Source organism: Bacterioplanoides sp. SCSIO 12839 (assembly GCF_024397975.1).
Lineage (GTDB): Bacteria > Pseudomonadota > Gammaproteobacteria > Pseudomonadales > Oceanobacteraceae > Bacterioplanoides.
Genome location: NZ_CP073745.1, coordinates 1,985,927 through 2,447,299, shown reverse-complemented (window position 1 = coordinate 2,447,299; position 461,373 = coordinate 1,985,927). Strand labels below are relative to the sequence as shown.

The following is a 461,373-nucleotide window of genomic DNA, read 5'->3' as shown; positions in this document are numbered from 1 at the left end:
ATGCCAACCGAGCTGCCTCCTCGCCATAAGCCAACAATAAACGTCGGGCGGAAGCCGCTTTCAAAAATCGATACGCCTAAACGAAAGGCATCTTTAATCAGCTCTTCTTCATCGAGAAAACGTTTCGATAACGTGGCAGGAGCATGTTGCGCAGAGGACATAAAGGCGTAAATCCTTGAATCACATTAGCAGTTTGATAACCAGAGAGGTATGATACACGACTGACCATGCGGTCAGCTAATGATTTTTGATATCGGCTGCCGGGCTTGCAACGAACCCCGACTGCGAACTACCCCGACAGCCATTGCAACAGAGAGCAACACACCATGAGCGAAAAACTCTACCTGACAGGGCAAAGTCTGCTGGAGGACTCTTACCGGCTGGCCGAAAAAGTACTGTTAAGTGGCTTTCGTCCAACCTTTATGATCGCTGTTTGGCGGGGTGGTGCTCCGATGGGAATTGCCGTTCAGGAATATCTGGCGTATCACGGCATCGAAACCGACAATATTTCAATCCGCACCGCTTCTTATGCTGCGGGTATTGATCAGCAGGCCAAAACGGTTCAGGTGTTTGGTCTGAATTATCTGGTGAAAAATATCCGCCATGAAGATAGCCTGCTGATTGTTGATGACGTATTCGATACGGGCAAGTCCATCGACGCAATCATTAATGAGCTGACTCGCCGTGCGCGTTTGAATACGCCGCATGATATTCGTGTCGCGGTACCGTATTACAAGCCTGAACGTAACAAAACGGATCGTGTCCCGGATTATTATGTGCATGAGACCAGTTCCTGGTTGAAATATCCGCATTCATTGGAAGGTCTGAGCGCGGAAGAAATTCAGCAAGGGCGCCCTGAGTTGTTTGAAATCATCAAAGACCATCTGCCAGCCGATTAATCACTATCGCCATTCAGGTTATGTTATCGGCAAAACAATGTGCGAACCGCGTTCCAGCGATTGGCCAAAAGTGATGTGAAAATGAGTGCACAACCGAGTAATTGTTGTGTGCTCATGCGCTCGTCAAACCAGAAAGCAGCAATGCTGGCGGTCCATATTGGCTCCAGAATCATGATTACTGCCGCGTGTGCGGGAGATGTCAGCCCCTGAGCATAGGTTTGCAGTAAAAAGCGAGCCGACGTTCCCACAACGACACTCAAGGTTAACCAGAGCCCCATGTTCTGGGTCACTGCTGATGGCCATGTCTCGGTTATCAATGAGAGCGGCAGCGCAATTAAACCAACGATGGAAAGCTGAATTGCACTGAGTGCTAACGCTGGTGTGTTGGCAGCAGCGCGCCCATTTAAAATAAAGGTGACAGCCAATAATGTGGCGGCGATAAAGAAAAACAGCTGGCTGGCTTCCGGGTTGAAGCCATTCTCAAGTGCTAATAACGCCAGTCCGGTGATTGATAGTGGCAGGGCAACCCAGGTTGAAGCGGGTGGTTTATCTCCCCAGAACAGCAAGCATAGTGGTGCAACAAAAACGACAGCCATGCTGGTGATAAAAGAACCTTCCCCCAGGCTGGTGGTATAAAACAGCCCCATAATCCAGCAACTCATGGCCACACCAAAAAATACACCAACCGCAGCGGAAGAGCGCCATTGTTGTGCAGATAATAACCGCAGAGATTGGCTGCCAACGACGGCTAACAACAAACCGGCCAGCAAAAAACGGCTGCCGATAAATAGCAGCGGCGGAAACTCAGCTAATGCCTCTTTAGAAAACATCCAGCTGATAGCGGCCAGTAAGGTAACAATAATCAGAAGTCCATCCGCTTTGGTTGAATGCAGGCTCAAGCTGTTTTACCACCCATAATCGGTTAATATGAAGGCGCTAATTTATTGTCTGGCTGGTCAGCCTGCAAACTGTATTTTTAATAAGGAGTGTTCTATGTGGTTCTCAAAGGAAAATAAACGACTATTGGCTTTTTCCGTTGCCTCCGCTGCTGTTTTGTTATCAGCTTGCGATAACAGTTCATCTGACCCTGAGTCCTCCAGTGATTTTGCTACGAATTCTATCCGTGCCGAATATTCTGTTGTGGTCACTGACGCGGGGGACGGTAAGCACGATTATCGGATGGAAGCTCGTTTTGAGCATGATTCCGACTCCCTGAAACTGGAAGGGGGTGACACGATTAGTGTCGTTAATGGCGAGCAACGTTATTCGTTGACCGAAAATGAAGTACTGGGCACGGTGATTTACTCACATACTGAGAATATCGCAAATAACGTTAAGCCTTCTGAATTAATCTTCTCGCTGGAGCGCGATAGTCAAGAAGATGCGGATGCTTCAGTAATCAATATTCCTGCTTATGTTGAAGCATTGCAGCCCACCTCTGATGAGACGATCTCTCTGTTATTAGGCAAATATATTTTAGTTTGGACTGCCAACGAAAGTGATTCCGCAGGTATGACGATTACTCAGCGTTATCGATGTTCGACTCAGGCTGCAGGCTTAGTATTGGATCGCACTGCAGAAATCACCACGGAAGATGATGGCCAGTATGTGCTGGATATCCAAGCGGTGATTGGTGATGAAGATTATGACCGGGGTTGCACCATGGATTTGACCTTCTCCCGCAAACGAGAAGGGCGCTTGGATGAGGCATTAAAAAGTGGTCTTACTGATGGTTATTATCAAGAAGTTGTCAGTGATGTACGTTTTGAGCCATAAAGACAATTAAGTGAATATCAGCTCTTGCTCATTAATCGTTGTATAACATCAGAGTAGTAATATGGCGATTAATGAACTTCCGACGTTTTATTATCACGATAATTTTCTGCACCTGATTCATCATGTACACAAACTGTATGTCGATATTTTAGATGAAGCAGAACTCGAATTTATCGAGCAGTTTTTAATTTTATCACCTGCAGCTCAGCAGATTTATATTCGCCTGCTGTGCCGTAAAGGCGATTTATTCCGCTTCCGAAAACTGTCGTATTCTGAAATACCTGATATTGCTACAGCACTTGGGGAATTAGCCAAACAACGCTTTATTGGTTGGCTTTATTCTGGCCGTGAGTACGAACATGAAACCCATGAAGTTCTGTCTTTATTTACCAAACCGGAACTGATTCAGTGGGCATTGTCTCTGGATGATGGATTCCAGAAAGCTCAGTTGACGAAGCTGCAACGCGATGAACTGTCAGCGTTGCTTGAACAGCACGTTGAGCAGTCTCCAGAAAGATTGTCTTCTTTAATTCATGACGATGTGCTTTGTTTGTTTGGTGAATTAGAGTTCACCACAATCAAGCTGCTGTACTTTGGTAATTTGCATCAGGACTTTACCGACTTTGTGTTACGTGATCTGGGTATTTATCGTTTTGAAAACTACGTGATCGATACAGAGAGCCGCGGTTTTCAGTCTCGCCAGCAGTTAGATGAGCAGTTGAGCTATTATCAGTTTTCTGATGGATTGCCATTATTAAAGGAAGCTTCAGCAGAGCAGCTGCTTGAGTCTATTCATACGTTGCTGGCGCTGAGAGACAATAGTAAAGATGAGCGTGTGATACGCCGTTTAAATCGCAATGGCTGTGAGTTGATACGTCAATTGGAACGCCTGGGGGAAACAACACAAGCTCTGGCTTTGTATCGCCGGTTTCCACTTCATCCTGCCCGAGAAAGACGGTGTCGGATTTTATGGCAACAACTGCGAAAAAGTCAGGAGAATAAGGTCTTTCCTGTCGCCAGCGAACTGGTTGATGTCATTACGGCCATGCACTCATCACCTTATCATGTGCTGGAGAAACAGTTTGTTACGGGCTTTCTGCCACAGGTTGTTAGGCGCTTTCAACAATTATTGTTAAATGACCTGGCTTCACAGTGTGGGCGTTTGATTCTGCCTTTGAATCAATGGCAGGAAAGTGATTTAACGATCAACAAAGGAGAGGTATGGCAGCAGCATGGAGTAGAAGCGGCTGTTATTGTTGAATTGCAGCAAGGCCATTCACATCATCAACTTCCAGGCGACCAGCAACACAACCAAAAACACCAACAGGGCTGCCAGTACCAAGCCGGAATAGCTTGTCATTTTGAAAATGCGCTGATCTTGAGTGTTTTTGGGTTATTTTATTGGCCCGTTGTTTTTGCACCGATTTCTGGGGCGTTTTATCATGATTTTCATCATGCTCCGGTGGATTTATATGAAACGGATTTCTTGAAAAAGCGTTGGGAGATATACCAACAACTGAACGCAGTGTTTGATCATGATGAAAATCAGGCTCAGTTTAAAACTCAGGTGCTTGAACGTGCTGCTCATAAACTTGGGGTGAGTAATCCGTTCATTTATTGGGGAATTTTTACTGAAGAAAATCAAACGGTAATTGAGCAGGCGCTGGAGCAAATCCCGTTGAAGCACTGGCGGTTATTGTTTGATTATTTATGGATGGATATTAAAAATCATCGTAATGGTTTGCCGGATTTATTGTGGTTGGCTGATAGCCGAAAATGTGGTGATTATGAGTTAATCGAAGTGAAAGGGCCGGGTGATAGTTTGCAGAAAAATCAAAAGGGGTGGCTGGAATATTTTGTACAACAATCTATTCCAGCCAGGGTGCTGTATATCCACGAACTGGCCGATGATTAGCCCGCTTTATCCAGGCCGTCTATCTCTAAACCACTCAGTGCCCAGATATCAACATGAACACGGCTGCCGGGTTTTATCTGTTTGAGTTCTGATACATCATCCAGGGCATCGCCCCAGATATTACAACTACAGGCGAGGCGAGATTCCCCATAGCGGGAAATCGGGGTGGGCCCATAAGCTATCGTAATGGAGCTGCCGTCTGGCCAAAAGCCAATATCTCCCGGTTTCACCACATTGGTCGCCGAATCTTCAAAGCTGACCCTTACCGGACAGTCAAACATCACTTCACTGCCCCAGGTTTGTACCGTTGCACTGAAAGGGATGGCGTTAAGAATGGCTTGGGCCGTTGCTGTGCGCTTCAGAGCAACCCGGATACTTTTGTTATCAAACTGCAGATTCAGAATGGTCATACCGTGAACCTCGCGATTGTTTTGCTTCAGATGACATACCACGCTAGCAAATAACGGTGATACCGTGCCGCATTTTTTTGTGTTATTTCCTGCTTAACAAAACGATAACAAAGTAACCAGATCGGGTGTTTCGTGATAAAAAAAGGCCACCCGATGGATATCTGGCGACCTTCGCTCATAAGTTACTTTAACTGTTCAGGCGGCAATTTGTTGTTCGGCAATGGCTTTGTTTAAACACGACAGAACTGCATTGAGGCTGGCGGCGACTATATCCGAGTCCTGAGACACGGCGGTATACCGTTTGCCGCGAATGGTTGCCTGAATCAGTGCCAGTGCGGAGGCCTCTGAGCCTTGATCCAAAGAGTGCTCATCGAACTGCACCACCTGAATATCAACACCGGTGGCTTTATGGATGCCATCGATAAAGGCGCTGATGGCACCGCTGCCCTGGCCGTGAATCGGCATCAGGTCGTTGGCGTCGGTTAGCGAGGCCTGAACGTGATGCTGATTTCCCTGGCGATCAATCTGGTAGCTGGATAACTGATACTGGCCGTCCTGCTCCATAAAGTGTTGGCGGAAAGTCGACAACACCTGCTGTGGTTCCACTTCGCCTTGTTGCTGCTCGGCTAGTGCCTGAATTGGTTGTGCTAACTCCACCTGCAACCAGCGTGGCAACTCAATGCCTAACTGCTGTTCCAGCAGGTAAGCGGCGCCACCTTTACCGGATTGGCTGTTCACTCGGATCACCGACTGATAGGTACGGCCAAGGTCCTGAGGATCAATCGGCAAATATGCCACATCCCACGGCTCATCCGTGGTTTGTTGTGCCAGGCATTTACGAATGGCGTCCTGATGGCTGCCGGAGAAGGCGGTGTACACTAACTCGCCCAACCACGGGTGGCGTGGGTGTGTTTTGATACTGGTACAGGCTTCCACGGTGGCAATGATATCGTCGGCCTGACTCAGGTCCAGCTGTGGGTCAATGCCCTGGCTGTAGAGGTTCATGGCCATCGTCACGATATCCATATTGCCGGTGCGCTCACCATTACCCAATAAGGTGCCTTCAATCCGGTCGGCGCCAGCCAAAATTGCCAGTTCAGCGGCCGCCACTGCGCAGCCCCGGTCATTATGGGTGTGAATACTGATAATCAGCGCATCGCGCTGGTGTACATGGTCGCAGAAGTATTCAACCTGATCGGCGAATACATTTGGCATGGCGCACTCAACCGTGGCAGGCAGGTTAATAATGGCTTTGTTGGCCGGAGTGGGCTGCCACTGATCAATCACGGCATTACACACCTCAACGGCAAAATCGACTTCCGTCGAAGAGAAGCTTTCTGGGGAATACTGGAATACCCACTCGGTGCGAGGGAATTTCTTCGCTTCGCTCTGTACCTTGCTGGCGCCATGGCGGGCAATGTCGATAATGCCTTGTTTATCTAAGGCGAAGACCTTGTCACGTTGTACCGGAGAGGTGGAATTATAAACGTGAACCACCACCCGGCGGGCTCCGGCCACCGCTTCAAAGGTGCGCTCAATCAACTCATCACGCGCCTGTACTAATACCTGAATGGTGACATCTTCCGGAATCTGATTGGCCTCGATTAACCAGCGGACAAAATCAAAATCCGGCTGTGAGGCTGCAGGAAAACCCACTTCAATTTCTTTAAAGCCCATGTTTACCAGTAAGCGCCACATACGCTGTTTCTGCTCGACGGTCATGGGCTCAATTAAGGCCTGATTACCATCACGCAGATCCACCGAGCACCAGGCTGGCGCCTGCTGAATGGTTTGTGACGGCCAGCGGCGATTCGTTTTCTGAATAGCCGGAAAAGGGCGGTATTTGGCGTGATTAAAAGGCGCAGCAGACATGAAATTTCCTGAAATAACGATAACGTTTGAATATCACCAGTATAAAAAAGCCGGGTTGGAATGAGTTTGCAAAGTGTCTATAGAAAAAGCCTTCTTGAGGAGATATATTGCTCATAATTGTTTTTTTGTGAGCTTTTATTGTTTTGAATAAAGAAACTTTCGACAAAATTGAGCTGGATCGAACGGATAAGCGCATTCTTGAGTTGCTACAGCAGGACGGCAGTCTGAGTAATCTGGATCTGGCTGATAAGGTTGGATTATCGCCATCGCCTTGTTCCCGGAGGGTCAAAGCGCTGGAGGAGAGTGGCCTGATTCAGGGCTATCGCGCTCATCTGGATGCCCGACGTTTAGGATTGAACCTGATGGCGCTGATTAACGTCAGTATGGATCGCCATACCCCGGACCGGTTTGAGAACTTCGAGCAAATATTGCGCGATTGCCCTTCGGTATTGGAGTGTTATCTGATCACTGGCCAGACGGCTGATTATGTGATTAAAGTGCTGGTGGAAGATATGGATGATTTTCAGCAATTTTTATTGGGCACTTTGACGCGGATTGAAGGGGTCTCTGGGGTCCACTCCAGCTTTGTGATGCGTAAGGTGTTGGATCGTACCCAAATCACCATTCGCTGAAATTTTATGATTGTTTAAGGAAAGAACATGGGGCAAGTCTTATTCAACCCTCAAGTGTTATCTCAGGTAGTTTTACCTCTGGCATTGGCCGTCATGATGCTGGTAATGGGTTTGTCACTGCGGCTTGAGCATTTTCGCCGGATACTGCAACAACCCGGGCTGATTGCTTTGGGGCTGGCATTGCAATGGTTTTTATTACCTTTGGTCGCCGTGTTATTGATTGCCGTTCTTAATCTTGCGGTTGAGGTTGCATTAGGATTGATCATCCTGGCAGCTTGTCCGGGGGGCGCGACGTCCAATGTGATCAGTCATCTGAGTGGCGGCGATGCGGCTTTATCGGTCACCCTGACGGCCATTGTGAGTTTGTTGGCTCCGCTGACATTACCCTTGTGGATTTCGTTGATGACGGATGTGTTGGCCATACCCAGTCTGTCGGTGGCTCTGAGTTTTAAGGCTGCAGCTTTGCCCCTGCTGCTGGTCACGGTTATTCCATTGTTGACGGGTATGATGCTGGCCGCACGCTTTCGTGACTGGACAGAGCAACATGCTCCATTGCTGAACCGGCTGAGCTTTTTGTTGTTTTTTGCTCTGGTGGTTACTTTGGCATGGGTCAATGCGAATCGTCTGCCTGAATTATGGTCGACCGTCACCTTGGCGTGTTTAGGGTTATGTCTGATGGTGATGACGCTGTCAGCCTTTCTGACACAAGCTATGTTCTCCAATCGCTGCTATAGCCGGACACTGGCGATTGAAGCCGGGATTCAGAATGCCGGAACAGCGATGTTGATATCGGTGACCTTGTTACAGCGCCCTGAGTTAGCGTTAGTGGCCTTGTTCTACGGCATTTTGATGAATATTCCTGCGTTATTATTAATCTTTTATTCGCAGCTGCGGCAGCCTGTCTATACTGACTTCAGAGAAATCTGAGTCGCCCGGGGAAAAACTTGAAACCCAAGCTTCAATCCATCGAAAGTCGTCTGACCATCTATGTGCTGTTGTTCAGCGTTATCCTTGGGGTAGCGTTCAGCTCTGTGCAAATTGGTTTTGACTATGTGGGGGAGCGGCAGCGGTTTACTGAGCAGACTCGTGCCTTGTTGGCGCGGCAGCAAGCTTCTGCAGCTCTGGCGTTGTACAACTACGACAACCATGCCATGACGACCATCCTTGATAGTTTGAGGCTAAACCCAGCCATTGTGGCATCGGAATTACAAGAGCTTAACAGCGATTTTGGGGTCATCAGTGGCTGGTCTGCGGAAAAACGCGATGAGGCGGTAAAGAATCCGAATATCGTGGCTTTTCGGCAAGATCTGATGGAACCACAGACCTATACAACCGGGCAGAAAGCATTGGGTATGCTGACTGTTTGGGCGGACGAGCGCTTATTGCATCAGGGGTTTGAGCAGCGTGCCGGACTGACGCTGATGTTGGATGTGTTGCGTAACATTGTGCTCGCGTTTGTACTGATTATGGTATTTCGCTCTCGTCTGACTGGCCCGATCAAACGACTAACGGCACGCATTCTCGATGTTGACCCTAAGTCTCCGGTTAAGCTGCCGCTCTCGGTCGAAAGTCAGCTCAAAAACAGTGAACTCGATGATCTAACCAATAAAATGAATGCGTTGCTCTCGTCCATGGATGATGAAATCACCCAGCGTGATCTGGCAGAAAAACAAGTCCGTTTTCTGAATGAAAAACTGGAAGAGAAGGTTCGGCAACGTACTGAAGCGTTACATACCAGTAATCAGCAGCTGCAAAATAGCCTGGATGAACTGAAGCAAACCCAACATTTGTTGGTTAAAGCTCAAAATATGGCGGCATTGGGGCAGCTCGCTGGCGGCATGGCGCATGAGATTAATAACCCGATTGCGGTGGTGAACAGCAATCTCAGTATGTTGTCGGACTATCTCAATGATTTGATGAGTGTGGTTGGCGCACTTGAAGCCAAAGACCCTCAGGTTTCAGAACAGCCAGATGTACTTCTGCAAAAACTCAGGGTGCTGAAGAAGCAAGTCGATTTTGATTTTATTCGTGAAGATTCAGCTGACTTATTAGCCGCTTGTTTGCAGAGTACCAATCGGGTTCAGAATATTGTTGATGAGTTACAAACCTTTGTTGGCGGTGAAAGTCATGACCATCAGGCGACGCAACTCAGTACATTATTTCGTTCGGCGGTTCAGGAAAACCAACTGCATGAATCGAATGCCATTCAGATTATTGAACATTTTGATTGTGCGCATGATGACCTGTTGTGTAACGCACGTCAGGTCACCATGGTTTTAGGAAAAATCCTGCGTAATGCCCGCGATGCAATGCCGGATGGCGGTGTGATTGACGCCACCATTATGACATCAGACAAGCATATGTGTTTAACGATTCAGGATTATGGGGTCGGCATGTCTGAAGAGGAATTGATGTTTGCTACCAATCCTTTTTACACCCGCAAGGAAGTGGGTCAGGGCATGGGAATGGGGTTAACCGTTGCGTATAACGTCATGAGTAATCATGGTGGATCACTTGAGATTGACAGTACCAAAGGAGAGGGGACTTGCGTGAAGCTGACATTCCCTCATGCTTTGGCGCCCGAATAGCATTTGCGCATTCTTGCGGAAATCAGTAACGTCGCCATCCTCGGATAAAACAAACACTTCTAAAGACGATGGCAAACGATAAGCACTCTTCCAATAAAACCACTCAAAGCAAGCAGCCAGTCGATTTATCGGCATTATTACAGGGTGGGCTGGGCTCCGCTAATACAGATTCTGATAATAGTGGCTCTGTGTATTCCACGGCGGTTGGCAGAACCTGTCCTGGCTGCGGTCAGGCGGCTTCGGAGTGTGCCTGTAAAGGTGAGCAGCTTCCTGAGGGGGATGGTGTTGTTCGGGTCAGTCGTGAGTCTAAAGGTCGTGGTGGCAAAGTGGTGACTCTGGTAACAGGTATTCCTTTGTCAGGGGCTGAGCTGAAAACTCTGGCCAAGGACCTCAAAAAGAAATGTGGGGTCGGTGGCGCTTTGAAAGACGGGGTGGTTGAGATTCAGGGGGAACAGCGGGATCTGTTGGTCGCTGAGCTGACGAAGCGTGGCTTTACGGTGAAAAAGTCAGGTGGCTGATTTATCTCGTTTATACCAAAGCAGCAAATAATACACTTGGTGAATGCCTGGATTCCTGCGACAATAATGCTTTCGTGATTTCTGAGGCTTGGCTGTGAACCTGGATCGAATTGATCTGAACCTGTTGGTTTATCTGGATGTATTGCTGCGAGAAGGCAGTGTAACAAAAGCGGCCCAGCAGTTGGGTATTACTCAGCCCGCGATGAGTAATGGTTTGCGCCGTTTACGTGAACTATTTTCTGACCCCATTCTAGTGCGTACTTCCGATGGTATGACACCGACCGAGCGGGCGCAGGAATTACAACCGATGATTCGCAAAGCGCTGGGTGAGCTGGAAGCCGCATTACAGCCATTGGAAGATTTTGATGCAAAAATCAGCCATCGTGTGTTTCGCATTATGGTCAGTGATTATGCCGAATCGACTCTGGTTCCTGAGTTGGTTAAGCGCCTGCGCAATGATGCTCCAGATGTCATCCTCGATGTATTAACCCCATCCGATGTGACTTTCAAAGACGTTGAAGCCGGTAAGGTCGATATGGCCATCAACCGCTTTGATGATATGCCTCAGTCATTTCATCAGATGACCCTCTGGCAAGATGACTTTGTATGCCTGGTGAACCCAAATCATCCGTTGGTTGATCAGTTCGATTTAAACGCCTATCTCTCCAGTAAACATATCTGGGTAAGCAAAACCGGTATGGGAGCTGGGGTTGGTATTGATCCGGAGAAAGTCGTGCGCCTGGGCTGGGTCGATAATGCTCTGTCTAAGCTGGGTCATAAGCGTAAAATTTCGGTATTCACTCGTCACTATCAAATGCCGGCGTTACTGGCTCATAACAATGACCTGGTGGCGACATTGCCACGTCGTGTGGCTGAGATGCAGGCTGAATCCTCCTCCCTGCAAGTCAAAGAGCCGCCGTTTTCTATTCCTCCGTTTGAGCTGAAGATGGCCTGGTCGCCATTGTTGCAGCATCATCAGGCCCACCGTTGGCTACGCCGAACCATTGTTGATGTGGCTCAGCAATGTAAATAACACCTTACTTGGCTTGCCGTGCTTCTGGATTACTCGCTGCTGTTCAGCCTTTGATATGTGTCAATGTGCTGTCAACAGGCGTGAAATTATATCTTGGTCGATAGGGCGATGAGTTCCGTTCGCATGTCGGTTGGTGATAGCATGTTCAGCCTTCTCGGGGCTCGTTAACGAGCTTTGATTTTGTCTTCAATTGCTGTTTTTCAGTCAGGCAGGTGCACTATGGAATTTCAGGATTACCCTCAGGTGGCCATGGAATTTATGAACCGTGAGCATGAAGAGTTTGTTCGTCTGTTGAACAAGGCTGAGCAAAAGCTGCTGATGGGAGGCAAGTTCGCTAAGCACCTTAATAAGTTATACAACCATTGTGTTGAGCATTTTGCCCATGAAGAAGCTGAGATGCTGGCCAATAATTTCCCTCCTTATCCAATGCACAAACAGGAGCATGAGCGGGTTTTAGCGCTGTTTCGTGAGCAGTTGGATCATTATGAAAAACACCAGGACGATGAAGCCGCGCTGGAGTTTATTGAAGAAACCGTGCCACAGTGGTTTATCATGCACCTGAATACCATGGATAAGGTCACGGCTCAGTTTTTATATCAGCGTAAAGGCAACGTCGCCTGATGGTATTCTTCTTAGCTGTTAGCGGCTGAGTATCAGCGTCAGACAATGTTGATTGCCTGGCTCTAATGTGACCACGTCATCCAGTGCATTGGCGGTCTCAATGCAAACCATCTTTTGATAATCCTCAGGGCCAAACTGACTGAGTCGTCTGGCTTTTTCTATCCATGGATTCCAGACAATGCAGGACTGGCTGCCATAGGTGGTGAGATAAGTTATTCCTTCTGGTGTCTGGAGCCTTAGACGATTATTTTTTTGCTGATAAATCCGGTCGGTTTCGGCGGCAAAGTTGATTGGCCCTGACTGCGTGTATCGCTTCCATCCTTGTTGGTCACTGACTAGTGCATCGGCATACTGGCAGCCTTCCAGGCCATATACACGGGTAGCCTTGATATCCCGTGTGGGGAAATACGTATGTAATGCCTGGCTCAGGCTGAGTGGAGCCGTTGAGGTATTGGTTGTGATTAATGATACTTGGCAGCTTTTCTTGCTAAAAACAAAATGTGCCTCAAGCGTTGCGTTACCGTTCCAATGTGATTGATTATCTTGGTTTTTGTCTTGATTCGGCAAAAACAGACATACATTAACCTGATGACAGCTCTCTTTTATCCCCTTGATTTGCCAGGGAATAGTTCGGGCAAAGCCGTGTGTCGGAGCCTGATCAATATGAGCGATATGTTGTTGTACTGAAACCGGGTTTTTATCAGCATTGCCAAACCACGGCCAGCAAACAGGAATACCGCCTCGCAGTGACACTCCGCGTTTATAGTTCACCCGGTTGCTTAGCCATAACCAGTTATCCGGATCCTGAGTTGGGCGGAATGAAATCAGTTGAGCGCCCTGAAGTAATAAATCGGCTTCAAACAGAGGATGGCGCACTTCCAGGCAGGTAAGTTCATCACGTTGTTCGAGGCTGCAGAAGGCTAATGAGTTCATACGGGTTTCTCTGGTTTGATCTGTCTGTGAGGCAATCAGCAGATAGTGCAATAATTTTTTAAGTTGATGAAGTACTATTGCGTATTGATGAAGTAAGTGGTGTACGTATGATCAATAAGGTGGCTTTGAAAAAGAGCTTGTTAACCAGCCTGGATCAGGAAATTGATGAAGCGCTGAAGGCGGCCCGGCAGGCTCAGGAGACCGCCGCACATAAAGATAATCAGCCTGAAAACCAATACGATACGTTAAGCCTTGAAGCTGCTTATCTGGCGCATGGCCAGTCCGAGCGGATACTGAAATTACAGCAAGAGAGGCTTTTACTTGAAAAATGGCTGGCGCCTGAGTTTGATGCTGAGGCGGTTATCGGAACCGGAGCCTTGGTGACACTGATGAATGAAGAGAATATGCAGCGCCTGGTCTGGATTACACCGTGCAGCAGTCGTTTATTGGATCAGCAGATACAGGCCGTCAGTTCCGAAACTCCTTTAGCTAAGAGGCTGACGGGTTTGGCAGTTGATGATGAGGTGGTTTTGCCATTGAGGCTGCGCGAAGAATTGTGGTGCGTTGAGTCCATTCAATAGTTGAGCCCATTCAAAAAAGGTACTTTGATATACATGATGACAATGATTGAGCAGGAAGTCGGCATTATGAACCTCATCAGTCTGGTGTGGTTTTTGTTTTGTTGGATCAGTTATTCATTATTTGCTAAATACATGGCGAAAAAAGTGGCGTCGTTATCATCGGTGTTACATGTTCACCGGATTAACTGGATGAGGCGTTTGCTGCAGCGTGATGTGCGTGTCGGTGATGCAGCCTTGTTGTCGAATCTTGAGCGAAATGTAAACTTTTTTGCTTCGTCCTGTGTGCTGATTCTGGCGGGTTTGTTGGCTGCGTTAGCAGCAATTGAGGAATTGCAGCATATATTATCGGGTATTACTTTTGTCGAGCCGACAACATTGCTGGCGCTAGAGTTGAAAATTATTACGCTGGTGTTTGTTTTTATTTATGCGTTTTTTACCTTTACCTGGTCGTTACGCCAGTATGGTTTTGCTTCTGTGTTGGTTGGGGCAGCGCCGTTGCCAGACGATGATACCGTAACCGCTAATGAGAAGCGCAGCTTTGCTATTTATGGCGCAAAAATTATTGATCAGGCCAGTCATAGTTATAATTATGGATTACGATCCTTTTATTTCTCATTGGCACTGCTTACCTGGTTTGCCAGTCCTTGGGTGTTTATGCTGGCGGCCGCTGCGGTTGTTGGCGTTTTATATGAGCGTGAGTTTTTATCCAACTCTCTTCAGGCACTTAAAAAAGTGGAAGGGGTTGGCGAGAAGCTTTTTGAAGATGATAAAGAGCTGTATCGTCGTTCTCTGGTTAAACCTGTTAAAGAAAAATTACCGAAAAATTGAAGCGTTTCTGACTTTCCATTTTTCAACCGCCTGCTTTACAAGGCAGGCGGTTGAAGCGTGGAGTATAAGGGGCATGTCGGCTTATTCTTTGTCATTAATAAATTGAGACAACACTTCCCGGCTTTTTTGATTAAATACCGTAACAGACATGACTTCTGCCCTGACGGCCTGAGTTGGGTGTTGGCGATAGCGGGACTCCAGATAACAGCGATCTTTTCTCAGGCATAAGCGAAAGCCAATTTGTACTCTGAGGTCTCGGTCAGCCGTGTGAGGGTACGTTGTTTCGGGAGCTGCAAGCCATGACAGATCCTCAAATAAACCAGCTTCCCACTGCCAATCATTATTTTCTGTTTTTAATATTGTTGATTTTTTAAAGTTCAGGGTTGCCGCAACCCAGCGTTTTCCTTTTTCCTTTAAAACTGGCTGACCAAGGCGATTCAGTTCGGTTTCTTCTGATAAGGCAAATTCCAGCACAGATTTGGCTTTTTGACCGGGTTGATACAGTGCTGACTCGTCTGGAAACAGAGGGCTGTAAACTTCACTATCGGGAAGATTTCTCATGCCAACAATCGTGAAACTTTGTTTATTTTTACCGTAGTTATATTTCGCTGGCTGCAGGTTGAAGGTGTGAAAATAAGTGCTGTTACTTGATAGCTCAGCGTCAGCATTCTCTGAGAAAATCTGTTTGATTTGTTGTTCTGAAATGGTCGGTGTTAATGCCAATGCTTGTTGTGCTTGGCTGGTACGTTCTGATACGCGAAGTCTGCGCTGCTTTGCTTCCCGTTGCGCTTGCTGTGCCGCAAGCTCTGCACGTTGAGCTTCCAATAACTGCATTCGACGTAATTCTTCTTTTGACGGACCACTACAGGCACCGAGTAGCGTGGCAAAAATGATGATCAGGCACAGTGGCAGGTGAGCACGAAATGACATGATGGATCCTTTACTTGTTCGGGTTTGGCAGGGATACGCCCTAGGGCCTGTTAACACTATTTCGATCACGCTGTTATGACTGAAAATTTTTCAATCCAGGCGCGAAGAGTGATGTTTAACGGGTTAAATGAATGATGAGCAACACAGAATGAAGGATTTTCAGCCATAACCCGAAGGGCTGATGTCAGTTTCTCCCTGAGCTGTGTTATTCGTTGCTTATTTAACTCGTTAAACCACGCCACTCATGCCTTGCCCATGAAAAAACTGACTGCCAGCAGCAAAGATCTAAATAGTGTTAACAGGCCCTGATCTGTTGTTATTTTCTTTGTTGGAGATTATAACGGGATTTTATGGTTGTGTACGAGTCGGCAGGGATAAGTGCTCTGGACAAAAATGGACCTCTGTGAGAATCTAGTCGCAGTTAAATAATCCGGTGTTATTGTGAAATTTCTGTCTTTATTTTGTACTTTGCTGATAGGTGTCTGCTTGATTTCTGGTTGTGCAGAATCACCAATGAGCAAGTTATCCGATAAAGAATTACGCAAGCGGCATGCGCAATGCCGTACGGGTGTTAATCTTTCTGCTCCTGAGATTCAGGTGTGTAAAAACATCGCACGTGAATGTGAGCGGCGAGCTGAAAAAGGGAATTGGGCTTGTTAGAGTCTGGTTTCGCTCTTTGCTTCAGCTGATTCAAACATTTCTTTTCTCTCGCGGGTGATATCAAGTTATACCGTATCTCATCCTGCGTTTCTTTTGCGTTTCTATCGTAGGAATTCCTGATGGCTTGTAGTAGTGTACGAAGCCTGTTGGAAAATCATGTGAAGGAAACCCCATGAAGTTAACAAAATTTGCACCCGTAATGGTACTGGGTGCGGCATTATTGGTCGGTTGTGGCCAGGAGGAAAAAGTGAAGTTAGAGAACCATATTGATCAGGCAAGCTATGGTGTGGGTCTGAACATTGGTCGTCAACTGGCAAGTGAGTCAGTTGAAATGAATGCGGATGCTATTGCTGCGGGTATTAAAGATGTTCTGACTGAAGCAGAGCAACGCATTGATGATTCCGTGATTGAAGCGGCGTTTAATCAGGTACGTGAAGAGCAGCAACGTAAGCAAGATGCTCTGAATGATGCAGCAGCGAAGGCCAGCGAAGATTTTCTGGCTGAAAACGCTAAGCGTGATGGTGTTCAGGTTACTGAATCCGGCTTGCAATATGAAGTTTTGACCGCAGCAGAAGGTGAGGGCGAGAAGCCGGCAGCGACTGATACTGTTCGTGTTCATTACCACGGCACTCTGACCGATGGTACTGTATTCGATAGTTCTGTTGAGCGTGGCGAGCCTGCACAGTTCCCAGTGAATGGTGTGATTAAAGGCTGGATCGAAGCGCTGCAACTGATGCAGCCAGGCGATAAGTGGAAGCTGACTATCCCTGCAGATCTGGCTTATGGCGCTCGTAGCCCAAGCCCTAAAATTCCAGCGAACTCTGCGCTGGTATTTGAAGTGGAGCTGCTGGAAATTGTTAAGTAACAACTTCTGAGCTTTGAAAGAAGACCCGTGATGCATCTGTATCATGGGTTTTTTTATGTAAAAACACAGCTAAAAATTTAATAAAGATAAAAGCTATTTTTTAAGAAACTTTAAATTAAATGTTAAGCAGAACGCTTAGAAAGAAGTGGCTCCCCGAGCTGGACTTGAACCAGCGACCAATAGATTAACAGTCTACTGCTCTACCGACTGAGCTATCGGGGAACAAAGGTGAACGAATAATCGTTCTAAACAAATTGTTGGTCGGGGTAGAGAGATTCGAACTCCCGACATCCTGGTCCCAAACCAGGCGCGCTACCAGACTGCGCTATACCCCGTTTGTTGTCGCCAGATTTACTTCGTGAGAAGTTGGCTCCCCGAGCTGGACTTGAACCAGCGACCAATAGATTAACAGTCTACTGCTCTACCGACTGAGCTATCGGGGAACATCTCTCAACAACGGGGCGCATTCTATGGAGAAGAGTTTGCCCCGTCAACACTTTTTTTTAAGAAAATTTAAAAAAAGCTAACAAAAACAAAAAACTAGGGCCTGTTAGTTGGTTTGGCAACCAGGCTCACAACTACCCCTGCTGTTTTTTGTAAACGTTCTCAAACACGTAGTTAGTGGCATCGACAAAACCTTCAATCGAGCCACAGTCAAAGCGCTTACCACGGAACTTATAGGCCATGACACAACCTTCCTGAGCTTGTTTCATCAGTGCATCCGTGATCTGAACTTCACCATTTTTGCCAGGCTCGGTATTTTCAATTTTGTCGAAGATATCCGGAGTCAGAATATAACGACCAATGATCGCGAGGTTAGATGGAGCCTCTTCTTTAGCTGGTTTCTCAACCATATCGGTAACACGGAACAGGCCATTCCCCATATCTTCACCGGCAATCACACCATATTTGTGTACCTGATCTTCAGGAACTTCCTGAATGGCGACTACCGAACAGCGGAACTGGTTATAGATTTTTACCATTTGCGCCAGTACACCTTCGCCATCTTCGGCAGGTACACACAGGTCGTCCGCTAACACCACGCCGAATGGCTCATCACCCATCAGGTTGCGGCCAGATAAAATTGCATGGCCTAAACCTTTCATATGGTTCTGGCGGGTAAAAGCAAAATCATTGTTATCGATCAGCTCACGAATAGAACTCAGCAGGGTTTCTTTACCGGAGCCCTGGATCTGGTGTTCCAGCTCATAGCTGATATCAAAGTGGTCGGCGATGGCGCGTTTGCCACGGCCTGTGACAAAGCCAACCGTGGTCAGGCCGGCTTGATCGGCTTCTTCAACGCCATATTGCACCAGGGGTTTGTTCACCACGGGTAGCATTTCCTTTGGCATGGATTTCGTTGCAGGTAGGAAACGGGTGCCATAACCGGCAACAGGAAATAAACATTTGCGAATCATTGGATTCAATCCTTTGTCATCTACTTTTAGAACAATTGGCTCATTAATGAATTATTACACGGCATGAGCGAATAAGAGAGATTATGTCAGAATTGTTGCGTTTATGCGTCAATAGCAGCTCAATCTATCTTTAATTTATCCGTCAGCAAGTTCGATGCCTAACAACCAACAGTGTACCTTTACATTTGTACGATCTTGTCACGAGTACAGAAATGCCCGGTTTGTTACAACGCTTAGGCCTGAATAGTGCTTAACTTTTAAATCAGACATACAGTGTTAATGGCTTAGACGTAAGACATCTCTTCCTGTGGGATTGCTAATACGCACTAAAATAAAGCAAATGAGGAACGGCAATGCATATAGACGCACCATTTGAGCTGATTCTGTTTGGTGGCCTGGGAGATTTATCCCAGCGTAAGCTGTTGCCCGCCATGTATATGCTGTTCTGTGATGGGCGTTTACCTGAGACGGGAAAAATTGTGGCGATTACCCGCCGTGAGTTGGTGCGCGAAGACTTTCTCCAGCAGGTTCGCCAAGCGTTAAGGCAACACCTGGAAGCCCGCTATTTTGATGAAGGCTCATGGAATCAGTTTGTTGAGTATCTGATATGCCACACCATTGATCTGGGCGACCCTGGTACTTTTGTTCAATTAGAGCAGGCATTGAATAAGCAATGCCAGAATCGGGTGTTTTATCTGGCTACTGGCTCTGATCTCTACACTGATATATGTGCCGGGTTACACGGTAGCGGTCTGATTCATGAGCATGCCAAGGTCGTGCTGGAAAAACCCATTGGCCATGATTTTGAATCAGCCACTCAGATTAATAATGCAGTGGCAGAGTATTTTGCTGAGTCCCAGATTTATCGTATTGACCATTATCTAGGCAAAGAAACAGTACAGAACCTGATGGTACTGCGGTTTGCCAACTCTCTGTTTGAACATCAGTGGAATCACAAATACATCGATCATATTCAGATAACGATTTCTGAATCGCTGGGAGTAGAAAAGCGCGCAGGTTTTTATGATCACGTGGGCGCGATGCGCGACATGTTCCAGAATCACCTGCTGCAATTGTTGTGTATTACTGCCATGGAGCCGCCAGCGAGTCTGGAGTCGGATGCGATCCGTGACGAGAAGGTAAAAGTATTGCGCTCGTTAAAAGCGATTACCGGAGAAGCCATTAACGATAAGGTTGTGCGTGGTCAATACGATGCCGGTGTAGCCGATGGTAAACCGGTGCCACGCTATCGGGATGAGCCGGATGTGGCAGTCAAAAGCCAGACGGAAACCTTTGTTGCCGTTAAGGTAGAAATTGAAAACTGGCGCTGGGCCGGTGTGCCTTTTTACTTGCGTACCGGTAAACGTCTGGCGGAACGTGCCTGCGAAATTGTGGTGCACTTTAAGGAGATACCGCACTCTATTTTCCCGTTGCAGCATAAAAACACCATGGCCAATAAACTGGTGTTTCGGTTGCAACCGGATGAAGGTATTCGTCTGATGTTATGCGAGAAAAAGATTGGCCCGGGCATGAGCGTGCGGCCGATGAACTTAAGTCTGAATCCGGCAGACCATAAAAAAACCCGTGTACCTGAAGCGTACGAAAGGTTATTGTTTGACGTTTTGGTTAGCAATGCAACGCTGTTTCTGCGAGACGATGAGCTTATGGAAGCCTGGCGTTGGGTTGACCCGATTTTAACCTTCTGGAATGACCTCGAACAACGACCTGAACCCTACACCTCGGGAAGTTGGGGGCCTGCAGCAGCGACCCTGTTGCTCGCCAAAGACGGGCGTCTATGGGATGAGAATAGCTAAATGATTAACGATAACCGTTTCTCCGATACACACACTCTGGCTCAGCAATTGGCTGATTCTGTTGCGAAAAAAATGCAGTCAGTGATTGATGAGCGTGGCCGGGTATCCCTGGCAGTGAGTGGTGGCACAACTCCAAAAGAGTTTTTTCAGAAATTATCCGAAAAAGAGCTCGACTGGGCCAAGGTACTGATCACATTAGTCGACGACCGTTGGGTTGACGATGCCGATGACAACAGCAACCAACGGCTGGTCAAAGAAAATTTACTGATCAATCAGGCTAAGCTGGCCTACTTTGTGCCTCTGAAAAATGATGAGGAAAGCCCGAAAGAAGGCCTGATGATCAGTGAAAATCGTCTGCATGAGCAGATTGATGAACTGGATATTGTGGTACTAGGCATGGGGCTGGACGGCCATACGGCGTCCTGGTTCCCGGGTTCCGAAGCATTAGCCCAATGCCTGGATGAACAAGCGGCGGCGTGTTGTTTTGCCGTGATGGATGCTCCTGGTTTTCCTCAGCGTATGACCATGTCGTTATCACTGGTGCTGCGCTCGAAGCACATTTACCTTCATTTTGAGGGTGAAGAGAAAAACAAAGTGTTTGAGCAAGTGTGTGATGAACATGACAAACACAACTTTGAACCTATGCCGGTTCGTTCCATTCTGTTCCAGAATCAAGTACCGGTGAATATCTATCGGAGTGCTTAATGCCACATAACCGCGATGCTGACGTATCTTTGAACCCCATTGTTCAACAAGTTACCGAACGTCTGATAAAACGCAGCCAAACACAACGGCAAGCGTATCTCCAGATGATTCAGCAAGCGGTTCAGCAAGGGCCAGTGAGAGATCAGCTAAGCTGCACTAATCTGGCCCATGATTACGCGGCAGCCCCGGATGACGATAAGCTAATCTTAAAATCTTCTCAGCGCGCCGCTAATATCGCCATTATCTCTTCTTATAACGATGTGCTCTCGGCACATGCACCATACCGGCATTACCCGGAACAAATTAAAACTGCGTTAGCAAAAGCTGGTCATGTGGCTCAGATGGCCTCTGGCGTGCCCGCCATGTGTGATGGTGTGACTCAGGGTCAGGATGGTATGGAGCTGTCGCTGTTTAGCCGTGATGTGATCGCCATGAGTGCCGTGGTTGGTCTGTCTCACCAGGTGTTTGATGGCGCCGTGATGCTGGGGATCTGCGATAAAATTGTGCCTGGCTTGTTGATGGCAGCGCTACGTTTTGGTCATCTGCCAACCATCTTTATTCCAGCCGGGCCAATGCCCAGTGGCATCGGTAATTCCGAAAAAGCCAAAACCCGTCAAGCATTTGCGGCCGGAGAGGTCGGCGAAGACGAACTGCTGAGCAGTGAGATGGCATCGTACCATTCCGAAGGCACCTGCACGTTTTATGGCACTGCAAATTCCAATCAAATGTTGATGGAAATGCTGGGAATTCAGCTTCCCGGCTCTTCTTTTATTAATCCGAATAATCCATTACGACGTGTATTAACGGACTACGCTTCGCAGCTGGTGGCGCATAAAACCGCGCTAGAACCCGGGTTTATGCCACTGGGCCAGATGATTGATGAACGCAGCATCGTTAATGCCGTGGTGGGCTTATTGGCGACCGGTGGCTCGACCAATCATAGTATTCACTTGGTTGCGATTGCGCGTATGGCGGGTATTGAACTGACCTGGGAAGATATGGCCGACTTGTCGAATGTGGTGCCGTTATTAGCCCGAGTTTACCCCAACGGGGCGGCGGATATTAACGCCTTTCAGCGCAGTGGTGGCATGGCGTTTCTGATGCGTGAGCTGGCATCGGAAGGACTGTTACATACGGATGTAAACACCATTATGGGGACTGGCCTGAGTGATTATTTTCAGGAACCTTATCTTGATAGTGATAACCAGCTGGCCTGGCGCCCGGCCGTTTCCGAAAGTCTGGATTTATCGGTGTTAGCGCCCGCACATGCGCCGTTTATGCGTGAAGGCGGTATGAAACTGGTCAGTGGCAATCTGGGTAATGCCATTATGAAGGTATCGGCGGTGCCGGATGATCGCTGGGTTATTGAAGCACCAGCGAAGGTATTCACCGATCAGAACGACGCATTGGCAGCCTATAAAGCCGGTGAATTAAATCAGGATGTTGTTGTGGTGCTGAAACAGCAAGGCCCTAAAGCTAATGGTATGCCTGAGCTGCACAAATTAACCCCGGCGCTGACCAACCTTCAGGATGCTGGATTCAAAGTAGCATTGGTGACCGACGGGCGCTTATCCGGTGCCTCAGGAAAAGTACCTGCTGCGATTCATTTGTCGCCGGAAGCTTGTGCGGGTGGCCTGATTGCAGCCATTAAGGATGGTGATGTGGTGCGTTTGGATGGCCATGCGGGTGAGCTGAGTGTGTTCACGGAAGGGTTTGAACAGCGTGAATTTGAAACACCCCAGGCACAGGTCAGTTTTGGCTTGGGACGGGAAATATTTCAGGTCTTCCGTAATCAGGTCAGCTCGGCTGAGCAAGGTGCCATCAGCATTGATTTCTGAAGGAGTCAGGCGATCTTTTCAAAAGCAGCAACAGGATGTTGCGACCGCCCGGCAGGCACAGGGATGTGCCTTCGGGGCGGCGGCTGAAAAGATCGCCTGGTTCCTGTTTATTGGCAATGCTGGCTGATACGAATTTAACAGGAGAAAACACGATGAAGTGGGATTTATGGTTAGAGCGTGCCAAACCTCTGATTCCGGTGATTGTGATTGACGACCCGGATCATGCGGTACCAATGGCGCAAGCATTGGTAGACGGCGGTGTGCGTTTGCTGGAAGTCACGCTCAGAACTGAGCACGGCCTTGAAGCGATTCGTACCATCAAAAAGGAGGTACCTGATGCCATTGTTGGCGTAGGGACTGTCACCAATGCTCAGCAGCTGGAGGATGCACTGCATGCGGGCGCTGAATTTGCCGTTAGCCCCGGAATGTCGCAGGAATTACTCGATTGCGCCCGAAACTGGGGCGGCTCTTACCTTCCTGGTGTCGCTACACCCAGTGAAGTGATGCAGGCCCGTAATGCCGGGTTTAAATATCAGAAGTTTTTCCCGGCTGGAGCGGCAGGTGGCATTGAAATGTTAAAGGCTTTCTCCGGGCCATTTCACGATGTGATGTTTTGCCCAACCGGCGGTGTGGGGGCTGACAATTATCAGAAGTATCTGCAACAAAACAACGTGTTTGCTGCTGGCGGCAGCTGGTTAACCCCCAAAGAGGCTATTTCGGCACAAAATTGGCAAGCATTAACAGCATTAGCGATCGCCAGTTAACCGTGCGAACTTAAAGCGAGAATTAATAGCGCGAATTTAAAGTGTCAGTTAAAAGCGCCGGAAGAAGGGAAAGGGGAGATGTATGTCGCAGGCCGCTGCCAATCAGTTTTCTAAACGATTATCCGCCATTTATCAGGGAGTGATAGACGACAATCAGATTCATCAAGTTAGCGAGCGTTTGTTAGCACGTTGCCAAGAATTTGCCGAACAACAAAACAGTGTGGTTGCCGAGCAGGCTGCCCAAGCGACCGATCCAAGATGGGATGAACAAGACGTTATCCTGATTACCTACGGCAACAGTATTCAGAAAACGGGTGCGGTGCCACTGCAAACACTGCATCACTTTTTAACGCAATATCTCGCCGATACCGTTAACAGCGTTCATATCCTGCCGTTTTTTCCTTACAGTTCAGACGATGGTTTTTCCGTTATTGATTATCGACAAGTGAATCCCGATTGGGGGGATTGGCCGGATATTGAAGCCATTGCCCGGGACTTTGATGTGATGGCCGATCTGGTGATTAATCACTGCTCGCGTGAAAATCTATGGTTTATCGACTTTATTGGTAATCGTGAGCCCTACAAAGATTATTTTATTGAAACAGACCCGGAACTGGATTTATCTCAGGTAACCCGGCCGCGTAATACGCCGTTATTATCCCCAGTGCATACCCATGAGGGGATCAAACATGTCTGGGCGACCTTCAGTGAAGATCAAATTGATTTAAATTTTGCTAACCCGGAAGTGTTGCTGGAATTTGTCGATATTTTCCTGATGTATATCGAGCGTGGTTCTCGTTTTATCCGCCTCGATGCCATCGCGTTTTTATGGAAAAAAATTGGCACGAATTGTTTGCACCTGCCACAAACCCATGAAGCGGTAAAATTACTGCGTGATGTTCTCGATTACGTTGCGCCCAAAGCGGTATTAATTACCGAAACCAATGTGCCGGTAAAAGAAAATCTCAGTTATTTTGGCCAGTCTGATGAAGCACATATGGTGTATCAGTTTGGTTTGCCGCCGCTGGTTCTGCATGCTCTGAACCGGGGGAATGCCAGCTTTTTAAGTGACTGGGCGCTGAGCATTCCCAAGCTACCAGATGGTTGTACTTACCTGAATTTTACTGCCTCGCATGATGGTATTGGGGTACGCCCGGTCGAAGGCATTTTGCCGGAACGTGAAGTGCAGGATTTAATCGACTGTATGCACCGCTTTGGTGGATTTGTCAGTATGAAAGCCAATCCTGACGGCAGTGAAAGCCCGTATGAAATTAACATCACGCTGTTCGATGCCTGTATGGGAACCCGCCGAGGCGTCGATCATTTCCAGGTGCCGCGCTTTATCTGCTCTCAGGCGATTATGCTGGGGATGCAGGGCATTCCGGCCGTGTATATTCATAGTTTAACAGCAACGCCTAATGATTTAGCCCACGTCGAACAAACCGGGCGAACCCGATCAATTAATCGCAAAATCTGGGACGAAGAAGAGTTAATGTGCCTGCTGGATAATCCGGTGACACCACAGGCCGAAGTGTTTGCTGAATTACGCCGGATGATCTCCATTCGTCGTCAGCAGGCGGCATTTCACCCGCAAGCACGTCAGCAGGTGATTAAAATTAATTCGGATTTATTTATTCTGAAAAGAACAGCGTGTGATAAAAGCCAGGTGATTTACGCCATTTCAAATGTCACTGAGCGTATTTTGAAATTACCGATGGCCAGCTTGGGAGTGTTGCCCGATGGCTTAAGTGATTTATTGGCGGAACAAGATGGCGCTATTGGTGAGCAGTTGACTTTGTCACCTTATCAAACGCGTTGGCTGGCTTTTGCTGAAGACAGTTGAGAAACAATAAAAAAACCGGTCAGATTACTCGAATCTGACCGGTTTTTTTATTGCGTAAAAGAATTACTCTTCAGGCCGCTGCTTATCAGCCTTCAAGCAACTTTACGGCTTTTTTCGAGATAGGCTGATTCGAGTAAGCTAACCCCAGCTTGTTGAGATACACCATACGATCCGCTTTTAACGGGTTAATTTCTTCCAGCTCTTTGCCGTTGGTTTTGTAGACTTCACCCAGGTGCTGCAGATAAGCATTGCCCGGCTCCATCAATAACGCCGCACCGCCTGCATCGGTTTTCACATGTGTATTTTCTTCTTCACTTAACGTGACTTCAAATACCACTGGCGTTTCGCCATTGCTGAAGTACAGGTTACGGCTTTTGGCTTTTTGGTCTGCCCAGTAATACGCTAACTCTTTACTCTGTGTCAGGAAAACCGGATCTTCGGCAGTAAAAGCGGGCGCCTGAATGGTTTGCAACGTGCTTTGCATACGTTTCATCAATGCAGCATCACCACCACCTACTAAGCCCTGGTTGGTGACCGAGGTGATCAGGCCAGAGGACGTGCCGTGATACCACACGTTGCTGGTAGCAAAACCATCATCAGACAGCAGTTCTTTGGCGTCCTGGAGGTATTCAGGGGTTTTCAGTTCAGTCATAAGAAAAAGTCCGGGCGACAGCCGCCATCAAGATAAGCACAATCAATAGGGCGCGAATCATACCAAGGAATCGGCTATACGTCATAAGCATGGCTTAAATGTCCGCCATAAGCCTCGGTTATAGATGATCGCATTGCACTCTCAGTTCGACGGTTCAGTTCGACGTCTGGGCAAGTTTTGCTCTGATCCAGCCATAAAACAGCAGGTAAGCCACCGAGCACAATAACGATAGCAGTGTTCCCCAGTGCAACCCGGCCAGTGGGTAGAACGCGCTAACAGCAAGGCAGTAGACCACCAGTGCGCCAATGCCGTCCGGGTAATGCTTGATGCTGGTCGACAATACCTGGGCGCCGTAGCTGATGTGTAATATCAGCATCAGCGGGAAAAATGAAACCGGGAAGGCGGCTAATAAACCAGCTCTTTGTGGCCCTAATAATTCAGCCAAACCTGTGATCAGCAGGATAGACGTCGTTGCAATTCCTGCTCTGAACAGCAGAGTGAACCATTTGTTCGCCCACACACCGGTCGGCTGCTGAGTAATCTGGCGCTCAGGAATCGACTTCAGCAAGGTGCGGAACAGCAGAATGGCAAAGACAACCACCAGTAGATTGACCCCGCGGTGTTGAGGCAGTTGTTGCAAGGTCAGCGCCGTTAGCAAAAAACAGCTCAACCCAGCAATGATCGCCAGCGGCAAAAACGTCAGTTTTGGCAACCGTTGAATTACCTGCTGGTAGCCCCAGGCAAGACAAATAGCAGCAGAAAGCCCGGGCAGGGTATAAACGGCACTTTGTGCAGCAAACTCAGTACCTTGCTGCCAGCCAAAAAAGTACAGCGCAATGGCTGTTCCTAATGGGAAGCCGGCCAGTAACCCGGCATGGCGCGGACTTAAACGCTCAGCGACTTTGGCAAGCAGAATAACAGTGGCAAAGGTGATGATAATTTTGGCGAACAGCAGCACAGAGAAACCCAATAACGATTTTAAATTTCATTGTGTCACAGAACTACATCGGGGCGCAGTGCTATTAAAGCAGCATCGGGAAACGCCTCTGTGTACAATGCCATGCATTTGTGAAGCAGAAGTCAGGTAAACTTTTAGCCGCCGCCCCGAAGGCACATCCATGTGCCTGCCGGGCGGTCGCAACATCCTGTTGCTGCTTTAAAAGTTTACCTGACTCCTGCTGTTACTCTTACTAATGAAAACATTGCTTGTTATTGGCTACGTCTGGCCTGAACCCAAATCCTCAGCGGCAGGCAGCCGTATGTTGCAACTGTTGCGTGCGTTCCAACAGCAGGAATATCGCATTGTGTATGCGTCTCCTGCGGATCGCAGCGATCATGCAGTTGACCTCGTGAGCCTGGATATTCAGGCAGAATCCATTGCATTAAATTGCAGTAGCTTTGATGACTTTATTTCCGCGTTAAATCCAAAAGCCGTGATGTTTGACCGTTTTATGATGGAAGAGCAGTTTGGTTGGCGGGTGGAAAAATACTGCCCTGATGCGCTTCGTATTCTAGATAGTGAAGACTTACATTTTCTTCGTCATGCCCGACATGCCGCCTTAAAAGCCAATGCCGAGAATATTATTCAGCCCGATGCTGAATATTTATATTCCGATATGGCCAAGCGCGAAGTCGCAGCTATTTTACGTTGTGACCTGACGTTAACGATTTCTGAGTTTGAAATGGAGCTATTGCAGCGGTGTTTTAATATTCCGGCTAATATTCTGCACTATTGCCCGTTTATGTGTGTTCACCACCAGGTAAAATTTGAACTTCCTACCTATGAAGAGCGACAGCATTTTGTCTCCATTGGCAATTTTCGCCACGAACCAAACTGGGATGCCGTGCGTTATTTAAAAGAACGCATCTGGCCTGTCATTCGCCAGCAGCTGCCCAGCGCAGAGCTGCATATTTATGGGGCTTATCCGCCTAAAAAAGCCACACAGTTGCACAATGAAAAACAAGGTTTTCTCGTCAAAGGCTGGGCGCATGATGCCTTGCAGGTGGTTGCTGAAGCCCGGGTGATGTTAGCGCCACTACGTTTTGGCGCGGGGTTGAAGGGTAAGTTGATTGATGCTGCACTGTGTCATACCCCGGCGGTGACAACCAGTATTGGTTCAGAAGGCATGTATGGCAATTCGGAAAAAACTTGTGGTGAAAGCACCTCTTTGATTAAGGCCGCGGCCGTGGCTGACACTGATACCCTGTTTGCTGCAGAAGCCGTGCGGCTTTACAACAATGAGCCAGACTGGCGACACGCTTCCAAAGCCGCATCTAAAGTGATTGCGACTCGTTTTGATTATGCCAGGCATAGCCAAGCCTTAATGGAAAAAATGGGCTTAGTTGCAGTTAATATTCAGCAGCATCGGTTGGATAACTTTTATGGGGCTATGTTACGCCACCACAGTTTAAAGAGTAGTCAGTATATGTCGCAGTGGATCGAGGCGAAAAATAAGTTGTTATAACACGCCGGTCTACCTGTTCCACCAATAAAACAGTGTGTAGCAATCTGTAATATTGACGGTATTCGGATGCTTGTTCAGTCTGCGTGTACTGAATAACAACGGATAATGGGTACCTTGATGAAATTATACGATGCTGAATTTGCTCCCAGCCCACGCCGAGTGCGAATCTTTTTAGCGGAAAAAGGCCTTACCGATATTGAATGCATTAAGCTGAACTTGCCCGCTGGTGAAAACCTGACGGAAGAGTTCGCTCATAAAAACCCAACTTGTAAAGTGCCGGTGTTAGAGTTGGATAATGGCACCTGCATCAGCGAAGTGGCGGCAATCTATCGTTATATTGAAGAGATTCAGCCTGAAAACCCGTTGTTAGGAAATACAGCTGAGGAAAAAGCCACGATTGAAATGTGGGACCGACGTATTGAATTTGCCTTTTTATATCCGGTTTTTAACAGCTTTCAGCATACCAGTGGTATTTTTAAAGACCGTATGACCCCGGTTGCGGAGTGGGGAACAGAGGCACGTAATATTGCCGCTAAGTTCTTCCCGATTATGGAAAGCCAGTTGGCAAACCATACTTATATCGCAGGAGAAAGCTTCTCCGCTGCGGATATCAGTGCGTTGGTCACACTCGAGTTTGCAAAAGTGATTAAATTGAGGGCAGATGAACAATATCCAAATATTCAGCGCTGGTATGAGTTGCTAAAACAACGCCCTTCTTACTCTGCCTGAATACAGTGTTGATAATACATCTGTGTTTTATATGCAAAGATGTATTATCAATATCGGTAATAAATAACTATTTGAATTATGTTTGATATCCGATATTATCCTATATCCCATTCGGGATATATCGTTCTGGTTGTTATTTGGCCAGCATCATAATAAAGATGATATTGTTTGATAACTTAATAGAGGTATTCTGTGAGCGTATTTGCCACTGATATTGATAAACAAATCCAGCAACACCAACAAAAAATCGAAGAGCTGGAGAAGCTGAAGGTTGATCAGGAACAAAAATTCGAAGGCATTAAAGAATTTGATGTTCAGATCAAACGTCTGTGTAACCAAAATAGCTTGACTGAAAACGAACTGTACGTTTCTCGCTCAGAACAAATTGAAGCCTGGTTAATCAGCATGGCAAAAGCCGATGCACCGTCTTCAATTTATAAAAACCTGAAAAAGCATTTTGAAAAAGTCATTGCTCGTGAAGCGCGCAATGGCGGTAAGGCAGAAAAAGTATCCTCTCTGCCTAAGCCAAAGTTGGCCGTTGGTGTATACCAAAATCCAGCCACCAGTGAAAAGGTCGAAAAAATCAAACGTAACCCACGTCAGTTAGACGAGTGGATTGCGGAATACGGTTTTGAAATTGTTAAGACCTGGAAAGTAAGCTAATCGCTTATTGTTCTGCCTGATTAGCTGTTGCAGCCGATCTGAAAAAGCCCCGGATAACTTTATGATTATCCGGGGCTTTTGTTTTTCAGGCGTTAGTTTTTCAGGTGTTAGCTTTTCAGGAATGTGTTCTCTGGTTGTTAAAAGCTAATCCAGTCGGATTCCTGTGGCGCCATCGATTCATTCCAGGCTTTGACCAGCTTGGCCAGCTCATGGGCCTGATGATGCAACTTATGTAACTCATCATTAGAATTATTGTCTGCAATCACAATCGGAATTTTTCGCAGCTCAGCCACAAGAGGGTGATCTGGTAGCTGCATTTTGTTGCGTTCCAGCGTCCAGCGAAGATTATTCGCCAACATCCGGAAGAAGGTGATTTTGGTTTTCAGGCTGAACAACGTGAAATCTTCCAGGTCGGCAAAATACTGGAAGTCGATTCCCGCCAGTAACACTTGTTTATCACTGACTTTGATCGAAGCTGAGCGTTTGAAGTTCAGCAGCATGGCCATTACCCCAAACATCTCTCCCGGGTTAATTTCACCAATGACTTCTTCATGCTCGTCATCGGCCATGACTTGCAATTGGCCCTTTAACGGAAAGTAGAGAATATTGGCATCATCACCCTGATGAATAATGACTTCTCCCGGATCGGCTGTCACAAATTGGCTGACGCTCATCAGCAGTTCAAACTGGTCCGAGTCCGATTGAATCAGGTCCTTAAAAAAGGTCACACTGTTTACGGCACGATGCAGAGTCTCTAACGGGTAGTCTGCTTGAGTCACACGACGCATACTTCAGCCTTAGTTACAAATAACAACAGTTTTGAAATATAGCACTTAGTAGCAGATAGCAAAGCTCAATAAGCAAATAACTCGGCACAAACAGATAATTGTGTCTCACTCCTGATGAAAATCAGGAAACGCACTAAAAATGACAATAAAAAAGCGACATTTGGAGTACCAAATGTTGCTTTTATGGTCAGCAATTTATCGCTGCAGCGTTGTTTTCTTATTGAGCGTTCAATGCTTCTTGCATGGATTGCTCGGCGACTTTTTCCAGCCAGCCGAAATCCATGTTTTTATGCGCTTCACAGATAAACCATGGCTCGCGGGAATCCGGCTCCAGCATCACGCCGTGTTTGATCAGATTGTGAGCAAACTCGGTGTATAAATCGCTGTTGGTTTGTTTCCAGTCGCGGTAGTTCTGCGGCACGATATTGCCCAGGTGAATACCAAACATGGAATCCGGACCAGCAAAGCGGTGATCCACACCAAACTTATCGAACACTTTTGCCAGAATGCCCTGAATCTTTTTACCGGTAGCGTTGATGCTGTCTAACGCATCGGTGTCACGTAAGGTGCTCAGGGTGGCTTTGGCGGCGCTCAGGGCAATCAGGTTAGCAGTATAAGTACCACCGTGGGTTACACCACCTTTACCGAAGCTGATTTTATCCATGATGGCGGCTTTACCACCAAAGGCCGCGACCGGATAACCGTTACCCATGGCTTTAGCGTAAGTAGTCAGGTCGGCGTAAATACCGTACAGCTCCTGGGCGCCACCTTTGGCGACACGGAAACCGGTTTTTACTTCGTCGATGATTAACAGCGAGCCATTTTGATCACAGATATCACGCAGCTTCTGCATGTATTCCTGCGTGGAAGCGATGGAACCACAGTTACCCATGATTGGCTCAATCACGATGGCGGCAATATCGTCACCGACGCGGGCGAAGACTTCGTCCAGCGCTTCAGCATCGTTCAGAGAAACGGTTTCCAGATGCTCACGGCTGGCTTCCGGAATACCACCACCGAAGGATTTGATTTCCGGAATGGTGCCTGATTCCGGGTCCCAGCTGTCGACGTCGGGTTTCCACATCATTTCATCGTATAAACCGTGGAAGCCACCTTCGACCACAACCACCTTATTGCGGCCGGTGTAACCACGGGCGGTACGGATCGCACCCAGTACTGCTTCGGTACCGGAGTTAGCGAAACGCATCTTCTCGATTTGCGGACACATGGACTTCACCAGCTCGATCACTTCGGAATCCATCTTGGTCGAGAAACCGGTCATGGTGCCGATGTTCTGGATGCTGTTGATGACCGCGTTGTCGATACGCTCATCGCGGTAACCCAGGATGATAGGGCCATAAGCCAGACGGAAATCAACGAAGGTTTGCTCATCTTCATCAGTGATGGTGCAACCTTTCATGTTCTTCACGAATACGGTGTTTTCGTCGCCCCAATAGCGGTAGCTGTCGGCAACGCCCATCGGCATATGAGTGTGAGCGGTAGCCAGCAGGGCATCGCGATTGGGTTTATTGCTCATGTCAGATCCTGAAATCTCGGTCGAAAGGATGAAAAGGCGCGATTATAACGTGGGATTAGGGAAATATAAGGGCTAATCCGGCATTCGCCAGATCTGGTAGCTGGCTTAGCTGTCATCGTATCTCGTTCCCATACTTCGCGTATCTCGTTCCCATACTCCGCGTATCTCGTTCCCATACTCCGCGTATCTCGTTCCCACGCTCCGCGTGGTAATGCAGCTGCAGCTGGCTTGGCCACTGAGCCGCTGGGTAGACGCCCGGCAGGTGTTGTCTGATGGTCAGGTTGATGATATTTTTCGTAATAGATGAATTTATTGGCTGCTGGGTTTGAACTCGGTAGCCGGGATGTGCGGCTAAGCACATCTGTCGAAGGGAATGTCTGCCAGGGAAGGTTTCAGTTTGAAATCATTTTGTATCCGAAAGTGCGAAGATTCTCCTCAATTTAGTTATATGTTGTTGCTTGCAAGGTAGGCTGCCTTGCAAGGGCGAACTATTAAAATGTTTAGTTTCTAAAGGTTTAAAAAAGGATGGCCATTAGCGAAGCGGATGGGAAGCTGCTATGGGGGCGTGCTGCAGGCGTATGCTCAAACCCTGCGTGCAGAACCGATTTGACTGCAATTTTGCAAGGAGCTGAAAGTTATAATGTTGGTGAAATGGCTCATATCATAGCTAGAAGTGAAGATGGTCCGAGGGGGGAACCTGGTGGTGGTTATAATCTGTATGAAAACCTAATTTTGCTATGCCCGACATGTCATAGACATATCGATAAATCGCCAGATGGTACTTTCACCGCAGATCAACTTCATCAATGGAAACGGGAACACGAATCTGCAATCCGGCTCAGAATGAGCGAAGTGGTATATGAGGAATTAAGTGATCTGAAAAGTGAAGTAGCGAAGTTGCTTATGGAAAATCATATGATTTGGGAACAATATGGCCCCCAGTCAAAAATTGCTCGAGAAGATCCAGGGTCGAATGCATACAAAATATGGAATTTTAGAAAGCTTGATACAGTAATACCTAATAATCAGAAAATAACCAATATGATAGAGGCAAATATAAAACTATTAGATGCTGATGATTATAAAGTATTTTTATTATTTAAAAATCACGCAACTTCATTCGAAGCAAATCAATATTGTCGCGTTTCTAGCTACGCCTTGTTCCCAGATGAATTTTCGGAGAGGTTTCAATAATGACAAATGGCAGTAATGATTGGGGAACCCCTTATTGTGACATAACATTCTTAGGAAGATTGTTGAGAACACATAAAAATGTTTCTAGTGTAAGTAGATCCAACGATATTTTATTTACTGTTGAAAGAGAGCAGCAGGGAGATACTTTAAAAATACTTTGCCTTCGAGAATACACCATGGGCCGTACCATGGTAGATCGAGCCATTGATGAGTTCGGTGACTTGGATATTATATATATCGGTGGTGACTGGAATGGCTATCAGCCAGAGGCAAAGGAACTCTGCCTGGATTCAAAGATAGGACTTTATGTGACATCTGAAATGTCAGGAGCTTTATGGCGAAATCAGTACTGGAATTATGAGAAAAAAGATAAAGACGGAGATCCGGTCACGTTTACAAAATAGACCCAATCTATTTGGAGTGTTTGGTTTTGGCTCTTTCTTTAGAAGCAATAATTTTAATGATGTTGATCTGCTGGTCGTGGTGCATGACCTTTGTGAGCACCCGTTGAAAGAGTTTTACGAAATCAAAGCGCTCTTAGATAGAATTGGAGCTGAGTTCGATGTGCCAATTGATATTACTTATCTTTCATACAGTGAGTATGCAAGGAAGCCGTTACGTGAATCAGACTGTTTAGTGCCAATCGTCGGGAACAAAGATTGACAAGACTCTGTTGCCGAAAAAATTGATGCAGCGAGCGGCGTTGTGAAGTTTATCCATAATAGAGAAAAGTATATGCCAGACATTAGACTGAAGAGAAAAGGTTATGGTCTGCCTATTAAAACTTTTGAGAGTGGAGATGGGAAGAGTACATATATTGTTTTCAAACAACCTGATGGTTCATATCACACATTTGTTGAAGTAGAAGCAAAAGACGCTGCAATGCACTGTGGTTCGCAGCTTGATCGTACAGAAATAACCCGAAAACATTGGGATACTTTATGGGAAAGTGATGAATCTTAAGTATTACCCCGCTCCGGGTAAATATGAGTTAAGAGTATTATGAATAGAGTAATCGCCTTATTTGGACCAGGAAACTCTGGAAAAACAAGTACATTGAGAATAGTACATCAGCAGCTATTAAAAATGGATTTTGATACGATGGAGAAATACCACAAATCACATGTAGATATAAGAGAAATTTTTATCATTGATGGTGTTAAAGTTGGTTTGGAAACCCAAGGTGATCCGTACAGCAGGTTAGCGGAGAGTCTTGAATTGTTTAAAAAAATCGGATGCAAGATCATTATTTGTGCAAGTAGAACACGTGGCTCTACTGTTTAGATTGTTGAGTCTTTAGAAAAGGACTATGAAATATCTTGGCGTGGGCAATCTGTATTGATATTTAGCGACTTACAGAAAGATAGTAATAATGCAATTGCTAAGTTAATAATCAAGGAGATTAAATCGCTGTTGTATGTATAACGAGTTGTTCTAGGTGGTAGCCATGGTTTTGGCTTGGTATCCATTCGTTCCAGTAAGGTCAGTTTATTGAGGTCTGTAATGTTTGATTCAGATGATATTCTTCCAGTGCTATCACTTATAATCGCGGCTTTGGCGGTTTTCGTGGGACCCTTTATATCTTCATATATAGCGAGTAAGCAGCTATCAGCAACAAATGCTATAGCCAAGAAAAATATTATTGCTCCGATACGACAAAATTGGATAAATGAGTTGAGGATCATTCTTTCATCTCTCACTACAACGTGTGCCTATTTTTGGACAGAAGAAGATGAAGATAAGAGAGAGTCTTATCACTTAGAAGTAAGAGCATTAATCGGTAAACTTGAACTTTATATTAACGCTAATGAGGAAGACCATCAGGAATTATTAAAACGAGTTACTCGTATGGAATCTTCGATGTTTGGAGAGGATACTCCCGATCACATTAGTGGGTTTTGGGTTGCACATCGTCGAACTGTTGAACAATCACAGAAAATACTAAAATTGGAGTGGGAACGAGTCAAACATGAGATTTAAAAAACCGGTATGGTTGATATTACTTTTATGCCCCATAAAGGAACATGCACCTGCAACCACTGGAAAGTAGAGGTCCGCTTAACCGGACCCCTCACAAATCTGAATCCTCGCATTTGCGATTGCGATTACTGCCAGGTGAATCCATCACAGATCATCAGCGACCCCAACATGTCAGCGATGTTCATCGGTAATGAAGCATTGATCAAAAAGAACGGTGATCAGCTCGCTAACTTTTACTACTGCCAGCACTGTAATGACCTGCTGGCGGTAGGCTGTTTAATCGATGGCCAACTTCGAGGAGCAATCAACACCACCTTGCTACAGGACAAGAATCAACTTGGTGAGCTTGTGAAAATACAGCCAAGGCTACTGAGTGCAGCAGAAAAGCTAGAGCGCTGGGGTATGTTGTGGGGGAATCTGAGTGGGCCAGGCTCTTAATGTTATCGACGCCTTGTAATGTAATAATTATGCAATATTTAGAATGTATCAACGTGGGGGTATTATGGCTGGCTCCTAGTTAGACATTAGGACACGAAATTAAAGAATGATGAATTGAGGGTTATAAATGAGCAATTCTAAAGAGAACGTGAATGATTTTGTTGGAAATATGAGTTTTCATGAAGAGCTGAAATTGACGTTCGATGCTTTACGCAACTCTGGATTAGCTGCGGGTATTCTTGTCGTAGCGAAGTACTTGCTGGAAAATAAAAGCATTCTCTGGGAAGTAGATTATCTTGTCTTCACAGCAGTTGGATTACTAATTGCTATTTCTTTTTTATTGCAGGGTGTTAACTGTTTCTCTTACCTGGTCCAGGTCGAATCTAGAGCAACGCACCGAAGTTTATTCAGAATTGGCTCAGCTGCTTATATATTTATAATGTTTTTAATTTATACATCCACTGCATTAAGTGCATTTTCTCAAATCTCTGGTGGTGATGGCTAAGTATCAACACTTAAGACGTTAAGGCGTCCCCTATGCCCAGACCAAAAACCAAAACCGAACTACTCCAGGCCGCCAGCTCAAACTTCGACCAGCTGTTTGAGCTGATCAACTCAATGTCAGAAACCACCCTGAACACCGAGTTCGACTTCTCAGCTGACAAGGGTAAAACCGAACAGCACTGGAGCCGTGATAAAAACCTGCGCGATGTGCTGGTACACCTCTACGAATGGCACCAGCTACTGATCAAATGGATCAGCGCCAACAGCGCGGGCAATAAGGTCAAATTTCTGCCAGCCCCGTACACCTGGAAAAACTACGCGGATATGAATCGCGAGATCTGGAAAAAACACCAGACAACCACACTCGATAACGCCCAGGCGATGCTGCAGCAAAGCCATCAGCAGTGCATTGATCTGATAGAAGACTTCTCCGACGAAGTGCTGTTTACCAAAAAGTACTTCGACTGGACCGGAACCACCTCGGTCGGCAGTTACTGTATTTCCGCCACCTCCAGCCACTACGATTGGGCAATTAAGAAGTTAAAAGCCCATATTCGTAACTGCAAACGCTGATCGATAATCTAGCTTGTTAATTATCGAGCCTTTCGCTTGAGAATATTCCGCCTTAAAATCAACGATACCTAAGAGCAGTGCTACTTTGATGTGATCAGCTTTACTAACGTCTCAGGAAATACCCGTGAATAGAATTAATCCGAAAAAACTCCTCAACAGCAAATGGACTGCCGTTAAACCACAAAACAAAGAAAAGCATTTTATGATCACCGAAGTCGAGTTCGACGAAGAGGGGGAAGTGATTCACTGCTTCATCGAAGCTGTGATGACCAAAAACGAACGCGCTATCAACTGGCAGGATTTGAAAGATAACAGCCAATGGCAGCAGGGCTGGAAGTAACTTCAGGTTATAGAACAAAAAAGCGATAGCGGTTTAAAAATATCATTTTAAGCCGTTATCGCGTCTTGAATGGTTATAAAACTTATCGGTTTGCGGCTTGCGTATCAACAATCCTGAGTAAGTCACCCATCAGAATATTAAAGTCCGCACGATGTAATGTGCCACCGCTATCAGCTGCTGATGCTTGATTTAACGCCAGCTGTATCAATTGCGGTGTGAACAGTGTATTACGCCCGGGAGTGGTATTAATCTCCAGAAAACCATCAGCAGCACAGTCGGCGGAGTATAGGCCCGGATAACCAATCCAATTGGTTTCTACACCGTCAGGAAAAGGGATGCCCTGGTTACGGTCATAAATGGTATTTGCAGCAATTGTGGGTGTACCACCAAGTTGTGTCGGGTTTACACACGGCCTGGGTGCTGATGTGGCTGTTCTGTCGGTACCTTGAGCAATGCTGTCATAGGCGACGATACAGCCGACTTCGGTATCCGCTTCGCACAAGGGGATAGAAGAGAACGTTCCACCTACACGTTGCCCTTCAGGTACTTTAAGACGATTGGTGGGGCCAATTAATAATGCTGAGATCATGCGTTGTTTAAGTGCATCGTTATTTTCGAAGCGATTCTTCAGCAAATCAATTAACACATGTGAGCCTTGAGAGTGACCAATTAATACAAAGTTGCGCTCTGGATTTTGGTTCAGGTAATAATCAAACGCTTCTTCAATATCTGAATATCCCATTTGAAAGAACTCACTTTCAAATGGGCTTTCAAGCGTGTAACTGCCAATGGTCATCTGACGATATTTAGGTGCAAAGACCCGACACATTTGTGTAAACCGAGCCGCCTGATTGTAGAGTGGCAGCAGCATTGGTTGCTCATCGTCCAGATCAGTGGTGTTACCTGGTTCTGCACGCATGTCGACGGTTGGATAAACGTAAAAGCAATCAAACTCAGGGTTGTCGGCTATTTCATGCGTAACTACTGATGTATTGGCATCGGGGTCAACCAGTGTCACATCCAGATCGACAGTTTGGCATCTGTCATTGTCGATTCCCGGCTTACATAGCCAGAGAGAATCATCAGCATATCGGGAAGGATTATTGTCGTTATTGTCGCTATCACTGCCACAAGCGCTCAGAAGTGATGCGGCTATGAAGAGCAGTGATACGCCACAAACTTTTAAATGATGATTATTAGGCAAGATTTTTCTCCGGCAACAAGGGTTTGAGCAGTGTCAACATGCTTTAGGGTATCGTGTGTTTTTATCGGCAAGCAAGTAGCGCTTCAGGCCAAACAGGGATTGTTGCAGATACAAAAACAGCGGCCTATTCGCCGCTGCTTTTATTAAGTCTGAGTGATCAAAACCACAGGTGATCACTAGCGGATCGTCAGAAGAACAAGCCCGCTTCCAGCTGCGCTTCTTCGGTCATCATCTCTTTGCTCCATGGCGGATCAAACACCAGTTTCACCTCAACACCGGATACGTTGGGTACTTTGGCCACCCGGTATTTTACGTCGGAGATTAATACCGGCCCCATACCGCAGGTTGGTGCGGTTAAGGTCATGCGGATATTCACCTGAGTGCCGTCAATATCGATGCCGTAAATCAGGCCCAGATCCAGCAGGTTGATCGGAATTTCCGGATCAAAAATAGTGCGTAATGCCTGTTCAATCTGATCTTTATGAACGGCGTTATCACCACGGTCTTCAAACTGAATTTCTTCTGCTTCCAGGCCTAGCGCCGCAGCATCGGTGCCATCGACACGCATCATATTGCCATTCACGGTAACGGTGTAGTTGCCACCCAGTGCCTGATTAATGGTGACAAAGGTGCCAGCCGGAATAAGCGTTGGCACGCCGGAAGGAACCTGGCGGGCGGGGCACTCTTGTTGTGCCACTACCATTCTTTTTTCCATTATTGTGCTCCTGTTACCACATCAGGTCGTCTGGAATCTGATACGCCGCATACGGATCATCTTCTTCCAGTTCGGCACTTTGATTTTCGGCGATATAAATAAAGAGTTTTTCGTCACGCTGGCGGATTTTCTCGGTAACCGGTACCGGAATAACTGCATGACTTTTGCCCTGAGCAATAATGGCAAGCTGGCCGCGGCTTAAGCGATCCCAGATGGCCTGGTCAACGTACAGTTGTTTGATCTTTTTGTCTGCACCGACAAACTGATATTTGATATCACCTTGTTCGCTGACAATTGCGTTGGTATCGATCAGTTGTTTGATTTGTGCCTGAATGGCTTTTTGCTGCGCTTCGGCTTCACGCTTCAGATTCAGTTCGCGGTCTTGCTCGGCTTTCTTCTGGCGTGCAGCTTCGGCTTTTTGTTTGGCAACATCCAGCTCATTGTCCTGGCCGGTGCGCTGCAGGTGTTCCTGCTTTTTCATTGCCTTAGCGTTTTTTTTGGCCTTTTTCTTATCAACCAGGCCGGCGGCTAATAACTGCTCTTGTAGAGATTTTGCCATCTCAACTGTCTCTCACACTTTTTAAATGAGTTGTTTAATCAACTGTGTATCTTACCAAAAAGCGTCAGCGAAGCCGCTAGCTTTTAGCACTTAGTTTTTGGCTGGCCAGACACCTTCTGGCATAACATCAACCAGTGCATCAATAGTCAGATCACGTTCTTCAACGCTGTCGGCTACCACAGTGATGTGGCCTAACTTGCGTGCAGGGCGGGCTTCTTTGCCATACGAGTGACGATAGGCATTACTCAGGCTGTCGGCTTTGATGGACGAATCTTCTTCACCAATCACGTTTAACATGGCAACCGCCGGGTATTTGGATTCGGTATTGCCCAATGTTTTGCCGCTTAAAGCCAGCATATGGTTGCGGAACTGGCTGGCTTCGGCACCTTCTATCGACCAGTGGCCAGAGTTATGAACACGAGGCGCGACTTCGTTTGCCACTAAACCTTGTTCAGTTTCGAACAGTTCTAAGGTGATGGTGCCGACGTAATCCAGGCTGTTGGCCAGATCACGAATATAACGCTCAGCGATTTGCGCTTTTTCTTCCGACAGACCGGCGGCTGGATATAAGGAGTAACGCAGAATGCCTTCGTGGTGTACGTTTTCAGTCATCGGCCAGACATTGATGTTGCCATCGCGGTCGCGGCTGGCAATCACGGAGGTTTCGCGCAAGAAAGGCACAAAGGCTTCGGCGATCAGCTCGCGGCTGCCAATGGTATTCCAGGCTGGCTCTGCATCTTCTGGGGTGCGTAAAACAAACTGGCCTTTGCCGTCGTAGCCTTCAGTTGTGGTCTTCATGACGATGGGCAGGCCCAGCGTTTCGATGGCAGTGTGAACATCTTGCAGTGAATTCACCGCACAGAAGTCTGCGGTATCGATACCTGCGGCACGTAACGCGTTTTTCTCCAGCAAACGATTCTGGAATACTTTGAGTGCTTTCAGGCTTGGGAATACCTTGTCCTCAACCGGTTCCAGCAGCTCCACGATGTGCGCCGGAATGTTTTCGGTTTCGTAGGAAACGATATCGACCTCGTTGATAAAGGCGTTCAGCTTGCCTTCTTCATGGGCACGTAAATCGTACAAGGAGATTTCCAGATCATTCAGGTCAGTAACGCTGGACTCTAACATCTGGCCTAATTGGCCATTTCCTAAGATACCAATTTTCATCGGGTGTCTCGTTTGCTAATCAGATTAATAAGGCTTGCCAGGCCGCCAGGGAATACTGCGGCGGCCTGTTTATGCGACGGCAGATTATTCTGCCGTACGTGGATCAGGCTGGGATAATACCGTTTCGGTCTGCTCCGCACGGAAGGCATCCACACGCTTCAGCAGGGCATCATCCGAAGTTGCCAGAATTTGTGCTGCCAGCAGGCCCGCGTTTTTAGCACCGGCGTCACCAATCGCCAATGTGCCCACAGCAACGCCGCCTGGCATTTGGGCGATGGATAGCAGTGAGTCGATGCCGTTGAGCGCACGGCTTTTTACGGGTACTCCAAGCACGGGCAAGGACGTTTGGGAGGCCGCCATACCCGGCAGGTGAGCGGCACCGCCTGCACCAGCAATGATGACTTTAATACCACAGCCCTGAGCTTGTTTGGCGTAGTCAAACAGCAAGTCTGGGGTGCGGTGAGCAGAAACCACTTTGACTTCGTAAGCAACGCCCAGTTTATCCAGCATATCGGCCGCGTGTTGCATGGTTGGCCAATCGCTCTTGGAGCCCATAATAATTCCGACGGGTGCAGTCATGATGACCTCTTCTGTGTGTAACCTTGTAGCCAGTACTCAATCAGCACTCAATCAGTACTCAATCAGTACCCAGACAAATTTGAAAGGCGCGCATTCTATCACAAATATCGTGTGCTCAGCAGTTGCAGGGGCTTGATAAATAACAGAAAAATGGCACCCAAAGCTGACCATGTAGTCCAGAAAATGGCGAAAATAAGCTTTTCCGGAAAAAAGCAATGTCCTTCTTTTAATTATGGTTATTATTCGTTATGTTTTTTATCAGGAGTGGCGTAATCAGTCTGATCACTGATGCGTCACAGGATAAAGTAGTACACGCCCCGGAAAGGGGAAGGTCAACGTCATGCCCAAGTCGGGTCTATATCAAAAAGTTCGTGAAATGGTTTCTGGTATGCCATCCAGAGAAAATGATGGTCTGTATCAGGCAATGGTGGATACCGCTGCCGCAGGCATGGTTACCATTGATGAACGAGGACTGGTTCAGGCTTGTAACCCGGCGCTGTGTCGCATTTTTGGTTATGACACTGAAGAGTTGTTGGGTCAGAGCATCGAAGTATTAATGCCTGATGCCTATGCCCGACAACACCAGGCCCATATTGATCGTTACCTCGAGCAAGGTGAGGCGGCTGTGATGGGGCGGGGCCGTGAGGTGATGGCTCTGCGTAAAAACGGTGAAGAATTTCCTGCGCATTTGTCTGTGAGTGAAATGACGTTTGCAGGCTCCCGCAGTTTTACCGGAGTTGTGCATGATTTATCCGCGTCGGTGGTTCATAAACGTCACGGCTACAGTGAACAGGCCTGGATGGCCAATATACTCGATCACACCCCTCTGGCAGTTACCGTAAAAGACAGTGATGGTCGTTATCTGCTGATGAATCGCCAGGCTGAACAGCTATTTCAAATCAAAGCGGATAGCGCTGTTGGCAAACAGGATATGGATTTGTTCAATGCGTTCTGGGCCAATATGGAGAAACGTATTGAGCAGGACGTGATTCAAAACCGTTGTTCACAAATCAATGTTCAGCCAATTGTATTGCAGCAGCATGTCTTTACGTTATTGGTCAGTAAAACCCCGCTTTACGATTCTGCCGGACGATTATTGGGGGTGGTGAGTGTGTTGCTGGATATCAGCACATTATCGGCAGTGAACCAGGGCAAGACTGACTCCGCTGAGCTGCTGAACCTGTTGCCTCAGGCGTTAGCATTTGTCTCTGAAGATGGCGATATCCTGCATGCTAATCAGGCGTATGCCAAACGTTTTGGTATGAATGCCAGCGCGGTGCAAAACTGCAACCTGAAGGTGTTAGAAAGTGATCAGATCGTGACTGAATTCCAGCAGTTGTTATCCGGAGAAGCGCCGTTCGTTCAAATTACCGAAACCGGGCTGGCCCCATTGCGACTGGAGAAGTCGCAACTGGAAGGACAGAGAGTTATTGTTTTGAGCGAGTAGCAAAACTCAGACAAGCTGGCCGCGCTGGATTTGCTGTTCGGTTGCTGTTGTTAACCTTTGATAGGCTCTATTGGCCGTTGCGAAATACAAAATCGGATCACCGTGTTGATTCAAACAATAAGCGGCTTCTTTTAATTCATTTTTTTTGTATTTAAAGGTGCCGGTAACAGCTTGTTGTTGCTGCAGACGTAAAAATAATGGAATGGCGTAGGCCGGTAATTTTTCCTGCAGGTGGCGTGTCAGTGCCGCAAAATCCATTTCATCCTCAGGGCAATTTAAGGTGATGGCGGCCATACCCGCACGACCATCGGTATGGGGAATCGCAACGCCGTACACAATGGCGTGACTGATATTCGGGTATTCCATTAATACCGATTCCACCTCCGTGGTGGCGACATTTTCTCCTTTCCAGCGAAAGGTATCACCCAGGCGGTCGGCAAATGCGATGTGTTTGTAACCCTGGTTTAGCACCAGGTCGCCGGTATTAAACCAGCAATCTCCGGTTTTAAAGGCGTTGCGAAATAATTTTTTATTACTGGCTTCGGCGTCGGTGTAACCTTCAAACGGTTGGCGATCACTGACTTCGGTAATCAATAACCCGGTTTCACCTTTATTAACCGGAATCATAAAGCCGGCTGAATTCAGGCGAGGTGTATCGTCGGCAATATCGTATTGCACAATCTGATAAGGCAGCGGGCAGAAGCCAGCGGTTTTATCCAGATTAAACGTATTGGTAAATACCAGGTTGCATTCACTGGCACCGTAAAATTCATTGATATGATGAATACCAAACCGTTGTTTAAATTCCATCCAGATATCTGGCCGTAAGCCATTCCCAATCATCACCCGAATGTTGTGTTGCTGATCACGGTCGCTGGCGGGTTGGTTTAATAAATAACGGCATAACTCACCGATATAACAAAAGGCCGTGGCGTTAAACTGGCGAATATCATCCCAGAAACGACTGACACTGAATTTGCGGGCAATTGCCAGTGTGGCTCCAGCACCTAATACCGCGGCCAGCGATACCGTTAACGCATTGTTGTGATACAGCGGCAGAGAGACATATAACACATCGTGTTTTTTTAACTTCATCGAAGCCAGTCCCATGCCTGCCATCGATTTATACCAACGGTAATGGCTCATAACCGATGCCTTTGGCAGGCCGGTGGTGCCAGAGGTAAAAATGTAATAACAGGGTTGGTGCATTGTAACCTGTTGGGTGGAATCCGGATTGTCACTGGGCTGCTGTAAACACAGGGTTTCAATGTCTTGATAGTGAGCCGGCGCTTCCTTATGCCCCGTGTCTCTGACGTAATACAGCTGAGTGGAAAGCTCAATTGGTAGTTGCGCTTCTACCGTCGCCATATTGTCCAGCATTTCTTCGCCAACCAACATCAACTTGGGTGATACCAGGTTGATACTGTGTAATAAGGTTTCGCCACGTTGAGCCGTATTCATCATGCTGGCGATGGCTCCCAGTTTAACACTCGCTAACACGGCAATCAGAGTTTCAGCACGATTTTCTAACAGAATACCCACGGTATCGCCCATACCGATGTTTTGTGCGCTTAAAAAATGCGCCAGGCGATTCACCTGTTGATTCAGTTGTGCGTAGCTGAATTGGCGATGTTGGTCGCGCAGGGCAATATGATCGGGTTGTTTGGCAGCTTGTTTTTCTAATAACAGGCCAATGGATTTCTTTTTGTGAGGTTTGCTGCTGATTAATGCTGCCAGACCTTTTAATACCGTTGGGGTATCGGCGGTCTGGCGAATTAACTGACTGGCAATATTTTTCAACGAAACCGTTTTTGCTCGGAGTTGTTTTTTCTCAGCAGCCATTCCGGAGTTTCTCAAAGTTGTTATCCAATTATTTTAATTCGCTGGAGGTTTTATTTAATAATCGTCGCGCCACAATTAATTGCTGAATTTGTTGGGTGCCTTCAAAAATATCCAGAATTTTTGAATCACGCGCCCATTTTTCTAACAGCTCATCTTCGCAATATCCCATCGGCCCTAACAGACCAACGCAACCTAAAGTGATTTCATTGGCAACGCGCCCGGCTTTGGCTTTAGCCATAGACGCTTCTTTGGAATTTGGCATGCCGTTATCCGCCATCCAGGCGGCTTTCAGCGTGAGCAGGCGGGCGGCTTCCCAGTCGGCTTCGTAGCGGTACAAGGTCGCCATAATCTGGCTGCTGTTATTTAACGGGGCCTGATAATCGAGCTGGATGCCCGCTTTTTTGAGAATACTCCGGGTGCGATCCAGTGCGGCTTTTGCTACACCCACGGCCATTGCAGCGACCACCGGGCGGGTGTTGTCGAACGTTTGCATCACCCCGGCAAAACCTTTTTCAACATTGACCTCGGGCGAGCCTAATAAATTACTGGCCGGTATCCGGCAGTTGTTGAACACAATGGCCGCGGTATCCGATGCTTTGATGCCGAGTTTTTTCTCCAGCCGAACCACTTCCATGCCGGGCGTGCCTTTTTCGACCACAAACGATTTAATCGCCGCGCGGCCCAACGAACGATCAACGCTGGCCCAAACCACCACCGCATCGGCACGTTCGCCGGAGGTGACATAAATTTTTTCACCATTAATCAGGTAATCATCACCGTCTTTGGTTGCGGTGGTGCGCACCGCAGCAGAGTCGGAACCAAACCCCGGCTCGGTGATCGCCATGGCGGCCCACTTGTGACCAAAACGAGCAAACTGTTCATCGTTCGCAACCGCAGCAATAGCAGCGTTGCCCAGCCCTTGTCGTGGCAACGTCAGCGATAATCCCACATCGCCCCAGCACAGTTCCTGCAGACTCAGTACCGTCGACATATTGGTGCCGTTATGAATGCCATCCGAGGTTTTGGCATCTTGTTTCAGTTTGCCTGCACCGGCACCTTCTCCCATGCCGGTTTGTGCGACGGCATCGTTCATACCGTCCATAATGGCCGCCAACATATCCAGCTCAACCGGATAGGCGTGCTCATTCGCATCGTATTTGCGTGATACCGGCCGGAATACATGGGCCGCCACCTGATGGGCCTGGTTGATGAGCGGTTTGAACTTTTTCGGAATTTCTAAATTAATCATGGTTTATCTCCGCCAGTTACAGATGTAATCCGCTGTTCACACAAGCCAGAAGCCTGAGATCCCGGTACCAGCGTTCTGCCGGATGTTCTTTGGTAAAGCCATGACCACCGAGCAGTTGTACCGCGTCAGTGCCAATTTTCATGGCTTTGTCACTGCATAAGGTATGCGCCAGAAATGCCTCGCGAGTAAATGGCTTTCCGGCTTCAGCCAGTGCTGCGGCACGCCATGTTAATAAGCGCATCGATTCCAGTTCGATGCCCATGTCAGCAATTAAAAAAGCGACCGATTGCCGGTGGCTGATGGGTTCACCAAAGGCTTCGCGTTCGTTGCAATAGGGAATCACATAATCCAGTGCGGCCTGACAAGTACCAATTGCCAGTGCGCACCAATGCAGCTGCCCGGTGCTGATAAATTCGCGGTAATTGTCCGGGCGCTGCAAAAATGCATCGCCGCCTAATAATGAATCTGCCGGTAACTCGACCTTGGTTAACGACAGGGTTCCGCTTTCTGTGGCGCGAATACCCATGCTGGCAGAAGGTTTAAACTGAATACCTGGCAGATTGCCGGGCACCAGAAACAACGCGGGTTTTCCTTTTAACAGAGCGGCAACCAGATACAGATCGGCTTTGCCAGCAAAAGGTACCAGGACTTTTTCACCCGTGAGGCGATAGCCAGATTTCACCTTTTGGGCGCGAGTCTGCAATTGTTGTGGATCAAACAGCGGTTGTGCTTCTTGCACCGCAATACAGGATAACAAGGGTTTTTCATCGAGGTAGCGCGGCAAAAACTGATTTTTTTGGCTAGCGTTACCCCATTTCACTAAGGCATTGGCAACGGCCGATGAGGCCAGCGCAGCATACGCCAGGCTCATATCACCCCAGGCCAGCGATTCCGCAATAATGGCATTGGTCACCGGGCTGTATTGCTGGCTGCCACCACCAAGTGCTTCAGGAACGGAAAAGCTGTTGAGCCCGAGTTCACTCATTTGTGTTAAAAAGTCTTGCGGCAGCTGTTGTTGTTCATCTGCTGCCAATGCCTGGTCGCGCAACACATCACCGGCATAGGCCAGCAGTGTGTCTTTGATCATCTGTTGTTCTTCAGACAGGCTAAGGTCAAACAGAGCGTTGGACGCATTGGGAGACGAGGCATCAGGAGAAGGTAACAGGGCTTGAGCCGCTCCTTTTTTGCGGGCTTTTCGTTTCATCACTTCGCCGACGAATTTAAAACCATGTTTAGTCGATAAATAAGCGACTTTTTCGGCTGATTGACGAAGTTGGTATTTTTCGGCGAAATCACTGCCGGCAAACTTACTTGCCAGTTCCAGCCCGATGCCCTGAATATCTTTGCTCATAACGCCATCTTTTATTGTTATTTAAGAATGTACTGTTACTGAATGATGTGAATCCAATGCAGTGTCGCAATTCCGGGGGAATCACTCATTGGCACGTGTGACGAGCCGGGCGGTCACGCTGGCGATTCGGACGTTGTTTCTGACGGTTCGGAAATCGTTTCTGGCAGTTAGGAAATGGTCTCAGGTGATTGATAACCTGCATCCAAACAGGCCTGAATGGATTCACTCACAGCCCGATACACCGCAAGGCCAATGGCTTCTCCCAGGTGAGTGTGTTTACCGCAATACTCCAGCGGCGTCACGGCGGGTAAATTACCGGGGCATAATACCGCATGGCTATCGGTGCCTGTGCCACTGGCATCGCGGCCACTTTCGCGGCTTTTCAGCTGATAATCACGCACGGCCGTGGTTTTGGCTTCCGTCAGTAGAATGAGCGCTTCGGCCATGGCTGCCGGGGTAAGCGGGTGAGAACAACGCAGCCAGATATTAATCGTCCCCGGCTCTGGGGGCGTTTGTGGCACTGGCTCTACCAGATCGCCGGGGCGCAGCAAATTACTTAAACCGCAGGTCACCCAAACACTGGCACAATAGGTTTGCACTTCAACTTGTCGATGGCGTAATGACTTCATCGATGCCGCCGTCATCATGCCCAGAACGGGTTGTTGTAAAGCCAGTTCATGGGCTTTGTTATTCAGGGTTTGTGCCGGTGGCGCAAAGGGTGGTTTGGCGTACTGATCAACTTTAAGGTTCAGCAAACTGCGAACTTCCTGATAACCACCGTTAAGCACGGCCGAGCTCAGGCATTGCTGGGGGCTGGCAAAAGATAGGCTTATATAATCGGGGTGATTAACACATTTCATCAGTTTTCTGGCCGGAAACAGGGAGATCGGATTCAGACAATTCAACAGGGCTGTTATGATAACCGCCATTGTCATGAATTACTGCTCTGAATCCGTTCAGATAAGGACGAAAACCATGTTGACTCTGTTGTCTCCGGCAAAAACCCTGGACTTTGAAACTCCGGCTACGACCGCCACTTACACTCAGGCAGACTTTCTTGAGCATTCTGCTGAGCTGGTGGATGTGCTGAAACCGTATTCCCCGGATGAAGTGGGGGCCTTGATGAAACTCAGCCCGGCGTTATCCGAATTAAATGTACAGCGTTACCACGATTGGGTACTGCCTTTTAAACCCGATAACGCCAAAGCGGCGATGCTGGCTTTTAAAGGGGATGTGTATACCGGGTTGGAGGCGAACACCTTTGATCAGTCACAATTAGAATTTGCCCAGCAGCATGTACGTATTCTGAGTGGCTTATACGGTTTATTACGGCCGCTGGATTTAATTCAGCCTTATCGTTTAGAGATGGGTACCAAACTGGAAAACCCACGCGGTAAAAACCTGTACGATTTCTGGGGAAATATCATTACCGATGCATTAAACGCCGAGCTGGAAAAACACGGCAGCCAAAGCATCGTTAATCTGGCTTCAAATGAATACTTTAAATCGGTAAAAACCAAACAGCTGAAAGGTGAGTTAATCACGCCGGTATTTAAAGATGAAAAAAATGGTCAGTATAAAATCATCAGCTTTTATGCGAAAAAAGCCCGCGGTTTGATGACGGCCTATATTGTAAAAAATAACATCGATAACGCCGAAGCCATTAAACAATTTGATGTGGCAGGCTATCGTTTCAGCGACGAAGACTCGGTTGGCAATACCTGGGTATTTAAACGTGCAGAAAAGGACATTCCCAATGCATAAATTATTGATTACCGCGTTAATGGTGGCTGGTGTTAGCGGTTGTGTGCTGGCTCCACAAACCATCGAACTCAACGAAAGTTACGTATTGCCAGCCGGCCAGGTGAATCCGCAACGAGATGCGTTGGTCAGAGTGATTGATCGTCGTAGTGGGGTAACGGCTGATCAGCTGGGCCATCGCGGTGGCCGCTTGCCGGAAGATTCGCCACTGCTGGCACAACAAAATCTGAGTGATATTCTCACCGCACGGTTGCAGGATTCCTTGTCTCAGCTGGGCTTTGGTGGTGCAGGGCCTCTAGAACCAGTAAAACTGCAGCTGGATATTAATAATTTTGCGTTCAGCTGCAATGAAGGCATTGTGGTAAATGAATGCAACCTGGCATTTCAGTTTTTACTCACTGCCATTACCGATGAGCAAACCTTTACCAAGCCTTATGGTTTTAATGAAACCCGTGGCTTAGCGGCGTCACCATCAACCTCTTACAACCAGCAGTGGGTAAATGAATCTCTGGATAAGGTCTGGGAGCGTATTTTCAGCGATGCGGAATTGCTTGCTGCGCTGAATGTGGAGTGATTTGTCACTTTTCTGAAAAATAAAACCCCGGTTTATCGCACAATAAACCGGGATTTTATTGACTATTTATTCTTCGCTTGCCGTAACCGATTGCGATACTTCGAGCGGGCCAGTGCCTGAAGGTCTTCCACTTCATCGGTTTCATCAACAATTTCCCGGCCTAATAAGGTTTCAATCGCGTCTTCCAGTGAAACCACACCTGCCGTTTGGCCAAACTCATCAGTGACTAAGAACAGGTGTTTACGCTGTTTAATAAAGGCATCCAATAAACTTTGTACCGACATTTTTTCAGATACGTGAATGATTGGTTTTAATACCTGTTCCAGTGTATCGCCGCCTTTTCCCTGTCGTTCTGCTTTGTATAAATCAGCGCGCAAAACCTTGCCGCGAACATCATCGGTATTTTCGCCATAAACCGGAATACGAGTGAATTGTTGGGTATCCGGATTATCCAGTGCTTGGGTAATCGTCATATTGACTGGCAACATATGAACAACGCTGCGCGGCGTTAAAATAGCTTCGGTTTTGATTTCCCGCAGGCTGAACAGGTTGGATAAATATTCATTCTCCTGAGAAAACAAATTACCCTCCCGGTGGCTCAGAGAAGCCAGTGCAATAATTTCTTCGCGAGTAATTTCGTTCTCTTTATCGGCATTAAACAAACGGGTTAAGCGGGTTGCTAACCACACCAGTGGATAGACCAGGCGCACCAGCCAGATAATCACATACGCAGACGGAATCGCGAGTTGACGCCAGAAGGTTGCACCGAGGGTTTTAGGGATAATTTCAGAAAAGTACAAAATAGCGAGTGTCAGTACAAATGCAATTACCGTTTCCCATTCGGCACCAAACACCTGTAACGCCTGAGAACCCACACCCGCAGCCCCCATGGTATGCGCAAAGGTATTCAGAATCAGAATGCTGGATAAGGATTCATCGAGGTTGCCGCGCACTTTAGCAATGCTGGCACCACGCTTGGGATTATCAGCCTGCAGCTGTTCCGAGAAGCTCGGGGTGATTGACAGCAGAACGGCTTCAAGAATAGAACATAAGAAAGAAACGCCAATGGCAATGGCCAGATAAATAAACAGGAGTGTCATGGGGCTGGTTCGGCGGCTTGATGAGGTTTCATCATATACCGCCGTGATAAATTTGTAAGTGTACTTTGTAGAATGGGGAAGCGCTCAGGCTTCGAAGTTCAGGCTTCCAGAGTCTGGGAGCGATGCAGGTCGCGTTTATAGTGTCGTTTACTCAACTTACGTGACAACGCCGATGCAGAACGACTGGCGGTTTTACTGATTGCCGCCTCTATTTCGCTGGCCTGACTGCGAACCACCACATCCGGTTGATCGGGAAGGGTGAGATAAAACTGACAGTCTTTATCAATGCCGCCCTTAGGGCCGTTGATGTCATCCAGTCTTACACGGACCTTCTGGATCCGGTGATGAAAGCGATTAAATGCAAACTCCACCCGTTTTTTTAACAGAGAACGTAGTTCTTTTGTGAGGGTGATATTGCGTGATTGAATTTCAATTTGCATGTCTGTTCCTCCATAACTGCCAATTCAGACTACCTCTCATGCTGCTCAGAAAAAAGTGAATTAACGTTAAGATTTGGCAATGTTATGCAAAGAGGTTATGGATCAGAAGGCACAAAAAAAGCGCCAATTGGCGCTTTTAGACTACTCAGCAGAGCGTCACTTATTTACCACCTTTTAATACGTGGTTAATACGGGCCTGGGTTTCAGGCGTTTGTAATAATGCTGAGAATTCTTCCATTTCTGCTTTTACTGCCTTATTAACACGCTCATGATGCCCTTCCGCTTTACCTAACTGCTTGATTGCGCGGATCGAACCCTGAGAATTTTGCAGTAAAGCCTGGGCTGCTTTCATCGCATGCTCCAGGGCGCTGCCATCCTCAACCGCAGCGTTGATCAGGCCCCATTTTTCCGCTTCTGCGGCACTGAAAAAGCGACCAGTTAACAACAGGTCCGCCGCATTTTTAGCGCCAATCGCTTCTTTTAACAGCACAGAGGAGCCACCTTCTGCAGCAACACCAATTTTGGTGAAGGGCAGGCTGTAACGAATGCTATTTCCGGCATAAGCCAGATCGGCATGTAATAACAGATTGGCACCAATACCAACGGCAACGCCTTCCTGAGCCAGGATCAGTGGTTTTTCCATTGCTGCTAAAGCATCAAAAATCCCCGCAACACCTTGCTCAACCCCTTTCAGGTCACCTTCAGGCAGCAGGTCTCGTAAATCATTACCCGCCGTGAATTTGCCACCGGCGCCCGTCATGACAATCACTTTAACATCGTCATTCTGTTCGCTGTCTTTCAGTGCGGCAATTATATCGGTATAGGTCTGTACACGAATGGCGTTCAGCACTTTCGGGCGGTTCAGGGTAATAACGGCAATACCGTTGTCCAGGCTGTATTCAATATCCTGATACATAAAGCGTTCTCTTGGTCTGTGTAGCTACTGATGAGAGTGATCATGGCAGAGCGGGGCGCTGATTTCAAACAAGTGTTTGAAATCTGGTCGAATACTGAATAAAGGCGCTTTTGGGGATATGAACTAGACTGATTGCATATCCCGAACTGCGGCGCTCTGGAGTTGTTTGTGCAGCCTCGAATTCAAATCCTGCTGGTTTATTTATTTGTACTGGTATTGGCCCTGGCGATCTCCAGTTCCATCGTTATTTCCGGGCGTCACGTCAGTGAAACCACGTCACAACTGGCGGAAGTAAAACTGCCGCGCTTGCAGGGCATTAACGACCTGTACCTGGCGATTGTTGAGCATGAACGTCTGCTGTATGAATATTACGCCACCACGGATTCGGATAAATTTGCTCTGCTGCTCAGTGGCAATGAGTCGCGGATACGTGATGATCTGGCGTTAATCTCAGAAGCATTTCCGGATTGGGAACCGCTGGAAGACCTGCGTAAGGAAGAAGGCATGGTGAAGGCTTATACCAGCCAATTGGATCTGTTATTTCGGGCGGATCAGGTGGATTGGGATTTAGCCCGTGAGCTATTACAGGAAGTGAGCAAAACAGGGCGGCGCATTTTTCCTATTCTGGACATGCTGGTGGAGCGGATTCAGCAAGATGCGCTAGAAACCGCAGCGATGACTCAACAATCCACCGACCGAAGCAGTACTCAGGTGATTGCCTTTGCGGCACTGATTCTCGTTGTCGCTGGTTTTGTTGGCTATTTTTTCAACAGTTATATTCGTGAAACCGCCAATCGTCGCCGCTTAGCTATGTTTGCTGAGCGTAGCCCGAATCCGATCATGAGCTTCACCTGGAATGGCCGGCTGAATTACACCAACCCAGCGTGTGATGCGTTGATGAAGCAACTGGACAACCACTCCGGGCGGCCAGAAAGTTTATTGCCGGAAGACTTCGACCAGATTCTGCTGACATTACAAAGCAGCAAAGACGATTATTCGCAGTGGGTGGCTAAAGGTACCGGTAATGCCACGCTGGAATATTCGCTGTCATTGTTACGTGATTTAAGAACCTGCCATTTATTTATTGAAGATATTAGCGCTCAGGTTGAAGCCAATAAATCGCTGCAGTATCAGGCATATCATGATTTATTAACTGACTTACCTAACCGCCGCTTTTTTAATGAGGCTGTTGCTGAGCTGGTTCAGCAAAAAGATAAAAAACCGTTTACCGTGATTCTGCTCAGTGTTGATCGGTTTGATCAGGTGGTTGCCAGCGCGGGATATCAGATTGCCGACAAGCTGTTAAAAGAAGTGGCTGATAACCTCGATCGTACGGTTAAAAACTTCAGCAGTCGCAGTTTTAAAAACCGTAACTTTCGGCTTGATTCCAGTAAATTTGCATTGTTGTTGGAAGATTTTCCCGATCAGAATTTTGCTGAAAATCTGGCGACGGAATTGCTGGAAGAAATGAAGGTGCCCATGTGCATCGACAACAAAGAATTTCATATCTCGATCAGCATTGGTTTGAGTCATTACCCGGAACAAGCCGATTCAGCGGCGGAATTACTGTCGAATGCAGACGCCGCGTTGAGCCGGGTGAAACGTGACGGTGGTGACGGTTTGTTGTGTTACAACCAGAATATTCACGCCATTGAACAAGCCTGGATCGAGATTGAGCGTAACCTGCGTCAAGCCATTGATAATGAAGAGCTGGTGCTGTTTTATCAGCCTAAAATTTCAGCTCAGGGACACCAATTGTCGGGTGTTGAGGCTCTGATCCGCTGGCGTCGCAGTGATGGCAGTATGGTGTCGCCTGGTGAGTTTATTCCGGTGGCCGAACAAAGTGGTCTGATTGTGATGATAGGTGAATGGGTGATTCATGAAGCCTGTCGTCAGTTTGAGAACTGGGCCGATGATGAGCCGGTTAATATTGCCATTAACTTATCCGCCAGACAGTTTCGCCACCCGGACTTTGTTCAGATGATGTCTGAGTGTTTGCATCATTATGCCATTGAGCCGGGCATGATCGAACTGGAAATTACCGAAAGCCTGCTGATGAACGACATTGAAAGCAGCATTCAGACCATGCACCAGTTAAAAGAATTAGGGTTTAAATTATCCATCGATGACTTTGGTACCGGTTATTCATCGCTCAGTTATCTGAAAGACTTCCCGATTGATAAATTAAAAATTGATCGGGCATTTGTGATGAATATCGAGAATAACCCGGCGGATGAAACTTTGGCTAAAACCATTGTCGATCTGGCCCATAATATGGACTTAACGGTGGTAGCTGAAGGGGTGGAAAACGAGCAGCAATTAGGAATCTTGACCCGTTTGGGCGTTGAAGAGATTCAAGGCTTTTATTTCAGTAAGCCGGTGCCAGCGGTTCAGATTGAAGAAAAATACCGCCAGCATTCATAACTCCAGCATTATATAAATAGCCCGGCCGCTGCTGATTGAATCGGCAGCGGCCATCGCCTTACTGAAGCAGAGTGACTTGCGGGAAACTGTAATTCACCAGCCAGTTCAGCTCTTTCTCAATGGCCTCTTTATGCTGTTGTTCCAGTGTCCAGCGTTGCTTATCCAGCTTAAACTGCTCTTTTTTCGGTAATTGTTTGTAGGCATCCAGAATCGGCATCTCGCGAGTCTGGTCGTGATGAGTGCGCAGTGTTTTTAGCTCGGGTAATTGCCAGGCATCCGGGTCTAACCCGGAAATCAGATAGTGAATACGCAACACACCTTCTGTGATTTCACATTGTTGTGCAATGACCGAGCGGGCAACAAAGCGGATATCGGTCACTAACTCCAGTTGCTTTTGGCGCAGATTATGAGCCGCCGCCGCTTCTTCATCCTGTTGTTGCTGCTGAGCTTGTTGCTCTGCTTGTTTGACCTGACGGGTCAGTTTCCAGGCATACACCGCCAGGCCAGCGATAATCAGCAGTCCAATAATCAGGAGAATGAGGGTCATAACAAGGTCTCGATACTTCAGGTGTTAACAACGATAGGCGCATTATGACGAGTTGTTTTTCTTCTTGCCAGGCAATCCGCTGTTAAGCCTTTGGCATTTTTCAGAATATTGGTTACTCTGAGCGATAAGAAAAGTGAATAAGGATATGACCATGCTGGTCAATAATCGTTGGGTTCGTGCTTCTGGTGATCTGAATGGTAAGCCAATCAGCATTCAATATCGTGAAGACTGGTCGTTAGCACAAGAAAGTGAGCGTTATCCGGTTTGTGTTCAGATAGCCTGGCATGCTGACAGCCTGGATGAAAGTACGGGCTTTCCGTCTGATCAGGAGCAAAACCAGATTCTGGCTTTCCACCAGGCATTACAGGATAAGCTGGAGCCTTCTGAAAACGCGGTGGTCGCTATGATGATCACCCATGATGCGATTAATCAGTGGATTATCTATTGCGAAGATCTGGATGTGATGAAAGACGCTCTGGATCAGATCCCAACCGATCAGGGTTTATACCCGATTGAAGTCGTCGCGGACGATGATGCTGAATGGCAGACCTTTAGCAAGGTGCATGAGGTTATTGTCCAGGGCGGCTAACTTTTAGCCAGCCCAAATAAATTGCAGGATCAGGACTTCTGATCCTGTTCTGCTTCCAGCGCCGCCAGGCGTTCGGCTTCAATCGCAGCTAATTCCGCTTCCACCATTTCTGGTGTTTCTAACGAGATTAAACCAATCTTGCCAGCACGCATTTCATGCAGACACAGTTCCGATGCTTTATGCAGATCCACGACACCGCCCGGGCGTAAACAGCCACGTTTTGCAGCCACGGTATTGAGTGCGGCTTCCGCGCTTTCAGGCAGCTCTTTCATTTTAAAACGTGTCATCAGCGGCTGCTGGTAACGTTCCAACAGATAACCCAGTGCAAACTGCGCGACATCGGTGTACTCGATAGCCGTATCTTTCACCGCACCGGATGCTGCCAGACGGTAGCCACTCAGCTCATTTTCAAATTTAGGCCACAGAATTCCCGGTGTATCTGAGAGCACAATGCCATTTTTCAGGTCGATCATCTGGTTGGCTTTGGTTACGGCAGGCTCGTTGCCGGTACGGGCTATCTGGCGACCAGCCAGCGCATTAATCAAGGTGGATTTGCCCACATTTGGGATACCCATGATCATGACCCGAATCGCCAGCTTCTTCTCCGTGCGTTTGTGGCCAATCTTTTTACACAGCTGTACGACCTTTTTAACCTGTTTTTTATCCTCGGCTACCAGTGGCATCGCCTGGGTATTGTGTTGTTGACTAAAGTACTTCACCCAATTCTGAGTGACTTTGGGGTCAGCCAGGTCAGATTTATTGAGAATTTTGATGCAGGGCTTGTCGCCTCTGAGTTCATCAACCATCGGGTTGGTGCTGGAGAAAGGCAATCGGGCATCCAGAACCTCAATCACCAGGTCAATTTCCGGCATCGCTTCGGCAATCTTTTTGCGTGCTTTGTTCATGTGGCCGGGGAACCATTGAATTGCCATAGTGACGTTTTCCCATTGACGGTTGGTTAAAAGGGCGGCACATTGTAAAGCAAGGCCTGTGTAGAGCAACTGCTAAGATGTACTCACAACAGACCAGCAGTCAGCGACACAGGATTGTCACAAAACCAGCTTAGGCTGGTGCTAGTCGATAGGACGGGAGACGGAATATGAATCTCTTACCCGAAAACAGCGCAGACAGCGTCAAGCAACAGGGGCGTCAGGCCTCTGCCACCGTATCCGGACGGCGTCGTTCGGGCTTTCTTGTTGGTAATAAATTTGTGTTCTCCGATCAGGCAGAGGTGCTGTGGATGCAGGCCGGGCCTGGAGAGTTCAGGGAATTGCGTATCTGGCGTAAATGACGTGATTAAAAAGGCAGAACGATGATGTTCGTTCTGCCTATATGGTTGAGCGGCTAGCCTTAGCTAGCAACTATCAGCTGGCAAACATAGAAGCTGGCTCTGATTCTTCAGCACTGTCTTCCGTTTGAATATCAGCTGATGACATTTCTTCTGCTGTCGTCTCTTCAGAGGCAGTTTCTTCAGCTGCTGGCTGTTCACTTGCTTGCTGTTGTGAGTCAGACGACTCAACAGGCTCCGAAGCGCTTTGTTGTGCTTCCAGCGCTGCTGCTACACGCTTTTGTACTTCCGCTTCGATGGCGGCTTCTGCTTCGTCATCCAATTTGGCTTTTTTACGTTCCAGTTTGGTCACGGTACGGTCGTGATTACCCCAGGCACCGCCTTTAAACTCAATGCTGTGAACGCCATTTTCTTCAGCAATTTCATTGGCGATCGACTTCGCCGCTTCGTCAGCGTCGCGTGCCATCAGTTTACGCTCTGAGGCATCAACACGAGCAAATAAATCAACCAGAGCACTGGATAAAATTTCCTGAGCCACTTCTTCGCGGCTCTTGTGGAAACGCTTGGCAATAATGCTCAGCATCGCCAGATCGCTGGCATCCAGGCGGGTCGTTACCGTGGCCAGTGTTTGTTCCATTTCACGTTTGGCTTTCTCTTCCTGATAATAACGATCGATCAGAGATTGTGTGCTGGTGGTATCGATATCCTGCATAGTGATGACATTCCTGGGGTTGCTGCAAAAATCAGCCGTATACTGTATATGCTTACAGAGTTTTTGTGAACAGCCTTTTGCTCAGGCTCGCATGTTTTCTATCCGCCGGATGCCTTATAGTGTTGTTTTTTCTACCTATGACTGCGGAGCTGTAAATGGCCGTCGATATTGCGCAACAAATCACCGAAAAATTATCAGCATTAGATCCGGTACAACTGGATATTGTTAATGAAAGCCATATGCACTCCGGTCCGGCAACAGATTCCCACTTTAAGCTCACGGTGGTGAGTGACGCGTTTGCGGGTAAACGTCCGGTCGCACGACATCAGCTGGTATATGGCATTCTTAGTGAGGAGCTTGCAGGACCGGTTCATGCTCTGGCTTTGCATTTGTATTCCATTGAAGAGTGGCAGGCTGCAGAAGTCCCGGATTCGCCGAATTGCCGTGGAGGCAGTAAGTTTGATTAGTTTGGCCAATGTATTGGGTGATTGCCTAAGTCAGGTTAACAGGCAGAGTTGACTGCGTTTAAGAGAGTGGATATGAAATTTATGATATTGAGCATATGGAATGTGTTATCCCTGCTGATGGTACTGGTTGGTTCTGTTCATGTTGCCAATGCCGCTGATAGTGGGGATGTGGTTAATGAGGTTGAAGCTTCCTGGCAGCTGGAGAAGCATGATAAAGATCTTGGAATCAAAGTATTCACACGGGAAGTAGCTGGTTCAGAGTTAAAAGCATTTCGCGGAGAAATGGTGCTGACGTCGACACTGTCAGCACCGATTGCGTTGCTGGAGGATACGTCTCAGGCTCCTGAATGGATGCACAATTGCGGTATTGTCGAAATCATTGAATATCAAAATGCCGGAGAAGCTCTGTCGTATATGATTACAGAGGCTCCGTGGCCGGTTTCTGATCGCGATACCATTGTGCACTCTGTAGCTAGCCAGGACCCTGATACATTGGCTGTCAGAGTCGATGTTACTGCACGTAATGATGTTTTTCCGGCCAATGACGAGTATGTTCGTGTGACCCAGATGCGTGGTTTCTGGTTGTTTTCGCCATTGAAAAACGGTGAGTTGAACGTCATTTATGAAGTGCACGCTGAACCTGGTGGTGGTTTACCGAGCTGGCTGGCAAACAGTGTGGTGGTGGATACGCCTTATCACACACTGAAAAATATGCAGAAAATTATCCGCTCTGAACGTTACCAGAATGCCGAGTTATCATTCATTAAAAACCATTAAAAAGTAGCTGTAACAAAAGTGTAACATTTGAGTCATAGACTGCCCGGAAATTTGAACCGGGCTGTCTTAATCGATGAAATTGTTGTCTTCCCTTCTGCTTGTCTGCTTAACCCTTGTCAGTTCTTTCTCTAACGCGTTAGAGCGTTTTTCTGACTTGCCTTATGATGGCACAACCACTCTGTTTACTATTCATGGCTCCAACACGATTGGTGCAGCATTAGCTCCGAATCTGGTTAAAGAATATCTGGTTCAAAAGGGGGCTGAACAAATAGAAACCCTGGAAACCGGTGTTGAGAATGAAAAAATCATTCGTGGTGTGGTGCGTAATAGCCGCACCATTGTTGAAGTAGTGATTGAAGCACACGGTTCCGGCACCGGTTTTAAAGGGCTGGACTCCCAACAAGCCGATATTGCAGCGGCTTCACGCCCGGCGAAAGACAAAGAAGCGAACTTGTTAAAACATAAGGCCGACATGCGTGCACCGGAGAGTGAGCACATTGTTGGTATTGATGGCTTGGCCATTATTGTTCACCCGCAGAATCCGATTCACACATTAAGCGTTGATCAGATTGCCGGAATCTTTGCCGGTGACTATCAGAACTGGTCTGAATTAGGTGGTAACCCTGGCCAGATTAATGTTTATGCCCGTGATGATAAATCAGGTACCTGGGATTCGTTTAAAGGCATGGTGCTGGGTAAACAAAGCAGCTTAATTGAAACAGCCGAACGTTTTGAATCGAATGATGAACTGTCAGACCGTGTTTCTGCTGACGCTCAGGGTATTGGTTTTGTGGGTTTAGCATCGGTTAGACAGTCAAAACTGGTTGCCGTGTCAGATGGCACCGCAAAAGCCTTGTTACCCAATAAGCTGACGGTTGCCACCGAAGATTATGCGCTGGCACGTCGCTTATATATGTATACCGCGGGTGTTTCTGCCAATGCTTATGTGAATGAATTTCTGAACTTTGTACTGGAAAATTCTGGTCAGAAAATTGTCGCAGACACTGGCTTTATCTCTCAGGAGTTAATGGCTGTCATGCCAGAAACTTACGCTGAATTACCACAGGATTTTCGCGATATAACCGCCAATGCTGAGCGCCTGACGATTAACTTCCGTTTTAAGGAAGGCAGCGCCAAGCTTGATAATAAGGCACTTAAAGATGTTGAGCGTTTGGTGCAATACCTGAAAACTAATAATACAAATGAAATTGTTTTGATTGGTTTTGGTGATAAAAAGAAAACCGAAGAGCGTGCCCGGTTATTATCTAAATTACGGGCCATGGCAGTTCGTCGTGAGTTAGTCCGAAATGGCATTTATCCGAAAGAATCGGTGGGCTATGGTGAATATTTACCGGTTGCATCGATTAATCGCAGTGAAGGCCGGATGAAAAATCGCCGTGTCGAAGTGTGGTTGCGCGATGGTGCAGCAATAGCAACTGCAGAATAACCGTGCAAAAAAAGCCAGAGTCTGTAAACAGGCTCTGGCTTTGATCTTAATGGTGGTTATACCGTTGCAGGCTTACTGACGATGCAGTTACAGGCTTTATTGACCGTGCAACTGCAGGTATACGGCAATCACCGCTGCCGGAATATTGCCACACATCTGATCGGACAATTCGATGTCTTCATCGATATCAGCCATCTCTGGTTCTTCGGCGAATAAACCGGAAGCATACATAATCGGGAACAGGCCTTCCGCCACTTTTTCTTCCTGCTCGGCGTACCAGGCTTCTTCCTGCAATAACACCGCCGTCATATAACCAATGGCCCAGCTTTCCAGCGGCGGCTCATCTTCTTCGTCGTCCACCAGGCTCAAATCGGCAGGAACCGGGAAGTCCTGACCAGAATCCAGCCAGGCCTGAATCTCTTTGCTCAGTTTGATAAATAACGTGTTTACCGTATCTTTTTCATCTTTGCTGAAGCCCAGTTGCTCATCAAAGGCTGATTCCCACACCTGACGCACGTTAAACTCAATCGGGCCGGATAATAGCCCGGTGATCAGACCGTGCACGGCAAAAAAATCAAAACTTTCCTGGCGTTCGGCTTCGGTTTCCAGCAAAACGCCCAGGGTTTCCAGCTCTTCTTCACTCAGGGCTGGGATACTGTTTAGGTCAGACATACAATACTCCTGAATTTGCACGCAATCGTATCAGGCTTATGGGCGCACGAACAACGTATCAACGAACAAATCGTCAACCGGCGGGTTATCAGCAAACCCTGTCGCTGGAAATGGGTGGAGAATCGGTATCTCTGCGGATTTCTGCCAGTCGCCGTAAGAGCATGCGTTTACAGGTGACTGAGAAGGGTGAGTTGGATTTACGTATCCCCTTAGGATGCCCCAAGCGCGATGTGTTGGCGTTTGTGAAATCGAATGAAGCCTGGCTGAAACAGCAGCGGGACCAGGTCTTACAGCGTCAGCAACAGAAACTGGAGCGTTATTCGGTTTTGGGAAACGAACTGACGGTGCAAACCAGTGCGTTGGATGAGTTCCTGGTAACGGATAGCACCATCTGGATTCCCGATCACTGGGATCATACCGATTTGCGCGATCAGATGGACAAATGGTTACGCCCCAAAGCACGGGCGTATTATCAGCAATTAATTGATCAATGGTGGCCATTTTTTGCTCGTTTTGCTGAGCTAAAGCCGGTTCTGCGGGTGAAAAAAATGCGGACTCGCTGGGGCAGTTTATCCCAGCGTGGTTACATCAACCTCAACCTGGCGCTAATGCAATTACCAGAAGAGCTGGTTGAGCTGGTTGTGGTGCACGAACTGTGTCACCTGAAGCATTTTGATCATGGCCCCGGTTTTAAAGGGCTGATGACTGAGGCGTTGCCAGACTGGCGCAGTCGTGAGCGCCAGTTGCAGCAATTGTCATCCAACGTATTGTGAATCGCTCATCTTTAAACGCCTCTTACAATATTAACGTCTCTTACAGCCTTAACGATTGCTGACGCTGGTGTTGATCCACACCTGAGAATACCAATAAAACCAGCCACGATGCTGACGGCTGGGTATGGTGCAATTATAACGGCTGCGGCCTGCAGTAATGGCTTCTTTGGCCTGAGCGTTGATCGTCAGGTGCTGATTATCCAGCATATCTTTTTCGGCAATCACCTCGGTAGGAATTGAACCTTCACCACTGGCGTAACATTGCACCTGAGAGCGATAAACATCGTTAGAGGTGACGTGCAGGCTTAACTTCGGCGGGTTTTCTTCGCCCAGGACTGGGTTAACCAACTGCTCTGCGGTAATGGCCAGTGGCAGGGTATTCAGTTTGGTTTTTAATGTTTCCGGGTTAGCGTAAATACCTGCTGCGGGGAAGCGGGGCAGTGCTTGCTGATGTGAGTCTGGTCCAATGGGACCAGACTGCTGACCAAAAGCGATGTAACCCTGTTCTTTCACCCATCGGGTAATCTCCAGATTAAATTCACCATAGGGATACGCTAATAATTGATGGCTGACGCCCAGCTTTTCTTCAATACGTTTTTCGGCCTGAGTAATTTCCTGATCCAGCCATTGCGTCCAACTTAATGATTCCGGCTTTTCCAGCAGGTAAGGATGACTCACGGTGTGGTTGGCGATGGTAGCGCCGTTTTGCTGTAATTCGGCCAGCTGCTCCCAGCTCATCACTTTATGATGTTTTTCATCCACCGCCTGAGTATTGGTAAATACAGTGAACGGCCAGTTACGCTGTTTTAATGCCGGGTACGCATTCAGATAAATCGACTCCCAGGCATCGTCAAAAGTAATTGCCACGCTGTCGATAGGAAGGGCTTTACCGTCGTTGAGTGTTTTCAGCGCGGTTTTTAAATCGACGACGGTTTTATTTTGCTTCTCCAACAACTGCATGTGTTGTTCAAACTGCTCCGGCGAAATACTGGTGACGGCAGGCGTGGTGCTATCAACATGATGATATTGCAGAATCACCAGTGCCTGGCCTGTGGATGAAAACAAAGTAAATACCAGGAGCGGTAGTAGATGTAGTAAGCGCATAGCGTTCTTATTCAAGTATGTTTTCGTTGAATGATAACAGAAGACCAGAGAGTTTTTTCGTAACAGCAACAGGATGTTGCGACCGCCCGGCAGGCACATGGATGTGCCTTCGGGGCGGTGGAGAAAAAGCTCTCTGGTTTTCTGTCTGAACAATAAATACGTTTACGCAATAAACGACGCTTGTTTTAAGCGTTGATAAGCGGCATTAATCTGCCGGAAGCGAAGACTGTCGCCGCCTCGGTCCGGGTGGTGTTGCATCGCTAAACGCCGGTATTGCTGGCGAATTTGTTTTGCCGTTACTGGTGGTGATAATTCAAGGGCTGTCAGATCATCGTCTTGATGTTGGCTGTAATCCGGGCGGCGCATTTGTTTCCAGAACTGCTCCAGCAGTAGTTCTACTTCTTCGCGGCTGGTGGAGAGATTATTCAGATCCAGGTAATACACCTGCAGCGGGTCCGCTTGTTCCAGCTCAGTATTATCTGACTGTTCAGTAGTCGCAGCTAACCCAGGAGCCAGTTGAATATGCAATGCGGAAATCAATAACTCACCGAGTTGCTCGCTGCGCCACTGCAGGCGCAAACGATACAAGGCGTGCATAATCAGGAAATTACAACGAAACAATAACAGCGAATCTTTTAACGCCTCATCGTTAAAAATGGATTGCTCCGGCTGCTGCAGCCATTTTACCAGTTCATACAAACTGGTCTTTTTGCCGTCGGCTAAATGACTGGCCAGCAGGGAGCGGATTACATCAATATCGTCATGTTCATTCATCCTATGACTGTAGCAGATCGCGTGATTGATAAGATAGCGACTTATCGGTCACAGGTATGATGTATCAGTTCAACTAACTCCGATTGGTTTTTAATGCCTAATTTACGAAAACTACTCGATAACTGATTTCTCACGGTATTCACCGAAATATTCAGATCACTGGCAATCTCTGCGACATGACTGCCAGCGGATAAACGAGTGGATATTTCAGCTTGTCGCAAACTGATACCAAATTGCTTATGAACGTGTCTGGCGTCGGCGTTTTGTTTGCGGCCAACCAACATCACCAAACGCTGATGATTAACTGAAACAGGTACCAGCCAGAATATTTCTGATTGGTTGCCATCCGTCAGGCTGATGGCATGCTGATTTCCCGACAATCGTTGTTTTTCAGGCGTTAAGAGCGCATTCACTTTTTGTTGCAGCTGGCAATATTGGTCGTAATCACGTGTGGTTAGTTTTTGATCTTTCAGGGTGACGAAGTGTGCTTGTTTCAGCCATTGCTCTGCCATTTTATTGCTGTATTTAATCGTCAGGTCAGAACTTAATAGCCATACCGGGCGATTCATTCCGTCGAGCATGTCTTTCTGTTCGTGATGACTTGGCTGATCTTTAAACAGATTACTTAATCGTAGCCATTGACCAAAATGAGGGTGTAATAAATTCAGGAACTGCTCGTCGTGATCAGCAAATGCCTGATGATCACAATGGCGTTGGAAAGCCAATTTCAGAATATGCTGATTATCGACTTTGAAACCACTGCCAATCGCATAACGCACGCCATGCTGTCGTCCCCAGTCCTGATAAAATTCACTGGCGCGATAGTCTTTATCGCTGACCATTCTTACTGCTGATTGAAATGGGTGATCAATGGCACCGCGGTCGATCAGCTTCTGAGTCCATGGATCGCGGGTGATAAAATAATCGGAATACTGATTAATGGCCGTTGAATCGTAATCAATCAGGTGAGCCTGATCCAAGGAATGGTTATAGATGCCCTCTACCTGCAGTGACGAATAAGGCGCATCAACCTCTGAGCGAAGATCGCTCATGATTTCAGGTATGTCATCCGGAGTAAGGATTGCCTGGTAAATGCGATCGATATAATCGCTGACCCGATTCACATCAACATTAATATTCATAACAACCTCATAAACGATGCGGAGCAATAGCAGCTGTCAGCTGAGACTGCTTATTAATACCGAGTTCGGCATACATTTTTTTCAGATAGGAATACACCGTATTGATGCTGTATCCGGTCTGGCTGGCAACCACTTCAGCACTGTTGCCATTGGCAAAGGACATGGCAACCTGGGCTTCAGCAGCGCTGATTGGCCACAGTTGTGTCAGCCATTGCGCCTTGTCGGCCGGGTTCAACTGGGTTAGCTGTATTGAAATATTGGCCGTTTTCGAACCCACTGGGTGACGAGTGACGGTGATCAACCAGAGCTTGCCTCGATAGTCACTGACCCTTTGTTTGACGTCCGTTCCACCCTTGCAAAAGGATTGGAGAATGTCGCGCAACCAGGTAGGGTCATCTTTCAGGTAAAGGCTGTGGTTGCTGACATCCAGTGGGGAGTTTGCGCCAGTTAAATCACTCAGCTCTTGATTCGCTATTAATTTTCCATGGCGATTTAATGTCACCGTTTGGCGGCGTAATGTTGACAGGCAAGCGCTGGAAAATTGTGCTTCAAGCAACCTCTGACAGTGTTGCTTGGCGAGCTTCAGCAAGGTTTCAATAAAGGCGCGATAAGGCGTTACCCTAAATAAAACTTCCTCTTTGCTGGATTGTTGATTATCGAATATCACTTCAAAACGGCCATATTTCACAACAACTGTGTTTGCAGAAAGGTCTTCGATTTGCTGATTTTCGACACCAAATTCTTCAGGGCCTGATAAAATTACACTATTAACTTGCGTGATTTCTGCTAAGTTCTTAATGAATTGTGGCCAGTCGGGATAGCACCCTGAGGTTAAATTTAACGCTTGAGTGAGCTGCTGAAATTGCTGGCTGATACCTTGGTGAGATCGCATAAATAAACACCGCGCCTGTATTTTTATTCTCGAACAGAATCTGCAATGCTACGCAAATCAGTCATTCCATCAGTCCGTTTCGATCCAGAAGTACGGTTTTTGGAGTTCTTTTGAGCTCGGAATGGACGCTTGGTTGCTTGATTTGAGTTAAATGGGTTTGTTCTTAGATCTTTGTTTCAAAAATATAATTAATTAGTTCGGTGGGGAGAAATTAGGTGGAATGGGTTTACTGGACCTTAATGGCCGTGTCCTTTGTATTATTTTGGGTCGTGTTATCCATTCGTTGTCGCTCTCGCCTTTGGTTAAGTGGCTACATGGCGTTTGTGATTGGTTACCTTGGGTTGATTCAGTTGGACGCCCAAGATTTCTATATCTCTCCAAAGTTATATTTTTGTTTGTTACCGATTGTCTTTTTACCCGGGCCATTACTGCTGGGTTATATTTCTCATATATCAACACGCAGCTATGTTGGCCTCAAAGATTTTGCCATTTGTTTGTTGCCACTGGCGATTGTGGTATCAGCCCCTGGATTATTAACCGATCAGCCGATGTTCAGTTTTGCAACGCAAGCGGATTACCAGCAGCCAGCCTATATCAGTTTGTTTAACCTCGTCAGTATGATGGCTGGGGTTCAGACCATTGCTTATGTGATTGCCTCTTTTTGGTTGATGGCAACCTTGCGCAGAGACTGGGCTTCGTATCAAAGTAAAACCCTGCCACGCTCCTGGCGCAAAATGATGAACGCAATTCTGGTGATTCTCATAACAACGGTCACACAGGTGACCAGCGCTTTTATGAATCCATCCGGCAATGCCCTGTCATTAGGTGATATTGGTTTTATGATTCTAGTGGCCTTCTTTCTTTGCATGGCGATTGAGACAGCCTGGAGGAACTATACCGGGGTACCTATTGAAGATGAGGTGATTCTGCAAAACCGTGAAATTGTTGCGGTATTGCCCGAAGATACATCCCATGCTCAGGAAACGAACGAGTTGCCGGATTCAGTGGTTCAGGCGGTGTTTGCTCAAGTCGAAGAGCAGCAACTGTTTCTGCAAGACGATTTATCATTAAGTTCGCTGGCTGAGCAACTGGGCACCACAACTCATAAGTTATCAGAGTTGATTAATAAGGGCGGTGGTAAAACCTTCTACGAGTTCATCAATGATTTTCGGGTGCGGTATGCTGCGGCAAAATTGCTGGAGCAACCAGGGATGGCAATTGTTGATGTGTATGTGGAAGCTGGGTTCTCAAGTAAGACGACCTTTTACGGCCATTTTAAGAAGGTGTTTGCTTGTACACCAACGGAGTATCGAAAAATCAATAGTTAAATCGCTTTTGAAGATAATAGCAAAGTGAAGCATCAATAAAGCCGTTTAACAGACAGTTAAACGGCTTTTCATGGTAAACAGAAGAAAAGATATTAACGATTAATGCGATCAGATGTTGATAGACTGCATGAATTGTTATTTAGATCATCGTCGATCAACATCAGCTCATGAACCATGTAAGCAACACCGTCCTCGATAGCTTCGTCAGCATAAGTGTAATGAGCACCATTGTTATCACTTTCTGAGGTCAATGCTCCATCATCACCATAAGTAATGACGAGGCGCTCACTCGGGGTGAAATTACCATCGCCATCTCCATCTGTTTCGAAGAAAGCTTCAGTCAAGCCATTTTCATCGTAGCTCTTACTCATGCGAGACTGCGATTCAAAGACACCATCCGCACCAATGTCCTCCGTTTGTGTGCAGCTGGTTAAGCGGCCTTGTTCGTCGTATGTATAAAGAGCGCTTCTTTTTAGGAAGTTAGTTCCTTCACGCATGAAAACGATATTTTTTCCAATAATCCGATTGTTGTCATCAAACTTATCTGTCAATACATAGGTCGAGCCTGTCTGATCATCACTTGAGTTAAAATAAGTATAACCGGCAGAGACTTGTTGGTTACCGTAGGTATAAGCCAACTGCTCCTTACCATTATACCTAGCGGCGCTATAGCTATATTGTGTTGCAACCGCTACAAAGCCGTCTGAGTAGGTGTAGGTGCTCAAAGCAACCGTACCGACCAAATTACCATCCGAGTCATAACCCTGGCTTTTATTCTCTGTTAGCAAGTTGGCATCATTATATTGAGAGCTGCGGATAAAATATTGATCGGCCTGCAGTTCATTATTAGAACGATACATTTGTGGTAAGGCCTTATTTGCGGTACCAGCATTGGTATAATGATAAGTTGCAGGCCGGCTCGAATCATTAAAACGTTCATCGCTTGATAGCAAGCGTATTCCATAATTATTGTAAGAATAGGTTTTGATTCTGTGTTGGTCACGATTGCCATCGCGATTTGTATCGGATTCCGATATCTCTTGGATAATATTGCCGTGTGCGTCGAATACAAACTTATCCGTAAAAATACCGCTTGATGTTTCGCGTTTGTCTTCTGCGAGTTGGCTGGCCGCATTGAATGTATAGCTAACGGTTCTCCCCGGGCTGATATTTGGTGTGTTATATCCGGTTACAGGCTTCACACTCAATGATTTGCCGATCATCTGATATAAAGTGCTCAGCGGGGTTGCAATATCCATATTCAAGGGCAATTCATATTTTTGTGAAAATGCCCGTACACGAACATTACTGGAAAATGACTCCAAATGGCTGTTCAGCGGTAATGCATTAAGGTCCGTGTCAGCTAATTTTTTGGCCCAGCCACCTGTTTCTAAATCCAGGCCATTGCTGGCATCAGCATCGTTATCCATCGCGACCAGTAACTGCATAATATTTGACAGACGATGAAGGGTTGGTTCTGCACCATACTTAAACATTTTTTCTGTACGCGGCGAGGTCTGAAGACTTGCTCTAAACTGATAATACTGGCGTAAAGCTGCACGGAAATCCTTAGCCGTCTCTGGTAGAGCAGGGAACATATCTGCCATGGTGATCTCGTCTTTGGCAGCAACGGTTGCGATGGTCAGTTTACCCAATGAAAAAGTAACGTCTTCACCACTGACATATTCGATGGCTTTGCCCGCTTCCACTACGCCACTGCGATCACCAATACTGTAATTAATGCCGCTAATGCCTTTGACCTGAAGCATGGGTTTTGCTGGATCGGGTGTATCTGGATTAGTCGGTGTATCCGGATTAGTTGGCGTATCCGGATTAGTTGGTGTATCCGGATTAGTCGGTGTATCCGGATTAGTTGGTGTATCCGGATTAGTTGGTGTATCCGGATTAGTTGGTGGGGGAGTGGAGCCACCGCCGCCTCCGCCACCACAGGCAGCAAGTGAAGCCGATAAAATTGCAATTGATAGAATACGAGATTTCATAGGTTGTTCCACCACAATATAAACAGGAACTCACTATGATATGCACGGCCTTTTAATTGACTATAGTGCAATTTAGGGTTTTCGGGTAAGAAAGCGAAGGATGTAAAAAGAAAGGCAGGACTGGCACTGTTGTTCTATACCAGCCCTGTTTTTTCAAATGTTAGATTTCGAGTTTTCGTTGCAATGTTAGGCGACAGTTTTGATCTTCCAGGATAGCTTTGTCGATCAACATAAACTCATGAATCATATAAGCAACACCATTGTTGGTTTCAGCATCAGAGTAGCTGTAAACCGCTTCATTAGCTCCGGTTTCTTCAGTTACTTCACCATCATTGCCATATTTAATAGCAATACGTTCGCTGTTCTGACTAACAAATTCGCCATTTCCAGATGAGTCAATTTCGAGCAGTTGTTGAGTAAAACCATTACGATCATAATCGTATTTAATACGGACTCTTACGTCAGGAGTGCCGTCAACTTGAGTATCGTAGCTTGCAGTACAGCTGCTGACACTTCCTGCACTATTATATTCATATACCATGGAACCACGGTTGACAACTGAGTCGGTTAGCGGGCTTATCTGCTCAAGAGTTTTGGTTGTAATACGGCCTTGGTCATCAAAATTTTCTGTTGTCACCTTGGTATCATTAAGTTGATTAAGTTCGGCATTACGTTGTATTTCAGTGCGTGTTATCTTTTCTTCGTTATATTCGTAGCTAAAATCATATTGGCCAATCAGCTCAGTGGCTCCATAGAGGTTAAGTTTTTCTGATTCTATGTTTCCGTCTTTGTAGGTGTATTTATCTAATTTAGCAGTGTTTATAAAGTTATCGCCCGCGTCGAATCGTTCGCGCGAGTCTTTGTTTAATCGAGCGTCATCGGTATAAGAAAGTGTTACCTGAAGATAATTGGCCGCACTATCCAACTGGCTACGAGATTGGTAGCTTTCAATAATGGCTTTACCATCCAGTGGCTTATACGTTGCTAATGAATGCTCTAAAAGTTTCGTATTCTGAGAAAATTTATACTCTCTTGTTAATAAGGCACCATAATTATTGTATGTGTATTGATACATGAATGCTCTTTCAAGAGCCCCGTCTGTCGTATTATCTTCTGTACGCTCTGATTTTATATTGTTGCCAGAATTATCATATTCATAGCTTGAAATATAGGTTCCGGTGGTTACTGCAATGGGTCCATCAGGCCCCTGACTGCTGCTGTTTCGTATCGTTGTTGTCTCCTTTGATAACTGCATATCTTCGGTAAATGCATAGGTAACCGTTTTAGGGGATCTTAAGGTTGGTGTGGTGTAACCTGTTACGGGTTTCACCGGAATTGAGGTGTCAGTCAGGCGGTAAAGTGTTGTCAGCGGAGTCGCGACATCCATAGCAATTGGGAGACTGTTTTGCTGTGAGAATGCTTTAACCTTGGAGTGGCTGGAAAAGGAATACAAATCCAGCTCGAATGGCAGCGATTTTTGATCAAAGTCAGCCAGCTTGCTTGCCCAGTTCCCCGTTTTCAGATCCAAGCCATTCTCAGGATCACCATCATGATCCATGGCAATTAATAACTGCATGATATTAGACAGCTGATGCAATTCAGCTATCTTAGTGAAGTTATATGATTGTTCCAGTTTTGGAGATGTTTGCAATGGTTGTCTGAAGTTGAATGCTTCACGCAACTCCGCTCGAAACTCGCGAGGCGTTTCAGGAAGTGAAGGGAAAAAATTTTTCAGCGTGATTTCTTCCTGAGCCTTAACGTTAGACAGTGGCATCTTTCCTAACGAGAAGATGATCTTTTCACCTTCGTTGTAACCAATTGGTGTACCAGCTTCGACAATACCGGAACGTTCACCAATCTGATAATTGATGCCAGAGATCCCTCTCACTTCCAGCGAAAATGGAAATGAAACAGTTGGTTCGCCTGGAGTTCCAGGGTTCGGAGTTCCAGGATTCGGAGTTCCAGGATTCGGAGTTCCAGGATCTGTTGGTGCCTGGGGCTTCTTCGAAGAACCTCCGCCACCTCCACAGGCAACGAGTGTTGCGGATAGAACGGCGATAGTCAGTAAATGAAATTTCATGTTGTGATCCAATCGTAAAATTAAAGATCGGAATATTAAGCCTCTTAATGTTATTGGCTATGGTGCAAATTAGGGTTTTTAAACCCTAATTTGCACCATGTTCATAACTCAACTTGCTCTTTAAAATTTTTCTTCACCTTTTGCCTTCTAGTGATTGAGTCTTTTTATGAGCGTTTTAGTAAGTGGCGACTATTTTGCCATTCCGGTAAATTCAGCGGATTCTGAATTTAAGATAAGTTTGGATGTTGAACCTGAAACATTCTCTGCCACTGGTCAGCGTCACGTCGAAGTAACGGGCCAGGAAGATGCACAAAGTGAGGACCTTCAGGATACAATCAAAAATGCTGTTGATGAAGTGAAAAAGGGAGGTTGGAAGTCCGCTCTCTCATTGGGTAAACGAATGCTCGAAAAGGCGCTTGAAGATGAAAAGCCTGCCCCTGTCGTTGAGGCTCCTGATCCAATGGATCCAGCGGTAGCCTTCTCATTCGATGAGACATCCAATGTACACTACAACCTTATTAAGTTGTTGAAAGATAAAGAAAAAAGACTGAACTATCATGAATTTCGCTCAGAGCGTGGCTATGGGGTTTTGATTCCGCAAGGTGATGGCTTGTTCCTTGAGGTTTCTTTTATATACCCAAGTTACGAATATGCTGAAAAACACTACCCAGAACAAAATGTTGGCCGGGGTGTTCCTACCTGGCGACGAGAAGATGACATTCTGCATCGAATGAGAATGTACTATTTATCGATGGATGAAAGCCAGGCGCGTCATGCTGCTGGTCAGGCTGATTTTGAACAGGAGAAAAAGAAATATTTTGAGGTTGACCTGGCATCAACACGAGATGAGCAAAAAACACTGTTTTCGACACCTGATTTAGATCTTGACGCAAAAACCGGTGAGCTTTCACTGCGCTTTTTGCGTGCCTGGTTCTTACCAACTCAAACGAAAGAAGGCAGACAAATTCAGTATGATTGGGATGCGCTGAGAATTAGCATCATGAGTGGCAGTGATGTTGTATCTCGCAGAGTTTGCTGGAGTCGCAATGACGGCCGGGAAGCGATTGCTAGCCAGGAGAACTGGTTTGAGTTAATGAATACCGGTTATTTTGGTGAGCTTAAGCCAGGCAGCTACAGTTTAACGGTTGATATCTATGGTCATACGCTGATGACTTATCCATTCGAAATTGTTGAAATGACGGTTAGTGATATTAATTCAAAATTTGACCGGTATCTTGCAATGAAATCTCCGGAAGATACCCAGCTCAAAATTAAACAATGCATGGATTCTTTTGAATTGGATGTTTATTACCCTCTGGCTAGACACCTGGATTTATTAGCTGAATCTGATGAATTTGAAATCTTCTGTCGATTGGAGAAAGATGGCAGTGCATGGCCAGACTATGAAATGGATTATTTTGCCAGCTCTAATATGAAACAGAGCCGTGAAGTTATTAATAAAGCTGACTGGTGGAATAAGCCCTTACATTTACAGATTCCATTTGCAGACCGTGCCGAGCGTGAAGGAAGGCAAGCTGCAGAAGATGGTGTTTATACTCTCTATTTTGAGTTGGGCGATGAGCGCAGATTGCTGGACTCCGTTCAGATCGAAATGAAGGGCGGTGTTCTTCAGGGAGAAAGCTCTCATCCTCTTATGCCTTTGGCAGACTTTGTATTTCCTAATGAACACGGCGGTGTCGTTATTACCTTATAAACCCTAGAGCCACAGGGATGTGGCTCGCCTTTGAGTTCCTCGCAATGAAAGAAATTCGTTTATCAGCACATTTCGTAAGCGGCCTGATTGGTTTGACACTTTGTTATGCTATTTCTATATGGTTTTTGTGGAGTAGTCAGATGTCCTTCGCCTTTCAGATTGACCCTGCACAAAGCTTATTTACACGTGGTTTGGCCCGGCTTATTGATCGTGACAATGCTAAAGTTATTGGTATTTCTTTGGCATTTTTAAGTATTCATTTGAGTTGGTATTGGCGCTATTCTGCCGGTTATTGGTTCGAAGTTATATTAAATAGGGCCTTTCCAAAGAAAACTTCAATTACCTTGGATCGAAACCTGGAATCTGAAGGTTCTTTTGTTGAGCATGAAGTTGATCAAAAAACCAAAAATATCGACAGCCCATCCGCGGTTTTGAAGCACCTGGATGACTGAGTCATCTGAAATCCCAGGGAAGGGAATACTTCATATTCTGGGAGAGAAAGTTGATGCTCAGCTTTCTTCTGCAGCGCTTGATATAACTCGTAGTGACGATTTTATTGAAATACGATCATCAAAAGAAAAGGGAGTTGTGACAATCAATACCAAAAGATCGGATGGAAAAAAGGCAGCAGTTTTCATTAACGGAAAGCGTGTCAAGTGAACTCTACGAACGGGATAGCTAAAGCCGCGCACATTAGTGCACGGCTTTAATTTTGTTAACTATTATCCTCTTCTACCGCTTCATATAAACGATCCAGCACATCCGGCATCGCAGAAATCACCCGGTTCCAGCTTGGAATAAACGGCGTTTCCATTGGATTGGCTAAGAAGTGCTCACCCGCGTGCATGATATTCTGAGCAAACATTTCCACCGCTTTTTCTTCAGCATGGCGATCCAGCGTTAAGCCGTTCATGCGGGCGTCGTTATCGTAGGTTTCGATAAAGTCTAAGGCGATGCGGAAATAGGTGGCTTTTAATGAGCGGAAGGTTTCACTGGTAAATACCTCGCCCTGGGTCGCCAGCTTGCGGAAAATAGCTTTGCAGATATCAATGCTCATCTTAGACAGACCGGCATTCGCATCGGCTTCTGATAATGGCTGATGTTTGTGATCGTAAACATCGGCAATGTCTACCTGGCAAATCCGGTTGGTGGAGTAGTTACGCTTCATTTCAGACAGTACACCAATCTCCAGCCCCCAGTCGCTTGGGATGCGGATGTCGTTTAACACGTCGGCACGCATGGAAAACTCACCGGACAGTGGATAGCGGAAGCTGTCGAGGTACTCTAGGAAGTCTAACGAACCGTATACCTTTTTCAGTGCACGCAGCAGGGGAGTTACCAATAAGCGGCTGACGCGACCGTTCATTTTTTGTTCGGCAATACGGGCGTAATAGCCTTTGGCAAATTCATAGTTAAAAGCCGGGTTGGCAACCGGGTAAATCAGGCGGGCTAATAAACTGCGATCGTAGGTGACGATATCACAGTCGTGCAAGGCAACAGATTCAGCACGGCCTGAGGCTAAGACATAACCGTAGCAATACCAAACGTTGCGACCTTTACCCAGCTCTTTCGGAGCCAGGCCTTCTTTTTCCAGCAAAGCATCCAGTTGTTTCAGGCGTGGTCCATCATTCCACAAAATACGGTGATGTTGCGGCAGGCGACCAAAAAACTCCTGAGCATGATGGAATTGTTGTTCATCAGCCCGATCAAGGCCAATAACAATTTCATTCAGATAGGGCACTTCGCAAATTTCTTTAATAATGTTGTCGAGTGCCGGGCCTTCCAACTCAGAATACAGAGAGGGCAGCACCAACGACATTGGTCTTACCCGGGAAAAACTGATCAGTTCTTTTTCCAGATCTTCAATCGAGCGATCTGTCAGATTATGCAGGTTTGTAATAATGCCATTTTGATAAAAATCAGCCACAGCCAGCTCCTTCGCGCAGATGTTTTATAGTTTTTTAATTAGGTTTAATTGAATCGAAAAACGTTAATAAACTGTTTTTCCAGCCTTTTGGCCCCTGAAACTTCGCCGTTATTGTTTTCGGATTGTTTAATTTCAGAGGTTCTCCGTTCGCTGGCGGAATCACAATGGGTTGATCACACTGTTCCAGCATTGCCCGATCATTTTCACCATCGCCGAGGGCAATGACACCGATCTTATCAGCCGGAATCTGATAATGGTCGGCATACAAATTACGGAAAAATTCGATGGCGCTGGCCTTATTGGCTTGCCCCATCACATGATAAAAACGCCCGCCTTTAATCAGCGTTAATTGCTGACTTTCAATAAAATTCCGGAAGGTTGCCAGGCCTGTTTCATCTTCGTCTAACCACAATAAGGGTTCACTGGCATTACGCTGTTTTGCCAGCCAGGAATCCTGCTCATTCAGTCCGGTCACGGCGGTCACTTCTGAGGCAGGCATGTCGTTAAAACTGCGGAATTTAAAACCTTGCTGGCGGGCCTGATGCAATACTTTAATCAGCTCAGCATAGGGAGCTCCGAGAATTTCGGTGTTGTAATCATCCTGCTGGCTGCTTAATGGGTCATGGTCTTTTTTAGGAATAAACAGCGCGCTGCCGTTTTCGCAAGCAAAAGGTGCGGTGATGTTCAGATCACGGCGTAACTGCACCACTTCGGCAAAGGTTTTGCTGGTATTAAAAATACAGGGGATGTTTTGTTGTGCCAGATAGGTCAGTGCCGGTTTGGCGGCATCGGTACTGTAATCATGATGATCCAGTAGGGTGCCATCCAGGTCTGTTAAAATAATCCAGCGTTGGCGATCAGTCATGGCTATTGCTCCGCCTGAAGTGACGTATCTTTAGCATAGCGAATAGCCGCCACCTGATGTTGCTCATTCAGCTCTAAGACTAAATCGGCATAACCCGGCATATCGTTTAGTGCACGTTCGGTCAGGCGCTGATAGTGCTGAATAAAGCGCTGAATTTGTGCCGGGTTCATGCCACCTTGAGATTTGCTGGCTTTTTCATTATCCGCTTCTTGTTGCGTACGCCACTGTTGCACAGCTCCCATCCCCGGCACTTTTAACATCAGCAGATAATCGATTTGTGCAAACCAGTCCTGATATGCCTCCCGGAGCTGTTGATTCACCCAGTGGCGCCATTGGCCATCCGGGTCTTCGGTTTGTTCCAGTGTGTTTATTGCTTGTTGGAGTTCGGCGACTGTTCCGGCTTTGCAGCCAACACACCAGCCCTCGAATAAAATCAGATCCACCGGGCCTGTGATTGAATGCCATTGATCGGTCGATGAGCGATCATCGGCAATTTTGTCGAATGATGGGAAGCTCAACAGCTTTTGATTGTTGAGCGAGCGAAGTTGCTCAAACAGGGTTAGCCCGGCTTGCACGTCATGGGTACCGGGTACGCCACGTGTGGTTAATAAAGGATGCACATCCAGTGCTAACTGCTGGCGTTGAGCTTTGGTGAGGTATAAATCGTCAATGGAAATAACCGCAACTTTCCAGTTGAATGCGACTTTATAAACTTCTGCCAGGGCGTTGCATAAGGTGGATTTTCCGGACCCCTGACCACCATGAATACCTAAAATGGCTGGCTTTTGATGTTGCTCCTGATAGCGGGTTGCTAATGCGGCTAAATGACTTGCTAGTGGTAGCCAACAGCTCTGAATTTGTTGCTGCCAGGCCTGTGGCATGGTTTTCCAAACCTGGTCAGCGACCTGACTCAGCTGTTGGATAACTGGTTGCTGGCTAGAGCTTAATGCGTCAGCGGTTAAATTCGATGGCCAGAGTGTTGTCATAAATGCCCCGTGTGTTACTGGTAATAGCTTTAGCAGTGACTGTGCCAGATCACGTTTTTTTATTGATGTGTGCCTGGTATTGCGATAAACCAAGGTGAAAGCATGGAATTACCGTACAATGCAGCAACCTTCTGACATGAGTCACTCACTGTGTTTATTTTTGCTTGCTCTATTATGGTGCGCCTGTCGGGTGGTTAAAATACAGTTTTGTTTTAATGCTTCTTTTTGGTGCGTAGCCCATTGTGAGAAGCGTTTGTTGAATGCGTTTGTGGAATGCGTTCGTAGAGTTAAGAGGTAAAAGAAGCCATGACACAGGAAAATGACGGTTCACGCCGTGTTGCGTACCAAGGAACTGCCGGTGCCTATTCACATTTGTCGTGCCGTAAAGTCTTCCCGGATTGGGAGGCGGTAGCTTGTGAAGATTTTCTGTCGGCGTTAGATCTGGTGTCCAACGGCTTTGCTGACCGTGCCATGATTCCGCTGGAAAACTCGACTGCCGGGCGGGTAGAAGAGATTTATCGTTTAATTCCGCGGACGCAATTGCATGTCATCGGTGAGCACTTTGAGCCGGTGAATCATTGCTTGCTGGCCTTGCCTGGCGTCAAACTGACTGAAATTGAAGAGGTCGCCTCTCACCCTCAGGCCTTAGCGCAATGCCATCAGCGTATTATTAATCTGGGTATGAAACCCATCGCCATGCTCGATACCGCCATGGAGGCGGAAAAGCTTAGCCAGGCGGGTAATGAGTCCGAGAACCGCAACCGTGCAGCCATTGCCTCCAAGCTGGCTGCTGAGCTGTATGGCCTGGAGGTATTGCATGAAAACTTTCAGGATGTAATGGGTAATACCACGCGTTTTCTGGTGTTTAGCCGTGAGCCTCAGCATCAGGAATACCTGCCTGAGGAAACCTACATCACCAGTATGTTGTTTGCGGTGCGGAATATTCCGGCGGCGTTGTATAAAGCCTTGGGTGGTTTTGCCACAAATGGCATCAACATGATTAAGCTGGAAAGTTATATGGATGGCGGCACCATGGAAGCCAGCCATTTCCATCTGGATGTACTGGCTCATCCGCAGCAGCCAGCGATGGTGCATGCGCTGGAAGAACTGGAACACTTCTCTCGTGATTTACGCTTGTTGGGGTGTTATCCGGCCCATGAATACCGCAATCGCAGTGCATTTGTATAACGCGTTTAAGCGGTGGTCGAATGCTGGAATTTAGCTGGGAAATATTAGCGCTATTGGCCGCAGTGGCAATGGCGGCCGGTTTTATCGATGCCGTTGCAGGTGGCGGTGGTTTGTTAACCATTCCGGCTTTATTGTTTGCGGGCGTGCCTCCAGTACAGGCCATTGCGACGAATAAATTGCAGGCGTGTTTTGGCAGCTTTACCGCCACACGTTTTTTTGTGCGAGAAAAACTGGTCTCTCCCAAAGAGCAAAAATGGGCGATTGTTGCGACGGCCGTCGGCGCTGTCATCGGCGCGATTGCGATCCAGTTATTCGACAGTGCGTTATTGGTTCAGGTAATGCCTTATGGATTAATCGCCATTGCCGTGTATTTATTACTGGCCCGTAATTTTGGTAAAACCTCGGGAAAAGAAACCTTAAAGCCGGCAACCTTTAATGCCACCGTGGCAACCGGTGTCGGCGTTTATGACGGCTTTTTTGGCCCGGGTACCGGCACCTTTTTCAGTCTGGGTTATAGCAAGTTACGCGGTATGAACCTGATTGAAGCCACTGCACACGCAAAGCTGCTGAACTTCACCACCAATATTGTATCGCTGGCGGTTTTTATTCTCTCCGGACAAATTTTGTTTCAGGTTGGGTTTGCCATGGCGGCAGGCCAGGCGCTTGGTGCTCGTTTGGGGGCTGCGGCAGCCGTGAAGCAGGGCGTCGATTTTATTCGCTATATGACCGTCTTCGTCTGCATCGCTATGAGTATCAGTTTGTTGTTAAAAAGCTGATCGAGTGCTCTCGATAGATTTTCTCTTGCCATTTGGTTTGTATGTAAACTAATATGGTTTGCATACAAACCAATAGTGGTGTGAGAAGCGTGGATAGACGATTATTTTTTGTGCTCAACATGGCACAGCGCAAGCTGTTTAATCATGTTGATCACCTTTGTGAAGAGCAGCTGGATGCCTCTGTCACCCAGTTGGCCGCACTTATGTATATCTGCAAACATGCGGGGTGCGTGCAAAAAGATCTGGTCACCGCCCTGGCATTAAAAAAATCGGCGGTAACCGGCCTGCTTACCCGTATGGAAAAAAATAATCTGTTACACCGCAAGCCATGCGCTAAAGATGCCCGTGCCATTCGTCTTTACCCAACTCAATCGGGAATCGAGAAAGTACAAAACCTGGCTCCTTTTATTCAGCAACTTAATCAGCAGTTTGAAGAGCACTTCTCTGAAGAAGAAATTGCCACGGTACTGAAGTTTCTCAATTTCATCATTAAAAAGTTTTAACCTGGAGCAGCCATGCGTCATCAACAGCAAGACCTGAACCAACGACAAGACCCACACCATCAACAGCTTCAGACCGAGGCTGGCCACCATATTGTCGCTCGTGTTTTTCCGGCTAAAGAGGAAAATGACAGCCGTGGTGTGTGTATTATTGCCACGGCAACCGGTGTGGCTCAGTACCTGTATGATGACTTTGCGCATTGGCTCACGGAACAGGGTTATACCGCGATTACGTTTGATTATGACGGCATTGGTTTATCGATTGACCGCCACGTTAAATACAGCAAAAGCGATAAATTAAGCTGGGCGAAATATGATTGTCCGGCGGTTTTAGCCTACGCCAAACAGCAATATCCCAATCAAAAAATCACCTGGATTGGCCATAGTGTGGGCGCTCATATGTTGGGTTTTATGGAAGATACCAGTGATATTGATCGTGCCATAACAGTGGGCGCCGGAACCGGCACCTGGTGGTATAACGCGGCCCCAACCAAACGGGTTGCCTGGTTTTTATGGTACTTTCTGGTTCCGGCAACTGCACCATTTTTAGGCTATTTCCCCGGCGATAAGTTGAACATTATGTGTAATTTACCGAAAGGCGTCATTATGCAATGGCGACGCTGGTGCCTGAAAAAAGATTACGCAGTTGGGTACGAAGGTGATTGGTTACGACAGAATTTTGCAGAAACAAAAATGCCAATGACTTCTCTGGCTTTTTCGGATGATGACATGATGTCATTAAAAAATGTGAACATGCTGCATGCGTTTTTTACTGCGGCGCCACAAAAGCAGATTCGTATATCACCAACCGATATTAACCAGAAGCGTATTGGTCATATCGGCTGGCATAAAAAGCGTTATCAGCAGCTCTGGGAGAACTATTTTTTACCCGAGCTGCCGTAATCGTTAGTTCAGATCTTTTTTCATTTGTTGAGCGACCGTATGAGCAATACCTTCAACGGCTTCGCGCATGGACTCAGGGTTTACGGTATCGGTTGTGGCTGACCATACCAGTGGCTCTGGCTTCAGCTGATACAGGTTGCTGATCACTTCATAGGTTGTTTCTTTATTGTAATAACCTGGCTGATGAACCACGTCGTACATGCCACCATAAACTTGCGCAAAACGACCTGAGTGGCTCACGCGTGGTACATAAATGGTTTCGCCTTCAACGTACTCAACGTTATTTTCCTGCTCGATCATCGCCAGAATCAGAGCATGATTTGCGTGCTGACCCACTTCGAGTTTTACATCTTCTGGCTGTTTATTACGTGGATCGTAGTCTTTCCCTAATTTGCTGTAGCTGGTGATGGCAGCAAAACCGCTGTTTTGCAGCTCCTTTACCATAGTGTCTTCCATGGCCATGCGATTTTGCTCTTCTTTCGCCAGCGCAAATACCATAATCAGTTTTTCATCCGGGTTGCTGGCAGCGCCAGATGCCGCCCAGTGGTTAACGACTTTGGTGTTGCTGCTGCAGCCAGCCAGCAACATGGCTAACACAGGAAATAAAAGCAATTGACGTAACATGGATGCTTCCTTGTTTGATTGACGAATAATCCGGCTATTATGCCTTATTTTGTAAAAATTGCTGGTAACGTTTAGTCAGTTTTTTCAGTCGCATCTGGTCACGAATCAGTGAAAAGAAGGGTGAGGCCGAAGGTTTCGGTGCTTTACCTTTACCCATGCGTTGTAGCTGGCGTTTCACCAGCGCCATAGTCGCAATGGCACTCAGGGTCTTGTCTTTCCAGTTAACAACCGGGTTAGGGGCAGAAGCTTGTGGCTGTTGTTGCCAGAGGTTAGGCAAGCCAGGCTCCATCGCCAGTGCGGTGGCAATGCCCACCATATCAAAACCCTGATCCATTACCTGCTCTGCGACTTCCAAACGACGGATACCACCCGTCGTCATCACCGGCATGGTAGCAACGGCGGCAATGTCTTTGGCAAATTGCAGGAAATACGCTTCGCGTTCCAGTGTTCGGCCATCGGCGGTACGACCTTGCATCGCCGGGCTTTCGTAGCTGCCACCGGATAATTCCAGCATATCAACGGGTAACGTGTTCAGTGCTTTCACCACGGCTTTGGCATCATCACCGTCAAAGCCGCCTCGTTGAAAATCAGCCGAGTTCATTTTCACGCTTACCGCAAATTCGCTGGAAACGACGGCACGAACTGCCTGAATCACCTCAATTAACAGCCGCATTCGGTTTTCAATACTGCCACCGTATTGGTCATCGCGCTTGTTGGTGAGAGGGGATAAAAACTGCGAAATTAAATAACCGTGAGCAGCATGAATTTGCACACCATTAAACCCGGCTTTTTCCGCTTGTATCGCGGTATCTACAAAACGCTGTACCAGCTGTTGTATTTCTTCAACCGTCATCGCCCGAGGCTGACCAAATAGTTTTGAGTGTTTACCTAAATCGAGCGCAATATCCGACGGCGATAACACGTCACCACCCATGGCGGCATACACCTGACGGCCCGGGTGGTTAATTTGCATCCATACTTGTGTGTTGTTTTGTTTTGCGTGTGAAGCCCAGGTTTGAAAAGGTGACAGGTCGGTGTCTTTTTCTAAAACAATGCCACCAGGACCGGTTAATGCACGATGACTGACCATCACGTTACCGGTAATCAGCAGGCCGGTACCGCCATTGGCCCAACGATCATAAAGACGGAACAGCGCCTCACCAGGAATCTGACCGCTATCGGCCATATTTTCTTCCATCGCGGCTTTTGCGATGCGGTTTTTGATGGTTTGGCCGCAGGGCAGGGTGAAAGGTGTGAATGTTTGGTGAGCCATGGCTGCCTCCTGAGAAGTTCTTGTCAGAGTTCTGTTGAGAGCTCTGTTTTTATTGGATGGCAGCCTTTATGAGTAAAGTTGGCTTATAGGTCAAGCCTTACGCACTTTAATCTTGCGGCCTTTAATGCGGCTTTGTTGCAAATGCTCTAAGGCAAATTTGGCCTGATCGCGCTCAACCGCCACATAGGCAACGTATTCGAGTACATCAATTTTTCCCACCGCTTTGCCATCGATACCACCATTGTTAGTGAGAGCGCCAAGAATATCCCCCGGGCGTAATTTATCTTTGCGGCCCGCCTGCAGGCACAAGCTGACATACGGCATGGGCGCGATGGTGGTGGCTTGTTCAGCGGTTAAGGTCTGATCCTGATGCAGGTCACCCACCGGGTGCTCATTAATTGCCTCAATTTTGTACTCTTCTTTATCGCTGGCGATGCTGATAGCAATACCGGATTTATCCGCCCGGCCAGTTCGGCCAATACGGTGAGCGTAGACATCGGTATCGCGTGGCAGATCAAAATTAATCACATATTCCAGATCATCGACATCTAAACCGCGAGCCGCCACGTCGGTCGCAATTAAAAAATTTGCACTCTGCTGTTTAAAGCGGATTAATACTCGATCACGGTCCTTCTGATCCATATCGCCTTGCAGTGCCATGGCGCTGCAGCGTAAATCCTGTAATGCTTGCGATACTTCTTGCACCACCTGTTTGGTATTACAGAAAATTACGGCTTGCTGAATATCAAAAAAAGATAACACTTTTTTCAGTGTTTCAATTTTTTCAGAACGCTGGCAAACAAATAATTGTTGTTGAATTTTTTTCTGATCGTGAGTATCGGCAATACGAATGGATTGCGGCTCATATTGTAAGTGCTTGCTCAGTTGCTCAATATTTTCCGGATAGGTGGCCGAAAATAATAACGTCTGGCGTTTTTCTGGTGTATGCGCAGCAATATCTTCAATATCATCGCGGAAGCCCATGTCTAACATACGGTCGGCTTCGTCCAGTACCAGAGTTTTTACCTGATCAATTTTTAAGGTTTGTTTACGCAGGTGGTCTTTAATTCGCCCCGGTGTACCCACAACAATATGAGCACCGTGGGATAACGAGCCTATTTGGGGGCCAATCGGTTGACCACCGGATAAAATCACTACTTTAATATTGGCAATATGACGCGCCAGTTTACGGATTTCCTGAGCTACCTGAGTCGCCAATTCCCGGGTAGGGCAGAGTACCAGTGCCTGAGCACCAAAAAAGCGTGGATTAATGTTATCCAGAATCGCCAGCGAAAACGCCGCGGTTTTACCACTGCCGGTTTTTGCCTGAGCAATAATATCTTTGCCTTTTAAAGCCAGTGGCAGCGCTTGTGCCTGAATATCAGTCATGGATTGATAACCCAGCTTATTCAGGTTTTCGATTTGTGCCTTACTGATGTTTAATTCGTTAAAGTTTGACATGTTTATGGTTTTTCTATTTTGGCTTCTCGGTTAGGCCTGGTTTTTACGCACTAATACCACACCGGTTTCGATATGGTCGGTGTAGGGGAATTGGTCAAATAACGCAAAGCGCTGGATATCGTGGGTCTGACACAAGGTTTCCAGATTTTGCTGCAGGGTATTCGGGTTACAGGAAATATAAATAATATGGTCGTATTGCTGCACTTGTTTAACCGATTCGTCATCCAGACCCGCACGTGGTGGGTCGACCAGTACGGTATTAAACTGGTAATCCTCAAGGTTAACGCCGTCTAAGCGTGAGAATTTCCGCTCGCCGCGTAATGCCTGAACAAACTCCTCGCTGGATAAACGCGCAATAATTAAATTATCGACGTTATTGGCGCGAATATTTTCTTGTGCGGCATACACTGAAGTTTTTGAAATCTCGGTGGCGAGCACCTTGTTGTATTTATCCGCTAGCGCAATGGAGAAATTGCCATTACCGCAATAGAGCTCTAATAAATCGCCATCAAAATTCTCCGAAACCGAACGCGCCCAGCTCAGCATTTGTTGATTCATTTCACCGTTAGGCTGGGTAAAGCCACCTTCAATCTGGCGGTAGCTGAAGGTCTGACCATCGACCTGCAACTGCTCAGTAACGTAGTCTCTTTCCAATACACGTTTCTGCTTACGTGCACGGCCAATAATCGGGAAACCCAGCTGTTGCTGCAGTTTTTCGGCTTCGGCCTGCCATTCGTCATCCAGTTGTTTGTGGTATATGAGGGTAATGACGGCATCACCACTTAAGGTGGTTAAGAACTCAACCTGGAACAAACGACGACGCAGCAGCTCGTTCGGCATGATGGAGTCCAATACTTCGGCCATCAGTTTGTGAATCAGCTGGCTGGCAATCGGGAATTCTTTAACTTCGTATTTGGTGTTTTTGTCACCGGGCTCCGACATGGCATAAAAGCAGCGGTCGCCTTCGTGCCATAAACGAAACTCAGCCCGCAGGCGGAAGTGTTGCGGCGCACTGCCGTGTACCTCCAGTTCAGGTGGCTGAAACTGAGCAAACAGCTGGCGCAGACGTTGTGCTTTGGCCTCCAGTAACTCCGGGTATTGCTCGGGGTTAACCTGATGCTGATAAATTTTGATGTCTGCCATGGTTTTGATGCCGCTGTGTCGTTGTAAATAGGTTAGGGGAAAAAGGTCGGCCATTATACGGATTGTGGCGTAGGCTGCATCCGATTAACGGATTGAATAAAAAATAGTCAGTGTTTTGCTCGTATGACACTGACCTGGTGTGTCACCTTTGCCCCGTGTAGAGTCACTTCGGCCAATGCTACTCTTATAAAACCAGCTAAGCTGAGCAAAAGCAGGTACCTACTCGTTCAGAGGCTTGAGGTACTTTAACGGCCGTAGAAGGTGTTGAGATGAGTGACGTATTAGAACAGTTAGTCGAATTGCTGCGTTTGGAGTCGATTGGCGTAAATCGCTTTCGGGGCCACAGCCAGGATCTTGGTTTTCGTAATTTGTTTGGTGGCCAGGTGTTGGGGCAGAGTTTGTCGGCTGCGATTCAGACACTAAAAGACCCGGCCTGGAATCCACATTCATTGCACGCGTATTTTCTGCGCCCCGGATCGGTGACTGAGCCAATCGAGTTTGAAGTTGACGTATTGCGTGATGGTCGATCTTTTGCGACTCGCCAGGTTAAGGCCAGTCAGAAAGGTAAGGCCATTCTGACCATGATGGCGTCGTTTCAGCATCCGGAAGAAGGGTTTGTTCATCAGTCGGATATGCCGGAGGTGAAAGGCCCGGAGGGCATTCCGTCGCAGCTGGAATTGACGCGTATGTTTAAGAGCCAAATTCCTGAGCGTATTCGGGAAATTCATACGGCGGATAAACCCATCGAAATCCGCGTCGTGAATCCGGCTAACCCGTTTGCACCTAAAAAAATGGAGCCTTACAAATACGTTTGGATGAAAGCCGATGCGGAACTGACTGGTGACTTCAGTGAGCATGCCCGGGTATTGGCGTATGCCAGTGACTTTAATTTGTTAACCACGGCGCTTCAGCCACACGGTGTTTCTGTGGTGCAAAAGGATATGCAGGTGGCCAGCCTGGATCACAGTATCTGGTTCCATCGCCCGTTCCGTATGGATGAGTGGCTGTTATATGCCATTGATAGCCCGAATGCAGGTGGTGCCCGGGGTTTCTGTCGTGGCCAGATTTTTAACCAGCAAGGTGAGCTGGTGGCCTCTGTTGCTCAGGAAGGACTGATGCGACAGCGGAATTTATCAGAACAAGGATAGGCTTATGTTCCAGCTGATTCGTTATATTGGTTTGATGTCACAAAAACCGTGGCAGAAGCGTCAGCACCCATTGAGTGTGAGTCAGCAGCATTTCCGGGTGATGCCGTGGGATTGTGATTTTAATCTGCATCTTACTAATGGTCGTTATCCGGTTTGGCTAGACCTGACACGGACTCGTTTTTTTATTGAAATTGGTGCGGCCCCGTTGTTTATTGAACAAGGTTGGCGTTCGGTGCTGGCCAGTCAGACGGTTACCTTTATTCGGGAAATTAAGCCGTTTGCCAAGGTGCAGGTTCATTCAAATGTGCTGCACTGGGATCGTAAATACCTTTATCTGGAACATAAGTTTCTGGTGGATGGGCAATTGCACGCATTGGCGTTAGCGCGGGTTGCGGTATTAAAAGGAGGGCGTGTGAGGGACTTTTCATCCATGCTGGCCGTTATTCACGGTAATACTCAGCAATTTGATGCGCCACCAATACCGGATCATGTGCGTGCAAAAATTGAGCTGTTGGATGCAAAGAAGGCGGCATCTTAATAATAGGCAGCTGACCGATTAAGAACAGGGAGAGCAAGGATGCAGAATCGCTTTAAACACGGCGTTGGAATGGACAATGCCTGTGCCGGAGTTAACACAACTTATACTCAGTCCTGGCCAGACTGGTTAGAGCAGCAGGTGTTGAATCACAAGCAGTTCAGGAAGCCAGAATCACTCAGACCTCTCGAAGCACTCAAAGACCTAAGAAGTCATTCAGACGAATGCCCCAGCGAGCCGGATCAACGGCCTGAACAATTTCATCCTGACAACTCGGCCTGCTCAGATCAATAATCTCAGCAGGAAGGTACTGTCGGTTTCTGGCGTGGTAAATCACCCGGACAATGGGCAGCCGCTGATCTTTTTCACCGGCTTCCTCGACGATGGCGAGGCGCTCGCTTTTCAGTTTGACTAACGAACCTACCGGATAAATTCCCATCGAGCGGATAAAACGATGTACCAGCTTTTCTTCCAGATGAGTGCCACTCCATTCCAGCAGTTTTTTGAGTGCCGCAGTGGGTGGTAAACCTTTGTGATACACCCGGTCGGCGGTGATGGCATCATATACGTCGGCAATTGCCACCATTTTACCTTCACGGCAAATATCGCAGCCGTGTAAACCCAGCGGATAGCCACTGCCATCAATACGTTCGTGGTGTTGTGCGGCGACCTGAACGGTGAGCGGTTTAATGCCCGGTGTTTTTTTCAGGAGTTCGCGGCTGTGCACCACATGTTGACGCATAATGGCAAACTCGTCGTCGGTCAGTTTGCCGGGTTTATGCAACACCTCATCGGGAATCATCACCTTGCCGATGTCGTGCAGCATGGCGCCAACAACCGCCTGATGCATGGTTTCCCGGTCAAGCTTCATATCCCGGGCAAAAATGCCCATCAATACCGCCAGATTCACCGAGTGTTCCAGCAGGTAATTGTCTTTCTGACGAATGCGGCCCAGGCATGCCAGGGCATTGTGGTTGCGCAATACCGAATCGACCATGCCATCGGCCAGCACATCGAAGGCCTCAACATCAATGGCTTTGCCGGTTTTCACGTCCTGCAACACATTAGTGACGAGACTTTTGGCTTCGTTATGAATCTTACCGGCTTTGCGCATTTCTTCCTGAGCAGACACTTTATGTTGGCTGTCAGGTGTTAGTATATTGGCGGCTTTATCGAGTTTTTGCTGATTGTGACGGGCGACTTCATTTTCCGGAGTGGCATCCTCGACATCTAACCCGCGAGCAGGGTCGATGTATACATCCTTAATACCACGACTGATGAGTTGATTAATCGTGGTCTGATCAGGAATACGGCCTTCTTTCTGGTAATTGTGGTGGGGTATCCAGTCACAGTTCAGATCGGCAACATACATGTCAGGACGAAGCTGGTGAATGGAAATTTTCTTTTTCATGGACTCGATAGAAATATAGCAACAGTAATGAGTATAGACAGCGATTATTCAGCTGGCTGTCATTTAGCGAGCTTTTTTGTGTCTTTTACATTTTTTATTGTTTCTTTTGTAACTGCTTGATTTTCCTCTAGAAAATCTTTGGCGGCTGAAAAGTCAAAGGCTGTATCCGGAGACATTTCGTCCAGATCAGGGCGGATGCCACAAGCCGCTCCTTTAATGGCCATCGTGGTTGAAGTACCGGCGTTGGATAAGTCTTTGAGGCTCATGACCGTTGTTCCTGTTTTAAGGGGCTGGTTTTCTTGTTTTAAGGGTTAGTGTCCTGTTTTAACAGCAGTTTGGGGTTCACCCGTGCATTGTTAAGGCTGACACTCCAGTGCAGGTGAGGGCCAGTAACCCGGCCAGTTGCTCCTACGGTACCTAATGGCTGACCCCGTTCCAGAGTTTCTCCTTGTTCCACCTGAATGCTATCCAGATGGCAATACATGGTGACCAGTCCGGCACCATGATCAACAAAGACACTGTTACCGTTAAAGAAAAAATCACCTGTCAGTACAACTTTACCGGCAGCCGGTGCAACAATGGGTGTGCCTGTTGGGGCGGCGATATCCAAACCACTATGAGGCTTGCGCGGTTTATCGTTAAAAAAGCGTTTCAGGCCAAATGGACTGCTCATTGGCCCTTTAACTGGCCAGTCAAAACGCTGGAACGTCTGTGTGATAGCCTGTTGCTGAGTTGTTGGGTGTAGTTGGGTCGTTGAATGTGGTTGAGTGGCGGAATGCTGTTGAAAGGCATTTCGGATCAGTTTGCTTTCTTTGCGGACACGCTGGAGATTTTTATCGGATAACTGTACGTGTTTTTTGGAAACGGTCAGGCGTTGTTCTTTATAGGCAAAATCAGACACGGAAAAGGAATGTTTAACGTCGTTTACCTGGATGTTTGCCTCGCCAGGTGATTGCGTCAGTGGAATGCCAACCACCGCCAGCCATTGGTCTTGTTCTGATTGTAGTGTTTTTACGCGGGTGTTGTTGAAGGTGACGGTGGGAGGCTTTTCATGCTGGCCAAGTTTGATGATGGCAATACCGCCGGGAATGCGATGTTCTTGCGGAAGCTCAAGGGCATTGCTCAAGATAGGCATCATGCTTGTAAGGAGGAGCAACAAAGAGTGACGCTTTAGGCAGTGGCGCATTGTGGTGTTAAAGCTTTCCAGCATAAACCTTATCCTGATTAATTTATTAATAATTCTAGTCGTTTTCTGTTGGAATGCCACCTGCGTCACCTCCACCGGTGTCACTTGAGTATGTTTCAACCACCTCACATTCCAGCCAACCCTGATGCAACCGGGTTTGAATGCGATCGCCACTGCTCACTTGATTGGCATCATCAATCACATGGCCATTCGGGTGCTGTGTTAGCGAATACCCGCGTGCTAATACTTCAAGCGGACTGAGCGACTGCAGCAGCTGAACCTGTTGCTGCAAGGCTTGCTGAGCAGAATTCAGACGTTGTTGGATCGTTTGCTGCAATTGTTTTTCAAGGTTCGACAGTTGATTTTGGTAGTTGTTCAGCTGGCGAACCGGGTGTTGATGAGCGACTCGTTGGTTCAGGTTTTCAAGCTGATGGCTGCGCTGGCGCTGTTGGTTTTGCCAGACGGCCTGCAGGCGCAATTCAAACTGGTCAAGGCGCTGTGCGGCAGATTGCAGTTGCTGTTGCGGCGTACGCAAGCGACTGAATAGGTAATGCAGTTTTTGTTGCTGTTGCTGTAAATGCGTTCGGGTTGCTTGTAGTAAGCGTTGTTTCAGCTGCAGATACTGATTCTGGGATAACGAGCGATCCGAGCTTAATAATTCGGCCGCCGCGGACGGCGTGGGAGCACGTACATCGGCAACAAAATCGGCAATCGTGACGTCGGTTTCATGGCCTACGGCACTGACAACCGGTAATTGCGAATGAAAAATAGCGCGGGCAACGGCTTCTTCGTTAAAACACCATAAATCTTCCAGTGAGCCACCACCGCGGCCAACAATAATCGCTTGCGGGCCATTTTGTTGATTTTGGACCGCATCACGATTGGCACGTTCGATGGCGGCGACAATTTGTGGTGTAGCTTCTTTGCCTTGTACCTGAGTTGGATAAATATCAATACGCACGGATGGATTACGGCGTTTAAATACCGTCAGCATATCGTGTACCGCCGCGCCGGTAGGCGACGTGATAACCGCCACCCGGTTGACTGGCTGCACCGGTTTTTTAACTTCCTGAGCAAATAACCCTTCGGCCGCCAGGCGACTTTTTAATTGCTCGTAGGCCAGCTGTAAGGCACCTTCACCAGCGGGCTTCATCGCATCCACAATCAGCTGGTAATCACCACGGTTTTCATACAGCGACACCTTGGCGCGCAACTCGACTTTATCGCCTTCTTTAACACCAAAACGAATGCCAGCCACGCGTGAACGAAACATGGCGCAGCGTACCTGGGCACCCTGATCTTTCAAGGTGAAATACCAGTGCCCGGAGGACGGGCGCGACAGATTAGATATTTCTCCTTCGACCCGAACCGCCGCAAACGAAATTTCTAATAACTGTTTGGCACGCTGGTTTAACTGGCTGACGGTAAACACCGCATTGGAAGGTACTGACATGATGGTTGGCAAAAATGCTCGTGTTTCGATTGGATATATTCGCGTTTAACTGAGGTTCAGGAAACCCTTTTATAGTATCTGTATTAACACGGTCGTATTGCGTTATCAGACTAAAATCTGATTAAGACTGCCACAAAATAAAACAGACTGCTATTCGTAGTTTGTGGATTATTTGACGGGTTCTGGAGAAACCACATCAAAATGATGTGAGTGGTAGACAGTCTGAAATAAAGCGTCTAGTGTTACCCATCTCAGTATTTGTTAACAATGCTGAATTCAAACTTTGATCGAACAAGGATATTGTCCATGAAAAAATTAATTGCAGGTGCAATTCTGGTTTCTTCTTCTGCTATGGCTTTCGCAAATGGCCCAGCAGGCTGTGGTTTAGGTACAGCAGTTATTTTTAAAGATGCTAACGAATGGCACGAGCACGTTCTGGCGGCAACTACCAACGGTACTTCTGGTAACCAAACGTTTGGTATGACTTCCGGTACTTTGGGTTGTGAAGCAGCGAATGGCCCATTAGCACATGTTCAGTCTTTCATGGACGACAACATGGATCAGCTGGCTCTGGATTCAGCAAAAGGTCAGGGCGAAACTCTGGCTGCTCTGGCAGAAGTGATGGGTGTTGAAGCTCAGGACACTGCAGCGTTCAACCGCACTATGCAAACTAACTTCGATGCAATTTTTGCAGCTGAAGGCACTTCTGGTGCAGCATACGAAGCGATGACTGCAGCGATGGCTCAAGACGCTGAGCTGAAAAAATACCTGGGTTAATTTATTTAATCTGGTTATAAAGAAAGCGCGACAGGCTTAGCTTGCCGCGCTTTTTTATTGTCAAACGATCACAAGGACAGATTTCTGATTTCGGTAGTTGAATGAGTGGTATGCGGTTTTTTCAGCAATCTCTGGCGTTTATTGTTTTTATCGTTATTAATTTTCATGGTGTGGCGCAGGCTTCTGATACGGATGCTTCGACATTAGCGTCTTCTGAACTGTCGTTTTCTGAGCAAGCGTTAGATGAGTTGGCCAGTCAGCGCCAATGGCAACATTTATTGCATATCCGTTTGCATCCGTTCAGTCAACGAATGATCAGTCAAAATGACGATGACAATTTCTTTTTATCTCCCGAAGGCAAAGAAGACCCGGCTGCCGAATTAAAAGCGGATTACCAGGCTTTTAAAGCCATTAATATGGCCGACAATTTATCCGCACAATGTCAGTTTCCTGCGCGATATCATTGGTTGAAAACACAATTTCCTGCGGGGCATTTTCAGGATCAACCCTGTTCTGAACTGGATACCTGGCTTGACGAGCTACAGGCGCATTCCTTAACGCTGATTTTCCCGGCCTCTCATATTAATTCTCCGTCGTCTATGTATGGCCATACGCTGGTGCGGATGGATCGCGAGGATAAAAACAAAAGTAAATTATTATCTTACAGTGTGAATTTTGCCGCCAACGCAGACCCGACCGATAACGAGTTGGTATTCAGTTACAAAGGGTTGGCGGGTGGTTATCCGGGCGTTGTTTCGGTTATGCCGTATTATGTCAAAACCAATGAATACCAGCACATGGAATATCGTGATGTGTGGGAATACCCATTGACGTTTACCCCGGAAGAAGTGCAGCAGTTTGCCCGTCATGTGTGGGAAACCAAAGACACCTATTTTGATTATTACTTTTTTGATGAAAACTGCTCTTACCGTTTATTGGCCTTATTGGATGCAGCCAGTGAGCGCTCTGATTTGGCCGATGACTTTTTATTAAAAGCCGTGCCGGTTGATACCATTCGTTCGTTGCAGCAGCGCGACATGGTAGCCGAGGCTATTTATCGCCCATCGGCTGCCACCGCACTGGAGTTTAAAGGTGAACAGTCGGCGCCTGAAGTACAGAAAATTGCTAAACAATTAGTCGAGAGCGACGACGATATTCAGACCTTGCTGGCGCCATTAACCGAGCAGCAAAAAGCACGAGCGCTGGAGCTTTCTCATTCTTATGCGCGTTATTTAGCCATTAAGAAAAAACAATCCAGCCCGGCATTGCGCAAGCGTACGCTGCAGCTGTTATCGGCGCGCAGTAAAATCACCGTTGCCAGTGAATTTGATGAAACACCCGAGCCGCCAATTCGTGATGATCAGGGCCATTTAACCCAACGCATGCAGGTTTCTCTGGGGGAAAGTGACGATGAAGGTTTCAGTGAACTCAGCTGGCGTATTGCTTATCACGATGTGATGGATTTACCCGAAGGGTTTGTGCCGGGATCGCAAATTCAAATGGGCCTGCTGGATCTGCGCTATTGGCATGACCAGCAAGCCTTGCGTTTGCAGCAATTTAAAATTGTCGATGTATTGTCGCTCAGTCATCAGACGTTATTCCAGAATCCGACCGCCTGGTCGGTGAGTTTTGGTCTGGATCGTTTTAAACAAGCCGAAGCGGAATTATTCACTTATCTAAAAGTGGGCTTTGGTAAAAGTTATCTGACCGATGCGGGTCGTTTTTATGCCTTGGGGGAAACCCAGTTATTGGCGGATAACCAGTTTGATCAGGGCTTTCAGTTATCGGCTGGGCCACGACTGGGCTGGTTAATTCAGACTCAGGCGTTACAGCACAACCTGGAATTACACTGGCAGCCACTGGTGACTCACGATAACCCGGTGCGCCGTTCGTTAAGCTGGCAGGTTGGCACAGAAATTACCGATAACAGCCAATTACGCTTTGGTTTTGAGCGTCAGTTATTTACCTCTCAGGATGATAGTGCCCGGGGTGTGCAGGGTGTAAACGAAGGGAAGTTATCGTTTGTCTGGTATTTCTAAGGCGCTGCTCAGCGCCACTCTGATTGTGCTGCTGAACGGTTGCACATCTCTGACATCTTTGTATTTTTATCCGCAGGAAGTCTGGATTCAAACCCCAGCCAATTTAGGCCTGGAATATGAGGATGTGTGGCTGAGCGCGGCCGATGGCACCGGTTTACATGCCTGGTGGATTCCGGCCCAGGGTTCGACTTCTCACACTAATCAGGTTGTTCTGTATTTGCATGGTAATGCCGAAAATATCAGCAGCCATGTGCGCAGTGTTGCCTGGATGCCAGAGCGGGGCATTGATGTGCTGGCACTGGATTATCGTGGTTTTGGTGCATCGGAAGGTCAGGCGATCATGCCGGGTGTGTTACAGGATATAGAAGCGGCGGCGGCCTGGATTCGCCAGACTTACCCGGATAAAGAGCTGGTGGTACTGGGGCAAAGCATTGGTGCTGCACTGGCCGTCAATTTTGTCGCGCAAGCGGGAGAGCGCTATCAGGTGCAGGCGTTGGTGCTTGAGGCTCCCTTTGCTGGGTTCCCGGATATTGCACGCTCAGCATTGACCGGCACCTGGCTGGGCTGGATTTTTGTTCCGGCTACCTGGTTGATTCCATCAGACTGGGACCCACAAGATAAAGCAGCACAAATCCGGATTCCGACACTGATGATGCACAGCAAAGATGATCAAGTAATTCCTGTTCAACAAGGCAGGAAAGTTTTTCAGAATCTCGCGGGAGAACGTTGCTGGCTAGATACAAGCGGGCCTCATATTGCTTCTTATAATGATGAATATAATCGACTGATTAGTCAGAAATTTATCGCTAAACAATCCTGTGAGGCATTGGGCTTAACTCGCCCGCAATCCCCGTAAAATCTGGCTTGGCCGGGGGGCGGGCTTCCGTTATAATGCCGCGCCTTCTCATATTCCTCACTCTGGAAGGCACTTATGTTGCGAATTGCTCAGGATGCACTCACATTTGATGATGTGCTGTTGGTACCCGGTTATTCTGAAGTTCTGCCGAATCAGGTCTCACTGAAGACCAAGCTGACTAAAGGCATTGAACTGAACGTCCCTCTGATTTCTGCTGCGATGGATACCGTCACCGAAGCTCGCCTGGCAATTGCGATGGCGCAGGAAGGTGGCTTGGGTATTATCCATAAAAACCTGACTGCTGAAGAACAGGCTGCTGAAGTTCGTAAAGTTAAAAAATACGAAAGCGGCATTGTTAACGATCCTTTCACGGTTACCAGTAACACCACTATTCGTGAGCTGCTGGAGCTGACCGAATTACACAATATCTCAGGTATGCCGGTTGTTGATAACGACGAACTGGTTGGTATCGTCACCAGCCGTGACGTACGCTTCGAGAAAAATCTGGATGCCTCTGTTGCCAGTGTGATGACCCAAAAAGCCGATCTGGTAACGGTTGTTGAAGGCACGCCTGCGGCAGAAGTTCAGAAACTGTTGCACAAAAACCGCATCGAAAAAGTGCTGGTGTTGGATGCCAACGGCAAGCTGACTGGCCTGATGACGGTAAAAGACATCGAAAAAGCCCGCGCTTACCCGAATGCGGCTAAAGACGAACAAGGTCGTTTATTGGTTGGTGCCGCGGTTGGTACCGGTGCTGGCACCGAAGAGCGCGTAACCGCATTGGTTGGCGCTGGTGTTGATGTGATTGTGGTGGATACCGCTCACGGTCATACCAGCAACGCCAACGGTACCGGTGTGATTGATCGCGTGCGCTGGGTCAAAGAAAACTTCCCGCAAGTTCAGGTAATTGGTGGTAATATTGCCACCGCTGAAGCAGCGATTGCGCTGGCTGAAGCGGGTGCCGACGGTGTGAAAGTGGGTATTGGCCCGGGTTCTATTTGTACCACTCGTATTGTTGCGGGTGTGGGTGTGCCTCAGATCTCTGCCGTTGCTAACGTTGCTACTGCCATGAAAGAGTATGGTGTGCCAGTGGTTGCCGATGGTGGTATCCGCTTCTCTGGTGATATTGCTAAAGCGATTGTCGCGGGCGCTTCTGTTATTATGGTCGGCTCGATGCTGGCGGGTACTGATGAAGCACCGGGCGAAGTTGAGTTGTATCAGGGCCGTGCTTACAAGTCTTACCGTGGTATGGGCTCGTTAGGTGCAATGGGCCAGGCTCAGGGTTCTTCGGATCGTTACTTCCAGGATAAAAAAGCCGGTGTTGATAAACTGGTTCCGGAAGGCATCGAAGGCCGTATTGCAGTAAAAGGCCCGGCCATGAGTGTGGTGCATCAGCTGATGGGTGGTGTTCGTGCTGCCATGGGTTATACCGGATGCGCGACCATTGAAGAGATGCGTACCAAGCCTGAGTTTGTGAAAATCACCGCGGCGGGTATGAAAGAATCTCACGTACACGATGTACAGATTACAAAAGAAGCACCGAACTATCGTTTAGGTTAAAACCGGCGTTTGGTTTAAGCCCGTTCGGAGCTTCTGGTTGTTGATTGTAGTTTCAGTTCAAGGCATCCATCGCATGGACGCGACGGAGTAGCTTACAGGGAAGTACTTGTAGCGTGCCGGCGAACTGAAACTACAATCAATAACCAAGGAATAAAGTAAAGGGGGTGAACAGTGTTCATCCCCGTTTTCGTTTTTGAAAAAGTTAAATTTTTGGTGTTGTTTTTATGTCTCAAGACATTCACGCTCAGCGTATCTTAATTCTGGACTTTGGTTCTCAATACACTCAACTGATTGCACGTCGTGTGCGTGAATTGGGTGTGTTTTCTGAAATTCGTGCCTGGGACATGGATGATCAGGAAATCATGGATTACAAGCCAACCGGTATCATTCTCGCCGGTGGCCCTGAGTCAGTCACTGAAGACAACTCGCCACGCGCACCTCAAGCGGTATTCGACAGCCAAGTGCCGGTATTAGGTATTTGTTACGGCATGCAAACCATGGCCGAACAAATGGGCGGCAAGGTAGAAAGTTCCGAGCTGCGTGAATTTGGTTATGCGCGTATTAAAGTGGAAGGCAATTCTGCTTTATTAAAAGACATCTCAGACCACGTTGAAAACGGTGCAAAACACTTAGACGTGTGGATGAGCCACGGCGATAAAGTAACGCAAATGCCAGAAGGCTTTGAGTTAATGGCATCGACCGATTCCTGCCCAATTGCCGGTATGTTTAACGCTGAGAAAAACTACTACGGCGTTCAGTTCCACCCTGAAGTAACTCACACACTGCAAGGTGAGCGCCTGTTAGGCCACTTTATTCATGACATCTGTGGTTGTGAGTCACTGTGGACGCCAGCAAAAATTATTGAAGATCAGATCGAACGTGTGCGCGCGCAAGTGGGCGACAAAAAAGTTCTGCTGGGTCTGTCTGGTGGTGTTGATTCCTCCGTGGTTGCGGCACTGCTGCACAAAGCGATTGGCGATCAGCTGACCTGTGTTTTCGTTGATAACGGCTTATTGCGTAAAAACGAAGGCGACATGGTGATGGAAATGTTCGCCGAAAACATGGGTGTTAAAGTTATCCGTGCTGACGCTGAAGAATTATTCCTGGGCAAGCTGGAAGGCGTATCTGACCCAGAGCAGAAGCGTAAAATCATCGGTAATACTTTTATTGAAGTATTCGATGAAGAAGCCGGCAAAATTAAAGACGTCGACTTCTTAGCGCAGGGTACCATTTACCCGGACGTGATCGAATCAGCAGCTTCTAAAACCGGCAAAGCACACGTGATTAAATCCCACCATAACGTGGGTGGTCTTCCAGAAGACATGAAGATGGAACTGGTAGAACCGTTACGTGAACTGTTTAAAGACGAAGTGCGTAAAATGGGTTTAGAACTGGGCCTGCCTTACGACATGGTTTACCGTCACCCATTCCCGGGTCCGGGCTTAGGTGTTCGTATTTTGGGTGAAGTGAAAAAAGAATACGCCGATGTACTGCGTGAAGCGGATGCCATCTTCCTGGAAGAACTGCACAACTTCGACTGGTACCACAAAACTTCTCAGGCATTTGTAGTCTTCCTGCCGGTTAAATCCGTAGGCGTTGTTGGTGATGGTCGTCGTTATGAGTGGGTTGTATCGCTGCGTGCGGTAGAAACCATCGACTTTATGACAGCGCGTTGGGCGCACCTGCCATACGAGCTGCTGGAGAAGGTTTCCAACCGTATCATCAACGAAATTGAGCATATCTCGCGTGTGGCTTACGACGTGAGTTCTAAGCCTCCGGCTACAATTGAGTGGGAATAAGTTTCAGAGTAGGAGCTTAACTCATCGCTTTAGAAAACCGCCTTCGGGCGGTTTTTTGTGTCTGCTTGATATGAGTTGGTTGTTCACGGTGCAGTGAAGTGGTAGGTTGTTGATAAATCAATAGCTTTTACTTGTGCTGTTGTCGGGAGCGTAAATACGCTTTCGAAGGGAGTGTCTTGCTAGGATGGTTCAGATTGATGTTAGTTGTTTGTCTTTGGGTTCACGAAGAGTGCTATCAATCTTGTAAGGTATGTATGGCTTGCAAGGTATGCGACCTTGTAAGGTTCGACTATTAAAATGTTAGCATTCAGAGATAAATCGAGGAAGAATCTAAAAAATGACGTGGGAACGATTTGGATATATATGCCGAAGAGCAAGCGTAGATCGTAAAGCAAACGAGTCTATTTCTGAATGTTTGTCGAGAGTAGAGAGCGACACGGCATGTGAACTATATGGCAATAAAATTCGATCAAATAGCTTTCCATGTAAAATTCTAAACGAAATTAGTCGAATAGATAGTAGTGATGAAGCAAAGAAGGCTTTGGGGATTTATAAAGAATTAAATCTCAGCCAGCATTTTGAAGAGCCTATGAGATTCAAAAGGGTTGTAGCTTACCTTGGCTATGTAACGTTTATATTCTATGTTGTGGTGGGTATATACCAGTTGAAGGTAGCCCCTTCATTTCTAGAAGCATTTGAAAACTTTGATATTCAGATCCCTAGCCATCTTACTTTCTACCACGATTACTGGTTTTTCTTTGTTCTTATAGTCTCGATTATTTTGATCTTCGCTTTGATTATCGGCTATCAACTAAAGAAATTATTCAATTTCAGCCTTGGGCAAGAAAACAGCTGGGTTGTAAGGTTCTTTGTATTCCCAGCGATTCGGAGATCATATATTAAAGTTATCAATATTCTCCAGTTCCCAGTCTTAGCTGACTATGCATCTGTTAATAGAGAAGCTAGTCAAACAATAAATCATCTAAAAAATATCAACGAATCGAAGCTGGATGTTGCACGCGAAATGCAAGAGCTCATTGAAATAGAGATGCGGGTATTGTTAGAAAGTTGTGAAAAACAGATGAAATATATTTCGATTGCGGTTGCCCTAATAGTCGTGGCTGCAGTTTTTCTTTTCCTTGCTAGTGCGTACTCGCCAATATTCATTCTTGGAGAAGCAGTATGAATGGTACGAAGGGTTTCACCTTGATCGAACTAATGGTTGTGGTTGCAATAATTGGCATACTCGCTTCTGTAGCCTTGCCAGCTTATCAAGTCTATGTACAACGAAGTGAGGTTGTAGAAGCTATGAGTATGGCCAGTACAATCAGAGAAAATGTCACAAACTACTATGTTGAACAGCTCGATTTTCCTTCAGATAATGAAGAGGCAGGTGTCCCACAGCCAAATTATTTGATTGGCAACCGTATTACTGGCGTTGTCGTTGAATCTGGTGCGATTCATGTCACGATGGGAAATAAGGCGTCAAAGCCACTCAAAGGCAAGGTTTTGTCATTTAGGCCTGCAGTTGTTACCGGTAGCCCCAAAAGTCCTATTGCATGGCTGTGTGGATATGATGAGCCTGTAACAGGTATGCAAGCTGTCGGTGATAACAGGACTGACTTAGACAAAGAGTATTTACCAGCAGCATGTCGCGGGTAAATGCTAACAAGCGACATGTTGTCGGACTGGTTTTCCGCTGTGCTACAAACCAGCCGCAAATGCGGGTGTTATAACTCATGAGAAATCGTAGAAGTAAATGAAAGTAATCGCGGTGGTAGTGACAAGCTCTTTATTTATCGCAACCATAGGGTATTTGGGTTTAGGTGCAGTTGATGAGCATATTGATCGTGAGAACGTTAATAACCAATATGAACTTTATACCAAAAATTTGCATGGCACTGATCTCCATTTCGTTGGGAATATTCTTCGCAGCTTTCTATCACTACCAGGGAATTCTTGAAAATGAAGTGAAGCTTTCTTCTGTAGTTGCGGAAACTGCATCTGCTTTTAATTCAGCTCCAATCTACGATGAACCCAGTTTTGTCCCCGGGCGTTATGGAATTACCGAGGAGCGAAGTGTCATTCTGTTATTTTTTCTGGCAGCTTTTCTCTCATTCTCTGCTTCAACTACTGCAGTGGTTGCCCGGCTGAAGAACGGGCCTTTTCAGTCGTTTGTACCAATTGCTCTTTGTTCATTATCCGTAATGTGCTCCATTGCCTATACAGCATACTGGTACGGTCTGGATGCTTATGTCTAAAAATCCAGCCGTTGCGTAATAAGCTGGCTGATCTTTAATACCTGAATAAGTTTAGACTTTAAATAAAAAAAGGAAAATATGGATAGCAACTCTTACCAAACACCAGAATCAGTGAGTATATCTGGTTGGCTGCTATCTGTACCTGCTTTTTACGGTTTATTCTCTTTCAGTAGACCAGGTAATCCAGTCTAGGAAAACTCGTAATAACAGGACGGGGAACACTTGGGTGCTCCTCTTTGTTAGTTAATATTAAAAAGTAAACACTATGATTCTTAAAATACTATTGATAATGGCTGTTATGAGCTACTACACCACAACCTCCAAAGCTTTTAATGCGGCAATTTTTTGGGGCGTTGCTACTTTGCTGCTAAGCCTTATTTTTCATGGATTCAGTATCGGGGTTATTCTCGGAAGTGGACTGTCGTTTTTAATTGCTCTGGGCGTCTTTAAGCTATTGGAATATGCAGAAGGTTCGGGCTATTACTGGCCAGCTTATATTGGCGGTATTTTTGTGTTGGTTGCGGTTAGTTGAAGCACATTTTGTGGTGGAAATAGGCCAGCCAATATATTCTGAAATAAAGGTGGCGAATTCCCTACCAGCCTGCATCAATAGGGCAGGCCAACAGGGTTGCTTTTGGGGGCAGAGCAGAGAATGCCAGTTACTAAGCCTGCACTTTTCTGCCCAACAGTAACAGTGCCCCCAGCATCAGCAGGAATCCGAAGTTAACAGCACCACCGCTGCTTGAACTGTCAGAGTTTTCTGAGCTGTTATCAGATTCTGATTCACCGGAGGCATTATCGGCCGATGAATCATCGCTAGGGGATTCATCTGCCTGTGTTTCATCAACTGTATTCTCATCAACAGGAGCTTCATCAGCTGGAGTTTCATCAGTTGGAGTCTCATCAGTTGGAGTTTCATCAGTTGGAGTTTCATCCGCAGGCTGCTCTGTTTCCGGCTCTTCCTCGACCGGCTCGGTAACTTCCCCTGCTGGAACAGTGAAGCTTAATATCAATTTATCGCCGCTCTCATTAAAGGCTAAACCAATATTTTCTGCTGCATCCAGGCCGTTAATCGCTACCGTTATTCCATTATCAATAATGGCGCTGGTATTAGTGGTTTGTGCCAATACGATTCCATAGTCACCCGCGCTAAAACTTGCCATGGCATCAATGACGATGTCACCCGCTAAGGTTAGTGCTTCCGATTCAATCAGTGGGCTGCCTTCGGTTAAGGTCAGTACACTATCTTTCGTGGCTTGTGTCGTACCAGCAACATTAAAGGTGATTTGGCTGTCTTGCCCGATGATGATTTCCGGCGCGTACAGGTAGCTGTTGCTCAGAGTTAATTCGGACTCTAATAATCCAACAATGGTTGGATCTGTTTTGGCTATCTTCATGGTCGAACCACCGGCAATATAACTTTGCTCAAGGTGGATGTCAGAGAGCATGTTATAGGTGGCGGGCATAGGGGAGGTGGTATCACAAACGCTGCAGCTACTATCTAAGCTTACACTGCCTAAAACCACTCTGTCGGTAACGTCCATAGCCACTTGTTCAAAGTCGATATCACCCTTGGCGGTATAGGTGCCCTGGTTTAAGGTGGTGTCTTCTTTTAAACCTAAAATCTGACCAATATAAGCGTCGTCGCCGACGAAGAAGCTTGGGATGTTTTTAAAGCTCACCGCAACTTCTACCTGATGGCGGCCGCTCACAACATTGTTTTCGTCAGGTGAAGACGCTGAAAAAATCTCCGGCTCTAATGCGGCGATTTCAACGTCGGATGAGCCACCATTGAAGTTGATGCTGTCGATATTCTCAAAGCTAACAGTTGCTTTTTTAATGACAGTGCCTTGTGAACCGCCTTGTATCAGGCCAATCACAAAGTCGTCATCGCCTTCAAAGCTGGCGATGTCTTTAAAGCTGGCGGTTGCAGTTCCATGCACATAACCTGTGCCTAATGAACATTCGGTTTTGGCGATGTTCAGGTCGTCGTCTAAAAATAGCCGATTGATGTTGGAGAATTCCGTGTTGTTATTCACCACGGCCACACCGTCAAAGGCAGAATCAGCACATAAACCTTCGGTGCTGGCTAATTTAAGATCTTTCGCCTCAAACAGGGTCGTGATATCGGATACTGTTAAGGCAGAAGTAGCGTCGATGGTGACGCCCTGCATGGCGACGTTATTGGCTTCAAAGTCAGAAGCGATCAGGTTGCCGCTGGCTACAAAGGAATCCACTTCAGAGATGGTCAGACTGCCATCCAGATCAAAAGTGGCCTGAGTAAGCGAAGCCTCCTCCGATGCGGTGGCCGCGGCGGTGGCGATTTTTATTTCCTCTGACAGTGCAATGCTGGTGATGTCTTTAAACTCCACATCGGCGGTCGCGGTTACGGTTTCTGTATTTAATCCACCTAATACCGGGGCGGCGATCATCAGAGCGGTGTTACCCGAGGAAGTGCCTGAGGAGGTATTTTGATTGCTGATATTATTTGCTTCCGACACCAATAAGCTGCCGGATAAATCCATAGCCGCGCCGACCTGAATAGTTGAAGACACACTGCCTACTGCAATGGCATCCACAACATCCACATTCTGGCCCATAACCGATAAGCTGCCGGAGCCTTGTTCTGTTCCCAAAGCCAACCAGCCTGCATTAACCGGTACACTGCTGTTAATGGCTTGACTGCCATTGTCGATAAAGGCGTATACCGAGGAATCCGGTAAAGCACCGTCTTGCCAATGGCTCACATCGGCATAATTCGACTCATCAGCCCCAGTGTAGAAGTTGCTGGTGTCAACCAGAGTGACACTGCCTGCACTCGTGCTGGCGATTGGAATGGTGACCCAATCACCGTCGGCATTTTTGTATCTTGGTGGGTAACTGTCATCGTCCAACACGCTGATGGTGTAGGCGTTCTCAGAAATGATGTTGCCGTTCGGCTGAAAGCGCATATAGCCAATCAGAACCTCAGTATCACCGGTTATATATTGCAGGCCTTCATCGATATCAAAGTTAGCAATGTAGCTCGCCTGTCCGTCCTGAATGCTGCCTGAGCCCACAGAAGAGGAATTATCGTGGTTAACCGCAAAATAATCTGAATAATTGTCAGCGTAGATACCGCCAGCCGGGGTTAAAACATTCTCGTATTCCATTTCTAAGCCAAAGCCATAAACTTCAGCGTTCTCCGGGTTCAGATAAATGGGTAAAGACAGGAATTCATCAAAACTATTGCCAGTGGCTTCGCCCAGACGAAGGGTGACGGCATAGGAGGGCATCGCTATGCCTATGGTCGTGAGTAGCAGGCATGAATATTGTGTAAGTGTTTTGATCATCATGATTCCCTGGATTTTTTCGATTTTCAGGAATCATAAACAAGCAAAGTGCAAGAAATGTGCATGCAAAGGGCAAATGTGCATATTCGAGATGAAATATGCACATAAGAGGCGTATCAGCCTTTACGCCGGATATAAAGTCTCTTCTCAACCTTGGCGACCAGGTTGTCCTGTTCGTCTTTGATCATCACTTCATAGGTTGGCAGGTATTTCTCTCCATTGGCGGTATTGGCTTTGATGTCGGCCAGCATCTCATCGGTAATCACAAACTGTGCTTTCACCACGCCGCGCCCGGGGCTGACAAATTTAATCGAGGCCTCGGCATCCCAGACAATGTAATCACGCCCGAGATTATTCATCACCAGCAGCATATAAAACGGGTCAATCATTGAAAACAAGCTGCCACCGAAGTGTGTGCCAACGTAATTTCGGTTATACCAGCGTAATTTCATGCTGACCCGGGCTTCGCGGAAGTCTTTGGCCAGATACTCGACCTTCACTCCGGCACCTATGTACGGGCCGTAGATATTCAGAATACGACGTAGCCCGGAAGCTGAGGTTAACCATTCCTGAAAGCGTTTAATCATCATCGTTTGGGCCTTATAAAGCTGAAGTCATGAAAAGTTGAGCCGTTTTAACAGACTGTAATCTGAAAATCAGTCGCTCTGGTGACGCTGAAGCGATATTTAATCGACAATTCAAAAATTCACTTTCATTACTGAGTTTTGTCAGAAGCAAGTGATCAATAATTACTCACTAAACGTACAAACGATGCATTGCTATAGGGCAAGGTGTTTTCTTCACCATCTTTAAAATTAATCACCTTCGCACCTTCACCAAAACGCTGATAAAAGCCGGTTAGCTTTTGGCCTTTATCGGCTGTCCAATAATTACTCTGGCGGGTGTAAGGGAAAAACGCTTGATTAATACTGGCGCCATAACCAATATTCTGTTCGCGCACCAGTGTTTTTAATTCTGCTGCTGTGGGCAGTCGCCAGTTTCTGATGCCGCATAATTGTTCGCTGCGGGTTTTTTCTAAAAGGTCCGCCACATCACACTGGTAGTCGTCTTCATGATTACAGTTGCCTTTGTTGGGCACTCCGGTTTCACCATCAAACCAGGAATAACTCCAGCTGCCATGGTGCAGATTTTCGTTATTATTTTTCGCTTCCCAAATTAAACGGTTTTTGCTGTCTTTAACGCAAAACCAGGGTCCGGCCCATAGCGGCATTGGTTCACCGTTGTTATCCAATTTTACCAAATGATAAGGCTCTTGTTGCGGGTCTTGTGGGCGCGTTAGATAACCCGCCATTACAATGACGGCAAACACGGCAATAATCAGTAAAAAACGAGCCATCGTTGTTTGAATGATTGAGCTGCTCATGGTGTTTACCGAAAATTAAGTTTAAGGGCGTAGTTATGGCGGGTATGGGCGGTTTGCGAATGATCAAACGCCGAAACCCAAATGCAGGTGCCGTCTTTAATTTCCACATCCTGATCTGAGTGGGTATTAAGATTCCGGCTGATTTCTAAATGCCACTTGCCATTTTCCCAGCGGCCTACTGCATTCACATTGGCACGGTCGCCTTCAAAACGGTTCGTACTGTACATCACCGATGGCAGGATGGTGCCAAGCGGGTAATTATCCAGCGCTTCTTTGTAAGGTTGATATTCAAACCAGGGAATGGCCCATTGCAGCTGGGGTGAAAAAATATCCTGATAGGCCTGAATATCCGCTGCGTTTTTGGGTAAACGTTTGGGCACAATAAAGGTTGGTTTGTACCATTTCCAGTTCATCACATAGCTGCCGGACTCTTTAATATCGGTGCGATATCCCGCGGTATAACGGCGGCTACCGGGTAGGGCTTCATAGGCTTCACCAATAAAATTATCGTCCATCAGGCGCATTCGGTTGGTACGCACTGCTTTCCAGTGCCATAAATCGACGGCCTGATTATTGGTGGTGTAATGGTAGCCACGGCCATGCCAGTTCGCCGGACGATCTGAATGAGGTTGGTGACCTAAGTGAGCTGTGCCAGCACCGGCTGGCTCGCAATGATCCGACACCATGATGGCAAATTTGTCTTCGTAATAGGTACGTTCGTCGAAGTGATGAAAGCCGTTTTGTAGTACCTTCCAACCTTGTTCGGTTTTTTCTAACGGCAGGTGGGCCAGGCTTTGGCTGGCATCATCCCAGATGATATAAAAATAAATCGAGCCGGTCCCCCGGACTGCTTGAACAGACACCTCTGTTGCACCATGAACAAAATTAGCACCGCCGGAAGTCATCACCTTGATGCGTTCTGCTTGTTGCCAGGCGCTTTCACTCGCGTGGCCATCAATATCAATAAATTCGCCGGTAGGGAGTGGCGTTACGATTAAATCACGATGCTTTAGGTCAAACAGATCAAACTGATAAATTGCAGTAAGCGCTAACAGTACGCTTGAAAAAGATATCAGTAAGGAATAGCGGCCATGTGCTGGCAGGAATATTTTCAGCAGTAATGAAAAACCCAATTGCGCGGTGTAATAAAAACCGTGAGCAAATACAAAAAACAGCATCAGCAGGGCAGCAATAAAATGCAGATCCCGGATGTTACTGGAATAACCCAGGTCGGTGTACAGGCTGATACCAGACAAAATTAATACGCTGATCACAATATAAACCAGATAAATCAGGCTTTGATGGTAACGGCTGCGTTTTACTTCAGGCAGTGCTGTAAAACGCATGCATTTGATGATCAGATAACAGCCCGCAACTGCAAACAACAACAACGCACTGGCAAAGTGCCAGGCATGCATATTCCCCTGAGGTAACAGGTGGGTAAACGCCAGCATCACATTGCGATGCTGAGTGGCAATGCGCAATCCGGTGAATAAACTGACGCCGATGCTCAAGATGACAAGGGTGTGTAACCCGAACCACCATCCGCTTTTGTTAAGTGCTCGAAGTGCCATAGATGCCTGTGATCTGTTATGCCGACTATTGGGCCATTGTGCTTTCAGACTGGCCGAAAATGTCTCTGTTCTAAATGAATTCGGATGTGGTACTTTCTTACCGTTTTTTGCGGATAGTAAAGTCGGTTGGTTAAAAAAAGAAGTCCTGTTTGTGTTCTTTTGAAGCGTTAACCTCCAGCTCTCAGGTTCGCACGCTGTTTCTCAGCTTTTTATAAAACAATAAGAAAAATGAAACATTTGTTCTGTAGCCTAAGACTTAAGTCTGACAGCTACGCTCGCCACACGATACTACAAACGACAGGGTTTTACTCATGATACGCATTGCAGCCGCGCTGACGCTGGGCGCATTGTCACTGTCTGCGCTGGATGTTTACGCAGATACCAAATTTCACCGGATTGCCTGGGATCGAGATCCATCGAGCAATGCCATTATTGGTTTTTCGCCGGATGGTGATAGCCAGTCACCTTATGTGCGTTATGGTTTCAGTACCGATGAAAACACCTGGCAACAACAAGACGTGGCCAGGACTCACGTGTTTGACCGCGGTTTAACCAATCATTTTGTTTACCTGAATAATTTACCGGCGAATTCTCCGGTGTATTACCGCGTGTGTGATCAGGATGGTTGTGGTGATCGTTTATGGTTTAAAACAGCACCTAACGACAACTCGCCGTTTGTGGCCATCGCTGGTGGTGACACCCGAAACGGTGTGTTGTTTGAGGGCCATGGTGTGAACTTCCGCGACGTGGGTAACACGGTTTTGTCGCAAATTCGCCCGTTATTTGTCATGCACGGCGGGGATTACACCAATAACAACACAGATTCTGAAATGATCCGGTATTTTCAGGATTGGGAATTAACGTATTCCGATGATGTGATCGATGGCTTTAATTACCAGCGTGTTTACCCGATTGTTCCGACTCATGGTAATCATGAAAACGGTGGTGGTGATAACAACTACAACACGGTGTGTCAGATCTTTGGTGTGGACCCGAATCAGGATGGCCAGTGTAATGGTGCAGACAGCTACAATGCGTTTAACATCTCGCCATTATTACGAGTCTATACACTGAATTCTGAATTGGTTGATCATGCCGATCGCATGACGGCGATGAGCAGCTGGCTGAAACAGGATATGGAGCAAAATATTAATGCGGCCACCTGGCGTTTTGCTCAGTACCATCGTCCGATGTTCCCGCACACCGACAGCAAAGGCGACAGCCCGGCACTGTATGCGTATTGGGCAACGACGTTTTACGATAACGCCATGAATCTGGTTGTGGAATCGGATACCCATCTGAACAAAATTACTCGTCCTCTGGTTCCGGCAAACAATCATTATGCGGCAGCACCGTCTGGCACAGTATTTACTGGTGAAGGCAGCTGGGGTGTACCAACCCGTTCAGCAGATAACCCGCGTCCATGGACCATTGATCTGGACAGTTTCCAGCAGTTCAAAGTGATCACCGTCCGTGAGTCAGGGCTGGAATTGCGCACCGCTCAGTTTGGTAACTCGGGTGATCACAACGATCTGAATACCGGGATTACAGCGTTAACTGCGGAGCAGCGTGCGGAAGACTCAACGGTATTACCGTATGGCGTTAACTGGTGGCATGCCGGAGGCCTGGGTGCGATTGCTGAAAACGGTGATGATAATGGCGTTTATGTCATCCGTCAGAATGATCTGAAGCAGTCGGTGATTGGCTCCACGTCAGATCAGCTTAAGCGGATTGATCTGATGGCTTCGGAAGATGTCTTTATTGCGTCTGGCTCGACTATTTTTTCTCGAGATCGCCGACGTAATTTTAATGGCCATGGCGATGGTTTACTGGTGGATCAGAACGGTTCCAAAGGCCAAACCAATACACTGATTAAATGGGATTTATCGGTGGTTCCTGAATGCGCCACGATTGAATCGGCTTCCATTCGTCTGAATCTGTACAACGGCAGTAACGATGAATTCACGGTACATCAGAGTCAACGCGGCTGGAGTGAATCGGAAGTCACCTGGAGCAATCTGCCACGTCGTCGTGCACGCGGTGCGGAACTGGCGGTCTATACGCCTAAACGTGATGTGCCAACGGGTGTCCGAACTCAGTACGATATTCCACTGAATAATACCGGTGTGAATCTGGTTCGCTCCTGGCAGCAGGGCAACAGCAACAACGGTATTATCATTGACCAGTCTTATGGTTTGAACGGCATGGATTTCGACTCGCGAGAAACGGGCGAAGCACCGGCGTTAATCTTGCTGTACAACGATAATAACTGTCGTTAATTCAGAATAAACAGACCCTTTATAAGCCACGGCGATTGGATGATCGCCGTGGCTTTTTTGTTTTGGGTTAATGTTACACTCACGGGCTTGATAAAAAGGATTAAGGATTTTTGCCCATGACGTGCAGGGACACTTTGTCTTCCTCGTTATTAGCGGTGATGTTGTTATCGGTATCGTTATTGCCACTGAGTGCTCAGGCAGCGACAACGTTTCACCGCGTTGCCTGGGATTACGACCCGGCTACTCGTGCCACTATTGGTTTCTCTCCGGCAGGAAAAAGTCAGTCGCCGTATGTACGTTATGGTTTTACCACGGATGAACAGCAGTGGCGGCAACAAGCGGTGGATACAACCCACCATTTTGACGATGAACTGATCAATCACTTTGTGTTTTTAACGGATTTAATCGCTGACTCCGCGGTGTATTACCGGGTGTGTGATCAGGATGGCTGTGGTGATCGGTTTTGGTTTAAAACAGCGCCTGCCGATAACTCTCCCTTTATCGCCATTGCCGGAGGAGACACCCGTAATGGCATTTTGTTTGAAGGCCATAGTGTGAATTTCCGCAATGTTGGCAATACCGTGTTATCACAAATCCGCCCGCTATTTGTGATGCATGGTGGTGACTACACCAACAGTAACTCCAGCTCTCAGATGGAGCGTTTTTTACAAGATTGGCAATTCAGTTATTCAAACGATGTGATCGATAATATTGCGTATAAACGGATTTATCCGATTGTTCCAACCCATGGTAATCATGAAAACGGTGGTGGTGATCGTAACAGCAATACGGTGTGTCAGGTGTTTGGTATTGATCCTGACGGGGACGGCCTTTGCAGCGATAAAGACAGTTATTACGCCACAGACATTTCACCCTTGTTGCGGGTTTATACGCTCAATACCGAGCTGGTGGATCATGCGGACCGGATGGCTGCCCAGAACCACTGGTTACAACAGGATCTGCAGAAAAAGGGCAACACGGCCCAGTGGCGTTTTGCTCAATATCATCGCCCGATGTTTCCTCACACAGGTTTAAAGAGTAACAGCCCGGCTTTATATGCGTATTGGGCAACGATGTTTTACGATCATGCCATGAATCTGGTGGTTGAATCGGATACACACCTGACCAAAATTACCCGGCCGCTGATACCGGCCAATGATGATTACGCCGCTGATGTCTCGGGTACGGTGTTTACCGGTGAGGGCAGCTGGGGAGTGCCAACCCGTTCAGCCGATCATCCTTTTCCATGGACTCTGGATCTGGATAGTTTCCAGCAGTTTAAAGTAATTACCGTGCGTGAATCCGGCCTGGAATTGCGTACCGCGAGGTTTGGTAGCTCCGGAGACCCGGACGACCTTAATACCGGTATCACACCACTCACACTGAAACAGCGAGAACAGGACGCCACCGCTTTGCCCTCAGGGGTTGATTGGTGGTCGTCTGAAGGATTAACGAATATAAAAGAGAACGGGGTCGATAATCGGGTTTACCGGGTTGCTCAGAATCAGCGCCAGTTGTCGGTGATTGGTTCATCAAAAGACAATCGTAAACGCCTTGATCTTGAGGCTGTTGCGGATGTCTTTGTGGCGGCAGATTCCTCCTTGTTCTCTCACAATAATAACCAGAACTTTAATCGACACACCGATGGTCTATCGGTGTGTCTGGAGTGTGCGAAAGGACAGACCACTAGTTTGATTCGCTGGGATCTGTCGTCATTACCGGAGTGTGCAACCATTGAGTCCGCTTCGATTCGGCTGATGATTTATCGGGGTAATCGGGGAGAGTTTATCGTCCTGGAAAATCATAATGACTGGGATGAGTTGCAGATTACCCGGGCAGAGCTTATGCGTTATGCTAATCAAGGTAAAACTCTGGCCACTTTCACCCCGGAGCGTGATCTGCCGGATGGTATTCAAACGGCTTTTGATATTCCATTAAACGCTGAGGGTTTAGCGCGTGTTCGCCATTGGCATCGCAGTGAAAGTGCTAAGCCTGGTGACGGCAAAGATAAAAACAACAATAACGGCATTATGATTCAACAGTTAAGTGGTTTTGGTGATCTGGCTTTTGACTCGCGCGAGTCGGGCAAGGCGCCGCAGTTAATTCTGTTATACCGGGATGACCAGTGTGATTCATTATAAAAAATGGCAAAGTTAAAATGCTTTTAATGATGTGGCAAATGTCTCGCAATCCTTTTGCCCATGGAGAGTGTTAATGAAGTCTGTAAGGAAATTCTTATCTGAACTGACTGAAGAACAACAACTAGATTCGGCTCACTCTGAGGCGGCTTTAAAAACGGCTGGTTTAAGACCCGATATTCCGCAATGGATTTCATTTCTGGATCGGTTTTTATTAACGGCAGGCGTTTTGTCTCTGGCCTTTTCGTTATTGTTCTTCATCGCTTATAACTGGCAGGCGTTTGGTGAATTCGCCCGATTTGCTTTGGTTGAGTTGGCCGTCGTTGTGGGCTTCATCGGTTACTGTCTGACAGAGAAAGCCTCGCTAGTATCCCGGATAAGTTTATTTGCCAGTAGTATTTCTGTTGGGGTGTTAATGGCATTGTTTGGCCAGGTATATCAAACCGGGGCTGATACCTGGCAGCTATTTTTTAATTGGGCAATCGCCATCTTCCCCTGGGTTCTTATCTCTCGTTTCAGTGTGCATTGGCTGCTGTGGATTGGGTTGCTTAATCTGTCGATCAGTTTGTACTTTAATACGTTTAATCATTGGCTCTGGTTTTCCGGCAACGGCTTGTACCTGGTGTTTTTTCTGAACGCTTTGGTCTGGTTTTTTTGGGAGTTGGCTGCCAAACGTTTTAGCTGGTTGAGTGATGGTTGGTCGATTCGCATTATTGCTTGCTATTGTGGCTCTGCTGCCACGTTATTAGCGGTCATGGCCATTGTTGAAAGTTACTCTGATAGTGGTGGATTTTTAGTCTGGTTGTTTTGGCTCGCAGTACTTTTTTACAGTTATTTAAATCTGAAACAAGATCTGTTTATGCTGGCTGGTGGGTGTTTGTCGTTAATTACGGTTGTTATGGCTGGATTATTAGAGCATGTATTCCACTTTGATGAAGCCGGTAGTTTTTTATTGTTGGGTATTCTTTTAGTCAGCGCAGGAACCTGTTCAGCTATATGGCTAAGGTCTGTCAGTGCCCGCTGGAGCAAGGCTGAGCAAGCAGGGGCATCCAGTCATGAATAATCAGAAACAGTCGCATTTTTTCATCTGGCAAACGCTCAAGGCGCAACAACTGGTATCCGGAGAATTTCACGATACCCATGACGTTGATAGTCCATGGTTTGTAAAACTGTTGGTTGCTGCGTGTGGTTGGCTGGCTTCTGCATTTTTTCTGGGCTTTTCTGCGTTAGGTTTGACGGAACTATTTGAGCAGCCGTCAGCGCTTATTTTTGTTGGCGGTGGGCTGTTAATCGCCGCGTATTTCGCACTTCGTTTGGTGGAAAAAGACCGTCTGAAGCAACAGCCAGGCGGTATGTTATTTATAGAACATGCATCATTAGCTGTTAGTTTAACCGGGCAAGTGATGATTGCGGTTGCACTGTCTGATCTGGTGGATGGAAGGCTGTTGTTCTGGGGTTTTCTTGCTGTATTTGAATTATTGTTGGCGCTGTTGATGCCTAACTTTCTTCACCGTTGCGGCTCGGCTTTTGCTGCCGTTTTGTGTGGACACCTCTCTTTGGTAACACCACAGGCTATCACGAACGGTTTTACTTTTTTATTGGTACCTATGGTTACCTTTATATTGAGCTGGCTGTGGCTGAATGAATTTCGTTTGGGAAAATATATTCGTCCGGCACAGGCTTTAGCGTATGGTTTAACTCTGGCCGTTATGGTGATCAAAAGTGACATCTTGCCTCTGACATCTGATTTATATCTTTCGGAATATTCACTGTTGTATCTGAGGCTCGAAGAAGGTTTGATTGGCCTGGTTTTATGCTGGCTTATCTGGCGTTTAATCGCGACGCAATTCTGGTTTCAACCGTCATTATTTTATGTAGAAAACAGGCGTCTTGGCGTAAGGGTAGTGGCCGCCGTTTTATTGGTGATACTGCTCTCGATGGTCAGTTATGGCTTGTCGTTTGGTGTCATCATAACGTTACTCGGCTTTTATAGTGCGAACCGACTGCTAAAAGGTCTGGGTATCATTACCATGCTGTATTCCCTCAGTGCTTATTATTATTGGATGGACGTTACCCTGTTAGTGAAGGCAGGGCACTTGTTTGCGCTGGGAGTGGCAATACTACTGGCACGTTATTTTTTAATCCGAAAAGTGACAACGCCGACGCACTGCTCTGCTGATGCCGGTGTCGGTGTTGATAGAGGGGAGCGCTGATATGTTATCCGGTTTCTCTTTGCGTAAGACCTTTCCACATTGTGTTCCCTGGCGTTGGCAGCAATGGTTAGCGTTATTTGGGTTGGTGCTGACGTTATCCCTGGTTAATTATTCGATTGTTAAACAGGAAACGTTATTGGCCGAAGGCGAGGTGGTATTTCTTCAGTTAGCGCCAGTTGACCCAAGGTCTCTGATGCAGGGGGATTATATGGCATTGCGATTTGATATCGAGAGAAAGCTGAGTGAACACCTTAGTGAGATTGATGTATCTGATGGCAAGCTGGTGGCCGAGTTAGATAAGCAGAGGGTTGCCCGTTTTTTATCCTTATATTCCGGCCAGGCTTTATCACAACAGCAAATCCTGATGCGTTATCGCATTCGCAACGGCCAGGTAAAATTTGCCACCAATGCGTTCTTTTTTGAAGAAGGCAGTGCCGAAAAGTTTGAGCGCGCGGAATATGGTCAGTTTCGGGTTGGTAGCGACGGTGAGCTGTTATTAGCGGCAATGTATGATGCTGATTTAAAACAAATACAATAAAAAACGCCCGATGAAATCGTTTCATCGGGCGTTTTTTCTTTTTACTTTTGTCTTTGGCCAGGCGAGTGGATTCAGCCAGTTAAACCGGTTTCACCACATACAATAAATCGCCCTGGTTCACTTGTTGACCATCCGAGTTCATGATTCGGGTGACTTTAAACTGCTGGTCAGCAGGGTAAAGCTCAGCACCGGCACGGTTGAACTGCTTCAGGTTCAATGGCGTGAACATTTTCATCGCTTCCATCAGACACAGAGTGTGGTCAATGCTGATGATGTCACCTTCTTTCACGAATGCTGGTTCGGTTGGTGATGCTGAGCCGTAGAAGATGCTGGTGCTTGGCGACAGCACTTTCAGCTCGTCAGAACCTTCAATCTTCAGCGCAGACGCATCAACCGCATCGGCACTCAGGTCAGCGGCGTCTTCGATGTCCTGAATCAGGCCATCAACGTCCATACGATCCAGGAACTGTGGCAGATAGGTGGTATCGTAAATACCTTTCTGGAACACCTCATCGTCCAGCACACGCTTCAGTAGTGGAATATTGGTGCAGACGCCGGTAATACGAACCCGCTCCAGATATTCACGCAGCTTGGAAATGGTGTCGTCACGGTCTTTACCGTAACAGATGATCTGAGTCACCATGCTGTCGTAGAACGGCGATACCTGCTTGCCAGTGGCGGCCATGGAGATCAGCTCGATGTAATCTTCCTCTGGCAGCACACACTCGCGAATACGGCCCGGAGTTGGAACGAACTCAACATCATCGCCTTTACGCACGGCTTTCTCGGCATTCACACGCACTTCGATGGCGTAACCTTTTGATACCGGTTTCAGGTCATCAATAGAGCCACCTTCGGCAATCTTGAACTGGGTGCTGACGATATCAATGCCAGATACCAGCTCAGTCACCGGGTGTTCAACCTGCAGACGGGTGTTCATCTCCATAAAGTAGATGGTGTTGTTGTCGAGGTCGAAAATAAACTCAACGGTACCAGCACCGACGTAGTTAACGGCATCCGCCAGTTTTTCAGCGAAATCGTAAGCACCTTGCTCCAGCTCACGCGGCAGCATGGTGGAACCGGATTCTTCAAAGATTTTTTGATTGTTACGCTGCACCGAGCAGTCACGCAGACCCAGAATTTTGGTGTTGCCGTGGCTATCACGTAATACCTGTACTTCGATATGGCGCAGGGAAGTCACGTATTTTTCCAGGTACACATCACCGTTACCAAACGCCGCTTTGGCTTCGGTAGAGATCTGATGGAACAGGCTGTGAATCTTATCCGGCGATTCCACCACCTGAATACCTTTACCACCACCACCGTGTACCGCTTTTAACAGTACCGGGTAGCCAATTTCATCAGCCACGCTGGCGGCATTGGCTGAGCTGGTCAGAATGCCGTGAGAGCCCGGAACAACCGGCACGTTTACACGCATCGCGGTGTTGATAGCGTTCGATTTGTTACCCATGGTCTCCATCGAAGAGACTGGCGGGCCCACAAAGTTAATATCGTGGTTACCACACAAGGCAGCAAACTGGCTGCTTTCGGATAAGAAACCAATACCCGGGTGCAGTGCGTCAATGCCTTCGTGGTGGGCAACGCGCAGTACCGATTTGGCGTTCAGGTAGGATTCGTCTGGTGTGTTACCACCAATACAAACCACACGATCTTCTGGCCCTAACATGTCGACTGGTACCGAATCCATATCCGGGTCAGACTGTACCAGTACCACTTTAATGTCGTTTTCCTGAGCCTTACGGATCAGTTTCACCGCGGTACAGCCGCGGGCGTGAACCAGCACTTTATCTACCTTGCCATATTTCTTGTTTTCGTTGGCGGCTTCACCGGTATCCGGTAATAAGCGCTCAGCGGCAACATAGCCTTGCAGTACACGATCCAATACATCATCAACGGTATGACGCGCAGTTGGCATATCTGGATCAATGGCACGCAGTCTGCTGTCTAAATCGTCGAAGAACGGATGCTCAACCAGGCCGTCCATGGATTCTGAAGAAACCGACAGATAATTGGACAGGGTACAGGTGCTTGGCAGATAGCTTGGTACCACAATCTGGCCAGCAAACGGCATGTTAGTACCGGAGAAGTAATAAGTCTGCGCCAGTGGGTGAGTCACAAATGAGGCTTGTGCACCACCAGTACAGTCGCCAAAACCAAAGACGACGATTGGCAGGTCGTTATCACGCACAAAACGGGTGATACGGTCGTTGACGATGGCCATGGAGAACAGCGCCGCAGCACCTTCTTTGGTTTGCATGCCGCCGGAAGACACAAAACACACAATTGGCAGTTGCTGGCGGGCACATTCCACCATCAGCTTGCAGAATTTCTCGGCACTGGCCATGTCGAAGGCACCGGCCTGGAAGTTCAGGTTGGAAACCAGGGCACCCACACGCTGCTGGCGCTCCCCAATTTTGATGGTGCCAATACCAGTGATGACACCACACGGTTTTTCGTCTTTGTTCAGCGCCCCTTCAATCGAGCTACGGAAGCCCGGGAAGGAGGTTGGATCCGCCGACATCAGTGAGCCGTTAATTTCGTCGAAATCGGTGAAGAAGCGTTCAACAATGGCATCTGGCGTGGTTTTCTTCTGACGCTTGGTATCGTCCAGCACCTGCTGGATCAGCAGATCGTGGTAACCCATGGTCAGACGGTTCCAGAAGTCTTTACGACGACCAATGGAAACCGGGTTAATACGGCCGTTATAGCTTTTACCTTCCTGCTCGGCTTCGTGGTATTCGGCCAGCAGTTTTTCAAAGATAAAGGTGATGACCACAAACAGCGTATCGGATAAACGTGGGAAAGCGCCTTTTTTCCATTCTTCAACCGACTTCAGGAATTCCACTCGAGCTGAGCTCTTAATGAAATAGCTTAACCAATGGTTAAAGGATTCACGCTCTTGTGGTGTGTAGCTGTCACCGGAGGTGGCTTCTGATAAAGATTTCTCCAGCAGCGCTTTTACTGCCTCACGGGATAACGCACGGGTCTCGTTGGCTTCTTTGGCAACGTTCACCAGGTTGTAGATGAAGTTGTCGTACAGCTGACCAAACACCAGCATGTTCTGACACACCTGACTGAACTCGTAACGCAGTTCGTCGTGCAAAATCGCATCGAGAATGGTGATGTCTGGATGTGCCGGGTTCTGAATGTTTTCCTGACGGAACTGGATGTATGGCGCTAACGCTTCTTCCAGGATGCGACGGTTCGCTTCAACACTGGCGGCGGCCACGCTGTTAGCAATAGCTTGAGTATGCGTTGATAACTTCAGCTCGGAGCGCACTTCTTCCGGAATCAGCTGCTGCTTCATTACGGTGTTCAGCGCGCTGGCCAGCGATTGCTTCAGTGCGCCTTTGGATTGCTCGCCCGCCATTTCGGTGGTCAGGTCCTGACGAGTCTCGTGAGGCAGCACCTCACGGATATAAGCTGCCAGCGGATGCGGGTTATTTTCGATAAAGTCGGCGACTGCTTCGGTATCGAGGATATCGTTAGCACGCAGCATAAAGCGGCTTTGTTTGTAATCTTCCAGGTAGTTCAGTAATCCCTGGAAGTTAACCGGGGCATCGGCTTTCCAGCGGTTGAACAAATACAGACCCAGGCTAAAGCACAATTCTTGTTTGGCTTTCAGGTAGTTGTTTTTTGGTTCACCCAAAAACAGACGAGCGATAGTGGAGCGACTTTCATCACGATCTTCGTATTTGCTCCAGAAGCTCTTCCAGTTCTTATGCAACTGGTCGTCGTAAACAATTTTTTCCGGCGCCTGAATCCAGTTCTGGAATTTACGTTGTGCTTCGCGCTCATTGCGTTGCTGCAGCTGACCTTCAGGAATTTCCTTCTCGGCTAAACGACCATAATTTTCCACGCTGGTCGAATGAATACGACGGCGTAAGGTCAGATAACGGGTATAACGATAGGTCAGACCGAAGATGTTCAGGTGTTCGGTCGGAGAAGGTGCCAGGAAGAAATTGGCACTCTTTTGCATGGTTTCCAGCTTTTCAGACGGATTCAGGAAACGATCGATCGCCTGCTGATAATGATCCATCAGATAAGGGTTGTTACGGGCAAACTCCGCCGTACTGGTTTCGATAGACTCGATACCACTGACGACTGCCTGATGCAGGTTAAAGCGTTTTTCATCGGCATCGGTCGGCGCATAATCAATGATGCCATCGATAATGCCGGCTTCACGTAATTCAAAACCGGATACACCCACGTATTTAGCACATTCTTGCCAGGACAAGTTGTACTTACGGGCAATACTGGCCAGACCCTGTGGCTGAATGGTGTTAAAAATACCATCACGCACTGATAACAGAATGTTGGTGGTAGCGAGTGGAATAGCACCACCGGAATAACCGGCACCCCAGATAATGCCCAGAGAGGGGACATCGTTATTGGCCATTTCTGTGATCAGGTGAGAAATCGAATGCGCCTGATTGCCAGCGTTGGCAACCTCACCGGCATCGGCTCCCGGGGTATCAATAAAGGTCACAATCGGCATCGAGCGCTGTGCAAAGGCACGCACCTGTTGCGCTGCTTTGTTGTGGTGTTGCGGACCCCAAACACCATTGTTGTGTTCGCGGTTCTGGCAGATAAAACCAACGCGGCGAATTTTGCCACCAAAGTCCATTTCGGCTTCACAAGCATACAGCGGGCCGTCTTCGACTTCGGTAATGGTGCGCAGAATCAGATGCTGAACAATCGCCTTAGCACCAATACGCTGGGCGTTTTCACTGGGCGCCACGACTTGTTCGATATAATCATCGATGTTGAGTGCTGACAGGCGCTCACGTTCACTGTCGCATTTCTCTGGTGAAATCAGACCTTTGACCGTATGTTCAACCGGGCTGTCTTCGAATTCAGGAAATAAAGAAAAATCGGCTGAAAGCTGTTCGGCTTTTAAAAACAACTGATCAATAGCCGTTTGATCAGATGCTGGCTTCTCGTCTGTCATTGTTAATTAATCCATGTTGGGTCATACACAACCGACCAGAGTCAGATAATACGGGGTCGGCGAAAATCACATGTACTTACTGATACACGACTGAATAAATCAGGGTGTTTCGATCCTCAGGAAAGGTTATTTCCTGAGGATTTATAATACTCGGAATAGACACCGAGTATGTCATTTTTTGCAGTAATTAAAAACGGCGTCACGTCACTTTTGACGCTGTTTTAATAATCACACTTTACTGAATACCAGCGTGGCATTGGTGCCACCAAAACCGAAGCTGTTTGACATCACGGTGCTCAGTTCGGCATCGCGGTTTTGGGTGACAATTTCAAAGCCATCAGCACCTTCATCTAGAGCTTCAATATTAGCGCTGCCGGTAATAAAGCCGTGCTTCAGCATCAGTAATGAGTAGATGGCTTCCTGAACGCCTGCAGCACCCAGAGAGTGGCCGGTCAGCGACTTGGTTGAGCTGATTGGTGGGCGTTGTTCACCAAAGGCTTCACCAACCGCTTTTAATTCCGTAATGTCACCCGCTGGTGTGCTGGTACCGTGGGTGTTCAGGTAATCAATGGTTGGGTTACCCGCCATTTCTAATGCCATTTGCATACAACGAATGGCGCCTTCACCGGATGGTGCCACCATATCAGCGCCGTCTGAGGTTGCGCCATAACCGGTTAATTCGGCGTAAATCGTCGCACCACGAGCCACGGCGTGTTCGTACTCTTCCAACACCAACATGCCGCCACCGCCAGCGATGACAAAACCGTCACGGGTAGAGCAATAGGTACGGGAAGCCGATTCCGGGGTATCGTTATACTTGCTGGACAGGGCACCCATGGCATCAAACTGAGCGGTCAGGCTCCAGTGTTCTTCTTCACCGCCGCCGGCAAACACCACGTCTTGCTTGCCCCACTGAATCAGTTCCATCGCATGGCCAATACAGTGAGCGCTGGTGGCACAGGCGGACGTCATAGAATAGTTAACGCCTTTTATTGAAAACGGCGTTGCCAGGTTGGCAGAGGTGGTTGAACCCATGGTGCGGGTTACCCGGTATGGGCCAACTTTACGAATGCCCTTTTCACGCAGAATATCGACGGATTCAACAATATCGGAAGAGGAAGCGCCGCCAGAACCGGTCACCAGACCGGTGCGCGGATTGCTGACAATCTCTTCGCTCAGACCGGCATCTTCAATGGCCTGCTTCATCGACAGGTAAGAATAGGCTGCGGAGTCGCCCATAAAACGTTTCAGTTTACGATCAATATGTTCCGCCAGGTCAATGTTCGGGCGGCCAGCGACGTGGCTACGAAAGCCCATTTCTTCATAATCTGGCTGAAAGGAAATGCCGGAGCGCTGTTGTTTCAAAGACTCCAGCACTTCTTCTTTGTTATTGCCCAAACAACCCACAATACCCATACCAGTAACAACAACGCGACGCATAACGATTCTCTACCTGTTTTCCAAATTCTTCTCAGCATATTACCGAAAGGTTGAGGTAATATTTCAATCTGACCACTATATAGCAGTGGCTGAAAAGGCTTAAAGAAAAATATTATTGAGCCTGAGTTATTAATGAAAGATTAAAAGGTTTGATTTGTGATGTCTGATCAAGGTATGCGTTGGCAGCGTGCTCAGGAATTAATGTTGGAAAATGCGCTGGATGTCGCCACCATGGCTGCATGCCTTGGTGTGGATGAAAATAAGTTACAAGCCATGCTGGAGGACAAGCCCAGCCGTAAAATTCCAGATTCGTTGGCGAAACAAATGGAGCAGACGTTTTCTAAACCACAGGGCTGGATGGATCAGGGAGAAGATGGCGGTATTGCGTTTGATCTGTTTGGGTCGTGAATCACGACCCTCACACTATTCCGGTTTTTGCTGCTGCCTCATAAAGCGTATCAGAGGCTGCCAGTAGTGGCGTATCGCCAGTATCACTGCAATCAGGCTGGCGGTGACACCGAGCAGCTGTGTATCTGGATAACGATCATCATGGAAGGCCAGTGCGGCACTGGCCAGAGTTAACAAGATCAAGGCAAAAAAGCGCCAGCCATTGCGCTGGAAAAACGCTACCCGTCCTTCCAGCTGAACGCTTAACCACGCAAACAGAATCCCGAAACCACCTCCCACAAAAATATCCAGTGGCCAGTGTGCGGCAACCATAACACGGCTTAACGCAGCCAAACCGCCAATCGTCAACAGCACCGCTGATAGATAAAGCTTGCTTTGATTCAGTGCCAGCAGGGCAAAACAACTGAGTGCAGTGAAGGCGTGGCCAGACGGGAAGCTTTCGTGTTTAAGCTTGGGGCCAATCAGATGATAACTGCCTTCTGCTAATACAGAAGGAGGGCGAGGAATATTCAGTCCTTGTTTAAAAACATGAACAAATAACCCGCCCAGAATCAGTAACACCAGCGACTGGCCCAATAACCTTGGGCCGTTTGGTTTAGCGCTGACGCTGGCGGCAATCAGCAGTGCGGCAACCGCAAACAGAGTGTCAGCGACCAGCGTCAGATTAGCCCAGATGGCATCCGGCAATTGGCTGCCAGAAGTATTCCAGTTCATAAACCAGAGCTGATTGACCTCATTGATCCAAATAAACAGCGCTACTGCCAGCATCAGGCAAGCGCAGGACAGAATAAATGACGTGTTTGCTGTGGAAGAGTTAGTCATTGCTGTCGATCTGTTCTGTTTGTTTTGGCAGCTGTGTTTGTTTTTCCTGGAGTTGCGTTTGCTTTTCCAAGAGCTGCGCTTGTTCTTCACTGATACGACGCACAATCACGATGGGTCCGGACTGGAATAAGATATCGTAGTGTGGAATCTTTCTCAGGCGATCTTCCCGGGCATAGCCCACTTCGCCAATCTCCAGACCACGACGCTCGGTCCACTTGTCGAAGTACACATTAAAACTTGGCATATCAATCGACTGGGTGATGATTGGTTCGCCAAGCTGTTTGGCAAACTGAGCGGCATCCCAAACCGGGCGTTGCTGCGCTTCACTGATGGCTGGAACAAAAATAAACCAAACAAACAACGTTTGCACCACGCCAACCAGAATCAGAGAGAACCAGGGGCTGATGCGTTTCCATAACATCAGAGCCAGAGAGAGTAACCAGGCAACTGCCGCAATGATGGCAAAGTCCTGATTGATGTATTCAGCGGCGCGTTCTGCTGCGGCAATTTCAATCGGATTCGTCAGGCCATCAATAATGGTTGGAATCAGTAGCGGGAAAGCCACCATCAAGGCAAAAAACAGCGATGGGAAAATGATCGTTAGCCAGCGGTTTTTTAACCAGTCGCGATAACGTGCCATCAGAATCACCAGAGGCGTCACACCGTACAAAATATAGTGGGGCAGCTTAGTGCTGGCGATGCTGAATAATACCAGTACCACTAAAAACCAAATCCACAAAAAACGATTTAATAAGTCGGGCGTACTGTCAGTGTTGGAGTTTGTGTTGCCATTTTTGCCCAGAGCGGTTTTCAGGCTGGGCACAATACGAACCAACAGGGCACCAAACGGTGCCAGAATAAATGGCAGCAACACAATATAAAACAATGGGCCGCCATCGTGGCCTTCCATTGCATTGTTAAAGCGATTGACGTTGTGTTTCAGGATAAAGCCATCAATAAACGCCTGGCCTTGTGCCATGTATTCCAGAATGTACCAAGGGGCGGCAATCAGCAGGAACAAAACCCAACCCGGGATAAAAAAGATGGCTTTGATAAAGGCGTCTTTCATCCCCGACCAGAGGAAAAAAATCGCCGACACCATGAGTGGAATAGCAACCGCAACCGGGCCTTTGGTTAATACGCCAAGGGCCATTAAGGCATAGATAACGAACAATAATTTATTCGAAGGCGTCACGCTGTAGTGATACATGCACAGTAGTGTGCTGGCCAGAATCACGTTTAATAAAGCGTCTGCTGTGGCTACGTGGGCAATCATATTAATACCCAACGCTGCGGCTGCAATTAATGCGGCAGCAATTGCGGTTGGCTGATTAATATAACGGCGGGTAAAAAAGAAAATAGCCAGTGACCAGCCGAATCCGGCCAGAGCGGATGGCAACCGGAAAGCCCAGACATCAGTGCCAAAGACACTGATCGAGGCGGCTTGCAGCCAATAGATCAGAATGGGCTTGTCGAACCGAACCCGGTCATTGAGGTAGGTGGTAATAAAGTCACCGCGCTCAAACATACCGCGAGTGGCTTCACTGAATGCCCCCTCGTCATGATCGAATAATAAATAACCGCCCAGATTCACAAAGAAAAATGCAATCAGGGCGGCAATCAGCCAGTAGGGGACAGACAGGTTGCGCATAAATCAGCTGTTCGTTTGTGTTTCTGATGTAGATGATTCTGAGACAGAGGGCTCTGCAGAGGCTGTTTCGGAAGAAGCCACTGTTTCTGGTTGTTTCATCTCAGAGGCTTCTGCCCAACAGGCTTCGTCGTTGTCGCAAGTGTCTTTGCGGTTGTAAATCACGTACTGCTGTCGTTGTGATGACTCAAAGTAAGTACGGGAAATCAGCTCTGACAACACGCCAGTGGTCAGGAATTGCAGTGCAGCAATCACACACACCACTGAGATTAAAAACAGTGGGCGAGTGCCAATGTCTTCACCCAGGAAAATCTTTAGGAAACCCAGGTAAGCTAACAGCACGCCACCAACAGAACCCAGTGCCAGGCCGATGGAACCAAAGAAATGGCCAGGGCGGGCGCGGTAGCGCATAAAGAAATAAACCGATAACAGGTCAAGAATCACACGGAAGGTACGGGAAATTCCGTACTTGGATTCGCCAGCGACACGGGCATTGTGCTGCACCACAATTTCACCAATACGGCTTGGTGGAACAACGGCGGCAACCCAGGCTGGAATAAAGCGGTGCATTTCGCCGTATAAACGGACTTGTTTAATCACGGAAGATTTGTAGATCTTCAGTGAGCAGCCGTAATCGTTAATGCGAACGCCGGTGATTTTGCCAATCAAGCGGTTAGCGATACGGGATGGGATTTTGCGCAAGACTAAGTCGTCTTTGCGGTTTTTGCGCCAGCCCGTTAACAGATCCAGGTCGTTTTCGATCAGGTGGTCGACCATACGTGGAATATCAGCCGGGTCGTTTTGCAAGTCACCGTCCAGTGTAGCGATCAGTTCGCCGCGGGCTTCGTCGATGCCAGCCTGCATGGCAGCGGTTTGGCCGAAGTTACGACGCAGCTCAACAATACGAACATGAGCGCCAAAGTTTTCCGATTCTTTGTGTAGTGCCTGAGGTGTACCGTCAGTACTGCCATCGTCAACCACCAACAGCTCCCATGGCCCCTGATAGTCGGCCATGCCTTCATGTACACGGGCAACCATCGGTGTGACGTTGTCGATTTCATTAAACATTGGAATAACAATGGATAACGACGGTTTGTTGGCCTCAGTCAAGATAAATACCACTCTGAAAATCGGATAAACATAAAAAGTGCAGGGATGATACCCAAAAGCCGTAGCTGATAAAACTAAAGTAATGTCATCGTTGCTTGATATCAGTGCTTGTCAGAGCGCTTAATCCGGCTGGTAAGCAAAGCAATAACACCCGTTAGCAAAAAGGTACTGCCCAATACAAACAGGTGTAGGTTTACGGCAGCCGCCAGTGCATTGCTCTTATCGACTCCCCAGGGGAGCAGTCCTGCAACAATGCCAGCTTCATAGGTTCCGGCACCAGCAACGCCATTAATCGGCAATACACTGGAGAGCTCTCCGGTAGTCGCTCCGACCCAGCTCTGCGCAAAAGGCACCGGGTCTGACGTTGATGATAAAAACTGTTGCAGTAACCAGGCATATACCGCCAGTTTCAATGCCCAGTTAATCAGCGTCCAGAATAATGCCCGTACAAACGGCCAGGGTGACTTCGGTAAAGCGTGCATCAGGTCGACAACTTTACCGGACCAGCCGCTGGGATGAGCCTGTAAAAAGCCTTCAATACGGTTTTGCAGTGGCAACACAATCAAAGGCAATAACAACAGAGCCGCGCTGAAGCTCAGTTGGATCACGTCACTAACGGGTAGCAGATCGGTCAGATAGATCGCGGCCAGTACCAGTAATGCGTATAAGTCGAGCAGGCGCAGCCATAGCAGTGCGGGGGCGCTGTGGCGATAGGGCAGTCCGAATTGTTGTTTCATCAATAAAGGGAATGTGGTTTCGCCACTGCGCATTGGCAACAGATTATTGAAGAAATTATGGATCACCGTGATGCGCGTCAGCAGACTGAATTGTCCCTGGCAATAATGATAGAAGAAGTCGTAAAACCGTACGGCTCTCAACATATAACTGACCAGCATCAGGCCAACCGCAACCGCCAATGTCTGGGGGGCGATGCTTTTCCAGCTCGCCAACACATTCAGCCAGCCAAAGCTGCTTTCTACCAGATAGATCAGGCCAGCTAGCAGGCCTGTGCTGGCCCAGAATTTCCACGATTTCAGCAAGAGGGTTCTCAGTTCAGACAATTAGAAGAATCAAAGCGCGGATGGTTGCGTTTGGGCTGGGTAAAGTCAAGCGCCGTTAGCTGCGCTGGTTGAGTTTGAATCCGGCCTGAAATCACGTAAAGTGCGCGTTTTGCACTATTGCCCCTGTTTTTCTGCAACCGAGAGCCACTGTGAAAGTATTAGTTGTTAAAACCTCCTCTCTGGGGGATGTCTTCCACACATTACCTGCCGTTGAGGATGCGTTTCAGCAGGTTGCCGGACTGGAAATACACTGGTTGGTGGAAGAGGCATTTGCGGATATTCCGACCTGGCACCCGGCCGTTACTAAAGTAATTCCGGTGGCCTGGCGGCGCTGGCGCAAAAATTTATTCAATAAAGAAAACCGCCAACAGCTGAAAGCATTCCGCCAGCAATTAAAGGCTGAGCAATACGATATTGTATTGGATGCTCAGGGGCTGATTAAAAGTGCTTTGTTTACCCGCATGGCAAATGGCCCGCGCTACGGATTGGATAAACATTCCTGTCGTGAACCACTCGCCGCTAAGGCTTATCAATTTCCCCAGGCTATTGCTAAAGGCCAGCATGCCATTCCTCGTGTGCGCCAGTTGTTTGCTCAGGTGTTGGGGTATCAGGTGCCCGATTCATTATCGTACGGCGTTGATCGCAGCCGTTGGCAGCGCCCGGATGTGCAAGGTGGTTATTGGGTGTTTCTGCATGGCACCACCTGGATTACCAAACTCTGGCCAGAAGCTTACTGGAAACAACTGGCCGAGCTGGTTACCCAGTCTGGCCGACAAGTGATGCTGCCTTGGGGTAATGAAGAAGAAAAACAACGCGCTGAACGTATTGCGGATGGCATCGATGGGGTGTCTGTGCTGCCTAAAATGGGCCTGAACGATCTGAATGCCTATCTGGCGTATGCTCAGGCGGTGGTCGGCGTCGATACCGGTTTATCGCATGTGGTTGCTGCCTTAGAAGTCCCTTCCGTAGCAATTTATGGTGCAACCGATGCATCGCTAACCGGCGTGTTAGGCCCGCAGGTTGAAGTGATGAAAAGTGAGCTGCACTGTGCACCGTGTTTATCGAAAAAGTGTTTGCTTAATGAGCCGGGCGATATTCAGCCACCTTGTTATCGGGAAATATCGCCGCAGCGGGTGTTTGATTATTTGGTGGGTGTTATTGCTAAATAAAGGCAACCGTTCAAACAATATTTACGCAGAAAACCGGCTTAATTGGCCGGTTTTCTTTTTTGTGGCTTGCGTATTGGTTTATTGGAATTTTTGTTAGCCACACCTTCAACCTTACGTTTGGTGGCGCCGGACTTTTTCCAGGGAGAATTTTTATTCTCTGAATTACCCGACGTTTTATTAGTCGATGATTTATTGCCGGTCGGTTTATTTCCTGATCTGCCATTTTTAGCCTGAGCGTGATGTTTCTTTTCACCACTTCTCTGGCCATCTTTATGTTCAGAAAACGTTTTCGGTTTCTTGGGCTTTTTAGGCTTTTTCGGTTTGGCGCGTAAAGTAGTAACCGGCACTTCGTGTACTGGCTCAAAGCCCGGAATATAATCGCGTTCCAGTAATTTGCCGATCAGATTTTCAACCTGAGATAATTCTTTGACTTCATCCGCTGCGACCAGAGACACTGCATGACCGCTGGCTCCCGCACGACCGGTACGGCCAATACGGTGAACATAATCTTCGGCCACGTTGGGCAAATCAAAGTTCACCACCTGAGGCAGCTGATCAATATCAATGCCCCGAGCTGCAATATCGGTGGCGATTAAAGCACTGATATCACCCGATTTAAATTCTGCCAATGCCCGGGTACGTGCGCCCTGACTTTTATTGCCATGAATGGCTGCGGCTGAAATATTATTTTCTTCCAGATAGCGGGTCAGGCGATTGGCGCCGTGTTTGGTTTTGCAGAATACCAATACCTGCTGCCAGTTATTTTCTTTAATTAAATATTTCAGCAAACGTGGCTTTTGTTTTTTATCTACCGGGTGAATAACCTGCTCAACTTTTTTAGCGGTGCTGTTGGCTGGTGTCACTGAAATTTCGATCGGGTTGTTGGTCAGACGTTTCGCCAAGTCTTTGATGTCGTCAGAAAAAGTGGCCGAAAACAGCAGGTTCTGACGCTCTTTCGGCAGAATATTCAGAATCTTTTTAATGTCGTGAATAAAGCCCATGTCGAGCATGCGATCAGCTTCGTCCAGTACCAGCACTTCCAGTTGTTTAAAGCGCACGGCATTTTGCTGATATAAATCCAGCAGCCGGCCCGGGGTGGCAACCAGAACATCAGCCCCACGACGCATTCGCATCATTTGTGGGTTAATTTTGACACCACCAAACACCACCGCCGAAGTCAGCGGCAAATGTTCCGAATACGCCCGTACGTTATCACCCACCTGAGCAGCCAGCTCACGGGTTGGCGTAATGATCAGAGCACGTACCTGATTCGGACGTGCCCGCTCGCCACTGCTGAGCTTTTCCAGAATGGGCAGGGTAAAGCCTGCGGTTTTACCGGTGCCGGTTTGAGCGGCTGCCATGACATCCTGACCCGTTAATACCGCTGGGATTGCTTGCGCCTGAATTGGAGACGGCTGGGTGTATCCTTGCTCCTCAATGGCTTTAAGAATGTCGGCGGATAAGCCTAAATCAGCGAAGGAGGAAGCAGGAGAGGGCATGGTAGGTCTCGGGTGTTTATGCAAAAGGGCGCGGATTATAGCGATTTGTGGCTCGTAACTCGACTGCTTCTTGTCCGAAGGCTGCCAAAAGAGAGAGCGGATATTACTGATAGCGGATTATTGTTGTGGTCATATCTGTCATTCATGGCTGGCGATTCGGCCATTGCCCGTTTCACAGTGCCGTGCATACTGCTCAGCCGGTCAACGATGATGTGATTCTTATGGCAGTTTTAAAACACTATTGCTACGACAATGGCGCTCATACGGTTGAAGGGTTCCGGGTTGGGCGCTTCAACGCAGGCATTAATACCACCTTTATTGTTTATCGGGTGGGAGACACCCTGATTGACTGTGGCCCAAGCAATCAATGGCGTTTTATCCGTAAGGAGCTGGGCGACGTTGATATTCAGCGTTTGTTGATTACTCATCATCATGAGGATCATGCCGGGAATGCCAGCCGTATTGCTGAGATGAAAAACCTGTTGCCGTATGCCCCTGAGTTAGGACAACAAAAAATCGCAACGGGTTACCGCACACCCTGGTTACAACAACTGATCTGGGGGCGTTTGATTCCGGCACGGACTCAGCCATTGCCAGAATCAATGCGGCTGGATGACGGTACGGAAATCATCGCCGTCCATACTCCCGGGCATGCAAAAGACCTGACCTGCTTATTTTTCCCGCAGCAAAAATATTTGTTCAGCGGTGATATGTATATTTCCCGTTCGCTGAAAATGTTGCGAGCAGACGAAAATTTAGCGCAGTTAATCACCAGTCTGGAAACACTGCTGGCACTGGATTTTGAGGTGTTATTCTGTCCGCATAACGGCATTGTCGAAAAGGGCAAACAGGCGCTGCAGGATAAATACAATAACCTGATAAAGCTGTGTCAGCAGGCAGCAAGCTTACATCGGCAAGGTAGTACGGAAGCTGAAATCATGCTCAGTCTGGTAGGCAAAGAGGGCGTGTTAGCGAAAATAACCGGTGGTAATTTTTCCAAACAAAACCTGATTCGTCAGGCCATTGCATTAGGGTAAAAGTCAGCTGCTGTGCTGCTGACGATATTCTCCTGGTGTGATACCGGTCCAGGTTTTAAAGCGGCGGTGAAAGGAGCGGGCTTCGCTGAAGCCCAGTTTCAGCGCAATATCGTTAATCGCAAGGTCGGTGGTAGTTAACCAATCGATGGCTGTTTCCTGGCGTAAATCATCCAGCAGTTGCTGGTAGCCGGTGCCGGCGTCTTGCAGGCGTCGTTGCAGCGTTCGCTCGGTAATCCCTAAATGTTCCGCTACTTTTTCCCGTCGTGGTAAGCCTTCATCCATCAGTGTGCGCAATAACGTGCGGGTTTGCATCACAATCGGATGGCGCTCCTGAATTTCAGACATGACGGCACTGGCTTGTTGTTCAAGCGTCGTGAGTAATATTGGGTCGGGCTGACGCAGTGGGGTATCCAGCAGCTCTTCCGGAAAAATCAGGGCGCTTCTATCGGCGTTAAATTCCAGCGGGCAGCCAAAAATTTCTTCGTAAGCGGGCAGTAAGCTGGCATCGGGTTTTGGGCGTTCAAACAGAACCTTTTCCGGTTTGCCTTCATCCATATCCGCCAGCCAGCGGGCAAACAGCAACCAGGAGCCGAGCACGTTATCGATCATGTGAGGACGAACCAGAAGATCGTCGTACTGACACACCCAGCGCATGGCCAGATGCGGACCGTATTTTTCAATTTTGGTGATTCCCATATCACCGACAATGGCTTCGTATTCGGGTGTTAGGTGCAGTGCTTCGCGGGCACTGCGGGAATTCATGGCCATATAACCGACCAGGCTGTAAGAGCCGGGCTGCACATAGCGCGCACTTTTCAGCCCGAATAGCGGATCTTGCGTTTGCTCGATCAACCAATGAATCAGGCTTTGAAAGTCGCGGCCATTCACCCGTGCGACTGAGTTATCGATCAGCCCCAGTGGCATACCGACGGCATTCAGTGCATCCTCCGCCTGGATGTTGTAATCCTGCGCGGCGCGTAAGTATTGGCGAATGGCATTGGCTGAGGCCGTGCCCAAAGAGTCCTGATCAATCATCGACTGGCTGAATTTACTACTCTGGCTCAATTTACTACTGTGTTGTCCCGTTGGGTCAGTGATTGTCCGGATAAACGCTTTATAGTGGGCGCACTATGAAGGACTCTGACGCTTATTTTTCACGGCTGACAGTGTAACCCTGTCTCGTGTCCGGGTCTAACAGGTTGTTAAAAAACGGCCTGTTGATAAAGAACAAAATCTCCACGATTGCCACAATTCGGGCAATCAGTCGGTAACAAGAATAAAAGGTGAAGGTATGGGTCGTCGTTGGAATGGCTGGGGTGATGAAAATTACACAAAAGAAGTGTCGGCTCACGGACGTGATCTGATCCACTCAATTATCGGTAAACCGCAACCCCTGCCTTCAGCCACGCTGGATCAGGTAATGGCCAAGGTTCCTGCTTCACGTTTACCACAACATCCACTGATTGTGACGGCGGCGGAAGATCGCGTTCGTCATGCTCGTGGTCAAAGTTTTCCGGATTGGCTGGCAATGCACAGTGGCGAATTTGGGTTTTTCCCTGACGGTGTCGCCTATCCGGAAACCAGTGCTCAGGTACGCGAGCTGCTTGATTTTGCCGTTCAGAATGATTTTGAAGTGATTCCTTATGGGGGTGGTACTTCAGTTGCGGGTCACATTACTCCGCAGGAAAGCCAGCGCGCTATTCTGACCATTGATATGGGTCGTATGAACCAGTTGATGGATCTGAACGAAGAAAGTCAGATTGCTACTTTTGGTGCCGGTACACCTGGCCCATTGGTGGAGTCACAGCTGCGTGCTCGTGGTTATACTCTGGGTCATTACCCACAATCCTGGGAGCTGGCAACCATTGGTGGCTGGATTGCTTCTCGCTCTTCAGGACAGCAATCCTTGCGTTACGGTCGCATTGAGCAAATGTTTGCCGGTGGTCGTATGGAAACCTTACACGGTTCAATGGATATTCCGACGATTCCGGCATCTTCCGCTGGCCCGGACATGCGTGAAGTGACGATGGGCACAGAAGGACGCATGGGGATCTTCACCGAAGTGAAGGTACGTGTCAGCCGCATCGCCGATGAAGAAAAATTCTTCGTGTATTTTATGCCGAACTGGCAAGCGGCCAAAACAGCGGTACGCGAACTGGTGCAGCAGCGTGTTCCTATGTCGATGATGCGCGTGTCTAACGCTAAAGAGTCCAAAGCGCATGCACATCTGGGCACAAAAGAATCTCAGTTTAAAGCGCTGGATCGTTTCCTGCGCTTCCGTGGCCTGGACGATAACCGTGTGATGCTGACCTTTGGTGTGACGGGTAGTAAGTTCCAGAACAAAACCTCGTTAAAACAAATCCGTAAGGTGCTGAAGTCTCACGGTGGTGTTGGTGGTGTGATCGCTAACATGATGGGTTCGATCTGGGCTGAAGGTCGGTTTAAGTTCCCATACCTGCGTGAGACTACCTGGGAAGAAGGTATCGCCATTGATACGCTGGAAACCTCAACCGACTGGGATAATGTCGATCAATTATTGAACGATATTGAAACCTCGCTGGAGACTGCGTTAAAAGACGAGAATGAAGACGTTATGGTGTTCACACACCTGTCTCACCTCTACAGTCAGGGCTGCAGTATTTACACCACGTATTTCTTCCGTTGTGCTGATAGCTATGAGCAGACATTTAAGCGCTGGCAGAAGTTAAAAGGTGCTGCCTCTGAGGTTATTGCCGGGCATCGTGCAACCATTTCTCACCAGCACGGTGTGGGTAAAGATCACGCCCCTTATCTGGAAGCAGAAAAAGGTAAGCTGGGCATGCGGGTATTGCAGACACTGACCGAAGATTTTGATCCGGATCAGCGTCTTAATCCAGGTACTTTGCTGCAGCAAGGAAAATCGTACAAATAAGTTAATTTAACGAATGGCTGGGTTCTCACCTCGTCGAAGTGTCGGAACATGCCGCTGAAAAATTCGCACAGACGAATGGCATGAACACCGCACTTTTTACCCGGCACTGGCGTATTGGCCAGTGCCGGGTAACCTCTCAGACATTGTCAACGACAGACCTTATTCGTATCGATAGCGGTAGGGTTAATTCAGGAATTTTCAGCATGTGGCAACAAGCATGGCAAGCAGGTAATCGGGACACATTATTATCTCGTCTGGAAAATGAAAACGAACATTGGGATGTGATCATTGCCGGCGGTGGTATTACCGGTGCCGGTATTGCCCGTGAAGCCGCGCGTCGCGGTTTAAAAGCATTACTGCTGGAGCGCCAGGACTTTGCCTGGGGAACGTCCAGTCGCTCATCAAAAATGGTTCATGGTGGTTTACGTTATATCGCCGCCGGTGATGTCAAAACCACTATGCATTCGGTTCAGGAGCGTGAACGTCTGATGCAGGAAGCCCCAGGTCTTGTGGATCAAATGGCGTATATGATGGCGCACTATAAGGGCGGTTTCCCTGGTCCCTTCGTGTTTAATACCTTGTTGCGTATTTATGATTTTTTTGCCGGACGCCGTTATCGCCGATTTTTTGAAAACGATAAAGTGGGTTTTCTCAGTCCAAATATTAACGAAGAAAATCTGATTGGCGGCACCCAGTTTGCGGATGCGGTAACCGATGATTCTCGTCTGGTGGTTCGGGTATTGCGCGAAGCACAAAAAGACGGCGCTGACGTAATTAATTATGTTGGTGTTAAAAGTCTGATTAAAGACGGTGATCGTGTTATTGGTGCTGTGCTGGAAGACGCCTTAACGGGTAAAACTTACTCCGTAAAATCGGATGCTGTAATCAACGCCACCGGTGCCTGGGCGGATGAATTACGCAGTGAAGTGACCAGTGAGAAAAAAATTCGCCCGGCACGTGGCAGTCATATTGTTCTTCCTTATTGGCGTTTACCGGTATCTCAGTCGTACACGGCGATGCACCCGGACGATAAACGTCCGATTTTTATTTTCCCCTGGGAAGGGCGCACAGTCGTTGGTACTACCGACTTGGATAACGAAGGTATTGATAATACTGAAGCCAGTATGACCCGGGATGAACTGGAATATTTATTAAAAGTTGCACGTCATCAGTTTCCGAAAGCGGATGTTCAGGAAGGGGATATCATTTCGTCCTGGGCAGGCGTTCGGCCACTGGTTTCTTCTGGTGCACTGAATCCGTCGAAAGAAAAACGCGACCACAGTGTGTGGGATGATAATGGTCTGGTTTCTGTTTCCGGGGGCAAATTAACGACTTTCCGGTTGATTGCGCTGGACGTATTAAATGCGACAAAAAAATATCTGAAAAACTTCACCGATGGCGAGTTTTCTGCGCAGATATTCACATCATACAATCCAACCAGTACACAACTGTTAACATTGCCCGACTATATTCAGAAGCGTTTGACCGGCCATTACGGTATGGACGTTGATGATTTGTTGTCTCTGGCGCGCGATGGTGAACTGGAAGTGATTCCCGGAGCACGTGCGGTTTGGGCTGAATTACGCTGGGCGGCTGCCAATGAAGCGGTGATTCATCTGGATGACTTATTGTTACGCCGGACCCGCCTGGGTTTATTAATTGAGCAGGGTGGCTTGATTTACGAAGATAGAATTCGGGCCATTTGTGCTGAAGAACTGGGCTGGACCGAACAGCAGTGGGCTGAAGAAAAAGCGCGTTATCAGGCAATCTGGAATAAACATTACAGTATTCCGGCCTGATTGATCACCATCGAATAATAATGACAACGCAGGAACAACGTGTGAACGAGCAACCCTATTTATTATCCATTGATAACGGTACGCAAAGCGTGCGGGTCCTGGCATTTGATGACCAGGGTAATGAAGTTGCTAAGAGCAAAGTGAACCTGGAGGCGTATATTTCGGATCACCCGGGCTGGGCTGAGCAACAACCGGAATATTACTGGCAATCACTGGCGAAAGCGTTTGATGGTTTGTGGGCGACCGGGAAAATTACCCCGGATCAGGTTCGCGGTGTGGCGCTGACAACCCAGCGTTATACCATGATTAATCTGGATGAAAATAAACAGCCTCTACGCCGTGCAATCGTCTGGATGGATCAGCGTAAAGCAGAGCCGGAGGAACCACTGCGTGGTCCGCTGGGTTTTGTTATTAAAATGCTGGGACTGAGCAATCTCATTAATGAAATGCGCTCGAAGGCACGTTGCAACTGGCTGGCTCAGAATGAACCGGATGTCTGGGCAAAAACCAGGCATTACGTTAATTTGTCAGCGTATTTAACCTACCAGTTAACCGGTGAATTAAAAGATTCAGCGGGCTCAATTGTTGGTTATTTACCTTACGACTACAAACGCCAGGACTGGGCGAAAAAGTCGGATTTAAAATGGAAGTTCATTTCCTGCACCCGCAGCATGATGCCGGAGCTGGTTAAGCCGGGCGAATTATTAGGTCATATTACTCCACAAGCCGCAGAGGTCACGGGTTTACCGGTTGGGTTGCCGATGATAGCGGCGGCATCCGATAAAGCTTGTGAGGTTTTGGGAGCTGGTGGTTCGGATCCTCATATCGGTTGTTTGAGTTACGGTACCACCGCGACCATTAACACCACCACACCTAAATATATTGAAACCATTCCGTTTATTCCGCCTTATACGGCGGCGATTCCCGGGCACTACAACACGGAAATGATGGTGTATCGCGGCTTCTGGATGGTGAGCTGGTTTAAAGAAGAATTTGCTCATTATGAACAGCGCAAAGCTCAGGAAATGGGCCTTGAAGCGGAACAATTGTTTGATGAGTTATTAAATCAGGTGCCTGCCGGTTCGATGGGGTTAATGATGCAACCCTACTGGTCTCCGGGTGTTCGTCAGCCGGGACCTGAAGGCAAAGGTTCATTGATTGGTTTTGGTGATGTTCATAAACGGGCTCATATTTATCGCGCTATTCTGGAAGGTTTAGCGTATGAATTACGCCAGGGTAAAGAGCAGATTGAAAAACGCAGTCGTGTGCCTATTACCCGTTTGAGAGTGTCTGGCGGCGGTTCTCAGAGTGATGCAGCGATGCAATTAACCGCTGATATTTTTGGCATGCCAGCGGAGCGGCCACATACCTATGAAGCATCTGGGCTGGGGGCTGCGATCAATTGCGCAGTGGGATTAGGTATTTACCCGGATTACCGCACCGCGATTGAAAAAATGACGCATAAAGGTGATGTGTTTGAGCCTCATTTCCCAACCGTTCGTTTATATGAGCGTTTGTATCGAGAGGTGTATCAAAAGATGTATAAGCGCATGAAGCCGCTGTATCAATCGATTCGCGAAATCACCGGCTACCCAAAATAAGATAACCGCTTGAAATCGGTTGTTCATTGTTCAAGGCTCTTTTAATAATTCACGAGAGTCCTGAATGGCTTTTTGAAAAGCGCTAACAACGACCTCAGGGCTTAGCCCTGAGGTTAAATGTTTGCGCCAGTCCTGATTCTTCCAATCGGCTTGTTCATTACCAATCGTCAGTTTCAGTAATTCACCGTATCGTCCTTGCTGGTGCAATAATGCCTGAGAGAGCTCCTCAGGCAGCTTTAATCGTTCGCAGACTTCCTGCATGGGCAAATCCATAAACGCATCAAGAACCGAAAATAACCCCAGTGTGAACGCTGTATTGATATCGAGTGGTGACTCAGAGTTTGCTTGCTCTATTTGCTGTTGTGCCAGGTGTTGCATCATTAAACCGCGAATCACTGCTTGTTCCCTGAGTGCCGCAGGCTTGTCACTGAGTTTACCCAGCGCTAATACATTGGCCCAGGTTTTAATCCGATTGATGCCAGCCAGCATGATTGCCTGAGAAATAGAGGTCACTTCATGGCGGATGCCGGTCGCTGCGGAGTTGATTAGTTGTAACAAGCGGAAGCTGAGTTGTGGCTCGGTTTGTAGCAGTTGGGTAATGTCTTCAATTTCGACATCCGGGTTACTGAGCGTGGTCAGAAGCTGCAATACAGTGAGTTTGTTATCCGGGATGCGTTTGCCGTACATCGGCATGGGTTTGGCAAAAAAGTAGCCCTGGAATAGCGTGCAGCCTGCCTCCCGGCATATTTCATATTCTTCGGGGGTTTCTACTTTTTCTGCCAGCCAGGTCAGCCCTGGGCGCTGATGTTGCTGAATTAACTCTGCCAGATCACCGGGTTGATTTAAGTGCATCAAATCGACTTTAACGATATCGACATAGGGTAATAATTCAACCTGATGAGGTTCTCCGATAAAGTCGTCGAGTGCGACCTGGTATTTCAGGCGCCTGAGTTTTTCGATGGCGCGAATGGTTTCTTCATCGGCGTGAATATATTCGAGTATCTCGGCCACCAGAATATTGGCTGAGACCATGGGGGGCTTAAATAACCAGTTGCGGGTGAAGTTAATAAACGCGGGCAAGCCACCGGTGACTTTTTCAAACCCCAGCTCCTGATAAGCGCCAATGACCACTTCGCTGGTGGCAAAATCTCCATTCTCTTCCTGCCACTGCTGATCATCTCTTGGCAATGGCCGGCATAATAACTCATAACCAATGATCTGCAGATTGTGATCAAGGATGGGTTGTCGTGCCAGCAACGGCAGCTCGGTCTCAGACATATTGTTATTCCTTTGGCCAATGCATTGAGTGTAGACGCAATTTCGGTGCGTTTTCACAGACCTTGTCTACACTTTGTAAAAGATTAGTTTTTCGGAGTGTCGTATGAGCGGTGTTCTCAGTGCCGTTGATGCCAGAACCAAATTGGTTGGGCAAAATCGTCTGGAATTATTGTTGTTTCATTTAGGTGGTACACAACAGTTCGCCATCAATGTCTTTAAAGTTCAGGAGGTGATGCGTTTGCCACCTCTGACGGAAATTCCGGATCGCCATCCGGTGGTGCGTGGTGTTACACACCTGCGCGGACAGACGGTGCCGGTGGTGGACTTGCGTAATGCGATTCAGATGGGGCCTCTGCGTACCCCGGATGAAGAAGCCACCATTATTGTGACGGAATACAATATGACCGTGCAGGCGTTTCTGGTGGGTGGTGTCGACCGTATTGTGAATATGAACTGGAGCGATATCCTGCCGCCACCGGGTGGTGCCGGACGCCAGCATTATCTGACGGCCATTACCCGCATTGAAGATCGTATTGTTGAAATTATCGACGTGGAAAAAGTCCTGGCTGAAATTGCGCCGTACAACACGCAATTATCGTCGGATGTGTATGACCAGGAATTGCTGGAGCGTATTAAAGGTAAGGACATTCTGATCGTTGATGATTCGGCAGTGGCGCTGCAACAAATGCGCAGTGTGCTGGAGCCAATGGGACTGAATATTGTGCAGGCGAATAACGGCCTGGAAGCGTATCAGTTATTAGCGCATTGGAAAGAAGAAGGACGGAATATCAATGAAGAATTGGTGATGATCATCACCGATGCCGAAATGCCGGAGATGGATGGTTATATGCTGACCACTGAAATCCGTCGTGATCCGGAATTAAAAGACACCTTTATTATTTTGCATACCTCATTGTCGGGTAACTTTAATAAGGCCATGGTGGAAAAAGTGGGTTGTAATGGCTTCTTATCGAAATTTGCACCAGAAGCCATGGCGAAAGAAACCCAGCGTTTAATGCGTGAGAAGCTGGGTATGCCACCACTGGAATAGTGCTGCTTTTTCCTTGTTATATCTGACCCCGCCCATTGAGCGGGGTTTTTTATGAGCGGGTTTTCATAGTCTAGCTCCCACGCTCTGCGTGGGAGCTAGACACTTAAATGAACAGCATTGCGTTGAGCATGTTCGTTAAAGCGCCCCCGACAGAATCAATCGATCTCCCGTCTCTGGGTTAACGGCAAATACCGCATCATGGTTCGGGTCAATCACCAGCAGCCTTGGTTCGATGGCGCTAGTATCCAATGTGAGAGAGGCCGGAATCAAAAAGCCAAGGCCATTGCCAACCATGGCGTTGTTATTAAACGCATCGCTATCATCCGACAGTACCGTACGATTACCAGTGTTTAAATCAACCGCAATAATGGCGCGCAGGCTCGTGTCCGTTACCAGTGCACGAATATTGTCCGGGTCGCGGTTATCCAGAATAATGGATTGTGGTGAGCTGAACTCAGCACCGCTGCCAACTTCGGCATTGCCATTGCTTGTGTCTTCATCATCCGAGAGTACCGTACGGTTGCCGCTGGCGACGTCTACGGCAATAACGGCATCCAGGCTGGAATCCACTACCAGTAATGCCAGATTATCCGGATCACGGTTATCCAACGTGATGGATTGTGGTGAGCGGAAGCCAATACCGGTGCCCACTTCGGCATTGCCATTGGATTCATCATCGTCATCGGAGAGTACGGTGCGGTCGCCGGTATTCAGGTCAACACTGACCACGGCATCAAGGTCTGCATCGGTAATAAATAATCTGGGATTGGCCGGGTCACTGCTGTCGAGGGCGATGGAGGTGGGAAAGTCTAATCCTGGGCCTGTGCCGACCTGAGCATTATTGTTGTTTGTGTCATCGTCGTCGGAGATGATGGTGCGGTCTCCGCTGTCTACATCCACGGCAATAACCGCATGTAGACCGGAATCTACCACCAGTAACCGAGGGTTATCCGGATCGCTGTTATCCAGCAAAATGGAATTCAAGTTGTTAAAGGCCGGGCCGTTGCCGACAGAAAGGCCGCCTGAATTAATGCCAAAGCCATCTAAGTCATCGTCCGATAACACACTGCGCTCACCCGTGTTCAGATTAACGGCATAAATGGCATTAGCAACGGAATCCACTACCACAGCTCTGGGGTTGGCCGGGTTACTGGTGTCTAAGGCAATGGACTGCGGTGTTGTAAACAAAACACCGCTGCCGGCATTGACCCCCAGCAGAGTACGATCGCCGTTGTTCAGATCAACCGCAACAACGCCGCCCAATACACCATCCAAAGCCAGTGCTCGTGGGTTTTCAGCGTCACTGGTGTCGAGCGTGATGGACTGCAGGCCTGCAAACCCAACCCCAGTGCCAACTTGAGCGTCGTTATTACTGCTATCTACCTCGTCAGACAATACAGTGCGATTACCAGTGTCCAGATCAACGGCAATGACGGCTTCCAGGGTTGAATCGACCACCAATGCTCTTGGACTCGACGGGTTACTGTTGTCCAGAGTGATCGACTGGATCCGTTCAAAGCCAACGCCGGAACCGACCATCAAATCCTGATTGGTGCTATCCACCGCGTCTGATAAGACACTGCGATTGCCGCTGGTTAAGTCGATGGCGATGATTGCATTCAGGTCTAAATCTGCGATCAGAGCGCGTGGGTTATCGGCATCCGTATTATCGACAGTGATGGAGGATGGGAAGCTGATGCCCGGGCCAGTGCCAACAACGGCATTGTTATTGGTTTCATCATTATCATCCGAGATAATGCTGCGGTCTCCGCTGGCCAGATCCACGGCCACAAGGGCGCTTAAGCCGCCATCCGCGATCAGTGCTCTTGGGCTGGCCGGATTGCTGCTATCAAAGGTAATGGAGCGCGGGTTATCAAGCCCGGGGCCGCTACCCACCATCAGGTTTTGGTTAGTGGTGTCATCGGCATTGGATAATATGGTGCGGTTGCCGTTGCTCAGATCAATGGCAATAACAGCATCTAGCACGGTATCAATCAACAATGCCCGGGGTGTAGTGGTGCTGGTGTCTAACGTAATGGATTCAGGAGCACTAAACTCCGGGCCACTGGCAGGGTTGGCACCATCAGTTAAAATGCTGCGGCTGCCATTGCTTAAATCCACTGCAATAATCTGTCTGTCAGACGCCGATTCAACCAGCAGTGCCCGTGGTGGTGTGGTACTGGTGTCGAGCGCGATGGATAGGGGGTTGTTTAACTCTGCTGGCACTGGCAAAACATTCACACTGCCGGTGCCAGAAACGGTGTCACCCTGGCTGTCGGTGTATTCAGCGCTCAGAGTATTGGTGCTAAGTGATACCAGGTTGCTGACTTCGATTGACCAACTGCCATCATCAGCAATGTCTTCAGCATCAAGGGTATAGATAATGGTAACGGCGGAGCCATCGGCTGTTTGTGTCAGTTGTACGCCGTTGCTGATGGTGCCGCTGATGTCATTAACCTTGCCAGTCACGGTCAGGCTGGTGCTGTCTAGTAACAGCTCACCTGTGGGTGAGGTGATCAATGAGAAAGATTGTGAGCCAAAGCCGGTTGTGACGGATGTTTCCACAATAGTCGCTAACGTGTCTGCGTCAGGAATATCGCTGATATTGGCCGCCGCCAGTAACTCGGTGATCGTGCTGCTGGTTAAGAAATCGCTTAATGGCTGGTCAAAATCAACGCCATTGGCCGCAATGTTAGTATCAACCAATGCTGCGGCGGTTTCTGCGGTAATAGCGATGCCATTGTTTAGGTTGCTGTCGTCATCCAACAAAAATAATAACGCCACCAGGTTGGTTGCGGCAGCATCCGGATCAACAGCATCCATTACCAGATCATTCAACGTAATAATAACAGCTGAATTTTCATTGGCTGCTGAGGCGCTGGCATCAGGTGACGATACATTAACGGTTGGTCGATTGGTGAAATTTTCGCTAAAGGTCAGACTGGCTAACAACACATCACCAATGGAAAGCTCGGTGGTACCCGGCACAAAAACAGGAATCACACCATTGTCGTCTGTTTGAATCGTACCTTCGACAGTTTGTTCGTTAGTATTACCAACTGAGCGGTAGGCAACACCTGAGAGATTTCCACTCAGAACCTGTGCTGTTAGCGATAGGGAAGGGTCGGGCGCTGAATTATCATCATTGTCTGTTACCGGATCGCTAACCGTCATATCGGTCACGTTATTGCTTGAGCTGCTGTCACTACAGGCCTGTAGAATAACGGTGATAAATATCAGGCTGAAGTAAGACAGGAGGGCCTTGATTCCATATCTTAAGAGCGTCTTCATCGCTTATACTCCGGAGGCTGTCGAGCCATTATTGTTTGAGTTACTGCTGTTTTCTGGAGTGTACCGAACAAAACTGGCTGATTTCTGAAGTGAGTGTGAGTTTCACATTTTTTGTCATATTCCTGATCTGATATACCTTGAAGTGGTTCTGCGTTATGCATATTTCCCAGTTGTTTATTTATCCCATTAAATCCTGTGCGCCGGTTCCGGTGGAGTCACTGGTGTTTGATCGGTTTGGCCCACAAGGAGATCGTCGTTTTATGCTGGTGGATGAGCGCGGGAAGTTTCTTTCTCAGCGTCAGTTGCCACAGATGGCCAATATTCAGCCGGACATTGTTTGGAATGAAGCGGGTCAGATGCAGGCAATTAATCTGAGCACTGAGACAGGGCAGTGTCAGGTTGAGCTGCAGTCATTATCTCAGCGGATTGAGGTGACGGTCTGGAAGGATTCATTGGAAGCACTGGACTGTGGGAATGAGGTGTCTGAATGGTTGTCAGGCTTTTTAGGGCGCCGCTGTCGCTTGGTGATGTTGCCTGAAGATAGTCAGCGTCAGGTGAGTTTGAAACGAGCAGAAGTCGGACGTTATGTCGGTTTTGCCGATGGTTATCCCTTGCTGGTGGTGAATCAGGCAAGCCTCGATTATTTCAGTGAAAAAATTGATCGCCCGATGGCAGTTGAGCGTTTTCGCCCGAACGTGGTTGTGTCCGGAGAGGAGCTTGTGGCCTTTTCAGAATTGAAATGGCAGCGCCTGAATTTATTGCAAGGAACGCTAAAGTTGGTAAAACCCTGTGAGCGCTGTGTTATTCCAACCCGAGACTTGCAAACTTTGGAGCGGGAAAAAGATGTGTTATCTGTTCTAAGAAAAGACTGCTTGGTCGATGGCAAAATGATTTTTGGTATCAATGCCATCGACTATGATGTTGAGAAGATGTGTGTGGGAGATGAGTTGGATATTGGCTGATTTTTGAACTTCAGAACAGTTCAATTTCGTCGTCGGTGCCAAAGGTTTCATCACCATCTTTTTCGAAATTGTGGTGATAAATTTCAAGCGCTTCAGCCACGGAATTGCCCGCCATAATGTGTTCAAACATCAGGCGTTCGGCTTCCATGGTGTAGTTGCCTTTGATGTGATTCTGTAAAGAGCGCCAGGATTCCGGCTGATAACGCTCTTTAGCATTCGCCATCAGGTGACCCATGCGCTCAAGGCTTTCTCCAACGTGCTCCAGTCGCTGAGTTAAGCGATCGTAAAACTGGAAAGCAATAACCGCCTGTTGAATTTCGCTGTTAACTTCCTGAGCAATGGGGGCAATATCCGAGTTGATTTTTTCGTGCTGGCTCAGCTCAAGAATTTTTTGAGTGTTATTGGCCATAGCGGTAAAGCTACTGGTCAATTGATCAACCGATTGGTTGCCTTCGTGAAGTGATGTGTCAATCTGGGCAATTGCTAAAGCCAGCATCGCCAGAGTTTCACCAATCTGGCTCCAGTCTGGCTCACCTTGTGCTGCGCTAGAAGATCCAACCAGAGTGTGGCGTTCTACAGAGCTCATAATCATTCCATCAGTTTTTACTGACTAAAGGATAGTTGAGTCTTGTCGCATAACAACGGTAATTACCTTATTTTTTGCAGGTATAAAAAAACCGCTGCTGTTTACGAACAGTAGCGGTTTTTTTAAAGTATCTAGCCTGATTCGTTATGACGTTTCAGGCAGATGGCTTTTACTTTGCAGATTTTACTTTGCAGGGTAGTCACGCTTCTGGTGGCCAGTGTACAGCTGACGCGGACGACCGATACGGTAGTCGCTGCTGATCATCTCGTTCCAGTGAGCGATCCAGCCTGGAGTACGGCCAGTCGCGAAAATCACGGTGAACATCTCAGTTGGGATACCAATCGCTTTCAGGATGATACCGGAGTAGAAATCTACATTCGGGTACAGACCACGTTTAACGAAGTATTCGTCTTCGGTAGCAATTTTCTCAAGCTTCATGGCGATCTTCAGCAGAGGATCGTTTTCCATGCCCAGCTCAGCCAGAACTTCGTCGCAGGTTTGTTTCATAACCTTGGCGCGAGGGTCGAAGTTTTTGTAAACACGGTGACCAAAGCCCATCAGGCGGAACGGATCGTTCTTGTCTTTCGCTTTTTCGATGAATTGGTCGATGTTGGACTCATCACCAATTTCATTCAGCATGTTCAGTACGGCTTCGTTAGCACCACCGTGAGCAGGTCCCCACAGTGCGGCAATACCAGAAGCGATACAAGCGAATGGGTTAGCACCGGTTGAACCAGCCAGGCGTACAGTCGACGTAGAAGCGTTTTGCTCGTGGTCAGCGTGCAGCAGGAAGATGCGGTCCATGGCTTTTGCCAGTACCGGGCTGATCTCTTTTTCTTCACATGGCGTGTTAAACATCATGTGTAGGAAGTTTTCGGAGTAGCTCAGATCGTTGCGCGGGAACATGAAAGGCTGGCCGATGGAGTATTTGTAAACCATAGCTGCCAATGTTGGCATTTTCGCAATTAAACGATGCGCAGAAATCATGCGGTGCGACTCATTAGAGATATCGGTTGAGTCGTGATAGAACGCAGATAAAGCACCCACAACACCACACATGATGGCCATTGGGTGAGCGTCACGGCGGAAGCCATTGAAGAAGTGGCTCAGTTGTTCGTGAACCATGGTGTGGTTCTTAATGGTGCTGACAAAAGTTTCTTTTTGCTCAGCGGTTGGCAGTTCGCCATGCAGTAACAGGTAGCAGGTTTCCAGGTAATCGGACTTCTCTGCTAATTGATCAATCGGATATCCGCGGTGCAGTAAAACGCCTTTGCCACCATCAATAAAGGTGATTTTAGATTCAGTGGCAGCGGTGGATACGAAGCCAGGGTCATAGGTGAACAGGCCTTTGCCGGTCAAACTACGGACGTCAACTACGTCAGGACCTAAAGTGCCTTCATATACCGGCAGCTCCAGAGTTTCCTCAACGCCATCAACTTTCAATGTTGCTTTTTTGTCAGCCATACTGGCCTCCTGGTTGTTCGAATTTAAACCTTATAAATAAGGCGTGACCTCAAAATAAAGGGCACAACTATAGGTTCTGAACTTCGTTTGTCAATTACCTAGCGGTCGGGTGTTACTCTCAGCAGGGTCTAGTATAGTTGCCAGCCCCTCGATAAGTATTACTACCATGGTCAAGTGGATTTGATATCCGGAGTCGTCAGGGTTTGTAAATCAATCGGCGGGTGACTATAATTTGTCGCAACCAGAAACTTGTACAATACCTGTACATGAAGATGGTTGTTTTCATAAGCCTGTGTTTTAGCCGGGGTTTTCTCCACCAATGTGTGTGAGAGTCTGCTCCCTAATGAAACCGAAATGAGAGTGTAGAAGAGCCGTGAATAGCAATAGACCTATAAATCTAGATCTGACTACTATGGAGCTCCCACTTCCTGCCAAGGCCTCCATCCTGCACCGTATTTCAGGTGTGATTCTGTTCGTTGCTGTGGCATTTATGCTGTGTGCTCTGGACGCATCTCTGGAATCTGCTGAAAGCTTCGCTGCTTTCACTGCTGCGTTTGATAATGGTCTGGTTAAGTTCATCACCTGGGGCATTTTGTCTGCACTGGGCTACCACTTTGTAGCGGGTATTAAACACCTGTTGATGGATATGGGAATTGGTGAAACCAAAGAAGGCGGTCGTACTGGTGCCATGATAACTCTGGTAGCTGGCGTGATCGTAATCGTTCTTGCGGGAGTTTGGGTATGGTAGCAAGTGTCACTAACTTAGGCCGTAGCGGCCTGTACGATTGGGTGGTGCAGCGTTTATCTGCCGTCATCCTTGCCCTTTACACTCTGTTTTTACTGGGCTTTCTGATTGCTTCCCCTGATTTGCAGTTTGCTCAATGGCAGGGTCTGTTTGCACAAACCTGGATGAAAGTATTTTCCATGGCGGCGCTGATTTCTTTGTGCGCGCACGCCTGGGTAGGTATGTGGACCATTTCAACGGATTACCTGAAAGCAGCCGGTATTCGTTTTGCTTTCCAACTGGTGTGTGCAGGCGCGTTGTTTGTATACCTGGTTTGGGGTATCGACATTCTGTGGGGTGTGTAAGTCATGTCTAAAATTAAAACCATGTCTTTCGATGCCATCGTAATTGGTGGTGGTGGTGCAGGCATGCGTGCTGCACTGCAATTAACTGAAGCGGGTATTAAAACTGCGTGTGTAACCAAAGTTTTCCCAACCCGTTCTCATACTGTATCCGCGCAGGGTGGTATTACCTGTGCAATCGCTTCTGCTGATCCAAACGATGATTGGCGCTGGCACATGTACGATACCGTCAAAGGTTCCGACTACATCGGTGACCAGGACGCGATCGAATACATGTGTTCTGTAGGCCCTCAGGCGGTATTCGAACTGGAACACATGGGTCTGCCTTTCTCTCGTTTTGAGAATGGCCGTATCTATCAGCGTCCTTTCGGTGGCCAGTCTAAAGGTCCTGATAATCCAACTCAGGCTGCCCGTACTTGTGCTGCGGCTGACCGTACCGGTCACGCGCTGTTGCACGCTCTGTATCAAGGCAACCTGAAAGGCGGTACTACCTTCCTGAATGAGTGGTATGCCGTAGACCTGGTGAAAAACGCAAAAGGTCAGGTGGCTGGTGTTATCGCCATTGATATCGAATCTGGCGAAACCGTTTACATCAAAGCCAAGGCTACCGTTCTGGCAACGGGTGGTGCGGGCCGTATTTATCAGTCGACTACCAATGCTCTGATTAACACTGGTGACGGTGTTGGCATGGCGCTGCGTGCCGGTGTTCCTATGCAGGACATGGAAATGTGGCAGTTCCACCCAACGGGTATTGCGGGTGCAGGTGTACTGGTAACCGAAGGTTGTCGTGGTGAAGGTGGTTACCTGATCAACAAAGACGGCGAACGCTTCATGGAGCGTTATGCGCCAAACGCCAAAGACTTAGCCGGTCGTGACGTTGTTGCCCGTTCTATGGTTCTGGAAATTCTGGAAGGCCGTGGTTGTGGTGAAGACGGCGATCACGTATTCCTGAAGCTGGATCACTTGGGTGAAGAAACCCTGAACGCTAAGCTGCCGGGTATTCTGGAATTATCCCGTACATTCGCTCACGCGGATCCAGTTAAGGTGCCAATCCCGGTTGTTCCAACCTGTCACTACATGATGGGTGGTGTACCAACCAATATTGGTGGTCAGGCGCTGACGCAAGACGAAAACGGCAACGATGTTGTGGTTGAAGGCCTGTATGCAGCGGGTGAGATTGCTTGTGTATCGGTTCACGGTGCTAACCGTCTGGGTGGTAACTCGCTGCTTGACCTGGTGGTATTTGGTCGTGCGGTTGGTCTGCAGGTTGAGAAGAGCTTTGATGAAGGCTTCGACTTTGTTGACCCAACGGATGAAGACATTGAGCGTGCAATGGCACGTCTGGATCGCCTGAATAACGCATCAACTGGTGAGAAAGTTGCGGAAGTTCGTGCTGATCTGCAAAAAACCATGCAGCTGTACTTCGGTGTATTCCGTGAAGGCGACAGCATGGAAAAAGGTCTGGCGATGCTTAACGAAATCGGTAAGCGCGTTAAGAACACGGTTCTGGATGATAAGAGTGGTCCGTTTAACACGGCTCGCATCGAAGCTCTGGAGCTGGATAACCTGTTTGAAACCGCTTACGCAACCGCTGTTGCTGCGATTGAGCGTAAAGAATCACGTGGTGCTCATGCTCGTAATGACTTCACTGAACGTGATGATGAGAACTGGCTGTGCCACTCTCTGTATTTCCCTGAAACCAAGACAATTGGCAAGCGTGATGTGAACTTCGCTCCGAAGACAGTTCCAGCGTTCCCGCCAAAAGTCCGTACTTATTAATAGGGAGTAAACCGTGTTAGTTAGTATTTATCGCTACAATCCTGAAAAAGATGAAGCGCCATACATGCAGGATTACGACATCGCAATTCCTGGTAACAAGGATCTGATGATTCTCGATGTATTGGCTCTGGTTAAAGAACAGGACCCAACGGTTGCTTACCGTCGCTCTTGTCGTGAGGGTGTGTGTGGTTCCGATGGTATGAACATCAATGGCAAAAACGGCCTCGCATGTATCACGCCAATCTCGGAAGCTACGAAAGGTAAGATGGACAAGTTGGTATTGCGTCCTCTGCCTGGTCTGCCGGTTATTCGTGACCTGGTGATCGACATGAGCATGTTCTATCAGCAGTTCGAGAAGATTCAACCATTCCTGCAGAACGATAAGCCGGCTCCGGCTATTGAGCGTCTGCAGTCACCGGAAGAGCGTGAAAAGCTGGACGGCCTGTACGAGTGTATTCTGTGTGCATGTTGTTCAACTGCGTGTCCTTCTTTCTGGTGGAATCCGGACAAGTTCGTTGGTCCTTCTGGCCTGTTACAGGCTTACCGCTTCCTGGCGGACAGCCGCGACACCAAAACTGACGAAAGATTGGCAGCTTTGAGTGATCCATTCAGCGTTTTCCGTTGCCGTGGAATCATGAATTGTGTCAATGTATGCCCGAAAGGTCTGAACCCGACCCGGGCTATTGGTCATATCCGCGACATGCTGTTAAGTCAGCAGTTGTAAGGGCTACCACAGACCGACCATGTGGTATTAGACGTAAGTTGGACTGGACACACAGTCCACTTACGTTAACATTTTTTCAAAAATAGCGCCCACAAAGCGCTATTTTTAACTAAGCTGGTTTTTAGTTGAGGGAACGGGGCATCCCCGGTTCAACTCAGAGGCATTACAACCTATCCGGTTGGTCCTTTCGCATATCGTTTTCAAGCGTAATGAGTCGGTACGTGCTTTCTGCAGGTGAATCCCTCGTTTTAAGTTAAAACAGGGTGGTCGTACAACATGCACGAGCAGACAATGGAGCAACTTTGGAGCACCTCGCAACTGGCAGGTGGCAACGTTGCTTACGTGGAAGAGCTCTTCGAAACCTATCTCCGCGATCCTAATGAAGTGCCAGAAGAATGGCGCAGTTATTTTGATCAACTTCCACGCGTTGACGAGAATACTTCCGTCGACACTCCTCACAAGCCCATTCGGGAACAATTTCTTCTAATCTCCAAAAATCAGGGTCGTTCACGTCCGGCATCGCAAGCCAGCGTCAGTTCCGATTTTGACCGTAAGCAGGTTCAGGTATTACAGCTGATCAACGCTTACCGGGGTCGTGGTCACCAGCACGCACAGCTGGATCCTCTGGCGTTGATGGAGCGTGAACAGGTTCCCGATCTGGATCTTCATTTTCATGGGCTTTCTCAGGCTGATATGGATACCAGCTTCCAGACAGGTTCGCTGTTTATTGGCCAGGAAGAAGCCTCTCTGAAAGAAATTATTGATGCTCTGGAATCAACCTACTGCGGTACTGTAGGCTCAGAGTACATGCATATCGTCAACACAGCAGAGCAGCGCTGGTTCCAGCAGCGTCTTGAGAGTGTTCGTGCACATCCTAAATTCGGTGACGAAGTTAAATTACATTTGCTGGAACGCCTGACTGCGGGTGAAGGTCTGGAAAAATATCTGGGTTCTCGTTACCCGGGTGTGAAGCGTTTTGGTCTGGAAGGCGGTGAAAGCTTAATTCCTCTGATGGATGAACTGATTCAGCGTTCCGGAACCTACGGTGCCAAAGAAATTGTTATCGGTATGGCGCACCGTGGTCGTTTGAATACCCTGATCAACACCCTGGGTAAAAAAACCTCCGATCTGTTCGACGAATTTGACGGCAAGACTACGTTTGAGTCTCACGGTGATGTGAAATACCACCAGGGCTTCTCATCAAACGTGATGACCTCTGGCGGCGAAGTGCATTTGGCATTGGCATTTAACCCATCTCACCTGGAGATTGTTTCTCCGGTAGTTGAGGGTTCTGTACGCGCACGTCAGGATCGTCGTGAAGACCAAACCGGTGAAAAAGTTGTTCCGGTATTGATTCATGGTGACTCGGCCTTCGCGGGTCAGGGCGTTGTGATGGAAACCTTCCAGTTATCACAGACTCGTGCTTATAAAACCGGCGGCACGATTCATATTGTGATTAACAACCAGGTGGGTTTCACTACCTCTCGTCGTGACGATAACCGCTCTACCGAATATTGCACCGATGTAGCAAAAATCGTTGAAGCACCGATTCTGCATGTGAACGGTGATGATCCGGAAGCGGTTTTGTTTGTGACTCAGCTGGCGGTTGATTACCGCAATGAGTTCAAAAAAGACATCGTGATTGACCTGGTGTGTTATCGCCGCCGCGGTCACAACGAGGCGGATGAACCATCCGGTACTCAGCCACTGATGTACTCTAAGATTAAGTCGCAAAAAACCACCCGTGATTTATACGCGACTAAGTTGATTGCTGAAGGTGTACTGGATCAGGCTCAGTCCAAGGATCTGGAAGAAGAATACCGTAATGCACTGGATAATGGCTTGCATGTTGCCAAAAGTCTGGTGAAAGAGCCGAATGAAGAGCTGTTTGTTGACTGGTCTCCTTATATCGGTCACGAATGGACGGCTAAAGCGGATACTTCGTTTGATCTGAAGCGAATGCAGGAACTGGCGACCAAGCAACTTGAAGTGCCAGACGGCTTTGCTGTGCAACGTCAGGTCAGCAAAATCCTTGAAGACCGTCGTAAGATGGCCGCTGGTGCGATGCCAATCAACTGGGGCTTCGCCGAAACCATGGCGTATGCGACGCTGCTGGATGAAGGCCACCAGGTACGTATGACGGGTCAGGACGTTGGTCGTGGTACCTTCTCTCACCGCCACGCGGTGCTGCACAATCAAAAAGATGGTGAAGCCTATACCCCATTGCGCAACCTGAAAGACGATCAGCCAGCGTTTGATCTTTACGACTCCACCCTGTCGGAAGAAGCAGTGCTGGCATTCGAATACGGCTATGCGACCACCACCCCAGGTGCATTGGTTATCTGGGAAGCTCAGTTTGGTGACTTCGCTAACGGTGCTCAGGTGGTATTCGACCAGTTTATTTCTTCTGGTGAGCACAAGTGGAGCCGCTTGTGTGGTTTGACCATGCTGTTGCCACACGGTTATGAAGGCCAGGGGCCTGAGCACTCCTCAGCTCGTTTAGAGCGTTATCTGCAGTTGTGTGCTGAACATAATGTTCAGATCTGTGTGCCGTCTACACCGGCGCAGGTGTATCACATGTTGCGTCGTCAGGTGATTCGCCCACTGCGTAAGCCATTGGTAGTCATGTCGCCTAAGAGCTTATTACGTCACAAGCTGGCAACCAGTACGCTGGAAGAGCTGGCTGATGGTCATTTTCAGACAGTTCTGGATGAAATTGATGAACTGGATCCGGCAAAGGTCAAGCGTGTCGCCATGTGTTCGGGCAAGGTTTATTACGACCTGTTAGAGCGTCGTCGTGCCGAAGGTATTGATGATGTGGCGATTGTTCGTATCGAACAGCTGTATCCGTTCCCGGCTGACGACCTGGGTGAAGTTCTGAAGAAGTTCACTAATATGGAAGAAGTGTTCTGGGTACAGGAAGAGCCAATGAACATGGGCGCTTGGTACAGCAGTCAGCATCATATGCGTCGTGCTGTCGCCGCTATTAAAAACACATTACATCTAGAATATGCAGGTCGTGATGCTTCGGCTTCACCCGCTGCTGGTTATATGGCGCTCCACCTGGAGCAACAAGAACAATTAATCCGTGATGCTTTAGGGCTTCAGGGCTAATCGCAGGAATACTAAGGAAAATTATCAATGAGCATCGAAATTAAGGCACCCACTTTTCCTGAATCTGTTGCCGACGGCACAGTAGCAACCTGGCACAAGCAGCCGGGTGAAGCGATCCAGCGAGATGAGCTGATTGTCGATATTGAAACTGACAAAGTTGTTTTAGAGGTGGTTGCACCGGCTAATGGTTCTCTGAAAAACATCCTGAAAGAAGAAGGGGATGTGGTTCTGAGTGATGAAGTATTGGCTGTATTTGTTGAAGGTGATGTAGCAGAAGCTGCTCCGGCAGCACCAGCTGCAGAAGAAGCGGCTGCTTCTGAATCCAGTGATGATGCGATTGCTGGTCCTGCTGCACGCAAACTGGCCGACGAAAAAGGCATTAACCTGGCGGATGTAAAAGGGACTGGCAAGGGTGGTCGTATTACGAAAGAAGACGTTCAGAACCATCTGAAGTCTGCTCCGGCGGCACCAGCAGCTCCGGCGCCAGCGGCACCAAAAGCAGCGGCTCCGGCTGCTCCGGCATTGAACCTGCCAGCGGGCGAGCGCATTGAAAAGCGCGTTCCAATGACGCGTCTGCGTGCCACCATTGCACGCCGTCTGGTTGAAGCGCAGCAAAACGCAGCCATGTTAACGACTTACAACGAAGTTAACATGAAGCCAGTCATGGAGCTGCGTGCTAAGTACAAAGATCGTTTCGAAAAAGCACACGGTGTAAAACTGGGCTTTATGTCGTTCTTCACTAAGGCGGCTACTGAAGCACTGAAACGCTTCCCGGCAGTGAACGCATCCATTGATGGTAATGACATGGTTTACCATGGTTATCAGGATATCGGTGTTGCGGTTTCCTCGGATCGTGGCTTAGTAGTTCCTGTATTGCGTGATACTGACGGTATGGGATTAGCCGAAATTGAAAGTACTATTGCGGATTTCGGTAAGCGTGCACGTGACGGTAAACTGGGCATTGAAGAAATGCAGGGTGGTACCTTCACGATTTCTAATGGTGGTATTTTTGGCTCTCTGATGTCGACGCCAATTCTGAACCCACCACAAACCGCTATTATGGGTATGCACAAAATCCAGGAGCGCCCAATGGCGGTTGATGGTGAAGTGGTTATCCTGCCTATGATGTATCTGGCGCTGTCTTATGATCACCGTATGATCGATGGCAAAGAAGCTGTGCAGTTCCTGGTAACCATCAAAGAGTTACTGGAAGATCCAGCTCGTCTGCTGTTAGACATTTAATCGGATAGTTTTTAAGGAATTTTTAAATGAGTAAAAAGTTTGATGTTGTTGTTATCGGTGGTGGTCCCGCCGGTTATGTAGCAGCTATCCGTTGTGCCCAGCTTGGCCTTGAAACTGCTTGTATCGACAAGTGGATTAACAAAGAAGGTAAGGCTGTATTTGGTGGAACTTGCCTGAATGTCGGCTGTATTCCATCCAAGGCGTTGCTGGATACGTCGCATAAGTATGAAGAAGCAAAAGAGAAATTCTCTTTGCATGGCATCAGTACTGGTGATGTCAGCATTAATATTGCTGACATGTTGCAGCGTAAAGATCAGATCGTTAAAAATCTGACCATGGGTGTTGCGACGCTTTTCAAAGCCAATGGCGTTACTCCGCTTGAAGGTACCGGTAAAGTCCTGGCGGGTAAAAAGGTTGAGTTCACTAATCATGCGGGTGTTACCGAAACGCTCGATACTGAGAACGTGATTATTGCTACCGGTTCCGTACCGGTTGATATCCCACCGGCTCCTAAGACGGATGACATCATTGTTGATTCAACCGGCGCGCTGGAATTCACCGAAGTACCTAAGCGCCTGGGTGTGATTGGTGCGGGTGTTATTGGTCTGGAATTAGGCAGTGTTTGGGGCCGTTTAGGTTCTGAGGTTGTGGTTCTGGAAGCCCAGGACAATTTCTTGCACCTGGTCGACCAGACGGTTGCCAAAGAAGCCAAGAAACTGTTCACCAAACAAGGCATGGATATTCGCGTAGGCGCGCGTGTCACCGGTTCTGAAGTCAAAGGCAGCGAAGTGACTGTTACTTTCCAGGACAGCGAAGGTGAAAAGTCTGAAACCTTCGATAAGCTGATTGTTGCTGTTGGTCGTCGTCCATACACCGAAGGTCTGCTGGCTGGCGATAGTGGTGTAAACCTGGATGAACGTGGCTTCATTTTCGTCAATGAACACTGTGCAACCGATGCTCCTGGCGTTTATGCCATTGGTGACGTGGTACGTGGTCCAATGCTGGCACACAAAGCTTCTGAAGAAGGTGTCATGGTTGCTGAGCGTATCGCTGGCCATAAAGCACAGCTGAACTATGACGTAATTCCATCTGTTATCTACACTCACCCTGAAATTGCCTGGGTAGGTAAGACTGAAGACGAATTGAAAGCCGCTGGAGAATCCTACAATGTAGGCATGTTCCCGTTCGCGGCGAATGGTCGTGCGATGGCGGCGGCAGATACCGATGGCTTTGTAAAAGTCGTTGCTGATGCTGAAACCGATCGTATTTTAGGTTGTAGCGTGATTGGCCCGAATGCCGGTGACCTGGTTCAGCAAATTGTTGTGGCAATGGAGTTTGGCTCTACGGCTGAAGACGTTGGCATGATGGTGTTTGCTCACCCAAGCATCTCGGAAGCGGTTCATGAAGCAGCATTAGCTGTCAATAACGCTGCGATTCATAAAGCGAATCGTAAACCGAAGAAAAAATAAACGATTAAAAATTAAGTATGGGCCCGGTGATCCGGGCCTTACTTTATACCCCTGTGATACTGAACTTTCAGTAACAACTGACACAATCGGGCTCAGGGTTAACTATGGCTACCGGGTCATCCCCGGTGAAATACAAGAAACAGGACGAAAGCGATGAACCTTCACGAATATCAGGGTAAACAGCTTTTTGCGCAGTACGGTCTGCCAGTATCGAAAGGTGTGGCAGCTAAGACTGCGGAAGAAGCTGTAGCAGCAGCTGACGAAATTGGCGGTGACAAGTGGGTTGTTAAAGCTCAGGTGCATGCCGGCGGTCGCGGTAAAGCGGGCGGTGTTAAGCTGGTTTCTTCTCGCGAAGAAATTAAAGAATTTGCAGAAAACTGGTTAGGTAAAAACCTGGTAACGTACCAGACAGATGAAAACGGCCAGCCTGTTAGCCGTATTCTGGTTGAAAGCCTGACCGATATCGCTGATGAACTGTACTTGGGTGCGGTTGTTGACCGTGCGACTCGTCGTGTTGTCTTTATGGCATCGACTGAAGGTGGTGTGGAAATTGAGAAAGTTGCAGAAGAAACACCAGAAAAAATTCTGAAAGCCGAAATTGACCCGTTAACCGGTGCACAGCCATATCAGGGCCGTGAGCTGGCGTTTAAGCTGGGCCTGAAAGGCGATCAGATCAAGCAGTTCACTAAAATCTTCATGGGCCTGGCACAATTGTTCCAGGATAAAGATTTAGCGCTGATCGAAATCAACCCTCTGGTGATTAAAGAAGACGGTGATCTGCACTGTCTGGACGCTAAGCTGGGTGTTGATGGTAACTCTCTGTACCGCCAGAAAGAAGTTGCTGCTATGAACGATCCTTCTCAGGAAGATGCTCGTGAAGCAGAAGCGGCTGAATGGGACCTGAACTACGTAGCGCTGGATGGCAACATCGGCTGTATGGTTAACGGTGCTGGCCTGGCAATGGGTACTATGGATATCGTTGCATTGCACGGTGGTTTCCCGGCTAACTTCCTGGACGTGGGTGGCGGTGCAACCAAAGAACGTGTTGCTCATGCATTCAAACTGATTTTGTCTGATGAAAAAGTGAAGTGTGTTCTGGTGAACATCTTCGGCGGTATCGTACGTTGTGACATGATCGCAGAAGGCATCATCGGTGCCGTTAAAGAAGTAGGTGTGAACGTTCCTGTGGTGGTTCGCCTGGAAGGTACTAACGCTGATCTGGGTAAACAGGTTCTGTCTGAATCTGGTCTGGATATTATCGCAGCAACCAGTCTGACTGACGCTGCAGAACAAGCGGTTAAGGCAGCGGGGAACTAAGACATGTCAGTTTTAATTAATAAAGACACCAAAGTTATCTGTCAGGGTTTCACTGGCGGTCAGGGTACTTTCCACTCTGAGCAAGCAATTGCTTATGGCACACAAATGGTTGGCGGTGTAACGCCAGGCAAAGGTGGCACTGAGCACCTGGGTTTACCAGTATTCAACACGGTTGCTGAAGCGGTTGAAGCCACTGGCGCAGACGCTTCTGTTATCTACGTACCAGCACCTTTCTGTAAGGATTCTATCCTGGAAGCTGCAAACGCAGGTATCAAGCTGATCGTATGTATCACTGAGCACATCCCGGTTCTGGATATGCTGGAATGTAAAGTGAAGTGTGATGAGCTGGGTGTGCGTTTGGTTGGTCCTAACTGCCCGGGCGTAATCACTCCGGGAGAATGTAAGATCGGTATTATGCCGGGTCACATTCACCTGCCTGGTAAAGTGGGTATCGTTTCCCGTTCCGGTACTCTGACTTATGAAGCGGTTAAGCAGACTACTGATTACGGCTTTGGCCAGTCTACCTGTGTTGGTATCGGTGGTGACCCAATCCCGGGTTCTAACTTTATCGACATTCTGGAGCTGTTCCAGAACGATCCGCAAACTGAAGCCATTGTTATGATTGGTGAAATTGGTGGTACTGCTGAAGAAGAAGCAGCAGCTTACATCAAAGCTAACGTAACCAAGCCAGTGGTTTCTTACATTGCTGGTGTTACCGCACCAAAAGGTAAGCGTATGGGTCACGCTGGTGCCATTATCTCTGGTGGTAAAGGTACTGCTGATGAGAAGTTTGCTGCTCTGGAAGACGCTGGTGTTAAAACTGTGCGCTCTCTGGCTCAGATCGGTGATGCACTGAAAGAAGTGACTGGCTGGTAAGTTACCTTCAGTCAATAAAAAACCGCCCTGTTGGATGACAGCAGGGCGGTTTTTTTATATCTGATATTGGAAGAAGAGGGTTCTTTTCTTCATGTTACTTTGCCAGTGGTGCAATCAGACCGGCAATGTCAGAACGGTAATACAAAAGCCAATCAACATAACACCGGCCAGACCACTGATGTAATTTTCCATTGTTTATCTCCTGTGTTCGGGTCAACACTCAAATAAGCACAAAGAGAATGTAAACGATCCAATTTATTTTGTAAATGATAATAATTACCATTTGGTGTTTGTTTTGTCAGGATCTGTTTCATCAATCACATGTTGCAGAAAGCGGGGCAGATGCTGGCGCAGCCGGGTTAAGGTCTGAGACACCGTAGTGAATCTCTTTCGTAGTAAAATCAGCCAGTTACGAAGCGGAGGTGCAACGCTGATCAATAATGAAAGCCCCATCAGGATACTGATCAGGCCTAGCGGGATGGGTAATGGAGTAATAATGATGCCTGCTATCAGCAACAGTATACCTAAGGCAAATTTTGCACTACGCTTGATCATTCTCTGAATTATATGAAATCAAAAAAGTACTCTCGCATGCATTTATTGCGATGCGATGACGGCCTCTGATGTATGACTGATACCACCAAAAAACCATTGCCCAAACGTAGCCTGTTGATCACTCCGGAAGGTGAGCAGCTGCTGCAACAGGAGCACGATTACCTTTGGCGTGAAGAACGTCCGCGCGTTACTCAGCAGGTGTCGGATGCCGCTAAGTTGGGGGATCGCTCCGAAAATGCCGAATATATCTATGGCAAAAAACGTTTGCGCCAGATTGATAGCCGGTTGCGGTTCTTACGCAAACGACTGGAAGCGCTGACGGTTGTTGATCGCAAGCCTGCCAATGCGGATAAGGTGTATTTTGGTGCCTGGATTGAACTGGAAGATGATGCTGAAGAGTTATACCGTTATCGAATTGTCGGTGAAGACGAGATCGACCTGAAACGGGGTTATATCAGTGTCGATGCACCGTTGGCGCGTGGGCTTATGGGCAAAGCGCTGGAGGAAGAGGTTGAGGTGATGCTACCTAAAGGACTGGAAACCTATTACGTCATCGCCATTGCCTACGACAAGCCCGCTTGGGACACCGGCGAACCACCAATGCATCGCTGGGCTGATAATCATTAAGCGCTCAGCGCAGCAGATGCTAGTCTTATTGGATGTATTATTTAATCGCAGGAAGCTCTGATGTGTAATCCTTTTATACGTAAAACAGTGATGCGTAACCCTCTGGTTTTGATGCTGCTACTGAGTCTGGCTGTGCCATTCTCATGGGCCGAGGATGCTGTTGGCGAAAATGCTGGGGGTGAAAAGGTTGATGGCGAGAATGAGGTGCTGAAAGCGGTTTATAAAATGCCGGTCTGGATGGATCAGGTACAGCGCATGTGTCCGTGGAAATCCAGTGACGGCGAAGGCTATATTCGTGTGATTCGTACTGAGCAGGCTGGTCGCCATCAATTGTATTTACAGTGGATACGCAAAGGCATTGCCGGTTCCCCAACCCAGGCGGTATCAACGGTTCAGGTTGAAGAGCTGGCGAAAGATCTGGCGGTAAAAATTGAAATGCCCAAACCCAGTCTTGAACCGGGTTTTTGTAAGCTGACCGCCCGGGCTGAAAATATCACCACCGAGCGGCGTTACGACATGACACTGCTGCTGAAAGGGCCGGGAAAATACAAGCTAAATACCACGACGTTGTTTAGTGGTACTTTATAAGGCGGTGCCACGTTGCTATTTAATAAGGCAGTGGCACATCAATAAGGCAGCGGTAGCTCAGCCTTAGTCTCAATCAATATTCACTACATCCAGCAAGGTCTGGCGTATTCCTAAATGGCTGCCTTGCTGCTGTTGCTCTAATTCACGGAAATTAAACAATTCACCATCGGCTAGCTGTGATGGTGCCACATTGCTGATGGCGGCAAAAATATTTTCACTGCGCCCCGGATGGGCTTTATCCCACTGCGCCAGCATGTGTTTGATGTTCTGACGCTGCAGGTTCTCCTGTGAGCCACATAGGTTGCAGGGAATAATCGGAAATTCCTTAGCTGTAGCAAATTTCTCAATATCGTTTTCTTTGCAATATGCCAGCGGGCGAATCAGCACATGCTTTTTGTCGTCGCTTAATAATTTGGGTGGCATGGCTTTGAGCTTGCCACCATGAAACATATTCAGGAACAGGGTTTCAATGATGTCATCGCGGTGATGGCCCAGTGCAATTTTATTGGCACCAATCTTCTCGGCAAAACCATACAGTGTGCCTCGGCGCAGGCGTGAGCATAAACCACAGGTGGTTTTGCCTTCCGGGATGATTTCTTTAACGACGCTGTAGGTGTCTTTTTCGACGATATGATAATCAACGCCAACGGAGTCGAGGTAGGCAGGCAGGATATGTTCCGGGAAGCCCGGTTGCTTCTGATCCATGTTTACTGCGACCAGGTCAAACTTAACCGGTGCGCTTTTCTGCAGGCTCATCAGAATGTCGAGCATGGTGTAAGAGTCTTTGCCGCCGGACAGACACACCATGATCTTATCGCCTTCTTCGATCATATTATAATCTTCGATGGCTTTACCGACATTGCGGCGCAAGCGCTTTTGCAACTTATTAAAGTTGGTTTTCTGCTTGCGCTCTTTTTCCGCATCGACCACGGCTGGCTGGCTATCCGCTGAGGCTGCTGAGCCAGTCGGGTCGAATGTGTTTGGATCAAACGTGGAAACGTCTTGCATAGGCCGGTAATGCTCCTGAAAAGACACGGGCTGAATTGACCGGGCTTTATATCAAAATCTGCTCATACAGGGAACATAGAAGCGGCCTGATTGCTTATTTGGCAGCTGCTTTTTCGCTTTCAAGCACCTTGATGGTCTTAACCACAATGGCTTCTACCGGCACGTCCCGCATGCCAGTCTGAGTGGTTGCAATGGCATCGACCACATCCATTCCCTTAGTGACCTGGCCAAACACAGCGTAACCGTAGTCACGGAAACCATGGTTCAGAAAGTCGTTGCTTTTCACGTTAATAAAAAACTGACTGGTTGCGCTGTCGACAGAATTGGTACGCGCCATCGCGATACTACCGCGTTGATTTAACAGGCCATTTTTTGCCTCGTTTTTAATCGGTGGCAGGGTGGCTTTCTGAATCATGTTTTCATCAAAACCACCGCCCTGAATCATAAAGTCACGAATCACGCGGTGAAAAATAGTGCCGTCGTAGTGCTTCGCTTCGATATAGGTCAGGAAGTTGTCAACGCTGATCGGAGCCTTGCTGCGGTTTAAAGACAGCTCAATATCACCACGGTTGGTTTCAATCACGACCGCGACCAGATCATCGTTGTTGGTTGGAGCGGCTGTTGTTGTCGCAGCTTCTTCTGCCTGTAACTGGGTCATCAGTAATGATGACATCAGAGTAAATAGCGCCAGTATTTTATTGGCTGTAGAGCGCATTCTGGATCTCTCCTTAAAGCATTGATTTTAAAGTCAGGAGCGCAACGCTAAAACATGGCGGCACATTTGTGAAGATGCTTCGTGTTATCATTCTGACTTTATTGCACGAATAAGACCTCAAAATACATGCTGAAAATTGGCAAATTAACCGATTATGGCGTGGTGGTGCTGGATCAACTGGCCCGCGCTGGCTCTGTGAAATTATCGACGGAGAATCTTGTGGATTCTACCGGTTTGCCGTTGCCAACCGTTCGCAAGGTGATGAAAGCACTGGCAGACAGTGGCCTGGTGATTGCCCAGCGCGGTTCAAAAGGTGGCTATCGTCTGGCGTTAGCGCCGTCACAAATCCGGATTCTGGATGTGGTTCAGGCATTTGAAGGGCCAGTCGCACTGACAGAGTGTAGTGTTGATAATCACCAATGTGATATTACCGCGCATTGTTCGCTTTCCAGCAGTTGGGGAGGCATCAATACACTGATGATGCGGGTTCTGGCGCGTGTAACCCTGGAAGATATCCGTAAGCCTGAAATGCAGGATCGACTCTACCGCGACCTGATTGATCAATCTGATCGAATTCAACTGATTAATCTCTAGCAGGTTGTTGAAAAACTACTTACGTTGCCATTACGGCGTTAAAAATCAGCTCAAAATGCTCATTTATTACTTATAAACTGCGCGTTTTCGCTGATTTTTGCCTTGTTCTGGCTTCCTCAGAAACATTTTTCAATAGCCTGCATGGACATTGCTGAAATACCTATAAGTTTGTCATTTTTGTGCCATCCGATTGACGTAAGTTCTGTATATTCCGCCAAAAAAACAATATGGTGGTTAAACGTTAACTGAATCACAGTTAATTGTTAGGTGATACCGTATGTTGTGAACCTATTGAATCGTCGTTCAAATCTGAGGTGTATTAATGAACGCAATCAAAGCTTTGTGGTTAGTGGTTGGCTTGTCGTTATCGTCAGTTGCCAGCAGTGCAGAGCTGAAGGGAGTCGGCTTTTTTGAAACATTAGACAAACCCTGGTTTGCGACAGCACTGTACGTGCAGCCAACGGAGGATTCTGCTGCAGAGTCTCAAATCTTACCGGAACGTCTTGAATTCAAGGTAGTGGAAGACAAAATCAGTCAGCGTCGTTTCCGTCAATTATGGATGGATGTGATGGCGGTCGTAACGGATCAATCGGTGTTTGTTGGCCAGGACTTTGAGCACTTTATGACAGCGTTCAAAGGGGCTCTGCAGAAAAATGACCTGATTGTTCTGGCCCAGGAAGGTGAGTTTGTTTCTTTGACCATCAATTATCATGAACATGCACGTTTGTCAGCGGATTTTCTTGGAGATATGGTGGCTGTATTAACGGCGCGTATTGCCCCGATTCCAGAATTGAAGCACGGTCTGATGGGCACGCTGCCACGATCTGAATTACAAACGATTCAGCAGGCTTTTGATAGCGGTGAGCCCAGCTTACGTCGTATTTCTCAAACTGCACGTTGGTTGCGTAAAAAACCTCAGGTGGCCTCTCAGAAGTCCCAGTTAATTGCTGCCACCCCTTCGGTATAAATGCCATTCTGATATACTGCGCTATCTGATGTTTCCTGCTGTTGAGACCCTGATGAGCGCAGTACCTCCTGAATCTTCTCCTGTTTTATCACCTGCCAGTTTATCTCATGACTATCTGGACCGTTTTGGTGGCATTGGCCGTTTATACGGTGCTGATGGCTTACTGCGTCTACAGCAAGCACACGTATGTGTGGTGGGAATTGGTGGTGTAGGTTCTTGGGCTGCGGAGGCATTGGCTCGCTCCGGCATTGGTGAAATCACGCTGATTGATATGGATGATATTTGTGTCACCAATACCAATCGTCAGATTCATACGCTGAATAATACGGTGGGTCAGTTAAAAACAGATGCGGTTGCTGAGCGCCTGAAAGCTATTCATCCGGATATTGTGGTGCATTCCAAAATGGCGTTTGTTACCGCCAATAATCAGCAGGAGCTGATACATCCAGGTATGGATTATGTGATTGATTGCATTGATAGCGTAAAAAATAAAGCGGCACTGATTGCACACTGTAAACGTAATAAAATCCGTATTATTACAACCGGTGCTGCGGGAGGGCAGAGTGACCCGACCCAGATTCAGATTGGTGATTTAAATAAGACCTTTAATGATCCGCTGGCGCGCAAAGTACGTTCTTTGCTGCGCCGGGAATATAATTTTTCACGCAACCCTTCGCGTAATTATTCCATTCCTTGTGTGTTTTCTACCGAGCAGTTGTCGTATCCGCAGCCGGATGGCAGTGTGTGCCAGACCAAATCCTTCGCTGGTGACAGCACTCGACTGGATTGCTCCTCCGGCTTTGGTGCCGCGACTATGGTCACGGGCACCTTTGGTTTTGTTGCAGCTTCCCGGGTAGTTGAACGGATTGCCAAAAATGCCGGTAAAAAAAGCTGAAACATTTTTCAGCTTTTAAACGATTAGTCAGAGCTGTCGCGTGATTTCAGTTGCTTGACCAGTGATTCCGGCAGCTTATTGATCTGCAGGCGGTTATTGACGCCATCAAAAACAATATCCTGCTCCAGCATGGCAGCGGAAAAACTCAGGCTGATGTCTTTGTTTTTACCGCTGTAGCGAATAAAACTTTTTAATTTCTTACGATCCGGAATTAATTCCGTTTTAATCGCTTCGGCGACATCGGTGGTGGATGCCCCTTGTTCTGCCATTTGCTCGGGTGTGAGTGCCGGCTTGCTGGCCTGGCGTTCTTTTTGTCTCTCAACAATATAGTGTGAGAAGTCTTCGCCGCTGCGGGATTCTGGCTTTGACTCCATTTGTGATTCAACGTAATCGGCCAGATCGGTGAAATCGACCGGCTCGCCACGTTTGTCTTGCTCCATGCAATAATCAACCACTTTGCTTTTGTATTCGTAGCTTTGTTCAGCCGGTAAGTTCTGGCTGAATTCGTCAACAATCTGCAAAAACTCTTCGGTTTCGGCGGCGGTATCCAGTGTATCGGTAAACCCAACAAATTCTGCAAATTGGTTCTGAGTTGGTTTGTCGGAGCGGCCGTAGCTGAACGTGATGTACTTAGCTTCTTCCTGTATCAGCCAGTCGGTCAGATTCAGCATCATGCCAAAGCCGGTATTGGAAAAATCAATGTAGTGCGTTTCAGTTAAGGTCATGTCGGCATTAATCGACACACTGGTTTTGCGGCGCAGGTGGAACAGGTACAGGCGATCACTGTCGGCCAGTTCTTCATAGATAAAGGCCAGATAACCATCGATGGCAAATTGGGTATTATCCAGGCTGTTAGCAAAGTGCTGACTGATACGCCGGGTCAGGGCCAGAAAGCTCTGGCGCTCGCCTTTCCAGTCCTGAATCTGAGCACGCACCAGTGTGACTTCCGGGTGAAAGGCACCATAACGCTTGCTGCCGCGTTGTGTCAGGATGCCTTTCAGCTGGCTGGTGGCCTGAGAATAAAAGCGCTCACTTTGTTCGTTATCGAGGTCCGCTTCGTGCTCACTGCATTGCAATGTGGCCGCAGGATCGTTGCTTTCTTTGCTGATGTGATGAGTCACAAAGTGGCGAATAGTCATTGGCTTTGCTCAAAGGTAAAGAGTTGTTTGGTTTGCTTACAGGCCGTCAAATTCACAGATGGCGTAGACATCAAAACCCGCTTCACGCAGTTTGCTGCCACCTTTTAAGTCTGGCAAATCAATAATGGCCGCTGTTTCCACAACTTCAGCGCCGAGTTTACGAACCAGCTCACAAGCCGCCAGCATGGTGCCTCCGGTGGCGATTAAATCGTCCATTACCAGTACGCGGTCTCCGGCTTTAAAGGCATCGGTGTGTAATTCAATGGTGGCACTGCCGTATTCGAGGTCGTAATCCTGAGTCACGGTTTCAAAGGGTAGCTTTCCTTTTTTACGAACCGGAACCAGGCTCAGGCCCAGCTCGTATGCCAATGGCGCGCCCAGAATAAAACCGCGCGCATCGATTGCGGCGATGGCATCCAGTTGCATTCCCTGATAACGGTGAACAAAGCTGTCGATCAGCATGCGAAATACCTGAGCGTCTTGCAGCAGGGGCATAATGTCGCGAAACATGACACCTTCTTCTGGCCAGTTCGGTACGGTACGAATGGCATCTTTAATTTCCTGACTGTAGCGGCTCATGAATGGCTCCGGGTGTTACTTGTAAACAAAGCGGCGTAGTTTAACTGACGGCGGTGCTCGCGTCTGCCTGAGTATCTCGGCAAATTGCAATAATTGAACAAATCCTGCCAAAGTGGTCAGGAAAATACGTTTGGCTCTTGGTGATTTGCTACGTTCCGTTATATTCTCCGGCCAAGGTCAGACCACAGTCCGGCTTTTTCAGGACAATCGTGGTGTTAAATATTAATCATCTGAGTAACCTTCCATGCTCGAGAAACTCTTCCAGCTGACTCGTTTCGGCACCAATCCAAAAACTGAAATCCTGGCAGGGGTAACAACCTACCTCACCATGGCCTATATCATTTTTATTAATCCAGCAATGCTGGCCGATGCCGGGATGGATCACGGAGCCGTGTTTGTAGCGACATGTGTCGCGGCCGCTATTGGTTGTTTTATCATGGGGTTATGGGCCAACCTGCCGGTCGCGTTGGCTCCGGGTATGGGTCTTAATGCTTTTTTCACTTACGGCGTTGTGCTGGGTATGGGCCACAGCTGGCAAACCGCATTGGCCGCTGTATTTTTCTCGGGGCTGATTTTTATTGCGCTGAGCTTATTTCAGGTGCGGGAATGGATCATCAATGCGATACCGGCGACGCTTAAAAAAGCCATTGCGGCGGGTATTGGTGCTTTCCTGGCGTTAATTGCACTGAAAAATGCCGGTATTGTGGTTGATCATCCGGCAACGTTGGTGAGCCTTGGTAAGTTGGGTGACTTTGGTCCGGGCATGGCGCTGGTGGGCTTCTTTATGATTATTGCGCTGATTCAGCGTAATGTGCCGGGCGCCGTGATGTTATCCATCTTTGCGGTGACACTGATCAGCTTGTTGGCGGGGCAGGTGGAATACACGGGTGTGGTATCTGCGCCACCATCTCTGGCGCCAACCTTTATGCAAATGGATCTGGCAGCGGCCTTTGATCTGGCCATGGTCAGTGTGATCTTTGCTTTTCTGTTTGTTGATTTGTTTGATACTTCCGGAACTCTGATTGCGGTGACTCAGCGTGCCGGACTGGCTGAGCAGGATGGCAAGGTTCCACGTTTGGGTCGGGCATTACTGGCTGATAGCTCGGCGACCGTTGCGGGTGCAGCATTGGGTACTTCAACCACGACCAGTTATATTGAATCCGCGTCCGGTGTGGCAGCGGGTGGTCGTACTGGTCTAACCGCAGTAACCGTGGGTGTGTTGTTCCTGCTGAGTATCTTCCTGGCGCCACTGGCAGGCATGATTCCGGCTTATGCAACCGCCGGTGCCATTTTTTATGTGTCGGTATTGATGATGTTCACGCTGAAAGAAGTGGAGTGGGACGATTTAACCGAAGCGGCTCCGGTTGCTGTGGTTTTGTTACTGACACCGCTGACGTTCTCGATTGCACACGGTGTAACGCTGGGTTTCATTACCTATGCCGGTGCCAAACTGTTAGGTGGCAAAGCACATGAGTTAAATACCAGTGTGATGGTGATTGCAGGCCTGTTACTGGCGAAAATGATCTTTGTTGGTTAAAAAATAGAGGCGGTCGTATTTTGTTGAGGGACTGAGCAAAATACGACTTTCTCATGGCACATATGGCCCGAATTAATCGAACTGTGTCGCAAAATTACCTTCAGGGCCCATCGGCATCCTTTTATAATTAGAAAAATATCAATTCGAAAGGATTCGACCTTATGATGACTGCCAACATGTTTGGTGAGTTAACAAACAGCCTCTGGTGGCTTTTTCCGGTACCAGTGCTGATAGCTATGGTGTTTACTCCATGGTTTAAAGAGCATGTCTTAAAAAAACTCCACGCCTCGACATCTGAAGAAGAACCCGGTATCGACCCATTGGTGGCCTCATGGATAGAACCTGCTAATCCTGAGAGGGTTTCTCATAATATTGTGAGTACAAAACAGGCTGACCATCAAGCGGTGACAAAAGAGACGGTCGTTTGATGTTGTTCATCGCTGGTGACATCGATCAATCTGTTGTATAAGGTGTGTATAGTTTTGGAGGTCGATTTATGAAGCGTTTTCTGAGAATAAATACCCTTGTTGTTGCCGGTTTGATCAGCCAGCTATCCTTCGCACAAGGCGAATCTGGCCAGTGCCCGGACATCTTCCAGCACAAAATGAAGCAACTGCACAGTTCAAAGATCCTCGACTTATGTGAGGTTTCTGCGGGCAAGCCCGTGTTATTAGTGAATACCGCCAGTCATTGTGGCTTTACCGATCAATTTGGCGACCTTGAAGCGATCCATCAGAAGTATAAAGATCAAGGCCTGGTGGTGATTGGTGTGTCATCTGACTCGTTCGACCAGGAAGACAAAGACGAAGGCAAAGCGGCTGAGATTTGTTTTAAAAACTTTGGCGTCAGCTTTACCATGCTATCGACTGTACCGGTTCGTGGTGATCAGGCCCATCCTTTATTCCAAGAGGTGGCACGCCAGGATGTGGCGCCTAAATGGAATTTTTACAAATACCTGATTGATCGTGATGGAAACATAGTGGATTCCAACTCCAGTTTCACTTTACCCGATGATGACGATATTGAAGCGTTATTAGCGGCTGAGAGTTAATCATGTGGTAATCTGCGCGCTTTCACTCTGAAAGCGCCGGTTATGACTTTTTCTTTTTCCCAGCTGAGTCCCGTTTTACAACAAGCGTTACAAGCGCTGAATTACACCCAGCCGACTCCTATTCAGCAGCAGGCCATTCCTGTTGTATTGTCGGGTAATGACGTGATGGCAGGAGCGCAAACCGGTACCGGAAAAACGGCGGCGTTTGCTTTGCCGATCCTTGATAAGCTGCTACAGCAAGCACCATCGTCTGATTCTTCTGAAGTGCCTCCTGATAGCCTGGTTAGGGCGCTGATTCTGGTACCGACCCGGGAACTCGCACAGCAAGTGCATCAAAGCTTTGAGCAATACGCACAACATTCGTCGTTGAAGGTTGGTCTGGCGTATGGTGGTGTGAGTCTCAATCCACAACTGGAGGCACTGAAACAAGGCGTGGATATATTAGTTGCCACGCCAGGGCGGCTTCTGGATTTTTTATTTAAAAAAGCCGTCAATCTCGATGCGTTAAACACGCTGGTGTTTGATGAGGCCGACCGCATGTTGGATATGGGGTTTATGGATGAAATTCAGCAGATTCTGAAGCGCCTGCCAAAAGAGCGACAGACGTTATTATTTTCCGCTACTTTTAGTGACGAAATTTTTAAACTCAGCAAACAATTACTTAGCGATCCGAAGCTGATTGAGGTGGATGCCCGCAATACCGCCGCAACCACGGTTGAGCAAAAAGTGTATGTTGTGGATGCCGACCGCAAGCGCGAACTGGTGTCTCATTTGATCGGCAGTAAAAACTGGCATCAGGTATTAATTTTTGTCAAAACCAAGCAAGGCGCGGATGCTTTGGCGGCAGAAATGTGCAAAGACGGGCTGGTCACCAAGGCCATTCATGGAGATAAATCTCAGGGTGCCCGGGAGCGTGTTTTAGAGGAATTCCGCAGTGGTGATACCCGGGTGCTGGTGGCAACCGATGTGGCGGCACGTGGTATTGATATTCCGGCATTAAATACCGTGATTAATTTCGATTTGCCCTATATTGCCGAAGATTATATTCATCGTATTGGCCGTACCGGGCGGGCAGGGCAAACGGGGCTGGCGATTACTCTGATGAGTTTAGGGGAAGAATATCTGCTGGAAGAAATTGAGGTCATTCTCGATGAGCGTTTGCCACAGCAATGGCTGGAAGGTTACGAGCCGGATTTAACCAAAGAAATTCCTGAGAATCGTAAAAATACCCGTGCTGCGCAAAAGCGTAGGGCCAAACAACGCGCCCATGGCCAATCCACTGGCAAGCGCCGCCGTCGAAAATAATCCATCCGCGGGCTGGTTATGCGCTAGTCGCCAAGTATAATCGCCCGCCTTTCTATTCGTTGTGCAGGCATTGGAGTTTTTATGTCGCTGGCTTATCGCTTTCAAACCGTTGTTGATCAACTGGCCGGAGGCAATAAAAAACAATTCGCAGAAATGACCGGCAAATCCGCGTCTCATATTTACCGGATTTGTCGAGGTTCTGGTCGCCCATCGATGGCGTACCTGCAAGATCTTTACAACGAGTACCGCATTGATATCACCTGGCTGTTAACCGGCGAACAAAATGACGGCGCTAACCCGGCGGGTGTGCTTAACCCGGGTGATCAGGTACTGGCCCCCATGTTTGATGTTAAAGCCAGTGCCGGTAGTGGTACGCTGGCCGATTCTGAAGGTGTTGAAGATTATTTCACCTTTAATAAATCGTTTTTATCTCGCCAGCTGGGTGTAAGTGGTGAACAACTGGCCTTTGTCACCGTCGACGGTGACAGTATGGAACCCACCTTGTGTGACGGCGATCAGGTGCTGGTGGATATGACCCAGCGCCATGTTCGTAATAATGCCGTGTATTTATTAAACAGCGAGCAGGGGTTGCTCACCAAACGTCTGAAGCAGCAGGGTAATCAGCTGACCGTTGAAAGTGATAACCGTGATTATCCGGCCTGGGAATTAGATTTAACGGCACTGAAAGATAACCCGGTATTGGGGCGCATTGTCTGGTCAGCCCGGGCTTGTTAAAGCTAAATTGATAATGGATTGTGATGATGGCGTTGAAATACATTCAGCATTACCCGGAACATTTAACTCGTCAGGTTCAGCAGCTGCTGGATGAGGGGGCGTTAGGTAAGGCACTGAAAAAACGTTACCCGCAATGTCATGCGATTCGTAGCAATAAAGCCTTGTACGAATATACCATCGAGCTGAAAAATCGTTATCTGCGAAAATCGGCTCCGTTAAGCAAGGTGGAATTCAGCGATAAAGCACCGGCCTATAATGCGTTGGGTTTGCACAAGCGTATATCCCGTGCCCACGGCGGTAAATTAGTGGCGAAAAAAGAAATTCATATCGATAATCGCTTTCGTGAAATGCCGGAAGCTTTTTTGCGTATGATTGTGGTTCACGAATTGGCGCATTTAAAAGAACTTGAGCACAACAAAGCCTTTTACCAGCTTTGTTGTCATATGGAGCCGGATTATCACCAGCTTGAATTTGATTTGCGGGTTTGGTTAACCTGGCTGGAGTGCTCAAATCAAGCGTGTTCAAATCAAAAATAAAAAGGATGTTTTATAAAAACGTTACCGCGTCACTCAACTCCGCACGATCCGTACGCGCTTTGTTTGCATCAGCATTATCGTCGGCATAACCAAACGACATACCAAATAAAATTCCTTGTTCTTCCGGCAGATTTAAAAATTCACGTATCGGCCCTGGGAATTGCCCCAGTGCACCTTGCATGCAGCTATCAATGCCGCGTTCTTTAAGTAATAACGTCAGGGTTTGGGCGTAAATACCAATATCTACTGCGCCCATAATGTCGAGGTATTTATCCATGGTGAAAAAGGCAACGTGGGGTGCATCAAAAAATGCCCAGTTGCGCAACATCGCCATATTACGTTTCATTTTGTCGTCACGTTCAATCCCCATTGAACTGTATAACGCATTGGCTGAGCCAAACTGACGTTCACGGTGAATACCCTGATAAGCAACTTTCCAATTGAAGTCGGGCTCGGGTGGTTGTTGTTTCATCACCTCAGCAATTAATTTGTTTTTTAACTGATCTTTTTTCTCGCCTGAAAAAACATAGGTCTGCCAGGGTTGTACATTGCAGTTTGAGGGAGATTTTTGTGCCAGTGCAAACACTTCTTCAAGGATCTCTGAATCAATGGGGTCTTTTTTAAAGGCGCGGGTTGAAGATCGGCTATTAAGAATGTCGCTGAGTGCCATTTGAATATCCTGTGTTTTATTTGTTTTTTTAAATGATGGTTGCTTTAAATTGATCGGTTAACGGGATGGTAACAGCCGATTAAAGCAAAAAAAGTGTGCAGATGTGACAGAAAAGGTGTGAAAACAACTCAGGGTCAAGCTAGCAGCCCTGAGTGTTTCGTAGTTGGTCTGGTAAGCTTATTTCGCCAGCAAATAATTCACCAACAATGGAACCGGACGGCCGCTGGCACCTTTGCTTTTGCCTGCGCCACCCCAGGCAGTACCGGCAATATCCAGATGCGCCCATGGCGTGCCTTCGGTGAAACGAGCCAGGAAGCAAGCGGCGGTGGTTGCGCCTGCCAGTGGCCCACCAATATTCGCCATATCGGCAAAGTTGGTGTCCAGCAATTCCTGATAGTCGTCTTCCAGTGGTAAACGCCAGACTTTGTCGTTGGAGTAACGCGCTGCGCTCTGCAGCTCATCCGCCAGGCTTTCATCCTGAGTGAATAAACCAGAATTCACCCCTCCCAAAGCTGCCATGCAAGCACCGGTTAAGGTGGCGATATCAACGATAGACGCCGGCTTGAAGTGATTGATGCCGTAAGTCAGAGCATCACACAACACCAGACGACCTTCGGCATCGGTATTAAGAATTTCGATGGTTTTGCCTGATAAGCTGGTGACCACATCGCCGGGTTTGGAGGCATGGCCAGCGGGCATGTTTTCGGCACTGGTGATCATGCCAATAATGTTCTGCTTCGGTTGCAGCGCAACCATGGCCTGCATCGCACCTAATACGGATGCGGCACCACACATGTCGTACTTCATTTCATCCATTTTGGCGCCCGGCTTCAGGCTGATGCCGCCGGTGTCAAAGGTAATGCCTTTACCCAGAATCATATGCGGTGCTTCATCGGCGTTATCCGCACCCTGGTATTTCATGATGATCAGTTTGCCCGGCTCGATAGAACCCTTGGCCACTGAGACAAACGCACCGGCACCCATGGCTTCCATCTGATCTTCGTCGATGATGATGGTTTCGACGTTGGCATTGTCAGCCGCCAGTTTCTCGGCTTCTTCCGCCAGATAAGATGGCGTACAGATATTGCCCGGCAGGTTGCCTAAATCGCGGGCGTAGTTGACGCCTTGTGCAACCGCTTCACCTTTTTCTAAACTGCTGCTGACATCATCACCCAGCCAGATCAGAGTGTCGGCTTGTTTCGGTTGTTCTTCCGCTTTGGTCTCAGTTACAGGCTTAGTCGCGGTAAAACGATATTGCGCGCGGCCAAACGCCATGGCGGTTTGTTCCGCCCACCAGGCTTCGTTCAGGGTGTTATCGGCCAAATGAGCGAGGCTTACCGCCACGCTACCGGATTGTTTGCTGGTAGCGCTGGCAATGGCGTCCAGCACCTTGATGGCCGAGGTGGTGCTCAGTGCTTTATCGCTACTCTCAGCTTCAACCCCGGTACCAACCAACAGCACACGGGCAGCGCTGATGCCAGCGACGCCGGGCAGCAATAAGGTTTCGGCCAGTTTGCCGCTGATGTCTCCGGCTTCGACGCGCGCCTGTAAAAAGCCATTGCTGGCGCTATTAATTGCTTGTGCCGCGTCAGATAACTTGCCTGACTGGTCGAGAGTGACGACAATACAGCTCGCCTGAACGTCGGCGGCAGCATTGTTGGAAACCTGATATTGCATATATGCTCCTGCAGGGGTCTTAGATAGAAATAAGCTAAACAGTATAGATGCTGTCAGTTTTTTGAAATACAAGGGTATCGGTAAAGAAGGGTTATTGGTTTTGATTTTATTTCGTTATCTGGCAAGGGAATTAGCCAGCTCTATGGTGGCCGTGACATCCGTGCTGCTGATGATTCTGATGAGTGGTCGTCTGATTCGCCAACTGGCGTCCGCCGCAGCCGGAGAAGTCTCACTGGAGATTGTCTTTTTTACCCTGCTGTTACGCCTACCATCGTTTCTGGAGATGATTCTGCCACTGGCATTATTTATTTCCATTCTGCTGACGTACGGGCGCTTGTACGCCGAAAGTGAAATGACGGTATTAACTGCTACCGGCTTTTCTAACCTGAAACTGCTGGGTTACACCATGATTCCGGCAGCAGCACTGACATTGATTGTGGCCAGTTTTACCTTGTTTCTCAGTCCCTGGGGGGCGCAGAAAATGGAAGATCTGTATAAAAAGCAATCACAACTGACCGAGTTTGAATTATTAGCCCCGGGGCGTTTTCAGAGTACCGAAAAGGGCAGCCGGGTGACGTACGCCGAAAGTTTATCCAGTGATAAATCAGAAATGCGCCGGGTGTTTATTGCCGATGGCGAAACCTTATTGGTTGCTGAGCGCGGTACTCAATACGTCAGTGATGAAACCGGTTCGCGCTTTTTAGAACTGCATAATGGCCGCCGTTATGATGTACCGCTAGGTCAGCTGAATATTCAGAGTTTAGATTTTGGTTTGTACGGAGTGAAAATTGCCGATGAACCGGAAGAACGCCGTAAGCTGCGTAAAGAAGCGGTGCCGACTCAGGATCTGATTGGCTCGGCGGATAAAAAACATCAGGGACAATTACGCTGGCGTATTTCTCTGATTCTGATGGTGCCGATCGTCACCCTGATTGCGTTTTCCTTATCGAAAGTAAATCCGCGCCAAGGCAAGTTCGCCAAGTTGTTTCCGGCCATTGTGCTGTTTATGGTGTACATCTCGCTGATGATAGGCCTGACCGGCATGATCGAAAAAGGCAAAATCCACCCGGATGGGGCTATTTGGGGGCTGCATTTACTCTATCTGGCCATTGGTGTTGGGTTATTAACCATTCCGGAAATGTTACGTCGTCATAAGGTGAAGCAGTTATGAGATCCGCCAGCATGAGACGACTCGACAGCTACGTTGGCCGCAACGTGTTATTCGCCACGCTAATGGTGGTTGTAGTCATTATTGGCCTGGATGCAGTCTTTGCTTTGGTTGACGAATTAGGGCGATTAAAAGGCAGTTATCAGTTTGTTGAAGCACTGCAGTTTATTGGGATGCGCCTGCCACGCCGGGCTTATGAATATATGCCGATGGCCTGTTTAATTGGCTGTTTAGCTGGATTGGGCTCGATGGCCGCCAACAGTGAATTAACCGTGATGCGCGCCGCCGGTGTATCGGTGACACGCATTATGCTGGCGGTGATGAAGCCGGTTCTGATACTGATGGTGATCAGCATGCTGGTGGCGGAATATGCTATTCCCTCGTTAGAGCGTATTGCTCAGTCGCAACGAGCGGTGGCTCAAGGCAAGGGGGAAACCCACTCTAATAAAGGGCGCGGTTACTGGCACCGGGAAGGCAACGAATTTATGCGTTTTAACGCCATTGAACCTAATGGTGTTCTGCACGGCGTGACCTTGTACGAATTTAATGAAGATGCTGAATTGCAGCGCATTCGTACTGCCAATCGTGCAATTTACCAACGTCGCCACTGGCAAATGGAACAGGTCACCGACGTGTATATCGACGACGATGCTACTCGTCGCGAACAGTTTGATTCACTGGATTGGGAAACCGATTTAACCCCACAAAGCCTGAGCGTGGTGATGGTGCTACCACGCGATATGTCGATTTCTGGGCTGTACCAATACACCCGTTACTTATCCGAGCAGGGCTTAAATGCAGATAATTATTTGCTGTCGTTCTGGCGCAAAGTCACGCAGCCGTTAGGCACCTTTGCTTTAGTGATTCTGGGTATCTCCTTTATTTTTGGCCCGCTGCGGGCGGTCACACCTGGACAGCGGATTTTCTCCGGTATTCTGGTGGGGCTGGTCTACAAATACGCCGAGGAACTACTGGCACCCGCCAGTATTGTGTTTGGTTTTGAGCCGATCTGGGCGAGTATTATTCCGATTGCTGGTTGTTTTGCGGTTGGGGTGTTGATGCTGAGGAAGGCGGGGTAGGGGTGAAGCTGTCTTAGCTTAATTCATACTGCTCATATTGAGTTGTCAAATTATTTGATAAATCTAGGCCTTTTAAGAAACAGGGATGTATACGATGAAACAAAATCCATTTTCTTTTTATGATTTTTTAGGGTATCTGATTCCAGGTGCGGTGCTGATATATACCCTTTTCTATGTGTTTAATATTGATCTCTTTAAAATACTGCAGCTGGGAGCGGGTCATAGCTCGGTAGCATCTCAATTTTTAAGCTATATTCCTGGTGTCATTGCTGCATATTTGCTTGGTCATGTTTTGGCAATTGGCTCATCTGCCGTTGTTGAGTCTTTTTGTAACTTCACAAATGGCTATCCGTCAGAATATTTGTTTGCTGTTTCTGCTAATGAGTATTTGCATAAGGACTTGGCTACTTACGAAGAATTTAAACGGATTTGTTTGTGGCTTCTTGTGTTGCCTGTTTCTTTTCTAGATATGATTTTAAATAAATTCCTTAAAATAAAGAGTTTTGGTCAGGCTAAAGAGTTACCTAGAGGTCTAAGATTGGTCGTTTTTGATAAATGTTGTTTTCTATTGAAAAATAAAATTTCAATTGATGTCTCTAAGCTAAATATTGAGCGTGGAATAGATGGTGATTACCTGAGATTGTTGTACCACTATGTATATGAAAACTCTGGTCGTCACGCAAATAAATTGCAAAATTATGTTGCTCTTTACGGTTTGACTAGGAATGTTTCATTTGTATTTGTTTTGTCTTTCTGGTTTTCAGTTTATGCTTTTTTTTCTGAGTATGATGGAGTTGGAGTGCTTCAGATCTATAGTTTTTCTGCTCTTTCCTATATTTTTTATTTGGGATTTGTTAAGTTTAATAGGAGGTTTAGCTTGGAAACAGTGATGGCTGCAAGTATTCTGGTTGAAGTTGATCCGCCTAAGCGTTTTCTGTTTTCTAGGAAGGTTGGTTCTTATTGTTGCTCGAAATTTTAGTGGGAAGGCCGGGCTGTCTTGCTGAGCCAACCCAGCAAAACCCCCGGCTTTTATCTGCCTTAATAATTAACCATCACGATTAATATATTTCAGAATCTCAACCACTTGCTCCGGTGTTTCACACACGGCCATCGCCGCCGCATCCACTTCTTTTAATGGGTGAGTCAGCGACGGATCGTGCTGAACGATCACAGACTTGCCTAACGCTGCGGCGTAACCCGCATCAAAAGCGGCATTCCACTGTTTGTATTTATCGCCAAAGCGAACCACAACAATATCCGCGTCAGCAATCAGCTTGCGGGTACGCACGCCATTAATTTTTGCGGCTTTATGATCTTTCCAGAAGTTATTATCTTCTTTACCTAAAATCTCATCACCGCAGTCATCGGAGGCCGCATGATTGGTATTCGGGCCAGTCAGTTCAACCTCTAATCCAGCTTCTTTTACGCCGTTAGCAATATCATCACGCCAGTCGGTGTGAATTTCTCCGGATAAATAAACCGATAATTTCATCGTTGGATCTCTCTTATCATTTTTTAAATTTTTGATTTGGCGCTAGCGCTCGTCCACTTTTTTCCAGCGGGTAAATAACATACTGCTGATAAATAAGGCGATGGTAGAAAGCACCATGCCCCAGCCCCAGAGGGATGCGCCCGGGGTAAATGCCAGTAATACCGCCAGGATAAAATACAGCATGGAAACATAACTCAACCAGGCAGCTGATTTATGAGAGCGACTGAAAAATCCCGGAACAAACAGCAGCAACGGCAGAATTTTAAATAACCAGATGCCAAGACCGGAGGCGAGAAAAATCAGGCCGGAGTCAATGCTCTCAGGCGCGTCGGAAAATGTCTCTGCCAACAGAATCACCACGGTTACCAGATAACTGCTGAGCATCATGGCGTAGGCGGTAAGGGTGTTTTTACTTTCAGCTTTGCGGGTCATTTATTCAGCCTCATGCGGCAGTAACTTCTGCGCCAGTCTGGCAACACGCAGGCCTTGTGCGCGGCACAGGGCAATTTCGGTTTCGCTCAATTCATGGCTGTTATCCGCACCTGCCCAGTGACTGGCACCGTAAGGCGTACCACCGGCCTGAGTCTGGGTTAAACCGGCTTCGCTGTAGGGAATGCCCGCGTAAATCATGCCGTGGTGCAGCAATGGCATCAGCATGGTCAGCAGGGTACTTTCCTGGCCGCCATGTAACGACGACGAAGACGTAAAGGCGCTGGCGGGTTTGTCGATTAAAGCGCCGGTCAGCCACAGGTTTGAGGTGGTTTCGAGGAAATATTTCAGCGGAGCAGCCATATTGCCAAACCGGGTTGGACTGCCAAGCACCAGCCCTGAGCAGTGTTTCAGGTCGTCCAGCGAGCAATAAACAGCACCGGTTTCCGGCACGGGCGGCGCGCTGGCTTCACATTCCGGAGAAACCTCGGGCACACAACGCAGTCGCGCCTGCATGCCACTTTGTTGTTCAACACCGCGGGCAATCTGCTGCGCCATTTGTGCGGTTTTGCCATGGCGGCTGTAATACAGCACCAGAACGTAGGCGTCGCTCATTAGAGAATCTCCAGCACTTGCTCGGGTGGACGGCCGATACGTGCCTGGTCGCCATTAATCACAATCGGGCGTTCGATCAGCTTGGGTGAGGCGATCATGGCGGCAATAATGTCATCGTCGCTTTTGCTCTGGTCGGCCAGATTATGCTCTTTGTAAGCATCTTCTTTGGTGCGTAATAATTCGCGGGCGGAGATGCCCAGCTTGCTCAGCACCTGTTTCAGTTCATCAGCGCTTGGAATATCTTTCAGGTATTCAATAATGCCCGGTTCAATTCCCCGTTCCTGTAATAGCGCCAGTGTCTGGCGGGATTTTGAACAGCGTGGGTTGTGATAAATCTGGATGTCGCTCATGCTGGTGCACCTTATCTTATGGCTCAGTCTGACGTGTTCGGTATCAGTTCGGTAAAAACGCATATCAGTATATCATTGCCGCCTGAACATCGTGAGTACTGGAATTTCTGAAAAGGACCACCATGGATCGTTTATTTCGTTCATTTTATCGGACTATTTCACATCACAGCCGTGTGTGGCTGCAATTACTGCTGGTCAGCCTGAAACGCTTTGAGCAACAACAACGTCGCCGGGATGCTGCGGCGATGACGTACACCACCTTATTTGCCTTAGTCCCCGTAATTACCGTCAGTTATTCGGTGTTAAGTGCCATTCCGGCGTTGCAGAACTGGGGTGAGGATGTGAACCAGCAGCTGCTGGGTTACGTGTTGCCGCAGGGTAATGAAGTGATCAGCGATTATCTGACACGTTTCAGCCAGCAGGCACGCAAACTCACCTGGATTGGCGTGGCTGTATTATTTATTACGGTATTGCTGTTATTACGCACGATTGAAGAGCAATTTAATCGCATCTGGAATGTTAAACAGTCGCGCTCGGGTGTGGCGGTATTTTTGCGTTATTGGGCCATTTTAAGCCTGGGGCCGTTATTTTTTGGTGCTGCCTTTGCGACCTCCTCGCTGATTGCAGCGGCACCTTTGTGGGCGGATGCGACACAACACATTCCGGATATTGCCCGATTATTACCCTGGTTTTTCAGTGCAGCTGCATTAATGGCACTGTATTTATTGGTGCCGAATTGCAAAGTGCCGTGGCAACACGGGTTATTTGCAGCACTTTTTGTGGCAACGGTATTTGAAACAGCAAAGTACGTGTTTGGGCAAATTATTGGATTATTCCCATCCTATCAGCTGATTTATGGCACCTTTGCGGCGGTGCCTCTGTTTCTGATCTGGGTGTATTTCAGCTGGAATTTAGTGATTTATGGCGCGGAATTAAGTTTTAATTTTGGCCATATTAACCGCCGGGAAGCGCAGGGCCAGACATTATTATTGCGATTAAAAGTGATTGAAGCGCTGGTTAATGCTCAGCGTCGGGCGGAGCCTTTATCGCAGGCTCAGCTAGAGCAACAAACCCGTGCGTTTAATGCCCGCGATATTGATCAGTTTTTGCAGTTAGCACGATACAAACACTGGTTGTTGGTGTCCGAAGAGGGTGGTTTATGCTGGTTGCCAGACCCTCAGCAGCAGGCGATGGCTGAATTATTGGCCGACCTGCCGCTACAGCAGTTAACCTCGGCTGCGACACACGGTAGTGAGGTAGAGAAACCGATTCACAATTGGCAGCAGGCCTTGATGGAGCGCATGGAATCTCAGGTTAATCAGCCGATTGCTGGCTTCATCACAATGAATACCGATAGAATGCCGCCAAAATCTTAACGGAGTTAAGGAAAGGACTATGAAACACGCCATACAGGACGTGCTGACCGACAAGACGGAAGACAATGCACCGGATATTGGTGCGTCATCTCTGACACTGAAAGTGCACCCGTGGCGCTCATCATTATATGAAGAGCTGCATAACCGACCATCGCCGATTATTCATGGCAACTGCCAGGTTGCACACTTTACCGTGTTGTTAAATGACAATCGCGAAGCCTTGCACGAGCATGTGGTGGATTTGTGTAAGCGTTTTTGTGTTCCGGCACCGGGCCCTGAATCGTCCTGTTTGTATCAGGATTTTGGTGGTTTTGAATTGCGCTGGGAACGCCATCTGGAATTTTCCAACTTCACTTTTATCTGTCCGGATGTCGAACCATTTTCGGCCGATGCACTGAACTTTATTCCCAAAGACTGGCTCGCCAGCTTACCTGGAGAGCTGGTGGTGGCGGTACAGATGGCAGTGATTGATCAGCCGCCAACCGAGCAGCAACGCCATCTTTGGTTAGAAGGTCAGCGTGCCTCAGGCTCCCAGGTGGCCGATAGTCGTGCCGAAGTCTGGACGGCGTTTAAACTGCATAATGATGGTTTTGGCCGCATTATTACCTGCAATAATGAACTGACTCCTTATCAGATGGGGCGTTTGGTTCAGCGACTGTTTGAGCTGGAAACCTACCGTTTGATGTCGTTAATGGCGTTGCCAGTGGCACGTAAGCTGGGTGGCGAACTGGGTCGTATCGAAGATGGTCTGGCGCGCTTAAACGAAAGTATTTCTGATATTGAAGCCGATAAAGACGAGCGTACTCTGCTGCAGGAATTGTCGATGTTGGCGGCGGATGTGGAAGGGCATCGCTCGAATACCAACTTCCGTTTTTCGGCTGCCGTGGCCTACCACGATTTGGTACGTGACCGGCTTGATCAGCTGCGAGAAACCCCGATTAACGGGGTGCAGAGTTTGCGTGAATTCCTCGAACGACGCTTAACGCCGGGTATTAAAACCTGTAATTCGGTGCGTGACCGGTTGGAAGATTTATCCCGTCGTATTCACCGCACGACCAGTATGTTACGTACCCGGGTGGATTTATCCATTCAGGAGCAAAATCAGTCGTTGTTGTCGTCGATGGACCGTCGTAGTCACTTGCAATTGCGCTTGCAGCAAACGGTTGAAGGACTGTCGGTAGTGGCGATTGGTTATTATATTTTGTCGCTGCTGGAGATTGGTTTTGATGGCCTTAAAGCCGCGGGCATGGAATCGGTGAATTCCGATTTATTAAAAGGTATCGCTTTACCTGTGGTGCTCGGAGCTGTCTATTTTGGTGTACACAGCTTGCGCAAATACATCACCAAAGACACCAATAAACTGAATGCTGAAAAAACGTCGGCCAATTCAGACTGAATGAAAGCGGCAAACACTGGTTATCCATTGGCCGATGTTTGCCGTTTTTTGATGGTTTCTTTCTTGAGATTTCGGTAAATCCCTCCCGCTGAATCGACTGGCCTGTTAATTGCTGATCAGAACATTATTGTTTTAATCAGGTACACAGGTATGGATATTAATCCAGACGCTTCTGGTCCGGGTTCTGCCGGGCGACTGAATTCATTGTCTGCTGGCTCTACCCAGCGGGATATCTCTGAAGAAACGGCCGCCAGGCGTTTTATCGACCAGCTGAACAGCAGCAATGTTGACCGTGTGTCTCTGTCTTATAAATCCCGGCAGCTGCATTCCATTCAGGCGGAATTTTTTTCTGGCCCGATTCGCTCCGATCAGATTCCTGAACTGACTCAGCGTTTGTTTGAGGGGGGATTGCTTAGCTCTAGCGAGTATCAGCAACTGGGTGGCGTGTTACCCAATCAAAAAATCTCCGCCGTTTCCGAGTCTGTTCATTTTCTTAATCGTTTTATTCTTGATGAGTCGGTCGATGGTGACAGTGAAGGTGCTAAATCCTTGTTAAAAGCCCTGTCCGTTATCGAAGGCATGAACTTACCCAGCGATGCGGATCGCCGTGCTCAAGAGAAAGAAGCGCTCAAATACGTATCGGCTTATACCGAAATGCTCAAGGAAACGGGCGCTCCGGCCGATATTGTTGAAGGGTTCGAAAATGTTACTGAGGTTTTGCAGGCGTTGGATACGGTTCGTACCAATGAAGCAAAAACCGGTGCGCTGGCCAGTTATGCCAGCGTTGAAGACACGCATAAAGAATTATTTAACAAGCAAGGCTGATAAAAGCATGTTGATGATGGGTAATCAGACGAAAAATATTATGCGACATGGCATTGCTGTGCTGGCGCTGCTCGTGAGTGTACCGCTGATGGCAAATACGGCGGGTTTGTTGGTGACATCTGAAGGGCCAGGGTCGCCAGATTCTGGCGCAGGTGATGAGTTTTCCAGCTCTCAGATCAGCCTGACGTTGCCGCTTGAAGATCGGGGTAGTCGTCAGGAGAAGGTACGGACATTTATTCATCTGGATCAAACCAAGTTTGATCTTAAAGGAACCACGCTGGGACAGAGTGAATATTACTGGTTGTCGCTTCCGCTGCAGTATCAACAGCGTCGCAGCCGTGAAACGGAATTTCTGGTCAATGCTGAAGCTGGGTTAATGACGGACCTGAAAAAGATTGAATCCGATGCTTTGGCCCTGAATCTCGAATTGTATGGCCGTCGTTATCGCAGCAAAGGCAGCTTCTGGCAATATGGCCTGGTGGTTGACCGTTCTTTTGGTGATTATAAACCTCGTCCGGCGTTAGCCTTTTCCTGGAATGCGACCCGGCATACACAGATGTTACTTGGTTTCCCCCGGACAAAAGTCACGACGCGCTGGAGTCAGCAATTATCGTCGTTTTTGCATATTCGTCCAGCCGGTGGAGTCTGGCGTGAAGAAATTGATGGCCAAAGCAAATTGGCCAGTCTGAGTTACCGAAACTGGCGTTTTGGCGTGGGCGGCGAGTTCCACTGGCGTGGTCACTTGTGGTTAACCGGAGAAATTGGACAGACGCGATTGCGCACGATTGAAGGGCGGGATGCAGCTAATGCGAAAGTGACCAGCCGCCCGGGTGATGACAGTTATAGCCAGATTGGCATTCGGGTTCGCTTTTGAACCCGTTTGTTCTGTCGTTGGTCTTAACCCGTCGTTAATCCAGCAAATACTGTTCCGCGCTGAATGCCGGAACAGCGCCCAGTTTTAACCACTCCGTCATCAAAACAGACAGATCGAAATCTGCGTTTCTTTGCTTTGCCTTGTCGATTAATAATTCAATGTTCTGGTAGCCACTGACAGGGCGTACAGCGATAGCCGGATTGTGTCTGACGTTATGAAGTTGTTGCTGCATTTCAGGTTCATTGACGGAACTGTTTTGCTGCATAAACATTACTGCCTGATCTGTTGTCCAGTTGAGCCCGTGTATACCCACATCGGTGATGGCTAACGCCAGTTCGTCGATGATTTGTTGATGCATTAGCAGCTGCCGCTTATCTGTGAGCTGTTGTGTGTTGTCTGCAGCCAATTGCAGAGCCATTAAACGCCAGCCGTCATTAAACTCGGCCACAGGAGCCTGACGGCGAAATAACGGAAGCTGTTCGTTTTCTTCAGCCAATGCGTACTGAATAAATTGCCCCGGGACACCATACATCATGTTGTTTGTTTCGATGTCGTGGCTGTTCATGGTCTGAAATAAAAAACGCTGATCGGCCGGATAAATGGACTGCAAAGGCAAAGATTGTTGCGGGATATCTGTCAGGTAATAAGGCAGCTCTGCCGCTAACTGTTGCAGCGATTGATGTTGAAAACCCTGGCGTTTTTTTAATGACAAATCAGGATCGGATGACTCAAATCGTTGTGCTTCGCCAGCAAACCAGCTTAATGCTGGTTTTAGTTGTGATAGTGCGTTTTCAGGCTTAGCGGGTTCCACCGGGTTAAACCCGGATGTTTCCGCAAGTTTTATAAATTGTTGCTGATGGTCACTGAGTTGTTGTGACAGCTGCTGGAATAATTGATTGGCATCCCGGTTTGATTCCGAATGATGCGCCAATAACAGTTGATAATAACGCATGCCCTGAGGTTGTTGGTTGAGTGCAATGGTCTCCGGAGCAATTTTCGCCAGGCGGTTAAACTCGTTGGCTAATGCTTGATAAGACGGCTGTACTTTTCTGGTCAGCGCTTTATACAGTTTGTTTTGCAGCACTTTTTCGGAAGAAGCGTACAGCGACAGTCGTGCGAGTTTGCGGTTAAAGTCCTGCCACAGTTCGCTGTTGCGAACATTAATTTTCTGATATTGATCGCTGTACTGTTGCGCGCGCAGCTGATTTTTCAGCAATAATGCTTTTTCTGAGATAACACCTTGTTGTTCGCGCCACTGTAATAATTCTTGCCAGCGTTTAAACAGCTGCGGCAGTGCTTCAACCCGATCAATATAATCGTGTGCATCTTCCACCTGCTGAATCGGGTGATGGTTCAGCAAAATATCCTGACTGATGACCAGCCAGTTATTGATGTCGGTGAGTGGTTCTTGCAGGTGCATCAGAGGGAAGGTCAGCAGTTCAAATTCGACCTGATTTAATAGTGTCTGGTAGCTGACTTTATTTTGCTTATCGAGCGCTGGTTCTTCGATCGTTTGCAGGCGCTGATGGAAGTTCTGTAACTGGTCGTTTTGATTCTGGCGCGTTTCCAGTGAGATATCATCCCAGTCAAACTGTTCCGGATAGTCTAAACGACTGGCTAATACCGGGCTTTGTTCAATACGCCAGTCACTATATTCGGCAAATATCGCCATTGCCTGTTGGTTGTACTGCTGTTTTTCTGCGGCGCTGTACTCTTTTACGGGCAGATCTTCAATCGCTGGTTCATTGCTCTTAGTCGATAATGACTGGCATCCGGTCAGTGCGCTCAGGGCAATCGATGCGCTACACAACAGCAGCGTTAGTTTTGCAGATACAGTGGGCATATTCACTCGTCAAAGAATGGTGTCAATAATTCAAAGCGAGCGAGTGTAACAAATAATTGTCTGCGCGGAATCAACGGCGCAAGTCAGGCATCACAAATGCAGATTGATTGGCGCTGAAAGAGTGTTTGCTGATGATGTCATGAACGTGTCCACACTGATCGCAATACACCACATAAAACCAAGGGGTGCCGTTTTTGGCGGTTTCTTTGCTGGGTTTGGATGCAAAATGATCAATGCCTTCACAGTCACATTTTGGGCATCTCGGGTCAGACATGTTGTTCTCCTGAAGCGTAAAAAAATGAATATATCGCTCTGGCCAGTATAGGCAGTATGAGGATTTGATGACAGACTGTGGGTTAAGTTCCACAGCGTCATTTTGAACAGGCAGTCGTTAATGAGCATCACCCGGATTGTTGCATTGGTTTTAAGTGCATTGAGCATGAGTACATTGAGTGTGAATCTACATGCAGATGTACCTGTGTCGGTTGAAGCGTTTCAACCTGCGCAGTTATTACAAGACAGTCAGTCGGATGTGAATCACTACCGATTAGTTTTGTCCGAACTCAAGCGCACCCGTGCTACGACGTATGGTGAGCAGGAAAAACGTTTAAGTGGTCAGTTATGGCGACGTTATTGGGCGGTGGCGCCGGAATTTTCTCTGGATGAAGTCAGCGATTATTTTGCCGCTCAGTTTCAACCGCTGGAAAAATTGTATCAGTGCCGTGGGCTGGATTGTGGCAGCAGTCATTTTTGGGCTAATGATGTATTTGATAATAGTCGTCTGGTTGGACGTGAGGCTAATCAACGCTATTGGGCGGCACTGCAAACAACCGAAAATAGCTTGAATCGGGTATGGGTTGCGTATGTTGTTCAGCGTGGCTCCGGTCAGGTCTATGTGGCGCTGGATCGTTTTGATACCACTGAGGAAGTCAGCTTACAGCGTGTAACCCAGTCTCAGATCCGGGCGGCGTTACGCCAGAATGCCGGTTGGTTGCCCGGTTTGATGGTTGAGAACGGAACATTGCAGACGGAAGCCAGTAGTAATCTGATCACCGTACTTCAGGAGTTGTCGGCCAGCGATAAACGACGCCTTTATTTAATGGTGCATTGTTACGATGCCAGCCAGATGGGCGATAACCTGCGTTGTTCTGAACGTTTGGCGAAACAATTACGTGTGGCCACCTATAACGGACAGAATGAGTTAAATATTCTGGGGCAGGGAGCTTTGAGTCCGGCACCGGATTCTGGCCTGGAGCCCAGATTACGCTATGTTTTCTGGCCGCAGCGTTAATGCAGGATGTTGATATGAATTCAGACATAACATCACAATCTTCTTCTGAGGCGGCGACACTTTCCGATCCGCAGCAGCCAGTTAAAACGGTGTCATTGTGTTTGGGAAGTGGAGGAGCGAGAGGGTATACCCATATCGGTGTAATTGATGAAATTGTGTCGCGAGGATATGACATTATTTCTGTCTCTGGCTGCAGCATGGGGGCAATTGTTGGTGGCTTTTACGCTGCAGGGCGTTTAGAAACCCTGCGTCAATGGGTATCAGAACTGACCTACCTGAAAGTTCTGAAGCTGGCGGACTTTTCACTCACCTCGAATGCGGCTATCCGCGGTGACCGCGTTTTTAACACCTTGGATGATCTGCTTGAAGGTGTACAAATTGAAGATCTCAAGTTGCCATTTACAGCCGTCGCTACGGATCTGACGCATAAAAAAGAATTGTGGTTTCAGAAGGGTTCTTTAAATGAAGCCATTCGTGCGTCAGCGGCCATTCCCAGCTTACTGACACCGGTAATCAGCAATGGTCGTATGCTGGTGGATGGCGGGGTGTTAAACCCGCTACCAATAGCGCCCTGTGTTTCAGCACATGCGGACTTTATTATGGCGGTCGATCTGAATGCCGATATTCCCATGCCAGCGGACTTTGCTCCGGAACCCCAGCCCAGTGCCGAGCAGAAAAGCGACTGGTTTGATAGCGTAGTGAACAGTGCCATTGGTAAAGCCGGAGCCATTCTGGATCGCTTTGATAATAACAAAGCCGCTGAAAAAGATGCCAAGGCTACTGGCCTGGCTCAAGAGAATCTGGGCAAGCTGGAAATTCTGAATCAGATGTTTGAAGTGATGCAGGCTTCACTTTCCGGCTTTAAAACTGCCGGGTATCAACCCGATTTACTGATGCGGGTTCCTGCAACCTGTTGTGAATTTTATGAGTTTTATCGCGCTGACGAGATGATTCGTTTAGGCCGCCATATTGCCAGTGAAGCGTTGGATGCGTTTGAGCAGAAGGGCGCCAGCAGTTTGTATGGTTTGGGGCAGAGATAAGATTCTACCTGGGACTCTTCTTATAAAAGCTCCGGATTTTGATCGATATACCACCGATAGCTATTGAGCGGAACTTGCTGATAGCGAAAGTGCGTTGTTAGGGCAAACAAGGTACACTAGCGCGCTTTTCAGTGATCCAATCAACAGGAATCCCGGTGTCTGTACTCGAACCTCAGAGCGATGATCTTTCCCTTCAGCAACAAGCCGTTGAAGCCATTGAGCAGCTGCTTACAGTGCAGGATTTGGTGCGTTGGTCGGTGAGCCGTATGGCGGAAGCGGGCATTTATTTTGGTCATGGCACAGATAACCCGCAGGATGAATCGGTACTGCTGGTAACCCATGCATTAGGGCTGCCCTGGAATCAGGCTGATCAGTGGCGCGACTGTCGCTTAACCCGCAGTGAGCGCGAAACCGTGGTATCTCTGTTGGTGACTCGCATTGAGCAACGCGTACCAGCGCCGTATTTGGTCGGTGAAGCCTGGTTCTGCGGCTTGCCGTATCTGGTGGATGAGCGGGTGTTGATTCCCCGCTCGCCAATTGCCGAGCTGATTGAGACTAACTTTCAGCCCTGGCTGCAACATCAGCCAAAGCGCATTATGGATTTATGCACGGGCAGCGGTTGTATCGGTATTGCCTGCGCGATGCAGTTTCCGGACGCGCAGGTGGAGCTATTGGATATCTCTTTTGATGCGTTGGCGGTTGCCGAGGAAAATATTCAGCGCCTGGAAGTTCACGACCGGGTGGTGGCGTTACAGTCGGATTTATTCTCAGCGGCGCATGGGCGTTATGACCTGATTGTGTCGAATCCACCGTATGTGGATGCCGATGATATGGCGTGCCTACCAGATGAGTTTCACCATGAACCGGAGCTGGCGCTAGCCGCGGGCAACGATGGTCTGGACCTGGTGCGGATTATGTTAAAACAGGCGTGTGATCATTTAACCGATGATGGTGTGCTGGTGGTTGAAGTGGGCAATAGCTGGCCTGCACTGGCGGATGCGTATCCGCAGTTGCCGTTTCAGTGGCAGGAATTTGAACGCGGCGGCCACGGTGTGTTTGTATTACACGCAAAAGACCTTGATGCCTTATAAGGCGAGCAGTAAATCGGGCACAGAATAGATCAGGCATAAAGTAGCAGCCTGATCGGACGATTCAGAATATAACGACAGAATATAAGTTTGCAGTGAGTTGATAGAAGTATGTCTGGAAATACCTTCGGCAAAAGTTTTACCGTAACCACCTTTGGTGAAAGTCATGGCCTGGCATTGGGTGCCATTATTGATGGCTGCCCTCCGGGTATTGAGTTGACCGAAGCCGATCTGCAGGCGGACCTTGATCGCCGCAAGCCGGGCACCTCAAAGTTCACCACTCAGCGCCGTGAACCGGATCAGGTGAAAATTCTGTCGGGGGTGTTTGAAGGCAAAACCACCGGAACCTCCATTGGTCTGCTGATTGAAAATACCGATCAGCGCTCTAAAGACTATTCCAATATTGCCAAAACCTTCCGCCCGGCCCACGCGGATTATGCCTATACCCAGAAATATGGTTTCCGTGATTACCGTGGCGGCGGTCGTTCTTCTGCCCGTGAAACCGCGATGCGTGTGGCTGCCGGTGCCATTGCTAAAAAGGTACTGGCGGCGAAGGGTATTGAGGTACGTGGTTATTTATCGCAACTTGGGCCGATTAAAATCGATGACGCTAATTTCGATTGGAATGAAGTAGCGAACAACCCGTTTTTCTGCCCGGATGCCAGCAAAGTGTCTGAGATGGAAAGCTACATGGATGCGCTGCGTAAAGAACAAAACTCCGTCGGTGCCAAAATCAGCGTTGTGGCATCTGGTATGTTGCCGGGACTGGGCGAACCGATTTTTGATCGTTTGGATGCAGAACTGGCTCATGCTTTGATGAGCATCAATGCGGTGAAAGGTGTTGAAATTGGTGATGGCTTTGACTGCATCGACCAGAAAGGCACCGAGCATCGTGATGAAATGACACCGGATGGCTTTTTAAGCAATCATGCGGGTGGCATTGTTGGTGGCATTTCAACCGGACAGGACATCATTGCCCATATGGCGTTGAAGCCAACGTCCAGTATCACCATTCCGGGTCGCTCGATTGACAGTGATGGTAACGAGATTGAAGTGGTGACCAAAGGCCGTCATGACCCGTGTGTGGGTATTCGTGCCACGCCAATCGCAGAAGCCATGATGGCAATTGTATTAATCGATCACCTGCTGCGTCATCGTGCACAGAATGCCGATGTGCAGTGTGAAACGCCGGTTATTTCTGCTTCTGTCAGCGACGATTAATTCGCTGCGGCGACGATAAGAAGTTATCTCAGTACGATGAACAATACGCCGTCTGATATTCCTTATCGTCGCTTGTCCGGCTTCTACTTCCTGTATTTTGCCCTGTTGGGTTGCATCGCTCCGTTCTGGGGCTTGTATCTTCAATATCGATCCTTTTCCGCTTTAGAGATTGGCAGCCTGATGGCGGCATTTGCCGGGGTGCGTATTGTGGCACCCAACCTCTGGGCCTGGTGGGCGGGTTATTTCTCTTCTCCTATTAGCATGGTGCGCGTCTCCGGGCTGATGACGGCCGTGTGTTTCAGTGCCGTGTGGTGGGCAAACAGTTTTGTTGCCATGTTGCTGGTGATGGTGGCCTATGGCTTCTTTTGGGCGGCGATGTTGCCGCAATACGAAACCATCACCATGCAATCGCTGAAAAACCGCATTGATGATTACTCCCGTATTCGGGTTTGGGGGTCGCTGGGTTTTATTGTGGTTGTACTTGCTTTGGGCTGGTTATTTGAGCAGGTGGGGATTCAGTGGTTACCAACGATGATGTTGCTGGTGATGGTTCTGATTTTACTCAATAGCTTGTTGTTCCGTTCCGGGCGCTTTCGTACCCGTAAAGCGGCAAGCGATGATCAGACGTTTCTGACACAGGTGATGCAGCGCCCGGTGCTGATATTTATTGTGATGACCATTCTGTTGCAGGTGAGTCATGGCGCCTATTACACCTTCTTTAGTATTTATCTTGAAGCGGCAGGGTACAGCAAAACCGGCATTGGGTTTTTATGGTCGCTGGGTGTGTTTGCTGAAGTGATTCTATTCTGGCAATTTCATCGATTGATGCATTGGCTAAGTTGGCGTGGTTGGATTCTGCTCAGTTTAGCGATTACTGCAATACGCTGGCTGATGATTGCTGAATTCATTGATGTGCTGGCTATCTTGTTACTGGCGCAGGTGATGCATGCTTTTAGCTTTGGGGTTATGCATGCTGTGGCGATGCGTTATGTGCAGCATTATTTCTCAGCAGAAACTCAGGCTCGTGGGCAGGCACTGTATTCCAGTATCGGCTTTGGCTTGGGGGGGGCGATTGGAGCCTGGGGGTGTGGTCTTTTGTGGAACAGTCTGTCGGGTGATCAGGTATTTATAATCAGTGCGTTTGTTGCATTAATAGCATTACTGATAAGTTGGGCTGGATTGCGGCCGGATGAATAGCTATTTTGTTTACTGGAAGTGAATTCATTTTTGACGGGAAATTAATAATGAAGATAAATGTGACTTTTGATATGACGCCGGATGAGTTTCGTCGGGTGATGGGTCTACCGGATGTGCAGCAGTTTCAACAGGAGCTGTTTAACCAGATGCTCGAGAAAATGCAGTCAGGAGAAGAGGGTTACGACCCGCTGTCGTTGTATCAGCCAATGATGAAAGAAGGGATGAGTGCCATGGGGCAATTTCAGAATATGATGTTCAATATGATGTCAGGAGCTAATTCAGCGGATCAGGAAAAATAGTGTTAATAAAATTAACTAATTACATTAGTGTTAATTAATTTCTTTAAATTAAACGCTCTTATTATTTGGCAATAAATGCGTAGACCATAGGACAAAAAAAGCCAGTTTTTCAGGTGAAAAAAATCAGTTTTTTTTGATTGTTACCATTGCAGTCAAGTTGTAATAATAAAGGCTGATTTTAATCAAAAAAGTGTTACTTTAAGTGGCGGATGTCATGCAACTGTAAGATAAATTCCACTACTATTGAGTAAGCAATTCAGCTAGTAGACTTTTTGTTAAACCTTGAAGGAGCAAGACCATGCAAGAGAATATCCTGAACGCATTTGCTGAGCAGGCTAAAACCATGTACTCGCCTATGACCAAGTTCAACAGCCTGTTTGTTGAGAACGTGGAAAAAATGACCGAGTTCCAACTGAACGCTATCAAATCTTATGCAGACCTGAGTCTGGATCAGATGAAAAAAGCGTCTGAAGTAAAAGATGCTGACACAATGCGTTCTTTTACTGCTGCTCAGGCTGAAGTTGCCAGTTCTCTGAACAAGAAAATTATGGACGATGCTAAAGCAATGTCTGATATGGCAATGGAATTCAAATCTCAGGTTGAAACCCTGATGGAAGAAGCACGCACTTCTGCTGCTGCAACCACGACGACAGCTGCTAAGCCTGCTGGTAAAACGAAAGCTGCGTAACAAAATACGTTGCGTTGCTTTAACGGGCCGCCCGGATTGCTGATTCTGGTGGCCTTTTTTATTGCTGAATTTTTGTGGCAACAGAATGGTTTGCCAACCGGTAAAGAGAAAGGTGGAGTATGAAAGGGCTGTCGACCGAGAGCATGGAAACAGCAGTGAAAGATTTTTATGAAATGGCCGGTCAAGCGACTGAACAATATGGCCGTTTATGGGAAAAGCTGGCAGCACGCCAAACCACAGCTGAGGATCCGGCTGCTTCGGTAATGACGGACTTTACCGAATCCATGCGCGAGATGGGCGAAGCGATGCTGACTCATCCGGAAAAAATTGTTGCCGACCAAATGGATATGCTGAAAAAACAGCAAGAGCTGTTTCAGCAGACAGCATTGCGCTTTATGGGCAAAGAGGTTGATCCGGTGATTGCCCCTGAAAAAGGTGATAAGCGCTTTAAGGATGATCAGTGGACGCAAAACCCGGTTTTCGACTACATGAAGCAGTTATACCTGCTGCAGGGCAAGACCCTGATGAAGATGGTTAGCGATACCGATGGTTTGAGTGACCATTCTCGCCAGAAAGTAGAATATCTGATTCGCCAATACGTTAATGCTTTATCCCCGACTAACTTTGCCAATTTAAACCCGGAAGTGATCCGTAAGACGATGGAAACTGGCGGCTCAAACCTGGTTTCAGGTATGGAGCAGTTACTGGAAGATCTGGAGACCAGCGTTAGTGGTGCACTTAATGTACCGATGACTGACACTAGTGCCTTTCAGGTCGGTCGGAATCTGGCGACTACGCCGGGCCAGGTTATTTATCAGAATGACCTGATGCAGCTGATTCAATACACGCCAAGCACTGAAAAAACATATAAGCGGCCTTTGTTGATCGTACCGCCATTTATTAATAAATTTTATATTCTCGACATGCGCGAGAAAAACTCTTTCGTAAAATGGCTGGTGGATCAGGGTCATACCGTATTTATGATTTCCTGGATCAATCCGGGCCCATCAATGCGTGATAAGGGTTTTGAAAACTACATGCTGGAAGGACCTATCTCCGCTGTTGATGCAATTGAACAGGCGACCGGTGAAAAAGAAGTCAATGCTATTGGTTATTGCCTGGGCGGAACCTTATTGTCAGCGACTCTGGCTTACCAAAAGAAAAAGAAAAAAGAGACCATTAAAGCCGCTACGTTTATGGCAACGCTGACCGATTTCTCCGATCCGGGTGAAATTGGTGTGTTTATTAATGAAACAGCGATCGCTGGCCTTGAAAAACAAATGGATGCGCTGGGCTATTACGATGGTCGTCAAATGGCTTTCAGCTTTAATACGCTGCGTGAAAATGATTTGTTCTGGTCGTTTTTTATCAATAACTATCTGAAGGGTGAGCGCCCTGCGGCATTTGATTTACTCTATTGGAATACCGACAGTACTAATCTGCCTGCTCGTATGCATTCTTATTATTTGCGTAATATGTATCTCAATAATCAGCTGATTGAGAAAAACGCGTTAGAGTTGGATGGCGTAAAAATTGACCTTAGTGCGGTTAAGGTACCGGCTTATTTTGTGTCGACTGCGCAAGATCATATTGCTTTGTGGCAGGCAACTTATAAAGGTGCTCAGGTGCTTGGCGGTAAGAATCGTTTTGTACTGGGGGGGTCTGGACATATTGCCGGGATTGTTAATCCGCCTGAAGCGAATAAATATGGCTACTGGACCAATGAGAAGCTGGCTGATACACCTGATGAGTGGTACCAAGGTAGTGAAAATCATGAAGGCTCCTGGTGGCTTGATTGGCAACAATGGGTATTGAAACAGGGTGATATGGAAATGGTGCCAGTGCGTCAGCCGGGTGATGGCAAGTTGCCTGCGCTGGAGGAAGCTCCGGGGCGTTATGTGAAGCAGCGTATTTTTGACGTTTTGGCAAAATAACTGTTTTCCTTCGGTTTTAACGTTTTGTTTTAACCTGTTAAAGCCTCTGCACTGTGTGCAGAGGCTTTTTCTTTTTAAAATCAGTCGGTTGCCAGGTTTTTGATTTGTTTGCGAGGTCACAAAACAAGGGTTTTGTGTTGTCGGCCTTTCCGTTATGATGATTAGCAGCTTTTGTCGTAGCCCTAAGGACGTCGTGTGTCTCAATTCGATCAGGAATCCGTTGTATATGGTGTTATTCGCCATATTCCTGCTGCTGATGAGTTCAGTGCCAGATTACAACGTCGTGCTAACTGGAGTTCAATTCAGAACCTTCCATTAGGTGTTGATGATGACTGGTCTTTTCTTTGCCGTGAAATGTTCTCCATGCCTGGAGATGATATTTTCAGTGGCACCTATCAAACTCAACTGATCCATTTTGCTGCCTCTTACAAAGCCGTAGAGTATGAATGGGAGCATTGGCTGAAGCAATTCGAGCAGCTGTTGAAAAGCATGTACTGGGTGAATGCGACGGTTCACCTTGAGACTGAGTTATCCGGCAAGCACACTTTTCACTGGCAGGCCGATAACGGTACCCATACACCATCCGATGCAGAATTACGTATGAGCTGTGAGTGGGAGCGCGAAGCGAGTTTCGCTGGCTGAACAACATGTCTGATATCCCTTCTTATATGGATGATGCCCCGGAGCCGGGGGTGATTGCCATTCCTTATCAGCAGCTCAGTGCTGATGCTCTGGATGCTATTCTCGAAGATTTTGTTGGCCGTGAAGGCACAGATTATGGCGATTACAGTTATTCTCTGGCTGATAAGAAAAACCAGGTGTTGGCTCAGCTGCAGTCAGGCCAGGCGACACTTTTATTTGACCCGGTGCAACAGACCTGCCACATTGAAATGACACAGGTACTGAAACAGCACGGTTGGGATCTTTGAAAAAAGTTACTGAGATTCAGCAGGTTCGTCTCAGGCGCCGGGTATCGGACGCCATGCAGGATGTTGATTTGCTCAAAGCGCAGCTACTGGAAATTCGCCAATGTTGCGCGGAGCTGGAGCAAACCATGCGCGCTATTCGTGAAAACGGCGAGCAAGCTCAGGTTAATGCCCGGGCTGAGTCGCGCCGTAGGCAGCTAAAGCGCGTCTAGCAGCTTGTTGATATTCCCTGTCAGGTAATTTTCCGACGCATCATATCTCTTAATAAAAAACGCCCTGGCCATAGTGCTGTTTCAATCGCTTGTCCTGTCGGGCTGGCGCTATTGGTTATTTGTGCAGCCAGCAATTCAGCACACAATGGGGCGGATGCCAGCCCACGTGATCCATGGCCAATATTCAACCAAAGCCCACGCATGACGGGCGCTTCGGTATTCGGGATGTGTTTTGCATTTTTTACCATTGGGCGGAAAGCCTCAATGAACCGCTGAGTATCCGGGATGCTGCCAGTCATGGGTAAATAGTCGGGTGTGGTGCAGCGAAAGCCAACACGTCCCTGAATCACACTTTCTGCATCTGTTTCTGCCCATGCCGGGCCAAAATCCTGAAGATGATTCAGGTTGGTTATATGATCCTGGGCACGAACTTCTGGCTCATCGTCATTCAGGTTGTACGTTGCTCCTAAACAAGTCAGTCCGTTTCTGGCCGGTGCCATATAAGAACGAGCACACAATACCGTCTTAATGTCTGGTACCAGTGAGCTATCAAGAATGCTGAGTTGACCACGGATGCGTTTGACCGGCAGATACGCGTCTGGCAGCAATTGTTTGGCATCATAAGCGTTAGCAATGACCACCTGTGCCGCTTTGCGTCTGTTATTGTGAGAATCTTCCAGCAACCAGCTAGCGTCATCATTTTGTTTTAGCGACTGAACGTCCCATCTCTCGACATTAATGAGAGGATGTTGGCATAGCTGTTCACAAAGCTTTGCTGGGGCTGCCCAGCCTGCCTGAGGGAAATACAGTCCTCCCTGGTTTTGTGGGCAACCGGCCAGTTTTGACGCTTCTTCGGCTGTGACAGGCGTAATCAAAGCTTCTGGATATTGGTTGCTTTGCAGGAATTTTTGTTGACGTTGTTGTTCCTTATCGTCGTACGCCAGTTGTAAAACCCCGCAGTCATCCCATAAGTCTGAGTCGGTACCACGTTCCGAGATCTCCTTCACTTTGGCCAGGCTGTGCTGAAAGGCGGTGAGATAAAACTGAGTGTGCATGGCGTTGTCGCTGGCAGCCAGTTTGATATACAAGCCACCCTGTGGGTTGCCGGATGCTGCCTGGCCAATGCCCAGACGATCAATCAGGGTAACGGTATGGCCACGCTCAGCCAGTGCACGTGCGGTCGAGCAACCTGCCAGTCCGGCACCAATGACAAGAATGTTGTCGTTGCCAGGTGTCTGATCAGATATCGGTGCTTGAGGAGCCGGGGTCGGTATTTTAGGCAGCTGTGGGATCAGCCAGGGCTTTTCTCGGTAAAAAGACGGTTGTTCCGGGCCGCAGCTTAGGCTGAACTCGCCAGCCAGCATTTCACGTTTTCGACCAAATCCCGGCACTTTACGGATATCGAAACCAGCACCTTTGATTCCACGTCGCACGATACCGGCAGCCGTGAAGGTTGCGACGGTACTGTGAACATAAGGGGAGCGGTTGTTGATTCTACGCATCTGTTGAAACAGGGAGTCAGTCCACATTTGTGGATTTTTTGAGGGTGCAAATCCATCAAGGTACCAGGCGTGTACCGGTCCACTCAACTGCGGTAAGGCATTATGAACGTCATCAAAAATCAGTGTCAGGCGTACCTTATGCTCAGGCCAAACCAAATGATGGAAACCTGGAATGGTGAGAGGGTATTGTTGTAATAATAATTCTGTGAACGTAGCAAGCTCAGGCCAGAGTGACATGGCTTGTTGTAGTTCTTCTTTGCTCAGAGGGAACTTTTCGATACTGGTAAAATGCAGCCATTCAGTTTCTGGATCGTTGTTTTTTTGTGCATGACGTTTTCGCGAATCGGACTGTTTTTTGTATTCGACAAAGCTCTGCCAGGTCATCAGGAAGTTGAGACCGGTGCCAAAACCGGTTTCGATGATATGGAATTCACCTGAGTGACCTTTCCAGCGTTGAGGAAGATGATTGTGTTTCAGAAACACATAACGACTTTCTTCCAGGCCGTTTTCAACGGAAAAATAAGGGTCATCAAACTGTTGTGAAACCGGGAGGCCCTGATCATTCCAACTGAGGTCAGGGCTGGCTAATTTTTTTTGTTCAGAAGGGAGATTATCGGACACGATGCAGCTTCACAATTAAAGAAAACGATACTATTGATAAGGAGGCTCGGTGCAGCGTTATCAATAATGTGTTTATGGTAACTCAGACTTGCCGGCTAATACGACTCTGTTATTTATTTTACGTTTTTTTAGTCGGGCGTGTCCTGATGTAACTTGAGCTGATTACTCTTTGAGTGTTACTTTGAGCCCATCACATCGCGATAACCTTTGATTAAAGAACCGTTATCGATATGAAGCTTGATTGAAAAACAATATATCCGGATACTGCCTCGCAGATGAGTCACCATTCTGAATCATAACTTCTTATAACGACCGATAATCAGGGATTCTGGCAACCAATCAACATGCCTGTGCTTTATATTTTTTTCATTGTCCTGCTGGGTATTATGCCCAATCTGACGCTTGCATCGGCTGCTGAAAAGTTGATGAGCGTAGAAAAGGGGGATCGTGCCTATGTAGGGTCATCTCGCTGTGCTGCGTGCCATCAACAACAGTATGAGGATTGGCAAGAATCCGACCATTTTCAGTCGATGCTACCTGCTAGTGGCGATAATGTATTGGGTGACTTTAATGATGTTGAAGTAACTTTTCATAATATTAAAACGCGTTTTTCCCAGAAAATTAAAGCTGGTGGTGACAGCGTTTTTTTCATTGAAACTGAGGATGAAACCGGTTCCCGTAAGAGTTTTAAGGTAGATTATACGTTTGGCTTTTATCCGCTGCAGCAATATTTAATTGCCCGTGATAATGGCCATGTACAGGCTTTTAATATTGCCTGGGACAGTCGTCCTCAAATTGAGGGAGGGCAGCGTTGGTATCATCTGCAACCCGATGAAGATATTTCAGCGCAGCACCCTTTTTTCTGGACGGGTTCTTTTAGTAACTGGAACAGTCGCTGTGCTGAATGCCACAGTACAAATCTCGAAAAAAATTATTCTGCGGAAACTTTTTCCTATAACACGACCTGGAGCGAGATAAATGTTGCTTGTGAAGCTTGTCATGGCCCGGGGAAAAATCATGTAAATTTGGTTGAGCGCGGGCAGTTTAGTGACGATAACACGGGCTTTGTAACCTACCAGAACCCCGGCGCGGTATTTGCTTTTAACGAGGGTGAGGCTATTGCCAGCCCATTGTCTCAAAAAAGCCCGCATGTCACCGCTCAAATCGATGAGATCAACACCTGTGGGCGTTGTCACTCACGCAGAATGCAGCTTGGGAGCAGTGAGGTTGGTGACGATTTCAATAATCAATACTTGCTGCAATTGCTGGATTCACCACTGTATTTTCATGATGGACAGATTCAGGATGAAGTGTTTGTTCTGGGTTCATTTAAGCAAAGTAAAATGCATCAGCAAGGTGTTACTTGTAGTCATTGTCACAACCCTCACAGCGGCAAACTTAAAGCCAGTGGCAATGCGGTTTGTACACAGTGTCATCAGCAGCAGGTATATGATGTACCAACGCATCATCAGCATAACGATGGTCTGGTATCGTGTGTCGATTGCCATATGCCGGAGCGCACTTATATGGGGGTGGATCCCCGTCGTGACCACAGTTTTGTGGTTCCTGATTTAATCACAAGTCAGCAGCATGATAGCCCGCTTGTGTGTGGAAATTGCCACTCTGAAAAAGATCAATCCTGGCTACAAAAAGCGTTTTCGTTTTGGCCAAAGCAAGCTGAGCGTGCCAGTGATCACTGGGCGGAAATTAACAAGCGTGCTAGTCAGGCCGATGCTTCAGTGACGTCAGAACTAGTGGCTGCTTTGAATGATAAGCCTGATCTGATTAAAGCAACACTGCTGCAGAAGTTTACTAACTTTCCTTCTCAAGTTGGCTTTGAGGCTGCTCAGGCACATTTGAGGGATCCGAATCCACTGGTGAAGCGTGCTGCTATAGCGGTTTTTGCATCAGCCCCAGCTAATTTTCGATGGCAATTCCTCAGCCCGTTATTGGAAGAAAAGCTGGCGGCGGTACGTTACGACCTGGCTCAGGCGCTGATTGAACTGACTCCAATGATGGCCAATTCCGGTCTTCCGGTGGTTCAGCGAAAACGTTTTCAGCAGTTGATGCGCGATTATAAACAATATCTTGATTTTAATGCCGATAGCCCTAATGGCCAGCTGGCTTTGGCACAGTATTATCGTTATCACAACGACCTGTCGGCATCAGAAAATGCTTATCGGAATGCGCTCAAAATTTCGCCCAACTCTGTACGGGTTTTGGTTAATTATTCGGACTTTAAACGTCAGCAAGGTGATGCAGTAACGGCCGAAAAATTACTAATGCAAGCGCTGGTTGTTGCTCCGGACAGTGCTGCTGCTCAGCACAGCATGGGTCTTTCACTGGTTCGTAAGAAAGCGTATCAGCAAGCATTGAAGCATTTAAAAGCAGCGGCAGAGTTACCGGATAGCACAGCCAGGTACGCCTATGTCTATGCTGTGGCACTCGAAGGGCAGAATCAACGTGCACAGGCTATCTTGTTTCTTGAGTCCGCTGTTAAGCGATACCCAGGTCAGCCAGATCTTTTGCTCTCCTTGGTTCTCTATCTGCAATCTGAGGGTGAGCTGAAGAGGGCTCGTCACTACTTATCTGAGCTATCGCATATTGCGCCAGGCTCTCCACAGGTGAAGCAACTTCAGCAGCGGTTGAAATGAGTGGTTATGACAGTGAGGGGGTATGTTATATGCCCTGAAACTCACTCCCGAGTATCAGGGCAATCATTAATACCGTTATAGCCAGTTAATTTTGTCGCTTCGCTCCTGTTGAATCGTTTCCTGGTAGCGGCCTTCAAGCAGGTGGCGACGAATTTTCAGTGTTGGTGTTAGCAGTCCGTTATCGGGTGTCCAGCTTTCCTTAACAATGACAATACTATCCAGCACGGCATGACTTTCCAGTTTGGCGTTCACCTTCGATAACGTGCGTTTCAGGCTGTCATTAATGTGGTCATGGTCGTGTGATTTAGCATCTTCAGCCAGTACCACCAGTGCAATGGGTTGTTTCAGGTTTGTTCCGGTAACACACACTTGCTCAATTAATGGGTTTTCCATCAATTTGGATTCAATGGGTACCGGAGCAACATATTTGCCTTTGGCGGTTTTGAAAATCTCTTTCAGTCGACCGGTAATACGAACATAACCTTCGTCATCAATGGAGCCTTTGTCACCGGTTTTTAGGAACCCGTCTTCGGTAAATTCTTCAGCCGTTTTTTCGGGTTCAAGGTAATATTCTTTCATCAGAAAATCGCCGCGTACCTGAATTTCTCCCTCATCCGATAAACGTAGTTCAACACCTGGGTAGGGTTTGCCAATGCTGCCTACTTTATCACTGCGGAATGGATGGCTGATGGTGCCCAGTACATTGGTTTCAGACATGCCCCAGGCTTCGGTGATCTCAATGCCAATGCGTTCAAACCAACGAATGGTCGCCGGGGATAATGGCGCTGAGCCACTGCCATAAATCCTTGCGCTGTCGAGCCCCAGTTGCTGCCGAATTTTTTTCGCAACCACTTTGTTGATGATCGGGATGCTGAGCAGCAGATTCAGCTTTTTCGGCGGCATCTTGGCCAACACACCCATTTGGAATCGTGTCCACAGCCGCGGAACGGAAACGAACAGGGTGGGGGATGTGGCTTTCAAATCTTCCGGGAAGGTATCCAGGCTCTCGACAAAGGTAATTTCACAACCTGAAAAGATACTGGCACCTTCAACAACGGCGCGCTCAGTGATGTGTGCCAGAGGTAAATAGCTGAGTGCGCGGTCGGCTGGTGTCAGTTGTACCATGTCGGCAAACTGTTTACAGGCAAAAGCATAAGCTCCGAAGGTGTTAACGACACCTTTGGGGTTGCCTGTGCTGCCGGATGTATAAATGATTGTCATGGTGTCACCCAGGGATGGCACCGGATTGCCTGGGTGTGGCGGTTGGGCCTGAAGTTCCGACCAGTGGTAATCCAGTTTTACTTCTGAACGTTCAGCATTTGGATATGGAAAGCCCAGTCGTTTGATGTGACCTGGGATTGCATCGCACTGAGACAGAGTATCATCCAGTTTGCCGATGAAAATTGCCCGGCAATTACTGTGGTTTAATACGTACTGAATCGTTTCTTGTCCGGCAGTGGAGTAAATCGGAACGGAAATATGCCCGGCCATCATGATGGCAAGGTCAGAAATGAACCATTCTGCGCAATTTTTGGACAAAATGGCAATGTGGCTGCCTTGGTCAAAATTTTGTGCAATTAAAGCACTGGCAAGCCGCCTGACCTTCTGTCCTACCTCAGCCCAGGTGTATTCATGAAATACTCGATCGATTGGCTGTCTCAGATAGGTTTTATCCGGGCTGTGTTTTTCCCAGTGGTATAGTCGTTCAAGAGGTGTTTGCAGAGCAATATCTGTCATGTCAGTTATGTCCTTGTTATTTTTATGATGCTCACATTACTGGGTGTTTTTGATTTCGTCTGTTACAAAACGTAATTTATCAGTTTAAAACCCGGCTGATTGTAGGGTTGCGTGTCTTGTACTCTGCTGATTGAGCCAGGATAATGCTGTTGCGTGTCAGATAATGATAAAAATAAAACAAGGAAACTCACCAATGAAGCAGAGATGGCTTTCACTGTGGGTGGCGTTAATGTTGATGATGATTTCATCACAAACATTGGCTCGAGAGCTCACCCAGAAGCAAGTGGAGAAACTGCAATCCACTGTGATGAACAGCAACTTGCCGTTGCAGAAACGTATTCGTGCATTAACTAAAATTCATGCAGACCAGTTGGTAGATGGAAAAATCCATCGCAGCTTTTGTGTCTGGGATCCACTGGGTCAGAATGGCCCGATATATGCCACTGTTGATGATCAAAAACTCAGGTCGCTTCATTATGGCCTGGCATTGGATGTGCGTGCCTATCAAGACGAGAATCAGCTTATTTCCGATTTAAAGTCGGGTGAGTGTCAGGCCGCTTTGATGCGTGGTAATCGTGCACATGAGTTTAACCGCTTTGTTGCGACCTTGGATGCTGCAGGCGCTGTACCGGATGTTGAGCACTTCCGTATTCTTAGTCAGGTTATTGCCAGTTCTAAAATGGCTAAAAAAATGGAGCAGGGTGATTATGTGGTTGCCGGTGTTGCCTACCTGGGGGATAGCTATTTTGTCCGACAAAGTCGTTCCCGTTCTGGTTTTTCTGAATTGCAACAGCAGCGACTGGCAACAGTGGACCAGGAACCCACACTAAAGGCCATTGTGGAAGCAATAAACGCCAAAGCCCGGGTTTTGTCAGCGAATGAGGCGGCGAAGCAGTTTGTCACTGGTGAACTTGACGCCATTCTGGTTCCTGCTGTCATTTATCATGCCTTCATTGCGGGTCAGTTAAATGCGCCTATGCAGATAATGAATATGCCTCAATCCTTATCGACCATGCAATTAATTGCCCGCCGAGATGCTTTCCCAACAGGGCTGGCGCAAATGTTGCGTGAGGACTTCTTATTTAAGTTCGATTTTTATGTGAAGCGGGTTAAAGCAGAAGAGCGCAATGTGTTAGCTGAATACTGGCAGCATATCCCGGTGACAGAGCAAAAGCGTCGTGCGAAACAGCTACAGCAACTCAGGCTCAAATTGCGCGATGAGGGACTTTACGATCCGACAATGCTGAGAATTATGCGAAAAGTACGGTGTAAGCTTGATCCAACGAACAGTGAGTGCATTGATGTTGTCGAATGATTTACAGATCGATGTGAGTAAAGAAAGATAAACCCTGAAGTTTGTCGGTGTTAAGCGGCCGGAGCCTCAGCTACAATCAAAGCAGTTAAAAAATCCTAACAGGAGCAGGAAATGAGCAATCGTCCCGATTACTTAAATATGAAACAAGGCCATGCCCAGGATGCGGTGGCTGAGCCGGTTGATTTTCAGCAGCAATCTGGCGTGATCTCGCATGACGGTCGTAAAGTGCTGCGCAATACCTATGCACTGTTGTCTATGACACTGATTTTCAGTGGTGTGATGGCAGCTGTATCCGTGGCTTTTAACGTTCCACACTTTGGCCTGCTGACATTGGTTGGCTATTTTGCTTTGTTGTTCCTTGTTGAGAAAACCAAAAACAGTGCGATGGGGCTGGTATCAGTATTTGCCCTGACTGGCTTTATGGGACTGACTCTTGGGCCAATTATTTCATTTTATTCCAGCCTGCCAGGTGGTTCTGAAACCATTGCCATGGCGATGGGAACAACCGGGTTGATCTTTATGGCGATGTCAGGTTGGGTATTAAGTACTGGTAAAGACCTGAGTGGCTGGGGCAAGACTCTGATGGTAGGTATTCTGGTTGCTTTTGTTTGTTCTCTGGGTGCTTTCTTCTTTGAAATTCCAGCGCTGTCGTTAGCCGTATCTGCCATGTTTATCATGTTGATGTCCGGTTTAATTGCTTATGAAACCAGTGCGATTCTGCATGGCGGTGAAACCAACTATATTTCTGCAACCGTTACCTTATATGTCGCCATTTACAACCTGTTCCTGTCATTGCTGCAGATTCTGGGTGTAATGGGCTCAGATGATTAATCTTTGATTGTTTGACCTCTTTCAAGCCCCGCTGGCAATGTCAGCGGGGCTTTTGTTTTATTGGCCTGCCGTTTTCTGAAACGCCGTGATGAAAGAGGTAAGTTGTTGTTTTAGAGAAATATTTTTCAGGAAGTTGAATAAATAGTGTTGACACATTAGATGCTCAGCCGTAATATGCGCCCACGTTTTGAGACGGGGCCTTAGCTCAGCTGGGAGAGCGCAACACTGGCAGTGTTGAGGTCAGCGGTTCGATCCCGCTAGGCTCCACCAAATCTCAATTCCAGTCTTAGTGTCCCCATCGTCTAGAGGCCTAGGACACCGCCCTTTCACGGCGGTAACAGGGGTTCGAATCCCCTTGGGGATGCCATTTCTTTCTGGCTATGTTCATAGTCTTCATGAAATGACTATCAAGTTATTACTCCTGCTGTTAATCCGTTAAAGCTGTCTGTTACGATAGAATAAACTGTGGTTTAAGGAGTGTCTTATGGTTCATATTCCAAATGCGGTTAAAGAAAAAGCGCGTGCCATCGAATTAGTTGTATTTGATGTTGATGGTGTTCTGACGGATGGTACGCTCAGCTATTCTGCCAACGGCGAAGAAGTAAAACATTTTAATGTTAAAGATGGCGTTGGTATTAAACTGTTAGCCGATTATGACGTTGTGACAGCGATTATCTCTGCTAAAGATTCTGCTCCGTTAACCCGGCGCGCTTCCGATTTGGGGATTGGCCATTTTTACCCTGGCTGCAAAGACAAATGGGCACAATTGTCAGTATTGATGGATGACTTAATGCTATCACCGCATCAGGTTTGTTATGTGGGTGATGATGTGATTGACCTGAAGGTGATGAAGCGCGTTGGCTTGAGTATCGCTCCAAAAGATGCGTTTTGGCTGGTACAGGAGCACGCTGATCTTATTACCGATGCGATGGGTGGCAAAGGTGTTGCGCGTGAAGTTGCTGATATTGTTCTGGGTAGCCGTATGCCGTTGGATGAAGCTTACATCAAAGCTATGTTGCCTGAATTTGAAAATTCGCGTAGCGAATAAAATTCCAGTTCCGGGTAATTTTTAAAGCACTAAAATCGAATCAAACACGAGTCAGTCATTGTGAAAATATTAGTTACCGGCGCGGCCGGATTTATTGGGTCGTTTACCAGTAAGCAATTTGTTGAGCAGGGACATCAGGTTGTTGGTGTTGATAACTTAAATGACTATTACGATGTTTCTCTGAAAGAAAGTCGATTGCAGTGGCTGGCTGAATTAGATGGCTTTGAATTTAAAAAAGTCGAACTCGCCAATCGTGATGAAGTAGAGGCGGTATTCGCTGAGCATCAGTTTGATCGGGTGGTGCATTTAGCGGCTCAGGCTGGGGTGCGTTATTCTATTGAAAATCCACATGCTTACGTTGATAGCAACTTGGTAGGCTTTGTGAATATTCTGGAAGCCTGTCGCCACAACCAAGTAGGTCACCTGGTGTATGCATCTTCCAGTTCTGTTTATGGTTTAAATACCGATATTCCGTATTCCACATCCGATCGGGTTGATCATCCGGTTTCTTTGTATGCGGCGACTAAAAAGTCTAACGAGTTAATGGCGCATACCTATTCGCATTTATACGGTTTGCCAACGACCGGCCTGCGCTTCTTTACTGTGTATGGCCCGTGGGGGCGTCCGGATATGGCGTATTTCGGTTTCACTAAGAAAATTCTTGGTGGCGAGACTATTGATGTCTATAACCATGGCAAGATGCAGCGAGACTTCACTTATATTGACGATATCGTTGAAGGTGTGACTCGGATTACGCAGAAAATTCCAACCGGTGCTGGCGCTGACTGGACGCCGGAGTCGGGTGATACCAGTCGCAGTTCCGCGCCGTACAAGATTTATAATATTGGTAATCACAATACTGTACAGCTGGGCGACTTTATCCAGACGATTGAAGATGTTCTGGGTGTTGAGGCGAAGAAAAACTACATGGATATGCAGGCGGGTGATGTCGTGCGAACATATGCCAATGTTGATGACCTCATTGAAGACGTGGATTTTGCACCCAATACGCCTTTGAAAGAGGGCATTGAGAAATTTGCACTTTGGTATCGTGACTACTACGACGATAAGTAAGTTTCGGGGCGATCAGTAAAATACGGAAGGTTAAAGAAGTTAAATGTCAGACTATAAAATTGTTATTCCGGCGCGTTATGCATCATCGCGCTTGCCTGGGAAGCCGCTGATCGAGTTGGCAGGTAAAACCATGATCCAGCATGTTTACGAACGTGCTGTTGAAACTGGTATTCAGGATATTGTGATTGCCACCGATAATGAGCGTATCCAGCGTGAAGCGGAGTCGTTTGGTGCGGAGGTGGTGATGACGTCGCCAGATCATGAAAACGGTACCGAAAGAATCGCTGAGGTCGCAAAAATCAAGGGCTGGGGTGACGATGTGGTGATCGTTAATCTGCAGGGTGATGAGCCACTGATTCCGCAGGAGTTGATTGAAAAGACCGCCGCGAGTTTAATTAATTACCCCGATGCGGGTATGAGCTCAGTATGCACGCCGTTATCGGGTAATCATGATGCCTTTGATCCTAATGTGGTGAAAGTCGTACTGGATAAAGATCAGTTTGCCATGTACTTCAGCCGTGCTTCGATTCCATGGGATCGTGATGGTTATAAAAATGGTACGGACGAAATGACGGCTAAAATGCCGGTTTACCGACATATTGGTATGTACGGCTATCGTGTTTCTTTTTTGCGCCAGTATCAGAATATGGAAGTGTGTGCGTTAGAAACAACCGAAGCGCTCGAGCAATTGCGTGCACTTTGGTATGGCGTAAAAATTCATATGTCGATTATTGATGAGCCTCCGGGTCATGGTATTGATACGCCAGAGGATGTTGAGCGGGTAGAGCAGTTGCTGCTGCAACAGCAATAAATCAGTGACTAAACAAGGCTATATCAAAAACGATATGGCCTTTTTTTATTGGCGAGCTTTTATGTGTGAGCTTCTTGTTTGTGCACTTACAGTCGTAGTTGTCGTGCTTCACGTGTTGGTTGTGCCGCACGCCATAAATCGGCAAATTCGCGCTTGTGGCGAATCGTTGTAACGCGGCAATTAAAGCAGGCTTTTACATGTGAGCCCTGAATCAACAGATAGCCATCCGGATCAAATAATGCTCCATTCAGAGTGAGGCCGCTGTGAACTTTAACGCAAATCCGGCTGCTGATGCGGTTACTCAAGCGAATCAGAGGGTGATCGCTGATGCCTGGGTATTCATTGCGGATTAACAAATCAATCTGGCGACGGCTTGAGCTGCGTAAGTAGCGTTTAATACAGTCCAGCGTCCCTTGTGATGACCACATCGGATGTTGTAACTCGGTAATGCCGATGAATAATTTACGCGGTTTGTTTTGGCAGGCAATCTGAAATAAACCTTCGATGGCGGCTTCGTTTTCCAGCTGATACAGCTCAGAATCTTTGCCCATTTCAAACGTTGAAGAAGCAACACCGTTACCGCGACCAATCGCTTTGGTCATGGTCAAATGAGGAATGCCAGCATCCCAGAAGAACTCAATCTGGGGGATAAAGCCATTGTGCAGATAGAAGTTATACGCCTGTGCCTGAACCGAGGCTTTGAGTAATCGGCCGCGCAGTTCGACCTGATAATAATCGCCTATGGCGCGAATCAAGCGTGAACCCCAGTGGTTGTGTCGGTGTTCGGCCAATACAGCCATGCGGCCGAAGTAGCCATCTTTAAACAGGCGGGCGCAGCCAACCGGACGCTTGCCATCAAACGCAATAAAGTGAATGGCCTGGTTGTCTTTGTCGTCCCACTCTTCGTTGGCGGGAACACCTTGTTCTTCGACAAAAACTTTCTGGCGAATGTCTCTCAGTATGTCGCGATAACTCCGATCCGACCAGCTGACTACTTTAACTTCCAACCGCTTTTTCCTTACTCTTCGCTATACAGTAATTGTTGAGACCAGAGTGTTTGCAGCAGAGACCGACCGCTGTTTGTGGTTGCCATCTCGATCAACTTATCTGTCTCATAATGTCCATAATCGCTCAGATATGTGATCAAGGGCAAGTCATTCAGGGGCAATTCTGTATGGCTTCCCTGGAAGAAAAACTCACAGCTTTGTGTGTTTTGGCTGTAGGCAAAACGCGAAAATTCCGACTTGTTGATATGGTCAGTGGCTGTAAAAAGTTCGCAGAGCTGTGACCACTCCGGTTCTTCCTGTGCATCTGGCTGGTGTTCTGGGTATTTAGCTTCTGTCATCAACTTACCAAGAATACGTTGGCATACGGCATCGTCTTCAAGAGCTGCTTTCAGGGTGTTGCGTAATCGCTGAGCGGCTTGTGAATCGATCAGGCCGGGTGATTCTAATGGTTGCAGGTCTGAGTCCTGATAGCGCTGGTCTTCATTGGCGCTGACCAATATTTCATCCAGTGTCGCCTGGGCCAGTTCCAGTTGTGACGGTGCTCGAAAGCCAATGGAATAGGTCATGCACTCGCCTCGGGCAATGCCATGATGTGCCAGTTGAGGTGGTAGGTACAGCATATCTCCTGGGTTTAATACCCAGGAATCGGTTTCATTAAACTCTTCTAAAACCCGGATTTGTGGACCCTTAATAAAAGGACTTTGATCATCACACATCTGGCCAATGGACCATTCTCGCTGGCCTTCAGCTTGCAGTAAAAAAACATCGTATTGGTCGTAATGTGGGCCAACATTACCGCCGTCGACGGCATAGCTGATCATTAAGTCATCGATGCGCCAGGACGGAATAAAGCGGAAATGTTCGAGTAGCTCCGCCGCTTCAGGAATCCAATGATCAACGCCCTGAATCAGCAGCGTCCATTTGTTTTCAGGTAAGGCACGGAAGTCATCCTCAGTGAATGGCCCGCACTTTAACTGCCATGGGTCACCATTTTTTCCATCGCCTTTATCGCCGGGGATACCATCTTCGATGATCAGACGGGATTCAATTTCTGCTTCGAGGCTGAGGCCCGCTAGTTCATCGGCGGGTAATAAGGGGTCAAAGTCAGGCCAGGCGTTGCGGATCAGGACGGGCTTTTTTTGCCAGTAATCGCGCAGGAATTCTTCAACGGATAAGTGACCTAGGACGTGCATAGAAAGAGCCTTTAGTGCTTTAAGCTACCAACCAGTAATTTGTTCTGCCGCCGGATCAGAGGCACATCCCTGTGCCTTTGATCCTACCGCAACATCCTGTTGCTGCTTTCGAACAAACAACTGGTCGGCAGCTTGATGCCGCTGAGACGGATTCTTTTTAGAGCAGCGACAGGATGTCGCGGTAGCCCGGCAGGGGCATGGATGCCCCTTCGGGGCGGCGGCTAAAAGAATCCGTGTTAGTGGCATTGTGGGGGTTGTTCAACAAAAAAGCCCCGACGAATCAGGGCTTTGCAGTTGACTTCAGCAAATGCTTAAACCGCTTTTGCCTGCGCTGCCGCATTACCAATATACGCTGCTGGTGTCATGGCGTTCAGCTCGTCTTTCACTGCTTGTGGCAGCTCCAGGCTAGCAATAAAGTCGCCCATGGCATCCTGAGTGATGGCTTTGCCACGAGTGAAGGCTTTCAGCTTCTCGTATGGCTGTTCAATGCCATAACGGCGCATCACGGTTTGGATTGGCTCGGCCAATACTTCCCAGGCGTTATTAAGATCTTCAGCTAAACGCTGTTCGTTGACTTCCAGCTTGCTAATGCCTTTCATGGTCGCTGCATAAGCAATCAGGCTATAACCAGCACCAACACCCATGTTGCGCAGTACGGTAGAGTCCGTCAGGTCACGCTGCCAGCGAGAGATTGGCAGTTTTTGCGCCATGTGTGCCAGAACCGCATTGGCTAAGCCCAGGTTACCTTCGGAGTTTTCGAAGTCGATTGGGTTAACTTTGTGCGGCATAGTCGAAGAGCCCACTTCGCCAGCAATGGTCTTCTGCTTGAAGTAACCGTTGGAGATGTATGCCCAGATATCGCGGTCGAAGTCGATTACGATGGTGTTGAAACGAGCGATGGCATCAAACAGCTCAGCGATGTAATCGTGTGGCTCGATCTGAGTGGTGTACGGGTTCCAGTTAATGCCTAAAGAAGTAACGAACTCTTCGGCATTCGCTTGCCAGTCAACGTCCGGGTAAGCGGAGATGTGAGCGTTGTAGTTACCAACCGCGCCGTTGATTTTGCCCAGCATCTGCACGTCTTCGATTTGCTTGATCTGGCGCTCCAGGCGAGCCACCACGTTTGCCATCTCTTTACCCAGAGTAGAAGGAGAGGCGGTTTGGCCGTGGGTGCGGGATAACATTGGCAGTTCGGCGTGCTCATGAGCCAGGGCGCGAATCGCATTGGCGATGTCACGCATCGCTGGCAGCAGAACCTCATCACGACCCGCACGCAGCATGATGGCATGCGACAGGTTGTTGATGTCTTCCGAGGTGCAGGCGAAGTGAACAAATTCGTTGACCTTGTTCAGCTCTTCATTGCCTTCAAACTTCTCTTTGATGAAGTACTCAACCGCTTTTACATCATGGTTAGTCGTAGCTTCAATATCTTTGATGCGTTGTGCATCGGCCTCGCTGAAATCGCTGACGATGGCATCCAGCTGTGCCTGAGTTTCGGCAGAAAAAGCCGGTACTTCAGTAATGGCTTCGTGAGCAGCCAGGCGTTGCAGCCAACGGATTTCTACTTCGACGCGGGCACGAATCAGGCCGTATTCAGAAAAAATCGGGCGCAGAGCGGCGGTTTTGCTGCCGTAGCGGCCATCAATAGGAGAAATTGCAGTTAACGCAGACAGTTCCAAAGAGGTGGACATACGTAATCTCAACGAGGCAGTGAATGAAAAGGCGCAAGATTCTAACGGATTTTTCCCCTGAACTCAGCTATTGGGGGAAAATTCTCTGCCATTAATTGCAACATAAAGATGGTAAACTCGATTTTTGTTTATTGGTCGTAGCTTTTACGGACTGTTATTTGTTATTGGTTCACCTTCATGCTTGATTCACTGTTAACCTATTCTGATCATCCGGCCTGGATTGTTCTCATCATTATTGTTTCCACCTTTATGCTCGAAGACCTGGCGATCATTGGTGCCGCCTTATTGGCCGCCAGTGGCAAAGTCTCGGCAGAGGTGGCGTTTCTAGCGACCTGTACCGGCATGTTTATCGGCGACTCGGCTCTGTACCTGTTTGGCCGGGCTGCGCATTTTTCCCCCTGGTTAGCAAAACGCTTTCAGCACAATATGATTCAGCGTCAGGTGGCGCCATTGCAAAAAGCGCCGTGGCACCAGTTAGCACTGATCCGCTGTATGCCGGGGTTGCGCACGTTTGGTTATATCGCCTGTGGTCTGGCAAAAGTACCTGGCTGGACTTTCACTATTGCGAATGTTGTGTCCATCTGGGTGTGGGCCGCCGCTATTTTTGGTGTGGCGTATGTTTTCGGTAAGCAATATGCCGACTCCATGGCCGAGTGGTTGTGGTGGTTGTTGCCGGTGGCGTTGACTGTTTTTATTCTGGGGCAGCGCAAACTGCGCCAGAATATGGAAGAGGAAGACTTTCGTAATTCAGAGCAGGCAGGTTGAGCCAGTCATTATGCAATGGCAATGGCAATGGCGCCTTTATTAACGCCTTCAAAGGCTTGTGCTTTTATCTCAGCGTTGGGGAATTGCAGTTTGATGGTCTGAGCCAGGTGGCTGGCAATAAATTCGACCGTGGTGTCAGTGTTCATCAGATAACAGTGATCTTCCGGCATCCATAATTCAAACTCACCTTGCTGTGCCTGATAGCGATAGTGAATTTCGCCGTTATCATGTGACACAATATCCTCCTGGCTGCCCAGGTAAATATCCGCCCATTGTCTTGCCCAGAGTTGTTCCTGTTCAGCAGAACGTTGTCCGTCAATAAAAATCTTAATGCGAGAGCGATGGCCATGGGCTATACGCTGGCAGTTTCCATCGTGTTTTTTCAGGCCATGACTGTAGTGGTAAGAGGCACCGTTGATGGCTTCCGCTTCAAAACTGAGAGTCAGCTGTTCGACATTAACCGGAAAAAAGGCGCGCAATTGTTCGCGACACCATTGTGCCACCGACTCTGCATTAATGGCTTCTGCATCGACCAGAGCAACGGCTTGTTTGGGCGCTTTCATCCGCAATGTTTTGCCATCAGCGTATTGCCAGCTCAGATCCACCCGATCGTTTTCGAGGGTATAACTCAGATTGGGGCTTTTGACTGGCAACAATAAACGGTGATCCACATCGTCATCCAGCCAGTTGCGCAGTACTTTTTTTACCACGCCAAAATCACAAATCATTCCCTGATCATCAAGGGCGCCATCCAGCAGGGCTGAGGCCCACCAGGTTTCACCGACCATGCCGCGCTGGGCATCCAGGTAGCTGAAATCGACATTGGTTAACTGATCAACGAATAATTGCATAGAGCCTCCAAAAAGCGGCGGGCATTTTAGCCAAAAAGCCTGTGCCTGTTAACTCTGCTGACTACCTGGACAGAATTATTTTCATCATTTACCAAACCTTACGGCCGCAACAGCAAACACAGGCAAATAAACCCTGTTATGATAGCGGCCATTTCGTGTCAGCGTTGTCTTAATCTTGGCCGCCCTCAATGTTCAAAATTGGCATAGGGATTTAAAATTGGCCTGGAGGCAGTGCAATCAACATTTGATGGTTTAGGAAGTTATGCAAAAACATGGGTTTATGCCGATTGCTGTATTGATGGCAGCTGTTCTGGCGGCAGGATGTAGTAACGACTCTGATAGTGATTCCAGTGACTCAAATATTGATGTCTCGGTACAGGTGAATCAGGAAGATATTCAGTATGGCCTGGTGCGCTCACAAATTATTGCGGCTTCGGGTCTGCCTTCTGCTGATTTTGAGTTACAGCCAATAGTCTCTTCTGCAGAAGCCGATACTGAAGGTCAGGTAACCATCGCCATTCCCGAAAACGACCTTCACCAGTTTCAACTCACTGGTCGTGAGCAGGATCTGAGTCGTGATGCGAACGGAACAACACGCACCTGTCAGTGGGTAGCGGGTTGTGCCAATAACGTTGCTTTTGCCTCTACCTATCCAGTCACCACAGGCATGGACTGGCGAACGGTTGCGTTCGGGTTGCGTAATAATGAACACGTTCGTTTAACGCCGCTCACTGACCTGGCAGCCGAACTGGGGTTGCAGCTGAGTTATGTGGAAAATCTTCAAGGAGATGATTCACTGGGGATTACTCCAGAACAAAATGTTTGGGTTGAAACCGGGTTTTATTCTCCAAACTCTGCTGTTCAATCGATTTCCCAGGTCAGCAAATTATTCGCTATTGATGATATTCAGACCCGTGAGCCTGCGGATCTGACACAGCTGAATGAGTGGGCAACGGTAAACACTGGTGCTGCTCTCTACTCAATCCGTTACGGCGCGATTCTCGCCGCCTGGCAAAAACTGTCTCAGGACTACACCGCTGCAAATCCGGATAAAGGCACGTTTGCTCAGGCGGTTGGCGCAGATTTGGTCAGCAATAAAGGACAATTGATTCAGTCGGGTGGCGACCAGGCGGTGTCTCTGGCGCAGATTTACACCCTGGCAGCCGACAACCTGAAGCAGGTTGAAGGGCTGAATGCCGAGGTGTCGGCATTTGTCGCCTCAGTCGTTAACTCGTTGGAGTCAGAAGCGGCAGTATTAAACGGCAACCCAGGTCAGCTTACTGCGATTGTGCCGGAAACCGTGGCCACACTAATTGGTGAGAGTCTGGCGAATGATATCGAGTTGGGCATTGAACGCTCAAAAGCCTTTTTACGTTTGTTAGGTGATGGTAGCGGTTTCTTTGAAACTGGTTATCAGGAGCGCATTAAGGCTTATCGTGATGAATTGCGTCAAATTGGTAATGATCAACAAGCTAACTTTAATGCCATCGTTGATGCTTTCATCAAAACACGCCAGTTATACCTGGAGTGTCTGTCCGCCAACGGTGCCTGCCCGACCCATGAAGGTGAGCCTGGTTGGGAATGGCTGCAATCGGCCAGTTTTGCGAACAATGTCTTAACCATTAATAACGGACAGGTGACAGTCTCTCAGGCGGTTGCTGATGTTAATCCATCCGATACCGATGATAACCCGGCTCAGTCACAGGCGATTGATCTGTTGATTAAGGGTACTTACCAGCAGGGTGGCTTAACCTTTGTGGTTGACCATACCTATACCGATGCGGATGAGCGTGACGAAATATCGGTGCCGGCTGGCATTCGTATTTTTTACCCGCAAGCCGTTTCTGAAATTCAAACCACAATGGAAGAAATTGCTTATGAAATCCGTTGGGCTGATTTCAACTTTTCAGCCAATGAAGGACAGGCGAATGAATTTGAACTGGAAGGTGCATTTACCCAATTTTATCGTGGTGTAAAAAATCCGGATAACGACGCGGATGAACGCCGTTTTAATATTGAGACGGTCACGTTGCGTGGCCGTATTTCCGATACCATTCAGGGTGAAAACTCTGACGATAATGATTTCACCACCCTGAGCTTATCGGCGCGCTCACTCAATGCCGATACGTTTTATCCTGAGCTGAAGTTTGCTTCCTTTAATGGCTTTTTATCCGAGCGTACCAATCCGGCTCATCCTGAAGGCAGTGTAGAAAGTGATCTGGCGATGTATCGCTTTGGCCAGGAACAGTTACAGGTTCAGGTTGCTGAATATTTTGACCTGATCGTGCCGCTCGGTGAGTCGCTTCGTTATCGTTTCTTACCCACTCGTTCAGTGGAAGACGATTCTGACCTGGACGGTGATGGTGATCGAGATGACTTTGTCATTACTCATGATTTCGAGCGTTGTACGTTAAAGAACGACAATGGCAGCTGGGTGGTCGATCGTTGTGATGGTCGCCAGCGTTTATTGGGCGAACGTGATGTTCAGGACTCTCTGAATCAGCTGTGGGAAGTGGGGGTGTTATCGCGGATTAATATCGACAATCGTGGCACCTATTTTATCGATTGGCCAACCGTTAAAAATCCCGATAACCAGCAGTGTCTGATTCTGGATGAGGTGACAGGTACGGCTTCGATGAGTGGCACACTGTACGCTCCTGTGGTGTTGGGATTAAATGCATTGCGCTTTACCACCGAAGTCGTGCTCGACGATGATGATTCCAGTACCAGTGACCCGCGTACTTTGCTGGATGCTTCTCTTTTGTTATCAACTCCGGATAGTTATCAGGTCAATGCGGCCATTTCACACGATTACAGTGAGACAAGTGCTGATAGCGGATTAACGTTGGGAACGGGCTCAGGCCTCGATCAGATTGTGCTGAGCTACGACACCCGTGGGGAAGTGGCGAAATCCGGAAACGTTACCATCTTCAAAGACGGTGTTTCTTTGACACTGGATGATGGCTCGACGGAAACGGTGGATAGTACGCTGGTTACGTCGGTTCGCCAGCAGAGCAGCGCGGCGCCGTTGCCATATACGTTTGTGAGCAATGCTGAAGGCCGCTTTGAGCGTTGTGTGTTGCGCAATGACGCTGAAGCTGAAGACGCCTCGACATTAGAAGATGCCATTATCCCAATTAACTTCCGTGGCGTTGTTTACGGCCAGATTCGTCAGGAAAACAATATCTGGGTTGCTCGTTTTGTGAACGGCGAATTTGTAGTTGTTGGCAGATAAAGTGCGTGTGGCTAAGGTTGTCGGCTGACAACCTTAGCATTCTCTCCGATTGTTTTTGACGTACTTCTTGTACCGAAACGGGTGATTAAATCATCACGCCCGGGGCAATGTGGTGGGGCAACTTCACCACGGTACTAGGCCTGTCTGTTTTCCTTCCTTTAAGCCACGGATGCTTTTCGCCGGTCAATCCCGGCTGAATCTTTTCGATTTTTCCACCGTGTTTCAGAAATTGTTCAATGTGTTTTTCCAGCTCCTGCTGACGCTGCTCGGCGGGTGCCTGCTTTTTGTTACTCATACATGACCTCTTTGAATTCATACATGATGCATCTTTTATGTATAGGTATTGTATAGCTTTTGTCTTTCACGCGAAAAGTATGGAAATGTCAGCAGTTAAAGGGGAGAGGCAGCAGGTCAGACACAATGAATCAAAGTGGCAGTGCATAGCTCGTATTTATGCGCCTTATCCCGGACATAAATTTGGGTTATAGGAGAAGACTGAATCGATAGGTATACTTCGGCGACTTTATATTGGGTTAGCTGTTTTATTGAGTGCCATGGCCTATAAAACACCTGACTGTATGGACTCGGGTTCTGCATGGCAGAATCCATTATTAACTTGAGGCTTAATCATGACTGCATACGTTCAGAAGGGTGGCATCCAGGTCGCTCAGGAACTGTACGATTTCATCACCGACAAAGCGATTCCAGGTACCGGCGTTGATGCCGAAAAATTCTGGGCAGACTTTGACCAAATCGCTAACGAGCTGGCTCCTAAGAATAAGGCGCTGCTGGCTAAGCGTGATGATCTGCAAGCTAAAATCGATGCATATCACTCTGAGCGTCGCGGTCAGGATTTAAACTTCCCGGAATACAAAGCATTCCTGCAGGAAATTGGCTACCTGCTGCCAGAAGGTGAAGACTTTGCGGCGACAACGGCCAATGTTGAGCCTGAAATTGCTCAAATGGCTGGCCCTCAGCTGGTTGTGCCGATCATGAATGCACGTTTTGCTCTGAACGCTTCCAACGCTCGTTGGGGTTCTCTGTACGATGCGCTGTACGGCACTAAAGCAATCTCTGAAGAAGGTGGCGCAGAGAAAGGTCCTGGTTACAACCAGGTACGTGGCGACAAAGTTATCGCTTATGCCCGTAACTTCCTGAACGAAGCAGCGCCTCTGGCGGCTGGCGATCAAGCTGATAGCACTAAATACGCGATCGAAGATGGCAAGTTGGTTGTGACTCTGAAAGACGGTTCTGTAACTGGTCTGAAAGACGAAGCTCAACTGCAAGGCTTCACCGGTGACGCGAGCGCACCGACTGGCATCCTGCTGCAAAACAACGGCCTGCGTTTTGAAATTCAGATCGATGCTACTAGCCCAATCGGTTCTACCGATGCGGCTGGCGTAAAAGACATCGCGATGGAATCGGCACTGACCACCATTATGGACTGTGAAGACTCCGTTGCTTGTGTTGATGGCGCAGACAAAGTGATTGCTTATGGCAACTGGTTAGGTCTGATGAAAGGCGACCTGGCTGAAGAAGTTTCCAAAGGTGGCACGACCTTTACTCGTACAATGAACCCAGACCGTGAGTACACCGGCCTGAATGGCGAGACTTTCACTGTGAAAGGCCGCTCGATGCTGTTCGTACGTAACGTTGGTCACCTGATGACTAACCCTGCAATCCTGCTGGCTGATGGTTCTGAAGTGCCGGAAGGCATCATGGATGCCATGATGACCACCATGATCGCTATGCACGATCTGAAAGGTAATGCGCCATTCCAGAACTCGACGACTGGTTCTGTGAACATCGTTAAACCTAAGATGCACGGTCCTGAAGAAGTTGCGTTCGCAAACGAACTGTTTGGTCGTGTTGAAGATGCTCTGGGTCTGCCACGCTTCACTATGAAGATGGGCATCATGGACGAAGAACGTCGCACCACCGTTAACCTGAAAGAGTGTATCCGTTCTGCGAAAGACCGTGTTGTATTCATTAACACTGGCTTCTTAGACCGTACTGGTGACGAGTTGCACACCTCTATGCTGGCAGGTCCTTTTGTTGCTAAGACTGTTATGAAGCAACAAACCTGGATCAACGCTTACGAAGATTGGAACGTAGACACTGGTCTGGAAACTTCCCTGTCTGGCCGTGCTCAGATCGGTAAAGGCATGTGGCCGATCCCGGATGAGATGGGCATGATGATGGAGCAGAAAATTGGCCACCCTAAAGCCGGTGCTAACACGGCATGGGTTCCATCTCCAACGGCTGCGACTCTGCACGCTATGCACTACCACACAGTAGACGTATTCGCCGTACAGGAAGAGCTGAAGAAGCGTGAACACGCCAACGTAGATGACATCCTGACTGTGCCTCTGATGAGCAAAGCAGAAGCCGATGCGCTGACGCCTGAGTTCATCCAGAACGAAATCGACAACAACTGTCAGGGTATCCTGGGTTACGTTGTACGTTGGGTTGACGCGGGTGTTGGTTGTTCCAAAGTACCTGATATCAACAACGTTGGCCTGATGGAAGACCGCGCAACTCTGCGTATCTCTTCTCAGCACGTGGCTAACTGGTTAGAGCACGGCATCTGTACTAAAGAACAGGTTGAAGACAGCCTGAAGCGTATGGCTGCTGTTGTAGATGGTCAGAATGCTAACGATCCTGCTTACATTGCGATGGCGCCAAACTTTGATGGCATCGCGTTCCAGGCAGCTTCTGATCTGATCTTCAAAGGTAAAGAGCAGCCAAGTGGTTACACTGAGCCACTGCTGCACGCTTACCGCCTGAAGTTCAAAGCGGCTCAGTAAGTTAAGCCGTTCGGTCATCAGCGCTCAGGCGTTGATGACGCGTTAAAAAACCCCGGTTCTCGTATGAGGCCGGGGTTTTTTTATGCCTGCTTGTCTGCTCCCAGATGCCTGTCTGATTTTTTGCCTTATACCAATGTCTATTTTTACTTGCTGGTGTATGTTTTATGATCTGTTCCACATAGCGATACGAAACGTATCGTTTTATAAGAAATAATATGCGGGAACAGCTCTATGAATAACAAAAGTGATACAGAACAGAAGCCAGGCCCATTAGCAGGAATCACCGTGTTGGACTTTTCTCGTGTGTTAGCGGGACCATACTGCACCATGATTCTGGCGGACCTGGGTGCCCGGGTTATCAAAATTGAGCGCTTTGGTACCGGTGATGATACGCGCGCATTCGGCCCTTTCGTTGGTGATGATTCGGCTTATTTCATGTGCTTTAACCGTGGCAAAGAAAGTATTTCGCTGGATATCAAATCTCCACGTGATCGTGAGTTGTTAGAGCGCTTGCTGGATGAAAGTGATGTGGTGGTAGAGAACTTCCGTCCTGGCGTCATGGAGCGTCTGGGTTATGGCCCGGAGCGCTTAGCGAAAACCCACCCGCATATTGTCTATACCTCGATTTCCGGTTTCGGCCACAGTGGCCCGTTCAGTGAATTGCCGGGTTACGACATGGTGGTGCAGGCCATGGGTGGGGTGATGAGTCTGACCGGTTGGCCGGGGGCGGAGCCAGCTCGGGTCGGAACCAGCTTTGGTGATCTTGGTGCCGCACTGTTTGGCGTGATCGGAATTTTATCGTCTCTATACAGCCGCAGTCGCGATGCACAGGGTGCGCGTGTTGATATCGGCATGCTGGATTGTCAGGCCGCTCTGATGGAAACCGCCTTGGCTCGTTACGATGTGGAAGGTGTGGTACCAACCCGGACCGGTGACAACCATCCATCGTTAGCGCCGTTTGAAACCTTTATGGCTGAGGATGAAAAGTTTGTCATCTGTGCCGGTAACGACACTCTGTTCTTATTAATGGCCGATGCGTTGGGTTCTCCGCAATTGGCGTTAAAACCTGAGTTTCTGACCAATGATCTGCGTGTACAAAACCGTAAGCAACTGGTTAAAGACGTAGAAGAAATCACAAAAACCAAGCCGATGCAGCACTGGATCGATGCCCTGAATGAAGAAGGGGTGCCGTGTGCTCCGATCAATACCATCGACCGTCTGTTTACTCATCCGCAGCTACTGGCTCGCAACATGATTATTAAGGTGCAGGGCGAAAATGACCGCCCGGTCAGAACCGCTGGCAACCCTATCAAGATGAGTACGGTGTCGGAAGTTGATCCTGAGGTGCCGATTAAATCTCCGGCGCTGAATGAGCATCGTGAAGCCATTCTTGAAGAACTGATGTCTGGCAATGGAGCCTATGCTCCGGCGGCTAAGGCTCAGACCGATTTTGATTCAACCCATGAAGACTCCTGAAAAGCCGTTTCGGCAGTTAAACAACAACCGTCAATAAAGAGTTAGGTACCCACAATGAACAAAAAAAATACCACAACAGCGAAAAAAAGTGCCGAGCCAAAACCGCAAGCGGCTGAAGCAACAGAAGAAGTCATTCTGGTCGAGAAGCGTGATCGGGTGGGCATTATCACCTTACATCGCCCAAAAAGTCTGAATGCGCTTAATCGTCAGTTGGCGCGTGAGGTGGTTGATACGCTCAAAGCTTTTGATGCCGACGACAACATTGGTGCCGTCGTGATTACTGGCAGTGCGCGTGCTTTTGCAGCGGGTGCTGACATCGAAGAAATGGCGAATCTGAGCTATGCCGAATTTTATTGTGACGACATTTTTGCCCCGTGGGATGAGCTGCGTGCCATCAAAAAGCCAATTATTGCGGCCGTTGGTGGTTATGCCCTGGGCGGTGGTTGTGAGCTGGCACTGATGTGCGACTTCATCATTGCTGCAGAAGATGCGCAGTTTGGCCAGCCAGAAATCAAACTGGGTATTTTGCCGGGTATTGGTGGCTCTCAGCGTCTGACGAATGCCGTGGGTAAAGCCTTGGCAATGGATCTGGTATTAACCGGTCGCACCATTGACGCCCAGGAAGCGAAGTCAGCAGGCATGGTTGCCCGCGTGGTACCCGCCAATGAGTTATTACAGGTTGCTCTGGAAGCGGCTCATACCGTTGCCGGTTATAACGACCCGGCTGTGCGTATGGCAAAAGAAGCGGTCAATGTTGCGTTTGAAACCAGCCTGACCGAAGGCATCCGCCATGAGCGCCGTTTATTCCAGGCAGCATTTGCTACCGAAGGACAGAAAGAAGGAATGCACGCGTTTATTGCCAAGCGTGCACCGGTTTTCCGTCATCGCTGATAACAGCTTCTGAGTGCATGAAGCACTCCTTTCACCGCTGCTGCGGCAGCGGTGCTTTTTAATTTTTATGACGCCATAACGAGGAGTCAATATGTCTACTCAAGTAATTCTTCCCCGCATTATGCAGGTTGGTGAAGGTGCCAGTCAGGAAATCCCGAATGTATTGGCAAGCCTGGGCTGCAAACGTCCATTAATTATCACAGACAAAATGATGGTCGAGTTGGGTTATGCCAGCCGCATTCAGGATGTGCTGGCAAAAGACTCCATCACTGCGGATGTGTTTGATGACACCGTGCCGGAACCGACGGTAGCTTCCATTCAGGCCGGTGTTGATACCGTTCGTGATGGCGACTACGACAGCATTATTGCACTGGGCGGTGGTAGCCCGATTGACAGCGCCAAGGCGATTGCAATTTTGGGTAAATACGGCGGCACCATGCGTGATTATAAGTTCCCGCGTGTTGTGCTGGAGCAGGGGCTGCCGATTGTTGCTGTACCAACAACCGCAGGTACCGGGTCTGAAGTAACGCGTTTTACCATCATTACGGATGAAACCAGCGATGAAAAAATGTTGTGTGTTGGTATTGGTTTTATGCCAGTGGCAGCGCTGGTGGATTATGAGCTGACACTGAGCTTGCCACCACGTATCACAGCCGATACCGGTATCGATGCCTTGACCCACGCGATTGAATCTTACGTGAGTAAAAAAGCAAGCCCGTACAGTGACAGTCAGGCTTTGTCGGCGATGAAACTGTTGGGGCCTAATTTGCGTCGTGCTTATCACGATGGCTCAGATAAAGACGCTCGTGAAGCCATGATGCTGGGTTCAACCCTGGCGGGTGTGGCATTTTCCAACGCCTCGGTTGCTTTGGTTCACGGCATGAGTCGTCCAATTGGTGCTGCTTTCCATGTGCCACATGGCTTGTCGAATGCCATGTTACTGCCGGCGGTAACCGCTTTTTCTATTCCGGCAGCTCCTGAACGTTATGCCGATTGTGCGCGTGCTATGGGGGTGGCGGATTCGCAGGACAGCGACGAGGCGGCCAATCAAAAATTACTGCAGGAATTAACCGCTCTGAATGAAGAGTTACAGGTTCCAACGCCGGCGCAGTTCGGTATTGACCGTGATGCTTTTCATGACCTGATGCCAGTAATGGCCGAGCAAGCGTTAGCTTCCGGTTCTCCTGGTAATAACCCTCGGGTACCCAGCAGCGATGAGATCGTCGCGATCTATCGTCAGCTTTGGTAATCCATTCATTAAATAATCAGTGGCTTTATTGGCGTTGCGTTAAGCATGAAGCCACTTATCTCAGTAGCAGAGGACATATTATGAGTACTATCGGACATTTAATTAATGGTCGCGTTGTGACCGAGGGCGGTCGCAAGCAGGAAGTTTACAACCCGGCGACGGGTGCAGCCGAAAAAGAAGTGGTATTGGCCACCAAAGCAACGGTTGAAGAAGCCATTGCCTGTGCTCAGGCAGCTTATCCGGCCTGGCGAGATACACCGCCGATTAAGCGCGCCCGTATCATGTTTAAGTTTAAAGAATTGCTGGAAGCCAATGCCGATAAAATCTGTGAATTGATTGGCCAGGAGCACGGCAAAATTTCTCACGATGCGGCCGGTGAGTTACAGCGTGGTATTGAAAATGTTGAATATGCTTGTGGTATTCCAGAGCTGTTAAAAGGCGAATACAGCAAAAACGTTGGCCCAGGTATTGACTCCTGGAGCGAGTTTCAGCCGCTGGGTGTAGTTGCTGGTATTACGCCGTTTAACTTTCCTGTCATGGTGCCGCTGTGGATGTATCCAATGGCGATTGCTTGCGGTAATACGTTCGTATTGAAACCGTCTGAACGTGACCCGAGCTCGACCCTGTATGTGGCTCAACTGCTGCAGGAAGCGGGTTTACCGGATGGTGTGATTAATGTCGTCAACGGTGATAAAGAAGCCGTGGATACATTGCTGAACGATGAGCGCGTTAAAGCGGTGAGCTTTGTTGGTTCAACCCCAATCGCTGAGTACATCTACACCACGGCCAATGCCAACGGTAAGCGTTGTCAGGCGTTGGGTGGCGCTAAAAACCACGCGATTGTGATGCCGGACGCCGATATTGATAACGCCGTAAACCAATTGTTGGGAGCTGCATTTGGCTCTTCGGGCGAGCGTTGCATGGCGCTATCTGTGGCCGTTGCGGTTGGAGATGCGGCAGCAGACGCTCTGGTATCCAAAATGCAAGCCGCCATGGCTGACCTGAAAGTGGGTGTTTACAGTGAAAGCAGCAACGATTTTGGTCCGGTGATTACCGCAGCACACCGTGACAAGGTAGTGGGCTTTATCAACAGTGCCGAGGCCGATGGTGCCAATGTTGTGGTTGATGGTCGTAACCCTGAGGTGGCCGGTTATGAAAAAGGCTTTTTTGTGGGTGGCACCCTGATTGACCGCGTTACACCACAAATGGACAGCTATCAGCAGGAGATTTTTGGTCCTGTGCTACAGGTGGTGCGGGTGAATACCATGGAGGAAGCCATGGCATTGATTGATGACCACGAGTACGGCAACGGTACCTGTATTTTCACTCGTGATGGTGAAGCCGCTCGTTATTTCTCAGACCATATTCAGGTTGGTATGGTGGGAATTAACGTTCCTCTGCCAGTGCCGGTGGCTTATCACAGCTTTGGTGGTTGGAAGCGTTCACTGTTTGGTGATTTGCATGCCTATGGCCCGGATGGTGTTCGTTTTAACACTAAGCGTAAAACCATCACTCAACGTTGGCCTTCGGCAGGTGTACGCGAGGGAGCTTCTTTCTCCATGCCAACCATGAAGTAAATTGCTGGTTGCTGCCAGCGTTACTCAACCCTGAGAGTAACGCTGGCTTTTTTTTGTTTTGCGTATCTTGCGGCCATCATATAATGGCCGTAACAGCAGACAGTAGGGTTTATAATGACGGCGGAAAGTAAAAAAGGTTCTTCGGTTATCCGTGCGCTTGAGATCATCGAAGCCGTTGCTCAGGCTGAGCGGCCTTTGAGCCCAGCTGATATTTCATTGTTGTTGGATATACCCAAACCCAGTGTGCACCGGATACTGCAACAGCTGGTCGCCGAAGGCTATCTGCAGGCAAATATGCGTGGTTTGATGATTCCTGCGGAGCGATTACACAAAACGGCTTTAGGAATACTGTTTGCCAGTCGTTTTAAAGCGTCGCGCCAGGCTATCCTGCAAAACCTGGCTGATATTACGGGTGAAACCTGCGGTATTTCGATTCCCAATGGAATCGAAATGATTTATTACGACAGGGTCCAAACCAACTGGCCATTACAACTGCATTTGCCGGTAGGAAGTCATACGCCGATCTGGTGTACCGCCAGCGGTAAGTTATACCTGAGCTCATTGACGGAAGAACGTCGCCGTCGGATTCTGAAAAACCTTCCTTTAACTCAGTATGCGCGGAATACCCTGACGACTCCTGAAGCGTTAGAAATTGAGCTGCAGCAGATTGCTGATAATGACATTGGTACGGATAATGAGGAATTTGTTGATGGCCTCGTGGCCGTGTCTGTTCCTATCCGTGATCAGAAAGGCAGGTTGGCAGCGTGCTTGTTCACGCACGCTCCGGTACTGAGAAAAACGCTGGATGACCTGTTGGCGTTTGAGCCGGTGTTAAAGCAAGCGGCTTCACAGCTGCAAGAATTGACCGGATGATCGGTCCGTTGCACTTATCATGACATTTATAGACTTATGCCAACAGAGCGGCCATGAGTGTAAAGCTTGGAAAAACCCGGCGTTTGTCGGGTTTTTTTATGCCTTTTAGACAGCAACAGGTGTAAAGTAACGGCAGAAAAGCTGAACTATCGCTTTTGTCGATAGTCAGTTGTCATAGTGCCAGATCAACAAAGAATAATAACTATGTCTATATCTCACCTCATCGTGTTTATCCGTTCGTTGTATAGAACGATCACTTCCGCTTCTCATGTCAGATTTGTATTTCTTGCCCTGATAAGCATGGCGACAATCGCTGTGTCCGGTTGCAGTGGTAACTCATCCAGTGGCGGATCTTCTTCGGCGGGTGAGGTGGTTGAGCGTGTGCGTGGTTATGTGGGCGCGGCTAACATCACTAAAGCCAGTATTCAGGCTGTTCCAATCACCAACCAGGGGCAACCTGAGCTGGAAGTTGGTCAGGACAACCAGGTGTCTTTTGCCGGGGTAAAAACCACGTCGACGCCATTAGGGTTTTATCAAGCGGTTATTTCTAATGAGCGGGTTGGCTATCCAACGGTGGTGATTGCTTTGCCGGTGGAAGATACCACGGTGATGCGTTGTGAATCGGTTAAAGGCTGTGATGGTGTCGCGTATCAGGGCGAAGTATCAATGGATGACAGCTTTGAATATCGTGCTTTGGTCACTGATATTGCAGCCGATATGGCGATTAACGTTAACTGGCTGACCCATGTCGCAAATGCTTATGCGTACACGGCCTACATCGATACCACCGATGATGGGGTGAATAACCCAACGGTACCTCGTGAAGGGGTGTATAGCCGTTATCGAATTGATTTAGCTAATAAACAAGTGTCGGCCATTTTTTCAGTGCCGGATATCATTTCAGTTCAACCAATTGCACCATCGGAAATTGCTGCACCGACGTCACTTAATCTGGCTCTTCAGGAGCAGGGGATTTACCTCGGCGCCTTGCTGTCATCAATCCAGATGCTGAAACCTGAAAATCAAACCTATACCCAGTTTCTGAATGGCATTATTGAAGAATTTAATTTACGTCAGGCTTCCTGGCTGATGAAACGTGCGGATGGTCAGGATGGTGTGGCCTTATACGATATTTTCAGCGCAGCACGCACCATTCTGGCGGACAACATTCAGTTTTTAAGAAACCAGGGGGCGCAGGTTCCGTCGATTGCTGACCAGGTTGTGTCAACGTTATCGAATCGTTTGGCTGTTTTAGAGAGCCGTGAAGGTGAATATCTGGATGCCCCACAAGTTGATCTATCACAATCCGCTGAAAATGAATTTAACCGGATCAATGAAGCGAAATTTTTTATTAAGGATTTAAATGATCGCTTTTTAAACTTCACGGGTCAGGATGCCGATAAGCCTTCATTTATTGATCGCGATTATGTTGCCCATGTGAATCGTTATATCGATGACGTGAATGTGGCATTAGAAACGACGGCTCCCGATCTGATGACTGGTTTTGCAACCATTCGTGATGGCATTAAATATTATGCTTCGGCACTTAACGGCTCAGCTGACGCGAGCAACCTTCTGGCACAGGCGGGTCGGGTTCAGTTAGAAAGAATCCAGCTGCCTGATAATGAAGGTATTGAGGATGAAACTGGGGTATCCGATAAACTGGCCATTATTTCAGGTAATGACAAATTATATCTGAGCGTGGTTGGCGATGATGATACGCCACGCAAACCTGCAGATGGGAAGTTCTTTTTGTTCCGTCTGTATATCGAAGGTGTATTACGTGAAGGCAGTACGCGTTTTGAATTTAACGTCGGAACTGACAGCAGTAATAAACAGAATAAGCCTTATATCGAAGTTGAATACGAGAACGACTACACAACCCTGCCATTGTTTGAGTCGGCGGAGCCACTGACCTATCAGCTTGTCTGGCCCGAGGTGAAAACCACCAAAGCGGGCGGTGAAACCACTCATGATTTAACACAGTTATTTGAAGCAGAACTGGTAGGTATTGCTGATCCGCTGCAACCTGACAGTGAGTTCCGTTACAACGCTAAAACCATTCGTTATCGCTTGATCACAGACGGACCAAACCTGAATTCTCCGGCCGATGAAGACGATATTCTGAAAGACTCTGCCGAAGGGGTGGTGACACTGAGTTCATCGGCCTGGAGTGTTTATTATCCGGAAAATAAATGGCCGTCGATCAGCGACTATCTGACATTCCGCCCGGGCTTTGATATCACCAGCCAGGAAGACTCAGTTTTCCGTTACTTCTCTTCAACAGAAACAGTGAACGATAACGGCCAGAACCGTGATGTTAATTATATTGATGTGGTGACATTGGACGCCGTGGGCAATCCTCAGCAAGGCGAGCGCTACCGCCAATATCCACATGCATCCGATGCCAGCCTGTTTGCTATGCAGCGCTGTGATCTTGATATTTCCGACATCAACAACCCGGTTGTTGGCGGTTGTGACGACAGGCAAAACCGCAAAGAGTCTGCTACCCATAATGCATCTCAGGCAACGGTTGAACAGCTGGCGCAAAAACTGGTGCAGAATATTTATCCAGTGGCTGCCCGAGGTCATTTCCGCATCGCTTTTCCAACGTCTATTTCCGGTGTGGCGGCTGATTTAAAACAAAATCAGTGGGTGGAGTTAAAAGGGCGTGTGGTTCGTTATGCTGACAATTTATTTGAGTATCAGTCCGGGCGTGAGACCCCACAAGGGGCAGATGTCTCTAATGACTATCTCGATATTGTGGTGAATGATGAACGTGGTAATCCTGCCATTCTTCAGCGCTATCGCCTGCACCTGATCAGTGGTGAAACTGAGAAATATAACCTTGAGCGTTGCTCATTAACGCTGAATAGCAGTGGTGCTCGTGAAGTCAGCAGTTGTGACGCCAGAACCGAGGTCAGCGGTGAGCCAAGTTTGACGGGTATGCTCAGCGCGTTATCCGATCTGTCGTTTGTGGTTCCCGGACGTGGCAGTTACCAGTTACAACTGAATAAACGTTATGAGGTTGTTGATGACGAAGAAGTCGCAACCGTTACTGGTTTCCAGGCGAATACGGCGGTGGCTGTGGATGGCGCATTGGTTGCGCCAATCAGCCTGGGTGTTGATTTATTAACCGTGCGCTTGGCCGCCGATCTGCATAATCGTAATAGCGGTCAGGAGTTAGAAAAAATTGGCCCGTTGATTATTGATGCCAAATTAAAAGTGCTGGCGGAAGATGTTTATGACGTTGCACTGAGTTTTGGTTATGACTACCAGTATCTGGTCGACATTGTGCCTACCGGAGAAGATGCGCAGAGTTTTTATATCGCTTATCAGACAGGGCTGGCCGGTGCTACCGCACCAGAAGAAATTGGCAGCTTCCTGGTGTTCCGTGGCGGTGTTTCCATTGCGGGTGGTGAGCCGGAGAGTATCGGGGTGTTTGCAACCAGTATTGCTGAATACGAATTAACGGAAGAAGAAACCGGTGAAACTGCGTGTGGTGTGGTTAACCGTGACCAGTCCGTTAACGGCTGTAATGCCGTGGCTTACCTGGGCTATAAAGGTTCATTAATGGCCATTGTGCGTGAAGAACGTGAAGATGTTTATGTGGCGCGCTTCTTTAATGGCGATTTTGTTTTATTAGGCCAATAAACGGGTATTGATAGCTTGATGTGGAAGTATCTGCCATTGCTGGTTTTGGTTGGAGCCCTGGGGGCTCCTTCTCTGGTTCTTGCTGACACTCATTGGGCGGCTGTTAACCAGGCAAATGAATCTGCAGAAAACAGTGTGTTTGCTGGTTTTTCTATTGAAGCCAGCTCAGAACCTGTGCCAGTTTCTGACATGATATCCGGTTGGGATGGTCCGTTTCAGCCGGGTGAATATGCCTACGGTGATGGTCGGATTTTTTTTGGGGTTGAATCTCAGGGCTGGACGCTGAAACGTGAACAGCGCTGGTATTATTACCTGGAATTTTCTGAGCAGACATCCCGAACATTTAATGCGTTGGAGAGAGGTGAGGAGGTTGGCTCTGGCCGTGTTGATCTTGAGGCCTGGTCATTCGAGTCCTACGGCTTTTCTCTGGCAAAAACCTTTTATCCGGTTGACGGGCTGGTGATTGAACCGGAAGTATCCGTCTATCGCATTGGTCATTATCAGTTTGGTACGCTTAAAGGTTTTACCGAAAGCGGCACCAATGAAAATGACCTCAAAGCCTCGGCGATTCTCGATTATCATTTTGATGATGACAAAATTTTAGACTTTGACGGTGACCAGGAAAAAGGTCGCGGCGTTTCGCTGAATACCCGGTTGGCTTATTCGTTTAATCAGCGCTGGGCTGCCGAGTTGTTGTTGTTGGATCTATGGAACCAGCAAACGTTCGAGCAAGCACTGTTTACCGATGGCTGTATCGAATTTGGTAATCCGAGCAACCCCTTGTGTGACGCCATTGGTGTGGGCAGTGGTCGTTCCGGTGTGGACTCCTTTAATTCCTCGATTCCGGTTACGTTAGATTCGGCCGTTCATTATCAGCCCTGGAATACCCAGCTTTCTTATTTTCAGCACGGGCGTTATCGCCGCCTGGGCGCCACAAAAACCTGGCCATTGGGTGAGCAGCGGCTGTCGTTATCGGGCTACTCTGACAAACAGCTCGGGATTGGCTGGCAGAGCCGCTGGCACAGGCTGGAGCTGTCGGCCGATGATGCTCAAGCAGCCCGGATTCGTGATGTCAGGGCATCGTTGACGCTGCGCTTTCCGTGGTGATTCTTTTACGATTCCGCTATGATTCGCCGACCTTTACCATCGGCTTTTCAGCCCCTGAATGAGTGGCATGTATCTCGAACACTTTGGCCTGACACGCTTTCCTTTTAGCATTGCACCGGACCCTGATTTTCTGTTTCCGACACAAGGGCATCAGGAGGCGCTGGCACACCTGCATTACGCGTTCACTGGGATGAGTGGTCTGATGTGCCTGACCGGTGAAGTTGGTACCGGCAAAACAACGCTATGCCGAACCTTTATGAATGCTGCACCTGAGAGTGTGCACATTGCCTATATTTTTAATCCGCAGCTGTCACCAGTAGAGTTGCTGCAGGCCATCTGTGATGAACTGGGGCTGAGTTATCCGGCCGATGCGTCACTCAAATCGTTATATCAGATTCTCAATCATCGCTTACTGGAGCTGTATAGCCAGGGCGATAAAGTCATTTGTGTCATCGACGAAGCTCAGGTCATGCCTGCGCCGCTATTGGAACAAATTCGACTGCTGACCAACCTGGAAACCAGCAAAGAAAAACTCTTGTCGCTGGTTCTGGTGGGGCAGCCAGAATTAAATGAACTGCTGCAACGTCATGATTTACGCCAGTTAAATCAGCGCATAACTGCACGTTTTCATCTAGAGCATCTTACTGTTGCTGAGGCGCGTGATTATGTTTGTTATCGTGCACAGCAGGCAGGCGCAGCGCCGGAGGTTGCCGAACAATTATTTCAGGCCCGTGCCATCAACTATTTATGGAAGGTGAGTGCCGGGGTGCCCAGAATACTCAATACTTTGTGTGATCGGGCATTATTGGGGGCTTATGCCCAGGGTAAAACCCAGGTTGACCTGGCGTTAGCCAAAGGGGCGCAGCAAGAAGTATTACCACCGGCGAGAGCTAAGCAAGAAGCATCGTCAACCGTACAATCGGCTCGTTTTCCTTGGCTGACGGCGGCTGCTGGTTTTGTGTTGTTACTGGTGTTGGGCCTTATGTTGATACCACAAACCCGTATTAACGATGCGCTATTAACACCGTTAACGAAATATTTTGCGCCACAGCCGGAAACGCCGCTGGCCTTATTAACTCAGAGTTGGTCGAACCCGGTGGCACAATGTGATCAGCTGACCAGCAGCAGTCCACAGTGTTTATGGGTTGATTGGCCATTAGACAGCCTGAAGCAGACCGGTTTGCCAATTGCCGTGAAACAACAAGCCTATGGTGCTGCGACTGAATCGATTGAGTGGCGGCCACTGCAACAATTTACGGCTTATAACAGCCGCTACCTGAACGAAGCACTGGTGTTGTGGCATCCACCAGAAGGTTATAGCGATATCATTCGTCCGGGTGAACAATCGGATGTCATTTTCTGGGTGCGAGAACAATTGGGCTCAGCCTGGGGAGACGATTGGCAGGTGATTGCGCCGGCGGGTTCTACCACGATCACCCAAAGCAATGTCTATGACCCGATTCTGGCGCAGCAGGTGTTCGATTTCCAGAAACAGAATGGTTTGCTGGCGGATAAAATTTTAGGCCCACGAACGCTGATTGCACTGCAGCACAAGCCGGAGCAATAAGATGTCGTATATTCTTGATGCACTGAAAAAGTCCGAACAGGAACGGCAACAACAAGCCCCGGGTGAAGCCGATACAAATTCTCTGGTGGGTGTGGGTTGGGTAGCAACGTCTTCCGAAACCCTTTCTTCAACCTCGGCTCAGTTGTCTGCTTTGCTGCCTGGGTTGCTCCTTGGCTTGTTGGTGGCTTTGCTGATTGTTGCAGGAATCTGGTTTATGCAGGGCGGTGATGTGCCTGTGTTGCAGTCTCAAGTGTCAGAGTCGCAGCCTCCGATAGCAGAACCGCTGATTAAACCCGTGTCCGAAGTACAAGTGTCTAGAACAGAGGCCTTAACGCCTAAAACACAAGCACAAACGCCGGAATCACAGGTAGTTGATACTACAAAGCCGGTGTTGGTCGAAGCTGCGGAAGACTCAAGTTTTGATGAACAACCTGCTGATGTGAACCTTGTTGAATCAAACCCTAACGTCACGCGTTCTCAACGCACACTACCGCCATTGTCGGTGTTACGCACGGTTCCGGATCTGATTATCACCGGCCATATCTACAGTTCAATGCCCGAAAAACGCAGCGTCAGTATGAATGGCCATGAATGGTCAGAAGGGGAGCTCATCAGCGGTAACCTCTACCTTAAAGAAATCACTCCGGACGGTATCGTTGTGGAGGTGGATGGCTGGAATCTGCCAGTGAAACGCAATAAAGGCTGGCAGGCCATTCAATAATCCGGCTTATTCAAATTATGCTTCAGAAAGAAACCAAAGAACGTATTCAGGCTTTGTACCGCGAGTGCATCAAAACGCTGGATTTAAAGCCTCGTTATGGCCAGCGGGTCATGATTGCGGAAGTGGCGAAAACGCTGGGCGCTGTTCGCGAGGATGATAAAGGCATCCGCGATAACGATCAGGGCATTGCTGTGGTTGAAGCCGGAACCGGTACCGGTAAAACCCTGGCGTATTTGTTAGCGGCGTTGCCAATTGCCATTGAGCGTGAAAAGAAGTTGTTGGTCAGCACCGCAACCGTTGCGCTACAAGAGCAGATTCTCGATAAAGATCTGCCGAATCTGAAAAAAAATATTTCCCTGCCGTTTAATTTTGCCCTTGCTAAAGGCCGTGGCCGTTATTTGTGCTTATTAAAGCTGGATAAAGCCCTGCAGCAGTTGTCGGGCTTGTTATCGACAACGGTTGATTTGTTTGAGCAATCGCCCGAAGAACAAGACAAAGAGCTGTATGAATCCATGTTGCTTGCTTACGGTAAAGGCGAGTGGGATGGTGATCGCGACCGCTGGCCTGATGAAATTGAACACGACCAGTGGAGCCATCTCACCGCGACTCATCGTGAGTGTTCTAACCGCCGCTGTCAGCACTTTGATAACTGCTCTTTTTTTAAAGCCCGCAGCGCCATGGAAAATGCCGACATCATTGTTGCTAACCATGACTTAGTATTGTCGGATTTGTCCTTAGGTGGTGGTGCCGTATTACCGGCACCGGACAAAACCATTTATGTGCTCGATGAAGGACACCATCTGGCGGATAAAGCTTTGAACCACTTCCGCTTAGAGCTTGGGGTTCGCAGTACCCGTAAATGGCTGACTCAATTAGAAAAGGGCATTGAGCAATTTGTCGGGGCAGCGGGCATTCCTCATCATATGTTGCGCGAACTCGGCGAAGCACCGGGGCAAATTCGCGAAATTGTGCAAACCATGAGTCTGGTTTGGCCGCTGGTGATGGAGATGTTGGGCGATCAGGATCGCTTACGCTTTGAATTTGGTCAGATGCCCGACAACCTGCGCCAGTTGCTGGTCAATATTAAAGATCCTTTGCAATCCTTATTGTTGTGCTTAGATAAACTCACCGACGCCTTGCAGAAGTCCCTCGACCCTAAGGCCGATGGGGATTTTAGCGTGGATGTAGCCGAAGGCTGGCAAGCGCCGATGGGGATTATGCATGCCCGGGCAGAGCAAATGTCTGAAGCCATCTCTTGGCTGGCAGCACAAGAGGCTCAATCCACACAAAATAAAGCCGCACACAATACAGTCACGCAAGAAAACCCGCAGGCGGAACTCCCCGTGGCGCGCTGGTTATCCAAGGTGCCTTATGGTGATGACTGGGATATCCGCATTTCGGCATCGCCTATTTCAGTCGCCGATCAGTTACGTAAAAACCTGTGGTGGCGTTGTTATGGTGCGGTCGTCACATCCGCAACGCTAACCGCGTTAAACAGTTTTAATAACCTCAGCTTTGAAACCGGCCTGCCGAATTGGGCCAATTACCAGCGGGTACAATCGCCATTTAACTACCCAGAATTGGGCGAGCTGCAAACGGTGAATCTGGCCTCTGACCCAAAGAGTGAACAGTTTCAGCAGGATATTGAGGCGTGGCTAAAAGATAACGTCGATTTAACCAAAGGCACGTTAGTCTTGTTCAGCTCGCGTGCTCAGCTGGAAGCCACCCGCGATCAGTTTATCTCAGACTGGTACGATCAATTATTATGTCAGGGCTTCTTGCCCAAAGCTGAAATTGTCCGCCGCCATAAAAAGCGTATTGATGAGGGTCAGGGCAGTATTATTTTTGGCCTCGCCAGCTTTGCCGAAGGAATCGACTTGCCGGGTGAATACGTCACTCATGTGGTGATTGTGAAAATTCCGTTTGCGGTACCCGATGATCCGATTCAGGCGGCTACCAGTGAATGGCTCGAAAGCCGTGGCCGAAATCCGTTTATGGATCTGACGTTGCCAGCCGCATCCGTTCGTTTGGTACAGGCTTGCGGTCGTTTAATTCGTAAGGAAGATGATTACGGTCGGGTGAGTATTCTTGATAAACGCCTGATTTCTCATCGTTACGGCCAGTTATTACTGGATTCTTTGCCACCGTTAAAGCGTATTGGCTAAGCGCGACTAAAGCGGATCCGCTAAGCGCCGATATACAAGGGTATGACAAAATTATCCGCGACATCACATGACGGCAGGCAACGACGGTTTTTAATCCTCGGGTTATTGGTGATCTTGTTTATGAGCACACCTGCAGCGGCCATGTGTCGTGACCGTGACGCCTGGGCAGCCAGTGATGCGCTTGCCCTGCGCTTCTTCCGTGAGGCACAGGTGTTCAAACAAGCGAGGGTGCTGAAAGTTCATCATCCGTCAGGCCGTAAAGAAGTCGCCAGCTATATTCAGAATGGCGATAAGCGTTACAGCATCTTTAATCTGGTTGGGCCAGATTGTGTGGCGGTGTATCGTAAGCGTACCCGCCAAGGGGATTAATATCGTGTCAGGATGCTTGCCGCTCACGTAACGTTTTCAGACTTTGCTCAAATTTTTCCAGCCGGATTCTTTCTTTTTCAATCGCCGCTGCGGGCGCTTTAGACACATAACCACTGTTGCTCAGCTTATTGCTGATGCGTTGAATTTCTTGCTCAAGTTGAGTGATCTGATCGTTCTGTGATTGCTCTGTGCCGGACTGTGGGGCATCAATTGTCGCAGCCATAAAACCTACCTCCATGGTGATATCAGCTGATTTTTAAATCTCTTTAATAAGCATAGACCAATATTGTGTATTTGCTCGTTTTCATCAAAAACAATCGTGGTTGTCGTGTGCGGCAGGGTATAACGAAATTGTGGTGTTACAACTGTCAGGCTGGATGTTTTCTGATCAGACTGCGGTTGAGAAAAACTGGTTTATGCTTGTTATTGCTTACTTCCTTACTGAGCGCTTGTTAACAGAAGCCAACCTTTTGTTACCTGTCGCAACCGAAAGCTCCTTTCGTATATCGAAGGTGGGATCTATAGTCATGTTTGATATCAATAGTGTGAAGAGCCTGGGTTTGTTAAAACGTTTAATAAAACAGCTAACGCTTACCAGTACTGTCGTGATCGCTTCCGGATGCCAAAATCCAGAACATAACCCTCAGGGGGATGTGGACACCATTGGTGATGCCATGTCTCACTGTCGGCAATACACTAAGGCAGTCTTACCGGAAGGCACACTGATTGCGTTGGATGAATGGTCCAGTCGTGAGACACGGGAATATTATGATATTTATTTTGATGTGTCGGACTCGACGCAAACCGGCTATGCCAAATGCCGGGTTGATAAGATGGGTCTGATCACTTATCACGGTACCCGTGATTTTCGCACCAAGTCCCGGTCTTTTTCTGGTTTCTGATAGTATTCCCACTGATCTGGTAAGAGTATTACGCTCTTACCAGATTTTTTATGTATCCCTTCTTTATAACGATAAATACCCTCATTAAATAAGGTTACTCCAACTATCTTGCTGATTTCGATAACGTTTTTATGCTTTGGCTAATATCCCTATAAAATTACAAGATATAATGAAAAAACCTTCATTCTAAAAGTCTATAAAAATACTTTTTCACCTGTTTTTTTACAGTTGTTTTGCTGATGCTCCGACGCTTAACTGTATTCATTGCTGCTGGTTATATCGATAAGAAAATATTGCCAGCAAAACAGCGAATCAAGTTGAGCGTGAATACAGATTGAGAAGGAGTCTGTATGTCGGAGCTGAAAGAACAACAATGGAATTTGCCCGTCGGGGTGACAGAGATCAGTCAGGAAGTGTTTTCACTTCATATGATTATTTTCTGGATATGCCTGGTGATTGCCGTTGTTGTATTTGCCGTCATGTTCTGGTCACTGATTCGTTATCGCAAGTCAAAAGGAGCAAAAGCAGCACATTTTCACAAAAGTACCTGGGTTGAAGTTTTCTGGACGGCAATCCCGGTATTTATTCTGATTGTCATGGCAATACCCGCAACCGCCACCTTAAAAAAAATATACGACCCCAGCTCCGCCGATATTGATGTACTGATTACCGGTTATCAATGGCGTTGGCGTTATGAATATATGCAGGAAAAAATTCACTTTTTTTCTAACCTCGCGACTCCCATTGAACAAATCAACAATCAGGCCGCAAAAGGTGAGCATTATTTATTGGATGTTGATGAGCCTCTTGTCGTGCCTGTCGGTAAAAAAATCCGCTTTTTATTAACGTCGGCAGATGTGATTCATGCCTGGTGGGTACCAGAGCTTGCGGTTAAGAAAGATGCCGTTCCGGGGTTTATCAACGAAGCCTGGACCCGTATCGATAAGCCAGGAATTTATCGTGGGCAGTGCGCTGAACTGTGCGGTAAGAACCACGGCTTTATGCCAATTGAGGTGCATGCGGTTTCTGAAGCCGACTATCAGCAGTGGCTGGCTGATCGCAAACAACAACAGCAGGATGCTCTGGCGAATAATGAAAAACAATGGACGACGGATGCACTAATAGCGCACGGCGAAACGGTGTATGGCACTTATTGCGCGTCCTGTCATCAGATGAATGGTCAGGGTATTCCACCGGTTTTTCCGGCGCTTGCTGGCAGCCCGATGGTGTCGGAACCCGATAGGCTGCAACAGCACTTGGATATTGTGTTACACGGCAAGGCTGGGACTGCTATGGCGGCATTTGCCAATGTCTTATCAGCCGCCGATCTGGCCGCTGTGATTACCTATGAGCGTAACGCCTGGGGAAATGACTCTGGTGATTATGTGCAACCAGCGGACATCTCGAACATGTTGCAGGGTGAGCCTTCTGCGAATATGTCTTCAGCAGAGGAGGTAGTGGATGAACCAGAATCCTGATGCGACTCAGCGTGGTTTGATGCGCTGGCTTGTCACAACCAATCATAAAGAGATCGGCACCCTCTATCTGATTTTTTCCTGTGTGATGTTATTTGTGGGTGGGCTGATGGCATTGGTGATTCGTACCGAATTATTTCAGCCAGGGTTGCAATTTATCCAGCCGGAATTTTTTAATCAGATGACGACGATGCATGGCTTGATCATGGTGTTTGGCGCCGTGATGCCTGCGTTTGTTGGCTTGGCTAACTGGATGATCCCTCTGCAAATTGGTGCACCGGATATGGCATTGCCGAGGCTCAATAACTTCAGTTTCTGGTTATTGCCAGTGGCGTTTGGCATGTTGCTGTCGACTTTGTTGATGGAAGGTGGGGGGCCTAATTTTGGTTGGACATTTTATGCACCACTATCCACAACCTATGCGCCGCCTTCCACCAATTTTTTTATTCTGTCGATTCATTTAGCGGGTATCAGCTCTATTCTGGGGGCCATTAATATCATTGCCACTATTCTGAATATGCGCACCCCCGGTATGCGCTTAATGGATATGTCGATGTTTGTCTGGACCTGGCTGATTACCGCATTTTTATTAATTGCGGTGATGCCGGTGCTGGCTGGTGTGGTCACCATGATGTTGCTGGATATTAATTTTGGTACCAGCTTCTTTAATGCCGCAGGTGGTGGTGACCCGGTGTTATTCCAGCATTTGTTCTGGTTTTTTGGTCATCCGGAAGTGTACATCATGATTCTTCCAGCCTTTGGTATTGTGTCATTGATTATTCCGACCTTTGCCCGTAAACGTTTGTTTGGCTATCACTCGATGGTTTACGCCACCGCTTCCATTGCACTGCTATCGTTCGTGGTGTGGGCGCATCATATGTTTACGGTGGGTTTGCCGTTACCCGCCCAGTTATTTTTTATGTATGCCACTATGCTGATCGCCGTTCCCACCGGCGTTAAGGTGTTTAATTGGGTAGCAACCTTATTTCGGGGATCTGTATCGTTTGAATTACCGATGTTGTTTGCCCTGGCCTTTATTGTGCAGTTTACCATCGGTGGATTATCCGGCGTCATGCTGGCGATCGTGCCTGCGGATTTCCAATATCACGATACTTATTTTGTCGTGGCACATTTTCATTATGTGCTGGTTCCCGGCGCTTTATTTGCCATTATTGCGGCAATTTATTACTGGCTGCCTAAGTGGACCGGGCATTATCCCAGCGAAGTATTAGGGCGCTGGCATTTCTGGTTGTCGGTGATTGGCGTCAATCTTACTTTTTTCCCAATGCATTTCTCCGGTTTAGCCGGTATGCCACGTCGTATCCCCGATTATGCGTTGCAGTTTACCGATTTTAATATGGTGTCTTCGTTGGGGGGATTCTTGTTTGGGATTTCCCAATTATTATTGGTGATTGTGGTCGTACGCTGTATTAACGGCGGTGAAAAAGCGCCGGCAAATCCATGGGAAGGAGCAGAAGGCCTGGAGTGGTCAGTCCCCAGCCCTGCACCGGCACATACCTTTGGCCAACCTCCGGAGTTTATTCCGGAGCGTGATTCTCCATCGAGAGAGTAGGGGAAAAGATGATGCCAGAACAGATAGCACGAAATGAGACAGCACCAGCCGAAGCAACACCAACTGATACGGAGCAGCAGCTTGCGATTCAGAAAACCATTCGGCAATTGATCGGGGCATTAATTCTGATGGTGTTGTTCACCATCGCGTTAGTGCCCTTATATGACGTATTTTGTGATATTACCGGTTTAAATGGCCGTGCTTCTGGGCTATTGAAGCCATTGAACTCTGATACACAAACCCACGGTGTACATACTCAAGGGTTGCCGGGTGAAATTTCTGCACGCGATATTCAGTTTATTACTCAGGTTGGCTCCGGGTTGGCGGTTGCCTTTTATCCGCTAGACAGTTCCCAACGGGTTTTGCCTGGAGGAAAACATCAGGTGTATTTCCGTTTTAAAAATTTAACCGATCAGCCACAACAGGTGAAAGCGGTTCCCAGTGTCAGCCCGGCGCAAGCCAGCCGCCATGTATTAAAAATAGAGTGTTTTTGTTTTCAGGCGTTAACGCTGAAGCCTGCAGAGCAGATTGATATTCCGGTGGTGTATTTCCTGTCTGCGGAATTTCCTGATGATATATCTTCTATGACACTGGCCTACACCTTATTCCCGGTAATGGACGATATAACTGACGCCAGCTTGGTGGGAGGTTGATATGAGCAGTCAATATTACGTACCAGAAAGCAGCCACTGGCCCATTGCTGCCGTGGTGGTTATTGCGGTTTTTGCTATTTCAGCCGGGACTGTTCTGTCATATGGGGCAGGTGCCGGGCTGACGTTATTAGGATTGCTTGGCATTCTTTTGGTAATGTTTTTCTGGTTTCGCGATGTTGCCAGAGAATCGATGGCGGGATTCTATGATGCACAGATGGATCGTTCTTTCCGACAAGGCATGGCCTGGTTTATTTTTTCTGAAGTGATGTTTTTTTCAGCCTTCTTTGGAGCGCTGTTTTATATCCGCACCTTTGCTTTACCCTGGTTGGATGGTGAGGGCGCTAAGGGCATAACCGCTTTATTGTGGCCGGACTTTGTTGCTTCCTGGCCATTATTAAATCCTCCAGGTGAAGAGTTTTCAGGCCCTCAAGGGGTTATTGACCCATGGCATTTGCCATTAATTAACACTCTGTTGTTGGTGACATCCAGCCTCACTCTGACCGTTGCCCATCACGCGCTTAAGTCCAACCATAGAAAGGTTTGCCAGGCTTGGCTGCTGTTTACTCTTCTACTTGGTTTCGTGTTTTTGGTTGTGCAGGGCATTGAGTATGTTGAAGCGTATGAAAAGCTGGGCCTGACTCTTCAGGCAGGCGTTTATGGTGGTACCTTCTTTCTGTTAACCGGCTTTCATGGTTTACACGTCACCATTGGTGCTGTGATTTTGTTGGTGATTCTGTTGCGTTTACGGAAGGGGCATTTTACAGCACAACAGCATTTTGGCTTTGAGGCAGCGGCCTGGTATTGGCACTTTGTCGATGTGGTTTGGTTAGGGTTATTTATTTTTGTCTATGTAGTCTGAAGCGATGAGGTTTCTGTTTGACGGTTTATCAATCAGTCTGGTACCACAAAAACCAAACCAGTAGCTCAGCCACTAGTAACAGAGCCAGGCCAATGCGCCAGCTGAGAGAACGAAGCACCCGGTGTGTGGTTGAATCATCTTTGATCAGAAATCCTGCCGCCACGAACAGGCTCAGCAGCATCAGGGAAAACGTTATCAGGATCAGTATTTTCATGATTTAACCTCTGGCTCAAGCCCATGTTTAACCCCAGGCTTGTATTTTTATGGTGAATGTTATGGCAACACAATCAATTAAAAATGCAATAAAAAATGACCATCCTGGTGTGTACCTCGGGCAGGTACTTTGGTGGAGTGTATGGCTGTTGGTGGTATTTTCTGGTTTGGTGTTGAGCCATTGGCAATGGCAAAGAGCCGCTGAAAAACAACAACTGCTGTTACAGCAACAGCAGGCTGATTCTTCCGTTAATCCTCACCTCGAACCGGCTCATTTATCGGAAGTGATTCTGACCGGACAATTTCTCAATTCTCACAGTCTCTGGCTGGATAACAGAACATTAAACGGCCAGGTCGGCGTGGCGTTATTAACGCCTTTTGTCGATGTGGCCGGCCGGCTTTGGTTGATTGATAGAGGCTTTGTGAACACTCAGGGAAAACGAGGAACGCTAGATCAACACATACCAGCAGAACAATCCCGTTTGGTTGTGATTCATGGCATTTGGCAGACCCTTAATGATACAGATACCGGATTTGTTCTGGATGATAAACCCGAAGGAAAGCGGATTCCCAGAATAGACCTGGTGTACTGGCCGGAAGCAACTTATCACTTCTCCGGTGTGTTGCATTTACAGGTAAATAGTCAGGGCTTGGACGAGCGACAACGCTGGTGGCGGCCTTATCAGATCACTCCGGATAAACATCTGGGTTACAGCCTGCAATGGTTTTTATTAGCAGCCGTTGCCTTGGTGTTTGCCATTGTTGGTCGACGCTGACCGAAGGGTTTAATTGAGAGAGCTTAAGCCAGAGCGGTTTTTATTAAGTGGAGGATAAATCATGCTAAAACCCGATAAGCTGAAACTCCTGTTATTGCTGGCAATTTTATTCTTTCCGGTGCCTTTAGCCTGGTCAATGTGGTTCTGGAAAGTGGGTGTGCCGGATGACTCGACCGTTCATGGCGACCTGATGCCTCAGGTCAGCAATATCCGTGATTGGCCATTATCCTATCGGGATACCCCCAGCCAATCTGAAAACAGTAATCCGTCGATGTATCAGCATCAGAATCAGCGCTGGTATTTAATTTTTCGTTGCCCGGCTGATGAATCCTGTGTGTTAAGAGATCAGTTATGGCGTATGCACAGAGCATTAGGGCGGGAGGCTATTCGGGTACAGCGCTGGCTGTTATTACCAGAAAATCAGATGTATTCGGCCGAGGTAAAGTTTAAAGGTGAGCAACTGGCATTTTTGAATAATGTGCCTGAGCCATTTGATATTAAACAATATCGGGTTTGGCTGGCTGACCCTCAGGGGCAAGTTGTGGTCAGCTATGGAGGCAAGATTATTGTTGAGGATGTATTCGATGATTTACGACACTTGCTAAAACGAAATCCGGCACCGCCCCAATGGCAAGCACAACAGTGGCAAACAAAACAGCGACAAGCCAGTCTTACCAGAATCGCGGAGCCATAATATGGAAAAAACCTTGTCTCGTATTATTGGTTTGTCGCTGTTGGCTGTCGTATTGACTTTGTTGGTATTGCTGTTGGGGGTTGCGACCCGACTGCTGGATGCTGGCTTGGGCTGCCCGGACTGGCCAGGGTGTTATGGCCGTTTATTGGTGCCGGATGCGGAGCAAGCCGCTCAGTTTTCTTCTCAGCCGCTGGAACCCGTGAAGGCATGGATGGAAATGGTTCATCGTTACGCCGCTGCATCACTGGGTGTGCTCTCGATTGTATTGTTACTGTTCAGCCTACGGATGCGTGCTCTGAATCAATCATTGTGGAAATACAGCCTCGCATTATTACTACTGGTTATTGGTCAGGGATTATTTGGTATGTGGACGGTGACGTTAAAATTATGGCCGGTGGTGGTGACCGCTCATTTATTGGGAGGGCTCACCTGCCTGATTGGATTTTTCAGTTTTTACTGGCGGCTGCGTGAAGTTGAGCCTGCAGACGCGGAGCAGGTAGTGGCTCCTGATAACACTTCACGTGGGCCTGTTAATCCATTGTTTTGGCTGACACTGGTGGTGCTGGTGGGACAAATTACTCTGGGTGGCTGGACCTCCAGCAATTATGCTGGCATCGCTTGTACCGGATTTCCTCAATGCAATCATGAATGGTGGCCGGACGCTGATTTCCAACAGGGGTTTCATTTAAGCCCTGATATTGGCCCGGACTATTTGCATGGTCAGCTGGAGGCTGCGGCCAGAACCGCGATTCATCTAAGCCACCGGGTAGGTGCCATGTTGCTAGGTATCAGTCTGATGTTGTTGTACTGGCAGCAACGGCATGCTGATACCTGCGTAAAGCGCTCTGTGATTCTGGTCGGTGTTTTATATGGTATTCAACTGACGGTTGCCTATTGGCTGGTCAGCTTGTCGCTGCCGTTTTTGTTGGCACTGTTGCACACTCTGATGGCGGCCTTGATCCTGATGGCATTGGTACAGGGTGGTTTTGAGGGTTTGGCATGGAAGCCTGTTAGAAAACCGAGCAGGAATCCTGTTGTTCGACTGAGGAGGGAGTATGGCCATTAACTCTGCGTTACCGCTGTCACCGTCTTTTTCAGACTTTTGGCAGCTGGGCAAGCCGCGCGTTGTGCTGGTGATGTTAGTGTGTGCTTTGGTAGGCATGTTGCTGGCGACACCTCAGATTCCCGAGCTTTCGGTTATTGTTATCTCATTATTGGGAATCGGATTGGCATCCATGGGAGCCGCGGCCTTTAACCATTTATTAGATCGCCGCTTTGACCGGTTAATGCGCAGAACTCAGCAACGACCGCTGGTGACTGAAAAACTCCAACCCTGGCAAGTGGCAGGTTATGCAACGTTACTGTCGTTGCTCGGGCTTTGGCTGTTGTATTGGGAAGTTAATGCACTGGCTTCATTATTAACGGCACTGTCGTTATTAGGTTATGCCGTGATTTATACGGCTTTTTTAAAACACGCTACGCCGCAGAATATTACCATTGGTGGTCTGGCGGGGGCGATGCCACCTTTACTAGGTTGGGTGTCGATCACCGGAACCATAGATGCGTATGCTGCGCTATTAGTGTTGATTATTTTTGCCTGGACCCCCGCTCATTTTTGGGCACTGGCGATCTATCGTTGCGATGATTATCGTCAGGCAGGGGTTCCCATGTTGCCTGTTACCCATGGATTAACATTCACCCAACTGCAGGTTTGGTTATATGCCTGGTTAACCGTTGTGGTGAGTTTGTTGCCTTATGTGGTTGGCATGTCGGGGTGGGTGTATTTGTTAGCCATGTTGGTTCTGAATGGCCGCTGGTTACTCATTAATTATCGGGTGTATGCACATCGGGGGAAACAATTATTACAGTCTTCCCGCTATGCATTTTGGTTTTCAATTCGTTATATCCTGTATTGTTTTTTATTTTTATTGCTGGACCACTATTTGATTTGAGACAGTTCTGAATTATTCAGAAATGTCTCAATGAATTATCGATTAAAACTTGTCGATTAAAGTTTCACACTTTGTTGCCAACCGCGGATATAAATTTCTTCGTCATTGATGGTCAGGTCATCAGCATCAAGAACCTGCTCACCAAACTGATAAACCGGTTTTACCTTGCCTGCGCTCATGTCCTCATTATATTGCCAGCTCTTTTCCTGAACTTTTTCATTACGATCGAGGTAGTGATTCCAGCAAGCTGCATCGCAGTTTTTTTGCATCAGTTCATGGGTTTTATGTGGCGAGACAATAAAGGCTGATGCGTTATTGCCACCAAAACCTTTGGAATTAATAAAAGCAATATCGGCTTCATTATTTTCAATGGGTGTGTGTTGCAATAAAAAGTTCAAACCATATTGATGAACATCTTCAGCGATGCGATCCGTTGTTGTAATGCCAGGAATAATATTGTGTGCCCAGGTGCCCAGTGTCATTAATAACTGATCAGCAGAAGCAACCGACAGTGGGTGCCCCAGGTGTGCTTTGACTGCGGTAATTTTCCAGTCATCAATGCCGAAGGCCTTAGCCAGCTCGGCATAAATGTGTGACTCAGTCACCCGGTTTTGAGGAGTGCTGCTGCCATGGGCATGAATAAAGCTGCCGTGCTGAATGGTTTGGCTGCCAAACCAGCGACGCGCTTCTGCCACGGCTTTGCCCATGGTCAGGTAGTTACCAATGCCCGGATTGGAAATAGACTTTTTGAAGCCATCAGCATTCACAAAAACATCTCCGACAGAACCATGCACGGTTAAACCCAATTCAAGAGCTAAGGCTTCATCCGTTAACACAAAAAACTGAGCGGATTCCGCAATGGTAAAGCCGCCATTATGACCAAATGGACGGCTTGATTGGCGGTAGTTGGGTTCTTCATCCACGGACTTACCATCCAGGTCACGCAGTTTTTGCTCGTTGATCAGAGCCGTCATTGCGGCGTAACCCTCAACAATCTCTGGCGTCAGTGGTGCTTCGGCATTGCCAACCACCACAATTCGGCGACGCCCCGAACGTAAGTCATCCAGAGTGGTTTTGAGGTTGTATAAAAAGGTGGCGCAGGCACCGACGCTACTGCCCGTTGCACCAACGTTGCCAAGCACGTAGGCGTTGACGAAGTCCGCAGGCATTTCGCTCAGGCCTAAGGCACATTGTTTGGTGCTGGTACGCTTGCCTAACAACGACGCCTGAATCATGCCACCGTGGCCTGCAGGATCCAGCTGTCCCATGGCGGAGCCGGCATACACGCCAATCTGATCCGGGCGGACATGTTGTTTCAGTTGATCCCATTCCACACCCAAAGAAGCAATTGCGTCTGAAGCGGCATAAATCGTTAGCTGCAAGCCTCGGGGATGATGACGTGATGGGTACTGTGCTGCCGGATCAAACCCCTTCGGTGTCTGACCTGCGCTCTGAACGGATAAACGTTTATGAGTCAGGCGCCAGCATTGTTCGCCTGCATCGTTTTTGAATGGCTGATGAAAAGGAATGTTTTCAGCATCCCACTCCACATTATCCCAGCCACGAATTAATGACCCTTGCAGGATGGTTTGTTGGTTGTCGAGTGGTTCGCCTTCAAGATTCATCAGCTGGTTGAGCGACGTCAGCGTTTCCAGCTGTTGCTGTTCATTCAATACATCAAAGATCACCCGCTGAAACGCCATGTGCGCAGAACTGCGACCAGCGGTATTGATTCCGCCAAATCCGGTAATTAAAGCAAGTGATGGTTGAGAGCTCATGATGAATAGGTCCGTTGGGTAACAATGAGAGACCATTGTAGAAAAGATAAATACAAATAATTAATACAAAATGGTCTTAATATGGGATAAAAAAGACGTGATTGGGTGTATTAAGGAAAGGCTCTTGTGATTGAGAAAATTGCGGTGTTGGCCGTCAATCAAATGTTGATGTCGAGTGTGGCGATTCCACTGGAAATGCTGGAGGCTTGCCGTGCCCGTTTGCGTTTGGCACGTGATCCGGCGATGAATTTTACGGTCGAGGTGATCAGTCAGGACAAGCAACCTGTCAATGCATTGGGCGGGATTCTTATGTCACCGAATGCGGCTGTTTCTGATCTTGCCGGGGATGAACTGCGTCCGGATTTGATTCTGGTGCCAGCCCTGTGGCGCGCCCCCAGAGCGGTGATTGCCAGGAATCCGGATCTTATCGCCTGGCTCGCCAGACAATATCAGGCGGGTAGCCATATATTTGCTGTTGGCACTGGTGTGTGTTTGTTGGCCGAAGCCGGATTGCTGGACGGCAAGCCCGCCGTTACGCATTGGCACTATCTGGAAACGTTTGCGCAGGACTATCCCAGGGTCAATTTGCAGGCTAACTACTTATTGACTCAGTCTGACCGGATGTATTGTGCTGCCAGTGTTAATTCGGGTGCTGACATGATGATTCATATTCTTGGGTTGCTGTTTAACCGGGACTTGGCATTGCAGGTTGAGCAGCAATTTTCTCCAGAGGTACGTAACCCATTTGAGAAAAAGGTTTTTTATGCTGATGGCCGTCATCAACATGGCGATGAAGAAATTGCATTGGTCCAAACCTGGATGCAACACAATCTGAAAGAGCCTTTGGTATTGTCGAAACTGGCGAAAATGGCAGGAGTTGGTGAGCGTCAGTTTGATCGGCGATTCAAGCAGGTAACCGGTTTGGCGCCGGGAAAATATTTGCAAAAAATTCGCTGTGAACAGGCTCACGAGCTGCTGCAGAATACCAACTTGTCGATTGCAGACATTGCCGCCGCTGTTGGTTATCTGGATTCCGGCTATTTTATCCGTATCTTCAGAAAACATTCCGGGCAGACGCCGGGTCAGTTGCGGCAGAAGGTTAAGTCAAAACTATTCACTTCTTAGCAGACGGTTAACCGTACCTAAATACTGATCGATATACTGTTGCAACTCAGCTGTATGTTCGGGGTGCGACAGCAGTGTGTTAAACAGTTGAATCAGCTGGTTGGCTTGAGAATGTTTAGGTGAAATGGCCACATAAAAAGGTTTGCTTTCCAGGCAGCCAGCTTGTTTCAGTGCCACCGTTTTCTCTCCTTGTTGTTGCTGATATTGATGTTGATGTTGAGCCCAGCGGGTAACGCGCTTTTCCTCAATCAATGCATCCGCACGTCCGGCCTGAACCAGTCGTACCAAACGCCGACTTGGCTCTGCGCCGGAGACTTCAAACAGGTTGGCTGCATTATCTGTATTCTGAATGTAGCTGTGTAATGGCTCGTTGTAGCCATAATCCTGAATATAGGCCAGCCGGACGCTTGGCAGCGATTCCTTGCCCTGGTATTGCCAGCTGGATTCCTGGGGGACAAAAAAACAATCCTGATAGCTGGTGATAGGCACTTCTGGCATTAATAGGATGCCACTTTCTTCCGGGACCACGGTTAACAAGCCATCAACTGCACCATTGTTGGCCTCGGCCAATGCCCGTGACCAGGGCAAAAAACGAATGTTGAGTTGGATGCCATTATCCCCTAACAGTTGTGTCAGGTATTCACTGATGATTCCGGGTTTGTGATTTGACTGGTCACTGCCAGCTGGATTGTCTGGTGCGCATGAGTAGGGGCACCAATGTGTGGCAGCAAAGGTGAGTTGGTCAGGCAGTGAGCCATTGTTGTCGAATGCCTGAACATTCGGTTGTAGTGTTATAAAGCTACACAAGATGCTGAGCAGCAAGGTGCGAGGCATAAGAATGAGTTCTGATCCTTGATTAACTTTCAGCTTATCCTCAGCCTCTCTCCGAGGCAATCAATTGAGGGGATAACCGAGCCAATAAATTGAATGAATAGTGCCTATCATTGGCAGAATTACCAATAAATATTGAGGTATTAATGCTTATATCATAGAGTTCTCACCTTATAACCTTTAAAAATGTAGGGAAGTACTCCATGAAGCAGACGAAAATTCTGTTGCCTGAAACTGAAATGCCAACTCAGTGGTATAACGTTGCCGCTGATTTGAAAAAACCACCAGCGCCGCCTCTTGGCCCTGATGGCAAGCCAATGGATCCGTCTGCTATGTCAGCCATTTTTGCTGACAATATTATTGAACAAGAAGTATCTGACCAGCGCTGGATTGATATTCCGGACCCAGTTCGCGAGATTTACCAGCAATGGCGACCAACACCGATGTTTCGTGCACATCGCCTGGAAGAAGCGTTGGGTACCCCTGCGAAAATTTACTACAAATACGAGGGCATCAGCCCGGCTGGTTCGCACAAACTGAACTCAGCGATTCCTCAGGCCTATTACAACAAGGTTGCTGGCATTAACCGTTTGACCACCGAAACCGGTGCGGGGCAGTGGGGTTCTTCGCTGTCATTGGCGGGTCAGATGTTTGGCATTGATGTACGCGTGTATATGGTAAAAGTCAGTTTTGAGCAGAAGCCATTCCGCCGCTCGATGATGCAAACCTGGGGTGGCGAAGTGTTGGCCAGCCCAACCAATCTGACAGAAACCGGACGTAAAATTCTGGCAGAGGACCCGAACAACCGTGGCTCTTTAGGAATCGCTATTTCTGAAGCCGTTGAAGAAGCCGTAGGCCGTGAAGACACTAAGTACAGCCTGGGCTCGGTACTGAATCATGTGTTATTGCATCAAACCATCATTGGCCTGGAAGCGAAAAAACAGTTCGCGATGGTTGGCGATAGCCCAGACATGATTTTTGCCCCTTGTGGTGGAGGTTCTAATTTTGGTGGCGTGGCGTTCCCATTCTTTGCGGATGAAGCGGCTGGTGGTAAACAGACCCGTCTGGTTGCTGTTGAGCCAACGTCTTGCCCAAGTTTAACCAAAGGCCATTACGCCTATGACTTTGGAGATACGGTAGGTCATACGCCGATGACGTTACAGTACACTCTGGGGCATGACTTTATGCCACCAGGTATTCATGCGGGTGGTCTGCGTTATCACGGTGCTTCATCACTGGTATCACAGATGTACCACGAGAAACTGATTGAGGCGGTTGCGGTGCCTCAGGTTGCAACCTTTGACGCCGGAGTTCAGTTTGCCCGTGCAGAAGGTATTATCCCGGCACCGGAATCGAATCATGCGATTCGCGCTTGTATTGATGAAGCATTACGTTGCAAAGAATCCGGTGAAGAAAAAACGTTATTCTTTAACTTATCCGGCCATGGTCACTTCGATATGGTGTCGTACGATAAGTATCTGAATAAAGAGCTGGAAGATTACGAGTATCCGCAATCTGAAATTGATGCGGCGCTGGCGCGTTTGCCAAAAACAGCGTTATAAGGCTCGGTGTGATAATGACATACACCGCTGAATAATACAGAGGTGGCTTAACCGTCATTGGCCGTTGCCGATGGCGGTTTTTTTATATGTAGGTTGGTCAATGTTCCGGCAATTAAAAAACATAATTCTGAGCTGGTTTTCTCCTGCGCAAACAGATGACTTTTTCTGGCAGCAACGCTGGAGCGATTTTTTACAAACAAACGTTGGTTTTTATCGCTCTCTGAATTCAGCCGATCAGCGGGTGTTTGAACGCAACTGTTTTGCTTTTTTGCAAACCACCCGGGTAGAAGCAAGTGGTGTTGATATCACTGATGAAGACCGACTGTTGGTCGCCGCCAGCGCTGTAATACCGGTTTGGGGGTTTCACGACTGGCCATACCTGAGTGTGAAAGCCGTTGTACTTTTTCCTGGATTATTTAATCGCGATTTTCAGGTTGGCTTGCCTGATTCCACCATTGCCGGAATGGTGGGAAGTGGACCAATGGAAGGTAAGATGGCGCTGAGCAAACCCGATCTTCATTACGGTTTTAAAAATAGCAAAGATAAGCAGAACGTTGGTGTGCACGAATTTGTTCATATTCTGGATATGGTCGATGGTGAGTGCGATGGTTTCCCTGAAGTCGTTCAGGCTGGCCATTGTTCTAAACAATGGTTTGAATTGGTGCAGTATAAAATTGCGCAGATAGAAAAGCGTAAAAGTAATATTAACGAGTACGGTGCAACCAATTCGCAGGAATTTTTTGCCGTAGCATCGGAGTATTTTTTTGAACGGCCGCTGATGTTGAAGCAAAAGCACCCAAAACTGTACGATTATCTGAGTGATTTTTATCGTCAAAATCTGGCAGACATTGAGATGGATAAGAAGAAAAAGAAAACAACAAAAAAGAGCTGACCCCAGGGCACGTCTGAATTATTCAGGCGTGCTCTGGAATAGATTTTGGCATGGTAGAGTGATCAGGCAGTCTCAGTGGATGCGATGGTCACCTCCGGAACATCCGGTGCATTAACGGTCATTTTCTCCGTCGGTGCCATCACCGTCGCTTCACCTGTAGCAACGACTTTGCCATTTTGGTTGGTTACCGTGCACTCCAGCGACACAATCGGTTTTGACTCATGTTTGCTGGCTACCTTTAGTTCAACGGTTAATGCATCACCAATCATTACCGGTTTACGGAATGACAGGTTCTGGCCCAGGTAAACCGTACCCGGGCCGGGCAGATCCATGGCTAAGGCCGCAGAAATCAGTGCGCCGGTAAACATGCCGTGAGCAATCTGACCTTTAAAGGGAGTGGTCGCAGCATATTCTGCATCCAGGTGAACCGGGTTATGATCGCCGGATACGGCAGCAAACAGGATCAAATCCTTTTCACAAACGGTATGTTTGCGAATGCAGCTTTCGCCGATCTCGATTTCTTCAAATGTGCGGTTAGTAATGGTTTCCATTGTGTATCCTTTCCGTTATTGGATTTTACTATGATTTCCTGTTAACAGCCCTGGCTGCGATTGTCTGAACCCAGGTCAGTATGTCCATGCGAACATCCTGAGCATTGGTTTCATTTAACACTTCATGTCTGGCGTCAGCGTATAAGTGGCAGCTGACATTTTTATGACCCGATTGTATTAAGGCCTTGTGTAAGGCTTTGACGCCTTTGCCTTTTTGCCCGACAGGGTCCTGATCACCCGCTATCAGTAATATCGGCAGATCAGCATAAATCTTTTCAAGATTGCGCCGATTGCTGATTTCAATAAGGCCGCCGAACAGGTCAATCCACAACTGCAGAGAGCAGGCATGGCCACATGCCGGATCATCAATATAGTCGTCGACCTGTTTTTCATCTCGAGATAGCCAGTCAAAATCTGTGCGCGCAGGTTTAAAGTGGTTGTTAAACGAACCAAAGGATAGGGCATCCATTACCTTAGATTGAGTACGTTCACTCTGAAACACTTTTAATATTCGGGCAACAGTTTGTCCTGCGTAATACAAGGCAGGCGACTGATAGTTAGATCCTGACAGAACTAATCCGGATAAACGCTGGCTATGGCGTACTGAAAACCCCTGAGCAATAAATGACCCCATGGAATGACCGAACAAAATAATCGGCAGCTGGCCATCCTGGCTGACTTCTGAAAGCTGTTGTTGCACCTGGAGCATATCGTCGATGACCAGCTCCCAACCGCTGTGGCCTAGGTCGGAGTTGTTCTGGTGTTGTTTGTTATGATGTTGTTTGCTATCCGCGAAGTGCCCCTGTGGCAATCGTTCTCCATGGCCTCTGTGATTATGTGTAACCACATTAAAGCCATTCTGATTCAGTAATTCTGCCAACGGCAGGTAGCGTAAGCAGTGTTCAGCCATGCCATGAACAATATGCACCATGGCTTTCGGCTTTTCATGTTGCCAGATGTGAGCAGAAAACGTTTGGTTATCAAGTGTCTGGATAATGCGAGTTTCCATTCGGTAGGCCTGGGTCGTGGTATTGAATGATGATTGTTGTTTGCCCTATAGGCTGTCTGTTATGTAGCGTTTTGTAAACAGCTGATAACTGTTTTTGCTGGAATAGAGTAAAAGCGCTAAACTGCGCCGCGTATTTTTGCGCTGTACTAACGTCTAATAAGTCATTGTCTTAAGCCGTTAAAACTGATATAGCGATAATAATAATTTAATCAACATGGCGTTGCCATGTGATCTTAAGATTCATTCAGGAGGTTGTATGAACGAGCAATTCTTCCAGGAACGTTACCCGGAAGGTTACCCGAAGTCAGTAGATCCGGACCAGCACGAATCCGTTGTTGAGATTTTCGATGGTTTTGTTGCCAAATTTGCGGATCGCCCTGCATTTACTTGTCTCGGTCAGACGATTACTTATGCCGAACTGAATGAAAAAAGTGCTGCCTTCGCGGCTTACCTGCAAAACGAAACAAGCTTGCAGGCGGGCGATCGAATTGCCGTTCAGTTACCAAACATACTGCAATATCCAATCGTTGTGTTTGGTGCGATGCGTGCTGGCATGGTTGTGGTTAACACCAACCCGCTGTACACCGAGCGTGAAATGGAGCACCAGTTTAACGACTCAGGTGCAAAAGCGCTGGTTGTTCTGGCGAATATGGCGTCTAAAGCGGAAGCCGTGTTACCTAACACAGGCATTAAACATGTGATTGTTACCCAGGTGGGTGATATGCATGGCCTGGTTAAGCGTACCCTGATCAACACTGTGATCAAACACGTTAAGAAGGAAGTGCCTGCTTTTAATATCGCCGGTTCTGTACCACTGCGAACTGCTTTAGCGAAAGGTGCTGGCAAAACCTTCACGCCAGTTAAAACGACACGTGATGATGTCGCTGTACTGCAATACACTGGTGGCACCACGGGTGTTGCCAAAGGCGCGATGCTGACCAACCGTAACCTGGTTGCGAATATGATGCAGTGCCGTGGTTTGTTCACCATGGTATTAGAAGAAGGTAAAGAAACAGCGATTGCACCGCTGCCGCTGTATCACATTTACGCTTTTACCGTGCACTGTATGGTATTGCTGCAAACAGGTAACCACTCGGTTCTGATTCCTAACCCACGTGATATCCCGGGTTTCATCAAAACACTGCAGCAATATAAGTTCAGCACGTTTGCTGGCCTGAATACTTTGTTTGTGGCTCTGTGTGGCCAGAAGGAATTCTGTGATCTTGATTTCTCTGAGTTAAAGCTGACCGTTTCTGGTGGTATGGCATTAACCAAAGATGCCGCAGATCAGTGGAAGGAAGTAACCGGTTGTGAAATTGCCGAAGGTTTCGGCATGACTGAAACGTCACCTGTGGTTTCTTTCAACCCACCAGGTCACGTGCAGCTGGGTACTATTGGTATGCCGGTCAGTGGCACTATGTGTAAAGTGATTGACGAAGATGGCAACGATCAGGGAATTGGTAACCCTGGTGAGCTGTGTGTGAAAGGCCCGCAAGTCATGAAAGGTTACTGGCAGCGCCCTGAAGCAACGGCAGAAACCATCGATGAAGATGGTTGGTTGAAGACTGGTGACGTTGCGGTGATTCAGGAAGACGGCTATATGAAAATCGTTGACCGTAAAAAAGACATGATCATCGTATCCGGCTTTAACGTTTACCCGAATGAAGTTGAAGACGTTGTGGTTGCTCACCCGGATGTGGTTGAAGCAGCGGCCGTTGGTGTGCCTGACCCTAAGAGTTCAGAAGCGGTTAAAGTCTTCCTGGTATCGAGTAATGAAGACCTGACGGCTTCTGATGTGATTAACTGGTGTCGTGAGCGTTTAACAGCGTACAAGGTACCTCGTCATATCGAATTCCGAGATGAGCTGCCAAAAACCAACGTCGGTAAAATCCTGCGTCGTGAGCTTCGTGACGAAGTGAAGTAAGGCGATCAAACGAAGAACGTGCTAAGAACTAATAAGTTCTGTTAAAGCTGTTAAAATACGCCCGCCCGGGAAACCGGCCGGGCGTTTTTTATTGGATTTTTAATACTGTTATTCCAGCATTATTTTGCTTTCACCGGATCGGAGGCACATCCCTGTGCCTTCGATCCTACCGCGACATCCTGTCGCTGTTTCGCAAAATAGCCCTGAAACAACAGTTTCTAGTTGAGTACACCTGTTTTGTCCGATCATCAGACCGATTCTTCCGCAAACACCAATATCAATCGTGGTGCAGATATTAAAGCCTTATATCAGGCGATTGATCATTGCCTGATCAAAGATCGGTTTCCGTTACGTCGCAGTGTGCGCCAGATCAAAACCTTGCTGGAAGAGAACAAACCCTTTGATAAGGTGCTGGAGAAGCTGCTGATTCGTATTCAGAAAAGTCAGGAGCTGGTTAAGCTGCGTTCTCAGCCGCTGCCGGTCAGTTATCCGGATTTGCCGGTTTCCGAGCGAAAAGACGAAATCCTTAAGGCGGTTAAAGAAAATCAGGTGGTGGTGGTCGCGGGTGAAACCGGTTCCGGTAAAACCACTCAGTTGCCAAAGGTCTGCCTGGAAGCCGGGTTAGGGGTCTATGGCCGCATTGCCCACACTCAGCCGCGTCGTTTAGCCGCTCGTGCGGTGGCAGGGCGCATTGCCGAAGAACTGCAGTGTCAGTTGGGCAATCAGGTGGGTTTTCAGGTGCGGTTTACGGATCAGAGTAGCGATCAGACGCGTATTAAGCTGATGACTGACGGCATTTTGCTGGCCCAGACTCAGCACGATAAGTTTCTGAATGAATACGACGTCATTATCATAGACGAAGCCCATGAGCGCAGCCTGAATATTGATTTTCTGATGGGCTATTTAAAACAGTTGTTGCCCAAGCGCCCAGACTTAAAGGTCATTATTACCTCAGCCACCATTGATGTTGAGCGTTTCTCGAAACACTTCGCTGATGCTAATGGCAAGCCTGCGCCGGTCATTGAGGTATCAGGCCGAACCTATCCGGTAGAAACCCGTTATCGTCCTCTTGTTCGGGAAGACGAAGAGGGTGAAGATCGTTCTTTATTTGAAGGCATTGCCGATGCGCTGGCGGAATTACGCGGTGAAGACAAAGCCAAGGGTCAGCATGGCGACGTACTGGTGTTTTTACCAGGAGAGCGCGAAATTCGGGAATGCGCGGAATTCTTGCGCCGAGCGCAGTTACCCGCTACTGACATTCTGCCGCTCTATGCGCGCTTAAGTGCGGGCGACCAACAGAAGATCTTTAAGCCCCAAGGCGGTCGCCGAGTGGTGCTGTCAACCAACGTGGCGGAAACCTCGTTAACGGTGCCGGGGATTCGTTATGTCGTTGACTCCGGTATCGCCCGTATCAGTCGTTACAGTTATCGCAGCAAAGTGCAGCGTTTACCGATTGAAGCCATTTCTCAGGCCAGTGCTAATCAGCGTGCTGGACGTTGTGGCCGGGTTGCTCCGGGTGTGTGTATTCGTCTGTACGAAGAGTCTGACTTTTTAGGACGGGATGAATTTACCGATCCGGAAATTCGTCGGACTAACCTGGCGGCCGTTGTGCTGCAAATGCTGCATCTGAAATTGGGCAAGTTACAGGACTTCCCGTTTGTTGATGCCCCGGACGAACGCTTTGTTAAAGATGGCTTTACCTTGCTACAGGAGCTGGAAGCCGTTGATAGTTGCCAAAATCTGACCGAATTGGGCCGTCAGATGGCTCGCTTGCCGGTTGATCCACGCATTGCCCGGATGATGCTGGAGGCACAAAAGCAGCAGGCATTAAAAGAAGTGTTGATCATTGCCGCGGCGCTAACGGTACAAGACCCGCGCGAACGACCACCGGAAAAACAGCAGCAGTCGGATGAAAAACACCGAATCTGGAAAGACGAAGACTCCGACTTTGTCAGCCTGTTAAACCTGTGGAATGGCTTTGAAGAACAGCGTCAGGAGTTATCACAAAATCAGCTGCGTAAGTGGTGTGCGAAATATTTCCTTAACTACATGCGAATGCGCGAGTGGCGTGATACCCATCGTCAGTTGCATATCTTATGTAAGGACCTGGGGCTGGAAGAAAAAGAGCAAGCGGCCAGTTACGAATCGCTGCATAAGTCGCTGTTGTCCGGCATGTTAAGCCAGATCGGCTTCAAGTCTGAAGGCTCTCAATCAAACCCAGGGGAGTATTTGGGTGCCCGTAACCGCAAACTCTGGATCTTCCCGGCGTCAGGTCAATATAAGAAAAAGCCTAAATGGATGATGACCGCCGAGCTGGTGGAAACCTCGAAGCTGTATGCCCGCACCGTCGCCAAAATTGAGCCGCAATGGATTGAAGAAATTGGTAAGCCGCTGCTGAAATATCAGTATTTTGAACCGCACTGGCAAAGCCAGCGTGGGCAAGTGGTGGCGTTTGAACAAAGCACCTTATATGGCCTGATTGTGAACCCGAAAAAGCGGGTGAACTACGCCAATACTCACCCAGAAGCCGCCCGTGAGATTCTGATTCAGGAAGCCTTGGTGGAACAGAAGATCCGCACCAAAGCCGAATTCTACCAGAAGAATCTGCAACTGCTGGCTGAAGTCACCGAATACGAAGAGAAATCTCGTCGCCGTGACCTGGTGATTGATGATGCCTATCTGGCGGAGTTTTATAACAAAGCGCTGCCGGATCATATCGTCACCACTAAGCACCTGGAGCGTTGGTTCTCTAAGGCAAAAGAGGCTGAAAAGCAGGCGTTATATTTTACCCGCGACTTTTTGCTCAGCCCGGAAGCGGCGGGCGTTGGTGCCAGTGATTATCCAACCGAGCTGGACTGGCAGGGCATGGCATTCCCCTTGAGTTATAGCTTTGCACCAGGAACTTCCGATGACGGGGTGTCGCTGAGTGTGCCGGTGGCCATGTTGCAGCAGGTGCCGGAAGCACAAACCGAATGGCTGGTACCGGGCTTTATCGAAGACAAAGTTGTGGCTCTGATTAAAGGTTTACCCAAGACGATTCGTAAGCGTTTTGTGCCGGTGCCGAATACCGCTCAGACTTTTCTGGCGCAACATAGCCCTTCCGGTGGTGGTCTGATTGCTCAGTTGCTGAATTATTTAAACAAGGATTTACGCCCGGAGCAGATTGATAGCGAGCAGCTGACGGCAACCGAATTGCCCGATCATCTGCGCATGAATATCCGGGTGATGGCTGATCGCAAGCTGATTGCTCAGGGGCGTGACCTGGCCGCTTTAAAAGAACAGTACGCTGATGCTTCACAAGCCCAGATTCAGGATCTGAGTCATTCCGGCTTCCAGCGCGATCAGATCAATGGCTGGGACTTTGGTGATTTGCCACAAACCACACAAACCGAAGTGAATGGCTTGCCAGTGCGCGCTTTCCCTTGTTTAAAGCCCGCCAAAGAGAAGTCAGAAAAAACCGATATTCAGCTCACCGTGGAAGCGGATGAGTTTGAGGCCGCACGCCAGCATCGTTTAGGTGTGTGTCAGCTGGTTCGTCGTCAGTTACCGGATCAGGAGCGGACGCTGAAATCGCATATACAGCAAACCATGAAAGGAAAATGGCTGTATTGCAAAGGTCTTGGCAGTGAAGCAGAGATCACCGCAGACCTGATTCAAGCGGCTTTTATTCAGGTGTTTGTACCATCAGATGAGCCGCTGCCTTATCTGGAACAGGAGTTTAAACAGCGCTTAGATCGACGCTCGGAGCTGTTTGAACACGGCACCAAGCTGTTAACCCAGTTTATTGAATGGATCACATTGCGTCATAAAATTCTGAAAACCATGGGCGGAGCCGTAAGCCTGGATAAGGCCATGGCGTATTCGGATGTGAAGGCGCATCTGGAACGCTTGCTGAGCAAAGGCTTTATGCAGCAAACGCCGTGGCAGAGATTGCAAAGTTTTAGTCGTTATCTCAAGGCCATGGATTATCGACTGGATAAATTGCAGGGGAATTTACCACGCGATCGACAGTCAATGATTGAGTTCGAAAGTTTGTACAAAAATTACACGGATGTCCTCAATAAGTTGTCTCCGCGCATTAGCGATGAACTGGAAGAATTTGGCTGGTTGCTGGAGGAGTGGCGGGTATCGCTGTTTGCTCAGCCGCTGGGCACTAAAGAACCGGTTTCGCTTAAGCGGTTACAAAAACGATGGGCTGAAATTGCCAAGACCTGATCCTTCTTAAACTCATGTTTTAGCCGGCGCAGGTCATAAAGGTATGGCGCATAATTACCAGCCGCTGGAGCATGAGACTAAAGATATGCTCATCCAGGAATAAAAAAATTAAAAAAAGATTGAACTGTCACCTGTTTCCGGTAACTAATAAACAACTGGCTATAATGAGTAACACTATCGTAGTTTCTCATAAGCATTATTTAAGCAAGCCTGATAACAAGGCTTGGTGAAATAGTTTAAAAACTAAACAAAAAAGAGTAGGAAACAACCATGGCTAAAACAATCAAACCTGTAGCAGCTGTTCTGGGTACTGCATTCGTAACTGCAATGTCTCAGGCTCCACTGGTAAATGCAGCTGAAAATCCTTTTGCTTCTGCTGAACTGGAAGGCGGTTACAAGTTAGCTTCTAACCATGAAGGCAAATGTGGCGAAGGTAAGTGTGGCGGCGACAGCAAGTCTTCTTCCGAAGGTAAGTGCGGCGAAGGCAAATGTGGCGGCGACAGCAAGTCTTCTTCCGAAGGTAAGTGCGGCGAAGGCAAATGTGGCGGCGACAGCAAGTCTTCTTCAGAAGGTAAGTGCGGCGAAGGCAAATGTGGCGGCAAGTCTTCATCTGAAGGCAAGTGCGGCGAAGGCAAATGTGGTGGTAGCCACTAAGCGCCTATGAAATTTCCCGTCCAAGGTGCCGGGTTGGGTCTGCGACGAGCTCTGATGAGCTCGCTCGCGGATGTCCCAGAGCACAAAATCGATTTTATGGAAATTGCGCCAGAGAACTGGATTGGCGTGGGTGGCCGTTTAGGAAAATCTTTCCGGTCGTTTACTGAAAAATACGATTTTATTTGTCACGGTTTATCCCTTTCCATAGGCAGTCCTGCACCACTGGATGAAAATTTTGTGCGTCAGGTTAAACAGTTTATGGATGAGCATGGTATTAAAGCGTACAGCGAGCACCTGAGCTACTGTAGCGATCAGGGTCATATGTATGATCTGATGCCGATTCCGTTTACTGAGCAAGCGGTAAAATATGTCGCTGAACGTATTCAGCGTGTTCAGGATATTATCGGCCAACGTTTGATTATCGAAAACGTATCGGCCTACGCGGAACCCGGTAAAGAAATGGAAGAAGCCGAATTCGTTCGTTCGGTCATTGAAACCGCTGACTGCGATATGTTGTTAGACGTTAATAATGTGTACGTTAACAGCATCAATCATGGCAGTGATGCAATGGCATTTATCAAAGCGATGCCGACAGAGCGCATTAAATATCTGCATGTTGCGGGTCACTTTGATGAAGCCGATGATCTGCTGGTAGACACCCACGGTATGGAAGTTAAAGATATCGTCTGGGATATGCTGGCCGAAACCTACAAAATTCATGGTGCGATTCCAACATTGCTGGAACGCGACTTTAATTTTCCTCCGATTGAAGAACTGATTGCCGAAGTGGATCAGATTCGCTCCCTTCAGAATCAGGTTAATCCGAACAACACCCAGGTTGGTTAATATGTCTCAATCTGAGCATACTGCTGATGGGCATCATATTGCTCGCCAGCAGGAATTTGCTGCGCATATTCGTTCCCCTAAAGAGCATCCGGTACCTGCGGATGTTGATCCGCAGCGAATGAAAATCTACAGCGATTTATTTTTTAATAATGTGAAAGGTTTTCTCGACGGCACTTTTCCGGTGTGCGCTGAAATTATTGGTGCTGCACGCTGGCATGAGATTGCCCGTGATTTCTTTGCTTCTCATCATTGTCAGACGCCGTATTTCCTCGAAATTCCTCAGGAGTTTTTACAGTATCTTGAGCAGCAGTTTCAGCCTCTGGAAACCGATCCGGAATACTTCTATGAATTGGCACATTATGAGTGGTTGGAATTGGCACTCGATGTCAGTGAAGAAGAGATTGATCAGGTATTTGATGCTAACGCCGACCTGAAGCAGAGTATTCCGGTGTTTGCACCGGCAGCTCAGGCGTTTGTGTATCAGTACCCGGTGCATCAGATCAGTACCGATAACCCGGCGCCCGAACCTCACCAAACGGCATTGATTGTTTTTCGTGATCGTCAGGATCAGGTGCGTTTTATTGAAACCAACATGATGACAATTCAGCTGTTAATTAAACTGCAGCAACAGGAACTCTCCGGACTGGCAGCGGTCGAACAATTATTGCAAGAAAGTGGTATTAGCATCACTGAAGTGGCACTTCAGGGAGGTTTGGCTATTCTCGAAGAGTGGCAGCGACAAGGCCTGGTATTGGGTGGTCGCATCGCTTAATTGCGCATAACAATACAGATACTCGGAGCTTTTACATGAATATTCAGTCGTTCGCCAATTGGGTACACGATCAACTTGATATTGCTAAATCGATCGATTTCCTGGCGCCACTGGCACTCAGGATTTATTTGTTTTTCCCATTTTGGATGGCGGGTACCACCAAGTGGAGCTCATTCAGCGATACGGCTGCCTGGTTTGGTAATCCGGACTGGGGTTTAGGGCTGCCTTTTCCTGAGTTGTTGGCATTCCTTGCCACCTGGACTGAAATTATTGGTGCAGTTTTCTTATTAATTGGTTTTGCAACACGCTATATCACCATTCCACTGATTATCACCATGATCGTTGCCATTTTTGCTGTTCACTGGGATAGCGGTTGGTATGCGATTGCACAATCAACCGACCCCGAAGTGGCCGAGCGTTTAAATGCAGCGAAAGGCATTCTGCGTGAGCATGGCAACTATGGTTGGTTAACTGGCAAGGGTGGTTTTGTGATTTTGAATAATGGTATTGAGTTTGCTGTTACTTATTTGATCATGCTGTTAGTGCTCTTCTTCAACGGTGCTGGTAAATACTTCAGTGTTGATCACTGGATTAAAGCAAAATTCAGAACTTCATGAGGCTGACGGCCGATTGATACAGTTGAGTGATCATCGTGTTCTGAAAAACGATACAAAAAGGCGCAACCGCGCCTTTTTCTGTTTTACGTATACTGTTTTAATAGCGACTCGATTCAGGTGGCGTTTTAGTATGAAGTGGTTATTGGTTCTGGTTTTAGCGGTTAGTCCGTTTTCTGTTTGGTCGGAAGACGAAGTTGATCCCGACCCGTGGGAAGGGTTTAACCGTAAAATTTTTGCATTCAATGAAACCATGGATGAATACATTGCACGTCCACTGGCCAAGGGGTATCAGGCCATTACCCCGGAACCCGTGGATCAGTCCGTTAGCGCTTTCTTCTCAAACCTGGATGATGTATTGGTTATTATTAATGACCTTGGGCAGTTAAAATTTGGCCAGGCGGCTTCTGATACAGCTCGGTTTCTGATCAATACGACGGTTGGCTTTTTTGGCTTGTTCGATGTAGCTACTCACATTGGTTTAGAAAAACATGATGAAGATTTTGGACAAACTCTGGGTTATTGGGGGGTTGGTACCGGCCCTTATCTGATGTTGCCATTTGTGGGGCCAAGCACGGTTCGTGATACCGGTGGTATCGGGCTTGAACTGGCTTCTGGTGTGTCTTATCTGGATCTGGGTAATAACCTGAAAGAACAAGTCGCTTTATATGCAGTTAAGAATATTGATATTCGTGCTGACCTGATCGCCTCTGAGGGGCTGATCAGTGGCGATCGTTACACTTTTATCCGCAGCTTCTACCTGCAGCGCCGGGAATTTTTGGTTAATGATGGTGTTGTCGAGGATGAGTTCGAAGACGACTTCGATGTTTTTGATGACGAAGATGAAGATTGGGAAGACGAAGACTTTTGATGTCTCTGGCCCGTCTTAACCTCTGATTCAGACCATAGCTGAATGGCTATACGCGCAGTTTGTACTAAACTTTTAGTTGCAGTCAGACAGCCGGGTGTGTATCCATCTTAATGAACAAGCCTTTTTCCTTATTCTTCTGTTTGAAGATGTTTTTGAGGATTATCTTACTAACTTTTGTTGCGTCGGAGTCGGCAGCGACAGAAAAGGTGGTGCTTCAACTGAAGTGGAAGCACCAGTTTCAGTTTGCCGGTTTCTATGCTGCGCAGATGCAGGGCTTCTATTCTGACGAAGACCTCGATGTTGATATCAAACCATTCGCCGGAGAAGGAAGTGTTGTTGATGCCGTTATCTCGGGCTCTGCGCAATTTGGTATTGCCGATTCGAGTATTGTTCTGGCCCGAATGACGGGTAAGCCGGTTGTTGTGGTTGCTACCATTTTCCAACACTCACCTTTGGGGCTGTTAAGCCTTAAATCTTCAGAGATACTCGGCCCGCTTGAGCTGAAAGGTAAACGGGTCATGTATCTCAAAAATGCCGATGATGCCGTTATTACCGCGATGTTGTCTGAGCTTAATATCAAAGACTCGGATTTCACTCATGTTCCCCACACATTTAATGATATGGCCCTGCTGGGTGATGATACAGTTGATGCAATGGCGGTGTATTTCACGGATCAACCTTATTTTTATCAGCAGCAGGGAGTGGATGTACATCAGATCAATCCTGCCAATTACGGCATCGATTTCTACGGTGATATGTTATTTACTCAGGAGGATTACCTGACCAAAAACCCTGATACGGTTGCTGCTTTTCGTCGTGCCAGCCTGAAGGGATGGCAGTTCGCGCTGAATCATCCGGAAGCAGTGGTTGACTGGATTCTTGAAAATTTACCAACCGAGAAAACACGTGAACATTTGTTGTTTGAAGCCCAGCAAACCGCAAAAATGATTCGACCTGACCTGATTGAATTAGGGCATTTTAGTTTGTCTCGGGTCCAGCGTATTGCTTCTATTTACGATCAGCTAAACCTGGCCGATTATGATGGTTCCCTCGCTGATATTAGTTATGAGGCATATCAAAAACGCGACAATGCAGCGTTAATGGTCACCAAGACACTGGCTCTGATTATATTCGCCTTGCTGGTATTGATTTATTTTGTTTCATTTGTCAATAAGAGACTTAAAGCTCAGGTGGCGAACAAAACTGAACTGCTGCAGCAAAAATCTGCAAAGCTCAAAAAGGTGAAAACCCATCTTGAAAGGGCGCAGATCGCAGCAAAGCAGGGGAGCTGGGAATGGAACTGTACTGACAACAGTTTGTGGTGGTCGCAAAGTTTTATCAAAACACTCGGATTGACGGTTGCTGATTCACCTTCTTTTGAAGCATTCGCTGAATTCTTGCATGATGATGATAAAAGCCGTGTGTATGAAACCTACCAGGCATTAAAACAATGCCCGACTAGCTATCAAATGAGCTATCGGGTGTTGTCTGGCTCTGGTACTGAACTGTATATCGATGAAACGATCAGGCCAATATCAGATTCTGACGGTAATATTTATGCTTTGCAGGGTATCGTTCAGGATGTGACGGATAAAAAACGGGCGGCCGATAAAATATTGGCCAGTGAGCGTTTATATCGACAGATGTTTGATGTGAATACAGCCGTTAAATTATTAATTGATTCCACCACCGGTAATATCTTGCGTGCTAATGATGCGGCTTGTCAGTTTTATGGTTATGACCAGAAAACACTGGTCGGCATGAATATCACAAAAATCAACACTCTAACGCTATCTGAAACACATCATGAAATGAAGCAGGCGATTGAGCAAAAACGAAACTTTTATCGTTTCACACATCGTTTGGCAAATGGTGAATTACGGGATGTGGAGGTACATACCGGCCCGGTTAACGCCGATGGCAAGCAGGCTTTGCTATCGATCATTATTGATGTCACACAACGTAATGATTATGAAAAAGCACTGAAAAACAGCGAAACCCGTATTCGCCTGGCACAAAAATCATCCGGCTTCAGTGTTTGGGAATGGAGCATCGTAAGCGATGTATTGTACCTGTCGGATGAAATGAAAGAGTTACTGGATATTCATCACTCCAGCTTTGATGGCTCGTTTGCCTCTATTGCCAATTTGATTCACCCCAACGATGTAAAACGCTGGAAAAAAAGTATTCAGAGTACCGTAGAAAATGGAACAGGCCACGATATGAAGTTACGTATCGTGCGTCAGGATCAATCGATTCGCTGGATTCACGCAAATGGTGAATGCACATTAGATGACAAAGGTCAGCCGGCAAAACTGACCGGAGTTTGTAAGGATATTACCGAAGAGTATGAAAAAGAATCGCAACTCAGGTTGGCTGCGAGTGTTTTTTCTCATGCTCAGGAAGGCATTATTATAACGGATACTTCCGGAAAAATTATTGAAACCAATGAAGCCTTTCATCAGATTACTGGTTATTCCAAAGATGAAGTACTGGGTAAAAACCCGAGTTTGTTGAGTTCGGGTAATCATGATAAATCCTTTTATCAGGCGATGTGGCGACAATTATTATCTGAGGGGCGTTGGCAGGGGAAACTCTGGAATAAAACCAAGAATGGAGAGCTGTTTGCCGAATACCTGACAATTTCTGCGGTGACCAATGGCCAGGGAGAACACTCCCATTATGTTGGCGTTTTTTCTGATATTACGGAGCAGGAAGAGCGTGAAGAATATTTGATTCATGCAGCCTATCATGACCCGCTTACGGCACTGCCTAATCGTAAATACCTGCATAAAGAAATGAGGAAGCGTCTGACGCAGAAAGCCGATATGCAATTTTCTGTGATCTTTATCGATCTTGATGGATTTAAGCCGGTTAATGACAACTATGGCCATGAAGCAGGTGATAAATTATTGGTGGCTATTGGTCAGCGTCTGGAGTCTCATATTCGTGAAAATGATCTGGTTGCGCGAGTGGGGGGAGATGAATTTGTTATTCTGGTGGATCAGTTATCCGAATATCAGGAGCTGCAAAAATTATCTGACAGATTATTAGCTTCTGCGGCTGAACCTTTGGTTGTGAATGGTAATGTTGTAACCGTATCTGCGAGTATTGGCTGTGTGTTAGTCAATAACTCCTGTCAGGGTTCTGTCGATGAATTGATTGATCAGGCTGATGGCGCTATGTATCAGGCTAAGCAGCAGGGTAAAAACTGTTACGTTATTAAAACCTGTTGCGCTGCTAGTTGAAGCCGTTTTAAACGGGAATTCCTTCAGCTGAATACCTTGCTCAGCACCCCCGCGGTTTTCTCAACTTTTATCATCAGCCCCCGCTTTACGATCTCGTCTGTATTCCATCCGCTTAGGTTAAGGCCGTTCAGGCAAGAAGTTATCCAGCTGGAGAGGACATATATATTAGCCATAAAGTGCAGCCTTAATTAATTCTTATTGTTTTTTGGTGATAAGCGAGCGCTGGCTCTTTTTTGGTTGTACGAGTGTATCATGTATTATTTTCGGGTATCAATGGTAATTCGCTTGTGTTGGTTGTGAGATAGAGATTGCGCAATCAGAAGAAAGTGTTAGGGTGGCTGGTTTGTTGATTGGCTTGCGCTATTAGCCAAGCTAGGGTAGTGATTATAGTATTTTAGAGGTTTTAAATGATGGCTGAAGATTTATTTTTTGCCGCAAAGATATTTTATGAAGCAATTGATAAGGATAAAAATTATACTATAAACAAGCTCAATGAAATCTTCCCTGGATCTGGAAAGAAATTATTTTACTTAATGCCTATTGCTTTTGGGTGGGTAGTTTTAAGCCGTTTGGGGGCTGATAAATTTCCCGAAAAAATTGAATTTAATGATGTAAGTGTTAATGCTAGAGAAGATGAATTATTTGTTTCATGCTTGAGGATGGCTGATAAAGAAATAAAAAATAACTATTCAATGATGTCATTGGATGTTTTTGAACGTATTTTGAATTTTAGTGCTGAAGGAAAAATAGCTTCTGCTTTATTTAAAGACGGTGGAAATGCAAGGGGTGCGTGCATATCAGCTCCAATAATCGATGATGATTTGCTGGAATAAATAGTAGTAAGGAAAGAAATAAAGTTGACTGTTAGAAAATCAGCCGATGCCTAACTAACATCGGCTTAGCCCAAGCAGCTAACTACAACGAGAAGTCTCTCAGCTGAATACCTTGCTCAGCATCCCAGCGAATTTCCCAGCCGGTATCATCTGACCAGTCTCCCAAAACAATTCGCTTATTGCCATCGGCTAATTCATGAACAGCCGGGCGGTGAGTATGGCCGTGAATCATCACCTTCACATTATGATCAGACAGCTCACGATCCACTTCGGATGGGGTAACGTCCATAATCTCAGCCGATTTCATTTTCTGGTCGCTCTGGCTCTCTGAGCGAACCTGGCGGGCAAAAGCAACGCGTTCTTCAATGGTTTTGCTCAGCAGTTGTTCTTGCCATTGCGGGTTGCGGAACATCTGACGAATTTTCATATATTCAACGTCTTGAGTGCATAAGCTGTCGCCATGCATGAGTAACACGTCTTCACCGCCCAGTTGAATCACCGATGGGTCGGGGAGCAGGGTGCAGCCTGCGGTGTTGCAAAAATCCTGACCAAGTAAAAAATCACGATTGCCGTGCATCAGAAAGATTTCCGTACCCAGCTGGTTCAGCGCTTTTAAAGCGGCTTTAACCTGCTCAACAAAAGGATCGGAATAATCGTCGCCAATCCAGACTTCAAAAAAATCACCCAAAATATACAGCTGCTCGGCATCACCTTTGGCGGCTAACTGTTTCAGGTAATTGGCGAACCCCTGAGCTAGAGCCGGGCGTGCGTGTTCAAGGTGTAAGTCGGAAATAAAATAGACGGCCATTTTTAATTTTTCTGTGCTGGGAAGGATTTAAGAAGGGTGATCATTTGCATTGGAAGGTATTTTCATTCGCCGGATCAAGGCAAAAGCACAAGCTACATCCATGTAGCATGCCCTATGGGCTGCTTTGCAGTGCAAAATTAGCTCCTGCAATTTTGTCCCTAAACTGATCCGGCGGCAACGTCCTGTTGCCTGCTTTGCCTATTCCCTTATTTGAAAATGGCCTTCCAAGCAAATTAAAAACCTGCGAGGAGGGGATTACAGAACCTCAGCGCTCTCAATGATGACATCTTCAACCGGAACGTCCTGGTGGCCCATTGCCATGGTCGTGCGTACCGCCTTGATGCGGTTAACCACATCCATACCTTCAACCACTTCACCAAACACGCAGTAGCCCCAACCTTCGGTGGATTTGCTGGTGTGGTTCAGGAAAGCGTTATCAGCAACATTGATGAAAAACTGAGCAGACGCGGAGTGTGGATCCATGGTGCGGGCCATCGCCAGAGTACCTGCTTTGTTCTCTAAGCCATTGTCTGCTTCGTTTTCAATGGAAGCGTTGGTGCTTTTTTGAGTCATGCCCGGCTCAAAACCGCCGCCCTGAATCATAAAACCGTCGATTACACGGTGGAAGATAACGCCGTTGTAGAAGCCTTCTTTCACGTAGTTTTCGAAGTTTTCGGCGGTTTTTGGTGCTTTCTCGTGGTTGAGTTCGATTTTAATGTCACCAAAATTGGTTTTCATCAGGATCATATTGAGCCTCTGAGTGTGAATTCGTGTATCCCTAAAGGGGAGTGAGGGCGTATAATAGCGCCTTTTTTCCGGCCTTACAGCCAAGATGAAAGGTCGATATTGTGTTTCAGGCCAAGCTTTTCAAGCTTTGCCAATGAGTTTGTACAAAAAACGGACGGTTATGACTGATACCAACGCCACCAATGCTGATAACGGCAGTGTCACAAATGCTGCTGACAACGGCAATAACACTCCAACGAATGAAGCGGAAACAAATCCGGTAAGCAACAATTTTGTCGCCAAGATTGTTCAGGAAGATCTGAACAGCGGCAAAATCGACAAAGTGATTACCCGTTTCCCGCCTGAGCCTAACGGTTACCTGCACGTAGGCCACGCGAAGTCGATTTGCCTGAACTTTGGTCTGGCGGAGCAGTTTCAGGGTGAGTGTAACCTGCGTTTTGATGACACTAACCCAGAGAAAGAAAGCCAGGAATTTATCGACGCGATTAAAGAAGACGTCAGCTGGTTGGGCTTTAAGTGGGCTGGTGATATCCGTTATTCCTCAGATTACTTCGATACCTTGTACGACTATGCGGTCGAAGCGATCAAAGCCGGCAATGCTTACGTTTGTAACCTGACGCCAGAAGAAGCGGACGAATACAAAGGTGACTTTAACCGTCCGGGCAAAAACAGCCCGTACCGCGAGCGCAGCGTTGAAGAAAACCTGGCTGAATTCGAAAAAATGCGTGCTGGCGAATACGAAGACGGCAAAGCCGTTCTGCGTGCCAAGATCGATATGCAGTCGCCAAATATGAATATGCGTGATCCGATTATGTATCGCGTGCGTCATGTTGAGCATCATCAGACCGGTGACAAGTGGTGCATCTACCCGATGTACGATTTCACCCACGGTCAGTCGGATGCCATCGAACACATCACTCATTCGGTGTGTACGCTGGAATTTGAAGATCACAAACCGCTGTACGATTGGTACATCAACAATCTTCCAGTTCCGGCTAAGCCAACTCAGTACGAGTTTGGTCGTCTGAATCTGAACTACACGGTAACGTCCAAGCGTAAGCTGAAGCGCCTGGTGGATGAAGAAGTGGTTGCTGGCTGGGATGACCCTCGTATGACCACCATTTCTGGCATGCGTCGCCGTGGTTTTACACCGGCTTCAATCCGAAACTTCTGCGATATGATTGGTGTCAGCCGCTCTGACGGTATGGTTGATGTCGCCATGCTGGAGCACGCACTGCGTACTGATCTGAACAATAATGCCCCGCGAGGTATGGCGGTGATCAAGCCGTTAAAAGTTGTGATCGAAAATCTGCCGGAAGATCATCTGGAAATGCTGTCGGCGGAATACCATCACGAGCTGGATTTAGGCACTCGTGAGATGCCGTTCACCCGTGAGTTGTATATCGATCAGGATGACTTTAAAGAAGAATACAGCAAGAAATTTAAGAAAAAGTTCACTCCGGGCAAGCGTATTCGTCTGCGTCATTCTTATGTGCTGGAAGCAACTGGCTACGAAAAAGACGAACAAGACAACGTGGTTCTGGTGCGCGCCAAACTGATTGAAAACACACTGGGTCTGGATCCGGAAGACGGTGACAAGCCAAAAGGTGTGGTTCACTGGGTATCGGCAACACACAGCAAAGAAGCAGAGTTGCGTGTGTATTCACGTCTTTTTACCAGCGCGACGCCGGAAAAAGAAGAGGGTGACTTTATGGATCACGTTAATAAAGACTCTCTGCAAATTACCACGGCCTTTATCGAACCTGCGCTGGCTGATGTAGCACCGGAATCAAACTTCCAGTTTGAGCGTGAAGGTTATTACGTGGCGGATCGTTATGATCACTCGCCGGAAAAACCCGTGTTCAACCTGACCATTGGTTTGCGTGAAGATAAGTCTTTAACGCAATAACAGAGCAATCTTATTTAACGTTAAAACAACCTTCTACCCCTGTTTTTAACCGTCGTGCCGAAGGGCCATCCCTGGCCCTGCCGCACGAATGCAGCATCCATGCTGCTCATGCTGCTGCTCATAAAAACAGCGGAAGAATATTGCTGAATTACACACATAAATACAGTTAGACGAGCAAATAAAAGACTATGGCTTTAACCATCTACAACACGCTGACGCGTCAGAAAGAAGCATTTAAACCTCTGGTTGATGGCAAGGTGGGCATGTACGTGTGTGGCATGACCGTCTACGACTACTGTCATATGGGTCATGGTCGGGTGATGGTGGCGTTCGATGTGATCGTGCGTTACCTGCGCCACAAAGGTTATGAGGTGAATTACATCCGTAATATCACCGACATCGACGACAAAATTATTAACCGTGCGAATGAAAACGGCGAGCCATTTAATGTGCTGGTGGATCGTATGGTTGATGCCATGAACGAAGACTTCACTAAGTTAGGTGTGATTGCGCCAAACTCAGAACCCAAAGCCACCGAACACATTGATGGCATTCTGGCGATGGTGCAAACCCTGATCGACAAAGGTTTTGCTTATGCCGCCTCGAATGGTGATGTGTATTATCGTGTTCGCAAATTTGATGGCTACGGCAAACTGTCTGGCAAAATCTTAGAAGAGCTGGAGAGCGGCGCACGTGTTGATGTCGCCGATGAAAAAGAAGATCCGCTGGACTTCGTGTTATGGAAATCCGCCAAGCCGGGCGAACCGTCTTGGACATCTCCGTGGGGCGAAGGTCGTCCGGGCTGGCACATCGAATGTTCTGCTATGTCGACCTGTTGCTTAGGTAACAATTTCGATATTCATGGTGGTGGTCCGGACCTTAAATTCCCGCACCATGAAAACGAAATTGCCCAGAGTGAAGCAGCGACCGGTGAAAACTACGCCAACACCTGGATGCACGCTGGTGCTCTGCGTATTGATGGCGAGAAGATGTCTAAGTCATTAAACAACTTCTTCACCATTCGTGACGTATTAAAAGAATACGATGCGGAAGTGTTGCGTTTCTTCCTGTTGTCGAGCCAATACCGCAGTGAGATTAACTACTCGCAAGAAGGCTTAAAAGAAGCTCAGCAAAAATTGGAGCGTTTTTATACCGCACTGCAATCGGCTGACCCTTCAGTAGAAGCACCGACAGGCACTGACTATGCGCAGCGTTTTGAAGCGGCCATGGATGACGACTTTAATACGCCACAAGCAATCTCCGTATTGTTTGAGCTGGTGACAGCCATCAATAAAGCTGAAGGTGATGAAAAGAACCAGTTGGCTGCCTTGCTGAAAAAACTGGGTGATGTATTAGGTACGTTACAAACTGATCCGGAAGCCTTCTTTAAAGGCGATGTTGATGACAGCGAAGAAAGCTGGATTCAGCAAATGATCGAAAAACGTGCTGACGCCAAAGCTAATAAAGACTGGGGCACTGCGGATCAGGTTCGTGATGAGCTGGCTGCCAAAGGCATCGTATTAAAAGATGGGCCGGAAGGGACTAGCTGGTCTAAGGCGTAAACTCTCCAGTCAGGCTTATTTTCCTCTGGTCAGATCCCTCCTTGTCCGGCCTCTGCTTGACCAACCAATCCCCGGTAGCAATATCGGGGATTTTTATTGAGATCACGCACACACTCTGGCTTGATAGCGCCTATACTTAAATCAGATTTGTTTGAGTGCCGTACATGATCCTTTTTCTGCGGATGACATTGCTATTATGTTGTTGCCTGTGCCCAGTGGCGTTTGCGAATGACGAGCTATTAGGAGTGTTCGAACGTTTAACTCAGGTTGAATATCTGCGTGACGAACAAGGACTTAATCTGGAAGATGTGCGCCAGAAAGAAAATTCTGAATGGCGCTCAATTGATCTTCAGGCTGCAAATTTTGGCTTTGATCCGAGCGATCATTGGTTTCGTGCACAAGTCTCTCCCGGAACGATCACTGACCCATCCTCATTGCTGGAGATTGGATACCCTCTGCTGGATCGTTTAAGTGTTTATTTGTATGAGAATGGTACTCTCAAAAACACATTTCACACCGGCGACTACCTGACATTTGAACAGCGACCGGTTCAGTACCCTAACTTTTTGTTTCCGCTTGAGCTTGATCAGGGGAATGAATACCAGCTCTATATACATGTGAAAACAGACAGTTCTGTACAACTGCCCCTGGCCCTTTATTCGGAAGGTGGTTTTTGGAAGCAACAAATTTTTAAAAATATTCTTTCCGTTGCCTTTTACTCCGTTCTGTTGTCGATGTTTTTTTATAACGCCATTTTGTTTTTGATTGTGCGGGATAAAAGTTATCTCTATTACATTTTATATTTGCTTTCATTTGTTTTCCTGATGGCCAGTATTGATGGCCTGGCATATCAGTTTTTGTGGCCAGATTCCCCGGGTTTTCATCAGTTCAGCATTATCCTGTTTATGTGCTGTGTGATGATTACTGCACCACTATTCACTTGCTCAGTTCTGCGTTTGCGTGTCCATAATCCGGTGCTGTACCGGGTTATGAAGGGTTTTTCGTATCTTGGATGGCTGTGTTTGTTGGGTGGGGCCATGCTTTCATACTCCCTGATGGTGAAAGTCATCAGCATCCTGGCGGTATTGATTGCATTATTCATGCTTGCTATTACCGTTTTTGTTTTATATCAGCGTCGATCAACGGAAGTTTTTATTTTCCTGTTAGCGTGGCTGGCTTTAATGGTGGGTTATTGTTCATTCACCATGCAGAAATTAGGCTGGCTACCTATTAATATGATGACTGAGCACTCAATTGAGGTGGGTGCCATTCTTGAAGTGCTGCTACTGGCTCTCAGTTTGGCCGAACGTATTAATTCAGAGCGTCGTTTGCATCTGGCTGCCCAGGATAAAATTCTGGATATGCAGGTTCAGGCAAACCTAGAGCTGGACTACAAGGTGAAGGAACGAACAGCAGAGCTGGAATTAGTCAATCTTAAGCTTAAAGAAGCAACCATGACGGATGCTTTGACGGGGATTGGTAACCGCCGGTTATTTGATACTCGCTTAGGTAAAGAGCTGAAACTGGCAGCTTTTTCTGATCGCTCCATATCCCTTTATATGATCGATATCGATCATTTCAAACGCCTTAATGATAACCACGGGCATCAGGCAGGGGATATCGTTTTACAAAAAGTGGCTGAAACACTCAATAAAGTAGTACGAGACTCCGGAGATCTTGCTTGCCGTTATGGCGGTGAAGAATTCTGTTTGTTGTTGGTGAATGTTTCAACGGATACGGCATTGGAGATCGCAGAGCGGGTCCGCAGTTCCATTGAAAGTCTGAGGGTTCACTGGGGTGGCGAGGGGCTTCAGGTGACTTGCAGTATTGGTCTTGAACAGACTGGGTCTGAGTCTCTGGCTGCAGAGAGTGAGATTCTTAAAGCCGCTGATGAAAGCCTGTATCAGGCAAAAGCCGCAGGCCGTAATTGTATTGTGTACCGCGATCATACTGGCAGCTCGGTCATTCATTCGACATAAAGTGAGCTGCACAGTATTTATAATCTTACGTAAGCGATGAGTTTATTACTTCATCGCTGCTTCAACCTGAGTAAAGTGCTCAATGACTTCCTCAATCTCATGCTCGGCTGATTCCCATTGTTCATCCGTTTGAATACCAAGCTTGGCCATGGCCTGTACCGTAGCTGGGTGAACCAGTAAATCTTTGGCGTGGTAACACTGAGCATTTTTAAGCTCTGGTAACTTACCGTCAGCGTGGTAGCCCGATTCAATTTCCGCTAACGGAAGAGCTGGGATCTTATCGGCAGCTTGCTTCAATGCTGTCAGGTATTCGGTACATTCAGGGTACTTGGCAATAAACTGATTAACGATGGGCAGGCTGGTTGAAACCAACTGTGCGGACGCTGCTTCAATCCCTTCACTTTTCGCCTCGAGCTTTTCCAATAATCCTTTGGCTTGTTGCTGATAGGTCGCCAGATCATTATTGGCTGCCTGAGCGGTGATGCTGATGGATACAGCGAATAAGCCAGTGGTAAACAATGTTTTTATTGGAAAAGTTTTCATCGGTAAATCCAAAGATTGTAAATGGGAATTGATTGCAAATGATTATGCCTGCTACTTAACAGTATTGCAATTTGATGACAGGGCAGGGATGGCGATGCGTTGCAATTTGCGAAATGGCTTTCAGAAATCGCATTTTGCAAATGCATGTATTGAAAAAGTTTATGTAAAACAAGGGTTTATGTTTTGGTATCCGAATTGCTCAACAGTCTTTGATTACTCATGACTGTTTGGGCCTGTTAACACTATTTAGATCTTTGCTGCTGGCAGTCAGTTTTTTTATGAGCAAGGCATGAGGAGCGTCGTTTAACGAGTTAAATAAGTAACGAATAACACAGCTCAGGGAAAAACTGATGCCAGCCCTTCGGGTTATGGCTGAAAATCCTTCACTCTGTGTTGCTCATCATTCATTTAACCAGTTAAACAACACTCTTCGCGCCTTGATTGAAAGATTTTCAGTCATAACAGCGTGATCGAAATAGTGTTAACAGGCCCTAGATGATGGAGAACCATTATGCGTTATCACTTATTGCTTATGCTGTTGTGTTCATCCTTTGTGATGGCAACACCCTTTGAAACTTGTTCCAGCAAAGCTTACTTGTTTCAGCGAAAACCTCTGGTGGTGTATGAGGTGAACCTGCTCACTGGTAATTACGAACAGGTAACGGGCACCGTTGCCAGCGGTCGCAATATCAATATCAATGGTTTGGGATTTGATTATTATTTTAACGAGCAGGGGCAGAGCGAAAGTTATTTTTATGGCTTCAGCACCACCACGCTGGAGTTTATGCGCCTGGATAAAGACTTCAACGAAACCACATTACCACTGATTAATCAGCCATCAGGCTCGTTTTATGTGGGTGATGTGTATAACCATCATTATTACTTCTACCGTACGGGTTCTGGACTGTACAAAGTCAACCTGGATGACGCCGCCGATAATTATCTGGAAGTACAAACCATTACCCGCACTGCACGGGTACAGTTAACCGATTTTGCGTTCCATCCAACCAATAATTACCTGTACGGTATTGATAATCGCAGTGGTGTGTTGCATCAGTTTGATATTGATACTGGCGCGGCTTCTGCTGTTGGCAATACCGGTGTCACTGGTACTTTTGGTGCGGCGTATTTTGACTCCGATGGCTATATGTATATTTCACGTAATAGCGACGGCCATATATTCCGAATCAATCCTGGCAGTGATGATGTATCCGCCGAGTTCTTTGCTTACGGGCCATCATCCAATCAAAATGACGGCGCCCGTTGTGTGCAGGCGGCATTAATCTCAGACGACGATTCTACCCAATACGATTTTGGCGATGCGCCGGAGAGTTATGGCAATAGCATCGACTCTAATGGCCCACGCCATGAATTCCAGGGTGAGCTTTTCCTCGGGGTTAACCAGCCCGGTGATAACAACAATAACGATGGTCTGGGTTTAGTCACTGGTTTGGTCAAAGGTCTGGATTCTCCCACGGTCATTACGGCGTCTAAAGAGGCGTATCTGCAAGCCTGGGTCGATTGGAATCAGGACGGCGTATTTTCCGCTGAGGATGAACAGATAGCTAAAAACCAGCGTCTGCAAGCGGGCAATAATGTGATTTCGTTAGAGGTTCCGGTCGATGCTGAAGCGGGTGTTACCTGGGCCCGATTACGTTACGGTTCACAGCAGGATATTGGTCCGTTAGGTGGCGCTACTGACGGTGAAGTGGAAGATCATCAAGTGGTGGTTACCGATGAAGGCGTGAGCTACAGCTACTACCCATCGGCCGATGGCTGGACCACGCTCGCCTATGAAGACTTATGGCCGTACGAAGGTGACTACGATATGAACGATGTGGTGTTTCATTATCGTACTGTGACGGTTGAGCAGGCAGGCCAGTTAAGACGGGTCGATTTCCATGGCCAGCTGGTGGCGATTGGTGCCAGTTATCACAATGGCTTTGCCATTCGGGTGCCGGGTGTACAGGCCTCAGCGGTCGATACTCAGGCGATGAAATTCACCCACATTATCGACGGTGGTGAGCCCGTTCATAAAGACAATCCGATTGAGCAGGGCAGTGATGAGCTGATTGCGATTATCACCGATGATGTCTGGCAGCTGGTGGATACCAATTGCGATTTTTACCGCACCAGCAGCCAATGTATGGACGATATTCAGTTCGAATTTGAATTACGCCTGCCATTCACAGAACTGCAATCCGCATCGAGCATCAGCACCTTATACGATCCGTTTATCTTTGCGACGCCCAATCGTTATCACGGCTCGTACTTTAACTCGAACCCGGGCCGTGAGTGGGAAATGCATCTGGCGGATATGGAGCCAACAGAGCAGGCGGATACCGGCATGCTGGCGACCGGTGACGATACATCGAGTCAGGAACAGCAACGCTTCTTCAAAAATGCCAATAACCTGCCGTGGGCGATGGAGATGGCAACCAGCTGGAAACATCCAAAAAGCGGGGTGGATCTGCTGCAGGCGTATCCAAAATTCCGCGATCACATTTTATCGAACAAACAGGAATTTAAAGACTGGTATCAGAGCCATCGCCGTGTCGATAGTCAGGTTTATCCATAGCGATCGCCCATAAAAATAGTCCCATAAAAACCGCTTCTACCAATATGCGATTTAAACAAACATTAGATAACAGGTAACCGATTATGAAAAACTTAAAACTGAGTATGTCATTGTTTTTTTGGCTGGGTTTATCACTGGTGTTGTCACTTGGATTAGCAGGCTGCGGAGGTGGCGGTTCGGGTGGTTCTTCCACGGCTGGCGATGGAGGTCAGCCGCCATCAGCTCCAGAAACCTCAACCCCGGTAACGTCGATCCCAGAACCTGAAACGCCTTCAGTCACGTCGCTAACCACGGCTGAGATAGAGGCGCCGGAAGGTCTGACATTTACCTCCGCATTTGCGATGGACCTGTCGGTGAATCTGGAGCAGTACCAGCAACAAAAAGCCTATATTTCGGTGTATTCAGACTATCACCAGGCAGACAATAACCAGTGGCAGATTAATTACAACAGCCGGATTTTAGGCAGCTCCGTGAATAATGGCGTATTTAATAAAGCATTAACCCTGCCGCAGCATCTGGAAAAGGTATTGGTTCAGGTCTGGTTTTATGACACGTCGATTGAGCCGCTTACCCGTGAAGTGACTGTGGCTGAGCGGGTTGGTATTTAATTTTTAAAAATACGGTTAAAGGCGGGCTCATATTCCGGGAAGCCTGCCTTGTTCTGAAACTGCTGATAGGTGTCTGAAAAAGTCTGGCTAAAAGATATGCGATCCAACGTATCTAATAGTTGCTGTGTGGTTTGCTCAGAATCATCCGGATAAGACAAGGTTCGGCAGCACTTGAGATAGCGTGTTAACACAGATTGTAATCCGCCTTTTCCCTGAAGTTGTGCATCCACCTGTAAAAAGAACACGGCACCACCCCAGTACATAGTAGGGTGGTCGCCATACAGTCGTAGCACCGGTGTTACCTCCGAAAAAGCGGGCAACTCGCTTTGCCGAAAACTGCGCAACGCCGGGCTGATGGCGTAATTTTTTTCAGCTTTCTGAATTTGTTTGATCAGTCGTTGCTGGTGGGTATAGCCGTCAATAACGCCCATCTTTTTCATTACCTGATATTGCAGATAGCTGGCAAAACCTTCCGCTAACCAAGCGTCTTTTTCACCCAGATAAGGAAAAATCAGATGAGAAAATTCGTGCGGAGCCGTCCAGTCGCGACGTAAATCATCCAGCGAATAACGGGTATCAATATAAAACTCCAGCGATTGCCGGTTGGCCTGACGCCGGGTTCTGGCCCAGGGAACCGGCTCACCCATATCGTCATCGGTATGACGGTCCACTCGATATAACTTTAAATAGATTGGGAAGGGGAGCTCGCCATACAAATCCGTGATGGAATCGTGTACTTCGGTTAACCACTGGCGGATGACTTGCCGTTCCTGAGCCGAGAAATGATGCTGCCATTGCCACACCAGTGAAGGCTTGGCTTGAGCAGGTGCCAAACAAGCTATCCACAATAGAGCCAACGATAAGGCCTGAGACAGAATTGTGCTCGATCGCGTCATAACCAATAGTCCCCATCTAGTTTTCAGGCTGTTAGAGCCCGAATAATTACCAATGTTTCAAATCGCTTTGCAAAACGCAAATCACCTTGCGTGGCGCCACTCGAAAACCTGTTCTTTCTCCAGGTTTTTTCGAAATAAATGTAATTAAATCAATAGTTTGAGACGTTAATCAGGTTCTGGCCCGGTTATCGCTAACACCCTTAAACAAAACGAAAAGATAGAAACCGACAGTGAGGGTGATCTTATGTGCGGAATATTTGGAGTGGTAAATGACCACAAGGCAGCACAAACACTATTAAGTGGCTTAAAGGCGTTGGAGTATCGCGGATACGATTCCGCCGGTATCGCCACCATTGATAACAATGTGATTGATTGCTGCCGTGCCAACGGCAAGTTAAATAATCTGGAAAACGCCTTACAGCAGCATCCGCTGCCAGGCAGTACCGGTATTGCTCATACCCGCTGGGCTACTCACGGTGAGCCCACCACCATTAATGCTCACCCACATATGACCGATGACGTGGCTTTGGTACATAACGGCATTATCGAAAACTATCAGGAGCTGCGTATCGAGCTGGAGAAAAAAGGCCATGTGTTCTCCAGCGACACTGACAGCGAAGTGTTGCCAATGCTGATCAGCGATTATCTGGCGCAGGGTTATAAGCCTTTGATTGCTACCAAACGAGCATTAAGCCGGGTGCGTGGCACCTATGCGATTGGCGCACTATTCAACGGCAAAGACGGCCAGATTATCGCGGCACGACGCGGTAGCCCGCTGGTGGTGGGATTTAATCAGCATTCTGCGTTTATTGCCTCAGATGCGGTTGCCGCCAGCCTGATGGCCGATGAGGTGATTTATCTGGAGGAGGGGGATCTGGCACTGGTCGAAGCCAACGATATTTTTATCTTCGACAAACATATGGATGTCGTTAATCGTCAGCGTACCCGTATCGAACACAGCAATGAAGCGGTCAGCAAAGAAGGTCATGATCACTTTATGCATAAAGAGATTCACGAACAAACGGTCGCAGTTCAACGCACGCTGGATGGTCTGAATCAACTGAGTTTGTCGGCCGCACCCGAGATGGATTTTGCCGACATCGACCGTCTGAGCATCATTGCCTGTGGTACCAGTTATTACGCCGCCATGGTGGCGAAATACTGGTTTGAGAAGCTGGCGCAACTGCCGGTGGAAGTCGATCTCGCGTCTGAATTCCGTTACCGCCAACCGCCTCTGATGAAGCGCGGTGGCTGTCTGTTTGTATCGCAGAGTGGTGAAACCGCTGACACCTTAGCGGCACTGCGCTACGCCAAAGAAGGTGGCCAGTATTGCTTGTCGATTGTGAACGTTCCCAACAGCTCGATTGCGCGTGAATCGGACTTTGTTTACCGCACCTTGTGTGGCCCTGAAATCGGGGTTGCGTCTACCAAGGCCTTTACTTCGCAGTTAACCGTATTGATTCGCCTGGCGGTGAAAGCAGCGCAGCAACGTAAAAGTCAGGATCTGGTGGAATTGAATGCACTGATGTCGATGCTGGGCGAAGTACCTCAGTGTATTGCCACGGCACTGCAACACGAAGCCAATATCCGTGATGTGGCGAAAGTGCTTGAGCAAGCCAGCAGTACCATCTTTTTAGGACGGGGTCAGTGCTATCCGATTGCCTTAGAAGGCGCCTTAAAATTAAAAGAAATCTCCTACATTCACGCCGAAGGTTATGCTGCCGGTGAACTGAAACACGGTCCGATTGCTCTGATTGATGAGCACATGCCAGTGGTGGTGTTAGCGCCGTACGATGAGTTGTTTGAGAAAACCATCTCAAACCTGCAGGAAGTACGTGCCCGTGGTGCCAAGGTCATTCTGATCAGCGACAAGCGAGGCATTGACCACTGCTGCTCGCTGAATAAAGACGGCAAAGATAAAGCCGATGCGGTGATTGAAATGCCCACCGCCAGTGCCTCTCTGCATCCGATTCTGTATTCGATTCCAGTGCAATTATTGGCGTATCACACTGCCGTTATTCGTGGCACTGATGTCGATCAGCCACGTAATTTAGCCAAATCGGTCACGGTGGAATAAATCCATGATGCCTTTCTCCACCGCAGATATTCAGTGAGTTACTTTCGCTGAATATCTGCATCAAAGAATCGAAAAACAGAAAAAGAAATATTTAAGACCGGGGACTCATCTGGCCTGGTCACTTTAACTGGAGATGATCTTATGCAACGCGTTAAAAATGACGTTAAACAATGGTTAAAAAAATCACCATCACCCATTGCCAAAGCCTGTATGTCAGCGATTAATGCGATCCGTTTTTTTCAGGTTCCCAGTATTTTGCTGATTCATAAACCGCTGTATTGGTTACACCTTCAGGTTAAAAACAGTTGGGAAAATCTGATACGTATCCTGTATTGGACACCGCTGTTTAAAAGCCGTTTACAGAACTATGGCAACCGCTTTTATTTATACAGTGGCATGCCTTTGGTAATGGGCAACCTGACGATTATGCTCGGCGATAACGTTCGTATGTCGGGTATTTCAACTTTATGTGGTCGCTCGTGTGCCGCTGAAACCCCTGAATTAATCATCGGCAATAACGTTGATGTGGGCTGGCAAAATACACTCGCTGTTGGTCGAAAAATCGTTCTCGGTAATAACGTGCGTCTGGCAGGAAAAGTATTTTTGGCTGGATTCCCCGGCCATCCGCTCGATCCGGTTGCCCGTGCTCAAGGCCTGCCAGAAACCGATGAACAGGTTGGTGACATTATTCTCGAAGAGGATGTGTGGTTAGCCACGGGGGTGACCGTGATGGCGGGCGTGACCATCGGTAAAGGCACCGTTGTTGCCGCAGGCAGTGTGGTCACTCAGGATTTACCCGCCGGAGTCGTGGCGGGTGGCGTGCCTGCCCGGGTTTTAAAACACATTAACGGTAAGGCAAAACAGGAGATGGCAGCATGAAGCAGGCGGATACACATCAGGCCAATACATCTCAGGCCGAAAGGCTACCTATGGTGATTTTTGGCGAAGACTGGGATGCACATCCCAGCAGCACTCAGCACCTGGCACGTGAATTGTCAAAATTACACGACATCACCTGGGTTAATTCCATTGGTTTGCGATCACCGAAATTCAATAAAAATGATCTGTTTCGGATGATCAAAAAAGGCTTGGCCCTTGTTTGTCCAGATAACGAGATGAAACCTGTTCAATCCGTCGAGTGCTGTGATCCACTGGAAAAGCGCCCACCTAAAGACTGGCAGCCGACAGTGATCGATCCACTGGCGTTGCCATTTCATGGCAATCGTTTGGTACGTTGGTTAAATCAGAAATTATTACGCCAGCGGATTTTTTCACGTCGTCGCGATTTAAAAAACAAAGACACAATTTTATGGGTGTCATTACCCAGTGCCGCCAACATGCTGGGAAAAATGAACGACTGCTTCAGTATTTATTATTGCGGCGATGATTTTTCAGCCCTTGCTGGTGTGGATCACGAGGTGATGGCCAAGCTGGAAGCTGAGCTGGTCAACGAGGTGGATTTAATCGTGGTTGCCAGTGAAGCGTTGGCACAAAAATTCCCGGCAGAAAAAACATTATATGTTCCTCATGGCGTGGCCGAATATTTTTATGAAGCACCGTGTGGCATTAACAGTCGCGATGGCGAACCGGTTCGTCCGACCGATTTACCGTCAAGCGGCCCGATTGCTGGTTTCTATGGCAGCATCAGTAGCTGGTTAGATCAACCACTGTTATTAAGTGCCGCAAAACAATTACCACACTGGCAATTCGTTTTGATCGGCAAGGTGTGCTGCGATGTGAGCTTATTAAAAGGGCAGAGCAATATTCATTTTCTCGGTGAAAAAAGTCACCAGCAATTACCGGAATACGTGCATCACTGGCAGGTGTCGTTATTACCGTTTTTGGATAACGAACAAATCCGCGCCTGCAACCCATTAAAGCTACGGGAGTACCTGGCCTGTGGTAAGCCGGTGGTGGCAACCGATTTTCCGGCATTAGAACCCTATCGCCAATGTGTTCATGTAGTAGAGCAGCAGGCGTTTGTTTTGCCTGAGGTTAGCGAGCAGCAACGCGCGAAACAATTTGCCGAATACATCGTACGAGCGGCTGCGGATTTACCCGTGGTCGACGACCTGGTGCTGAACAAAGCCGGACTGTCGTTTGTGGATGTGGTTTCTAGCTGGCAAGACGTGGATCGCATGCGCACCAATACTCAGCATCGTATGGCTCAAGTGCACAACCAGAGCTGGCGCAATCGCGCGCTGACCATCTACAACGAAGTGCAACGCCGTATGGCACTGGTTTGAGGTGCTGGTTTTAGGTGATGAGTTAGGGTTGAAATATGAAGAAATTATACCGTTATCTAATTAGATGTCTGGCTTTGGCCTTGCTGTGGACCGCTGCGGTGTTGAACACCAGTGGGGCGCGAGCCGACAGTACTGAAGTCACTGAGTTGTTACCGGCTTCGTTCAACAACCGCATGGCAGAGCCGTTACCGTGGCAAAAGTCACTGTCATCTCTACGACTGAAACAGCTGCAAACATCCCAGCAACCGTTATTAGAAATACGGGGAATCAACCCTAACGATATACCTGTGTTGGCTGTTGTGAGGCTGGATGATGCCCAAAGTCAGGACTATTTCACTCGGGCAAACTTCGAACGGATTCTGGCTCCGGGTGCATTTAATCTGCAGTTTGACCTGGCCCGGTTACAGGCATCAGGGGGGCGGAGACTGCAGCTGGATTCTTTGCAACAAGTGATGATGTTTTACGGAAAACCATCCTCTGAACGACACGTAACGGCGCCCTTAGATATACAGCTAACACAGGTTGTGGTGCGTACTCTTGAACCTATCGCACAAGCACAATCGAGCAGTTTGGTGGTGGATTTTGGTACCACCGATAGTCCGGTATTACCTGGAACAATGACTATGACACCGGTGCAGAATAATCCGCAATTGCAGTCGCGTATTGAGCTGAAAGGAATACTGCGTGGAGTCAATCGTCCAGGCCCAGAGCCTTGGTTACAAGATGGCATTGCCGGGATTGATTCGCTCACCATTCCGGTAACGGCTGATATGTTGTCTGCGGGTCGTTTCTGGCAATTAACTCTGTTTCGGGAAGACGTGGGAGAGTGGGAAAACCTACCACGACAGCACAATCTGGATATGGAAATTAATGGCCTGCATTACGATGGACAGCTTTCTTCAAAACCGCGTGCTAAAGACTGGTATCAGCAGCAGTATTTATCGTTTTACGAGCAAACGGCGGTTACATCTCCCTGGCAGGATATTGTGGCCAAGCGGGGTTTAAAACAGCAAATTTCGCTGGACTTGAGTGGCCAGTCGTCGATTGATATTCGTTTTTTGGGAGATGCTCCAGTTGAGCGTTATATCGCGGGATTGGTGCTGCAGCCGCTTGAAAATACGGTTATAGCCAATGAAAGTCATGGCGACCTGTTAGCCATGATTGACCAGCGCCGCCGTGAATATTTCCAGCAACACTGGCATGTTGAACCGGCTTTGCCAGCATCGTTGCAGCAGGTTGCGTTAACCAACCCAGAGCGGGTCGCGAGTAATCAGCCATTTGTGATTCGTTATTTTATTGATAGCGAAGCAGTGTTGAAAGAAACAGAGTTGAAAAACGTGCAGTTACAGGCGGATATTCCGGGGTTTCGCTCTGAGCTTCGTATTGCCAAGGCCAGGTGGTATCGAGAGGGCAGCCAGTTAAAACTGTTTAAAGATATACGGCACCTGAAATCGGCCAAGGCCCGTTACGCGGCCGGACAATATCTGCTGCACGCCTTTTTTTATCCGGATAACAACGTATCTGCTGATGGGCTCGCAAGCGATCGAGCAGCAACGAAACACCGTATCCGTTTTGTACATCAGCCAGATTCTGATTCAGGGCAGTTTGAGGTCATTGCAGAGCATACGTTGCAACGCCTACCGATGACCCTGGACTATGCTGGCAAAAGCGTCGGTATTTATCTGGATGATAACCCAGCGCTGAACTGGTTTGAGGAGTTCCGCCCATATCGTCTGGCACAAACCTATTGTGATCTCAGGTTCTTGCAGAAAACCGGGCTGAAAGCACTGGCACCACCACTGGTGACACCGACCACGGATAACCTGGCGTTTTGGCAGCAGCAATTGGCACTTTACCAGCGTTTCTACCCGCAGCAGGATCTGATGGCTTATACGCCTTATAAACGCCTGAAAGAGATACTGAGTGCAGAAGGGGTACAGCGCCAGTTAGGTCGCATACAAAGCCAGTTAAGCCACGTACAAAACCAACCCCCTACGCACACCGACCTGTACTGGTCGATCGCTGATGAAGCTCAGCCAGGTCAGTACGATGAGATACATCGAGACGCTGAGCGTTTGCATTCTGCAAATCAAGTTGCAAGTTTAACATCAGAAAATGCACGTTTGACTTTAAAAAACGAGGTGTCGCCGCTAAAAACTGCGCTGCAATTAAATCATGCAGAGCAAATTGTATTGGCAGAATCCGGTGATTTACTGCTGATTAATCACGGCTTTGGAGCCAGTCATCACGACATTCAGCAGCTGGCTCAATCTAAAAAAGTCTGGCTATACAATATGCCGAAGTATCGCCATGCTGCCGGGCTGATGTTGTGGCATTTGGATGCGCAGGCTTATGTTCAATGGCATGGCCGGATGCCTACGGCAAACCCTTATGATCCGACCGATGGCCGGGAAGCGGATTACCAGTTTTTCCCGCCACAGCCCACGCCGTGCAGCCCTTTACCCGATGTGGATATGCGTTTGTTTGAGCTGATGCGTGGCTATAACGACCTGGCCTGGTTTCAGTGGTTACAGCAACAATCCACTCCTGCGGCTGAAGCTTTACTCAGAGATATCCAACAGCAGGTGGGGGACGATTGGCAGGAGGTAGCGTCAATCTCTTCCTTGCAATTAATCCGTTGGCGAAAGGCAATTACCCGGTTGGCGCTTAATTAGGCCCTTATCTGCCGTTGGCGCTCACTCCTATGATGCCGTTGGCACTTACTCAAACATGCCGTTGGCGCTTACTCCTATGATGCCGTTGGCACTTACTCAAATATGCCGTTGGCATGATGGTTGAAACAACCTCCTGAGAGAGCAGGTTTTGCATTGCAAAATGCAACGATTCAGGAGAGTAGCAATGGGTTTGTTTGTCACCAATACCAGCAACAACACTAAACCATTTAAATGTGCAGGCAGAGTGCTGCTGGTTATGGCCGCCCTGATTGCAACCGGTTGCGCGAATAAGTCTGCGTTTAAACCCGCTGACGTCTTTCAGCAGGCGATGAATGTACAGAAGCAAGAGCAAGCTCACGCGTCTCCAGCTCAAACATCATTGATAGCTCCGACGACAGTATTAGCTGCGGTATCGGGTAATCGCCTTGAGTGGCAGTTTGCTGCAAACACCCATGAGCTGACGGACCAGCAGCGCATCGAGTTATACGGTTTGCTGCAACACGTCGAGGTATTGGAAAATTATCGTCTTTCCATCGAAATTGGCCCTGACTGGTTAAGCAGCTATAAACGTGGCAACTCTCTGCGTCCGTTTGTACCCCGCGGTTTATCCATTCAACAGCATTATCGTGCTCAGATGGCACCACACTCCTTAGTGCTTACTTTAGAGCAAAAACCTAACGAGGTGCGTTATGAGCAATAACAGCGCCTGGAAAAATGTCTATCTGATTTTAATCGCGGCTTGGCGACAGCGTTATTTGATTGTGATCCCGATTTTATTGTTGCCATTAATTGGCGCGGTTATCGGTAAAACACGCGGCAAAATTTACGATACCCATACCACCATACTGATTCAGGAAACGTCGAAACTAAATCCGTTTCTGGAAGATTTATCGGTGTCGACCAACTTAAAAGAGCGCATGGCCGCACTCGATACCTTATTACACAGCCGCCATGTGTTATCGGCGGTCGTGGATGAGTTAGAGCTCACCGATGACACCACCAGTGCCAGTGAGCGCAATCAATTAATGAAGCGCCTGGCGTCGGGTATTCAGGTGAGGCAAATGGGTAAAGACCTGGTGCAGATTTCCTATCGATCCGGAGATCCGACCGATATGAAACAAATTCTTGAAGTGGTCAGCCTGCACTTTGTTGAGCAATTATTGGCGCCAGAGCGTTCGTCGATTGCCAAATCAGAAGAATTTATTCGTGAACAAATTAACCAACAAAAATCCCAGCTGTTATTAGCCGAGCAGGCATTATCCGACTTTAAACAGAAAAACGCCGCGATTTTGCCTGCTTTTCACGGTGGCAACGTCAAACGCCTACGCGAGTTACGCCAATTATTAGCACAAAAAGAAGTGGAGCTGGCGGGTGCCAGTGCAGCCGTTAGCAGTATTGATAAACAATTATCGTCCACCAATCCGGTGGTTGGTGCGTTAGAAAAACGTATCGTTGCGTTAACCAGCGAACTGGCGTTGTTGCGTGCACGTTATACCAATCAGCATTCCCGGGTTATTTCAGTTCAGCGCCAATTAGAACACATCAAACAAAAACGTAATGGTCTGATTGAAAAAACAGCGAAGTTAACGCCTCAGCAAATCGAAAAGCTGTGGAACCTGGCTATGAGTTCTGGGCTGTCTAGTGCTGTGGTTCAGGCTGAAGCTGATGCAGCTGAATCCACAAGCGGTAATCAATTGTCCTCGTTATTGCTCAGTCAATTAGAGGATGTGCGTAAATCAAAAACGCTGGAACAACGCCTGCAGCAGGAAATTACCAGTCTGAAACAACAAATTCAGCACACCGATGAGCAGGTTCGCTCTTACGCCTCGGTTGAGCAGGAAATGATTGAGCTGGAACGTGACTTAGACACCCGGAAAAATCTCTATAACGAATTCTTAAAACGTTATGAAATGGCAAAAGTAACCGGATCGTTAGGAAAGTTTGAAGAAAAAAACCGCATCAAAATTATTGATGAACCCTTTACGCCTAGCCATCCATCCAATTTACCTGTGTTGGTGTTTGTTATCTCCGGGTTAATTGGCGGTATCGCTCTGGGTGCGGGGCTGGCGTTGATTAATGAATTAATGGATACCAGTATCCGCCGCAGTGATCAGTTGCAGCAATTAACCCAGGCGCCGGTATTAAGCCGCATTCCTAAGCTCCAGCCGTTGTCAGAAGCGGACTGTTATTTCTCAAAAGATACGCTCAGTGTTGAGGTGAAATCATGAATACTCCCCATCAGACAAAGCCAAAAATGTATGTCCAGGTTGTTCAGCATTTATCACCGGGTGGCATTGAAACCATGGCGCTGGAGATGGCTGAAGAAATCGAACGTGATTCAACGGACCAATGTTATGTCATCAGCCTGGAAGGGGATTATCAAACGGCCGTTGCAGGCTGGCCCCGCTTAAAAAAACATCAGGAGCGATTGATTTTCCTGAATAAAAAACCGGGCTGGCGTCTGGGTACGGTGTGGCAATTAACGCAATTGTTTAAACAATTAAAGGTTGATGTGGTTCATAGTCATCATATCGGACCGTTAATTTACGCGGGCATGGCAGCCAGAATGGCGGGTATATCCGGTCGGATTCATACCGAACACGATGCCTGGCACCTGCAATCACGCAAACGCCTGTGGCTTGAAAAACTGTTGTTATCGATGACTAAACCGAATCTGGTTGCGGATGCCAATCTGGTGTTCGCTGCTATGCAGCAGGCTGGCCTTACGTACCCGGCTCAGGTGATTTGTAACGGTATTGATAGTCGAAAATTTATTGCCGGTGACCAGCAACAGGCACTGGCGGCATTTGGCCTGACAGGCTGGTGGCAGTCCGCTGCTGATAGCAACCATTTCCATAACGACAATGCTGATAAGAATCCAGCATTTAAGCCGGTAGTGTTGGGCTGTGCCGGGCGACTGGTGACAGAGAAAGGGTATCACATTTTACTGCAGGCGATGCAGCAATTGCCCGAACATTACCTGCTGTTAATTGCCGGGGATGGCCCGTTAAAAATCACGTTGCAACAACAAGCACAACAGCTTGGTATTGAGCATCGGGTGCAGTGGCTCGGCGCGGTAAACAATATGCTGCCGTTTTATCAGGCGCTGAATATTTACACCATGGCGTCGTTAAAAGAAGGCCTGCCACTATCACCGCTTGAGGCACAATCTTGTGGTATTCCGGTGGTCTTAACCGACGTGGGTGGCTGTTCTGAAGCTATCTGTCCGGCAACGGGTTACCTGTCAAAACCGCAGTGCAGCAAAACGCTGGCAACAAACTTGCAAAACATTATGCAAGTACAACAACGGCCCGCTGACAAGAACCACTCACCACGCGATTTTATTACGCAGTGTCGCGATTTAACCGTAATGGTGAAGGCGTATCAGAACCTGATTTAAGTGCTGTTACACAATTTTTGGGAATGTTTATTTCACAGTCGAGGTGAATGACTATGACGACTTCAGAGAATGTGATGATGCTGCAGATCGCCACGTTGGTGTTGATTGCGCTCATTATTTATCACCATGCGGGATACCCGCTGATGCTGAAAGTGTTTTCAAGATTGCGCCAGTCCGGCGCTGGCAAGGTGCAGGTTCAATCGCGTAACTTCCGTAACTGTGTTGGCGACCGCCGTGTTCCGTCAGTGCATTTGTACATTCCGGCGTATAACGAAGCCCCGTACATTTATCAGAAAATCACCAGTTTATCCTGGCTGGATTACCCTAAAGACAAGCTCAGAATTACCGTGTTATGTGACGGTTGTACCGATCAGACGGTGGCATTAGCACGCTCCGCTTTACGTGAATTCTCTCTGACTGACATGGACATAAGGGTTGTTGATTACCCGGAAAATCGCGGAAAAATCGCCATGGTCAACGAAGCGATACAGCAGTGTGAAGCCGATATTATGGCCTTTTCGGATGTCAGTGCTGTACTGGCGGCGGATTGCTTCTGGCGTATGGCGCATCACTTTATGTGCAACCCAAATGTGGGCGTAGTGACGGGTCATTATTCGGTGATCAAGTCGACGATGAAATCAGGTCGTTCTGCTAATGCGAATGAGCAAAGTAATGAACAGGCCTACTGGAACTATCAGAATCAGATTCGGGCGATGGAAGGGTCATTAGGCGCGGTGATGGGGGCTCCGGGTGCGTTTTATGCGATACGCCATCATCTGTGCCAGCCGCTGGAATTCGACACCATTAATGATGACTTTATCTTACCGATGCGTGGCGTCGCACAAGGCTTTAACGCGCTGTTTGACCCGGAGTTACAGATCTTTGAAACCGAACCCAGTGATCTGGATATGGATACCCAGCGCCGGATTCGCATTTCGCAAGGCAATATGCAACAGATTCTGCGACTGAAGCGCTTATTGCTGCCAGACCTGGGCTGGGCCAGCTGGATGTTTACCTCGGGCAAGTTTTTACGGGTGTTGATGCCTTATTGCATGCTGGCGGTATTACTGCTGTCAGCCTGGTTGGCTCCATATCATTGGTTCTGGGGAGTGACGTATGTGACTCAGCTGGCTGTGTATCTATTGGCAACCTTGTATTACCTGGGCGGAGGTCAAGCGTCGGACGGTTCTCAGAGCTGGATTGCCCGAAGCGGTTTGTTCAATAACAAGATAGTCAGGTTAGTCAGCTACCTGTGTATTGGTCATTTTATGGGACTGATCGGATCGGCAAAGTATTTGCTCAATACCCTGATGAATAAAAAACAACAGCCTTGGTAAAGCTGGCTGAAAATAATTAAGAGGGTAGATTTATGAATAGCCATAGTATTTCAGTAAACGTCGGGCGGGCAAAAAATATCCGCAAGACCCTTATCTGGCAACGCCATAAAAATCTGTCGGGCCAATTTATTCCTTCTGCCGTAATTCAGGCTAAGCGGTTATTTGATATTGCGGCAGCCGGTGTTGGGTTATTACTGGTATTACCGCTGTTTCCGTTTATTGCGCTGGCGATTCGTCTGGAGAGCCGGGGCCCGGTATTTTTTAAACAGTTGCGTATTGGTCAGGCATTACCGGACCGTACCGATGTTTTTATGATGATTAAATTCCGCACCATGGCGCAGGATGCGGAAAAACAAAGTGGCCCAACACTGGCTCAGAAAAACGATGTGCGTATTACCCGGGTTGGCAAATTTTTACGCAAAACCCGCCTTGATGAATTACCACAATTCATCAATGTGCTGCGGGGGGATATGTCTTTGATCGGCCCGCGCCCGGAGCGACCAAGTTTCTGCCGACGGTTAGAGCAGCAAATTCCGTATTTTACCGACCGTACTTATGGCGTTAAGCCGGGAATTACGGGTCTGTCTCAGGTGCATCAGGGTTACGACGAGTGTCTTGACGATGTCAAAAATAAATTGGGCTACGACTTATCTTACAGCTTGTCTCTGACTTCGGTAGCTAATTGGTTGAAAGCCGACATCGGCATTGTTTTCGCTACCATCAAAGTGATGGTTCTGGGTCGTGGGCAATAATATGTTGGGCGCATTCAGCACACATGCTCCTCAGGGCCGCGCTTCTCAGGATAGGACTGTTAAATGTGTCGCACTGGCGGTGTTGTGTGTGCTGATGGGGTTGGTCTGGAGTGTGATTCCACACCCATTGGTAATCATGATTGTTGGCTTGGCACCGCTGGCCGTAGTGGGTGTGCTGACCATGCCATTTCTGATGTGCCTGGGTTTTATTATCTTTTCTTTTTTTCGTATTCACGAAGCTTTTCCATTTTTAATGCCTTTTAAAATTCCGTTGTTATTAGCGTTGGCCTCATTGACTGCACTGGGTTGGCATCTGGTGATAACGCGGAAAATTCAGCCCTTTATGACCTCGGAATTAAAATGGTTTCTGGTGTTTTTTGGGTTGGTGACTGTGGGGTTAATGTTTGCCAGTAACCGCGGCATGGCCATTGGTATGTTTACCGGCAGTTATTCCAAAATTGCCATTATGGTATTTGCCATTGCCTGGATGGTAAGAGAGGAAAAACAATTTGCCTTATTGGCTAATATGATTGTGATTGCTGGTATTGCCATTGGTCTGGTGGCTTTAAACAATAAAGCCAATGGTATTGGGTTAGTCGAAGGTACTCGTGTAACGATTGCACGGGATATGCGCTCGGTATTAGGCGACCCAAATGACCTGGCTCTGGTGTTGTCGTTTCCCATCAGTTTTGCTGCCGGATTGGCCCTGACACAAGGTCGTGGGCGCTTTAGCCGATTACTGGGGGCAGTAGGGTATTTTGTGATCGCCAGTGCGATTCTGGCAACCCAAAGCCGGGGTGGTTTATTAGCCATTTTGGCGGTATCCGGCGTATTTGGCTTATATAAAATTAAATCCAAATTATTGCTGATCAGCCTGGGTGGCATTGCATTAATTGCCTTATTAGCCATGGCTGGAATCTCTGATCGTAGCTCTGGTGGTGCTGCCGAAGATGGCATTGATGAATCGGCAAAAGGGCGCTTATATGCCTGGGAAGCCGCATTTAATATGGCAAACACTCATCCATTAACGGGCGTGGGTTTAAATAATTTCACCTCCAATTATTTCTTTTATTCCCCTCACTGGGATGGCATGAACCATGCTGTACACAGTACATGGTTTGGCGTGTTAGCAGAAACCGGATATGTCGGTCTAATCGTATTTGTTACCTTAGCCGTCAAACTGGTGGTTGGCATGAGAAGGCTGGTGAACGCACTGCTGCCTTTGTATCAACAGCAGCAGTGTTCACCGGTAATTTTTGCAACCGCTCAATCAACCCTTGCTGGGCTGGCCGGTTTCATGGTGTCGGGTACCTTTTTAACGCAAGGCTTTACCTGGCCCTTGTATATTTTGTTGGCAGTGAGTGTTGCCGTGACGCAAGCGGGTAATCGCCTTCTTGAGCAGCAAAATGCAGCAGCAAGATAAAGCGTCACGTTAAACCATAAAACGAAATATCAAAACGCGTTGCAAATTGCGACGCATATATAAACACAATCTCAAAGTAATAATATCGGAGCTGTCTATTCAGGACGAATAAGTGAATACTTTTTCAGGAGTTGGATATGATTTTAGTAACGGGTGGTGCAGGTTATATTGGTTCTCATACCTGTGTTGAGTTAATTGAGGCCGGATACGATGTATTGGTGCTCGATAATTTAAGCAACTCCAGTCGCGAGTCTATTCATCGTGTTGAACAGCTCACCGGAAAGTCTATTTCGTTTATCGAAGGCGATGTGCGTAATGGCGATATCCTGAACGTGTTATTTAATACACATCCGATTGATGCCGTGATTCATTTTGCCGGTTTAAAATCCGTGGGCGAATCCTGTGAAAATCCGATTTTTTATTATGAAAATAATATCGAATGCACGTTAAAATTAATTCAGGCGATGCAGGATGCTGGTGTGAAAAACCTGGTGTTCAGTTCGTCGGCCACGGTTTACGGTGATCCACAACGTTTGCCATTAACCGAAGATATGCCACTGTCGGCGACGAATCCGTATGGCCGCTCGAAATTAATCATCGAAGATATGCTGCGTGATCTCCCCAATGCCGACCGATTAAACCAGGCCGCTCAACCCTGGTCTGTAACGTTGTTACGTTACTTTAACCCGGTAGGTGCGCATAAAAGCGGCTTGATTGGTGAAGATCCAAATGGCATTCCCAATAACCTGATGCCCTTTATCAGCCAGACGGCCATTGGCAAACGCGAGTGTTTATCGGTGTTTGGTGGAGACTACGACACAGTGGATGGCACCGGCGTACGTGACTATATCCATGTGGTGGATTTGGCAAAAGGACACGTAAAAGCGGTAGATAAACTGCTTTCTGAAAACGGTATTGATGGCGTGCAGGCGTTTAACCTGGGCACCGGCCACGGCCTGAGTGTGCTGGAGCTGGTCAATGCCTTTAAAGACTGTAATCAGGTTGATGTACCGTATCAAATTAGTGGCCGCCGCCCAGGCGATGTGGCGGCTTGTTATGCCGATGTCAGCCGTGCACGGGATGAGTTAGGCTGGCAGGCAGAGTTAGGTGTGCGGGATATGGTGAAGGACAGCTGGCGCTGGCAGAGCCGCAATCCTGAGGGGTATAGCGACATTATGATGTGATGGCGCTATTATGACAGCAGCACGGTTATACCGATCAAAGATGTGACCTGAATTCTTAGTCGAATAGAATCTTTGGTTTTCGATTTGGGCATTCAGGAAAATTAACTTCAAATTTAAAATCTCATGAATCTAATTCTTGAAAACACCAGCCAGGTAAAATATTTCACTAATATGGTAGAAGTTTTTTCTGCATTAAAAATTCGATGTGCTGAATATGACTGGTATGTCAGTGATATAGAAACAAATGGATATTCAATCGCTGAGGGATGGTATAGTGGTGACGTCCTGGAATCACTAATTCACAGTAGTGATGTTCAATTTATCTGGGCTGTTTTATCAGCATTCTCGGTAGGAACGAGATTTGAAGTAATAATTGATCCGTATATCTATGATAACCCTGCGTATTGGGATGGCTCGAACCCCGGTCCACAATTAAAAGAAGCACTTTTCGAAATAGGTTGCTGGGATAGCAGTGCCACTATTTTGGTCGGTATAACACCAGAAATGGCGAAAAGCTTTAAATCTACTTACTCTGACGCAACAGAGTTAGAGAATACGTCAAAATAAAGACTGACCTTGCGGCAATTTAAAATATAGATTCATAGAAGGTGTTTGTGACTAAAAAATTATCCCGTAAAGATAAGAGAAGGATAGCTCGGCTTGAAAAGGAGCGGAAACTGAGTGCTAGTCCATTATTTAAAAAAGCGCGTAGCCATATTATTCAAGGTTTTTTAGCAATCGTATTGTTTATCGTTGGATTACAGATATTCAGCTTTCTTAATAAATCTGAGCCAACAGGCCTAACTTTCACTGGTGTCGTTGTAGACTTTGCTGCAAGTAGTGTCAGGAGAGGGCAGGGAATTTTGGCAGTTGTTGAGCTTGAAAATGGGCGTACTACTTATGTGGCTCTCTCTGGTAGGCATATTGGAGAATCATTAGAGTTTGATGAATATCAGGACCGGTTGACGCGAATATATAGTTATCAGGTTAAAGATTTTTGATGGCTTCTGATATAGCCTAGGCAACAGGAGCCGCTGAAATTAAACCGCAATGCTCTACAAACGGCTTAAAATCTCTATCGGTAAATAGCAATGGGATTTTATTTTCAATACAAAACGTGGCGATAATCACATCGGCTGTTTTACGAATGGTGATGCCACGTTTTCTTAGGGTTCGGTAATTATCCGCGCACTGGATTGTCATCTTATTGCCAAGCATCTCGTATTGATCCAGCTGGCCCAGCAGTTTTTGAGTAGTGCGATAGTCCTTGTCGCTTTTTATTCCCTGCAATATTTCAAGTAATATCAGGTCGCCTAACACGACTTTGCCTTCAAGCAGATTATTATCCAGCTCGTCAGTGAAGGGGCTGATTACGCCATTGAGGTAATCAATCCAGACACTTGTATCGGCGACAATCACGGTTCGCCCCGCATTTCATCCAGGTCGCCTTCCCATTGTACTTTTCCGCGTAAATTCCGTACCGCCCGCTGATGGTTGAGCTTGATCAGCAACCTTAACCCTTCTTCAACAGCGTCTTTTTTGGTTGCCAGACCACTGGCTTTTAAGGCGTTGGCCATGAGTTCGTCGTCGATGACGATATTGGTTCTCATAATGCACCTGTGTGTATATCTTTAGTGTTTTATACACACTAACATAAGTGCAAAATATAACCAATCGGGCTATAACACTGCTTTAAAATAAGGCCCTATGCCAATTCACGCAAATGCCGAATTTAAGCTTCATCCGCCTCAGCATCTTTAATGCGCTCCAGGCGTTCTTGCTCTTCAGCAAAGGCGGCTTTAATTTCTTCTAAGACCGAATCAACATCCGCCTCTTCAGTCGGGTCTTCAAATAAGCCGGTTAATTCGGTATCCAGCGTTAACTTGCCGTCTTCAAACAAATCCCACATTTCATCGGCGTAGCGGCTGTTTTTCAGCTCAGGCGCAAACTGGCCGTAATACAAACTCATATTACGCACATCGCGATCGAGCATAGCTTTGGCGTTGTTATTGGCGGCGGCATCCACCGCCTGGGGCAGGTCGATAATCACCGGGCCGTAGTCATCGACCAAGACGTTAAATTCGGATAAATCGCCGTGTACGATGCCGCTGCATAACATACGAGCGATGTAATGCATCACAATAAAGTGGTCTTCGCGGGCTTGCTCCGCATCCATCATTACGTCGTTTAAGCGCGGCGCAACGTCACCTTCGTCATCACGGATCAGCTCCATGACTAACACACCATCGAAGCATCCATAAGGCTCTGGCACTCGTACACCGGCAGCGGCCAGTTTATACAAAGCATCAACTTCGGCGTTTTGCCAGACTTCTTCTTGCTGCGCACGGCCGAATTTAGAGCCTTTCTCCATTGCCCGTGCACGACGTGAATTGCGGACTTTACGGCCTTCCTGATATTGAGCGGCCTTTTTAAAGCTGCGTTTGGCGGCGTCTTTATAGACCTTGGCGCACCGGATTTCATCGCCAACCCGCACGCTGTATACGGTGGCTTCTTTACCACTCATCAGTTGGCTGAGCACTTCGTCGATGATGCCGTCGGCAATCAGAGGCTGGAGTCGTTTTGGTGTTTTCATCGCAGCCTTATAGCGCAATTCGACCCAGGAATAAAGGCAGGGAGCAAAGCCCTTGCCACACATCATGCCCAGGTAACGGTGTGGCTTGATTTACGCTATGATGACGGCACTTCAATAGGTGGTATTTATGTCTCTGGAAATGATTGTCGCTATTGCCGTTATTGGCATGCTGGTGTTTGTGATTGGCCTGAAAATCTGGCTGGGCAAGCTGTTTGCTTTCAAAATGAATGAAGGCCAGATCCTTTGCCATATGCAGGATAACCCCGGGAATGCCGGGTTTCATACCCTTGAGGCCATTGCTGAAGCTACGCAGCTTGAATTGCATTTGGTGACACAAATCTGCCAGCAAAGCACACAGATCGCCAAACATGCAGAACGGGATCTGTGGCGCATTAAATAATACGGTTGCTTTGCCGGGTTATTGCTGAACCCATTGCCAGGCTTCGGCCTGCTGCTCTGGTAAGAAGTGTTGTTCGCTGATATTCAGAAATGATGCAAAAAAGTCATCAATACTCACCAGCCATTTCATTACCTGGCTGTTGGATACGATGGCTATTTTTTCAAACTCTTTGGAATGTTTGAGAGCAAACTTGAGATCTTCGATGCCGGCTTTGATGCCCCATTGAGCATCCTCTTCGAGTATCACCATCATACGAAGCTTACCTTCCTCATCGATGACTTTTTGTAATTCAGAGATCCAGTGTTGTTCTTGTTCCAGTGATACGGTGCCGCGGATGCGGAATGCCAGAGCATTGCCCTGGCTGATGGGTAAATAATCAATCATAGCTGTCCCTCCTGAGTGGGTAGTAAGCTTGATTACTACCCCAGTATGGCTCAGTCAGGGATCAGGGGGCAACGACGAAACAAAGGTTTCGTGTGGCTTGTTCGGTTGATCAGGCTTTTTTAACAAACTTGGCGGTCACCATCATTTCACCGGCACCATCCACTTTGCAGTCCAGTTCGTGGTCTTTGGCATCAACAATACGGCGAATCACGGCTTTGGTGCCGACTTTGATGACTTGTGAGCTGCCTTTCACCTTCAGATCTTTAGCCGCGGTGACTTTGTCGCCAGCCTGCAGCAGGGTGCCGTTGGCATCTTTGGCCGTTGGCTCATCGTTCTCCGGCTCTTCATTGGGGTTCCACTCGTGTGCACATTCCGGGCAGATCAGTAAATCCTGATCCTGGTAAACGTACTCAGACTGGCATTGCGGGCAGGGAGGTAAAGACATAATGGTTGCTCTTCAAGCTGGTTGTTCGGTCAATCGGGCGCGGAGTATAGCGCAATTGAGCCGTTCACACCCAACCCTTATAATTCCCGCGAATTCATTCTCAGGCAGGTTGCACATGGTGCTGTTTTTCCCGATACAACAAGAGCTGGATTGCATCAGTGATTCTGGCCAGATTCTTGGCAAAATTAAGTTTGACGTTACCCGGAATCAGCATATCTTCACGCCAGATAATGATGCTCTGGTGTTGTCTGAAAGCCAGCAGCAGGCGATCAATGCCCGTTTGGTCGGGCTGGATGCTGGTCAGTTCTCCATTGATATGCAAGATGACGACTGATGAGCAGTACGAAGAAAAAAATTACCGTGATTACCACGGGGGGCACCATCGGCTCCATCCTTAAATCTGATCATGTCTCAGTGGATGCCAGCGAAAGCAAAATTGCTCAAGAAATCGATGCGGTAAAGCAGAAGCTGGATTTTGAGGTTGAAGTTCGTTCACCGATCAATAAAAACTCCGAAGTATTAAGTCCGTTGGACTGGATCGAGGTGCTGAACAGCATCCACAATGCTTGCAAGGCTGAGTGCGATGGAATTGTGGTGACCCATGGCACGGATACCATGGCTTACACAGTTGCGGCGGCAGCGGTTTTTAGCCATTTATGGACAAAGAAGGTGTGTTTTACCGGGGCGTTTTTATCACCGGATCACCCGAATTCCGATACGGCATTAAGCTTGTTATCGTCATTGGAGTTTGCCGCGGAAGATCAACCAGGTTCCGGTGTTTATGTTGCCTTTCGTTCGGATGCTGACAGCGCCGAACTAAACAGCAGCGAAGCCAAAATATTAAACGGCTTTGATATTAAACCGATGGGGTTTGACGAGGCCGTTTTTAACTCGGTTTACGACAAGGTCGTTGCGCGTTATTCCCCAAGAACAGGCCTCGCATTGGAAGAAGCTGCCTCTAAGTCCAATCACCCAAGCGTTAATTCCAAATTTGTGCCTACGAAAGAGGTAATTGCAGCGGCACAGAAAAAAATTGCTTATTTGCAGCTGTATCCGGGCATCGATAAAGACGTATTACGCGCGGTTTCGGCTGGCAAAGACGTGGTGGTATTACAGCTATATCACAGCGGCACTGGCCCGTTTGGTGACGAATACCCGGATATTATTGAGCATATACAGGAAAGCTCAGGCGAGACGCTGTTTTTGTTAGGGTCTTTCCCGGCAAAACACATCAGTACACCGTACGGCAGCACCCATGCGTTAATCTCCTCTGGCGGTGTGCTGTATCGCGATATTCAGGCGCATTGTTTATATGTGTTTGCTTTGCTGGCGCTGGCTTCTGGAAAAAGCCGAAGTGAAATTCGGGAAAGATTGAAGGGCTGGGAAGTCTGAGGTTGGTTGTTCACATATTGTGAATATTGTTGGCTTGTGCTAAATTCACAATAAGTGAACTTGAGGCTGTTATGCATCTTATTTCCAGAAAGCCGTTTAACGACGCCGTGAAGAAATATCCCAATCAGGCTTCGGCCATAGAAGGGATCTATAAAACGCTGCGAAATGGAAACTTCCATGACCCCGCTGCGTTGCGCTCAGTGTTCCCAAGCCTAGACAACTTTAAGTACAAAGATAAATGGTGGGTCATTGATATTGGTGGTAACAAACTGCGGCTGATCGCTTTTATCGAGTTCCGTGATAATCGCATGTATGTGAAGCACATTGTGTCGCATGCGGAATACGACAAGTTGTGTAGAAAGTACGCGAAAGAAGCAGAGTGAGGACGTTGAATTATGAGTTTCTCCAGTATTAAAACGATGGCTAGCGACCTGTTTAATCAAGCTGGCTTTGTCAGCAAAATCCATAATGACGACGAATACCAACAAGCATTGGCGTTAATGGATGAGCTGATTGAAGAGTATGACAACTACGTTCCTCTGATTGAAGTATTGGCTGCTTCCATTGAAAAATGGGAAAACGAATCAGAAGAGTTCGCTGAGTTTAATCAGCGTATTAATGCGCTGGATGATGGCGTAGCAGTGCTTCGCACTCTGATGGATCAGTATCAGTTAAAAGCTGATGACTTAAAAAATGAGATTGGCAGTAAAAGTTTAGTATCCATGATTCTTAATGGCTCGCGCAAATTAACGCGTGATCATATTCAGGCACTTTCAGAGCGTTTTCATGTATCGCCTGCGGTGTTTTTTAATATGGAGTCGGTGCGCGCTGTTTGATTGATTTGGTATCACGAAAATTCGGAAATATGTGTATCTCGTTGATATTATCAATGGCGGTAGATGATACAGATTCGTAATCTGGAGTACGGTCAATAGCTTGATAATCATGGCTTTATGGTGGTGCAGAAAATCGATTGAGCGTCAGCTATTCCGTGTGTGGTGATTATCTTTCAGTAGTTTTTTCTGATTCTCGCCTTATAGTCAGGCATCTTTTCCTTCGCATCATCGTGCTCAATAAAAGAAGCTTTACTTGCGTCCAGTTTATCAAAGGCTTGGTTCACTTCATTTCTTAGTAGTTCCAGGTCTTGGCTGGATTTTTTGCTTGAACCAGCTGATGGGGGATATCTCATGCTGTCTCCTACGGTGAAAGTGCAGATTGTAACACCCATGTGGTTAGCTGATAGCACTCTACTCGATCGAACTGATGTAGCTCGATAGTTGTTGCTTTAAGCTCGCCAGAATCGAAAATAATAATTTCATCCTTTGTTCGTAGTTCTGGCAGGGTGGGATCAATATCGTCTGAAACTGCTTGTAAGTGCTTACGTAGTGCATTTAATTGCTGGTACTTATTGCTGTGTCGATACATAATAAGGTCTTTATACCCTGCAAGGTAAATGTATCTTGCAGGTCGCCCTGTCAAAATTTAAAGAGTCTCAATAAATCAGAGATGCCATAAGGTTTTCATATGAGCGAAAGTTTAAAAGTTAAAAACTTCTTAGTGATAAAGCATGCTGAAGTTGAGTTGAAGAAAATAAATGTGATCATTGGTCCGCAGGCTAATGGTAAGAGCTTGATTGCGAAACTTATTTCATTTTTCAATAGCTTGTCAGATGAATTTATTGAAGGTGTTAGAGCAAATGAGAGTAAGCGAGTTCTAGACAAAAATATAATTTCAAAATTTGAGGATAGGTTTCCTAGGTATTCTTGGGATGGAACTAGCTTTTCTATTGAATACAAAATTGATTCATTGAATTTTTTAATTTCAGGTAGGAAAAATTCGAAAAATAAAACATTAATTACGCTAGAATATTCAAAAAATTTGGTTAATAAGTTCAAGGCCAAGAAATCACTATTCAAGAGGAAGGTTCAAGAGGAAAAAGAGAATAGAAAAAACACGCCTAGAATTCGAAGTGTTGAAAGGCAGGTGTTGCGAGAACATGTAGGTGACCCTTTGAAAGAGCTATATCCTTGTTTTTTCTCTGATTCATTCTTTATACCTGCATCACGATCATTTTTTGCTAATTTACAGAAAAATATTTTTACTTTTTTAGCTAGTAATTTGGATATCGATCCATATTTAAAGGAATTTGGTCAGGTATATGAAAACTCTAAGTTCTGGTACAAAGATGGTCTTATGCTTCGCCATAATAAGACTTTGGTGAGTGAGTTGTATAAGCTTATTGAGTCTATAGTTCAGGGTGAGTATGAATATCATGATGATCAAGACTGGTTGATATCTAAGGGGCGAAAAATAAACTTGGCTAATGCATCTTCTGGGCAACAAGAATCTTTACCTATGTTGCTTGTTTTAGCAGTTTGGCCGATTCTTTCAGAAAGTGGTAATGGGGTGTATTTTATAGAAGAACCAGAAGCACATCTATTTCCTACGTCTCAGGGTCATATAATTTCTATACTTTCAATGCTGCATGAAGCGTTAGGAACAAAGTTTTTTATAACCACGCATAGTCCTTACATATTGTCTGCATTAAATAACTTTATTTTAGCTGGTGATACTCTTGATAAGGAAGAAATTACGATTGAAGAGTTTAGGGAAATAAATGGCAGTGGTTCTCCGATAAGATTTGATGATGTATCTGCGTATACTATTATTAATGGTCGAACTGAAAGTATTGCTGATAGTGAATATCGTATGATTGGTGGGGATATATTGGATAATATATCTGAGCACTTTGAAGAGGTCATGAATGAACTATTGTCTTGTGGTAAAGGGTAGTGCTTATGGATTATGAATTGTGCACTACTGAAACAACTGATTCCAGAGTAGTGGTTCAAGAGAATAGAAGTCGATTTGAAGTTTTAAATAACAGAAGGGATCGGTTGAGAAAAGTTCAGGTTGATGGTTGTCTTATAAATGACCATAGAGAAAAGTGTGATTGGATTATCGAGATAAATAATCAGAGCAACCGAGCATTATTTATTGAACTTAAGGGTTGCGATGTTGATAAGGCCATATCTCAATTGAAATCAACACTAGTTCATACGCGAGTGAAATACGCCGATTATGATAAGGAATGTTTCGCTGTAACTACTCGAATACCAAAGCATGGTGCCTCGATTAGAAAAAAATGTATCGAATTTCATAAGCAGACGAATGTTACTTTAAGTATAAAAAACTTAAATACGACGATTTCGGCCTAATGTTTTGATAAACATATCGAGTGGGGTAAAATAAAGTTCTCACAATTTTGAAATTGTGGAAGTTCATTTTTTACCCGCTTGATATAGTGTCAGAACTCTCTAGAAATTATGGTTGGTAAAAGTAAAAGGGGAGTATAGTTTGCGGATTGAACGGCTACCTCAGTAGTTGAAATGATGGTGTGAAAAGCTGTTGGGGGGTGAGAGCTATACACGTTTGTAGAGAATTTTTCTAACAATTAAGTTTCAATCGAATTCATTTCTGGAAGTATAAATCCGGAAGCTATTGATTTTGACCTGTTTGACAAGCATAGCCTTGATGGATCAGAAACTCACCTGAAAGACCAAATAAATCTAGAAAATAGGCAAGGAGCTGCCATGAAATCTGTTTTTAATCAAGCAGTAACGGACAATGATATCCTTGGGTGAATATAAAGCGATTGCAGCATGAAAACTAATGTGCCCCTTTTAACAAGGGGGAGTAATTACCTATTTTATAACTGCGGGATCAGCCCGATCTACGCGAAAACTTTCTGGAAAAGTAAATCAATATTTTTTTATAGAGCCAGAGGATTAAAGAGGAGCGCAGTGCGCTCCTTTTTAGTTAATTCCTAATCACCCCTCAACCTTTTTCCCACCAAAATGCCGATGCACCAGTTGATATAGCGTCGGCAACACGACCAGTGTTAACAGCGTCGAGGAAATAATCCCGCCAATCACCACGGTCGCCAAAGGCCGTTGAACCTCAGCACCGGTACCGGTATTAAACGCCATGGGCACAAAGCCTAAGCTCGCCACCAGCGCCGTCATCAATACCGGTCGTAAGCGCTGGCTGGCACCTTCCCAGATGGCAACAGCAAGTTCTTTACCGTCATCGCGCAATTCGCGAATAAACGACAGCATCACTACGCCATTCAGAACGGCGACACCTGAGAGGGCAATAAAACCCACCGCCGCAGAAATCGACAGCGGCATATCGCGCAAGGTCAGGGCGATGACGCCGCCGGTTAATGCCAATGGTACGCCGGTAAAGATCACCAAAGCATCGCGCAGCGAATTAAAGGCGCTGTAGAGCAAGCCTAAAATCAGTAACAACGTCAGTGGTACGACGATGCTTAAGCGCTGGCTGGCAGACTGTAATTGTTCGAACGTACCGCCGTACTCCAGCCAATATCCGGCGGGCAAGCCCAGCTCATCACGCATGACTTGCTGGGTTTCTTTAATAAAGGAGCCCAGGTCGCGGCCTTCCACGTTGGCGGTGACGACGATATTACGTTTACCAAAGCGGCGGTTAATCTGGTTAGGGCCTTCAATCTCAACGATATCGGCAACTTCACCCAGCGGCACATAATCGAGTTCCGGTTGTTCTTCATTCGGGTTCATCGAATAAGGAATCGCGACCGGAATTTGTGCCAGTGCTTTGGGGTTTTTACGCAGGCTTTCGTCCATACGAACCAGGAGTTTAAAGCGACGGTCACCTTCGTAAATCAGTCCGGTTTGCTGACCACTGATGGCGGTTTGCAGCGCGTTCTGAATATCCGATACGGTTAAGCCCAATAAGGCCAGGTGATCACGATCGGGAATCACTGAAATCATCGGTAAACCTTTGGCTTGTTCCATACGTACGTCTTGCCCACCGGCAATGCGAGACAATAACCCAGTGGCTTTTTCAGCGTATTCCGCCAATACATTCAGGTCATCGCCAACAATACGCACGGCCATATCTGAGCGTACACCGGCGATTAACTCGTTAAACCGCATTTCAATGGGTTGCGTAAGTTCATAATTGTTACCGGGGATACCTTCCACCAGTTCACGAACTTCTTCGATCAGCTGTTGTTTGCTTTTATCCGGGTCTGGCCATTCGTCCCGTGGTTTTAGCATTAAAAACGCGTCGGCGACGTTCGGCGGCATCGGGTCGGTGGCCACTTCGGCGGTGCCAATTTTTGCGAAGGTAGTTTTCACTTCTGGAATCTGACGCAGTTGTTGTTCCAGAACTTTTTGCATCCGTGTTGCTTGCTCAATACCGGTTCCTGGAATACGTAAAGCGTGTAGTGCAATGTCGTGTTCATCCAGCTGCGGCAAAAACTCGCTGCCCATGCGGCTGACCTGGAAGGCGCTGCCCAGCACCAGAAGCGACGCAACAATCATCACCAGCGGCGCGTTGTTTAACGATTGCTTTAACACCGGCAGGTAAAGCTGGCGGGCTTTTTCCATCACGATATTTTCTTTTGCATCCACTTTGCCTTTAACAAAAATCGCAATGGCGGCAGGTACAAAGGTGACGGAAAGAATCAGCGCACCTAATAATGCCGCGACCACAGTAAACGCCATGGGGTGGAACATTTTTCCTTCCACGCCGGTTAAGGCAAAAATCGGCAGGTACACCAGCATAATAATTAATACGCCAAACACCGCCGGGCGGAATACCTCACGAGTGGCGATGGCCACTTCTTTTAAGCGTTCTTGCAGGGTTAATAACCGATCATTGTGTTGCAGGGAATGTTGTTGCGCCAGGCCTAACCGGCGCAGGGAATTCTCCACCACGATGACGGCACCATCGACAATCAGACCAAAATCAATCGCGCCCAGGCTCATTAAATTACCCGATACCCGATTGGTCGCCATGCCGGTAATGGCAAATAACATACTCAGTGGAATCACCAGTGCCGCAATTAATGCAGCACGAATATTGCCCAGTAGAGCAAACAGCACCGCAATAACCAGTACCGCACCTTCGAACAGGTTGGTTTTGACGGTCGCGATGGTTTTTTCTACCAGCGTGGTACGGTCATAGACGGCTTCGGCGTATACGCCTTCCGGCAAGCTGTTATTAATATCGGTGAGCTTTTCGGCGGCGGCTTTGGATACCGTACGGCTGTTTTCGCCAAGCAGCATAAACGCCGTACCGAGTACGGTTTCTTTGCCGTCGTGTGTGGCAGAACCGGTGCGTAATTCTTTACCAAAACGAACGTCAGCCAGATCTTTAATACGAACCGGCGCGTCGTCACGTTTGGCGACCACCAATTGCGCAATATCATCGAGGTTGGTTAATTGGCCCGGAGAACGAATTAACCATTGCTCGCCATACCGTTCAATATAACCGGCACCTGCGTTTTGATTGTTATTTTCCAGCGCAGAAATGACGTCGGCGATGGTTAATTTATAGGCGAGTAATTTGCCTGGAATCGGCGCAACCTGATATTCCTTTTCAAACCCACCAATGGTGTTGATTTCAGTAATGCCCGGCACTTTCACCATTTGTGGGCGAATAATCCAGTCCTGAATTTCGCGTAAATCTTGGGCCGAGTAGGGTGTACCATCGCCTTTGCGGGCGCCGGGTTTAGCATCCACGGCGTACATAAAGATTTCACCCAGGCCACTGGCAATTGGACCGAGTGCCGGTTCAATTCCGCGGGGCAGGTTATTACGAATCCCTTGCAGACGTTCGCTGATTTGTTGGCGTGCCCAATAAATATCCGTTCCTTCTTTAAAAATCACCGTTACCTGAGACAGGCCGTAGCGGGATACCGAACGGGTATAATCCAGATCGGGAATACCGGCCATGGCATTTTCAACAATATAAGTAATGCGTTGCTCAGCTTCTAACGGCGAATAGCCTGGTGCTTCAGTGTTAATTTGTACCTGCACATTGGTAATGTCTGGCACGGCATCAATAGGGAGTTTGCTGGTATTGTATATGCCCAGAACGGCAATTAATAAGGTTGCCGCCAGCACCAACCAGCGCCGTTCGACGGCGAAGTTGATCAGTTGATTCATGAAAAATTCCTCTTAGTGATCGTGGCTGGCGCCGCTTTTTAATACATCGGCTTTTAATAAAAAGCTGTTGCTGGTGACGTATTCGGTGCCGGGTTCCAGGCCGCCTAATACTTCGATCCAGTCATCACTTTGTTCACCCATTTCCAGCATGCGGACTTCGTAGTGGTTGCCGTATTTCGCGAACACCACCGGCATATCGCGGAAGCTTTGCAGGGCTGAGGTTTTTACTGCCAGAGGAACCTGGCGTTCTGACGTTTTGATATCGGCTTTAATGTGCATACCCGGGCGCCAGTGGCCTTCGGCGTTATCGATAACGGCACGGGCGCGAGCGATATGACCACCGGTCATTTGTGGCGCAATGTATTCGACTTTGCCAGCCGCTCGTTCATGGTCGTGCATATCGTAAACCTCGACATCCTGACCGATGGCGAGTTTTTCGATATTTTCCGGGAAGGCAGATAAGTTCACCCAAACACGGGATAAATCAGAGATCTGCATTAAGGCCTGATTATCCGCACGGTCACCCTGGTTCACGGTTAATTCTGTGACTTCACCGTTTACTGGGCTTTTCAGAGTGTAGCTTTGCAAGGTATCGGTATTTTTCAGGCGAATTAAGGTCTGGCCTTTTTTTACCGAATCGCCCACCTCTACCAGCACGCTTTCAACGATGCTGGAGTAGGGCGCATGCACATGAAACACCTTATCTTGTGCGGCGGCGATCACACCAAATAGAGTATCGCGGGTGCTCAGCGTTTGAGGCCCGGCAATCTCGGTCTGAATGCCCGACAGCTCGGCTAATCGTGGCGTGATCTCCGCACGGCCTTCGTGGCTTTCAAATTGCCAGTGGTATTGCTTGCCTTCAAAGCTGGCGTTAATCATGACGTCATAGGAGTGAGGCTCAACGATGGTTTGGTTGCCAACGCGGTAACCCCGCTCTGGCGTAAAGGTTAAGTTATCCTGAGCGCCGCCTAAACGATCCAGTGTGACGCTGACGTTAAATTTTTCAGGGGCAATGGACTGACCATTTTCATAGGCGAATAAACGCATTTCTGGTGGAATACCACTTTCGAAAATGGTCAGCTCTAATGTGAAATTGCCATCGTGGAGTAACTTACCGCCATTCGGCCCTTTGGCTTCTTCCTCTTCGTGATGATCATCGTGGCCATGACCGTGACCATGGTCTCCTCCAGCAAAGACAACGGATGAAATCGGGAATAATAACGAGCCGATTAATACCGCTCGCAGCAGATTGTTCGTTTTAAGCGTTTTCAGTTTGAATATGTTCATCGTTTTAAACCTTTAAATCTTGTCTTGTGCTGTATCGGGCTGGGCTGTATCCGACTGAGTGTTATCGGAAAGGGCGACAGGTGAAACAATCGGTTGCCCTAATACGCGTTCCAGTTCGAGAATCTGGTTGAATACGGTTAAGCGGGTATCCACCAGTTGTAGCTGTAATTGAAAGTGCTGATTTTGGGCGTCGATCCACTGCAGAACGGAATAGCGCCCTTGCTGGTAGGCTTTTTGGCTGTGTTTCAGCAGCGTTTCGGCCAAGGGTATTTGTTTCGATTGCAGGGTATTGGCGCGTTCCAGATTGGCGGTTAGCTTCTGCTGAATATCGGCCAGTGCTAATTGCAGTTGCTGACGTTTGATCTCGGTTTGCTGTAGCGACAGATCTTGCGTCGCTTTGGCTCGGGCAATGCGGCCACGGTTTGGATTATCAAATGCCAGTGGCATGGATACACCCAGTACCAGCGCCTGATCACCACTGGCTTCCAGCTGACGAATACCGGCGTTGACGGTCAGATCTGAACGGCCATTGGCCTGGGCTAACTGCAGTTGCTGGTCGGCCAGCCTCTGCATCGCCAGTTGATAACGGAAATCAGGCAGGGTTGATTCATTTTGAAGAGCATTTATACCGTTATCTATTTTCGCTTCCAATTCAGATTCGCTGGGTAAATCAGGCAGGTTCTGTAATGAGCCGCTGACACGGACAAATTCGGCGTTGGCCAGCCACATATGGCTCAGGCGTCGTTGTGCCTGTTGTTGGTTGCGCTGATTCTGACGTTGCTGCGCTTCACTGTTGGCCAGCTGCAGCGCCATATTAGCGACATCGGCCTGAGTCACAGCGCCAGCGTAGGCGCGTTGTTCGATCACGTTTAATGCCTTTCGCTCTCGCTGAATACGCTGTTCAAGCAATTCACTTTTGGCCTGTAACGCCAGCAGTTGATAATAACGACGGCTGGTTTCAGCCAGCGTATCAAGCCGTGTGATGTCGTATTCCAATTGCAGTTGTTGCTGCTTGCCGGAGGCGAATTCATAACGTGATTGACGTTTGTTACCCAGTTCGATGGTCTGGCTGAATGACAGGGTGATTTCTGCTTCATCAAAGCCGGATTTTTTGCCGGTACCAAGAATGTTATCGGCGCTTAAGTTGACCTTTGGAGTTGGACGAATATCAGCCTGAAGTTTGTCGGCATCAGCCTGGCGTAAATAAAACGGGTAGGCCGTTAGCTGAGGATTATTCTGTAACGTGCGATGAATTGCCTGATGAAGGGTCAGGACGTCGCTATGGTTGGCCGGTGTTTCTGCCAGTGTCGTTGTGCTGAGTCCACAACTCAGCAGCAAGGTGATGCAGTAACCTTGCGGGAAATGTAGGTTCATAAATCTTCCACCTGTCCGTACAGAAAATGCTGCGCTCTGTGTTTCTGTGCAAACAATACACATCTGGTGCGTAGTGAGTGCGCCAGTCAGAAGCTACAGTTCGGTACGAAGCAATGAATTAATACAAAAAAAGATAGTTTTCGGGTGTGGATTACGAATTTGGTGGAGGAAGCAGGGGCTTATAGGTGAGGCCCTGATAGCTTTGGTAAATTGCCGCTGGCTGCTGATTAAATAACGGCAGTTGTGGCACTTCCAATGAGTGGGCAAGCGGACAAATCACATGCACATGCACTTCATCGAGGGAGTCATGACAATTGTGGTCTGAGCCGGAATGTTGCTGGTGATCGGCGAATGATTCGTCATTATGGTGATCAACAGCGATAGGTTGGAGCATGTCCAGTAAGGTGCCCAATGAATGGACGTGTGGTGTTTCTCGGGTTGAATGGTTTTCAGCGGCCATATGCACAGACGCCGCAACGGTATTCACCAGTACGTGCTGTAGCAATAAGACTAAAACCCAAACCAGCCGTGTAGACATGATTCAACCCAAAAAAATTTCTGACAAAATACGGAATAACTTTTCGTGAGGCAAATTGGATTACGTTTCTATACTTTTAAACGGCAGAAGTGTTTCAGCATCCTGGCAGTAAGCATCGATATGTTGCTTTTCTTCCGCCACGAAATTTTCGACCGCTTGATTAAATTCCGGGTGCAATAATTGATGCGCACTGTAGGTCAGGGTGGGCTGAAAGCCGCGGCTGATTTTATGTTCACCCTGAGTGCCGGGGTCAAAGCGTTTTAATCCCCGTTCGATGCAGAACTCAATGCCCTGATAATAACAAGCCTCAAAATGCAGTGAATCGGCGTGTGATAACGCGCCCCAGTAACGGCCGTATAAAGTGGTGTCGTCAAACAGGTACAGCGCACACGCAATGCTTTGTCCGGGTTGGTCGTTATATTCCGCGCATACCAGCAACAATTGCTCTGGCATGGTTTTCAGCAGTTGCCGGAAAAAGCCTTCGTTCAGGTAGCCGCGCGAGCGCCGCTGGGCGTAGGTCATCTGATAACAGTGATAAAAGGTTTTAATATCATCTTCGCTGATTTGATCGGCGGTTTTTTGCACCATTCGAATGTTTTGCTGAGCAATTTTATTGCGCTCTTTTTTTACGCTTTTGCGTTTTCGGCTGGTGAAATGTTCCAGATAATGATCAAAGTTTTGATAAGGTTTACCATCGGCATCGTTATTAAACCAATGGAACTGACACGCCTGACGCCCCAGAACGTTGTGTTGTTGCAATAAATCCTGGTGGCTTTGTGAGTTAATAAAATTAATATGAAAGCCCGATAAATCCAGCTCGACGCATTGGCGATAAAGCACTTCTGAAATATGTTGCCAATCGGGGTTAGCCGCGCCCAATATTCGCGGGCCAGTTGCCGGAGTAAAAGGCGCCGCGAGCAATAATTTTGGGTAATACTCAAAACCGTGGCGTTCATAGGCATCAGCCCAGGCCCAGTCGAATACATATTCCGCGTAGCTGTGGTGTTTAATAAAGCAGGGCAGAATTTGCTCAATCTCACCGCTGTCATTTTCGCCAATCAAATAATGAATCAGCCAGCCCGTTTGACTTTGTTGTCGCGGGTTATTGCGATGTGCATCAATGCAGTTGTTGTCTTCCAGGGCTTTTAAAAAACGATAATCGAGAAACGGGTAGAGCAGGTCAGCTTTGTCTGAATTATCTTTCAGGCAGCTTTGGCCTAATAGCCTTTGCCATTGTATGGCTTTAATCTCATTGATTGAATATACCGCGTAATAATGTAAAGCCATGGTCAGTGATTCTGCCGGGTTGACGAGAGCTTATTATCAGGAAATTGTCCGGATGATGGCAAGAGACTGTGGTATCCGAGGCGGCAATATCTCATTTGTGTATAGAAATCAGTGACCTGTGCTCGTATCAGGGCTAAGATGAGAGTCATGTTTTTGTTGGGAGAATAACAATGTTTGCTCTGGATGAACGTTTACAGGCTGACACCATTCTGGTGGGTCGTCTGCCACTGTGTCAGGTGCTGCTGATGAACGACAGTCGCTACCCTTGGGTGATTCTGGTTCCAGCTCGTACCAATGTCTTTGAGTATTATCATCTGAGTAATGATGATCGCCAGCAGATGATGAAAGAATCGATCTTTGTGGCAGAAAAACTGGCTGATCATTTCTCCGCCAAATCCATGAACGTAGCGGCACTAGGTAATGTTGTACCGCAACTGCATGTGCATCATGTGGTTCGAAATGAAGATGACCCAGCCTGGCCAGGGCCGGTTTGGGGACACAGTCCGGCGGTGGCTTACACTTCGGATGAGCTGGAAAAGCAGGTGCACGATCTGAAAGGATTGTTTGAAAGCCACTTTGTTGCCGATCTGACCGCTGAAGAAGACGCAGAAAATAATATCTATTGGTAATCCCTGCAGGATTATCCTTTGCTATATCTTGTATACCGGATTCCCTGATGAAAATTTTGCGCCGTTATATGTTTAATCGCTTAGGTAACTTTAATTACCTGATTGGTTGCGAACAAACCCAACAAGCCATTGCCCTTGATCCGTTAGATGGCCAGCAAATGTTGGATCTTGCAGAGCAGCAGGGCTGGCAGATCAAGCTGATCATTAATACCCACGAGCATCACGATCATATTGAAGGTAATCCGGTTGTTGCCGCCGCAACCGGTGCAGAAATCTGGGCGCATAAAAATGCATTGGGAAAAATTCCGAATCAGGCACGCGGTTTAGTGGCGGGTGATATTGTCGAGTTGGGTTCTATTCGCCTGAAAGTTTTATACACACCAGGTCATACCCCAGTGCATTTATGTTTGCTGGCTGAGGCTGACGAACATAATCCGGTGCCAGTGTTATTTTCCGGCGATACCTTGTTTAACGCCTGTGCCGGCAACTGCTTTAATGGCGGTGACGTCGATACCATGTACGACACTTTTGTGTCACAGCTGAACCCGCTTCCGGATGAAACTCTGTTGCACCCTGGCCACGATTATATGAAAAATAATCTGGCGTTTGCGTTAAGTCGTGAACCGGGAAATTCGGATGCGCTGAGCTGGCAAGCTAAAGTGAAAAACGTTGAACACGACGATATGCCAGTGATGACGTTAGGGCAAGAGCGTACCTATAACCCGTTTTTGCGATTGCACAGTGACGCCATTCGCAGCACCTTGAAACAAGAGTTTCCACATCTGGGTGAAGGTGATCGTGATGTCTTTAAAGCACTGCGGGCGCTTAGAGATAAGTGGTGATCTTTTCGAAACTTGTTTTCAGTTGTAGGAATTTTTCAGCCGCCGCATCAGAGGCACATCCCTGTGCCTTTGATGCTACCGCAACATCCTGTTGCTGCTTTTGAAAAACACCTACAACTAAAAACAGATCAAACTCACTTTATATCTTCAGTATGACTATTTTAAATATGACTTTGGGCGCTTAAGGCACCTCTGATTAATTCAGTGCTCGCTTCGGCTTACTGAAAAAAGTCAGATCAAGGCGCTACTTTGCAGGCATAACGGGTTACGTCAAAAAGTAGTAACACCGAGCTGGATTTTTTCAGCAAGCCCCGAAGGGCACGGGCTGTCGAATGCTTTGACTGTGTTAACGATTTTGAAAAGGACTCGTCATTCTCTTCAATCGTTGCCTTGTCAAAATCATCCGGCAGCACTCGCGCGAAGCTGTGCAGAATTATTCAGAGGTGCCTTAAATATAATTTCTGTAGAAAACACGAAACTCCCCCGGTGTTTTTCCACTCCATTTTTTAAAAGCCCGGCAAAAAACCGCCGGGTTTTGTATGCCACATTCCTGTGCGATTTGTTTGGTGGTTTTATCGGTGTCGGCTAACAAATGGCGGGCAATATTGAAGCGGGTTTCATCCAGCAGCGGCTGAAAGGATAAACCTTCATCTTTGAGTTTTCGATTCAGTGTACGAACCGAAACTGCCAGTTCATCTGCCAGCCATTCACGGCTGATAAAATGACCCGCTCTTGCTTGTTTCTGAATGATTCGTCGAGCTTTTAACCCCAGGCTTTCGTTACTTCTTGCTGCTGCGGCTTGTTGCTCTAATTGCTCTGTGTAAAGCGCACGCGTGACACGGTTGGGTTGAGAGAGCGGAAGTTGTAAGGCGGCTTTAGCAAACCGAATGCGCGCTTGTGATGCATGTTCATGCAGTTTGCCTTGGGTAAATGCTTCAAACGTCGCTTTATGCTTGCCCAGGTCATAAGGTAAAAAATAATCCATGGTGACTTCCAGCCCACTGCGACGAATATAAAATGCGAACGCGCCAAAAATCATTTCCGTCATAATGCGTTGTACATTTTTGTCGAAATTAACCATGGGGGTGATAACAATTTCGACGGTGTTTTGTTGCTCGTGAATCTGAAAGTCAAACCCGGGGCTATAGATAAAGGCGTAACGCTGAAACGTGTCCAATGCCTCTTGAGCAGTTTGCGAATTAATTATCGCCAGTCCTAGAAGTCCAAGAGTATCTTCTTTAAAAAGCTGGCATAGCTGGACACTGAATAGCGTTGACTTATCAGCAATCAGATTGCCTGCTGCCAGCAGTAGCTGCATTTGTTTGCCCGTCAGGCTGGCGTGAGGGTCGGAGAGTGTTCTTTCTGGGATGTCGAGCAGCGCAAACAGCTTGCTGGCCGGTACCTGCATCCGGCTTATACGGGGTGAGGCAGCAATAAAATCATGCGCCAGCTGGCTGTAAATCGCCGGAAATTTCAGATGGTTCAGGTTACTCATAACCTGAGTATACTCAAGCTGGCAGCCAGTCTACAGGGCTTCGGCTGCCAGTGAGAGAAATGATTTCAGCCGTAAGCGGCGAGATCCACCCGTGCTTTTTCAATCAGGTGTTCGTCGTCAATCTGATTAGGGTGAAATCCGGGTTTGAAATACGCCAGAAACTGGCTTTTCAGATAGGAGTGACGCTTCAGGATCTGGCGTTGATCATCACGAATCAGCTTGGCTGCTTTGCGTTTGGAGTATCCTTCCTGGCGCATAAACATGGTGGCAAATTTGTAGGAATAACCACCAACCACCACAATCGCAGCTAAATAACCCAATATACGCAAGAAGTAGTTACCGCTGGCTTGCGCATACACATCGTAGGCGACCGCTTTGTGTTCGATTTCTTCAATGGCGTGCCATTGCATCAGATCTCGCATCACCGGGTGGCCATTGGCAACGTCGACATCGGTCAGTGACATCTGACTTGAAATGGCTGTCAGGTGTTCAGCACCTGCCGTCATTGCCAGACGTAATTTGGTGGGCAGCTTTTTGCGCAACTTGATAATGAAACGGTCAAACTTAGCCAGCTCACCGCGAAACTCGTAACCGTTTTTGTCGAGAATCTCAAAGTACTTCAGGTGTTCAATGGAATGTTGAGCTTCCTGGCCATAAAAGCCTTTGGCTTGTTCCTTCAATTCAGGTGATGGGTTTTTGATGGTCTTCAGGCCATCGCGCACCGCATGCATAAAGAATCGCTCACCTTCCGGGAATAACAAATTCAGGCCATTAAAATAATTGCTGAAAGCCAGATTACCATTGAGGAAATCACGCGGAACTGAGTCAAACTCAAAGTTCATCTTTCTGACCGGAATGGTGCCGGCTTCATGGGGAGCGCTCATCAGTAAACCCTTTTTATTGCTTTTCTTAAGATTATTATCGGTATTAATAATACCCGGCGATGAATATTATGCGGGACAGAAGATATGCAAATCGGGCCAAGATCTGGTCGACGCCATGTTTTCCTTACGCCTCATGCTTTCTCTGCCTGCGAATACCACAAGACACGGCTTATGGTTGATGCAAAATATTGATGAGATAAGGGCCATGGTGCACTGGTAGATTTTAAATTTAATAATAAAAGTCATTCCATGATTTTTTGCGCTACACCTTGTCCCCATAGCTCATAGCCGGAGTTATTCGGGTGGTAACCATCTTTTGCCATCCATTCGGGCTGTAGCGGTATATCAATTGAAATAAACTGCCAATCGTTATCGGCACATAGACTTTTCAGTTCATGGTTCAGCTGCCAGGCCCTTAAGCCTAAAAAATAATTCAATGGTTTAGCCAGGGCAGGGAAGCGATGCATTGGCGCCACCTGAGTGAAATATACCTGGGTTTTCGGGCTGTTCACTTTTACTTGGTTCACCAGTTGTATCAGATTTTCACGCCAATGATGGCGGCGGGTAAAGTTCGTGGTGTCGTTAACCCCCATGCTGATGATCAGATGGCTGCAGCCCGGAATTGCCTGTTGCTGGTTCAATAGCGCTATCAACTCCTGCATGGTTACCCCGGTTTGAGCAATATATTGCCATTGGTGGCTAACATTGTTTTCTGCTAAAACGCGACTGATATTGGCGGTAAAGCCGAGATTACTATGATGAACACCAACTCCGGCAACGGTGCTTTCACCCAGATGCAGAATATCCAGCGAAGTAGGTATTGTGGAATTAAATTCTCCGGATCTTGGCCCGTCGGCTTCCGGCAGTCTGAGCGCTGTTTTCCGTGTGTTTTTTCCCTGCCAGATAATTAATGGCAAGAGTGGTGCGAGTAAACAATAGCCGCTGTAACTCAGCAACAATGGCAAGCGCTGAAGCATTAGTCGGACTCCGGTTGTAATAAACGCTGCACTTCCGAACGGATAAAAGGCACAACGTCGGCCTCAAACCATGGGTTTTTCTTTAACCAGATCTGATTGCGTGGTGATGGATGGGGGAGCGGAATAAAGCCTGCCGGTGCGTCACGCCAATGTTTGACTCTTTCGGTCAGTGTTTTATTGCGTTTTAAAAAATCGCTCTCGCCATCGCTTTTTGATTGCAAATAATATTGCTGCGCGTATTGGCCAATTAACAGTGTGAGTTCAATATTGGGCATCTGCTTCAGCAGTGATGGGTGCCATTGTGGTGCACATTCGGTTCTTGGCGGTAAATCGCCACTTTTGCCTTTGCCGGGGTAACAAAACCCCATCGGCATGATGGCAATGTTACGGGTGTCGTAGAAAACGTCGTCTGGTGTTTGCAGCCATTCCCGCAGTCGTTTGCCGCTGGCGTCATTCCAGGGAATACCACTGGCATGAACCCGTGTGCCGGGCGCCTGACCAATAATTAAGATTCGCGCAGATTCTGAGGCACGTACAACCGGACGAGGCCCGAGTGGCAGGTGTTCTTCGCAGAGGGTGCAGTGTTCAACCTGTTGCAGTAGCGGAATTAATTCGGACATGTTTTTACCAGAATTCAGGCATAAAAAAAGCGGCCTGATATTTTGTATATCAAAGACCGCTTTTCAGAAAGATAAAACGCTTACAGAGCCATATCTTTCAGTTTTTTCAGTGGCAGAACCTTAACTTTGGTGGAAGCAGGTTTTGCTGCAACATCCATGGTTTCACCCGGACGGAATGGGTTTGGTACGTTTTTGCGTGCTTTTTGAGCAGGCTTTTTAACGGTTTTGATTTTCAGTAAGCCAGGCAGAGTAAATTCGCCAATTGAACGCTTTTTGATGTGACGTTCGATAACAATGCTCAGTTCGTCCAGAACCGCAGTCACTTCTTTACGGCTCAGGCCGGTGTTATCTGCAATTTCGTTCAGAATCTGGGTTTTAGTGAACTTCTCTTTTACTGCGGTAATTTTACGTGCAGGAGCGGCTTTTTTAGCAGGCATAGGTCTCTGATCCTTAAAAGTAATCTGTTCCGGTGGCTGGTTCGTGTTATTACCAGCCATTAGATTTTTATGTAAAAGAAAACGGTAAGCAAGTCTGAAATCCCTGTTTTTGTAGGCTTTTGTAAGCCACTTGGCCAAAAAATGCGCTAAAGCAAGGAAATGGCTGACCGCAAAAGCAGTGTTACGCTGTTTTCCGTAATACCCAGTTAAAGATATCGGTGTATTTGATTGGGAACAGTCTCTGGGTACGATCCATCGCTTTGGCATCGGCACCAATCAGAATACGGCGTTTGCCTTTTAATGTGCCATCAATGATGGTTTGGGCGGCTTGAGGCGGTGTGGTTTTTGCCATTTTGGCGAATTCTTCCGCTTGTTGCTCCAGTGATTTATCACCCGTCAGTGAGGTTTTCATCCGGCCATTGCGAACAATGTTGGTTTTAATTCCACCCGGATGCACCGTCGTTACCATCACATTGGTGTCTTTCAGTTCCTGGCGTAGTGATTCGGTAAAACCGCGCACAGCAAATTTGGTAGCGTTGTAAGCTCCCTGGGTTGGGAGTGCAATAATGCCAAAGATTGACGAAATGTTAATGATGGCGGCTTCCGGGCGTTGTTTCAGATGTGGCAAAAATGTTTTGGTGCCATACACCACGCCCCAGAAGTTGATGCCAACAATCCATTCCATGTCTTCATAACTCATCTTTTCAATGGTCTCAGACAGCGCTACACCGGCGTTGTTGATGATGGCATCGACCTGGCCGTGTTCACTCACTACCACATCGGCATAAGATTCCCAGGCATTGCGATTGGCCACATCGAGCGTATGAAGCGTAACCTTGCCCGAACCAGATAGGCTGGCCTGAGTCTCTTCCAGGCCCGACATATTTACGTCAGACAGTGCCAGGTGAGCGCCATCGCGACTCAGTTGTTGTGCCAGCGCACGGCCAATACCTGATGCGGCACCCGTGATTACGACGACTTTATTTGCGAAAGATTGCATGAGAAATCACATCCTGAAATGAAATTGTTGTTCTTATTGATCGATCAGGCCATGCAGATTACCTGAGTCTCAACCTGACTCAAGGTGGATTTACGTCGTCGAAGCAGGGCAGATGAGGCATTTTCACCGGGATCCGCCGGGATTTCGGAATTTATTTGATGCTTTCCCTGTTAATTCATATCGCGGGTATCGGACGTCCGGCAAAAATTCTGTATACTGCCCGCCTTTTTTATATTTCAAATTGACGTTTTGATGCGGGACCAAACGATGCGCACGCACTATTGTGGTGATATTAACGAAACCTTGATTGACGAAACCGTAACCTTTTGTGGTTGGGTTCACCGTCGCCGTGACCACGGTGGCGTTATCTTCTTAGACGTTCGTGATCGCGAAGGTCTGGTTCAGGTGGTATTCGATCCTGATACCGTAGAAGCTTTTAATACTGCGGATAGCGTGCGTTCGGAGTTTGTGGTTCAGATCACCGGTCGCGTTCGTGGTCGCCCTGAAGGTACCATCAACGAAAACATGCGCACCGGTAAGATCGAAGTACTGGGCAAAGAAATCAACGTGGTGAACAAGGCAGCAACGCCTCCGTTCCCATTAGACGGCTACACCGATGTGGGCGAAGACATCCGTCTGAAGTACCGCTACATGGATATGCGTCGCCCTGAGATGCAAGAGAAGCTGCGCTTCCGTTCTAAAGTGTCTTCTCATGTGCGTCGTTACCTGGAAGACAACGGCTTCCTGGATATCGAAACGCCAATTCTGACCCGTGCTACCCCAGAAGGCGCACGTGACTACCTGGTGCCAAGCCGTACTCATGAGCACAACTTCTTTGCACTGCCGCAGTCTCCGCAGTTGTTTAAGCAGTTGCTGATGGTTTCTGGTTTTGACCGTTACTACCAGATTGCTAAGTGTTTCCGTGACGAAGACCTGCGTGCTGACCGTCAGCCGGAATTCACTCAGATCGATATCGAAGCCTCTTTCATCGACGAAGAAGAAATCATGTCGCTGACTCAGGGCATGATCACTGAAATCTTCGAAAAAGAATTAAACGTACAGCTGGGTGAATTCCCACGTATGCCTTATTCCGAAGCGATGGAAAAGTACGGTTCTGATAAGCCAGATCTGCGTATTCCTCTGCAGCTGGTGGACGTTGCTGAATTCCTGCAAGACATCGAGTTCAAAGTATTCGCTGGCCCTGCAAAAGATCCTAAAGGTCGCGTTGCAGCACTGCGTGTACCAGGTGGTGCAGAAATCTCCCGTAAGCAGATCGACGAATACACCAAGTTCGTTGGCATCTACGGTGCGAAAGGCTTAGCGTGGATTAAGGTGAACGAGATTGAAAACGGCGTTAACGGCCTGCAATCTCCAATCATCAAGTTCATCGGTGAAGAAAACACCATGGACATCATGAACAAGCTGGGCGCACAAAACGGCGACATCATCTTCTTCGGCGCAGACAAAGAAGTGATCGTAAACGAAGCGCTGGGTGCACTGCGTTGTAAGCTGGGTGAAGACCTGAACCTGTACACCTGTGAGTGGGCTCCGCTTTGGGTTGTTGACTTCCCAATGTTCGAAGAAACCAAAGACGGTGGTATCACGGCGATTCACCACCCATTCACTGCGCCTTCCTGCTCTCCGGAAGAGCTGAAAGCAGCACCAACCACAGCACTGTCTCGTGCTTACGATATGGTTCTGAACGGTTGTGAACTGGGTGGCGGCTCTATCCGTATCCACGAACAGTCAATGCAGGAAACGGTATTCGACGTACTGGGTATCAGCGAAGAAGAGCAGCAAGAGAAGTTTGGCTTCCTGCTGGACGCGCTGAAGTACGGTGCTCCGGTACACGGTGGCTTGGCATTCGGTTTAGACCGCTTAGTAATGCTGCTGACCGGTGCTCAGTCGATCCGTGAAGTGATTGCCTTCCCGAAAACTCAATCTGCTGCGTGTGTAATGACCGACGCACCGGGAGAAGTGGGCAATGCTCAGCTGCGTGAACTGCATATCAAACTACGTGAGAAGCCTAAAGCGGAATCTTAATTCTGGCTTGGTTTTAAGTGCAGATTGATTAAAAAGAAAACGGGAGCTTCGGCTCCCGTTTTTTTGAACATGAGAAATCATCTTCGAAAAAATTAATTTTTATTGTCTTGATCTAAATACTTCAATTTCTGATATTTACTATGAACGCCAATCAAGCCTTATTATCTTTCTCCGATATCGCAAGTGAAGCCCATGCCAAAATCCAACAGGATTTTGCTGACATTAATCCGGTGATTGGTGTCATGCAGGGCATGCGCAAAATGGGTATCCCAGCCGATGTATTAACCATTGACTGTTTGCCCAGCAAAAAACGCATTCTGGTTGTGTTACACGATGAACATCCTGGGTTAATCCAGTATCAATATACCTTCAGTGATCAAGATCCGGGTAACGACTATCAGGCGATGAAGTCCAGTGACGTTACCAGTGATACCGTCTACGACTGGATTAAAGATTATTTTTCTTGAGATAGAAATTTGAAGAAATAATAAATCCGCTGGTTGATGAATGTGTTTCGCCAGCGGATTTTTTATGCTTTAACGCAAATGATTTTAAAATATAAAATGTCCGGTTTCTGCTTTCAGAACTTTCAGGCTGTTGGCTGACTTGAGGGTCATGCCAAATACCTGGCCGTTAACTGCTGATTCATTACTACGGCTACTCAACAGCACTTTACCCTGGTCGTTCACGAACAAATCAACTCTGAAGTCTGAAATATTTTTATCGAATTCGCCCAGAGAATGTACATCTGTTTTGGTTGTTGCAGACCAAAGTGTTAATGCATTCTTATCGCTACCAAAACGGAATAACACCGGAAGAGAGCTGAATTGATGGCTGCTGCTGTCGACTCGTAACCAATCTGCATTGTTAATCGTCGTTACATCGCCGTTGTCACTAATGAAGATAGCACGATGAGCGCCATCATTATCATTTCCACCAATGATAAACCCACCATCTACGGTTGTGGTTGATGAGCTTGAATTTGGAACTGCTACGGATAACAGCTTATTAACCGGTGCCGAGAGATTTTCTAAATTAACCAGTAGTAATTCATCGCTGTTGAGCTTAATCAGGATGCCATTGTGGCCTACTTCAACGTTACTAACGGTTTTGCCTGGGGTACTGGTCGCAGCATCAAAAATAACGGTTGAAACTCCGGTTTTTGCATCAAAATGATGAATCTGGCTGTCAGCACCGCCTTTGTAGAATAAGCGGCCATCCTGGCTAAATACATTCAGGATATTTTGTGTGTTGGTGAAAATCGCATCGCCCAGATTGCCACTTTCGAGTTGTTCTAACGACAAGTCGTAAAGCTTGTTGTCCACCTTGGTCAAGGCTTTGTTGCGGCTTGTGAAATTGTACACTGACACCTGGCCGGCCACATTTGCTGCCAATTGTACTGTGGTGGTTGTGTTCAGGTTACTGAATAGCAGGTTGTTGCTGCTGTCTTTGATTAAGAAACCGACCAAACGGTTATTGATTAACACCGGGTCGGTTTCATTGATACTGATTTGCAGGTTATTGGCCAGGCTGACAGGAGCTGAGCTGGCCGTCATGTTGCTGTCGATGCGAAATGAGATGTTGTCATCTTCGTCACTGCAGCGAGTATCGGCGCCTGCGGTTGTGTAAAACAGGTGGCTGGTGCTGCTATCAGACAATACAAACGTGTCACACACTTCGGTTTGCAGTGTGGCACTGCTGACCTGCTCTGGTTGATTGGTTTTGCGGTTTACCTGCAGCCAGTGATTATTTTGCAGATAAAATACGGCATCAGCGGCAGCAAACTCTGACTGGTTTGCGTGGAGGTTGAGGTCGAAGCTTTTGGGTTCCGCAGCGATATCTGAAAATTGATCATTAGTGAAGTTATAGCTGATCAGGTCAGAACCGGAAAACAGATAAGTGAAACCATCCGCAGCGGGCTCTGGGGTTGTTGGTTCGCTTGGGTCAGTTGGTTCACTTGGGTTCGTCGGTTTATCAGGATCAGGCTGGGGCGTCGGGTCTGATCCACCAGAGCCTGAACCACCGCCACCACAGGCGGTTAACAATGAAAACAAAAGGGTGGCTGGCAAGAATGCTTTATTCATTGTCAGTAATCTCCAACAACATAAATCTGGAAGTTAAAGTGGCCATTAACCACTCAAGATGTGCAACACCATTAACTTTAAGCCCGTTAGCTGAATTCAGGCTTAACGAGACTAAAGCGTTGAAATATTAACCAGTCAGTACCCGAAATGCTGTCCATCAAACTACTTAGATGGCGTGAGGAAACTACTTAGTGATCAGGCAGGAAGAGAGCAAGCACATCCTTGTGCCGTAAGCGCATCAGGCGATTTGTTTTTTGCTTTTGATTGCCCAATACAATTGAGCCAGTGCCGCTTTTGCGTTGCGTTTCGATGGATTTAATAAGGTTGCTTTGGTTTGGTGCCAGAACGCTTTAAGGAACTGTTGTTGCTCTGCATAGTGTTCGGCGTAACCGGTTGCTAAACGGCCATAAGCCTGCATGACGGCCCAGATATTGAGGCGTTTCACATAACCTTCGTGGCGCTTCATGATGATTTTCATATGGTCGAGGCGGCGCAAACGGTTGCTGGTTTTAGAACCGGGCCTGACCAGATATTCCATCAATTCTTCGTTGCAATAAGCCACGCGTCCGGCTTTGCAAAATCGCATCCATAAATCCCAGTCTTCTGCGGATTTTAGTTTGTTATCAAAACCACCAATCATCTTCTGGGTTTTGGTTTTCACCATGACACAGGAAGTGCCAATGACATTTTCACTGAAGATTTTTTCAGCCGCAGATTCCAGTTCGTGAAAATTATTATCCTGAATGGCGACTTGTTTAAAGTGTGGCCAGAAACCAAAACAATCACCAAGGTCCGTATTGTCAGGAGTCGTGTGGTGGTAGTTGGTAAAACTCATCACAATACGTGGATCGCTGCGATGAAAATCGAGTTGTTTTTTCAGTTTTCCACTGTGCCAATAATCATCAGCATCCAGGAATGCAATGTATTCGCCGCGAACACGTTTCAGCGCAAAATTTCTGGCTCTGGCTGAACCAACGCCGCGAAGATGGTAGCTGCGCAGTTGTGGAATACGTTTTTGCTGTTCTTGTAACCATGCCCAGGTACCGTCGCTGGAATTATCGTCGATAACCAGAATTTCAAGATTATGAATGCCCTGATCAAGAATGCTGCGAATTGCGCGTGGTAAATATTCCAGGCAATTGTAGGTTGGAATAACCACGCTGACACAGCATTGGCTCTTAAATTGAGCTGCACGTTTTTCACCGCTGGGTAGATTAAGGTTCATTGTTTCTCTCCGTTATTTTCATTTTTCAGTTGGCATTGTCATTGCTGAATCACTTCAAACATAAATGTTAATGAGCAAAGCAAATGCCAATGACTCATTAGCTGAATGAAAAAACGCAGCACGGCCTAAGTGTGAATAGAAGTGCAAATCGGAGCGTGAGTATGAAAACAATTTTATATGTGATTCCAGAGTTCCCGGTGGCAAGTGAAACTTTTATCACCACAGAGATAAAAGCAATTGAACGTCAGGGCCATCGGGTTGTCCCGGTGTGCTTAAAAAGACGTGATGAGCCATGTCAGGCTGGGGATGAAAAACTGAATGAGCGCTTTCTATCACTATCCGATGTGTCTTTTATTGCCGTACTTAAATACCTGATTTTATGGGGTTTTCAGTTGCTTTTTGCGTTGCTGAAAGGTGACGAATATTTGCTTTCTGTCTGGGCAGCCTTTTTGTTTGCTCGCGAACAAAAAGGCGTATCGACTCGCTCCGTATTGTTTCATGGTTTGAAAGTGTCGTATCTGGTTTGGCACTTCAGGGCACAGCATATTCACTGTCATTTTGCCTGGTCACCAGCTGTGCTGGGAATCACCGCTGCACGCCTTTCCGGTATCAGTGTTTCATTTACCAGTCATGGTTCTGATGTGTATAAAACGCCGCAGAATTTGCAAAGTAAATTGCAAAATGCAGATTTTGTTGTTGCAGTTTGCAAACGCATGTTGGATGAATTTCAAACCATGTCGCCCGAAACTCCGGTTGTTCATATTCCATGTGGTGTTGATACACACAGCTTTCATCCTGCACATAGCGACAAATCTCAGGGAAAAAACAATAAATTATTATTTTTGGGTCGCTTGTCTGAAACCAAAGGATTACCTGATTTAGTCAATGCAATTGCGAAATGTGATGCCGATATTGAAATTGATATCGCCGGTGATGGGCCACTGAAGCAAGCCTTGCAGGAGCAGGTCGCTGAACTGGGTCTGCATCAGCAAGTTCACTTTATTGGCGCGGTTTCACGCCAATGGGTGATGACCCATATTACCGATTATCAGGCACTGGTACTGCCATTTTGCAAAACAGCCGACGGCATTATGGACACCGGGCCGTTGGTCTTAAAAGAAGCGATGGCTTGTAAAGTTCCGGTTGTGACCACAGACCTGATGGCCAGTGGCGAAATCCTTGATCCACATTGCGCCTGGGTCGCCAGACATAATGATGCCGATGATCTGGCCCGGGTACTGAATCAGTTGGTTGAGGATTTGTCTCAGGCGGATGGTCAACAGCGGATTCGTGCCATAACCGGTTTGGCCCATCATAAGCTGACATGTTGTTTCAGCGCGGATGTCTGTGCATTGCAACTTTCCCGTCAATTTGAGTCAGCTCATGCCGGCTATCAGGTCGAGGTAATGCATCATGAAATCTGAGGCTCATCATTCTGAACCTGCTCCATCCGGTGCGTTATCTCAGGCCATGTATTACGGCATTGGTATTGTGTTGATGAAAGGCGTGTCCCTGTTGATGATGCCTTATCTCACCAGACAGCTGACGCCTACAGAATATGGTTTGTTAGAAACACTGGTGGTATTGGCTGATATTGGCACCATCGTGATTGGTTTCGGGTTGGTTGAGGCCTTGTATCGTTTTGTTGGTGAGGCGCAAGGGTCACAACGAGAGAGCATTATTGCCAGTTGTACCGGGCTGACCCTGCTGATTACCCTGATTGCCATCGTATTGCTGATGATGACTCAAAGTGCATTGGTGTCTGTATTACCTGAAGGCATTGGCCAAACAGAGTTGTGGTTAATTGCGGTGCCAACTTTGGCCGAAGGCCTGATCGTGATCCCGTTAACTCTGATGCGGATGCAATCCATGGCGAAGCAGTTTTGTTTCTATAACGTGATCAAGGTACTGGTACAGGCCAGCCTGATTGTTCTGTTGCTGGAATCTGGCCGTCGAGAAGGAGCCAGTGTGTACAGCAATATTCAAGCGGTATTGATTGCAGGAGCGATTGCCAGTGGTTTGCTGGTTTGCCTGTTGCTCCGGTTTCTGCTGCAGCAGAGCGGTGGCTTCAGCAAAATTGTCAGCCTGAATCGAACGGTTATCGGTCAGCTCAGTCGTTATGGTGGCCCGATCGTGTTAAGCCGTATGGGGCTGTTTGCCATTACCGGACTGGATCGTTGGTTACTGGCGGATTGTATTGGTGTTGAGCAGCTGGCGGTATATGCCATTGCCAGCAAATTTGCGCTGATTCTGGGGCTGATGATGCAGCCGTTTGCACTGTGGTGGTTTCCGACACGTTTTCAGCTTTTACAGCAAACCAATGGCAAGCAGCAGTGTGCTGATTTTGCTTTGCTGGGTACCAATATCGGTATTTTTCTCGGGGCGGCGATGGTGCTGACCTTGCCAGCCTTTGTGTTACTGGTGCTGCCGCAAAGTTACCACGCCGCTGCCAGTATTGTTGTGTGGCTGGCGCTGGTGAATATTCTTAAAAATGCCGGTGATTTACTGAATCTGGGTTGTTTTGCCGGTAACTCCAGTCAGTCGCAGATGTGGATTCAGTGGATGTGTGCTGCCGTCGCGATCATGGGTTATTGGTGGTTGGTGCCGGAGCACGGGGTTTGGGGTGCTGTTTGGGTGTTATTGCTGGTATATGGCTTACGTCTGCTGAGTTTTTATGTGGTGAGTCAATATTGGCTGCCACTGCCATATCAGCATCGCCAGTGGGTCTCGAGTGTGGTAATCACAGGGGTTTTGCTCGCCTGCTATCACGGGTTGACTCACAGTTGGAGTGAAGCTTGGCAGCTAGCCACCGGGCTGAGTTTCGCAGTGCTGATGTTGGTGTTGATGTTTATGATGCGGGTGTTTCCGCTGACCTTTGTTCAGCGCCTGATGTTGCGTCAGCGCCTGATGTTGCGTCAGCGCCTGCGTTAGTCATCAGGCTGTGAGCTGTCAACGCTGTTACTGAAATCACCATATTGCAAAACAAGCCGCATTGCATTTTGCAAATCATCTTGAGAAATCGCTTCCTTGCGCCGCCAAATCAGGCGGCTAGTCGTCTTAACTCTTTGAAAATATTGAGTTTATTTGGTTTGGCATTGGCCTTGCTCAACTCTTCTTGTATTCAAAAAAGATCGGAGAATGAGCCATGAGTTTTGTCAGCTATGTATGTAATGAAGATCAGGTCATCAGCTTAAGCGGCGATTTTGATGTCAGTAGTGTTGGCAGCGTTCGCAACCTGTTTGAAGACCTGGCGGTGAATGGCAGTGATGTGATTGTGGATCTGAGTGAGGTCCGCTTTATCGATTCGTCAGGCATTGGTGCTTTGGTGTTTTTATACAAGCGCTTAGTGGCACAGCAGCATCAGATGGTATTGATTGGTGTGCAAGGCCAGCCAAAAGAGTTGTTAGACATTTTAAAAATCACCAACACGATCCCTGTGTTTGAGTCTTTATCCAATTATCTGAGCGACAAAAATAGCTCAGCGGCCGTAGTTCATTAACAAAAGGGTTCATTAAGCAGAAAGATTTATTAATCAAGAAGGCTTCATCAAGCCAGAAGACGATTCAGGAGTTAGCGCGATGCAGATTACTCTTCACACATGGGTTACCCCGGTTCTCTCAGTGGCTTCAGCTGTAGCCGTTCTTACTTTGACCGGCTGCAGCAGCTGGCCAGAGCATGGGCAGGGCGGCGATGTGCAGGTGGATACCAGTCGCCAGTATTACCTGGATCAGATCGATGATTGGATGGGAATTCTGCCGGAGTCAAAAGGGGCGCTGGAGACTCAATGGCAGCTTCATAACCTGAAGTTGGATACGCTGATTTTACGTGGCGCTCGTGAATGTATTCCGGCGCGTGTCCGTGAAGTCACACTGATGTCACAACGCGCACGTCGTGAGTTAGACGGTAATCTGTTAGAAGATGCGCGTAATACACTGGTGATTGTGCATCGCGAAGTTGACGAGCTGGAACGTCGTTTAATTTATATTAAGCGCCATACCCATTGCCCTGAAAATGTTGCTACCCGCAGCGTCAACGTTGAAAGTAGCCAGAAACGTGATGCCGAATTTCGTTATCGTTATGCGTTGTATATGCTGCGTCATTTATTAAACAGCGATAATGCCTTTGCTAACGACTCCGATCATCTGGCACCTCTGTACCGTGAGCATTTATTGGTCGCGAGTCGTTATTTAAAAGCCTACCCACAATTAATTCTGCGTTTGAATGGCCATACCGATTCCAATGCGTCTTACGATTACAACCAGGATTTATCTCTGCGTCGCGCACGTCAGGTTCGCGATGAATTAGCCGCTTTAGGCATTGAAGAAGATCGTATGATCATTCGTGCATTTGGCGAACATTTACCGCGCGCAACCAACAATACCTGGGCCGGTCGATTAAAAAATCGCCGGGTCCATATTGAAGTCCTGGAACCGAAACCAACGCTGGATCAGCTGTATATCGAATTGGACCAACAGTTTGGTTTTACCCACTCTTCCGGCGCTGAACACGATTTGTCTGAAGCTGTTACTAAAGAAAGTATTGTTAAATCGGAGCGGGTCAATCAATGGCAATTTGATGTTCGGGATGTTGAAGACACCTCCAAAACGCAAACTCAACGCTACTTAAATGACGATTTTTCTTATTCGTATCACGAAGCGTATGAGCAACGATCGCGTCAGCAGGGAGAATAATCATGACCCGTTTATTTTTTCGAATGTTTTTTTTGAGCTGGGTAGGACTTGCTCTGATTGGAGTGGCCAACTCTGCCATGGCACAGAACCCTGCGACGCAAAACGACGAGCTGGAGCAAATGGCTCAGGAGCTGCGCGAAATGCTGGCGGTCAACGAAGCCAACGACGTATTGGAACAAGCGGCAGCGCAGCAACAAACACAATCATCTGGTGAGCAAATCCATATTGGCGATGTCTTGTTTATCGCGCTGCCGGGGGAAGAAGAATTAAATCAGGATTTTCCAGTCGATAACCGTGGCGTGATTGTACTGCCGGAAGTGGGTGAAATTCCGGTAGCAGGTATGCAGTTAAATCATGCACGTATTGCCATCGAACAAGCACTGGCCTCGGTTTATCGCGATGTTACCCGTTTGGATGTTGCTATCCGCGAAAAACGCTTATTAGTCACCGTATTGGGGTACGTTAATAATCCGGGTCAGGTAGAACTGCCCGTCGATGCAACGGGTCGTGCCAACGTACAAATGGCGTTAAGCCTGGCGGGTGGTGTTCGTAAGGGTGCTCAGCTGGATAAAATGCAGTTAAAACGTCAGTCAGCTGATGGTGAGCAGGTCATTGAGTTTAATTTTAAGGCGTATCTGGATAGCGGTAACGATGACATTATTCCTGCCTTGAGCAGTATGGATACCTTGTTTATTCCAGCTTCACCGTTAATTGGTAACGTTCAGGCAGACTTTGATGCCGCGACGTTATTATCCGGTGGTGATGCCGCAGAAGATCAAAATGCCATTAAAGTCTTCGGTGAAGTTCAGAACCCGGGTTTATTTTCGTTCAAACAACACAGCACTGTGATCGATGTGATTATGCGCGCCGGTGGTGTGACCCGTTACGCCGGGGTGGAGCAAATCCGCATTATTAATAACAACGTTCCAACCTTATTTAATTTAAAAGCGTATCTCGATAACGGTGACGGTAATAAGCTGATTAAACTGGAAAAAGGCGCCACGGTGTTTGTACCGATTGCGGCAAAAGAAGTAAAAGTTGGTGCCCGCATGGTGTATGTGATGGGTGAAGTGCCTAAGCCAGGTGCCTTTGAGAATCAGGAAGGGGCAACGTTTCTGGATATTCTGGCGAATGCCGGTGGCCCAACACGCTTTGCCGAAACCCGTCAGATTCGCTTATTACGCGCTAACGGCGATGTGGTGCCATTCGATTTGCAGCAATATACCGAGCAGGGCAGCAGTGTTGGCTTACCAGAAATTATTGCCGGTGACGCGATTTTTGTACCGGAAAAAACCGCTACCGATGAAAACTCCTGGTTAAAAGTGCCGCCTTCACGTGCCATTTATATTATGGGTGCGGTGCGTCGCCCGGGCCGTTATGAATGGTCGGATGAAATGTCGGTCTTCGATTTATTGGCCCATGCCGGTGGTCCGGAAGAGCGTGCTGATATTGCTGCGACCCAAATTGTGATGCGTCATGAAGATGGTCGAGTTGAAAGTAAGGTGTTTGATCTGGCGTCGTTTAATGAAAATGGTGGCCATATTGAAGACCTGCCGGTTTTAAAAGCTGGTTACACCGTGATGGTGCCGGAATTACCACAAGATCCAACGGACAATAAATCCAAATGGCTGCGTCAGGCACCGGAGCGTTCGATCTATCTGTTCGGTGAGGTCAATGCTGCAGGTCGTTATGCCTTTGATGAAAGCATGGGCTTTTTAGATATCTTGTCGGCGGCCGACGGCCCATCAACCAACGCCGATATTCATAATATTCGCATCATGCACCGCGACGGCAATAAGCCACGTGTGTCGCGCCTGAATCTGGCGATGTATTTTGAAACCGGTGATGAAACCCTGCTGCCAGACGTAAAACCGGGTGACAGTATTTATATCCCGGAAAAAGACCGCAACTGGCTGGATGAAGAAAAAGAAACCACCGTGCGTGTGCTGGGCTCAGTCGCTAAGCCGGGTCGTTACCGCTTTAATGACAATATGACCATTCTCGATCTGCTGGCTCAGGCTGGTGGCCCAACCGAAGCGGCCTATGTTGAACGCATTGTGGTGGTGAACGCTTCCTGTTGTGACGAACAATCGGCTTCGTTTGACCTGGTTGAATTTGTTAAGGATCCGGACTTTGCCACGCTGCCGGTGATTCGTGAGGGTGATACGGTCTATGTGCCGAACGTGACCCGCAGTAACTGGCGTGTGTTTATGCAAGGGGTGACGGATGTCCTGAGTATTCTTTCAGTTTATGCATTAGGAGCGGCAGCGTTATGAATCATTTTGTGAAAAGCCCTGAGGTTGAATCCATCTCGGTAACGTCTGAAAAGGTCGAACTACCGATCCATTACGCGGAGTTAGAAAGCATTTATTCACAAACCATTGATCGGGGAGTTCGCAGCCTGGCCATTACCTCTTGTCATGGTAGTGAAGGTGTTACCACTCTGGCGTGTGCATTGGCTAAGCGTGCACTGGCTGGGGGGCACAAAACCTTGCTGGTGGACATGAACTTCTGTCGCCCGGCACTTGCGCGTGAACTGGATATCGAAGAGAAGCCATGGCAGGACCTGGAGGGCTTTATGTCTTCAGAGATTGCTTATCCGGATCAAACCCACGCCGTATCCTCACCTGCTGATGTTGTGCCATCAGGCCTGGCAGTATTGCCAGCCCCCGTTACGCCAACCGGTAATCTGATGCTGCGGGAAAAACACTTTCTCAGCGCTTGTTTGCAGGCCTGGCTGAAGGAGTTTGATGTGGTGATCATCGATACTTCGCCGGTCAACGCGATTAATCGCCATAACTTGCCCGCCGAACGGATCGCAGCTGAATGTGATGGTGTGTTGTTGACGGTACGTTCGGGAGTTACGCGCCAGGCTGAATTGAGCATGGCGATGGAGCGATTGTCTGGTATGGGCGTTCAGCTTTCAGGGTGTGTGTTTAACGATATCAATTCGCCGACGTTGGGTGATGAAATTATCCGCGAAAGTTATCGCTTACAGCGTTGGTTGCCCGGCCTGATGGGTCGGATTCGTCGTTGGGTCAGAGAGTCGCCGGTGTTAAATATGAGTGTTTAAGCGTGATTGCTTGGGGATGCTTAGCGGCAATGGTCTAGACTGAGACAGGGAAGTGCGAGAGAGAATGGAATGTTTTATAAAAAACGCCGTTGGGCGACACATCTGAAGCAACCCAGGCGCTATTCGGCCAGAGTGAATCAACACCGTTCTGCTGCAGTTTGTTGCTCAAGGCATGTTACGGAAGAGGAAAAATCATTGTTAGCTGAGGTGCTTGGTGCGATTCCGGGGTCCTGGCTGATGGTTGATGAAGACCAGCATCTGGTTGCTTACAATGACGAAGCCTTAACCACACTCGGGGTTTCTAAACTATCTGACCGCGCGGTTCAGTATCATTTCCCGGCGTTGAAACTGCGCCAGACATTATCTGAGCTTTCGACGTCTGAGCATGCTTCTATTCAGCAATCATCGGTTGCCCGAGCGGCTGGTAATGATTTATTTCCGGTCGATGTGGCGTTTAAGCGTTTTTCGCATGGCAATAACCATTTTATTTTGCTGCATTTTTACAACGTCAGTGAGCGTGAAGCCGATATTGATTTCCTGAAAATGGAACACGCAGTTCATTCAACCATTATCGATAATAACGTGAATGCCATTGTACTGATCAATCAGGACGATGAGGTTGAAGAGTTTAATATTGCCGCGTGTCAGATGTTTGGGTATCTGCGTGAAGAGGTTATTGGCCAATCGTTGGCTGATCTGATTATTCCTCCAGAAGCACGAGCCTTTCACCGTGCCGGGTTAAAAAATTATCAGAAAAATGGTTCCGGTTCTTTTATCAATCGTCGTGTTGAAGTGATCGCACAACGCCGTAATGGCGAGAAGTTTCCGGTTGAACTCACGCTGTTTCCATTACATATCTCCGGATTAACCTACTTTTCCGCCTCATTGCAGGATATATCCGAACGTAAGCAATACGTTGAAGATTTGTCTGAAGCCAGAGATATGGCCGAACGGGCGAATAAATACAAATCCCAGTTTGTGGCATCCATGTCTCATGAAATTCGTACGCCATTAAATGCAGTATTAGGTTTATTAGGTTTGCTGCAAGAAACAGAGTTGGAGAATACACAGCGCCATTATGTGGATACTGCACTCAATTCAGGACAGGGATTATTGACCATTCTTAATGACGTGCTGGATTTTTCGAAAATCGAAGCGGGCAAGCTGGTACTGGAGCAGGATGATTTTAATCTGTTGAGTTTGGTATACGATATTGTTGACCTCCTCAGCAGCCGTGCCGCAGAAAAAGGCGTTATTTTATGCTGTTATGTGGATCCATTAATTCCGTCGTTACTGACGGGAGACTCCGGTCGTATTCGTCAGGTATTGATGAACCTGGTTGGTAATGCGGTTAAATTTACCGAGCAGGGAGCGGTGATTGTTCGGGTTGATCTGCACAAACAAACGGATGATCAGGTTGTGCTTGGCTTCAGTGTCGAAGACAGTGGCATTGGAATCTCACCGGAAGATCAGAAAAAGCTGTTTGATGAATTTGTTCAGGCCGATGGCAATGATACGCGCCGGTTCGGAGGAACGGGGTTGGGATTATCCATCAGCCGGAAGTTATTAACCTTAATGAACTCCGAAATGTCATTGCGCAGCCGACCAGGAAAAGGCTCAACCTTTTCGTTTTCATTGTTGTTGTCATCGGTGGCTGAAACATCGCTTCATGCGGATAAACCTGCTCTGAGTGATATAAAAATTGGTACCTGGTTTGACCGTGATAAACCGTCTTTATTATTAAAAGAACAGTTTATGTCGTTGGGTGCCGTGACGCATAACATTGAGTGTTATGAGGATTATGCAGAATTGCTGCAGGATGGTGATATTGAAGTCGCTATCATCGAGTTTCGTGTATTGGAGCAGTCAGCAGAATCGATGTTGCAACAATTGAAAGCTCTGCACGGCGATATTCCATTGGTTCTTTTAATCGAAGGTAATAACCAGGCCCTGATTCAACATTATCAGTCAATTGGTTTTGACCTGTGTTTGCCATCTCACTACCGTCCGCAATGGTTGGCTAAATCACTCATTGCCTTATTAAATAACGAAACCACTCAGCCGGATGAAATTCGCTCGGAGCTTATGCGTTTGCCGGCGGAAGGTTTCTCTTTTCGCATCTTGCTGGCTGAAGATAGCCAGGCTAACCAGTTGGTTGCCATTAATATGTTGGAAGCCGGAGGCTATTCGGTTGATGCCGTTGCGAATGGGATTGAAGCCGTGCGTGCCGTACAGAACCTGCCTTATGATCTGGTGTTGATGGATTTGCAAATGCCCGAAATGGATGGTCTTGAAGCCAGTCGCCAGATTCGCAAACTACCTGGAAAAATGGGCGAAACGCCTATTGTGGCGATGACCGCCAATGTCATTGCTGAGGTCAAAGAACAGTGTATTGAAGCCGGTATGCAGGGATTTGTGGCAAAACCTGTGGTGAAGCGTGATCTGTTTGCAGAATTAATTCGCTGGGTTGACGCAAAACAACAGAAAGTCATGCCCGACAAAGCCAAACCGGGCCCGCCTAATGCAGCTGAAGCCTTAGCTACCGAAACTGAAACCGCTGAAACCATAGCTGTTGATGAATTAACGGATGGTGGTGAAATAAAGGGTGCTGAGGGAAAGAACGGTGAAAGAAATAATCTGATCGACGAATTGGTATTGCAGAGATTGATCGACGATACGTCGGTTGCCGTGGTTCAGCGTATGGCCAAGGTGTTTTGTGATGAAAGTGACTTACGTATGCAAGGCATGTATCAGGCGCTCACCGAGCATGATCAGGTCGCCATGAATCGTGAAGCGCATACCCTGAAAAGCAGTGCTGCCAGTTATGGTGCTTTACCTCTTTCGCAGCTAGCTAAAACACTGGAAGCAAAAACCAAAACAGAGCTGGCGAGTGAGACAGAGTTGAAACAGCTGGATGAGTTGATTCGACAAAGCATTGAGGCATTGTCGCAACATCCTCTTTTAGCAACACCAGAAATATAAGTAACGTCATAAACATAAGTAATGCCAGAAATAGATATAACGCCAGACACATAAGGATAAGCACATGTCGATCGCCATGGGTGAGCCAGATAAGATTTTGTTTCAGCAATCTTTTCAGCTGACGTCAGCCGATGAGGCTTTTATTGCAGCGGGGCGTACTTGTGTGGCGGATTGGGTTGCTAAAACCGGCCGTACGTCGCTGGAACCACTGGTGTTATTAACCAGTGAGTGGTTGACTAATCTTTATAAACACTCGCAACAACGGCCGAAAACGGTTGGCGTTCAATTAGCCCGTCAAGATCGAGACTGGTGTTTGTCGATTTGTGACGATGGTTCCGGGTTTGTGGAATTTGACTCGTTCTGGGTGCAAGCGGATACCGAGTTTGATCAGTTAAAAATATCCGGCATGGGATTGGGATTAATTAAATCGCTGAGTGATCGGGTGGAGTATGGTTTTGCTGATTCTGAACAAGCCTGGGTTTTTAAGATTTTTATTCAGGATACTTTGCCACAGCAGCCAAAACGCATTGTGGTGATTGATGATGATCCCTCGCTGTTGATTCAGATAGAAGCCTTTTTACAACCGGATTATGAACCCGTGGTGTTTTCTCAGCCGTTGAAGGCACTGGAGTGGCTGACTCATCATTCGGCTGATTTAGTCATTTCAGATGTAAATATGCCCGAGTTAGATGGATTTAACCTCAGGGTTCGGGTGCATCAGCTGCAAGGTGCCTTGCCGTTTGTCTTTCTGACTGGAGAGAGTCCGGATGCGCTGTATCACTTGCCGATTGATGACGTGCTGCAAAAGCCCGTTAATAAAAAACAACTAACGTCTTGTATTGAGCGAGTGTTGTTGCATCACGAACAGCTGTCCCGGGTCATTGGTGAGCAATTATCGAGTGATATTACCCGCCAGCTTGCACCTGCGTTGCGAATTCAGCAACCCGGGTTTCGCCTGTTGCTGGAAAGTCGTTCATCGGGTGAAGCAAAAGGTGGTGGCGGTGATTTTGTGTTTCAGGATCAGCAACACGTTGAGGGTGAACAACATAGTCTGATCTTGCTGGCCGACGTGATGGGACACGATGCCCAGGCGCGTTTTTTTGTGCACGTGTATCACGGTTTTTTGCATGGTCTGACCCAGGGCATGCAGCAGCTGGGACTAAACATCAAGCCAGATCGCTTGCTCGGCAGTATGGCACAAGGGTTGGAGCAGGATGAGTTGATGGGTAGCAGCCTGCTAACGGCCATTGCACTAAAACTGGAAACGAATGGGCGGGTCACGCTTGCCAGTGCCGGGCACCCGGCGGCGAAACAATTAACCGCCGCTGGTTGGGTGGATCTGCAATACAGCAATGGCCCGTTACTGGGCTTTATTGCCGGGCAGTCTGGTAGCCCGTTCACTAACACGGCGATTCAGCTCGCAACACCTATGGTGCTATACACCGACGGTTTAACAGACTCGCTTTCGCCCGGGCAGCAGGTTCAGTTCTGGGGTCTGCTGGAGCGTGATCTCCGGGCAATACAAAATAGTAATGAGCCTCATGGTTCCGGCAAACTGGCGGCCATGGACTACTATGATAACTGTGTTAGTAAACAAGCCAGCGATGATGCGACCTTGCTGGTTGTGATTCCAGACACGGTTTGATTGAGCTTGCTTAAGGGAGAGGGAAGGTGCAAAACAAACGAGTGCTGATTGTTGAAGACAGTGCTTCCATGGCGGAGTTGTATAAGGAATATCTGGCTGCAGCTGGGTATCAGGCACAGATTGCCGGAACCGGTGCGGATGCGTTGGCAGCGATTGCGCAGTCTTTACCGGATGCCATTATGCTGGACATCAACCTGCCCGATATGAGCGGTATGGATATTTTACGCCAGCTTCATGAACAGAAACTCCCGGTTGTCAGCCTGATTGTTACCGGCCATGGCTCGGTGGATATGGCAGTCGAGGCAATGGCATTAGGTGCTTACGACTTTATTGAAAAGCCTTTTAGTTCCAAGCGCTTGTTAACCACGCTGGGTAATGCGCTGGAGCGCCAAACTCTGACTGAAGAGCTCGAAACCTACAAAGAAGAGTTTAATCGCGACGGTTATGAGGGTTTTATCGGGGCTTCGTTGCCCATGCAAAGTGTGTATCGCATTATTGACAGCGCCGCACCCAGTAATGCCACGGTGTTTATTACTGGTGAAAGTGGTACTGGTAAAGAGGTGTGTGCTTCAGCGATTCATCAGCGCAGTGAACGTGCGCAAAAACCCTTTATTGCCATTAATTGTGGTGCAATTCCCCGGGATCTGATGGAAAGTGAAATCTTTGGCCATACCAAAGGGGCGTTTACCGGTGCGGTATCGAGCCGTGAGGGTGCTGCCAGTCAGGCGGATGGCGGTACCTTATTCCTTGATGAGCTGTGCGAGATGGATCTGGATTTACAGACCAAACTATTGCGCTTTATTCAGACCGGCAGCTTCCAGAAAGTGGGTAGTAATAAAACTGAACGTGTTGATGTGCGGTTTATTTGTGCCACGAATAAAGACCCATTGGCTGAGGTTAAAGCCGGTAATTTCCGCGAAGACTTGTATTATCGCCTGCATGTTATTCCGATTCATCTACCGCCGTTACGTGAACGCGGGGGCGATGTTTCATTAATTCTGAATCAGTTACTGCAACAATATGCTCAGGAAGAGCAAAAACAATTTTCCGGTTTTGATAACGAAGCTCAGGCCTCGCTGTTGAATTATGAATGGCCGGGCAATGTTCGACAGCTGCAGAACGTCATCCGTAATATAGTGGTATTAAATACCGGCGGGGTGATTTCTCCCGATATGCTGCCGCCGCCATTAAACGATGTGCCGATTCCTGAAATGGTACCTAACCCGGCCTTAATGAATACGACGTCAGGTTCCACGGGAGCTATGCCAGCATCGGGTATCAGTTCAGAATCGTCTTCATTAACGCATCAGCCTCAAATGTCATTTCAACAAACCGCCATTCGTCCATTGTGGCTGGTGGAAAAAGAAGTCATTGAAGCCGCTATCGATCAGTGTGACGGTAATATTCCCAAGGCCGCAGCATTGTTGGAAGTCAGTGCTTCTACTATCTACCGTAAGCGTGAGCGTTGGGCGAATGGCAAAAACTGATGTCGCGGTAAAGAAGGTGGTGTGTATTGGTGGTGGCCATGGGTTAGGCAACTTATTGTCGTCCCTGGCGGGTTTATCCAATATTGAATTAACCGGCATTGTTGCAACCACCGATAATGGTGGCTCGACCGGGCGGTTAAAGCAGGAAGCCGATACCATTGCCTGGGGGGATTTGCGCAATTGCCTGAATCAACTGTGTCGTTCCCCCGGTATTAATCAGTTGTTGTTTGAGTATCGCTTTCAGACCAGCGGCGATCTTAACGGACATAATTTGGGTAACCTGATGTTGTATGCATTGGATCAGATGTCAGTCAGGCCCACGGATGCGATTGCGGTGATGCGCGATCTGCTGAGGATTGATACCTTTCTGTTTCCTATGTCAGATACCCCGGCAGAATTGTTGGGTCGCGATGCGGATGGTCAAACCATTGTCGGTGAATTAGCGATCGATGAATGTGATCAGTCCATCGTGGACCTGTCATTAAATAAAGCTGTGTCTGCTCCTATGGAAGTGCTCGAAAAAATTGCTGATAGTGATTTAATTGTGCTTAGTCCAGGTAGCTTTATGACCAGTGTGATGCCATCCTTGCTGGTGGAAGATCTGGCGGCTGCCATTAATCAATCGCAAGCCTGTTTGTTATTGATGGCAAATCTTAAGCCTGAATCCCTTGGCTCTGCACAACAGCGTTATTTGTTGGTGCAGCAACAGCTGGATTTATTAACACAAGCCAATGTTCGTTCGGTTGATTGCATTGCCTGGCCGGAATCCCGTGATACAGAAAAATTCCGTGATACGAACGTTCGGTTGATACCCTGGGATTTTTCCAGTGATTTATCAATGCTGCATGACTCTGAAAAGACCAGCCATTTTATGAGTGTGCTGTTATCCGGTGGCTTTGAATAGCGTGTTGGTACACGCTCATAATGCGTGGTAGACACGCCTCAACGCTGTAATGTTGTTTAGTAAAACGTTGCATACGTTGCGCTTGTAAATTTCTCTCGGCGTTTGATTGTTGCAAATATTGTTGAATGGACTGAATAAACGCAGGGTAATCATTAATGCTATGGCAGCTGTTGATATTGGCTTGTTGCAATAAATGCGGTAAGTCGCCTGCTTCTGATGCAACTACGGGTATTCCATGCGCCATTGCCTCCAATGCGACCAGTGGCAGTCCTTCATGCCGTGAGCTGATCACCAGTACACGAATGTATTGCCAATAATCTTTCATATCAACCTGCCCATAAAAATGAATATGGGGATACTTGTGTTTTAAATCGTTGCGCATGGGACCATCGCCGTACATGCAGATAGGCGTGTTAAGAGATCGCTGCGATAGTTGGTGTGTGGATGGCTGTCGTGTGGACAGTTGTTGTGTTATTTGCGCAAAAACATCTGGGCCTTTTTCGTAGGATAAACGCCCAACGTACGCAACTTCTGTTGCCAGTGTTGTTGACGATGTCTTTTCGACTTTCTGCTTTTCAATATCGTGTAGCTGGATGAAATTAGGAACAACCTGGCAATTATTCAGAAGCTGCTTAGCAATACTATCGCTAACGGCAATATTTGAACTCATTCCGGCGGTCAGTCGATCAAGAGCGTTGTATAACCGGGTTTTTCCTTTGCCGGGGTCGCCATTGTGAAAGGTTGATACCACTGGAGTGTTTGTGAGTTTACCTGCCAGTCGTCCCAAAATCCCCGCTTTATAGCCGTGAGTATGTAATACCGTGTTGGTATTTTTTAAATGATAAACAAGCTTTGTGATCGAGCCTTCTAAGTGGGTAACCGGGATGATCGGTTTTAGCTCTTCTACTAAAGGGTGATGCTGGTAGTGTTTAAATAACAATAATTCAACGTCCACCTGCTGACGATATAAGCCACGGGCAAGTTGAATGATGTGAGTCTCAATTCCGCCCATTGAACGGCTGTCTACCAGTAAAGAGATTTTCATATATGTCACCCATTTCAATAATTCGGGACTGTTTGTTTTATAGAATGCTAAAAGCGTGCCGTGAATTGATCCCCTGAATAAGGTATTTGGGTGTGATTTGCTTCGCATTTTGCAAAGTGGCTGCGGATTCCTTCTATTGAGTGGCAGAATGCAAAAATAGTTCACTATTAAATAGGTATATGGAAGAAAAACAGGGCTTTAACAGTCCTCATAGTTGGCCGTTGAATTGCTAACACTCCTTATGTTGTTTTGATGAATACATCGTGGAGAGTTTTGTATGGCAACGTATCTCGTTACTGGAGCCGCTGGTTACATCGCTTCTTATCTAATCCCTGCACTGTTACGTGAAAAACATCGGGTTGTTGCAATTGATCATCTGCCTTGCCCCGAAAATTTTAAGGGACTTAACGAGATCGTCTGGAAGCAATTTGATTTATCCAGGTCGGATGTTCTGGACGAAATATTCAGGCAATTCACTCCGGGTTGCTGCATTCATTTGGCAAAGCCTGATTCTCAGGCGCTTGATCAGTACACACCGGAAGCACGTATTCAGGCAATTTATTCTTCAGACTTTACATCGCCGGCTATTTTATCGGCGGTAAAAAACTATTTGGCACTTCTGGAAGCTGCGATTCGTTATGGCAGGGTGCCGATTGTGATGGGATCATCGGATTCGGTTTATGGCCCGAACATGTCTGCCCGGGTCTGTGAACGAAGTAGTTTGCAGCCAATTTCGGCGAAAGGATTGATGAATTTTATGATGGAGCAAAGCAGTCGATATTATTCGTTAAGGTTTGGTGTCGATATTACGATTGCACGCTTCTTTAACCTTTACGGCCCATGGCGGTCTGGTTGGCAGGGCGATGTGATATCCCGTTTTTGTCAGTCAATGACCCAGGGGGATTCGCTTCAATTATATGGTAATGGCTTGCAACAGAGGGATTTTGTTTTTATTGAAGAAGCTGTGAAAAGTCTTGAGCAACTGATTTATACCGATCAGAGAGGGTGTTCAGCATTCAATATTTGTACTTCTCAAGGCGTTTCTATTCTGCAGTTAATTTCCATGATTGAATCGGTTATTCCACCGGATGGAAGAATAGAATGTGCTGCAGGGATAGATTTTCAGAGTGCCAGACCGGGTGATTTACACTGCGCAATTGGCTCTAATGAAAAGTTATTCCGAAAAACCGGCATTAAGCCTGAGTTACCGTTGGCTGAAGGTATACGGCGCACGCTGGAGGGGATGGGGCTTTCCGCGTTACGCCGTCTGACTGTGTAAGTAATTAGTTGCGTAAGGTTTCGCAGCTGATCAGGGTGTTCTCAAGCAACTTGGCGCGCGTCATTGGCCCAACACCACCGGGAACCGGTGTAATGAAGCTGGCTCGTTGTGCTGCGGCATCAAAGTCGACGTCGCCAATTAAGCGACCGTCGTCCATGCGATTAATGCCAACATCAATGACAACGGCACCTTCCTTAATCCATTCACCTTTGACAATGCCGGGTTTGCCAACCGCCACCACCACAATATCAGCCTGGCTGACATGATGTTCCAGGTCCTGAGTAAAGCGATGACACGTCGTCACGGTGCAGCCTTTAATCAGCAGCTCCAGTCCCATGGGTCGGCCAACAATATTCGATGCGCCAACAATCACGGCATGCTGGCCGCGAACCGGCTCGCCAGTGCTGTCGAGCAGGTCAACAATACCCGCTGGTGTGCAAGGGCGTAACAGTGGCATACGTTGTGCCAGACGGCCCACATTAAAAGGGTGGAAGCCATCAACGTCTTTATCCGGCGCAATTCGTTCCAGAATTTCAGAGGCATCCAGCCCTTCCGGTAATGGTAGCTGTACCAGAATGCCGTCGACTTCACCATCGTTATTGAGTTGATCAATCAAATCTAACAACTGTTGTTGAGAGGTGGTATCCGGAAGGTCGTAGGCTTTGGAAAGAATGCCGACTTGCTCGCAGTCTTTGCGTTTATGTGACACATACACTTCGGAGGCAGGGTCATTGCCCACCAGAATAACGGCGAGGCCGGGCGCTCTCAGTCCATTGTCCAGGCGCTCCTGAACACGTGTTTTGATGGTTTCCCGTACAGCAGCCGCTGCTGCTTTACCGTCGATTAACTGAGCGGACATAAATCGTGATATCCCATGGCAAATTTTAAGAGGGCGCGATTTTCTCACGAGCAGCATTTAAAACAAAGATACCTTCTATAATAAAGGTTATGAAAATGGCATGAAGTTCCACATGAAATCGGGGAAGCGATTGTTTTTATTAATTTTTTTTAAAAAGATGTTGACGAGGCAGGGGGCGATCTATACTATGCGCAGCCACTCAAGGGGTGAACACCCCGAGAGCGTTAGATCGGGGTATAGCGCAGTCTGGTAGCGCGCCTGGTTTGGGACCAGGATGTCGGGAGTTCGAATCTCTCTACCCCGACCATTTAAAGCTCAGCTTTCAGTTGATATTTAAATGGACATGCGCCCGTAGCTCAACTGGATAGAGCATCGGCCTTCTAAGCCGAGGGTTGCAGGTTCAAGCCCTGCCGGGCGTGCCATTTGGTGCACCGTCAGTAAGACGCTTGATCCAAATTTGTGGTGGCCGTAGCTCAGTTGGTAGAGTCCAGGATTGTGATTCCTGTTGTCGCGGGTTCGATCCCCGTCGGCCACCCCACTTCTTCTCTTTTTCTAATCCTTTATTTTCTTCACTTATTAGCTGACTAAGCTGTCTACTTGCTGTTTTCTTCTTGCATTGCCTTGCGCTATAATCCGCGACCTTCTGAATTTGATGATGCTCCATGTGTATTGTGGCATCGATTTGTAAATTGTTGATTGAGAGGCATCTATGCAAGTGTCCATCGAGACCACGACTGGTCTGGAACAGGTAATGACCGTTGGCGTACCCGCTGCGGAAGTTGAAGCGCAAGTCGTAAACGAGTTGAAGCGCATTTCGCAAAGCCAAAAAAATAACCCTGGTCCTGGCTTCCGTAAGGGCAAGCCGCTGCCTCCTAAAGTTGCCAAGCAAAAGTACGGCAAACAAGCACGTATGGAAGCGGTTTACCAGCAAATGCAACAGTCTTTCTTTAAAGCTGTTCAGGATAAAGAGCTGAAATTAGCAGGTATGCCTAAGTTTGAGCCTGTTGTTGATGAAGAAGGCAAGGATCTGGAGTTCAAAGCTACTTTTGAAGTTTACCCAGAAGTAACTCTGGCGGACTTCTCTGCTATTGAAGTTGAGCAGCAGTCTGCGGAAATCAAAGATGCTGATCTGGAAACCATGGTTGAGACCTTGCGCAAGCAACAAGCTCAGTGGAATGCTTCTGAAGAAGCGGCGGCTGACGGCGATCAGCTGAATATTGACTTTGAAGGCTTTGTTGACGGTGAAGCATTTGAAGGCGGCTCTGCAGAAGGTTATGGCCTGACGCTGGGTTCTAACTCTATGATTCCTGGCTTTGAATCTGGCCTGGAAGGCGCAAAAGCGGGCGAAGAGGTGACTCTGGATGTTGCTTTCCCGGATGATTATCACAAAGAAGAGCTGAAAGGTAAGCCTGCTCAGTTCAAAGTGAAAGTTAACGAAGTTAAAAAACCAGAGCTGCCAGAGCTGAACGAAGAGTTCTACAAAGCATTTGGTGTTGAAACTACTGATGAAGCAGAATTCCGTGCAGAGATCCGTAAAAATATGGATCGTGAATTGGCTCGTGCCATCCGCACTCTGACCAAGCAACAAGTGGTTAAAGGCCTGGTTGATGCCAACGAAGTTGAAGTGCCATCGGCTCTGGTTGATCAGGAAATTGATCGTCTGCGTCAGCAAGCGGTTCAGCAGTTCGGCGGCGGTCAGCAAATGGATGCCAGCATGTTGCCAGCAGAGCTGTTCAAAGAACAGGCTGAGAAGCGTGTTGTTATTGGTTTGTTGATGAATGCTGCGATTGAAGCGAATGAACTGACTCCATCTGACGAGAAAGTGAATGAGCTGATTGAAGAGGTGGCTGCAACGTATCAGGATCCTGATCAGGTTCGTGAATACTACAGTAGCAACCCTGAGCAGCGTCAGCAGGTTGAAGCAATGGCTCTGGAAGAACAGGTCGTTGAGAAAGTTCTGGCCGGAGCGAAAGTTAGCCAGACTGAGTCAAGTTATGAAGAAATTATTCGTGCGGCCAATCAGCCAGCACAATAAGTTTCTTACAGCAGCACAATAAGTTGTCTGTAATAACTGACATTTAGCCAATCAGTGGCTAAACTCTGAAACAGCCGTTATCCATAGGATGCGGCTGTTTTTGTTAAAAAAAGAATACTCACAGATCAGGGAGTGCAGAGTCGGATGATTGACTCCATTAAGCAGCAGTCAGAAATTGTTCAGGCCAGTGGTCTGGTTCCAATGGTGGTAGAGCAGTCAGCGCGCGGAGAGCGTTCTTACGATATTTACTCCCGCCTGTTAAAAGAACGTGTCATCTTTTTGGTTGGCCCGGTTGAGGATCACATGGCTAACCTGGTCGTTGCCCAGCTGTTATTCCTTGAGTCTGAAAATCCGGATAAAGACATTCATCTGTATATCAACTCTCCGGGCGGATCGGTGACGGCTGGTATGTCGATTTACGACACCATGCAGTTTATTAAGCCAGATGTCAGTACCATGGTTATTGGTCAGGCGTGCAGTATGGGTGCCTTCCTGTTGGCAGCGGGTGCGCCAGGTAAGCGTTACAGCGTGCCGAATTCACGCGTTATGATTCACCAGCCAAGTGGTGGTGCTCAGGGGCAGGCGACTGATATTCAGATTCAGGCGCAGAATATTCAGCACACCAAAGAGCAATTGAATAAAATTTTAGCGTCTCATACCGGCCAGAGTTACGAGACAATCGCGGCAGATACTGAGCGTGACAACTTTATGGATGCGCAAACCGCGATGGAATATGGCCTGATTGATCAGGTTCTGGAGAAACGTGCCTGATTCTGTTGGTTCAGGTGCTTGAAAAATCAGGCAAAAAGCCCCATCTTTTTGCAATAAGTTATAACAATGAGGCAGTCGAATGACCGACGATACAAAAGGCAAGGGTGAAGACAGTGGCAAGCTGCTGTACTGCTCCTTCTGTGGCAAAAGTCAGCATGAAGTGCGCAAGCTGATTGCCGGGCCTTCGGTGTTCATTTGTGACGAATGTGTTGATCTCTGCAATGACATCATTCGTGAAGAGGTTCAGGAGGCTGAGAGTAAAAGTACCAATGACTCTTTGCCGACCCCTCAGGAAATCAAGACCACGCTCGATGAATACGTGATTGGTCAGGATAAAGCTAAGGTTGTCCTGGCAGTAGCGGTATACAACCACTACAAGCGTCTTCAGTTTGGCGGTAGCAAGGGTGAGGTGGAGCTGTCGAAGAGTAATATTCTTCTGATTGGTCCAACGGGTAGTGGTAAAACACTGTTAGCCGAAACTTTGGCGCGTTTGCTGAATGTTCCGTTCACTATTGCTGATGCGACAACACTGACCGAAGCGGGTTACGTCGGTGAAGATGTTGAGAATATCATTCAGAAACTGCTTCAGAAGTGTGATTACGATGTTGATAAGGCTCAGCGTGGCATTGTCTACATCGATGAAATCGACAAGATTTCGCGCAAATCTGACAATCCATCCATTACTCGCGATGTTTCTGGTGAAGGCGTGCAGCAGGCGTTGCTGAAGCTGATTGAAGGGACGGTAGCATCCGTTCCTCCGCAGGGCGGTCGTAAGCATCCGCAGCAAGAATTCTTGCAGGTTGATACGTCAAACATCCTGTTTATCTGTGGTGGCGCGTTTGCCGGTCTGGATCAGATTATTCGCGATCGTTCTGAGAAGAGTAGTATTGGTTTCTCAGCAACCGTCAAAGGTAAAGAGGACGAGCGCTCTGTTGGTGATGTCCTGCGTGATATTGAATCCGGTGATTTGGTGAAATATGGCCTGATCCCTGAGTTCATTGGTCGTTTGCCAATGGTTGCAACTCTGGATGAGCTGGATCGGGAAGCGCTGGTACGCATCCTGACTGAGCCGAAAAACTCTCTGATTCGCCAGTATGAAAAACTGTTCGAAATGGAAGATGTTGAGCTGGAATTCCGTGAGTCTGCGTTGGAAGCGGTTGCTGAGCTGGCAATGGAGCGTAAGACAGGTGCTCGAGGTTTGCGTTCTATTATGGAAGGCGCTCTGCTGGAGACCATGTATCGTGTCCCGTCAGAAGAGCATGTTGCCAAGGTGGTGGTTGAAGAGTCGGTGATTAACTCGGATGCCGAGCCATTGGTGATCTATGAAAGCAACGACGTTGGTAAGGTTTCACCGGACGATGATTGATGCTGTAGATCTTGTGGTTGCTTAGGTAGCTTTTAAAACCTGATCAGATTGCTCCTGGTCAGTCACACAAAAGAGGCGTAAGCCTCTTTTGTCGTTTATGGCGTTGAAAAATTAAGGCACCTCTGAATAATTCTGCACAGCTTCGCGCGAGTGCTGCCGGATGAGTTTGACAAGGCAACGATTGAAGAGAATGACGAGTCCTTTTCAAAATCGTTAACACAGTCAAAGCATTCGGCAGCCCGCGCCCTGCGGGGCTTGCTGAAAAAGTCCAGCTCGGTGTTGCTACTTTTTGACGTAACCCGTTATGCCTGCAAAGTAGCGCCTTGATCTGACTTTTTTCAGTAAGCCGAAGCGGGCACTGAATTATTCAGAGGTGCCTTAATTCTTTTGCTCGCCCTTGTAATTACTTTTGGCTGTCCCCACTATCATTAAATAAGAATGAAATGTCATTAAGTCAGGTGTCTATGTCTACCGAAACACTGCCGTTATTACCATTACGCGATGTTGTTGTTTTTCCCGCGATGGTGATTCCCCTTTTTGTGGGGCGTGAAAAATCCATCAATGCACTCGAAGAAGCGATGGAGTCTGATAAGCGAATCATGTTGGTTGCTCAGACAGATGCATCGGATGATGAACCAACGTTCGACAGTATGCATACTGTTGGTACGGTTGCGACCATTTTGCAGTTGTTGAAGTTGCCTGATGGTACGGTCAAGGTGCTGGTTGAAGGTGATTCTCGTGCAGAGTTGGTTAATCTGATTGATGAAGAAGCGTTGTTCCGAGGTGATATTCGCTCTGTAGCAACTGATGAATTATCTGAGCGTGAGAACGAAGTTCTGGTTCGCACATTGACCGGTAACTTTGAGCAATATGTACAGTTATCAAAGAAAGTTCCGGGAGAAGTGTTATCAACCATTTCTGGGATTGATGATGCCAGTCGCCTGGCGGATACCATTGCTGCCCATATTTCTCTGAAGTTGGATGAAAAACAGAATGTTCTGGAAATGGCCGGTGTCAAAGAACGGGCTGAGCATCTGATGGAGCTGATGGAGTCTGAAATCGATTTGCTCAAGGTTGAAAAGCGCATTCGTGGACGCGTTAAGAAGCAAATGGAGAAAAGTCAGCGTGAGTATTATCTGAATGAGCAGATGAAAGCGATTCAGAAAGAGTTGGGTGAAAGCGAAGATGGCTCTAACGAATTTGATGAGCTGACTCAGAAAATTGAACAGTCCGGCATGACCAAAGAAGCGCGCGAAAAAGCCGATGCTGAAATGAAAAAGCTGCGCATGATGTCACCGATGTCTGCTGAAGCTTCGGTTGTGCGTGGTTATCTTGATTGGCTGGTGAATCTGCCATGGAAAAAACGCAGTCGTGTCAGTCATGATCTTGAGAAGGCAGAAGAAATTCTGAATGCTGATCATTACGGCCTGGATGAGGTTAAAGAACGTATTCTTGAGTATCTGGCGGTTCAAAACCGGGTTAAGAAGGTACGTGGCGCGGTGCTTTGTCTGGTAGGGCCTCCTGGTGTTGGTAAGACGTCTCTGGGTAAATCCATTGCGCGAGCAACCAATCGTAAGTTTGTTCGTATGGCGCTGGGTGGTGTGCGTGATGAAGCCGAGATTCGTGGCCATCGTCGAACTTACATCGGTTCAATGCCCGGCAAACTGGTGCAGAAAATGTCCAAAGTGGCGGTTAAAAACCCGCTGTTTCTGTTGGATGAAATCGACAAGATGGGGATGGATCACCGTGGCGATCCGGCATCTGCGTTGCTTGAGGTTCTCGATCCGGAGCAAAACAGCAATTTTGCCGATCATTATTTAGAAGTCGACTATGACCTGTCGGATGTGATGTTTGTGTGTACCTCAAACAGCATGGATATTCCGGGCCCGCTATTGGATCGGATGGAAGTCATCCGTATTCCAGGTTATACCGAAGATGAAAAGGTGAATATTGCTAAGCGGTATCTGCTGCCGAAGCAGGTCAAGCTGAATGGCCTGAAAGACAACGAAATTAAGCTGACGGATGAGCGTCTGAAAGACATTATTCGTCACTACACCCGTGAGGCGGGTGTGCGTGGCCTTGAGCGTGAAATTGCCAAGTTGTGCCGTCGTGTGGTGAAAGCGAACATTCTTGAGAAAAATCAGACTACACGTGAAATTACTGCTGAGTTGCTGCAGGAATATCTGGGAGTTCATAAATTCCGTTATGGTCTTGCCGGAGCCGAAAACGAAATTGGTCAAGTGACGGGTCTTGCCTGGACGTCTGTGGGTGGGGAATTGCTGACGCTTGAGTCGGCAGCGACTCCGGGTAAAGGGCGCATCGTTAAGACCGGATCGTTAGGTGATGTGATGCAGGAATCGATTCAGGCGGCCCTTACCGTTGTTCGTAGTCGCTCTGCGGGTATGGGTATTGCCGCTGATTATTTTGAGAAGCATGACCTTCATGTGCATGTTCCTGAAGGCGCTACACCAAAGGATGGCCCGAGTGCAGGTATTGGTATGGCTACGGCTCTGGTATCTGTGATGACGGGTATTCCGGTGCGCGCTGATGTGGCTATGACGGGAGAGATCACACTTCGCGGTAAGGTTCTGGCCATTGGTGGTTTGAAAGAAAAGTTACTGGCGGCTCATCGTGGCGGTATTAAAACTGTGATCATCCCCAAAGAAAACGAAAAAGATTTGCGCGATATTCCTGATAATATCAAAGCGGATTTGAAAGTGATTCCGGTGGATTGGATCGATGAAGTATTGGATCTTGCGCTGGAAAGTAAACCCGATGCAGTTGGTGAAATTTTAGCCAAAGAAGATTCCGCTGCACCATCAGATGAAAAAACTCGGCCAAGCACCCACTAAGGTTGCTTGACGCTCATAGGGCGAGTTGGTATAAATCACCGCTCTTAACTATTTTTTGATTAGCGATCACCCAGTCGCATAACAAGAATTCACAATTGCGCACAGAGTAAGGGGATTAAGTGTGAACAAGTCAGAATTGATCGACGCTATTGCTGCTTCCGCCGACATTCCAAAGGCAGCGGCAGGACGTGCATTGGATGCCATGATTGACAGCATCGGTAATGCGCTGAAAGAAGGTGATCAGGTTGCCTTAGTTGGTTTTGGTACTTTCCAGGTTAAAGAGCGTGCTGCTCGTACTGGTCGTAACCCACAAACGGGCGAACCGATTGAAATTAAAGCGGCGAAAGTACCTGGTTTTAAAGCCGGTAAAGCGTTAAAAGACGCTGTAAACTAACGCCAACTGAATCTGGACTGGTAGTTCAGTTGGTTAGAATACCGGCCTGTCACGCCGGGGGTCGCGGGTTCGAGTCCCGTCCAGTCCGCCAGATCGAAAGCGCATCAGTGATGCGCTTTTTTTATACGCAGTTAATCGATAATGCGGCACCTATTACAATCCTTCAGGAGGAAACATGTTGCAGACGATGCGCGATAATGCCCAAGGCATGGTCGCTAAGGTAATCGTATTTTTTATTATCCTGGTGTTCGCCCTTTGGGGAGTTGAGAGCATCGTAAGTCTGGGTGGTGGTGAGCAACCACAGGCGACCGTTGGTGGTAAAGAAATTACGGAATTAGAAGTTCAGCGTTTAGTTGAGCAACAAAAAAATAATCTTCGCCGTCAGTTTGGTGAGCAATATAATGAAGACTTATTTAATGAGGGCTTCTTGCGCCAATCTGCTCTGGAGCAATTAGTTAACCAAAAAGTAGCGTTGGTTCAGGCTGAAGAAATGGGTCTTTTTGCTTCAACTCAGGCGATTGATGAGCAAATCGTTGCAATGCCAGCGTTCCAGCTGGATGGTAAATTCAGCAAAGAACAATTTCAGAATATTCTGCGCTTAAATGGATGGACACCTCTGAGTTTCCGTGCAGACCTTGCCAACGATATGAAGGCTACCCAGGCACGTGCAGCATTTGTTTTAAGCTCAATTGATACGCCATTTAACGTACAGCTGAACGAAGCGTTGAATAATGAGCAGCGCACCTTCCGTTACGTTGAGGTGTCAGCAGACGATTTGAAAGCTGACATCCAGATTTCGGATGAAGAGGTCCAGGTACGTTATGATGAAACCAAAGAGCGCTACAAAACGGATGAGAAAGTTGCCATTCAATATGTGCAATTGAATCGTGCTGCGTTGGCTGCTGATCAGGAAGTAACGGATGAAGATCTGAATCTTGCCTACGAAGATTATGTTGCCGCAGCACGAGCGGATGAGCAGCGTGCGTCCAGTCATATCCTGATTGAGATTAATGACGAACGTGATGGTGACGCAGCCAATGCTCTGGCTGAAGAAATTCGCGCTAAGTTAGATCAGGGACAGGATTTTGCCGAATTAGCAAAAGAATACTCCGATGATATTGGCACCAAAAATGACGGCGGTAACCTGGGTCTTAACACCAAAGGTGCGTTTGTCGCTGAATTTGAAGATGCCTTATATGCCTTAGAGAAAGGTCAGGTTTCTCAGCCGGTAAAAACAGAGTTTGGTTTCCATATTATCCGTCTGGATGACGTGGTCTCTGACGAAGTTAAATCGAAAGCCGAGATGACTGAGCAGCTGACGGCTGACATTCAGGCAGAAAAAGCGGCGGCGGAATTTGCTGAGCTACAACAGGAGCTGTCAAACGTGGCTTTCTCAGCGGGCTCTATTGAAGAAGTTGCAGACATTATGTCTTTGGCTGTTGCGAAAACCGATTTGTTCTCCCGCATCGAGGGTAATGGAATTGCATTGAATGCCGATGTTCGTCGCCAGGCATTTGAAGATGCGATTTTGCTGGATCGTGAAATCAGTCCGGTTATCGAAACCGCAGATGCAGCCTTAGTTTTTGCGGTTGTTGAGCATCAGCCTTCCGAAGTTAAAGCATTAGCAGATATCAAAACGGCGATTGTTGATTCAATGGTCGATGAGCGTGCGTCTGAGTTGGCAAAAGAGCGTGCCGATGCAATTCTTACGGGTGGAGATGCTGAATGGCTGACAGTGACCACCAAGTTTAATGAATCATCGGATGCGCCTCGTTCTGTTCAACAAAAAGCCTTTGAGCTAACTCTGAATAATTCAGAAATTGTTACCACTCCAGGTGGGCACTCTGTTGTTGTGGTTGACAATATCGCTGAAAAATCCTGGCAGGATATGCAGCTGAGTGATGAGTTGGTGGAGTCAGGCCGAACTCAACAAAGCCGTTCGGATATGCTGAGTTATCAGGCTTGGGCGAAAGAGAATACAGAAATCACCCGTTCGGGTAGTTAGTTTCGAGCCGTTGATTCTGTTCGACATAAAAAATGCCACATCAAGTGGCATTTTTTATGTCTGCTGTTTATGGAGTGAAAGGATATTTACGGACAATGAAATTTTAAATTTCGTTGTTTTAGTTTGATGGTTAACTCCGCAAGTTGGGCTTGAGCTAACCGAAGCTTTAAAATGATTCCGCTTGGTTGGTAAGCAACTTCTTCAATGTTAGCCTCATGCTGTTGCGCCAGATGGCGGACAATATTTTCTTGGGCAAAGTCGACTTCAATCTCAATATTGACCTGTGCTACAACTGGTTTGACCTGTTCTTCCTGTAATTGCTTGAGAGCATCAGAGCACGACTGGCTGTAGGCGCGCTGTAGCCCCCCGGTACCGAGTTTGGTGCCGCCAAAATAACGGGTTATCAGCACGGCACAGTTAACAAAGTCGTGGTGGCGAATCACTTTCAGAATTGGCATTCCGGCAGTGCCGGATGGCTCGCCATCATCGCTGAAGCCTTCATTAATCTGATTGTTGTTGTTCAGCAGGCGAAAGCCAGAGCAGACATGGCTGGCTTTGGGGTGCTTCTGTTTCAGCTCTTCAATGCGTTGTTTGATGTTTTGTTCATTGTCACACGGCATCAGCTCTGCAATAAAGCGACTGCGTTTTTCTTCGATTTCATGCTCTATCGTTACCAGAGGATATTTCATGTGGGTTTGTACTCAGGGCGCAATCAGCGCTTTGGAATCTTGCAGTGGAAAACAGTAAATTTGTTGTCTTTGTGAATGCTATCAACGTGTTTAAATAAACGGGTCAGCTCTTTCTGATAGGGCAGGTGGCGGTTGGCTACAATCAACATCTGACCATCCTTCGATAAACGTTGCTGGCTTTCCCGGAACATATTGATCGCTATATTGGTTAACTCCTTGTGACCATCATGATAAGGAGGATTGCACACGACCCAATCAAGCTGTTCGCTAACGGCAGCCAGGCAATTACCATGTCGCACTTCAATATCCAACTGATTGGTTTCAGCGTTACTCATAGCTGATTGAGTAGCGACATAGGAGTCGTCAGTTGCAATCACACGGCAGTGTGGCTGATTCTGTTTGATGCTCAGCCCAAGTAAGCCATTGCCGCAGCCAAGATCGCAGACCGTCCCTTGATCAATGACGGTGAGGTAGGGAAGTATGACCCGGCTACCGATGTCCAGTTTGTTGCCTGAAAAGACGCCGGGTGTCGCATTAAGCTTAAGCGTGTCATTGCGATATCCGGAGTCTTTAGGTTCTGGTATACCCAGCTCTGTCAGTGTTAGCAGGCGTGCCTTTTTTTCGATTAGGGATTGATGGTATTGACCGCAGTGCGTTTCCAGCCAGTTCAGCCATGAGACAGGAATGTGCTTTGCCATGCCGGCCAGATAAATTGGGGTGTTGTCGGGCAGGTTGTTTTGACAATGGTGGAGCCAATATTTCAGTTGTTCGAAATTTTTCGGAATTTTTATCGCTACTTGCTTAATCAGAGTCCAGTCAATGTTGCTGCTGTCTGTGCAGGCGGCCTGAAATACATCCGCGGGGAAGTTATTCTGCAGATTGTTTATGCGGGCAGAAATAGCACAAGCACTGTCGCACCAACTCTGGTGTTGTTTAAAGGAGCACGCCAGTGCTCCGTGTCGATCGTTGATAATCAGTGTTTCAGCATGTCGATCTAGCTGTCTGGAAAGGAAGCTGTCGGCGGCATCCCAAGGCATTGAGACATGCTCTGGTACATGGGGAAAGCACTCAAGTGTCAGTTGAGTTTCAGGCCAATAACTCATCAGTAGATATCGTTAAAGTTCTTAGAGTCCAGTTGATCAAACAGGCCTTTATCCGATTTCTTATCTTTCTCGGGTTTATCTGGCTGACTATCAGTTTCCGCTTTTTTATGAGGGAGATGCGCTTCCGCTTCCTGTTGTTGCTGTTCCTGAATTGCTTTTGCTTTTGCTTCAGGGTTTTCAGCGAGAAACTTTTCATAGGCAGACAGATTACGTTTGCCCTTGATGCGTTTTTTGCTTTGGCGATCATTGCCAGCTTCGCGCTTAAGTTTGGAGATGCTGCCGGTTTTCACTTTGTGGATGCGGCTGAGAGAGCGGGTTTTCTTCTTGCGAGTCATTGGAGGAAGATTTTAAAGAAATAGAACCCAATTTTACCCTAAAGGCTCAGATTTGTAACGGTTTTACAATTGTTACGGCGTAACCGTTTGTCCTGCTTATGTGAGCACTGTTATAGTAAAGCGTATTGTCTGCTGCAGATTTATCTCTGTATTGCGTTAGTTTGTGTTGTTGTTACGTTGTTGTGAAATAAGAAGGAACCGGTAACTCCAAATGCCAGAACAAAAACACTACCTGGTTTATCTTGCCTCTACTGCTGAAGGACTTGAGCTTGAGCGTTATGAAGTTGAAAGGCAGCTTGCTCGTAACAGCATGATTAACACGGGTTTTGCCTATCGCGAAGATGCAGGCCCTTATGACTGGAATCTTGTCCGCTCCCAGATCGAAAAGTCCGATATGTTTCTGTTACTGCTGGGCGATAGCTATGGGCCAATGTCACCGACGGGTATCAGTCATCTCCATCGTGAGTTTGTGCACGCACAAAGTATTGGCAAGCCGATTATGGCTTTTATCAAAAATACCCTGCCCACGAAAAACCTGAGCGAAGAGCAGCGTCGGCTCAACGGTTTCCACCGCATTATTACTCAGCATGCACAATACAAGTTGTGGCACTTGCGTGATGAGCTTTTGTCACATGTAAAAGCCAGCCTGGCGACAGCAAAGTTGAAGGGAGGCTGGCTGCCAGCTTTCAGACAGGTTGCTCAGGAGCCGCCTGTTGTGGCTAAAAAAGAGGCTGTCGGCACAAAAATGACGGTTCAGCAGCGTTTAGCGCGTGCAAGGCAGGTGATTAGTTTGCAGGTTGCAGCGAAGGTTTATGAGGCTGGTAACCTTACCCGAGAAGAAGTTTTTCTTCCTGTCAGATCCGATCAGTTACTCCAGGGTGTTGCTCATTTGTTGCGCAGTGGTGCCAGTGAAGACCGTTTACGTGCTCAGCTTGAAGGTGTGATTTCCAGAAAGATTTCCGAGCAATTGCTCAAACGCCACCCTCAGGCCCATGCGGTTGATGATGTAAAAATCAGTCGGGGTCAGTTTCAGCAAATTCTTAAAAACTGGGAGTCTTTGGGATTGGTTTCCGGTAAGGGAGAAGCAGGCCGTTCTGTATGGATGGTGGCTGAAACGGCCTGATTACTGATGAGTGTCAGGCTGGACCGAGCAAATTTTGTTTTTGTTCCAGCTCCAGTTTCATGCTGTCACATACAATGTTGCAAATATCAAAAATAAACGGCGCATCAATGCTGAAGAACGCCATATTTCCTTCCTGGCGTCGTTTGACCATGCTATGGCTGCGAAGCGTCGAAAGGTGTTTAGATACATTGGGCTGTGAGGCTCCGGTTGCTTGCACCAGCTCAGTCACTGATTTTTCTCCACCTTGTAATTGGTGAAGAATTTTAAGCCGCATTGGGTCGGCTAATAATCGAAAGCGCTGAGAGATTAACTCAAGCATTTCATCGGACATTACTTCTTGCATCGATGTGTTCTCCAGAATAACTGCAAAAGTCTACTTGATAATCGTTTACGACCCAAATTCCTTTTTTTTGATTTTTAATTCTATTTAGTTATAAGTGGTGCACTATGTTTTTATAACGCCGTATTTAAGTTGCCGAGATATCAGACTTCGTTCGCATGGTTTATACTCACGACGCCATCTTTATGGCCTTAAATCAGGTGGAAAATGTACAAGCTTTTGTTGTCGGTTGTTGCCGTATTGCTGCTGAGCAATTGTGGATTGCCTGCGAGCGAACGTGTTTACAAAGTTTCTGGCCCAACCATGGGGACTTTGTATCACATCAGTTGGGTAGATCAGCAGGATCGCACGTCACAAGTTAAATCACGTATTGACCTGCGTTTGCAGGATATTAACAAAATCATGTCGACTTATGATTCAACGTCTGAATTATCCCGGATAAATCAGTCGACAATGTGGCCTGTTCAGCAACGGATCTCGACTGACTTGTCGGATGTGTTGGCGAAGGCCTTACAAGTGAATCAGCAGTCTTCCGGAGCTTTTGATATCACCGTTGGTCCGTTGGTGAATTTGTGGGGGTTTGGCCCGGATGGTTCGCCGGATAGAGTGCCTGAAGATGATTTGCTTGAGGAGGTACTGACGAGTGTCGGCAGCGATGTGGTTACTTTGTCAGGCCAAAGTTTGTTTATATCAGAAAAGCGCTACCTTGATTTATCCGCCATCGCCAAGGGGTGGGCGGTTGATGATATTTCACTGCTGTTAGAAAGTTACGGTATCGAAAATTATTTAGTCGAGATTGGTGGTGAAATCAAAACAGCCGGTGTAAAGCCCCAGAAAGTTTCCTGGAAAGTGGCTATTGAGCGGCCTGACGTCCATTTGCAGCAAACAGCGCATCGGGTTTTTTCGCCTGGAAATCGTGCTCTAGCAACTTCGGGTGACTACCGAAACTTTTTTGTAGAGAATGGCATTCGTTATTCTCACACGATTTCTCCGGTGAACGGATTTCCGGTCGAACATGAACTGGCTTCTGTTACCGTGGTCAATAACAGTGCGGCTATGGCTGATGCCTGGGCTACGGCTTTGAATGTCGCTGGTCCAGCAGATGGAATGAGGCTGGCTGAGGCGCTTGAACTCGGAGTTTATATGATTGTTCGTGATCAACATGGAAATCTTTCAGAATTGACTTCGACTACCTTTAATAAGTGGTTTCCTGAGTTTCTGGATCAGATTCCTTAGGATGTATTAATCAAAACGAGTAAAACTATGTCTACTTTAGTGATTGTATTTGGCGCGATGCTGTTTTTTGTTGTCGCAATGGCCGTTGGTGTTTTGCTGGGACGTAAACCCATTTCGGGTTCTTGTGGCGGTATGGCTGCCATCGGTATGGAAAGTGCGTGTGATGTATGCGGTGGCGATAAAGGCAAATGCGAGAAAGAAAGCAAAAAAGCGGCAGAAGCTTCTACTGGTGCGGATTTCTATGATGCGACTAAGCGCTAATCCTGCGTTTTTATACTAAGCAACTATAATAAAGACGCTTGTAATAACAGTGCATATAATAACAACGTCTATAATAGCAAGCAGCAAACACATTACTGAATGATGGAGTAACCAGCATGGCAGATTATCATTACGACGTAGTCATCATTGGCGCAGGCCCGGCAGGGGAAGGCGCGGCGATGAATGCGGCCAAAAATGGAAAAAAGGTTGCGGTCGTAGAAGATAAAAATATGGTGGGTGGTAATTGTACTCACTGGGGCACCATACCTTCCAAAGCACTGCGACATGCGGTTAAACAAATTATTTCATTCAATACCAATCCTATGTTCCGGGAAATTGGTGAGCCACGCTGGTTCTCTTTTCCACGGGTATTGAAGAGTGCCGAGCGGGTAATCGCCAAGCAGGTTAAACTGCGTACCGAATTTTATGGACGTAATCGCATCAGCGTTTATACCGGTAAAGCACATTTTGTCGATGAGAATACCATCGATGTCTTTAACGGTGCTGTGTCAAATACTCGGCTGCATACCAAAGAAGTGGTGATTGCAACGGGATCAAGCCCTTGGCGTCCATCAAATATTGATTTCACCCACCCACGTGTTTACGACTCGGATACGGTGCTGCAGTTAGAGCACACGCCTCGTACTATCATTATTTACGGCGCGGGTGTTATCGGCTGTGAATATGCCTCAATCTTTTCGGGGTTAGGGGTAAAGGTTGATTTGATTCACCCTGGCGATCGTTTGCTGAACTTCCTTGATGACGAAATCTCTGATGCATTGAGCTATCACCTGCGTGATAAAGGCGCTTTGATCCGCCATAACGAGCAGTTTGACTCTCTGGAGATTAATGAACGTTATGTCACCATGCGTATGGCGTCGGGTAAAAAAGTAAAAGCCGATGCCTTCTTGTGGGCTGCTGGTCGCAGTGGTAATACCAAAGAGCTGGGTCTGGAAAATATTGGCCTGGAGACCAATAGCCGTGGTCAGTTAGACGTGGATCAGGAATATCGTACTGCAGTCGACAACGTCTATGCCGTGGGTGATGTGATTGGCTGGCCAGCACTGGCTTCCGCCGCCTATGATCAGGGGCGTGCAGCGGCTGCAAAAATTTCTAAGCCTGAAGATTTTCGCTTTGTCAGCTCCGTACCAACCGGAATTTACACCATTCCTGAGATTAGCTCGGTGGGCAAAACTGAGCATCAGTTGACGGAAGAGAAGGTGCCTTACGAAGTGGGTCAGGCATTCTTCAAGAGCATTGCTCGAGCCCAGATTACCGGCGAGGGTGTGGGCATGCTGAAGATCCTGTTCCATCGTGAAACTCTGGAATTACTCGGCATTCATTGCTTTGGTGACCAGGCCGCTGAGATTGTTCATATTGGCCAGGCGATTATGGAGCAAAAGGGTGAGGGCAATACGCTGAAATACTTTGTTAACACCACCTTTAACTATCCAACCATGGCTGAAGCCTACCGGGTTGCGGCCCTGAATGGTCTGAATCGTCTTTAAGCGATTCAGATTCAGACCAAAAAAAACCGCTGATACCCTAAGGTGTCAGCGGTTTTTTATTTGCTTGTTATCAGCAAATATTAAGCAGGGAACAGTTCGCCCAGCTTGGTAGCCAGCATCATGTCGCCTTCAACGCGCAGCTGACCAGACATGAATGCTTGCATGCCGTCAGTTTCGCCAGAAGCGATACCAGCAAAAGTATCAGTGTTCATGATCAGAGTTACGTTAGCGTCGTCGTTTTCGCCAGCAGCTACAGAGCAAGTGCCGTCGTTAACAACCAGGTGATAAGTTTCACCATCTTCAATGTTGAATTGGAAGATCAGGTCCAGACCTGCAGCGGCGGCTGCGTTGAACTTGCTGTTCATGGTTTCAATGATTTCTGCAACAGATGCCATAACATTTTCCTTCTTATTACTTAAATAGGACAGGTACACAGCTGAGATGTTACTGATTCAGCACCCTGTCTGGGTATGTCGTTATCTGACGCTGTCACTCTATGAGGACTCGGGCAGGGTGTCAATTGAAATTCATACGATTGTTTGAATTTTATTATCGGCGTTGCTTTGTTTGTTCGCCGCGGGCTTTGCGCTATCCTTGCCATCTTTATTTTAACAGGGCCAGCGATGGCTTTTGATTAAGGAAACATTTGTGGAATTTTTAGTTGAATACGGCACCTTTCTGCTGAAAGCCGTAACCATTGTGGTATCGATTCTGATTGTTGTCGGCGGCATTATCTCTCTCAGTGCCCGGCCTAAATCTCAGGCCGATGGTGAACTGGTCATCAAGAAACTGAACGATGAACTGGATGACCATAAAGAGCAGCTTGAAGATGCCATTCTTGATAAAGAACTTTTGAAGAAGATGGCTAAAGACAAAAAGAAAGAAGAGAAAGAAAAAGAGAAAACGGCTAAAAAAGCCGCCAAAAGTAAGGCTGAAACCGAATCTGAAGAGAAAAAACGTGTTTTTGTTCTGGACTTTGATGGTGATATCAAAGCCAGCGAGGTCGAATTGTTACGCCATGAAATCAGCGCGATTTTGACCATGGCAACCCCGGATGACGAGGTGGTTGTAACCCTCGAGAGCGGTGGTGGCATGGTGCACAGCTATGGTCTGGCGTCGTCACAACTGCAGCGCATCCGAGACAAAAAAATCCCGCTGACCATTTGTGTTGATAAGGTTGCGGCAAGTGGGGGTTACATGATGGCCTGCCTGGCCGATAAGATTGTGGCGGCTCCATTTGCCATTATTGGTTCGATTGGTGTGGTTGCCCAGTTACCAAACTTTAACCGCTTATTGAAAAAACACGATGTTGATTTTGAGCTGTTCACTGCGGGTGAATACAAGCGCACCGTGACCATGTTTGGCCATAACTCTGCCAAGGCCAAAGACAAGTTCCAGTCAGACCTCGAAGATACCCATGAGCTGTTTAAGGACCATGTGGGCCAATACCGCAACAACCTGAACGTAGAAGCCGTAGCAACCGGTGATATCTGGTACGGCCAGCAGGCATTAGAAAATGGTCTTATTGATCAAATCGGGACCAGTGACCAGTATCTGGTAGATGCCTGCGAGCAATCGGATGTATTCACCGTTCGTTATGAGTACAAAAAGACCTTGCAGGAGAAGTTAGGAATTGCGGTTCAGCACGGTGCTGAATCGGCATTTACCCGACTGTTAACGGCAGCGAATAATCGCATGCAAAGCAAAAGCTGAGCATCTGCCAAACAAAAATAACAGCAGCTAAAGGTACCTTTATGACATTTCTGGCTTATCGGGTTGAAGAAACCGATCAGGGCATGACAGCAAGCTGGCAGGAGCAAACACCTGATCAGTTGCCTGAGGGAGACGTTGTGATTGAGGTGGATTATTCATCCGTCAATTACAAAGATGCGTTGTCAGCGAATGGCAACAAGGGTGTTACCCGTGAATACCCTCATACTCCGGGTATCGATGTGGCAGGTACCGTGATCAGCTCAACCTCGGATGAGTTTTCTGCAGGTGACTCTGTGGTCGTCTTTGGTTATGACCTGGGTATGAATACCGCGGGTGGTTTTGGCCAGCAGGTGCGTGTGCCTGCAAACTGGGTTTTACGTCGTCCGGAAGGATTGTCAGCCGCTCAGGCGATGTCCTGGGGAACCGCAGGTTTCACCGCAGCATTGAGTGTGCAGAAGCTTGAACGTAATGGCATTAAACCAGAGAACGGTCCGGTCGTTGTTACCGGGGCTACCGGTGGTGTTGGCTCTGTTGCGGTCGCTTTGTTAGCCAAGCTTGGCTATGAAGTCCTGGCGGTAACGGGCAAACCAGAGCAGCAGGCCTTTCTTGAAGGACTGGGCGCTAAGGGCTTCCTGACGCGTGATGATGTGCTGGCGACCAAAGGTAAAGCGATGGCCAAACCTTTGTACCAGGCCGCCATTGATACCGTTGGTGGTGATCTGGTTTCCGGATTAATTCCTCAGATTAAACCAGAAGGCGCGGTGACGACTTGTGGCATGATTGCTGGTATTAAAGTAGAGGCCAGCGTTTTCCCGTTTATCCTGCGGGGTGTCAGTTTGTTAGGTGTTGATTCCGTTGAAATTCCACGAGCGGATAAGCAACTGGTATTGGATAAGGCGGCAGCTCAATGGCAGCTGGCTCAACTGGAAGATATGACGACTGAAATCAGCCGTTCGCAGCTGGCCGAGGTGTTGGCTAAGGTTCTGGCAGGGCAAGGTGTAGGTCGTTATCGCTTAGACCTGAATGCTGAGTAATTTCAGATAACCGCTTGATCGCTTTATTGGCGATATAACAAAACCCCGTTGTGCTGTGAATGAGCTGCATCGGGGTTTTGTTTTTTAACAGGACGCTGAAAGATGTTTCAATGGCCTGCTAAACGGTAAAACGACTGCTCTGTTGGCTCAGGTTATTGCTTTGTTGCGATACGGCATTAGCTGATGCAGCCACTTCCTGGGATTGAGTTAATAAGCCGGTTGCCGATTCATCAACCTGATAAATGTTCTGGCTTATGTCGTTGGCCACCTGAGCTTGTTGTGTGCCAGCGCTGGTCAGCTGTTGAATCACGCCGTTAATGCTGGCCATGGATGACAGAATAGACGTCATTGCTTCACCGGTTGCCAGTGATTCCTGCTCCCCCTGATTCGCTTGTTCACAAGCATTGTTCATTGCTACAACGGCTTCCTCGGCAACGGTTTGCAGGCTGCCAATGGTTGACTCAATCTCTTCTGTCGATTCTTGTGTACGAGTTGCCAGAGTTCGGACTTCGTCGGCGACAACGGCAAACCCGCGGCCCTGTTCACCAGCTCGTGCAGCCTCGATAGCCGCGTTCAGGGCGAGCAAATTGGTTTGTTCTGCGATGGTTTTAATCACGTCGGTGACGCCGGCAATTTCTGCGGTTTGAGCGGCCAGGGCCGAGATGCGATCAGCCGCATCACGGATAGTCGTTGCCAGATTGCGAATCACCGTAGCGGATTGCTCGCTGCGCTCCGCGCTGGACTGTGCCGTTTCCTGGGTATTGTGGCTTTCCTGCTCAGCATCACGGCACAATTGGTCAACCAGTTGGGCACTGTCTTGCAGACTGCTTGCTGCAACAGTAATGCGCTCAACTTTTTGCTTTTGTGAGGTCCCGAGGTCACTAAGCTGATGAGCTGAGTCGTTCAGTTGTGTTGATGTGGATGATAAATTCCGGGTGTTATCGGTGATGGCGCAGACGGTTTCCCGCATTTGGTTGATGGCGATGGCAAGCGAATTGACCACATGCCCAAGCTCGTCTTTGCCACTTTGTGGGTAACCACCTGCCAGGCGACCATGTTCAATATCGTCTGCCATGCGAGCAACTTGCTGGATATTATTACTCAGCGATAAATTCACGGCCGTTAATAAATAAACGGCAATGCCAGCCATGATCACAAAAATAGCAGCGGATGTGAGAAGTCGGGTCGAGGACTGCTGTAAGTGCTGTTCATTTTGTTGCTGAAATTCGGCGTGCAATTGCTCATCAAAAGCCATCATGTTATCTGCTACTTGCTGACCTTGGTTGTACATCTGATCGGCCGACACACTGAGTGAATTACTGTCGATATACTCGCGCTGGATCTCGCTCAGGAAGGCCGATGTGGTCTGTTGGTGGTTGCGCCAGGGTTGTTTCAGTTTTTCATCCAGCAACATAATTTTATTGTCCAATGCTTCTTGCTGGATCATGGCCTGGCTGAAGAGTTGGCTGAGGCCAATATAGCCATCCGGGCTGAATTGCCCGGCTCTGGCCATATTAACCGCATGGCTGGTCAATGCAGCTAATACGCTGGCGAAACGGGGAATATCAATGCTTTGTAATTGACCAATAACCACCGTTTGCTGGTGTTGATCAAGTAATAGCCCTGAGGTGAGTGCCTGCGATTCTAAAGCTTGCTCAAGCTGTTGCATCCACTGCCGGAACCTGGCGACATCACCGTTACTTGATGTGGCGATTTTTTGCAGACGTTGCGATGTTTGTGCGTCGACGGATGCCGGAATGTGTTGGCTCCAGTTAACAGGCTGACCACTTTTGCTGGCCAACAGCTGATCTTTGATGGACTGATTATGTGCTTTTAATAACTGATAATTTTGCTGTGCGGCGAGTTGCTGGCTACTGGCTTTGCTGATCGCTTTATTTTCTGCCTGAAAAATAAACCAGGCGCTATAGAGCATGGGTAATGAAAAGAGAGCAATAATCAGCCAGAATTTTTTGCGGAACTCGATATCCGCTAACCAGTGAGTTCCAGGCAACGAAGCAGGCATAAACAGCATTTCCAGAGAATAAGTTAAGAATAACTATAGTCGATTAAACGGACTTCGCTGCTGCTGGAAAAAGCTGTCTACAACAGGGGCTTAATGCTCAGAGGCTGTTTATTTTACTGCATAAAATATCATATACCGTGCCTACACCGGCCATTTCAAGGTTGTAGAACTGGTTGCCATCGTAGTCCTGGCGAAAACGAACTTGCTGAAAGCGACAGCGACCATCCGGGTGTTTCATGGTGACAACCCCTTGAATAAGCTTGCCGGTAATGATGCCGGTCAGAGGGTGGCGTGTTGTAGACCAGTTATTGCTGGTGAAATACGCTGAGAGAATGGTTTCCTGCCACTGCCAGTCGGCAGCCCAACGCTTGGCAGCCGTTAATGCCTGCTGCGCTTCGGTTGTATTCTGATAGCCTGCAACGGGTAACTCGCGTTGTTGCGTTTGTTGTTGCTGTTTTTCCTGTGCGATACGCAAAAATTCAGCTCGGGTCTGGCTGAAATAGTTCGCCATCAACTCATCAATCGCTTGTTGTTTGGCCGTGTCAGCCAGTAGTTGACGGACATAAGCCTGGTTGTTTGAGAGTAGGTTATATTGACTGTGTTGCCCCCACTCATCTTTGCCAAAACCACCGGCATTGGCAAAGGTATAAATCAATACACCGTCTTTAATGTCGAATAGGTAATAGCTGCCGGAATTGCGGTAGACATCGACCCCAATAATGCTGCTTTCATGTGGAAGATATTCATAACTCTCTGGATTGCAGCCTTCGCAAGGGTGTACTGAAATGGATTTAGGCGAGCCGGCGATGAATTGTACGCGGTAACTGTTTTGTGCTTTGCCCCGGTGAGTCATTGGGCTGGCCAGGTGGTAGGTGCCTGCTGCATGGGCCATGGCTCCAACTTCCTGATTCATTATCTGATGCGACAAACGAATAGCAAACTGTTCGATTTCTGCTCTGGCAATTGAGGCCGCTGTTGCAGGATTGCGGGAGTAAATATTGGCATGGCCAATCTGACTGAATACCGCATTACCCAGCATCTTATCGGGCTGGACCAGGATAAAACTGTCTGCATCAAACTGGATCAGATACAAGCCCGATGTCATAAAAACAGGTACTTTCAGCGTTTCTGAAGGTTCCGCCTGATATTGGTAAACCGCAGGTGGACAGTTTTGGCAGGCCGCTGTGGCAATGACTTTTTGTCCTTTGAGCTCACCATACTGCACAAATACTTTCTTCTGGCCGCGTTCCGGCTGGCCTAAGTGGTAAACACCGTTCACCGTCTCTTCGCTCAGGTTTGCCTGTAGCGGGTGAACAAATGAGAGTATTAATGTGGCCAGCAGAGCATTAAAAATACGCATACTCAGTCCCTTGGGTAGATTAAATTGATGTAAGAATGCGGTGGTTATCCGCTAAACTCAAGTAATAGATCGGAAAAACAAAGCAGCAGGATGTGGCTGGATTACTACCGAGGTGCTTATGCGAATTGGTGTACCGAAAGAATCCAAAAATCATGAATATCGTGTTGGCCTGACGCCGGCGAGTGTCAGAGAGCTGGTACAGTTTGGTCATGAGGTGTTGGTGGAGCAACATGCCGGTAAAGCGATCGGTTTTTCTGATGAAGATTACCAGGCCTCAGGCGCAGATGTTGTGGCGACAAAGTCCCAGGTTTTTGCCCAATCCGAGTTAATAATCAAAGTCAAAGAACCACAGCCAGATGAAGTGCACTTATTTCATGACCATCACACCTTATTTACTTACCTGCATTTAGCCCCAGATCCGCAACTCACACAGGCATTGCTGAAAACTGGCGCGACCTGCATTGCCTACGAAACGGTTACGGATAACGCTGGCCGTTTACCTTTATTAGCCCCAATGTCTGAGATTGCCGGACGCATTGCCGTGCAGGCAGGCGCACGCAGTTTAGAAATGGAAGCGGGTGGTCGGGGCGTATTGTTATCCGGTGCCCCCGGAGTGCCGGCAGGCAATGTGATTGTGTTAGGCGGTGGTGTGGTGGGGCGCAACGCGGTGGCCATTGCTGTTGGTATGGGGGCGCATGTGACGGTACTGGATACTTCGCTGGTAACCTTGCGTGAGCTGGATCTGTTATGGGGAAATCGCATTCATACCCTGGCCTCAACTCAAACCACGCTGGACAGTTTGCTGCCGAGTGCTGATCTGGTGATTGGTGCGGTATTAATTCCTGGCGCCCGGGCTCCCAAATTGGTGACTCGTAATCACCTTGAGTCAATGAAAGCCGGTGCTGTGGTCGTCGATGTGGCCATTGATCAGGGCGGCTGTGTTGAAACTGCACGTCCGACGACGCATAGCCAGCCGACCTTTATTGAACAGGGAGTGGTGCATTATTGTGTCGCCAATATGCCTGGGGCGGTAGCTAGGACCTCAACGCTGGCGCTGAATAATGCGACTTTGCCATTTGTTTTGGCGTTGGCGAATCAAGGCATTGTGGCCGCTCTGCGCAACGACCCTTATTTGTTACAAGGGCTGAATATCTGGCAGGGGCAGCTGACCAGCCCGGAAGTGGCGGCCAGCCAGAATGTTCCTTATGCCAATCGCCAGGATCTGATTCATTGATTTGATTATTTTTAGCGACTGATTTGTTACCCTAGCAGCGATTATTTTTGTTGTCAGGGAACGCATGTTTCACCTTTACCATTCCAATGATTTAGACGTCTTACGCGGCATTCTGGTTAATCGTATGGCGGACAATCCGCCATCGCCGTTTGAGCAGGAAGCCATTCTGGTTCAGAGTCAGGGCATGGCACATTGGCTGAAACTGCAACTAGCGGATGGTTTGGGCATTGCCGCACAAATTGATTTCCCGCTGCCCTCAAGCTTTGTCTGGAAAGTGTTTAACAGTCTGAAGCCGGAACTGCCGGAACGCTCTCACTTTGAAAAACAAGCGATGGCCTGGAAGCTGATGCGTCTGCTGCCTCAATTGGTTGATGATGAGCCTTATCAAGCCATTGCCCATTACCTGAAGAACGATGATAACGGCCTGCGTTGTTATCAACTTGCCCATAAAATTGCCGACGTGTTTGACCAATATCTGGTCTATCGCCCGGATTGGTTGCTGGCCTGGGAGGCGGGTGATGATGACATTCTGGATAGTGACGTTTCCCGTCATCCATGGCAGCCACATTTATGGCGTGCGCTGGTAAAAGACAGCGCCGCCTGTGGTCATTCACTCGATCACCGTGCCCGGTTAGCCCAACAGCTGGAATCTCTGGTAGCGCAACATCCCGAACGATTACAGGACTTACCCAAGCGCTTATTTGTGTTTGGTATTGCGGCCTTACCCGGCAGTTATTGGGATGTGTTACGGGCCATTTCTCCCGTTATTGATGTGCATTTCTTTTTATTAAACCCCTGTAAAAATTTCTGGGGTGACATTGTTGATGACAAACGGCGCTTGCAGATACTGAAAAAACAACCCGACGCCATTGATTATTTTGACCGTGGCAATCCGTTGTTGGCTTCTTGGGGCAAACTGGGGCGAGAGTTTCTGACACTGGTTCATGAGGCTGATATTGCTGATATCGAAGCCTGGGTGGATGACAGTGAAAACAAAAACGACAACGCAAGCACTAACACCAGCACAAACCTCAAGCCCTTATTAAAACACCTGCAGCAAGCCATCCTGGAATTACAGGATCAGCAATGCCAGGCATTTTCTGCCGCTGCGCTGGAGCACAGTGAGTTCAAAACCGTTATTGCCCGTGATGATGACAGCATTCGTTTTGTTGCGGCACACAGCCCGCTGCGGGAAGTGCAGCAATTACACGATCAGCTGTTGAGCTGGTTTGACGCTGATGCGAATCTGAAACCACGCGATGTGGTTGTTATGGTGCCCGATATTGATCAATACGCACCGTATATTGACGCGGTGTTTTCCTCCGTTGCAGACCATACCCGCATCCCCTGGGCCATCGCGGATCAGTCGATGTCTCAGGAAAACCCGCTGTTAGAAGGCTGGCTCAATTTATTAGGTTTAGCCGACAGCCGTTTATTGGTAACCGATATACAGGACTGGCTCGACATCAGCGCTTTGCGGCATCGGTTTGCCATCAATGAAGATGAGCTGGACACCATCAAAGACTGGCTGCAGCGGGCCGAAATTCGCTGGGGTCTGAATGCTAAACACCGCCAGCAGTTGGGGCTGCCGGAATTCGAACAAAACAGCTGGCAAAAAGGTCTGCGCCAGTTACTGCTTGGTTTGATGCTACCTGATGATGCCGGGCAGTGGCAGGGCGACTACGGCGTTGCCGCGGTTGAAGGTAATGCGGGGGAATTACTCGGTAAGCTGATGGCATTGTTGGATCAACTGGAATATTGGCAAACATTATTGAGCCAGCAGCACACGGTTAATGACTGGCAAGTATTACTGCTGCGTTTGATTGATGACTTCTTTGAGCCGGATGTAACTAATCCACATGATCTGAAATCCGGCCTGGCCGATAATGCGTCACTGCAAAAAATCCGCGATGTGATACAGCGTTGGCAAGAAGGCCTGGAAGACTCTGGCTACCAACAAACCTTATCGCCTGCGGTGGTGAAAAGCTGGTTTGTTGAACAGCTGGGACAGCAGGGCGGTTGGCAACGCTTTTTAGCCGGCCCGGTGAATTTCTGTACCCTGATGCCGATGCGTTCGATTCCGTTTAAAGCGGTTTGCATGTTGGGTATGAATGATGAAGATTACCCTCGTCGGGTAACGCCGGTGGGTTTTGATTTAATGGTTTCGGGTAACAGTCGTCGCGGTGATCGCTCCCGCCGCGATGATGACCGTTATTTATTTTTAGAAGCTCTGTGCTCCGCGCAGCAACATTTATACATCAGTTACCGGGGGCGTGACTCCCGTGAAAACACGGAGCTGCAACCGTCGGTATTGGTCAGTGAGCTGCAGGATTATATCGTTGACAGCTTTGTGTTGCCCGGCGATGGAAGCTTGCCGCACAAACAAAGCCGCAAAAAATTACAGCAGCATCTGATTAAAGCATTACCGTTGCAGCCCTTTAATGCCAATGAATTTAACAGCTACCAGAAACTGTGGGCGCAAGTCGCCAATGCCACAGAAACTCCTGAGTCACTCACGGACTTTTTACAGCAGCCGCTGGATATTCCAGACGACATCGATACCTCGGAAGTCAACTGGCAGGATGTAAAAGATGCACTGGCACACCCGGCCCGGTTTTTTATTCAGCGCCGGTTAAAATCCAGTCTCGATATGTATTGGCAGCAGGAACAAACTGAAGAACCGTTTGCGCCTAATGGGCTTGAATTATATCAGTTGCGTCAGCAGTGGATGTCGGCGTATGAGCAGCAGGGTGATGAGCCGTCCGATTTTTTATTGCGTCAACAATCACTGGGGAAATTACCGGTTAATCAGCTGGGTTCTGTTTGGTCTGAAGATATTCAGGATGAATTGTCGCCACTGGCACAAACGTTAGTCGTTCAGTGTCAACACCCTGTGGTAGCCACCACCTTGCAGTACGAATTATCAACGCCTGAAAATGAAAACCAGCGACGCTGCCATATTATTGCTGAGTTGCAGCAGGCGTATCACCAATCGGATCAAAAATCGGACCTGGGTTCAGCAGACCATCAATTCATTATGTATCGTACCGGTGCGATTCGGGGCGAACACTTGTGGCGGGTCTGGCTGGATTTATTAATGGTGTCAGCCGCGAAACCTGATTTTATTCAGCAAGCGATTGTTTATGGGATTAATAAAAAAGATAAAAAGTCCGATGAGAATGGTCTGGTGAAATATCGCTTAGTCGCGCCGTCAGCCAGCCTGGCAAAAAAACGCATAGAGCAATTAATGAGCCTTTATTGGCGTTGTTGGCAGCAACCTCAGCCTTTTATTGCCGGGTTGTTATGGGATTCTCTGCTGTTACCACAACATCAGGAAGGACAAGCGCAAGACGACTCAGAAACATGGCAAGAGGCATGGGATGCCTGGCAGAAGTTGATTCAGAAAATGCTGAATACCGATTTTTCGGTGTTTTCGGACAGTTATTGGTTACGGTGTATGCCTGATATGGCCAGTCAATTTCAGGATGAGACGTTTGTAAAACAATGGTTATCCGACTTTCAGCCGTTTGTGCGTGATATCGAACAGCATTTAATGACAGATGAAAATGACTATGAATGTGGGAGCAACAGCTGATGCAACCATTAGATATTCGCTCGTTCCCATTAACCGGACAGTCGTTAATTGAGGCCAGTGCCGGGACCGGAAAGACCTATACCATCACGGCGCTTTATAATCGCCTGTTATTGGCACACCGGTCTGAGTTGCCACGTTTGGGATGTGATCAGATTCTGGTGGTGACTTTTACCCGGGCGGCGACGGAAGAATTACGCGGCCGAATCCGCGAGCGCATTCGCGACAGTTTTGAAGATTGTTTGCGTCTGTTAGCCGGTAATCAGGCTGAGGATCAAAGCTTCGCACAATTAATAGATGATTTATCGGCAGCCGATGCTGACTCATTGGATGTTCAGCAGTTAAGTGCCTGGTTGCAGGCGAATCTTGCACAGATGGACGAAGCTTCGGTGTACACCATTCATGGTTTTTGCCAGCGAATGTTAAAGCAGTTTGCCTTTGATTCGGGTGTGATGTTTGATGCCGAGTTGGTGCTCGACAGTGAGACGTATTTAAAACAGGCTTGCGAAGATGTCTGGCGTCAGCAGAGTTATCACTTAAATCACGAGCAGGGGCGGTATTGGCTGAATCGTTATGCTGGCCCGCAATCCTTATTACAGCGCTTTCGCAGCTGGTTATCTCGCCCGGGATTGCGGTTTATTCCCGAAGCGGATCACACATCCGAATTTACCCAGAGCTGGAAACAGTTGCAGCAAGACTACACAAGGTTAGCCGATTTCTGGCAGCAATTGGGAAATGACAATATCACCGACATCATCGCTCAGTCTGGCGTCGATAAACGTTCTTATAGTTCCAGGAATTTACCTAGCTGGGTTAAAGCTGCGAGTAGCTATTTTTCAGCGGGGTCTGTATGGCCGGTGAATGATAAGGTGGAAAAATTCAGTGCGGCTTTGCTGCATGAAAAAACCAAAAAGGGAATGCCACCGGAACATTCTTTATTCGATCAGATTGAACATTATCTTGCTCAGGCAAAATCGCTGACGTTACAACTGGATATCACGTTATTCGAGCAGGTACGAGCGCGTTATTTTGACTTGCTTGAAAAATCAGCGGCATTAACGCCTGACGATTTATTGCGCTTATTATCCCTGGCACTTAAAAGTGAGCAAGGAGAGCGGCTGGCACAACAGATTCGTCGTTGTTATCCGGTTGCAATGATTGATGAGTTTCAGGATACCGACCCGCAACAGTACGAAATTTTTAATGCGATTTATCCCGCCAAGCCGCACTGCACCGATATCGCTGAGTCCGAAACGTCGTACGGCTTGTATATGATTGGTGACCCGAAACAAGCGATTTATGGTTTTCGCGGCGCGGATATTTTTACCTATATTGAAGCGCGACGTGCGTTACAACCACAACAACGATTTACGCTGGATACCAACTGGCGCAGTCATTCGCAGTTAATTTCTGGAGTCAATCATTTATGGAGTATTAATTCCAGCCCGTTTGTCTTTGATCAGGATATTGAATTTGTGCCGGTGAAAGCGGCAGGAAAACACGACGCGCAAGGTTTTTTACTTGATGGTGAACCTCAACAGCCGCTGCAGATCTGGTCTGGTTTTGACGAGTCAATGTCACGATTACAGGCACAACAGCAAGTGGCGGAACAATGTGCACAACAAATTGCCGGTTTAATTTATGGCGATTATGGCACGTTAGGTCATGCACCGGTTGATGCAAAAGATATTGCGGTACTGGTACGCAGCCGTCGTCAGGCCGGTTGGATTCGCGAGCAGTTATCTAAGCATCGGGTTGGCAGCGTCTTTTTAACCCGTGACAGTGTGTATGACAGCCAGGAAGCATTGGATTTATTGGCCTGGTTAACTGCCGTACATTCCCCTGCTGATGAACGCGCCGTACGCACGGCATTAGCAACGTCCAGCCATGGTTTGGACACTGAAATACTGAATACATTATTGAATGACGAACAACTTTGGGAGCAGCAGTTAGAACAGTTTTATCGCTTTAAGCAACATTGGCAAAAACGTGGCGTGATGGCTGCGATTATGTTGTGGCTGGAGACCCCCTTGCTGAGTGTTAACAAAACCGGTGCTGAACAATCTTTGGCGGTTTTTTTAAGGCAGAGCAGTGAGGGAGAACGGCGGCTAACTAATCTGATGCATTTAGGAGAGTTGTTGCAAACAGCATCACGTCGGATGCGTGGGCATCAGGGATTAATTCGCTGGTTTGGTGAGCGCATTTTCGATGAAGACCGCAGTGGTGAAGAAGCACAACTACGATTGGAAAGTGACGCGAACCTGGTCACCATTGTGACGATTCATAAATCCAAAGGACTGGAATATCCGCTGGTATTTTTACCTTACCTTTGGGATGACAGTTTTGAACCACAGCGATTAACTGAAGCGCAGTATTATCAGGGTTATTCTGAGGAAACTGAATCGTCGTCGCCAGTCAAACAGGGTGTTGTGCTGAATCTTGCCCCTGACGATGATGCTAAACAGTTAGCCATTCGTGATGCCAAAGCTGAATATTTACGCCTGTTATACGTTGCTCTGACGCGGGCCAAATATGGCTGTTTCATCTGGCTGATGAACGCGGTGGATGGTCGCAGTAAAAAGTCTGTCTTGTCCAAAAGTGCGTTGGGTTATTTATTAAATCTGGAGGCTGAACCCGATTGGCAGCAGTTGCAAACACAACTGAGCCACCCGGCTATTGTATTCGCGGAATTTCCTGACTGGCGTGATAATGCCTCGCTACAACGAACGAATCAGAATGATGATTCTCACGTCAGTGAAAAAACATTTTCAGCTTCTTTATATGATGAATGGCGGGTGAGTAGCTACAGCCAGTTAACCGCTGCAAGCTCCAGTCACACAACACCGGTTAAAACCAGCGCTGATGAGTCGCTGGATTGGCAAGATCCACAATTGGAAATCATGGACTGGGAAGTGGCAAACGATGGTCGTACAGAAACCAGTCAAACGGTGTTGAATCAGCAGGTTGCTCTGCGTTTTCCAAAAGGTGCAAACCCGGGAACATGTCTGCACGCTATTCTGGAGCATTGGGATTTTCAGGATCAGGCATCATTAATAGAAATTTGCCAGCAACAACTGAGTTATTACGGAATTAATCCGCTGGAAATAATCAGTAATAATGACGAACAGAATACCATGACGGATATTGCCTCCTGGTTAACTCAGGTGGTTCAGACCCCTTTGGTGGGTCTGGATAAAAATGGTCAGCCGCTGACGTTCAGCCTGGCGGATATCACGGCAGCGAATCGTCTTGATGAAATGGAATTTCATTTACCCATCGTCGGCCAGTTAACCAATCATGCCATTAATCAGTTAATGGCTGCACAGGCTGCAACGACACCCGATGCAGGCAATGCTGCGGCTCGCTTAACCTTTGACCCGCTCACCGGTTATCTCAAAGGATTTATTGACCTGATCTTTTGTTATCAGGGCCGCTATTACGTGGCGGATTATAAATCCAACCATCTGGGGGACCTGCCGGCTGATTATTTACACGAGTCGATGGCGCAATCAATGGCGGAACATCACTACGACGTACAAGCCTGGATTTACACTCTTGCGTTAGATCGGTTGTTGTCGCAACGGTTGCCGGATTATTCACCTGAGCAACATTTAGGTGGTGTGTTTTATTGTTATTTGCGTGGAATGACTGATGAGTTCTTAGCCGCATCTCGTTTGTTAAGCAGCACTCAGCCGCCATCAGCTGAGGCCGACTTATTTGCGGCAGAGCCGGTTATTGCGGATGTGTTATCACAAGCTCCGGGTGTATTTTATCAGCGAGTTGACCTGCAACGACTCAGTCAATGGAAATCTGCTTTTGGTTACTCAAATGATTAATAACTTGCCGGCAGCCGACGATAACGAGCGTTTTACACAACTTAAAGCCCGTTGCCTTGAATTGTGCGGCCAACATAAATTACGCCATATTGATCTGCACATGGCGGAACAGGTAATTGCTTATGAGCCCGACCTGAGTGATCAGCAGCGGATTATTTTGTATCTATTGGTGGTGTTGCTCAGTGACGCGTTAGCAAAAGGGCAGGTGTGCTTACCATTATCGGGCAAGCATGCTTCCTCTTCGGATAATATCGCGATGATGTTACCCGAGTTGGCTGTGTTCTGGCCTAAAGGCATTGTAGCCGATCAGGTGTTGTCTGAATGTGTATCGGTTTATTGTTATCGCCCTGACCAGAATTTTGATGAGCACTGCTTTGATCGCCGTTGGGAAAATCAACCGCTGGTGTTGGATCTCTGCTACCCACAGGCACGTTTGTATCTGGCGCGTTATTATTTTTATGAGCTGGCGGTTTATCGCTCGGTTCAGCTGCGCCTGAGCACTGTTCAGGAATCAGCACCAGTTAATGCAAACCTGAAACAAACCCTGCATCGTTTATTTATTCCCCGCTCTGATAACACCATTGATTGGCAAAGTATTGCCGCAGCGACGGCGTGCTTACAGCGTTTTACCGTGATTACCGGCGGACCGGGAACCGGAAAAACCACGACGGTAACGCGCCTGCTCAGTGCTTTGTTAAGTCAGCAGCCGGAGATGTCGATTGCATTGGCTGCGCCCACGGGCAAAGCAGCAGCACGCATGACCGAATCGATTCGTGGTGCCAAGTTAAAAGCTGCGCAAGAAAAAGAAACGTCCGGCGGCGAATTGCCCTTAGCCGAACGTATTCCGGATAATAGCTTTACTTTGCATCGATTATTGGGTTGGTCACCACGTGGTTTCCGTTATCACCAACAGCATCCGTTGCCTTACGATTGTGTGGTGGTGGATGAAGCATCGATGATTGACTTGCCCATGATGTCACACCTGATGCAGGCGCTGTCGGACGATACCCGGTTAATTTTGTTGGGTGATCGTGACCAGCTGGCGTCGGTTGAAGCCGGTAGTGTATTAGCTGATTTATGCGATGCAGGTCAGGAACACGGGTTGCAACCAGCTTTTGCAGAGCAGCTACAGCAACTGACCGGACTGGATCTCAGCGCGTATAAAACACAAAACCGCAGTCTGATGCAGAACGCATTGGCGCAATTGCGGGTGTCCCATCGGTTTGATGCAAACAGCGGCATTGGCCAATTAGCGGGTGCCGTCAACAATGGGGATGTGAATAAAGCATTGCGGTGTTTTAACCACTTCAGCGATATCGATATCTTTTGGCATCAGGACACCAGTGCCAACGATGTGTTGCAAAGCTGGCAGCCACATGTATTAAAAGGCTATCGCCATTATTGCAAAACGGTTATCGAGCAAGGGCGTCGACAGAATTTCAGTGCAATTCTCGAGGCTTTTAATGATTTTCAGGTATTACTGGCGACCCGTCAGGGATTAACCGGTGTTGAAGCGGTTAATCAACGCATCGAACAATTATTGCGCCCTCAACTGGATCCGCAGCAACAGTATTCCGGTGCCATGTATCCAGGTCGTGCCATTATGATTTCCCGCAATGATTATGATCTGGGGGTGTTTAATGGTGATATTGGTATTGTGGTTGAGGTACCCGGCGACGTTGCTGGTGAGAAAAAATTAAAGGTGGCTTTTCAAAGCCTGGATCAGGGACAAAGTCACATTCGTTTATTAATGAGCAATCGACTGCCTGAGCATGAAACGGCTTTTGCGATGACAGTCCATAAAAGTCAGGGATCTGAATTTAATAATGTATTTATGATGCTGCCTCAGCAATGGCAAAGTGTGATCACCCGAGAGCTGATTTACACCGCAATTACCCGGGCCAAACATCATTTCAGCTTATTAACCAGTATGCACAGTTTACAGACAGGTGCTGTGTCGCAGGTGAGACGAGCAAGTGGTCTGCGTGATCGGTTATGGGAAGAACCAAAAGGATAAAATATGCCCCGATATATAAAGCCTCTGTTTAAAGTTATTGTCTACTTCAGCCTGATTTTAATCGGCTTTTATTGGTTGTTGATGACGTTAGGGCCGTTTTTTGCCGTTAAATATGCGCAACAGTGGTACGGCGAACAACATCCGGGTCAGAGTCTGGTGATTGATCAGGTTGACGTATCCTTATGGCACGGAACCTTGATGGTGAAAGGTGTTGACATTAAGCAGGCAGAAGCTGGAACCATTCCACAATTGGCGACATTAGGCTTGCAACGTTTTGATCTCAGCTGGCAGCCCATGGCGTTATTTCAGCGGCGCTTTTTGGGTAATGCAACCTTGACCGGTTTTTCCGTTTCCGCACAAAACACGGAGCAAGCCACCTTGTCTGCTCTTGAATTCAGCAATATTCATGTGAGCGATGCGTTACAGGTGGCAGGGGATATTACTTTGTCCCAACTGGCTTTGAAAAAAGAGAATTCACCGGCTGTCTCGCTGGAAAAGTTTCAACTCTCAGGGCTGGATGCAAATCAACAACACGTCACAGCTACAGCAATGGTGTTGAATGATTTACAAATTGGTGAAAATAAACTGACGTCTTTAGCCCGTTATGAAGTTGCGGATATTCACGTCATGCTGAATGAACAGCAGCTGCAGACCGGGATGCATCGTTATGCTGGATTGATTGCTCGTCTTGAGAAAACAGCCGATGGCTATATCGCAGGATTAACGGCTGCAGAAACTCGCGTAAGTACGCCGTCGGAGACAACTGACTTAACGAATGAGGCTCGTGACCTTATAACAGAAGACATTGCGGTAAAAGAAGACGTTCCAGTAACAGAATACGCTGAGCCAACAGAAGCTGAGCTGAAAAAATCTTCTGATAAATCATTCTCTCTGGTTATTGAGGGTTTGCAGCAAATAAAGGAGCAGCCATCTTATCTTGAGTTTAACGATCAACAGGTGAGTCCTGCTGCGGACGTTCGACTGGCAATTAAGCAACTGGATGCTGGTAAAGTGGATGTGATATTTCGTGGTGATGACGTGATTCTTAAGCAGCCAATACCTTTAAAGCTGAATGTTAACTTCGATGACTATGACGACCTGAGCTTAACGGCGGAGCTGGGGTTAAACAATGGAGAGGCGGGGTTAACCCCGCAAGGCACGGTTGAGTTATTAATCGATCACCTGGATTTGGTTCCTTTTAACGGCTATGTGGCCGACGCGACGGGTTATCATGTTTTACATGGTTCATTGGATTTAGGGGTGAACCTCAGTATTAACAATGAACATATGGATGGCGAAGCTAGGATATTTTTACGCAATAGTAAATTTACTCCGGTTGACCAGGAAACCATCGATCGTCTCAGTAAGCAGGTATCGATGCCACTTGATACGGCCTTCTCAATTTTACGGGATGACAATAATAATATTCGCTTGAATTTACCCATTTCTGGCCCGTTACATGACCCGGATGTTGGCTTAAATGATTTGATTAATCAGCTCAGTGTTCTTGCCGTACAGGAAGCAGTGACCTATTACCTGACGCAAATGCTCCAGCCTTATACGGCGTTAATTTCTATTTCGAGTTATGCCGGTGATTATTTATTGGCAATCCGCCTGGATGACCTGGCATTTGAACCATTGCAGGCAGAGTTAACAAAAGAGCATCAGGAATACCTGGAGAAAGTTGCCGGTATGATGGCTGAGAAAGAAAATCTGGAATTAAAAGTGTGTGGTTTTGCCAGCGAAGAGGAGCATAAGCTGCTGTCTGAAAAACCAACGGATAATATGAAAAACTGGCAGTCGCTGGCAAAGTTGCGTGAAGTGAACATCCAGCGCTGGTTCCATCAGCAACATCAGGACTTAGTAAAACGTGTCACGCCTTGTCATCCTCAAAAAGGAGAAAAGGCCGTGGTCAGTTTAGGATTTTAAAATAAAAAAGAGGCTGTTACTGCAGCCTCTTTTTTATTGCGGTTGTCTCTTTTTTATTGAAATCGTGTGAGCGTCTGAAATTTCAACTTATTGGGGCAGTTCGGTTAAACCAGGGTTGTGCACTTTCTAATTGATTCGCCAGTTGGAATAAGGTTTTTTCATCTCCCATGGGTGCCATAAACTGAACGCCCAGCGGCAGCCCGGACTCTGTCCAATATAATGGCACTGACATAGCCGGTGCTCCGGTTAAATTGGACAACTGGGTAAACGGAAGCTTTTTCAGGCTCTCAATGGCCATTTGTTTTACCATGCCACTTTTCAATAATAATTTATGCAAACCAAAGGCATTGACGAATTTCATTGCCAGCTTTTCAGAAGCGGGTGGTTCAAATGCACCAATTTCAACTGGTGGTGTTGCCAGGGTCGGTGTCAGTAATATATCGAAGCGCTGGTGATACATGGCCATCGTTTGAGCAAACTGGTTCCAGCGTCGTTTGGCGCTCACAAATTGTTCTGCCGAAATGGCTTTGCCGAGATAGCCTACGGTCTTGGTGGCATCTTCCACATCCAGATTGCCAAAACCAGTACCTAACAACTGAGCGGCGTATTCCATATCAGCGGCAACATGGCCGAAATACATGGTCAGATAAGAATCGGCCAGGGCCTCGCCATCCAGTTGCAGCTCGACTTCTTCAACGTCGTGGCCAAGCTCAGTTAGCAGTTTTACCGTATGTTCTACTGCTTTGATGGCTTCAGCATCAATGTCGTTGCCAACAAACGAACGGGTGGTGAAACCAACTTTGAGGGGTCTTAATGGTTGATTTAAGGCGTCGAGATAGGAGGACTCCATTGATAATGGATAGGGGCTTGAGCCGTCCGGCCCGGCGATCACATCCAGCATCGCGGCGCTGTCTCGTACGCTGCGAGTTAATACATGTTCTACCGCGGCACCATCCCATAATTCCGAGTAGTAAGGGCCGGTAGGTGTCCTTCCGCGGCTGGGTTTTAAACCAAATAAACCGCAGCAGGCTGATGGAATACGAATTGAGCCACCGCCATCACCACCGGAAGCCATTGGCACAATGCCCGCCGCAATGGCAGCGGCTGAGCCACCACTGGAGCCGCCCGGCGTATGTTGTGTATCCCATGGGTTGCGGCTAGGGCCAAACGCTTTGGGTTCGGTAACGCCCATCAGCCCAAACTCAGGGGTGTTGGTTTTACCAAAAATGACCACGCCGCTGTTTTTATAACGCCGTACCAATTCACTATCACTGGGAGACAGTTGACCTTTAAAGGCGTTACTGCCATTGCTCATCGGAGTGCCGGCTAATGACGCCAATAAATCTTTTAATAAAAACGGAACGCCACTAAATGGCCCTTGCGGTAAACCGTTGCGTATCTGTTCACGAGCAAAGTCATGCAGTGGGGTAATGATGGCATTAATTTCAGGGTTAACCACTTCGGCACGCTGAATCGCGGCCTGCAATAGTTCTTCTGCACTGACTTCTCCTTGTCGTACCAGCTCTGCCAGACCCATGGCGTCGTAGCTTTGGTAGTCATCCTGGCTTAACAGCTTATGCGGGCGAGTGTTTGCAGCAGCATTAATCATGTCAGTTCCCTGTTTTTGTTGTTATGGTCGGTGCACATTCAGAGCTCTATTGTGAGCCTGTGGCAGCAATATGTGAACCATCCGGGCGGATAGCCAGAAAATGTAACCCCTGTTGCTTCAGCCACTCAATTGCACTGGCTTGTTTCAGCATGGCAATGGTTGAAAATGTACCCGCTAATAAACAGCTGGGCGTTAATACCGTGACGGAAGCCCAGTGATCCACCGGGAATCCGGTATTGGGGTTTAATAAATGGCAGTAGCGCTGACCGTTGAGTTCAAAAAAACGCTCATAATCACCGCTGGTGGCCATACCTCCCTCATAAACGGGCAGCTGGGCAAAGGCCTGATCAGCAGACGCAGGTCGCGGATGACGAACCCCCAGATGCCAGGGGCTACCATCGGGTTTAGGGCCTAATACCAGCAGGTCGCCGCCAAGATCGATGATGCCTCTGTGAATACCATGCTGGCGGCAAATATCTGCAGCTTTATCGGCTGCGTATTCCTTGCCAATACCACCAAAATCAATCTCCATCGACGCTGGCATCAGTACCTGATCTTGCGTCAGTTCGACTGAGTTGAAGCCAATGCGCTTCAAGAGCGGAGAGAGTTTTTGCTGGCTGGGCAGCTTTGCTTGCTTAAAATCCCAGGCCTGCCTTAATACGCCTGAACTGATGTCAAACAGGCCATCACTTTGCTGGAAACAGACGCGTGCATAGTTGAGCAAAAAAAACGTTTCAGGGTCAATGCGGGTTGTTTTGCCCGCTTGTTGATTGATTTGGCTGAGTACCGAATCAGGCTGGTAACGGCTGTACTTTTGTTCGATGCGTTTAACTTCCTGCTCGGCCTGGGAAGCCGCCAGTTGGCAGGCATCAGCATCACCTGATAAATGTAATTCACAGGGTGATGCCATGGCCGTAAAAGAAAAACGATGAAGTTGCATCGGAAACCACTAATAACGATATTCGGTTCCGAAGCTTAATATGGTGTAAGTCAGCAGGGAAGGTGTTTCTGTATCACTTGTTTCGATCAGACCCAGTTCTTCGTCGGAGGTGTAATACTGCATATCCAGACTAAGGGTCCAGTTTTGCCATTGCGCCCTGGTATCAAGTCCAATAGTGATTGCCCCGAACGCAGACAGGCGAGAATCAGAGCTGTAAAACTCATCAGCAGGGAATCGTTCAAGGGTATAAAAGTCCGCTTCGGTTTGGCGGTAATAACGCACTAGTGGAGTGACTAAGAACTGCATGGATGATGTGTTAAAAGACTGAGCCCAGCGCGCTGTCAGAGTATGAGAAAATATACCCCAGTCATCTGAGTAAAGCCGATAATCGGCATGTAATGCCGCGCCATCACCGACATTTAAAAAATGTCGATATAACGCGCTGATGGTAAACTGATCACGCTCATCTGGACGCAAGTCATAGGTTTTATAAGGATCGGACAAATAGCCAGACAGGTGGGTCAGTCCAGCACCTACCTGTATCACGCGATTTTTATCAATTACCTGGCTGACCCCTTGATATAGCGACACGATACGTTTGTTTTTGCCATCAAATTCTTCGCGGGCCGGATATTCATCGATATCGGTAGGGCTCAATGTGTCATAAGAGGCACTGAAAGAAGCCAGCAGGGTGGTGTGTTTATCAAACAGCTCCAGGCTGCCGTCGGCTCCCAGGGCGATGGACTCATAATCATTTTCGGTCGAATAAGCCAAGGTGCCGCCAAGGCTGCCGTCGTCAAAATATCGTTTGGGTGATACTTTTAAATCAAATCGTTGTTCATCAATGGTTGCTCCTGATGTAACCAAAACACTTTTTCCGTCTTCCTCGTAGGTTTGCAGTGGTGATGCACCTGATAAGGTTTCGTATTGCATCTGACTATCGATATACCAGTCTTCACCCAGCGGACGGGCATGGCGCAGTTGATGAACCTCAATATCATAGCGGCCGGTTTCGGGGGTGATGGTTCGCTCTCTGGGGTTGTCATCTTCAGAGTATTGGCTGTAACGATACGCAATCACCTGATCTTCCGGAGTGACTTCAGCCTGGGCCGTCAGAGGAATCGATGCCGCCGCAGCCAGTGCGGCCAATGCATTGTGTTTGGATTTCATGAAATTTCCTTCAGGCCCTTATTGCATCTTTTGCGCTTATTCTGATTATTGGATGTAGCAATGCTACTTCCTTGCATCGACTCAGTTACAGCCGCAGCCACCACCTGCTGATTGACCACCACCGGACGAGCCTTCTTTACTGAAGTAAATATGGCTGTCGAGTGAACTCTTCAGCGGGTCGATCTCCCAGGCCATGATGTCTTTCGACAAATTTCCCCGTTCCCAGGGTTTTACCTGGGCACAGCCCGACATGGCGATCAATGTAACAATCATCAGCAGAAGTGACGGCAGAGTGTTTGGCATTATTTTTTACCTGTTTTCAGACCCAATAGGCTGGCAACTTCTTTGCGAATTTTGGTCATGTCCGACGGTTTAAAGCCGGTATGTACTGCCTGAACAATTCCATTTTTATCAATCAAATAAGAGGTCGGCATGCCCTTAAGCTCATAGTCTTCCGGTGTATTGCCAGCCCCATCGTGCAGAGTAGGGTAGCTCACAGGGAATTGTTTCAGGAAGCCGCGGGCATCTTTGATGTCTTCGTCGAGATTGATGGCCAGTACTTCAAACGGCTGGCCTTTCAGTTCATTACGCATGTCATTAAGAAGTGGCAGTGACTTCCGACACGGGCCACACCAGGAGGCCCAAAAATCCACATACACAACCTTGCCACGATATTCAGATAAGGACAGTTGCCCTTTTTTAGTAACCAATGGCAGTTTGAACCCTGGGGCTTTTTCACCGACGGTTGCAGATAATGTGGTTGCTGAGAACAACAGAACAAAAATGCTTGTGATAAAACGCACGGTATTTCCTTTTAGTAAATATTCAGAGTGTTTGTTAACCGAAAATATTAAATGGATTCGCATTTAAGGGGTAGTCGGCAATCAATGGACTGTTCTGAATTCCCATCAGCTCGCGTAATGCGTGGTTAACGTGCTGCGGGCCAAGAGTGTCGCCTGCAGAGTCAGCGAGCCCCGTCTGGCGATTGATTTTTTGTGCCCGGAAGTCATTGGTGGATGCACCAAACACCCGGCCCCCTGTGTTGGTGGTGGTTGGGTGTAATACCATAACGCTGGTAATTGGCCAGTGGTCTTTGCCGTTACCTGAGTTGTAATAGGGAGTGCGTCCAAAGTCAGAACCAATCACAATGGTGGTTTTATCAGCGATACCCGCATAGCTCAGGGCCTGATTGAGAAAATGTACTCCCTCCATCAGATCACCAAGCCTTGGGTAGGCACTGGCATCATGATTGCCATGAGTATCAAAGCCGCCCACACTCAGATTGGCACTGGCTGCCAGATTGGCTTTAAAAGCAGCCGCAACAACCTCAGCCTGACTTTTTAGTGAGTTTGCTCGGTTTTCATTCCAGTTGGTATCGCGACTGACATTTGCCTGAATATCGTCCAGGTGAACTTTTAATGCCGACAGGTTGTTGTCTTCACCGCGTACGGTAAATAACTGGCTCAGTTGCTCTCTTTTCTTTGGCAGTGACTCGTTAGTCTGTTGACGCTGAATGCGATTGTTTTGCGCCTGTTGAACCATCTTATAAATATCAACCTGATCATTCCGGGAGCGGTAGTGCAGGCCCCTCCGGAATTGATCGTTGTTATCGGTATACCAATAATTCGGATCGGAGATTTCGTTAATGAAACCAGCACTGTTGGCACGAGCCCGGGCAACTAATGAATCGGTGAAGTCGTAGCCGCCATTACTGATAAAGGCCATGGGCAGACTAGGGGAGATTGCAGCGGCGTAAAGGGCGCTGATAGACGGATAGCCAATCTCTTCGTTTCCAGACCAGGTGATGCGATTGCCTGTATCGTGATTATTGGTACCGTTATCAATGCCATTGATCACTGTCAGACGATTACCATAATTTTGAAAAAACTGGTCAAACTGATTTTCGATGCGAAGCCTGACGTCTTCGTCGTTGGACACTCCTTCAGGGATGGCACTCCACTGAATCTGGCCAAAACGTTTGTTGTTATCCAGCTCAACTGAGTTTGTTGAGCCTTCAAAACGGTCCGAGTTCGAGAGGTAAGCACGGTTTAAACCTTTGGGGTCACAAATGGACGTTGGGTCCCAGCCGCCACCGGCGTTGACCACTACCAGGTAACGATCCGGGGTAGTTGCGGCCTGGGCTGAAGAAGAAAAAACCGGTAAGTGGGCTGACATTCCAGTCGCTGCCAGCAGCTGTAAAAAATTACGACGTTTCATAGCAGCCTCCTGTTACTCGTAAACAAAACGATAGTCAGATAATAAATAGGTCACTACGGCTATCCATGAACGGATAACGTAGTTTTCATCATCGCGAATCTGAATTCGGCGATCTTCGATAGCGACTTCGCTCTCTTCGGATGTGTCAACAATGGTGTCGCCGCTGCGCCCATCTTCACGGAAGTCACGTCGGGCCTGACAGGGCAGGTAAACCGGATAAGGGTCATAGTCATTGGGAGAGGCCAGCATGGTTTGCCCCTGGTTGAATACCTGCAAGAACAGTTGGTAGCTGGCTTCCAGTTCTGGATCATTTAACTCAAGGCGTTCACCCAATAACGTCCAGTGAAGATGCTGGATGTTCTGTTTAATCGCATTGATCGAATCAGGGATAGGGTTGCCATTTTCAGCCAGTGGTGTGGTATCAATTTCCACGTATGGGAAAAGGTTACGTTTACTGCTGTGCCAGGTGAAATCGTAAGGGACACCACGGCAAGCCATTTCAACCGACATACGGTTCTGAATAGCAATCATCAGGCCGCTGGGTTCGCGGATGCGTTCGGTAATGGAGTCTGAGTCCATTCCTCCCAGCATCAGACGGTTGTTTTCAAAACGCAGATCATCCCAGGCAATTCCGATGGTTGCTTGTAACTTGCGTTGTAATTGCTCAGGGCTCAGGAATTGGCTGGAACCAATGTGTTTGTTACTGGCCAGTTCATTAATATCGACACTGTCGGCGCGATAATAGGGGCTGAGAATGATGCCACGGACGGCCGTTTTAATATTCCAGTTGTCGGCAGCCATGGCCTGGCCGATGCCGTTAAGAATGGCGCGTTGGTCGTTAAACGCTTTCTGGTCCGCCTCGCTGGCATTTTCGCCAGGAGACAACAGCGGCTCTTGTCCGATAATGCCTTTATACAGGGTTCTTACCGTTGCACGGATAAAGCGCGGGTCTGCCGCAATTTCTTTACCCAGCCACTGAAGCATATTGCGGAAGTTACCTTCACTGCCGGAGAGTGGAACTTTTTTACCACCTAAGCCGGCGGGTTCAATGTCGGAGTTATCCCAGCGATTGGGTGAGGTGCTGCCAGTGACGATGTATTGGCCACGGTCTGTCCAGTGTTGGAAGGCAGATGCAACCGGGTCCATAACCTGGTGGCATGGGTAACAGGCTTCATCCAAAAGCGTTGGGTTCGGTAATTCATCCCCAATACCGTCTCCTGGGCGAGATCCCTGAATTTTCAAAATGTCGGTATCCAAGAAATAGTCAAATACCGTTTTTGAACGATGCCGGTTGCGATTAGTAAAGGTGGTTGGGTAACGATTCAGGAACATGGGGGAAGTAAGAACCCCCGCGTGCGGCATGCCGCCCAGTTCATATTGAAGGTTTTTGGTGATACGTGCTGGTTTAAAGTCGGTTGGATCCCAATACAGGGTTTCTCCATCTTCGATGGCGCATACCACTTCATCAAGTTCACGGAAGCTGTCGTTTGGATTTACCAGTTGTGCGCCAAAGACTTGCTGGCTATACCAGTTGACCATCATAAAGTCGGCGGTCATAAACAAGGTGTGTGGCAAATCGTTTTTGGCAGCGTAACGAATTAATTCTAATGGTGCCCGGGCAACAGCATCATTAGTGTGTGTGCGAACGCAACTACGCATATTGTTATTATCCGCATAGGTGTCGTTGTACCATTTGCGATTAGGGAAGTCGTCAGTATCCAGCAGATTAATGCCGCCTTCATTGAGATTGCGAGTCAGGTATTTATCGGTCAGCAGCTGCTCGTTAAAGACTTCCATCAGACTTTGATAAAAAGGCTCCTCATCCATCATGTTATTGAGCGCTTCATTTAACGCAATATCGCCACCGTCGGCGACCTGGCTGAGCTCTGCCTGAGTAGGAAGTCGGCCTGCAAATTGCAGCGTTGCCTTGCGAAGAGTTGCTTGTTGAGCGGCGTTGGTGACACCGTCGAGATTGCTGGTCCCGCCATTTAATATGCGGTTATTGAATACCTGAAGAATGTACTCAGCGGTATCGTTGGCGCAATCTCCGGTACAGCGGCTGACGTTGCCAATGGGCATCGTGCGTTCAATTTCATCGGCCAATACACTGATGGAAGTACAGGTGGCGCAGCCTACCAGAGAGGAGCCAGATGGTGTGCCATTGCCGTCAACGCCATGACAACTAGCACATTGAGCCAGATATTGCTGGCGGCCATTTTCATTGATGGGGCCAATCGGATTAAATTCTTCGCCGGCGGATGCACCGCCAACGTTACCTGAATAATCGTTTGAACAGGCGCCAAGCATTAGTAAGGCTGTAAATACACACAGCCAGTGCAAGGCTCCGGTCGTTAAGCCGGGCTTTGTCTGTTTCATGAGTACCTCTGCATCGTTGCTAATCAAATCCGGCAAGATGTTTTTGTTATTAAGTAACGCTGTTGTCGCGTTTTTAGGGGCTGTTAACGCTGTTTCGATCACGCTGTTACGCGCTGAAAATCTTTTAATCCTGTGTTAACAGATATCTACAGTAGCAAAGTACAGGCGTAAAAGTTGTGACTGAGTTATGAATTCTGATTAATCATCAGAGCGGTACCCTACGCGGAACCCACCCCAGTGCTGTCCATTGACCATGATGGGTACTGACAGGTCGTGCATAACTTCACCTGTGTCGCGTTTGTAGGTCTGTAACAGCATCTCGCGGGTGTTTGATCCGCAGCGTGAACCAGTCCTGTCATTGAAAATTCGTTTCGTGCGGTTGTTGATCAGGTCGGTCTGGTAATCACCGGTCAGAGGTTGGCTGTAGCGCTTATTGTGAGTGGGGAAGTAGCCGTTGGTATCTACCGCGCCAGCATAAGCAAATCCTGGCCGCCGCTGTAATACGGCTTCCTGAATATCCGGCAATACCTTATCGGTAAACTGATCGAAGCGGGTTGAGTGCTTGGGTGGATTGGTATTTGGAATGGGCTGATAGTTCTTATCAAACAAATCGGCTGCACTGATTTGGCCGGCTTGAATGGCTTCTTCGAAACGAGCAGAGATGGCATGGCTGGCCTGTTTTGCTTCAAGTAATGCCTGCTGATGAATGCCGGATAAAGCCTCTTCACCAATGGCTTCATAGATTTGTTCGGCTGTCTCGGATAGCGATAGTGATCGAGCGGATATATTGCTGATGTCTGTTTCGTTTTCCTGTAAGCGCTGGCTGGTTTGTTGCAGGATGTCGGATATCTGATGCACGCCCTGACTGTTAACTTCGACACTTTGGGCAATATCTTTGATAGACGATTGCGTGTCATCAGAGTACTGGAAAATCTCGCTCAGGTGCTCATCAATCTCCCGGATCATTTGAGTAGACTCTGCGATTGTGGTGCTTAGCGCGTTGCTATTGGTAACGGTTTGTTTGATCTCTGAGTTGATTTCAACAACGGTTTTTCCAATCTGCTCAGTGGCATCGGATGTTTTGGCAGCAAGAGCACGAACTTCATCGGCAACCACCGCAAAACCACGGCCTTGCTCACCCGCGCGTGCGGCTTCGATGGCGGCATTCAGTGCTAATAAATTGGTTTGCTCGGCGATATCGCTGATCACTCTGGTTACTGATTGAATCTGGCTTGATTTTGCTTCCAACTGAGATACCAGATCGCTGTTTTCACTGGTTTGTTGTAGTGTTCCTTCCATTTGCGGAAGAATCTTTTCCAATGAATCTTTACCTTTTTGATTGGCTTCTTTAGCGATATCGGATGTTTTGGCCGCCTGGGAGGTTTGCTCAACAATTCTACCGATGCTCTCGCGAATCATCAGAGTTGATTGTATTAATTGTTCGGTGTCGTTCAGTTCATCGTGTATTTTGCCTTTAAGTTGGTCTGCGGCAAATGATACTTCGGCGGCTGCGATAGCGATGTCACCTCCGTAATGAGAAACCGACTCTGCCAGGGAGGGAGGGGTGTTCTGATCTGTGTCGTCGGCTTTTTGGAGCGTCGTGTTGGTTGATTGTTTAAATAACAGAGCCAGAATGACGCTGGAAATGGATGTGGTTAAAAGCAATGGGATGAAAGCCGTTGCGCTGAGTGCTGTAACAAGGCCGGATATGGCAGCGGACAATATGATGGCAAGAAAAAGGCGTATCGGTGTTTTTGACAGATTGTCCATTGTGATTCCCACGGTTAAACGACCAGAGATTCATTGAGCTTAGACAATATCAAGATAAAACGTGTGGGCTATTCGACCAATTATTCGAATTCGGACAAAAATAAGTTTATTGATATGGTGCCCAGGGGGAGACTTGAACTCCCACGGCCGTAAGGCCACTAGCACCTGAAGCTAGCGTGTCTACCAATTCCACCACCTGGGCAAGGCGTTTAGCAATCTTCAATTGAAGAGCTAAATAAAGTGCGTTTTCGAAAAATGCGGCACCAACTGACTTACATTAAACAAGGCTGTTTGTAGTAAGTAGTGGTGCCCAGGGGGAGACTTGAACTCCCACGGCCGTAAGGCCACTAGCACCTGAAGCTAGCGTGTCTACCAATTCCACCACCTGGGCATTTTTCACTTATTGAAAAGTAGAAATTCAATAAGTCATTTTCACTGACCGAGATTCCGAAGCGTACCTGCAATCAAACTGGTACCAGAGGCCGGACTCGAACCGGCACACCCGTTAAGGCGGGGGATTTTGAATCCCCTGCGTCTACCAATTTCGCCACTCTGGCAAATCGGCATCTGCTGTGTCAGTGGCGGCGCATTCTACAGATGAAATTATTGGTGTCAACAGTTTTTTTCTAATGATTTCCTTAACTTAGTGAAACTTATCCGGTAATCTTGCGCACTTCTTAATCAAGGTGTCAGCTGGAAACGACTGGCACTTGTTTCGTCATGATTCCACGACTGCATCAGAAACATGAAAACCAGTGACTTTAATTTTGAATTGCCTGACGAGCTGATCGCTCGTTATCCGATGGCAGAGCGTAGTGCGTCCCGTTTATTGTGCCTGAATGGTGAAAATGGCGGCCTGGCGCATCATATCTTTCGTGATATCGAATCCATGCTTGAAGCAGGTGATTTACTGGTGTTTAACAACACGAAAGTGATTCCTGCACGCCTATATGGTGAAAAAGAAAGCGGCGGCAAACTGGAGGCGTTGATTGAACGTGTTTTAGGCGAGCATGAAGCGTTAGCACACATTAAGTGCTCCCGTTCCCCGAAACCTGGGCAGACGATTTATCTCGGTGGTTCTAAAGAGAAGGGTACCGCGGTTGAAGTGCTGGGCCGTAAAGACGCTTTGTTTCACCTGAAGTTCTCTGGTGACAAACCGTTGCTGGCATTGCTGGATGATGTTGGCCACATGCCATTGCCACCGTATATGGAACGTGATGATGCAGAAGAAGATAAAGAACGTTATCAAACCGTATACGCAGCAAAACCCGGTGCGGTGGCTGCGCCAACCGCAGGGTTGCATTTTGACGATGCATTAATGGCCCGGTTAAAAGATAAAGGCGTTAACTTTGCGTATGTCACTCTGCACGTGGGTGCTGGTACGTTTCAGCCGGTTAAGGTAGATGACGTCACTAATCATCAGATGCACTCTGAGTATATTGAGGTGTCGGCTGAGGTAGTGAATGCCGTTAAAACCACTCGTGCCAACGGCAAGCGTGTTATTGCGGTAGGTACGACTTCGGTACGCAGCCTGGAAAGTGCCAGTCAGCAGGGTGAAATCGCTGAATTTTACGACGACAGCGAAATTTTTATTTACCCGGGTTATCAGTTCCGCAGTGTCGATGCCATGATCACTAACTTTCATCTGCCGGAATCGACGCTGATCATGCTGGTGTCTGCATTCGCTGGTAAGGAATATGTCATGGCGGCTTACGAGCAGGCCATCAATGAGCAGTATCGATTTTACAGTTACGGGGACGCTATGTTTGTGACTCCCCAGCAGCACTTTCAACAAACCCAGAATTTATCAAGTACTAAGTAGCAAGGCACAGGTTATGACTCGCAAATGTTTTATGGATTTTGAGCTGCACTCGGAAATCACCGATGGCAGCAGTCACGCACGTCGTGGCACCTTAAAATTCCCGCGCGGCGACGTACAGACTCCTGCGTTTATGCCGGTGGGTACTTATGGCACGGTAAAGGGCCTGAATCCGGATCAGATCAATGATTTGGGTGCCGATATTATTCTTGGCAATACCTTCCATCTGATGCTGCGTCCGGGAACGGAAATCATCAAGCAGCATGGTGATCTGCACGATTTTATTGGTTGGGATAAGCCGATTCTGACGGACTCCGGAGGTTTTCAGGTATTCAGCCTGGGTGATATGCGCAAAATTACCGAAGAAGGCGTGACGTTTCAGTCTCCGGTGAATGGTGAAAAAGTGCTGATGACGCCGGAAAGTTCGATGCAGGTTCAGCGTGATCTGGGTTCGGATATCGTCATGATTTTTGATGAGTGCACGCCGTATCCGGCCACCGAGAAAGAAGCCGCCGATTCCATGCGAATGTCGCTGCGTTGGGCTAAACGCTCCAAAGATGCTCATGGTGATAACCCATCTGCTTTGTTTGGCATCATTCAGGGTGGTATGTACGAAGACCTGCGTGATGAATCACTCGAAGGGCTGACCGATATTGGCTTTGATGGCTATGCCATAGGTGGTTTGAGCGTCGGTGAGCCAAAGCCGGATATGATGCGTGTTTTGAAGCACACTGCGCCGAAAATGCCAAAAGATAAGCCGCGCTACCTGATGGGTGTCGGCAAACCAGAAGATCTGGTGGAAGGCGTTCGTCGTGGGGTCGATATGTTCGACTGTGTGATGCCAACCCGTAATGCCCGCAATTCACACCTGTTTACATCAACCGGAGTGCTGAAGATTCGTAATGCTGCGAACCGCACCAGCACTGAGCCGGTAGACAGTGAATGTGATTGCTACACCTGTAAAAATTTCACCCGTGCTTACCTGCATCATCTGGATAAGTGTAAAGAAATTTTAGGTGCCACTTTAAATAGCATTCATAACCTCCATTATTACCAGACATTGATGGCTGGTTTGCGCCGCTCTCTGGAAGAAGGTACATTTGCCGACTTTGTTGATGAGTTCTATGCCAAGCGAGGCATGGAAACACCGCCATTAGAAACCGTTACTGAAGCGGAATAATTCAGAAAAATATTTCGGAATTAATTAAACCGATGCCGTGTGGCATCGACATTATTGTTACCAAGTTGGGGAAATCTGAATGAAATTTTTGTTCGCCGTACTGGCATTAGCAACATCACCACTGGCTCTGGCTGAAGGTGCTGCAGCACAACCTATGGGTGTGACGGGTCAGTTGATCTTTCTGGGCGGCTTCCTGTTAATTTTCTATTTCTTGCTGTGGCGTCCACAAAGCAAGCGCCAGAAGGAACATAAAAACCTGATTGGTGGTCTGAGCAAAGGCGATGAAGTGGTAACGGCCGGTGGTATTCTGGGCAAGGTAACCAAGGTCACTGATGATTTTATCGTCGTTGAGGTGGCAAATGGCGTGGAACTGCCGGTTCAGAAAATCGCGGTAACGGCGGCTCTGCCAAAGGGCACGATCAAAGAAATCAAAGCGTAAAACGCTGAACTAAACCCGGCTTTCATCCGATAGCCGGGTTTCTTTTTATCAGACGCTCTCGAAATAAAGGAAAAGGGCACTTGTATGCTCAATAAAACCCCCATCTGGAAACACATTCTGATTGTGCTGGTGTTGCTGCTGTCAGCAATTTATGCAGCACCTAACCTGTATCCGCCGGATCCGGCTATTCAGGTGACTCCGGCACGTTCAGGCGCCGAAATGAGTGAAGCCACGCTGGAGCGTGTGCGCAGTGCTCTGGCGAATAAACAAATCGAATTCTTTGGCGAAGAGGTGAATGGGGCTACGGCGTTATTCCGCTTAACCCAAACTGATCACCAGTTACCTGCGAAAGCCGCCGTGCAACGTTTGTTAGGGGATGAGTTTATTGTGGCTCTGAATCTGGCACCAACCACGCCGGATTGGTTGTTGGATCTGGGTGCTGGTCCGATGACACTGGGTCTGGATTTGAGTGGTGGTGTGCACTTCCTGATGGAAGTGGATATGGAAGACTACTTAGCCGGTAAGTTTAAAAACTACCGCAATGAATTGCGTAACAAGCTGCGTGAAGAAAAACTGAAATATCGCCGCATTCAGGTTGAAGGTTCGGTGTTGCGTATCAGCTTTAAAGACGAAGCGGTACGCGATGAGGCGTCTGATTTTATTGCCCGCACCTACAACGAATTTATTCGCAACAGCGAAGACAATGGTGAGTTTTATGATTTGGTATTGCGCGTTACTGAGCAACGCATCAAGTCATTTGAAGACTATGCCATCAAGCAAAACCTGACGACCATCCGTAATCGTGTGAATGAGCTGGGTGTCGCTGAGCCTCTGGTGCAACGTCAGGGCCGTAATCGTATTGTGGTTGAACTGCCGGGTGTTCAGGACACTGCCGAAGCGAAGAAAATTCTGGGTAAAGCGGCAAATCTTGAGTTTCGTTTAGAAGCGGAGCCAGGTGCCAGCCGTTTCTCCACTGAAGAATACCCATTCCGGAATGATGAGTTCCGCACGGCTCGCCTGCAGAAAACCATTATCACCACCGGTGACAGTGTTACCAATGCGCAGCCATCATTTGATGAAAATGGCTTCCCGCAGGTCAATATTGATCTGGATTCCAAGGGCGGCGCACGCATGACCCAGGTGACGCGTAAAAACATCAAGCGTCGAATGGCTGTGTTGTTTGTCGAGCGCAAACCGAAAACCACGTATGAAATGGTTGATGGTGTTGAAACGCCAAAAACCGTTCAGGTCGTCGAGAAGTCCATTATCTCTCTGGCAACGATTCAAAGTACGTTAGGCTCCAGCTTCCGTATCACTGGTCTGGAAACGGCAGAGGCATCTGAGCTGGCGCTGTTGTTACGTGCCGGTGCGTTAGCGGCTCCGATGTTCTTCGTTGAAGAACGCACGGTAGGCCCAAGCCTGGGTAAGGAAAATATTGAACTGGGGACACAATCTGTAGCGCTGGGTCTGGCCTTGGTGCTGGTGGCCATGGTGGTGTTCTATCGTCTGTTTGGCATGGTAGCGAACGTTGCTCTGGTTGCTAACCTGGTGATTCTGATTGCCCTGATGTCAATCATTGGTGCAACGTTAACCCTGCCGGGTATCGCCGGTATCGTGTTAACCGTTGGTATGGCGGTGGATGCTAATGTATTGATTTTCTCTCGGATACGCGAAGAACTATTAGCGGGGCGCTCGCCACAGCAAGCCATCCATGAAGGTTATGACCGTGCATTTGTGACCATTCTGGATGCTAACTTAACCACCTTGCTGGTAGCAGTGATTCTGTTCGCAGCGGGAACCGGTCCGGTGAAAGGTTTTGCGGTAACCCTGTCCTTCGGCATTATCACCTCTATGTTTACTGCCATCGTACTGACCCGTGCGATTATCAATGCCATTTATGGTGGCCGTCGTATTGATTCACTGTCTATCGGAGGTCAGTCATGAGCAAGGTACCTTCCTACGATTTTATGAAGCTGCGCATGGCAGCATTGGCATTATCGGCCTTGTTGATCATTGCTTCGATTGGCTCTCTGGCGACTCAGGGGTTAAATCTTGGACTGGATTTCACCGGCGGTACGCTGTTGGAAGTTGAATACCAGCAGCCAGAAAATCTGGATCAGATCACTCAGGTGCTGAATAACGCCGGCTATAAAGACGTTGTTGTTCAGAACTTTGGTTCTGAAACCGACTTGCTGGTGCGTATGTCTGAAGCATTTCGCGACGATCTGGGCAACGAAGTGCTACAGGTTCTGCAACAAGCGGTTGAAGGCAATGAAATTACCCTGAAGCGTTCTGAATTTGTAGGCGCTAATGTGGGTGAAGAATTACGTGACCAGGGTGGTTTGGCCCTGTTGCTGGCCCTGTTTATTGTCATGATTTACGTTGCTGCGCGTTTCCAGTTTAAGTTCTCTGTTGGTGCAGTCGCCGCGTTATTCCACGATGTTGTGATTATTCTTGGCTTCTTCTCGTTGTTCCAGTGGGACTTCGATTTAACCGTGTTGGCAGCGTTGCTGGCCGTGATTGGTTACTCGTTGAACGATACCATTGTTGTGGCAGACCGTATTCGTGAGAATTTCCGCATTGTGCGTAATGGTGGCCCGGTTGCGGTGATCAATGAATCACTCAATCAGACCTTGGGTCGTACCATTATGACCTCATTAACGACCGCTCTGGTGTTGGCTGCGCTGATGTTTGTGGGTGGTGAGCTGATTCATAACTTTGCACTGGCGTTAATGATTGGTGTGGTTGTTGGTACGTATTCTTCGATTTATGTCGCAGCGAATATTCTGCTGATGATGAATATCAGTCGTGAAGATCTGATGCCACCTGAGCTGGAAGAAGAGGAAGACGATCGCCCATAGTATGGTTTTCGTCTGAAAGCTTTAAGCCCCGTTAGCATTCTGTTAACGGGGCTTTTGTTTGTTGGCGGGGATTAAATTTATTGTTTTGCTTGTTCAAAAGAACGGTAAAACGATTCAAATTCCTGAGCTGGCAAAGGTTTGCTGTAAAAATACCCCTGGGCCTCATTGCAGCCAATACTTTTTAAAAACTGAGCCTGTTGCTCTGTTTCAACGCCTTCGGCAATGACTTTGAGGTTGAGTGTTTCAGCCAGTGCCATGATGGTTCGGGCAATGGCCATGTCGTCCGGGTCGTTGGGAATATCTCGTACAAATGACTGGTCAATTTTAAGTTTACGGACTGGGAGCTTTTTCAGATAACTCAGTGATGAATAGCCGGTACCAAAGTCATCAATGGCTAGCTCAATGCCCATTGCATCCAGTGTTTTCAGCTGATGGATGGATGACTCATGCTGCATTACAAATGTTTCTGTCACCTCAAGTGCTATCTGATCTGCTGTCAGATTGAATTTGGTTAACAGACCCAGCACTTCATTCGTTAACTGTTCATGAGTGATCTGTGGTCCGGCAATATTGACCGCAACCGGACCAAATTTGAGTTCTTTTTGTTGCCAGTGATGTATTTGTTGTGCCGCTTCGTGCAGAACCCATGAGCCAATTTTGTGAATAATGCCGGTTTCTTCTGCGACAGGGATAAATTGATCCGGCGGTACCGATCCCAGTTTTTGGTTTGTCCAGCGAATCAGTGCTTCAGCACCAATTAACTGACCACTGACGAGATCAATTTGTGGCTGGTAGTGCAGAGTGAATTCGTTACGGCGAATAGCGTGGCGAAGTTCAGTTTCAAGCTCAACGCGTTTGATCACTTCTTTGGTGAGTTGTTCGGTATAAAACTGGAAGTTGTTTCGACCTTGTTGTTTGGCCCGATACATGGCTGTGTCGGCATTCTTTAATAGTTCTGTTGCTGTTTCGCCATCGGCCGGATACAGGCAGATACCAATGCTGGCAGAAATCTCTACCTGGCCACCATCAATATCGATAGGGTTCTGAAGGGTTTTTAATATTTTGCGGGCCAGTCTGGCGGCTTTGTCGGCGGAGGTTACATCATCAAATAACAAGACAAACTCGTCGCCACCCACTCGGGCAACGGTATCTTTTTCTCTGATGGTGCTTTCAAGAATTTTAGCTGTGTTCGTAAGAAGATCATCGCCAGCAAGGTGACCACGGCTGTCGTTGATGTTCTTGAAATTGTCGAGATCCAAAAACATTAAGGCAAATGCTTTATGGCTTCGGTCTGCGTGTTTAACGGCCTGATCCATGCGTTCGATCAGTAAAGAGCGATTGGGTAGATTGGTGAGGGTGTCGTGATAAGCCAGGTGAAAAACTTCCTGTTGGGACTTTTTAATCTGACTAATATCTGAAAATACCGACACGTAGTGGCAAAGTTCATGGTTGTCATCCAACACCGCGCTGATCGTTTGCCAGACAGGGTACAGGCTTTCGTCTTTTCGTTTGTTGATTAGTTCACCACTCCAGCGTCCAAGGTGTGTCAGTTCAAACCACATTTCCCGGTAAAATGATTCATCCTGAATGCCGGACTTAAGAGCAGATGTTGGTTTACCTTTAATTTCATCCGCGCTGAATCCGGTAATCTCACTAAATGCTTTGTTCACCTGAATGATGTTGGTTTGTTTGTCTGTAATAACGACACCCTCAGCAGTATTTTCAACCACGCTTGCGGAAAGCCTGAGTGCATTTTCGGATTCACGTCGCTTGGTAATGTCTCGACCGACACCAAGGACGCCCAATAGGGTGCCGGTAACTTGATCATAAATGGGGGTTTTAATGGTTTCTAATAGAACCCTTTCTCCGGTTGACGCGAAGGTAACCCACTCCTCATTGACCAGTGGTTGGTTAGCCTTCATGGCATTGAGATCGTGTTTTCTGAAAAAATCAGCCAGTTCCTTATCAACAAAGTCATAATCGGTTTTATTGATAATATCTTTTTCTTCGGCGCCAAAGAAAAGTTCAAAACGGTGATTACACAGCAGATAAACCCCTTTTGGGTTTTTTATCCAGACCAGATCCGGAATGGTGCTCATTAACAAGCGTAAAAAGCTGGTTTGCTCTTCCAGTTGGCTGCTGATTGCCTGTATTTTGAAATTTTTCCTGGCCAGGAAAATGCTGATTCCTGCCAGTGTAAAAAAAACCAACAGTAAGATAATTAATGAATCAAGGTGCTGGTATAACAGGGAGGTTTTATAGTTTATCCAGACTGTATTTTTCGGAGCTGACTGCTCAGTTATCTTAAACTCTTTTATTTTTTGGTGGTTAAGCATCACCCGGTTCGGGCTTTGTGAAAGTATTGGGATCTTTGCGATTGGCTTGCCGCTCAGAACGTCCCGGGCAATTCTGCCCGCCTGGTATCCTTGCTCCTGATGGCTGACAACAACTCCACCCATAAGGCCCGACTCAATGCCATGCTCCCAGGTGTGAAGGATTGGGGTCTGCGTGTGGCTGGTTATAAATTTTAAGCTGTCTTCAAAAGACAATGTTTTGTTGTGCTTGTCTTTAAAAGCTGAGATCAGCAACAGGATATCTTGATTGGACAGCTCATTTAGCTTTTCGCCCAGCTGGCGCCAGCTCAGTTCGCTGAGCATGATGATATGGCTGTTCAGGTTTTGGGATGTTTTGAGTGCATTTTTTGCCGCGGATAGATCGGACAGTGAAGGAATGCGGTTGTCGGCCAGGATATGAATATTTGTTCTTTCTGGCATTAATTTTTGGCTGAGTTTGAGAGTTTCAGAAAACGAGGGGGCCTCAACTACACCGCTGATCAAAGGATTTGATTCAAGTGATTTTGCTTTTTCAATGTTGTTGACGCCAAGGAATACCAGAGGAGTCTCTGGGAATAGCTTATTTTGATGGGTGACAGCGAAATTCAGCGCATTGTCATCACTGGTAATGATCAGGTCATACGTGGGCCTGAAGCTCAATTTGTAATCTAAGAAGTCGTAATAATGATCTCGCACCTGCTGGTCATTCAGGCGCTTGCTATCCATATATTCGATTTCGATGACTGGTCTGTTGCCATCCTCAAAAGCAGACTTGATACCAGAAAGAACCTTCTCTGAGGTTGGGAAGCCAGGGTGATATGAGTATAAAAGTAATAAGCGCTTTCCTGAAAGTGAATCAGGTTGAGCATGGCACAGGGTGAAAATAAACAGGCTGATGACTGCTGTCAGGAGTTTACCCAAGAGCTTCTCTCTTTTTCTATGGATGAACCTGAGCGCATAAATCACAATGCGCCCAGATTATAAGTATAGACAGAGATTCGGGAGAGGTTGTGTCGTTTGAGTGGTGCTCTCAGGATTTGCTGATGATGTTGCCTGCGTGTAATCCACACTCTTTGTGGCCGGCACCTTCCCACCACCAGCGACCTTCACGTTCGTGCTGGTTCGGCAGTGTTGCGCGTGTACAAGGTTGGCAACCAATGCTGACGAAGCCCTGTTCGTGCAGTTTGTTGTAAGGTACATCGAATACTTTGATGTATTCCCATACCTGAGCAGACGTCCATAACGCCAGTGGGTTGTATTTGATTAAGGTGCCGTTGCGGCCAGGAAATGCGCCATCTTCTTCAATCAGATTAACGTCGCTTCGGGTTCCCGGGCTTTGATCGCGGCGCTGGCCTGTGATCCAGGCATCCAACGTGGCCAGTTTGTTACGGAGAGGGGCGATTTTACGAACGCCACAGCATTCCTGGTGGCCGTCTTCATAGAAGCTAAACAACCCTTTTTCACGAACAAAATCCTGTAGTGCTTTTTGATCAGGAGTCTGGATATCGATTGTGATGTTGTAATGCTTACGAACCTTCTCGATAAATTCGTAGGTTTCAGGATGGAGGCGGCCAGTATCCAGTGTGAATATTTTGACATCTGGGTTGATCTTAACTGCCATATCAATCAAAACAACATCTTCGGCACCGCTGAAAGAAACCGCAATCGCATCATGTTGTTCCAAAGCATGGCGAATCAGTTCTTTAGGACGCTTGTCGGCAAATTGCTCATTTAATTCGGTCAGATTGTCAGTCATGGGATGCTCATCTGCTAAAGGTTAGCCGCTGATTAGTCATTAGTTAGTATTGGGGCGGCAATATAACGATGTAGGCTAACATGATCTTGATAGTTCATTTAATAATATAAAGTAATATTTGATGGTGTTGTTTGTTATAAGGTCTGGCTTAATTCCTAATCAGATGCGCTCTGTTGGTTGAGTATTTTGAGGCTAATCGCTAGAGTACGCGCCATTATCAACAACACACTATTAACAACAGAAGTTATTTGGAGTCGTCATGGAAATCGCATGTCTTGATCTGGAAGGGGTATTGGTACCAGAAATCTGGATCGAATTTGCCAATAAAACCGGTATTGAAGAGCTGAAGGCAACGACTCGAGATATCCCTGATTACGATGTCCTGATGAAGCAGCGCCTGCGCATTCTGGACGAAAACAACCTGAAAATTCAGGATATTCAGGAAGTGATTGCTACGCTGGCACCTTTAGAAGGTGCACGTGAATTTGTGGATTGGCTGCGCGAGCGCTTTCAGGTCATTATCCTATCAGACACGTTTTACGAGTTCTCTCAACCATTAATGCGTCAGCTGGGCTTCCCAACCTTGTTCTGTCACCGTCTGATTACCGATGATGAAGGCCGCGTGGTCGATTATAAACTGCGCCAGGCGGATCCAAAGCGTCAGTCTATTCGTGCTTTGCAAACCATCTATTACCGCACTATTGCTGCGGGTGATTCCTATAATGACACCACTATGTTGGCGGAAGCCGATGCCGGTATTCTGTTCCATGCGCCGCAGAATGTGATTGAAGAGTTCCCTCAGTTCCCGGCTGTTCATACTTATGAAGATCTGAAGAAAGAGTTTATTAAAGCCAGTAATCGTGACCTGACGCTTTAAGCTGTTTGAGCGGCCTGTGTTTTCAGCGCAGGCCGTGTTCCGATAATTGTCAGATTGGTGTTGTCAGAATCTTTCCAACTTTATTCAGAATCTCCTGATACTCGTCATCAGCGGTTGAGTCGACAGTAATACCGCCGCCGCCCCAGCAGGTTGCTCCGTCTTTGGTTGCGATAATGCTGCGAATCAGAATGTTAAAATCCGCGTGACCTGCATCATCAAAATAGCCTAATGAGCCGCAATAAAGCCCGCGAGGCTGATGTTCAAGCTCTTTAATGATTTCCATTGCACGTTTCTTGGGTGCTCCGGTAATCGAGCCTCCGGGGAAGGCATCCATGATGATGTCGGCAGCACTTTTATCCGGATGTTTCTCAGCACTGATGGTGCTCACCAGGTGATGAACGTTTGCGTGCGACTCCAGCTCAAACAGTTTCTCCGTTTTAACGCTGTGTGGTAATGCATTGATGCTCAGGTCATTTCTGAGCAGGTCAACAATCATCAGGTTTTCAGCTTGATTCTTCAGGCTGGAGGATAGCTGTTGGGCAAGTTGTAGGTCTTCTGAGTCCGTTTTTCCTCTCGGTATGGTGCCTTTGATTGGGCTGGTTTCAATGTAATTGCCATCAATACGAATAAAGCGCTCAGGACTGACGCTGAATAGCGTGTGTTTTGATGATTTCAGATAGCCACCGAACCTTGGGTTAAATGCTTCTAGCAAGGGGAGTGGAGAAGCATCACAAAGATTGTCGCTGCAAGTGAAAGGCATGGTCAGGTTGATTTGGTAGCAATCACCAGATTTAAGGTAGTTCTGAACCTGCTCAAAAGCCTGCTGATAATCAGACCTGCACCAGGTTGAAAACCACTTTCTTGGTATTGGTTCGTAGTCAGTTGTGAGTTTATTGGTTGAAACTGACTTGTCATTGCTCAGTTTATATAGAGGCGCCAGCCAATCGTTAATCTCAAGTTCTGATAATGCATTTGGATTTTGTAGGTAGGTAGTCCCTGATTCAATATCCAAAAGCAAGCTACAGGGGTAATAGAAGAATTCTGCGGCCTCATGTGCTGATTGTGTGTTGTTGGGGTATTCAATATAACCGGCCCAGCCGCTCTGAAAATGCTTGTGGTTATCCGTCTTGGCTTTTTTGAGGTGTTGGTTTGGCAGTGAGTTGATCTGTGAGGAGCTATTGGTTGGTGAATAGCTCATAACCCAGACTCCGTCAAAGCATAACAGTATTGGGTTATCCAACTTGGCCAGCGTTTGCAGGGCTGAGGTCGGGGGTATTTGTAACTTTTGATGCGACATTTTGAGCCAGTTTCTGGGGTGCTAACTTCTTTCAAGTTATTGAAAATTAAGGTTTTTTGGTTTTTTTAGTGTCTTTGTTATCGTTGAGAATACACGAAATTCAGCTAACAACGTTAAGTTATGTAAAAAACCGCTGGACACCTTAAATGGGTCGTAATAGATTATTCGCATTCTCCCATATCACTGGGAAAACAAGAATAATAAAAAGTGAATCAAACGACCTAGAGTCCTCACTTTAAAAAGTTAATCGAATTCATCCGTCTTACTGCATATTGTTGTGAGTCGGTGATAGGGCAGGACAAGCCCGACTTACTTAAGTAGAACAATAAAATTGGAGTGTACACTCACATGAAATTCTTAAAGAAAGCTACTCTCGCCGCTGCTGTTGCAGTTGCTCCGTTTGCTGCGCAAGCAGAGCTGAAGGCTATGGATGATGCAATGATGTCTGCTACCACTGGTCAGGCTGGTGTAACCATTGAGATCGATATGGATGCATCTGGTATTACTGTTGGTGAGGTTGCGTACACTGACCAAGGTACACTGGTATTAGAAAATATTCAGGTTAGTGAAACAGACATCACTCAAACAATTGATGTGCTGGCTGATGGTTCTTTGCAGATTGGCATGGAGACTTCTAACAACTTGACTATCGATATCGGTAACGGTGTTGAAGCGGGTTCGAGTGCGGTAGCTCTGCGTAGCACTGCAGGCGAGCAGACTGAAGTTGTGAACGACGTACATTTGGTTGTTGATCTGCAAAGCAATGATACAACAATTGTGAACATGGCTGCTGCTGGTGCTGCTGCTAACTACAACATCACTCAAACTTTTGACAATGGTGCTGGTGTAACTTCAAGTGCTGCAGCTGGTTCTGCTGTGATTCTGGCTGATATGGATGTGCGCATTGTTGATTTAGATGTGGGTGCATTTGGTTATACTCAGGCACAAGCTGATGTTCGTGGTAGTGCTTCTGCTGCAAACTATGCAACTGGCTATGCAGCTCTGAGCGATCAGAATGGTAATGGCCTGGCTGATGAGCAAGCAGCTTACACTGCAGCAAACGCTTTTGATGCTGATAATGATGGTGCTATTGCAGGTTCTGAGCTGACTGCTCTGCAGGGTGCTATCGCCGGTGGTTCAGCTGTTAAACTGAACAACATCACTTTTGATAACGGTTCTGGTGGTGCTGTTAACGTTCAGCAAACTATCTGGGCTGACAGCAATGGTGTCTACATCGCTATGGGCGATATCGACGGTACTCTGAATGTTGGCGGTATCGAAATTGGTGGTGCTTCTATCGGTTCTGTTGCGGTAAGTGATATCCAATTGGGTGGTTTGACTCAGCGTATTTACGGTCATAACTAATCTCAGTTGATTGTTAAAAAGAACCCGCCTCGGCGGGTTTTTTTGTGCTTTTAGGAAGTGTAAATGTTTCAGAAAAGGTCAGTTATTGTTGAAAAGTGACGTTTTTTGGCTTGGTAGATTATGTGAAATTATGTAACATTGAGCTCAAACATAAATAAGAAAAAATAGTATGTTTATCATTCTCCTGGGGTCAATCATTGCTTTCGCAATGGTTAATGAGTTTTCAATCGTTTCCGATCGAGAGCAAGGTGATACGTTTTATCGTGTTGCTGTTGGGCAAGATGGTCAATACGATCAGCTGGTCAATGTAGAGCCTCTGTCCGTACAAAAATTCAACAACGTTGTTCGTCAGGCTTACGACTACTCTTGTGGCTCCGCTGCATTGACCACCTTGCTTGATTATTACCTGGGTCGGAATTTCCAGGAGCGTCAAGTAATGGAAGGCCTGCTGCGTTTTGGTGAAACAGAGCGTATCGTGCAACGACGCGGATTTTCTCTGCTGGACATGAAGCGACTGGTAACAGCGTTAGGTCATCCGTCGGGTGGCTTTAAAGCTGAAGCATCAGATCTCGAAGAATTAGACCATCCGGCAATTGCGCCAATCGAATATGCAGGCTTTAAACACTTCGTTGTGATACGTACGGTTTATGAAGGCCGTGTTTATGTCGCTGACCCAGCTCTGGGCAATATTAGTTTCACCATGAGTCGCTTTCTGGAAGTGTGGGATAATAATGTATTGTTTATCGTTTTCCCTAACGGCCATAAACCTGCCAGTGGCCTTGAGCTGCGTGAAGAAGACATGCGTTACGTTTCTGATTACATCATTGCCGAAAATACCTATAAAGAATTTCCCTTCTTCCAAATCCGCTTTGAAGATCTGATTACCAATCAAATTGCACAACTCTGGAATAATGCCCGCTCAACGTTAGAAGTGAAGCTGGATGAAAACGGGGAGGAGGTGCTGAATGAAGACGGTAATCCGGTGCTTGAGTATAAAATTGAAACTGAAGCCGATGGTTTAAGTCAGGAAGACTTTAATATTCGCTACAACACCACAAATCCTAATGAGCGCATCGAAAAAACATTGCGCTTCAGAAGAAAATAATAACGATACAGGGCAAGGTACATGTTTATTCGAACCACATTGGTTTTGCTGCCACTTTTGGCTGCTGTTGCTCCGGCAAATGCTGATTCGCAGGATTTAAACAAGGCACGTGAAGCATTAGCAAAGCAGGATAGTGATGCTGATACCGAAAAAGCATTGGAACAGGTTTTTGAGGCGGCTGAGAAAAATTATTCGTTATTAAAACGTGGTGGTATGTCGCTTAATTATAATTTCGACTACAGCTACTTTGGTGATCAGCGAATCAACCTGGTGGTTGAAACTCCGTTGGATGAAGATGGCCAGCCAACGGGGAGTCAGATTATTCGTAATGCAGACGTCACGCCGGTAGCCTCGCATACTTTTACAAACTCGATTACGTTTGATTATGGCTTGTATGACAATATTACTTTAAGTGGTCGTTTGCCGTTGGTGGCTAAATTTGAAACGGGTGATGAAACCCGTGCTTATTCTATTGGTGACTTAACGGGCACAACTCGCTGGCAGCCATTTGAGTATATACCTGGAAAAATGTCATCGACTTTTTTCGGTACGATGCGCTTAAAGACGGGTGATAGCCCATATGAGATTGATCTGGCTCGCCGTCTTTCTACCGGGTCCGGTACCAATGGCCTGAGTGCTGGTGTTAGTGTTTCAAAAGTTCTCGATCCGGTGGTGTTATTTGGATCGGGTACTTTGGGGTATAACTTCCCGGAAAAAGGGTTGGATCAGGTTCGAGGTGGAGCTGTTCTTGAGGAGGTTCACCCTGGTAATAATTTATCTTTTTCAATGGGCTTTGCTTATTCCTTATCTTACGATGTTTCGTTAAGTGCGTCGTTCCAGGGTTCCTATAATGATGAGACTCGTTTTGTTCTGGATCAGGGAGGGGAAACCCGTAGCTCCACTGTTGGTAGCCAGATGACGGGCATTATGAACTTTGCCCTGGGTGTCCGCGTTTCACCTAAAACCATCGCTAACATTAATGTGGGTTATGGTGTTACGGAACTGGCTCCGGATATTATTCTTGGCCTGTCATTGCCGATTGATATTGAAGGTGTTAAACCTTCTTCCAGTAACTGATCAGTCACAGAAGAAAAATAATAATGACTATCACCAAACGTTACGCCCAAAGATGGATTGCCGCTGGTAGTGCTTTTTTGTTTTGTGGTTTGATTAATCAGGCTTCAGCTCAGTTGTCACAGAATTTATTTCTGGACACAAAGGCCATGGCGCTGGGTAATGCAGTGACTGCAGACCCGGTTGGTATTATGGATATCCATTTTAACCCGGCGGGCCTGACAAAGCTGGATGGTCGCCAGATACAATTTCAGATGATGAATGTTGTGCTGGCTGCTGAAGCTGAGTTTGCATTGCCTAAAGATTACAATGAAGACGACGCAGGATTGTTAAATGTTGCGGATGATCCGATTTTAAAAGAAGGAAAAAGTCGTGCGACAGCTGCAGCTTATATTCCTGGAGTCGGTCTGCAAGAGCTGTCTCTGCCTATATTAACCCTACCTACTGGTGGTATTTCCATTAAACCGCCAGGTTCTAAATTTACCTTTGCGAATGCGGTTTACGCGCCTATGGCTGCAGGTTTTGCCAAGGCTGATGATGATCCGGGTCGTTACCAGGCGAAGCAGGTGGCCCTTCAGCGCTTTACCTATTTATCTCCCTCGTTTGGTTATCAGGTAACCGATGAGTTTTCCGTGGGTGCCAGTTTTCTTTTCTCTCATCAAGCGGTAGCTGTTGTTCAGGATTTACGTGCACCCAACGTATTGCTGGGTGTAATTGAAGAGTTACAGGGGGCATTTGGCTGTTTTGATGATGATGGAAATAACACCGGAAATGACCCACTGGCACCTTTGGTAACTTTGTGTGGTGGTGATGTTGGCCCTTATGACGACATTGGTGAATTAAGTGTGACCACTGAGGAAAGCTTATCACCATCCTTTAATGTTGGATTTTTATGGGAGCCAACGGATTGGTTCGGCTTTGGTGTTGGCTATCAGAGTGAGGCGACCAGTAATCTTAAAGGGACCTTTGAACTGAATTACGATGACGAATTTTCGGGTTTCTTCCGTAAGTTCCGTTCGTCTATTGTGGGAGCAATTGGTGGTGCTATTTTTGGTTTACCTGATGGGCGAACAAAAGAAGCTGGTAATGTCTCGATTGAATTAACTTACCCGCAGCACTTACAGGTCGGTACTAAATTCCGCTTCCTGGATAAGTTTCAGATCAATGTTGATGCTGGCTGGACAGATTTTGAAAAGTGGGACTCCTTATTGCTGGAGTTTGATCGCCCAGTAAGCTTCCTGGGAACGGCAAGAACTTTAGCACCTGGCTTGGTGACGAATACTACATTAGAACAGCCAATGAATTTCCAAAGTGTTTGGAGTTTTGGCTTTGGTTTTCAGTATGACTTGAATTCTCGTGTTCAGTTGCGCGCTGGTTATGAGCCACGGCAAACCTCAATACCAGATGATGCTCGCAGTTTGCAGGCGCCTTTGGGGTATGCAGAACTCTACAGTTTGGGTATGGGCTATCAGTGGGATCTGGATACTGTGATTGATTTCTCCCTGAGCTTTATGCAATCTAAAGAAACGATTCTTGCAGATCCTCAGGGGTCTACGGACTTCCCGAACTCCAGTAATTCACTTAACCGGAATTGTTTAACCTGTACGGTAACGAACCCATACCCAGGTTTGGATGTTAAAACTAAGTTGACGATTGGTGCGGCTGGTTTTAGTTTCAGAACGAAGTTTTAATGAAGATGGAATGCGTTTGCCTGAAATAATACGCCGTTTATATTTTTTGTTCGTTATGGTTTTGAGTGCGCAAGTCATCGCCGAACAAGAATATTTTACCTGGGTTGATGCTCAGGGGCGTATCCACAACACTCCGGTGGAGCGTAAAGAGAAAAACTCACAGGAAAACCCCCTTCCTGAGTCGTCGTTTGATGAGTCTGAATCAATTGAACAACCGATTGTGGATGGCTTTTTAACGGAAGAAGAGTTCGAAGAAAAGCGTGAACAATACGAATCTGATAATCCGCCGTTTTATACCTTTGTTGATGAAACGGGTCGCTTGCGTGCTCAGCCGATTATTGATTCTGAAATTGTTGTAGAAGAATCGTATACGCCGCAAACGTTTGATCATATTCTTGCGCCGCCTTTTCGGGTGCCGGCTTTTATGAAAAGTCAGTGCTGTTCTCGTTATCAGAACTATTTTAAAGAAAACGTGCCTGCCGACAAAAAAGTAAACTTCACTGGTTTTCTGAATGCGGTTCCGCTGTCGACGAAAGCGGGCGCTAAACCTGCCTGGTATGTCTCGCTGGATCGTTCGCCGAAGTCAGTAGGAGCCACTTTGGATTTGAGTCTGACTTTTCGTGGTTTGGATGAGACCCCAATTGCATTGATTGCTGTTGATGCTCAATACCGTGCTTTACACTTTATTCCCGCATTAAACCGCATTTCACATCCTGAAAGTTGGCTCGGTGCTCCTTACCAGCAAGCCGATATCCGCAGTGAGGACCCATTGTTGGCTGGATTTATAGTGTATTTCCCTCAGGGGCATGCTGCTTCTGCATCAATGGATGTAGAATGGCATTATGGAAAAACATCAGATTAATTTTAAAACAGCCAGCTTTCATCAGCATGGCTGGTTATATCAATATCGGCCGATATCATCCGGTGATGCCATTCGTCGATTGGTTCTGGTTCACGGGGCGGGTGTTGCCGGAGAGTTAAGCTGGACGTTTGTGGCCAACTATCTGACCTCATGGGATGAAGTGCTTATTCTCGACCTTGCCGGAATGGGTGGGGCAGAATTTCTCCACTCTCCAGTACAACCACACGTCCACGATTATTCTTTGCAGCTGCTGGAATTGGTTGAGGCATTAGATTGGCTTGAGTTTGATCTTGCTGGTTATTCCTTTGGTGGCATGGTCGCCGTTGAATTCTTGCAGAATCATTTTTCGCTGGTTTCTGGCAATGATTTTTCCGGACTGCTGTTTCTGCTTGAGCCTGCGATGTTGTTTTCTTCTCAGGTTGAGCACCTTGAGCAAAAGGCTGATGAGTACGCGAGTATTGCGGATGCACTGCTTAAACGTCCGAATGATCTTGATGTATATCGGCAGTTTCTCGATTCGGTATCACCAAATCGCAAGCCAAATCCTCAGGCAGAACAACTGACCATGGAGCGCTTACAGGATCAGCCGCAGTCATTTTCGTCGGTGCTTTATGCGGTTGAGGCGTATTTGAAGCGACATTTGAATACGTTTGTAGACTGGCGCTCTCCTTGGCCAGGAGTCAGTTTTTTTGGTGGATTGGCACCTGAGCCAATGAAACAGCGACATAAGAAGCTTGCAGCTGATTCGGTGCAATGGGATTGCCTGGAACTGCCAGGAGCCGATCACAGTCTGGTATTTACCAAGCCGCGTGGCATTGCCCGAAAAATGAATGAGGTAAAGCTGGCGGCTATAGCGCAGTCAGCTCTGCAGTCGCCTCTTTAAGCCAGTTTCGGCCAATATCCGGGTTGAAATCTCTTCAATGGATTTGTCGGTGGTGCTGACGAACGGAATCTTTTCACGCTCAAATAAGAACTCCACTTCATCGACTTCGTGATAACACTGCTTCAGTGATGAATAACGGCTATTGGCGCGGCGTTCATTGCGTATAGCGGCTAAGCGGTCCGGGTCAATGGTTAAACCAAATAGCTTGGAACGATGTTGCGATAAACTTTCGGGCAGTTTCAGGTCGTCCATGTCTTCTTCGGTCAGCGGGTAATTAGCGGCTTTGATGCCAAATTGCATGGCCATATACAGGCTGGTCGGGGTTTTGCCGCAGCGCGAGACACCCACCAAAATGACATCGGCATCTGCGTAATGACGTGTACGCGCGCCATCATCGTTATCGAGTGCAAAGTTAACCGCCTCAATCCGGGCAACATAGTTGTCACTGTCGGCCGGGGCGTGGGATTTGCCCACCGTGTAAGACGATTTAACCGCCAGCTCACTTTCCAGTGGTGCAAGAAACGCTGAAAAGATATCAATTTTAAATACATCGGCTGAATCAATGATTTTACGGATGTTTTTATTGACGATGGTATCGAACAGAATCACGGGGTGACCGCTTTCTGAAGCCAGCTGATTCATCTCGTCAGCAGCTCGTTTGGCTTTTTCTTCCGAATCAATATAAGGCAGGGTGACCCGCTCAAATTGAATCTGATCAAACTGTGATAGCAGGCTGTTGCCCAGAGTTTCTGCCGTGATGCCGGTACCGTCGGAGATGAAATAGGCGTAACGCTTCATGTGGAAATTTGTTCTTGCTGCACTTAGTATTAGCGGGCTGCCGCTATCGGGTGATTAACGGCGGTCACTATCAATGAGTTAATGGCCATCACTATAGGCTAATTCGCAGGAGATAAAAAGTTGACTGATTACGTGCTCTGGTTTGATCAGGTATCAATGGGTGATGTAGAACGAGTCGGTGGAAAAAACGCCTCTCTGGGTGAAATGATCAGCAACTTAACGGGTGCAGGCGTGTCGGTGCCGAATGGTTTTGCCACCACCGCTGATGCATATCGTGAATTTTTAAATTATGAGGGGTTGGATACCCGCATTCAGGCGGAGCTGGATGCGCTGGATGTTGATGATATTCCAGCCCTTACTGAAACCGGCGCACGTATTCGCAGCTGGATTTTAGAGGCACCGCTGCCGCCACAATTGGAGACGGATGTTCGCAGCGCGTTTGCGGAATTACAAAACAGCAACGCCAATATGGCCGTTGCCGTACGCTCCTCTGCTACCGCCGAAGACCTGCCGGATGCCTCCTTTGCCGGGCAACAGGAAACACACCTGAATATTGTCGGTGTCGACAACGTATTGCACGCTATCCGCGATGTCTTTGCATCGCTGTTTAACGACCGCGCGATTGCCTATCGTGATCATCAGGGCTTTGACCACCATAAGGTAGCTCTGTCGGCGGGTATTCAGCGCATGGTACGAAGTGAAACCGCCTCCAGTGGTGTGATGTTTACTCTGGATACCGAATCCGGTTTTGATCAAGTGGTGTTTGTCACTTCCTCTTATGGCCTGGGTGAAACCGTGGTGCAGGGTGCCGTTAACCCGGATGAGTTTTACGTTCATAAGAAAAATCTGGCAGAAAGTCGCCCGGCGATTTTACGTCGAAACCTCGGTGCGAAAGCCATTAAAATGGTCTACAACCCGGATGCATCGGTGGGTAAATCGGTTGAGACCCAGCGGGTTGATCGTAATTTGCGCCGTGTATTCTCCATCACTGATGAAGAAGTCGAAGCATTAGCGCGCCAGGCGATGATCATCGAAAAACACTATGAACGGCCGATGGATATCGAATGGGCCAAAGATGGTGATGATGGTCAGCTTTATATTGTTCAGGCACGCCCGGAAACCGTTAAAAGCCGCGCCAACAAGAACATCATGGAGCGTTACCTGTTAAAAGAGACCGGTAAAGTGCTGGTGGAAGGGCGCTCGATTGGTCATCGGATTGGCAAAGGCAAAGTCCGTGTTATTAATAGCGTTGACCAAATGGATCAGGTGAAGCCAGGTGATGTACTGGTTGCTGATATGACCGATCCAGACTGGGAGCCGGTGATGAAACGCTCGTCGGCCATTGTCACCAATCGTGGTGGTCGAACCTGTCATGCGGCGATTATTGCCCGTGAGTTGGGGATTCCTGCGGTAGTTGGCTGTGAGGATGCAACTGATGTATTAAATGATGGCCAGGAAGTCACTGTTTCTTGTGCCGAGGGCGACACTGGTTTTGTCTATGACGGTGCGCTGGACTTTGACGTAAAGACCAATAGCGTGGATTCCATGCCGGATTTGCCATTCAAAATCATGATGAATGTGGGTAACCCGGACAGAGCATTTGATTTCCAGGGGTTGCCAAACGAAGGTGTTGGTCTGGCACGACTGGAGTTCATCATCAATCGCATGATTGGTGTGCATCCTAAGGCTTTGCTGAACTTCGATACTCTGCCAGACGAAGTGAAACCAACCGTGGAGCGCCGTATTTCAGGTTATTCCGGGCCGGTCGACTTTTACGTTGATAAGCTGGTGGAAGGTATTTCGACGCTGGCGGCAGCGTTCTGGCCAAAACGTGTGATTGTGCGTTTATCCGACTTCAAATCCAATGAATACGCCAACCTGATTGGCGGCCGTTTATACGAGCCGGAAGAAGAAAACCCAATGCTGGGATTCCGTGGTGCATCGCGTTATATCTCGAAAAACTTCCGCGACTGTTTTGAACTGGAATGCCGTGCAATGCGCAAAGTGCGCGATGAGATGGGCTTCACCAATGTCGAAATCATGGTGCCGTTTGTACGTACGCCAGGGGAGGCTGAGCAGGTAGTGAATCTGTTGGCTGAAAATGGTCTGAAGCGTGGTGAAAACGATTTGCGCCTGATCATGATGTGTGAGTTGCCCGCCAATGCCGTACTGGCGGAGCAGTTCCTGGAGCACTTTGATGGCTTCTCAGTTGGCTCCAATGACCTGACCCAGCTAACGCTGGGCCTGGATCGTGACTCCGGTATTATTGCGCACCTGTTTGACGAGCGTAATCCGGCCATTCTGGCGCTGCTTGAAAACGCCATTAATGCCTGCAAAAAAGCCGGTAAATACATTGGTATTTGTGGCCAGGGGCCATCCGATCACCCAGATTTTGCCAAGTGGTTAATGGAGCATGGCATCGACAGCGTGTCGCTCAATCCGGATTCAGTGATGGATACCTGGTTTTTCCTGGCGGATAAACCCGCTCAATAATTGCAAGGCTGCAGACCCAATTTATGAAAAGTAGCAGTGCTTTATTCCCTGTGTCTTTGTTACATGCAGAGACACACGGGGACTTCAATGAAGATGTTTACCTGTTAAAGCACAATCGATGTGCTGACCCCAGTGTGCAAATTGCGTTAACGCACATTAGCAAAGCCGGAGATATACCGGGTGATAAATCACCGCTGGTGCTGGTGCATGGTAGTTTCACCAATCGCAGCTTTTGGTTGTCGGCCAAAGGCATTGGTCTTGCGCGACATCTGCTCGAAGAAGGCTTTGATATCTGGCTGTATGAACACCGAGGTCACGGTTTGTCTCCACGAAATCATGGCTATCGTAAAAATACCCTGGAGCAATACGTGCACTCGGATGTCACTGCTGTGAATGACTTTGTGCGTGAAAAAACCGGACATAAACCAGGCTGGATAGGCCACTCCTTAGGCGGTGTTCTGATTGCCAGTGCGGCGGCATCTGGCGTATTAACCTTGGAAAATACCTCGTCGTTAGTTTTATTCGGAACTCAGGCGCTGCGTAAGCCCTGGTATATGCGCCTGCCATTGGTTGGCTTACTGATGCGGTTTGTGGTGAATTTTAAAGGGGAGCTGGAAGGTCGGAAGCTGAATATTGGTCCCGAAAATGAGTCCGCAGGGATCATTAATGAGCATTTGCGTCGCCAGGACTGGTTTGGTGGTTGGCGTTTCAAGGTTCGTCGTGAGCCTCTGCTGCCTATGTGGAAACAAGTTAGCCTGCCATTATTGTCCATTGCCGCCGTTGCTGATAAGTCAGACCCTGAGAAATATTGTCGTCGCTTTTTTGAGGTTTATGGCGGTAGCGATAAACATTTTGTGTTACTCAGCAAAGCACAAGGTTTTCAGCAGGATTATGGCCATGTCGATATGGTTGCCAGCAAAGAAGCTGCGCAAGATGTTTGGCCAGAAGTCAGTCAGTGGTTAAAGCAGCGTCATGGATAAAATCCCCTTTATGCGAGAGCCAGTGTTGTGAGTGAACACAAGAAAAATGCGCTCTTGGTCGGAGCAACGGGCCTTATTGGTCGTGAGCTGCTCAGCTTGCTTGTGCAGTCTTCGCATTATGACAAGGTTGTAGTGATGGTGCGCAGGCCTGATGCCATTGTGCTGGACTCGCCACGCATCGTGTGTCGCACATTTGAGCAAGGGCTGCCCGATGGCATATCGCTCGAAGATTTTTATTGTGCACTGGGTACTACTCAAAAAAAATCTGGCAAAGATGGCTTGCGCTATGTCGATAAAGAATTGGTTATTACTTGCGCTTCGCTGGCGCGGCAGGCGGGGGCAAAACGGGCATCAATTGTCAGCGCGGTTGGGGTATCTCCTGATTCTGCTTTTTTCTATAACCGCATAAAAGGTGAAATGGAGCAGGGTATCGAGGCGCTGTGCTTCGAACATACCAGCTTTTGGCAGCCTTCGGTTTTAATCGGGGAGCGCGATGAATATCGTTTGGGTGAGCATATTGCTGCCAAGCTGCTATCGCTTCCATTTTTTGGGAATTATCAGGCTTTGTCCGGAGCGCGGGTTGCCCGTGCAATGGTTGAGGCAACACCAAATTCTGAGCCGGGTATCTATCGGCATCGGGTACCTGTTATTAAACAACTTTCGATTAAACAATCTTCGACTAACTAATTTTCTAATTAACTTTGATAAGGATGTAAAAATGACTCAATACGTTACTCCCGATTTATGTGATGAATACCCAGAGCTGGTTCAGGTTGTTGAGCCAATGTTTAATAACTACGGCGGTCGTGAATCATTTGGTGGTGAAATCGTTACCGTCAAATGTTTTGAAGACAACTCTAAAGTTAAAGAGCTGGTGGATACTGATGGTAAAGGCAAGGTGATGGTAGTGGACGGTGGTGCTTCCATGCGTCATGCATTGCTGGGCGATATGCTGGCTGAAAAGGCATCAAAAAATGGCTGGGAAGGTATTATTATCTACGGCTGTATTCGTGATGTGGATGTGATCATGGAAACCGATCTGGGTGTTCAGGCTCTGGCAACCAATCCATTAAAAACCGATAAGCGCGGTTTGGGTGATGTTAATGTTGTGGTGAAATTTGGTGGCGTTGAGTTTAACCCGGGTGAATTTGTTTATGCCGATAACAACGGTGTGATTGTCTCTCCTAAAGCATTAAGCATGCCTGAGTAGGTAGTTATTTCGCTAAAGTAGCGCTTTGCTGTTAAAGAATGCGGTATGTTTTTGGCAAAACTACTGCATTCTTTAGTCGTATTGAAAGTCATGCGGTTGGTTCAATCGCGACGATTTTAGCCGCTGTTGGCAGCCGCTCTTGTCGTCTGGGCACAATTAAAAAAAGAATAATAAACCGCGTAGTGGCGCGGATTATCACAAAAATCTGCAGTTCTGCAGGGAAAGATTTATACCAGTTTGGGTGCTGAGCCATTGAAATGCAGCACTATTTTTATTCGACATTCCGACTATTCACAAGATGGATGTGCGCCATTATTATCGCCTTACTTATTCTGGTGAGCTTCCTTTATGCATCTGGTAGAAACCACAGCATTGGTTAATACCCGCAGAAAGTTGGTCGTAGTAAACCTATTTAACGGAACGACACTTACAATGACAAAAGCAACTGCTCCTCAAGCAAAAAAAACGCAGGCTTCACTGACCAATCCTTTTGATCAGAAAGAAGAAGTTGAATTCGCAATTCCAGGTCAGGCCTCTTATAACCCTGGTCTTTATGAAGAAAACCTGAAGAAAGGTTATGAGCTGATTCAGCGCCCACGCAAAGCAGCAGGCGTTAACGCCATTACCCGTCAACACGCTAAAAAGCGTATGACTATCTGGGAACGAATCTCCGTTCTGACTGATGAAGACCCAACGGTACTGTTCCAGAACTGGGGTAAAAATCTTGATGGTGCCTCACTGGTAACAGCGGTTGTCAAAATTAATGGTCGTGATGTTGCACTTTATGGTCATGACTTTACCGTTCGTGCTGGTTCTATGGATGCAACCAACGGTAAGAAGCTGGCGCGTTTATTTGAGCTGGCTGGTAAGCGCCGTATCCCACTGGTTGGTCTGAACGACAGTGCGGGTGCTTATGTGCCTGCGGGTGTTGGTGGTCTTGACGGTTATGCCGAAGCCTTCACCGCTTTACGTAAGATATCGGGCGTTGTGCCTTCCATTATGTGTATGTTCGGTTTCAATGCCGGCGGTGGTTCCTACTTGCCGCGTCAGGGCAGTTTCCTGATTCAACCTAACGATACTTTCTTTGGTTTAACCGGCCCGGGTGTTGTGAAATCCGTGCTCGGTGAAGATGTCACGCCAGATGAGTTAGGTGGTCCGGGTGTCCACAGTCAGAGTGGTGTCACCGATTTTGTGGTTAAAGACGAAATTTCTGCCCTGAAAAAAGTGAAGCAACTGCTGAACTACCTGCCAGGTAATAACAGTGAGTTGGCGCCACATCAGCCAACGTCAGACCCGATTGATCGTAAGACGTGGGATGTTGATATTCTGCTGAAAAAAGCATTCAACGCTCCAACCGGATTTAATACGCCGATTGATGTCACCATTATGATTCAGCAATTGTGTGATCACGGTGATTTTCTTGAAATCCAACCGGATCGTGCTCGTAACACCATCACTGCATTGGGGCGCATGGGCGGCAATGTGGTGGGGTTTGTTGCCAATAACTCAGCGGTGTCTTCTGGTCAGATCGATATCGCTGCAGCTTACAAAAATGCACGGTTTATCCGCTTCTGTAACCTGTACAACATTCCGGTCATCTTTATGGAAGACACGACTGGCTTCCTGCCGGGTAAAGATCAGGAAACCCAGGGCATTGTGCAGGCCGGACGTGCCATGTTGGATGCCATTATCGATCTGCGCACACCACGTTTCCTGGTGATTATCCGTAATGCCTTTGGTGGTGCTTACGCCTCATATAACAATTACCCAACCGGTGCAGACTTTGTTATCGCATTGCCTTCTACCCGCGCTGCGGTGATGGGGCCTGCGGGCGTTGAGTTTGTTTACAAGCAAGAGCTGCAGGAAATTCGTAACGCGGTTAAAAGTGGCTCCAAATCCGCCGATTGGGCGAAGGAACAGGAAGCCCTGCTGGCCAAGCGTTATGAAGAAGAGTTAATGAACCCGAATGAAGCTCTGAGCTTAGGTTCGATCTCGCAAATCGTGATGCCGAGCGATCTGCGTAAAGTCCTGTGTGAAAACATGGATTTCCATCTGCGTCATTACACGCCTGAACCATTTAATGGTGTTCAGCGCGAGTTCCACTAATAGCAGATTCACACACTAGTAAAGATTTGAGAGACGGGTTTAATTATGAGCAACGATTACTATCTGAACAATCCGCTGATTCATCAGGATCGTCAGCTGGCTAATGCCAAGAGTGAATGGGTGCAGAGCTTCAGCTGCACAGAAATGAAGCCACTCATTATCTGCCGTGGTCCGATTCGTAAAGAAGCGATGGACGTATTCGAAGAAATGGGTATTGAGCACTACGGTATCCTGCTGTCGGAAAAAGACTCCATTGTTTATCAAAATGCACTGGCACCTGAGCTGCGTAAGCTGACGGATCCGAGTCGTGTGCATCGTGTACCGGATTACACTGGTGTCGATAAAGAAGAGCGTGATGTTCGTATCAAGCAGATCATCAATATCGCTAAAGAAAACGGTTATAACTCCATCTACACCGGTTACGGCTTTATGGCCGAAGACGAGAATATGGTGTCGGCAATGGAGCAGGCAGGCCTGAACTTTATTGGTCCTTGTTCAAAAACCGTACACGATGCTGGTCTGAAAGATGAAGCGAAACGTACTGCGTTAAAAGTCGGTGTGAGTGTCACGCCAGGTATTGATAACGCCACGGCGATCACCTTACTGAAAAAACACAGTGATGAAAAAGCGCTGTTGGCGTTAGTTGAAAAAGAGCAACTGCCGCTGAATCAGGAAGCGTTTGACGCTGCCGAAGAACTGGTCAGTAAAGCTGATGTGGTATTAGCCGCGTCTTACGATAAAGGCGTTGACCTGTACACCATTGATGATCTGGCGGAGACCATTCGTGAGCAAGTTATCGTCATGGGGCGTGATTATCCGCAAAACCGCATCCGACTGAAGTGCATCGGCGGTGGTGGCGGTAAAGGTCAGCGTATCCTGCCAAACCCATCGTCTTTTGATGGTGATCTGGATAAGCAGCTGGCACAGGTCGCGGACTTGGCACCGTCTTTGGTGCTGGAGATCCTCAATGAGGTGAAAGCAACCGGTCAGGGTGACAATAAAAACGTACTGATTGAACTGAACATCGAAACCACGCGTCACCAGGAAATTCAGGTGATTGGTAATGGCGACTGGACGCTGGCAATGGGCGGCCGTGACTGTTCACTGCAGATGCACGAGCAAAAGCTGTTGGAAGTCTCCGTAACCGTTGAAGACCTGGAAGCTGCGCTCACCGAAGCGGTGAAAGATGGCCGTAATACCGAAGCTCAGATTCTCAAACAAGACATCGAAACGCTGTTGGAGATGGAACGTCAGTCGGAAGTATTCGGTAAAGCGGTAGGCCTGGACAGCGTGTCGACGTTTGAGTGTATCGTCGACCGCGACAAGCACTTCTTTATGGAAATGAATACCCGTATTCAGGTAGAACACCGGGTGACTGAGCTGTGTTATGCGCTGAAGTTTGTTAACCCAAACAATGCCGACGACTACTTTGTGGTTAATTCTCTGGTTGAAGCCATGGTATTGCTGGCTGCGCACGGTCCGCGCTTACCAAAACCACAGCGTGTGATGCGTAATATCTCGTCGGTTGAAGCGCGTTTGAATGCCACTAACCACGCATTGGCGCCTCACGCGGGTGGTGTGATTGAGCACTGGTCCGATGCACGTGAAGGTGAAATCCGTGATGACCAGGGTATCTCGTTGCACAATCCAGATACCGACGTCTTTATGAAGTATCACCTGGCCGGTGCTTACGACAGTAACATCGCCTTGCTGTTGACCGTGGGTAACAAGCGTCTCGACAGCTACGAACGACTGGCTGAGATTTTACGTACCACAGAATTGCAGGGTAAGGACCTGGCGACCAACCTGGAGTTCCACTACGGTCTGGTGAACTGGTTCCTGGGTAATAACATCAATGCCCGCCCAACCACGCGTTATATCGTTCCTTACCTGACGGCGGTTGGCTTATTGAAAGAAAAAGCCAACAATTTCGACCTTAAACACGCTTACAAGCAGGTGTGTGCTAAAGCCATGACAGGCTTGCGGGCTAAGGATGAAAAAGCGGCGATGCAACAGGTTCTTGCCAGTAAAGAGCTGTTGTTGACTCGTCCGATTGAGCGTTTATTTGCCGATCCGCATATTCTATCGGGCTGGTTGAGCATTAATCAGGATAACTTTGCTCAAAGTGAAAAAGGTCAGATCACCTGGTTGAAAAACCCGGTTCAGGTACTGAAAGAGACCTATCACTTCCTGAATATGAACTTTAATGCCGAAAACCCAGCTGCCAGCATGATTTGGGATCACGATCATGAGGTACTGAGCCAGGCGGTTGCTTTCTATGATGAACTGGAAAATCGACTGGGTATTACTGATTTTGCTGAGCTGTGTACGGTTCTGAATGCTAAAGCGGCGCCTCAGGGAATCGATGCTGATCAATGGGTTGCTGTTCAGTCGGCACATATCGGCTATCAGGCAGGTTGTGACATCTTATCGCTGTTACCGTTTATCGGCTTCAGCACACAGTTCTTCGACTTGAAAGTGAATGAAGATCTGAGTATCCACATTCCTGAACGTCTGACCGACGAAGACCTGCAAGCGAAGATGGCGAAGGTGCTTGTGCCACCTCCAGTGGCGAAAAGTGATGAAATTCTGGCACCTACTGGCGGTATGTTCTACTCATGTGAAGCACCAGGGCTGCCACCATTCGTTGAGGAAGGCACACACTTTGAAGCCGGAGAGCCGTTGTACATCATCGAAGTGATGAAAATGTTCAACAAAGTGAATGCGCCATTCGCCGGAACGATTGAAAAAATATTGGTTGATGATGATGGCACTATCATCAGTAAAGGGCAGCCATTATTTAAAATTACGCCGGATGAAATTGTGATCGAAGAAACGGTTGAAGAAATTCAGGCCCGTGTTGAAAAACAAACCGGCGAGTTCCTGGCTGCGATTAAATAACAGCCATTTAAGCAAGCCTCTGAGTGATCAGGGGCTTTTGCTCATTTCGAAAACAGGTGAGCCAAAAAGAAAACAGGTGAGAGAGTTATGATTGTTGCTTTAGACCATATCGCCATCGCGGTACCGGATCTTGAAAAAGCCATCAAACGTTTTATGGAAGATTTTGGTCTTCCATACAAAGGCCAGGAAGATGTGCCAGCGGCAAAAACCAGTACGGCATTTTTCCCGTTACCGGAGACCAGTATCGAACTGGTACACCCATTAAACGGTGAAGGCCCGATTCAGGGTTATCTGGATAAGAAGGGTGGTGGTATTCATCACTTGTGTTTCCGTAGCGATGATCTGGAAGCCGATGTTGCCCGGCTGAAAGAAAAGGGCTATCAATTTTTATCGGATGAACCTTCTATTGGTGCTCACAACTGCAAGGTGATTTTTATTCATCCGAAAAGCTGCGACGGCGTGTTGATCGAGCTCAACCAACCTCAAGATGATCATTAATTCAGGATTGTAGTTATGACTGATTCCAATAAACCAACCCTGAAAGAATGGGAAGCGTTAGCCACCAAACAAATGAAGGGCATGACCCCGGAAGAAATGGAATGGCATACGCCGGAAGATATTCCGATCAAAATCCTTTACACCCAAGATGATGTCAAAGATCTGGAATACGCTGACACCATGCCGGGCATGGCGCCGTATGTGCGTGGCCCGCAAGCAACCATGTACGCTGGCCGCCCCTGGACTATTCGTCAGTACGCGGGCTTCTCCACGGCAGAAGAATCCAACGCGTTTTATCGTAAAAACCTGAAAGCGGGTGCTCAGGGCGTCTCGGTTGCATTCGACCTGGCAACTCACCGTGGCTATGACTCAGACCATCCTCGGGTAACCGGTGATGTAGGCAAAGCGGGTGTTGCTATTGATTCGGTGGAAGACTCCAAAATCCTGTTTGACGGTATTCCGCTGGATAAAGTCTCCGTCTCCATGACCATGAATGGCGCAGTGCTGCCGATTTTGGCCAACTATATCGTTGCGGCAGAAGAGCAAGGTGTATCTCAGGATAAACTGAGTGGCACGATTCAAAACGATATTCTGAAAGAATTTATGGTGCGTAATACCTACATTTACCCACCGTCCCCATCGATGAAAATCATCGGCGATATCATTGCTTATACCTCTGAGCATATGCCGAAATTTAACTCGATTTCGATTTCCGGCTACCACATTCAGGAAGCCGGTGCCGATGCGGCACTTGAACTGGCGTATACCCTGAGTGATGGTCGTGAATACGTTCGTACCGCGATTAATGCCGGCCTGGATGTTGATGCCTTTGCTCCGCGCCTGTCGTTCTTCTGGGGCATTTCCATGAACTTCTATATGGAAATTGCCAAGCTACGTGCTGGTCGTTTGTTGTGGGATCGGATTATGAAGGAGTTCAATCCTCAGAATCCTAAGTCTTCGATGCTGCGTACTCACTCGCAAACGTCAGGTTGGTCTCTTACCGAGCAAGACCCATATAACAATGTGGTTCGTACTACGATTGAAGCCATGGCAGCCGTATTTGGTGGTACTCAGTCTCTGCACACCAACGCGTTGGATGAAGCCGTGGCGCTGCCAACCGAATTCTCTGCCCGTATTGCCCGTAATACTCAGATTATTATTCAGGAAGAAACCGGTATCCGTCAGGTGGTCGATCCGTGGGGCGGCTCTTATATGATGGAAAGCCTGACTCAACAAATTGCTGATAAAGCCTGGGAGTTAATCGAAGAGATTGAATCCAAAGGTGGCATGGCGAAAGCGATTGAAGAAGGCCTGCCGAAACTGCGTATCGAAGAATCGGCGGCGAAGAAACAAGCCCGTATCGACCGCGGTGAAGACGTTATTGTTGGTGTTAATAAATACGAACTCGAGAAAGAAGACGATCTGGAAATCCTCGAAGTCGACAACATGGCCGTTCGTGATTCTCAGATCAAACGTCTTGAAGAAATCCGTGCCACCCGTGACACCGATGCCGTGAATGCAGCGTTGGCGGCAATCACTGAATGCGCAAAAACGGGTGAAGGTAATTTGCTGGATCTGGCGGTGAAAGCTGCGCGTTTACGCGCCACGGTGGGTGAGATTTCCGACGCGATGGAAGAAGAATTTGGTCGCTTCCAGGCGGAAGCTCGCACTATCTCAGGTGTTTATGGCGCGCCATACGAAAACGATGCGGACTGGCAGTCCATCAAAGCGGATATTGAAAGCTTTGAAGGTGCGCACGGTCGTCGCCCTCGTATGTTGGTGTGTAAGATGGGTCAGGACGGTCACGACCGTGGCGCCAAGGTGATCGCAACCGCATTTGCCGATGTTGGTTTTGATATCGATTTATCACCGATGTTCTCTACGCCGGAAGAAGTTGCCAAGCAGGCGATTGAAAATGACGTTCACGTTGTGGGGGTATCTTCCCAGGCGGCGGGTCATAAAACTCTGGTTCCGGCTTTAATCGAAGAGCTGAAGAAGCAGGGCGCGGATGACATTATCGTGGTCGCTGGCGGTGTAATTCCGAAGCAGGATTATGATTATCTGTGGGAGTCGGGTGTTAAAGGCATCTTTGGTCCGGGAACCAAAATCCCGGTAAGTGCACGTCAGGTACTGGATGCTATTAACGAAGCGCAGGGTTAACATCCTCGTTTCTATTAAAGCGACGAATCAACCGATTACTTTTCTGCCGCCGCCCCGAAGGCACATCCATGTGCCTGCCGGGCGGACGCAACATCCTGTTGCTGCTCTCGAAAAGTATTCGGTTTTTTCGTTTTAGATAAACGAACAGTGGTGAATATTTGGCGTGGGCGTGCGCTGACATGGAAGTCATCGCCGAGCCTACAAGGAAGTATTCATGGCGTTCCGAGCGAATGTTTACCGCTGCGAGTCAGGCTAAAAAATGATTGATTTAGAAAAGTTAACATCCGGTAATCGTCGGGCATTGGCGAAAGCCATCACGCTGGTTGAAAGTAAGCTCGATACCCATCGTGAGCAAGCCCAGGGTATTCTGAATCAGTTGCTGCCGGATACAGGGAAATCCATTCGTATAGGAATTACCGGCATTCCTGGCGTTGGCAAATCCACTTTTATCGAAGCCTTTGGTCTGTATTTAATCGAGCAGGGTAAGAAGGTCGCGGTACTGGCGGTAGACCCAAGTTCGCCGCTGCGTGGTGGCAGTATTCTCGGTGATAAAACCCGCATGGAATTATTATCCCGCGAAGAAAACGCCTTTATTCGACCCTCTCCCAGTGAAGGGGCATTAGGTGGTGTTGCTCAGAAGACCCGCGAGACCATGCTGCTCTGTGAGGCAGCTGGCTATGATGTGATTCTGGTCGAAACGGTTGGTGTTGGTCAGTCAGAATACGAAGTTGCGGCCATGGTCGACTTCTTTTTGGTGCTGATGCTTCCTAATGCTGGTGATGAATTACAAGGCATTAAGCGTGGCATTATGGAATTGGCTGATGCGCTGGTGATTAATAAAGCCGATGGCGAAAGCATCAATCTTGCCCAGCAAACCCAGAGCCATTATCAGAGTGCATTCCACTTGATGAAAAATTCCAGTTTCTGGAGCCCGCAGGTGAAAACCTGTTCTGCGCTGAAAAAAGAGCGTATTCAGGATGTGTGGCAAATGATCGAAGACTATCAGTCCGCTGCATCAGGCTGTGTGAACGCCGGCATATCGGCCTTTGATGAGAAGCGTGCCCGCCAGAACAGTGAATGGTTGAAGAAACTGATTCACGAGATGCTTGAATTACGTCTCAAACAAAACCCGGAAGTGCAGCAGCAAATGCCCGAGCTGGAAAATCAGGTGTTGAATAACCAGACAACACCGTACAATGCTGCCCAGAAAATTATTGACCTTCTGTAAGTAATAAGTTTATGAATGCTGATATTAGCCAAAAATTAAAAGATTTCTTTGTTGAACACCTGCCGATCACCCAGTTTATGGGTTTGGAAGTTGAATCTTACGATGGTGAACAATTGATTTTAACGGCGCCTCTGGAGCCAAATATCAACGATAAACAAACGGCTTTTGGTGGCAGTTTATACAATGCTGCTGTCATGGCCTGCTGGGGGCTGGTTTATTTAAAAACCCAGGAGAAGGGCATTGAGTGCAATCAAGTTGTTACCGGAGGGGAAGTTAAATACAAAGCCCCGGTTGCCGGAACCATTCGCGCCATTGCTCAGGCTCCCAATACGACAGAGTTTGATCGCTTTTTTGCTGACTATGACGAAGCCGGAAAAGCCAAAATTTCACTGGATGCCGTTATTACCACTGACGGCCAACCAGATAGCAAGGTCGCTGTGACCTTCAGTGGTAATTACGCCATCATCGCAAGCTAGGTTATTCGCATCCAGAAGTAGTTTAGGCGTTATAAAGAGGACTTTTTGGGCCTATCGTGCCGTTTTTCTTCAGGGTAGGGGACGTTGGGAAAGTGAGCATTTATAGTGCTTACTCCTGACAATGCTTTTGGAGCGCCAGATGAAAAAAATAATAACCTCGACGCTTTTGTCTCTCGTCCTATCAATGCCAGCCATCGTATCGGCGCATGATGATGGCGCCTACTATCATGGTGATGGCGCGGTTGCTCATCATCCTTCCTGGATGCAACGATTAAGTGATGACACCCGGCTAAATAAAATGTCATTGGTGGGCAGTCACGATACCTTGTCATTTCATGGCGGTGATATTGTTCAGACTCAGTCAATGTCGCTGAAAGATCAGCTCGAATCTGGGATTCGGGTACTGGATATCCGTAATCGCCATATCAATAACAAATTTGCTATCCATCACGGCATTGTGTTTCAGCATGCCTGGTTTGGTGAAGATGTGTTGAAGCCGGTGGTGGAGTTTCTTAAAGCCAATCCGTCAGAAACCATTCTGATGAACATTCAACCAGCCCATACCGAAAAAGATAACACCCGCAAATTTGAAGAAACGCTGGACCAATATGCAGCAGACTATAACGCCCCGTTCTGGACGCCAACGTCGCTGAATCCAACTTTGAGTGAAATCCGTGGAAAAATCGTGATGCTTTATAAGCATTTCACGCCACGTAATGTACGCGGTATCCATCAATCCCAGCTGTCTGGCGGTGTTCCTGATTATACGATGGATAATAACTGGGAATTGCATGAGCAGTGGCAAGGTGTGAAGGCGCGCTTTGAAGCAGCAGATAATGGCAATCATGCGGTGATTTATAATCATGGCCTGAATGCTTCTGGCGGTTCATTTCCGTATTTTGTTGCCAGCGGCCATAGCTCACCAGGAACTTCAGCCCCACGACTGGCGACTGGCCTGACCACGCCAGGCTGGAAGGATTCTTACCCTGACTTCCCGCGGGTAAACTGTTTTATTGGCATCTGTACCATCGCCTTTGAAGGCTTGAATACGCTGGCGGCGGATTATATTCAGAACGGTAATATCCAGAGCCGCGCTCTGGGTCTGGTGTGGTCAGACTTTCCGGGTAAGCGTCTGATTGAGAATGTGATTAATCTTAATGTGCCGGAATACCGTATGTTAGTGGATCAGCGCAGCGGTTTGTGCCTGGATGTGAAATACGCACAGACTCACAATGGCAACGATGTCTGGTTGTGGCCGTGTGATGGCAATGCCGCTCAGTTGTGGGCCTATGATGCTTCCAGTGGTTATGTGAAAAGCAAATTAGGCAAGTGTCTTGATAATCGTGGACAAACTTACAGTGATGGCACTGTTGGCATCTGGGATTGTGTTGATAGCAATAATCTAAGATTTGATCTTGTTGGCAATACACTGCGCAGTCGCAATGACAATAATATCGTGCTTGATGCCATGTCGACCGAGCAGGGTGGTCGTGTTGGCCAATGGCAACATCACGGTGGTGCGAATCAACAATGGCTCTGGAGGGAGTGAGAACCAAATCCAGCGTTTACTCTAGCTCCCACGCTCTGCGTGGGAGCTTCAATTCAGACATGACTACCACGCAGAGCGTGGGAGCCAGTTAATCCCTTCTTAACTCATCTTTTACCGCAATGGGATTCGGGTAGTTAAACACCACGATATAGCTGGAAATGGCAAAGGTAATAATCGCCGTGGCCTGAATCAGAGAGGAGCCCTGTTCGCTAAGCAAATTGCTCTGCAAGGCGACAAATGCGATCAGCAATGAGAATTCACTGATTTGCCCCAGGCGAAAGCCCACATCCCAGGCCAGTGCCCGGCGCTCACTGAAGCGTGCCAGTAGCAGGCGGAAGGTCACGGGTTTTATCACCAGCACGATGGCTGCCAAAATGGCGGCCGGAACAATTACATCTGACAACAAGCCAATATTAAAGCTCGCGCCTAGCGCAAAAAAGAACATCACCAGAAAGAAGTCCCGTAGCGGCTTCAGGCTAATGGCAATAAATTGTGCAATTGGGCTGGTAGCCAGCGTGACTCCAGCAATAAATGCTCCGATCTCATGGGTTAAACCAACAACTTTGGCTCCTTCTGCGACGGCAAGGCACCAGCCGATGGCAAGAATAAACAGGTATTCCTGATAGCGATCAAAGCGTGCGATAAGCGGTAGCAGCACGCCTTTTACCATCAGATAGCAGCCTACGGCTAAAACGGGTAACGCGACAAACGGTTGCCAGACCGGCATTTTGCTCTCACCCGACATTACGCCCAGTAAAATCAGCGACACAATAGCCAGCATATCCTGAATCAATAACAGGCCAATCATGAGTTCGCCGATATGTTTGTGGTGCAATACTGTTGTGGGCAGCAGCTTGAGGCCAATAATGGTGGAGGAGAACATCATGGCTAAGCCAACAGCCAAGCTATCCATCTGGCTATAGCCAAAGCTTTGCGTTAAGCCATAACCGCTGGCAAAGAACACCAGTGAGCTGACAAGCGCAACCAGTGTGGCCTTGCGCAAAACCGCTGCCAGTGCCGCTGGCTGCATATCCAGCCCCAGCAAGAACAACAGGAAAATGATGCCGATATGCGCCATATCTGACAGGCTTTCCGGGTGTTCAATCCAGCCGATACCAAAAGGGCCGACTAATGCGCCCAATGCAATATAAGCAATCAACAGCGGTTGACGCGTGAACAGTGCCAGCGTGGCAAAAATAGTGGCCCCGGAGAACACCAGAAAAAATGAAAAAACAATATCGTGATCCATAACAATCATTCTAGCCGGATAAAGGTGTGAGGGAGGAGCATAAATGCAAAAACCGCCACAAGGGCGGTTTTATATCAACAGAGTGATCAATTGTTCTGGCTCCCACGCTCTGCGTGGTGGGATCACTCTGTTGTTGGCGAGCCGTTAGCGGCGACGATAAAGCGGACGCTGATCGTTGGCGTCATTCTGGTAGCACACCGTGAAGGTGTCGAATGCGGCAATTGCATCGTCCAGATCCTGATCGCCACGCAGCGCAAAGCTGGTGAAGCCACAACGCTGCATAAAGAACAGTTGGTCGATCAAAACGTCACCCACAGAGCGCAGCTCACCTTCGTAGCCATAACGCTCGCGCAGTAAGCGAGCGGCTGAGTAGCCTCGGCCGTCTGCAAACTTGGGGAAGTCGATGGTGATCAGGGCAAAGTGGCTGGCTTCGTCGGCCAGTTGCTCCGCTGTTTCACCCGCTGCCAGATGAACGGCCAGCTTACCGGCTTGTGCCTGAGCTTTCAGTTCGTCTTTGTTCTCGCTCCAGCGGGTCAGGCTGATGATGGCGAAGTCCTGAATGGCTTCGTCATCCGCAATTACCTGCCATTGATCATCTGATACCAGCTGGCGGCCTTTGATTAAGTTTGCCTTATTCAGGTTTTCCATAAACGGCCTCCTTGAAGGTGGTGTGACCAACACGACGGTAAACTTCCAGGAAGCTTTCGCCATCGCTGCGTTTTTCTACATAACAGTCCAGTACTTTGCCAATCACATCCGGAATGGCCTGGCGTGAGAAAGATGGGCCTAAAATTTTACCCAAAGAGGTGTCGTCCCCGGCGTTGCCGCCCAGAGATACCTGGTAGAACTCTTCACCTTTCTTATCAACGCCCAGAATACCGATGTTACCAACGTGGTGGTGACCACAAGCATTCATACAGCCAGAGATGTTCAGGTCGATTTCACCTAAGTCGTGCAGGTAGTCCAGATTGTCGAAACGAATCTGCAGGTCTTCGGCAATCGGAATAGACTTGGCATTTGCCAGAGCACAGAAATCACCACCCGGGCAGCAAATCATATCGGTTAGCAGACCCAGAGTTGGGGTTGCCAGACCTTTGGCTTTGGCGGTTTGCCACAATTCGAACAGTTTGCTTTGTTCTACATCGGCTAACACCAGGTTTTGCTGGTGGGTCGAGCGGATTTCACCAAAGCTGTAGCTGTCAGCCAGCTCAGCGATGTCTTCCATTTGCTCGGCTGTCACGTCACCTGGCGCATTGCCTTTTTGCTTCAGCGCAAAGCTGGCGATGGCGTAGCCAGGCTTTTTGTGGGTGCGCACATTGCGTTGTACCCAGCGAGCAAAAGCAACGTTATCAGCCAGTGCTTGCTGGTATTCCGCTGGATTGTCGTCCAGTGCTTTGTAATCAGGCTCGGTGAAGTGAGATTTAACACGCTCCAGCTCGCTGGCTGGCAGCTTACCTTCACCGTCTTTCAGGCGAGCCCATTCTTCTTCAACCAGCTCACGCATACGCTCAATACCCAGTGCTTTTACCAGGATTTTAATACGCGCTTTGTACTTGTTATCACGACGACCAAACTGGTTGTAAACACGGATGATGGCATCCAGATAGGTCAGCAGATCTTCTTCTGCCAAAAAGTCGCGAATCTCAGTGCCAACGATTGGGGTACGACCCAGACCGCCACCCACCAGAATGCGGTAGCCCACTTCACCGGCATCGTTTTTAACGATGTTAACGCCGATGTCGTGTACCTGAATGGCCGCACGGTCTGCGCCCGGTACCGCATTAACGGCAATCTTGAATTTGCGCGGCAGGAAGGCGAATTCCGGGTGGAAGGTTGACCACTGACGGATGATTTCACAGTAAGGGCGTGGATCAACCAGCTCTTCTTTAATCACACCAGCGTATTCGTCGGTGGTGGTGTTACGAATACAGTTACCACTGGTTTGCACTGCATGCATCTGAACTTCAGCCAGCTTGGCTAAAATCTCAGGGCATTTTTCCAGCTCAGGCCAGTTGAATTGCAGGTTCTGACGGGTACTGAAATGCGCGTAACCTTTATCATAATCGCGGGCAACTTCAGCTAAAGCACGCATCTGTTTGGAGTTAAACAAGCCATAAGGAATGGCAACTCGTAACATTGGTGCATAGCGTTGAACATAAATACCGTTTTGCAGTCGCAGTGGCAGGAATTCCTCTTCCGGAATTTTGCCGGCGAGGTAGCGGTCCATTTGCCCCTGGAATTGGGCAACGCGCTCATTCAGCAATTGCTGATCATACTCGTCGTAAACGTACATAGTGATCCGTCTTTCTCAATCTGAGATTATCAATCTAATCGGGTTTGTCGGTTATGGCGGCGCACTTTAACAAAGCCTGCATATTCTTAAAATGAATATTTAACTATATCTAAATAGCACTATTGCATATCGGTGATTTGTTAGTTTGCTATGCGCAATCGTTTTCTTTTAGTGATTATGCCATTGATTGGCTTTTCGGGCAGTCTGGATTAATCGATATGGGTAATCGGAAAAAACGGATAAGACTCCGGCCTGCCACAGTGTTTGCGCCAGTTCAGGGGAGTTCACGGTAAAACAGGCCATCGGAATGCCGTGTTCACTGAGTTGTTGAACCAGTTTGGCATCAAAGAAGTCGGCGCTGAAGTGCAGGCCGAGTGCCTGATACTCTTCCAACCGCTCCTGCCAGTTATAAGGAATGGCGTCGACATTCAGCGCGCGAGCGATATCCGGCAAGTGCTGCTGACAAGCTTTCAGTGCATGATGGTTAAAGCTGCTGAGCAGCAAGCTGTTATCAAAAGGGACTTGTTGTAACGCGGTGCGAATGGCCCAGACGGTTTCGGTCTCCCGGCCAATATTGGGTTTGACCTCAAGATTCAGGTTCAGCCCCAGTTGATTACACAAGGTCAATAACTCTGCGAGTGTCAGGATGTTTTCGCCGCGGTACTGAGGAGAAAACCAGCTGCCACAATCGAGTGCCTTGAGTTCTGACAGGCGCAGTTGTGCTACATGACCAGCTCCATTGGAGCAGCGTTTCAATTCGGAGTCGTGAAAAATTACTGCAATGCCTTCAGCACTAATCGTTGTGTCAACTTCAATCCAGTGGGCACCTTGTTCTGCGGCCAGGCGAATGGCGGCAGCGGTATTTTCCGGCGCTTCACCACTGGCGCCACGGTGGGCAATCACGGGTTCCATCTGCTGATAAGGATTGTTCAGGCTGTCCAGCGAGAAGGGACGATACGACGTCATACACAATCTCCAGGGTAGTCAAGAATGAGTAGTCAGGAATGAATAGTCAGTAATGATTCAAATACGAATGTCTGCCCAATGTCGGCTGCGCCAGATTACACCATAAACTAATGACAACGAAACCCGCTGCACACCTTGCAGAATCCAGACGCCTGTTAGTCCGGCACCGGCAAACGGACCAACAAAATAAGCCAGCGGTAATAACACGGCCCATTGCATGATCAGATTGATTTTCATCACCTGCTTGCTGGCCCCAGCGCCTAACAAAGCCTGAGTCAGCACCATGGCTGTGACCTCCAGCGCAATGGCAAAGCCGGAGATGCGTAACGGCCAGGTGCCTAGTTCAATCAAATGAATGTCCGGGGTGAATAAGCGCAGAATCTGCTGCGGGAATAACCATAGGGGCAGGCCAACCACCGCCATAATCAGTGCCGCTACCCGCACAACTTCCCAGCCCCACTGATAAGCGTCGTGTTTGTCGCCACGCCCTAAGGCCTGACCCACCAGGCTGCTGGAGGCAATGCCAAGTCCTACGGCGGGCAGAATCAGCAGTAACGCTAGGTTAATCAGGATGTGGCCAACCGCCTGTTCCTGGGTGCCGATCTGACCGATGATCCAGAACATCACACTGGTGCCCAAGGCAAACAGCACTTGCTGGGTGGAGTTCGGAATGGCCAGGCGCGCGACGGAGAGTATGGTGTTGCGATTTGGCAGTGAGATGGCGTGGTTCAGGTGTCGCCTGAATGTCAGCCAGAAATACACCAGCGTACCAAGCACCATGGAGGCAGCGGTACCCATACCCGAGCCAACGGCGCCATAGCCGTAAACCCCTAAGCTCGGCAGGCCAAAGATCAGCAAATAGCTCAGTACCACATTGGCCAGGTGCATAAACAGCAAGACTTTGAGGTAGGTTTTGGAGTCGCCAATGCCGCTCCAGAAACCACGAAACACGAAGTTCATACCAATAAAAGTGGCTGCCAGGGTACGCCATTCGAAGTAGGGGATTGCAATGGCGGCAACATCGTCGCTGTTGTTAAACAGCGGGATAAAAAACGGCGCGCCGAAATAAAACAACAGGGTAAGAGGGATGCCGCAGAGTAGAGCCAGTAATAGCCCCGATAATAAAGGTTCAGCCAATTGGCCTTGAGGGTTGTCACTACTTTTTTGTGAGCCGCCTTTCTTTTGCAGCTCTCCGCTGCGTCGAGCGACCAGCGCCTGGACACCGGAAGATAAGCCCATCACGGCTGAGACCACAATAAAGCTGGCATAACTGCCAACTCCAACGCCGGCAAGTGCCACATCCCCTAAGCGGCCGACCATTGCGGCATCCACCAGATTGATCAGACTCTGGGATAACATGCCGCCAATAATAGGCACGCCAATCAGCAGGATGCGTTGCAATCGCTCGGGTGAAATAGCGAGCAGCCTGGCTACTCGCTGTTGCAATAACATCATTTAAAACAATGTCTTAGCGTGCTTAATTCAGGTGAATTAGCGATCATAAGATAAGTTCGGCGACAGCCAGCGTTCCATATCGCTGACCTCACGACCTTTACGCTCAGAGATGCTTTCCACCTGATCTTTGCCAATTTTACCTAAACCAAAGTACTTGGCTTGTGGGTGAGAGAAGTACCAACCACTCACCGATGCCGCCGGGAACATGGCGAAGTTTTCAGTCAGGGTTACGCCGGTGTGTTTCTCGGCATCCAGTAGTTTAAACAAGGTGGTTTTTTCGGTGTGATCCGGACAAGCCGGGTAACCCGGCGCTGGGCGAATGCCTTTGTACGCTTCTTTGATCAGAGCTTCGTTATCCAGCTGTTCGTCGGCAGCGTAACCCCAGGTGTCTTTACGAACGATTTCATGCATACGCTCAGCAAAGGCTTCAGCCAGGCGGTCGGCCAGTGCTTTGATCATAATGCTGTTGTAGTCGTCGTTGTTATCGTCGTATTGCTTCGCCAGAGTTTCGGTTTCCAGACCCGTGGTGACAACAAAGCCACCAACGTAGTCGGTTACTGTGCCTTCCGGTGCAACAAAGTCAGCCAGCGAGAAGTTCGGCTGATCATTTGGCTTATCGGTTTGCTGACGTAAATGATGCAGTAGGGCGATTTCTTCCTGATCATCATTTGAAAAAACAACTAAATCATCTGGGCCACGACGCTGTGCTGGCCATAGGCCCACCACACCTTTGGCGGTAAATAACTTCTCGTCTACGATACGCTTCAGCATGACTTGCGCATCTTTAAACAAATTGGTTGCTGCTTCACCCACCACTTCATCTTCTAAGATGCGTGGGAATTTACCGGCCAGTTCCCAGGAGAAGAAGAACGGCGTCCAGTCGATGTAGTTCACCAGATCAGCCAGATCGAAATTGTCGTAAACTGTAATGCCTAGCTTGTTCGGTTTTGGTGGCGTGTAGCCATCCGGGTTGTCGGCGCTGGCCCAGTCCGCTTTAAAGCTGTTAGCAATAGCATCGTCGTAGTTCAGTAGCGCCTTGGCTTTGCGGTTAGCACTGCGTTCACGCACTTTGATGTATTCTTCGCGGCGCTCGTTGATGTATTCCGCTTTGTCTTTAGGGTTCATCAACTTCTGAGCAACACCCACCGCACGAGAGGCGTCGGCCACATAAGTAGCAATATCGTTCTGATACTGAGGTTCAATTTTCACTGCCGTGTGTGCTTTGGAGGTAGTTGCACCACCAATCAACAGTGGCATCTGATAATCCAGGCGCTGCATCTCACGTGCGACGTGCACCATTTCGTCCAGCGATGGGGTGATCAGGCCTGATAAGCCAATGATGTCGCAGTTTTCTTCTTTGGCAACTTTCAGGATTTTCTCCGCCGGAACCATCACGCCCAGGTCGATCACCTCAAAGTTGTTACATTGCAGTACCACGCCCACGATGTTTTTACCGATGTCGTGTACGTCGCCTTTTACCGTCGCCATCAGGATCTTGCCCTGACTTTGTGACGCGCCGTCTTTTTCGTCTTCAATAAACGGCAGTAGGTAGGCTACCGCTTGTTTCATCACGCGGGCGCTTTTCACCACCTGTGGCAGGAACATTTTGCCGGAGCCGAATAAGTCGCCCACCACGTTCATGCCGTCCATTAGTGGGCCTTCGATCACCTCAATTGGGCGGTCGAACATCTGGCGTGCTTCTTCGGTGTCTTCTTCAACAAAGCCATTGATGCCTTTTACCAATGCGTGAGTTAGACGCTCGCGCACCGGCAGTTCACGCCAGGCTTCATTTTCTTTTTCCTGAACTGAGCCATCGCCACGGTATTTCTCGGCGATTTCTAATAAGCGGTCGGTGCCGTCTTCGCGCTTGTTGAGGATGACGTCTTCAACGCGGTCTTTCAGCTCTTCTGGCAAATCATCGTAAACGGCCAACTGACCGGCGTTGACGATACCCATGCTCATACCATTTTGGATGGCGTAATACAGGAATACCGAGTGGATTGCTTCACGCACCGGCTCGTTACCACGGAACGAGAAGGATACGTTGCTCACGCCGCCAGAGATTTTGGCGTAAGGCAAGTTCTTAGTAATAAACTCACACGACTCAATAAAGTCTACCGCGTAGTTGTTGTGCTCTTCGATGCCCGTAGCAACGGCAAAAATATTCGGGTCAAAGATGATGTCTTCTGGCGGGAAGCCGACTTTATCAACCAGGACGCGGTATGAACGCTCACAGATTTCGTTTTTACGTGCGACGGTGTCAGCCTGACCCACTTCGTCAAACGCCATTACCACCACAGCCGCACCAAAGCGCATGCAACGCTTGGCTTTTTCAATAAACTCGTCTTCACCTTCTTTCAGGGAGATGGAGTTCACCACTGGTTTACCCTGAATGCACTTCAGGCCTGCCTCGATGATTTCCCACTTGGAGGAGTCCACCATAATTGGCACACGAGAAATATCTGGCTCAGAAGCAATCAGATTGAGGTAGCGCACCATGGCCGCCTCAGAATCCAACATGCCTTCATCCATGTTGATGTCGATGATTTGCGCGCCGTTTTCTACCTGTACACGAGCGACTTCTAGGGCTTCGTCGTAGGCTTCTTCTTTGATCAAGCGCTTAAAGCGGGCAGAGCCGGTAACGTTGGCACGCTCGCCCACGTTCACAAACAGGCTGTCTTCATCGAAGTTAAACGGCTCAAGGCCAGACAGGCGACAGGCGCGTTTGATTTCTGGAATCTTGCGCGGCGGGTGTTTGGCGACGGCCTTAGCAACGGCTTCGATATGAGCCGGGCTGGTGCCACAGCAACCACCCACAATGTTTAAGAAACCGCTGGCGGCAAATTCTTCCACGATCTCGGCCATTTCGCTGGCTGACTGATCGTATTCGCCAAATTCATTCGGCAGACCCGCATTCGGGTGGGCGGAAACAAAGGTGGAAACCTTGTTGGACAGCTCTTCAACGTGCGGGCGCAGTTCTTCTGCACCCAGCGCGCAGTTCAGGCCAACCGACAGTGGCTTAGCGTGAGCGACTGAGTTCCAGAACGCTTCTGCTGTCTGGCCTGACAAAGTACGGCCAGACGCATCGGTGATGGTGCCGGAGATCATGATGGGCAGCTCTTCACCTTTGCGTTCAAAGGCTTCCTGTACCGCAAAAATGGCGGCCTTGGCGTTCAGGGTGTCGAACACGGTTTCGATCAGAATGATGTCAGCACCACCATCCATTAACGATTCGGTCGCTTCAACGTACTCTTCAACTAACTGATCAAAGCTGATGTTACGGAAGCCCGGGTCGTTTACATCGGGAGAAATCGAGGCGGTTTTACTGGTTGGGCCTAATACACCGGCGACGTAACGTGGTGTACCTGTTTCGGCTTCCACTTCGTCGGCAACGCGACGTGCCAGGGCGGCGGCTTCGCAGTTCAGCTCAGGCACCAGCTCTTCCATGTCGTAGTCGGCCTGGGACACGCGAGTGGAGTTAAAGGTATTGGTTTCGACGATATCGGCACCAGCCATAAAATACTGGCGATGAATGCCAGCAATGATCTCTGGCTGTGTGATCACCAATAAGTCGTTATTACCTTTTACATCCTGGGCAATATCGTCGAAGCGTTCACCTCGGTAGTCTTTTTCTTCCAGTTGGTGCGACTGAATCAGGGTGCCCATGCCACCGTCCAGAATATGGATGCGTTGCTCCATATTGGCTTTTAACCGGGCGATACGTTGCTGCCGTAACTCAGTTAATTGGGCGGGGGATATTGATTCAGACATGGATAACCTGCGGCGCTGATGAAAGTGGTGGATTCAAAAATGGGGCGCGATTGTACCAAAGGCTAACGTATGTTCACACAGTGTTTGGTTTTGTTTGACGAAGCGACTGTCAGGTAGAAGTGGTGATTTGCCAAGGCTGGCAAGTCATTATGAGTAAATTGCAATTCAGCGTGAAAAAAATTCAGCATAAGGCTAGCCGTAACGGTGGGCTCTGTTGTGTTGGAGAAACAGCTTGTCTTAACCAAGTATTTTACTTGGGTATTTCGTGTGGTGGCTCTATTAGGTAATATAGCGCCACTTGATTGAGGTAGAGATGATGACTGAATACGTAACCATTACCCCGGATGCTGAAAGCTACCTGGCAGAATTGCTGGAAAAGCAGAGTGTTGAAGGAATGGCGGTACGCATATTTATTACCCAGCCGGGCACTAAATACGCGGAGACTTGTCTGGCTTATTGTCGCCCGGAAGAGGTGAGTGCCAATGACGAGTTGCAAGTAATGGAAAAGCTCAAGGTTTATGTTGAAGCGATGAGTATTCCGTATCTTGAGGAATCTAAGATTGATTTCGCTAAAGACCGTATGGGTGGTCAGCTGACCATCAAAGCACCGAATGCTAAGATGCCAAAGGTAAATGACAATAGCCCGGTTCAGGATCGCATTAATTATCTGCTCTATACAGAGATCAACCCCGGGCTTGCGGCTCATGGCGGCGAAGTTAGCCTGGTTGAATTTGATGAGGAAAGTGGTATCGCTGTACTTAAGTTCGGTGGTGGTTGCCAGGGTTGTAGCGCTGTCGATATGACGTTAAAAGATGGTGTTGAAGCCAGCTTGGTTGCCAAAATTCCCGAGGTAACTGGTGTGCGTGATGAAACAGACCATTCACAAACCGATAATGCCTATTTTAAGTAAGCCTTAGTTTTTATGAGCCCGGATTCAAATTCCGGGTTTTCTTTTGAATGTTATGGAATGATTGGTACAAAATAGGTTTGATAATTGGAAATAAAAACCAGAGAGCAGAATGCGCCCGATTGAATTTGAACACCAGCAGGTGCTGTTTAAAGCGATGAATTGTTTTTGGTTGCATGGTTATCAGGCTAGTAGCATGGCGCTGCTGCTTAAAGCCATGGGGATTAGCCGCAGCAGCTTCTACAACAGTTTTGGGGATAAACAGCGCCTTTATGGCGAATGTCTGTCTTTGTATGTGGATCAGGTTCTTACCGTTTGGCGGTTGCTCGAAAAACAGCATTCTGGGCTTGACCTGTTGCGCCAGTTTTTTTTGTTGACGCTAACCCAGCAATCGCTTGTGCCGTTGCATCAGGGCTGCCTTTTGGTGAGTTCGGTGTCTGAATTTAGCGGCGTTGATGAGGTGCTGCATCAACAGGTGTTGCAACAATTTTCTCGGGTAAAAAAACATTGGCAGCAGGCACTTGAGAGCGCTGGTGTTAAAAATCCAGACTTGATTGTGGAGTGGCTGCTTAGTCTCTTGATGGGGTGGCGATTGCAGGGGCAGGCGGGGCTGTCTGGCGAATCACTGGCTCAGCAAATTAATTGGTCGTTTGATCAGCTGGAGGCGACCGGAACAATAAACCTTACTAAACAAAACTCACCAGGATAAAAATATGAAAATGATGTGGATTAAATCACTGTTTATTTCCGGTTATCTGTCGCTGGCATTTGTCACTCTGGCGTGGGCGGGGTATCAGGCCTTACAGACGTCGTCGCCTGCATTGCTGTTGCTGTCGCTTACTGCCTTGCCGATCTGTGCTTTTATGGGGTGGTTGTTTCTTGGTAACGTGCCGCGAACATCGGCCAATATCCCACAATTAACACTGCCAACCATTGTTGTCTCTGTTGCAGCCGCCTATCAGGGTGTGGCTGAGGCCTTGCCGATTGTACCTGTTGTTGCGGCTTTGCTGGTGGTTGGTGCCTTGTTGTATGTGTTCTGGTACAGCCGTTTTGGCGATCGCAGTCAGTCTGAGCTGAAGCTGGGCGAAAAGTTGCCGCAGTTTGAGCTGCAATACCCGGACGGCACAACATTTCACTCCAATGACAGTCAGGGCCAGGCGGGGCTGTTTATTTTTTATCGTGGTAACTGGTGTCCTTTGTGTATGGCGCAAATCAAAGAAGTGGCGGCCCAGTATCAGCAATTGGAGCTGCGTGGTGTGAAAACCTATCTGATCAGTTCCCAGTCACATGCCAATAGTGAAGATCTGGCGAAACGTTTTGCGGTGAGCTTTAACTTTATGGTGGATGTTGATAATGCCGCAGCTAAAGCGTTGAAGATTGATGCCGTGGGTGGCACCCCAGCTGGGCTTCAGGGGTTGGGATACGATAGTGATACGGTGATGCCAACGGTATTAATGACCGATGCCGAAGGCAAAATCATCTTCCTGGATCAGACTGATAATTACCGTGTTCGCCCTGAGCCAGAAACTTTTTTGCAGATTCTGGATGGCAAGCTTGCCTGACGGGGTTGGGGGCTTTGCGGGCTCAGGGCCGATTTTTGTCCGGCCCTGACGTCTGAGAATTATAAAAAGGAATCAATGCTCAGGCCGATGCGATATTCTCCTGGCCTGTTTTCCTGAATCCTGCAGACGGTAACTGACGCATGCAGTGCTGGCGTTGCTCCGCCACCGCTGGAAACTTTCAGCTCCCCCTTGCTGTTGGCGGTAATTGGGTCGTTGCTTTTAAGCTGCACGCCACTGGAGCTCAGATCGATGCAGGTCATTTGATGAGTTTCACCATTTTCGAGAGTCAGTGTGGCCGGTGTGTCGACCTGCATTCGAATGTAGTCCCTTTTTTCCTGAAAATTGCGTGCCGGGCTGGACATAGACAGGTGCTCCTTAACGGTTTTATTGTTGGATGAATCATTCAGCATAGCTTGTGCCATTTCAATTGCTGGCTGTCTTCAGGTTAAGGATAGACAGGAAAGTCTGAAAAAACCTGTTTTGAGTAATTGTTCAAAAGTGATCAGAAATTCAGAAGTGAGCATTGCAACGCGGGTCGCTAGGCGTTAGTGTTCGCAGCTTATATTCAGTTGGTTTGGAGGCGCTGGTGGCCGCCAATTTGTTGGTCATTGATGATGGTGCGATTCAGCAGAGCGTCATCTCGGCTTATCTGTCAGAACATGGTTATCGATTGCTGTTTGCCAATAACCATGAGCAGGCACTTCGGATGCTCTCGGACGAGTTGGCTGAAGCGATAATTTGTGACCTCGACTTACCTGGTTTTGATGGGCTTGAGCTGTTGCGCTCAGTCAGGTTGACTAGTGATCTGCCAGTTGTAGTTATTTCTTCGTCTGAAATCATGGAGAATGTGGTTCAGGCACTCCGCCTCGGTGCTGATGACTTCCTGGCTAAACCAATTACTGAGCCTGAGGTGCTGGCACATGCACTGGCCAAGGCACTGCAGCGCTATCGCCTGGAAGAAGAGAATAAGGCTTACCGGGAATACCTTGAAAAAACCAACACCGAATTGCGTCGTGGTCTGGATGAGTTGCGTGCTGACCAGCTTGCCGGGCGTCATGCGCAGCAAAGAATGTTGCCAGAATCAATAAGCTTTCGTGGCGTTAAGTGTGAACATCGGCTGACGCCATCGTTACTGTTGAGTGGCGACTTTCTTGATTATTTCGAGCTTGATGATGATCGCCTGGTGTTTTATCTGGCCGATGTTTCTGGTCATGGCGCTTCATCTGCGTTTGTCACTGTATTACTTAAAAACCTGACGTACCGTCTGAAGCGCAATTTTAATCGCGGCTCCAGTGATGACGTCATTCACCCCGCGAGGGTGTTGCATCGCGTTAACTCGGAGCTCCATGCTTCAGAGTTAGATAAGCATCTGACCATGTTTTACGGCGTGATTTGTCTTAAAGAAAACACTCTGCATTACAGTGTTGGTGGTCATTTTCCTATGCCGATTATGCTGACTGAGAAAGGGTCAAGCTACCTTGATGGTCGTGCTATGCCGATTGGTTTGTTCCCTGAGGCAGAGTACCAGGAATACAAAATGTCATTAGAACAGAACTTTTCTTTACTGATGTTTTCTGACGGAATACTGGAAATCATGCCGGAATCGACCTTGAATGATAAAGAAGAGGCGCTGTTGGCCATGACAATTGAAAGCCGTGGTGATGTGAATGCTATTGCCGAGGCTCTGGGTATCCCTGCCAGGGATGAAGTACCTGATGATATTGCCATGGTGTCTGTTTCGAGAGGTGGTTTATGACATCAGGTGAGGTTTACGTCGCATTTGTTGACGGTGCTCATATCATTCGGCTTAAAGGGGATGTGCGCCTTAATCTCTGCTCGGCGCTGGAAAAATATCTTGATGATATTCTTCTGCATCCTAATTTTTCGAATGTGGTTATTGACCTGTCTGAAGCTATCGGAGTCGACAGCACGACACTGGGTCAAATCGCCAAAATTTCTATTTTGTGTCGTGATCGGTTCAGTATCACACCAACCATTGCCAGCCCTAACCCCAGCATTACGAAAATCCTGTTGTCCATGGGCTTTGATCAGGTTTTTCATATCATTGATGAAGCCTTTCCTGATTGTGATGGCTTTAAGCAGTGGGCAGCAACAGCTGTGACTGAAGAGCAGGCGAGGCAGCAGGTCATTGATGCTCATAAAGTGTTGATGAGCATGAACGACAAAAATAAAGATACGTTTAAAGAGCTGGTCGATTGCCTTGAGGCTGACCTGCACAAACACTCCTGATTAATCCCGTTGGAGGGTATGTGAATTTTTCCAAAGCTGCTGTGATTGGTGGCGGTAGTTTCGGTACAGTTATTGCGAATATTCTTGCCGATAATGATATTGAAACATGTCAATGGTTACGTGATTCCACAATTGCTGATGCTATCAATCAGCAACATATCAACCCTAAATATTTGCCAGACACTCCGTTAAACCATGAGTTGAGAGCAACGAATGATCTTGAATCGGCGATTCAGGGAGCTGACGTAATTTTTGTCTCAGTCCCCAGTCGATCTGTACGAGAAGTGGTATCAACTTTCGCGCACAAGCTGACAGCGAATCAGGCGCTGGTGAGTACCACTAAGGGCATTGAGCCTGAAAACTTTCTGCTGATGAGCCAGGTGCTGGAAGAGCTGTGCCCGGATAATCCGGTGGGGGTTTTGTCGGGGCCTAATCTTGCCAAGGAGATTGCTCGTCGTGAATTGGCAGCGACAGTTATTGCCAGTAAAAACAGTGAGTTGCGACGCAATGTTCAGGAGGGGTTGAGTTGCTCCTATTTCCGTGTTTACGCCTCCGACGATCTGTTTGGCGTTGAATTGAGCGGTGCGCTGAAAAATATTTATGCCATTGTTTCAGGCTTTGTGGCCGCCTTAGGCATGGGTGAAAACTCCAGAAGTATGATCGTTACACGTTCCCTGGCGGAGATGAGCCGTTTCGCGGTAGCGCTGGGTGCCAACCCATTAACATTTCTCGGACTGGCTGGTGTTGGTGATCTGGTGGTTACCTGCACCTCGCCACTGAGCCGTAATTATCGGGTGGGTTTCGCCATCGGAGAGGGAAAAACACTGGACGAAGCTGTCAAATCACTGGGTGAGGTGGCTGAAGGTGTTAATACCTTGCGTTATGTCAGGGCAAAAGCTGCTGAATTAGATATTTATATGCCTCTTGTGATGGGGGCTTATGAAGTCTTGTTTAATGGCACGGATCCACGGAAAGTGGCTCAGGGTTTGATGTCGGGGGATCTGGCCTCTGATGTTGAGTTTGCTTTGCCAAAAAATGAAATCTGAACTTTTTATATATGACTCCGGAACTGAATAATGAGTGACTTGAAAGAAAGTGTAACGTCTGATGCCTTTTGGCTGAAAACCCTGTACCTGATCGGTTTTTTTATTGTGTATCGGGTGTTGGATCTGGTCATCCTGTTGCTGGGTGCTGTTCAGTGGGGCTTCCGCCTGCTGACGGGTGAGGCGAATCAGGAGCTGGCGTCCTTTGGTGGTTCGCTGGGAACCTATGTTGGTGAAATCATTCACTATCTTTCAGGTGCTTCCGAAGAGAAGCCATTCCCTTTTAAGGACTGGCCTGAAAAATAAGGCTCGCTTACGTGAAAGTATGTATCGTTCGGCACGGTAGTGCTGAAGCAGGAGTGGATTCCGATGAATCCCGCTCATTAACTGAAAAAGGTTTTCAGCAGGCGCAGGGTGTCGGACGGTGGATTGGTTCTCTGATTGAAGATCAGCAGCTCTCAGGCTCTCTGCAAATTTGTCACAGTCCCTTTCTACGCGCCAGGCAAACGGCTGAGGCTGTATCGGAAGCTTGCGGTTTAAAAGCGATTGAGATCGGCCTGATAACTCCCTCTGGTGACATTGATCAGCTGCTTGAATGGCTCATGACACAAGATCGGGATGTTGTTCTGGTTTCTCACTTACCTCTGGTGGGGCGCTTGGCCGCCAAGCTGGTCGAAGGTCAGGTGTTCGATCAGCCCTGGTCCCCCGCAGAAGCCTGGGTTTTAGAGGGCGATATGGCCGCGTCAGGCTGCATGACGGTAACCAAAGTTTGGTATCCTGCTTTAGAAGAGGGTTGAGCCAGCTGCCCAGTAGCTCAGCCTGGCATAATCACTTGATCTGAAACGCGTCGGGCTGTAGTTTTCATCTTTTTGTTAATAATCAAAATAAGATGACAACACATATTTCCGGGCATGATGTACTGCATTTCTCCCATGCTAACGGCTTTCCGGCCGGAAGTTATCAGGCAATTTTTGAACGACTTTCAGTGCATTATGATGTGCGCACCATCGATCGACTAGGTCATAATCCCCAATATCCGGTTACTAATAACTGGCGCGAGCTGGCAAAAGAACTCACCCACCATTTTGAGCAAAACTATCGGCAACCGGTGATTGCGGTTGGCCACTCTCTGGGCGGGGTGCTCAGTTATATGGTTGCTCAGCAGCGTCCGGATCTTGTGAAGGCGTTGATCATGCTCGACTCCCCGATCCTGACTCCAATGCAAAGTGTTGGCTTTGGTGTGATGAAACGGCTTGGGTTAAGTGATTATTTTACTCCGGCGGCCAGAACGGAAGGGAGACGCTCGCACTGGGAGTCCGTTGATGATGCCCTGGCTTATTTTTCCGGCAAAACCCTGATGAAAAATTTCGATCCACGCTGTTTAAAGGATTATGTGTCAGCAGGGACGGAAATGATTAATCCGGATCGTCCTGAAGATGGCATCAGGCTGCGCTTTGACCCGGATACAGAAATTAAAATTTACCGCACCATTCCTCATGATATTCGCTGTGATGCTCCTCTGAACATGCCGACTGCCGTGATTGGGGGGAGACAGAGTAATGTCTTTTTGCCGATTAATGGGGCAAGAATGCAAAGCCGGGTTGGCATGAAAGTGAAATGGGTTCCTGGTGGACACTTGTTTCCGTTTGAGCATCCCACGCATACTGCAGACCATATTCATCACCTCCTTTCAGAGATGCTGTCGTAATGCTTAAAGAAATTGTATTTGATACTGCGCTGGGCCGTATTGCTGGTATTTGCGATAGCAAAGAAGATAACCGGCCAGTTATCGTCGCCTTGCATGGCTGGCTTGATAATGCGGCCTCTTTTGAACGCATATTGCCATCTTTGAGTGAAAAATACCGGTTTGTCGCCATTGACCTTCCAGGGCATGGCCACTCTGACTGGCTTGGTCAGGGTGGAGATTATTATATCTGGGAATCCATTGCCTGGGTGTCTGAGGTGTTAAATCAGTTCTCCTCGCCGGTGCACCTTCTTGGTCATTCAATGGGGGCGGCAGCCAGCATCATTACCGCCGCTACATTCTCGGAGTTAGTCAGATCGGTGGTCATGCTGGATGCAGCAGGGCCGCTTGCTACACCTTCAACTCAGGCTGCAGAGCAAATGCGCAAAGGTATTGATGAGGCTGTCCAGCGTAGTCGCTCGGGTAGTCGTTTAAAAACCTACGCAGATGTTGAATCTGCGCTCAAAGCCAGGGTTCGTCAGGACCCAGCGCTGTCACCAGAGTGTATTGCCCCGGTTGTAGTAAGAAATCTTAAAAATACGCCGGATGGTTATCAGTGGCGAACGGACCCTCGGCTGCGACATACCTCAAAATTAAGAATGACTGAGGATTTAGTTCAGCAGTTTATGTCAGCAGTTGGTTGTCCGGTATTGGTTGTTAAAGCCGCGGACACATTTATTCCTGAGTCCTTTTTTGCCATGCGCATGGAATATCTGAAGAATGGACGTTTGTCTGAATTGCCTGGGCATCACCACTTTCACCTCGAGCCAGAAACAGCGCTAACAGTGGCGCGGGATGTATTAAATTTTTATCAGGAGATTGATTGATGTTGCCGAGGCTTATGTCGGCTGCCTGGTTTGTAGCGTTGCTGAGCAGCTTTGTTGTGTGTCTGTATCTCAGCTGGAATTTACTGGCTAGCCAGAATTATGGATACCACTATTTCTATGATTTGTACGATGTTGGTGCACATATTGAAAAATATGGCCCTCAAAACCGTTATATTCATGGCTTCGAAACGACAGGCCGGGAGCAGCATGAGCGCTTGTTTGCCGAGATTGTTGATGCGGTTCATCATCAGGGTAAAGGTTTGGCTGATATCCAGTTTTTACGTGGTGAAGAATACGTCAGCTTATTGCGTCAGCCAGAAGTGGTTCACTTGCAAGACGTGGCTAATCTGATTGATGGTTTTCAGATGTTAGGTCTGCTATCCACTCTGGTAATGCTGGGATTGGGTGGTTGGTTGCTGATGGGCAGTAGCCAGCCTTCCTGGAAGCATCAGCTGTTTATTCTGCTGGGGTTGATTGCTGGTGCGACACTGGCGACACTGATCATTGGCCCGAAGGCCGTATTCTATCAATTTCACGTTTGGATGTTTCCGCCTGACCATGAATGGTTCTTCTACTATCAGGATTCACTGATGACCACGCTGATGCATGCGCCGCAAATCTTTGGCGGGATTGCAGTGACGATGCTTATTGGTGCTTTACTGCTATTTGCCGGATTGCTGAGTTTGATTATCAAACACCGTAAGCGCGATGAACCGATGTAGCTACTCTGATAAAGCTAAAACCCTGGCGGACAAATAAATGTCATGCGCTCACCACTGGTCGGGTGGTTAAATGCCAATTCCCGGGCGTGTAAACAAAGACGGGATTCCTGCTTGGCCCGCTCGCCAGCATACAAAGTGTCACCAACAATCGCATGGCCAATTTGCTGCATATGGATGCGCAACTGGTGTGAACGACCGGTTTTAGGGTAGAGCAGCACGCGGGAATAGCTATTCTCACAAGAGTCACTCTCACCAGAATCGATTTTATTCCAGCGAGTCAGGGCATAGCGGCCTTCAGTATGGCTGATTTTCTGTAGCGGTCGATTGGGCCAATCAACAATGATGGGCAGGTTAACGCAGCCCTGATTGCCAGGAAGTTTGCCGTATAGCTTTGCCTCGTAGATTTTGTGCGTCGTTTGTTTCTCAAACTGCTGTTGCACCGCGGTTAATGCGGCCTTATGGCGCGCGAATACCAGAATGCCTGAGGTATCCATATCGAGACGGTGAATTACCAGAATGGTGCCAAATTGTTGCTGTAGGCGACTAACGGCAGAGTCTGGTTCGTATCGGCCGGGAACGCTGAGTAAGCCAGGCGGCTTATTGATCACAACGATGTCGTCATCGCTGTGAAGTACTTCAATATCGGTCATTAAACGGTTTCTTTATTCCGGGAACTGGTGCTTTTTAAGCAACTTGTCGTAATCGCCATTCTCTTTGAGCCGTTGTAGGCCCAAGTTAAAAGCGTTAATCAGCTTTTCGCTATCATTGATGTTCTTGCTGATGGTGACGTGTAATGTTCGTGTGGCAAGTACACCTGAGACTTGAGTCAGGTGATCTGCAATGTGCTCTTTATCGTTCAGTTCCTGCTGTGCAATCCAGTGATCCACCAAGGCCAGGTCGAGTTCTTTACTGGCAACATCGCGGAACAGCTGGGAGCAATAATTACGGGTTTCTACCTGAAATAGCGGGCTGATTTTTTCGAATTCCTTCCCATAGCTATAGTCTTCAAATACACCCAGGCGGTAGGACTTGTTCTTCAGTTCATGCTTTGACTGTTCGGCTGAAGTGAATTCAAATGGGTCATTATCACGCTTAACAAAAACCAGCCGGTTTTCTATGTAAGCGTCTGAAAAAGCAACATGTTGCTTTCTGTCTGCTGAATACCAGCTGGCTAAGGAGCCCTCAAGCTCTCCATTTTTCATGCTGTCGCCAACCCGGTTCCAGGGCATAAATTCAATGACGGTTTTGTAGCCGGATTGGGCAAAGGCTGAGGAAACGATATCGGCTGCCAGGCCATGGTTAGGCAACGTTTTTCCTAAGTAAGGGCCCCAGGCGTGAGCACCAAGGCGTACGACAGGCGCTTCGTCTTTATATTCGGCAGCTAATTTAGAGATGGTTTTGGCCAGACCTTGCTCTTCGATGCTTAAGCTGACCTGATCACGAAAGCTTTTGGTTAAGCTGACGCCTTCAATGATGACATCAAACACACGCCATTGTTCTTTTTTGAAATACAGTTTGTAGTCAACCCGGATGCTGGAAGCACCAGGGCGAATGATCTGGCTTTTGACCAGGGCCTGATTGCCTTTGTCGTTGAAGCGGGATGGCTCATAGCGAATCTCTTCACCATTAAAAGCTTTAAAGGCACCGGCATAAGTGCGAATTACTTTGTGTTTGAAGGAAGCAGAGAAGCTGGATTGTTGATCTTTGGATGCGCGCTTCCAGTGTTTGCCCAAAACGCGTTTTGCCATTCTTCGGTGATCTACGATCGGGATAATGACTTCGTCAACCAATTGCTCCAGGTAGTAGTCCTGAGTTTGAACCATTTCTTTGTCAGCAATCAGGCGTTCAGCCATCGTCGTTGATGTTGTTTCAACCAGCGAGCGGGGGAGGTCATCTTTTGCGTGTACGGTAAGAGCTAACGAGAAAATGAAAAAAAAGCAGCTTTTCAGTAATACAGTCTTCATGTGCATCTCTATTATTTTTCTCAGACAACTAAGGGGCTCACGGCACTATAGTTAAGCGCCGTGATCTTGCCAACATAAATCCGTCCAGCCCATACGATATCAAACAGATGCTTGCGGTAAATTACGAATCAACATTGCACGCTGCATGTTATGGTTCTTCGCTGCGTGAGGTATGGCCACTTTGACAATAAAACCCGATCCAGGTGCATCCTGGCGAGGGGTGCCGCCGCTGTCGGTCAGGGCGTTTAAGGTGAAGGTTGTATTGCCGCTGACGGTCATCAGTTCCAGGCTGTCACCTACTTCAAAGCGGTTCTTAACCACAATGGTCAGGTACTCTCCATCAGAATGAGTGATCTCACCCACAAATTGTTGTGCCGTGCTCAGTGAGGTGCCGCGTTCATAGTTCTGATATTCATCGTGCACATGGCGTCGGAAGAATCCTTCGGTATAACCACGATTCGACATATGCTCCAGAGTATCCATCAGCCCCTTATCAAAGCGCTTACCGGCGACGGCATCGTCAATGGCTTTACGATACGCCTGAGCAGTGCGACCAACGTAATAATGTGATTTGGTACGGCCTTCAATTTTTAACGAATGAACGCCCAGCTCCACCAGCTTTTCAATATGCTGAATCGCACGCAGATCGCGAGAGTTCATGATGTAGGTGCCATGCTCGTCTTCGAACGCCGGCATGTATTCGTTGTCACGATTGCCTTCCTGCAGAAGGAAGATTTTATCCGTGGTACCCCCTTCGCCCAGTGTCGATTCACCATCGGTGATGATTTGAGTGCTGGGCTGTGTATTGCTCTGAGCCGGATCAAACACATTCACACCAGCGGGAATAATATCGCCACTGTCGGTTTCTTTGGCTTCATGGGCGTCGTATTTCCAGCGGCAGGCGTTGGTGCAGGTGCCTTGATTCGGGTCGCGGTGATTCATATACCCCGACAACAAACAGCGGCCGGAGTAGGCGATGCATAAGGCGCCGTGAACAAAAACTTCAATTTCCATTTCCGGGCAACGCTGACGGATTTCAGCAATCTCATCAATCGATAACTCGCGTGAGAGAATGATGCGGCTAACGCCCTGGCGTCGCCAGAATTCAACGGAAGCGTAGTTCACAACATTGGCTTGTACCGACAGGTGAATCACCTGATCTGGCCATTTGTCTTTTACCAGCATGATCAGGCCTGGATCTGACATAATCAGGGCATCCGGCTTCATGCCGATCACCGGCTCAATATCGCGCATGTAGGTGTCGACTTTGCTGTTATGCGGTGCAATATTGCTGGCAACGTAAAACTGTTTGCCCAGCGAATGAGCGTATTCGATGCCCTTGCTGAGATTCTCCAGCTGAAAGTCGTTATTGCGAACCCGCAGGCTGTAACGTGGCTGACCGGCATAAACGGCATCCGCGCCATAGGCAAAGGCATATTCCATGTTTTTGAATGTGCCTGCCGGTGAGAGCAGTTCAGGGGTAAATGCGGGTTTGGTAGTCACAGTGGTTTCGCCTTAACCTTACAAAAACGGCGGATTTTAAATTCCGCCGCGTATAAGGTAAATGGCTATTTCAGGATTTAGCCGGGAATGTCAGTCATGGACGGTGTTAAAGCCCGAATAAGCTGGTGTCACACTCTTTCAGAAAACCGAAGTAATCCTTGCTGAGCGGGGCTTGTTTCGCTTCGCTCAGAATATCGGTTAATCCTTGCAGGATGTCAGCTTTATATGCCTGCAAGTCAGGTACGCTGTCAGTCAGGCTTTCCATCGAGTGATAAATAGCATCGACATCCTGGAGGATTAATTCAACATCATCGCATTCCGGATCAAGAATGGATTCGGCAGCGCTGTACAAACAAGAGCAGGTTAACTCTGCGATCTGATAAGCCAGCGCATCGTCCTGAGTCAGCTCTTCACGCCACTGGGCGAAAGCTTCGTGAAAACGCTCCAGGTTAGGGAGCGATTTCAGCTCGCCGCGTAAATACGACTGCACCTTGTTGTTGAGTTTGGTAAAGGGGGAAAAGTCTTGGTCATTGTGTTCGCACCAGAGCTGGATATGGCCCTGATTGATGTGAGCAAAAGCGGCGCAGATGGCCGCTCGTTGAATCGGGTATTCAAAAGAAGGGGTCACTCGACCAGTTCTCCATTGGCTGAAAAATATTGTGTACTAAACAATGCGGGTAGTACCCAGGTGCTGTTCTCTGGCTTGGCGGCTTCCAGTCGCTCGATAAAATCATCCTGGTCTGTAAGACGGACAAAACGTTGCTGGCCACTCAGATCATTGGCAAAAAAGTCTTCCCAATGGCCCAGTATGAAATGTTGAGCCTGTGTGTTTTTAACAACAGATTCCGGATAGCTGTCTACCTGATGAAATGCGGCTGGGCACAATATGGCAATATCAATGGACTTATTATCGCCCATATCGGGTACCAGCCCTAAGGGTTCCTGGCTGGCGGCATCCTGATAGAAGATCCGGTGGGCAATACTGCCGTCCGTATCCAGGAAGTCGATGATAAAGGCCAGTGTCTGGCCTTCTTTCCAGCCAAAGCCATGCCAGGGTAAGTCTTCAAGGTCTTCATCATAACCACCTGTCATAAATTTAAGCCCCATGATATGAGGTGCATGATCGGCTTTAATCGGCATGATACGTACTTTGCCGCTACTGCTGTAAACCCATTCGCCCGGTTGGTTGATATCGCCCATCTTTTCATTCAGGGCATGAATCCGGTCAGCAGAAACAGCAGGAGCCAAGGTGTGTGCCGTTGTATTGGAGCCATACACATGAGCATTCGGTGTGTGTTTTTGCATGACATAAGGAACGTCCAGCAGATGATCGTAATGGGCGTGGCCAACCAAAATCATTTCTACCTTGCTGGCTTCAGGCATATAGGTGTCAATCGCCTCTTTATCGGCTGACATCGGGAAAAAAGGTCCGGCAAACATAAAGTGCGGGTTGCTGAATGAGGGCGCAGTCATAATCTGAGTGCCCTTATAAGAAAATAAATGCCCGCCAACACCCAGGTATTGAATCGACAAATAATCACTGCTTTGCTCGCGGTTGCCTGGGGTTTTCGATGCTGGTGATGTGGCGGAGTTTTCGTATAGCGGCAGCTGTAACTTGCTGGAGCAAGCAGCCAGGGCAAAAATATGGATGCACAATAGCAGGCGTAATAATGTGGATTTTGTCATGGTGAGTTTCTTTTTATTTTTGTATGAGGGGGAAATGAATGTACATGAATTTTAGCGCCAAGCATCGTTACTGGGCAAAGCATTTGTATAAAATAAGTCTCTGTTTTTAAAACAAATACAAGTGACAGGTCAGTATTCTAAGGGCCTGTTTACCAATTGAATTAGCATGTGAGGACAAAAAATAAACAAGACTCAGTTCTCATTCGCAGGTTTTTGTACTTGGAAAAAAGTCATTATCTCAGCTATGGTCAGGTTTATTGCCATTTTGGGCGTCTTTTATGAAGATACGCATAACAAACCATCAGCAAGAGCTGTATTGCGGCGCGATTGCTAATTTATCTCCTTTGGGCTTTTCCATTGAGGTCGGCCTCAGTGAAAGTCAGTGTTTCAGAGACAGCAGTGGTCGTTTTATCTGTTTCGATATTGAATTAGAGTTGCTTGCAGGTGTATCCGATGGTGGTGTCACAGGGAAAGCGATGGTGCAATCAGTGCGCCGCATTTCGCAGCAACAAAACAGTTTAATGATTCGTTTTATGAATCTTGAGCAGGGCGCCTATCGTACTATTGCTGAGTCTTTAACAACCCCTGCTAATGTCAGCTCTACTAATAGTTCGCACTCTCACTTCCCTCAGCAGTTAGCGGGTTAGCTTTAAGTTCTAATCGCTAGATTGATAGGTATAAGCCCGAATGCTGGGCAATATGGGTTCATTTGAAATCTTATTGTCGCTGCGATTTAAGCGACTTCTTCCGTTCGGAGCCTGTAGCTCAATCGTGTTGTGCGTAGGCAAACTTTCCTGAACAAACAATGGTAACGACACGTTCATCGCTTTGCGTTCGGTCGTTTTATCCTTGCTTTCATCTTTTCGGTTAAATACCAGGTTGGCCCGCACAACAGGTGCCAGTGTCTGTACCTGTGCCAGCTGAGTACCTGCGGTGAGTTGTGACAACACCTGAAGCTGGCTCTGAATATGGGTTTTATGCTCACCCAAAGCCAGCAATAGATTTTGTGCCTGCTGATGACTGATTTTTTTAATCGATCGGCCGTTGTTGTACCAGCTGAAGCCAATTTTGGTGACGGGTTTTTCCAGAAGCGGAATATGGCGGTAACACTGTTTCAGGTGGACCCGACCCAGGCCACTTAGCCGTAGCTGTTCTCGTAAAGTCTGACCGTGATTGCTCAGCTGCTCATGATGCTGCAACCAATGCTCTTGAGACAGATTTTGCCTTGCCCGATTGACTGCGGCCCTGAATGACTCTTTTTGATGATTAATGCTGCGAATTAGCTCACTTGTTTTCGCATCGGCAACAATTATCCCGTGGCGTGAGCGGGTTTCGCGCCCGTCCTGATTGCCTTGGTACCAGAGATCGCTCAGTAGGGTGCAGGCATGCTGCAACGCATCGTCGACCATCTCCTTTTCTTCGCCAGTAATCGGGAAGTAATGTGGCGGGCGCTGCTGCAGGAGGTGCTGGCGAAGTTGAGATAATAGTTCGGTTAACGCTGAAAATTGCTCGGCAATATCAGAGATGATCATTGGGCGTTTTTCTTTTGTGCTTTGATAAGCGCTTTGGCGCGGATAAATTCACTGTGTGGGATGTAGAGCAAATCAGCAATTCTGCGGATCATATGCTCTTCATATTTATCCAGTCCATCCGATTCGTAGGCCACTTTCCATAAGTTGCACAGCAGTTGGAATTTTTCATCCGGGTTGCACTTGTCGTGAATAACCCGGGTGAATTGTTGCAGGTCGTTGGCCGCCTCAGCTGTGTTCAGTGCTTCATCGACTAATGATGAAGCTTCTTCCGAAGAGAGTTTGAGGCTGTGTTGCAGGGTGGTTTTCATTGCCGTTTTTTCAGCGTCATCGACTTGGTGGTCGGCGCGCACAATTTCGGCCAGCAACACCGCAGTTGCTAACGCCAGTGTATGGGGCTGGCGCTCTTGTGTTGGCTGTTCAAATAGAGCAAAAAGTTGCTTTAACATAAAGTGTTTCTACAGGTTTTGTTGAATCATATCTTCCAGCGTTTGCTGATCCGCGGCAAAGCGGCGAATGCCATCGGCCAGCTTCTCCGCCGCCATGACGTCCTGATTCATCGCCCAGCGGAAATCTGCTTCGCTCAGTGATAATTTTTCAATATTAGTATCGGCGTTTTCGGCTGAGAGTTTTCGGCTAAGAGTGCTGGTATCCAGTTGCAGTTGTGACAATAAGTCTGGGCTGATGGTGAGTTTATCGCAGCCTGCCAGCTGTTCAATTTCTCCGGTATTACGGAAGCTGGCACCCATCACAACCGTGTTGTAGCCATGTTGCTTGTAGTAGTTATAAATTTGGGTCACCGATTGAACGCCTGGGTCACGGGGGCCGCTATAGTCTTCATTGGGCTGATTGGCTTTGTACCAGTCGAGAATACGACCCACAAAAGGAGAGATCAGCGTAACGTCGGCTTCAGCGCAAGCGACTGCCTGGCTGAAGTTAAATAACAGGGTCAAATTGCAGTGAATACCCTCTGATTCCAACGCTTTGGCGGCCTGAATGCCTTCCCAGGTGGCGGCAATCTTGATCAGTACGCGATCTTTATCGATGCCAGCATCGTGATACATCTGAATCAGCTTGCGGGCTTTGGCAATTGTCGCTTCACGATCAAAGGATAAGCGGGCGTCGACCTCAGTTGATATCAGTCCTGGGATGATTTGCAGTATTTCGCAGCCAATCGCTACCGCCAGTTTGTCGCAGGCATTACTAACCAGAGACTCTGAGTTGTTGCATTGTTTGGCCCAGCTGATCGCACCGGCAATCAGTGGCTGGTAGGCATCCAGCTGTGCGGCTTTCAGGATTAACGAGGGGTTTGTGGTGGCATCGGCCGGTTGATGTTGGCGAATGGCTTCAATGTCGCCAGTGTCGGCAACCACAACTGTCATGTCTTTCAGTGCGTCCAGCTTGTTCATATCTTTTCCTGAGTGCAGCTTATGCAATAACTTAATTATGGTTAGACTCTCTTAACATCCGATTCAGGTCAATGCAGAATCGGGGCTGTTTGGCTAAAAAGTCTAATTCTCAGAATAACTTGGAGATGAAATATGAAGTTGATTACTATTCTGGTCGCAACGTTGTTGAGCCTTTCTGTGTGGGCATCTGAGCCGGTTTGGATTGATGTCCGTAGCGCAGGAGAGTTTGCTGGTGAACATTTGGATGGAGCGCATAATATTCCGCACACACAAATTTCTGCGGATATCGCAGCGCTCAGCCTCGATAAGGATGCCGAAATTTTACTGTACTGCCGTTCTGGACGTCGTGCCGGCGTTGCTTTGGAGGCGCTGCAGAAGCTGGGTTATACCAATGTGAAGAATATTGGCGGCCTGGAAGATGCTAAAGCGTATTCAGCAGGTGGAACTCTTTAAATCCTGTAGGGCAGTTGGATTCAGCTGCCCATTTTAGCTATATTTACACTTCTACAAACGCTAACGCTTGCTCCATGATTTCGATGCCGGATTCTTTCTTAAAGGCATTTTCACTCAGGTGACGGCGGAATTGCCGCGCGCCTTTCATACCGTTAAATAACCCCAGCATATGACGGCTGATGTAGTGCAGTGTTGCACCTTTGCTCAGCTCAGTTTCGATATAAGGGTAGAAGTCGCGCACAGCTTGAACTCGCTGGACAAGTGAACCTTCTTCATGACTATTATCAGCACTGAAGTACAGAGCGTCAGCCTGCATCAGGATGCCAGGGTTATGATAAGCCTCCCGGCCCAGCATCACGCCGTCTACATGGCTCAGGTGTTCAGAGCACTCATCATGGGTCTTGATGCCGCCGTTAATAATAATCTCCAGCTCTGGAAATTCCTGCTTTAGGCGATACACCAGCGGGTATTGCAGTGGTGGTATGTCACGATTCTCTTTGGGAGACAGCCCTTGAAGAATAGCTTTGCGGGCATGCACGGTGAAACTCTTGCAGCCGGTTTCAGCCACTGTCGCAACAAAGTCACGCATATGCTCATAGCTGTCGATGTCATCAATGCCAATGCGATGTTTGATGGTGACTTCAATATTGCAGGTATCCTGCATTGCTTTAATGCAATCGGCCACCAATTGCGGATGTGCCATCAGGCAAGCGCCAATCATGTTGTTTTGTACACGATCGCTGGGGCAGCCGACGTTTAAGTTAACCTCGTCGTAACCCCATTCTTCAGCGAACTTAGCACACTGAGCCAGCTCTTCCGGATTAGAGCCTCCTAGCTGTAAGGCTACAGGATGCTCAATATCGTTGTATTGCAGGAAACGTTCGCGGTTGCCATGAATCAGGGCACCAGTGGTGACCATTTCGGTGTACAACAGAGCATCTTTACTCAGCTGGCGCCAGAAGGCGCGGCAGTGACGATCCGACCAATCCATCATCGGGGCGGTAGAAAATGTGCGGTTAATCGCTCTCATCGTTTAATGTCACCACTCAGCAGTTCATCACACGCTTTTAAATAGCGACCGCGACTCACTAATAGCTGCCAGCGCTTGCCGCCAACCTGGCGCCATAACATAGCAGCACGAATACCGGCCAGCAGCAGTGTGCGGACACGGTTGGCGGTGTGATTGGTCTGCAGGTAGGTAGGGTTGCCGGTCACCCGAATACGGAAACTCAGGTTGCTCAGTGTTTGTTTGTAAAGTCCGGCAAGAGAGGCAATGGTGTTTTCATGAGCAATGCCGAAGTGTTGTGCCTGACGCTCCGCGTCCTGGATTCCCTGGCCTAACGCATTAAGCATATCTGGTGCCTTGCTGAGCTTTTTCTCCAGGTGAAGCAGGCTCAGGGCGTAACGGGTAATGTCTGGGTTGATGCCTTGTGGTTCCTTGCCTGCAATTGTTTTGAGCTGCTTAAGGCCAATGGTCAAACGGGTTTTGGCATCGCCGTAGATATCACCAAACTGTTTTGGGTTTTGGCTGAACAGGCTTTCCAGGAGTGGCAGGGAGGTTTCTTCTGGAACATCTCCGGTGCGAGCCAGTTGTTCAACTAATGTGGCAACCTGGAAAACAGCCGCCAGGGCGATCGCTTGTTCATGGTTTTTGTGAAGCAGGATTGGCTGTTCAGGAGTCATACCTGGCTCCCCATGTTCTGGTTTTCGTCTTTGGTGTCATTGTCGCCGGTATGTTCAATAACACCGCCACCTAAGCAGATTTCACCGGTATACAACACCAAGGATTGGCCTGGAGTGACAGCACGCTGTGGCTCGTCAAATTCAACCCGGTAACCTTTGGCGGTTTTATGAATAACACAATCCTGGTCGGCCTGGCGGTAACGTACCTTAGCTTTACAGCGCAGTGGCAGTTCTGGTTCATCGTTGACCCAATAAATCTCTGATGTCGTCAGCCAGTCTTTAAACAGGCGAGGGTGGTTTTTGCCCTGCACGGCTATCAGGATATTGCGCTCAAGGTCTTTGTCGGCAACAAACCAGGGGTCTTCTGAAAAGCCATTTAAACCACCAATGCCAAGGCCCTGGCGCTGTCCCAGAGTGTGATACATCAGTCCCTGGTGTTCGCCAATATCAACGCCATCTTCTGTTTCAATGCGGCCGGGCTGGGCAGGGAGGTACTGCTGGAGAAAATCCTTAAAACGACGCTCGCCAATAAAACAAATGCCTGTGGAATCTTTTTTGTTATGAGTTACCAGATTGTTTTCTTCGGCAATGCGGCGAACTTCTGGCTTTTCTAATTCGCCAACCGGAAACAGAGTCTTCGCAATTTCACTGCCAGCAACAGCGTGCAGGAAGTAGCTTTGATCTTTGTTGTTATCCAGACCTTTTAGCAGTCGTGTCTCCGTCTCGGTATCGCCACGGCGGACATAGTGGCCGGTTGCAATCAGGTCAGCACCTAACACCTGAGCGTATTCCAGAAAGGCTTTGAACTTGATTTCCCGATTGCAGAGAATGTCTGGGTTCGGAGTGCGGCCGGCTTTGTATTCTTCAAGAAAGTGTTCAAAAACATTATCCCAGTATTCAGCGGCAAAATTAGCTTGATGCAGTTTAATACCAAGGGTGTCGCACACTTGTTGTGCATCGGCCAGGTCTTCTTTGGCGGTGCAATATTCTGTGCCATCGTCTTCATCCCAGTTCTTCATAAACAGGCCTTCGACCTGAAATCCCTGTTCTAACAACAGATAAGCTGAAATGGATGAGTCGACACCGCCGGACATGCCAACGATGACTTTGGTTTGGGCTGGGTTAAGGTCAGCTAACTGGGTCATATCGTTTGGGTTCTTTGTATTGGATTTGTTGGTTGATTGCGAATGTTATTGCGTATTTAAGGATGTTCTGTAATCACGTCGAGCGGGAAACGTTTACCAGCCAGGTAATCTTCGATGCAGGTGAGTACCATCTGAGATCTGAGGTTGGGGCTGTTGCGTAATTCTTCAATGGTCATCCATCTTGGGCCAATGATGCCGTCGTCCAGAATTGCGTTTTCTTCAGCTTTAATCGCTTTGGCAGCAAAGCAATAGCGATGGTAAGTCACACCATTGCTGGGAGCTGTGTAGGTGTATAAGCCAATCAGGTGTGTAGGCTCTGCGCTCCAGCCGGTTTCTTCGAGCGTTTCACGCCGGGCAGCTTCCAGAATGGTTTCGTCCTGTTCGATATGGCCGGCCGGCTGATTGATAACATGTAGGCCACTGCTGACTTCTTCAACCATCAGGAATTGGCCATCTTTCTCAATTACGGTGGCAACCGTTGCGTGTGGCGTCCAGCGGTCATTCATAAATAAAGCTTGCCTATGTACAAAGCGAGGGTGCAAAAGGCACGCAGTCTACCTAAGTGGTTTATCAGGCTCAAATGCAATCAGCGTTTCGGTTTCCTGTTTGCTGTAGGCCTTGCCTTTGAATGCCTGCGGCCAGTCGCTTTTTTGGAAAGAGGTTTGGAGGGCTGTGCTGGCATGTGAATGTTCAGCTCTTTGCTTTCACCGGGTGCCAGTGCGTCCAAAGACCAATTGCCAATGCTTGCACGAATCAGGCGAAGGGTTGGGTATCCTATATGTGCTGTCATTCTTCTAACCTGGCGGTTACGACCTTCGCTGATTTTTATCTCCAGCCAGCACGTGGTGTCATTGTTGCGCTGGCGAATGGGCGGATTGCGTGGCCAAATGTCAGGTTGGTTGATTTTTTTAACTTTGGCTGGTCGTGTGTCCCCATCTTTCAGTGTGACTCCTTTTCGCAAGCAATCCAGGTCGGATTCTTTAGGTAAGCCTTCGACCTGAACCCAGTACGTTTTCTCCATTTTATATTTTGGATTGGCAATGTTCGCCTGTAGTTGCCCGTTGTCAGTCAGCAGAATCAGGCCCTCGGAGTCGTAATCAAGACGACCTGCCGGATAGACATTAGTTTGAGAAATATAGCGCTTGAGCGTGCAGCGGCCGTCAGAGTCACTAAACTGAGAGAGAACGTTGAATGGTTTGTTGAGCAGGATGAGTTTGGCCATAAAATTCTGTAAGAAAACTACTTATTCTTTCGTCTAGCTTGCAATTTTTGTAGAAAAACTACAAATTAGCGCCCTAACTAATTCAGATGATGACTAAAATAGCTGTTCATTGGTCTGCATTTGACCCGCCATGTACGCCATTGGCGAGGTTTGTCAGGGCAAATTCAACCGAACTGTGGCTGTCACAAGCAGCCTGAATGTTGAGCCCCATGCGATACAGCAAAGCAAAATGCTATAGGAGTAAAGATGTCGACACAAACGCCAAAAATTATTTATACCGAGACCGACGAGGCGCCAGCCCTGGCGACTTACTCCTTACTTCCCATTGTTAAAGCCTTTACTCAGTCAGCAGGAATTGAAGTAGAAACCCGTGATATTTCTTTGTCAGGCCGTCTGATTTCGACACTGGGTGAATACTTGAATGAAGATCAGCGCATTGCTGATGCATTGGCTGAGCTGGGTGATCTGGCGAAGCAGCCTGAAGCAAATATTATTAAGCTGCCTAATATCAGTGCTTCGATTCCACAAATGAAGGATGCACTGAAAGAATTACGTGCCAAAGGCTATGCATTCCCTAAGTACCCGGATGAGCCGCAAAACGAAGAAGAAGCCAAAATCAAAGCCTTGTACGACAAAGTGAAAGGCAGTGCGGTTAACCCGGTGTTGCGTGAAGGCAACTCCGATCGTCGCGCCCCAGGTGCGGTGAAAGAGTATGCTCGCAAACACCCGCATTCCATGGGTGAGTGGTCTGCGGACTCCAAAACACACGTTGCTCATATGGAGCACGGTGACTTCTATGGCAGCGAGCAGTCGGTGACTGTTGCAGCCGATACCGATGTTCGCATTGAGTTTGAAGATGCATCTGGTGAAAAGCAGGTTCTGAAAGAGAAAACTGCACTGTTGGCGGGTGAGGTTATTGACTCTTCCGTCATGAGTCGCAACGCATTGCGTGAGTTCCTGGCCGCTCAGATTGACGAGTGTAAAGAGCAGGGTTTATTACTGTCTCTGCACCTGAAAGCCACCATGATGAAAGTGTCTGATCCAATTATCTTCGGTCATGCGGTTGAGGTTTTCTTTGCCGAGTTATACGAAGAGTTTGCTGAAGACTTTGCCAGCGTCAGCATCAATCCAAACAACGGCTTTGGTGATGTGGTTAATAAGATGGATCGTCTGCCTGAAGATAAACAGCAGGCGATCAAAGCAAAAATTGATGCCATTTTTGCATCCCGCACTAAGGTTGCGATGGTGGATTCCGACAAGGGTATTACCAACCTGCACGTGCCAAACGATGTTATCGTCGATGCTTCTATGCCAGCGCTGATCCGTAACTCCGGTAAGGCCTGGGATGAGAACGGCGGCCTGGCAGACACTAAAGCCATCATTCCTGATCGTTGTTATGCAGGTGTTTATCAGGAAACCATTGAATTCTGTAAGAAGCACGGCGCATTCGACCCAACGACTATGGGCACCGTGCCGAATGTTGGTTTGATGGCTCAGAAAGCAGAAGAATATGGCTCTCACGATAAAACCTTTGAAGTGCCAGGTAATGGCAAAATTTCTGTGATTGATGCAGCCGGCACTGTGCTGATGCAGCATGAGGTTGAGCAGGGTGATATCTGGCGTATGTGTCAGGCCAAAGATGCGCCGATTCAGGATTGGGTGAAGCTGGCCGTTAAACGTGCTCGCTTAACGCAAACTCCGGCTGTTTTCTGGCTGGATAAAAACCGCGCTCACGATGCACAATTAATTGCCAAGGTTGAACAATACCTGCCGCAACACGATACAGCTGGCCTGGAAATCCACATCATGGCACCGGAAGAAGCGACTCGTTTCTCGCTGGAGCGCATTAAGAACGGTGAAGATACTATTTCTGTAACGGGTAACGTGCTACGTGATTACCTGACTGACTTGTTCCCAATCATGGAGCTGGGTACCAGTGCCAAGATGCTGTCGATTGTACCGCTGATGAATGGTGGTGGTTTGTTCGAAACCGGCGCCGGTGGTTCTGCACCTAAGCATGTTCAGCAATTGCTGGAAGAAGACTTCCTGCGCTGGGATTCCCTGGGTGAATTTATGGCGCTGGCTGCTTCTCTGGAGCACCTGGCTGAAAGCACGGATAACGCTCGTGCTGCGGTTCTGGCTAAAGCACTGGATGTTGCAACGGGTGAGCTGCTGGATGAGAACAAGTCCCCAGGTCGTAAGGTGGGTGCACTGGATAACCGTGGTAGTCACTTCTTTATCGCCAAATACTGGGCTCAGGCACTGGCCGCTCAGGACGACGATACAGAGCTGAAGTCTGCCTTTGCAGCTGTTGCTGAATCATTTGCTGACAATGAAGAGAAAATTATTGCTGAGCTGGCAGCCGTTCAGGGTAAAGATGCTGATATTGGTGGCTACTACCGCCCAGATCCGCAACTGGCTGAAAAAGTGATGCGCCCAAGTGCAACGCTGAATGAGTTGGTCGAAGGCATTCGTTGCTAAGCGAATGCCTTGCCAAGAGCCTGCGAGCAGGCTCTGAGCATAAAAAAACCGCCAGTTGGCGGTTTTTTTATGGATGCTGTTTATGTGATTGCTGATGATCAGGCTTCAGCTAATTCGACTTCTGGTTGGATGCTTTGTGCTGGCTCGCTGGAGGGTTGATCGGATATTTCGCCGCCATCATCGAGTGCACGAATGTTGATGGCGTGCGTGCCTTTATCGCTGGGCTTGGTGTCAAACTGAACCGATTGGCCTGCTTTGAGGGTGCGATAACCATCCATCTGAATAGTGGAGTAGTGTGCAAAAAGATCTTCGTTGCTGTCATCTGCCAGAATAAAGCCGTAGCCTTTGGCGTTGTTGAACCACTTAACCTTCCCTGTTTTCATTCTGAACCTCCTTCTCGAGTTTGAAAGCGGGAACTGCAAAGTCAGGAGGAGTGAGCGTCGTCCTGACAGTTATATACTTACATTACGCCCGACTCATACATTCGTCAAGCTGATGGAATAGATTGTTTTGCTTGGATGCCCTTGTTTATTGGCTTGGAGGCCTTATTCAGGAAAGGTATGATGAACTTTTACTTTTACCTGACAATCTCAGATGCATCATATTTTTAAAACTCAACTAAACTCAAACCAAGATGAACCGGAATTTGATGGCGAAGGTGGCATTGCAGTAGAGCCTGCCAAGCCTGAGCTGAAGCGACCATCCATGTACAGTGTGATCATGCTAAATGATGACTACACGCCAATGGAATTTGTAGTTGAAGTGCTTCAGAAACTTTTTGGTAAAAATGCCGAAGAGGCAACGCAGATTATGCTGGCTGTGCACACGAAAGGCAGTGCAGTGTGTGCGATTTACAGTCGGGATGTAGCGGAAACGAAGGCAGCCATGGTGAACCAGTATTCCCGTGATTGTAATCATCCGCTGATGTGTGAAATCGCACCGGTAGAAGACTAACGCTGAGGAGGCGACATGCTGAATAGAGAGCTTGAGCAAACACTGAATGAAGCGTTCAAGGAAGCTCGCTCGAAACGCCACGAGTTTATGACGGTAGAGCACTTGTTATTGGCATTATTAGATAATGATGCGGCAGGTAAGGTGCTGGAGGCATGTGGCGCAGACATGACCAAGCTGCGCAAAGATTTACAGGAATTTGTTGATTCAACTACACCACTGATTCCAGATGCGGATGCAGAGCGTGAAACCCAGCCCACTCTGGGCTTTCAGCGGGTGTTGCAACGTGCCGTTTTTCACGTTCAGTCATCTGGTAAGTCAGAAGTAACCGGTGCGAACGTGTTGGTTGCAATCTTTAGTGAGCAGGAAAGCCAGGCTGTTTATTTTCTTAAGCAGCAAAATATTGCCCGTATCGACGTGGTTAACTACATATCGCATGGCATCTCCAAGGTGTCTGGTTCCGATGAGCCTTCGGAGCAAATGGGCGAGCATTCGGATGAAGATGGCGAATCTTCGGGTAAAAACGCACTGGAAGGTTATGCCACTAATCTGAATAAGGTTGCTCGGGAAGGTAAAATCGACCCACTGATTGGTCGTGATTTTGAAGTGGGTCGCCTGGTTCAGATTTTGGCGCGTCGTCGCAAAAACAATCCACTTTTGGTTGGCGACTCCGGTGTTGGCAAAACAGCCATTATCGAAGGTCTGGCAAAACGGATTGTCGATAAAGACGTTCCGGAAGTGATCGAAGATGCCGTTGTTTACAGTCTTGATATGGGTGCCTTGCTGGCTGGGACCAAATACCGGGGTGACTTTGAAAAGCGCTTCAAGGCGTTGCTTGCGGAGTTGAAAAAACAACCGCATGGCATTTTGTTTATTGATGAAATTCATACCATTATTGGTGCTGGTGCTGCCTCGGGTGGGGTAATGGATGCCAGTAATCTTCTGAAACCTTTGCTTAGCTCAGGTGAAATTCGCTGCATCGGCTCTACAACCTTTACCGAGTTCCGTGGCATCTTTGAGAAAGACAGCGCGCTGACCCGTCGCTTCCAGAAAATTGATGTGGCTCAGCCATCTGTCGATGATACCTATAAAATCCTGAAAGGCCTGAAATCTCGCTTTGAAGAGCATCATGCTATTCGCTATACCGACAAGGCGTTAAAAGCGGCAGCTGAGTTGGCAGATCGCTATATTAATGACCGTAACCAGCCCGACAAAGCCATTGATGTCATCGATGAAGTTGGGGCTCAGCAGCACTTATTGCCACAAAGTAAGCGCAAGAAAGTCATTGGTGTTCCAGAAGTTGAGCAGGTGGTGGCCTCTATTGCCCGCATTCCTCCTAAGTCGGTATCGGCTTCTGATAAAGAGCTACTGTTTAAGCTGGAAGATAAGCTATCGATGGTGGTGTTTGGCCAGGATGAGGCAATTCAGACACTGTCTACGGCGGTGAAGATGTCGCGTGCCGGGCTTAATGCACCGGAGAAGCCAATTGGCTCCTTCTTATTTGCTGGTCCAACCGGGGTTGGTAAAACCGAGGTGTCGAAACAGCTGGCGTCGGTGATGGGCATGGAGCTGGTACGCTTTGATATGTCGGAATACATGGAGCGTCATACCGTCTCCCGTCTGATTGGCGCACCTCCGGGTTATGTGGGTTACGACCAGGGCGGCTTGCTCACGGAGGCGGTCAATAAAAACCCGCATTGCGTTTTGCTGCTGGATGAAATTGAGAAGGCTCACCCGGAAGTATTCAATATCCTGTTGCAGGTGATGGATCATGGCACGTTAACTGACAACAACGGCCGTAAGACAGACTTCCGCAATGTCATTTTGATTATGACCACCAATGCTGGTGCTCAGATGATGAGTCGCAACAGTATTGGTTTTACGCATCAGGACCATACGACTGATGGTGCTGAAGAGCTCAAGAAGGTGTTTACGCCAGAGTTCCGTAATCGCCTTGATTCAGTGATTCAGTTTGCTCCGCTATCAAAAGATACCATTTTGCATGTGGTTGATAAGTTTGTTGCCGAACTGCAAGGTCAGCTGGATGAGAAACGTGTCAGTATTCTGGTGTCCGAAGAGGCGAAGCGTTGGCTGGGTGAGCATGGTTATGATGAGAAGATGGGTGCTCGTCCAATGAATCGTCTGGTTCAGGATAAAATCAAGAAGCCGCTGGCAGAGAAGATTCTGTTTGGTGAGTTAGCCAATGGCGGTGGTGAGGTTGAAATTCTGGTTGAGAATGATGATATAGCGATTGAGGTGGTAGAAGAGGTTCCGGCTTAGGAACCTCATCATCCGGCCACGGAAGGCCGGAAGAAGCACTGCTAATGGATTAGCGTGCGCGGTAGGTGATGCGACCTTTGCTTAAGTCGTATGGAGTCAGCTCCACTTTCACCTTGTCACCGGTCAGGATGCGGGTGTAGTTTTTACGCATCTTGCCTGAAATATGAGCAGTAACTACGTGTCCGTTTTCCAGTTTTACACGGAACATCGTGTTTGGAAGGGTATCAATTACTTCGCCTTCCATTTCAATGTGATCATCTTTTGCCATTCGTCACCTGTTTAGACGCTGAGCTTATGCCCGCTTGGTTAGTACAACACCCACTTGGTTAGTACAGTGCGCGCGCATTCTGCCTCAAATTCCGGTAAAAGCAAAGGGCTATCTCAGTTTCGGTCGCCACTCGTCATTAATAAAGGCATCCAGTGGTGAAAAACGAGTTTTGTAGGCCATTTTCTGGCAGCCATCCACCTGATAACCTAAATAGTTAAAGGGCAATTTAAGTCCGTGTGCCAGTATGGTCAGGGATAAGATCAAAAACATGGCCGGAGAGCGCTCCGAATGCTCAGGTTCAAAAAAGCAATATACCGATGACAGGCCGTCGTCTAATACGTCAAACACCAGACTGCCGATCAGCTTTTCTCCCAGGTAGGCTGATAAAAAACGGGTATTGCCAAAATCTTCCAGCAAAAATCCCTGGTATTGCTCAAAATGAGGAGGATACATATCGCCATCAGAGTGTCGTTCATTGATGTAGCGCTTGTAGGTTGGGTAGTGCAATGCACCATCAACTGGCAGCTCAACCTTGAGTGTTAGATCTCGATTCTTTTTCAAAATACGCCGATGAGAGCGTGAAAGTGTCAGTTGCTGAGCTTGAATGCGTACTGACTGACAAGCATTGCAGCTTGGGCATTCTGGGCGATAAACAACCCGCCCGCTGCGACGAAAGCCATTTTGGCTGAGCAGGCTAAGCTCTTGCTGATCCAGTTTTAAATGCGGGTCAACGTACAAGCTGCGTGAACGCTGTTGTGGCAGGTATGAGCAAGGTTGAGACTCATGGGGCAGATAAACGCGGATTTGTTTCATCTCATGCGCTCGCTGAAACCCATAATGCGGATGGTAGCTTGAGCTGGGTTCTTTCTTGTATTGCCTGTCGCAGTTGTGCTTCGAATTGAGCTCTGGAGATCTCCAGAGCGCCAAATTGAGCCAGGTGTTCGGTGTGCATCTGGCAATCAATCATCCGGATACCATGCTCAAACAGCAATGGTGCGGTTACACCAAAGGCAATTTTTGACGCGTTGGACTCCCGGGAGAACATCGATTCGCCAAAAAATACCTGGCCTTTAAGCAGGCCATAACAGCCGCCAACCAAATCACCATCGGGGTTCCAGAGTTCGATGCTTAGTGCCCTGCCACTACGCAGCATACGCTGATAGCTGGTTATGATGTCATCATCAATCCAGGTGCCGGACTCCTCGGCTCGGGGGGCGGCACAAGCCTGAATCACGCGCTCAAATGCCTGATTCAGCGTGACGGTGTAGTTTTTTGCGCGATTGATCAGTTTTTTTACGGTTCGTGGGATTCGGAATGATTCCGTCGTAATCACGGCCCGTGGTGCGGGTGTCCACCATAGACGCACTTCATCCGGGTCGTTCCAGGGAAAAATACCCCGGCGATAAGCCTGATCCAGCCACAAAGGCGATGTACAACCTCCGGCCGCCAGTAAGCCATTAGGTTCGTCCAGTGCCTGGTGGCTGGCGGGGAAAAAAGGTGGTTGTGCTGCATCAAGCCAGTCAATCATGTAAAACCCGTGGTAAACTCTCGTCTTTGCTTATTTAGTGTAACAGGAACACGATTTGTCCGAAGATAAGTCTTTGAAGGATTCAGATGTTTTAGCGTCTTCGTTAACGGCTGAGGCTGATGCATCTCAACCGAAACGTGGTGGTCGGAACAAACGTCAGGACGTTGTTTTTCTTCTGATGGTGGTCGGTTCGCTGTTATTGCTAACCGCCTTGATGTCTTATTCGCCAGAACAAGGTGGCTGGAGTGCAGTTGGCTCTGATAGTCCACAAAATGCAGCCGGACGGGTGGGAGCTTATCTGGCGGATTTCCTGTTTCACTCTCTGGGCCTGCTGGCATTTGCTTTTCCTCTTTTGATTATTGCCCGTATTGCATTGTTATTTCGCTCACGGCGAGAACCTTATGAGCCCTGGTACATCCGCAGTTTAGGGATCATTCTGATTATCATGACGCTGAGCGCGCTGGCGGAAGTGAGTATCTGGCAGACGCCTTGGCTGCCAGCGGGAGCGGGAGGGGCGCTGGGTAAAAGCCAAATAGAATTATTGTTGCCGTTGTTTGGTTTTATTGGTTCGGTCATGATCCTCACGGCTGCATTGGCACTGGGTCTGGTTCTGTATCTGGAGTTTTCCTGGCTGGCGGTGTTTGAACAAATTGGCGGGTGGCTGATGGACATGCCAATGCGATTTGGCCAAAGGGATCACGCAGATCGAGAGGCTGTCAAAGTTACTGGACCACAAGTTACTGAACCACAGGTGACCGATTCACAAGTTTCTGAGTCACAGGCTACCGAAGCTCAAAAGCCAAAGCGTGGATTCTGGAGCTCTCTTAAAGCGAAGCGCTCAGAGGCTCGGTCGGAGCGAAACAAAGCAGTCAGCACCGTTCTAAAGGATGATCCGGTAGAGCCTTTATTTTCTGACATGGATGAATTAGCCGATTCTGATGATATTCCGCTGATGACGGAAGCATTAGTTCCTGAGGCATCTGATACTGAAGTGTCTGATGTGGAGGTCTTTTCGCCGGTTGAGCAATCTGCGCCGCTAAAAACTCAAAGAAAGGCTCAGAACGGCACGGCAAAAGCAGTCGATACTTCAGCTTCATTGGCCATTCCTAATGCTGCGACCACTCCTGTTTCCGTGACGACGCCGGTAGCGTCATCAAGCGATTCTGCGGATAAAGAGATTCCAATCCAGCCGCTGGAGAAAAAAGAAACCGGTGTTTCCGAACGAGCCGCCCGTGAGTTACAGGGCAGTTTGTTTAAATCGGACCAACCACTTCCGTCGATTGCTTTGCTGGATCCACCACGTACCGATCAGGGCGCAGGATTCTCCCCCGAGCGACTGCAGGATATGTCGCAAATGCTGGTGCAGAAGCTGGCTGATTTTGGCGTAAAAGTCGAAGTCACTGCCGTGGCGCCGGGGCCGGTGATTACTCGGTTTGAGATTCAGCCTGCTCCTGGCGTTAAGGCCAGCAAAATCTCGGGTCTAGCGCGAGATTTGGCGCGTTCTATGGCAATGGTTGCGGTGCGCGTGGTGGAAGTTATTCCGGGTAAATCCGTGATGGGTATCGAGGTGCCCAATGAAAATCGTGCCATGGTGTCGATTTCTGAGGTACTGGCTTCGAAAGAATATGACAAAGGCAAATCGCCACTGACCATCGCTCTGGGCCATGATATTGGCGGCAACCCCATCGTGACTGATTTGGCCAAGGCGCCACATATGCTGGTGGCTGGTACCACAGGGTCGGGTAAATCGGTAGGTGTAAACGCCATGCTGCTGTCATTGCTGTTTAAGGCTACACCAGAAGAGCTGCGCCTGATTCTGGTTGACCCCAAGATGCTCGAGCTTTCGGTCTATGAAGGTATTCCACACCTGTTGACGCCAGTAATAACCGATATGAAAGAAGCGCACAATGGCTTGCGCTGGTCGGTTGAGGAGATGGAGCGCCGTTATCAGCTGATGGCGGCCATGGGGGTTCGTAATATTGCCGGCTTTAACAAAAAGGTTAAAGACGCGCTGGATGCCGGTCAGCCGATCGTTGATCCGACCTGGCAGATTGACCAATCCTTTGATACCACGCCACCAACGCTGGAACCTCTGCCTTATATCGTGATTGTGATCGACGAATTTGCCGACATGATGATGATGGTGGGCAAAAAGGTTGAAGAACTGATTGCCCGTGTTGCCCAGAAAGCCCGTGCGGCGGGCATTCATATGATTCTGGCGACCCAGCGCCCGTCGGTGGATGTCATTACTGGCTTGATTAAAGCCAACGTGCCGACCCGGATTGCCTTTCAGGTGTCATCCAAAATTGATTCCCGTACCATTCTGGATCAGGGTGGTGCAGAGCAGCTGCTGGGTCATGGTGATATGTTATTTATGCCGCCTGGCAGTGCTTTGCCTGAGCGGGTGCATGGTGCCTTTGTCGATGATGATGAAGTTCACCGCTTGGTTGCCGAATGGAAGCAGCGCGGTGAGCCGGAATACATCGAAGAAATCACCCAAGGCGGGGAAGGTGATGGTGTGCCGGGTATGGAAGGCGGCGATGAAAAAGATGACCTGTACGATCAGGCGGTGGCATTTGTTACTGAATCCGGTAAATGTTCTATTTCGTCGGTTCAGCGTAAATTACGGATCGGCTACAACCGCGCTGCACGTCTGGTAGAAACCATGGAAGCCTCGGGTGTGGTTTCGCCACCGGCTCATAATGGTGCTCGGGAAGTAATTGCACGCGCTGCACCACAATAGAGTAGCGCCGCAATAAAACCGCACTGCAAAAATATTTACTGTTAACTTTATTTTGATCAATCTGCTAGGAAAGTTCTGACGATGTTCTCTCGCATGATATGGCTGTTCACTCTGTTAATTAACCTGTCCTGGTTTGGTGTTCCGGCCTATGCCGATACAAGCCAAGCTAATGACAAGAGCGTGACTAATGAAAAGGCGCTGGCGTCATTTTTATTGGCACTGGAGGGCATGGAAAACTTTCAGGCCAGCTTTGTTCAATCATCCAAAACACAAACTGGCGAAATCCTGCAGCAAATGGAAGGTTCGTTAAGTGTCGCCAAGCCCGGAAAAATGCGTTGGCAAACTGAAGATCCCTTTGCTCAGCTGGTGGTGTCGGATGGCCAGTTAATCTGGGTTTACGATATGGATCTGGAGCAGGTCACGATTCGTAATATGGATCAGCGCGTTCAGGAAACTCCGGCCTTGCTGCTGAGTGGCAATACGCAGGAGATTGATGCCAGCTTTGTTGTCAGCAAAACCACTGCTGATGAAAACGTGATTTATCAGCTGGTGCCAAAAGACTCCAGCCAGTTATTTCAGTCGCTGGAGTTTCATTACCGCGACCATATTCTGCAAGGCATGAAAATTTATGATGCGGCTGGTCAGATCACCGACATTGTGTTCACTCAGCAAAAACAAAATCAGGTAATTGATGAGCAAGCTTTTGTGTTTGATGTGCCGGAAGGTGTGGATGTAATTGACGGTCGTTCACTTTGAAAACTACCTGCATTGCCATCACTGCGTTAAAAATAAGTTCCGAATGCTCATTTATTCCTTATAAATTGCGTGTTCTCACTTATTTTGTGCCTTGTGCTGGCTGCCTCGGAAACGTTTTCAATATTCAGCGCGCTATATCTGTAGGTGGTTATGTCTGACGATTTATTTGGCTCACATCAACCCGCTTACGAGCCACTGGCATCGCGGTTGCGGCCACAAACCCTGGATGAATACGTCGGTCAGGAACATGTGGTTGGCCCAGGCACACCGTTGCGCCGCAGTCTTGATAATGGCGAATTACATTCGATTATCTTCTGGGGGCCGCCGGGGGTGGGTAAAACCACACTGGCCCGACTGATTGCTCATTATGTTGATGCCAGCTTCTTGACCATCAGTGCAGTAATGTCAGGTGTAAAGGATATTCGTGATGCCGTGGTACGCGCTCAACAAAGCCGTGCTGCCGGGCGCAAAACCGTGCTTTTTATTGACGAAGTACACCGCTTTAACAAGTCTCAGCAAGATGCGTTTTTGCCTTATGTGGAAGATGGCACCTTTTTGTTTGTTGGCGCGACCACAGAAAACCCTTCATTTGAACTGAATAATGCACTGTTATCGCGGGCTCAGGTGTACATTCTTAAAAGCCTGCTGCCTGAACAGATTGAGCAGGTTCTGCAACAGGCGCTGGCTAAGCTCGATGGTGCGCCGCAAGTTGAAGCACAAGCCTTACAGCGTATTGCTCAGGCCAGTGATGGTGATGCACGAAAATCTCTTAACTTGCTGGAATTTGCTTTGCAATTGGCTAAAGCCGAAGGTCGATTGGATATTGAAGTGGTTGACCAGTTGCTGGCCAATAATCTGCGCCGTTTTGATAAGGGCGGTGAGGCGTTTTACGATCAGATTTCTGCCTTGCATAAATCCGTGCGTGGTTCTGATCCGGATGCAGCCATGTACTGGTTTGTGCGCATGCTGGACGGCGGTTGTGACCCGCTTTACATCGCTCGGCGTGTGGTGCGTATGGCATCGGAAGATATTGGCAACGCCGATCCGCGAGCTTTAGCCTTGTGTACCAATGCATGGGATGTACAAACCCGGCTTGGCAGCCCGGAGGGCGAACTGGCGATTGCTCAGGCAGTGGTGTATCTGGCGTGTGCGCCAAAAAGCAACGCCGTGTATATGGCGTATAACAATGCCCGGGCCATGATTGCGGAGCAACCCAGTTATGAGGTGCCGCTGCATCTGCGTAATGCGCCAACCAAACTGATGAAAGAGTCGGGTTATGGTGAAGAATATCGCTACGCCCATAACGAACCAGAAGCTTTTGCTGCCGGTGAAAACTATTTCCCGCCGGAGCTCAAAGACACGCACCTATATGAACCAACACCGCGTGGGCTGGAAGGTAAGATCGGTCAAAAGCTGGAGTACTTGCGGCAGCTGAATCAGCAATCGTCGCAGCAGCGTTATCCGAAAGAGGAGCACTGATATGGCGCTGTTATGGATTGGTCTTGGCGGTGCACTAGGGGCGATATCTCGTTATCTGGTGGCAACCGCTATCTTTAAATGGCTGGATAAGCCATTTCCTTATGGCACCCTGTCGGTGAACCTGCTAGGCTCCTTCGCCATTGGCGTGGCCTATATCTGGTTAGTACAACACCAGTGGGGCGGAGATCACCACAAGCAACTGGCGATGGTGGGTTTCCTTGGTGCGTTTACAACATTTTCCACCTTCTCTTTAGAAAGTATTACCCTGATACAGCAAGAGCGCTGGATGGCAGCGTTAAGCTATATGGGAATCAGCCTGATGGGGTGTTTGTTGGCGACATTGTCCGGAATGTGGCTGGCCCGGTGGTTATCAGAATCGATTGGTTAACAATTATTATTTTTTTGGAAAAAGTAGAAGCAGACGAATGCTGGACATCAAATTTATTCGCGACAATCTGGATCAGGTAAAAGCAGGCCTGGCGAAAAAGGGATTCACCTTTGACGATATCGAATTTAAGCGTCTGGACGAAGCACGTAAATCGTCGCTGACCAAAGCTCAGGCGTTGCAGGCTGAGAAGAAAAAGGCCTCGAAACAGATTGGTGCATTAATCGGCCAGGGCATGTCGCCTGAAGATGCCAAGGCTCAGGTGATGGGCAGTATTGATGCTGATATTACCGAAGCGGAAGCGGCAGCCAAGCAAGCTGAACAGGCATTGCAGAATCTGCTGATGAGCATTCCGAATGTGCCGCATGATGAGGTGCCACACGGTAATGATGAAGAAGACAACGTTGAAGTAGCTGTTTGGGGTGAGCCAACACAGTTTGAGTTTGAAGCCAAAGATCACGTTGATCTGGGTGAGCCGCTGGGCCTGAGCTTTGATGCTGGCGCAACGGTTGCTGGTTCTCGTTTTGTTGCTATGTCCGGCAAGATGGCCCGTCTGCACCGCGCGTTAGCTCAGTTTATGCTGGACACCCACAGCGAAGCACACGGTTATGAAGAAACCTACACGCCGTATCTGGTGAATAAGGATGCGCTGGAAGGTACCGGTCAGCTGCCTAAATTTGAAGAAGATCTGTTTAAGATTCCTAATGCTCAGGGCGATAAAGATCTCTATCTGATTCCAACCGCTGAAGTGCCGGTTACCAACTTACTGCGTGAAAATATTTCAACGCAGGAATTACCGATTAAGAAGGTTGCCCATACGCCGTGTTTCCGTTCTGAGGCGGGTAGTTATGGTCGTGATACCCGTGGCATGATTCGCCAGCATCAGTTTGACAAGGTTGAGCTGGTTCAGTTTGTTAAAGCCGGGGATTCCGATGCCGCATTAGAAGAACTGACAGGTCATGCTGAAGCGATTCTGCAGAAGCTGAATCTGCCGTACCGCAAAGTGATTTTGTGTGGTGGCGATTTGGGCTTTTCTGCGGCCAAAACTTACGATCTGGAAGTATGGCTGCCGGGTCAGCAAAAATACCGTGAAATCTCTTCCTGCTCTAACTTTGAAGATTACCAGGCACGTCGCATGGGTGCTCGCTGGCGTAATCCGGAAACCAATAAGCCGGAATTACTGCACACTCTGAACGGCTCCGGTCTGGCGGTTGGTCGTACCATGGTGGCGGTGCTGGAAAACTACCAGCAAGTCGACGGTTCTATTGTTGTGCCGGAAGCTTTGCGCCCTTATATGGGTGGCTTAGAATTAATTAGCTAATCGTTTTTATAGTTAATTGGCTAGAAGGCCAGCTGGCCTGAGCTTGATAAGAGATAGACAATCATGATGAATTTACCCCTTGTGTTCCGGGGGGATCATGCCTCCTTTGTTGTGGTGGGTGGTGGCAACATCGCCCAGCGCAAAATTCGCACGCTGCTCCAGGCAAATTGCCCTTTGCAGGTGGTTGCCCCTGAGCTGCCGCACGACCTGCAACAACAAATCCTTAATAGCCCACAAGCTAATTGGCAGGCCCGGCTGGCGGATGAGTCGCTGGATTTTGCCGACGCCGGATTTGTAGTACTAGCGACCGACAATGGCGAGCTGAATCAGGCGCTGGCGACAAAGGCCCGAAGCGAAGGGCGTAAAGTCTGCCGGGTTGATCAGACAACTGACAACGATTTTATCTTTCCGGCGGTGATTGATCGCTCTCCAGTGCTGGTGGCGGTATCCACCAGTGGTGGCTCTCCAGCTCTAACGCGT

The 461,373-nt window shown here is 47.9% G+C and carries 407 protein-coding genes and 12 tRNA genes (2 of these 419 only partly in view); 259 read left to right on the top strand and 160 right to left on the bottom strand.

Annotated features, from left to right (window positions below; all coding sequences use genetic code 11):
- A protein-coding gene (locus tag KFF03_RS11290) for a phosphoribosyltransferase (RefSeq protein WP_255857023.1) crosses the window boundary here: on the bottom strand, positions 1-161 show its start. Its footprint begins 460 nt before the window's first position; 161 of the gene's 621 nt are visible here — the first part of the coding sequence; it begins with the start codon at positions 159-161; its stop codon lies off the left edge, out of view.
- 165 nt (positions 162-326) lie between these two features.
- On the opposite strand from KFF03_RS11290, the gene KFF03_RS11285 reads away from it, so the two are divergent.
- Positions 327-899, top strand: a complete 573-nt coding sequence (locus KFF03_RS11285) for a phosphoribosyltransferase (RefSeq protein ID WP_255857022.1) — start codon at positions 327-329, stop codon at positions 897-899.
- 23 nt (positions 900-922) lie between these two features.
- Here KFF03_RS11285 and KFF03_RS11280 read toward each other — a convergent pair whose 3' ends face one another.
- Positions 923-1,798, bottom strand: a complete 876-nt coding sequence (locus KFF03_RS11280; RefSeq protein ID WP_255857021.1) for a DMT family transporter — start codon at positions 1,796-1,798, stop codon at positions 923-925.
- A 94-nt stretch (positions 1,799-1,892) separates the two neighbouring features.
- Between KFF03_RS11280 and KFF03_RS11275 the strand changes: the two genes are divergently transcribed.
- A complete protein-coding gene (locus KFF03_RS11275) occupies positions 1,893-2,675 on the top strand; it encodes a hypothetical protein (RefSeq protein ID WP_255857020.1) in 783 nt (260 codons plus the stop codon).
- A 61-nt stretch (positions 2,676-2,736) separates the two neighbouring features.
- Positions 2,737-4,590 carry a VRR-NUC domain-containing protein gene (locus tag KFF03_RS11270; RefSeq protein ID WP_255857019.1) on the top strand — a complete coding sequence of 618 codons (1,854 nt, stop codon included), beginning with the start codon at positions 2,737-2,739 and terminating at the stop codon, positions 4,588-4,590.
- On the opposite strand, the gene KFF03_RS11265 is transcribed toward KFF03_RS11270, so the two are convergent.
- Positions 4,587-5,000, bottom strand: a complete 414-nt coding sequence (locus tag KFF03_RS11265; RefSeq protein WP_255857018.1) for a cyclophilin-like fold protein — start codon at positions 4,998-5,000, stop codon at positions 4,587-4,589. The two genes, KFF03_RS11270 and KFF03_RS11265, sit on opposite strands and share 4 nt — an antisense overlap.
- A gap of 195 nt (positions 5,001-5,195) precedes the next feature.
- Entirely contained in the window at positions 5,196-6,872 is a 1,677-nt protein-coding gene (gene leuA, locus KFF03_RS11260; protein ID WP_255857017.1) for a 2-isopropylmalate synthase, read from the bottom strand.
- A gap of 143 nt (positions 6,873-7,015) precedes the next feature.
- On the opposite strand from leuA, the gene KFF03_RS11255 reads away from it, so the two are divergent.
- From KFF03_RS11255 to KFF03_RS11230, 6 genes are all read left to right on the top strand, one after another.
- Complete coding sequence (locus KFF03_RS11255; protein ID WP_255857016.1) at positions 7,016-7,504, top strand: Lrp/AsnC family transcriptional regulator; 489 nt, start codon at positions 7,016-7,018, stop codon at positions 7,502-7,504.
- Between the two features lie 27 nt (positions 7,505-7,531).
- On the top strand, positions 7,532-8,431 hold the full coding sequence (locus tag KFF03_RS11250; RefSeq protein WP_255857015.1) for a bile acid:sodium symporter family protein: 900 nt from the start codon (positions 7,532-7,534) through the stop codon (positions 8,429-8,431).
- 17 nt (positions 8,432-8,448) lie between these two features.
- Positions 8,449-10,092: a sensor histidine kinase gene (locus KFF03_RS11245; RefSeq protein ID WP_255857014.1), complete on the top strand. Its 1,644-nt coding sequence runs from the start codon at positions 8,449-8,451 to the stop codon at positions 10,090-10,092.
- A 68-nt stretch (positions 10,093-10,160) separates the two neighbouring features.
- Entirely contained in the window at positions 10,161-10,610 is a 450-nt protein-coding gene (locus KFF03_RS11240; RefSeq protein WP_255857013.1) for a translation initiation factor Sui1, read from the top strand.
- Positions 10,611-10,704: 94 nt separating this feature from the next.
- Positions 10,705-11,643 carry a LysR family transcriptional regulator gene (locus tag KFF03_RS11235; protein WP_255857012.1) on the top strand — a complete coding sequence of 313 codons (939 nt, stop codon included), beginning with the start codon at positions 10,705-10,707 and terminating at the stop codon, positions 11,641-11,643.
- 219 nt (positions 11,644-11,862) lie between these two features.
- Entirely contained in the window at positions 11,863-12,264 is a 402-nt protein-coding gene (locus KFF03_RS11230) for a bacteriohemerythrin (RefSeq protein WP_255857011.1), read from the top strand.
- 18 nt (positions 12,265-12,282) lie between these two features.
- On the opposite strand, the gene KFF03_RS11225 is transcribed toward KFF03_RS11230, so the two are convergent.
- Positions 12,283-13,197 carry a D-hexose-6-phosphate mutarotase gene (locus KFF03_RS11225; protein WP_255857010.1) on the bottom strand — a complete coding sequence of 305 codons (915 nt, stop codon included), beginning with the start codon at positions 13,195-13,197 and terminating at the stop codon, positions 12,283-12,285.
- A gap of 107 nt (positions 13,198-13,304) precedes the next feature.
- On the opposite strand from KFF03_RS11225, the gene KFF03_RS11220 reads away from it, so the two are divergent.
- Both KFF03_RS11220 and KFF03_RS11215 read left to right on the top strand, forming a co-directional pair.
- Positions 13,305-13,778: a GreA/GreB family elongation factor gene (locus KFF03_RS11220; protein ID WP_255857009.1), complete on the top strand. Its 474-nt coding sequence runs from the start codon at positions 13,305-13,307 to the stop codon at positions 13,776-13,778.
- Positions 13,779-13,811: 33 nt separating this feature from the next.
- Entirely contained in the window at positions 13,812-14,606 is a 795-nt protein-coding gene (locus KFF03_RS11215; protein ID WP_255857008.1) for a DUF599 domain-containing protein, read from the top strand.
- Positions 14,607-14,687: 81 nt separating this feature from the next.
- Here KFF03_RS11215 and KFF03_RS11210 read toward each other — a convergent pair whose 3' ends face one another.
- Positions 14,688-15,536 (bottom strand): hypothetical protein, encoded by an 849-nt coding sequence (locus KFF03_RS11210; RefSeq protein ID WP_255857007.1) that lies wholly within the window; start codon positions 15,534-15,536, stop codon positions 14,688-14,690.
- A gap of 513 nt (positions 15,537-16,049) precedes the next feature.
- Here KFF03_RS11210 and KFF03_RS11205 point away from each other — a divergent pair.
- Both KFF03_RS11205 and KFF03_RS11200 read left to right on the top strand, forming a co-directional pair.
- The gene (locus tag KFF03_RS11205; RefSeq protein ID WP_255857006.1) at positions 16,050-16,196 is read left to right on the top strand and encodes a hypothetical protein; all 147 of its coding nucleotides are present in this window, start codon (positions 16,050-16,052) and stop codon (positions 16,194-16,196) included.
- A 199-nt stretch (positions 16,197-16,395) separates the two neighbouring features.
- A complete protein-coding gene (locus KFF03_RS11200) occupies positions 16,396-17,061 on the top strand; it encodes an FKBP-type peptidyl-prolyl cis-trans isomerase (protein WP_370647479.1) in 666 nt (221 codons plus the stop codon).
- Between the two features lie 146 nt (positions 17,062-17,207).
- Here the strand turns inward: KFF03_RS11200 and KFF03_RS11195 are convergent.
- The 4 genes from KFF03_RS11195 to galU form a co-directional block, all read right to left on the bottom strand.
- Positions 17,208-17,283, bottom strand: a tRNA-Asn gene (locus tag KFF03_RS11195).
- Between the two features lie 36 nt (positions 17,284-17,319).
- Positions 17,320-17,396: transfer RNA gene (locus KFF03_RS11190), tRNA-Pro, on the bottom strand.
- A 32-nt stretch (positions 17,397-17,428) separates the two neighbouring features.
- Positions 17,429-17,504, bottom strand: a tRNA-Asn gene (locus KFF03_RS11185).
- A gap of 135 nt (positions 17,505-17,639) precedes the next feature.
- Entirely contained in the window at positions 17,640-18,479 is an 840-nt protein-coding gene (galU, locus tag KFF03_RS11180) for a UTP--glucose-1-phosphate uridylyltransferase GalU (RefSeq protein WP_255857004.1), read from the bottom strand.
- Positions 18,480-18,832: 353 nt separating this feature from the next.
- Between galU and zwf the strand changes: the two genes are divergently transcribed.
- From zwf to KFF03_RS11155, 5 genes are all read left to right on the top strand, one after another.
- Positions 18,833-20,293 (top strand): glucose-6-phosphate dehydrogenase, encoded by a 1,461-nt coding sequence (gene zwf, locus KFF03_RS11175; RefSeq protein ID WP_255857003.1) that lies wholly within the window; start codon positions 18,833-18,835, stop codon positions 20,291-20,293.
- Positions 20,294-20,998: a 6-phosphogluconolactonase gene (gene pgl, locus KFF03_RS11170; protein ID WP_255857002.1), complete on the top strand. Its 705-nt coding sequence runs from the start codon at positions 20,294-20,296 to the stop codon at positions 20,996-20,998.
- Positions 20,999-21,027: 29 nt separating this feature from the next.
- The gene (gene edd / locus KFF03_RS11165) at positions 21,028-22,836 is read left to right on the top strand and encodes a phosphogluconate dehydratase (protein ID WP_304941533.1); all 1,809 of its coding nucleotides are present in this window, start codon (positions 21,028-21,030) and stop codon (positions 22,834-22,836) included.
- A gap of 152 nt (positions 22,837-22,988) precedes the next feature.
- Positions 22,989-23,600: a bifunctional 4-hydroxy-2-oxoglutarate aldolase/2-dehydro-3-deoxy-phosphogluconate aldolase gene (eda, locus tag KFF03_RS11160; protein ID WP_255857000.1), complete on the top strand. Its 612-nt coding sequence runs from the start codon at positions 22,989-22,991 to the stop codon at positions 23,598-23,600.
- 82 nt (positions 23,601-23,682) lie between these two features.
- Positions 23,683-25,443, top strand: coding sequence for a sugar phosphorylase (locus KFF03_RS11155; protein ID WP_255856999.1), 1,761 nt, complete (start codon positions 23,683-23,685; stop codon positions 25,441-25,443).
- Between the two features lie 85 nt (positions 25,444-25,528).
- Here the strand turns inward: KFF03_RS11155 and KFF03_RS11150 are convergent, their stop codons facing one another.
- Together KFF03_RS11150 and KFF03_RS11145 are read right to left on the bottom strand one after the other, a co-directional pair.
- Positions 25,529-26,095, bottom strand: a complete 567-nt coding sequence (locus KFF03_RS11150) for a hypothetical protein (protein ID WP_255856998.1) — start codon at positions 26,093-26,095, stop codon at positions 25,529-25,531.
- Between the two features lie 154 nt (positions 26,096-26,249).
- On the bottom strand, positions 26,250-27,053 hold the full coding sequence (locus KFF03_RS11145; protein WP_255856997.1) for a hypothetical protein: 804 nt from the start codon (positions 27,051-27,053) through the stop codon (positions 26,250-26,252).
- A 301-nt stretch (positions 27,054-27,354) separates the two neighbouring features.
- Here KFF03_RS11145 and KFF03_RS11140 point away from each other — a divergent pair, with 301 nt between their 5' ends.
- The 3 genes from KFF03_RS11140 (at position 27,355) to KFF03_RS11130 (ending at position 29,952) form a co-directional block, all read left to right on the top strand.
- Positions 27,355-28,560 carry a glycosyltransferase family 4 protein gene (locus tag KFF03_RS11140; protein ID WP_255856996.1) on the top strand — a complete coding sequence of 402 codons (1,206 nt, stop codon included), beginning with the start codon at positions 27,355-27,357 and terminating at the stop codon, positions 28,558-28,560.
- Positions 28,561-28,677: 117 nt separating this feature from the next.
- Positions 28,678-29,289 carry a glutathione S-transferase family protein gene (locus tag KFF03_RS11135; RefSeq protein ID WP_255856995.1) on the top strand — a complete coding sequence of 204 codons (612 nt, stop codon included), beginning with the start codon at positions 28,678-28,680 and terminating at the stop codon, positions 29,287-29,289.
- A 192-nt stretch (positions 29,290-29,481) separates the two neighbouring features.
- A complete protein-coding gene (locus KFF03_RS11130; RefSeq protein ID WP_255856994.1) occupies positions 29,482-29,952 on the top strand; it encodes a hypothetical protein in 471 nt (156 codons plus the stop codon).
- 137 nt (positions 29,953-30,089) lie between these two features.
- Here the strand turns inward: KFF03_RS11130 and KFF03_RS11125 are convergent, their stop codons facing one another.
- Entirely contained in the window at positions 30,090-30,740 is a 651-nt protein-coding gene (locus KFF03_RS11125; protein ID WP_255856993.1) for a cyclic nucleotide-binding domain-containing protein, read from the bottom strand.
- Between the two features lie 217 nt (positions 30,741-30,957).
- Entirely contained in the window at positions 30,958-32,277 is a 1,320-nt protein-coding gene (locus KFF03_RS11120; RefSeq protein WP_255856992.1) for an aspartate aminotransferase family protein, read from the bottom strand.
- 525 nt (positions 32,278-32,802) lie between these two features.
- Between KFF03_RS11120 and KFF03_RS11115 the strand changes: the two genes are divergently transcribed.
- The 9 genes from KFF03_RS11115 to KFF03_RS11075 all read left to right on the top strand — a co-directional run bounded on the left by KFF03_RS11115 (position 32,803) and on the right by KFF03_RS11075 (position 37,306).
- Complete coding sequence (locus KFF03_RS11115; protein ID WP_255856991.1) at positions 32,803-33,471, top strand: HNH endonuclease; 669 nt, start codon at positions 32,803-32,805, stop codon at positions 33,469-33,471.
- Positions 33,471-33,875 (top strand): hypothetical protein, encoded by a 405-nt coding sequence (locus KFF03_RS11110; RefSeq protein WP_255856990.1) that lies wholly within the window; start codon positions 33,471-33,473, stop codon positions 33,873-33,875. Before KFF03_RS11115 ends, KFF03_RS11110 begins: the two co-directional genes overlap by 1 nt.
- Positions 33,876-34,176: 301 nt before the next feature.
- Positions 34,177-34,434 carry a hypothetical protein gene (locus KFF03_RS11105; RefSeq protein ID WP_255856989.1) on the top strand — a complete coding sequence of 86 codons (258 nt, stop codon included), beginning with the start codon at positions 34,177-34,179 and terminating at the stop codon, positions 34,432-34,434.
- A 39-nt stretch (positions 34,435-34,473) separates the two neighbouring features.
- Complete coding sequence (locus KFF03_RS11100) at positions 34,474-34,755, top strand: ATP-binding protein (protein ID WP_255856988.1); 282 nt, start codon at positions 34,474-34,476, stop codon at positions 34,753-34,755.
- 219 nt (positions 34,756-34,974) lie between these two features.
- Positions 34,975-35,451: a hypothetical protein gene (locus tag KFF03_RS11095; protein WP_255856987.1), complete on the top strand. Its 477-nt coding sequence runs from the start codon at positions 34,975-34,977 to the stop codon at positions 35,449-35,451.
- 168 nt (positions 35,452-35,619) lie between these two features.
- The gene (locus KFF03_RS11090; protein ID WP_255856986.1) at positions 35,620-35,889 is read left to right on the top strand and encodes a hypothetical protein; all 270 of its coding nucleotides are present in this window, start codon (positions 35,620-35,622) and stop codon (positions 35,887-35,889) included.
- A gap of 127 nt (positions 35,890-36,016) precedes the next feature.
- Positions 36,017-36,394 carry a hypothetical protein gene (locus tag KFF03_RS11085; RefSeq protein ID WP_255856985.1) on the top strand — a complete coding sequence of 126 codons (378 nt, stop codon included), beginning with the start codon at positions 36,017-36,019 and terminating at the stop codon, positions 36,392-36,394.
- Positions 36,395-36,426: 32 nt separating this feature from the next.
- Entirely contained in the window at positions 36,427-36,966 is a 540-nt protein-coding gene (locus KFF03_RS11080) for a ClbS/DfsB family four-helix bundle protein (protein ID WP_255856984.1), read from the top strand.
- A gap of 124 nt (positions 36,967-37,090) precedes the next feature.
- Entirely contained in the window at positions 37,091-37,306 is a 216-nt protein-coding gene (locus tag KFF03_RS11075; protein WP_255856983.1) for a TIGR02450 family Trp-rich protein, read from the top strand.
- 82 nt (positions 37,307-37,388) lie between these two features.
- Here KFF03_RS11075 and KFF03_RS11070 read toward each other — a convergent pair whose 3' ends face one another.
- From KFF03_RS11070 to purE, 5 genes are all read right to left on the bottom strand, one after another.
- Positions 37,389-38,510 (bottom strand): DUF3089 domain-containing protein, encoded by a 1,122-nt coding sequence (locus KFF03_RS11070; RefSeq protein WP_255856982.1) that lies wholly within the window; start codon positions 38,508-38,510, stop codon positions 37,389-37,391.
- Between the two features lie 187 nt (positions 38,511-38,697).
- Positions 38,698-39,225 carry a putative Fe-S cluster assembly protein SufT gene (gene sufT / locus KFF03_RS11065; protein WP_255856981.1) on the bottom strand — a complete coding sequence of 176 codons (528 nt, stop codon included), beginning with the start codon at positions 39,223-39,225 and terminating at the stop codon, positions 38,698-38,700.
- Positions 39,226-39,238: 13 nt separating this feature from the next.
- Positions 39,239-39,784, bottom strand: a complete 546-nt coding sequence (locus tag KFF03_RS11060; protein WP_255856979.1) for a DUF2058 domain-containing protein — start codon at positions 39,782-39,784, stop codon at positions 39,239-39,241.
- Between the two features lie 90 nt (positions 39,785-39,874).
- Positions 39,875-40,951, bottom strand: a complete 1,077-nt coding sequence (locus KFF03_RS11055; protein WP_255856978.1) for a 5-(carboxyamino)imidazole ribonucleotide synthase — start codon at positions 40,949-40,951, stop codon at positions 39,875-39,877.
- 84 nt (positions 40,952-41,035) lie between these two features.
- Entirely contained in the window at positions 41,036-41,530 is a 495-nt protein-coding gene (gene purE, locus KFF03_RS11050) for a 5-(carboxyamino)imidazole ribonucleotide mutase (RefSeq protein WP_255856977.1), read from the bottom strand.
- A 340-nt stretch (positions 41,531-41,870) separates the two neighbouring features.
- Here purE and KFF03_RS11045 point away from each other — a divergent pair, with 340 nt between their 5' ends.
- Positions 41,871-42,977: a PAS domain S-box protein gene (locus tag KFF03_RS11045; protein ID WP_255856976.1), complete on the top strand. Its 1,107-nt coding sequence runs from the start codon at positions 41,871-41,873 to the stop codon at positions 42,975-42,977.
- Positions 42,978-42,983: 6 nt separating this feature from the next.
- On the opposite strand, the gene KFF03_RS11040 is transcribed toward KFF03_RS11045, so the two are convergent.
- From KFF03_RS11040 to KFF03_RS11025, 4 genes are all read right to left on the bottom strand, one after another.
- The gene (locus KFF03_RS11040; protein ID WP_255856975.1) at positions 42,984-44,819 is read right to left on the bottom strand and encodes a long-chain-acyl-CoA synthetase; all 1,836 of its coding nucleotides are present in this window, start codon (positions 44,817-44,819) and stop codon (positions 42,984-42,986) included.
- A 28-nt stretch (positions 44,820-44,847) separates the two neighbouring features.
- Entirely contained in the window at positions 44,848-46,068 is a 1,221-nt protein-coding gene (locus KFF03_RS11035; RefSeq protein WP_255856974.1) for an acyl-CoA dehydrogenase family protein, read from the bottom strand.
- Positions 46,069-46,084: 16 nt separating this feature from the next.
- Positions 46,085-47,419, bottom strand: coding sequence for an acyl-CoA dehydrogenase family protein (locus tag KFF03_RS11030; RefSeq protein WP_255856973.1), 1,335 nt, complete (start codon positions 47,417-47,419; stop codon positions 46,085-46,087).
- Positions 47,420-47,586: 167 nt separating this feature from the next.
- Positions 47,587-48,279 carry an adenosylcobinamide amidohydrolase gene (locus tag KFF03_RS11025; RefSeq protein ID WP_255856971.1) on the bottom strand — a complete coding sequence of 231 codons (693 nt, stop codon included), beginning with the start codon at positions 48,277-48,279 and terminating at the stop codon, positions 47,587-47,589.
- 115 nt (positions 48,280-48,394) lie between these two features.
- On the opposite strand from KFF03_RS11025, the gene yaaA reads away from it, so the two are divergent.
- Together yaaA and KFF03_RS11015 are read left to right on the top strand one after the other, a co-directional pair.
- Positions 48,395-49,183 carry a peroxide stress protein YaaA gene (yaaA, locus tag KFF03_RS11020; RefSeq protein ID WP_255856970.1) on the top strand — a complete coding sequence of 263 codons (789 nt, stop codon included), beginning with the start codon at positions 48,395-48,397 and terminating at the stop codon, positions 49,181-49,183.
- Positions 49,176-49,754, top strand: coding sequence for a YajG family lipoprotein (locus KFF03_RS11015; RefSeq protein WP_255856969.1), 579 nt, complete (start codon positions 49,176-49,178; stop codon positions 49,752-49,754). Before yaaA ends, KFF03_RS11015 begins: the two co-directional genes overlap by 8 nt.
- Before the next feature lie 62 nt (positions 49,755-49,816).
- Here the strand turns inward: KFF03_RS11015 and KFF03_RS11010 are convergent, their stop codons facing one another.
- The 3 genes from KFF03_RS11010 to KFF03_RS11000 all read right to left on the bottom strand — a co-directional run bounded on the left by KFF03_RS11010 (position 49,817) and on the right by KFF03_RS11000 (position 52,210).
- Positions 49,817-50,854 carry a CNNM domain-containing protein gene (locus tag KFF03_RS11010; protein WP_255856968.1) on the bottom strand — a complete coding sequence of 346 codons (1,038 nt, stop codon included), beginning with the start codon at positions 50,852-50,854 and terminating at the stop codon, positions 49,817-49,819.
- A gap of 98 nt (positions 50,855-50,952) precedes the next feature.
- A complete protein-coding gene (locus KFF03_RS11005; RefSeq protein ID WP_255856967.1) occupies positions 50,953-51,294 on the bottom strand; it encodes an HPF/RaiA family ribosome-associated protein in 342 nt (113 codons plus the stop codon).
- 160 nt (positions 51,295-51,454) lie between these two features.
- Positions 51,455-52,210: an enoyl-CoA hydratase/isomerase family protein gene (locus KFF03_RS11000; protein WP_255856965.1), complete on the bottom strand. Its 756-nt coding sequence runs from the start codon at positions 52,208-52,210 to the stop codon at positions 51,455-51,457.
- Between the two features lie 168 nt (positions 52,211-52,378).
- Here KFF03_RS11000 and KFF03_RS10995 point away from each other — a divergent pair, with 168 nt between their 5' ends.
- A complete protein-coding gene (locus KFF03_RS10995) occupies positions 52,379-54,634 on the top strand; it encodes a bifunctional diguanylate cyclase/phosphodiesterase (RefSeq protein WP_255856964.1) in 2,256 nt (751 codons plus the stop codon).
- A gap of 58 nt (positions 54,635-54,692) precedes the next feature.
- Here the strand turns inward: KFF03_RS10995 and KFF03_RS10990 are convergent, their stop codons facing one another.
- Positions 54,693-55,181, bottom strand: a complete 489-nt coding sequence (locus KFF03_RS10990) for a DUF2489 domain-containing protein (RefSeq protein ID WP_255856962.1) — start codon at positions 55,179-55,181, stop codon at positions 54,693-54,695.
- Positions 55,182-55,332: 151 nt separating this feature from the next.
- On the opposite strand from KFF03_RS10990, the gene KFF03_RS10985 reads away from it, so the two are divergent.
- Positions 55,333-55,770 carry a DUF695 domain-containing protein gene (locus tag KFF03_RS10985; RefSeq protein ID WP_255856960.1) on the top strand — a complete coding sequence of 146 codons (438 nt, stop codon included), beginning with the start codon at positions 55,333-55,335 and terminating at the stop codon, positions 55,768-55,770.
- A 29-nt stretch (positions 55,771-55,799) separates the two neighbouring features.
- Here the strand turns inward: KFF03_RS10985 and ylqF are convergent, their stop codons facing one another.
- The gene (gene ylqF, locus KFF03_RS10980) at positions 55,800-56,702 is read right to left on the bottom strand and encodes a ribosome biogenesis GTPase YlqF (RefSeq protein WP_255856959.1); all 903 of its coding nucleotides are present in this window, start codon (positions 56,700-56,702) and stop codon (positions 55,800-55,802) included.
- 167 nt (positions 56,703-56,869) lie between these two features.
- On the opposite strand from ylqF, the gene KFF03_RS10975 reads away from it, so the two are divergent.
- The gene (locus KFF03_RS10975; protein ID WP_255856955.1) at positions 56,870-57,061 is read left to right on the top strand and encodes a hypothetical protein; all 192 of its coding nucleotides are present in this window, start codon (positions 56,870-56,872) and stop codon (positions 57,059-57,061) included.
- 73 nt (positions 57,062-57,134) lie between these two features.
- Here KFF03_RS10975 and KFF03_RS10970 read toward each other — a convergent pair whose 3' ends face one another.
- Entirely contained in the window at positions 57,135-57,770 is a 636-nt protein-coding gene (locus KFF03_RS10970; protein ID WP_255856953.1) for a hypothetical protein, read from the bottom strand.
- A gap of 155 nt (positions 57,771-57,925) precedes the next feature.
- On the opposite strand from KFF03_RS10970, the gene KFF03_RS10965 reads away from it, so the two are divergent.
- The 3 genes from KFF03_RS10965 to KFF03_RS10955 all read left to right on the top strand — a co-directional run bounded on the left by KFF03_RS10965 (position 57,926) and on the right by KFF03_RS10955 (position 60,461).
- Positions 57,926-58,237 carry a BolA family transcriptional regulator gene (locus KFF03_RS10965; RefSeq protein ID WP_255856952.1) on the top strand — a complete coding sequence of 104 codons (312 nt, stop codon included), beginning with the start codon at positions 57,926-57,928 and terminating at the stop codon, positions 58,235-58,237.
- A 72-nt stretch (positions 58,238-58,309) separates the two neighbouring features.
- Positions 58,310-59,014 carry an START domain-containing protein gene (locus tag KFF03_RS10960; RefSeq protein ID WP_255856949.1) on the top strand — a complete coding sequence of 235 codons (705 nt, stop codon included), beginning with the start codon at positions 58,310-58,312 and terminating at the stop codon, positions 59,012-59,014.
- 73 nt (positions 59,015-59,087) lie between these two features.
- On the top strand, positions 59,088-60,461 hold the full coding sequence (locus KFF03_RS10955; RefSeq protein WP_255856948.1) for a substrate-binding domain-containing protein: 1,374 nt from the start codon (positions 59,088-59,090) through the stop codon (positions 60,459-60,461).
- A gap of 96 nt (positions 60,462-60,557) precedes the next feature.
- Here the strand turns inward: KFF03_RS10955 and KFF03_RS10950 are convergent, their stop codons facing one another.
- A complete protein-coding gene (locus KFF03_RS10950) occupies positions 60,558-61,133 on the bottom strand; it encodes a YecA family protein (RefSeq protein WP_255856947.1) in 576 nt (191 codons plus the stop codon).
- Between the two features lie 38 nt (positions 61,134-61,171).
- On the opposite strand from KFF03_RS10950, the gene KFF03_RS10945 reads away from it, so the two are divergent.
- Positions 61,172-61,906 (top strand): M48 family metallopeptidase, encoded by a 735-nt coding sequence (locus KFF03_RS10945; protein ID WP_255856946.1) that lies wholly within the window; start codon positions 61,172-61,174, stop codon positions 61,904-61,906.
- A 48-nt stretch (positions 61,907-61,954) separates the two neighbouring features.
- On the opposite strand, the gene KFF03_RS10940 is transcribed toward KFF03_RS10945, so the two are convergent.
- The 4 genes from KFF03_RS10940 to KFF03_RS10925 form a co-directional block, all read right to left on the bottom strand.
- Positions 61,955-62,971, bottom strand: a complete 1,017-nt coding sequence (locus tag KFF03_RS10940) for a polysaccharide deacetylase family protein (protein ID WP_255856945.1) — start codon at positions 62,969-62,971, stop codon at positions 61,955-61,957.
- A 201-nt stretch (positions 62,972-63,172) separates the two neighbouring features.
- Complete coding sequence (locus tag KFF03_RS10935; protein WP_255856944.1) at positions 63,173-63,784, bottom strand: DNA-J related domain-containing protein; 612 nt, start codon at positions 63,782-63,784, stop codon at positions 63,173-63,175.
- A 41-nt stretch (positions 63,785-63,825) separates the two neighbouring features.
- Positions 63,826-64,926 (bottom strand): helix-turn-helix transcriptional regulator, encoded by a 1,101-nt coding sequence (locus tag KFF03_RS10930; RefSeq protein ID WP_255856941.1) that lies wholly within the window; start codon positions 64,924-64,926, stop codon positions 63,826-63,828.
- Between the two features lie 7 nt (positions 64,927-64,933).
- Positions 64,934-65,818 carry a hypothetical protein gene (locus KFF03_RS10925; RefSeq protein ID WP_255856940.1) on the bottom strand — a complete coding sequence of 295 codons (885 nt, stop codon included), beginning with the start codon at positions 65,816-65,818 and terminating at the stop codon, positions 64,934-64,936.
- Positions 65,819-66,033: 215 nt separating this feature from the next.
- Here KFF03_RS10925 and KFF03_RS10920 point away from each other — a divergent pair, with 215 nt between their 5' ends.
- Positions 66,034-67,146, top strand: a complete 1,113-nt coding sequence (locus KFF03_RS10920) for a helix-turn-helix domain-containing protein (RefSeq protein ID WP_255856939.1) — start codon at positions 66,034-66,036, stop codon at positions 67,144-67,146.
- Between the two features lie 92 nt (positions 67,147-67,238).
- On the opposite strand, the gene KFF03_RS10915 is transcribed toward KFF03_RS10920, so the two are convergent.
- Complete coding sequence (locus KFF03_RS10915; RefSeq protein ID WP_255856938.1) at positions 67,239-69,146, bottom strand: hypothetical protein; 1,908 nt, start codon at positions 69,144-69,146, stop codon at positions 67,239-67,241.
- Between the two features lie 160 nt (positions 69,147-69,306).
- The gene (locus KFF03_RS10910; protein ID WP_255856937.1) at positions 69,307-71,226 is read right to left on the bottom strand and encodes a hypothetical protein; all 1,920 of its coding nucleotides are present in this window, start codon (positions 71,224-71,226) and stop codon (positions 69,307-69,309) included.
- A gap of 166 nt (positions 71,227-71,392) precedes the next feature.
- Here KFF03_RS10910 and KFF03_RS10905 point away from each other — a divergent pair, with 166 nt between their 5' ends.
- The 3 genes from KFF03_RS10905 to KFF03_RS10895 are packed head-to-tail and all read left to right on the top strand — an operon-like array spanning position 71,393 to position 73,600.
- Complete coding sequence (locus KFF03_RS10905) at positions 71,393-72,940, top strand: hypothetical protein (protein ID WP_255856935.1); 1,548 nt, start codon at positions 71,393-71,395, stop codon at positions 72,938-72,940.
- A 44-nt stretch (positions 72,941-72,984) separates the two neighbouring features.
- Positions 72,985-73,392: a hypothetical protein gene (locus tag KFF03_RS10900; protein WP_255856933.1), complete on the top strand. Its 408-nt coding sequence runs from the start codon at positions 72,985-72,987 to the stop codon at positions 73,390-73,392.
- Positions 73,385-73,600, top strand: coding sequence for a hypothetical protein (locus tag KFF03_RS10895; protein ID WP_255856931.1), 216 nt, complete (start codon positions 73,385-73,387; stop codon positions 73,598-73,600). The genes KFF03_RS10900 and KFF03_RS10895 overlap by 8 nt, the downstream gene beginning before the upstream one ends.
- 55 nt (positions 73,601-73,655) lie before the next feature.
- Here the strand turns inward: KFF03_RS10895 and KFF03_RS10890 are convergent, their stop codons facing one another.
- Genes KFF03_RS10890 through KFF03_RS10880 form a run of 3 tightly spaced genes read right to left on the bottom strand, consistent with a single transcriptional unit; the run spans position 73,656 to position 76,718 of the window.
- Positions 73,656-74,867 (bottom strand): glycosyl transferase, encoded by a 1,212-nt coding sequence (locus tag KFF03_RS10890; protein WP_255856930.1) that lies wholly within the window; start codon positions 74,865-74,867, stop codon positions 73,656-73,658.
- Between the two features lie 34 nt (positions 74,868-74,901).
- A complete protein-coding gene (locus tag KFF03_RS10885) occupies positions 74,902-75,732 on the bottom strand; it encodes a mannosyl-3-phosphoglycerate phosphatase (RefSeq protein WP_255856929.1) in 831 nt (276 codons plus the stop codon).
- A 2-nt stretch (positions 75,733-75,734) separates the two neighbouring features.
- Entirely contained in the window at positions 75,735-76,718 is a 984-nt protein-coding gene (locus KFF03_RS10880; RefSeq protein ID WP_255856928.1) for a hypothetical protein, read from the bottom strand.
- Between the two features lie 306 nt (positions 76,719-77,024).
- Here KFF03_RS10880 and KFF03_RS10875 point away from each other — a divergent pair, with 306 nt between their 5' ends.
- From KFF03_RS10875 to KFF03_RS10860, 4 genes are all read left to right on the top strand, one after another.
- Positions 77,025-77,906: a prephenate dehydratase gene (locus KFF03_RS10875; RefSeq protein WP_255856927.1), complete on the top strand. Its 882-nt coding sequence runs from the start codon at positions 77,025-77,027 to the stop codon at positions 77,904-77,906.
- 20 nt (positions 77,907-77,926) lie between these two features.
- Complete coding sequence (locus tag KFF03_RS10870; RefSeq protein ID WP_255856926.1) at positions 77,927-78,682, top strand: TSUP family transporter; 756 nt, start codon at positions 77,927-77,929, stop codon at positions 78,680-78,682.
- A gap of 89 nt (positions 78,683-78,771) precedes the next feature.
- Positions 78,772-79,185: a MarR family winged helix-turn-helix transcriptional regulator gene (locus KFF03_RS10865; RefSeq protein WP_255856924.1), complete on the top strand. Its 414-nt coding sequence runs from the start codon at positions 78,772-78,774 to the stop codon at positions 79,183-79,185.
- A gap of 12 nt (positions 79,186-79,197) precedes the next feature.
- Positions 79,198-80,085, top strand: coding sequence for a serine aminopeptidase domain-containing protein (locus KFF03_RS10860; RefSeq protein ID WP_255856923.1), 888 nt, complete (start codon positions 79,198-79,200; stop codon positions 80,083-80,085).
- Between the two features lie 3 nt (positions 80,086-80,088).
- Here the strand turns inward: KFF03_RS10860 and KFF03_RS10855 are convergent, their stop codons facing one another.
- The 4 genes from KFF03_RS10855 to trmA all read right to left on the bottom strand — a co-directional run bounded on the left by KFF03_RS10855 (position 80,089) and on the right by trmA (position 84,586).
- Positions 80,089-80,709: a hypothetical protein gene (locus KFF03_RS10855; protein ID WP_255856922.1), complete on the bottom strand. Its 621-nt coding sequence runs from the start codon at positions 80,707-80,709 to the stop codon at positions 80,089-80,091.
- 37 nt (positions 80,710-80,746) lie between these two features.
- A complete protein-coding gene (locus KFF03_RS10850; RefSeq protein ID WP_255856921.1) occupies positions 80,747-81,982 on the bottom strand; it encodes an NADH:flavin oxidoreductase/NADH oxidase family protein in 1,236 nt (411 codons plus the stop codon).
- Positions 81,983-82,072: 90 nt separating this feature from the next.
- The gene (gene dbpA, locus KFF03_RS10845) at positions 82,073-83,443 is read right to left on the bottom strand and encodes an ATP-dependent RNA helicase DbpA (protein ID WP_255856920.1); all 1,371 of its coding nucleotides are present in this window, start codon (positions 83,441-83,443) and stop codon (positions 82,073-82,075) included.
- A gap of 30 nt (positions 83,444-83,473) precedes the next feature.
- Complete coding sequence (gene trmA, locus KFF03_RS10840; protein WP_255856919.1) at positions 83,474-84,586, bottom strand: tRNA (uridine(54)-C5)-methyltransferase TrmA; 1,113 nt, start codon at positions 84,584-84,586, stop codon at positions 83,474-83,476.
- Between the two features lie 269 nt (positions 84,587-84,855).
- Here trmA and tesB point away from each other — a divergent pair, with 269 nt between their 5' ends.
- Positions 84,856-85,734, top strand: a complete 879-nt coding sequence (tesB, locus tag KFF03_RS10835) for an acyl-CoA thioesterase II (RefSeq protein ID WP_255856918.1) — start codon at positions 84,856-84,858, stop codon at positions 85,732-85,734.
- A 4-nt stretch (positions 85,735-85,738) separates the two neighbouring features.
- Positions 85,739-86,272, top strand: coding sequence for a thioesterase family protein (locus KFF03_RS10830; protein ID WP_255856917.1), 534 nt, complete (start codon positions 85,739-85,741; stop codon positions 86,270-86,272).
- Positions 86,273-86,465: 193 nt separating this feature from the next.
- Here the strand turns inward: KFF03_RS10830 and KFF03_RS10825 are convergent, their stop codons facing one another.
- From KFF03_RS10825 to xseA, 4 genes are all read right to left on the bottom strand, one after another.
- Positions 86,466-87,680 (bottom strand): HD-GYP domain-containing protein, encoded by a 1,215-nt coding sequence (locus tag KFF03_RS10825; protein WP_255856916.1) that lies wholly within the window; start codon positions 87,678-87,680, stop codon positions 86,466-86,468.
- 59 nt (positions 87,681-87,739) lie between these two features.
- Positions 87,740-87,946 (bottom strand): hypothetical protein, encoded by a 207-nt coding sequence (locus KFF03_RS10820; protein WP_255856915.1) that lies wholly within the window; start codon positions 87,944-87,946, stop codon positions 87,740-87,742.
- Positions 87,947-87,984: 38 nt separating this feature from the next.
- Positions 87,985-88,806 carry a peptidoglycan DD-metalloendopeptidase family protein gene (locus KFF03_RS10815; protein ID WP_255856914.1) on the bottom strand — a complete coding sequence of 274 codons (822 nt, stop codon included), beginning with the start codon at positions 88,804-88,806 and terminating at the stop codon, positions 87,985-87,987.
- 115 nt (positions 88,807-88,921) lie between these two features.
- The gene (gene xseA, locus KFF03_RS10810; RefSeq protein ID WP_255856913.1) at positions 88,922-90,319 is read right to left on the bottom strand and encodes an exodeoxyribonuclease VII large subunit; all 1,398 of its coding nucleotides are present in this window, start codon (positions 90,317-90,319) and stop codon (positions 88,922-88,924) included.
- Positions 90,320-90,625: 306 nt separating this feature from the next.
- Between xseA and KFF03_RS10805 the strand changes: the two genes are divergently transcribed.
- The 9 genes from KFF03_RS10805 to KFF03_RS10765 all read left to right on the top strand — a co-directional run bounded on the left by KFF03_RS10805 (position 90,626) and on the right by KFF03_RS10765 (position 100,143).
- Positions 90,626-91,096 carry a DUF3015 family protein gene (locus tag KFF03_RS10805; protein ID WP_255856912.1) on the top strand — a complete coding sequence of 157 codons (471 nt, stop codon included), beginning with the start codon at positions 90,626-90,628 and terminating at the stop codon, positions 91,094-91,096.
- 101 nt (positions 91,097-91,197) lie between these two features.
- Positions 91,198-93,135 (top strand): DUF4105 domain-containing protein, encoded by a 1,938-nt coding sequence (locus tag KFF03_RS10800; protein ID WP_255856911.1) that lies wholly within the window; start codon positions 91,198-91,200, stop codon positions 93,133-93,135.
- Complete coding sequence (locus KFF03_RS10795) at positions 93,119-93,991, top strand: alpha/beta hydrolase (RefSeq protein ID WP_255856910.1); 873 nt, start codon at positions 93,119-93,121, stop codon at positions 93,989-93,991. The genes KFF03_RS10800 and KFF03_RS10795 overlap by 17 nt, the downstream gene beginning before the upstream one ends.
- Positions 93,992-94,066: 75 nt before the next feature.
- Positions 94,067-95,551, top strand: a complete 1,485-nt coding sequence (guaB, locus tag KFF03_RS10790) for an IMP dehydrogenase (protein WP_255856909.1) — start codon at positions 94,067-94,069, stop codon at positions 95,549-95,551.
- A gap of 224 nt (positions 95,552-95,775) precedes the next feature.
- Positions 95,776-97,350: a glutamine-hydrolyzing GMP synthase gene (gene guaA, locus KFF03_RS10785; protein WP_255856908.1), complete on the top strand. Its 1,575-nt coding sequence runs from the start codon at positions 95,776-95,778 to the stop codon at positions 97,348-97,350.
- Positions 97,351-97,687: 337 nt separating this feature from the next.
- Positions 97,688-98,536 (top strand): hypothetical protein, encoded by an 849-nt coding sequence (locus KFF03_RS10780; protein ID WP_255856907.1) that lies wholly within the window; start codon positions 97,688-97,690, stop codon positions 98,534-98,536.
- Complete coding sequence (locus KFF03_RS10775) at positions 98,533-99,012, top strand: pilin (protein WP_255856906.1); 480 nt, start codon at positions 98,533-98,535, stop codon at positions 99,010-99,012. Before KFF03_RS10780 ends, KFF03_RS10775 begins: the two co-directional genes overlap by 4 nt.
- A gap of 233 nt (positions 99,013-99,245) precedes the next feature.
- The gene (locus KFF03_RS10770) at positions 99,246-99,611 is read left to right on the top strand and encodes a hypothetical protein (RefSeq protein ID WP_255856905.1); all 366 of its coding nucleotides are present in this window, start codon (positions 99,246-99,248) and stop codon (positions 99,609-99,611) included.
- Between the two features lie 265 nt (positions 99,612-99,876).
- Positions 99,877-100,143 (top strand): hypothetical protein, encoded by a 267-nt coding sequence (locus KFF03_RS10765; RefSeq protein ID WP_255856904.1) that lies wholly within the window; start codon positions 99,877-99,879, stop codon positions 100,141-100,143.
- 130 nt (positions 100,144-100,273) lie between these two features.
- Here KFF03_RS10765 and KFF03_RS10760 read toward each other — a convergent pair whose 3' ends face one another.
- The 4 genes from KFF03_RS10760 to KFF03_RS10745 all read right to left on the bottom strand — a co-directional run bounded on the left by KFF03_RS10760 (position 100,274) and on the right by KFF03_RS10745 (position 105,901).
- Entirely contained in the window at positions 100,274-102,886 is a 2,613-nt protein-coding gene (locus KFF03_RS10760) for a hypothetical protein (RefSeq protein WP_255856903.1), read from the bottom strand.
- A 173-nt stretch (positions 102,887-103,059) separates the two neighbouring features.
- Entirely contained in the window at positions 103,060-103,533 is a 474-nt protein-coding gene (locus tag KFF03_RS10755) for a DUF4442 domain-containing protein (RefSeq protein ID WP_255856902.1), read from the bottom strand.
- A gap of 152 nt (positions 103,534-103,685) precedes the next feature.
- On the bottom strand, positions 103,686-104,327 hold the full coding sequence (locus KFF03_RS10750) for a DUF1566 domain-containing protein (protein WP_255856901.1): 642 nt from the start codon (positions 104,325-104,327) through the stop codon (positions 103,686-103,688).
- A 5-nt stretch (positions 104,328-104,332) separates the two neighbouring features.
- Positions 104,333-105,901: an ethylbenzene dehydrogenase-related protein gene (locus KFF03_RS10745; protein ID WP_255856900.1), complete on the bottom strand. Its 1,569-nt coding sequence runs from the start codon at positions 105,899-105,901 to the stop codon at positions 104,333-104,335.
- Positions 105,902-106,212: 311 nt separating this feature from the next.
- Between KFF03_RS10745 and KFF03_RS10740 the strand changes: the two genes are divergently transcribed.
- From KFF03_RS10740 to KFF03_RS10720, 5 genes are all read left to right on the top strand, one after another.
- Complete coding sequence (locus KFF03_RS10740; RefSeq protein WP_255856899.1) at positions 106,213-108,180, top strand: DNRLRE domain-containing protein; 1,968 nt, start codon at positions 106,213-106,215, stop codon at positions 108,178-108,180.
- Positions 108,181-108,296: 116 nt separating this feature from the next.
- Entirely contained in the window at positions 108,297-110,321 is a 2,025-nt protein-coding gene (locus KFF03_RS10735; RefSeq protein WP_255856897.1) for a fibronectin type III domain-containing protein, read from the top strand.
- A 73-nt stretch (positions 110,322-110,394) separates the two neighbouring features.
- On the top strand, positions 110,395-111,381 hold the full coding sequence (locus KFF03_RS10730; RefSeq protein ID WP_255856896.1) for a DUF2157 domain-containing protein: 987 nt from the start codon (positions 110,395-110,397) through the stop codon (positions 111,379-111,381).
- Positions 111,374-112,531 carry a DUF4401 domain-containing protein gene (locus KFF03_RS10725; RefSeq protein WP_255856895.1) on the top strand — a complete coding sequence of 386 codons (1,158 nt, stop codon included), beginning with the start codon at positions 111,374-111,376 and terminating at the stop codon, positions 112,529-112,531. Before KFF03_RS10730 ends, KFF03_RS10725 begins: the two co-directional genes overlap by 8 nt.
- 1 nt (position 112,532) lies before the next feature.
- Positions 112,533-113,069, top strand: a complete 537-nt coding sequence (locus tag KFF03_RS10720; protein WP_255856894.1) for a GDYXXLXY domain-containing protein — start codon at positions 112,533-112,535, stop codon at positions 113,067-113,069.
- A gap of 79 nt (positions 113,070-113,148) precedes the next feature.
- On the opposite strand, the gene KFF03_RS10715 is transcribed toward KFF03_RS10720, so the two are convergent.
- A complete protein-coding gene (locus KFF03_RS10715) occupies positions 113,149-118,041 on the bottom strand; it encodes a biotin carboxylase N-terminal domain-containing protein (RefSeq protein WP_255856893.1) in 4,893 nt (1,630 codons plus the stop codon).
- Positions 118,042-118,269: 228 nt separating this feature from the next.
- Entirely contained in the window at positions 118,270-119,481 is a 1,212-nt protein-coding gene (gene fabB / locus KFF03_RS10710) for a beta-ketoacyl-ACP synthase I (RefSeq protein WP_255856892.1), read from the bottom strand.
- 156 nt (positions 119,482-119,637) lie between these two features.
- Here fabB and KFF03_RS10705 point away from each other — a divergent pair, with 156 nt between their 5' ends.
- Positions 119,638-119,889 carry a hypothetical protein gene (locus tag KFF03_RS10705; protein WP_255856891.1) on the top strand — a complete coding sequence of 84 codons (252 nt, stop codon included), beginning with the start codon at positions 119,638-119,640 and terminating at the stop codon, positions 119,887-119,889.
- A 15-nt stretch (positions 119,890-119,904) separates the two neighbouring features.
- Here the strand turns inward: KFF03_RS10705 and KFF03_RS10700 are convergent, their stop codons facing one another.
- The 4 genes from KFF03_RS10700 to KFF03_RS10685 form a co-directional block, all read right to left on the bottom strand.
- Positions 119,905-120,711, bottom strand: coding sequence for a phosphatase PAP2 family protein (locus KFF03_RS10700; RefSeq protein ID WP_255856890.1), 807 nt, complete (start codon positions 120,709-120,711; stop codon positions 119,905-119,907).
- On the bottom strand, positions 120,704-122,362 hold the full coding sequence (locus KFF03_RS10695) for a glycosyltransferase family 39 protein (protein WP_255856889.1): 1,659 nt from the start codon (positions 122,360-122,362) through the stop codon (positions 120,704-120,706). Before KFF03_RS10695 ends, KFF03_RS10700 begins: the two co-directional genes overlap by 8 nt.
- A gap of 3 nt (positions 122,363-122,365) precedes the next feature.
- Complete coding sequence (locus tag KFF03_RS10690; RefSeq protein WP_255856888.1) at positions 122,366-123,469, bottom strand: glycosyltransferase family 2 protein; 1,104 nt, start codon at positions 123,467-123,469, stop codon at positions 122,366-122,368.
- Between the two features lie 101 nt (positions 123,470-123,570).
- Positions 123,571-124,509, bottom strand: coding sequence for a lysylphosphatidylglycerol synthase transmembrane domain-containing protein (locus KFF03_RS10685; protein ID WP_255856887.1), 939 nt, complete (start codon positions 124,507-124,509; stop codon positions 123,571-123,573).
- A gap of 170 nt (positions 124,510-124,679) precedes the next feature.
- Between KFF03_RS10685 and waaC the strand changes: the two genes are divergently transcribed.
- Positions 124,680-125,699, top strand: a complete 1,020-nt coding sequence (waaC, locus tag KFF03_RS10680) for a lipopolysaccharide heptosyltransferase I (protein ID WP_255856886.1) — start codon at positions 124,680-124,682, stop codon at positions 125,697-125,699.
- Positions 125,700-125,737: 38 nt separating this feature from the next.
- Here waaC and KFF03_RS10675 read toward each other — a convergent pair whose 3' ends face one another.
- Complete coding sequence (locus KFF03_RS10675) at positions 125,738-127,198, bottom strand: DEAD/DEAH box helicase (protein ID WP_255856884.1); 1,461 nt, start codon at positions 127,196-127,198, stop codon at positions 125,738-125,740.
- A 125-nt stretch (positions 127,199-127,323) separates the two neighbouring features.
- Between KFF03_RS10675 and KFF03_RS10670 the strand changes: the two genes are divergently transcribed.
- Positions 127,324-128,235, top strand: coding sequence for an MBL fold metallo-hydrolase (locus tag KFF03_RS10670; protein WP_255856882.1), 912 nt, complete (start codon positions 127,324-127,326; stop codon positions 128,233-128,235).
- 3 nt (positions 128,236-128,238) lie between these two features.
- Here the strand turns inward: KFF03_RS10670 and KFF03_RS10665 are convergent, their stop codons facing one another.
- Positions 128,239-129,300 (bottom strand): AraC family transcriptional regulator, encoded by a 1,062-nt coding sequence (locus KFF03_RS10665; RefSeq protein WP_255856880.1) that lies wholly within the window; start codon positions 129,298-129,300, stop codon positions 128,239-128,241.
- A gap of 226 nt (positions 129,301-129,526) precedes the next feature.
- Here KFF03_RS10665 and KFF03_RS10660 point away from each other — a divergent pair, with 226 nt between their 5' ends.
- The 3 genes from KFF03_RS10660 to KFF03_RS10650 all read left to right on the top strand — a co-directional run bounded on the left by KFF03_RS10660 (position 129,527) and on the right by KFF03_RS10650 (position 134,546).
- The gene (locus tag KFF03_RS10660) at positions 129,527-131,146 is read left to right on the top strand and encodes an FAD-binding oxidoreductase (protein WP_255856879.1); all 1,620 of its coding nucleotides are present in this window, start codon (positions 129,527-129,529) and stop codon (positions 131,144-131,146) included.
- 80 nt (positions 131,147-131,226) lie between these two features.
- The gene (locus KFF03_RS10655) at positions 131,227-132,945 is read left to right on the top strand and encodes a glycerol-3-phosphate dehydrogenase/oxidase (RefSeq protein WP_255856878.1); all 1,719 of its coding nucleotides are present in this window, start codon (positions 131,227-131,229) and stop codon (positions 132,943-132,945) included.
- A 41-nt stretch (positions 132,946-132,986) separates the two neighbouring features.
- Positions 132,987-134,546 carry an FGGY-family carbohydrate kinase gene (locus KFF03_RS10650; protein ID WP_370647405.1) on the top strand — a complete coding sequence of 520 codons (1,560 nt, stop codon included), beginning with the start codon at positions 132,987-132,989 and terminating at the stop codon, positions 134,544-134,546.
- Between the two features lie 30 nt (positions 134,547-134,576).
- Here KFF03_RS10650 and KFF03_RS10645 read toward each other — a convergent pair whose 3' ends face one another.
- Positions 134,577-135,824, bottom strand: coding sequence for an EAL and HDOD domain-containing protein (locus KFF03_RS10645; RefSeq protein WP_255856876.1), 1,248 nt, complete (start codon positions 135,822-135,824; stop codon positions 134,577-134,579).
- A 103-nt stretch (positions 135,825-135,927) separates the two neighbouring features.
- On the opposite strand from KFF03_RS10645, the gene KFF03_RS10640 reads away from it, so the two are divergent.
- Positions 135,928-136,875, top strand: a complete 948-nt coding sequence (locus KFF03_RS10640) for a chemotaxis protein CheV (protein WP_255856875.1) — start codon at positions 135,928-135,930, stop codon at positions 136,873-136,875.
- Between the two features lie 135 nt (positions 136,876-137,010).
- Here KFF03_RS10640 and KFF03_RS10635 read toward each other — a convergent pair whose 3' ends face one another.
- Positions 137,011-140,049 (bottom strand): hypothetical protein, encoded by a 3,039-nt coding sequence (locus KFF03_RS10635; RefSeq protein ID WP_255856874.1) that lies wholly within the window; start codon positions 140,047-140,049, stop codon positions 137,011-137,013.
- Between the two features lie 272 nt (positions 140,050-140,321).
- Between KFF03_RS10635 and KFF03_RS10630 the strand changes: the two genes are divergently transcribed.
- On the top strand, positions 140,322-141,128 hold the full coding sequence (locus tag KFF03_RS10630; protein ID WP_255856873.1) for an MOSC domain-containing protein: 807 nt from the start codon (positions 140,322-140,324) through the stop codon (positions 141,126-141,128).
- A 10-nt stretch (positions 141,129-141,138) separates the two neighbouring features.
- On the opposite strand, the gene KFF03_RS10625 is transcribed toward KFF03_RS10630, so the two are convergent.
- Positions 141,139-141,714 (bottom strand): hypothetical protein, encoded by a 576-nt coding sequence (locus KFF03_RS10625; RefSeq protein ID WP_255856872.1) that lies wholly within the window; start codon positions 141,712-141,714, stop codon positions 141,139-141,141.
- A 183-nt stretch (positions 141,715-141,897) separates the two neighbouring features.
- Positions 141,898-143,178: a citrate synthase gene (gltA, locus tag KFF03_RS10620; protein WP_255856871.1), complete on the bottom strand. Its 1,281-nt coding sequence runs from the start codon at positions 143,176-143,178 to the stop codon at positions 141,898-141,900.
- Between the two features lie 373 nt (positions 143,179-143,551).
- On the opposite strand from gltA, the gene sdhC reads away from it, so the two are divergent.
- The 9 genes from sdhC to sucD all read left to right on the top strand — a co-directional run bounded on the left by sdhC (position 143,552) and on the right by sucD (position 154,785).
- The gene (sdhC, locus tag KFF03_RS10615; protein WP_255856870.1) at positions 143,552-143,926 is read left to right on the top strand and encodes a succinate dehydrogenase, cytochrome b556 subunit; all 375 of its coding nucleotides are present in this window, start codon (positions 143,552-143,554) and stop codon (positions 143,924-143,926) included.
- Positions 143,920-144,267 (top strand): succinate dehydrogenase, hydrophobic membrane anchor protein, encoded by a 348-nt coding sequence (gene sdhD, locus KFF03_RS10610; RefSeq protein ID WP_255856868.1) that lies wholly within the window; start codon positions 143,920-143,922, stop codon positions 144,265-144,267. Before sdhC ends, sdhD begins: the two co-directional genes overlap by 7 nt.
- Positions 144,268-144,270: 3 nt before the next feature.
- The gene (gene sdhA / locus KFF03_RS10605; RefSeq protein WP_255856867.1) at positions 144,271-146,043 is read left to right on the top strand and encodes a succinate dehydrogenase flavoprotein subunit; all 1,773 of its coding nucleotides are present in this window, start codon (positions 144,271-144,273) and stop codon (positions 146,041-146,043) included.
- 13 nt (positions 146,044-146,056) lie between these two features.
- A complete protein-coding gene (locus KFF03_RS10600; protein ID WP_255856866.1) occupies positions 146,057-146,767 on the top strand; it encodes a succinate dehydrogenase iron-sulfur subunit in 711 nt (236 codons plus the stop codon).
- 276 nt (positions 146,768-147,043) lie between these two features.
- Positions 147,044-149,881, top strand: coding sequence for a 2-oxoglutarate dehydrogenase E1 component (locus KFF03_RS10595; RefSeq protein WP_255856865.1), 2,838 nt, complete (start codon positions 147,044-147,046; stop codon positions 149,879-149,881).
- Between the two features lie 27 nt (positions 149,882-149,908).
- Positions 149,909-151,123: a 2-oxoglutarate dehydrogenase complex dihydrolipoyllysine-residue succinyltransferase gene (odhB, locus tag KFF03_RS10590; protein WP_255856864.1), complete on the top strand. Its 1,215-nt coding sequence runs from the start codon at positions 149,909-149,911 to the stop codon at positions 151,121-151,123.
- Between the two features lie 26 nt (positions 151,124-151,149).
- Complete coding sequence (lpdA, locus tag KFF03_RS10585; RefSeq protein WP_255856863.1) at positions 151,150-152,592, top strand: dihydrolipoyl dehydrogenase; 1,443 nt, start codon at positions 151,150-151,152, stop codon at positions 152,590-152,592.
- 153 nt (positions 152,593-152,745) lie between these two features.
- Positions 152,746-153,909: an ADP-forming succinate--CoA ligase subunit beta gene (gene sucC / locus KFF03_RS10580; protein WP_255856862.1), complete on the top strand. Its 1,164-nt coding sequence runs from the start codon at positions 152,746-152,748 to the stop codon at positions 153,907-153,909.
- A 3-nt stretch (positions 153,910-153,912) separates the two neighbouring features.
- Positions 153,913-154,785 carry a succinate--CoA ligase subunit alpha gene (sucD, locus tag KFF03_RS10575; RefSeq protein WP_255856861.1) on the top strand — a complete coding sequence of 291 codons (873 nt, stop codon included), beginning with the start codon at positions 153,913-153,915 and terminating at the stop codon, positions 154,783-154,785.
- Positions 154,786-155,061: 276 nt separating this feature from the next.
- Here sucD and KFF03_RS10570 read toward each other — a convergent pair whose 3' ends face one another.
- Positions 155,062-155,340 (bottom strand): hypothetical protein, encoded by a 279-nt coding sequence (locus KFF03_RS10570; RefSeq protein WP_255856860.1) that lies wholly within the window; start codon positions 155,338-155,340, stop codon positions 155,062-155,064.
- A gap of 72 nt (positions 155,341-155,412) precedes the next feature.
- On the opposite strand from KFF03_RS10570, the gene greB reads away from it, so the two are divergent.
- Together greB and KFF03_RS10560 are read left to right on the top strand one after the other, a co-directional pair.
- Positions 155,413-155,967, top strand: a complete 555-nt coding sequence (greB, locus tag KFF03_RS10565; RefSeq protein ID WP_255856859.1) for a transcription elongation factor GreB — start codon at positions 155,413-155,415, stop codon at positions 155,965-155,967.
- Positions 155,968-156,027: 60 nt separating this feature from the next.
- Entirely contained in the window at positions 156,028-156,555 is a 528-nt protein-coding gene (locus KFF03_RS10560) for a hypothetical protein (RefSeq protein WP_255856858.1), read from the top strand.
- A gap of 69 nt (positions 156,556-156,624) precedes the next feature.
- On the opposite strand, the gene ttcA is transcribed toward KFF03_RS10560, so the two are convergent.
- Positions 156,625-157,563, bottom strand: a complete 939-nt coding sequence (gene ttcA, locus KFF03_RS10555; RefSeq protein ID WP_255856857.1) for a tRNA 2-thiocytidine(32) synthetase TtcA — start codon at positions 157,561-157,563, stop codon at positions 156,625-156,627.
- Positions 157,564-157,657: 94 nt separating this feature from the next.
- Positions 157,658-158,221: a peptidylprolyl isomerase gene (locus KFF03_RS10550; RefSeq protein WP_370647478.1), complete on the bottom strand. Its 564-nt coding sequence runs from the start codon at positions 158,219-158,221 to the stop codon at positions 157,658-157,660.
- 183 nt (positions 158,222-158,404) lie between these two features.
- Between KFF03_RS10550 and KFF03_RS10545 the strand changes: the two genes are divergently transcribed.
- From KFF03_RS10545 to tcdA, 3 genes are all read left to right on the top strand, one after another.
- Positions 158,405-158,872, top strand: a complete 468-nt coding sequence (locus KFF03_RS10545; protein ID WP_255856856.1) for an SUF system Fe-S cluster assembly regulator — start codon at positions 158,405-158,407, stop codon at positions 158,870-158,872.
- A 322-nt stretch (positions 158,873-159,194) separates the two neighbouring features.
- Positions 159,195-159,839 (top strand): hypothetical protein, encoded by a 645-nt coding sequence (locus KFF03_RS10540; protein WP_255856855.1) that lies wholly within the window; start codon positions 159,195-159,197, stop codon positions 159,837-159,839.
- A 52-nt stretch (positions 159,840-159,891) separates the two neighbouring features.
- Entirely contained in the window at positions 159,892-160,734 is an 843-nt protein-coding gene (tcdA, locus tag KFF03_RS10535) for a tRNA cyclic N6-threonylcarbamoyladenosine(37) synthase TcdA (RefSeq protein ID WP_255856854.1), read from the top strand.
- Between the two features lie 23 nt (positions 160,735-160,757).
- Here the strand turns inward: tcdA and KFF03_RS10530 are convergent, their stop codons facing one another.
- Both KFF03_RS10530 and KFF03_RS10525 read right to left on the bottom strand, forming a co-directional pair.
- Positions 160,758-161,873, bottom strand: a complete 1,116-nt coding sequence (locus KFF03_RS10530) for a nucleoid-associated protein (protein WP_255856852.1) — start codon at positions 161,871-161,873, stop codon at positions 160,758-160,760.
- 36 nt (positions 161,874-161,909) lie between these two features.
- The gene (locus KFF03_RS10525) at positions 161,910-162,452 is read right to left on the bottom strand and encodes an adenine phosphoribosyltransferase (protein WP_255856851.1); all 543 of its coding nucleotides are present in this window, start codon (positions 162,450-162,452) and stop codon (positions 161,910-161,912) included.
- A gap of 244 nt (positions 162,453-162,696) precedes the next feature.
- On the opposite strand from KFF03_RS10525, the gene KFF03_RS10520 reads away from it, so the two are divergent.
- From KFF03_RS10520 to KFF03_RS10495, 6 genes are all read left to right on the top strand, one after another.
- Positions 162,697-163,989 carry an NCS2 family permease gene (locus tag KFF03_RS10520; protein ID WP_255856850.1) on the top strand — a complete coding sequence of 431 codons (1,293 nt, stop codon included), beginning with the start codon at positions 162,697-162,699 and terminating at the stop codon, positions 163,987-163,989.
- A gap of 161 nt (positions 163,990-164,150) precedes the next feature.
- A complete protein-coding gene (locus KFF03_RS10515) occupies positions 164,151-164,417 on the top strand; it encodes a hypothetical protein (protein WP_255856849.1) in 267 nt (88 codons plus the stop codon).
- Positions 164,418-164,485: 68 nt separating this feature from the next.
- On the top strand, positions 164,486-165,040 hold the full coding sequence (locus KFF03_RS10510) for a glutathione peroxidase (protein ID WP_255856848.1): 555 nt from the start codon (positions 164,486-164,488) through the stop codon (positions 165,038-165,040).
- A gap of 42 nt (positions 165,041-165,082) precedes the next feature.
- On the top strand, positions 165,083-166,345 hold the full coding sequence (locus KFF03_RS10505; RefSeq protein WP_255856847.1) for a DEAD/DEAH box helicase: 1,263 nt from the start codon (positions 165,083-165,085) through the stop codon (positions 166,343-166,345).
- Positions 166,346-166,426: 81 nt separating this feature from the next.
- A complete protein-coding gene (locus tag KFF03_RS10500) occupies positions 166,427-167,080 on the top strand; it encodes an XRE family transcriptional regulator (RefSeq protein ID WP_255856846.1) in 654 nt (217 codons plus the stop codon).
- A gap of 23 nt (positions 167,081-167,103) precedes the next feature.
- On the top strand, positions 167,104-167,616 hold the full coding sequence (locus KFF03_RS10495) for a YgjP-like metallopeptidase domain-containing protein (RefSeq protein ID WP_255856844.1): 513 nt from the start codon (positions 167,104-167,106) through the stop codon (positions 167,614-167,616).
- Positions 167,617-167,626: 10 nt separating this feature from the next.
- On the opposite strand, the gene KFF03_RS10490 is transcribed toward KFF03_RS10495, so the two are convergent.
- Positions 167,627-168,286 carry a nitroreductase gene (locus tag KFF03_RS10490; RefSeq protein WP_255856843.1) on the bottom strand — a complete coding sequence of 220 codons (660 nt, stop codon included), beginning with the start codon at positions 168,284-168,286 and terminating at the stop codon, positions 167,627-167,629.
- Positions 168,287-168,463: 177 nt separating this feature from the next.
- Entirely contained in the window at positions 168,464-169,963 is a 1,500-nt protein-coding gene (locus KFF03_RS10485; protein ID WP_255856842.1) for a leucyl aminopeptidase, read from the bottom strand.
- A gap of 100 nt (positions 169,964-170,063) precedes the next feature.
- On the opposite strand from KFF03_RS10485, the gene lptF reads away from it, so the two are divergent.
- The 3 genes from lptF (at position 170,064) to KFF03_RS10470 (ending at position 173,189) form a co-directional block, all read left to right on the top strand.
- Positions 170,064-171,134 (top strand): LPS export ABC transporter permease LptF, encoded by a 1,071-nt coding sequence (gene lptF, locus KFF03_RS10480; RefSeq protein ID WP_255856841.1) that lies wholly within the window; start codon positions 170,064-170,066, stop codon positions 171,132-171,134.
- The gene (gene lptG, locus KFF03_RS10475) at positions 171,131-172,210 is read left to right on the top strand and encodes an LPS export ABC transporter permease LptG (RefSeq protein ID WP_255856840.1); all 1,080 of its coding nucleotides are present in this window, start codon (positions 171,131-171,133) and stop codon (positions 172,208-172,210) included. The genes lptF and lptG overlap by 4 nt, the downstream gene beginning before the upstream one ends.
- A gap of 94 nt (positions 172,211-172,304) precedes the next feature.
- Positions 172,305-173,189, top strand: a complete 885-nt coding sequence (locus KFF03_RS10470; protein WP_255856839.1) for a hypothetical protein — start codon at positions 172,305-172,307, stop codon at positions 173,187-173,189.
- A gap of 66 nt (positions 173,190-173,255) precedes the next feature.
- Here KFF03_RS10470 and KFF03_RS10465 read toward each other — a convergent pair whose 3' ends face one another.
- The 4 genes from KFF03_RS10465 to arsC are packed head-to-tail and all read right to left on the bottom strand — an operon-like array spanning position 173,256 to position 175,096.
- Positions 173,256-173,702, bottom strand: coding sequence for a YtoQ family protein (locus KFF03_RS10465; protein ID WP_255856838.1), 447 nt, complete (start codon positions 173,700-173,702; stop codon positions 173,256-173,258).
- Between the two features lie 42 nt (positions 173,703-173,744).
- Positions 173,745-174,134 (bottom strand): DUF2069 domain-containing protein, encoded by a 390-nt coding sequence (locus KFF03_RS10460; protein ID WP_255856837.1) that lies wholly within the window; start codon positions 174,132-174,134, stop codon positions 173,745-173,747.
- Positions 174,135-174,746, bottom strand: coding sequence for an NAD(P)H:quinone oxidoreductase (gene wrbA / locus KFF03_RS10455; protein ID WP_255856836.1), 612 nt, complete (start codon positions 174,744-174,746; stop codon positions 174,135-174,137).
- On the bottom strand, positions 174,746-175,096 hold the full coding sequence (gene arsC, locus KFF03_RS10450) for an arsenate reductase (glutaredoxin) (protein WP_255856835.1): 351 nt from the start codon (positions 175,094-175,096) through the stop codon (positions 174,746-174,748). The genes wrbA and arsC overlap by 1 nt, the downstream gene beginning before the upstream one ends.
- A 122-nt stretch (positions 175,097-175,218) precedes the next feature.
- Between arsC and KFF03_RS10445 the strand changes: the two genes are divergently transcribed.
- The 4 genes from KFF03_RS10445 to KFF03_RS10430 all read left to right on the top strand — a co-directional run bounded on the left by KFF03_RS10445 (position 175,219) and on the right by KFF03_RS10430 (position 179,567).
- Positions 175,219-176,472, top strand: coding sequence for a YihY family inner membrane protein (locus KFF03_RS10445; RefSeq protein WP_255856834.1), 1,254 nt, complete (start codon positions 175,219-175,221; stop codon positions 176,470-176,472).
- A 19-nt stretch (positions 176,473-176,491) separates the two neighbouring features.
- A complete protein-coding gene (locus tag KFF03_RS10440; protein ID WP_255856833.1) occupies positions 176,492-177,868 on the top strand; it encodes a DUF3422 family protein in 1,377 nt (458 codons plus the stop codon).
- Between the two features lie 150 nt (positions 177,869-178,018).
- Complete coding sequence (locus tag KFF03_RS10435) at positions 178,019-178,693, top strand: hypothetical protein (RefSeq protein WP_255856832.1); 675 nt, start codon at positions 178,019-178,021, stop codon at positions 178,691-178,693.
- A gap of 40 nt (positions 178,694-178,733) precedes the next feature.
- Entirely contained in the window at positions 178,734-179,567 is an 834-nt protein-coding gene (locus KFF03_RS10430; protein ID WP_255856831.1) for a DUF6268 family outer membrane beta-barrel protein, read from the top strand.
- A gap of 34 nt (positions 179,568-179,601) precedes the next feature.
- Here the strand turns inward: KFF03_RS10430 and KFF03_RS10425 are convergent, their stop codons facing one another.
- Positions 179,602-181,410: a DUF885 family protein gene (locus KFF03_RS10425; RefSeq protein ID WP_255856830.1), complete on the bottom strand. Its 1,809-nt coding sequence runs from the start codon at positions 181,408-181,410 to the stop codon at positions 179,602-179,604.
- Between the two features lie 70 nt (positions 181,411-181,480).
- Positions 181,481-181,684 (bottom strand): transcriptional regulator, encoded by a 204-nt coding sequence (locus KFF03_RS10420; protein WP_255856829.1) that lies wholly within the window; start codon positions 181,682-181,684, stop codon positions 181,481-181,483.
- Between the two features lie 120 nt (positions 181,685-181,804).
- On the opposite strand from KFF03_RS10420, the gene KFF03_RS10415 reads away from it, so the two are divergent.
- The 11 genes from KFF03_RS10415 to KFF03_RS10365 all read left to right on the top strand — a co-directional run bounded on the left by KFF03_RS10415 (position 181,805) and on the right by KFF03_RS10365 (position 191,306).
- Entirely contained in the window at positions 181,805-182,701 is an 897-nt protein-coding gene (locus KFF03_RS10415; RefSeq protein ID WP_255856828.1) for a DUF4892 domain-containing protein, read from the top strand.
- Between the two features lie 14 nt (positions 182,702-182,715).
- Positions 182,716-183,741 carry a patatin-like phospholipase family protein gene (locus KFF03_RS10410; RefSeq protein ID WP_255856827.1) on the top strand — a complete coding sequence of 342 codons (1,026 nt, stop codon included), beginning with the start codon at positions 182,716-182,718 and terminating at the stop codon, positions 183,739-183,741.
- Between the two features lie 155 nt (positions 183,742-183,896).
- The gene (gene prmB, locus KFF03_RS10405) at positions 183,897-184,832 is read left to right on the top strand and encodes a 50S ribosomal protein L3 N(5)-glutamine methyltransferase (protein ID WP_255856826.1); all 936 of its coding nucleotides are present in this window, start codon (positions 183,897-183,899) and stop codon (positions 184,830-184,832) included.
- Between the two features lie 108 nt (positions 184,833-184,940).
- Positions 184,941-186,050 (top strand): chorismate synthase, encoded by a 1,110-nt coding sequence (gene aroC / locus KFF03_RS10400; RefSeq protein WP_255856825.1) that lies wholly within the window; start codon positions 184,941-184,943, stop codon positions 186,048-186,050.
- Between the two features lie 36 nt (positions 186,051-186,086).
- Complete coding sequence (locus KFF03_RS10395; RefSeq protein ID WP_255856824.1) at positions 186,087-187,247, top strand: MFS transporter; 1,161 nt, start codon at positions 186,087-186,089, stop codon at positions 187,245-187,247.
- A 59-nt stretch (positions 187,248-187,306) separates the two neighbouring features.
- Complete coding sequence (locus KFF03_RS10390) at positions 187,307-187,546, top strand: DUF6489 family protein (RefSeq protein ID WP_255856823.1); 240 nt, start codon at positions 187,307-187,309, stop codon at positions 187,544-187,546.
- Positions 187,547-187,844: 298 nt separating this feature from the next.
- The gene (locus KFF03_RS10385) at positions 187,845-188,234 is read left to right on the top strand and encodes a phasin family protein (RefSeq protein ID WP_255856822.1); all 390 of its coding nucleotides are present in this window, start codon (positions 187,845-187,847) and stop codon (positions 188,232-188,234) included.
- 119 nt (positions 188,235-188,353) lie between these two features.
- Positions 188,354-190,168 carry an alpha/beta hydrolase gene (locus KFF03_RS10380; protein ID WP_255856821.1) on the top strand — a complete coding sequence of 605 codons (1,815 nt, stop codon included), beginning with the start codon at positions 188,354-188,356 and terminating at the stop codon, positions 190,166-190,168.
- Positions 190,169-190,363: 195 nt separating this feature from the next.
- Positions 190,364-190,810 carry a hypothetical protein gene (locus KFF03_RS10375; protein ID WP_255856820.1) on the top strand — a complete coding sequence of 149 codons (447 nt, stop codon included), beginning with the start codon at positions 190,364-190,366 and terminating at the stop codon, positions 190,808-190,810.
- A 5-nt stretch (positions 190,811-190,815) separates the two neighbouring features.
- Positions 190,816-191,097, top strand: a complete 282-nt coding sequence (locus tag KFF03_RS10370) for a YheU family protein (protein WP_255856819.1) — start codon at positions 190,816-190,818, stop codon at positions 191,095-191,097.
- Entirely contained in the window at positions 191,094-191,306 is a 213-nt protein-coding gene (locus tag KFF03_RS10365) for a hypothetical protein (RefSeq protein WP_255856818.1), read from the top strand. Before KFF03_RS10370 ends, KFF03_RS10365 begins: the two co-directional genes overlap by 4 nt.
- 20 nt (positions 191,307-191,326) lie before the next feature.
- Here KFF03_RS10365 and mnmC read toward each other — a convergent pair whose 3' ends face one another.
- Positions 191,327-193,429, bottom strand: a complete 2,103-nt coding sequence (gene mnmC / locus KFF03_RS10360) for a bifunctional tRNA (5-methylaminomethyl-2-thiouridine)(34)-methyltransferase MnmD/FAD-dependent 5-carboxymethylaminomethyl-2-thiouridine(34) oxidoreductase MnmC (RefSeq protein WP_255856817.1) — start codon at positions 193,427-193,429, stop codon at positions 191,327-191,329.
- A 425-nt stretch (positions 193,430-193,854) separates the two neighbouring features.
- Between mnmC and KFF03_RS10355 the strand changes: the two genes are divergently transcribed.
- Complete coding sequence (locus tag KFF03_RS10355) at positions 193,855-196,083, top strand: tetratricopeptide repeat protein (protein ID WP_255856816.1); 2,229 nt, start codon at positions 193,855-193,857, stop codon at positions 196,081-196,083.
- Positions 196,084-196,158: 75 nt separating this feature from the next.
- Here KFF03_RS10355 and KFF03_RS10350 read toward each other — a convergent pair whose 3' ends face one another.
- Positions 196,159-197,820, bottom strand: a complete 1,662-nt coding sequence (locus tag KFF03_RS10350) for an AMP-binding protein (RefSeq protein ID WP_255856815.1) — start codon at positions 197,818-197,820, stop codon at positions 196,159-196,161.
- A gap of 193 nt (positions 197,821-198,013) precedes the next feature.
- Here KFF03_RS10350 and KFF03_RS10345 point away from each other — a divergent pair, with 193 nt between their 5' ends.
- The 7 genes from KFF03_RS10345 (at position 198,014) to kdsB (ending at position 202,899) form a co-directional block, all read left to right on the top strand.
- On the top strand, positions 198,014-199,135 hold the full coding sequence (locus KFF03_RS10345; protein ID WP_255856814.1) for a putative solute-binding protein: 1,122 nt from the start codon (positions 198,014-198,016) through the stop codon (positions 199,133-199,135).
- Positions 199,136-199,246: 111 nt separating this feature from the next.
- Positions 199,247-199,966 carry a Bax inhibitor-1/YccA family protein gene (locus KFF03_RS10340; RefSeq protein ID WP_255856813.1) on the top strand — a complete coding sequence of 240 codons (720 nt, stop codon included), beginning with the start codon at positions 199,247-199,249 and terminating at the stop codon, positions 199,964-199,966.
- Between the two features lie 194 nt (positions 199,967-200,160).
- Positions 200,161-200,236 (top strand) — tRNA-Ala (locus KFF03_RS10335).
- 21 nt (positions 200,237-200,257) lie between these two features.
- Positions 200,258-200,333 (top strand) — tRNA-Glu (locus KFF03_RS10330).
- Between the two features lie 117 nt (positions 200,334-200,450).
- Positions 200,451-201,014: an HAD family hydrolase gene (locus KFF03_RS10325; RefSeq protein ID WP_255856812.1), complete on the top strand. Its 564-nt coding sequence runs from the start codon at positions 200,451-200,453 to the stop codon at positions 201,012-201,014.
- A gap of 60 nt (positions 201,015-201,074) precedes the next feature.
- Positions 201,075-202,088: an NAD-dependent epimerase gene (locus tag KFF03_RS10320; protein ID WP_255856811.1), complete on the top strand. Its 1,014-nt coding sequence runs from the start codon at positions 201,075-201,077 to the stop codon at positions 202,086-202,088.
- A 43-nt stretch (positions 202,089-202,131) separates the two neighbouring features.
- Positions 202,132-202,899: a 3-deoxy-manno-octulosonate cytidylyltransferase gene (gene kdsB, locus KFF03_RS10315; protein ID WP_255856810.1), complete on the top strand. Its 768-nt coding sequence runs from the start codon at positions 202,132-202,134 to the stop codon at positions 202,897-202,899.
- Between the two features lie 86 nt (positions 202,900-202,985).
- Here the strand turns inward: kdsB and KFF03_RS10310 are convergent, their stop codons facing one another.
- The 3 genes from KFF03_RS10310 to purB form a co-directional block, all read right to left on the bottom strand.
- Positions 202,986-203,906, bottom strand: a complete 921-nt coding sequence (locus KFF03_RS10310; RefSeq protein ID WP_255856809.1) for a GNAT family N-acetyltransferase — start codon at positions 203,904-203,906, stop codon at positions 202,986-202,988.
- Positions 203,907-203,917: 11 nt separating this feature from the next.
- On the bottom strand, positions 203,918-205,099 hold the full coding sequence (locus KFF03_RS10305) for a cupin domain-containing protein (RefSeq protein ID WP_255856808.1): 1,182 nt from the start codon (positions 205,097-205,099) through the stop codon (positions 203,918-203,920).
- Positions 205,100-205,410: 311 nt separating this feature from the next.
- Positions 205,411-206,778 carry an adenylosuccinate lyase gene (gene purB, locus KFF03_RS10300; RefSeq protein WP_255860899.1) on the bottom strand — a complete coding sequence of 456 codons (1,368 nt, stop codon included), beginning with the start codon at positions 206,776-206,778 and terminating at the stop codon, positions 205,411-205,413.
- 189 nt (positions 206,779-206,967) lie between these two features.
- Between purB and KFF03_RS10295 the strand changes: the two genes are divergently transcribed.
- The gene (locus KFF03_RS10295) at positions 206,968-207,555 is read left to right on the top strand and encodes a DedA family protein (RefSeq protein ID WP_255856807.1); all 588 of its coding nucleotides are present in this window, start codon (positions 206,968-206,970) and stop codon (positions 207,553-207,555) included.
- Between the two features lie 8 nt (positions 207,556-207,563).
- On the opposite strand, the gene KFF03_RS10290 is transcribed toward KFF03_RS10295, so the two are convergent.
- The gene (locus tag KFF03_RS10290) at positions 207,564-208,406 is read right to left on the bottom strand and encodes a 6-carboxytetrahydropterin synthase (protein ID WP_255856806.1); all 843 of its coding nucleotides are present in this window, start codon (positions 208,404-208,406) and stop codon (positions 207,564-207,566) included.
- 262 nt (positions 208,407-208,668) lie between these two features.
- Here KFF03_RS10290 and KFF03_RS10285 point away from each other — a divergent pair, with 262 nt between their 5' ends.
- Positions 208,669-211,641: a hypothetical protein gene (locus KFF03_RS10285; protein WP_255856805.1), complete on the top strand. Its 2,973-nt coding sequence runs from the start codon at positions 208,669-208,671 to the stop codon at positions 211,639-211,641.
- Positions 211,642-211,726: 85 nt separating this feature from the next.
- Here the strand turns inward: KFF03_RS10285 and KFF03_RS10280 are convergent, their stop codons facing one another.
- Complete coding sequence (locus KFF03_RS10280) at positions 211,727-211,936, bottom strand: hypothetical protein (protein WP_255856804.1); 210 nt, start codon at positions 211,934-211,936, stop codon at positions 211,727-211,729.
- A gap of 334 nt (positions 211,937-212,270) precedes the next feature.
- Here KFF03_RS10280 and KFF03_RS10275 point away from each other — a divergent pair, with 334 nt between their 5' ends.
- The 12 genes from KFF03_RS10275 (at position 212,271) to KFF03_RS10220 (ending at position 230,097) form a co-directional block, all read left to right on the top strand.
- Positions 212,271-214,448, top strand: a complete 2,178-nt coding sequence (locus tag KFF03_RS10275) for a malate synthase G (protein ID WP_255856803.1) — start codon at positions 212,271-212,273, stop codon at positions 214,446-214,448.
- A gap of 231 nt (positions 214,449-214,679) precedes the next feature.
- The gene (locus KFF03_RS10270) at positions 214,680-215,924 is read left to right on the top strand and encodes a CaiB/BaiF CoA-transferase family protein (RefSeq protein ID WP_255856802.1); all 1,245 of its coding nucleotides are present in this window, start codon (positions 214,680-214,682) and stop codon (positions 215,922-215,924) included.
- Between the two features lie 54 nt (positions 215,925-215,978).
- A complete protein-coding gene (locus KFF03_RS10265) occupies positions 215,979-216,815 on the top strand; it encodes an enoyl-CoA hydratase (RefSeq protein ID WP_255856801.1) in 837 nt (278 codons plus the stop codon).
- A gap of 91 nt (positions 216,816-216,906) precedes the next feature.
- Positions 216,907-218,064: an iron-containing alcohol dehydrogenase gene (locus KFF03_RS10260; protein WP_255856800.1), complete on the top strand. Its 1,158-nt coding sequence runs from the start codon at positions 216,907-216,909 to the stop codon at positions 218,062-218,064.
- Positions 218,065-218,144: 80 nt separating this feature from the next.
- Positions 218,145-219,641 carry a CoA-acylating methylmalonate-semialdehyde dehydrogenase gene (locus KFF03_RS10255; protein WP_255856799.1) on the top strand — a complete coding sequence of 499 codons (1,497 nt, stop codon included), beginning with the start codon at positions 218,145-218,147 and terminating at the stop codon, positions 219,639-219,641.
- A 114-nt stretch (positions 219,642-219,755) separates the two neighbouring features.
- Positions 219,756-220,514, top strand: coding sequence for an IclR family transcriptional regulator (locus KFF03_RS10250; protein WP_255856798.1), 759 nt, complete (start codon positions 219,756-219,758; stop codon positions 220,512-220,514).
- 300 nt (positions 220,515-220,814) lie between these two features.
- Complete coding sequence (locus KFF03_RS10245; RefSeq protein ID WP_255856797.1) at positions 220,815-224,168, top strand: hypothetical protein; 3,354 nt, start codon at positions 220,815-220,817, stop codon at positions 224,166-224,168.
- Positions 224,169-224,186: 18 nt separating this feature from the next.
- The gene (locus KFF03_RS10240) at positions 224,187-225,275 is read left to right on the top strand and encodes a hypothetical protein (RefSeq protein ID WP_255856796.1); all 1,089 of its coding nucleotides are present in this window, start codon (positions 224,187-224,189) and stop codon (positions 225,273-225,275) included.
- A 67-nt stretch (positions 225,276-225,342) separates the two neighbouring features.
- Complete coding sequence (locus KFF03_RS10235) at positions 225,343-226,842, top strand: ExeA family protein (RefSeq protein ID WP_255856795.1); 1,500 nt, start codon at positions 225,343-225,345, stop codon at positions 226,840-226,842.
- 1 nt (position 226,843) lies between these two features.
- The gene (locus KFF03_RS10230; protein WP_255856794.1) at positions 226,844-227,563 is read left to right on the top strand and encodes a general secretion pathway protein GspB; all 720 of its coding nucleotides are present in this window, start codon (positions 226,844-226,846) and stop codon (positions 227,561-227,563) included.
- A 17-nt stretch (positions 227,564-227,580) separates the two neighbouring features.
- Entirely contained in the window at positions 227,581-229,728 is a 2,148-nt protein-coding gene (gene dinG / locus KFF03_RS10225) for an ATP-dependent DNA helicase DinG (protein ID WP_255856793.1), read from the top strand.
- A 120-nt stretch (positions 229,729-229,848) separates the two neighbouring features.
- Positions 229,849-230,097, top strand: coding sequence for a hypothetical protein (locus tag KFF03_RS10220; RefSeq protein ID WP_255856792.1), 249 nt, complete (start codon positions 229,849-229,851; stop codon positions 230,095-230,097).
- Between the two features lie 7 nt (positions 230,098-230,104).
- On the opposite strand, the gene KFF03_RS10215 is transcribed toward KFF03_RS10220, so the two are convergent.
- A complete protein-coding gene (locus KFF03_RS10215) occupies positions 230,105-230,320 on the bottom strand; it encodes a hypothetical protein (RefSeq protein WP_255856791.1) in 216 nt (71 codons plus the stop codon).
- A 304-nt stretch (positions 230,321-230,624) separates the two neighbouring features.
- On the opposite strand from KFF03_RS10215, the gene KFF03_RS10210 reads away from it, so the two are divergent.
- The 5 genes from KFF03_RS10210 to KFF03_RS10190 all read left to right on the top strand — a co-directional run bounded on the left by KFF03_RS10210 (position 230,625) and on the right by KFF03_RS10190 (position 235,559).
- Positions 230,625-230,999, top strand: coding sequence for a hypothetical protein (locus tag KFF03_RS10210; protein ID WP_255856790.1), 375 nt, complete (start codon positions 230,625-230,627; stop codon positions 230,997-230,999).
- A gap of 350 nt (positions 231,000-231,349) precedes the next feature.
- Complete coding sequence (gene coxB, locus KFF03_RS10205) at positions 231,350-232,477, top strand: cytochrome c oxidase subunit II (protein WP_255856789.1); 1,128 nt, start codon at positions 231,350-231,352, stop codon at positions 232,475-232,477.
- Positions 232,461-234,047, top strand: coding sequence for a cytochrome c oxidase subunit I (gene ctaD / locus KFF03_RS10200; protein ID WP_255856788.1), 1,587 nt, complete (start codon positions 232,461-232,463; stop codon positions 234,045-234,047). The genes coxB and ctaD overlap by 17 nt, the downstream gene beginning before the upstream one ends.
- Positions 234,048-234,055: 8 nt before the next feature.
- Positions 234,056-234,700: a cytochrome c oxidase assembly protein gene (locus tag KFF03_RS10195; RefSeq protein WP_255856787.1), complete on the top strand. Its 645-nt coding sequence runs from the start codon at positions 234,056-234,058 to the stop codon at positions 234,698-234,700.
- Position 234,701: 1 nt separating this feature from the next.
- Complete coding sequence (locus KFF03_RS10190; RefSeq protein ID WP_255856786.1) at positions 234,702-235,559, top strand: cytochrome c oxidase subunit 3; 858 nt, start codon at positions 234,702-234,704, stop codon at positions 235,557-235,559.
- 28 nt (positions 235,560-235,587) lie between these two features.
- On the opposite strand, the gene KFF03_RS10185 is transcribed toward KFF03_RS10190, so the two are convergent.
- Positions 235,588-235,773 (bottom strand): DUF2909 family protein, encoded by a 186-nt coding sequence (locus tag KFF03_RS10185; protein ID WP_255856785.1) that lies wholly within the window; start codon positions 235,771-235,773, stop codon positions 235,588-235,590.
- 61 nt (positions 235,774-235,834) lie between these two features.
- On the opposite strand from KFF03_RS10185, the gene KFF03_RS10180 reads away from it, so the two are divergent.
- The 4 genes from KFF03_RS10180 (at position 235,835) to cyoE (ending at position 239,194) form a co-directional block, all read left to right on the top strand.
- On the top strand, positions 235,835-236,548 hold the full coding sequence (locus tag KFF03_RS10180) for an SURF1 family protein (protein ID WP_255856784.1): 714 nt from the start codon (positions 235,835-235,837) through the stop codon (positions 236,546-236,548).
- 61 nt (positions 236,549-236,609) lie between these two features.
- The gene (locus KFF03_RS10175; protein WP_255856783.1) at positions 236,610-237,242 is read left to right on the top strand and encodes a hypothetical protein; all 633 of its coding nucleotides are present in this window, start codon (positions 236,610-236,612) and stop codon (positions 237,240-237,242) included.
- A gap of 1 nt (position 237,243) precedes the next feature.
- Entirely contained in the window at positions 237,244-238,308 is a 1,065-nt protein-coding gene (locus tag KFF03_RS10170) for a heme A synthase (protein ID WP_255856782.1), read from the top strand.
- On the top strand, positions 238,298-239,194 hold the full coding sequence (gene cyoE, locus KFF03_RS10165; RefSeq protein ID WP_255856781.1) for a heme o synthase: 897 nt from the start codon (positions 238,298-238,300) through the stop codon (positions 239,192-239,194). Before KFF03_RS10170 ends, cyoE begins: the two co-directional genes overlap by 11 nt.
- A 56-nt stretch (positions 239,195-239,250) precedes the next feature.
- Here cyoE and KFF03_RS10160 read toward each other — a convergent pair whose 3' ends face one another.
- Complete coding sequence (locus KFF03_RS10160; protein WP_255856780.1) at positions 239,251-240,972, bottom strand: beta-ketoacyl synthase; 1,722 nt, start codon at positions 240,970-240,972, stop codon at positions 239,251-239,253.
- A gap of 126 nt (positions 240,973-241,098) precedes the next feature.
- Between KFF03_RS10160 and KFF03_RS10155 the strand changes: the two genes are divergently transcribed.
- Positions 241,099-242,097 carry a GlxA family transcriptional regulator gene (locus tag KFF03_RS10155; protein WP_255856779.1) on the top strand — a complete coding sequence of 333 codons (999 nt, stop codon included), beginning with the start codon at positions 241,099-241,101 and terminating at the stop codon, positions 242,095-242,097.
- Here KFF03_RS10155 and KFF03_RS10150 read toward each other — a convergent pair.
- Complete coding sequence (locus KFF03_RS10150) at positions 242,083-242,931, bottom strand: transporter substrate-binding domain-containing protein (RefSeq protein WP_255856778.1); 849 nt, start codon at positions 242,929-242,931, stop codon at positions 242,083-242,085. The genes KFF03_RS10155 and KFF03_RS10150 overlap by 15 nt on opposite strands.
- A gap of 200 nt (positions 242,932-243,131) precedes the next feature.
- On the opposite strand from KFF03_RS10150, the gene KFF03_RS10145 reads away from it, so the two are divergent.
- The gene (locus KFF03_RS10145; protein ID WP_255856777.1) at positions 243,132-244,490 is read left to right on the top strand and encodes a TrpB-like pyridoxal phosphate-dependent enzyme; all 1,359 of its coding nucleotides are present in this window, start codon (positions 243,132-243,134) and stop codon (positions 244,488-244,490) included.
- 100 nt (positions 244,491-244,590) lie between these two features.
- Positions 244,591-245,382: a zinc-dependent peptidase gene (locus KFF03_RS10140; protein WP_255856776.1), complete on the top strand. Its 792-nt coding sequence runs from the start codon at positions 244,591-244,593 to the stop codon at positions 245,380-245,382.
- Positions 245,383-245,444: 62 nt separating this feature from the next.
- On the opposite strand, the gene KFF03_RS10135 is transcribed toward KFF03_RS10140, so the two are convergent.
- Together KFF03_RS10135 and KFF03_RS10130 are read right to left on the bottom strand one after the other, a co-directional pair.
- Positions 245,445-245,933 carry a MaoC/PaaZ C-terminal domain-containing protein gene (locus KFF03_RS10135; protein WP_255856775.1) on the bottom strand — a complete coding sequence of 163 codons (489 nt, stop codon included), beginning with the start codon at positions 245,931-245,933 and terminating at the stop codon, positions 245,445-245,447.
- A gap of 28 nt (positions 245,934-245,961) precedes the next feature.
- Complete coding sequence (locus KFF03_RS10130; RefSeq protein WP_255856774.1) at positions 245,962-246,942, bottom strand: alpha/beta fold hydrolase; 981 nt, start codon at positions 246,940-246,942, stop codon at positions 245,962-245,964.
- Between the two features lie 256 nt (positions 246,943-247,198).
- Between KFF03_RS10130 and KFF03_RS10125 the strand changes: the two genes are divergently transcribed.
- The 9 genes from KFF03_RS10125 (at position 247,199) to KFF03_RS10085 (ending at position 260,919) form a co-directional block, all read left to right on the top strand.
- Positions 247,199-248,866, top strand: coding sequence for an AMP-binding protein (locus KFF03_RS10125; protein WP_255856773.1), 1,668 nt, complete (start codon positions 247,199-247,201; stop codon positions 248,864-248,866).
- A gap of 237 nt (positions 248,867-249,103) precedes the next feature.
- Positions 249,104-253,081 carry an ATP-dependent RNA helicase HrpA gene (hrpA, locus tag KFF03_RS10120; protein WP_255856772.1) on the top strand — a complete coding sequence of 1,326 codons (3,978 nt, stop codon included), beginning with the start codon at positions 249,104-249,106 and terminating at the stop codon, positions 253,079-253,081.
- 270 nt (positions 253,082-253,351) lie between these two features.
- Positions 253,352-253,735, top strand: coding sequence for a hypothetical protein (locus KFF03_RS10115; RefSeq protein ID WP_255856771.1), 384 nt, complete (start codon positions 253,352-253,354; stop codon positions 253,733-253,735).
- A 6-nt stretch (positions 253,736-253,741) separates the two neighbouring features.
- A complete protein-coding gene (locus KFF03_RS10110; RefSeq protein WP_255856770.1) occupies positions 253,742-254,581 on the top strand; it encodes a DUF692 domain-containing protein in 840 nt (279 codons plus the stop codon).
- Between the two features lies 1 nt (position 254,582).
- Positions 254,583-255,353: a DUF2063 domain-containing protein gene (locus KFF03_RS10105; protein ID WP_255856769.1), complete on the top strand. Its 771-nt coding sequence runs from the start codon at positions 254,583-254,585 to the stop codon at positions 255,351-255,353.
- Between the two features lie 35 nt (positions 255,354-255,388).
- A complete protein-coding gene (locus KFF03_RS10100) occupies positions 255,389-255,970 on the top strand; it encodes a DoxX family protein (protein WP_255856768.1) in 582 nt (193 codons plus the stop codon).
- A 130-nt stretch (positions 255,971-256,100) separates the two neighbouring features.
- Complete coding sequence (locus KFF03_RS10095; RefSeq protein ID WP_255856767.1) at positions 256,101-256,838, top strand: VacJ family lipoprotein; 738 nt, start codon at positions 256,101-256,103, stop codon at positions 256,836-256,838.
- Between the two features lie 209 nt (positions 256,839-257,047).
- The gene (locus KFF03_RS10090) at positions 257,048-260,086 is read left to right on the top strand and encodes a PAS domain S-box protein (protein ID WP_255856766.1); all 3,039 of its coding nucleotides are present in this window, start codon (positions 257,048-257,050) and stop codon (positions 260,084-260,086) included.
- A gap of 407 nt (positions 260,087-260,493) precedes the next feature.
- A complete protein-coding gene (locus tag KFF03_RS10085) occupies positions 260,494-260,919 on the top strand; it encodes a hypothetical protein (RefSeq protein WP_255856765.1) in 426 nt (141 codons plus the stop codon).
- Positions 260,920-261,001: 82 nt separating this feature from the next.
- On the opposite strand, the gene KFF03_RS10080 is transcribed toward KFF03_RS10085, so the two are convergent.
- Together KFF03_RS10080 and KFF03_RS10075 are read right to left on the bottom strand one after the other, a co-directional pair.
- Entirely contained in the window at positions 261,002-261,727 is a 726-nt protein-coding gene (locus KFF03_RS10080) for a UDP-2,3-diacylglucosamine diphosphatase (RefSeq protein WP_255856764.1), read from the bottom strand.
- Between the two features lie 255 nt (positions 261,728-261,982).
- Positions 261,983-262,474 carry a peptidylprolyl isomerase gene (locus tag KFF03_RS10075; RefSeq protein WP_255856763.1) on the bottom strand — a complete coding sequence of 164 codons (492 nt, stop codon included), beginning with the start codon at positions 262,472-262,474 and terminating at the stop codon, positions 261,983-261,985.
- 160 nt (positions 262,475-262,634) lie between these two features.
- Between KFF03_RS10075 and KFF03_RS10070 the strand changes: the two genes are divergently transcribed.
- The 3 genes from KFF03_RS10070 to KFF03_RS10060 all read left to right on the top strand — a co-directional run bounded on the left by KFF03_RS10070 (position 262,635) and on the right by KFF03_RS10060 (position 267,924).
- Positions 262,635-264,383, top strand: coding sequence for a glutamine--tRNA ligase/YqeY domain fusion protein (locus tag KFF03_RS10070; protein WP_255856762.1), 1,749 nt, complete (start codon positions 262,635-262,637; stop codon positions 264,381-264,383).
- Positions 264,384-264,571: 188 nt separating this feature from the next.
- Entirely contained in the window at positions 264,572-265,945 is a 1,374-nt protein-coding gene (gene cysS / locus KFF03_RS10065) for a cysteine--tRNA ligase (protein WP_255856761.1), read from the top strand.
- A gap of 245 nt (positions 265,946-266,190) precedes the next feature.
- The gene (locus tag KFF03_RS10060) at positions 266,191-267,924 is read left to right on the top strand and encodes a diguanylate cyclase (protein ID WP_255856760.1); all 1,734 of its coding nucleotides are present in this window, start codon (positions 266,191-266,193) and stop codon (positions 267,922-267,924) included.
- 45 nt (positions 267,925-267,969) lie between these two features.
- On the opposite strand, the gene KFF03_RS10055 is transcribed toward KFF03_RS10060, so the two are convergent.
- Positions 267,970-268,467, bottom strand: coding sequence for a hypothetical protein (locus tag KFF03_RS10055; protein WP_255856759.1), 498 nt, complete (start codon positions 268,465-268,467; stop codon positions 267,970-267,972).
- A gap of 511 nt (positions 268,468-268,978) precedes the next feature.
- Here KFF03_RS10055 and KFF03_RS10050 point away from each other — a divergent pair.
- Positions 268,979-271,045, top strand: coding sequence for an LruC domain-containing protein (locus KFF03_RS10050; protein ID WP_255856758.1), 2,067 nt, complete (start codon positions 268,979-268,981; stop codon positions 271,043-271,045).
- An 83-nt stretch (positions 271,046-271,128) separates the two neighbouring features.
- On the top strand, positions 271,129-271,653 hold the full coding sequence (locus KFF03_RS10045; protein ID WP_255856757.1) for a hypothetical protein: 525 nt from the start codon (positions 271,129-271,131) through the stop codon (positions 271,651-271,653).
- Here the strand turns inward: KFF03_RS10045 and KFF03_RS10040 are convergent.
- On the bottom strand, positions 271,650-272,486 hold the full coding sequence (locus tag KFF03_RS10040) for a hypothetical protein (protein WP_255856756.1): 837 nt from the start codon (positions 272,484-272,486) through the stop codon (positions 271,650-271,652). The two genes, KFF03_RS10045 and KFF03_RS10040, sit on opposite strands and share 4 nt — an antisense overlap.
- A 307-nt stretch (positions 272,487-272,793) precedes the next feature.
- On the opposite strand from KFF03_RS10040, the gene glmS reads away from it, so the two are divergent.
- The 13 genes from glmS (at position 272,794) to KFF03_RS09975 (ending at position 288,644) form a co-directional block, all read left to right on the top strand.
- Complete coding sequence (glmS, locus tag KFF03_RS10035) at positions 272,794-274,626, top strand: glutamine--fructose-6-phosphate transaminase (isomerizing) (RefSeq protein WP_255856755.1); 1,833 nt, start codon at positions 272,794-272,796, stop codon at positions 274,624-274,626.
- Between the two features lie 141 nt (positions 274,627-274,767).
- Positions 274,768-275,505: an acyltransferase gene (locus KFF03_RS10030; RefSeq protein WP_255856754.1), complete on the top strand. Its 738-nt coding sequence runs from the start codon at positions 274,768-274,770 to the stop codon at positions 275,503-275,505.
- Complete coding sequence (locus tag KFF03_RS10025) at positions 275,502-276,872, top strand: glycosyltransferase (RefSeq protein ID WP_255856753.1); 1,371 nt, start codon at positions 275,502-275,504, stop codon at positions 276,870-276,872. Before KFF03_RS10030 ends, KFF03_RS10025 begins: the two co-directional genes overlap by 4 nt.
- A gap of 35 nt (positions 276,873-276,907) precedes the next feature.
- Positions 276,908-279,547 carry a hypothetical protein gene (locus KFF03_RS10020; RefSeq protein ID WP_255856752.1) on the top strand — a complete coding sequence of 880 codons (2,640 nt, stop codon included), beginning with the start codon at positions 276,908-276,910 and terminating at the stop codon, positions 279,545-279,547.
- Between the two features lie 184 nt (positions 279,548-279,731).
- Positions 279,732-280,247 (top strand): hypothetical protein, encoded by a 516-nt coding sequence (locus KFF03_RS10015; protein ID WP_255856751.1) that lies wholly within the window; start codon positions 279,732-279,734, stop codon positions 280,245-280,247.
- Entirely contained in the window at positions 280,237-281,775 is a 1,539-nt protein-coding gene (locus KFF03_RS10010; RefSeq protein WP_255856750.1) for a GNVR domain-containing protein, read from the top strand. The genes KFF03_RS10015 and KFF03_RS10010 overlap by 11 nt, the downstream gene beginning before the upstream one ends.
- Entirely contained in the window at positions 281,772-282,947 is a 1,176-nt protein-coding gene (locus KFF03_RS10005) for a glycosyltransferase (RefSeq protein WP_255856749.1), read from the top strand. Before KFF03_RS10010 ends, KFF03_RS10005 begins: the two co-directional genes overlap by 4 nt.
- 53 nt (positions 282,948-283,000) lie before the next feature.
- Entirely contained in the window at positions 283,001-284,284 is a 1,284-nt protein-coding gene (locus KFF03_RS10000) for a glycosyltransferase family 2 protein (RefSeq protein WP_255856748.1), read from the top strand.
- Between the two features lie 32 nt (positions 284,285-284,316).
- Positions 284,317-285,036: a sugar transferase gene (locus KFF03_RS09995; protein ID WP_255856747.1), complete on the top strand. Its 720-nt coding sequence runs from the start codon at positions 284,317-284,319 to the stop codon at positions 285,034-285,036.
- 1 nt (position 285,037) lies between these two features.
- Positions 285,038-286,459, top strand: a complete 1,422-nt coding sequence (locus KFF03_RS09990; protein WP_255856746.1) for an O-antigen ligase — start codon at positions 285,038-285,040, stop codon at positions 286,457-286,459.
- Between the two features lie 137 nt (positions 286,460-286,596).
- Entirely contained in the window at positions 286,597-287,643 is a 1,047-nt protein-coding gene (galE, locus tag KFF03_RS09985) for a UDP-glucose 4-epimerase GalE (RefSeq protein WP_255856745.1), read from the top strand.
- Positions 287,644-287,766: 123 nt separating this feature from the next.
- Positions 287,767-288,210, top strand: a complete 444-nt coding sequence (locus tag KFF03_RS09980) for a hypothetical protein (RefSeq protein WP_255856744.1) — start codon at positions 287,767-287,769, stop codon at positions 288,208-288,210.
- Positions 288,211-288,257: 47 nt separating this feature from the next.
- The gene (locus KFF03_RS09975; RefSeq protein WP_255856743.1) at positions 288,258-288,644 is read left to right on the top strand and encodes a hypothetical protein; all 387 of its coding nucleotides are present in this window, start codon (positions 288,258-288,260) and stop codon (positions 288,642-288,644) included.
- Positions 288,645-288,660: 16 nt separating this feature from the next.
- On the opposite strand, the gene KFF03_RS09970 is transcribed toward KFF03_RS09975, so the two are convergent.
- The 3 genes from KFF03_RS09970 to KFF03_RS09960 form a co-directional block, all read right to left on the bottom strand.
- Positions 288,661-289,062, bottom strand: coding sequence for a PIN domain nuclease (locus KFF03_RS09970; protein ID WP_255856742.1), 402 nt, complete (start codon positions 289,060-289,062; stop codon positions 288,661-288,663).
- Positions 289,059-289,253 carry a type II toxin-antitoxin system VapB family antitoxin gene (locus KFF03_RS09965; protein ID WP_255856741.1) on the bottom strand — a complete coding sequence of 65 codons (195 nt, stop codon included), beginning with the start codon at positions 289,251-289,253 and terminating at the stop codon, positions 289,059-289,061. Before KFF03_RS09965 ends, KFF03_RS09970 begins: the two co-directional genes overlap by 4 nt.
- 122 nt (positions 289,254-289,375) lie before the next feature.
- A complete protein-coding gene (locus KFF03_RS09960; RefSeq protein ID WP_255856740.1) occupies positions 289,376-290,236 on the bottom strand; it encodes a PA4780 family RIO1-like protein kinase in 861 nt (286 codons plus the stop codon).
- Positions 290,237-290,363: 127 nt separating this feature from the next.
- Here KFF03_RS09960 and KFF03_RS09955 point away from each other — a divergent pair, with 127 nt between their 5' ends.
- Entirely contained in the window at positions 290,364-290,636 is a 273-nt protein-coding gene (locus KFF03_RS09955) for a hypothetical protein (RefSeq protein WP_255856739.1), read from the top strand.
- Between the two features lie 18 nt (positions 290,637-290,654).
- Here the strand turns inward: KFF03_RS09955 and KFF03_RS09950 are convergent, their stop codons facing one another.
- Both KFF03_RS09950 and KFF03_RS09945 read right to left on the bottom strand, forming a co-directional pair.
- Positions 290,655-291,020: an STAS/SEC14 domain-containing protein gene (locus KFF03_RS09950; protein ID WP_255856738.1), complete on the bottom strand. Its 366-nt coding sequence runs from the start codon at positions 291,018-291,020 to the stop codon at positions 290,655-290,657.
- Positions 291,021-291,129: 109 nt separating this feature from the next.
- Positions 291,130-291,465 carry a zinc ribbon domain-containing protein YjdM gene (locus KFF03_RS09945; RefSeq protein ID WP_255856737.1) on the bottom strand — a complete coding sequence of 112 codons (336 nt, stop codon included), beginning with the start codon at positions 291,463-291,465 and terminating at the stop codon, positions 291,130-291,132.
- Positions 291,466-291,580: 115 nt separating this feature from the next.
- Between KFF03_RS09945 and KFF03_RS09940 the strand changes: the two genes are divergently transcribed.
- The 4 genes from KFF03_RS09940 (at position 291,581) to KFF03_RS09925 (ending at position 293,693) form a co-directional block, all read left to right on the top strand.
- A complete protein-coding gene (locus KFF03_RS09940) occupies positions 291,581-291,799 on the top strand; it encodes a hypothetical protein (protein ID WP_255856736.1) in 219 nt (72 codons plus the stop codon).
- Complete coding sequence (locus KFF03_RS09935) at positions 291,799-292,857, top strand: asparaginase (RefSeq protein WP_255856735.1); 1,059 nt, start codon at positions 291,799-291,801, stop codon at positions 292,855-292,857. Before KFF03_RS09940 ends, KFF03_RS09935 begins: the two co-directional genes overlap by 1 nt.
- Positions 292,858-292,928: 71 nt before the next feature.
- A complete protein-coding gene (locus tag KFF03_RS09930; protein WP_255856734.1) occupies positions 292,929-293,240 on the top strand; it encodes a type II toxin-antitoxin system HigB family toxin in 312 nt (103 codons plus the stop codon).
- A gap of 12 nt (positions 293,241-293,252) precedes the next feature.
- Entirely contained in the window at positions 293,253-293,693 is a 441-nt protein-coding gene (locus tag KFF03_RS09925; RefSeq protein ID WP_255856733.1) for a type II toxin-antitoxin system HigA family antitoxin, read from the top strand.
- A gap of 173 nt (positions 293,694-293,866) precedes the next feature.
- On the opposite strand, the gene KFF03_RS17730 is transcribed toward KFF03_RS09925, so the two are convergent.
- A complete protein-coding gene (locus KFF03_RS17730) occupies positions 293,867-294,046 on the bottom strand; it encodes a hypothetical protein (RefSeq protein ID WP_370647403.1) in 180 nt (59 codons plus the stop codon).
- A 335-nt stretch (positions 294,047-294,381) separates the two neighbouring features.
- On the opposite strand from KFF03_RS17730, the gene KFF03_RS09915 reads away from it, so the two are divergent.
- Positions 294,382-295,650 carry an AAA family ATPase gene (locus KFF03_RS09915; protein ID WP_255856732.1) on the top strand — a complete coding sequence of 423 codons (1,269 nt, stop codon included), beginning with the start codon at positions 294,382-294,384 and terminating at the stop codon, positions 295,648-295,650.
- A 5-nt stretch (positions 295,651-295,655) separates the two neighbouring features.
- A complete protein-coding gene (locus tag KFF03_RS09910) occupies positions 295,656-296,075 on the top strand; it encodes a hypothetical protein (protein ID WP_255856731.1) in 420 nt (139 codons plus the stop codon).
- 612 nt (positions 296,076-296,687) lie between these two features.
- On the opposite strand, the gene KFF03_RS09905 is transcribed toward KFF03_RS09910, so the two are convergent.
- The 5 genes from KFF03_RS09905 to KFF03_RS09885 form a co-directional block, all read right to left on the bottom strand.
- Positions 296,688-299,852 (bottom strand): efflux RND transporter permease subunit, encoded by a 3,165-nt coding sequence (locus tag KFF03_RS09905; RefSeq protein WP_255856730.1) that lies wholly within the window; start codon positions 299,850-299,852, stop codon positions 296,688-296,690.
- A 12-nt stretch (positions 299,853-299,864) separates the two neighbouring features.
- On the bottom strand, positions 299,865-301,139 hold the full coding sequence (locus KFF03_RS09900) for an efflux RND transporter periplasmic adaptor subunit (RefSeq protein WP_255856729.1): 1,275 nt from the start codon (positions 301,137-301,139) through the stop codon (positions 299,865-299,867).
- A 12-nt stretch (positions 301,140-301,151) separates the two neighbouring features.
- A complete protein-coding gene (locus KFF03_RS09895) occupies positions 301,152-302,513 on the bottom strand; it encodes a TolC family protein (RefSeq protein ID WP_255856728.1) in 1,362 nt (453 codons plus the stop codon).
- 151 nt (positions 302,514-302,664) lie between these two features.
- On the bottom strand, positions 302,665-303,051 hold the full coding sequence (locus KFF03_RS09890; protein WP_255856727.1) for a hypothetical protein: 387 nt from the start codon (positions 303,049-303,051) through the stop codon (positions 302,665-302,667).
- 60 nt (positions 303,052-303,111) lie between these two features.
- The gene (locus KFF03_RS09885) at positions 303,112-304,338 is read right to left on the bottom strand and encodes a GNAT family N-acetyltransferase (RefSeq protein WP_255856726.1); all 1,227 of its coding nucleotides are present in this window, start codon (positions 304,336-304,338) and stop codon (positions 303,112-303,114) included.
- 170 nt (positions 304,339-304,508) lie between these two features.
- On the opposite strand from KFF03_RS09885, the gene KFF03_RS09880 reads away from it, so the two are divergent.
- Positions 304,509-304,967: an HIT domain-containing protein gene (locus tag KFF03_RS09880; RefSeq protein WP_255856725.1), complete on the top strand. Its 459-nt coding sequence runs from the start codon at positions 304,509-304,511 to the stop codon at positions 304,965-304,967.
- A 47-nt stretch (positions 304,968-305,014) separates the two neighbouring features.
- The gene (locus KFF03_RS09875; RefSeq protein WP_255856724.1) at positions 305,015-305,809 is read left to right on the top strand and encodes a hydroxyacylglutathione hydrolase; all 795 of its coding nucleotides are present in this window, start codon (positions 305,015-305,017) and stop codon (positions 305,807-305,809) included.
- 448 nt (positions 305,810-306,257) lie between these two features.
- Here the strand turns inward: KFF03_RS09875 and KFF03_RS09870 are convergent, their stop codons facing one another.
- From KFF03_RS09870 to KFF03_RS09845, 6 genes are all read right to left on the bottom strand, one after another.
- Positions 306,258-307,304: an AraC family transcriptional regulator gene (locus KFF03_RS09870; protein ID WP_255856723.1), complete on the bottom strand. Its 1,047-nt coding sequence runs from the start codon at positions 307,302-307,304 to the stop codon at positions 306,258-306,260.
- A 65-nt stretch (positions 307,305-307,369) separates the two neighbouring features.
- Entirely contained in the window at positions 307,370-308,188 is an 819-nt protein-coding gene (locus KFF03_RS09865) for a metal-dependent hydrolase (RefSeq protein WP_255856722.1), read from the bottom strand.
- A 242-nt stretch (positions 308,189-308,430) separates the two neighbouring features.
- Positions 308,431-309,165, bottom strand: a complete 735-nt coding sequence (locus KFF03_RS09860; protein WP_255856721.1) for an SGNH/GDSL hydrolase family protein — start codon at positions 309,163-309,165, stop codon at positions 308,431-308,433.
- Positions 309,165-309,785, bottom strand: coding sequence for a uracil-DNA glycosylase family protein (locus KFF03_RS09855; RefSeq protein WP_255856720.1), 621 nt, complete (start codon positions 309,783-309,785; stop codon positions 309,165-309,167). Before KFF03_RS09855 ends, KFF03_RS09860 begins: the two co-directional genes overlap by 1 nt.
- A gap of 80 nt (positions 309,786-309,865) precedes the next feature.
- Positions 309,866-310,222: an HU family DNA-binding protein gene (locus KFF03_RS09850; RefSeq protein ID WP_255856719.1), complete on the bottom strand. Its 357-nt coding sequence runs from the start codon at positions 310,220-310,222 to the stop codon at positions 309,866-309,868.
- A 181-nt stretch (positions 310,223-310,403) separates the two neighbouring features.
- Positions 310,404-311,222, bottom strand: a complete 819-nt coding sequence (locus KFF03_RS09845; RefSeq protein WP_255856718.1) for an SDR family oxidoreductase — start codon at positions 311,220-311,222, stop codon at positions 310,404-310,406.
- 267 nt (positions 311,223-311,489) lie between these two features.
- Here KFF03_RS09845 and aspS point away from each other — a divergent pair, with 267 nt between their 5' ends.
- Together aspS and KFF03_RS09835 are read left to right on the top strand one after the other, a co-directional pair.
- Entirely contained in the window at positions 311,490-313,265 is a 1,776-nt protein-coding gene (gene aspS / locus KFF03_RS09840; protein WP_255856717.1) for an aspartate--tRNA ligase, read from the top strand.
- A 140-nt stretch (positions 313,266-313,405) separates the two neighbouring features.
- Positions 313,406-313,732 carry a hypothetical protein gene (locus KFF03_RS09835; RefSeq protein ID WP_255856716.1) on the top strand — a complete coding sequence of 109 codons (327 nt, stop codon included), beginning with the start codon at positions 313,406-313,408 and terminating at the stop codon, positions 313,730-313,732.
- Positions 313,733-313,816: 84 nt separating this feature from the next.
- Here the strand turns inward: KFF03_RS09835 and KFF03_RS09830 are convergent, their stop codons facing one another.
- Positions 313,817-315,349, bottom strand: a complete 1,533-nt coding sequence (locus tag KFF03_RS09830; protein ID WP_255856715.1) for a hypothetical protein — start codon at positions 315,347-315,349, stop codon at positions 313,817-313,819.
- Positions 315,350-315,587: 238 nt separating this feature from the next.
- On the bottom strand, positions 315,588-316,574 hold the full coding sequence (locus KFF03_RS09825) for a glycosyltransferase family A protein (RefSeq protein ID WP_255856714.1): 987 nt from the start codon (positions 316,572-316,574) through the stop codon (positions 315,588-315,590).
- 161 nt (positions 316,575-316,735) lie between these two features.
- Here KFF03_RS09825 and KFF03_RS09820 point away from each other — a divergent pair, with 161 nt between their 5' ends.
- The 10 genes from KFF03_RS09820 (at position 316,736) to yvcK (ending at position 331,356) form a co-directional block, all read left to right on the top strand.
- Positions 316,736-317,998, top strand: a complete 1,263-nt coding sequence (locus KFF03_RS09820) for a glycosyltransferase (RefSeq protein ID WP_255856713.1) — start codon at positions 316,736-316,738, stop codon at positions 317,996-317,998.
- Positions 317,988-319,505, top strand: coding sequence for a lipopolysaccharide biosynthesis protein (locus KFF03_RS09815; RefSeq protein ID WP_255856712.1), 1,518 nt, complete (start codon positions 317,988-317,990; stop codon positions 319,503-319,505). Before KFF03_RS09820 ends, KFF03_RS09815 begins: the two co-directional genes overlap by 11 nt.
- 214 nt (positions 319,506-319,719) lie before the next feature.
- Positions 319,720-320,073 (top strand): STAS domain-containing protein, encoded by a 354-nt coding sequence (locus tag KFF03_RS09810; protein WP_255856711.1) that lies wholly within the window; start codon positions 319,720-319,722, stop codon positions 320,071-320,073.
- A 121-nt stretch (positions 320,074-320,194) separates the two neighbouring features.
- Positions 320,195-321,265, top strand: coding sequence for an OmpA family protein (locus tag KFF03_RS09805; RefSeq protein ID WP_255856710.1), 1,071 nt, complete (start codon positions 320,195-320,197; stop codon positions 321,263-321,265).
- Positions 321,266-321,267: 2 nt separating this feature from the next.
- Positions 321,268-323,541: an SLBB domain-containing protein gene (locus KFF03_RS09800; protein ID WP_255856709.1), complete on the top strand. Its 2,274-nt coding sequence runs from the start codon at positions 321,268-321,270 to the stop codon at positions 323,539-323,541.
- The gene (locus KFF03_RS09795; protein ID WP_255856708.1) at positions 323,538-324,338 is read left to right on the top strand and encodes a CpsD/CapB family tyrosine-protein kinase; all 801 of its coding nucleotides are present in this window, start codon (positions 323,538-323,540) and stop codon (positions 324,336-324,338) included. Before KFF03_RS09800 ends, KFF03_RS09795 begins: the two co-directional genes overlap by 4 nt.
- 69 nt (positions 324,339-324,407) lie before the next feature.
- A complete protein-coding gene (locus KFF03_RS09790; protein ID WP_255856707.1) occupies positions 324,408-327,320 on the top strand; it encodes an ATP-binding protein in 2,913 nt (970 codons plus the stop codon).
- A gap of 64 nt (positions 327,321-327,384) precedes the next feature.
- Positions 327,385-328,965 carry a SpoIIE family protein phosphatase gene (locus tag KFF03_RS09785; RefSeq protein WP_255856706.1) on the top strand — a complete coding sequence of 527 codons (1,581 nt, stop codon included), beginning with the start codon at positions 327,385-327,387 and terminating at the stop codon, positions 328,963-328,965.
- Between the two features lie 26 nt (positions 328,966-328,991).
- Entirely contained in the window at positions 328,992-330,452 is a 1,461-nt protein-coding gene (locus tag KFF03_RS09780; protein WP_255856705.1) for a sigma-54 dependent transcriptional regulator, read from the top strand.
- Positions 330,439-331,356 (top strand): uridine diphosphate-N-acetylglucosamine-binding protein YvcK, encoded by a 918-nt coding sequence (yvcK, locus tag KFF03_RS09775; protein ID WP_255856704.1) that lies wholly within the window; start codon positions 330,439-330,441, stop codon positions 331,354-331,356. Before KFF03_RS09780 ends, yvcK begins: the two co-directional genes overlap by 14 nt.
- On the opposite strand, the gene KFF03_RS09770 is transcribed toward yvcK, so the two are convergent.
- Positions 331,322-332,401, bottom strand: coding sequence for a glycosyltransferase family 4 protein (locus KFF03_RS09770; protein ID WP_255856703.1), 1,080 nt, complete (start codon positions 332,399-332,401; stop codon positions 331,322-331,324). The genes yvcK and KFF03_RS09770 overlap by 35 nt on opposite strands.
- A gap of 277 nt (positions 332,402-332,678) precedes the next feature.
- Here KFF03_RS09770 and KFF03_RS09765 point away from each other — a divergent pair, with 277 nt between their 5' ends.
- Positions 332,679-333,680 carry an NAD(P)-dependent oxidoreductase gene (locus tag KFF03_RS09765; protein ID WP_255856702.1) on the top strand — a complete coding sequence of 334 codons (1,002 nt, stop codon included), beginning with the start codon at positions 332,679-332,681 and terminating at the stop codon, positions 333,678-333,680.
- Positions 333,681-333,684: 4 nt separating this feature from the next.
- Here KFF03_RS09765 and folD read toward each other — a convergent pair whose 3' ends face one another.
- Positions 333,685-334,539, bottom strand: coding sequence for a bifunctional methylenetetrahydrofolate dehydrogenase/methenyltetrahydrofolate cyclohydrolase FolD (gene folD, locus KFF03_RS09760; RefSeq protein ID WP_255856701.1), 855 nt, complete (start codon positions 334,537-334,539; stop codon positions 333,685-333,687).
- 230 nt (positions 334,540-334,769) lie between these two features.
- Between folD and KFF03_RS09755 the strand changes: the two genes are divergently transcribed.
- The 10 genes from KFF03_RS09755 to KFF03_RS09710 all read left to right on the top strand — a co-directional run bounded on the left by KFF03_RS09755 (position 334,770) and on the right by KFF03_RS09710 (position 343,962).
- Positions 334,770-334,846: transfer RNA gene (locus KFF03_RS09755), tRNA-Pro, on the top strand.
- 38 nt (positions 334,847-334,884) lie between these two features.
- Positions 334,885-334,961: transfer RNA gene (locus tag KFF03_RS09750), tRNA-Arg, on the top strand.
- 40 nt (positions 334,962-335,001) lie between these two features.
- Positions 335,002-335,077, top strand: a tRNA-His gene (locus tag KFF03_RS09745).
- Between the two features lie 171 nt (positions 335,078-335,248).
- A complete protein-coding gene (tig, locus tag KFF03_RS09740) occupies positions 335,249-336,574 on the top strand; it encodes a trigger factor (protein ID WP_255856700.1) in 1,326 nt (441 codons plus the stop codon).
- Positions 336,575-336,718: 144 nt separating this feature from the next.
- Positions 336,719-337,345 carry an ATP-dependent Clp endopeptidase proteolytic subunit ClpP gene (gene clpP, locus KFF03_RS09735; protein ID WP_255856699.1) on the top strand — a complete coding sequence of 209 codons (627 nt, stop codon included), beginning with the start codon at positions 336,719-336,721 and terminating at the stop codon, positions 337,343-337,345.
- A gap of 79 nt (positions 337,346-337,424) precedes the next feature.
- Positions 337,425-338,711: an ATP-dependent Clp protease ATP-binding subunit ClpX gene (clpX, locus tag KFF03_RS09730; RefSeq protein WP_255856698.1), complete on the top strand. Its 1,287-nt coding sequence runs from the start codon at positions 337,425-337,427 to the stop codon at positions 338,709-338,711.
- Between the two features lie 464 nt (positions 338,712-339,175).
- Complete coding sequence (gene lon, locus KFF03_RS09725; RefSeq protein ID WP_255856697.1) at positions 339,176-341,563, top strand: endopeptidase La; 2,388 nt, start codon at positions 339,176-339,178, stop codon at positions 341,561-341,563.
- A 94-nt stretch (positions 341,564-341,657) separates the two neighbouring features.
- Positions 341,658-341,957 carry an HU family DNA-binding protein gene (locus tag KFF03_RS09720; RefSeq protein ID WP_255860889.1) on the top strand — a complete coding sequence of 100 codons (300 nt, stop codon included), beginning with the start codon at positions 341,658-341,660 and terminating at the stop codon, positions 341,955-341,957.
- A 14-nt stretch (positions 341,958-341,971) separates the two neighbouring features.
- Positions 341,972-342,048, top strand: a tRNA-Asp gene (locus KFF03_RS09715).
- 84 nt (positions 342,049-342,132) lie between these two features.
- Entirely contained in the window at positions 342,133-343,962 is a 1,830-nt protein-coding gene (locus tag KFF03_RS09710) for a SurA N-terminal domain-containing protein (RefSeq protein ID WP_255856696.1), read from the top strand.
- A gap of 86 nt (positions 343,963-344,048) precedes the next feature.
- Here the strand turns inward: KFF03_RS09710 and KFF03_RS09705 are convergent, their stop codons facing one another.
- Genes KFF03_RS09705 through KFF03_RS09695 form a run of 3 tightly spaced genes read right to left on the bottom strand, consistent with a single transcriptional unit; the run spans position 344,049 to position 346,089 of the window.
- Positions 344,049-344,651, bottom strand: a complete 603-nt coding sequence (locus KFF03_RS09705) for a YigZ family protein (protein ID WP_255856695.1) — start codon at positions 344,649-344,651, stop codon at positions 344,049-344,051.
- A 23-nt stretch (positions 344,652-344,674) separates the two neighbouring features.
- Positions 344,675-345,754: a methyltransferase gene (locus KFF03_RS09700; RefSeq protein WP_255856694.1), complete on the bottom strand. Its 1,080-nt coding sequence runs from the start codon at positions 345,752-345,754 to the stop codon at positions 344,675-344,677.
- Complete coding sequence (locus KFF03_RS09695) at positions 345,754-346,089, bottom strand: hypothetical protein (protein ID WP_255856693.1); 336 nt, start codon at positions 346,087-346,089, stop codon at positions 345,754-345,756. Before KFF03_RS09695 ends, KFF03_RS09700 begins: the two co-directional genes overlap by 1 nt.
- A gap of 211 nt (positions 346,090-346,300) precedes the next feature.
- Here KFF03_RS09695 and KFF03_RS09690 point away from each other — a divergent pair, with 211 nt between their 5' ends.
- Positions 346,301-347,212 (top strand): DUF4062 domain-containing protein, encoded by a 912-nt coding sequence (locus KFF03_RS09690; protein WP_255856692.1) that lies wholly within the window; start codon positions 346,301-346,303, stop codon positions 347,210-347,212.
- A 13-nt stretch (positions 347,213-347,225) separates the two neighbouring features.
- Here KFF03_RS09690 and KFF03_RS09685 read toward each other — a convergent pair whose 3' ends face one another.
- Positions 347,226-347,555 carry a metalloregulator ArsR/SmtB family transcription factor gene (locus KFF03_RS09685; protein WP_255856691.1) on the bottom strand — a complete coding sequence of 110 codons (330 nt, stop codon included), beginning with the start codon at positions 347,553-347,555 and terminating at the stop codon, positions 347,226-347,228.
- 204 nt (positions 347,556-347,759) lie between these two features.
- On the opposite strand from KFF03_RS09685, the gene KFF03_RS09680 reads away from it, so the two are divergent.
- The 3 genes from KFF03_RS09680 to sthA all read left to right on the top strand — a co-directional run bounded on the left by KFF03_RS09680 (position 347,760) and on the right by sthA (position 350,557).
- On the top strand, positions 347,760-348,788 hold the full coding sequence (locus KFF03_RS09680) for an FAD:protein FMN transferase (RefSeq protein WP_255856690.1): 1,029 nt from the start codon (positions 347,760-347,762) through the stop codon (positions 348,786-348,788).
- A 27-nt stretch (positions 348,789-348,815) separates the two neighbouring features.
- Positions 348,816-349,049, top strand: coding sequence for a (Na+)-NQR maturation NqrM (gene nqrM, locus KFF03_RS09675; protein WP_255856689.1), 234 nt, complete (start codon positions 348,816-348,818; stop codon positions 349,047-349,049).
- Positions 349,050-349,165: 116 nt separating this feature from the next.
- Positions 349,166-350,557, top strand: a complete 1,392-nt coding sequence (gene sthA / locus KFF03_RS09670) for a Si-specific NAD(P)(+) transhydrogenase (protein ID WP_255856688.1) — start codon at positions 349,166-349,168, stop codon at positions 350,555-350,557.
- Between the two features lie 80 nt (positions 350,558-350,637).
- Here sthA and KFF03_RS09665 read toward each other — a convergent pair whose 3' ends face one another.
- The gene (locus KFF03_RS09665; RefSeq protein ID WP_255856687.1) at positions 350,638-350,952 is read right to left on the bottom strand and encodes an SCP2 sterol-binding domain-containing protein; all 315 of its coding nucleotides are present in this window, start codon (positions 350,950-350,952) and stop codon (positions 350,638-350,640) included.
- A gap of 253 nt (positions 350,953-351,205) precedes the next feature.
- Between KFF03_RS09665 and sohB the strand changes: the two genes are divergently transcribed.
- The gene (sohB, locus tag KFF03_RS09660) at positions 351,206-352,270 is read left to right on the top strand and encodes a protease SohB (RefSeq protein WP_255856686.1); all 1,065 of its coding nucleotides are present in this window, start codon (positions 351,206-351,208) and stop codon (positions 352,268-352,270) included.
- Between the two features lie 41 nt (positions 352,271-352,311).
- Positions 352,312-353,304 carry a YhdH/YhfP family quinone oxidoreductase gene (locus KFF03_RS09655; protein ID WP_255856685.1) on the top strand — a complete coding sequence of 331 codons (993 nt, stop codon included), beginning with the start codon at positions 352,312-352,314 and terminating at the stop codon, positions 353,302-353,304.
- A 118-nt stretch (positions 353,305-353,422) separates the two neighbouring features.
- On the opposite strand, the gene KFF03_RS09650 is transcribed toward KFF03_RS09655, so the two are convergent.
- Both KFF03_RS09650 and KFF03_RS09645 read right to left on the bottom strand, forming a co-directional pair.
- Positions 353,423-355,327 carry a methyl-accepting chemotaxis protein gene (locus tag KFF03_RS09650; protein ID WP_255856684.1) on the bottom strand — a complete coding sequence of 635 codons (1,905 nt, stop codon included), beginning with the start codon at positions 355,325-355,327 and terminating at the stop codon, positions 353,423-353,425.
- 97 nt (positions 355,328-355,424) lie between these two features.
- A complete protein-coding gene (locus KFF03_RS09645; RefSeq protein WP_255856683.1) occupies positions 355,425-356,687 on the bottom strand; it encodes a hypothetical protein in 1,263 nt (420 codons plus the stop codon).
- A 118-nt stretch (positions 356,688-356,805) separates the two neighbouring features.
- Between KFF03_RS09645 and ald the strand changes: the two genes are divergently transcribed.
- The 5 genes from ald (at position 356,806) to KFF03_RS09620 (ending at position 369,295) form a co-directional block, all read left to right on the top strand.
- A complete protein-coding gene (ald, locus tag KFF03_RS09640; protein ID WP_255856682.1) occupies positions 356,806-357,921 on the top strand; it encodes an alanine dehydrogenase in 1,116 nt (371 codons plus the stop codon).
- A 64-nt stretch (positions 357,922-357,985) separates the two neighbouring features.
- The gene (recC, locus tag KFF03_RS09635) at positions 357,986-361,516 is read left to right on the top strand and encodes an exodeoxyribonuclease V subunit gamma (RefSeq protein ID WP_255856681.1); all 3,531 of its coding nucleotides are present in this window, start codon (positions 357,986-357,988) and stop codon (positions 361,514-361,516) included.
- Positions 361,516-365,349 carry an exodeoxyribonuclease V subunit beta gene (gene recB / locus KFF03_RS09630; RefSeq protein ID WP_255856680.1) on the top strand — a complete coding sequence of 1,278 codons (3,834 nt, stop codon included), beginning with the start codon at positions 361,516-361,518 and terminating at the stop codon, positions 365,347-365,349. The genes recC and recB overlap by 1 nt, the downstream gene beginning before the upstream one ends.
- Positions 365,342-367,366: an exodeoxyribonuclease V subunit alpha gene (recD, locus tag KFF03_RS09625; RefSeq protein WP_255856679.1), complete on the top strand. Its 2,025-nt coding sequence runs from the start codon at positions 365,342-365,344 to the stop codon at positions 367,364-367,366. Before recB ends, recD begins: the two co-directional genes overlap by 8 nt.
- Positions 367,367-367,369: 3 nt before the next feature.
- On the top strand, positions 367,370-369,295 hold the full coding sequence (locus tag KFF03_RS09620) for a DUF748 domain-containing protein (RefSeq protein WP_255856678.1): 1,926 nt from the start codon (positions 367,370-367,372) through the stop codon (positions 369,293-369,295).
- 82 nt (positions 369,296-369,377) lie between these two features.
- Here KFF03_RS09620 and KFF03_RS09615 read toward each other — a convergent pair whose 3' ends face one another.
- The 11 genes from KFF03_RS09615 to KFF03_RS09565 all read right to left on the bottom strand — a co-directional run bounded on the left by KFF03_RS09615 (position 369,378) and on the right by KFF03_RS09565 (position 379,934).
- A complete protein-coding gene (locus tag KFF03_RS09615) occupies positions 369,378-370,904 on the bottom strand; it encodes an amidase (RefSeq protein ID WP_255856677.1) in 1,527 nt (508 codons plus the stop codon).
- Between the two features lie 46 nt (positions 370,905-370,950).
- A complete protein-coding gene (locus KFF03_RS09610; protein WP_255856676.1) occupies positions 370,951-371,844 on the bottom strand; it encodes an FAD:protein FMN transferase in 894 nt (297 codons plus the stop codon).
- Positions 371,845-371,853: 9 nt separating this feature from the next.
- On the bottom strand, positions 371,854-373,014 hold the full coding sequence (locus KFF03_RS09605) for a DUF3570 domain-containing protein (protein ID WP_255856675.1): 1,161 nt from the start codon (positions 373,012-373,014) through the stop codon (positions 371,854-371,856).
- An 81-nt stretch (positions 373,015-373,095) separates the two neighbouring features.
- Positions 373,096-373,317 (bottom strand): DUF4266 domain-containing protein, encoded by a 222-nt coding sequence (locus KFF03_RS09600; protein ID WP_255856674.1) that lies wholly within the window; start codon positions 373,315-373,317, stop codon positions 373,096-373,098.
- Complete coding sequence (locus KFF03_RS09595; RefSeq protein ID WP_255856673.1) at positions 373,317-373,817, bottom strand: TlpA disulfide reductase family protein; 501 nt, start codon at positions 373,815-373,817, stop codon at positions 373,317-373,319. The genes KFF03_RS09600 and KFF03_RS09595 overlap by 1 nt, the downstream gene beginning before the upstream one ends.
- A 34-nt stretch (positions 373,818-373,851) precedes the next feature.
- A complete protein-coding gene (locus KFF03_RS09590) occupies positions 373,852-375,231 on the bottom strand; it encodes a DUF1501 domain-containing protein (protein WP_255856672.1) in 1,380 nt (459 codons plus the stop codon).
- A gap of 12 nt (positions 375,232-375,243) precedes the next feature.
- Positions 375,244-377,607 (bottom strand): c-type cytochrome, encoded by a 2,364-nt coding sequence (locus KFF03_RS09585; protein WP_255856671.1) that lies wholly within the window; start codon positions 377,605-377,607, stop codon positions 375,244-375,246.
- Between the two features lie 198 nt (positions 377,608-377,805).
- A complete protein-coding gene (locus KFF03_RS09580) occupies positions 377,806-379,377 on the bottom strand; it encodes a methyl-accepting chemotaxis protein (protein WP_255856670.1) in 1,572 nt (523 codons plus the stop codon).
- A gap of 115 nt (positions 379,378-379,492) precedes the next feature.
- Positions 379,493-379,579 (bottom strand) — tRNA-Leu (locus KFF03_RS09575).
- A 102-nt stretch (positions 379,580-379,681) separates the two neighbouring features.
- Positions 379,682-379,768: transfer RNA gene (locus tag KFF03_RS09570), tRNA-Leu, on the bottom strand.
- Between the two features lie 79 nt (positions 379,769-379,847).
- A tRNA-Leu gene (locus KFF03_RS09565) sits at positions 379,848-379,934 on the bottom strand.
- Positions 379,935-380,122: 188 nt separating this feature from the next.
- Here KFF03_RS09565 and queA point away from each other — a divergent pair.
- The 5 genes from queA to secF all read left to right on the top strand — a co-directional run bounded on the left by queA (position 380,123) and on the right by secF (position 385,676).
- On the top strand, positions 380,123-381,199 hold the full coding sequence (queA, locus tag KFF03_RS09560) for a tRNA preQ1(34) S-adenosylmethionine ribosyltransferase-isomerase QueA (protein WP_255856669.1): 1,077 nt from the start codon (positions 380,123-380,125) through the stop codon (positions 381,197-381,199).
- 13 nt (positions 381,200-381,212) lie between these two features.
- Positions 381,213-382,376, top strand: coding sequence for a tRNA guanosine(34) transglycosylase Tgt (gene tgt / locus KFF03_RS09555; protein ID WP_255856668.1), 1,164 nt, complete (start codon positions 381,213-381,215; stop codon positions 382,374-382,376).
- A gap of 79 nt (positions 382,377-382,455) precedes the next feature.
- Complete coding sequence (yajC, locus tag KFF03_RS09550) at positions 382,456-382,815, top strand: preprotein translocase subunit YajC (RefSeq protein ID WP_255856667.1); 360 nt, start codon at positions 382,456-382,458, stop codon at positions 382,813-382,815.
- Positions 382,816-382,899: 84 nt separating this feature from the next.
- Complete coding sequence (gene secD / locus KFF03_RS09545) at positions 382,900-384,759, top strand: protein translocase subunit SecD (RefSeq protein WP_255856666.1); 1,860 nt, start codon at positions 382,900-382,902, stop codon at positions 384,757-384,759.
- Complete coding sequence (secF, locus tag KFF03_RS09540; protein ID WP_255856665.1) at positions 384,756-385,676, top strand: protein translocase subunit SecF; 921 nt, start codon at positions 384,756-384,758, stop codon at positions 385,674-385,676. Before secD ends, secF begins: the two co-directional genes overlap by 4 nt.
- Positions 385,677-385,753: 77 nt before the next feature.
- On the opposite strand, the gene KFF03_RS09535 is transcribed toward secF, so the two are convergent.
- Both KFF03_RS09535 and KFF03_RS09530 read right to left on the bottom strand, forming a co-directional pair.
- The gene (locus tag KFF03_RS09535; RefSeq protein WP_255856664.1) at positions 385,754-388,735 is read right to left on the bottom strand and encodes an ABC transporter substrate binding protein; all 2,982 of its coding nucleotides are present in this window, start codon (positions 388,733-388,735) and stop codon (positions 385,754-385,756) included.
- 304 nt (positions 388,736-389,039) lie between these two features.
- Positions 389,040-389,765 (bottom strand): phosphoadenylyl-sulfate reductase, encoded by a 726-nt coding sequence (locus tag KFF03_RS09530; protein WP_255856663.1) that lies wholly within the window; start codon positions 389,763-389,765, stop codon positions 389,040-389,042.
- Positions 389,766-390,024: 259 nt separating this feature from the next.
- Here KFF03_RS09530 and thrH point away from each other — a divergent pair, with 259 nt between their 5' ends.
- Complete coding sequence (thrH, locus tag KFF03_RS09525; protein ID WP_255856662.1) at positions 390,025-390,642, top strand: bifunctional phosphoserine phosphatase/homoserine phosphotransferase ThrH; 618 nt, start codon at positions 390,025-390,027, stop codon at positions 390,640-390,642.
- Between the two features lie 49 nt (positions 390,643-390,691).
- Here thrH and KFF03_RS09520 read toward each other — a convergent pair whose 3' ends face one another.
- Complete coding sequence (locus KFF03_RS09520) at positions 390,692-391,840, bottom strand: anthranilate synthase component I family protein (RefSeq protein ID WP_255856661.1); 1,149 nt, start codon at positions 391,838-391,840, stop codon at positions 390,692-390,694.
- A gap of 447 nt (positions 391,841-392,287) precedes the next feature.
- On the opposite strand from KFF03_RS09520, the gene KFF03_RS09515 reads away from it, so the two are divergent.
- The 6 genes from KFF03_RS09515 (at position 392,288) to KFF03_RS09490 (ending at position 398,919) form a co-directional block, all read left to right on the top strand.
- Positions 392,288-393,304 carry a DUF6160 family protein gene (locus tag KFF03_RS09515; RefSeq protein ID WP_255856660.1) on the top strand — a complete coding sequence of 339 codons (1,017 nt, stop codon included), beginning with the start codon at positions 392,288-392,290 and terminating at the stop codon, positions 393,302-393,304.
- A gap of 169 nt (positions 393,305-393,473) precedes the next feature.
- A complete protein-coding gene (locus KFF03_RS09510; RefSeq protein WP_255856659.1) occupies positions 393,474-394,409 on the top strand; it encodes a C39 family peptidase in 936 nt (311 codons plus the stop codon).
- Positions 394,410-394,430: 21 nt separating this feature from the next.
- Positions 394,431-395,486 (top strand): transporter, encoded by a 1,056-nt coding sequence (locus KFF03_RS09505; protein ID WP_255856658.1) that lies wholly within the window; start codon positions 394,431-394,433, stop codon positions 395,484-395,486.
- Positions 395,487-395,509: 23 nt separating this feature from the next.
- Positions 395,510-397,174, top strand: a complete 1,665-nt coding sequence (locus tag KFF03_RS09500; protein WP_255856657.1) for an OmpP1/FadL family transporter — start codon at positions 395,510-395,512, stop codon at positions 397,172-397,174.
- A 16-nt stretch (positions 397,175-397,190) separates the two neighbouring features.
- A complete protein-coding gene (locus tag KFF03_RS09495) occupies positions 397,191-398,036 on the top strand; it encodes a hypothetical protein (RefSeq protein ID WP_255856656.1) in 846 nt (281 codons plus the stop codon).
- Positions 398,017-398,919, top strand: a complete 903-nt coding sequence (locus KFF03_RS09490; RefSeq protein WP_255856655.1) for an alpha/beta fold hydrolase — start codon at positions 398,017-398,019, stop codon at positions 398,917-398,919. The genes KFF03_RS09495 and KFF03_RS09490 overlap by 20 nt, the downstream gene beginning before the upstream one ends.
- Here KFF03_RS09490 and KFF03_RS09485 read toward each other — a convergent pair.
- Positions 398,896-399,717 carry a pyruvate, water dikinase regulatory protein gene (locus KFF03_RS09485; RefSeq protein WP_255856654.1) on the bottom strand — a complete coding sequence of 274 codons (822 nt, stop codon included), beginning with the start codon at positions 399,715-399,717 and terminating at the stop codon, positions 398,896-398,898. The genes KFF03_RS09490 and KFF03_RS09485 overlap by 24 nt on opposite strands.
- A 120-nt stretch (positions 399,718-399,837) precedes the next feature.
- On the opposite strand from KFF03_RS09485, the gene ppsA reads away from it, so the two are divergent.
- The 11 genes from ppsA to KFF03_RS09430 all read left to right on the top strand — a co-directional run bounded on the left by ppsA (position 399,838) and on the right by KFF03_RS09430 (position 415,318).
- Positions 399,838-402,210, top strand: coding sequence for a phosphoenolpyruvate synthase (gene ppsA, locus KFF03_RS09480; protein WP_255856653.1), 2,373 nt, complete (start codon positions 399,838-399,840; stop codon positions 402,208-402,210).
- Positions 402,211-402,233: 23 nt separating this feature from the next.
- Entirely contained in the window at positions 402,234-403,190 is a 957-nt protein-coding gene (locus tag KFF03_RS09475; RefSeq protein WP_255856652.1) for an alpha/beta fold hydrolase, read from the top strand.
- Between the two features lie 27 nt (positions 403,191-403,217).
- Positions 403,218-403,877 (top strand): hypothetical protein, encoded by a 660-nt coding sequence (locus KFF03_RS09470; RefSeq protein ID WP_255856651.1) that lies wholly within the window; start codon positions 403,218-403,220, stop codon positions 403,875-403,877.
- Positions 403,878-403,908: 31 nt separating this feature from the next.
- Positions 403,909-404,400 (top strand): ribonuclease E activity regulator RraA, encoded by a 492-nt coding sequence (gene rraA / locus KFF03_RS09465; RefSeq protein WP_255856650.1) that lies wholly within the window; start codon positions 403,909-403,911, stop codon positions 404,398-404,400.
- A 432-nt stretch (positions 404,401-404,832) separates the two neighbouring features.
- Positions 404,833-406,506 carry an acyl-CoA carboxylase subunit beta gene (locus tag KFF03_RS09460; protein ID WP_255856649.1) on the top strand — a complete coding sequence of 558 codons (1,674 nt, stop codon included), beginning with the start codon at positions 404,833-404,835 and terminating at the stop codon, positions 406,504-406,506.
- Positions 406,507-406,551: 45 nt separating this feature from the next.
- Positions 406,552-409,407, top strand: coding sequence for a biotin/lipoyl-containing protein (locus KFF03_RS09455; protein ID WP_255856648.1), 2,856 nt, complete (start codon positions 406,552-406,554; stop codon positions 409,405-409,407).
- Positions 409,408-409,494: 87 nt separating this feature from the next.
- Entirely contained in the window at positions 409,495-409,905 is a 411-nt protein-coding gene (mce, locus tag KFF03_RS09450; RefSeq protein WP_255856647.1) for a methylmalonyl-CoA epimerase, read from the top strand.
- A 15-nt stretch (positions 409,906-409,920) separates the two neighbouring features.
- Positions 409,921-412,065 (top strand): methylmalonyl-CoA mutase, encoded by a 2,145-nt coding sequence (gene scpA, locus KFF03_RS09445; protein ID WP_255856646.1) that lies wholly within the window; start codon positions 409,921-409,923, stop codon positions 412,063-412,065.
- 259 nt (positions 412,066-412,324) lie between these two features.
- On the top strand, positions 412,325-413,293 hold the full coding sequence (gene meaB / locus KFF03_RS09440; RefSeq protein ID WP_255856645.1) for a methylmalonyl Co-A mutase-associated GTPase MeaB: 969 nt from the start codon (positions 412,325-412,327) through the stop codon (positions 413,291-413,293).
- Positions 413,294-413,304: 11 nt separating this feature from the next.
- Entirely contained in the window at positions 413,305-413,769 is a 465-nt protein-coding gene (locus tag KFF03_RS09435; protein WP_255856644.1) for a YiiD C-terminal domain-containing protein, read from the top strand.
- 139 nt (positions 413,770-413,908) lie between these two features.
- Positions 413,909-415,318 (top strand): phosphatidylinositol-specific phospholipase C domain-containing protein, encoded by a 1,410-nt coding sequence (locus KFF03_RS09430; RefSeq protein WP_255856643.1) that lies wholly within the window; start codon positions 413,909-413,911, stop codon positions 415,316-415,318.
- A gap of 88 nt (positions 415,319-415,406) precedes the next feature.
- Here KFF03_RS09430 and KFF03_RS09425 read toward each other — a convergent pair whose 3' ends face one another.
- The 6 genes from KFF03_RS09425 to metH all read right to left on the bottom strand — a co-directional run bounded on the left by KFF03_RS09425 (position 415,407) and on the right by metH (position 425,052).
- A complete protein-coding gene (locus tag KFF03_RS09425) occupies positions 415,407-416,567 on the bottom strand; it encodes a cation:proton antiporter (protein WP_255856642.1) in 1,161 nt (386 codons plus the stop codon).
- A 144-nt stretch (positions 416,568-416,711) separates the two neighbouring features.
- Complete coding sequence (locus KFF03_RS09420) at positions 416,712-417,215, bottom strand: DUF934 domain-containing protein (RefSeq protein WP_255856641.1); 504 nt, start codon at positions 417,213-417,215, stop codon at positions 416,712-416,714.
- Positions 417,199-418,860, bottom strand: coding sequence for a nitrite/sulfite reductase (locus KFF03_RS09415; RefSeq protein ID WP_255856640.1), 1,662 nt, complete (start codon positions 418,858-418,860; stop codon positions 417,199-417,201). Before KFF03_RS09415 ends, KFF03_RS09420 begins: the two co-directional genes overlap by 17 nt.
- Before the next feature lie 168 nt (positions 418,861-419,028).
- The gene (locus KFF03_RS09410) at positions 419,029-419,826 is read right to left on the bottom strand and encodes a glycerophosphodiester phosphodiesterase family protein (protein WP_255856639.1); all 798 of its coding nucleotides are present in this window, start codon (positions 419,824-419,826) and stop codon (positions 419,029-419,031) included.
- A 57-nt stretch (positions 419,827-419,883) separates the two neighbouring features.
- Complete coding sequence (locus tag KFF03_RS09405; RefSeq protein WP_255856638.1) at positions 419,884-421,281, bottom strand: MATE family efflux transporter; 1,398 nt, start codon at positions 421,279-421,281, stop codon at positions 419,884-419,886.
- A gap of 36 nt (positions 421,282-421,317) precedes the next feature.
- Complete coding sequence (gene metH, locus KFF03_RS09400) at positions 421,318-425,052, bottom strand: methionine synthase (protein WP_255856637.1); 3,735 nt, start codon at positions 425,050-425,052, stop codon at positions 421,318-421,320.
- 316 nt (positions 425,053-425,368) lie between these two features.
- Here metH and nfuA point away from each other — a divergent pair, with 316 nt between their 5' ends.
- From nfuA to KFF03_RS09385, 3 genes are all read left to right on the top strand, one after another.
- Positions 425,369-425,962 (top strand): Fe-S biogenesis protein NfuA, encoded by a 594-nt coding sequence (gene nfuA / locus KFF03_RS09395; protein ID WP_255860887.1) that lies wholly within the window; start codon positions 425,369-425,371, stop codon positions 425,960-425,962.
- A 109-nt stretch (positions 425,963-426,071) separates the two neighbouring features.
- A complete protein-coding gene (locus KFF03_RS09390; protein ID WP_255856636.1) occupies positions 426,072-426,668 on the top strand; it encodes a TetR/AcrR family transcriptional regulator in 597 nt (198 codons plus the stop codon).
- Between the two features lie 4 nt (positions 426,669-426,672).
- Positions 426,673-427,521, top strand: a complete 849-nt coding sequence (locus KFF03_RS09385) for a redoxin domain-containing protein (protein WP_255856635.1) — start codon at positions 426,673-426,675, stop codon at positions 427,519-427,521.
- Positions 427,522-427,580: 59 nt separating this feature from the next.
- Here KFF03_RS09385 and KFF03_RS09380 read toward each other — a convergent pair whose 3' ends face one another.
- Positions 427,581-427,943: a PilZ domain-containing protein gene (locus KFF03_RS09380; protein WP_255856634.1), complete on the bottom strand. Its 363-nt coding sequence runs from the start codon at positions 427,941-427,943 to the stop codon at positions 427,581-427,583.
- 164 nt (positions 427,944-428,107) lie between these two features.
- Here KFF03_RS09380 and KFF03_RS09375 point away from each other — a divergent pair, with 164 nt between their 5' ends.
- The 8 genes from KFF03_RS09375 to KFF03_RS09340 all read left to right on the top strand — a co-directional run bounded on the left by KFF03_RS09375 (position 428,108) and on the right by KFF03_RS09340 (position 434,107).
- Positions 428,108-429,277 carry a PP2C family protein-serine/threonine phosphatase gene (locus KFF03_RS09375; RefSeq protein WP_255856633.1) on the top strand — a complete coding sequence of 390 codons (1,170 nt, stop codon included), beginning with the start codon at positions 428,108-428,110 and terminating at the stop codon, positions 429,275-429,277.
- A complete protein-coding gene (locus KFF03_RS09370; protein WP_255856632.1) occupies positions 429,274-429,771 on the top strand; it encodes an STAS domain-containing protein in 498 nt (165 codons plus the stop codon). Before KFF03_RS09375 ends, KFF03_RS09370 begins: the two co-directional genes overlap by 4 nt.
- A 20-nt stretch (positions 429,772-429,791) precedes the next feature.
- Positions 429,792-430,817 (top strand): NAD(P)H-dependent glycerol-3-phosphate dehydrogenase, encoded by a 1,026-nt coding sequence (locus KFF03_RS09365; RefSeq protein ID WP_255856631.1) that lies wholly within the window; start codon positions 429,792-429,794, stop codon positions 430,815-430,817.
- 30 nt (positions 430,818-430,847) lie between these two features.
- On the top strand, positions 430,848-431,120 hold the full coding sequence (locus KFF03_RS09360) for a DUF4389 domain-containing protein (protein WP_255856630.1): 273 nt from the start codon (positions 430,848-430,850) through the stop codon (positions 431,118-431,120).
- Between the two features lie 11 nt (positions 431,121-431,131).
- Positions 431,132-431,611, top strand: a complete 480-nt coding sequence (gene sixA / locus KFF03_RS09355) for a phosphohistidine phosphatase SixA (RefSeq protein WP_255856629.1) — start codon at positions 431,132-431,134, stop codon at positions 431,609-431,611.
- Positions 431,612-431,703: 92 nt separating this feature from the next.
- On the top strand, positions 431,704-432,522 hold the full coding sequence (locus KFF03_RS09350) for an alpha/beta fold hydrolase (protein WP_255856628.1): 819 nt from the start codon (positions 431,704-431,706) through the stop codon (positions 432,520-432,522).
- On the top strand, positions 432,522-433,385 hold the full coding sequence (locus tag KFF03_RS09345) for an alpha/beta fold hydrolase (protein ID WP_255856627.1): 864 nt from the start codon (positions 432,522-432,524) through the stop codon (positions 433,383-433,385). The genes KFF03_RS09350 and KFF03_RS09345 overlap by 1 nt, the downstream gene beginning before the upstream one ends.
- Complete coding sequence (locus KFF03_RS09340) at positions 433,385-434,107, top strand: DUF1461 domain-containing protein (RefSeq protein ID WP_255856626.1); 723 nt, start codon at positions 433,385-433,387, stop codon at positions 434,105-434,107. The genes KFF03_RS09345 and KFF03_RS09340 overlap by 1 nt, the downstream gene beginning before the upstream one ends.
- A 14-nt stretch (positions 434,108-434,121) precedes the next feature.
- On the opposite strand, the gene KFF03_RS09335 is transcribed toward KFF03_RS09340, so the two are convergent.
- The 5 genes from KFF03_RS09335 to KFF03_RS09315 form a co-directional block, all read right to left on the bottom strand.
- The gene (locus KFF03_RS09335; protein WP_255856625.1) at positions 434,122-434,757 is read right to left on the bottom strand and encodes an RluA family pseudouridine synthase; all 636 of its coding nucleotides are present in this window, start codon (positions 434,755-434,757) and stop codon (positions 434,122-434,124) included.
- A gap of 12 nt (positions 434,758-434,769) precedes the next feature.
- A complete protein-coding gene (locus tag KFF03_RS09330; RefSeq protein ID WP_255856624.1) occupies positions 434,770-436,071 on the bottom strand; it encodes an ABC transporter substrate-binding protein in 1,302 nt (433 codons plus the stop codon).
- A 99-nt stretch (positions 436,072-436,170) separates the two neighbouring features.
- The gene (gene yegQ, locus KFF03_RS09325; RefSeq protein ID WP_370647477.1) at positions 436,171-437,514 is read right to left on the bottom strand and encodes a tRNA 5-hydroxyuridine modification protein YegQ; all 1,344 of its coding nucleotides are present in this window, start codon (positions 437,512-437,514) and stop codon (positions 436,171-436,173) included.
- Positions 437,515-437,680: 166 nt separating this feature from the next.
- Positions 437,681-438,202, bottom strand: coding sequence for a hypothetical protein (locus KFF03_RS09320; RefSeq protein WP_255856622.1), 522 nt, complete (start codon positions 438,200-438,202; stop codon positions 437,681-437,683).
- Positions 438,199-439,260: an MBL fold metallo-hydrolase gene (locus tag KFF03_RS09315; protein ID WP_255856621.1), complete on the bottom strand. Its 1,062-nt coding sequence runs from the start codon at positions 439,258-439,260 to the stop codon at positions 438,199-438,201. The genes KFF03_RS09320 and KFF03_RS09315 overlap by 4 nt, the downstream gene beginning before the upstream one ends.
- 278 nt (positions 439,261-439,538) lie before the next feature.
- Between KFF03_RS09315 and KFF03_RS09310 the strand changes: the two genes are divergently transcribed.
- Positions 439,539-439,907 (top strand): hypothetical protein, encoded by a 369-nt coding sequence (locus KFF03_RS09310; protein ID WP_255856620.1) that lies wholly within the window; start codon positions 439,539-439,541, stop codon positions 439,905-439,907.
- 9 nt (positions 439,908-439,916) lie between these two features.
- Here KFF03_RS09310 and KFF03_RS09305 read toward each other — a convergent pair whose 3' ends face one another.
- The 3 genes from KFF03_RS09305 to tal are packed head-to-tail and all read right to left on the bottom strand — an operon-like array spanning position 439,917 to position 442,198.
- Positions 439,917-440,792: a DNA replication terminus site-binding protein gene (locus KFF03_RS09305; RefSeq protein ID WP_255856619.1), complete on the bottom strand. Its 876-nt coding sequence runs from the start codon at positions 440,790-440,792 to the stop codon at positions 439,917-439,919.
- A complete protein-coding gene (locus KFF03_RS09300; RefSeq protein ID WP_255856618.1) occupies positions 440,789-441,238 on the bottom strand; it encodes a TerB family tellurite resistance protein in 450 nt (149 codons plus the stop codon). Before KFF03_RS09300 ends, KFF03_RS09305 begins: the two co-directional genes overlap by 4 nt.
- Before the next feature lie 9 nt (positions 441,239-441,247).
- Positions 441,248-442,198 (bottom strand): transaldolase, encoded by a 951-nt coding sequence (gene tal / locus KFF03_RS09295; RefSeq protein WP_255856617.1) that lies wholly within the window; start codon positions 442,196-442,198, stop codon positions 441,248-441,250.
- 132 nt (positions 442,199-442,330) lie between these two features.
- On the opposite strand from tal, the gene KFF03_RS09290 reads away from it, so the two are divergent.
- Positions 442,331-442,651, top strand: coding sequence for a rhodanese-like domain-containing protein (locus tag KFF03_RS09290; RefSeq protein WP_255856616.1), 321 nt, complete (start codon positions 442,331-442,333; stop codon positions 442,649-442,651).
- 43 nt (positions 442,652-442,694) lie between these two features.
- On the opposite strand, the gene dusA is transcribed toward KFF03_RS09290, so the two are convergent.
- The 5 genes from dusA to KFF03_RS09265 form a co-directional block, all read right to left on the bottom strand.
- Positions 442,695-443,681 carry a tRNA dihydrouridine(20/20a) synthase DusA gene (gene dusA / locus KFF03_RS09285; RefSeq protein WP_255856615.1) on the bottom strand — a complete coding sequence of 329 codons (987 nt, stop codon included), beginning with the start codon at positions 443,679-443,681 and terminating at the stop codon, positions 442,695-442,697.
- On the bottom strand, positions 443,678-444,334 hold the full coding sequence (gene hflD, locus KFF03_RS09280; protein WP_255856614.1) for a high frequency lysogenization protein HflD: 657 nt from the start codon (positions 444,332-444,334) through the stop codon (positions 443,678-443,680). Before hflD ends, dusA begins: the two co-directional genes overlap by 4 nt.
- On the bottom strand, positions 444,331-445,479 hold the full coding sequence (mnmA, locus tag KFF03_RS09275; protein ID WP_255856613.1) for a tRNA 2-thiouridine(34) synthase MnmA: 1,149 nt from the start codon (positions 445,477-445,479) through the stop codon (positions 444,331-444,333). Before mnmA ends, hflD begins: the two co-directional genes overlap by 4 nt.
- 56 nt (positions 445,480-445,535) lie before the next feature.
- Positions 445,536-445,985, bottom strand: coding sequence for an NUDIX hydrolase (locus KFF03_RS09270; RefSeq protein WP_255856612.1), 450 nt, complete (start codon positions 445,983-445,985; stop codon positions 445,536-445,538).
- An 80-nt stretch (positions 445,986-446,065) separates the two neighbouring features.
- Positions 446,066-446,701 (bottom strand): pseudouridine synthase, encoded by a 636-nt coding sequence (locus KFF03_RS09265; protein WP_255856611.1) that lies wholly within the window; start codon positions 446,699-446,701, stop codon positions 446,066-446,068.
- A gap of 246 nt (positions 446,702-446,947) precedes the next feature.
- Here KFF03_RS09265 and KFF03_RS09260 point away from each other — a divergent pair, with 246 nt between their 5' ends.
- Entirely contained in the window at positions 446,948-449,182 is a 2,235-nt protein-coding gene (locus tag KFF03_RS09260) for an NADP-dependent isocitrate dehydrogenase (RefSeq protein ID WP_255856610.1), read from the top strand.
- Between the two features lie 98 nt (positions 449,183-449,280).
- Here KFF03_RS09260 and cspD read toward each other — a convergent pair whose 3' ends face one another.
- Positions 449,281-449,565 (bottom strand): cold shock domain-containing protein CspD, encoded by a 285-nt coding sequence (cspD, locus tag KFF03_RS09255; protein ID WP_304941496.1) that lies wholly within the window; start codon positions 449,563-449,565, stop codon positions 449,281-449,283.
- A gap of 211 nt (positions 449,566-449,776) precedes the next feature.
- Between cspD and clpS the strand changes: the two genes are divergently transcribed.
- Complete coding sequence (gene clpS / locus KFF03_RS09250; RefSeq protein WP_255856609.1) at positions 449,777-450,136, top strand: ATP-dependent Clp protease adapter ClpS; 360 nt, start codon at positions 449,777-449,779, stop codon at positions 450,134-450,136.
- A 15-nt stretch (positions 450,137-450,151) separates the two neighbouring features.
- The gene (clpA, locus tag KFF03_RS09245) at positions 450,152-452,413 is read left to right on the top strand and encodes an ATP-dependent Clp protease ATP-binding subunit ClpA (RefSeq protein WP_255856608.1); all 2,262 of its coding nucleotides are present in this window, start codon (positions 450,152-450,154) and stop codon (positions 452,411-452,413) included.
- Between the two features lie 49 nt (positions 452,414-452,462).
- Here clpA and infA read toward each other — a convergent pair whose 3' ends face one another.
- The 3 genes from infA to aat form a co-directional block, all read right to left on the bottom strand.
- A complete protein-coding gene (gene infA, locus KFF03_RS09240) occupies positions 452,463-452,681 on the bottom strand; it encodes a translation initiation factor IF-1 (protein WP_255856607.1) in 219 nt (72 codons plus the stop codon).
- A gap of 108 nt (positions 452,682-452,789) precedes the next feature.
- Positions 452,790-453,494 carry an arginyltransferase gene (locus KFF03_RS09235; protein ID WP_255856606.1) on the bottom strand — a complete coding sequence of 235 codons (705 nt, stop codon included), beginning with the start codon at positions 453,492-453,494 and terminating at the stop codon, positions 452,790-452,792.
- Between the two features lies 1 nt (position 453,495).
- A complete protein-coding gene (gene aat, locus KFF03_RS09230) occupies positions 453,496-454,209 on the bottom strand; it encodes a leucyl/phenylalanyl-tRNA--protein transferase (protein WP_255856605.1) in 714 nt (237 codons plus the stop codon).
- A gap of 55 nt (positions 454,210-454,264) precedes the next feature.
- On the opposite strand from aat, the gene KFF03_RS09225 reads away from it, so the two are divergent.
- The 6 genes from KFF03_RS09225 to cysG all read left to right on the top strand — a co-directional run.
- A complete protein-coding gene (locus KFF03_RS09225) occupies positions 454,265-456,952 on the top strand; it encodes a DNA translocase FtsK (RefSeq protein WP_370647400.1) in 2,688 nt (895 codons plus the stop codon).
- 81 nt (positions 456,953-457,033) lie between these two features.
- Positions 457,034-457,708 (top strand): outer membrane lipoprotein chaperone LolA, encoded by a 675-nt coding sequence (lolA, locus tag KFF03_RS09220; protein WP_255856604.1) that lies wholly within the window; start codon positions 457,034-457,036, stop codon positions 457,706-457,708.
- Between the two features lie 150 nt (positions 457,709-457,858).
- Positions 457,859-459,187, top strand: coding sequence for a replication-associated recombination protein A (locus tag KFF03_RS09215; protein WP_255856603.1), 1,329 nt, complete (start codon positions 457,859-457,861; stop codon positions 459,185-459,187).
- A gap of 1 nt (position 459,188) precedes the next feature.
- On the top strand, positions 459,189-459,575 hold the full coding sequence (gene crcB / locus KFF03_RS09210; protein WP_255856602.1) for a fluoride efflux transporter CrcB: 387 nt from the start codon (positions 459,189-459,191) through the stop codon (positions 459,573-459,575).
- Between the two features lie 37 nt (positions 459,576-459,612).
- Complete coding sequence (gene serS / locus KFF03_RS09205; RefSeq protein ID WP_255856601.1) at positions 459,613-460,893, top strand: serine--tRNA ligase; 1,281 nt, start codon at positions 459,613-459,615, stop codon at positions 460,891-460,893.
- Between the two features lie 63 nt (positions 460,894-460,956).
- Positions 460,957-461,373 carry the 5' end (the start) of a siroheme synthase CysG gene (gene cysG, locus KFF03_RS09200; RefSeq protein ID WP_255856600.1) on the top strand. It continues 960 nt past the right edge of the window, so the window shows 417 of its 1,377 coding nt (coding positions 1-417); it begins with the start codon at positions 460,957-460,959; the stop codon falls past the right edge of the window.

What these genes read in the sequence shown, in the direction of transcription:
- KFF03_RS10745 (WP_255856900.1), bottom strand. Translation starts at nt 105,901, where the DNA reads ATGGCACTTCGAGCACTTAACAAAAGCGGATGGTGGTTCGGGTTACAC.
- cyoE (WP_255856781.1), top strand. Translation starts at nt 238,298, where the DNA reads ATGGCCATTAACTCTGCGTTACCGCTGTCACCGTCTTTTTCAGACTTT.
- yajC (WP_255856667.1), top strand. Translation starts at nt 382,456, where the DNA reads ATGAAATTTTTGTTCGCCGTACTGGCATTAGCAACATCACCACTGGCT.
- KFF03_RS10445 (WP_255856834.1), top strand. Translation starts at nt 175,219, where the DNA reads ATGGATCGTTTATTTCGTTCATTTTATCGGACTATTTCACATCACAGC.
- KFF03_RS10730 (WP_255856896.1), top strand. Translation starts at nt 110,395, where the DNA reads ATGAAGTCTGTAAGGAAATTCTTATCTGAACTGACTGAAGAACAACAA.
- KFF03_RS09235 (WP_255856606.1), bottom strand. Translation starts at nt 453,494, where the DNA reads ATGAAACAAATCCGCGTTTATCTGCCCCATGAGTCTCAACCTTGCTCA.
- KFF03_RS10185 (WP_255856785.1), bottom strand. Translation starts at nt 235,773, where the DNA reads ATGAAAATACTGATCCTGATAACGTTTTCCCTGATGCTGCTGAGCCTG.
- KFF03_RS10960 (WP_255856949.1), top strand. Translation starts at nt 58,310, where the DNA reads ATGAAATTTATGATATTGAGCATATGGAATGTGTTATCCCTGCTGATG.
- kdsB (WP_255856810.1), top strand. Translation starts at nt 202,132, where the DNA reads ATGTCAGACTATAAAATTGTTATTCCGGCGCGTTATGCATCATCGCGC.
- KFF03_RS10290 (WP_255856806.1), bottom strand. Translation starts at nt 208,406, where the DNA reads ATGCAATTATTCGTTGATCAGTTAACCAATGTCGATTTCAGCTACCTG.
- lolA (WP_255856604.1), top strand. Translation starts at nt 457,034, where the DNA reads ATGTTCTCTCGCATGATATGGCTGTTCACTCTGTTAATTAACCTGTCC.
- KFF03_RS09965 (WP_255856741.1), bottom strand. Translation starts at nt 289,253, where the DNA reads ATGAGAACCAATATCGTCATCGACGACGAACTCATGGCCAACGCCTTA.
- queA (WP_255856669.1), top strand. Translation starts at nt 380,123, where the DNA reads ATGAAAACCAGTGACTTTAATTTTGAATTGCCTGACGAGCTGATCGCT.
- KFF03_RS09310 (WP_255856620.1), top strand. Translation starts at nt 439,539, where the DNA reads ATGAAGATACGCATAACAAACCATCAGCAAGAGCTGTATTGCGGCGCG.
- KFF03_RS11285 (WP_255857022.1), top strand. Translation starts at nt 327, where the DNA reads ATGAGCGAAAAACTCTACCTGACAGGGCAAAGTCTGCTGGAGGACTCT.
- KFF03_RS09370 (WP_255856632.1), top strand. Translation starts at nt 429,274, where the DNA reads ATGACATCAGGTGAGGTTTACGTCGCATTTGTTGACGGTGCTCATATC.
- KFF03_RS10210 (WP_255856790.1), top strand. Translation starts at nt 230,625, where the DNA reads ATGTTTGATATCAATAGTGTGAAGAGCCTGGGTTTGTTAAAACGTTTA.
- KFF03_RS09650 (WP_255856684.1), bottom strand. Translation starts at nt 355,327, where the DNA reads ATGCCTGCTTCGTTGCCTGGAACTCACTGGTTAGCGGATATCGAGTTC.
- KFF03_RS09380 (WP_255856634.1), bottom strand. Translation starts at nt 427,943, where the DNA reads ATGGCACAAGCTATGCTGAATGATTCATCCAACAATAAAACCGTTAAG.
- KFF03_RS10340 (WP_255856813.1), top strand. Translation starts at nt 199,247, where the DNA reads ATGAGCAATCGTCCCGATTACTTAAATATGAAACAAGGCCATGCCCAG.
- cspD (WP_304941496.1), bottom strand. Translation starts at nt 449,565, where the DNA reads ATGAAAACAGGGAAGGTTAAGTGGTTCAACAACGCCAAAGGCTACGGC.
- KFF03_RS09420 (WP_255856641.1), bottom strand. Translation starts at nt 417,215, where the DNA reads ATGGAAAACCTGAATAAGGCAAACTTAATCAAAGGCCGCCAGCTGGTA.
- KFF03_RS09215 (WP_255856603.1), top strand. Translation starts at nt 457,859, where the DNA reads ATGTCTGACGATTTATTTGGCTCACATCAACCCGCTTACGAGCCACTG.
- KFF03_RS11140 (WP_255856996.1), top strand. Translation starts at nt 27,355, where the DNA reads ATGTTGCAACTGTTGCGTGCGTTCCAACAGCAGGAATATCGCATTGTG.
- KFF03_RS09825 (WP_255856714.1), bottom strand. Translation starts at nt 316,574, where the DNA reads ATGAACCTTAATCTACCCAGCGGTGAAAAACGTGCAGCTCAATTTAAG.
- KFF03_RS10385 (WP_255856822.1), top strand. Translation starts at nt 187,845, where the DNA reads ATGCAAGAGAATATCCTGAACGCATTTGCTGAGCAGGCTAAAACCATG.
- galU (WP_255857004.1), bottom strand. Translation starts at nt 18,479, where the DNA reads ATGATTCGCAAATGTTTATTTCCTGTTGCCGGTTATGGCACCCGTTTC.
- KFF03_RS09770 (WP_255856703.1), bottom strand. Translation starts at nt 332,401, where the DNA reads ATGAAAATCTCTTTACTGGTAGACAGCCGTTCAATGGGCGGAATTGAG.
- KFF03_RS10970 (WP_255856953.1), bottom strand. Translation starts at nt 57,770, where the DNA reads ATGCAGGATATCGATACCACCAGCACACAATCTCTGATCGATCGTTAT.
- purE (WP_255856977.1), bottom strand. Translation starts at nt 41,530, where the DNA reads ATGACTGCACCCGTCGGAATTATTATGGGCTCCAAGAGCGATTGGCCA.
- recD (WP_255856679.1), top strand. Translation starts at nt 365,342, where the DNA reads ATGATTAATAACTTGCCGGCAGCCGACGATAACGAGCGTTTTACACAA.
- KFF03_RS11030 (WP_255856973.1), bottom strand. Translation starts at nt 47,419, where the DNA reads ATGAGCAAAGATATTCAGGGCATCGGGCTGGAACTGGCAAGTAAGTTT.
- KFF03_RS10870 (WP_255856926.1), top strand. Translation starts at nt 77,927, where the DNA reads ATGCTGGAATTTAGCTGGGAAATATTAGCGCTATTGGCCGCAGTGGCA.
- KFF03_RS10170 (WP_255856782.1), top strand. Translation starts at nt 237,244, where the DNA reads ATGGAAAAAACCTTGTCTCGTATTATTGGTTTGTCGCTGTTGGCTGTC.
- KFF03_RS09490 (WP_255856655.1), top strand. Translation starts at nt 398,017, where the DNA reads ATGGAAAAACATCAGATTAATTTTAAAACAGCCAGCTTTCATCAGCAT.
- KFF03_RS10540 (WP_255856855.1), top strand. Translation starts at nt 159,195, where the DNA reads ATGAACGCAATCAAAGCTTTGTGGTTAGTGGTTGGCTTGTCGTTATCG.
- KFF03_RS10595 (WP_255856865.1), top strand. Translation starts at nt 147,044, where the DNA reads ATGCACGAGCAGACAATGGAGCAACTTTGGAGCACCTCGCAACTGGCA.
- glmS (WP_255856755.1), top strand. Translation starts at nt 272,794, where the DNA reads ATGTGCGGAATATTTGGAGTGGTAAATGACCACAAGGCAGCACAAACA.
- KFF03_RS10725 (WP_255856895.1), top strand. Translation starts at nt 111,374, where the DNA reads ATGAATAATCAGAAACAGTCGCATTTTTTCATCTGGCAAACGCTCAAG.
- trmA (WP_255856919.1), bottom strand. Translation starts at nt 84,586, where the DNA reads ATGGCAGACATCAAAATTTATCAGCATCAGGTTAACCCCGAGCAATAC.
- KFF03_RS10640 (WP_255856875.1), top strand. Translation starts at nt 135,928, where the DNA reads ATGAGCGGTGTTCTCAGTGCCGTTGATGCCAGAACCAAATTGGTTGGG.
- hflD (WP_255856614.1), bottom strand. Translation starts at nt 444,334, where the DNA reads ATGACTCCTGAACAGCCAATCCTGCTTCACAAAAACCATGAACAAGCG.
- KFF03_RS10945 (WP_255856946.1), top strand. Translation starts at nt 61,172, where the DNA reads ATGGGCGCACGAACAACGTATCAACGAACAAATCGTCAACCGGCGGGT.
- KFF03_RS10020 (WP_255856752.1), top strand. Translation starts at nt 276,908, where the DNA reads ATGAAGAAATTATACCGTTATCTAATTAGATGTCTGGCTTTGGCCTTG.
- KFF03_RS09850 (WP_255856719.1), bottom strand. Translation starts at nt 310,222, where the DNA reads ATGCCTGCTAAAAAAGCCGCTCCTGCACGTAAAATTACCGCAGTAAAA.
- KFF03_RS10105 (WP_255856769.1), top strand. Translation starts at nt 254,583, where the DNA reads ATGTCTCAATCTGAGCATACTGCTGATGGGCATCATATTGCTCGCCAG.
- KFF03_RS10125 (WP_255856773.1), top strand. Translation starts at nt 247,199, where the DNA reads ATGAACGAGCAATTCTTCCAGGAACGTTACCCGGAAGGTTACCCGAAG.
- KFF03_RS10050 (WP_255856758.1), top strand. Translation starts at nt 268,979, where the DNA reads ATGCGTTATCACTTATTGCTTATGCTGTTGTGTTCATCCTTTGTGATG.
- dbpA (WP_255856920.1), bottom strand. Translation starts at nt 83,443, where the DNA reads ATGTCAAACTTTAACGAATTAAACATCAGTAAGGCACAAATCGAAAAC.
- aroC (WP_255856825.1), top strand. Translation starts at nt 184,941, where the DNA reads ATGTCTGGAAATACCTTCGGCAAAAGTTTTACCGTAACCACCTTTGGT.
- KFF03_RS10160 (WP_255856780.1), bottom strand. Translation starts at nt 240,972, where the DNA reads ATGAGCTCTCAACCATCACTTGCTTTAATTACCGGATTTGGCGGAATC.
- KFF03_RS10045 (WP_255856757.1), top strand. Translation starts at nt 271,129, where the DNA reads ATGAAAAACTTAAAACTGAGTATGTCATTGTTTTTTTGGCTGGGTTTA.
- ald (WP_255856682.1), top strand. Translation starts at nt 356,806, where the DNA reads ATGCGAATTGGTGTACCGAAAGAATCCAAAAATCATGAATATCGTGTT.
- KFF03_RS10735 (WP_255856897.1), top strand. Translation starts at nt 108,297, where the DNA reads ATGACGTGCAGGGACACTTTGTCTTCCTCGTTATTAGCGGTGATGTTG.
- KFF03_RS10495 (WP_255856844.1), top strand. Translation starts at nt 167,104, where the DNA reads ATGATGGCGTTGAAATACATTCAGCATTACCCGGAACATTTAACTCGT.
- KFF03_RS10505 (WP_255856847.1), top strand. Translation starts at nt 165,083, where the DNA reads ATGACTTTTTCTTTTTCCCAGCTGAGTCCCGTTTTACAACAAGCGTTA.
- KFF03_RS10660 (WP_255856879.1), top strand. Translation starts at nt 129,527, where the DNA reads ATGGGTCGTCGTTGGAATGGCTGGGGTGATGAAAATTACACAAAAGAA.
- KFF03_RS10485 (WP_255856842.1), bottom strand. Translation starts at nt 169,963, where the DNA reads ATGCAATATCAGGTTTCCAACAATGCTGCCGCCGACGTTCAGGCGAGC.
- KFF03_RS09765 (WP_255856702.1), top strand. Translation starts at nt 332,679, where the DNA reads ATGGCAACGTATCTCGTTACTGGAGCCGCTGGTTACATCGCTTCTTAT.
- KFF03_RS09585 (WP_255856671.1), bottom strand. Translation starts at nt 377,607, where the DNA reads ATGAAACAGACAAAGCCCGGCTTAACGACCGGAGCCTTGCACTGGCTG.
- KFF03_RS10295 (WP_255856807.1), top strand. Translation starts at nt 206,968, where the DNA reads ATGCTTGATTCACTGTTAACCTATTCTGATCATCCGGCCTGGATTGTT.
- KFF03_RS09530 (WP_255856663.1), bottom strand. Translation starts at nt 389,765, where the DNA reads ATGACTGACAATCTGACCGAATTAAATGAGCAATTTGCCGACAAGCGT.
- pgl (WP_255857002.1), top strand. Translation starts at nt 20,294, where the DNA reads ATGATTAACGATAACCGTTTCTCCGATACACACACTCTGGCTCAGCAA.
- KFF03_RS11210 (WP_255857007.1), bottom strand. Translation starts at nt 15,536, where the DNA reads ATGTCATTTCGTGCTCACCTGCCACTGTGCCTGATCATCATTTTTGCC.
- KFF03_RS11100 (WP_255856988.1), top strand. Translation starts at nt 34,474, where the DNA reads ATGAATAGAGTAATCGCCTTATTTGGACCAGGAAACTCTGGAAAAACA.
- dusA (WP_255856615.1), bottom strand. Translation starts at nt 443,681, where the DNA reads ATGAGAGCGATTAACCGCACATTTTCTACCGCCCCGATGATGGATTGG.
- KFF03_RS09990 (WP_255856746.1), top strand. Translation starts at nt 285,038, where the DNA reads ATGTTGGGCGCATTCAGCACACATGCTCCTCAGGGCCGCGCTTCTCAG.
- gltA (WP_255856871.1), bottom strand. Translation starts at nt 143,178, where the DNA reads ATGGCTGACAAAAAAGCAACATTGAAAGTTGATGGCGTTGAGGAAACT.
- KFF03_RS10150 (WP_255856778.1), bottom strand. Translation starts at nt 242,931, where the DNA reads ATGCCTCGCACCTTGCTGCTCAGCATCTTGTGTAGCTTTATAACACTA.
- nfuA (WP_255860887.1), top strand. Translation starts at nt 425,369, where the DNA reads ATGACTGAATACGTAACCATTACCCCGGATGCTGAAAGCTACCTGGCA.
- sthA (WP_255856688.1), top strand. Translation starts at nt 349,166, where the DNA reads ATGGCAGATTATCATTACGACGTAGTCATCATTGGCGCAGGCCCGGCA.
- KFF03_RS10215 (WP_255856791.1), bottom strand. Translation starts at nt 230,320, where the DNA reads ATGGCTGCGACAATTGATGCCCCACAGTCCGGCACAGAGCAATCACAG.
- KFF03_RS10005 (WP_255856749.1), top strand. Translation starts at nt 281,772, where the DNA reads ATGAATACTCCCCATCAGACAAAGCCAAAAATGTATGTCCAGGTTGTT.
- KFF03_RS10055 (WP_255856759.1), bottom strand. Translation starts at nt 268,467, where the DNA reads ATGAAAACTTTTCCAATAAAAACATTGTTTACCACTGGCTTATTCGCT.
- metH (WP_255856637.1), bottom strand. Translation starts at nt 425,052, where the DNA reads ATGTCTGAATCAATATCCCCCGCCCAATTAACTGAGTTACGGCAGCAA.
- KFF03_RS11095 (WP_255856987.1), top strand. Translation starts at nt 34,975, where the DNA reads ATGTTTGATTCAGATGATATTCTTCCAGTGCTATCACTTATAATCGCG.
- KFF03_RS10625 (WP_255856872.1), bottom strand. Translation starts at nt 141,714, where the DNA reads ATGAGCTCTGTAGAACGCCACACTCTGGTTGGATCTTCTAGCGCAGCA.
- ctaD (WP_255856788.1), top strand. Translation starts at nt 232,461, where the DNA reads ATGAACCAGAATCCTGATGCGACTCAGCGTGGTTTGATGCGCTGGCTT.
- KFF03_RS10145 (WP_255856777.1), top strand. Translation starts at nt 243,132, where the DNA reads ATGAAGCAGACGAAAATTCTGTTGCCTGAAACTGAAATGCCAACTCAG.
- KFF03_RS11115 (WP_255856991.1), top strand. Translation starts at nt 32,803, where the DNA reads ATGGCCATTAGCGAAGCGGATGGGAAGCTGCTATGGGGGCGTGCTGCA.
- wrbA (WP_255856836.1), bottom strand. Translation starts at nt 174,746, where the DNA reads ATGAGCGACGCCTACGTTCTGGTGCTGTATTACAGCCGCCATGGCAAA.
- KFF03_RS11155 (WP_255856999.1), top strand. Translation starts at nt 23,683, where the DNA reads ATGTCGCAGGCCGCTGCCAATCAGTTTTCTAAACGATTATCCGCCATT.
- KFF03_RS09455 (WP_255856648.1), top strand. Translation starts at nt 406,552, where the DNA reads ATGAGCAACGATTACTATCTGAACAATCCGCTGATTCATCAGGATCGT.
- KFF03_RS10430 (WP_255856831.1), top strand. Translation starts at nt 178,734, where the DNA reads ATGCGACATGGCATTGCTGTGCTGGCGCTGCTCGTGAGTGTACCGCTG.
- KFF03_RS10740 (WP_255856899.1), top strand. Translation starts at nt 106,213, where the DNA reads ATGATACGCATTGCAGCCGCGCTGACGCTGGGCGCATTGTCACTGTCT.
- KFF03_RS09620 (WP_255856678.1), top strand. Translation starts at nt 367,370, where the DNA reads ATGCCCCGATATATAAAGCCTCTGTTTAAAGTTATTGTCTACTTCAGC.
- KFF03_RS11010 (WP_255856968.1), bottom strand. Translation starts at nt 50,854, where the DNA reads ATGACACTCCTGTTTATTTATCTGGCCATTGCCATTGGCGTTTCTTTC.
- KFF03_RS11240 (WP_255857013.1), top strand. Translation starts at nt 10,161, where the DNA reads ATGGCAAACGATAAGCACTCTTCCAATAAAACCACTCAAAGCAAGCAG.
- KFF03_RS10260 (WP_255856800.1), top strand. Translation starts at nt 216,907, where the DNA reads ATGTCTACTCAAGTAATTCTTCCCCGCATTATGCAGGTTGGTGAAGGT.
- KFF03_RS09790 (WP_255856707.1), top strand. Translation starts at nt 324,408, where the DNA reads ATGTTTTATAAAAAACGCCGTTGGGCGACACATCTGAAGCAACCCAGG.
- KFF03_RS11225 (WP_255857010.1), bottom strand. Translation starts at nt 13,197, where the DNA reads ATGAACTCATTAGCCTTCTGCAGCCTCGAACAACGTGATGAACTTACC.
- KFF03_RS09305 (WP_255856619.1), bottom strand. Translation starts at nt 440,792, where the DNA reads ATGATCATCTCTGATATTGCCGAGCAATTTTCAGCGTTAACCGAACTA.
- KFF03_RS11220 (WP_255857009.1), top strand. Translation starts at nt 13,305, where the DNA reads ATGATCAATAAGGTGGCTTTGAAAAAGAGCTTGTTAACCAGCCTGGAT.
- KFF03_RS09505 (WP_255856658.1), top strand. Translation starts at nt 394,431, where the DNA reads ATGTTTATTCGAACCACATTGGTTTTGCTGCCACTTTTGGCTGCTGTT.
- folD (WP_255856701.1), bottom strand. Translation starts at nt 334,539, where the DNA reads ATGTCCGCTCAGTTAATCGACGGTAAAGCAGCAGCGGCTGCTGTACGG.
- KFF03_RS09270 (WP_255856612.1), bottom strand. Translation starts at nt 445,985, where the DNA reads ATGAATGACCGCTGGACGCCACACGCAACGGTTGCCACCGTAATTGAG.
- lptG (WP_255856840.1), top strand. Translation starts at nt 171,131, where the DNA reads ATGAGATCCGCCAGCATGAGACGACTCGACAGCTACGTTGGCCGCAAC.
- KFF03_RS11055 (WP_255856978.1), bottom strand. Translation starts at nt 40,951, where the DNA reads ATGAAAATTGGTATCTTAGGAAATGGCCAATTAGGCCAGATGTTAGAG.
- KFF03_RS09955 (WP_255856739.1), top strand. Translation starts at nt 290,364, where the DNA reads ATGTCTCTGGAAATGATTGTCGCTATTGCCGTTATTGGCATGCTGGTG.
- sdhD (WP_255856868.1), top strand. Translation starts at nt 143,920, where the DNA reads ATGGTAGCAAGTGTCACTAACTTAGGCCGTAGCGGCCTGTACGATTGG.
- KFF03_RS10075 (WP_255856763.1), bottom strand. Translation starts at nt 262,474, where the DNA reads ATGATCCTGATGAAAACCAATTTTGGTGACATTAAAATCGAACTCAAC.
- galE (WP_255856745.1), top strand. Translation starts at nt 286,597, where the DNA reads ATGATTTTAGTAACGGGTGGTGCAGGTTATATTGGTTCTCATACCTGT.
- KFF03_RS09340 (WP_255856626.1), top strand. Translation starts at nt 433,385, where the DNA reads ATGTTGCCGAGGCTTATGTCGGCTGCCTGGTTTGTAGCGTTGCTGAGC.
- KFF03_RS10275 (WP_255856803.1), top strand. Translation starts at nt 212,271, where the DNA reads ATGACTGCATACGTTCAGAAGGGTGGCATCCAGGTCGCTCAGGAACTG.
- KFF03_RS11275 (WP_255857020.1), top strand. Translation starts at nt 1,893, where the DNA reads ATGTGGTTCTCAAAGGAAAATAAACGACTATTGGCTTTTTCCGTTGCC.
- KFF03_RS10395 (WP_255856824.1), top strand. Translation starts at nt 186,087, where the DNA reads ATGAACAATACGCCGTCTGATATTCCTTATCGTCGCTTGTCCGGCTTC.
- KFF03_RS09950 (WP_255856738.1), bottom strand. Translation starts at nt 291,020, where the DNA reads ATGATTGATTATTTACCCATCAGCCAGGGCAATGCTCTGGCATTCCGC.
- KFF03_RS09615 (WP_255856677.1), bottom strand. Translation starts at nt 370,904, where the DNA reads ATGATTAATGCTGCTGCAAACACTCGCCCGCATAAGCTGTTAAGCCAG.
- KFF03_RS10235 (WP_255856795.1), top strand. Translation starts at nt 225,343, where the DNA reads ATGTATCTCGAACACTTTGGCCTGACACGCTTTCCTTTTAGCATTGCA.
- KFF03_RS09995 (WP_255856747.1), top strand. Translation starts at nt 284,317, where the DNA reads ATGAATAGCCATAGTATTTCAGTAAACGTCGGGCGGGCAAAAAATATC.
- KFF03_RS09880 (WP_255856725.1), top strand. Translation starts at nt 304,509, where the DNA reads ATGTTTGCTCTGGATGAACGTTTACAGGCTGACACCATTCTGGTGGGT.
- KFF03_RS10140 (WP_255856776.1), top strand. Translation starts at nt 244,591, where the DNA reads ATGTTCCGGCAATTAAAAAACATAATTCTGAGCTGGTTTTCTCCTGCG.
- arsC (WP_255856835.1), bottom strand. Translation starts at nt 175,096, where the DNA reads ATGAGCGACATCCAGATTTATCACAACCCACGCTGTTCAAAATCCCGC.
- KFF03_RS11270 (WP_255857019.1), top strand. Translation starts at nt 2,737, where the DNA reads ATGGCGATTAATGAACTTCCGACGTTTTATTATCACGATAATTTTCTG.
- KFF03_RS10805 (WP_255856912.1), top strand. Translation starts at nt 90,626, where the DNA reads ATGAAAAAATTAATTGCAGGTGCAATTCTGGTTTCTTCTTCTGCTATG.
- KFF03_RS09535 (WP_255856664.1), bottom strand. Translation starts at nt 388,735, where the DNA reads ATGGATAGCAAGCGCCTGAATGACCAGCAGGTGCGAGATCATTATTAC.
- KFF03_RS10775 (WP_255856906.1), top strand. Translation starts at nt 98,533, where the DNA reads ATGAATGGTACGAAGGGTTTCACCTTGATCGAACTAATGGTTGTGGTT.
- KFF03_RS10520 (WP_255856850.1), top strand. Translation starts at nt 162,697, where the DNA reads ATGCTCGAGAAACTCTTCCAGCTGACTCGTTTCGGCACCAATCCAAAA.
- KFF03_RS10510 (WP_255856848.1), top strand. Translation starts at nt 164,486, where the DNA reads ATGAAGCGTTTTCTGAGAATAAATACCCTTGTTGTTGCCGGTTTGATC.
- KFF03_RS10830 (WP_255856917.1), top strand. Translation starts at nt 85,739, where the DNA reads ATGTTCCAGCTGATTCGTTATATTGGTTTGATGTCACAAAAACCGTGG.
- KFF03_RS10875 (WP_255856927.1), top strand. Translation starts at nt 77,025, where the DNA reads ATGACACAGGAAAATGACGGTTCACGCCGTGTTGCGTACCAAGGAACT.
- clpP (WP_255856699.1), top strand. Translation starts at nt 336,719, where the DNA reads ATGATTGACTCCATTAAGCAGCAGTCAGAAATTGTTCAGGCCAGTGGT.
- KFF03_RS10220 (WP_255856792.1), top strand. Translation starts at nt 229,849, where the DNA reads ATGAGCACACCTGCAGCGGCCATGTGTCGTGACCGTGACGCCTGGGCA.
- tal (WP_255856617.1), bottom strand. Translation starts at nt 442,198, where the DNA reads ATGAACAAGCTGGACGCACTGAAAGACATGACAGTTGTGGTTGCCGAC.
- thrH (WP_255856662.1), top strand. Translation starts at nt 390,025, where the DNA reads ATGGAAATCGCATGTCTTGATCTGGAAGGGGTATTGGTACCAGAAATC.
- KFF03_RS09390 (WP_255856636.1), top strand. Translation starts at nt 426,072, where the DNA reads ATGCGCCCGATTGAATTTGAACACCAGCAGGTGCTGTTTAAAGCGATG.
- KFF03_RS11045 (WP_255856976.1), top strand. Translation starts at nt 41,871, where the DNA reads ATGCCCAAGTCGGGTCTATATCAAAAAGTTCGTGAAATGGTTTCTGGT.
- KFF03_RS11135 (WP_255856995.1), top strand. Translation starts at nt 28,678, where the DNA reads ATGAAATTATACGATGCTGAATTTGCTCCCAGCCCACGCCGAGTGCGA.
- KFF03_RS10895 (WP_255856931.1), top strand. Translation starts at nt 73,385, where the DNA reads ATGACTGAGTCATCTGAAATCCCAGGGAAGGGAATACTTCATATTCTG.
- KFF03_RS10470 (WP_255856839.1), top strand. Translation starts at nt 172,305, where the DNA reads ATGAAACAAAATCCATTTTCTTTTTATGATTTTTTAGGGTATCTGATT.
- serS (WP_255856601.1), top strand. Translation starts at nt 459,613, where the DNA reads ATGCTGGACATCAAATTTATTCGCGACAATCTGGATCAGGTAAAAGCA.
- xseA (WP_255856913.1), bottom strand. Translation starts at nt 90,319, where the DNA reads ATGTCAGTACCTTCCAATGCGGTGTTTACCGTCAGCCAGTTAAACCAG.
- lon (WP_255856697.1), top strand. Translation starts at nt 339,176, where the DNA reads ATGTCTACCGAAACACTGCCGTTATTACCATTACGCGATGTTGTTGTT.
- KFF03_RS10755 (WP_255856902.1), bottom strand. Translation starts at nt 103,533, where the DNA reads ATGATGATTAAACGCTTTCAGGAATGGTTAACCTCAGCTTCCGGGCTA.
- KFF03_RS10515 (WP_255856849.1), top strand. Translation starts at nt 164,151, where the DNA reads ATGATGACTGCCAACATGTTTGGTGAGTTAACAAACAGCCTCTGGTGG.
- KFF03_RS10695 (WP_255856889.1), bottom strand. Translation starts at nt 122,362, where the DNA reads ATGCGCAACCTGTCTGTCCCCTACTGGCTGATTGCCGCCCTGATTGCA.
- KFF03_RS09945 (WP_255856737.1), bottom strand. Translation starts at nt 291,465, where the DNA reads ATGTCTTTACCTCCCTGCCCGCAATGCCAGTCTGAGTACGTTTACCAG.
- KFF03_RS10270 (WP_255856802.1), top strand. Translation starts at nt 214,680, where the DNA reads ATGAATAACAAAAGTGATACAGAACAGAAGCCAGGCCCATTAGCAGGA.
- KFF03_RS09600 (WP_255856674.1), bottom strand. Translation starts at nt 373,317, where the DNA reads ATGCCAAACACTCTGCCGTCACTTCTGCTGATGATTGTTACATTGATC.
- KFF03_RS09680 (WP_255856690.1), top strand. Translation starts at nt 347,760, where the DNA reads ATGTACAAGCTTTTGTTGTCGGTTGTTGCCGTATTGCTGCTGAGCAAT.
- KFF03_RS10425 (WP_255856830.1), bottom strand. Translation starts at nt 181,410, where the DNA reads ATGCCCACTGTATCTGCAAAACTAACGCTGCTGTTGTGTAGCGCATCG.
- KFF03_RS10525 (WP_255856851.1), bottom strand. Translation starts at nt 162,452, where the DNA reads ATGAGCCGCTACAGTCAGGAAATTAAAGATGCCATTCGTACCGTACCG.
- cysS (WP_255856761.1), top strand. Translation starts at nt 264,572, where the DNA reads ATGGCTTTAACCATCTACAACACGCTGACGCGTCAGAAAGAAGCATTT.
- KFF03_RS10545 (WP_255856856.1), top strand. Translation starts at nt 158,405, where the DNA reads ATGCTGAAAATTGGCAAATTAACCGATTATGGCGTGGTGGTGCTGGAT.
- KFF03_RS09265 (WP_255856611.1), bottom strand. Translation starts at nt 446,701, where the DNA reads ATGGCCAAACTCATCCTGCTCAACAAACCATTCAACGTTCTCTCTCAG.
- KFF03_RS10465 (WP_255856838.1), bottom strand. Translation starts at nt 173,702, where the DNA reads ATGAAATTATCGGTTTATTTATCCGGAGAAATTCACACCGACTGGCGT.
- KFF03_RS09645 (WP_255856683.1), bottom strand. Translation starts at nt 356,687, where the DNA reads ATGCGTATTTTTAATGCTCTGCTGGCCACATTAATACTCTCATTTGTT.
- meaB (WP_255856645.1), top strand. Translation starts at nt 412,325, where the DNA reads ATGATTGATTTAGAAAAGTTAACATCCGGTAATCGTCGGGCATTGGCG.
- KFF03_RS10000 (WP_255856748.1), top strand. Translation starts at nt 283,001, where the DNA reads ATGACGACTTCAGAGAATGTGATGATGCTGCAGATCGCCACGTTGGTG.
- KFF03_RS10855 (WP_255856922.1), bottom strand. Translation starts at nt 80,709, where the DNA reads ATGTTACGTCAATTGCTTTTATTTCCTGTGTTAGCCATGTTGCTGGCT.
- KFF03_RS11150 (WP_255856998.1), bottom strand. Translation starts at nt 26,095, where the DNA reads ATGACTGAACTGAAAACCCCTGAATACCTCCAGGACGCCAAAGAACTG.
- KFF03_RS09500 (WP_255856657.1), top strand. Translation starts at nt 395,510, where the DNA reads ATGACTATCACCAAACGTTACGCCCAAAGATGGATTGCCGCTGGTAGT.
- KFF03_RS09875 (WP_255856724.1), top strand. Translation starts at nt 305,015, where the DNA reads ATGAAAATTTTGCGCCGTTATATGTTTAATCGCTTAGGTAACTTTAAT.
- KFF03_RS09335 (WP_255856625.1), bottom strand. Translation starts at nt 434,757, where the DNA reads ATGACCGATATTGAAGTACTTCACAGCGATGACGACATCGTTGTGATC.
- KFF03_RS10955 (WP_255856948.1), top strand. Translation starts at nt 59,088, where the DNA reads ATGAAATTGTTGTCTTCCCTTCTGCTTGTCTGCTTAACCCTTGTCAGT.
- KFF03_RS09610 (WP_255856676.1), bottom strand. Translation starts at nt 371,844, where the DNA reads ATGCAACTTCATCGTTTTTCTTTTACGGCCATGGCATCACCCTGTGAA.
- KFF03_RS10190 (WP_255856786.1), top strand. Translation starts at nt 234,702, where the DNA reads ATGAGCAGTCAATATTACGTACCAGAAAGCAGCCACTGGCCCATTGCT.
- KFF03_RS10025 (WP_255856753.1), top strand. Translation starts at nt 275,502, where the DNA reads ATGAAGCAGGCGGATACACATCAGGCCAATACATCTCAGGCCGAAAGG.
- zwf (WP_255857003.1), top strand. Translation starts at nt 18,833, where the DNA reads ATGCATATAGACGCACCATTTGAGCTGATTCTGTTTGGTGGCCTGGGA.
- KFF03_RS09820 (WP_255856713.1), top strand. Translation starts at nt 316,736, where the DNA reads ATGAAAACAATTTTATATGTGATTCCAGAGTTCCCGGTGGCAAGTGAA.
- KFF03_RS09710 (WP_255856696.1), top strand. Translation starts at nt 342,133, where the DNA reads ATGTTGCAGACGATGCGCGATAATGCCCAAGGCATGGTCGCTAAGGTA.
- KFF03_RS10195 (WP_255856787.1), top strand. Translation starts at nt 234,056, where the DNA reads ATGATGCCAGAACAGATAGCACGAAATGAGACAGCACCAGCCGAAGCA.
- lpdA (WP_255856863.1), top strand. Translation starts at nt 151,150, where the DNA reads ATGAGTAAAAAGTTTGATGTTGTTGTTATCGGTGGTGGTCCCGCCGGT.
- KFF03_RS09345 (WP_255856627.1), top strand. Translation starts at nt 432,522, where the DNA reads ATGCTTAAAGAAATTGTATTTGATACTGCGCTGGGCCGTATTGCTGGT.
- KFF03_RS09835 (WP_255856716.1), top strand. Translation starts at nt 313,406, where the DNA reads ATGAACGCCAATCAAGCCTTATTATCTTTCTCCGATATCGCAAGTGAA.
- KFF03_RS09905 (WP_255856730.1), bottom strand. Translation starts at nt 299,852, where the DNA reads ATGAATCAACTGATCAACTTCGCCGTCGAACGGCGCTGGTTGGTGCTG.
- KFF03_RS09385 (WP_255856635.1), top strand. Translation starts at nt 426,673, where the DNA reads ATGAAAATGATGTGGATTAAATCACTGTTTATTTCCGGTTATCTGTCG.
- KFF03_RS09515 (WP_255856660.1), top strand. Translation starts at nt 392,288, where the DNA reads ATGAAATTCTTAAAGAAAGCTACTCTCGCCGCTGCTGTTGCAGTTGCT.
- KFF03_RS10885 (WP_255856929.1), bottom strand. Translation starts at nt 75,732, where the DNA reads ATGACTGATCGCCAACGCTGGATTATTTTAACAGACCTGGATGGCACC.
- KFF03_RS09330 (WP_255856624.1), bottom strand. Translation starts at nt 436,071, where the DNA reads ATGAAGACTGTATTACTGAAAAGCTGCTTTTTTTTCATTTTCTCGTTA.
- KFF03_RS10655 (WP_255856878.1), top strand. Translation starts at nt 131,227, where the DNA reads ATGAACACCGCACTTTTTACCCGGCACTGGCGTATTGGCCAGTGCCGG.
- KFF03_RS10560 (WP_255856858.1), top strand. Translation starts at nt 156,028, where the DNA reads ATGTGTAATCCTTTTATACGTAAAACAGTGATGCGTAACCCTCTGGTT.
- KFF03_RS09685 (WP_255856691.1), bottom strand. Translation starts at nt 347,555, where the DNA reads ATGCAAGAAGTAATGTCCGATGAAATGCTTGAGTTAATCTCTCAGCGC.
- coxB (WP_255856789.1), top strand. Translation starts at nt 231,350, where the DNA reads ATGTCGGAGCTGAAAGAACAACAATGGAATTTGCCCGTCGGGGTGACA.
- KFF03_RS10175 (WP_255856783.1), top strand. Translation starts at nt 236,610, where the DNA reads ATGCTAAAACCCGATAAGCTGAAACTCCTGTTATTGCTGGCAATTTTA.
- KFF03_RS11090 (WP_255856986.1), top strand. Translation starts at nt 35,620, where the DNA reads ATGTCAGCGATGTTCATCGGTAATGAAGCATTGATCAAAAAGAACGGT.
- KFF03_RS10380 (WP_255856821.1), top strand. Translation starts at nt 188,354, where the DNA reads ATGAAAGGGCTGTCGACCGAGAGCATGGAAACAGCAGTGAAAGATTTT.
- KFF03_RS10240 (WP_255856796.1), top strand. Translation starts at nt 224,187, where the DNA reads ATGTGGAAGTATCTGCCATTGCTGGTTTTGGTTGGAGCCCTGGGGGCT.
- KFF03_RS10930 (WP_255856941.1), bottom strand. Translation starts at nt 64,926, where the DNA reads ATGAATATTAATGTTGATGTGAATCGGGTCAGCGATTATATCGATCGC.
- KFF03_RS10180 (WP_255856784.1), top strand. Translation starts at nt 235,835, where the DNA reads ATGGCAACACAATCAATTAAAAATGCAATAAAAAATGACCATCCTGGT.
- KFF03_RS10500 (WP_255856846.1), top strand. Translation starts at nt 166,427, where the DNA reads ATGTCGCTGGCTTATCGCTTTCAAACCGTTGTTGATCAACTGGCCGGA.
- KFF03_RS10245 (WP_255856797.1), top strand. Translation starts at nt 220,815, where the DNA reads ATGGCGACAATCGCTGTGTCCGGTTGCAGTGGTAACTCATCCAGTGGC.
- KFF03_RS09890 (WP_255856727.1), bottom strand. Translation starts at nt 303,051, where the DNA reads ATGTCTACACGGCTGGTTTGGGTTTTAGTCTTATTGCTACAGCACGTA.
- KFF03_RS10345 (WP_255856814.1), top strand. Translation starts at nt 198,014, where the DNA reads ATGAAGCAGAGATGGCTTTCACTGTGGGTGGCGTTAATGTTGATGATG.
- KFF03_RS10350 (WP_255856815.1), bottom strand. Translation starts at nt 197,820, where the DNA reads ATGACAGATATTGCTCTGCAAACACCTCTTGAACGACTATACCACTGG.
- KFF03_RS10915 (WP_255856938.1), bottom strand. Translation starts at nt 69,146, where the DNA reads ATGAAATCTCGTATTCTATCAATTGCAATTTTATCGGCTTCACTTGCT.
- KFF03_RS10130 (WP_255856774.1), bottom strand. Translation starts at nt 246,942, where the DNA reads ATGGAAACTCGCATTATCCAGACACTTGATAACCAAACGTTTTCTGCT.
- KFF03_RS10355 (WP_255856816.1), top strand. Translation starts at nt 193,855, where the DNA reads ATGAGCGTAGAAAAGGGGGATCGTGCCTATGTAGGGTCATCTCGCTGT.
- KFF03_RS09690 (WP_255856692.1), top strand. Translation starts at nt 346,301, where the DNA reads ATGCCAGAACAAAAACACTACCTGGTTTATCTTGCCTCTACTGCTGAA.
- KFF03_RS09260 (WP_255856610.1), top strand. Translation starts at nt 446,948, where the DNA reads ATGTCGACACAAACGCCAAAAATTATTTATACCGAGACCGACGAGGCG.
- ylqF (WP_255856959.1), bottom strand. Translation starts at nt 56,702, where the DNA reads ATGGCAATTCAATGGTTCCCCGGCCACATGAACAAAGCACGCAAAAAG.
- KFF03_RS10070 (WP_255856762.1), top strand. Translation starts at nt 262,635, where the DNA reads ATGACTGATACCAACGCCACCAATGCTGATAACGGCAGTGTCACAAAT.
- KFF03_RS10265 (WP_255856801.1), top strand. Translation starts at nt 215,979, where the DNA reads ATGAACAAAAAAAATACCACAACAGCGAAAAAAAGTGCCGAGCCAAAA.
- KFF03_RS10675 (WP_255856884.1), bottom strand. Translation starts at nt 127,198, where the DNA reads ATGCCCTCTCCTGCTTCCTCCTTCGCTGATTTAGGCTTATCCGCCGAC.
- scpA (WP_255856646.1), top strand. Translation starts at nt 409,921, where the DNA reads ATGACTGATTCCAATAAACCAACCCTGAAAGAATGGGAAGCGTTAGCC.
- KFF03_RS10115 (WP_255856771.1), top strand. Translation starts at nt 253,352, where the DNA reads ATGGCTAAAACAATCAAACCTGTAGCAGCTGTTCTGGGTACTGCATTC.
- KFF03_RS09485 (WP_255856654.1), bottom strand. Translation starts at nt 399,717, where the DNA reads ATGAAGCGTTACGCCTATTTCATCTCCGACGGTACCGGCATCACGGCA.
- KFF03_RS09405 (WP_255856638.1), bottom strand. Translation starts at nt 421,281, where the DNA reads ATGATGTTATTGCAACAGCGAGTAGCCAGGCTGCTCGCTATTTCACCC.
- KFF03_RS09425 (WP_255856642.1), bottom strand. Translation starts at nt 416,567, where the DNA reads ATGGATCACGATATTGTTTTTTCATTTTTTCTGGTGTTCTCCGGGGCC.
- KFF03_RS10230 (WP_255856794.1), top strand. Translation starts at nt 226,844, where the DNA reads ATGTCGTATATTCTTGATGCACTGAAAAAGTCCGAACAGGAACGGCAA.
- leuA (WP_255857017.1), bottom strand. Translation starts at nt 6,872, where the DNA reads ATGTCTGCTGCGCCTTTTAATCACGCCAAATACCGCCCTTTTCCGGCT.
- KFF03_RS10820 (WP_255856915.1), bottom strand. Translation starts at nt 87,946, where the DNA reads ATGAGCCTCAAAGACTTATCCAACGCCGGTACTTCAACCACGATGGCC.
- KFF03_RS11120 (WP_255856992.1), bottom strand. Translation starts at nt 32,277, where the DNA reads ATGAGCAATAAACCCAATCGCGATGCCCTGCTGGCTACCGCTCACACT.
- KFF03_RS10135 (WP_255856775.1), bottom strand. Translation starts at nt 245,933, where the DNA reads ATGGAAACCATTACTAACCGCACATTTGAAGAAATCGAGATCGGCGAA.
- KFF03_RS09845 (WP_255856718.1), bottom strand. Translation starts at nt 311,222, where the DNA reads ATGCAATCTTTCGCAAATAAAGTCGTCGTAATCACGGGTGCCGCATCA.
- KFF03_RS10760 (WP_255856903.1), bottom strand. Translation starts at nt 102,886, where the DNA reads ATGCCCTCCTATGCCGTCACCCTTCGTCTGGGCGAAGCCACTGGCAAT.
- KFF03_RS09350 (WP_255856628.1), top strand. Translation starts at nt 431,704, where the DNA reads ATGACAACACATATTTCCGGGCATGATGTACTGCATTTCTCCCATGCT.
- KFF03_RS11025 (WP_255856971.1), bottom strand. Translation starts at nt 48,279, where the DNA reads ATGAAATGTGTTAATCACCCCGATTATATAAGCCTATCTTTTGCCAGC.
- KFF03_RS10985 (WP_255856960.1), top strand. Translation starts at nt 55,333, where the DNA reads ATGCTGGTCAATAATCGTTGGGTTCGTGCTTCTGGTGATCTGAATGGT.
- KFF03_RS10530 (WP_255856852.1), bottom strand. Translation starts at nt 161,873, where the DNA reads ATGACTATTCGCCACTTTGTGACTCATCACATCAGCAAAGAAAGCAAC.
- KFF03_RS09915 (WP_255856732.1), top strand. Translation starts at nt 294,382, where the DNA reads ATGAGCGAAAGTTTAAAAGTTAAAAACTTCTTAGTGATAAAGCATGCT.
- KFF03_RS09410 (WP_255856639.1), bottom strand. Translation starts at nt 419,826, where the DNA reads ATGACGTCGTATCGTCCCTTCTCGCTGGACAGCCTGAACAATCCTTAT.
- KFF03_RS09665 (WP_255856687.1), bottom strand. Translation starts at nt 350,952, where the DNA reads ATGGCATCTGTTGCAGAAATCATTGAAACCATGAACAGCAAGTTCAAC.
- sdhA (WP_255856867.1), top strand. Translation starts at nt 144,271, where the DNA reads ATGTCTAAAATTAAAACCATGTCTTTCGATGCCATCGTAATTGGTGGT.
- secD (WP_255856666.1), top strand. Translation starts at nt 382,900, where the DNA reads ATGCTCAATAAAACCCCCATCTGGAAACACATTCTGATTGTGCTGGTG.
- KFF03_RS11110 (WP_255856990.1), top strand. Translation starts at nt 33,471, where the DNA reads ATGACAAATGGCAGTAATGATTGGGGAACCCCTTATTGTGACATAACA.
- clpS (WP_255856609.1), top strand. Translation starts at nt 449,777, where the DNA reads ATGCATCATATTTTTAAAACTCAACTAAACTCAAACCAAGATGAACCG.
- KFF03_RS09860 (WP_255856721.1), bottom strand. Translation starts at nt 309,165, where the DNA reads ATGCTTCAGCGCTTGCCATTGTTGCTGAGTTACAGCGGCTATTGTTTA.
- KFF03_RS10990 (WP_255856962.1), bottom strand. Translation starts at nt 55,181, where the DNA reads ATGACCCTCATTCTCCTGATTATTGGACTGCTGATTATCGCTGGCCTG.
- KFF03_RS10780 (WP_255856907.1), top strand. Translation starts at nt 97,688, where the DNA reads ATGACGTGGGAACGATTTGGATATATATGCCGAAGAGCAAGCGTAGAT.
- eda (WP_255857000.1), top strand. Translation starts at nt 22,989, where the DNA reads ATGAAGTGGGATTTATGGTTAGAGCGTGCCAAACCTCTGATTCCGGTG.
- KFF03_RS10080 (WP_255856764.1), bottom strand. Translation starts at nt 261,727, where the DNA reads ATGGCCGTCTATTTTATTTCCGACTTACACCTTGAACACGCACGCCCG.
- KFF03_RS09785 (WP_255856706.1), top strand. Translation starts at nt 327,385, where the DNA reads ATGTCGATCGCCATGGGTGAGCCAGATAAGATTTTGTTTCAGCAATCT.
- KFF03_RS10030 (WP_255856754.1), top strand. Translation starts at nt 274,768, where the DNA reads ATGCAACGCGTTAAAAATGACGTTAAACAATGGTTAAAAAAATCACCA.
- KFF03_RS10905 (WP_255856935.1), top strand. Translation starts at nt 71,393, where the DNA reads ATGAGCGTTTTAGTAAGTGGCGACTATTTTGCCATTCCGGTAAATTCA.
- KFF03_RS09925 (WP_255856733.1), top strand. Translation starts at nt 293,253, where the DNA reads ATGAGTTTCTCCAGTATTAAAACGATGGCTAGCGACCTGTTTAATCAA.
- KFF03_RS10715 (WP_255856893.1), bottom strand. Translation starts at nt 118,041, where the DNA reads ATGACAGACGAGAAGCCAGCATCTGATCAAACGGCTATTGATCAGTTG.
- KFF03_RS11125 (WP_255856993.1), bottom strand. Translation starts at nt 30,740, where the DNA reads ATGCGTCGTGTGACTCAAGCAGACTACCCGTTAGAGACTCTGCATCGT.
- KFF03_RS11085 (WP_255856985.1), top strand. Translation starts at nt 36,017, where the DNA reads ATGAGCAATTCTAAAGAGAACGTGAATGATTTTGTTGGAAATATGAGT.
- KFF03_RS09580 (WP_255856670.1), bottom strand. Translation starts at nt 379,377, where the DNA reads ATGGACAATCTGTCAAAAACACCGATACGCCTTTTTCTTGCCATCATA.
- KFF03_RS10925 (WP_255856940.1), bottom strand. Translation starts at nt 65,818, where the DNA reads ATGCGATCTCACCAAGGTATCAGCCAGCAATTTCAGCAGCTCACTCAA.
- mce (WP_255856647.1), top strand. Translation starts at nt 409,495, where the DNA reads ATGATTGTTGCTTTAGACCATATCGCCATCGCGGTACCGGATCTTGAA.
- KFF03_RS10010 (WP_255856750.1), top strand. Translation starts at nt 280,237, where the DNA reads ATGAGCAATAACAGCGCCTGGAAAAATGTCTATCTGATTTTAATCGCG.
- KFF03_RS10965 (WP_255856952.1), top strand. Translation starts at nt 57,926, where the DNA reads ATGGCCGTCGATATTGCGCAACAAATCACCGAAAAATTATCAGCATTA.
- KFF03_RS09895 (WP_255856728.1), bottom strand. Translation starts at nt 302,513, where the DNA reads ATGAACCTACATTTCCCGCAAGGTTACTGCATCACCTTGCTGCTGAGT.
- KFF03_RS10305 (WP_255856808.1), bottom strand. Translation starts at nt 205,099, where the DNA reads ATGCACGTCCTAGGTCACTTATCCGTTGAAGAATTCCTGCGCGATTAC.
- yaaA (WP_255856970.1), top strand. Translation starts at nt 48,395, where the DNA reads ATGTTGACTCTGTTGTCTCCGGCAAAAACCCTGGACTTTGAAACTCCG.
- KFF03_RS09430 (WP_255856643.1), top strand. Translation starts at nt 413,909, where the DNA reads ATGAAAAAAATAATAACCTCGACGCTTTTGTCTCTCGTCCTATCAATG.
- KFF03_RS09360 (WP_255856630.1), top strand. Translation starts at nt 430,848, where the DNA reads ATGAGTGACTTGAAAGAAAGTGTAACGTCTGATGCCTTTTGGCTGAAA.
- KFF03_RS11200 (WP_370647479.1), top strand. Translation starts at nt 16,396, where the DNA reads ATGGTACTGGGTGCGGCATTATTGGTCGGTTGTGGCCAGGAGGAAAAA.
- fabB (WP_255856892.1), bottom strand. Translation starts at nt 119,481, where the DNA reads ATGCGTCGCGTTGTTGTTACTGGTATGGGTATTGTGGGTTGTTTGGGC.
- KFF03_RS09695 (WP_255856693.1), bottom strand. Translation starts at nt 346,089, where the DNA reads ATGACTCGCAAGAAGAAAACCCGCTCTCTCAGCCGCATCCACAAAGTG.
- KFF03_RS11060 (WP_255856979.1), bottom strand. Translation starts at nt 39,784, where the DNA reads ATGGCAAAATCTCTACAAGAGCAGTTATTAGCCGCCGGCCTGGTTGAT.
- KFF03_RS09315 (WP_255856621.1), bottom strand. Translation starts at nt 439,260, where the DNA reads ATGACAAAATCCACATTATTACGCCTGCTATTGTGCATCCATATTTTT.
- dinG (WP_255856793.1), top strand. Translation starts at nt 227,581, where the DNA reads ATGCTTCAGAAAGAAACCAAAGAACGTATTCAGGCTTTGTACCGCGAG.
- KFF03_RS10255 (WP_255856799.1), top strand. Translation starts at nt 218,145, where the DNA reads ATGAGTACTATCGGACATTTAATTAATGGTCGCGTTGTGACCGAGGGC.
- KFF03_RS09960 (WP_255856740.1), bottom strand. Translation starts at nt 290,236, where the DNA reads ATGAAAACACCAAAACGACTCCAGCCTCTGATTGCCGACGGCATCATC.
- KFF03_RS09510 (WP_255856659.1), top strand. Translation starts at nt 393,474, where the DNA reads ATGTTTATCATTCTCCTGGGGTCAATCATTGCTTTCGCAATGGTTAAT.
- KFF03_RS09810 (WP_255856711.1), top strand. Translation starts at nt 319,720, where the DNA reads ATGAGTTTTGTCAGCTATGTATGTAATGAAGATCAGGTCATCAGCTTA.
- KFF03_RS10720 (WP_255856894.1), top strand. Translation starts at nt 112,533, where the DNA reads ATGTTATCCGGTTTCTCTTTGCGTAAGACCTTTCCACATTGTGTTCCC.
- KFF03_RS10015 (WP_255856751.1), top strand. Translation starts at nt 279,732, where the DNA reads ATGGGTTTGTTTGTCACCAATACCAGCAACAACACTAAACCATTTAAA.
- KFF03_RS09940 (WP_255856736.1), top strand. Translation starts at nt 291,581, where the DNA reads ATGGTGCTGTTTTTCCCGATACAACAAGAGCTGGATTGCATCAGTGAT.
- crcB (WP_255856602.1), top strand. Translation starts at nt 459,189, where the DNA reads ATGGCGCTGTTATGGATTGGTCTTGGCGGTGCACTAGGGGCGATATCT.
- KFF03_RS10440 (WP_255856833.1), top strand. Translation starts at nt 176,492, where the DNA reads ATGAAACACGCCATACAGGACGTGCTGACCGACAAGACGGAAGACAAT.
- KFF03_RS09900 (WP_255856729.1), bottom strand. Translation starts at nt 301,139, where the DNA reads ATGAACATATTCAAACTGAAAACGCTTAAAACGAACAATCTGCTGCGA.
- KFF03_RS09935 (WP_255856735.1), top strand. Translation starts at nt 291,799, where the DNA reads ATGAGCAGTACGAAGAAAAAAATTACCGTGATTACCACGGGGGGCACC.
- secF (WP_255856665.1), top strand. Translation starts at nt 384,756, where the DNA reads ATGAGCAAGGTACCTTCCTACGATTTTATGAAGCTGCGCATGGCAGCA.
- KFF03_RS10860 (WP_255856923.1), top strand. Translation starts at nt 79,198, where the DNA reads ATGCGTCATCAACAGCAAGACCTGAACCAACGACAAGACCCACACCAT.
- KFF03_RS10770 (WP_255856905.1), top strand. Translation starts at nt 99,246, where the DNA reads ATGGCACTGATCTCCATTTCGTTGGGAATATTCTTCGCAGCTTTCTAT.
- KFF03_RS10110 (WP_255856770.1), top strand. Translation starts at nt 253,742, where the DNA reads ATGAAATTTCCCGTCCAAGGTGCCGGGTTGGGTCTGCGACGAGCTCTG.
- KFF03_RS10645 (WP_255856876.1), bottom strand. Translation starts at nt 135,824, where the DNA reads ATGTCTGAGACCGAGCTGCCGTTGCTGGCACGACAACCCATCCTTGAT.
- KFF03_RS10900 (WP_255856933.1), top strand. Translation starts at nt 72,985, where the DNA reads ATGAAAGAAATTCGTTTATCAGCACATTTCGTAAGCGGCCTGATTGGT.
- mnmA (WP_255856613.1), bottom strand. Translation starts at nt 445,479, where the DNA reads ATGACCCAGTTAGCTGACCTTAACCCAGCCCAAACCAAAGTCATCGTT.
- KFF03_RS09910 (WP_255856731.1), top strand. Translation starts at nt 295,656, where the DNA reads ATGGATTATGAATTGTGCACTACTGAAACAACTGATTCCAGAGTAGTG.
- KFF03_RS10630 (WP_255856873.1), top strand. Translation starts at nt 140,322, where the DNA reads ATGCATATTTCCCAGTTGTTTATTTATCCCATTAAATCCTGTGCGCCG.
- KFF03_RS10750 (WP_255856901.1), bottom strand. Translation starts at nt 104,327, where the DNA reads ATGAGCAGCTCAATCATTCAAACAACGATGGCTCGTTTTTTACTGATT.
- KFF03_RS09290 (WP_255856616.1), top strand. Translation starts at nt 442,331, where the DNA reads ATGAAGTTGATTACTATTCTGGTCGCAACGTTGTTGAGCCTTTCTGTG.
- recC (WP_255856681.1), top strand. Translation starts at nt 357,986, where the DNA reads ATGTTTCACCTTTACCATTCCAATGATTTAGACGTCTTACGCGGCATT.
- KFF03_RS09800 (WP_255856709.1), top strand. Translation starts at nt 321,268, where the DNA reads ATGACCCGTTTATTTTTTCGAATGTTTTTTTTGAGCTGGGTAGGACTT.
- KFF03_RS10280 (WP_255856804.1), bottom strand. Translation starts at nt 211,936, where the DNA reads ATGAGTAACAAAAAGCAGGCACCCGCCGAGCAGCGTCAGCAGGAGCTG.
- KFF03_RS10250 (WP_255856798.1), top strand. Translation starts at nt 219,756, where the DNA reads ATGACGGCGGAAAGTAAAAAAGGTTCTTCGGTTATCCGTGCGCTTGAG.
- KFF03_RS10490 (WP_255856843.1), bottom strand. Translation starts at nt 168,286, where the DNA reads ATGGCACTCAGCGACATTCTTAATAGCCGATCTTCAACCCGCGCCTTT.
- KFF03_RS11000 (WP_255856965.1), bottom strand. Translation starts at nt 52,210, where the DNA reads ATGTATCAGGATATTGAATACAGCCTGGACAACGGTATTGCCGTTATT.
- yvcK (WP_255856704.1), top strand. Translation starts at nt 330,439, where the DNA reads ATGGCAAAAACTGATGTCGCGGTAAAGAAGGTGGTGTGTATTGGTGGT.
- KFF03_RS09590 (WP_255856672.1), bottom strand. Translation starts at nt 375,231, where the DNA reads ATGAAACGTCGTAATTTTTTACAGCTGCTGGCAGCGACTGGAATGTCA.
- KFF03_RS09795 (WP_255856708.1), top strand. Translation starts at nt 323,538, where the DNA reads ATGAATCATTTTGTGAAAAGCCCTGAGGTTGAATCCATCTCGGTAACG.
- KFF03_RS10700 (WP_255856890.1), bottom strand. Translation starts at nt 120,711, where the DNA reads ATGACTAACTCTTCCACAGCAAACACGTCATTTATTCTGTCCTGCGCT.
- infA (WP_255856607.1), bottom strand. Translation starts at nt 452,681, where the DNA reads ATGGCAAAAGATGATCACATTGAAATGGAAGGCGAAGTAATTGATACC.
- yegQ (WP_370647477.1), bottom strand. Translation starts at nt 437,514, where the DNA reads ATGGAATATGCCTTTGCCTATGGCGCGGATGCCGTTTATGCCGGTCAG.
- KFF03_RS10975 (WP_255856955.1), top strand. Translation starts at nt 56,870, where the DNA reads ATGAATCTCTTACCCGAAAACAGCGCAGACAGCGTCAAGCAACAGGGG.
- KFF03_RS10910 (WP_255856937.1), bottom strand. Translation starts at nt 71,226, where the DNA reads ATGAAATTTCATTTACTGACTATCGCCGTTCTATCCGCAACACTCGTT.
- KFF03_RS17730 (WP_370647403.1), bottom strand. Translation starts at nt 294,046, where the DNA reads ATGAGATATCCCCCATCAGCTGGTTCAAGCAAAAAATCCAGCCAAGAC.
- KFF03_RS09415 (WP_255856640.1), bottom strand. Translation starts at nt 418,860, where the DNA reads ATGTACGTTTACGACGAGTATGATCAGCAATTGCTGAATGAGCGCGTT.
- nqrM (WP_255856689.1), top strand. Translation starts at nt 348,816, where the DNA reads ATGTCTACTTTAGTGATTGTATTTGGCGCGATGCTGTTTTTTGTTGTC.
- KFF03_RS09435 (WP_255856644.1), top strand. Translation starts at nt 413,305, where the DNA reads ATGAATGCTGATATTAGCCAAAAATTAAAAGATTTCTTTGTTGAACAC.
- KFF03_RS11205 (WP_255857006.1), top strand. Translation starts at nt 16,050, where the DNA reads ATGAGCAAGTTATCCGATAAAGAATTACGCAAGCGGCATGCGCAATGC.
- KFF03_RS11035 (WP_255856974.1), bottom strand. Translation starts at nt 46,068, where the DNA reads ATGATTAATTTAGAAATTCCGAAAAAGTTCAAACCGCTCATCAACCAG.
- KFF03_RS09300 (WP_255856618.1), bottom strand. Translation starts at nt 441,238, where the DNA reads ATGTTAAAGCAACTTTTTGCTCTATTTGAACAGCCAACACAAGAGCGC.
- KFF03_RS11005 (WP_255856967.1), bottom strand. Translation starts at nt 51,294, where the DNA reads ATGCAAATTGAAATTCAATCACGCAATATCACCCTCACAAAAGAACTA.
- KFF03_RS10825 (WP_255856916.1), bottom strand. Translation starts at nt 87,680, where the DNA reads ATGAAAAAGAAAATTTCCATTCACCAGCTTCGTCCTGACATGTATGTT.
- ttcA (WP_255856857.1), bottom strand. Translation starts at nt 157,563, where the DNA reads ATGCAAGACGTTTCCACGTTTGATCCAAACACATTCGACCCGACTGGC.
- guaB (WP_255856909.1), top strand. Translation starts at nt 94,067, where the DNA reads ATGTTGCGAATTGCTCAGGATGCACTCACATTTGATGATGTGCTGTTG.
- KFF03_RS09815 (WP_255856712.1), top strand. Translation starts at nt 317,988, where the DNA reads ATGAAATCTGAGGCTCATCATTCTGAACCTGCTCCATCCGGTGCGTTA.
- KFF03_RS09930 (WP_255856734.1), top strand. Translation starts at nt 292,929, where the DNA reads ATGCATCTTATTTCCAGAAAGCCGTTTAACGACGCCGTGAAGAAATAT.
- KFF03_RS10420 (WP_255856829.1), bottom strand. Translation starts at nt 181,684, where the DNA reads ATGTCTGACCCGAGATGCCCAAAATGTGACTGTGAAGGCATTGATCAT.
- KFF03_RS10635 (WP_255856874.1), bottom strand. Translation starts at nt 140,049, where the DNA reads ATGACGGTTAGCGATCCGGTAACAGACAATGATGATAATTCAGCGCCC.
- KFF03_RS10100 (WP_255856768.1), top strand. Translation starts at nt 255,389, where the DNA reads ATGAATATTCAGTCGTTCGCCAATTGGGTACACGATCAACTTGATATT.
- KFF03_RS10935 (WP_255856944.1), bottom strand. Translation starts at nt 63,784, where the DNA reads ATGAATGAACATGACGATATTGATGTAATCCGCTCCCTGCTGGCCAGT.
- KFF03_RS11040 (WP_255856975.1), bottom strand. Translation starts at nt 44,819, where the DNA reads ATGGCTGCTGAGAAAAAACAACTCCGAGCAAAAACGGTTTCGTTGAAA.
- KFF03_RS09855 (WP_255856720.1), bottom strand. Translation starts at nt 309,785, where the DNA reads ATGTCCGAATTAATTCCGCTACTGCAACAGGTTGAACACTGCACCCTC.
- KFF03_RS10765 (WP_255856904.1), top strand. Translation starts at nt 99,877, where the DNA reads ATGATTCTTAAAATACTATTGATAATGGCTGTTATGAGCTACTACACC.
- KFF03_RS09865 (WP_255856722.1), bottom strand. Translation starts at nt 308,188, where the DNA reads ATGAGCGCTCCCCATGAAGCCGGCACCATTCCGGTCAGAAAGATGAAC.
- odhB (WP_255856864.1), top strand. Translation starts at nt 149,909, where the DNA reads ATGAGCATCGAAATTAAGGCACCCACTTTTCCTGAATCTGTTGCCGAC.
- clpX (WP_255856698.1), top strand. Translation starts at nt 337,425, where the DNA reads ATGACCGACGATACAAAAGGCAAGGGTGAAGACAGTGGCAAGCTGCTG.
- aat (WP_255856605.1), bottom strand. Translation starts at nt 454,209, where the DNA reads ATGATTGACTGGCTTGATGCAGCACAACCACCTTTTTTCCCCGCCAGC.
- KFF03_RS11080 (WP_255856984.1), top strand. Translation starts at nt 36,427, where the DNA reads ATGCCCAGACCAAAAACCAAAACCGAACTACTCCAGGCCGCCAGCTCA.
- KFF03_RS09705 (WP_255856695.1), bottom strand. Translation starts at nt 344,651, where the DNA reads ATGAAATATCCTCTGGTAACGATAGAGCATGAAATCGAAGAAAAACGC.
- tcdA (WP_255856854.1), top strand. Translation starts at nt 159,892, where the DNA reads ATGAGCGCAGTACCTCCTGAATCTTCTCCTGTTTTATCACCTGCCAGT.
- KFF03_RS09655 (WP_255856685.1), top strand. Translation starts at nt 352,312, where the DNA reads ATGACATTTCTGGCTTATCGGGTTGAAGAAACCGATCAGGGCATGACA.
- KFF03_RS09520 (WP_255856661.1), bottom strand. Translation starts at nt 391,840, where the DNA reads ATGAGCTATTCACCAACCAATAGCTCCTCACAGATCAACTCACTGCCA.
- KFF03_RS09460 (WP_255856649.1), top strand. Translation starts at nt 404,833, where the DNA reads ATGACAAAAGCAACTGCTCCTCAAGCAAAAAAAACGCAGGCTTCACTG.
- KFF03_RS10570 (WP_255856860.1), bottom strand. Translation starts at nt 155,340, where the DNA reads ATGATCAAGCGTAGTGCAAAATTTGCCTTAGGTATACTGTTGCTGATA.
- KFF03_RS09980 (WP_255856744.1), top strand. Translation starts at nt 287,767, where the DNA reads ATGAATCTAATTCTTGAAAACACCAGCCAGGTAAAATATTTCACTAAT.
- KFF03_RS09700 (WP_255856694.1), bottom strand. Translation starts at nt 345,754, where the DNA reads ATGAGTTATTGGCCTGAAACTCAACTGACACTTGAGTGCTTTCCCCAT.
- KFF03_RS10095 (WP_255856767.1), top strand. Translation starts at nt 256,101, where the DNA reads ATGAAGTGGTTATTGGTTCTGGTTTTAGCGGTTAGTCCGTTTTCTGTT.
- KFF03_RS09475 (WP_255856652.1), top strand. Translation starts at nt 402,234, where the DNA reads ATGAAAAGTAGCAGTGCTTTATTCCCTGTGTCTTTGTTACATGCAGAG.
- KFF03_RS10950 (WP_255856947.1), bottom strand. Translation starts at nt 61,133, where the DNA reads ATGTCTGACCTAAACAGTATCCCAGCCCTGAGTGAAGAAGAGCTGGAA.
- KFF03_RS11265 (WP_255857018.1), bottom strand. Translation starts at nt 5,000, where the DNA reads ATGACCATTCTGAATCTGCAGTTTGATAACAAAAGTATCCGGGTTGCT.
- sucC (WP_255856862.1), top strand. Translation starts at nt 152,746, where the DNA reads ATGAACCTTCACGAATATCAGGGTAAACAGCTTTTTGCGCAGTACGGT.
- KFF03_RS10460 (WP_255856837.1), bottom strand. Translation starts at nt 174,134, where the DNA reads ATGACCCGCAAAGCTGAAAGTAAAAACACCCTTACCGCCTACGCCATG.
- KFF03_RS10550 (WP_370647478.1), bottom strand. Translation starts at nt 158,221, where the DNA reads ATGACCCAGTTACAGGCAGAAGAAGCTGCGACAACAACAGCCGCTCCA.
- KFF03_RS11215 (WP_255857008.1), top strand. Translation starts at nt 13,812, where the DNA reads ATGATGACAATGATTGAGCAGGAAGTCGGCATTATGAACCTCATCAGT.
- KFF03_RS10285 (WP_255856805.1), top strand. Translation starts at nt 208,669, where the DNA reads ATGCAAAAACATGGGTTTATGCCGATTGCTGTATTGATGGCAGCTGTT.
- sucD (WP_255856861.1), top strand. Translation starts at nt 153,913, where the DNA reads ATGTCAGTTTTAATTAATAAAGACACCAAAGTTATCTGTCAGGGTTTC.
- KFF03_RS10415 (WP_255856828.1), top strand. Translation starts at nt 181,805, where the DNA reads ATGAGCATCACCCGGATTGTTGCATTGGTTTTAAGTGCATTGAGCATG.
- KFF03_RS10800 (WP_255856911.1), top strand. Translation starts at nt 91,198, where the DNA reads ATGAGTGGTATGCGGTTTTTTCAGCAATCTCTGGCGTTTATTGTTTTT.
- guaA (WP_255856908.1), top strand. Translation starts at nt 95,776, where the DNA reads ATGTCTCAAGACATTCACGCTCAGCGTATCTTAATTCTGGACTTTGGT.
- KFF03_RS09870 (WP_255856723.1), bottom strand. Translation starts at nt 307,304, where the DNA reads ATGAGTAACCTGAACCATCTGAAATTTCCGGCGATTTACAGCCAGCTG.
- rraA (WP_255856650.1), top strand. Translation starts at nt 403,909, where the DNA reads ATGACTCAATACGTTACTCCCGATTTATGTGATGAATACCCAGAGCTG.
- KFF03_RS10435 (WP_255856832.1), top strand. Translation starts at nt 178,019, where the DNA reads ATGGATATTAATCCAGACGCTTCTGGTCCGGGTTCTGCCGGGCGACTG.
- KFF03_RS09885 (WP_255856726.1), bottom strand. Translation starts at nt 304,338, where the DNA reads ATGGCTTTACATTATTACGCGGTATATTCAATCAATGAGATTAAAGCC.
- aspS (WP_255856717.1), top strand. Translation starts at nt 311,490, where the DNA reads ATGCGCACGCACTATTGTGGTGATATTAACGAAACCTTGATTGACGAA.
- KFF03_RS10325 (WP_255856812.1), top strand. Translation starts at nt 200,451, where the DNA reads ATGGTTCATATTCCAAATGCGGTTAAAGAAAAAGCGCGTGCCATCGAA.
- KFF03_RS10410 (WP_255856827.1), top strand. Translation starts at nt 182,716, where the DNA reads ATGAATTCAGACATAACATCACAATCTTCTTCTGAGGCGGCGACACTT.
- sufT (WP_255856981.1), bottom strand. Translation starts at nt 39,225, where the DNA reads ATGGAAAAAAGAATGGTAGTGGCACAACAAGAGTGCCCCGCCCGCCAG.
- KFF03_RS09605 (WP_255856675.1), bottom strand. Translation starts at nt 373,014, where the DNA reads ATGAAATCCAAACACAATGCATTGGCCGCACTGGCTGCGGCGGCATCG.
- tig (WP_255856700.1), top strand. Translation starts at nt 335,249, where the DNA reads ATGCAAGTGTCCATCGAGACCACGACTGGTCTGGAACAGGTAATGACC.
- KFF03_RS10850 (WP_255856921.1), bottom strand. Translation starts at nt 81,982, where the DNA reads ATGGCTCACCAAACATTCACACCTTTCACCCTGCCCTGCGGCCAAACC.
- KFF03_RS11250 (WP_255857015.1), top strand. Translation starts at nt 7,532, where the DNA reads ATGGGGCAAGTCTTATTCAACCCTCAAGTGTTATCTCAGGTAGTTTTA.
- KFF03_RS09830 (WP_255856715.1), bottom strand. Translation starts at nt 315,349, where the DNA reads ATGAATAAAGCATTCTTGCCAGCCACCCTTTTGTTTTCATTGTTAACC.
- KFF03_RS10370 (WP_255856819.1), top strand. Translation starts at nt 190,816, where the DNA reads ATGTCTGATATCCCTTCTTATATGGATGATGCCCCGGAGCCGGGGGTG.
- KFF03_RS11230 (WP_255857011.1), top strand. Translation starts at nt 11,863, where the DNA reads ATGGAATTTCAGGATTACCCTCAGGTGGCCATGGAATTTATGAACCGT.
- KFF03_RS11015 (WP_255856969.1), top strand. Translation starts at nt 49,176, where the DNA reads ATGCATAAATTATTGATTACCGCGTTAATGGTGGCTGGTGTTAGCGGT.
- tgt (WP_255856668.1), top strand. Translation starts at nt 381,213, where the DNA reads ATGACTCGCAAATGTTTTATGGATTTTGAGCTGCACTCGGAAATCACC.
- clpA (WP_255856608.1), top strand. Translation starts at nt 450,152, where the DNA reads ATGCTGAATAGAGAGCTTGAGCAAACACTGAATGAAGCGTTCAAGGAA.
- greB (WP_255856859.1), top strand. Translation starts at nt 155,413, where the DNA reads ATGACTGATACCACCAAAAAACCATTGCCCAAACGTAGCCTGTTGATC.
- tesB (WP_255856918.1), top strand. Translation starts at nt 84,856, where the DNA reads ATGAGTGACGTATTAGAACAGTTAGTCGAATTGCTGCGTTTGGAGTCG.
- recB (WP_255856680.1), top strand. Translation starts at nt 361,516, where the DNA reads ATGCAACCATTAGATATTCGCTCGTTCCCATTAACCGGACAGTCGTTA.
- KFF03_RS10880 (WP_255856928.1), bottom strand. Translation starts at nt 76,718, where the DNA reads ATGACAACACTCTGGCCATCGAATTTAACCGCTGACGCATTAAGCTCT.
- KFF03_RS10085 (WP_255856765.1), top strand. Translation starts at nt 260,494, where the DNA reads ATGATGGCTGAAGATTTATTTTTTGCCGCAAAGATATTTTATGAAGCA.